This is a genomic window from Luteibacter aegosomaticola, assembly GCF_023078475.1.
GTDB classification, from domain to species: Bacteria; Pseudomonadota; Gammaproteobacteria; order Xanthomonadales; family Rhodanobacteraceae; genus Luteibacter; species Luteibacter aegosomaticola.
Genome location: NZ_CP095741.1, coordinates 3,769,502 through 4,220,603, shown reverse-complemented (window position 1 = coordinate 4,220,603; position 451,102 = coordinate 3,769,502). Strand labels below are relative to the sequence as shown.

Genomic DNA, 451,102 nt, shown 5'->3' with positions numbered 1-451,102 from the left:
CCGAGAGCTTCTCCGAGGCGGCCCGCCAGCTGAATATCGCGCCAGGCCTGGCCAGCAGCGCCGTCCAGCGGCTGGAAAAGGAGCTCGGGGTGCGGTTGTTCACCCGATCCACCCGGAGCATGCAGCTCTCCGAGGATGGTGAGCGCTACCTGCCGCATGCGCGGGCTTTGCTTGAGGCCCAGCAGGAGGGGCGGCGTGCGCTGGCTCGGGAAGACGGGGCGCTATCGGGGCCTCTGCGTCTTTCGGTGTCGTCGGATTTTGGCCGCAACCTGTTGCTCGGCTGGCTTGATGCCTTCCAGCATCAGCACCCGGCCCTGAGCCTGCACGTGCGCATGAGCGATCGCGCGGTGGATCTCGTCCGCCAGCCGCTGGATGCGGCCATTCGCTATGGCACGCTCTCCGATTCCTCGCTCGTCGCGATGTCGTTGCTTGATACCAATCGCCGTGCGGTTTGCGCCTCACCTGCGTATCTCGCGAAGCACGGCACGCCGACAAGCATTGATGACCTCCGCCGACATAACTGCCTGCGCTTCCTGTGGAGTGAACAGGTGCACGAGCGCTGGCGCTTCACCCTGCCCACGGGCGACCGCACCGTCGCGATCTCTGGCAACCGCATCAGCGACGACGCCGACGCCGTCCGCCGCTGGGCCGTCGCCGGCGAGGGCATCATCTACAAATCGCGCCTGGACGTGATCGACGACCTCAAAGCCGGCCGCCTCGTCGAACTCTTCCCTCACGCCCACTGCGAACCTGCGCCACTCAACCTCGTCTGCGCCGACCGCACCCGCCTGACACCGGTAATGACCCAGCTAAAAGCCTTCCTCCGCGAGAAGTGCGAAGCGCTGGCCGCCAGCCATACCCCCAAGCTGTTGTAGGAGCGCGCTGTATGGCCAGGACGAATAGGCCGGACCCGGTAATTACTCAGCCGCCACGAACTGATTACTCTGCACCCAATCCACCAACGCATGCACTTTCTCAGCGGCCCCCTCGCCGAGCGGCGTGAGGCTGTATTCCACATGCAACGGCACGACAGGGAATTCCTTCCGCGCGACGAAGCCATCGGCTTCGAGCACGCGCAACGTCTGGGCGAGCATGCGCTCGCTGACGATGCCGATGGATCGGCGCAGTTCGCCAAAGCGCACGGTCCTGCCGCGCAGGACGATGAGCACCAGGACGCCCCATTTACTCGTCAGGTGGTCCAGGATCACCCGCGACGGGCAGTCCGGATCGAGGACATCGCCCAGCCTGACCGGGCTGGGAAGGGGCGCCGGCGCACCGCCTGTAACTGACTGAACGGACATACTTACCTCGGTGTACGTACTTTTCGTAAGTACCCTACAGGATTAGTCTCGCGGCCTCTACTTTCCACTCAGTGAGCCCCCTTCCATGTCCCTTGCTATTACCGGCGCCACCGGCCAACTCGGCCGTCTTGTGATTGAACAGTTGAAGCGTATTGCGCCGGACGCGTCCGTCATCGCTCTGGCGCGCGATCCCGCGAAAGCCGCCGATCTGGGTGTGACGACCCGCCATTTCGATTACGCCGATAAGGATTCGTTGGCGCCGGCCCTGCAAGGCGTGAAAGGCCTGCTGCTGATTTCTTCCAATGCGCTTGGTGAGCGTGTGGAACAGCATGCCCGCGTTATTGAAGCGGCACAGCAGGCTGGCGTAGCGCATATCGCTTATACGAGCCTGCTTCGCGCTGACACCACTCCGCTTGAGATCGGCCCCGAGCATCTGGAGACGGAGAAGCTGATCAAGGCGTCGGGCATCGCCTACACAATTCTCCGTAACGGCTGGTATACCGAGAACTACGCGATGCGCATCCCGGGTGCCGTTGAACATGGCGCGTTCGTGGGTAGTGCTGGCGATGGACGTATTTCCTCGGCGGCGCGTGTGGATTACGCACTTGCCGCTGCCGTCGTGCTTACGGGCGATGGCCATCACCATCGCACCTACGAGCTGGCTGGTGATACCGCCTTTACGCTGGCGGATCTGGCTGCGGAACTCACCCGCCAGACAGGCAAGCCGATTCCCTACACAAACCTTCCTGAAGCCGACTACGCCGATGCATTGCTCAAGGCGGGCCTGCCGCCGCATTGGGCGCATGTAATTGCGAGCTTCGATACAGGCACGCTTGAGGGTGCGCTATTCGATGAAGGCCGTGAGTTGTCGGCCCTGTTGGGGCGCCCGACCACCCCGATGCCGGAGACGGTCGCGCAGGTTCTCCGCAACGCGTAACCGGCCCACGACGGCGGTGCGCTTCGCTAAGGCATCGCGCATCGCCGTCTCGGCTGAATCTCGGCTACGATGCGCGGCGATACCCTCCGGTCTTCAGGGAACGCCATGATCCGTGACATGAAGTTACGTCGTACGTTGTTAACCCTTGCGTGCTTCGGCATGGTTTCGGTGGCTTCGGCCCAGGACACGACGCCATTTACCGTGCAGGCCGACAAGATCCTCGATCGATTCGTGCCGTCGGATGGCCCCAGCGCGGCGGTGACCGTGACCCGCGATGGCAAGGTGATCTACGAAACCGCGCGCGGCAACGCGAGCCTCGAGTTGCATACGCCGGCGAAAAGTACCGACGTTTACCGCATCGGTTCGATTACCAAGACGGTCACGGCAGCTGCGGTGCTGTTACTCGACAGCCAGGGGCGCCTGAGAATTACGGACCCGCTATCGAAGTACCTGCCTGATTACCCCGGCGGCGCGGGCATCACGCTCGCCGAGCTGCTCAATCACACGGCTGGCATCAGCGATGCCTGGGATGTCGACCCGAACAAGACACTCGATACAAAGACGCTGGTCGACCTGATTTCGAAACAGCCTGTCGATTTCACGCCAGGTAGCGACTGGCGCTATAGCAACTCGGGATATATGTTGCTGGGTGCCGTGATCGAGCGAGTCACGGGTGAGTCGTGGCACCGCTTCGAACGCGAAGCGGTGCTTGAACGCTTCGGAATGTCCCACACGGGCTATTACGCCGATGACGCGGTGGTCCCGGATGCTGTGCAGGGCTACAGCGCCGATGCCGACGGCAAGGTGGCCAAGCCACCCTTCGTATCGATCACCGGCCCGATGACCGCAGGCGCACTGGCGTCCACCTCGGGCGATATCGCCCACCTGGCGGAAGGCCTGGGTAACCCCAAGCTATACCCCCGCGAGGTCTACACGGCGATGACCTCGCCGACCAAATTACCGGATGGCAGCGTCTCGCCGTACAGCTATGGCCTCTTTCATTACACCCTGCGCGGTGAACAGGCCTTCGGTCACAACGGCGGCATCGAAGGTTTCAACTCGCAGTTCATCTTCGTGCCCAAGAGCCACGTCGTCGTAGCCGTGCTGGCGAATTCCGATGCTGGCATGCCCAGCGCGCGGGCCATCGCACTGCAGCTTGCGGCCGCGGCGATCGGCAGGCCGTACAGGTCCTTCAAGGACAAGGCGCTAAGCGAATCGGAAAAGAAGAACCTGGTCGGCAACTACCAGATCCAGGGCGATCAGGTGCACGCACTGACCGAAGAAGGTGGCGAGATCTACGTGCAACGCGCCCCCGGCCCGAAACGCCACCTGATTCCTGCTGAAGGTGATCTTCTCTACTACGCAGGCGAAGCAACGGATTACTTCCACGTCGTGAAAGCGCCCGACGGCAAAGTGACCTCGCTAGAGTTCTACACGGACGGCATGGGCCCCGCCCGCAAAGAACCCCGCACAAAGTAGCCACCCGCTCCTACATGATTAGGGTTTTGCTACCAGCGCTTCGCTCAGGGCCTTGAACAAAAAACGCGACGTCGCCTTGAGCTTCGTCGGTTCCAGCCCTTGCATGAAAAGCGCCTGCATCCCCGAGGCTGCCGCCCACACAGCGTGGACCGCTACGGCGAGTTCCACGTTCAGCCCGTTGGTCGCTTCGAGCCGCACGACGTTCTCTTCCATATGCTCGTATGACGCCTGCGCAAGCGTCGGATCGTTCCGCGCCGCTTCGATCATCAGCCGGAAAAGGGTGGGGCGCTCCAGGCCGAAGGTAATCCAACCGTCCCAGCCACGGCGTAGGTCCGCGAGCGGATCGTTCGTGACCCGCAGCGCCCGCTTCATCGCCATGAACTCCGCGACGCCTTCGTTGACGATGGCGCGCACCAGCCCGTTCTTGTCGCCGAAGTGGTGGTAGAGCGTAGGCGCGGTGACGCCCGCCGCCTCGCAGACGGCGCGGGTCGTGAGGCCATCGACGCCCTGCTCCTCGAGCAGGCCGACGGCGGCGGTAAGGATTTTCTCTTTCGCGGACATCCAGGACCCTCTTGCGTTCCCAGAGTATAGCAGTGCTATATTCAGGTCCCAACTATAGCGGTGCTATACCATGAAGAAGGCGTTTGTAACGGGCGGTTCGGGCTTCCTGGGCGGCGCGCTGATCCGGCGGCTGGTCGCGGAAGGCGTGGCGGTGACGGCGCTGGCGCGAAGCGAGGGCTCAGCGGACATCGTGGCAAAGCTCGGCGCCACGCCCTGTCTGGGTGGCCTTGGCGACGAAGCCGAGATCTCAGCAGGCATGCTCGGTTGCGACACGGTGTTCCACGCCGCGGCGCATTTCACGGACTGGGACCCTTATGAGCTTTTCTATAAGGCGAACGTCGTAGGCACCGAGGTACTGCTGCGAGCTGCCGCCAGGGCAGGCGTCGTCGCCTTCGTGGCTGCGGGAGCCTCTGGCTCGGTCATGGGCGCACCGGCGCCGCTGCGGCATATCGACGAAACAGCCCCGTTGCAGGAACCGACGTGGGCCCCGTACACCGCGACCAAAGCGATTGCCGAGCGGATGATTCTCGCGGCGAATACAACGCGCTTGCGCACGGTGGTCATCAATCCTCCGCTGATCTGGGGGCCGGCCATGCCGATGCTCGACGAGATGCTGCCGTTGATCCAGTCAGGAAAGTTCGCGCTACCCGACGGCGGCACGCACATGGTCTCGACCAGCTATGTGGATAACGTCGTCGAAGCCATGCTGCTCGCCGCAGAAAAGGGCAGGGGTGGGCAGTCGTACTTCGTCACTGATGGAGATGACATCAGCTTCGCGCAGGTAGTGAACGATCTGCTCGCAACTCGAGGCCTTCCGCCTACAGACAAATCGGCGCCGTTCGCGGTGGCGTGGCCGATGGCCGCGGTGCTCGAAACGGTGTGGCGCGTGTTCCGATTGAAGGGCCAACCGCCCATCACACGGCAGATGCTGCGGATGATCGGAAAGGAATTTACCCTGGATATCTCGAAGGCGAAGGCCGAGCTTGGCTACGTGCCGGTCGTAAGCCGCGCCGAAGGACTTGCGCGGATGGAAGGTGCGCAGTAGGCACCGAGCGCGGCTCCAGGCCGCACCAGTGTATGTCGCCTCATTCGATCGAAGGCGGCATCGGCACACGTGGAACCGGCGGACGCGCTGGCCTGATTCAACGTTCATGGCAGGGCGTGGCACTTCGGCTGTAACCCAAATACCTCACTCCGCCCATCCTCCGGCCTCCAAACGGCCACAGCACGCATCGATTGACGTACGATCATGGGCCATGGAGCGACAGGGGATGGGGGCATGTGGGGTCATTATGTGGAACTGGCGCTGAGAAGCAGCCAGCGTAGCAAGGCACTAACGGTCTTGGTGGTGGTGCTGATCGCCGTTGGCATATCGGCCTGCATGGTCTCTTACGCCGCCTTCAGGGCGACAACGAGCGATCCCATGCCGGGAAAGTCCTCGCGACTGTTCGTGCCACTGGTGGATAACGTCGGGCCTTCGTATACCTACAAGGGCGAGCCGCCCGACATGCTCAGCTATGCCGACGCGATGGCTATATGGAAGGCGGGCAAGGCACAGCGGCAGACCATCCTCTTTCCGACGACGTGGGACGTCGAATCCGACAACGTAGCGGTACCCGTCATGTCCCTGACGGGCGAAGCCGTGACGGCTGATTTCTTTCCCATGTTCGACATTCCGTTCCGATATGGCAGCGCCTGGAGCCGGGATGACGACGCAAAGCACGCCACGGCGGTGGTGATCAGCAAACGCCTCAACGATAAGGTGTTCGCCGGACGGGACAGCACGGGCAAGGAACTCCGCCTGGATGGGAAGCTATTTCGAATCGCCGGCGTGCTTGATGCGTGGAACCCGAAGCCGCGCTTCTACGACGTGGTCCAGAATGGCCTCGAGAACGCCTATGACGATCCCGGCGACATTTTCATGCCTCTCACCCGCGCCACGGATATGAAAAAGGACAGCAAGTACTCGAACTGCCCTTCCGATACCGGGTGGGGAGACGTCTCGGACTGGGACGCCTACCTGCATAGCGAGTGCGGCCGCTTCGGCGCCTGGGTGGAGTTGGGGTCGCCCGCAGACGCGACGGCATATCGTGAGTTCCTGCAACATTACGCCGATGAGCAGCAGCGGATTGGCCGTTTCTCGTGGGCACCCGCGGTGCGCCTGCGCAACCTGCCGGATACCCTGACGTACCTGGGGATCGTTCCGCGCGCCTCGAGCCTTTCGATGCTTATCTCGGCCAGCTTTTTGTTGATCGTGCTGGTTAACGTGGTAGGTCTCATGCTGGCCCGCTTCCTCCGTCGCGCCCCCGAGATCGGCATACGCCGCGCACTGGGCGCATCACGCGCCGCCGTGTACCGGCAATTCCTCGTCGAAGGCGCCACCATGGGGTTGGTCGGCGGCTTGCTCGGCGTAGCCCTCACTGCACTGGGCGTTTGGGGAATCAGTGGCCTGTTCGAGCCGAAAATCGCGCGACTCGTACACGTGGATGCATCACTGATGTTGCTTACCCTGGTACTGGCCGTCGGCTCCACGGTGGTGGCGGCGCTCTATCCGACCTGGCGCGCGGCACAGACCCAGCCCGCCTGGCAAATCAAAATCAACGGTTGAGGCACGGCATGGCACTGGGAAGATTTTTCATGCAGCTGCGCCCGATCGTTGCTGCGTTAGGGCGGCATAAGGTGGCTACCGTGCTTATCGTGATGCAGGTGGCACTCACCCTGGCTGTAACGTCCAACGCGATGTTTATCGTGGCTACATCGATCGTGCATTTGTCACGGCCGAGCGGAACGGATGAGGCGCATCTCTTCGCCATCCGAAACGTCTGGCGTAAGGGCACCCCGGTCGCGGAACTGGATGCCACCATACGCACCGACCTGGACGCCCTGCGCCACGTAACAGGCGTACTCGATGCGTTTCGGAGCCAGTCGTATCCCATGGCGGGATACGGTTCACGGACGACACTCGTGAAGCTCAGCCCGGACCAGACAGGCCGCCCTCCCATGGCCTCGGTCTACCACGCCGACGACCATGCCCTAAATACGCTGGGTGTCTCGCTCATAGGGGGCCGGAACTTCCGTCCCGACGAGGTCTCCGCCATCGGGCCCAATGACAAAGCCGCACTACCGGGCGTCATCATTACGCGTAGCCTTGCCGAGCGACTCTTTCCTGACGGTAACGCGCTGGGCAAGACGGTCTTTCTTGGCTATGGGACGACGTCCATTATCGGCATCGTGGATCGGCTGCAGTCGGTGTACGCGCGTACGCGGACCCTGGATTTCGACACGATGTTGATTCCGGCTCGCCCGGTCGATCCCGAAGAAGGTGTCGTCTACATGGTGCGTACCCATGGCACGGACATGAAGTCGGTGATGGCAGCAGCGTATAAGACGCTGCAGGAGCGCGGCGGTACTCGCATCATCGATCCGGAGACGGGCATCGTGCCGATCACCCAATCGCGTGAAACCGCCTATGCCGGTGACCGCAGCGTTGCCGCGCTCATGAGCATCGTGTGCGGATTGCTGTTGCTGGCGACTGCTGGCGGTATTGTCGGTCTCAGCAGCTTCTGGGTCAGCCAAAGGCGCAAACAGATCGGGATTCGTCGTTCGCTGGGAGCCACGAGCGGTGACATTCTCGGCTACTTCCACGTCGAAAACTTCGTGCTGGTTAGCATGGGTATCGTGCTGGGCGCCGTGCTTGCCGTGGCGGCAAACATCACGCTCATGAACAACTTCCCGCTGCCACGCATGCCGTTGTACGTGCCGGTGCTGGGTGCGGCGGTGCTGTGGCTTGTGGGGCAGGTCGCCGTATGGGTACCGGCAAGGTCGGCAGCGCGCGTTCCACCCGTGGTAGCCATGCGGACCGCCTGAGCCAACGAGAAAACGCTCTTGTAGGGGCGTGCTTGCACGCGATCCGCGCCGCCGCGAGCCCCCATCGCACGCAAGCGCGCTCCTGCAAAATCTGGGCTTTGCTATGGGTTGCACAGTAACTGCAGCTCTGGCCTGATTTTTCAGAATTTTCGCGTAGTTTTTCGGCCATTACCGCCGCTAGACTTCCAGGGCTGCAGACACAATGCAGCTCAATGGAATGTCGATCGGGAGGATCGTCGATGCTTACCATCAAACCTATCCCTGAACTGGCCGGGCCGCTCTATGGCAAGGAACCTTGGCCCCTGCGATTCCATACGCATTCGTTCAGTGCTAAGTCTTTAAACACGCTTGCTAGCGCCATCGTCTACAACAACTTCATGTTCGGGAAACGCAAGGCTGGAATCTATGGCGAGCCGGTTGATTCGCCATCGGGACCCCCACCTGAGGGTATCGATTGGAAGAAATTCTGGAAGGCGGGGCATAGCATCATTACGGATGACGGACAGACATTTCCTGGGCCTGTCGAGATGGAATGGATATCGCTAGACGGGGTGGCACACAGGACCTCGCTGGCCCTGGAGGAGATTTTTCCTGACCGCCAAATTCACCACCGAGTCGCGCGCTCCGAAGTGAAGGACGCTTGGCTCGAGACACTATCCTTCCATCCTGTAAAGCCGGAGATTCTTCTGGAGCTCAACGATCGGACCGTGCGGGTCTACATGCGGGCCATGATTGTCTCAAACATCGAGACAAGGCCTGGGGATCCGCTAAGTTGCCTGAGGAACGAGCTGGTCGAGGTCTGGGCGCAGTCTTACTGAGCACGGGACGGCTACCCGGCATCGGGTTGCACAATAACTGCAACTTTGGCCTGATTTTTCAGAATTTTCTCGTAGTTTTGTGACCGTTGCCGCCGCTAGACTGCGAAGGCTCAAGACACAATGCAGCTCAATGGAATGTCGATCGGGAGGATCGCTGATGCTTACCTACAAACCCATCCCTGAACTGGCCGGGCCGCTCTATGGCAAGGAACCTTGGCCCCTCCGATTTCATGCGCACACATTCGACGCATGGTGCATGAACACGCTTGCGTGCAGTGTTGTATACGGCGGAATCCAGTTCGGAAATCGGAAGTTCGGTGTCTCAGGCGAACCCATTGATTCTCCAGCATTACCACCCTCGAATCCGAATTGGCGTGAGACTTGGCGAGGTTTTGCCAGCATCCTGGGGCGCGATGGACAGACGTTCCCTAGCTCCATTGTGGTCGACTGGCTCTCGCTCGACGGTGGCAGTCATGCGGCATCGATCGACCTCAACGAGATCTTTCCAGATCGGCTCGTCTTACATCGCGTCGACCGAACCGAGGTGAAAGAGGCATGGTTGGCGGGTGTATCCATGGAGCCTGTCTGCCCGAGTATTTTACTTGAGATCAACGACAGGACGATTCGCATATATATGCGAGCTCTGATCGTCGCCGAGGACGAGCAAGGCTCGGACAATCAGGGCGGCCATCTGCGGAACGATCTTGTCCTGGCGTGGGAACACGTTTACTAAGCACGGAGAGCTTTCCATGAGTGATATTCAGATAGGTGCCGACGGGGCGCCTCGCGATGGCGTGGGTCACGAGTTCGCGACACCTGACCAGCTGGCGCGATTTAAGGATGCTAGCGACACGCTGTCGTTGATGAAAGCGCCGCTCTTGTTCCGAAACGGGGATTCCCATGATCGAGTGTTCTTCGTTGCATTCGACGGCACTGGGAACAACCAATTCAAAGACCCCGATCACGCCACAAACGTCGCAAAGATTGCAAATGATCTGCGTGATGCAGCACGTGAATATGGTGGAAAAATTTCTGCCGTCTATATCGTTGGGCCGGGTACGCAGGATAGTTGGATTGAGCGCGCTTACGACAGCGGCACCGGGGCTAGCTACGAGGAGAACATTAATCAGGCTTATCGTGATTTCGTTCTTCAAGCAAATGAATGGCGACAGGAGGATCCCCTCGCCAGGATCAGAGTGCAAAGTATTGGGTTCAGTAGAGGCGCGAGCCAGGTTGCCGGGTTCGCTAACCTCGTCCATGAGAACGGCGTCCCTGACTTAAAGAGCCGGACAGTTGGGCCAGATGGCGAGGCCGTGTTTACCCGAAATCTTATCGAGCCAGGAAAAACAGCACAGGTAGTAGGGCTGTTCGATCCCGTTGCGACGGGCGCTCCCATGAAGTTCGATCGTCGACTGCCGACGTCGGTAGTGTCTGGATTTCAGATCACAGCAGGGAACGAGTTTCGAGCTTCATTTCCGTCGGATCAGATCATTCCTCCAGGGCTCTCGGAGGATGGCAGATTCTTGAATATCATGGTTCCTGGTGCTCACTCTGACGTGGGAGGCGGCTATCTTCGGAATGGCTTGTCGATACGCTGTGGCAATCTCATGCGGGATTACTGCAATGCCACCTTGGAAACACCACTTCTTGCGAACGAGTACGAGCCGGCCGACAAGCGCCTGAACGTGATCCACCATTCTGTACGCGGCCAATTAATTTTTCATATCGATCCCCGCGTGGCTGTTCGTGGGATGCCGAGCGGAACGAACACTGTTCTCGCGCCGCCGCATATGACAGAACGGCGGGCTCTTCCCGTTGGCACTAGCCTTGACGAAGACTTGTTGCTTCAGGGTCCTCAAGCCGGAAATAGAAATCTTCCGCCGAAGGGTCTGATCCACTTTTCCGCGACGCCCGAGGCTCTCGCATTCGAAATGCGCTCCCCCTCCTACGGACGCCCCGCAATGGCCTACGCCGCAGCAGTAGCCACCGCGGTCGATTTCGAAAGGACACGCGAGTCCGCCAACGCAACGGCAGCTACCGGCAACACGACCGGAGCGGTTTCCCAGGTCCTCCACTTCGGCGGTCGAAACGTCGGCGGCCTGGCGGGTGCGGGTATGTTCGCTTCCGCAGCGGCCGCCGCCGGCGTCGAGTCCGGCCCAGGTGCAATCGTGGCAGCCGGCATCGGCGCCATCGTCGGTGCCACGGCCGGCGAGCGCCTGATGGACGAGTTCGACCGCTACAGGATCTATAACCAGACGGACTCGAAGGGCCACTCGTGGGAGCTCGACGCCAAGCATGGCTGGTCGCAGCATTTGCCACCTTTGCCTGAGACACCTCAGGGGAGCGTCGTTACGGCCAGCCCGGAACTGGCGCGCCAACTCACCTTCCAGGCGAACCGAACGGCGACAGAGCTGGCGCTCGCGAAGGACGATAGGCCAAAGGACCCTTACACCCAACCTTCGGAGGCCCATGACGCCCCGACGGCCAGCGCTCCGCCCTGGACCAGGGATCCAACGACCCAGGAATGGTCTCGCCACGTGGTTGACCAGTATCTGGAACACGGCCTCGCCCGTTCGCACGATGAGGTAGCGACGCCGGCACGTGCGGCCGAGCTCGATGCCCGCGCCGAGGCCACGATCAAGGAAAACGTGGCGCAGTCGAAGCTGGGCATCGCCGAGCGCTTCGTGGAGGCTTACGAACAAGAGTCCTGGTACGAGTTGGGGAAAGTTCCACCTGCGGTACAACACGCGCTGCTGGCCCCGACGGACAAAGTCCTGGCCTCAGACGGCCATGCGTATGTCCATAACCCGGATGGGAACTGGTCCAGGCCAGGCTTGTTCGGCTCGACCGAGGCTAAAGGCAATGTCCGGAATGAGCTGGATAGAAGCGAACAGCTCGGTCGCGAAACCAGCCAGCGGGCCGATGCCGAATTGGCATCCGTCGATCGTGCCTTGCCGCCTCCACCTCCGACACGGCTCGACGATCCTGGCCATCCGGACCACGAGCTGTTCAAGCAAGCGCGCTCACACGTAGCCGAGGTCGATAAATCGCTGGGCCGCACACCCGACCAATACACCGACAACCTCGCCTCGGCGCTTGCCGTGCAGGCGCGCAAGGATGGCCTCTCGCGTATCGACCAGGTCGCCCTGTCAACGGACGGCAACGCCCTTTGGGCGGTACAGACCCCACCCGGAAGGCGTGACCACCTTTTCGATATCCAGACGAAGGTGGCGACCACCGAAGCATTGACGCCCATGGCGGAAAGCGGCGCGAAGTGGCCGGCTTCGATGGAGCAGTTCAAGTCACACCAGCAAGAGGCCGCGATGGCACACCAGCAGGCCCAGGAACGGCAGCAACAGGAAAGCGTGGGGCGGGGCCATTCCCTCTAACGTTCAGAGGCGTCGAAAGGATTTCGCTATGTTTAATAGCTGTTTGCACTTCGCATGCCGTCTACGCATGGCGTTTCTTCAGTGCTGAGACTTCCGGGCGGTTAGTCTATGTTCGGCAGATGAGGAGATGGGCCATGTCGTATAGCAAGGAAGTCGAGAAAATCGCGGAAATGGTTACTCAGAACGGGAAGCTGGATCCACCCATCGTATTCGGCATGGTGAAGTTGAAGGACTTGGGTATTGATGACGATTCGCTGGACGAGTTGCTGAACGAATTCTCTCAGGGAGGATGGTTCACTGAGGGCTTGTCACCGGATTCATCGTTACAAGCCTTTACGGATGCCTGGCACGCCAACGCAAACGAAGACTGACATCGGTCGATCGCGAGCGCGTGACTAGTCAACCAGCTCAATATCCAACCCATACAACAACCCAAACGCTTCACTCCGCGTGAACTTCGCGCCACGCACCTGATTGGCCTGCACGTCGATCAGATAGTGTGTGGCCTCGCTGAAATCGACCTCAACCAGCTTCGTCTTCCCGAACTGGCTATCCGTAAAGTCCGTGTAGGTGAAGTTCGATTTCGAGAAGTTCGCATCGCGAAAGTCGACGCCATGTGCCTTGCATTCCTCCAGCACGGTCTCCTGGAGGTCGAGGCCGAAGAAGGTGGCGTAGCTGACGTTCGACTTTCGGAAGGCCAGCTTCCCCGGCGCGGCGTAGCGCGGCCAGTCAGCGCGGGTCCAATCGATGCCGAGGAGCTTGCAATCCTCGAAGCTCACCGCCTGGAACTTGCTAACGGTGAGCTTGGCGTTGCTCAGGTCGCAATGGCGAAACGTGCATTCCAGAAACTTGCAACGCTCGAGGACCGCCTTGGCGAACTGGCAGCGCGTGAACGTGCATGATTCGAAGGTCTTTCCAAGCAGGCTCTCACCCGCCAGGTCGAGGCCCTCGAAATCCTTCAGGTAAAACTCGCTTTCGTCGGTGAGCATGGGGCGTCCGGGATGAGCTGACGCGGTAGTGTTCCCCTTTTTGTGGAGATTTACACCCTCCGAATGGCATTAAGCCCCGCAACGTCGTCAGCCGGATGGGGTGCCCAGCTTTGTGCACATGCGCTGCACGGTTAGGTCGGTGACACTGCGAGTGTCCCGCCGCCATGAGTTGAGCCGATGCGCCTTTCCGCTGTGCTTGCTACTGCTTGTCTGCTTGCGTGCCTTGATGCCACCGCGAGCGATCTTTCACCTGCCCAGGCGGCCGCGTTTGCCTTCGCGCCGACAGTGGAGCAGGCGAGCCGGCCGGCGGTGCACATCAAGGCATCGCGCTCATGGAAGACCACGACCGGCAGCGCGCCTTATGAGGCGTCAGTCGATGAGTACCCGGTGACGGCGGAAGGGCAAACGGTCGGACTGGTGTCGACGTTTGGCTACACCGAGACACCGGTGCAGGCCTCACGCCCGGTGGTGTTCCTGTTTAACGGCGGCCCGGGGGCATCGTCGTGGTCGTTGCATATGGAGGGCTTCGGCCCGGTTCGCTACGACGCGGCGAAGGATGCGTTCGAGGACAACCCGGATGCGCTCCTCGATGTCGCCGACCTCGTCTTCATCGACCCGCTGGGTACCGGCGAGAGCGCGCCGTTCACGGGAACGAAGCCCGAGGCTGCGTGGGGTGCCGAAGGGGATGCCCGCGCCACGCTTAGCGTGATGCACCAGTGGCTGGTGGATCACGGCCGGCAGAACGCAACGGTATTCGTGGTGGGCGAGAGCTACGGCACGGCGCGTGCGGCAGCGATGCTGCACTTTGCATCGGCGAAAGAGGCCGCCTCAGTCAGAGGCGTCGCGTTGCTTTCCCTCGCGTTGGGCGGTCTGCCTGATCCCGCGATGCAAGCCGCGGGCCGGTTGCCGAGCATGGCGGCGACGGCGTGGTTTCACCACAAGGGCAGTGCGGACCTGCCGTCCGGCATGGAGGCTTACCAGCGTGCGGTGTCGGCACAAGCGCCATCCTCTGCGGACGTGAAGCAGTGGATCGGCGTGGCTAGCGACGATGCCAAAGCAGCCGCGACGCGCGTGCCGGAGGCCCCTGCCTTCCGCAAGGCACTGCTCGCCGATAGCGGCAAGATCGTTGGCAGCCTGGACACCCGCATGACTGCCGACCATTCACTCGACGCGTTGCAGCCGCCCTACAGCGACCCCGGCATGACCTTGGGCAAGCGCCCGTCGACGCTGATGGCGCGTTACCTCGTTTCGCTGGGTTATCGCAGCCCGGTGGCCTATCGCATGCTCAACCTGGCGATCAACACCTCGTGGAATTACGGCGGCAGCCCGGATGAGTGGCCGTTCGCGGGCTACGTCGCGGAAGGGATGAAAGCGCACCCCGGCCTGAAGCTCTTCACGGCCGGCGGCATCTACGACCTGAGTACCCCGGCCTACGAGGGCATCCTCACGCTGCGTCAGGTCGGCGTGCCGGCGAATCGTTGGGAGGCGCACATCTACCCCTCGGGCCATACGATCGGCGAAGACGCCACGCAGCGGCCGGTGCTGGCCTCCGACCTGAGGCGCTTCATCACGGGTAACTAGCCCGCTGTTGTCGGCGGGGGTTAGACCAAGGGAGGCTTCCGGCCCTGCGAAATCCATGGGAGTATCCCGCCCGGTGGTCCACACCCCTGGGGAAAAAACGATGGACGAGGCAGTGAAGCGCGACGGCGAGCCGTCGGCGCGTGGTAAGGGTTCGATCCTGGCGCGGGAAAACACCCTGGCCGGGCCACGATTCAACCGCTGGCTGGTGCCTACGGCGGCCCTGGCGATCCACCTGTGTATCGGCATGGCCTACGGGTTCTCCGTGTTCTGGCTGCCGATGACCAAGCTGGTGGCGGAGGCCAATCCGGCCGTCTGCGCCCAGCTGAGCTTCTTCGACCAGCTGTTTGCCACGGGGTGTAACTGGACCGTTCCGGCGGTCAACCACATCTTCGAAACCTTCATCGCCATGCTGGGTATCTCGGCGGCGATCTGGGGCGCGTGGCTGGAACACGCCGGCCCGCGTAAAGCTGGCTTCATCGCGGCGCTTTGCTGGGGTGGCGGTCTCATCATCGGCGGCATCGGCGTCGCCATCCACCAGCTCTGGCTGGTCTACCTCGGCGCCGGCGTCCTGGGCGGCATCGGACAGGGGCTGGGCTACATCACGCCCGTCTCGACTCTCATTAAATGGTTCCCTGACCGTCGCGGCCTGGCCACGGGCTTCGCCATCATGGGCTACGGCGGTGGCGCCCTGATCGGTGCGCCGATCGCCGTGGCCCTCATGCAGAAGTTTGCGCACGATGGCGTGCCGGGCGTGTCGACCACGCTCATCGTCATGGGCGCCCTGTACCTCGTGGTGATGACCCTCGGCGCATTCGGCTTCCGCGTCCCGCCTTCGGGCTGGCGCCCGCGCGACTGGACGCCGCCGGCCGCCGCCACGAACAAGTTGATCACCCACCGCCATGTCCACCTCAACCGAGCGTGGAAGACCCCGCAGTTCTGGTTGATCTGGGTGGTGCTGTGCATGAACGTCACGGCCGGTATCGGCGTGCTCTCCATGGCCAGCCCGATGTTCCAGGATGTGTTCGGCGGCAAGCTGCTCGGCCTCGATGCTTCCGTGGATCTCAGTGCGGAACAGAAGGCAGCCATCGCGGCTTCTGCCGCAGGGCTTGTTGGCCTGATCAGCCTGTTCAACAGCCTCGGCCGTATCTTCTGGGCGTCGATGTCCGACTTCCTTGGGCGCAAGACCACCTACGTCGTTTTCTTCGCCCTGGGCATCGCCCTGTACTGCGCGCTGCCGTCGCTCGGCCATGCGGGTATGGCCGGCCTGTTCGTGCTCGCGGTCTGCGTGATCCTGTCGATGTACGGCGGTGGTTTCGCCACCGTGCCGGCCTATCTCTCCGACCTGTTCGGCACGCAGATGGTTGGCGCGATCCACGGCCGCCTGCTTACGGCGTGGTCGGTCGCCGGCGTGGCCGGCCCGTTCCTGATCGCCGCGGTGCGCCAGGCCCAGCTCGATGCGGGCGTGGCCAAGAACCTGGTGTACGACCGCACGCTGTACATCCTGGCGGTGCTTCTGCTGGTCGGCATGATCTGCAACCTGCTGGTGAAGCCGGTGAAGGAAAGCGACCTGATGACGGACGCGGAACTGGCCCACGAGAAGTCGCTGCAGCATGAAAACGCGGCGGTCGCCGCCAGCGCCGAAGACGCTGCGCGTGGTTCGTTCGGTATCGTTGGCGTCGTGGCCTGGGCGCTGGTGGGGATTCCGTTCCTCATCGGCATCTGGATTGCGATCGGCAAAGCCGCCGTTTTGTTCTAAGAACACCCCGCTCTTGTAGGAGCGAGCTTGCTCGCGATGGGCCCTGCCGCAAGCACCCATCGCGCGCAAGCGCGCTCCTACAAGGGCTTTTACGGGTTGTTGTAGGCGGCTTGTGCGGCGTAGGCGCGTTGGTACGCTGGCCTTGCATGGCCGCGTTCGACATAGGCTGCGAGCGTGGGATGGCCGGCGAGGATGCCGGAGGGCTTCAGCCGCTGTAGCACCGAGATCATCATGAGATCGCCGACGGTGAATTCGCCTTCGAGCCATTCGCTGTCGCCCATGTGCGCGGCGAGCTGGTCGAGGCGCTGGCGGATGCGCTCGAGCACCACGGGCATGCGTTGTTCGGCCCACGGCTGCTGGCCTTCGGCGAAGCGGGCGTTGGAGAGATCGAGGATGGGCGGCTCGACGGAGCTGAGCGCGGCGAACATCCACATGAGCGCACGCATGCGCGCATCCGGGTCGTCGGGAAGCAGGCTGCCGTAGCGCTCGGCCAAGTGGAAAATGATCGCACCCGATTCGAACAGGGTGAGGCCATCTTCCTCGAACACAGGGATCTGCCCGAAGGGATGCCGTGCAAGGTGCGCCGGTTCCTTCAGGCTCGGAAACGGCACGCCGCGAACCTCATACGGCTGCCCCACCTCTTCAAGCGCCCAGCGCACCCGAGTATCGCGGGCCAGGCCCTTGCCTCCATCCGGTGACTTCTCGAAACACGTGATCGTAATCGTCATGGTCAGACCCTCCCGGTGGGCCGACCATACCGCAATGCTGGTCGTTACGACGGCCGGGGATACCTCAGGGCGTCTACCAGGGCCGTTAGCGCGGGCGCGCCATGCCTGCGGTTGGGGTAGTAGAGGTGGTAGCCGGGGAAGGGGGTGCACCACTTTTCCAGCACGCGAATCACCGCGCCGCTGTCGATGTGCGGTTGGGCCATGTCTTCGGGCACCCAGCCAAGGCCGAGGCCACGCATGGCCGCGTCGAGCACCTGGGTGCCGCTACTGGCGATGGCCTGGCCCTCTACACGCACCTTGATCTCGCGCCCGTCCTTGTCGAAGTCCCACGGCATCAGCCCGCCGTGCGTGGGCAGGCGCAGGTTGATGCAGTTATGGCGGGTAAGGTCTTCAGGAGTCTTGGGCTTCTTCCGTTGCGCAAAGTACGTGGGGGAACCCACGACCGCCATGCGCATGTAGGGCCCGATCGGCACGGCGATCATGTCGCGTGCCAACTGCTCGCCGAGGCGGATGCCGATATCGAAGCGCTCGGCCACGATATCGACGAGCTCGTAATTGATGGCCACTTCCACGGTAATGTCCGGGTATTGCGGAAGGAAGCGTTCCAGCGCGGGCCAGATAATCGTATTGGCCGCGTGCTCGGCGGTGGTGATGCGCAGGTTGCCAGCCGGCTTTTCGCGTAACTCGCCCAGTGCCTCGACTTCGGCTTCGATTTCCTCAAGCCGGGGCGCCACGCTTTGCATCAAGCGTTCGCCGGCTTCGGTGGGAGCGACACTACGCGTGGTTCGGGTCAGTAGCCGGACCCCTAGCCGTGCTTCGAGCCCCCGAATCGCATGGCTTAGCGCCGACTGCGAGGTGCCAAGCCTGGCTGCGGCCCGCGTGAAGCTGCGCTCCCGAGCGACGGCAATGAAGGCCATGATGTCCTGGATATCCTTGCGCATGGGAGCGTGCCGAGGCGAGGGGAGGGGTGCCTATGATGCTAGCACCGGGCCCCTGCATTAATGCTGGAAATTCATAAGCGCTTGCCGAATTGCCTATCTAGTTCACGAGCCCATGGGGGCTTACCTTTTCCCTGCTAACCCACCCCCATCCCCTTTCGAGGACACCCCCATGCAAAAGCGCCAACTCGGCACCAGCGGCCTTGAAGTCTCCGCCATCGGCTTCGGCTGCATGGGCCTCAACTTCGGCTACGGCACCGTCACGCCGGAAGCCGAAGCCATCGACCTGATCCGCGCGGCCTACGACCGCGGCGTGACCTTCTTCGACACCGCCGAGGTCTACGGCCCGTTCACCAACGAGGTCGTCGTCGGCAAGGCGCTTGCGCCGATCCGCGACCAGGTCGTCATCGCCACGAAGTTCGGTTTCGATATCGATCCGGATACCGGCAAGCAGAATGGCCTCAACAGCCGTCCCGAGCACATCCGCAAGGTGGCTGAGGCGTCGCTCAAGCGCCTGGGCATCGACACCATCGATCTGCTGTACCAGCACCGCGTGGATCCGAACGTGCCGATCGAAGACGTCGCCGGCGCGGTGAAGGACCTGATCGCTGAAGGCAAGGTTCGCCATTTCGGCCTGTCCGAGCCGGGTGCGGAGACCGTGCGTCGCGCACACAAGGTGCAGAAGGTCACGGCGCTGCAGAACGAGTATTCGCTGTGGACCCGCGGGCCGGAGACGAACGGCATTCTCGAAGCTTGCGAAGAGCTTGGTATCGGCCTCGTCGCGTACAGCCCGCTGGGCAAGGGCTTCCTGACCGGCGCCATGAGCAAGGAAACCCAGCTCGGCGAGAACGACTTCCGCAAGCTGCTGCCGCGCTTCACCGCGGATGCGATGAAGGCCAACGAAGCGCTGGTCGAGCTTCTCAAGAACATCGCCGAGCACAAGCAGGCGACGCCGGCCCAGGTCGCACTCGCCTGGTTGCTCTCGCGCAAGCCGTGGATCGTGCCGATCCCGGGTACGACGAAGCTGCATCGTCTTGAGGAAAACATCGCCGCGGCCAACGTCGCACTGACGACGGACGAGCTGGCAACGATCGAAAAGGCCGCGGCGGCCATCGACATCACCGGTGATCGTTACCCGGAACACCTGATGAAGATGGTGGGTCGCTAAGCTAGGACTACAAACGCAGGACTACACGCCTGTCTGCGATCACGTACGAAGAGGCGTGGGCGCCGCCTACATAGCGGTGGCCTGCTCCGTTGCTATCGTTTTCTCCACCGAATCAACCGCTCGTAGGACGCCACGCAACGTTGCGTGGCGATGCGATGTCACTGAAGGAGAGAACGATGGAAAACGCAGAAAAAGTCCCCGTCAAAGGTGTCACCGTCCGCATGCTTCGCATGGACGGTGCACCGCCCCGGCCCACCGAAAAGCAGACCTCGTACGAGGAGTTTAACCTCGCGATGGAATGGTTGAACTACGCACGCAGCTCGGCGCAGCTACTCGCTGATCGCTTGCACGAGATGGAGGAGGATGGGGATGAGGAATTTCCCGATCTGGCGCTCGCGGCTAACGGCATTTGCGCCATGATCCGCGAAGGCACCGACCGTGCCGCGTCCTGCTACAGCACCCTTCGCTTCGAACACGCCGAACGCAACGGCATGCAAATCCCCGAAGAGCTCCGTTTCTAACCCCATGTAGGAGCGCGCTCGCGCGCTCCTACAACGGCGTTTAGGCGATCGCGGCTAGCTTGCTTTGCATAAAACGCACGAAGCTGACGGTGGCGTCGGAGGCGACGCGGCCGGTGACCGTCAGAGCGTGGAGCGGGAGGGGCTCGGGTTCGAACGCCTCCAGCAGGGTCGTGAGCTTGCCGCTCGCAAACTGGTCGGCCACAAGATAATGCGGCAGCTGGGCGACGCCGAGGCCACCTTCCACTGCCGCGAGTAGCGCGGCGACATCGGCGAAGGCCACGCGCACGTTGCGCCGCCGCGGCGCCACGCCGCGGAAGTGCCAGAAACCGGAAGCGTCCGCGCCGAGCGAGATGCAATCCTCGTCGTCCAGTTCACCGGGGTGGCGGGGCACACCCACACGGCGCAAGAGATCGGGGCTGGCGACGGTCACGCGGCGCAGCGCGCCGAGCGAACGGGCCACCACGTCGGTGCTGTCCGGCAAGGTGTCACGCAGGCTCAGGATCACATCGGTCTGCTGGCGCAGCAGCTGGTTCATATCGCCACCGCCCACGGACACGGCAAAACGTGTGCGCGGGTGCACGGCGGTGAAATCCGACATAAAGCTCGCGACCATCGGGGAGAGAAGGCCGTGCGCTTCAATGCGCACCAGGCGCTGGTCTTCGCCCGGCAGGCGTGCTGCCTGTTCAGCGGCTACCGCGGCTTCGCACATGGCGGCGGCGTGCTGGTACACGCGCTCACCGGTGGCCGTCACCCCAAACTGGCGAGCATTGCGGTGGAGCAGGCGTGCGCCGAGACGTTCTTCCAGGGCGAGGATGCGGCGGCTGATCAGTGAACGGGTCGTCCCCAGCTTGGTCGCGGCAGCGGAGAAACCGCCTGCCTCGATCGCCTGCACCAGCAGGTAGAGGTCGCCCAGATTGTCAATCGAATCCATGCCTTGCACGGTCTTCTCGTCGCTGCTGCGTCGTTTGGAATGTGCAGAAATGGTAGTGCCCCCTATGTGAGCAAGACTTCGCCAGAGCGTCAAAGCCGTTTGCTTGAGGGGAATCTTACCCGGCGTAAACGTATACTTCGCGCCGGGCGCGCCACCGGACGTGGCGATCGCCCCTACCGGGGGGAAGATGGTGTCGGCGCAGGAACCACACATTCTGGTGATCGATGATGCCCCCGAGGGCATCCGCGAGCTCATCCTGGCCCTTCGGGCCGAACCGTATCGGGTGAGCCTGGCCACCACGGCCGAGCAGGGTGTGCAGCGTGCGCAAGCGCTCGCGCCGGACCTGATCCTCCTCGATGTGCGCATGCCGGGCATGGATGGGTTTACCGTTTGCCGCCTGTTGCAGGAAATCCAGCCCGCGCGCGACGTGCCTATCCTGTTCCTGACTGCCGCGGCCAGCGAAGAAGAGCGCCTGGCGGGCCTGGGCCAGGGCGCCGTGGATTACATCCTTAAATCGTGCAGCCCGGCTGAGCTGCTGGCGCGCGTACGCATCCACCTGCGCCTGACCCGCCGCGGCGTGCCAGGTGATGTGCCGGCGGATATGCCGATGGGCCGTGACGAGGTGGTGTTGCGCGCCGCCATGCGTTTCGTCAGCCAGCGCCTGGCCGAGCCGCTGGGCCTTGATGAGATTGCCGCGGCAGTCGGTACGTACGATAAGCGTCTCTCGGCGATCTTCCGCCAGCGCCTGGGCACCACGGTGTTCGCGTGGATCCGCGAAGAGCGCCTGCGCAAGAGCCGCGAGTTGCTCGCGGGTACGAGCCTCGGCATGCAGGATATCGCCAGCACCATCGGCTTCCGCAGCGCGGCCAATTTCGCGACGGCGTTCCGTGAACGCTTTGGGGTGACGCCAGGCGATTACCGGCGTGCAGCCGCCACCGTTACCGCCGATGACACGCCCACCCGAGACGTGCCCACCCGCGACGTGGCCATCGAACGTGGCTAAGGCCATGCTTCGCGTGGCTGCCACGCTGGCGCTTGGGCTCATCGCGACGTTGGCCCACGCCTCCGCGGTCCAGCTGCCTCTGACGGTCTACGACCAGGGCAACGGTCTTACCAGCCTCTCCGTCGTGCGTCTCCAGGAGGGCCACGACGGCTTCCTCTGGGTGGGTACGGAGAAAGGCCTGTACCGCTTCGATGGCCTGGGCTTTGAAGGTATTGGCCCTGCGAAGGGCTTCCAGACGTCTGAAGTCGTCGCGATGGCGGAAGACGCCGGCGGACACCTGTGGGTGGCCTCGCGTGCAGGCCTGCAGCGTCGCAACGACGAGGGTACGTTCGCCTGGGTGTCGCCGGGTGAGAAACGTCTGCTCGTCGATCGCGGCCAGTCGCTCGCGGCCGATGGACAGGGCGGCATGCTTGCCGTGAGCGGCCACCGCCTGCTGCGCCTGGCGCAAGAGGGCGGTGGCGCGTGGGTCGAAACGCAACCGCTTGCGAACCTGCAGGCGCAGGCGCCAGGCGACGTCACCGCCGTGCTCCAGCACAGTGGCACCACCTGGTTCGGCTGCGGCCCGGCGTTGTGCCGCCTGCGTAACGGCGTGCTTACCCGCTTCGGTGAGGACAAGGGCGTGCCGGCGGACAAGTGGCTCGGCTTGCTCGCATCGCGCGATGGCAGCGTGTGGGCGCGTGGCATCGGCCACGTGTTGCGCTTGCCGCCCAATGCCACCGCGTTCGTCGCGCACGACATGCCCGAAGGCCATATGAAGGTGGCGGCGTCGAGCATCGATATCGTCGAAGACAGGGCAGGGCGCATCCTTACGCGTACCGATGTGGGCCTTGCTCGCTGGGACGGTGGGCAGTGGCAGTTGTTCGATGCGGCGAATGGTCTGCCGGGTGTCGGCATTTCCTCCATGGTCTCCGATCGCGATGGCATGGTCTGGATGGGCACCTACGGGCGCGGCGTCTACTACTGGAGCAGCGCGGATGCCGTCGAGGACTGGACCGCCGCGCAGGGCTTGAGTGGCAACCTCGTCTGGTCGATCGCCCGCGCCGATGCGCATACGTTGTGGGTGGCGAGCGAAGCCGGCGCGGAAGTGATCGAGCCCGAGCAGAACGCGGCCCATCGCGCCCCGCTGGCGCTGCCGCCACCCGCGCAGGCGCATGCGGTGATCGCGGACGGGAAGGGCGCGCTATGGTACTTCCTGTTCGATGGCCGCGTGGCGCGCTACGACACGCAGACCCACGAAACGCGCGTGGTCACGACGCTGCCCTATCTCATCCGCGGCGCGCTGCGCGATCACACGGGGCGCTTGTGGGCCTACACGCTGGGCGGCTTGTTCGAGATCGATCCGCTGAAGGGCACGGCCACGCGTGCCGCGCCGGATCTGATTCCATCGACGATGTGCTCGGATGCGAGCGAAGACACCGCGGGCCGGCTCTGGGTGGCGTGCAGTGCCGGCCTGTTCCGCCTGAGCGGTGGCCGCTGGACGCACGTGCAGCTGCAGCCCGGCGAATCCGCGGGCGGCTACGAGAATATCGCCGTGACGCCCGATGGCCGCTTGTGGCTGAGCGCGTTGCAGCCGGGCCTGTGGGTGGCCGATACCAGCGACAAGGACACGCTGGCCGCTGCGCCCGTGGATGATGCGCTGCTCGCCGATACCCGTTTCTATTTCCTCCGCGTGGATCAGCGCGGCCGCCTGTGGGCGGGCGGTGGCAGTGGCGTGGATGTGTTGGACCACGGGGCGTGGGCGCGGCTTTCCATGCGCGACGGCCTGCTATGGGATGAAACCAACCACGGTGCGTTCCTCGCTGATACCGACGGCACGGTGTGGATCGGTGCGCCGGTGGGGCTCACCCACGTGCTCGATCCCGACCAGTTGCTGGCGCCACGCAACATCCTGCCGGTACTGACCGGCGTGCATTACGGCGATGCGCCGGTCGATACGCGTGAGGCGCTTCCCTATAAAGAGGCCGCCGCGCTGGTGTTGCACTTCGGCGTGGCCAACAACAACGCGGGCCATCCGGTGCGCTTCCGTTATCGCCTGCCCGGCGTCGACGGCGGTTGGGTGGAAACCGCCCAGCGCGAAGTGCGTTACGCCTCGTTGCCATCGGGCCACTACACGTTTGAAGTGCAGGCGGTGGATGTGAATCGCCGCGTCGCTTCGCCGCCGCTCACGCTCAGCTTTACCGTCGCGCCGCCGTGGTGGCAGACACCGTGGGCTTATGCGGCCGCCGTACTGCTGGTGCTGGCTGTGATGTGGGTGGCCTGGCGCTGGCGCATGCGCGTGCTGATCGCCCATGCCCGTCGGCTGGAGGCCGTGGTGGAAGTACGCACGAGCGAACTGCGCGATGCCTTGCAGGCGCGCCGCATGCTGCTCGCCCACGTGGGCCACGACCTGCGTGCACCGCTCAACACCATTCTTTCCGCGGTGCGTAAGTGGCGCCGCGGCGACGTGGGCCGCGATTATCCGCGGATCATCGAGCGCCACGTGCACCAGCAGATGGCGTTGATCGACGAACTGCTGGAATTCTCGCGTGGCGAGCTCACCGGCCTGCGCCTGGAGCCGGCACCGGGTTATCTGCACGCCTTCCTGCATGAGTTGGCCGAGCGTGCCGAGCTGCTTGCGGAGCGCCATGGCAATCACCTCACCACGCATTTCGACGAACGCCTGCCTGCGCTGGTGGTCGCGGATTTCCGCCGCCTCGGCCAGGTGCTGATGAACCTGCTCGGCAACGCCGCCAAGTTCACCCACGGTGGCACGGTCGTGCTGCATGCCGAGGTGCTGCACGGCCCGGGCAACGGCGTGCGCCTGGGCTTCACGGTGGAAGACACCGGCATCGGCATGGATCCGAAGGCGCTGGAGGCGCTACGCCAGCCGTTCGCCCGCGGCGACAACGCGGCTCGCCACGATGGCAGCGGTCTGGGCCTTGCGATCGTGGAGCAGCTGCTCGAGCACATGGGGTCGCGTCTCGCGGTCGAGGCCGTGCCGACGGGCGGTAGCCGTTTCACCTTCGCCGTGGAGGTGCCGCTGGCCAGCGTCGATGACGTCGAAGCCGAGCTGGCGCCCGGCGAGGATGCCGGGGAGGTCGATGGCGCCGATGAGGTCGTCTTGGTGGTCGAGCCGCATGCCCCGACCCGGGCGGTGCTCTGCGACCTGCTGGATGGCTACGGCTTCCATAGCGTGGCGGCGGCCGACGGCCAGGCGGCGCTCCAGGCGATGCAAGCCCACCGCCCGGCCCTCGTGATTACCGAGCTACGTTTCCCGGGTGGGGATGGCTGGCGCCTGCTGCATGCCGCCCGCGATCTTCACAAAGACCTGCCCGTTCTCCTCTACGCTGCGACCCACCCGGCGCCGTCCTTCGTCACACATGTGAACTTCAACGGCGTGCTGTTGAAGCCGGCCACGGCGGGGGAGCTGATGCGCCAGGTGATGAAACTCGCCGTTACGCGCCCGGGCCTAACTCCAAGCCCTGTAGGGTGAAAAATTCCTAGTTGCCGAATCCTCGTATTCCCCTTCGGCAAATACGAGGGAAGCCTGTTGTGGCGCCCTTTGCGCGGGCGGCTTTGCTGGAGGGGAAGTTTGTCACGTCCGGCATGACATAAGTTCCTGCGCTACCCACTTTCCTGTATCAGGGTTGCTACATACGATCGCGCCAACTGCTGTGACGTAGTTCACAGCTTTTATACCGAACCTTCACTCCTGCGACTGAGCCAGCCGCGGGATGGCGTCGTTCGGCCCGTAAAAGCCAGCACAGAGCAAGGCGCACCATGCCAGGGACAAAGTCGAACAACCCCTTCCGCCCGCGTACCCACCGTTACGCGCTCGAGCCCCGCCAGATGTACGACGGCGCGGCGCTCGTGGAAGCCGCCCACCACGCCGATCCGGCGGAAGCGGCCCACGACGCAGGCAAGTTCCACAGCGCCGCCGCCGACCAGCCCGGCCATGCCGTGCAGGCCGAGGCGAAGACCCCGGCACCGGCTGCCGCGCCGGCCCCTGCCGCCACCGCCGCTCCCTCCGAGGCCCAGCCGAAGGAGGTCTACGTCGTCGACGAGAGCGTGGCCAACTGGCAATCGATCGTGGCCCAGCTGCCCAAGGGCAGCCAGGTCATCGTGATCGACGACAACTCCTCGGGCATGGACCAGCTCGCCAACGCCTTGCGCGGCGAGCACGACATCAGCGCCATCCACATCATCAGCCACGGCTCCAGCGATTCGATTTCGCTGGGCACCGATACGGTGACGGCGGCGAACATCGACAGCTTCGCCCACCAGCTCGGGGATGTGGGCTCCACGATGACGGCCGGCGGCGACATCCTGCTTTATGGCTGCGATGTGTCCAGCAAGGACACGGCCATGGTCACCGAGATGGCCAAGCTCACCCACGCCGACATCGCTTCGTCCACAGACGAAACCGGCGCGGCCGATCGCGGCGGCAACTGGGTGCTGGAAAGCAGCACCGGGCACATCGAGGCGCGTGCGCTGTCGTTGAACTACGACGGCCTGCTCGAAGCGCCGACCGTGGATACGACGGCCAAGAGCGTCACCGCGTCCGAACCGAGCCCGCTCAATGCGGCTGGCGCGGACCACGCGACGCTGACCGGCTGGACCATCACGGACTCCGGCCAGGTGACGGTGGATGTCGCCGTGGGCGACACCGGCGTGGGCCAGCTCGTCGACAAGAGCGGCCAGGGCCAAACGGTCAACGGCCATCTGGAGTTCACCGGGTCGGCGGCGGATGCCTCCGCGTGGCTGAACCAGCTGCAGTTCGCCGCGGCCGACAAGGAACTGGGCAATACCGCCGCCAAGACCACGATCACCGTGACGGTGAAGGACGTGGCCTCGTCGCTGACGGCCAGCAAATCGCTGGACGTGACGATCACGCCGTCCAACGACCCGGTGACCGTGGGCGATGCCACGCAAAACGTAAGCGAAATCGACGGCGGCACCGGCACGGTGATCACCAAGGACACCCTGGTGGCGGTCGATCCGGAAGTGGCTGCGGGTACGCAGACGCCCACGCAGATCGTGTACAGCGTCACCGCGATTCCCGAGTACGGTTACCTCACGCTCAACGGCAACCGACTGGGCGTCGGCTCCGTGTTCACCCAGCAGGATGTGATCGACGGCAACGTGCGCTACGTGCATACAGCCACGGGCGCGGACCAGGATCACGACGACAGCTTCAGCGCGCGCGTGAACGATGGCGCGACGCCGCTGGCCAGCTCGGATACGGTGAAGATCAGCCTCCATGTCGTGCCGGTCAACCAGGCGCCGACCATCGGCGGCACGGGCGACGTGTACGAAGGCCAGCCGCAGAATGCGGCGAAGACCGGCAACGTGGGCCAGTACATCGTCGCGGACAGCGGCGGTGACCCTCAGGATACGACGCTCACCATCACGATTACCTCGCTGCCGACGCACGGCAAGCTGTACTTCGATGGCGTGGAGGTCACGACCGCCGGCCTCACCTTCGATTACGCCGACCGCAACAAGCTGACCTACAGCAACGACGGCACGGACGGCATCACGCAGGACACGTTCGGTGTGAGCGTGACCGACCTGGGCGGTGGCACGGACACGAAGGCCACCACCACCGGTACCGTCAAGCTCAACATCGTGGCCGTCGACGACGATCCGGTGTTCGACACGGATCACAGCTCACGCGACGCCACGGTGACCGCTGCGGGCAACGGTTCCGATGGTGCCTATACCGTGGTGTTGACGACGGACATGCTCCACGTCACGGACGTCGATTCCCCCGATAGCAACCTCAGCTTCGTGGTGGACCAGGCCGGCCTGACCCACGGTTATCTGTTGCTGAACCACCTGCACCTGCAGCCGGGCCAGGTCTTCACCATGGATGACATCGCGAAGGGCCGCGTGGAGTACGTGCAGGTGAGTGGCGCGGAAGCGGGCCTCACGGACACCTTCAACTTCCAGGTCGTGGATAACACCACGGCACTGCGCTGGAACGCGGATGGCAGCACGTTCACCCGCATCGGCGGCGACTACACCAGCGGCCTGCAGAGCGCCACGCTGGTCACGCGCCAGTTCACCATCCACCTGGCCGAAACCACGGCGGGCAACGGCGGTGACTTCGATCCGCCGACCACCACGGTGACCCACAACGATTCCGACTACGCCGGTACGAACCCGAGCGGCAGCTCGATTGGTACCGTGGATGAGGGCGGCAGCATCGTGCTGCACGGCACGGGTAGCGACTTCAGCAAGGACCCGGGCCTGAGCTACACCGCGGAGGGCGTGCCGCCTTCCCAGGTCGTCTACACCTTCCTCGGCTTCGCGCTCGATGACGGCACCACCGGCGGCGGCACGCTGCAGAAGCAGGTGAATGGCCAGTGGGTGGATATCGCCCTGTATGGCACGTTCACCCAGGCCGACCTGAACAACGGTGACGTGCGCTTCCAGCACGACGGCGGGGAAAACTTCCACCTCGCGGCCAACTTCTCCGTATCGGCCGGTGTGTCGGTGGAGAAGCCCGATGGCACCATCGTCGCGGATACGTGGACACCCACGTTCAACATCTACGTGACCCCGGTGAACGACCTGCCGGTGGTCACGGGCTCGTCGAACACGGTGATCCCCGAAGGCGGCACCGCCATGATCACGACGGGCCAGCTCAGCATCACCGACCCGGACGACGCGACCAGCCAGGACTACCTGGAGGGCACGGCGACGCTCCCGGGCAGCACGAAGGACAACTACGCGGATAACAACGACGCGACGGGTGACCACGCGTTGAAGTTCATCGTGACCTCGCTGCCCACGGGCGGCCGGCTGGAGTACTCGACCGACCAGGGCAAGACCTGGAACGTCGTCACGCTGAACCAGGAACTGGACGCCTCCATCATCACGGGGGACCCGGCCACCACGGGCCTGCGCTTCGTGAGCGATGGCTCGGAAGTACGCGACACGACGTTCACGGTAGGCGCCGTCGACCGCTGGGGCGGCCATTCGCTCAGCGATGGCACGGTGCGCGTCCAGATGACCAACGTCAACGATGCGCCGCAGATCGCCAAGGATCCGACCCAGGCGGATCCCCAGGCGGCTGACGGTTCGCCGAACCTCATCGGTGGCAACGCTGCCAACGAACCGCTGACCGTGAAGGAAGGCGGCTGGGGCCAGATCACCAGCGACATGCTCCAGGCCTACGACCCGGATAGCACCAGCGTCCAGGTGCAGTACCTGATCACGTCCGCGCCGGCGCACGGCAACATTGCCTACTCCACCGATGGCGGCCAGACCTTCCATATCCTGGGTGCAGGCTCCTCGTTCACGCAGCAGGATGTGGCGAAGGGCTACATCTACTACCTCAACGACGGTACGGAATCGCTGGGCCACACGTACACCAGTACGGATAACACGCCGGACGACAAGTTCGGCTTCACCATCTCGGATGGTGACAAGGAGCAGGCCGGCAACTCGTTCTGGATCTATACGGCGCCGACGAATGATGCGCCCGTGGTGAAGGCTCCGACGGGCCCGATCGACCTGGACAGCGCGCAGCCGGCGAACAATCCGGTGGGCGGCTTCAGCGTGTCCGACCCCGACCTCACGAAGGTCACGGACGGCGAGCAGGATTACATGGAGGTCGTGGTCCGCCTGCTGCATTCGGACGGCACGGCATTCAGCGCGGCGGAATACAGCGAAGTGACGATCGGTTACGCCACGACCTCGGGCCTGGGCGTGGATACCGATAAGAACGGCGCTGGCGACTACCTCGTGCTGCGCGGCACGAGTGCCGAGGTCAACGCGGCACTGGCCGGCCTGACCGTGACGTTCTCGACCGACCGTGACGCGAAGTACCAGGTGCAGGTGATCGCCGACGACCGCCTGCGCGATGCGAATGGCAACCTCACCAGCGGCGCCAACGGCGGCGCTGAAAACCAGTCGACGACGCCGGGTACCGGTACGGGTACCTCGACCACCCCGGTGGATACCACCGAGTACGACTGGTACACCGCCGCGGTACCGGACAAGAACGGCAATATTTCGGCAGCCTCCGTGGTCGTCCGCGCCTCGAGCGTGAACGAGCCGGGCGTGCTGACCGGCCCCACCGCCGTGACCACGAAGGAAGACCAGGCCACGTTCATCGGTGGCAGCTTCGTCGTGAGCGATCCGGAATCGGCGGCGTTCGATACGGCGGTGACGATTACCCTGCACGTCGACTTCGGCACGTTGGGCATCGGCGGTGCCGGCACGCAGACGTCGATCAATGGCGTGACGATCAGCGGTGATAACAGCGGCGACCTGGTGCTCACCGGCAAGGCCAGCGATATCCAGAGCCTGCTCAACGATACCGCGCTCGGCCTGACCTATACGAGCGCGAAGGATGCGAACCAGGACCAGAACGGCTCGGCCGACGGCGATGTGACGCTGAAGGTGACGTTCGACGATAGCGGTTCGAAGATCGGTAGTGACACCGGTAACGGCAGCGTCTCGAACAACCCGGCACCGTTGTCGATCGCCATCACGATCGATCCGGTCAACGATGCACCGACCGTGGCCGCGGGCAGCGGCACCGTCTACCTCGACGGCAGCACAGCGGTGGGTGGCTTCGAGGTGAATGACCCCGACTACACCGATGGCGGTGGCATCACCGATGGCGAGACCGACTTCATGGAGGTCACGGTCCGCATCAACGATGCGACTGGCAAGCCGCTGGCCTCGACCGCGTACACGAATATCGTCATTACCTCGGATAACGCCTCCACTTCGGGTGTCCGGGTGGACGACACCTTCGGCGGCACCGATGCCGCTTTGGTGATCCGGGGTACGCGTGCCGAAATCACTGCGTATCTCGCGGGCCTGAGGGTGTCGATCGGCGGTAGCCTTGCCAACGCCGACCAGTCCTATCAGGTCGAGGTGATCGCCGATGACCGCGTGCGCGATGTCGATACCGGCGCACTGGCGAGTTCGCACGATGCCAACGGCGGCCCCAACGCCAACGCCGACAATACGGACACGGCCGATGTCCCGACCGTGGACGTGGATCCGTACGGCAAGATCGACAGCAGCCTCGGCCAGAACGTCGCGTCGAATATCCGCGTGGTGTTCCCGTCCTCGGTGAATAACCCCACGGTCATCGGTGTCACGGATTCGAACGTCGGCACGGAGAGCAGTGCGGGCACCTATGTGCTTCAGCACATCGCGTTGGACGACCCCGATGCGGGTGATAGCCCGATCAGCGCGACCATTACGTTGCCGAGCGGCTTCCTGGTTAACTCACTGGGTGGCGTCGCCATGTCGGCGGGTTCACATGGCACGTTGAACGGTACGGACTACGTGGTCGGCACCGATGCGCAGGGTCACAGCACCATCACGTTGACCGGTTCGATCACCGACGTGGAAGCCGCGCTGAACACGGTCGGCATCAAGATCCCGGCCAGCAGTGCCGACAAGGACAACAACGCGCTGTGGAACGGTACGTTCCAGGTGCAGCTGTCGGTCAACGACCAGGCTAACCATGGCAGCCGCCCGGACCAGGGCACGCTGGACGACGATGCGGCTTACAACGATGGGAACTACGACGGTTCGGTCGGCGACCACTACGGGTACGCCGACAACACCCAAGGTTCCACCGATGCCGCGCTGGTTACCACGCGCCTGATCAATGTCACGATCTCCAGCAGCCTGCAGGTCAGGGAAGAAGGCCTGACCCCGACGGGCCTGGCCGGTTCGCAGGCATCGGACGGCAGCTGGACCTTCGCACTGGGTAACGGCCTCGACAGCGTCACGTTCGCTGGCTCGGCCGGCACCACGCTGACGCTGACGGCCGCGCAGCTCGGGTCGCTCGACAGCATGTCCGAGGCGAGCCGCACGCTCGATACGCCGAACGGTACGCTGGTCATCACCGGCTACGAGACCAACCCTGACGGCACCACGACACTCACCTACCACTACACGCTCACCGGCGCCGTGCAGCAGCCGGGCGTGACGAGCAGCAACGACACGATCACCGTGACCACGACGGACTCGGAGCAGTCCGTCAACAGTGGCGTGATTGTCGTGAACATCGTGAACGACACGCCGACCGCGTACGACGATGCCGCCGAGGTCACCGAAGACAGCCATCAGGCTGCAACCGGCAACGTGGTGACCGATCCAGGTACGACCGGCAAGCCGGACCGCCTTGGCGCGGATGATCCGGGCGCCTCGCCGGTGACCGGCGTGGGCATCGGCGCGGGTGCCACCCCGGTGGCGGGTAACGTCGGTACGCTGATCTCGGGCCAGTACGGCCACCTCACGCTCAACGCCGACGGCAGCTATTCGTACCTGGCGAACGACGACAACGCCGCGGTGAATGCGCTGAAGGACGGCGAGACGCTCAAGGACAGCTTCACCTACCAGATCACCGACAAGGACGGCGATAAAGCGACGGCGACGCTCACCATCACCATCAAGGGCCACACCGACGGTGCCCCGACGATTACCGCCGTCGACAAGAACGGCACCGCTAACGGCAACGTGACGGTGTACGAGAAGGGCCTGGTCGATGGTGACGACAGCCAGATCCAGAAGAGCAGCATCGACTTCACCGCACCGGATGGCCTGACGAGCATCTGGATCGGCGGCACCGAGGTGACCCTGGCGCAGCTGCAGGCGCTGGGCAACGGTAATACGCTTAACCTCGTGTCTACGGACGGCACCCTTACCCTCACCGGGTTCACGGTGAAGGATTCGGTCGGCGGCGTGCCGACGTCCGGCAGCGTTGCCTACACGTTCACGCTGACCCATGCGCCGACGGTGAACACCAGCGCCTTGCAGGAGAACTACACCCTTTCGATCACCGATGCCGGCAAGGCGAAGGTGGACGGGGACGATCTCGGCGTCCTGATCATCGATGACGCGCCGACGGCGAAGGACGATGCGGGCACCGTGACCGAAGACGGTCCGGCGCTCTCGGGCGATGTCGTCCACGGCGACGCGAACGGCGGCGTCGCCGACCGCATTGGCGCCGATGCGACCGCTTCGCCGGTCACGGGCGTGGCGGTAGGCGATACGGGTACGACGGCGACGGATAACGTCGGCTCGGCATTGGTTGGCACGTACGGCACGATCGTCCTCAATGCGGACGGTACGTACACGTACACGCTCGACAACACCAACCCGACCGTCAACGCGCTGAAGGTCAATAGCCAGCCGCTGACCGAAACCTTCACCTATACGATCACCGACGCCGATGGCGACACCAGCACCGCGAAGCTGGTGATCACGATCAAGGGCAAGACCGACGGTACGCCTGCCGTTACCGTGAAGGACAACAACGGAGCCGCCACGGGCGATGCCACGGTGTACGAAGCCGGCCTGGTTGATATGCCGGGTGGCGATGTCACCAGCGGCAAGATTACGGTGGTGGCAGCCGACGGCCTGTCCGGCGTGACCTTCCAGTGGGGTACCGAGACGATCACCCTCAGTCTTGATGAACTCACGCAGATCCATCAGGGGACCCTCAGGGTCGGCTTCGGCACGTCCTACGGCGTCCTCGAGATCAACGGTTTCGATACGACGACCTCGGTGGGCGGCGTAGCGACCGAAGGCAAGATTTCGTATACGTACACGCTCAGTACGGCACCGAGTGTCTCTGGCGACAACGTGGCTGATACGTTCCACCTCACGGTCGTCGATGCCTCCGGTGCGAAGAGCACCGTGTCGGACTTCGTGGTCAACATCGTCAACGACAAGCCGATCGCCAACGCGGATGCGGCCGAGGTGACGGAAGATAGCGGTGTTAACGCCACGGGCAACGTCATCACGGGCACGGGTGCGCACGATGTAGCCGACCGCGTGGGCGCCGACGGTGCCACGGTCACGGGCGTGTCGGCCAACCTGGGCGGCGGATCGACCTCGACCGGTACCGTGGGCTCGGCCCTCGACGGCCAGTACGGCCGGCTTACGCTTAACAGCGATGGCTCGTACACGTATGAGCTGGACGACAGCAATCCGACCGTCAACGCGCTGAAGGACGGCAGCACGCCGCTGAAGGAAACGTTCACCTACACCATCACCGATGGTGACGGTGATACCTCGCAGACCACGCTGGTCATCTCGATCAAGGGCCATACCGACGGCACGCTTACCGTCGGCCCGGATGGCGGCAACGGCACCAACGGTGCGGGTGGCGCAGCCACGGTATGGGAGGCTGGCCTCACCACCGACGGCCCGGCGGCCGACAAGAGCAGCGTCGATGGCACGCTCGATATCGCTTCGCCGGACGGCCTGTCCAGCGTCGTGATCGGCGGCAAGACGATCAGCGCGAGCGACCTTACCGATCTGCACCATGGTGGCAGCCCCATCACGATCACCACGGCCGATGGCAGCACGCTGCTGATCACCGACTTCACCGTGATCGATTCGACCGGCGGCGCCGCGACGAAGAGCACGATTTCGTACACCTATACGCTCAACGGTCCGCGTAGCCAGACCGGCTCCGATCACGAGAACGACACGATCGCCCTTGAGGTGAACGATGCCGGTGGCGGCAACGCGACGGGCTCGCTGGTCGTGACGATCATGAACGACGTGCCGGTGGCGAAGGGCGATACATCGGATGCGTATGAAGACGGCGCGGGTGCCAGCGGCAACGTGATCGGCACGGGCGGCGCTACCGCCCCGGGTCTCGGCGATGTCACCGATCGCCCGGGCGCCGACGGCGGTATCCATGTGACGGGTGTGCACGCAGGCGACACCGGCGGCACCGTCACGGGCAGCGTGGGCGGCAGCGTCGTGGGCCAGTACGGCACGCTCACGCTGAACAGCGATGGCAGCTACTCGTACGCCGTGGATAACGACAACCCGGCCGTCAACGCGCTGAAGGACGGCAGCCAGCCGCTGACGGATACGTACACGTACACGATCACCGATGCCGATGGCGACACCAGCACGGCTACGCTGACCATCCGTATCCATGGCAATACCGACGGCGCGCCGACGGTCACCCCGGCCGATGGCAACGGCGCCGCGAGCGGTCACGCCACGGTCTACGAGCCGGGCCTGACGCCCGATGGTCCGGCGGGTGAGAGCGCTGCCGCCACCGGCACCATCGACCTGACCGCGCCGGATGGCCTCACCAGCGTCAAGGTCGGCGGCACCACGCTCACCGTGGCGGACCTGGACGCGATCCACAGCGGCACGCCGGTGACGATCCACACGCCGGATGGCACCCTCGTGCTGACTGACTTCGTCGCGACGACGAACGCGGCCGGCACGATCACCACCGGTGGCACGCTCAGCTACACCTATACGCTCGACCATGCCGTGGGCCAGTCGGGTGCGGCCGATACGACGGACGAGATTGGGCTGGTGGTTACCGACGCTGGCGGCGCTGATGTGCACGGCACGCTGGTGATCGACATCGTCAACGACACCCCGACCGCTAACCACGACACGGGCGACGTGAACGAAGACGGCGCACCGCTCACCGGCAACGTCGTCACCGGCTCGACGCACGGCGACGTGCCCGACCGCGTCGGCGCGGATGCCACGGCCAGCCCGGTAACGGGCGTGCAGGCCGGTACGGCGCCGGGCGCGGTGAACGGCCACGTGGGCGTCGGCGTGGCGGGCCAGTACGGCACGCTCACGCTCAACGCCGATGGCAGTTACAGCTACGCGGTGGATAACACCAACCCGGTGGTCAACGCGCTGAAGGACGGTGTCACGCTCACCGAAACCTACACGTACACGATCACCGACGCGGACGGCGATGCCGCCACCACCACGCTGACCATCACGATCCACGGCCATACCGATGGCGCGCCGGTGATCGGCGCGGTGGACGGCAACGGTTCGGCCACGGGCCATGCGACCGTGCACGAGGGCGGCCTGGCCGACCACGACGGCAGCCAGACCACCACCGGCACGCTCACCGTGACGGCGGGCGATGGCCTGGCCAGCGTTACCATCGGTGGCACCACGCTCACGGCGGACCAGCTCGGCCAGCTCTCGGGCGGGCACCCGGTCACGATCCACACGCCGGATGGCACGCTCGTGCTCACGGGCTTCCACGCCACCGCGACCAATGGTTCGGTACCGACCGCGGGCACGATCAGCTACACGTACACGCTGGATCATGCGCTGACCCAGAACGGCCCGGACAGCACCGACACGATCGCACTCACCGTGGTCGATCGCGGTGGTGGTACCTCGAACGGCACGCTGGTGGTGGATATCGCCAACGACGTGCCCGTGGCCCACGATGACAGCGCCACGATCGTGCAGGACAGCGGCCAGACCTCGACCAGCGGTAACGTCTACGTCGGCTCCGATCGCATCGGTGCGGACGGCGCGGCCGCCGGTGGCCCGGTCACCGCCGTGTCGTCGCAGAACACCGGCCATGCCGGCGTGATCGGCGGCGGCAGCGCGGGCGCATACGGCACCCTCGTGCTCAACCCGGACGGCAGCTACAGCTACAAGCTCGACGTGGCCAACCCGAAGGTGAGCTCGCTCGATGCGTCGCGCACACTCACCGAGGTGTTCGTCTACACGATCACCGACGCGGACGGCGACACCAGCACCGCCACCCTGACCATCACGATCCACGGCACGACGCCGCCGATCCAGGCCAAGGGCGACGAAATCTGGCCGATCGGCTACGACCACACGAAGCGCGATATCCGTCAGACCTGGGAGCCGGGCCTGTTCGTGCTGCCGGATGGCGTCGCGTTCTCGCAGAAGCTGCTCGAAGACATCGAAGCGGACCGTCGCGTCGGCGAGAACGATTTCGCCCGTGACCACAGCCCGCTGTGGGACGACTTCTCACCGTTCGCCCCGGCGAAGCTGGCAGAGAAAAACGCCACCGATAAGCACCACCACGCTCACGAAAAGGACCACGCGAAGCACACGGCGCAGCACCACGCGCCGCAGGCCTCGCACGAACCGCCGCAGGTGCCCGTGGCTATCCACGTGCCGCCACCGGCGAGCACCCCGGGCGGTGCGCCCTCGCTTTCGGCCCGTATCGCGGCCATGGCGAAGGCCAACCACCCGGAGATTGCCGCCGTGCCCACCACTCAGCCACGCCACTGATGCGCGCCACAAGGATTGCCCGACCCATGTCCCACCTTCACCCGATGACCACTGCCATGTCGCGTACTTCGCTGCGTTTTGCCCCGCTTGCCGCCTCGGTGGCGCTCGCTGTCTTCCTTACCGGTTGCGGTATCGCCACGCCCAAGCCGCTGACGCACGATGAGATCGCCAAGCGCGTGCAGAACGACACCGCCGCGATGTACAAGGGCCAGGAGCCGCTGAACGGTGCGCTGACGCTCTCCGACGTCATGGCCCGTTCGCTGAAGTACAACCTGGATTACCGCCTGAAACTGATGGAGACGGCGCTGTCGAAGGGCCTGCTCGATGTGAGCAAGCTCGACATGCTGCCCAAGCTCACCGCCGATGCCGGCTACCGCTGGCGCGACAACGATTCCGGCGGCACCAGCATCGGCATCCAGGACCGCATCGTCTCGCTGCGCCCGTCCACCTCGGAAGAGCGTGCGCACCTGCTGGGCGATGCCACGCTGTCGTGGGACGTGCTCGACTTTGGCCTGAGCTACTTCCGTGCGAAGCAGGCCGCGGAAGACGTGAACGTGACCGACGAGCGCCGCCGCAAGGTGCTGCAGAACATCGTGCAGGACACGCGTGACGCGTACTGGCGTGCCCTCGGCGCGCAGCGCCTGCTGGGCGAGGCGAACAGCGTGGCCGACAACATCCAGGCCGCGCTGCAGAAGACCCGCGAGGCCGAACGCGCCGGCATCCTGCCGCCGGTGGAAGGCCTGGAATACCAGCGCGCGCTGCTCGATGCGATGAGCCTGGTCACCCAGAAGCGCACGGAAATGCAGCTCGCCAAGCGCGAGCTGGCCGCGCTGATGAACCTTGCGCCGGGTACCGACTTCACTCTGGCTGATACCAGCGAAGCCGCGCTGGCGCCGCTGCCTTCAAACCAGGACCAGCTCAACCAGCTGGAACAGATGGCCCTGGAACAGCGTCCGGAACTGCGTGAGGAAGACTACAAGACCCGCATCGACGCTCTCGAAGCGAAGAAGCAGATCACCGCGCTGTTCCCGAACCTCAACCTGTTCGGCGGCATCGGCTACGACTCCAACAAGTACCTGTACAACGAGAACTGGACCCAGGGCGGCCTGAGCATGTCCATGAACCTCGTGCGCCTAGCCGGTATCCCGGCGATCAAGCGCACGAACAAGGCGCGCATGGAAGTCGACGATGCCCGCCGCATGGCACTGAGCATGGCGATCGTGACCCAGGTGCGTGTCTCGGTCGAGCGCTACAAGCTGGCTGTGTACGACCACGACCTCGCGCAGGAATCGGCAAGCGTCGACCAGCGCCTGGCCAGCATCTCGCGCGCGGGTTCCGATAATCAGCTCACCAGCGATCTGGAAACCCTGCGCACGCAGGCCCGCTCGCTCGTCTCGCGTTTCCAGGAAGCCTCATCGTACGCCGCCGCGCAGTCGGCCTACGGCCGCGTGCTGAACTCGGTGGGTATCGACCTGATGCCGGAAAAGGTGGAAGGCAGCGACGTGGCATCGCTCTCGCGCGCCATCCAGGCCAGCCTGGTGGACGGCGAAAAGCATGTCTTCACCTCGGTGGTCGATGTGCCGCAGGTCGATCGTCCGTTCGTGCTGAGCGTCACCGGCCTGCCGGCGAAGGTGGACGCGACGGCCGTGCGTAGCGCCGTGGGCAACGTGTTCACCGGCAACCGCCTCGTCCTTGGCAATGGCGACGACAGCCTGGCCGTGGAGCTGCGTTACAGCGCGGCACCGGGCAAGGCCGCCATGCGCGCGGTGTGGGATGTGACGGTGCAGGACAAGACGGGCAAGGCGCTGATGAAGCAGAGCTACCAGAGCTTCCTGCCGGATGACGTGAGCACCCGTTCGGTCAGCGCACTGGCCGAAGCCGCCGTGCTCTCCGTGCTGGACAAGCTCCGTGAGTTCTCCGCCGCACCGGCTACGGCCGCCGCCAACACCCCGTAATTCCTTTGCAGAATCCTGAAAGACCATGAAGACCTCGATGTGGCTGCACGCCGTTCTCGCGCTTGGCCTCGCATGTTCCGCTAGCGCGTTCGCTGAGGCCGCACCCGCGGCATCCACGCAGGCACCGGTGCGTTTCCTGGTAGTGGCTGACCAGGAAAGCCCGATGTCGGCGGCGGCGCCTGGCCGTGTGGCCCGTGTGTACGTGCAGCTGGGCGATACGGTGGCCAAGGGCAAGACGCTCGTGGCGTTCGATTGCAGCGACCTGAGCGCGAAGCACGAAGCAGCCGATGCCGAGTACAAGGCCGCGCAGTTGCGCTACGAAGCCAAGGCGAAGCTGCAGGGCCTGCAGTCCGCCGCGGCGCTCGAGGTGGAGCTCACGGCGGCTGACGTGAACCGCACGAAGGGCCAGCTGCGCATCATCGATGCCCAGCTTGCCCAGTGCCGTTTCGTCGCGCCGTTCGATGGCCGCGTGGCGCGCGTGCACGTGAAGGAAGGGCAGGGCGTGGGCGCGGGTGCACCGGTGGTCGACCTCGTCGGCACCGGTACGCCGAAGGCGCGTCTCAACGTGCCCTCCAACTGGATCAGCTGGCTGAAGCCCGGTGCGCATCTGGATGCCACCGTGGACGAAACCGGCGCGCGGTACCAGCTCACCGTCACCCGCCTGAGTGGCCGGGTGGACGCGGTGAGCCAGACCATCGAGATCGAAGCGGACTTCACCGGCGATACCAGCCGCGTGCTGCCGGGCATGAGCGGCCGCGCCGCGCCGGGCAAGGGCTAAACCGATGAGCGCCCAGCCTGCTACCGGCGCGCCCGCGTCGTCGCGCTTCTATGCGCTCGCGTCGCGCGTGGAAGCCGCGACCACCGCGGCCGAGCTCGGCTTCACCGCGTGCAACGAGACGCGCCTGCTGGTGGATTACCGCCAGGCCGCGCTGGTGGTGTTGCCCGCCGCCCGGCCGCCGCGGCTCGCTGCGCATTCCGGCCTGGCGGATGTGGATCCGAATACGCCGTACGCCCTGTGGCTCTCCGGCGTCGCGAAGGCGCTGGCGCCGCGTTGCACGGGGTTGCCCGCCAATGCGCGCGTGCTGCCGCTGTCGGCTGACATGCTGGATGACGACCTGGCCCGCGGATGGAGCGAGTGGTTCCCCACCCACGTTTGGGTGTTGCCGCTGCTCGGTCCGGATCAGTCGGTGGGCGCGTTGCTGTTCCTCGGCCGCGACACGCCGTGGCCCAGTACGTTGTCGCCGGATAGCGATGAGTTCGCGCTGCTGCACATGGCCGGGCTTTACGGCTATGCGTGGTGGTCGCTGGTGGCGCGGCCGACGCTCGTGCAGCGCTGGTGGCGTGCGGCGACGCGTGGCAAGCGTTGGCGCTATATCGTCGGGGCCCTGTTGCTGGCGTTGCTGATGCCCGTGCGCGAGTACACCCTGGTGCCGGCGGAAATCATTTCCCTGCACAGCCAGGTGATCGCTTCGCCGCGCGAGGGTGTCATCAAGCGCATGGTGGTCGCACCGAACGCGTCCGTGAAAGCGGGGCAGATACTGGCCGAACTGGACGACACGACGCTGCGCAACAAGCTCGCCGTCGCGCAGGCCGAGCTCGCCACCGCCAACGTCGAAATGCACCAGGCCGCGCAGCAGGCGATTGAAAGCCAGAATGCCAAGGCCGACCTCGGCATGGCCGAGGGCAAGCTGCACGAGCGCGAGGTGGATGTCGCCTCGCTGCAGCGTGAAGTGGAGAAGCTCGAGATTCGCGCGACCGCCGACGGCGTGTTCGTCTATTCCGATCCCGATGACTGGGCCGGGCGACCGGTGCAGACCGGTGAGCGCATTGGCCTGCTGGCCGATCCGCACACGCTGGGCGTGCGTGCGTGGGCACCGGTGGGCGAGCCGACCAACCTGGAAGGCGGCGCACCGATGACCGTGTTCCTGAAGGTGGCGCCGCTGAGCCCGATTGGCGCGCGTCTGGATTACGCCGGCTACCAGCCGGTGGAATCGCCGACGGGCGTGGCGAGCTACGTGCTGCGTGGCACGGTGGATGGCGACGCGTCGGCGGCGCGCATCGGCCTGCAGGGCACGGCGCGTGTATCCGGTCACTGGAGCGTGCTTGGTTACCTGCTGCTGCGCCGGCCGATCGCCAGCGTGCGGGCCTGGGGCGGGGTATGAACGCCGCCGCGGCAGCCATGGCTGCCCTGGGTGCACCGATGGGCCCGGCGCCGCCGCCGTGGCCCATGCTGCGCGAAGAACTCGATATCCACCCGGCAGGCCGCAACCGCGATGGCTCGCCGGCGTGGCATCTGTCGGATCCCGTTCGCAACCAGTTCTTCCGCATCGGCTGGCTGGAGTTCGAGATCCTTCAGCACTGGGATCTGGGCGAGGCCGGCCTGATCGCCGACACGATTGCTGCGACCACGACCTTGCAGCCCGAGCCGGAGGATGTGCTCGAGTTCGCGATGTTCCTGAAGCAGCAACAGCTGCTGCGCAGCGCGACACCCAAGCGGGTGACCTCTCTTGGCCACTGGCTTCTGCAGAACTACCTGTTCATCCGCGTGCCACTGGTGCGCCCGGAACGGTTCCTGCGCAACGCGCTGCCGTACATCCGCTGGATGTTCACGGCACGCTTTCTCGTGGCCACGCTGTTCGCCGCGGTGCTCGGCCTCATCTTCGCCGCGCGGCAGTGGGATGTGGTGCAGGCGAACCTGCGCGGGGCACTGACCTGGGATGGCGTGTTCGCTTTCGCCGGGGCACTGGTGTTTTCCAAGTGCTGGCACGAGTTCGGTCACGCGTTCATGGCGACGAAACACGGCGTGCGCGTGGGTCACATGGGTGTGGCACTGCTCGTGATGTGGCCCATGGCGTATACCGACACGGGCGAGAGCTGGAAGCTGGAGCGCTCGCAGAAGCGCCTGGCGATCGCGTCCGCGGGCGTGATGGCCGAGCTGGTGCTGGCGGCCTGGTGCACGCTGCTGTGGTCGTTCGCGCCGGATGGCAACTTCCGCAATGCGCTGTTCTTCCTCGGCACCACCGCTTGGGTGCTCACCATCGCCGTGAACGCGAGCCCGTTCATGCGTTTTGACGGGTATTTCATCCTGGCCGACGCGCTCGATTTCCCGGGCCTGCACGAGCGGGCAGGGCGTTGGGCGAAGCGCTGGGTGCGCCGCACTTTCCTCGGCATCGAAGACCCGCGGCCGGACGCCGTGTCCAAATCGTTTGCCGCCTTCCTTACCGGCTTTGCCTTTACGACGTGGCTTTACCGCATCACGTTGTTCGTGGGTATCGCTGTCGTGGTGTACCACGCCTTCTTCAAGGCGATGGGCCTGATTCTTTTCCTCGTGGAAATCGTGACGTTCGTGGTGAAACCCATGCAATACGAAGCGCGTGTGTGGTGGCACCGCCGTGCCGAGATCCGCTGGCCCGTCGCACGGCGCTGGCTGGTAGGGCTGGGGCTGGTAGCCCTGGTCGTGCTCGTGCCGTGGTCGGCATCGATCAAGAGCGATGGCCTGGTTGAATCCGGGTTCGAGCAGCCGGTGTTCACGCCGTATCCGGCGCAGATGGACAAGGTGCTGGTGCACGAAGGCCAGAGCGTAAAGCGGGGCGATACGTTGTTCGAGCTGTCGTCGCCTGCGCCGCAGGACGAGGGTGCGAAGGCCGATGCGCTACGCGATGCCTATGAATCCGCAGCGCGCGGTGCGTCCGCGCTGGATCGCGATGGCGTGGCGAAACAGGTGGTAGCGGATCGCATGGCCGAGCAGTACGACGCGCAGAAACTCGCGAGCGCAGCCGAACTGCGCCGCCTGCGTGTCGTCGCGGTAGCGGATGGCGTGGTGCGCGATCTCGACGAAACCTTGCGCGCTGGCAGCTGGGTATCGACCAGCACGCGCATGGCCACGGTGGTGGGCGGCACGCGTTGGCGTGTCGAAGCGCTCGTCTCCGAAGCCGACCGTGCGCGGCTAACGCTCGGCAGCGAGGCCACCGTCTTCGCGAAGGGCGCGGCGACGCCGCTACACGGCACGGTCGTCACTATCGACAACGGTGCACTCGAACACCTGCCAGGCATGGCACTGGCGAAAGAGCGCGGCGGCCCGATCCCGCTGAACCCCACCGCGCCACCGAAAGAACTGCGCCCCGCCTCAGTCTGGTACCGCGTCCGCGTGGAAGGCGAAGGCGCCACGGGTGTGACAAGCGAACAACTCGCCACGGTACACCTCACCGGCAAACGCGAAAGCCTGGCCCGCCGCTGGATCGACAGCACCCTGCTGATCCTGCTGCAGCAAACCGGCCTCGGCAAAGACGGCTAATCAGTGACTCTGTAGGAGCGCGCTTGCGCGCGATAGATGCTCGCGACATCCCCCATCGCGCGCAAGCGCGCTCCTACATACAGCGGACGTGGCAGGTATTTGTAAGGACGCGCTAAGACGGTTTCGTGAAAGGTAGGTCGGTGCACGCTGCAATTCCGGGCTCTGGTGACAGGGTCCGGGCACGCGAAAGCGTGATGTCATGCGGCCTGGCGGCACTTAACGATGATTTGTCACATTTTTCGCGCCGGTCCGTCATGGAATCAGGGTAGATATGCCCATGACCTACGCGAGGACCAAACCATGGCGCTGGCCGTTGCCCACTTCGAACCGATCGCACCGCTTGTCGCCGTCCTGGCGGGCTGTGCCGACGTGAACGACGCCACCCGGGTGCTCGACCTGCCCGAGGATGTGATCGATACCCTCGAGCGCTACGTAGGCTTCGACCTGCCGATGCACTCCAGCTTCTGCGAATGGCTGGTGATGCAGGCCATGGACCCGACCGAAAGCCCGCTGACCGTCGGCCAGCTGAAAGCCCACTACGCCTGATCCCCCAAAACACATGTAGGAGCGCGCTTGCGCGCGATAGGGCGTGTCGTAGCCCCCATCGCGCGCAAGCGCGCTCCTACAATGATTCGGCGGTTTAGTCGCGGCGCGCTAGCAGCATGCCTACCAGGATGCCGACGCCGAAGCCGCTGAGGATCGCGCCGAGCGGGCGGTGGGCGACCACATCGCGTACGGTTTCCACCGCATCGCCTGCCTTCTGCTGGACCCGGCCAGCTACCTCGCGGACCGCGCCTTCCCCTTCGAGATCATGGTCGCCGGTAAGGGCGCCGGCGGCGCGCTGCACGCGCCCGCCGATGGTGTTGGCGGCGCCGCGGATCTGGTCTTCGTTCATGGGTTGCCTCCCTCGGTGATGGATCAAGGGCTTGAAGGTGCCCGGAAGGAAGTGCAGAAATCGCCAAATCGGTGTCAAACCTTCACCGGCACTCCATGCGGCGACGCGTCATAATGGTCCACCTCTGGTAACGAAGAGGTGCTCCAGCCCATGGAAGCCACGAAAGACCTCCCGACCCAGGCCGGCGCCGCCGCCTGGCCCGAGGCCACGATCGAGCGCGGACCGGTCCGTTTCACCGTGCTCTCGCCAAGGCTGATAAGGCTGGAATGGAGCGCCGACGGCGCCTTTCGCGATATCCGTACCCAGATCGTCGTGAACCGGGCGCTGGATGTGCCGCCCTTCCATATCGATGAAGACGACACCACCGTCCAGATCGATACCGGCCTGCTCCGCCTGCGCTACACGAAGGATTCCGGGCGGTTTACCGCCGATAACCTTTCCGTCGTGGTCCGCGGTCCGGGCCACGAAGCCACCTGGCACCCGGGCGATACGCAGAAACACAACCTGGGCGGCACCTTCCGTACGCTGGACCGCTACGAAGGCGATACCTGGCAGGACGGGACCAAGCTCCCCCTGGAAGAGGGCCTGATCGCCCGCGACGGCTGGCACGTGGTCGACGATAGCGGAAGCTTCGGCATCGACGATGCCGGCTGGGTGGTCGTGCCACCCGAAGGCGAGCGCCAGGATTGGTACTTTTTCGGCTACGGCCATGATTTCCGCGCGGCGATCGCCGATTTTGCATCGGTCGCCGGTCCGCAGCCGATCCCGCCGCGCTTCGTGTTCGGTTACTGGTGGTCGCGTTATTGGAATTATTCCGATGAGGAGCTGCGTACGCTCGGCGCCCGCTTCGAAAAGGAACGCATCCCGCTCGATGTGTTGGTCCTCGATATGGACTGGCACACCACGCCTGGCCTCTCGCTGCGCCCCGGCCACGAGCATAAGGATGCGTTCGGCGAGCAATCCGGCTGGACCGGCTACACCTTCAACCGCAGCCTGTTCCCGGACCCGAAGGCCTTCATGCGTTGGGCGCATGGCGAGAACCTGCGGATTACCCTGAACCTGCACCCGGCGTCGGGCGTGTTGCCGCACGAGGAAAACTACGCCGCGATGGCGGAGGCGCTTTCGTGGGATACCTCGACGCAGGCACCCATTCCGTTTGAAGGGGCATCGCAGCCGTACATGCGCGCGCTGTTCGACACCATTCTTATCCCGCTCGAAAAGCAGGGCGTGGATTTCTGGTGGCTGGACTGGCAGCAGTGGAAGGATTCGAAGGCGTTCCCCGGGCTGTCGAACACCTGGTGGCTCAACCACGTGTTCTTCACCGAGATGCAGCGCGAGGGTGACCAGCGTGGCCTGATCTATCACCGCTGGGGCGGGCTCGGTAACCATCGTTACCCGATCGGTTTTTCCGGCGATAGCGTGATCAGCTGGATTTCGCTCGCGTACCAGCCGCACTTCACCGCCATGGCCTCCAACGTGCTCTACGGGTACTGGAGCCACGATATCGGCGGGCATACCTTCGACAAGAAGATTCCGCGGCCGGAGCGTCATCTCGATCCGGAGCTCTACGCGCGCTGGATGCAGCTGGGTGTGTTCTCGCCGGTGCTGCGCACGCACTCCGCGAAGGAGGCGAGCCTGCATAAGGAACCGTGGCATTTCGGGCCGCCGTACGGTGATGCGGTGTTCGCGGCGATCCGCCTGCGCTACCAACTCGCACCGTACATCTACGGTGCTGCTCGCGATGCCTACGATACGGGCCTGTCGATCGTACGGCCCATGTATTACCACTGGCCGGAGCACGAAGAGGCCTACGCGCACCCGTCGCAATACATGTTCGGCAACGACATCCTCGTGGCACCGGTGACCACGCAGGTGGGTGCCGATGGGACGGCGTCGTTCCCGGTGTGGCTGCCGCCGGGGCTCTGGTATAGCCGCGATGGCGCCGAGGCGTTCGAGGGTGGCGGCATGCTCGAGCGGGCGTATAGCCTGGAGGAGATCCCGATCTTCGTGCGTCCGGGCAGCGTGGTGCCGCTTTATCCGGAAGGCATGCGCAACCTGGCGAGCGTGCCTGATACGCTGATCCTCCAGGTCTTCCCAGGCGATGAGGGCTCGACGGCGCTTTATGACGATGACGGCACCAGCCAGGGCTATCAGCGCGGTGAGTTTGCGCGTACCTGCGTGCGTAGTCGGCGAGGCGACCGCGCGCACCGCGTGCATATCGATGCGATGGATGGCGACTACACGGGCCGGCCGACGACGCGGCGCTATGTCGTGGAACTGCTCGACGCCGGCATCCCGGAGAGCGTGGAGGTGAACGGCGAAGTGCTGCCCTACAGTGACGAGCCCATGCCCCGCTCGTGGCTGTTCGACCCGGCGTGGCTGTGCATTCGCATCGATCTCGGCCCGCGCCTGGTCAGCCGGCCACAGGACATCGTGGCGCGTTTCGCGCCCGAACACGCCATGCCTCGCGGTCTGCTACATCGCATGCGGCGTGCGCGCGATGCGGTGCTCTACCTCAAGCAGGTGTGGGGCGATATCTCGGCGCTGCCCGATGATGTCGACCTGGCCGGCCAGGCGGCGCGCGTGCTCTCGTATGCGATGGAAGGTGACGGCGAAGGCCGTGCGGAGCGTTTCAGCCAGGCCGTGGCCGAGTTCGAAGCGCGTTACCTCGGCCTGCCCGCCAGCGTCGACGCCACGCCGATCGACGACGCCTTCAAACGCACCTTCACCGACTTGCTCCTACGCTAATGCCCCCAACCCCCCGTAGGAGCCCACCCTGTGGGCGACATCTTTCGCCCCAAGACCACAGGGTCAACGCAACCCCATCCGGGCCGAGAAGCAAAACGCCGCAGATCGTGCGGCGCCTCGCGAACAGCGTCGCCCACAGGGTGGGCTCCTACGGGGTGGCGGTCGCGTTGGCGTTTTTTGCGGTGGGTGTTGCCGCGCAGGATGTCGTGCGCGTGGGCTCGAAGGCTGATAACGAAGGTGCTTTCCTCGGCCAGGTGGTGTTGCAGGTGCTGAAGCACGAGGGGATTCCCGTCGTGGACCACACCCAGCTGGGGCCTACCTCGATCGTGCGGCGTGCGTTGCTCGGCGGTGACCTCGATGTGTATCCGGAATACACCGGCAATGCGGCGTTCTTCTTCCACCGCGAAAGCGACCCGGCGTTTCGCGATGCTGCAAAGGCGTATGCCCTGGCGGCCTCGCTTGACCGGGTGAACCATGTGACGTGGCTGAAGCCTGCGCCTGCCGATAACCATTGGGCGATTGGCGTGCGCCGCGACGTGGCGGAGGCGAACGGGTTGCGGTCGCTGGTGGATTTTGCGCGGTGGGTAGGGGGTGAGGGGATTGCACGCAAGCGCGCCCCTGCAACGGAAGGGCCTGTGGCCGAGGGCGGTAGCGGTCCCGGGCGTCGCGGGTTCGGCGGAAGCGATGGCGTGGATAGCGGTCTACGTGCACCGCCTGACGGTGGCGCGGATAGCGGTCTGCGTGCACGGTCTGGCGGTGGCGCGAGTAGCGATCTACGTGCAGGGTCTGGCGGTGGCGCGAGTAGCGTATTGCTGGCTGGCTCGGCGGAGTTCGTCGAGAGCGATGCGGCGTTGCCGGCGTTTCAGAAGGCGTATGGCTTTACCTTGCGTGGTGACCAGTTGCTCGTGCTGGCCGGTGGCGATACGTCGGCCACGATCAAGGCCGCGGCCGAGGGGATCTCCGGTGTGAACGCGAGCATGGTTTACTCCACCGACGGCGCGATCGCCGTGACCGGGCTTGTCGTGCTGGAGGATCCGAAACATGTGGAGATGGTGTACCAGCCCGCGCCCGTGGTGCGCGATGCAGTGCTGAAGCGCTACCCCGCGATGCGCGGCGCGCTGGAAGCCGCATTCGCCCCGCTGACGGTGGAACGCCTGCGTGCGTTAAACGCGCGCACCCAGATCAACGGCGAAGACGCCTCAAAGGTCGCCGCCGACTACCTGCGCACCGAAGGCCTGGTCCGATGACGACACCTGTAGGAGCCCACCCTGTGGGCGACGCCGTTCGCGATAGCGCCGCAGGGGTTGGGGGTTTCGGCGAAAGGCGTCGCCCACAGGGTGGGCTCCTACAACGGGTGCTGCCTTTGGTGGTGTTGTGCGCTGTTGGCTTGCTCGCTGCGGTCGCCATGGACTTCCTTCATATCGCGCCTAACCGTTTGCTCAGCGGGCATCCGGCAAGCCCGCATGCGGCGCTGATGGCGTTGGCGTGGCTTGTCGCGGCAGCAGCGGGCTTCTGGCGCGGAGGCACGGCGGTAGCGCTGGTGCTGATCATCGGCCTGCCGTTCCTTGCCGGGTACGAGGCGACGCAGCTGTTGCAGCACGCACCGCCCACCACGCGCATCCAGTTGGGCGCAGGCTTCTGGACGCAGTGGCTCGCAGCGGCCTTGTTGCTGCTCGACCGGCTGCATCACCTGCGCGTGGCTTGGCGGACCACGGCATGGTGCCTCGTGGCGTCAGCGTTTGTCGCAGGCGCGATGGCGGGCGCGTTTAACGACATCGCCCTGGTCCGCGAATGGCAGGCGCAACGCGGTGCCTTTGCCGATGCGCTTGCAACGCATGGCGTGTTGTCGCTGGTGACCCTGGGTCTGGCGCTTGTGATCGGTTCGCCGCTGGGCTACATCGCGTGGCGGCAGCGACGGGCGGGTGGCGCACTGTTGGGTGTGCTGGCGTTCCTGCAAACCATTCCTTCGCTCGCGTTGTTCGCTTTGTTGATCGGGCCGTTCGCCTGGGTAGCGCGGCAATGGCCGACCCTCGGCGCACTGGGCTTTGGCGGCACAGGAGCGGCGCCCGCGGTATTCGCGCTGGTGCTTTACGCGTTGCTGCCCGTGGTGCGCTACACCGTGGCTGGACTGGATGCCGTCCCCGACGATGCGCGTGAAGCCGCGCGTGGCCTGGGCATGAGCCGCGGCCAGGTGTTGTGGCGTGTGCAGCTACCGCTGGGCTGGCCCGTGCTGCTCGCGGGCCTGCGGATCGTCGCGGTGCAGACCATCGGGCTCGCTGCCGTCGCGGCCTTGATCGGCGCGGGTGGGTTGGGCCGGTTCGTTTTCCTCGGTATCGGGCAGGGCGCGACGGATATGGTGTTGTTGGGTACGCTGGCGATCATCGTGCTGGCTCTCGCCGCCGATCTTCTTTTCCAGGGCCTCATGGCTCTTACCGGGCGCCGCGCATGATCGAGTTCGACCACGTCCACAAGGCCTTCGGCGATCACGTCGTGATCAAGGACCTGTCGCTACGCGTGGAAGACGGCGAGTTCTTTGTGCTGGTGGGCCCATCGGGCTCCGGCAAGTCCACGTTGTTGCGGACAGTGAACCGGCTGACGCAGATCGACGGTGGGCGTGTCCTCGTCGATGGCCAGGATGTCGCCGCGCAGCCGATCGAGGTGCTGCGGCGTGGTATCGGCTATGCGATCCAGTCCGTGGGATTGTTTCCGCACCGTACGGTGGCCGAGAACATCGCCACCGTGCCGCGCCTGCTGGGATGGCCGGAGCGCGATATCGCGGCGCGCGTGGCCGAGCTGATTGGCCTGTTGAAGCTCGACGAACCGGGCATGGGCGAACGCTATCCCGATACGCTTTCCGGTGGGCAGGCGCAGCGCGTAGGCGTGGCGCGTGCACTGGCGGCACGGCCGAAGATCGTGCTGATGGATGAACCCTTCGGTGCGTTGGATCCACTGACGCGCGAATCGTTGCAGGCCAGCGTGAAGGCGATCCAGCGCGATACTGGTACGACCATCCTGTTTGTGACGCACGACATGGATGAAGCGTTCCGCCTGGGCGATCGCGTGGCGCTCATGCTCGATGGACGCCTGGCCCAGGTCGGCACGCCGCTGGAACTGATTCGTTCGCCGGTCGATGAGCGCGTCAATGCGTTTGTCGGCGGCACGCGCGCCTACCTGCGTGAGCTCGCGGTCCGCTGCGTGCGCGACAGCATGCGCCGCGACGAGCAGGCGGAAGGCGATGCCATCCCCGTCGATGCGACCCTGCAGGAGGCGCTGGGCGTGATGCTCGCCCAGCGCCGCGACCGTTTGGCCGTGGAGGGTGGGGGCGCCATCTTGCTGGCCGACATCGTGGCGCGCCCCCGATGAGCGCCAGCTCTTGTAGGAGCGCGCTTGCGCGCGATATGGCGGTGCGAAAGAGCCGCAAGCCTTCCGAGCGTGAGGCGAAAGATGTCGCGCGCAAGCGCGCTCCTACAGGGGGCGTGGCATGAAGGCTTGGTTGCCTCTCATAGTGCTCGGGGCGTTGCTTCTGGCGCTGCCGCATTCAGCGCCGCTTTTCCATGCGTGGCTGCCTGAGCTCTCGCACCCGTTGTATTGGCGCACCTCGTTTGCCCAGCTCGCTTTGGCGCATGCGTTGCTGGTGGCCGTCGCGACGGCGGTTGCGGTGTTCGTGGGCCTTACGTTGGGCATCCTCGCTACGCGTCCGGCAGGCCGCTCGCTTTTGCCCACCGTGCGTGCGGTGGCGGTGATCGGGCAGACCTTCCCACCGGTCGCAGTGCTGGCCATCGCCGTGCCGCTGCTGGGCTTCGGTGCCGCGCCGACCTTGCTGGCCTTGTCGTTGTACGGCGTGTTGCCCGTGCTCGGCCAGACCGTGGCCGGCCTCGACCAGGTACCCGCCAGTGCGCTGCATGCCGCGGATGGCATGGGCTACGGGCCGTGGCGCCGGTTGTGGGAAGTGGAACTGCCGCTGGCCGCCGGTCCGATCATGGCGGGCGTCCGTTTGTCCGCCATCGTCAGCGTGGGCACGGCGACGATCGGTTCCGCGGTGGGCGCGGCGACGCTCGGTGCGCCGATCGTCGAAGGGCTGGTCGGTAACAACACGGCGTACGTGGTGCAGGGCGCGTTGTTGGTTGGGGCGCTGGCGCTGTCCGTGGATGGTCTTCTGGGTCTCGTCGAACGTCGCCTCCGGCCTCACGGCTGACCCCTACCCACCTCACGAATCCAGTCCTTGTAGGAGCGAGCTTGCTCGCGATCGGCGGTGCGACACCGTTGAACCGCCGGAGCTCTGCCGTGGTGGGGCGAAAGATGTCGCGCGCAAGCGCGCTCCTACAGGGGCTTGGGCCACTCGTGTAGGGGAATGCCTTCGCGGAGCTAAGTCGTGGCCTACACGACCTGTGGGCGGTCGCCGATAGGGTGATGTGACGTTCGCGGCGATCCTACGTGGGCCCACTGGTGGGCTTACATCAAGGACGATCATGTACGCACGAACGATGCTTGTGCTCGCCGGCCTGTTGGCCGTGTCGGCTTCCGCCCACGCGGAAGACGATGCCTTCGCGCCGTATCCCATTACGGTGAAGAAGAGCGGCCACGTGAAGGAGACCGCTTACATGGAGGCGCGCAAGGAAGCGCTGGCGGGTTGTGATCGCGATGGCGGTTACATCGACGCCATGGATTTCCAGTTCATGGAAGGCTGGGGAGCTGCGAAGGGCATGCATTACATCGTGGCGCGCGCCACGTGCCGCGTACATCGGTTAGCCGGAGAATAAGCTTCATGTAGGAGCGCGCTTGCGCGCGATAGCCTGATCGCGGGGATGTGCGATGAGGCAAGGTTTATCGCGTGCAAGCACGCTCCTACAAGAGCTAGTGGGTTACCAGATTTTTACGCGCTGCTTCGGATCGAGGTAGAGCTTCTGGCCCGGCTTGGGCTGGAACGCGTCGTACCACTGGTCGATGTTGCGCACGGTCTGGGCGCGGAAGTTGCCCGGGGCGTGCACGTCGCCGACGATCTGCGAGCGCAGCGCGGCATCGCGGGTCTTCTCACGCCAGCTCTGGGCGAACGCGAGGAAGAAACGCTGGTCGCCGGTGAGGCCGTCGACCACCGGGGCCGGCTTGCCGCCCAGGCTGTTCTTGTACGCGGCGTACGCGATGGTGAGGCCCGACACGTCGGCGATGTTTTCGCCGAGGGTCTGCTGGCCGTTCACATGCAGGCCGGGCAGGGCTTCGTACGCGCTGAACTGGTCGACGAGCTTCTGGCCGGCTTCCTTGAAGTGCTTCTGGTCGGCATCGGTCCACCAGTTGGCCAGGCGGCCCTGGGCGTCGAACTCGGCGCCGAGGTTATCGAAGCTGTGGCTGATTTCGTGGCCGATCACCGCGCCGATCGAACCGTAGTTGGAAGCCGGATCGGCCTTCGGATCGAAGAACGGTGCTTCGAGGATGGCGGCCGGGAAGTTCAGTGCGTTCTGCAGCGGCAGGTTTACCGCGTTGACCGTCTGCGGGGTCATCCACCACTCGTCGCGATCCACCGTCTTGCCCAGCTTGGACTTCTGGTGGGCGTATTCGGCGAGCTCGGCGCGCATGTGGTTGCCCACGGCGTCATCCGGCTTGACCTCGAGCTTGGAGTAGTCGCGCCAGGTGTCCGGGTAGCCCACGCCCACCTTGATGGTGGCGATCTTGGCCTTGGCCTTTTCGCGCGTGGCGGGGGTCATCCATTCCAGCTGGCCGACGCGGTCGTCGAAGGCCTTCAGGATGTTCTTCACCATGTCCTGCACTTCCGCGCGCGACGTGGCGGGGAAGTATTCCTTCACGTAGATCTGGCCGACGGCATCGCCGAGGTCGTTGTTAACGCGAGCGACGCCGCGCTTCCAGCGATCGCGCTGCTTGGGCGTGCCAGTGAGCGTCTTGCTGTAGAAGTCGAAGGCGAGGTCATCGAACTTCTTGCCGATGAGGCCGCTGGCGTTCTCGTTGATCGCGTGGAAGCGCAGCCAGGCCTTCCAGGTATCGAGCGGCTCGCTGCCGACGAGGGCGGCGAACTTCGTCACGGTGTTCGGCTGCCACACGATGAAGGTGGGCTGGTCGTTGAGGCCGGCGGCGGTGAAGTAGGCATCCCAGTCCAGGCCCGGGGCTTTGCTGGCGAAGGCGGTGCGCGGCCACGGGTTGTTGGCCTTGTGCACGTCTTCGCTGTCGACGATGGATTCCTGGGCTTCGGCGATCTTCATTTCCAGGGCCATGATGGCCTTGGCTTCCTCCGCCGCGTTCTTGTCGCCCGCGGCGGCCAGGATGGCCTGCACGTAGGTGGCGTACTTGGCACGCGTGTCCACCATGTCCTTGTCGGACTTCAGGTAGTAATCGCGGTTGGGCATGCCCAGGCCGCCCTGGAGCAGGTACGGCACGTTCTTCGAGGGGTCTTCGAGGCCCTGCGCCACGAACAGGCCGAGCAGGTGCTCGGTGTCCAGGTGGGTGGCGTTGATGGGATCCACGTCGGCGCGCAGCTGGCCGCCCAGGGCGCTGGCCAGGGCCTTGCGGTCCTTGATCGCCGCGATGGCATCGAGTTCGGGCTTGAGCGGCGCCAGGCCGGCCTTCTCGATACCGGCCTCGTCCATGTAGGCCTTGTAGTAATCGGCGATCAGGCGCTGGTTGCTGCCGGCGGCCGGGTTGCCGTTGCCGGCGGCCTTGATCAGGTCGGCGGTGCGCTTCTCGGCCTTCTGGAAGACCTGCAGGAAGATGCCGGTGCTGGAACGGTCGGCCGGGATCTGGGCGGTCTTGATCCAGGCGCCGTTGGCGTATTCGTTGAAGTCGTCGCCGGGCTGCACGGCGTGGTCGATGCCCTTCAGGTCGATGCCGGACGGCGCGCCGCTGGCGGCGAAGGCGCCGGTGCTGGCGATGCCGCAGGCGATGGCCGCGGCGAGGATCGTGGATTTCATGGTGGGCAGCCCTTTTAGCGAGGAACGGGCGCCCACGATAAGCCTCGCAAGCCCCGGCGGGAGCCATGACGTCTGGCATAGACGCTGGCCGGCCCGGCGCTGACAAAGGTGAACGGGCCCTATGCCCTAATGGATCTCCGGCGCCCGCCATGGGCGGCGGCGGGCGGGCCGCGGGACGCCCGGGCCTGCCTGACCTTCCTTGGCAGAGATCTTTGGAGATCGACATGAATGCACGTTTTGAACTGACCGGCCCGCAGATGGACATCACCAGCTATCCGCTCTGGGCACAGGACATGGTTTCGTCCTGTGAGGATGCGCGGCGGGCTATCGTCAGCCACGAGATGTGGTCGCAGATGATCGCGGCGCAGCTCGACCCGGAGGTCACCCGCAACTTCATGGTGGGGGTGTGGCCGGTGATCGAACGCTTCCCGGGCTATATGGCCCACAGCCTGCTGAAGACCCGCTTCGGCCGCAGCCCGGGCGATGACCTGGCCCGGCGCTGGCTGGTGCGCAATATCCGCGTGGAACAGAACCACGCCGAGTACTGGCTGAACTGGGCGGAATCGGCAGGCGTGTCGCGGGCGGAGGTGCTGGAGGGCCAGCCCCCGAAGGGCTCGCAGGCCCTGGCGGACTGGTGCGAAGAGGTGAGCCGCAACGATTCCCTGGCGGCCAGCATGGCGGCGACGAACTATGCGGTGGAAGGGGCGACCGGCGATTGGTCGCAAATTGTCTATGAAAGCAAGGACTACGCAGAAAGCTTGCCGATTTCCGGCCGTAAAGCTGGCTTGCGTTGGCTTCAGCTTCATGCAGCTTATGACGATACCCATCCTTGGGAGGCCCTGGAAATCGTTTGCTCGCTGCTCGGTACGAACCCGCCGGTGGACCAGGTGGAGCACATCAAGGAATGTGTGCGCCGCAGCTATATCAGCATGGCCATCACGCTGGATCGCTGCATGGACGTGGTGGGCGGCTCGTATCGTTCGGTGAACGAGGCGGCCGCTTAACTCGCCAGTTGGGTCGTAAGTAGGCACTATCGCCCTGGTATGGGAATCCGTTAGACGATGCACCGCGTTGAAGCCAACCACCTGCAACCGCTCACCAGGCGCCTCCGGCCCCTGGCGTACGCGCTTGCGGCGGCGGCGGTGTTTGTCCTGGCCCTTACCTGGGTGGCGATGCAGACCCAGGTGACTCTCGCTGGTTTTCTCAACGGCGAGAGTCTTTGGGCAAAGGCCCAGAAGCAGGCGGTGATCGACCTCGACGCTTACGCGGCCCATGGCCGCAAGGCCGATCTGGAGAGTTTCCGCCGGAACTTCGCCGTATTGATGGCCGACCGCTGGGCGCGCGATGCGATCGCCAGCGGCGATTACGAACAGAGTGAAGTGGAAGATGCCTTCGCCCGGGGTGGTGTTATCCCCGAGGCGATCCCGGGCATGGTGTTCATCTTCGCCCACTTCAGCGAGATGCCGTATGTGCGAGAGGCCGTGGCCGAATGGCGCTCCGTGGATACCAGCCTGGTTGAGCTGGAAGACACCGCCGACCGGCTGCAGCACGCGTACGAGGCCGGCAGCGTGGATGCCGGCACGATCGACGGCGAGCGGGCGCATATCGAGACACTGAACCGCTATATCGAGCCACGCGCCAAGGCGTTCTCACTGGATATTGCCAACGGCGCGTCATGGCTGGGCCGGGTGCTGTTCTTCACCGTGGCTGGCGTGGCGGTGCTGGCGGCGCTGTTGTGGCTGCGTTTCGCCCGGCGCGTGCTTGCGGGCATCCGCGGCACCGAGGAGCGCTACAGCCTGCTGTTCGATAGCGCGGCCGATGCCATTTTCATGGTGGATGAAGCGACCGGTGCCATCCTCGATGCCAACCACCGCGCCGCCGCATGGGTCGGCTGCCAGCGCGGTGAGCTGATCGGGCTGCCGCTGGCCACCTTGTTCCTCGAAGGCTCCGCGCATTCCGGCGTGGGCGTGCTGCGTTCCGCCACCGGCAGTACGCGCCCCGTGGAAACGCAGAGCAGCCTCGTGGTGTGGGGCCAGCAGCAGGTGTGCCAGGCCATCGTGCGCGATATCTCCGACCGCGTGGCGATGGAGCAGGAACGCAAGATCGCCGCGGAGGCCCTGGCGAGCATCGCCGAGGGCGTGATCATCGCTGATGCCGATCGCCGGGTGACCACGACCAACGCGGCCCACCAGAAGCTCACCGGCATGCCCTTGCACATGCTGCGCAACAAGCGGCTGGATGCCACACGCACGCTCCCCGACGGGCGGCCGCTGCCGCAGTCGCTGTGGGATGAGATTGCGGCAGGCGATAACTGGCTGGGCGAAGTGGAAAGCCGCCGCGCCGATGGCACGGTGTATCCCGAGCTGATGAGCATCAGCAGCATCCGCGACAAGGATGGCCGTCCGCAGCATTACGTCGCGGTCGTCTCCGATATCACCACGCGCAAGGCCGATCGCCAGCGCCTGCAGCACATGGCCACGCACGATCCGCTTACGGGCCTGGTGACGCGTTCGGAGTTCGAGCGGCGTTGCGCCGAGGCGATTACCCGCGCCGCGCATTCGCGTGGCGCAGCCGTCGTGCTGTTCGTGGACCTCGATGCCTTCAAGGTGGTGAACGACAGTTACAGCCACGCGACGGGCGATGCGCTGCTCATCCGCGTGGCCGAGCGGATACGCGGGCTGCTCTCACCGCATGACGTGGCCGGCCGCATCGGCGGTGATGAATTCACCGTGCTGCTTTCCGACCTGCGCTCGCGCGAAGAAGCCCTGGTGTTGGCCGAGGCCTTGCTGGCGGCGTTGTCGCGCCCGTTCGACCTGGGCGATTACGAATTGTTCGTCTCGGCCAGCATTGGCATCGCGGGTTACCCGCTGGATGGCAACGATGCCGTGACGCTCATCGCCAATGCCGATGCGGCGATGTACGTGGCCAAGATGGAGGAGCGCAACGCCTTGCGCTTCTACACGCCCAAGATGCATGCCGATGCGCGGCGCCGCCTGAAGCTGGCGGCGGAACTGCGCCAGGCCCTGCAGCGCAACGAGTTCCACCTCGTGTACCAGCCCAGCGTGGAAATGAAGACGGGCCGGATCGTGGCGGTGGAAGCGCTGCTGCGCTGGAACCACCCCGAGCGCGGCGTGGTGCCGCCCGATGAATTCATACCGATCGCCGAGAGCCTGGGCCTCATTCGCCAGATCGACCAGTGGGTGCTGCAGCGTGCGCTGGAGCAGCTGCGGGTGTGGGACGAGGCGCGCCTGCCGCAGCTGCGCATGGCGGTGAATGTTTCGGCCGGTTCCTTCAGCCATCCGGATTTTCTTGCGAGCGTGGGCCAGGCCCTGTTGGCGAGCGGCATGTCGCCGAAGCGCCTGCTGGTAGAGCTCACCGAAAGCGCGATCCTGCGCATGGGCGAGGACACCGAGCGCGCGATGCTGGCGCTGCATAACCTGGGCGTGGCGGTGGCGATCGATGATTTCGGCACGGGTTATTCCTCGCTGGCTTACCTGAAGCTGCCGGCGGTGGCGTACCTGAAGATCGACCGCAGCTTCGTGACCGGCCTGCCGGCCAGCGGCAACGACGTGGCGATTACCGAGGCCATGGTCGCCATTGCGCGCAGCCTGGGCCTGCATACGATCGCGGAAGGCATCGAGACGGAGTCGCAACACGATTTCCTGCTGCGCGCCGGTTGCCAGGAAGGCCAGGGCTACCTTTACTCCCGCCCGGTCAGCCCCGACGATATCGCCCGGCTGCTGGCGCCCCGGCCCGGCGCCTCGAGCGGCAAGCACCTGTCGCTGGTCCCGCCCCGCCGCGCCTGATCCGTCGGGAGCTCGGGCGTACAAGACGCATGCGGGCCTGTGAATCACGCTGGGTGTCCCCATATATCGGGCCAACGTTCCCGTGCAAGGATCCACCGTGTCCACCCACGACCCCATCGTTTTCCTGTTCGATGTCGACAACACCCTGATCGATAACGACCGTTTCAGCGCCGATCTCGCCGCGCAGCTGGTCCAGCGCTTTGGTGAAGATGGCCACGCGCGTTACAACGCGATCGACAAGGAGATCCGCGGGCAGGTGGGTTACGCGGATTACCTGGGCAGCCTGCAGCGCCTGCGCGGCCAGCAGAGCAGCCCGGATTTCATGCAGATGAGTTTCTTCCTGCTCGATTATCCGTTCGATGAGCGCCGCTTCCCCGGCGTGCTCGAGACCATCGCCCACCTGCGTACGCTGGGCCGCCCCGTGATCATGAGCGACGGCGATACGGTGTTCCAGCCGCGCAAGATCCGCCGCGCCGGCTTGTGGGATGCCTTCCAGGGCGATGTGCTGATCTACGTGCACAAGGATGAGATGCTCGACGACATGCAGAAGGCGTATCCCGCCGATCACTACGTGATGGTGGACGACAAGCCGCGCATCCTCGTCGCGATGAAGAAGCTGATGGGCGATCGCGTGACGACGGTGTGGGTGAAGCAGGGGCACTACGCCGCTGCCGCCGGCAAGGAGCTGGAAGAAACCCCGCCGGATATCACGGTGAACGGCGTGGGCGAGCTGGCCGCCATGGGCCGCGAGGCGTTCATCGTCACCGCCTGACTCGCAGGTCTTGTGCCCCTGTAGGAGCGAGCTTGCTCGCGATCGGAGCTTGCGACATGCCCCATCGCGAGCAAGCTCGCTCCTACAACGAGCAAGGGCTTCGCTCACGCTTCGAACGCGGCCTGGAGCCATTCCACGTCATCGCCTTCGAAGGCCACCACATCGAACCGGCAGGGCCGGTGGGCGTCGCGAGGATGCGCGCGTAGCCATACCTGCGCGGCGCTGATGATGCGCTGGCGTTTCTTTGCGGTGATGGAGCCCAGGGCGCCGCCGAAGGCACGGCTTCGGCGGTAACGCACTTCCACGAAGACCAGAAACTCGCCGTCGCGCATGACGAGATCGATCTCGCCGAAGCGACAGAGAAAGTTGGCACGGACGAAGTACAGCCCGCGGGCCAGTAGAAACGAACGCGCCGCGTCTTCGAAGTGGTCTCCGGTGACGCGGCGCGTGGTGGGCTCGGGTAGGTTTTCTTTCACGCGGAACTCCTTTCCGCGCCGGGGTGGGTGGGTTTAACCGCCGCCGCCGTTCTCTACGGCGGGCGCGGTGGCCGGCGCTTCGAGTTCAAGGCTACCGGCCACCGGGTGGGCGACGCCGTCAGCGAAACGCGCCCAGATGAGTACGCGTCGGACCCGACCGAACTCATCGGCGACGAGCTGGCCCGTGGCGCCGGGCAGGTACGCGCCCGCGTGGCCGCGCATCCAGTCGATGTACGGCACAAGACCCCACGCATCCATGCCGAAGGCAAACAGGCGCGCGGCGACGCCGCGGGTGGCCGGGATGGCGGTGGCCAGGTCGGCACGGCGGGGCAGGCCCGGCTGCGCATCGAACAGCCACGGCGCATCGCAGAACTCGACGCCTTCGAGGTCACGGTCCGACGTCGGGTCATCGCCACCGGAATAGACGTGCGAGGTGGCGAACACCGGCAGGTTGTCCTTGGCCAGGCGCAGCTGCGGCAGCAGCAGGCGCGCCTGCTGAGGCTTCATGCTGATGAACACACCGCTGGTGGTGGCGTCTTCCTCGGTCGGCACCGGCAACCCGGAGAGCTGCGACGAGAAGTCGATGCTGTTGGCGTCGAGCGTCACCTGGTTGGCGAGCGTGCCGCCGCGGGCCTGCCACTCCGCCTTGAAGGCGTTGCCGGCGCGGCGCGCGAAATCGTCCGTCGAGACGATGACCGTGGCCGTCTTCATGCCTTTGTCGGCCATGTGGTCGGCGACCTGCGCACCTTCGGTTTCCGGCAGCAGGCCAAATTCATTTGCGCCGGCGGGCGGAAGGTTCTTGCTATCGCTGGGGTAGTTCAGCGTGAGCATGGGCGCGGGCAGGGCGCCCTTGGCGAAGATGGCGCTGACGCCTTCGCGGTTCAGCGGGCCGACGACGAAGCGCGCGCCTTCGGAGACGGCCTTGTCGTATGCGGCTACGGCGTGGGCGGCATCGTTGCCGGCGTCGTACACCACCACTTCGGGGCGCGGCGCGTTCGCATGGGCGGAATCGACGTAGTGGGTGAAGAAGCCATCGCGGATCGCGGCGCCGGCGCCGGCGAGCGGGCCGCTCAGCGGCAGCAGCAGCGCGACCTTGCCCGGCACCTTGTAGCCCTCGCGGACACCCTGGTTGCCGGTGACGGTGCCGACGGCCTGGTCGAGCACGGCCGGTGCGTGGCTCACATTGCCGAGCTGCGACTGCGCCTCGGTGACCCAGGGGCGCATCACGTCGTTCGGGCCAAGGCCGTCACCACGCGAGGTGAGTTCCGTGGTGCCCATGCCGGTGAGCAGGGCGAGGATTTCGCGGCGGTTCTGTTCGCGGTCGAGGCCGCCGAGCTGTGCGTCGAGCTCGACGCGGGTCTGCGCGGCGCTCCACGGATCGCCTGCCGCTGTCTGCGCGCGGGCGCGCAATTCGGCGAGGCGCTGGCTGATCTGCGGCGATACGCGCGTGGTGGGCTTGCCGGTCAGCGATAGCGCGGTCTTGGCATCGTTGTTCTTCAGGGCGATCTCGGCGCGCAGGGCATCGAAGCGCAGCGCGTCTTCGCCCTCGAGGTGCGAACGGCGGAGATCAGCGATGGCCGGCCCGGCACGATCCAGCGCACCTTCCTGGCGGTAGGCTTCGCCCGCGAGCAGCTTGTAGTAGTCGCGGTGGTCCGGATCCTGCTGCGCGAGTGCGAGGTACGCCTGCGCGGCCTGGTCGAACTGGCCGCGGGTGTACATGGCCTGCGCGGCCTGGGTGGCCTCGCCCGACGGGCTGTGCGCTTCGGGGCGCGAAGCGCCCGGTGTGACGCAGCCGGCGAGGGCGGCACTGATGAGGACACTCAGGGCTAGAGCGCGGATCGGTGGCATCGCAAGTTCCTTGGGGCGCGGATGGCGCCTCTCCGGCGCCGAAACGAGGGGATCATAGCCGATCGCTTCGCGAGGCCGGTGTGAGGCCGTTTGCGCGGCGGCCCCGCCGCAACCCATATCGCGCGCAAACGCGCCCTGCGTCACGCGGCCCGTCGCTCCCTCGTAGGAGCCCACCCTGTGGGCGACATCTTTCGACGAACCTGTAGGAGCCCACCTTGTGGGCGACATCTTTCGCGGAAGAGCCACAGACCCTGTGGCGGCTGTACGAAAGGCGTCGCCCACACGGTGGGCTCCTACACGGGGTCAGGCGCCGTAGAGGGCTTTGCGGGGGGCGCCGGTGATGGCAGCGGCCAGCTTCGCCGCCTTGGCCGGCGGCAGCTCTTCCTTCAGGATGCCAAACACACGCAAGCCCTCGGCCAGGCGCTCGTCTTCGCCGGCCTCACGTCCGGCGACCATCACCACGAACTCGCCCTTCTGCTGATTGGCATCGGCCGCCACCGTGCCCACCAGCTCGCCCAGCGGCGCACCAAGCACGGTTTCGAACAGTTTGGTGAGCTCGCGAGCCATCACGGCCTCGCGTTCGGCGCCGAACACCTCGCGCATGTCCTCGAGGCATTCCAGGATGCGGTGCGACGATTCATAGAAGATGAGCGTGCGCGCTTCACCGGCCAGCTCGGCCAGCCGCGACTTTCGTGCGCCCGACTTCGCGGGAAGAAACCCTTCGAACACGAAGCGATCGCTCGGCAGGCCCGCCACGGAGAGCGCGGCAATCACGGCGCTGGCGCCGGGTACGGGGCTGACCTTCAGCCCCGCCTGCCGCGCGGCACGCACCAGCCGGAAGCCCGGGTCGCTGATCAGGGGCGTGCCGGCATCGGAGACCAGGGCCACGTCGTCACCACCGCGCATGCGCTCGACCAGGCCATCCACGGCGGTGCGTTCGTTGTGGTCGTGCAGGGCGACCAGGGGCGTATCGATGCCCAGGTGCTGAAGAAGCGGCCGGGTGTGCCGGGTGTCCTCGGCGGCGATCACGGCGACCTTGCCCAGCGTGGCCACGGCGCGCGCGCTGATGTCATCGCGGTTGCCGATGGGCGTGGCGACGACGTGCAGGGTGCCGGGGCGGGGAGTGGACATGCGGTAGGCCAATCGTGTGAGCGGAGGCGAATTGTAACGAACCCGTAGGAGGCCACCCTGTGGGCGACATCTTTCAACGAACCCGTAGGAGCCCACCTTGTGGGCGACATCTTTCGCGGAAGAGCCACAGACCCTGTGGCGGCTGTACGAAAGGCGTCGCCCACAGGGTGGGCTCCTACATGGGCGCCGACGCCGCACGGTTGCCGGTGCCGCAAGGTTGTCGACGCCGCACGGTTGTCGACGCCGCACGGTTGCCGACGCCGCACGGTTGCCGACGCCGTCGGGGGTGCCGGTGCCTTCGGGGTGCCGGTGCCTTCGGGGGTGCCGGTGCCTTCGGGGTGCTGGTGCCGTTGGAAGTGTCGGCGCCCTGGCGGGCGGGGCGGGGCGTTACCGCGTATACTTGGCGGTGGAGTCGGCCGGGCAGTCGCGTCGCGCCTTGTGCGTGTCGAGGAAAGTCCGGGCTCCACAGGGCAGGGTGCCAGGTAATGCCTGGGCAGCGTGAGCTGACGGCCAGTGCAACAGAGAGCAGACCGCCGATGGCCCCGCAAGGGGATCAGGTAAGGGTGAAAGGGTGCGGTAAGAGCGCACCGCGTACGGGGCTAACGTCGTACGGCACGGTAAACCCCACCCGGAGCAAGACCAAATAAGGGGACTATGATGCGGCCCGTATCGTCCCCGGGTAGGTTGCTAGAGCCTGGTGGTGACGCCAGGCCGAGAAGAATGACTGCTACGCCGCAAGGCGCACAGAACCCGGCTTACAGGCCGACTCCATCTTCTTATATCGCCCCAGGGTGCGGCTCCTGATCGTAGGAGCCCACCCTGTGGGCGACATCTTTCGCCTCACCGCGCAGGCCCTGTGGCGTTTTCGCGAACGGCGTCGCCCACAGGGTGGGCTCCTACGTGATGCCTGTGTGGCGCCCCCCCCCCGAGGCGCCTGGTGCTTTTTGGGTGGCGTTATGTGGGTGAACGTGAATTCAGTCACAGGGCCTGATTTTGCCCTCAGCCACCACCTGACGCTCAGCGTCACTCCGTAAAAAATCCCTGCGATTCAACCACCTTGCGTGGATTGCTCAGAAATGGCTGGAATTAGTGATGAACAGGAGCTTTCTCCTTGATTCACAAGTAAAAATTCCTTGACAGTCTCAGGACCCGAGACTATCGTGGGCCCCAGTGTGAAATCGTGGGATTTGGTGGGGCGGGCAACCAGACATGTTCCAAGGCGAAACAGCCATCACGGTCGACGACAAGGGTCGTCTGACGATTCCGACTTCGTATCGGGATCAGGTGGCGGCCGTCTGCGGGAATCGTCTGGTGATTACCTACAACCCCTTCGAAACCGGTTGCCTGTGGATCTTTCCTTACGAGGAATGGGAACGGGTACGCGATGACGTCAACAAGCTCCCATCCGTAAAAGCCGTACACCGCAACCTGCAGATGAAGCTCGTCGGCGCCGCCGCCATCGTTGAACCCGACGGTGCGGCACGCATCCTCCTGCCATCCAGCCAACGGGCGGCAGCGGGTATCGAGAAAAAAGCCGTGCTCCTCGGCATGGGCAGCAAGTTCGAGCTTTGGAGCGAACAGGCCCACCTCGCCAAGATCCGCCAGACGATCAGCGAGGACGAGATCAGCGACGACATGGCGGAGCTGCGGTTGTAACCAACACACACAAGAACAGGTAGTCAGTGACGGAGCGGGATGTAGCGATGGCGGGGCGCGATGTGCACATCCCGGTGATGCTCGACGAAGCGGTGGAGGGTCTCGCTGTGCGCGAGAACGGGCGGTATCTCGACGGGACATTCGGCCGCGGCGGTCACGCCACGGCGATCCTTGCCCGTCTTTCCGCCGAAGGCCGCCTGTTCCTGATGGATCGCGACCCCACCGCTATCGCCGTGGCCGAAACCGGCCTGGCCACCGATCCGCGCGTCAGCCTGCGCCACGACAACTTCGCCACCATGGGCGAATGGTCTGCGCTGCACGATGGCGGCCTCGACGGCATCCTGCTCGACCTCGGCGTCTCCTCGCCCCAGCTCGATGACGCCAGCCGTGGCTTCAGCTTCATGGCCGATGCGCCGCTCGATATGCGCATGGACACCACCCGCGGCATCAGCGCGGCCGACTTCCTCCGCGATGCGGAAGAAGCCGAGATCGCCGATGTGCTGTGGACCTTCGGCGAAGAGCGCTTCAGCCGCCGCATTGCCAAGACCATCGTCGAGCGCCGCGCCACCGCGCCGATTACCCGTACCGGCGAACTCGTCGCGCTGGTCACCAGCTGCGGCGTGCGCCGCGAGCCGGGCAAGAATCCCGCTACCCGCACCTTCCAGGCGCTGCGCATCCGCGTGAACGAGGAGCTCTCCTCGGTGGAGACCGCGCTCGCCGCGGCGCTGGAACTGCTCAACCCGGGTGGTCGCCTGTCGGTCATCAGCTTCCACTCGCTGGAAGACCGCATGGTGAAGCAGTTCATCCGCTCGCACGAAGGCCGCGTGCAGGGCAGCCGTCGCGCCCCGCCGAAGGAAGCGCCGCCGGCGCGCCTGAAGCCGGTGGGCAAGGCGATCTTCGCCTCCGATGCCGAAGTGGCCGCGAACCCGCGTTCGCGCTCCGCCGTGCTGCGCGTCGCGGAGAAGCTCGCATGAAGACCTTCGGCGCCATCTGCCTCACGCTCCTGCTGCTCGCCGTCATCGGCAGCGCGATCGGCGTGGTGTGGACGCGCCACGAGAGCCGCGTGTTGTTCGTGGAGCTCTCGCGCCTGCAGGGGCAGAAGGATGACCTGGGCGTCGAATACGGCCGTCTCGAGCTCGAGCAGGCCACGTACGCCGAGCCGAGCCGCATCGATGGCGACGCCCGCGAGAAGCTCGGCATGTTCACGCCGAAGCCGCAAGATATCCAGCTGGTGCGCCGATGAGGGCGCGCCAGGGCAAGCTCGTCGTACCCAGCCGCCGCCGCGGCCAGGGCCCGAGCCCGCGTAAGCGCATGACCGTGATGGTGGCGGTGCTGTGCGTGGCGGCTTCGGGCCTGCTCGTGCGCGCGTTCGATCTGCAGGTGGTGCGCAAGCAGTTCTACCAGGACCAGGGCGATGCCCGTTTCCTGCGTGAAATGCCGATCGCCGTCTCGCGCGGCACCATCTTCGATCGCAATGGCGAGCCGCTGGCCGTGTCCACGCCGGTGGCTTCGCTGTGGGCCAACCCGCCCGAACTGCTCGAGAACGCCGACCGCATCCCGGACCTGGCGAAGGCGCTGCACGTCGATGCCGACGACCTGAAGTCGAAGATCGAAGCGCGTGCGGACAAGGAGTTCATGTACATCACCCGCCAGATGCGTCCGGAAGACGCGCAGGCCGTGATGGACCTGAAGATCCCGGGCATCAACTCGCAGCGCGAGTACCGCCGCTATTACCCGTCGGGTGCGGTGAACAGCCATATCCTCGGCTTCACCAACATCGACGACCACGGCCAGGAAGGCCTGGAGCTGTCGTACGACCAGTGGCTGGCCGGCAAGCCGGGCGCCAAGCGGGTCATCCGCGACCGCATGGGCCACGTGGTGGAAGACGTGGAGCTGGTGCGCGAGCCGCAGCCGGGCCGCGATATCACGCTGTCGATCGACCGCCGCATCCAGTACCTCGCGTATAGCGCGCTGAAGGACACGCTGGAGAAGAACAAGGCCGATTCCGGTTCCATCGTGGTGATGGACGTGCACACCGGCGAAGTGCTGGGCATGGCCAACCTGCCGTCGTTCAACCCGAACGCTGTGCGTGGCAGCAGCCCGGGCGATCGCCGTAACCGCGCGGTGACCGACGTGGTCGAGCCTGGCTCGACGATGAAGGCCTTCACCATGGCTGCCGCTCTCACCAGCGGCAAGTACACGCCCACCTCGCCGCTGATCGAGACCTCGCCGGGCACGTGGATGATGGGCGGCCACCCGGTGCGCGATACGCATAACTGGGGCACGCTCACGCCCACGGGCGTGATCACCAAATCCTCCAACGTCGGCGCGGCCAAGATCGCGATGACGCTGGATACCGACCAGATGTACGACATGTTCAAGTCGTTCGGGATCGGTAACAGCACCGGTAGCGGTTTCCCGGGCGAAGCCTCGGGCTACCTGCCGGTGGGCCGCACCTGGAAGCCGATCGAGAAGTCGCGCATCGCTTACGGCTACAACCTCAACGTGACGCCGCTGCAGCTCGCCACGGGCTACGCCGCCATCGCCAACGGCGGTGCTTACCGCGCGCCCAGCTTCATCAAGGGCGCCGACAACCCGCCGAACCAGGTCATCACGCCCGACGTGGCGCACGAGCTCGTGCGCATGCTGGAAACCGTGCTCGCCCCGGGCGGCACCGGTTACGGCTTCGCGTCGGTCGCCAATTACAGCGTGGCCGGCAAGACCGGCACCTCGCACAAGAACTCTGCTGGCGGTTACTTCGCCAACAACTACATCTCCCTGTTCGTCGGCATGATCCCGGCCAGCAACCCGCGTCTCGTTACCGTGGTCGTCATCAACGACCCGAAGGGCGGCCATTACTATGGCGGCTCGGTGGCGGGCCCGGCGTTCGCCAATGTCATGACCGGCGCCGTCCGCCTCCTCGATATTCCGCCCGACAACGTGGGCCGCTGGTACGCCGGCGGGCCCAGCCAGGGCGGGATGATCGGCACGACCAATGCACCACCTGCCGCGGATGAAAGCGCGGCCGAAGAGGTGGTGCCATGACTAGCATGACTCTCAACGAACTTCTTAATGGTTTCGCCGACGCCCAGGGTGCCGGCGAAATTGTCGTTTCCGGGCTTTCGCTCGATTCGCGTGCGATCAGCGCGGGCAACGCCTTCGTGGCGCTGCGCGGTACCAAGGGCCACGGGATGGATTTCGCGGCGAAGGCCGTGGAAAACGGCGCGGCCGTGATCCTGGCCGAAGGCCCGTTCGACGCTGCCGACCCGGGCGTGCCCGTGGTGACGGTGAAGGACCTGCGCGAGCACACCGGTGCCATCGCGGCGCGCTTCCATGGCGAGCCGACCCAGGCCCTGGACGTGATCGGCGTGACCGGCACCAACGGCAAGACCTCGACGGTGCAGCTCATCGCCCAGGCGCTCGCTTTCCTGCACAAGAAGCCGGCCACGGTCGGCACGCTGGGCGCGGGCATGCATGGCGCGATCGTCGAAGGCGAGCGCACCACGCCCGACGCCATCAGCATGCAGGGCCTGTTCGCGGAATTCCGCGACGCTGGCGCCACCCATGTGGCGATGGAAGTGTCCTCGCATGCGCTGGAGCAGGGGCGCGTCAACGCGGTGGCTTTCGACGTGGCGGTGTTCACCAACCTGACCCGTGACCATCTCGATTACCACGGCACCATGGAAGCCTACGGCGCGGCCAAGGCGAAGCTGTTTGCGTTCGCCGGGCTGAAGGCTGCGGTGATCAACGTCGACGACGCCTTTGGCGTGAAGCTCGCGAAGGGCCTGGCGGAAGGCGTGGCGAAGCTGCGCACGTCGATGGCCCACGACGCCACCGAGAAGGACGCCGAGGTCCGCGCGGACATCATTGTCACCTCGGCCAAGGGCCTCTCGTTCAACCTCAGCACCCCGTGGGGCATGCGCACCGTGCGCAGCGCGCTGCTCGGCCGCTTCAACGTTGCCAACCTGCTGGCCGTGGCCGCGGTGCTGGGGGCGCTGGGCGAGCCGTTCGAGCGCATCCACGCGGCGCTGGAATCACTGCAGCCGGTGAACGGCCGCATGAGCCGCCTGGGTGGCGATGGCAAGAAGCCGCTGGTGGTGGTCGATTACTCGCACACGCCGGATGCGCTGAAGCAGGCGCTGCTGGCGCTGCGTTCGCATACCAAGGGTCGCCTGATCTGCGTCTTTGGCGCGGGTGGCGATCGTGACGCGGGCAAGCGCCCGATCATGGCGGGCATCGCCGAGCGTCTCGCCGATGTGGTGATCGTCACTGACGACAACCCGCGCAGCGAAGATGGCGATGCCATCGTGGCGCAGATCGTGTCCGGTTTCGCCCACGCGGACACCGTGGCGATCGAGCGCGACCGTGCGAAGGCGATTGCGCTGGCATTGAACGGCGCGAAGGCCGATGACGTCGTGCTGATCGCCGGTAAGGGCCACGAGACCTACCAGGAAGGCCCGGAAGGCAAGCTGCCGTTCGACGACCTCGAGGTGGCGCAGTCGCTGATGGTTCCGGCTGCGAAGGGAGCACGCGCATGATGCGTCTCTCCGCCGTCGCCCTCTGGACCCGCGGCCGCCTGCAGGGCGCCGACACCGATGTGACCGGTTTCGCCATCGATACGCGCAAGGTGCAGGCGGGCGATCTGTTCGTCGCCCTGCCGGGCGAGCGCGTCGATGGCCACGATTTCGTGGCTGCCGCTGCCGAGAAGGGCGCCGCCGCCGCACTGGTGACGCGTCCGGTCGCCGTCGATATCCCGCAGGTCATCGTCAACGACACACAGCTGGCGCTGGGCGACCTGGCCAGCTCGGTGCGCGCGCAGAACAACAAGGTGCGCGTCATCGGCATCACCGGCTCGAACGGCAAGACGACGGTGAAGACGCTTACCGCGTCGATCCTGTCGCGCCACGGCCGCACCCACGTGAACGCCGGCAACTACAACAACGAGCTGGGCATGCCGCTCACGCTGCTGGCCATGCCCGAAGACACCGACTACGCCGTGCTCGAAATGGGTGCCGGCAAGCCGGGCGATATCGATTACCTGGCTGCCATCGCACGGCCCGATATCGGCCTCGTGAACTCCATCGCCGCCGCGCATCTTGAGCGCATGGGCACGATCGAAGGCGTCGCTGAAACCAAGGGCGCGCTCTACCAGTCGCTGCCGGCCGATGGTGTCGCCATCATCAATGCGGATGACGAGCGTTTCTCCGGGTTCTTCACCGGCCTGGCCGGTTCGCGCCGCGTGCTGCGCTACGCGCTGTCGCACCGCGCGGATATCGGCGCCGATATCATCGACGAGCGCATCGACGGCACGCACTTCGTGCTGAGCACGCCGCACGGCGATGGCGACGTGCACCTGCCGCTGGCGGGGCGTCACAACGTGGCCAACGCACTCGCCGCCGCCGCGATCGCCAGCGCGCTCGACGTGCCGGTCGAAACCATCGTCGAAGGCCTGGAGCAGGTGCCGCACGTCGCGGGCCGCCTGAACCTCGAGCCGATGCCGGGCGACTGGACGCTGATCGACGATAGCTACAACGCCAACCCGGGCTCCGCTGCCGCCGCGATCGAAACGCTGGCGCTGGCCCAGGGCGAGCGCTGGCTCATCCTCGGCGACATGGCCGAGCTGGGGACGGACACCCTGAAGATGCATGCCACCACCGGCAAGCTGGCGCACGACCGCGGTATCGAGCGCCTGCTCGCCACCGGCGTGAAGAGCGCCGCCGCCGTCGAGGCCTTTGGCGCCGGCGCACAGCATTTCGCCACGCAGGAAGCCCTCATCGAGGCAGCGTGCGCGCAGATCCACGAGGGCGTCACCGTCCTGGTGAAGGGTTCGCGGTCCTCCGGCATGGAGCGGGTCGTCGCGGCGATGAAGACGTACGCTGAAGGAGCATCCCATGCTGCTTGAACTGGCGGAATGGATGGCTCGGCACTTCACGTCGCTGCATCTTTTCCAATACATCACCTTCCGCGCGATCATGGCGGCGCTCACCGCGCTGTGCGTATCGCTGCTGCTCGGCCCGGCGTTGATCCGCAAGCTGGCCGCGCTGAAGGCCGGGCAGGTGGTGCGTAGCGATGGCCCGCAGACGCATCTGTCGAAGGCCGGCACGCCCACCATGGGCGGCACGCTCATCCTGTTCTCGATCGGTATCGCCACGCTGCTGTGGGCCGACCTCAACAACCGTTACGTGTGGGTCGTGCTGCTGGTGACGCTGTGCTTCGGTGCCATCGGTTTCTACGACGACTACCGCAAGCTGGTGCTGAAGGACAGCCGTGGCCTCGCCAGCCGCTGGAAGTATTTCTGGCAGTCGGTGTTTGGCCTGGCCGCCGCCGTGTTCCTGTACCAGACGCACCAGCTGCCGGCCGAGACCGCGCTGTACGTGCCGCTGTTCAAGCAGGTGGCGCTGCCGCTCGGCCTGGGCTTCGTGGTGATCGGCTACTTCATCATCGTCGGCTTCTCTAACGCGGTGAACCTCACCGACGGTCTGGACGGCCTGGCGATCATGCCGAGCGTGCTGGTCTCCGGTGCGCTGGGCATCTTTGCTTACCTGGCCGGTAACAAGCTGTTCTCCGAATACCTCGGCATCCCGAGCATCCCGGGCGCGGGCGAGCTGGCGATCTTCTGCAGCGCGCTGGCCGGTGCCGGCCTTGGCTTCCTCTGGTTCAACACGTACCCGGCGCAGGTGTTCATGGGCGACGTGGGCGCGCTGGCGATCGGTGCGGCCCTCGGCTGCGTGGCGCTCATCGTGCGACAGGAAATCGTGCTGATCGTGATGGGCGGCGTGTTCGTGATGGAGACCGCCTCGGTGATGTTGCAGGTGGGCAGCTTCAAGCTGCGCGGCAAGCGGATCTTCCGCATGGCGCCGATCCACCACCACTTCGAACTGAAGGGCTGGCCCGAACCGCGGGTCATCGTCCGCTTCTGGATCATCAGCGTCGTGCTGGTGCTTATCGGTCTGGCTACGTTGAAGGTGCGCTAAGACACATGTTTGGCTTCGGTAACAAGCAGGCACAGCGCCGCCAGGGCCCGCGGGGGAGTTTCGACACCCCGCTGCTCGTGGCTGCGCTTGCGCTCGCAGCGATCGGCGTGGTGATGGTCACCTCCGCCTCGATCGCCGTGGCCGATGGCTCGCACGTGGGCGCCTTCTATTACCTCAAGAAGCACATCGGCTTCCTGGTCGGCGGCTGCATCCTGGCGGGTGTCGCGATGCGCACCGAGCTCAAGGTGATCGAGAAGCACAGCACGCTGTTGCTCCTGCTTGGCGTCGTCGGCCTGCTGCTGGTGTTCGTGCCGGGCTTCGGCATGCGTATCAACGGTGCGCGCCGCTGGATCAACCTGTTCGTCACCAGCTTCCAGCCCGTCGAGGCGATGAAGCTGATCCTGGTTGCTTACCTGTCCAGCTACCTCGTGCGCCACCGCGAAGGCGTGGAATACGAACTGTTCGGCGTGGTGAAGCCGATCGGCGTGGCTGGTTTCATCGTGTTGCTGTTGCTGGCCCAGCCCGACTTCGGTTCGGCCGCGCTGGTGGTGGCGACCACGGTGGGCATGGTCTGGCTGGCGGGCGCGCGCATGCGCAACCTGTTGCTGCTGGCCATGCCGCTGGTGCCGCTGCTGATCTACGCGGCGACCGCCGAGGATTACCGCATCAAGCGCCTCACCTCGTTCCTCGATCCGTGGAAGGATCCGTTCAACGACGGTTTCCAGCTCACCCAGGCGCTGATCGCCGTGGGCCGCGGCGAGTGGCTCGGCGTGGGCCTGGGCTCGAGCGTGCAGAAGCTGTTCTACCTGCCCGAAGCGCATACCGACTTTATCCTTGCCGTGCTCGCTGAAGAGCTCGGCCTGGCAGGCATCGCCACCGTGATCGGCCTGTATGTCGTGCTGGTGGGCCGCGGCCTGTACATCGGCCTGAAGGGCGTTGAGCTCGGCCATCGCTTCTCCGGCTATGTGGCGTACGGCATTTCGCTGATGCTCGGCTTCCAGGCCATGGTCTCGATCGGCGTGAACCTGGGCGTGCTGCCGACCAAGGGCCTGACCCTGCCGCTGATCAGCTCGGGCGGTTCGTCGGTGCTGATGACCTGCTGCATGGTCGGCGTGCTGCTGCGCGCCACCTTCGAAATCAACCGTGCGGAAGATGCCCGGCAGACCGCCGTGCGTAATCCGTCCGTTGCCGTGCCCACGTCGGCACCGATCGGAGGTGTCGCATGAGCGGCCCCGTCCTGATCATGGCCGGTGGTACCGGTGGCCATATCTTCCCCGGCCTGGCCGTAGCCGACGAACTGCGTGCGCAGGGCGTGCCGGTGGCGTGGCTCGGTGCCGAGGGCGGCATGGAAACCCGCGTGGTACCGAAGCACGACATCGCACTGCACACCATGCAGGTCGGTGGCTTGCGCGGTAAGGGCCTGAAGACCCGCGTACTCGCACCGCTGATGCTGGCCCGTGCGCTGTTCCAGGCGCTGGCGCTGCTGCGCAAGCTGCGCCCGCGTTGCGTGCTGTCGATGGGTGGCTACGTGGCCGGACCAGCCGGTGTCGCCGCGCGCCTGGCCGGTATTCCGCTCGTGGTGCATGAGCAGAACGCCGTGGCCGGCTTCACCAACCGCAAGCTCGCTTCGTTTGCGAAGCGCGTGCTGACCGGTTTCCCCAACGTGCTGCCTGGCGCGGAGTGGGTGGGTAACCCGGTGCGCGCTTCGATCGCTGCGCTCCCGGCGCCAGCCGTGCGCTTTCATCAGCGCAGCGGCGCGCCGCGCCTGCTGGTGCTCGGCGGCAGCCTCGGCGCCCGGACCTTGAACACCAGCCTGCCGAAGGCGCTGGCCTTGCTCGCCGCCCATGATGTGCGCCCGGACGTGGTGCACCAGACCGGCGAGCGTGGCCTCGACGAAGCCGTGGATGCCTATACGGCCGCCGGCGTCGCCGCGAACGTCGTACCGTTCATCGACGACATGGCCGGTGCGTATGAGTGGGCCGACGTGGTCGTGTGCCGTGCCGGCGCGCTGACCGTCGCCGAGCTTTGCGCCGCGGGCCTCGAGGCCGTGCTGGTGCCGTTCCCGCACGCGGTGGATGACCACCAGACCGCGAATGCCCGCGCCATGGTCGACGTGGGTGGCGCACGCATCGTGACCGATGCCTCGCTCAACGAAGCCGACGCCGCGCGTTCGCTCGCGCAGCTGCTTGTCGATCTGTTCGCCGACCGCGAGCAGATCCTTACCGCCGCGAACGCCTCGCGTTCGCTTGCTAAACCCGACGCTGCATCAACGATTGCCCGTCACTGCATGGAGGTTTCCGCATGACGCCCGGTCGTTTGCGCGCCCACGATGATTTCATGACCTCGTTCCGCCGTGTCCATTTCATTGGCGTGGGCGGCGTGGGCATGAGCGGTATCGCCGAAGTGCTGGCGAATCTTGGCTACAGCGTGTCCGGTTCCGATCGCGCGCCGTCGCCGACCACCGACCGCCTGGCCAAGCTGGGCGTGGAAGTGCACATCGGCCACCAGGCCAGCAATATCGATGGCGCTGACGTCGTCGTGATCTCCAGCGCCATCCGCCAGGACAACCCGGAGCTGGTCGCCGCGCGCGCTGCGCGCATTCCGACCGTGCCGCGCGCGGAGATGCTCGGCGAGCTGATGCGTTTCCGCCGTGGCATTGCTATCGCCGGTACGCACGGCAAGACCACCACCACCAGCCTGGTCGCCAGCGTGCTCGCCGAAGCCGAATACGACCCGACCTTCGTGATCGGTGGCCAGCTCAACGCCGCCGGTGCGAACGCGCGCCTGGGCACGGGCCAGTACCTCGTGGCCGAGGCCGATGAGTCGGATGGTTCGTTCCTGATGCTCTCGCCGGTGATGGCGGTCGTCACCAACATCGACGCCGATCACCTCGAGAACTACAACGGCGACTTCGCCCAGGTGAAGAAGGCCTTTGGCGATTTCCTGCATCGCCTGCCGTTCTACGGCGTGGCCGTGCTGTGCATCGACGACGAAGAAACGAAGAAGCTGGCGCAGGATACGTCGCGCCGCCTCATCACCTACGGCATCGACAATGCCTCCGCCGACGTCACCGCGACGAACGTGCGCCAGGTGGGCTTCCAGATGCAGTTCGACCTGCACCTGCCGGGCCTGGTCGATGCGGTCGCCGTCACGCTGAACCTGCCGGGCCGCCACAACGTGCAGAACGCGCTCGCCGCGGCCGCCGTGGGTTGGCAGCTGGGCGTCGAGCCGGAAGCCATTGCGCATGCGCTCGCCGGTTTCGAAGGCGTGGGCCGCCGTTTCCATCGCCGCGGCGAGATCGCCCTGGACCAGGGTTCCGCGCTGCTGGTGGACGATTATGGCCACCACCCGCGCGAGCTCGCTGCGGTGTTTGCCGCCGCTCGCGGCGGCTGGCCGGATCGCCGCCTGGTCGTCGCGTTCCAGCCGCATCGCTACAGCCGTACGCGCGACCTGCTCGATGATTTCGCCAACGTGCTCGCCGAGACCGACGTGCTGGTGCTGACCGAGGTGTACCCGGCCGGCGAATCGCCGATCGCGGGCGCCGACGGCAAGGCGCTCGCCCGCGCCATCCGCGCGCGTGGCAAGACCGATCCCGTGCTGGTCGACCACCCGCGCGACCTGCGCGCCACGCTTTCCGCGCTGGCTCGCGATAACGATCTGATCATGCTGCTGGGCGCCGGCGACATCGGCGCGGCGGCTGTTGAGCTGGGCAACGCCGGCAACCTGAGGACGTCGAAGTAATGAGCAGTACCCGTTTCCCGCGCCGTGTCACCGATGCCGCCGAGTTCGGCCGCGTCGCCGTGGTCATGGGCGGCAATTCGGCCGAGCGCGAGGTTTCGCTGAACTCCGGCAAGGGTGTGCTCGAGGCGCTGCGTAGCGCCGGTGTCGACGCACACGCCATCGATGGCATTCCCGCGCTGCTTGATGCCGTGCGCGCTGGCCACTTCGCCCGCGTGTTCAACATCCTGCACGGTGCGGGTGGCGAGAACGGCGAGCTCCAGGGCGCGCTGCAGTCGCTTGGCATTCCGTACACCGGTTCGGGCGTGCTCGGTTCGGCGCTTTCGCTCGACAAGGTCCGCGCCAAGCAGGTGTGGATCGCGCTGGGCCTGCCGACCCCGAAGTTCAAGGCGCTGCCGCGCGGTGCCGATGTGCACGCCGCTGCGCGTGAGATCGGTTTCCCGCTGATCGTGAAGCCCGCCTGGGAAGGCTCGAGCGTGGGCGTGAGCCGCGTCTTCAAGGAAGAAGATCTCGACGAGGCCGTGGCACTCGCTCAGCGCTATCCCGGCGATATGCTGATGGAAACGCTGATCGAAGGCGACGCGCAGGAAGGTGGCGAGTTCACCGTCGGCATCGTCGGCCGCGACGTGCTGCCGACCATCAAGATCGTGCCGGCTGGCGAGTACTACGACTACAACGCCAAGTACATCTCGGATGAAACGCAGTACCTCTGCCCGGGCCTCTCCGGCGCGGCGGAAGACGAGATGCGCGCGCTGGCGATCAAGGCGTTCGATGCGCTGGATTGCTTCGGCTGGGGCCGCGTCGATGTGATGCGTGACCGCCACGGCAAGAACTGGCTGCTCGAAGTGAACACCGCGCCGGGCATGACCTCGCACTCGCTTGTGCCGAAGGCTGCCGCCGTCGCTGGCCTGGATTACCCGGGCCTGTGCTGGCGCGTGCTGGAAACCTCCATGGAACGGGAGGCTCTGAAGTAATGAAGGGAGCCGCCGCCACGCGGATCGTCGCATGGGCTATCGCCATCACCTTGGTGGCGTTGCCTGTCGTGGGCGTGATGCAGGGCTGGTTTGCCTCCGGCCGTTGGCCGGTGACCCAGCTGAAGGTGGAGGCGGAGTTCACCCACGTGAGCGCGGAGCAGATCCGTAGCGCAGCGATCCCGCACCTCGGCAAGGGCTTCTTTGCCACGGACCTGGAGAGCGTGCGCGCGTCGATTGGCAGCCTGCCGTGGGTGGAATCGGTGGAGGTGCGGAAGCGCTGGCCCGATACGCTCCTGGTGCGCATCTACGAACGCCAGCCGTTTGCCCGCTGGAACGAAGATCGCCTCATCAGCCGCCAGGGCCAGGTGTTCGATGCACCGGGCGCTGACCAGATGGGTGACTTGCCGCGGCTTTCGGGCCCGGACTCGAGGCTGGCGGAAGTAGTGAGCTTCTACGCCCAGGTGCGCAAGGCGTTCGAGGGCAGGGCGGGAATGTCGGTTACCGGCGTTTCGCTCACCCAGCGCGGCAGCTGGAGCGTGATCATGGATAGCGGTGCGGAGATCGTCATCGGTGACCGTGAACAGGCCGACCGCCGCCTCGCGCGCTTCCTCGATGTGTACCCCCAACTCGTTGCCGGTCATCGTAGCGGTTTCGCTTACGCCGACCTGCGTTACACCAACGGATTCGCCATCCGGTGGCCGCCATCGGACAACACGGCCACACCCAAGGTCGGAACCTGAGCTAGAACATGAGAAACAAGAACGACAAACAGCTCGTCGTCGGCCTCGACATCGGCACCTCCAAGGTCGTCGCGATCGTTGGCGAATACGAGCCGGGCGAACCGATCGAAGTGATCGGCATCGGCACCCACGTCTCGCGCGGCATGAAGCGCGGCTCGGTCGTGGATATCGAATCGACCGTGCACTCCATCCAGCGCGCCGTGGAAGAGGCCGAGCTGATGGCGGGCTGCGATATCCGCTCCGTCTACGCCTCGATTTCCGGCAGCCACCTGGAAACCCGTAATTCGCACGGCACCGCTGCTATCCGCGACCGTGAGGTGATGGCGGGCGACCTGGAGCAGGTGCTGGAAGCCGCGAGCGCCGTGGCGATTCCGGCTGACCGCAAGGTGCTCTACAAGGAATCGCAGGAATACCGCATCGACGGCCAGGACGGCATCCGCCACCCGGTCGGCATGAGCGGCGTGCGCCTGGAAGCCAGCGTGCATCTGGTGACGGGTGCGGCTTCCGCGGTGCAGAACATCTCGAAGTGCATCCAGCGTTGCGGCCTGTCCGTGGATGAGTTGGTGCCGGCTGCCGTCGCGAGCGCGAAGTCCGTGCTGACCGAAGACGAGCTGGAACTCGGCGTGTGCCTCGTCGACATCGGCGCGGGCACGACGGACATCGCGATCTACACGCAGGGTTCGATCCGTTACACCAAGTCGCTGCCGGTCGGCGGCGACCAGGTGACGAACGATATCGCGTATGGCGTGCACACACCTACCGCTCACGCGGAAGAGATCAAAATCAAATATGCGTGTGCGCTGGCCCAGCTGGCCCACGCGGAAGAAACCATCCAGGTGCCGAGCGTGGGCGATCGCCCGCCGCGTCGCCTGGCCCGCCAGGCGCTCGCGCAATCCGTGCAGGCACGCTATGAGGAAATCTTCGAGATGGTGCAGGACGAACTGCGCCGCTCGGGTTACGAAAGCCTCGTGGCCGCCGGCATCGTGCTGACGGGTGGCGCGGCACGCATGGAAGGCGCGCTCGAACTGGCGGAAGAAATTTTCCACAAGATGGTCCGCGTCGGCGTGCCGCAACACGTCTCCGGCCTGGGCGATGTCGTCTCCAGTGAATTGCATTCCACGGGCGTAGGCCTGCTGCTGCACGGCGCCCGCGCCAGCGGTGGTGGTGCGCGCCACAGCCACTCGCCCGTCGGCAACGTCGGTAGCGTGGTGGAGAAGTTCCGTAGCTGGTTTACGAAGAACTTCTAAAAGGTTCCAAACCGGAAAGTCGGTGCCCGATGGAAGGGGGGCGCCGGGGCAATAGGAAGGCCCGCCACCCATGGTCGACAGGAGTCGCCCCTGGGACATAAACCAAAAAAACTAAAAGTTCTGCGGAGGACGGGAAATGTTCGAACTGATCGAAAAACTGGCACCGAATGCGGTCATCAAGGTCATCGGCGTGGGTGGTGGCGGCGGTAACGCCGTGGCCCACATGGTGAGCTCCAATATCGAAGGCGTCGAGTTCGTTGTCGCCAACACCGACGCGCAGGCCATGAAGACCTGCGGCGGTCGCACGCACCTGCAGCTCGGTGGCAATGTCACCAAGGGCCTGGGCGCGGGCGCCAATCCGGAAGTGGGCCGCCAGGCCGCTCTGGAAGATCGCGAGCGCATCGAGGAAATGCTCGAAGGCGCGGACATGGTCTTCATCACCTGCGGCATGGGTGGTGGTACCGGTACGGGTGCGGCTCCGGTCGTGGCCCAGCTGGCGAAGGAGAAGGGCATCCTCACGGTCGCCGTGGTGACCAAGCCGTTCCCGTTCGAAGGCCGCCGCCGTATGCAGGTCGCCCTGAAGGGTATCGAAGACCTGTCGCAGCACGTGGATTCGCTGATCACCGTGCCGAACGAAAAGCTGCTCTCGGTCCTCGGCCGTGAAGTCACGCTGCTGAACGCCTTCAAGGCGGCCAACGACGTGCTGCTCGGCGCGGTGCAGGGTATCGCCGACCTGATCACGGCCCCGGGCCTGATCAACGTCGACTTTGCCGACGTGCGCACCGTCATGAGCGAGATGGGCATGGCGATGATGGGTTCGGGTACCGCCCGCGGCGACGATCGCGCGCAGGCTGCCGCCGAGTCCGCCATCAACAACCCGCTGCTGGAAGACGTGAACCTGGCCGGTGCCTGCGGCATCCTGGTCAACGTCACGGCCGGCCCGAACCTGACCATGCGCGAGTTCGACGAGATCGGCCGCGTCATCCACGATTTCGCTTCGGAAGACGCGACCGTGGTGATCGGCACCTCGCTCGACCCGGACATGCAGGACGACGTCCGCGTGACCGTGGTCGCGACCGGCCTGAACCGTGGTACGGCCGCTGCCAAGCAGCCGGTCCGCCAGCCGGTCCAGCAGCAGGTGGAAATGCGCCAGCGTCCGCGCCCGGTCGTGCTGCGCACGGGTACGGGTAACGAAGTGGTCGATTACGCCCACCACGCCGAGCCGACGATCTCGTCGAGCCCGCGCGCGGAGGCAGCTCCGGCGGCTCCGGCCCCGAAGAACGCCGAACCGGCGATCGATTACCTCGATATCCCGGCCTTCCTGCGTCGCCAGGCCGACTAAGCGGCACACACGCCATACACCAGGCACGTTAAGGATGACGTGGGGTAGGGCCCGGCAAGACGCCGGCCCTCCCGGGTGCCCCGCCGCCGTTCCCGTCCGGGCGGCGGGGCACCTTCGTGCCCCTGCAGGAAACGCGGGCCGGACGAAAAAACGGCAACCCCGGTCAACCCACCGGGAACTAAACCGTTAGATCCCGTTCCAAATGCGAATGGCTTGCACCAATTTCCTGAAGGGTTGGTGAAAGATATCCAAGACTGTACTCGGCGGTTTATTTATTCCGAGGTTAAGACTGTGTTAGCATGTACGCCACGCCTGGCTGCTGCCACCAAGGTTTGACCCATCATGATCAAGCAGCGCACTCTTAAAAACGTCATTCGCGCCACCGGCGTCGGCCTTCATACGGGCGACAAGGTGTACATGACGCTTCGCCCCGCCGCCCCTAATACGGGCATCGTGTTCCGTCGCACCGACCTCAGCCCGCCGGTTGAGCTCAAGTCGCGTCCGGAAAACGTGGGCGATACCCGCCTTTCCACCACGCTTATCCATGGCGATGTCCGCGTGTCGACGGTTGAGCACCTGCTCTCGGCGATGGCTGGCCTCGGTATCGATAATGCGTACGTCGACCTGTCGGCCCCTGAAGTGCCGATCATGGACGGCAGCGCCGGTCCGTTCGTGTTCCTGATCCAGTCCGCTGGCATCGAGGAGCAGGACGCCCCGAAGCGCTTTATCCGCATTAAGAAGCCGGTCGTGGTCCGCGATGGCGACAAGTGGGCGAAGCTCGAGCCGTTCGACGGCTTCAAGGTGGGCTTCTCGGTCGAGTTCGACCACCCGCTCTTTAATAAGCGCAATTCCCAGGCCGAGATGGATTTCTCGACCACGTCGTTCGTCAAGGAAGTCAGCCGCGCCCGCACCTTCGGTTTCATGCGTGATATCGAGGCACTGCGCGAGCGCAACCTGACCCTGGGCGGTTCGATGGATAACGCCGTGGTGCTCGATGACTACCGCGTGCTGAACGAAGATGGCCTGCGTTACGACAACGAGTTCGTGAAGCACAAGATCCTCGATGCCATCGGCGACATCTACATGCTGGGCCACAGCCTGATCGGCGCTTACTCGGCGCACAAGTCGGGCCACGAACTGAACAACAAGCTGCTCCGCAGCCTGATGGCGGACGTGACGGCATGGGAAGAAGTGAGCTTCAAGGATCCGGCAAAGGCCCCGATCAGCTACGCCCACCCGGCGCAGGCGGTCTAAGCCTCCCAGGCATCCACGAAAAAACCCGCTCCGGCGGGTTTTTTTGTGCCCGCTCGATAGGGCTCGCCTTCGGCATCGCGTTGGGCTGGCTCGGCCTTTGGCCATCGCGGTAGCGCTCGGACGTGGTCGCAGGAGAGCCCTCGGCGCCCACCCTCGCTGCTCAGACAGGTCCTCGTCGTTCGAAAGGGATGCCCCTCCGGGGCCATGTATTTGATTGGCCTACGGCCGCGAACCGGTCGCCGGGCGGGGGTTTGAAACTCGCCATCCTGGCTCGGTTTCAAACGAGCGGCCCTCCATGGCCGCTCCCGCCTTCGGCGGCTGTTCCCGCCCGTCGCCCTCGCCTGCGAAACTCGCCTCGAGGGTGGGCGCCGAGGGCTCTCTGAGGCACTGAGGTTTCGTGAGAGGAGAGCCGGCAACGGGGCCGTGGCAGCAGGCCTCGTCGCTCGAGGTAGAACCCCACCGACAACCCAACGCCCACCCAACGCCCACCCAACGCCTCCCCGTAGGAGCCCACCCTGTGGGCGACGCCGTTCGCGGCAGAGTCCGGGTCTTGCGGCGTCTGGCTCTTGATCGATCGTGCCGTGCGAGAGGGCCTGGGCGTTGAGGCGAAAGATGTCGCCCACAGGGTGGGCTCCTACGGCCGGGTGTTTCGGTTGTTTGTCAGGTGCGGGACGTCGCGAGGTCGGCCGTGTTGCCGGCGGTGGCTTTCCCATCGATTTGCCTCGGTGTGTCCGAGAGGCCTTGGCGCCCACCCTCGAGGCGAGTTGTCGGCGACGAGGCGGGCGGACGGGAACAGCCGCCACCGGCGGGGCCGGCCATGGATGGCCGCTCGTTTGAAACCGAGCCAGGGAAGGCGAGTTTCAAACCCCCGTCCGTACGCCGGTTCGCGGCCGTAGGCCAATCAGGTACATGGCCCCGGAGGGGCCTCCCTTTCGAACGTTGGAGACTTGTCTGAGCAGCGAGGGTGGGCGCCAAGGGCTCTTTCCGGAGACGTCCGAGCGCAAAAGCGATGGCGTAAGCCGAGCCCCGCGAAGCCGAAGGCGAGCCGTCTCGAACAGCCCTACGTAGCCCTACGTAACGTCTTAACGGGCGATGCCCGGAACCCCGGTGAATCCCGTCACAATCGTGAACTTTACGTGCACTTTAGGTGTTCACAACGATCATGCGTGCTATAAAGTCCGCCCACCGGACGATCCGGTGGCACTTACGCACCGCACGGGCGGAACGTTAAGTATCGGAATCAGAAGGTTTATCGGCCACGGAGGCCAAATCAAGGAAGAGATCCCGCAACGTGGGATCGGAGAGTGACGCCGCGGCCGCCCTCAGATGACGGGCAGCCCCGGTGGAAAGCGGTTTAAGCGGGTCGGGCCCTGGTGGCTCAACCGGCAGGGGGGCCACTTTCACGGCAACCGAGAAGGCCTTCGCGCCAATGGCGCGGGCAGCTTCAAGGATCTGCGCCTGGTAAAGGCGCACCCGCGAAGCCCAGGCCGACGAGGGCGCAAGGAAGACGAGCCGGCCGTCGCGAAGGTCCGCGAAGCGGACGTGCTCGCGCAACGGTGCAGGAAGCGTCGCGCGCAGCTGGCGGTCCAGCGTGTCGAGCTCGCGAGCCCTATGGGCAAGCTTGGCGACAGGCCCGACATCCGCGATGGACTTGAGTCCACGCGTTCTCGGTCGGGATGGCTGGTACGGCGGTGGCATAGACCGACAGAACTTATTCGATGAAGAACGTATGCAGATCATACTCGTACCACGCGGCCATAAAGGGCCAAAAACGCTAAACCTCGCTTGCCGGCGCATGCGCTGCAAGCTCGCCATCATGGCGGTGGCCGGTGCCATCGGCATCGCCGGCGTCGGCGCCGCTCTCGCGCTGGCCATCGCTGGCCCGCGCCATCCGGTCGCCACCACGGCCTCGGACGCCGATGCCCGCATCGCCCGGATCAAAGCCGATTCGCAGCGCGATATCGATGCCCTGGCCGTGAAGCTCGGCCAGCTCCAGGCCCAGTCGATCCGCCTCAACGCCCTCGGCGAGCGCCTGACCCAGGTCGGCAAGCTCGATGATGGCGAGTTCAACTTCGACGAAGATCCCGGCCAGGGTGGCCCCGAGCTGACCACCGGCAAGGACGAAGGCGCCATGGCGCCGGTCCAGCTCAACCAGGGTATCGACGACCTCGCGGGCCAGTTCGATGTCCAGCAAGCCCAGCTCCAGGCCCTGAACGACCTATTGCTCGATCGCAAGATCGAATCCAACCTGCGCCCCACCGGCATGCCGGTGAACGGCTACATCTCGTCGTTCTTCGGTGGCCGCCCCGATCCGTTCAGCGGGCACAGCGCCCGCCACACCGGCATCGATATCGCCGCGCCCACGGGCACCCCAGTCACGGCGGTGGCCGAGGGCATGGTCACTTTCGCCGGCCAGCGCAATGGCTACGGCGACGTGATCGAGATCGACCACGGCAACGGCTACATGACCCGCTACGCCCACAACAGCAAGCTGGTCGCCACGGTGGGCCAACGCGTCCACGTGGGTGATGTGATCGCGAAGGCCGGCTCCACGGGCCGCTCGACCGGTTCCCACGTCCATTTCGAGGTCTGGTACCACGACCGCGTGGTGAACCCGCTGGCCTTCGTTCGCAGCCACCGCTGAGACAGCCTTGAACGGCGGCCCGGCGCCGCCATTAAAAGGCATGTTATGGGGCGCCCGTAGTATGATCGTCCCTTCGTGCCGGTAAGGTTCTGGTCTTACAGGCAATCCCTTTTGTTTCAGATCCGGATGATCGATGTTCAATCGTGCCCTGACGAGCATTTTCGGCAGCCGTAACGACCGCGTGCTGCGCGACCTTTCCAAAACGGTCAAGCGCATCAACGCCCTCGAGCCGGAGTTCGAAAAGCTTTCCGACGACGCCCTGCGTGGCAAGACCGAGGAATTCCGCCAGCGTATCGCCGCCGGCGAGTCCCTGGACAAGATCCTGCCCGAAGCCTTCGCAGTCACCCGCGAGGGCGCCAAGCGCGTGCTTGGCATGCGTCACTACGACGTGCAGATGATCGGCGGCATGGTCCTGCATGGCGGCCGCATCGCTGAAATGCGCACCGGTGAAGGCAAGACCCTCGTCGGTACACTGCCGGTGTACCTCAATGCGCTGGAAGGCAAGGGCACCCACGTCGTCACCGTGAACGACTACCTGGCTCGCCGTGACTCGGCGCAGATGGGCAAGCTGTACAACTTCCTCGGCCTCACGGTCGGCGTCGTGTACCCGGGCATGGACCACGCCGACAAGCGTGGCGCCTACGCCGCGGATATCACCTACGGCACCAACAACGAGTTCGGCTTCGACTACCTGCGCGACAACATGGCCCTGAGCCGCGACCAGCGCTACCAGCGCGGCCTGCACTACGCCATCGTCGACGAAGTCGATTCGATCCTGATCGACGAAGCCCGTACGCCGCTGATCATTTCTGGCCCGGCCGAAGATTCCCCGCAGCTGTACATCGCGGTGAACAAGGTCGTGCCGCACCTGGTCCGCCAGGAAACCGAAGAAGCCGCCGGCGATTACTTCGTCGACGAGAAGCAGAAGCAGGTGCACATGTCCGAAGAGGGCATGGAGCACGCCGAGCAGCTGCTGCGTCAGGCCGGCGTCATCGAGCAGGACAGCGGCCTGTACGATTCGAAGAACCTCGCGGTCGTTCACCACATGAATGCGGCGCTGCGCGCCAACGCCATCTACCAGCGCGATGTGGATTACATCGTACGCGATGGCGAAGTCATCATCGTGGATGAGTTCACCGGCCGTACCCTGGCCGGCCGCCGCTGGTCCGATGGCCTGCACCAGGCCGTGGAAGCGAAGGAAGGCGTGCCCATCCAGCGCGAGAACCAGACCCTGGCGACGGTGACGTTCCAGAACCTGTTCCGCATGTACAAGAAGCTGGCCGGCATGACCGGTACGGCCGATACCGAAGCCTACGAATTCCAGTCGGTTTACGGTCTTGAAGTGGTGGTCATCCCGACCCACAAGCCGATGGTCCGCAAGGACAACCCGGACATGGTCTTCCTTGGCCCGGATGCGAAGTTCAAGGCGGTCATCGCCGACATCAAGGAATGCTTCGAGAAGGGCCAGCCGGTCCTGGTCGGTACGGCATCCATCGATGTCTCCGAGCTGGTTTCCGGCCTGCTGAAGAAAGAGCGTATCCCGCACGAAGTGCTCAACGCGAAGCAGCACGAACGCGAAGCGCACATCGTGGCCCAGGCCGGTGCCCCGGGCGCCGTGACCATCGCCACCAACATGGCCGGTCGCGGTACCGATATCGTGCTGGGCGGTAGCCTTGAAGCCGCGATCGCCGCGTTGCCGGCGGAAGCCACCGATGCCGACCGCGAGAAGCTGCGCACCGAGTGGAAGAAGCGCCACGAGCAGGTGCTTGCTTCGGGTGGTCTCCACATCATCGGTACCGAGCGTCACGAATCCCGCCGCATCGATAACCAGCTGCGTGGCCGTTCGGGCCGCCAGGGTGATCCGGGCTCTTCGCGCTTCTACCTGTCCCTGCAGGACAGCCTCATGCGTATCTTCGGCGGCGAGCGCATCGGCCGCTGGATGCAGATGTTTGGCATGAAGGAAGACGAGGCGCTGGAAGATCGCCTGATCACGCGCCAGATCGAAAAGGTGCAGCGCAAGGTCGAGCAGCACAACTTCGACATCCGCAAGAACCTCCTCGACTTCGACGACGTCGCCAACGACCAGCGTAAGGTCATCTACGCGCAGCGCGATGAGCTGCTCGAAGCCGAAGATATCTCCGACATGGTCGGCGACATCCGTGCCGACGTGGTGGAGGGCCTCGTGCGCCGCTTCGTACCGGCCGACAGCATCGACGACCAGTGGGATGTGCCGGCACTCGATCGCGAGCTCGCTAGCGAACTGAACCTGCGTCTCGACGTGGCCCACTGGCTGGAAGGCCAGAAGGAAGCCGACTCGGAAGCGATCATGGAGCACGTCCGCCAGGCCGTGGACCAGCTGTTCGTCGAGAAGGAAACCCAGGTCGGTGCCGAGACCATGCGTTCGCTCGAGAAGCACGTGATGCTCTCGGTGGTCGATAACGCGTGGAAGGAGCATCTTGCGAGCATGGACTACCTGCGCCAGGGCATCTATCTGCGTGGTTATGCGCAGAAGCAGCCGAAGCAGGAGTTCAAGCGCGAGTCGTTCGAGCTGTTCTCGGAAATGCTCGATCGCATCAAGACCGAAGTGGTGCAGATGCTTGCTCGCATCCGTATCCGCAGCGAGGAAGAAGTCGCGGCGATGGAAGCGGAGCAGCAGCGTGCGGCGGAAGGCCAGCGCCTGCAGTTCCAGCATGCCGATGCGCAGGCGATGGGCGCGGGCAACAATGCGGTTGCCGACCAGGCTGTACCGACGACGGTGGCCGAAGGCCCGAAGGTCGGCCGCAACGACCCGTGCCCCTGCGGCTCCGGCAAGAAGTACAAGCACTGCCACGGTCAGCTGACCTGATAAAAAACCCGCCGAAAGGCGGGTTTTTTTGTTCTCAGTCGCCGCCGCCCTTCGGTTTCTGGCGGTAGGATTCGGCCTGCACGGTGATGTACTGCGGTTCTTCCTGGTCGATGCGCATGGCCGTGAGCTGGCCACCCCACACGCAACCCGTGTCGATCGCGTAGACGCCGAGGCCGGCGAAGCGGCCTAGCGCCGACCAATGCCCGCACACGATTTTCGTCTCGCGCTTTCGCATGCCTGGTACTTCGAACCACGGGTACATGCCCGGCTTCTGCGTGCCAGGACGATCCTTGCCTTCGAAATCGATCCGGCCATTCACATCGCAGTAGCGCATGCGGGTGAGCGTGTTGATCGTGGCGCGATGCCGCTCCACGCCCTGCAAGCGGTTATTCCACGCCGCCGGGCGGTTGCCAAAGAGATTCTTCAGGATGCGCTGGTGGCGGGGGCCACCCAGTTCGCGTTCCACTTCCAGCGCCGCACGTTGCGCCTGGCGCAACGTCCAGATCGGCGCGAGGCCGGCGTGGATCATGGTCCAGCCCAGCGCCTCGTCGTGGTGCAGCAGCTTCTGCATGCGCAGCCATTCGAGCAGCACGGGCGCATCGTCGGCGAACAGTACTTCGCGCAGTTCGGGATTCACGCGCTGCTGGGCATCTTCGCGGCGCTGGCCGATCGCCAGCAGCGAGAGATCGTGGTTACCCAGCGTGATGACGCTCTGGTCGCGCAGCGAGTGGATGAGCCGCAGCGTGGCGAGCGATTCGCCGCCACGGTTCACCAGGTCGCCACAGAACCACAACTGGTCGGCCGCCGGATCGAAACGGATCTTTTCGAGCAGGCGCTGGAGTTCGGGGTAGCAACCCTGGACGTCGCCGATCGCGTAGACGGCCATCAGGTTGCTCGCTTCATATCGCCGCTTCGGGCGTTTGCGCTATCCATGCGTCGATCCTAGTGCAGCGTGCGCGGGATGGAGAGAACGAACGCCGGGATCGGCGTATCGAAGTGGGTGCCGTCATCGGCCACCATGCGGTACGAACCGGCCATGGTGCCCACCGCGGTCTCCAGCACCGCGCCCGAGGTGTATTCGTACGTATCGCCCGGACGCATCCATGGCTGCTCACCCACCACGCCATCGCCGCGCACTTCCTCGACCTTGCCGTTCGCATCGGTGATGACCCAATGGCGGCCAAGCAGCTGCGCGCCCGTCGCGCCCGCGTTGCGCAGCGTGATCGTGTAGGCGAACACGTAGCGGTTATCACCGGGTTGCGACTGGTCGGGAACGAAGCGGGTTTCGACCTCCACGTCGATCGTGTAGGGGGTTTTCGAGTTCATGCAGGGATTGTGTGGGACGCGGAGGGGGTGGGCAAGTATGCCCTGATCTTGTTCAGGTCGCGTTCGCGAGCTTCACGAAATCGCTGGGCGCGAGCGTCTCCGCGCGGGCCCGGGGATCGATGCCGAGATCGCGGATGGTGGCTTCATCGACCAGGCCTTTCAGCGTATTCGACAAGGTCTTGCGGCGCATGGCGAACGCGGCCTTCACGACGGCGTGGATCTTTGCCGGGTCGCCCTTCGGCAACTGTTCGGGCGGCAGCGGCACCATGCGGACCACCGCGGAATCCACCTTCGGCGGTGGGCGGAAGGCGCCCGGGGGCACCACGAACAGCGGCGTCACCTTGCAGGCCAGCTGCAACATGACGCTGAGCCGGCCGTAGACCTTGCTGCCGGGTTCGGCGGCCATGCGGTCGACGACCTCCTTCTGGAGCATGAAGTGCATGTCCTGGATGGCGGCAGCGTGTTCCACGCAGTGGAACAGGATGGGGCTGGAGATGTAATACGGCAGGTTGCCGGCGATACGCAGGCGCTCGGCGCCCAGCTCCTTCGCCAGCGCGCTGAAATCCACCTTCAGCACGTCGGAATGCACGATGCGCAGGTCGCCGATGGGCGCCGCGCGTTCCTGCAGGCCGGGGATGAGATCGGTATCCAGCTCGATCGCGGTCATCTTCTTCGCCACGGCGAGCAGCGGGAGTGTCATCGCACCTTCGCCGGGGCCGATCTCGACGACCGTATCGCCATCCTTCGGCGCGATGGAGGAAACGATGCGCTCGATGTAGCGCTTCTCGTGGAGGAAGTGCTGGCCGAAGCTTTTCTTGGGGCGTGCGTTCATACGGCGGCCCGCGAGCGGGCTAGTTCCATGGCGAGGCGGGTGGCGGCGAACAGGCTGGCGGGATCGGCGCGGCCAGTGCCGGCCAGGTCGAGCGCGGTGCCGTGGTCGACGGACGTGCGGATAAAGGGCAGGCCCAGGGTCACGTTGACGGTGCGGTCGAACGCTTCGCTTTTGAGCACGGGCAGGGCCTGGTCGTGGTACATGGCCAGCACCGCGTCATAGCGCGGGCGCATGGCCGGCACGAAGGCCGTATCCGCGGGGAGCGGGCCGATCAGGTCCATGCCGCCGACGCGCAGGCGCTCAAGCAGGGGGATGATCGTATCGAGTTCCTCGCGGCCCATATGCCCGCCTTCTCCGGCGTGGGGATTGAGTCCCAGCACGGCGATGCGCGGCTCGGCCAGACCGAATCCCGTGCGCAGGGCCCCGTGGACGATGCGCAGCGTGCGCTCGAGCAGCTCAGGGGTGATCGCGGCGGGTACGGCGGCGAGCGGCAGGTGGGTCGTGGCCAGCGTGACCCGCAACTCGGGGCTGGCGAGCATCATGACCACCTCGGCCCCTGCGCGTTCGGCGAAAAACTCGGTGTGGCCGCTGAAGGCCACGCCGGCTTCGTTGATGCTGGCCTTCTGCACCGGGCCGGTGACGACGGCATCGAAGCGGCCATCGAGGCAGCCGTCGGCCGCCAGGCTGAGCATGCTGAGCACGTGGTGGGCGTTGGCCGGGTCGGGCTGGCCGAAACGTACCGGGGCGCCGAGCGGGACGTGGCGAAGACGCACGTGGCCGGCGGAGCGGTGGGTGATCGGCTGGCCATCATCATCAGCGATGTGCAGCGTGAGGCCGCAGGTGCGCGCCGCCTGCTCGAGCAGGCCGCGATCGGTGATGGCGATAAGATCGGCGGCCAGATCGCTGGCCGCCAGACGGGCGAGGAGTTCCGGACCGACCCCGGCAGGCTCACCGGCGGTGACGGCGAGCCTGGGCAGGGTGGTCGCGTTCATGCCCTTAGTTGGAGGCGGGCGTCGGGGCCGAAGCCTGCTTGTCGTCCGGATCCTTCAGCTCGGGCACGCGGATGTCCACGTACGCCTCGGAGCGCGACTGCCTCAGGAAATCCTCGTAGGCCTGATCCGCCTTGCGGTTACCGATGGCCTGGCGGGCCTGGTTACGCTGCGATTCGTCGGTGACGTCGCTCTGGCGGGTGCCGAGGAGCTGCATGACGATCCAGCCGGCATCGGTCTGGAACGGCTTGGAGACCTCGTTGTCCTTCAGGCCATCGAGCTGGGTCGAGATGGCCTGGCCCCAGGCATCCTTCTGGAACCAGCCCATGTCACCACCGGCGTTGGCCGTGGTGTTGTCCTTGGAGTCGTCCTTCGCCAGCTTGGTGAAGTCGCCCTTCTTTTCAGTGAGCTGGGTGTAGATGTCCTGAGCCTTCTTCTCAGCCTGCTCCGGGGTCACGATTTCGGAGGGCTTAATGAGGATCTGGCGGGCGTGGTACTCAGTGACCACCTGGCGGCCCGGCTGGCGGGTTTCGACCAGCTTCAGGATATGGAAACCGGTGGGGCCGCGCAGGGCGGGCGTGGATTCGCCCGGCTTGAGCGAAGACACCGCATCAGCGAAGGCCGGCGGCACTTCGTCGAGACGGCGCCAGCCCAGGTCGCCACCGTCGAGCGCGTCCGGCGCGTCCGAGTACTGGATGGCTGCGGCGTTGAAATCCTTGCCTGCCTTGATGTCGGCGATGGCCTTCTCGGCCTTGGCCTGGGCCTGGGCGATGTCGGCGGCGCCACCTTCGGCGGGGGTGCTGATCTGGATGTGCGCCAGGTGCACCTCGCCGGCCTTGTAGGTGGGGCTGGCGAGCAGGTTGTTCACTTCGGCGTCGGTGACCGTGACCTGGTCGCGGACGACGCTCTCGTGCAGTTTCTGGGTCAGCAACTGGTCGGAGATCTGCTGGCGGAAGCCCGCCCAGGTCATGCCGTCCTGGGTGACCGCGCCCTGCAGCTGGTCCGTCGACATCTTGTTCTGCTGGGCCACGTTAGCCACGGCCTGGTCGATATCCTGGTCGGTGACGTGGATATTCTGGTCGTTGGCCTTCTGGACCTGGAGCTTCATCAGGATGAGGCGATCCAGCACCTGGCGGGCCAGGATGTTGGGCGGCGGCAGCTGGCCCGGGTTCTGGGCGTACTGCTTGGTCACCGCCTGGATGGCGGCATCGAGCTCGCTCTTCAGGATCGTGTCTTCTTCCACCACGGCCACGATGCAATCGAGGGCTTGCGGGCACGCGATGCCGCTGGCGCCACCGCCAGCCGGCTGGGCCTGCGGCAGCATCTGGGCGTGGGCGGAGGGCACGGCCGCCAGCAGGGCGGCGGCGAGCACGGAGTAAACGAGGATCTGCTTCATCGAATAGGGAGCCCGGGGCGCTCGCCCCACTTATTGATAGCCAAGGATAGCACGGCGCAGGTACTCGCCCGACTGAGGGTTCAGCGAGCCCAGCCCCTTGAATTCCAACTCAAACATGATCGCGTTGTTCGTCCGGCGGGTGTAATCCTGGACGTAGTGGCGGCCAAGGATGCGGAAGGCCACGCAGCAGCTGTCGTATTCGACGCCAGCGGTGGCTTCCAGGGTCCGGTGCGAGAACGCGAACGAGGTAAACGTGACGCCATCGGTGGTCACGGGCACGATGTCGCGACGGGCGAAGACCCAGCGCGCCAGGGCACGCCAGCGCTCCGACACCGGGTAGACCACGGACGTATCGAATTGTTCCATCACGTTCCGGCGGTAGCGGTACGAGAAGTTGAACACGCCGTCACCCTTGATCCGGCGCTGGAACTGGACCGTGGCCAGGTCGGATTCGTGGCCCTGGAGGCCATACTGGCCGGTGTCCGGGTTCGGATAAACGCGGTCCTTGTTATTCGGATCCCACTGGTACGAGGCGTTGACCCGCCACTTGTCGTTGAGCTGTACGGCAAGCTGCGCGACGTAGTTGGAACCGTTGAAGTTGGTCGGATCCTGGGTCGAATAGAACTGGACCTTCTGGTTGGTCAGGTAGCGGATCTGGCCGATGCTTGCCGACACACGCTCCACGCCGTTGTCATCGAGAAGGCGTGAGGTCAGTGCGGCCGATACGTTGTTCGCATCCATCTGGCGATCAGCGCCGGCGAACCGGTTGGTCGTGAACAGCTGCCAGAAATCGAACGACATTTCGTTGCTGTCGAAATTGGGCAGGTCTTTCTGATTGCGGTACGGCACGTACAGGTAATAGACCCGCGGCTCCAGGGTCTGCGTGTAGTCCGAGCCAAACATGTGAGTACTACGGTCGAAAATCAGCCCCGAATCCAGGCTGGCGATGGGTAGCGAGCGCGACGGCGTGCGATCCGGGTAGGCCGCCTTGTCGTCGGCGTTCTGCAACTGGTAGCCGGTGTAGCGGTACTCCAGACGCGGACGGACAAACCAAGCCGAGCCGCCGAAATCACCGGCGACGTAAGGCGCGAGATCAAGGCGGTTGCCATCGATCTGCCCTGGCGCCGGGTTCGCCTTGCGGAACGCGACAGCCTCGGTATCCACGCCCACGTCGAGCCACGAATTCAGCGGGACTTCGGCGCTGAACGTGGCCCGCGGCCAGCGCTTATAGGGCTCGACGTAATTGGGCAGGCCAGGATCGACGTTCTGGTAAGCATCGACGCCGATCGCCGCGCTCCAGTACCTGGTGCCCTTCGTCACGTAGACGCCGGAGCTCAGGATCCCGACCGACGAGCTGTACAGGTCGTTGCCGAAATCGCGGAAGTACTCGTTATCGGACGCGCGATTGATGTTGGCCATGAGCATGAAGCCATCACCAAGATTGGTCGTATTCACGATCTTGGCGAGGTAGCGCTGCTTTGCATCGCCACGGTCACCATTGGTAGAGAAGTCGGTATCCGTGCCCTTGTCGTTCGCCAGGTAGTTCACGTCGAACGTACCGTTTGATCGGGGCGTGAGATAACGGAACTCAACGCCGAGCATGGCTCCCCGCGACGCGTAATACGTCGGGGTGACCGTCGCGTCGTAGTTGGGCGCGAGGTTCAGGTAATACGGCAGCGAGAGGTATTCGCCCGAATGGCTCGACGAGCCAAACGTCGGGTACAGGAAGCCGCTCTTGCGCCGGTCATCCAGCGGGAACGTGAAATACGGCAGGTACATGAACGGCACGCCCTTGAAGCGCATGGTGCCGTAATGGGCCGTACCCACGCCGGTGTCCTTGTTCAGGTCCACCGTCTTGGCGCGGAACTCCCACTGGTGCTTGCCCACGTCGCACGTGGAGTACGTGGCGAGGCGCATGCGGCCGTGCATGGGATCGGTCATCTTCGCGTGGTCGGCCACGCCATTGCCGCGCGATTGCAGCAGCTGGTAGGTGACGTGGTCGGCATCGCCCTGGTTCGGCGTGGTGGTGCCGGTCATGCGATCGGCGCGCAGGAGCATGCCGGCTTCCTGGTAGCGCACGTTGCCGGTGGCGTCGTAGGCCGTGGAATCGGCGTTATAGGTGACGTCCTCGGCCTGGAGCACCTGGTCGGCGCGCTGCAGGCGCACGCCGCCAGTCATGTGGTACTGGTTCGGCTCCGGGCTCTCGACCTTCACGCCCTCGGTGCCGTTGATGTTCGAGACCGTGTCGGTCACGGCCGTGGCGCGCAGCGTGGTGTCCTTCGTGATCGTCGGATCGTAGAAGTCCAGCATGGCGTTCGGGCTGCACATCGCGTAGCTCACCGGGCGCGGTGCGCAGATGAACGAACCGAGCGGGCAGGTGACGACTTCGCTGGCCTCGCGGCTGCTCTTGGTGGCCGGCGCGGGAGCGGTCGCCGTCGTGACCACGGTCTGCGCCGTGGCTTGCCAGGCGGTGCCGGATACGATGAGGGCGACGGCTGTCGCCAGCAGGCGGCGTTTAGGCAGGATGCTGATGCGGGGCGTCACAGGCGAGGTCTTGTCCCTTCTGAAGGCCGCCAACTTAGCAGAATCGCCGCCTGCATCGCACGATGGCACTCCACGCATGAGTTCAAACCCCTGAGGAGGGCGCGGCGGTGATCGCCGTACCAATGGCCTTGAGCTTACACCGGCGGCCCGATCAGCCGCGCGGACGGCGCTCGTGCTGCCACAGTACTTCGCCGTGGCCACTGCGCCGGGCGAGCACGCGCGCCAGGACGAACAACAAGTCCGAAAGCCTGTTCAGGTAACGCTGCGCCTCGGGGCGCACGGCTTCCTCGCGGCCGAGAGCCACGACTTCGCGCTCGGCCCGGCGGCACACCGTGCGCGCGAGGTGGCAGGTGGACGCGGCCATGCCGCCTCCCGGCAGGATGAAATCCTTCAGGGCAGGCAGGTCGGCGTTGAAACCATCCAGCACCTCTTCCAGGTGGTCGATATCCTTGCCCTGCACCATGGCCATGCCAGGGATGCAGAGTTCGCCGCCGAGGTCGAACAGCTCGTGCTGTACCTGGACAAGCACCTCGCGGATGTCGTCACCGACGCCTTCGCAGGCGATGACCATGCCGAGCGTGCTGTTCAGCTCATCGACGGTGCCATAGGCCGCGACCCGCAGGGAATCCTTGCCGGTGCGGCTGCCATCGCCCAGGCCGGTGCTGCCATCGTCACCGGTACGTGTGTAGATCTTGGAGAGTCGGTTACCCATCGGCCGATTCTAGCGTGCGGCGGCCCGCCGCACCCACGGCACCTGCACGCGGCGGCGGTATCATGCGCCGCATGAGCCCTGCATCCCCCATCCTTATCGTCGGCGGCGGCCTGGTTGGCGCCAGCCTGGCTATCGCGCTGGATACCGCTGGTATCCCGGCCCTGCTCGTGGAAGCCGCCGCGCCGCGCGTCGCCGACCAGCCGAGCTACGACGAACGCAACCTGGCCCTCGCCCGTGCCACGGTGAACGGCCTGGCCTCGATCGGCGTCTGGGACCTGGCCCGCGCGCGGGCCACCGCCATCACCCATATCCATACGAGCCGCGCTGGGGATTTCGGCAGCGTTCGCATGGATGCCGCCAGCGAGGGCGTGGATGCGCTGGGCTGGACCCTGCCGGCCCGGGAGCTGGGCGAGGCCCTGCTGCGCCGTCTGGACAGCTGCAAGCGCCTCCGCCGGATGGCGCCCGCCCGCGTGGAACGCATCGACGCCGTCGAGGGTGGCTGGCTCGCCACCATCACCGGCCCTGAGGGCACTACCCAGGTGACGACCCCGTTGCTCGTGGGCGCCGATGGCACCACCTCGGGTATTCGCATGCAACTGGGTCTCGGCACCCGCGAGCACGATTACGAACAGGCCCTGTTCGTCAGCACGATGACCCCGGAGCACGATCCCAGGGGGCGTGCCTTCGAGCGCTTCACGAATGACGGCCCCGTGGCCGTTCTGCCGCTGGCGGAACGCCGGATCGGCCTCGTGCTGACCGTCGCCGCGGACCAGGCCGATGCGGTGGCCGTCATGGATGACGTGGCTTTCGCCGCCTTGGCCCAGGCCCGCTTTGGCTATCGGCTGGGCCGGCTGAGCCGCCCGGGCAAACGCGTGCCTTACCCGATCCGCCGTGTGGCGGCCGAGGCGCTGACAGGGCCGCGTGCGGTTCTGGTCGGCAACGCGGCCCAGACCGTGCATCCCATCGGCGCGCAGGGCTTCAACCTGGGCCTGCGCGATGCGCTGACGCTCGCCGAACTCGTGGCGGCGGGCGGCGAACCGGGCGATCCGGCGCTGCTGGCGGAATACGTGCGCCGACGCGCGCCTGATCGCGAAGGCACCATGGCGATGAGCCACGGCCTCGTCCGGCTCGCCTGCCTCGACCAGCCGTTCCTTGGGCCGTTGCGTTCGCTGGCCATGCTGGCGCTGGACCGGATCCCGCCCCTGCGCCACGCGCTGAGCCGCCGTGGCATGGGCTTCCGCGCCAACGCGCCCTTTGCCGTGCGGGAGAAAACGCCGTGAGCGATAGCTGGAACACGGATGCACCGCGCCGCCGCGGCGCGCTGCTGGACGTCGCCGTGGTCGGCGGCGGCATGGTGGGTGCGGCGACGGCGCTGGCGCTGGCCCGCGCGGGCTTCAGCGTGGCGCTGGTCGATGCCCGCGAGCCGGCGGCCTGGGCTGCTGCCCATGAAGTCGACCTGCGCGTCGTTGGCCTTGCCGCCTCATCGATCCAGTTGCTCGATGAACTCGGCGTGTGGCACGCGATCCGGGACGGCCGCGCCTCGCCTTACGAACGCATGGTGGTGTGGGATGCCGAAAACGGCGCCACGCTGCATTTCGATGCGGCTGATGAAGGCCGCGACGTGCTCGGCTACATCGTCGAGAACAACCTCGTGCAGGCGGTGCTGTGGCACGCCCTGGACGATGCCGGCGTCCGCCGGATCGTGCCTGCCGAAGTGACGGGCTACAGCCTGCGCGAGGATCGCGCGCAGCTGGAGCTTGCCGATGGGCAGGTGTTGTCCGCCAGGCTCGTGGTCGCCGCGGATGGGGCGGATTCGCCCTTGCGCAGCATGGTGGGCATTGGCACCCACGGCCGCGACTACGCCCAGCGCGGCGTGGTCGCGCATATCGCTACGGCACGGCCGCATGAGCGCACGGCATGGCAGCGCTTCCTGCCGACGGGTCCGCTGGCTTTCCTGCCATTGGCGGATGGCCGCTGTTCCATCGTGTGGTCGTTGCCTGAACCCGAGGCACAGCGGATCCTGGCGCTGGATGACGCCGCGTTCCGCGATGCGCTGGGCGTGGCCAGCGATTTCCGCCTCGGCCCTATCGAGAGCGTGACTCGTCGCGCGGCCTTCCCGCTACGGTTGAAGCTGGCCGATCGCTATGAACTGGGCCGGCTTGTCCTGCTGGGCGACGCGGCGCACGCCGTGCATCCGCTCGCGGGGCAGGGCGTGAACCTGGGCCTGCGCGACGTGGTGGAACTGCGCGAGACACTGGTAGAGGCACGCAAGGCCGGTCGCGATTTCGCCGCCACCCACGTACTCCGTCGCTACGCCCGCCGCCGCCGGAGCGCCGACGAGCTGGATGCGCGTTCGTTTGATGCGCTGGCGCGGATCTACAGCTGGGCCGCCTCGCCGCTCGTCACCGCCCGCGGCTTTGGCGTACGTCTGGTCGATCGCCTTACGCCGCTGAAGCGGGCACTTTCCCGCCACGCCGCCGGCCTCTAGCCCGGCCCCACCGCTCTTGTAGGAGCGCGCTTGCGCGCGATGGGTGCTCGCCAGTGCCTGATCGCGCGCAAGCGCGCTCCTACAAGGGCGCAGCGTCCCGTATGCTTCGGCCACTTACCCCAGGGAGAAAGCCGATGCGCCGTACGTTGCTTGCCTTGTCACTCCTCATCATGGGCGCCGCGGGCGGTGCCCAGGCCGCCATGGTTGCCAAGCCGGTCCAGTGGACCGACCACGGCGTGACCTTCAAGAGCTTCCTTGTCTACGACGATGCCGTGAAGGCGAAGCGTCCGGGCCTGCTCATGGTCCCGAACTGGTACGGCATCAACGACATGGCGATTGCCAAGGCGAAAGATATCGCCGGCAAGGACTACGTGATTCTGCTTACCGACATGTACGGTGGCGATGCGCACCCGAAGAGCACCGACGAAGCCGGCGCGGCGGTGAAGCCGCTCTATGGCGACCGCAAGATCATGCGTGAGCGTGTCTCGCGCGCGTTCGATGAACTGAAGACGCAGGAAAAGAATGCGCCGATCGATCCGGCACGCCTCGCGGCCATCGGTTTCTGCTTCGGTGGCTCGGCCGTGCTCGACCTGGCCCGCACCGGCGCCGATGTCGCCGCGGTGGTCACCTTCCACGGCCTGCTTTCCGATGACTCGAAGCTTGGCTCGAAGCTGCAGAGCGCGCATGTGCTGGCGCTAAACGGTGCTGATGATGCCAACGTGCCGCCGGAACAGCGCGCCGCGTTCGAGGCCGAGATGCGTGCGGCGAAGGTCGACTGGGCCTCGGTGGATTATGGCAACGCCGTGCATTGCTTCACCGAGAAGGAAGCCACGGATGCCACCGGCAACTGCCGCTACGACGCGAAGGTAGCCACCCGCGCCTACGCGGCGATGAAAGCCTGGCTCACCGAAGCCTTCAAGAAATAAGCCACACCGTAGGAGCCCACCCTGTGGACGACATCTTTCGCGATACCGCCACAGGGTCTGTGGCTCTTTCGCGAAAGATGTCGCTCACAGGGTGAGCTCCTACGGGATGCCGTTCGTTCAGAACCGGCGTTCGACGCTGTAGTCGGCCAGGGTCAGCAACGCATCGCGGTGTGCCGAGGCCGGCAACGCCGCCAGCGCATCCTTCGCCGCCACGGCATGCGACACCGCCCTGGCGTGCACGCGATCGAGCGCGCCGGAATCGCGGATGGCCGCGATGATGCGGTCCAGCGAATCCAGGCCGCCGTGTTCGATGGCGTGGCGCAGCGATTTCAGCTGCTCGGCATCCGCCGTCTGCATGGCGAAGATCAGGGGCAGGGTGGGCTTGCCCTCGGCGAGGTCGTCGCCGATGTTCTTGCCGAGCGTATCGGCATCGGACACGTAATCGAGCAGGTCGTCGGCGATCTGGAATGCGTAGCCGAGCTCCATGCCGTAGCGGCGCAGCGCCGCGACCTGGTCATCGGGCAGGCCGCCCAGCACGCCGCCGAGCTCGGTGGCCGCGGCGAACAGCACGGCCGTCTTGCGTTCGATCACGGCGAGGTACGCCGCCTCGTCCACATCCGCGTTGCCGATGTTCAGCAACTGCAGCACCTCGCCCTCGGCGATGGTGTTGGTGGTGTTGGCGAGGATGCGCATGATCCGCATGTCGTCCAGTTCCACCATGAGCTGGAACGAGCGCGAGTAGAGGAAATCGCCCACCAGCACGCTGGCCGCGTTACCCCACAGGGCGTTCGCGGTCTTGCGGCCGCGGCGCATGTCGGATTCATCCACCACATCGTCATGGAGCAGGGTGGAGGTGTGGATGAACTCGATGATGGCGGCGAGCTTGGCGTGCTCGGTGCCCTGGTAGCCCGCGGTGCGGGCGGCCAGCACATGCAGCATCGGGCGCAGGCGCTTACCGCCACCCGCGATGATGTGCTCGGCGATCTGGTTGATCAGGACGACATCGGAGGACAGGCGATGCCGGATGAGTGCATCCACCTCCCGCATATCGTCGGCGGCCAAGGCGCGGACGCTGGCGAAATCAATGGGGGTCTGGCTTTCGGCAATGGAGGACATGGGCCCGGTCGTGGATGCGGCAAATCAGCCCACATTATAGGGGTGCGGTTCATGTTTGAACCGTCATGGCGCCGCAGGTCCCTATAATCGTCTCCGGCACCGGTCCTGGTGCCAGGAACGGATCGAACCTTCGGTGAGCCAGCTCAGCCCCCTGGAACGACGCAGCGCCCTGACCCTGGCCCTGGTGATCAGCCTGCGGCTGTTCGGCCTGTTCCTCATCCTTCCCGTCTTCTCCGTGTATGCCCGGGCCATGCCCGATGCCACCCCGCTGCTGATCGGCGTGGCCCTTGGCGTGTACGGCATCGGCCAGATGCTGCTCCAGGTGCCCCTGGGCATGCTCTCCGACCGGATCGGCCGCAAGCCCGCGATCAGCCTGGGCCTCTTGGTCTTCGCCGTGGGTGGGGCCGTGGCGGCCATGTCGCATACCCTCACCGGCATCATCATCGGCCGGGCCCTGCAGGGCATGGGGGCGGTGGCGGGCGCCGGTACGGCCCTGGCCGCCGACCTCACCGCTGACGCCAACCGCAGCAAGGTGATGGGCATTATCGGTGTCTCCATTGGCCTGTCGTTCCTGCTGGCGCTCATCCTGGGCCCGCCGCTGGAGGCCGTGGCCGGGCTGGGCGGCCTGTTTGGCCTGACGTCGTTGTTGGCACTCGGTGCCATGCTCCTCCTCTGGTGGCTGGTGCCGACCCCGGCACGGGCCGAACGGCCGGCCACGGGCACCGTCCGCGACATCCTGGCCATGCTGGGTGATCGCTCCATGCTGGTGCTCAACGGCTCGGTGTTCTTCCTGCATGCCCTGCTCACGGCTTGCTTCGTCGGCCTGCCGCTCCTGCTGACCGATACGTTCGAGGTGCCCGTGGCCCGGCACTGGACCCTTTACCTCCCGGTGATGGTGATCGCCGCGCTGGTGATGGGCGCCTTCATGCCGCGCATGCGCGATGCGGCCCGCAGCGCCCGGATGGTGGTGGGCTGCGTCGTGGCCCTCGGCCTCGCGCTGGCCGGCATGGCCCTGACCACTTCCCACGAATGGCTGCTGGGCTCGGCCGTGGCCGTGTTCTTCTCGGCCTTCAACCTGCTCGAGGCCGCGCTGCCCAGCCTGGTCTCCCGGCTCGCACCGGCCCATCTGCGCGGGGCCGCCATGGGTGCGTATTCCACCAGCCAGTTTTTCGGCGCCTTCGTGGGCGGGGCGCTGGGCGGGTGGGCCCTCGGCGCCCTCGGCCTGAAGGGCGTCTTCGGCGCCGCGGCGGCACTCACGCTGTTCTGGCTCCCCCTGGTCCTACGCAACGCCGCCCTTGTAGGGGCGCGCTCGCGCGCGACCGGCAACGCGGCAAGCCTCGACTAAGCAGTACCTCTGTCCCGCCCAGGCGCCCGCCCACCGTGTCGCCCCAGCGTGAGACAAACCCTACGCACCGTCGGGTGAAAAAGGCCTTGCCCGAGCATTGCCCAAGGCCCCACCATCGCCCACACTATCCGGTCCGCTCTTCCGGTAGCCCCCTGGCTGCCTGGTGCGAAGGGCGCATCACGTAAACGAGGAAAATCCATGGCACGCGGCATCAACAAGGTCATCATCGTCGGCAATCTCGGCGCCGATCCGGAAACCCGTTACACCGGCAGCGGCACGGCGATCACCAGCCTGCGCATCGCTACGTCGGAAAACTGGACCGACAAGCAGAGCGGCGAAAAGCAGGAACGCACCGAGTGGCACCGCGTGAAGCTGTTCGGCAAGCTCGCCGAGATCTCGGGCGAGTACCTCAAGAAGGGCCGTCAGGTCTACATCGAAGGCTCGCTGCGTACCGACAAGTACACCGATAAGGACGGCGTCGAACGCTACAGCACCGACATCATCGCCAACGAGATGCAGATGCTCGGTGGCCAGGGTGGCGGCGAAGGCGGTGGCGGTGGCTTCGGCGGCGGCAGCCGTCCGCAGCAGTCGCGCGGCGGCCAGGGCGGTGGCGGTAACTACGGCGGTGGCGGCGGCAATAACTACGGCGGTGGTGGCGGTGGCCAGCAGCGCGGTGGCCAGGGCGGCGGCTACGGCGGTGGCGGTGGCAACCGCGGCGGCGATGACTACGGCCAGCAGCGCAGCGGCGGCAACGCCCCGCAGCGTTCGGCCCCGCCGGTCAACGAAGGCTTTGATGACGACGATATTCCGTTCTGAGTCGGCGTATCGACCGCTTACGCACGCGTTGAAAAAGAGCCCCGTCGACCGGGGCTTTTTTTTGTCACGCCGCTCTTCAGGCTACCATTGCGATAGCAGCGCGTCGTACGGATTTCCTGACGACACCATCTCATCCACCACGTGGCAGGCTATGAAATCCAGTGAAGGTTTTCTCGAGCCCTATCTCAATCACCTTGCGCCCTGGCTGTACACGGATTCCGTGATCTGGACGATCGTCGGGCTGTCGGGTGGTTTTTTGTTCAGTTCTCGCTTTGTTTTACAGTGGCTTCATTCCGAGCGCTCAGGTCGACTCGTGGTCCCGGCGCTCTTCTGGCACATCAGCTTTTGGGGCAGTCTTCTCTCGCTCATCTATGCGCTTCATCTCGACAAATTGCCGATTATTCTGAGCTACTTTTTCCTGCCTGCTCTTTATGCAAGAAACCTTTGGTTGCTCAAGAGAGGTAAGGAAGTCGACAAAGAAGTATCCCGCGTTCAGTAGCGACGGTGGCCTTCCCTGCTGATCAACGAAGGCTTCGATGACGACGATATGCCGTTGTGATGCATCGTTGCGTTTCTCGCTGCGGGATCACTGCCGCGGTGTCACCGTTGGCTGCCCATTCACCAGCGCAAACTGAAACGCATAGTCCAGGCTAAATGGCGCAGCCTTCTTCGTATGGCTGATGTTGCCCTTGCCATCATCGAATTCCTCGATCAGGTACATCGGTGTGTACCGCCATTGCATCACGGCGTCGCGGCATGCGGCGAGGAATAGCAGGTGTTCGGGTGATGTCGTGGTATCGAGATCACGCACTTCCGTCACCGTGCCAGCCTCGTTGACGATGGCCTTCACTCGCACCGTGGTTTCGGGCAGTTGCTGTCGCACCAGGGACGATGGGTAAACCGGCGGCTCGTTCGTAATGGACTGGGCGCCGAACGCGTGCTCACTGCGTTTGAGCTGGTATTGGCCCGAAGCCGGGGTTGGCACGAGGGCGTAGCTCACTTCCCCTTTTGGCGGCGGTCCTTCTGGCTTGGCAGAGACGGGCGCCACGGTATGGCAAGCCTGTAGGGCGAAAGCGGCGGTCAGCAAAACCGCGGCGAAACGAACATTACTTGGGCCGTGCATCGAGTCCCTTCCTTTGCCTGGTCACCCGATCATGCCACGGGTGGGCGCCATGAAGGGCGGAGGGGCGCGATTTCGCAATTACGCGCGGGAATCGGCAATCACCCTTTCGAGTGACGGGCTTAGCGTCGTGCTTTCCCCTCTCGCCCGAAGGTGTGCCATGAAGATCCTGATGGTGATCACGTCCCACGACCAGCTCGGCAATACAGGCAAGAAAACCGGCTTCTGGCTGGAGGAATTCGCCGCGCCGTATTACGTGTTCAAAGAAGCGGGCGTGGAGATGGTGCTGTCATCACCGAAGGGTGGCCAGCCGCCGTTCGATCCCAAGAGCGACGAGAAAGAGTTCCAGACCGAACTGACCGCGCGCTACAAGCAGGATAAAGACGCGCAAAGAGAACTGGCGAACACCGTCACGCTATCCACTGTGAAACATGATGGCTTCGATGCGGTGTTCTACCCCGGTGGCCATGGTCCCATGTGGGACCTCGCGGAAGACCCGGATTCCATCGCGTTGCTAGAGTCGTTCTACAAGGCCGGTAAATACCTGGCACTCGTATGCCACGCACCCGGCGTGCTGCGTCACGTCAAAGCGCCCGATGGCAACTGGCTGGTGAAGGGCAAGAAGGTCACCGGCTTCACCAATACGGAAGAAGAGGCGGTGCAACTGACCAAAGTCGTGCCGTTCCTCGTCGAGGACGAGCTCAAGGCGAAGGGCGGCATCTTCTCCAAGACCGACGACTGGAAACCCTACGTGCTGATCGACGGGAAGCTGGTGACTGGCCAAAACCCCGCCTCGTCGGGGCCTGGCGCGACCGTGCTGCTGGCGCTCCTCCGGTCCCGATAGGCGACTCGCTTGAATGCGCTTGCGGCGCCTGCGGTTGCAAGACGCGCAGGGAGTGTCGTCCGCAAGCTCTGTGGCGATCGGTTCCTCGCTCATTCACCTTGTGGCGTCCGCTGGCAGGCCTGGCGCCGTAGGAGCATTCCATGTCGCATGGTGTCCTGCCTCTGATTCGTGTTCCGTTGCTTTTGGCGTGCGCGCTGGTTAGCACGGCATCGCTTGTGCCTACCATGGCCAAAGGGTCACCTCCTGCTTCACCCCCGGGCGCGACGGCCGCCGGCGGCGGCATGTTCCTCGACATGACCGACGATTCGTCGATCCGCCCCTTCTCAGGCCTGCATGTGTCAGACGACGACCTCGCCGACCTGCTCCGCCGTGTGAAGTCCACCAAATGGCCGGACAAGGAAATCGTCGCCGACGATACGCAGGGCGTGCAGCTGGATACGATGAAAAAGCTCGCCGACTACTGGGCGACGAGCTATGACTGGCGCAAGTTCGAGAAGCGCCTGGATGCGATCCCGATGTTCGTCACCACGATCGATGGCGTGGACATCCAGTTCATCCACGTCAAGTCGAAGAACAAACACGCGTTGCCGCTCATCATCACGCACGGCTGGCCCGGCTCGATCGTTGAGCAGCTGAAGATCATCGACCCGCTGGTGAATCCTACGAAACACGGCGGCAAGGCATCCGATTCGTTCGATGTGGTGATTCCTTCGTTGCCCGGATACGGACTCTCAGGGAAGCCCGCAGCGACGGGTTGGGATCCCCAGCACATCGCTCGCGCGTGGACGATCCTGATGAAACGCCTCGGCTACAAGCACTTCGTGGCACAGGGCGGCGATTGGGGTAATGCGATTTCCGAGCAGATGGCGGTGCAGGCGCCGCCGGAACTGCTCGGCATCAGCACGAACATGGCGGCGACCGTGCCGGACGATATCGCCAAGGCCCTGGCGGCAGGTGAGCCTGCGCCCGCCAGCCTCTCCGCCGATGAGAAGAAGGCATACGAGCAGCTCGACGATTTCTACAAACACGGCCTCGGCTACGCGCAGGAGATGGCCGGCCGCCCGCAAACGCTGTACGCGCTTGCCGATTCACCCATTGGCCTCGCGGCGTGGATGATCGATCACGATATTCGCAGCTACCGCCTGATCCGCCGCGTGTTCGATGGCGAAACGGAAGGCCTGTCGAAGGATGACATCATCGATAACATCTGTTTCTACTGGTTCACCAACACGGCGGTGTCGTCCGCGCGCTTGTACTGGGAAAGCAAGCTGCCGTTCTTCGCGCCGAAGCACATCCAGATCCCGGTAGCCGTCAGCGCTTTCCCCGATGAGATCTACCAGGCACCGGAGAGCTGGGCGAAGGCGGCGTACCCGAAGCTCATCCACTACAAACGCCTTCCGAAAGGTGGCCACTTTGCCGCCTGGGAACAGCCCGATGCGTTCGTCACCGAGCTGCGCGAATCGTTCAGGCCGCTGCGGAAGAATTAAGCGCCATGTAGGCAAGCAGGGCGTCGGTATGGGCTGCATCGGCGATGGCGCCGATGTAGCCGTCCGGCCGGATCAGTACCCATGCGCCTGCGGGCAGCCCGTACGCGGCCTGGAAGTGGCCGCCGTCGTCACGAAGCTCGTGCCCCTCACCGATCATATGCATGTGCACATTCGCACGCGATGGCAGTCGCGTGCGGTCCGCACCGACGCCAAGCAAGGTCCAGTGCGGCCCGCGAAGCAGATCGAACAGACGCACAGGCTGGCCGCCTGCACCACGAAGCGGCGCGTCAGGTGCGCGATCACCGGCGACGACCGTGGCATCGTCAAGCGCCGGCGCGTCCACGGCGAGCGAGCTACCCGCATAACCGAGATCGAGCTGCTGCGTTTCGCGCGTCCGGCGCATGCTGCCCTGCTTCAGCGCATCGAGCATGCGCGTGGCGAGGCCGAGCATGCCGGCGGCGATGGGGCGGCGTTCTTCTTCGTACGTATCCAATAGTGCTGCTGGCGCGCCACCGAGCACGGCGGCCAGCTTCCAGCCCAGGTTGTACGCATCCTGCGTGCTGGTATTGAGGCCCTGGCCGCCCGTCGGCGGGTGTACGTGCGCCGCATCACCCACGAGAAACACATCGCCCACGCGGTAGTGGTCGGCAAGGCGCGCGCTCATGCTGTACGCAGAGGCCCAGTGCACCTGCTCCACGCGGAGGTCATGGCGACCGGTACGCTCGAGCACGAACGCTTGCAACCCGGCGACGGAAAGGTCCACCTCACCTTCCAGCGGGATCGGCGCCTGGATCTGGAACAGGTCGGTACCCGCCAGCGGGCAGAGAGCGATCTGACGTTGCATGTCGCCATCACCAAAGCGATGCCACGCATCGCGCTCAAGACCGCTGAGGTTCACGTCGGCCACGATGGCGCGTACACCGAGTTCCTTGCCGGGGAAGCCGATCTCCAGCGTGCGACGGATGAAGCTGCGCCCGCCATCGGCGGCGATGAGGTAGCGCGCGCAGACGGTCTCTTCGCCATTCGGCCCCGCGATCGTCGCGGTGACGCCTTCTGCGGCCTGGGTGAAGCCTGCCAGCGTATGGCCGAACTCAACGCGACCACCCAGCTCCACGAGCCGATCGCGGAGGACGCCTTCGGTGAGGAACTGCGGCAGCATCAGCGGCGTGCCGTAGGGCTCGGCCGGCGTAGCGGCAGCTTCAGCGATGGCGAGCGCGTCGTGGCTGCTCCCGTCGGCGGCGTGGTGGCGCACGAGCGGGTAGGGGCCGCCGATGGCGGCCATGCGGTCCACGACGCCGATGTCATCGAAGATCTCGAGGGTGCGTGGCTGGATACCTTTGCCGCGCGATCCCTGGAACGGGACCGGCTGCTTTTCGATGAGTCGGAATCGCACGCCGCGGCGGGCGAGCTCGATGCCGAGGGTGAGGCCGGATGCGCCGGCGCCGCAGATCAGGACATCGACGGACGAGGACTGGGTCATGGCTGGCTCCGAAATAGGTGTAAGATGCACATATCGCGGGAGCATCCTATGTCAGATCAAAAATATGTGCAAGATGCACATAATCGTGAGCAATTGCGGTCCCTCCACGGCGCGCTGATCAGCCTGGTGGGCGTCATGAACCGGCCGCAGGGCGATGAAGCCCTGATCCGGGAGGCCGGCATCAAGCTGGATCGAGCGCTGTTTCCCCCGCTCGTGCTAATCGAGCGCCTGGGCCCGATCGGTGTGGTGGAACTGGCCGACCGGATCGGTCGCGACTACACGACGCTGAGCCGGCAGGTGGCGAAGCTGGAGAGCCTGGGCCTCGTCAGCCGTCGGCCGCAGCCCGGCGACCGTCGCGTGCGCGAATCGGTGATTACCGAGGAGGGCAGTGCGATGACGGCGATGATCGACGCCGCCCGCTTGCGTATGGCGGGGCAGGTGTTCGCCGATTGGGATGCGCGGGATTTCGACGACCTCGTCAGGCTGATGCGCAAGTTCGCCGACGCGCTGGAAGCGCGGGTGGATCCGCCCTCAGGCTGAGGCGCCGGTTTCGCGAATGAAATCGACGAAGGCGCGTAGCGGCGAGGGCAGGTGCTTGCGCCCCGGGTAATACAGGAAGGGGCCACTGAACTCCTGCACCCAGTCATCGAGCACCGTGACGAGAGCACCGCTTTTCAGCGGCGCGCGCAGCCAGTCGTCGAACAGATGGACGATACCGAGTCCGGCGACGGCACCATCCACGGCCAGGTCGAACGCGGAGCCCTGGCGCACGAGCAGCGGACCCTGCGGTTCAACGAGGACCACCTCACCTTCGCGCTCGAACTCCCACGCTGGGATCCGCCCGCCCGAGAATTGACCGCGCATGCAGCGATGCCGGAGCAGGTCGCGCGGATGGGTGGGGGTGCCGTGCTCGGCCAGGTACGCAGGCGCCGCCGCCGTGACCAGCCGCTGCGTGCGCGGGCCGATCGGCAGGGCGACCATATCCAGCTCGAGCCGCTCGTCGTAGCGGATGCCCGCATCGCAGCCCGCGGCGAGCAGGTCGACGAAGCTGTCTTCCACCACGATCTCCAGGCGGATATCGGGGTAGCGCTCGAGGAAGGGGAAGATGATCGGCTGCAACACCGTCTTCGCGATATTGGCGGGCACGTTGATGCGCAGCGTCCCCGCCGGGCGGTCACGGAAGTGGTTCACCACATCGAGCGCGGCTTCCACTTCGCTAAACGCGGGCGCCAGGCGCTCGGCCAGGCGGGCGCCGACTTCGGTGGGGGCCACCGAGCGGGTGGTGCGGTTGAGCAGGCGCACGCCCATCGAGGCCTCGATGCGGCGTACGGCCTCGCTCAGGCTGGAAGCCGACTGCCCGGCGGTGCGGGCTGCCTCACGAAAGCCGTTGGCGCGGACCACGGCGAGGAAGGCGGAAAGATCCTGGAAGTCGGTCATTGTTCGGAATGCCGTACGGCCCGTGCCGGTTTGAACGGATTATCGCGCAAAGCAGGAGCGCCTATAGTCCTCTCAACCCCAATGGAGTGACCACCGATGACCGACATTTCGAAGTCTGGCAGCTGGACCCTCGGCGACCGCAAGGTCCACCGCATCGGTTACGGCGCCATGCAGCTGGCTGGCCCGGGCGTGTTTGGCCCGCCGAAGGATCACGCCACCGCGCTTGCCGTGCTCCGCGAGGCGATCGACTCGGGCGTGAACCACATCGACACCAGCGACTTCTACGGCCCGCACGTCACCAACAAGCTGATTCGCGAGGCGCTGAGCCCGTACCCGGATGACCTGACCATCGTGACCAAGGTTGGGGCCACCCGTGGTGACGATGCCTCGTGGAACCCGGCGCAGAAGCCGGCCGAGCTGAAGGCCGCCGTGCACGACAACCTGCGCAACCTGGGTGTGGACGTGATCGACGTGGTGAATATGCGTCTCATGGGCGATATCCATGCGCCGAAGGAAGGCTCGATCGAGGAGCAGTTCACCGCGCTGGCCGAGCTGCAGCAGCAGGGCCTCATCCGCCATCTTGGCCTGAGCAACGCCACGCTGGCCCAGGTGAAGGAAGCGCAGCGCATTGCGCCGGTGGTGTGCGTGCAGAACCAGTACAACCTGGTGCAGCGCGCCGATGACGGCCTGGTGGATGCGCTGAACGAGATGGGCATCGCTTACGTGCCGTTCTTCCCGCTGGGCGGTTTCAGCCCGCTGCAATCCGACAAGCTCGCGGCCGTGGCGAAGCATCTTGACGAGACGCCGATGCAGGTGGCGCTGGCCTGGCTGCTGCACCGCTCACCGAACATCCTGCTGATCCCAGGCACCTCCTCGCTCACCCACCTGCGCCAGAACCTCGACGCCGCGAACCTCGTCCTGCCGCACGAAGTGCTCGAAGACCTCGAAGCCATCGGCAAGACCACCGCCTGACGAAACACGCTCTTGTAGGAGCGAGCTTGCTCGCTCCTACAAGAGCGTGTGGCTCTCGGCTAGAGTTCGGGCATGGAATCCCAGAAAGCCCCCTGGCTACCCGCGCTTGCCGTGCTCGGGTCGGTCACCTCGTTGTGCATCGGCACCTCATTCGCCAAGAAGCTCTTCCCCCTGGTGGGGGCTGAGGGCACGTCGGCCCTGCGCGTCGGCTTTTCGGCGATCGTGCTGTTGCTGTTCTGGCGGCCGTGGCGCTGGCCGCTTAGCCGGCGCGATGCCGGGTTCGTCATCCGCTACGGGCTCACCCTGGGCGTGATGAACCTGCTGTTCTACATGGCCTTGCGCACCATCCCGTTCGGCCTGGCCGTGGCCATCGAATTCAGTGGGCCGCTGGCGGTGGCCATGCTTTCTTCGCGCCGCCCCGTGGATTTCCTCTGGCTCGCCAGCGCCATGGTCGGCCTTGCGATGCTGCTGCCGCTGGGCCAGCAATCCACGCTGGACCCAACGGGTGTCATGTTCGCGCTGGGTGCCGCGGTCTGCTGGGCGTTGTACATCCTGTTCGGCAAACAGGCGGGCCACCTGCACGCCGGGCACTCGGTCTCCCTTGGCCTCGTCGCCGCCAGCCTGGTGGTGGTGCCATTCGGTATCGCGCATGCCGGAGCCCAGCTGCTCAACCCGATGATCCTGGCGGCGGGCGTGGGCATCGCGATCGTATCGAGCGCTATCCCGATGTCCCTGGAAATGATGGCGCTCAAGCGGCTGCCCAGCCAGACCTTCGGGATCATGGTGAGTCTCGAGCCGGCGGTCGCGTCGTTCCTGGCCATGCTGTTGCTTGGCGAGCACCTCACCAGCCACCAGTGGCTCGCGATCGGTTTCATCGTGTTGGCATCGATCGGCAGCACGATGACGGCAAGACGCGCACGGCCCGAGTCGGCCGAGCTCGCAGGCTAGCTTTTCCGCCCGCACACGCCAGCGACCGTGCCCGGGCCGTCTGGAGGGTCAAAATTGTCAACCTTCACGTGTCGTTTGCTGTGACCTCTTTCATAGGAATTCAGCCGCCGTTGCCGACCGTGGACGGGGAGATCGCGACTTTTCGTGCGCTTGCCCGGGGCGGCCGCTTTGCGCGAAATGACGCGCTTTTAGGCATATGCGTTCAGGTTGCCGGACGCTTCCGGCCCGGTCGCAGGGATACGCGGCGTATACATCGTGTCATAATGCCAACTTAACCATGACAAGTCGGGGGGCTAGCCGCGTGCGTGAAGACCCGTTTATTCTGAAAATGGCTGGGAACGCGTCTGAGCTGCGTCGTTTCACAGACTCGCTTCACCATTGTCGTTAAGCCCTAGACGCGGTTATCTTCGGATAGGTACGTCCAGCGTGTTACACCGATAAGCCCGCAAGTGCGGTGGTAGCCGTGGAGGGTTCCGCCTTACGTGGTGGGTATCAACCGTCGCATTTGCTTCATAAAAACATTTAGAGGAGCCACACACCATGAAGTTTGCCCCGATCGCCGCTCTCGCCCTCATCGCCGTCGCCGCCCTCTCGGGCTGCAACAAGAGCGAAGACAACGCTGCCCCGGCCGACACCGCCCCGGCTGCTGCTTCGACCGCCGCTCCGGCTGCTGCCCCGGCTGAGGCTCCGGCCGCTGCTTCGACCGCCGCTCCGGCTGCCGACGCTGCTCCGGCTGCTGCTTCGACCGCCGCTCCGGCTGCCGACGCTCCGGCCGCTGCTTCGACCGCTGCCAAGTAATTGCGCGCACTGGCCCGTCCGGGCCAGGTCGAAAGGAAACGCCGCCCTTCGGGGCGGCGTTTTTTTATGCCCGCCATCCATGACGGGTGGCCATGGTGTCCCGGCGATGGATGCGGCAGGCTAGGGCGGTTATGCCGTCCCACTGCCACAGGAACCGCCTGATGCCTCGTCGTTCGCTGCCGTACTCCCTGCTTGCCCTCTCCCTCGCTGTTGCCGCTGGCCTCGCCACGGCCCAGACCGCCCCGATGACCCCGGATATCCCGGCGAAGTACGAGGCGCCGACGACGGCCGATAACTTCATCAAGCGCGTGGTCGAGATCCCCATGCGCGATGGCGTCACGCTGCACACGGTGATCGTGATCCCCAAGGGCGCGAAGCACGCCCCGATCCTGCTCACCCGCACGCCCTATAACGCCGACGGCCGCGCCGCCCGCGCCGATGCGCATACCATGCGCGACCTGCTGCCCCAGGGCGACGAGGTGTTCGTCGATGCCGGCTACATCCGCGTGTTCCAGGATGTGCGCGGCAAGTACGGCTCCAAGGGCGATTACGTGATGACCCGCCCGCTGATCGGTCCGCTCAACGACACCAAGGTCGATCACTCCACCGATGCGTACGACACGATCGACTGGCTGGTGAAGAACCTGCCGGAGTCGAACGGCAAGGTCGGCATGCTGGGGTCCTCCTACGAGGGCTTCACCGTAGTCATGGCCCTGGTGAATCCGCACCCGGCGCTCAAGGTGGCCGCGCCCGAGAGCCCGATGGTCGATGGCTGGATGGGCGATGACTGGTTCCACTACGGCGCCTACCGCCAGACCAACTTCGATTACTTCACCGGCCAGACCACCAAGGCCGGCAAGGGCAGCGAGATCACCCGCGCGGGCTACGACGATTACGAGAACTTCCTGCGCGCCGGCTCGGCGGGCGATTACGCCCATGCCGCCGGCATCGATAACCTGCCGTACTGGCGCAAGGTGAGCGAGCATCCGGCCTACGACAGCTTCTGGTCCAACCAGGCGCTTGACAAGGTGATGGCGAAGCAGCCGCTCAAGGTGCCCACCATGTGGCTGCAGGGCCTGTGGGACCAGGAAGACATGTGGGGTGCGATCCACAGCTACGAAGCGGTGGAGCCGAAGGACAAGGGCAACGACAAGAACTTCCTCGTGATGGGCCCGTGGCGCCACAGTCAGGTGAACTACGGTGCCGCCTCGCTCGGTGCGCTGAACTGGGATGGCGATACGGCCCTTCAGTTCCGTCGCGACGTGCTGCTGCCGTTCTTCAACCAGTACCTGGTGGATGGCGCGCCCAAGGCCAACACGCCGCCGGTGCTCATCTACAACACGGGCGAAAACCACTGGGATCGCTTCAAGAGCTGGCCGCAGGCGAAGGGCACCAAACCGCTCTACCTCGAAGCCAACGGCGGCCTCTCGTTCACCGCGCCGGCGGCGGATGCGCCGAAGTACGACGAGTACGTCTCCGACCCGGCCAAGCCCGTGCCGTACGTGCCGCGCCCGGTGCACTTCGCGGATCGCCAGTCGTGGACGACCTGGCTGGTGCACGACCAGCGCTTCGTCGACGGCCGCCCCGACGTGCTTACCTACGTGACCGAGCCGCTCACCGCGCCGCTGCGTGTCGCGGGTGCGCCCCAGGTGAACCTCTACGCCTCGACCAGCGGCACGGATAGCGACTGGGTGGTGAAGCTCATCGACGTCTACCCGGATACGAATGCCAGCAATCCTGAAATGGGCGGCTACGAGCTGTCGGTTTCGATGGACATCTTCCGCGGCCGTTACCGCGAGAGCTTCAGCGAACCGAAGGCGCTTACCCCGAACACGCCGCTGCAGTACAAGTTCGGCCTGCCGACGGTGAACCACACCTTCCTCCCGGGCCACCGGGTGATGGTTCAGGTGCAGTCGTCGTGGTTCCCGCTGTACGACCGCAACCCGCAGACCTACGTGCCGAACATCTTCTTCGCCAAGCCGTCCGATTACGTGAAGGCCACGCAGCAGGTGTTCCACACCCCAGGCGAAGCCAGCGCGATCGAACTGCCCGTCGTCGAAGGCAAATAACCCACCGCCCCACCGTAGGAGCCCACCCTGTGGGCGACATCTTTCGCCTCACCGCTACAGGCCCTGTGGCGTTATCGCGAACGGCGTCGCCCACAGGGTGGGCTCCTACGTTTTCTCTACATGGCTGGCGCGATGCTGGCGATCCCTCTGCTCGAGGATCGCCCCCATGGCCCGCCCGATCTGGACCGGTACGCTCTCGTTCGGCTTGCTCAACGTACCGATCCGGCTGATGACCGGAGAGCGCCGCAGCGATATCCACTTCCGCATGCTCGACCAGCGCGATAACACGCCGGTGCGCTACGAGCGGGTGAACGCCGATACCGGCGAGGAAGTGCCCTGGAAGGACATCGTCAAGGCGTTCGAATACCAGAAGGGCAATTACGTCGTCCTCGAAGAGGAGGACATCAAGAGTGCGGCCAGCGATGCCCACGAGACCGTGGAGATCGATAGCTTCATCGATGCCGGTGACATCCCCCCGGCCTACTTCGAGAAGCCCTATATCCTCGCGCCGGCCAAGAAGGCCGAGAAGGGCTACGTGCTCCTGCGCGAGACGCTGAAGAAGACGGGAAAGATCGGTATCGCCCGGGTGGTGATCCGCACGCGCGAATACCTGGCCGCGGTGATGCCCGAGGGCGATGCGCTGCTGCTGAACATCCTGCGCTACGAGGCCGAACTGGTCGATCCGGAGGAATACGGGCTGCCGGCGAAAGAGGCAGCGGCCTACCGGATCACGCCGAAGGAAATCCAGATGGCGAGCGATCTGGTGAAATCCATGGCCGGCAAGTGGAAGCCCGGCGACTACCGCGATGATTTCCGCGACAAGCTGCGCAAGGCGATCGAAAAGCGCCTGAAGAGCAAGGGCATCACCACGACGGTGAACGAGGAAGACGAGCGCGTACCCGAGCACGCCACCACCAACGTGGTGGACTTCATGGCGCTACTGAAGAAGAGCATCGGCGCGAAGAAGCGCACGCCAGCGAAAAAAGCAGCCGTGAAGAACGCTGCCACGAAGAAGACCGCGGCGAAAAAAGCCACTGCGGAAAAGGCCCCCGCAAAGAAAACGGCGGCCCCAAAGGCCGCCGCTAAGAAATCCACGACACGCAAGGCACCCGCCAAAAAACGCCGCGCCTAACGTGCTGTTGTAGGAGCCCACCCTGTGGGCGACATCTTTCGCGAAAGAGCCACAGGCCCTGTAGCGTTCGTACGAAAGGCGTCGCCCACAGGGTGGGCTCCTACCGGGGCGATTTACGCGCCCTGCATGCGGCGCAGCGAAGCCATCACTTCGTAGCACGCGCCCATGGTGTGGTAGTCGGTCTTGCCCGCCGGGCTCTTCTCGTCGTCGTACTTCGAGTTGTCGCGGTGCAGGATGCGGTACCACGCACCGTACTTGTGGTCGACGAAGTACTCCCAGCTGTACGCCCAGATGCGCTGGTACCACTCGTCGTACTTCGTGTCGCCGGTGGTTTCGAACAGCAGCTGCGCAGCGGCCAGCGATTCGGCCTGCACCCAGAAATACTTGTCGTCGTCGCACACTTCGCCTTCCGGCGCGAAGCCGTAAGCGATGCCGCCGTATTCCTTGTCCCACGCCTTATCCAGCGCCACGTCGAACAGGTGCGCACCGGTCGGGACCAGCCACGCCTTATGGCGCGAGGTGCCCTTGGTGTAGCGCTCCAGCATCATGAGCAGCTTGGCCCACTCGGTCTGGTGGCCCGGCTGGAAACCCCACGGACGGAACAGGTGCTTCGGATTATCGAGGTTGTACTCCCAGTCGATCGTCCAGTTCTCGTGGTAGTGCTCCCAGATCAGCTTCTGCGGGGTCAGGCCCGCCTGGCGCTGGGTCATGTTCTCGGCAAGCAGCATGGCGCGGTCGAGGTAGCGATCTTCCTTCGTGGCTTCCCACGCGGCGATCATGGCCTCGGTCATGTGCATGTTGGCGTTCTGGCCGCGGTAACCGGTGAAGTTCCAGTCCTTGTCAGCCTCGTCGCGGTACAGGCCGTACGACGGCTCCCAGTAGCGCTTCTCGAGCAGGTCCCAGATCTCGCCCTGCCAGGCGCGGGCTTCGTCGAAGCCCACCTTCACGCCGCACGAATAGGCCAGCAGCATGAAGGCCAGGCCGTAGCAGTGGTTCATCTGGTCATCGCGCTGGCCATCCTTGATGGTCCAGGCGTAGCCGCCCGTCGCCGGGTTCAGATGCACCTCGCGCAGGTACTTCAGGCCGTGCATGGTGAGTTCCTTGTCTTCGGGCTTGCCGAATTCCAGGAAGGCCATGGCGTGGTTGAACACGAAGCGCGTGCTCGAGACCAGGTGGCGATCGACACGGTCGTACACCGAGCCATCGTCCTTGTAGTACTGGAAGAAGCCGCCGTTGGTGTCGACTTCGTTCGGTGCGTAGAACTTCATGGTCGTGGCGACGTGCTCGCGGAGCACGTTCACGTCATGGAAATTGGGGAGGGGGACGTTCGTCATGCGTGCTTCTCCATAAAGGCCTTGACTTCGGCCTGGTCGGGAATGGCGGTGAACGAGCCTTTGCGCGTCGCCGTGATGGCGCCACACGCGGCAGCGAAACGGATCAGGTCGGTCAGGCGGGCCTCGTCGGCCACCAGGGCGTCGAGGTCGGCGTGCGTGGTGCCAGCGGCTGCCAGGCGGGCCAGCATGCCGCCCACGAAGGCGTCACCGGCGGCGGTGGTATCCACCGCTTCAACCTTGTAGCCCGGGATCACGCCGTTCGCGTTCCGCGTGAACCAGCGCATCGGTGCCGGGCCATCGGTGATCAGCAGCAGGCGGGCCTTGCCGTCCCAGAGGCGCTTGAGCACGGCCTCGTCGGAACCGGCGCCTTCATGTACCACCGCGAACTCTTCCGCGCTGAGCTTGATCACATCGGCTTCGGAAAGCGTCTGCCACAGGCGGCCCAGCTGGGCATCCTGCTCGTGGCCCTTCGGCCAGAGGGCAGGGCGCAGGTTCATGTCGAAGCTGACGAGCGCACCCGCGGCGCGGGCACGGCGCATGCCTTCGACGGTGGTTTCCGCGATGGCACCTTCGGTCAGCGAGTTGGAGCAGACGTGGAAGATCGCCACGTCATCGAACGCTTCCTTGCGGAAGTGTTCGGGGCGGAACAGCAGGTCAGCCGCCGGCGGGCGGTAGAAGCTGAAGCTGCGGTCGCCGTTTTCGTCATGGGCCACGAAGGCGAGCGCGGTGCGCGCCTCATCGGTGCGGGCCACGTCTTCCACGCCGACGCCGAGGTCGGTGAGGCTCTTCAGCAGGAAATCGCCAAACATGTCGCGAGCGAGCATGCCGGCAAAGCGCGCACGCGCCCCGAGCAGGGCAGCGGCGACGGCGACGTTGGCGGGGGCGCCGCCAGCAAACGGAACGAAGGCGGGAGGCTGACCGGCGCCGCCCTGGGGCTGTGCGTGGAAATCGATCAGCGCCTCGCCGAAGCAGAGGATGGAAGACATGCTTACGGCCTGTCCTTGGTGCGGGTAAAAAATACGACGGCCGGTGGTGTGCCGGCCGTCGCCATGAGAGGTCTTAGCGAGCGGCGACAGGCGTGCCGCGGACCTTGGAGCCGGAAAGGCCAAAGAACACGATGTACAGGTAGCAGATCAGCGGGATGAAGAACGCGTGCTGCAGACCGATCTGGTCGGCCACCACGCCCTGGATCCACGGGATGAGCGCGCCACCGACGATGGCCATGATGAGCAGGGCCGAAGCCTTGCCGGTCAGCGGACCCATGCGCTCGATGCCCAGCGAGAAGATCGTCGGGAACATGATCGAGTTGAACAGGCCGATGGCCACGATGCTGTAGGTGGCGATGAAGCCCGTGGTCAGCATGGTGGTGATGACGAGCAGCACGTTGACCACGGCGAACGCGGCGAGCAGCTTGCGCGGCGAGAACTTGGCCAGCAGGGCCGAGCCGATGAAGCGGCCGACCATCGCGCCACCCCAGTAGAACGCCACGTGGTTAGCGGCGACCGGGCCGGTCATGTTGCCGATCTCCGGCAGCTGCAGGTAGTTGATCATGAAGCTGCCGATCGACACTTCGCCGCCGACGTAGAAGAAGATGCCGAGCACGCCGAAGAACACGTGCGGGGTCTTCAGGGCGTCCATCAGCGAGTGCTGGCCTTCATCGGCCTTCTCGGTGGTTTCTTCCAGCTTCGGCAGGTTGAACAGGTACACGCCGATGGCGAGCAGCACCAGCACCACGGCCAGGCCGATGTACGGGCCCTGCACCGAGGAAGCCTCGTGCGCGCGGTAGGTGACCTGCTCGGCGGCCGAGAGCTTGGCCACGTCGGCGCTGGACTTCACTTCGTTCGACAGGATCAGGATGCCGCCGAAGAACGGGGCCAGGAAGGTACCGAACGAGTTCAGGGCCTGGGCCAGCGTGAGGCGGCTCGAGGCGGTCTTCTCGGGGCCCAGCAGGGCGACGTACGGGTTGGCAGCCACCTGCAGCACGGTGATACCCGTGGCCAGGATGAACAGCGCGCCGAGGAAGAATTCATACACGCGCAGGCCGGCAGCCGGCCAGAACAGGGCGGCGCCAATACCGGTGATGATCAGGCCAGCCACGATGCCCTTCTTGTAGCCCAGGGCATTCACGAGCTTGCCGGCAGGCAGCGACATGATGAAGTACGCGCCGAAGAACGTGAACTGGATGAGCAGCGCCTGCGCGTAGTTCAGCTCGAACACGGCCTTCAGGTGCGGGATCAGGATGTCATTGAGGCAGGTAATGAAGCCCCACATGAAGAAGATGGTCGACATCACCCCCAGCGCGAGCGGGAAGTAGGTGTAGCGGGTGTCGCCCGTGGTCGACGCGGAGGACGACGAGTTGGGCAATGGCGTGGATCCGGTGGCCATAGGGCGCTCCATTGAGTGGGTCAGGGGGAAGACGGTGCGCAGCTGCTATCGCGTACGACAAGGCGTACCGGCGCGATCGTATAGGCTGTGTCCGTCTCGGGATTGCGAAGTCTTTCCAGGATGAGTTCGGCGCTGCGCCGGCCCAACCCGCGCGGATCAACCGCGATGGTGGTAAGCGGCGGCACGCAAACTTCCGCTTCGGCGACGTCATCGAAGCCGGTCAGGGCGAAATCCTCACCCGGGCGGCGGCCCCGCTTGGTCAGGCCAAGCATAAGGCCAAGGGCGACGGCGTCGTTGTAGCAAACTGCTGCCGTGGGTGCCGGGTCGCGCGCGAACAGCGCGCCAGTCTGGCGGGCGGCTTCCAGGCGGGTAGGGGCGCTTTCGATCAGCCACGCCGGGTCGACCTTGAGGCCGGCGGCCTTCATGGCATCGGCATAGCCGCGGCGGCGCTGGGCCACCGAGCTGGAATCGCTGTGGCCACCGAAGAAGGCGATGCGCTGGTGGCCCAGCTCGATCAGGTGCTGCGTAGCAAGCCGCGCACCGTGCTCGTTATCCATCTCCAGGGTGTCCCAACGGTGCGAACCATCGTCGTCGGGCAGCTCGCGGTTGAAGACGAGCAGGGGCGTATGCATGCCCACGGCGGTAAGGACCCGCTCACCGTCGCTGCCTTCGGCCGGGGAGAGGATGATGCCGGCGGGGCCATGCTCGATCATGGAATTGAGCACGGCCTGCTGGCGCTCGGGCGATTCGCCCGTATTGCCCAGCAGGGTGACGTAGCCGGCGCTGGCCAGGGTTTCGTCGGCCCCGGCGGCGAATTCGGCGAAGAAGGGGTTACCCAGGTCATTGATGACCAGGCCGATGCTCGAGGACGTGCGCCGGCGCAAATTGGCCGCCGCCCGGTTATAAACGTAGCCCTGGCGCTTGAGTTCGGCCTCCACCCGGGCCCGGGTAGCCGAGTTCACCAGGGGGCTGCCGCGCAGTACCAGCGAGACGGTCGCCCGCGAGACATCGCATCCCTGGGCGATATCGGCCAGCGTGACCTTGCGGCGCTGCGGGGTTGTCCTCGCCATCGTGACTCCTTCAAACGATCTAAACCGCGCGATCATCGCGCGGTAGGCCATGGGATGCATCACGCACTGCAACATGCGCGATCACGGTATCTTTGCTACGTTCGACGCGTTTGTCACGATCCAAATGGGCGTGGCCCCATTTCAGCACACGTAGTCCATCCCCGGGGAGAATCCGATGTCGAGTTCCACGCGCCTGCGCCGCGGCCTGCTGGCCGCTGCCCTGTCCCTCGCCTTGCCCGCCCTCGCCATGGCGGCATCCAGCGGCAAGGGCAACAGCCCCTTCTCGGCGGTGGATCCGATGATCGGCACGGGCGGCGATGGCCACACGTTCCCGGGCGCCACGGTGCCCTTCGGCATGGTCCAGCTGTCCCCGGATACGGCCATGCCGGACTTCAAGCATGCCTACAAGTGGGCGGCGGGCTACCAGTACGGCGATTCGAGCATCCTGGGCTTCTCGCATACGCACTTCTCCGGTAGCGGCCATTCCGACCTGGGCGACGTGCTCGTCATGCCCATCGCCGGTGACGTCAAGCTGGACCCCGGCTCTCCCGACCAGCCCGGCAGTGGCTATCGGTCGCGCTTCTCGCACGCAAGCGAGAAGGCCGAAGCAGGTTACTACGCGGTTACCCTGAGCGACTACGACGTTCGTGCCGAGTTGACGGCAAATGCGCGCGTGGGTTTCCACCGCTACACCTTCCCCAAGGGCAAGCCGGCCCACGTCCTGATGGACCTGCGCCCGAGCATCTATGACTACGAGGGCAAGGTCCTGTGGTCGACGCTGCGCGTGCGTGCCGATGGCACCGTCACCGGCGGCCGCACTACCCGTGGCTGGGCCCCGGGCCGCCAGCTCTACTTCGCCATGCGCTTCAACCAGCCCATGACCTCGCGTGAACTCAAGAACCGCGAGGAAAAGATCGTCTACCGTGGCTTTGGTGGCCCCGGTAACCGAAATGACGATACGGACGGCATCAGCGGCCGTGCGCTCGAGGGCGTGTTCGACTTCGGCAACCTTGATAAGCCGTTGATCGCCAAGGTGGCTATCTCCACCGTGAGCGAAGACAACGCCATCGCCAACCTGGACAAGGATGGCGCCGGCTTCGATTTCGATGCCCGCCGTGCCGATGCCCGCCAGATGTGGGAGAAGGCGCTCTCGGTGGTGGACCTGAAGGCCCCGGCCGATACCCGAAAGACGTTCTACACCTCGCTCTACCACGCCATGCTCTCGCCGACGCTCTCGACCGACGTGAATGGCCAGTACCGCGGCCCGGATAACCAGGTGCACACCACCCAGGGCTTCGATTTCTATTCCACGTGGTCGCTGTGGGACGTGTACCGCGCCCAGCAGCCGCTGATGACCCTGCTGGAGCCGGACAAGAGCAACGATTTCGTGAGCTCGCTGATCGCCTCGCGCGAGGCCAGCCCGTTCGGGATCCTGCCGGTGTGGGCCTACGGCGGCATGGAAACCTGGTGCATGATCGGCTACCACGCGGTGCCGGTCATCGCCGATGCCTACGTGAAGGGCATCCGCGGCTACGACCCGAAGAAGGCGCTCGACGCCATGGTCGCCAGCGCCACTTATGGCCCGTACGGCGGCCTCGATGACTACATGAAGATTGGCTATGTGCCGATCGATCACCAGCCGGAAGCGGCCTCGAAGACCGTGGAATACGCCTTCGACGACTGGGCGCTGGCGCAGGCCGCCAAGGCCATGGGCAAGGATGATGTCGCCGCGACCTTCATGAAGCGCGCCGGCAACTGGAAGAACAGCTTCGATGCGAAGACCGGCTTCCTTCGCGCCCGCAAGGCCGATGGCAACTTCCGCGAACCGTTCGATCCGTCCTCGGCCGCCTACGGCAGCGATTACACCGAAGGCAACGCCTGGCAGTACTCGTGGTACGTGCCGCAGGACGTCGCCGCGCTCATCCAGACCCTCGGTGGCAACGATGCCTTCGTGAAGAAGCTGGATTCGGTGTTCGATGCCAAGGTCGATCCCAAGTCGTTCGCGCATGTCGAGGACATCACGGGCCTGATCGGCTGGTACGCCCACGGCAACGAGCCGAGCCACCACGTGGCCTACCTGTACGACTACGCGGGCCAGCCCTGGAAGACCCAGGAGCGCCTGACCCAGATCATGCAGACCCAGTACACGCCGACCCCGACGGGCCTGGTGGGCAATGACGACCTGGGCCAGATGTCCGCCTGGTACATCTTCAGCGCGCTGGGCTTCTACCCGGTGGCTCCGGGCAGCAGCCAGTACGTGATCGGGCGCCCGTTCGTCGAGAAGGCCACGCTGAACCTGGAGAACGGCAAGCACTTCACCGTCTCCACCGACCACCTGGATGCGAAGCACCCGTACGTCGGCAGCGTGACGCTCAACGGCAAGCCGCTGGAGCGCACGTGGGTGACGCACGAAGAACTCACCGCCGGTGGCGAGCTGCACTTCACCATGGCGGCGCAGCCGTCGAAGTGGGGTACCGCTGCGGATGCTGCGCCCTATTCGATGAGCACTTCGCAGAAGTAAAGACGAACTAAGGAATCCGTCACGTGAACTTCACGTTCACGCGGCGTCCAATACCGCCCAAACCTGACGGGCGCGTGGCTCCATGGTGGTAGGTTTTCCCGGTGTTTCCGGGGGCTTACGGCACAGGGGGCTACGCGCCCGTCGTTCGTATCGACAGGGCGGGGCATGCGTTTTCAGCGAAGGGTGAACCACAACGTTTACAATGCCCGTTCACTTTGGGCAGGAGTCGTCGTGGGGATGACGAAGGCATGATCGCTCGCATCGGATGGCGCTGGCGCCTGGTAGGTTTGCTGGCCGCGGTCGTGGTCAGCGTCGCGTTGCCGTACTTCGTGACGCGTTCCAGCTCCGACCAGGCGCTGAATTCGCGTGACTGGGTCGCCCATACGGCCGATATCAAGGCCACCATCTACCGGCTGGATGCGATCCTGCGCAGCAGCGAGGCCGCCGCCTATACGCTGATCTCGGGCGGCACGCTCGATGCGGACCTTGACCGGCGGATCCACCTGCCCGAGACCCTGCTCCCAGGCGTCCTCGATGAACTGCGCGGTATGGTCCGCGACAACCCCGAGCAGATCGCCCGTATCGGCGGCATGGAAACGGTGATCAACGGTCGTATCCGGCTCACCAACGATGCCCTGGCGAAGATCAAGGCTGGTGACCGCTCGGGTGCGTTTGCCGACATGGAGGATGCCCGGCACATGTTCCCGTTCCGGGACCGCGTCGTGGAGATCCTGGGGGCGGAGACCAGGTTGCTGGACGCCCGTCGCGCCGATGCTCGCGGTACGGCTACGGATAATCGCGTGGTGCTCGGTGTGGCCGCGCTGGCGCAGATCGCGCTGCTGGTCATCGTCGTCGTGGTGTCGGAACGGCAGATCGCTATTCGCCTGGCCGCCGAATCGCGCATCGCCGATGCGGTGAAACGCTCGCAGCTCATCGTGCAAGCGGTACGCGAGCCGATCGCGATGCTCGATACGCAGTTACGCACGCTGTTGGTGAACGCGGCATTCGCCGAGCTTTATGGGTACGACACCGAGGACGAAGAAGCGCACATGCCGCTGAAGTCCATCGGCAACGGCGCGTGGGATGATCCGGCGCTGCTGCAGCGGTTGGCCGATGTCATTGCGCGCGATCGTGAGCTGTGGGATTACGAGCTCACCCAGCGCACGGTCGACGGCATCGATCGCTTTGTGGTGATCAACGCGCGGCGTATCGAGCAGCCGGATACCGAAGGCCCGGCACTGCTTGTCACCGTGAGCGACATCACGGCACGTGCCCTGGTCGAGCAGAAGGTCACCGAGCTCAACCGCCAGCTCGAGGGCAAGGTGGGGCAGGTCTCCGATGTGAATCGCGAGCTCGAAGCGTTCAGCTATTCGGTATCGCACGACCTGCGTGCGCCGCTGCGGCATATCTCCGGCTTCGCCGGCAAGCTGGAAAGCCATCTCGGCGACCAGGCCGACGAGCGCGTGCGCCATTACATCGACGTCATCAGCAATTCGTCGCGGCGCATGGCGCAGCTGATCGACGACCTGCTGGTGTTCTCTCGCCTCGGTCGTGGCGCGCTGCGCCTGCAGCCTGTGGATATGCAGTCGCTGGTGGAAGAGGCGCGTGCCCTGGTTGAGACCGACGCTCGGGACCGCCATATCGAATGGAAGATCGCCCCACTGCCTATCGTGATCGGCGATGAAAACATGCTGCGCACGGTGTGGCAGAACCTTCTCGGCAATGCGGTGAAATACACCGGCAACCGCGAGATCGGCCATATCGAAGTGAGCATGGAGCGATCGCCCGTGGGCGATTACGAGTTCACCGTGCGCGATAACGGCGCCGGCTTCGACATGCAGTACGCCAGCAAGCTGTTTGGCGTGTTCCAGCGCCTGCATCGCGCTTCCGAATTCCCCGGCAATGGCATAGGCCTTGCCAATGTACGCCGCATCATCGCGCGCCATGGTGGCCGCACCTGGGCCGAAGGTGAAACCGACCGCGGCGCCGTATTTAATTTTTCGCTGCCGGCATCCGATCTACCGGGTGCCCGCATGGGTGACGTATGAACGATAGCGACCTCCGTACCATTCTCCTCGTCGAGGATTCGCCGGCCGATGCCGAGATGGCGATCGACGCCCTGAGCGAGGCCAACCTGGCCAACGCTGTGATCCATGTCGAAGACGGCGTGGATTGCATGGATTGGCTGAACCGCAGGGGCCGCTTTGCGAACCGCAAGGAGCCGGATCCGGCGGTTATCTTGCTCGACATCAAAATGCCCAGGAAGGACGGCCTGGAAGTGCTGAAGGAATTGCGCAGCGACGAGCGCTGGAAGCGCCTTCCGGTGGTTATCCTTTCGTCGTCGCGCGAAGAGAGCGATCTGGCGCGTAGCTGGGACCTCGGTGTGAACGCCTATGTGCTGAAGCCCGTGGACGTACAACAGTTCTTCACGGCCGTGCAGACGCTCGGCCATTTCTGGGCGGTGCTCAACCAGCGCCCGGAGAGCGAATAAGGTACCGGTGAGGCAGGCATGAACGGGCAGACCGAAAAAGTCAGGATCCTGCAGGTCGAGGATAACGAACTCGACGCCGAGCTCGTGTTGTCCGAACTCGATGACGACGGCCTCGATTACGAGGTGCGTCTGGTCGATGACGAGAAGGCGTACGTGGCGGCCCTCGACGAGTTCCGCCCGGACATCGTGCTTTCCGACCTCAGCATGCCGCATTTCAGCGGCGAGCGTGCGCTGCAGATTCTGCGCGCGCGTACTTCCGATCTCCCGTTTATTTTTATTTCGGCCACCCTGGGTGAAGAGGCGGCGATCGAAGCGCTGCGCAGCGGTGCCACCGATTACATCCTCAAGCAGAACACCGCGCGCCTGGCCTCTGCCGTGCGCCGCGCGTTGCGCGAGGCCGATGAACTGAAGGCGCGTGTGCGTGCGGAGCAGGAACTGATTCGCGCCCAGCGTTTTGAAAGCCTGGCGTTGCTCGCCGGCGGTCTCTCGCACGACTTGCGCAACTTGCTCCAGCCGTTGCTCCTGGCGGGCGATACGCTCGAAGACTACGCAGACGATCCGCGCCTGGCCCGTCTCGGCGCGCTGGTGCGCGACTGCGGCCGCCGCGGCCTCGAGATGGTCTCGTCGATGCTCTCGTTTGCCCGCGGTGCGCGCCGCGCCGAGCAGGTGAAGCTGGGCGCGCTCACGGATGCGTTGAAACTGCTGATGCAGGGCAGCGTGCCGCGCGTGATCCAGATGCAGGTCGATGTGTACGATCCGGACGTGGCGTTCGAGGGTAACCACACCGAGTTGCAGCAGTGCCTGTTGAACCTCTGCCTCAACGCCATCCAGGCCATGCCCGAAGGCGGCAGCCTGCGCGTTGAAACCGCACAGGTCACGTTGGCGGACGACTTCTTCAGCGACGATGAAAACACCGTGGCAGGGCGTTACCTGCGCATCTCGGTGATCGACAGCGGCGCGGGCATGCCGCCCGAGGTGTTGGAGCGCCTGTTCGAGCCGTTCTTCACGACCAAGGAAACCGGCACGGGCCTCGGCCTGCTTTCTTGCAAGCGTATCGTCGCCAGCCACGGCGGCCTCATGCGCGTACGCAGCAAGCTGGGCGAGGGCACGCAGTTCCACCTCTACCTGCCGCTGGGTGTGGAAGAGAGCGATCTCGGCGAGCTGCCCGTTATTGAGCCCTACCTGCAGGGCGAAGCCGAACGCGTGCTCGTCGTAGTGGAAGAGGCCATGCAGCTCTCGCTGCTCTCCGATACGCTCGATACGTACGGCTACCAGGCCGGCGCGAGCCAGAGCGGCACCGCCGCGCTGCAGTGGATCGAAGCGCATGGCGTGCCCGACCTGGTGGTGATGGACGCCGACATGAACCTGTTCACCGGCGTGCGCACGCTAGCTGCGCTGCTTGAGCACGGCTACACCGGAGCGGTGCTGCTCCTTGCTCGTCCCAACTCGCCGCCGAACCTCGATGAGCTGCCTGACATCAAGCACCTCTACCTCATCGACAAGCCGATTCAGTCGAGGGCGTTGTTGAAGAAGGTGCGTGAAGCGCTTGAGGCGAGTCAGACGGGCGTCAGCGCTTCGTAGTCCCGAGATCGCTCGCAAGCGCGATGCTCTACGTCACACGGCTGAAAATCAGCGCGATTTTTCAGAATCCTTCCATATCTTTCCGCTTTGCCTGCTGACTACGCTTTCGTTCCCTGCATGCGCAGGTTCAACGAGAGGGTGGGAGCGGAATGGGGAGATGTCCGGAATCGATACACCGCGCGATGGTATGGAAGACTCGCGGGGCGGTCTTCGTGGGGGCTTGCATCGCGCATCTGATGGGGGCGGCGTTGATCCTGGCCGCACAGACATCGTGCACTGAGCTGCCGTGTTTCGATGCGATGCCGTTCGACGCGTTGCGGGCGGTTTGGATGTTTCCGCTGTTCTACACGCCGTGGTTTGATTTTCCGCCGCAGGATGTCGCGTACGTGCGCGATGTGCGGTTTGTCGGGTGGTTTCTGCTTAACGCCGTAGCGGCGTGCGCGTGCTGCGCCGTGGCCTGGTTTGCCGGGAGGCTGGTGAGGGCGTGGTGGGTGGCGCGGAGGGCGCTGAAGCGGATGGGGTAGGGTGTCGCGAAGGGCGTCGCGCACAGGGTGCGCTCCTACGGGGGAGCGGCACCCTGCGTGGGGTCAGTCGATTCCGAGCTTTTTCAGTTTGTAGCGCAGCGCGCGGAACGTGATGCCAAGCTTCTTGGCCGTGGCGGTCTTGTTGTAGCGTGACTCTTCCAGGGCTTTGATGATCGTGTCGCGCTCGATGTTGGTGATGTAATCCTCGAGCGAGCCATCGGCGGCCGGGTTCAGCGGCGCCGGCGTGCCGGCGACCGTACCGGTGGCCGAAGGCGGCAGCGGTACGCCAGCGGCAGCATTGGCTGCCTCGCCGGGCATCGCTACGCGCTGCGGCAACATAAGGTCATCGGCCTCGATGGTGTCGCCTTCGCACATGGCCATGGCGCGTTCGAGGATGTTTTCGAGTTCGCGCACGTTGCCGGGGAACTGGTATGCCTCGAGGGCGGCGAGCGCTTCGGGCTGCAGCTTGCCGGGCGGGCCGCCGGATTCGGTGGCGAGCTGGCGCAGGATGAAATCGGCCAGGCGGGGTACGTCGCCACGGCGCTCGCGCAGCGGCGGCACGCGCAGCTCGATCACGTTGATGCGATAGAACAGATCCTGGCGGAACTGGCCCTGCTCGACGAGCGCGGCGAGGTTCTTGTGCGTGGCTGAGAGGATGCGCACGTCCACGGGCACTTCATCGCGGCCGCCGATCGGGCGCACGGCCTTTTCCTGGATGGCGCGCAGCAGCTTCACCTGCATGTGCAGGGGCAGCTCGGCCACTTCATCGAGGAACAGGGTGCCGCCGTGGGCCGCCTGGAACAGGCCTTCCTTATCCGCGTGGGCGCCGGTGAAGCTACCCTTGCGGTGGCCGAAGAACTCGCTTTCCATCAGCTCGGACGGAATGGCGCCGCAGTTCACCGGCACAAAGGTGCCGGTGGCGCGCGGGCCCAGTTCGTGGATAAGCCGGGCGACCAGCTCTTTGCCCACGCCCGATTCGCCGCCGATGTACACCGGCGCCTGGTTGCGGGCGAGCTTGGCGATCTTGCCGCGCACTTCGGTCATGACCGGGGATTCGCCGATCAGGCGATCCGCGCCCGGCGCGGACTTGCCAGCGGCTTCGCCCTTGCGCTCTTCGGAAAGGCGCAGGGCCGTTTTCACCAGGCGGCGCAGCAGGTGGATATCCACCGGCTTTGAGACGAAATCGAACGCGCCCGCTTTAAGGGCGTTCACGGCCGCGTCCACGTTGCCGTAGGCGGTGATCATGGCCACGGGCATGTCGGGGTAGGTGGCCGAGATCAGCTCAATGATCTCCTGGCCACTGCCATCCGGCAGCCGCATGTCGGTGAAACACAGGTCGTATCGACGGGATGCCAGGGCGTTCCGCGCCTCGCTGACGCTCCCCACGGCGTCAACGTCGAGCTCCATTCGACCCAGCGTGATGGTCAACAACTCACGGATGTCCCGTTCGTCGTCGATGACCAGGACAGTCTGCTTGCTCATCGGGTCCGAAATTTTCGGTGAATGTTCCAAATGTAACCGGCCGGGGCCGCCACGCAAAGCGCGATCTTCACGCGCGAGCCGCTATGGGTGCGACGGCGGGCGTCCTGGCGGGCGGTGTCAGGCTGATCCGGAAACAGCTGCCGCCGCCGGCGACGCGGACGTATTCGAGCGCGGCCTGGTTGGCTTCGGTCATCTGCCGCGCCAGGTAAAGGCCTAGCCCGGTGCCGTATTCGTGGGTGGTGAAGAAGGGTTCGAAGATCTGCGCCGCGACCTTCGGCGGGATGCCCGGGCCGCGGTCGATGACCTCAAGGATCGGGATGCCGGCCTCGGAATGACGGGCCACGACCATGACGCGGGCGGGTTCGGCGGGCATGCGGCCGTAGCGCAGGGCGTTCTGGACCAGGTTCCACACCACCTGCTGGAGGTGCTGGGGGTCGGCCACGGCGGCCACCGGCTCCGAGCCCGACACGGCGCGCAGTACATCGGCGCCCAGATCGTTGCCCTGGCGGTATTCGCCCACGAAATCATGCACCCAGCGGCTCAGGTCCAGCGTTTCCGGGCGGGAACGCTCGCGGCGGGAGAGCTGGAGGATGTTCTCAATGATCTCGTTGAGGCGTGAGCAGTGGTTGTTGATGATCTCGACCATGCGCAGGTCGGTATCGGCCAGGTCCGTGGATTCGGCCAGGAGCTGGGCGGAATAGTGGATCGCGGCCAGCGGGTTGCGAATCTCATGGGCGATCGAGGCGGACAGGCGGCCCAGCGAACTCAGCGTGAGTTCCTCGGCGCGGCGTGAGACCAGCGAGGTGTCGTCCAGGAAGATCAGGACATGGGAATCGTCGTTCGGGGCCAGGCGTGAGAAGCGCGGCACCACTTCGGGGGTGCCATCGGCCAGCATGGTGGCGCTCTCGTCCAGCTTGCCCGAGGCACGCCAGTGGTAGAGCCGACGGGAGAGCTCCGGGGCCAGTGAGCCCAGATCGCGCTGGTCGGCCGAGGGGTTGCCCATGAGCATCCAGGCCGATTCGTTGAGCTGGTGGATCCGGTTGCCCTCGTCGACGAGCAGCACGCCGGTCTTCATGCGCCGGATGATCAGCTCGTTCACCTGGGACAGGTTGGCCAGATCGATGCCGCGTTGCTCGGCCAGGGCCTCCGAGGCCCGGATGTTCCGGCCCAGCACATAGCAAAGCGAGGCGCAGGCGAAGTAGGCCGCGCCGAACAGGCCGTATTCCACCACCTCGCGATCGGACGCTCCCGGCTGGTCCACGTCGAACAGGGAGTGGCCCAACATGCAAAGGGTCGCCAGCGCCGCGAAGAACATGGATAGCCGTAAGGGCAGGAGGAGCGCGCCAGTGGCGATATTCACCGCCAGCATCATGGCCACGCCCATCCGCACGTCGTGCATCAGGACCAGGGCCAGCACCGCCGCGGCAATATCCAGGGTCAATCCAATGGAGACCACCAGGACGGGCCGGTGCAGCAGGGAGCGGGTGCGGGCCACCATGACCAGGGCCGCGAACAGGTAGGCCAGGGCCATGACCCGGGCCAGTACGGGGTCGGGCAAGGCGGGCCACGCCATGTGCTCCGGGCGGAACGCCAGCGCGGTGTAGACCGCGGCCTGGCCCAGCCGGAAGTAATTGAAAAAGAAGAGTTCGTGGCGTGCCGTGGCCTGGTTCGCCCGGGCTGTCGCGGTCATCGTCGGCACGGGCGTGGACACGTTCTGGGATCTCCGCCGGACGGCCGTGGGGGCCGGGTATGACGGCCAGTATAGGGCGCGGCTGATACACGGCAACACGCTCGGGCGGCAGGGGTGGCCAGGGCCGCCCCTTTCCTTTGGGCGCCCCATCCGCGAAAATACTTGGCCGTATTGCGCCGGTTTTGCGTAGTTCGCGTGTTATCCCCCCATCCTCGCTTTTTTCCGTTCGCTCGAGGTATCGAATGAATTTCCACGAGTACCAGGCCAAAGAACTGTTCGCGAAGTACGGCATCGCCGTGCCCCCGGGCAAGGTTGCCAACTCTCCCGACGCCGCTGTCGACGCCGCCAAGCACCTTGGCGGCACGCAGTGGATGGTTAAGGCCCAGATCCATGCCGGTGGTCGCGGCAAGGCCGGTGGCGTTAAGTTCTGCCGCAGCCTCGACGCTGTCCGCGATGCCGCCAAGGGCATGCTCGGCACCAACATGGAAACCTACCAGTCGGCCGGCCGCGCGCTGCCGGTGAACCTGGTGCTGGTGACCGACGCGACCGACATCGCGAAGGAACTCTACCTCTCGATCCTCACCGATCGTGACACCAAGTCGATCTCGTTCATCGCCTCGAAGCACGGCGGCGTCGATATCGAGCAGGTCGCCCACGACACGCCGGAAGACATCCACACGCTCGTGGTGGATTACGTCGAAGGCCTGCAGCCGTACCAGGCACGCGAACTCGCGTTCAAGATGGACCTGGAAGGCAAGCAGGTCGGCCAGCTCGTCAAGATCATGCTTGGCCTGTACAAGCTGTTCAACGAGAAGGACCTGGCGCTGGTCGAGCTGAACCCGCTCGCCATCCTGGCCGACGGCAACCTCGCTGCGCTCGATGGCAAGGTGAACTCGGACGACAACGCTGAATTCCGTCACCCGGACCTGGCCGCCATGCGCGACCTGACCCAGGAAGACGCGGCTGAAGCGGCTGCCGTGCAGCACAACCTCAATTACGTCACGATGGACGGCACGATTGGCTGCATGGTCAACGGTGCGGGTCTCGCCATGGCGACCATGGACGTGATCAAGCTGGCAGGCGGCGAGCCGGCCAACTTCCTCGACGTGGGCGGCGGTGCGACCAAGGAGCGCGTCACCGAGGCGTTCAAGCTCATCCTCTCGTCCGACAAGGTCAAGGCCATCCTGGTCAACATCTTCGGCGGTATCGTGCGTTGCGACCTGATCGCCGAAGGCATCATCGCCGCGGTGAAGGAAGTGGGCCTGAAGATCCCCGTGATCGTCCGCCTGCAGGGCACCAACGTCGACCAGGGCCGCGAGCTGCTGGCTAACTCGGGCCTGGCGATCACGCCGGCCGACGATCTCAACGATGCGGCCCAGAAGGCCGTGGCCGCAGCGGCCTGAGGAGCGAAGTAACATGAGCGTCCTGATCAATAAGAACACCAAGGTCCTCGTCCAGGGCTTCACCGGCCAGCAGGGTACGTTCCACGCCCAGCAGGCTCTCGATTACGGTACCCAGGTCGTGGGTGGCGTGACCCCGGGCAAGGGTGGTTCCGAGCACATTGGCCTGCCGGTGTTCAACACCGTTCGCCAGGCTGTCGACCAGACCAAGGCTGATGCCTCGGTCATCTTCGTGCCGCCCCCGTTCGCTGCCGATTCGATCCTCGAAGCCATCGATAGCGGCATCAAGGTCATCGTTGCGATCACCGAAGGCATTCCGGTCCTCGACATGATGCGCGTGAAGAACGTGCTGAAGTCGCACCCGGACGTCGTGCTCGTCGGTCCGAACTGCCCGGGTGTCATCACCCCGGGTGAGTGCAAGATCGGCATCATGCCGGGCCACATCCACAAGCCGGGTAAGGTCGGTATCGTTTCGCGTTCGGGCACCCTGACGTACGAAGCGGTCTTCCAGACCACCAACGAAGGCCTCGGCCAGTCGACCTGCATCGGTATCGGTGGCGATCCGATCAACGGCCTGAACTTCATCGACTGCCTGAAGCTGTTCCAGGACGATCCGCAGACCGAAGGCATCATCATGGTCGGCGAAATCGGCGGCAGCGCTGAGGAAGACGCGGCTGAGTTCATCAGCCAGTACGTCAAGAAGCCGGTCGTGTCGTTCATCGCTGGCGCTTCGGCTCCTCCGGGCAAGCGCATGGGCCACGCCGGTGCGATCATCTCGGGCGGCAAGGGCACGGCGGAAGCCAAGTTCGCGGCTCTCGAGAAGGCGGGCGTCACCACGGTGAAGTCCCCGGCCGATCTCGGCAAGACCCTCGCGGGTCTGATGAAGTAATACCGCTTCGCTTCGGCGAAACGAAAAGGGCCCCGCTTCGGCGGGGCTTTTTTTTTGAAAAGGTTCATTCGCTGGCGCGAATGCGTGTATCAAGCGGCGTTCGCCGCCGTAGGCTGGATGTGTGAGGGAGTCGGCGGTGGGCAGGCCCTGGCGGCCGCCAGTCGCGGACCTTCGGACCGGGCCGTAGTGCCTCTCTCTCGAAAATCGATGCGCTTGGCGGCCCTCCGCTCATGTCGGCCGCCAGGGCCTGCCCACCGCCGAGCCGAAACGTCACGTCACTTGCTGGTAGGAGCGCGCTTGCGCGCGATGTCCTTGCGACACCGCTCGATATCCACAGCGAATGTGGATACGCCTTGCATAAGCATGTGCATAACTCTGATGCGGCCCTAAGCGACAACGACTTGCGTTGTACTGCTTACTTCTTCACCACCCACGCGCATTCATCCACAGCCTGTGTGGATACGCACTGCATAAGCATGTGCATAAGTCTGTCGCGGCCTTCGCCAACAACGACTTGCGTTGTGCTGGTTATTCCATGAGCAGTTCGGCGCGTGGATAAGTCGGCCGATATCCACAGGGAATGTGGGTATCGCCTGCATAACAGTGTGGATAAGTCGCGTCTCATAAGCTGCGACAAGCACTTGCGTCATCGTGGTCAGTGAGTGACCACATGGTGTGCGGCTATCGCGTGCAAGCACGCTCCTACAGAAGAGCCACTGCCAAGTGAGACGAACCCCTGTAGGAGCGCGCTTGCGCGCGATGCGCGCAGCGCAAACACATCGCGATATCCACAGCGAATGTGGATACGCCCTGCATAAGCATGTGCATAACTCGCAGGCGGCCTTCGCCACCAACGACTTGCGTTGCACTGCTTATTTCTTGCCCACCGCCTTGTAACGCTGTCAGCCGATATCCACAGCCCATGTGGGTATCAACTGCATAACAGTGTGGATAACTCGCGTCTCATAAGCTGCGACAACGACTTGCGTTTCGGTGGTCAATCGGTAGCCACCTGCGACGGGGGATCGCGCGCAAGCGCGCTCCTACAAGAGCAGCGCGACGAAGGCTTTATGTAGGAGCGTGCTCGCACGCGATCAGCGGCGTAGCCGCTGCACTTCATCCACAGCGAATGTGGATACCGCCTGCATAAGCATGTGGATAACCCGCGTTACGCCTTGCGTGGCGAGGGTTTGCGTTGTGCTGGTTACGGCGTGACCAGCATGGCGCGAGCAGCATGGGCTGCGGCCTCCGCCGCGACTTCATCGCATTGAGTCAAAGGGCGGGCAGGTTCCACTCGCTGCGCAGGCGTGCGTACTCTGCCTTCGGCAGCAGCACGAACACGGGCTTCTTGGACGGGTCCAGCCAGGCGAGCAGGCGTTCCATGGTGTTATCGGCCATGGCGGTGCAGCCGGCTGTGCCGGTGGTCGGTGTGCGCCACAGGTGGGCGAAGATGCAGCTACCGCCGCCTTGCTTGCCTTGCACGTTGTGTTCGATGACGAAGCCGATGCGGTAGGCATGGTCGCCCTGGAAATGCAGGTCGCGGCGCATGGGCTCGGTGGCGCCGGCGATGGCCTTCTCGCCGACTTTCTTTTCGTCAACGAGCTGGTTGTAAAGCGGCGATCCGTCGACGTCGACGCAGTAGTCGCTGGCGGTCAGGCCTTTATAGGGCAGGGCGGTGGGGTTGGTTTCGGCATAGCCGAACGCCGTACCGATCCGGAACACACCGGCGGGGCTGCGGCCGTCGCCTTCGTGCTTCTGCGGGCCATCGGCTTGCGGTGGCGAGATGCCCATGCCCCACGCGCTGCCCGTCTTGCCGATCACGACGGGGGACGCTTTGCCCACGGGCTTCCACGTATCGCCCTCGCGGGCGTAGGTGCGCATCTCGCCCTGCTTGGCATCCCAATCCGCTGTCGTCACCACGATCATCTGCCGCGCACTCGACCATGCATTGGGTGCATCGAAGGCGCTGGCGGATAGCGTGGCCGAGAAGGCGAGTAGACCAGCGAGGCGCGGAAGAAAGGCCATGGGTGGGGCTCCGGGGCGAGTGTTCCAGCGTCGCTGGGTGAGTTGCTAGATGGGTTCCAGACCGCGAATGCCGCGAATGCCGAGACCCGGGGCTTCCGCGATGGCGATTTTCGAATCGTTGAAGGTGACCCCGCCGTCCACCGGATCGTAGGCGCACAGCGAGGGTCCGTCGAGATCCACCTTGGTGATCACATCGGCTTTGGCGACGGCCACGTGCACCGCGGCGGCCACGCTGATGCTGGTTTCGAGCATGCAGCCAATCATGCATTCGATACCGTGGAGGCTGGCGATATCCGCAATCTTGATGGCGTTGGTGATGCCACCGGCTTTCATCAGCTTGATGTTGATGATGTCGGCGGCGCGCATGCGGATCAGCTCCGTCACCTCGGCCGGGCCGAAGACGCTTTCGTCGGCCATCACGGGTGTGTGTACGCGCTCGGTGACATAGCGCATGCCTTCGAGATCGTGAGCCTTTACCGGTTGTTCGACCAGCTCAAGGCGCACGCCGGCGTCTTCCAGCGCGTTAAGCGCGTACACGGCTTCCTTGGCGGTCCAGCCCTGATTGGCGTCGAGACGTAGCGTGGCCCGGCTCCCTACGGCGGCATGGATCGCACGGACACGCTCGATATCGACGCGGATATCCTTGCCGACCTTGATCTTCAGCGACTCGAAGCCACGCTCTACCGCGGCGACGGAGTCGGCCACCATCTTGTCGATGTCGTCGACGCTGATGGTGATGTCAGTGGTGATGGCCGGATGGCCACCGCCCAAGAGCTTGTAGAGCGGTGCACCGTGCAGCTGACCCCAGAGGTCGTGTATCGCGATCTCCACGGCCGCCTTGGCACTGGTGTTGCGTTCCATCGCGCCCTGGATGAGCCGGGTGATCCGGTTGAGGTCGGCGATGTCTTCGCCGATCAGGCGAGGCGCGATGTAGTGGCGGATCGCATCGATGATGGAACCGTGCGTGTCGCCGGTAATTACCGCGGTGGCGGGTGCTTCGCCGTAGCCGATGTGTCCATCGTCCGTGTGCACCATTACGACGATGTCCTCCACGCGTTCCACGGTGCGGAGCGCGGTCTTGAAGGCAGTCTTCAGTGGCACGCGCAGCATGCCGAGGCGGATGTCCGTGATCTTCATGGGCGGATCCGCACGATGCTGGTCATGCGATCAACGAACGTTTGCGTGTCGTTGAACATCAATGGCAGCAAGGGCGTGACGGAGACGGCGTTGAGCTTGACGCGACGCATGTTGCCGTCCGCCTCGCGGTAGCTGATGCCGCTCACGTCGTGGATCACGTAAGGCTGTCCGTCGATCGTGCCGATCACCATCATGACGTGGCCGGGGATATAGATGAGATCGCCCACCTCGGTCGCCATCGCGGCCCTCACCCGGGCATCGTGGCTGTCCTTGTCGGTGTAAAGCGTGTGGCTCAAGCCCGGGCTGTTCGCCTGGTCCCCGGTGTTGCGGGGCATCTGCACGCCCATGCTCCGGTAGACGTCCGAAGTGAACCCGCTGCAATCGCGGCCGTTGAACGCGTGCCCCCATCCATAACGCTCGCCCAGGAACTTGAAGGCCTGGCGGATGATGTTGGCGCGGGTGAGCGGGAGGTAGTCCGCTGACGAATCCTGGTTCCGCTGCAGCAGGGCCGGGCGGAAGGCGAGGGCACCCTTGGCATCGCGAACGGGCAGGCTGAGCGTCCACGACGTATACGCGGTCTGGCCATTCACGGGTTGGTCGGACGGCACCGAGGTATCGAGCGGCACGCGCGTGCCCATGTCGAGCTGCAACTCGGAAAGCGCTGGCTCCTCGGGCGTGTAGACCGTGAGCGGCTTTGCGCCGGTGATGACGCGGTACGGCGTGGCATCGACATGGGCGAAGATCGCTTGCGCATCACCGTAGGCAATGTCGTCGGCATGCATCCACGCGGCGTAGCGCGGGCTCACCACGAACGCCCATTTGGCGTCGGCGCTCATCTGCACCACGACCAGCGGGTCGCCCGGGAAAAGCGTGCTTTCCTGAAAGCGGTCGATATCGGTATCACCCGCGTGGCTGAAGACACGTAGATCGCTCGGGTAGCCACGGAGGGCGCTTCGGCGCAGGGCCATGCCGTACTTCGGCGCGACGCTGGCGGGGATCGTGTCGATCGCCGCATTCGCGATCACCGCATCGATGGTGCTGGCGGGTACTTCCTTGCCGTCGGTGTTGTATAGCGTCGTTGACGGTTCTTTTGTCAGCTTGCCGATCCAGTTCTTCACCTGCTCGCGCGACACGCTGGAGCCGAGGTGGCGGATGTCGTGCATTGACGGGTCGAGCCGCATGACCTTGCCGTTGAGCGTGGTGATGGCGGTCGTGTCCAGCACGACCTTGTCGGCGTCCGACAGCCGGGCGATCCAGAATTCGGGATCCAGTTGAGCATCGGTGGTGCCAATCACGCCTGATGGGGGCGGTGCCTGCGGTGCGTCCGCCGCGCGAGCCATGGTGGCCCCCACGGCCACGGCCAGCATGGCGGCAAGCAGGGTATGGCGGAGCGTGTTCATGCCAAGGTCCATGTCAGGAAGCCAGCTTGGAAAGGACGGAAGCGACAACCAGGCCATAGCCCGTGCCGAGGATATAGCCGAGCAACGCCAGCAGGATGCCTACCGGCACCAGCGAGCGTGAATAGGTGGCTGCCAGCACCGGGGTGGCTGCCACGCCGCCGATATGGGCGAGCGAGCTGATCCCGCAAAGGTACAGGTCGAAATGAAACAGTCGCGCGAAGCCGCAAAGGAAAATAGCGTGCAGGGCGATGATGGTGACACCGCATAGCAGATAGAGCGGCGCGGCGGCGATGCCGGCGAAGCTGCTTTGCGAGGCGAGCACGGCGACGACCGAGATCAACATGGCACTGGAGACGGCCTGCGCGCCTGGCAGACGGGCCAGGCGCGTGTGCGCGGCGATAAGGCCCGCAAAGGTGGCGATGAGGATGGTCCACGTGGTCGAGGAAACCATGTTACCCACGGGAAGCCGTTCACCGACCACGGCAGCCAGCGCAGCAACGCCCAGCGCCAGGCCGAGCCACAACAGCACGCTATCGCCGGTAGCGGGAGCGCGCACGGCCGTTTCGGCGACGGCCATGTCGGCGCTCGATGTGGCCTTCGTCCAGCGGTTGAACGCGGGAGCAAGGCGGGCGACGGCAAACAGCACCACCACCCACATGGAATAGCACAGCGCATCGGTGAGCAATGTGGTGGCCAGCGCGGTATCCGACATGCCAATCGCTTGCTTGACCGCGATCATGTTGGCGGTGCCGCCCACCCAACTTCCCGAAAGCGAAGCCAGCGGCATCCAGCCGTTGCCTGGCATCCAGTGGCGGTAAAGCAGGTAGGCGAGCACGAACGCGGCGAACAGGCTGATCGAGGTGCAGGCGAACACGCCGAGCACGCGTGGCCCCAGGGCCAGGATCGCGCGCAGGTCGCAGTTGATCATCAGCAGGAAGAGCAGGGCGGGCACCATCCGCTTCACCAGCATCTCTTGCGCGGCATGGATCTCCGGGGAGGCGGTCCATAGCCCGCCCACCGAAAGCGCGGTGACGGTGAGGTAGGTGAGTACGATGGGCGGCAGGATCTCGAACACCTTCCAGCCAAAGCGTCGCTCGATGGCGGGCCAGAAGCCGGCGGCTAGCAGCATGACGGCCAGGTAAGGCCACACCGATTCGATCACGCAACCCCTCCAGGGCCAGGCACGCCTGACGTGTTCCTCTGGAGCATAAAATAACGCCCAGCCAATGCAACCCGGGCTACCGTGGCAGGATATGTCTCGTTTTCCTCACGCGGGTTTTCATCGTGCCATTGAAAACGTTGGGCTTGCTCGTCTTCATTCTGTCGTTCGGCGCCGTCGCCACTGACGCACCGCCGCCGTTGTCGCCCGCGCGAACCATGAGCGACGCAGGCATGGTCGACATTCGTTCGCTTGCACCAGCGATTTCCGAAGACATGAAATACGCCGGCACGGATAACTTCACCGGCAAGGTGGTCGAAGGGTATGGCGCACCGAAGTGCTTCCTGCGCACGCAAGCGGCGCAGGCACTGGCTAAGGTCGAAGCTTCGCTGCAGAAGCAGGGCTATGCCCTGCAACTATGGGACTGCTACCGCCCAGCCCGCGCCGTCGCGGCGTTCGTCCGCTGGGCCAGTGATCTCTCCGAGGCCTCGACCAAAGCCGCGCACTATCCCAACCTCGGCAAAGACAAACTCCTCGGCGAGTACATCGCTCCGGTCTCCGGCCATAGCCGCGGGGCCACGGTAGACCTCACCCTGATGAAATGCACCGCAGGCCAGTGCAAGCCGCTCGACATGGGCACGCCCTTCGACTTCTTCGACCCACTCGCCCACACCGCCGACCCACGCATCACCCCCAAGCAAAAGGCCAACCGCGCACGCCTCCTGAAAGCCATGGCCGCCGAAGGCTTCACCAACTACCCCCAGGAATGGTGGCACTACACGCTTCCCGCAGCGGCGCCTCCCGCCGTCTACGACGTCCCGATATTGTAGGAGCGCGGTATCATGGGCGATCCCCGCGATCCCACGGATACCCCATGTCCACCTTCCGCTTCGCCCTGGCCCAGCACGACTTTCCGGTCGGCGCCACCGCCGACAATGCGCGCCGGGTAAGGGCCCTTGCTGCCGAGGCGCGTGACCGCCTGGGTGCCAAGCTCATCGCGTTCCCGGAGCTCACCCTCTCGGGCTACCCGCCGGAGGACCTGCTCCAGCGTCCCAGCTTCCTGCAGGCGTGTGGCCGCGAGCTGGAAGCCCTGGCGCCGGATCTGAAGGGGATCGCCGCGATCGTCGGTTACCCGGATACCCGGGGCGAGGTCTTCAACGCCGCCTCGCTCATCCGCGATGGCCAGGTGGAGTGGACGTACCACAAGCAGGCGCTGCCGAATTACACGGTGTTCGACGAGAAGCGCTACTTCCGCGCCGGCGAGCAGACCCACGTCTTCAACATCGAAGGCGTCCGCGTCGGCATGCTGATCTGCGAGGACATCTGGGAAGCGGAACCTGCCGCCCACGCGGCCCAGGCGGGTGCCGAGCTGATCCTCGTCATCAACGCCTCGCCTTACGACCAGCGCCAGGCCGCCACCCGCGAAGCCCTGCTGCGCCAGCGCGCCACCGAGAACAACGTGGCCATCGCCTACGTGAACCTCGTTGGCGGCCAGGACGACCTGCTGTTCGACGGCCATTCGCTGCTGGTCCAGCCCGATGGCAGCATCGCTGCCCGTGCCCCGTTCTTCGAAGACCTGCTGCTTGGCGTGGAATACGACAGCGCCACGAAGCAGCTGACGGCGCTCGATTGGCCGGCCCCGGATACCCGCACCGCCGAGGCCGTGATGTATGACGGCATCGTCCGTGGCATCCGCGATTACGTCGGCAAGAACCATTTCGAAGGCGTGTTGCTCGGCCTCTCCGGCGGTATCGACTCGGCCCTGACCCTGGTCATGGCGGTGGATGCGCTGGGCAAGGACAAGGTCACGGCGGTGATGATGCCGACCAAGTACACCTCCGACCTCTCATTGCGCGAAGCCAAGGCCCAGGCTGAACACCTCGGCGTCGAGTACCACGTGCTGCCGATCGAAGGCATCTACGAGGCCTTTACCGGCGCGCTTGATCCCGTGTTCGCGGGCCGCAAGCCGGATATCACCGAAGAAAACCTGCAGTCGCGCTCGCGTGGTGTGCTGCTGATGGCCATGTCGAACAAGTTCGGCCGCCTGTTGCTGTCCACCGGCAACAAGAGCGAAATGGCCGTCGGTTACGCCACGCTGTACGGCGATATGTGCGGTGCCTACGCCCCGCTGAAGGACGTCTACAAGACCGTCGTGTACAACCTCTCGCGCTACCGCGCGGCCATCGACGGCGGCATCCCGGAAGCCGTGATCGAGCGCCCACCCTCGGCCGAACTGCGCCATGACCAGACCGACCAGGATTCGCTCCCGCCGTACGACGTCCTCGATGCGATCCTCGAGCACTTCATCGAAGGTGAAGCGTCGGCCGAAGACATCATTGCCGCCGGCTTCGACGACGCCACCGTCCGCCGCGTCATCCGGCTGGTCTTCGTCAACGAATTCAAGCGCCGCCAGGCCGCCCCGGGGCCCCGCGTCACCACCAAAGCCTTCGGCCGCGAACGCCGCTACCCCATCACCTCCGGCTGGCGGTAAGACCTCCGCCGTCGGTCGCAACGCCGTTGTAGGAGCGCGCTTGTGCGCGATGGCACTTGCCGCGCACTCCATCGCGCGCAAGCGCGCTCCTACACGACGCATATTGGAAGGAGAGTAACGATGGCCATGGATACGCACGCCAACCTGCACGACGGAAACCTGCACTCCATCCACGTTGAAATGGGCGAGAGCACGAGCATCGTCATCATGCTTTCGTTCTACGAGAACCCGAACGAACGTAAGCGTTCGGAAGCGACCCTCACTTTCGCCAACGTGACCTCGTTCTCCAACGTCGTCGATTTCAAACGCCAGGCGGAGCACGCCAGGTTCGGAAATATCTCCGATTGGGCGCCGGCCAGGCGGCGGGGGACCACGTTCATCCACCTGGCTGCTGGCACGATGTCTATTTTCAGCGATCCGCCGGTCCTTTTAGTCACCAGCCCCGGGGGCTGACGCGATAAAAAAAGCCGGCTTTCGCCGGCTTTTTTCTTAGTGGTGTCCCGAGAACGGGATGGCCTTGCGCCAGATCGACGGGTGGTGCGGCCAGTTCGGGTCCGTGAGGTACGGGTGGTCCGGGTAGTTCAGGGCCAGCACCTTGCGGGTCTGGTCGGCCAGCGGCTGGCGATCCAGGGCAATGTAGCTGCGGGTGAGGATGGCCAGGGCGTCGGCCGTTTCCGGCGACTGCTGGTAATGCTCGACCACGTACTGCGAGCGGTCGGCCGAGGCGATATACGACTTGGTCCGCAGGTAGTACTCAGCCACGTTGATTTCGAAGCGGGCCAGCTGGTTACGCAGGTAAATCATGCGCTGGCGGGCGTCGGTGGCATAGGCGCTGTTGGGGTAACGACGGGTCAGCTGGCTGAAATCGTCGAACGCGGTCAGGTTGAAACCCTGGTCGCGGCGGGTGGCACCCGTGTTGTCGCCCTTCTGGAAATAACGCTCCAGGAACCCGCCCGTGCGATCAAAATTGATCAGACCACGCAGGTAATAGGCATAATCTGCATGCTTGTGGGTCGGAAACGTCTTCAGGAAGCGGTTGATGGTGGAGTACGCATCATCCGGCTTGTTGTCCTTGTACTGGGCGTAGGCCAGTTCGATCTGGCTCTGCTCGTTGATATCGCCGGACGGGAAGCGCGCGATAAGGCGCTGGTAGGCCTTCTCGGCCGCGGCGTAGTCAGCGTGCTCCAGCGAGTCGTGCGCATTCGCATAGAGGCGGTCGATCGGCATCGTGTCGATCGTTTCCTTCTTGCTGCGGAACATCGAGCAGGCGCTCATCGACAGGGCGAGGACGAGCAGAATGGTGATCTTGGTTGCACGCATTGAGAGAGTTCGGATGCTTGAGCGAATGGGCATGATAGCTGAAACTGGCCCCCGGCCGGGCGGAGCAGTATGACAACGTTAAAACATGAGGCCACGGTGCCGCTGACGGCCGCTGGACGGCGTTTCGACCAGTCTTTGGCCGAGATGTTCCCCGATTACTCCCGATCCCGGCTTACCGCGTGGATCAAGGAGGGTAAGGTGTTGCTGGACGGGGCCCCCGCGGCCCCGCGCACCCTGCTGCACGGCGGTGAAACCGTGGTGCTGGAGGCCGAACTGGCCGTGGAAGTGGGCGATGCCCAGCCCGAGGACATCGCCCTGAACGTCGTCTACGAGGACGACGACCTGATGGTGATCGACAAACCGGTGGGCCTGGTGGTCCATCCGGGCGCGGGCAACCCGGCGGGGACCATGCTGAATGCCTTGCTGCACCGGCTGCCGGCCCTGGCCCAGCTGCCGCGCGCCGGTATCGTCCACCGCCTGGACAAGGACACCTCGGGCCTGATGGTCGTGGCCAAGACCATCGCCGCCCAGACGGCGCTGGTGGCCATGCTGTCCCGCCACGACGTCCATCGCCAGTACGAGGCCGTGGTGCTGGGCACCATGGTGGCCGGCGGCACGGTGGACGAGGCCATTGGTCGCCACCAGCACGATCGCCTGAAGCAGGGCATCCGTGATGAGGAGCAGGGCGGCAAGTCGGCGGTGACCCATTACCGCGTCCGTGAGCGCTTCCGCGCCCATAGCGTGCTGCAGTGCCAGCTGGAGACGGGCCGTACCCATCAGATCCGCGTGCACATGGCGCATATCGGCCACCCGCTGGTCGGCGACCAGCTCTATGGCAACGGCCTGCGCCTGCCGCGCAGTGCCAGCCAGGAGCTGATCGATGCCCTGCGCGGGTTCCGCCGTCAGGCCCTGCACGCCGAGAAGCTGGCCTTCGAGCACCCGGTGACGGGTGAGTACCTCGAATTCAGCTCGCCGCGCCCGGCCGACCAGGAGGCGCTGATCGAGGCCCTGCGCGCCGATACGGCGATCAACCCGATCGAGGACTGAGCGGCATGGCCGAACCGTGGATCCGCCCGGACTGGGCCGCCCCCGAGGGCATCGGGTCGGCGGTATCGACCCGCCAGGGCCCCGGCGTCTCGGCCGGCCCCTATGGCCGGCTGAACCTGGGCCTGCGTTCGGGGGACGATCTGGGGGCCGTGGCTGCCAATCGCGCTTCGCTGGTCACGGCCCTGGCCCTGCCGGCGGAGCCGTTGTGGCTGCGCCAGGTCCATGGCACGGACGTGGCTCTGGGGCCTGACATGGCAACGGGTGCCGCGGCTCGTGGAGCCGGCGCCGTTGGCGTGGCGGGTGCTGCGGGTGATGACGAGCCCGTGGCCGACGCCGCCGTGGCCCGTGGTCCGGGCCAGGTGCTGGCCATCCTCACCGCCGATTGCCTGCCAGTACTGTTCGTTTCGGCCGATGGCCAGACGATCGGCGCGGCCCATGCCGGCTGGCGTGGGTTGGCGGCCGGTGTGCTCGAGAACACGGTGAAGGCGATGGACGCCGACGGTATCCAGGCCTGGCTCGGTCCGGCGATCGGTGGCGGTTCGTATGAAGTGGGCGATGAAGTCCGCGAGGCCTTCGTGGCCCATGATGCCGGCGGAGCCGATGCTTTCGTGGCGACCCGGCCCGGCCATTGGCTGTGCGACCTCTACGCCCTGGCCCGCCGCCGCCTTGCGGCCGTGGGGGTCACCCAGGTCAGTGGCGGCGGCTTCGATACCCTCACCGACGACCGTCTGTATTCCTACCGGCGCGATGGCGCCCGGAGCGGCCGTTTCGCCAGCCTCATCTGGACCCAAGCGTAGGAGCCCACCCTGTGGGCGACGCCTTTCGTACAGCAGCCACAGGACCTGTAGCTCTTCTGCGAAAGATGTCGCCCACAGGGTGGGCTCCTACGTGATCAGGGGCCGTCATCGGCGAAGGCACGTACGTGATCAGGGTGCCGTCATCGGCGAAGGCACGTACGTGATCAGGGTGCCGTCATCGGCGAGGGCACGTAGATCTCCGGTTTCACCTTCGGCGGCTCCATCAATGCGTGGATGAACAGGTTCCGCCAGTGGGTGATGTCGTTGCGTTCGAGCACGTCCATCATCGACTGCCAGCGCATCCGGCGTTCCTTCAGCGGCATTTCCAGCGCCCGCTTCAGCGCCTCGGACACCTCGTCCAGGTCCGACGGGTTCACCAGCAACGCGGCATCCAGCTCCTGGGCCGCGCCGGCAAAGCGCGAAAGCACCAGCACACCGGGGTCCTGCGGGTCCTGGCAGGCCACGTACTCCTTGGCCACCAGGTTCATGCCATCGCGTAGCGGCGTCACCAGGCCCACCTTCGCGACGCGGAAGTACCCAGCGAGCACCTTATGGCCGAAGGACTTGTTCACATAACGGATCGGCACCCAGTCCGGCTCGGCGTACTGGCCGTTGATGTGGCCAGCGCTACGTTCCAGCTCGCGGCGCAGCGAGCGGTACTCCGGCACATCGGAGCGCGAGGGCGGGGCGATCTGCAGCAGCGAGACCCGGCCGCGCATCTCCTTATGGTCGCGGAGCAGCCGGGCGAAGCCTTCGAAACGTTCCGGCAGGCCTTTTGAGTAGTCGAGACGGTCCACGCCGATGATCAGGGCGCGGTCGTCGATCGAGGCCTTCAGCTTGGAGACCGCGCCACTGTCTTCGGCGCGATGAGCCAGTTCCACGGCTTCCGCCGTATCGATGCTGATGGGGAACACGCCCGCGCGGAAGATGCGCCCATTGGCGGCGCGGATCCGCCCGCCCGTGCGCATGGCGGCGCCCAGTTCGTGGAGGAAGTAATCCTCGAGCGCACGCAGGTCGCGCTGGGTATGCAGGCCCACGAGGTCGTACGAGGCCAGTGGCTCGAGCAGCTCGCGGTGGCGGGGCAGGGTAATCAACAACCCGGCCGCCGGGAGCGGCGTATGCAGGAAGAAGCCGATGCGATTTTCCACGCCCAGCTCGCGCAGCATCGCTGCCAGCGGGATCAGGTGGTAATCGTGCACCCAGACGATATCGTCCTTCTTCAGCAACTTCGCCACGCGCTTCGCAAAGATGCGGTTGACCCGGAGGTAACCCTCCAGATGGTCACGGCGGTAATCCACCAGGTCGGCGCGGTAGTGGAACAGGGGCCACAGGGCGCGGTTGGCGAAGCCGCTGTAATACTCGTCGTGGTCCGCCTTCGACATGTCGATGGTGGCGTAGGCAATGTTGCCTTCCTCCACCTCGTGCAGTTCCTTCCCCGTTTCGGCCGCGATATTGCCGCTCCAGCCGAACCACAGCCCCCCCATTTCCTGCAGCGCCGCGTTCATCGCTGAAGCGAGGCCGCCGGTTTGCGTCTGCTTCGGCAGCGCCACGCGGTTCGAAATGACGACCAGTCGGCTCATCGTTTGCTTGCGGCTCCCTATGTCAACGTGGTTTTCACTTTATCCAGCCAAGCATGAACATCCCTCGGGCTAGACAATGTGAACGCGGCGTGTGACGGCGTTCTTGTACCAATACGCACTGACATGCCGCCGAGCGCGTTGACGACGACGAACGCGTGTTCGTCGGTCAGGTCATCGCCAAGGTACACAGGCTTCCGGCCCCGAAACGGCGGCTCATCAAGAAATTTCGCGATGGCGACACCCTTGTCCATGCCGCGCGGCTTGAACTCGCAGACGTGGTTGCCCGGCTGGAGCTCGAACCCCGGGTAGGCCTCGGCGATCTCCGGTGCCACGCGGGCCACCTCGGGCCCCAGTTCGGGGTGTTCGCGCCAGTGCAGCGCCACTGACCAGCTCTTGTCTTCCACGCGCAGGCCGGGCACGTCCCGGGCGGCCGCATGCACCGCCTCGCGCAGGCGGGCGAGCTCATCGTGGTCGACCGGGGAGGTGATGACGGTACCCGTGGCGGTACGCCGTTCCAGGCCGTGCTGGCCAGCGGCGGCCCAGGCCGGGCGGCCGAAAAGGCGGTCCAGTCCCTCGATGGGGCGGCCGCTCACCAGGGCGAGGGCGCCGCCTAGCGCGGCGCGCAGGGTATCCAGCGTGGCGATCAGGCCCTCGGGGACCACGACGCCCTCGGGGTCGTCGGCGAACGCCAGCAGGGTGCCATCGGCATCGAGGAACAGCGCCGAGGCGCTATCGACCTGCTCGGGCGGCGGCGAGGGCAGCAAGGTGAGGCGATCAGTCACAGGGGCTCCATCCGGCGGGAATCCCCCGAGCATGCCTGTACGGAAGTAAAAATACGGCGACGAACACGGCGGCTGAACCGTTGAAGGCGCATGATCTCACCCGCATCTGTGACACCAGAGGCGGCTGCGGGGAGGGCCCGGGGCACGCCAAAACCTTTGGGAGATACCATCGATGCGAATGGACAAACTCACGTCGCGTTTCCAGCAGGCGCTGGCTGACGCGCAGTCGCTGGCCGTGGGCCGCGACAACAATATCCTCGAGCCGGCGCACGTGATGCTGGCCCTGCTCGACCAGCAGGGCGGTTCCACCGGCCCGCTGCTCACGCAAGCCCAGGTCAACGTACCGGCCCTGCGCCAGCGCGTGGCCGAGCTGGTCGACCGCCTGCCGCGGGTCAGCGGGCAGGAAGGCAACATCAGCGTCGGCAACGATCTGAACCGGGTGCTCAACCTCACCGACAAGCTCGCGCAGCAGCGTGGCGACCAGTTCATCGCCAGCGAGCTGTTCGTGCTCGCGGCGCTGGAAGATCGCGGCGAGCTGGGCGGCGCGCTGAAGGGCGCGGGCGCCACGAAGGAGCGAATTGAAACCGCCATCGACAAACTGCGCGGCGGTGAGAAGGTGCAATCGGAGAACGCCGAAGAGCAGCGCCAGGCGCTGGAGAAATACACGATCGACCTGACCGAACGCGCCGAGATCGGCAAGCTCGATCCGGTGATCGGTCGCGACGAGGAAATCCGCCGCACCATCCAGGTGCTGCAGCGTCGTACCAAGAACAACCCCGTGCTCATCGGTGAGCCGGGTGTCGGCAAGACCGCGATTGTCGAAGGCCTCGCGCAGCGCATCGTCAACGGCGAGGTGCCGGAAGGCCTGCGTGACAAGCGCGTGCTGTCGCTCGACATGGGCGCGCTCATTGCTGGCGCGAAATTCCGCGGCGAGTTCGAAGAGCGGCTGAAAGCCGTGCTCAACGACCTTTCCAAGCAGGAAGGCCGGGTCATCCTGTTCATCGACGAGCTGCACACCATGGTGGGTGCCGGCAAGGCCGATGGCGCCATGGATGCCGGCAACATGCTGAAGCCGGCGCTGGCTCGCGGCGAGCTGCATTGCATCGGTGCCACCACGCTCGATGAATACCGCAAGTACGTCGAAAAGGATGCTGCGCTCGAGCGCCGCTTCCAGAAGGTGTTCGTGGGTGAGCCGAGCGTGGAAGACACCATCGCGATCCTGCGCGGCCTGAAGGAGCGCTACGCCGTGCACCACGGCGTGGAGATCACCGATCCTGCGATCGTCGCCGCCGCCACGTTGTCGTCGCGCTACATCCCTGATCGTCAGTTGCCCGACAAAGCCATCGATCTGATGGACGAGGCCGCTTCGCGTATCCGCATGGAGATCGACTCCAAGCCGGAGGAGCTCGATCGCCTGGAGCGCCGCCTCATCCAGCTCAAGATCCAGCGCGAGATGCTGAAGAAAGAGCAGGACGACGAATCGAAGCAGCGCCTGGCCACGCTCGAAGCGGATATTGAGAAGCTCGATCGCGAGTTCTCGGACCTTAACGAGGTGTGGAAGTCGGAGAAGGCCACCCTGCAGGGCGCCACGAAGATCAAGGAGCAGATCGAGGCGGCCCGCGTCGAACTGGAAGCCGCGCAGCGCCGCCAGGATTTCGCGAAGATGAGCGAAATCCAGTACGGCCGCCTGCCTGCGCTCGAAACGCAGCTCGCGGATGCGCAGAAGGTCGAGCGCCAGGACTTCACCCTGTTGCAGGATCGCGTCACCGCGGAGGAAATCGCCGAGGTGGTCGCGCGCTGGACGGGTATTCCCGTCTCGAAGATGCTGGAAGGCGAGCGCGAGAAGCTGCTGCACATGGAAGACGCGCTGCACTCGCGCGTGGTCGGCCAGGACGAGGCGGTGCGCGCGGTATCCGATGCGATCCGTCGCGCGCGCGCGGGCCTGTCCGATCCGAACCGCCCCTACGGTTCGTTCCTGTTTCTCGGCCCGACGGGCGTGGGCAAAACCGAGCTGTGCAAGGCGTTGGCTGATTTCCTGTTCGATACGCAGGATGCGATGGTGCGCATCGACATGAGCGAGTTCATGGAGAAGCATTCCGTGAGCCGTCTGGTCGGCGCGCCTCCGGGCTATGTCGGTTACGAAGAGGGCGGTTATCTCACCGAGGCCGTTCGCCGCCGTCCGTACAGCGTGATCCTGCTGGACGAGGTGGAAAAGGCGCATCCCGATGTGTTCAACATCCTGTTGCAGGTGCTGGACGATGGCCGCCTTACCGATGGCCAGGGCCGTACCGTGGATTTCCGCAATACCGTCATCGTCATGACCTCCAACCTGGGTTCGAACCTGATCCAGGAGCAGGCCGGCGATAGCGAGGCGGATTACCTGCAGATGAAGGCCTCGGTGCTGGGCGTAGTGCAGGCGCACTTCCGTCCAGAGTTCATCAACCGCCTCGACGATCTCGTGGTGTTCCGCCCGCTCGACAAGAAGCAGATCCGTTCCATCGCGCGTATCCAGCTGAACTACCTGTCGAAGCGCCTGGCCGAACGCCAGCTTGGCTTCGAGCTGAGCGATGCGGCGCTGGACCAGCTCGGCAGCGCCGGGTTCGATCCGGTGTACGGTGCACGGCCGCTCAAGCGCGCGATCCAGCAGCAGCTGGAGAACCCGCTGGCGCAGGCGATCCTGCGCGGTGAGTTCTCGCCGGGCCAGACGGTGCGCGTGGATTCCGACGGCAACCACCTGAAGTTCTCCGCGGCGTAACCGCAAGAACCATCGCGTGCAAGCACGCTCCTACAAAGCTGCCGTACCCCTGTAGGAGCGCGCTTGCGCGCGATCACGCTGCGATACCCCCCATCAGAACCGGAACCCCACCTTCGCGTAGTAGTACCGCCCGTTAAACCCAAACGGCGACAGCGCCGAATACTGCAACCCGCTGAAATAATCTTCGCCCGCATCCGTCGGACTCACTCGCGTCGGGTACTGATTGGTGACGTTGTCCACGCCAAGCGTGAAGTTCCACTGCTCCAGCGTGTATCCCACCGACGTGTTCAATAACCATCGCGCCGAGAACGACTGATCCGTCGAGGGATCCGGCGTGACACGCTCGACGGAGCCGTAACGGGTCAGATCCGCATGCGCATTGAACCCCGCAAGCGCCCAGTCACCACCCACTACGAACTTCGTCCGCGGCGTGGCCTTGGTCAGCAAGCCCTGGCTGGCGCGGCCAAACAGCTCGATCGGGCCCGATGTGTTGTCCTGCAGGATGGTCGGCGTCGCCGCCACATCCAGGATCTTCACCTTGTTGTAGTTGCCGCTGGCCATGAGGTTGAACTCGCCCGCGCTGGTCGTCGGGATGCGGTAGTTCAGCACCAGGTCCGCGCCGCGCGTGCGCGTCGTGGCCGCATTGGCGAAGTACTGCACGGCCGTCACCTGCTGGCCCGGCACCACGCTGTTGAAGTACGCCGCAAGCACCGGATCGGTCAGGCTGATCGTGTCGGAGTAGAGGATCTGGTGCCAGATGCGGATCTGGTACACATCGAGCGTGGCGCTGAGGTTGTCGATGGGCTCCCACACCGCGCCAAGGCTGTAATTGGCGGATTTCTCCGGCTTCAGCGCCTTGGCGCCCAGGGCGATCGCCGCCGGGTCGGAGGTGCGGTAGGTGCCGGTCTGGGCGAGCTGCCCGGTGCTCGGGTCGATGATCGTCACCACCGACTGGTAATTCTGCTGGGCGAGTGACGGCGCGCGGAAGCCGTTCGAAATCGTGCCACGCAAGGCGAACGTGGGCGTGAACTGGTAACGGGCAGAGAGCTTGCCCGAGCGTGTGGAGCCAGAATCGCTGTAGTGCTCGTAGCGTCCGGCCACGCCCGCCGAGAACTTGTCGGTGACGTCGGTTTCCAGATCGACGTACGCGGCCTCGCTATGGCGCGTGAAACTGCCAGCGGCGGAAGGCGAGAGGCCAGGGAACACCTGCGCTCCGCCGGCATAGGGCGCATCGGTGCCGGGGATCAGGGTGTCCTGGTTGAAGTAGTACGAATCCGGATCGCCTGCGTCGATCTGGTACTTCTCCTTCCGGTACTCGGCACCGAAGGCGAGCGTCAACGGGTTAGGCAGCCAGCCCACGCTGAAGTCCTTGCCGATATCGATGTTCGCTAGCGCCTGCGAGTTCTTGAACGTGCCCGCGTTGAAATAGGTCGGTGACGCGCCGGTGGTGTAGTACAGGTTGGTATTGATGCTGTTGCCGACGTCGAACACCAGCGAGTTGATGCCGTAGTTCCCCGACGCATCCCAACGCCAACCGCTATCCGTCACGCCCTTCACGCCGAGGATAGCGGTGGTGTCGTTGGTGTGATTGATGATCTGCGGCAGGAAGCCGTCGGGATACACCTCGGGGACGTTGCGCGCGTTCGTGGCGCCACGGTAGTAGCCATTGGAGGTGACGTCGCGGCGGCTGAGACTGAGCACGCCGTACACGTCGACATTGTGCGCGAGCGAGTACTGGAAGTTGGTGAGGGCCTGGTAGGTCTTCACCGCCGGATCGCCGTAGCGCTGGTGTGCCACGTTGCCGTCGGCGGCTTCCTCGGGCGTGAACAGGCTCACCGGCGAGGCGCGGTTGGTGTTCATCGAGTTCTGGTAGTTCCAGGCCACGCGCAGCCAGCCCTTCGCGTCATCGCCCTTGCCACCGAGGTCGATCCCCATGGAGCCGTCGATGCCGTTGGTGTCGCCATCGCCCTTGTCCATCGTGCCGCCGTTGACGGTGATGCTGTTGCCACCCTTCGTGGCACCGTGCTTGAGCACGATGTTGATCACGCCGGCGATCGCGTCGGAGCCGTATTGCGCGGCGGCGCCATCACGCAGCACTTCGATATGGTCGATCGCGGAAATCGGAATGGAGTTGAGATCGGCAGGCGCGGAGCCGCGGCCGACGGAGGCGTTGTAATTGACCAGCGCGGAGGTGTGGTAACGCTTGCCGTCGACGAGCACGAGCGTGGCGTCGGGCGACAACCCGCGCAGGCTGGCGGGGCGGATGGCGTCGTTGCCGTCGTTGATGGCGGGGCGGGGGAAGTCGAGCGAAGGCAGGAGCCTGCCCAGCGCGGTCGCCAGTTCGGTGCTGCCGGTGGCGGTCAGGTCCTTCGGCGAGAGCACGTCGATGGGTGAGAGCGAGCTGGCTTCGGTACGGTTCGTGGAGCGGGTGCCGGTCACCACCACCTGATCGAGCTGCCGGGCCTGTTTGGCATCCGGCGGTGCGGTGTCCTCGGCATAGGCGGGCAGGACAATCATGAGGCCGAGGGCGGGAAGCCAACGGCATGCGGGCTTGCGTCGTAGGGTCTTGCCTGTCGTCATCGATGGGTTCCCCGGGGCGAGCTAGTGGCTTGCGGGGCGCGGCACACCCCGCGGCGCGGCCGGCGGCCGTGCTGGCAATGACGCTAGGTGGGGATTTTGCAGCGCGTCAATGCGACTCTTTCTTTTGCGCCAAACCGGTGAAAGTAATGGCGTTTTATGCCATTAAATAAGGGCTTGGCATGAAACTGGCTAATTTTCGCCATCGTGGTGCAATGCCGTAAACGCGTGGACCTCGCGTGCGCGCGAGGGTGTCCCGCGACATCCGGGCCGGCATTGAAAAGGCGCCAATCCCCCCGATAATGGCGGGCTAGCGCATCACGAGTCCCACCCATGCCCATCTACGAATTCCAGTGCCAGGCCTGCGGCCATCGCTTCGACCGCCTGCAGAAGATGTCCGACCCGGATCCGGAGACCTGCCCGAACTGCGGCGAGCCGCGTGTGGGCCGCATGCTGAGCGCGCCGCAGTTCCGTCTTGCTGGTGGTGGCTGGTACGAGACGGATTTCAAGAAAGACGGCGATAAGAAGAGGAACCTGGCCGAGGGGTCTTCGGGGGCGGCCGCGCCGGCGGCAAGCCCGGCGCCTGCGCCTGCGCCGGTGGCTAAGTCGGGGGAGTGAAGTGTTGCGGGGGTGGCGCGAAAGGCGTCGCTCACAGGGTGAGCTCCTACAGGGGCGGTATGCGGTGGCAACGATTTCCTGCGATCTGTTCAATCAGCGTTGCGGATCCTTCCGATAGTTTTTGCGACACCTCGATCGAAAGGACGTACCGGCCGTGAAACGCCTGCTTGGAATGGTTGCAATGCTCGCGCTTGGCGCGGGCCTGTTCATGGCCCCGCCGGCCGCCCACGCCCAGCGTGGCGGCGATACCGTTAGCTGCGGCAGCGTCGATGGCCGCCGCACGATCTGCCGGGTGCCGTGGCGCGAGGCCCGGCTGGTCCGTCAGGACTCGAAAACCACCTGCGTCCGCGGCCGCAACTGGGATATCGATCGCGGCACGCTGTGGGTCGATGACGGCTGTCGTGGCATTTTCCAGGAAGCCGGTGGTTGGGGTGGCGGTGGCAGGCCGGGCTGGGGCGATGACCGCCCGGGTTATGGCGGCGGTGGCCGTCCGGGTTACGGCGGTGGTGGCGGCCAGATCGTGAGCTGCGACTCCAACGACAACAAGCGGGTGTTCTGCCGCTGGCCGATCGGCCGTGGCGCCCGCCTGTACGAACAGACCTCGAAGACCGAGTGCCGCGAGGGCTACACCTACGGCTTCACCCGGGATGGCATCTGGGCCGATCGCGGCTGCCGCGGGCGGTTCGATATCGGGCGTTGACGGCCGGCCGGGTGGGCCGCTGCGGCGTTCCGCTCCGTTGGCTTTTCGCGCGCAAGCGCGCTCCTACAGGGTAATGAGGGCCCCGGGTCGTGGTACGATCCGGGGTCTTTTCTTTTGCATTGCACCGCGGAGCCCCAAGCGCATGCGCACCCATTTTTGCGGCCTCATCGACGAGTCCCTGGTCGGCCAGGAAGTCACCCTGTGTGGCTGGGTCAACACCCTGCGCCTGCAGAGCCACGTGGCCTTCGTCGACCTGCGCGACCACGAGGGCATCGCCCAGGTCGTGATCGAGCGCGAAAACGCCGATGCCTTTGCCGTCGCTGGCGAGCTGGGCTACGAGTACGTGATCAAGGTCACCGGCCAGATCCGCAAGCGCCTGTCGGTGAACGACAAGCTCAAGACCGGTACGGTCGAGCTGCTGGCCAGCAAGGTCGAGATCCTCAACGCCGCGCGCGACCTGCCGTTCGCGCTGCATGAGAACCCGAACGAGGACATGCGGATGACCTACCGCTACCTCGACCTGCGCCGCCCGGAAATGCAGAAGATGATGCGCACGCGTACCGCGCTGGTCCGCGAGCTGCGCCGCTACCTGGATGCCGCTGGCTTCCAGGACATCGAAACCCCGATCCTGACCAAGGCCACGCCGGAAGGCGCGCGCGATTACCTGGTGCCCAGCCGCGTGCACCCGGGCCAGTTCTACGCGCTGCCGCAGTCGCCGCAGTTGTTCAAGCAGATCCTGATGATGGCCGGTTTCGACCGCTACTATCAGATCGCCCGCTGCTTCCGCGACGAAGATCTCCGCGCCGACCGCCAGCCGGAATTCACCCAGCTCGACCTTGAGTTCGCCTTCGTCGAAGAACGCGATGTGCAGGATTTCGTCGAGAACATGATCCGCCACGTCTTCCGCGAAGTGCGCGGCGTCGAGCTCGATGCCACGTTCCCGCGCATGACCTACGAAGAGGCCATGCGCCGCTTCGGCTCGGATAAGCCCGACCTACGTATCGCCCTGGAACTCACCGACATCGCCGAGGCGGTGAAGCACGTGGAGTTCAAGGTGTTTGCCGACCCGGCGAACGATCCGGCCGGCCGCGTGGCCGCCCTGCGCGTCCCGGGTGCCGCTGACCTTTCCCGCAAGGACATCGACGGCCTGACCGAGTACGCCGGTCGCTACGGCGCCAAGGGCCTGGCCTGGCTGAAGGTCGATGACCTGGCCAAGGGCCGTGAAGGCATCAACTCGCCGGTGGCCAAGTTCCTCGACGACGCCGCGCTCAACAAGGTCCTGGAGCTCACCGGTGCCGCCAACGGCGATATCGTCTTCTTCGGCGCCGGCGCCTGGAAGGTCGTGACCGATTTCATGGGCGCCCTGCGCCTGAAGCTGGGCCGCGACCGCGGTCTGGTGGAAAACAGCTGGAAGCCGCTGTGGGTCACCGATTTCCCGATGTTCGAGTACGACGAGGAAGAGAAGCGCTTCGTGGCGCTGCATCACCCGTTCACCGCCCCGAATATCGATGACATCGCCGATCTGCGCGCCAACGCCGCCGTGGCGCTGAGCCGCGGCTACGACATCGTCCTCAACGGTAGCGAGATCGGTGGTGGTTCCATCCGTATCCACCGCCCCGAGATGCAGAGTGCCGTGTTCGAGCTGCTCGGCATTGGCCCGGACGAAGCCGAGGCCAAGTTCGGCTTCCTGCTGAAGGCGCTGCGCATGGGCGCGCCGCCCCACGGTGGCCTGGCCTGCGGTATCGACCGCATCGCCGCCATCATGGCCGGCACCGAGTCGATCCGTGACGTCATTGCGTTCCCGAAGACCACCAGCGCGCAGGATCTGATGACCGACGCCCCGTCGCCGGTTTCGGCTCCGCAGCTGAAGGAACTGCACGTCCGCGTCGATGCCGCGGAGCCGCTGAAGGCCTGATAGCCGTACCCGACAAGCCGATGAATGCCATGTCGCCCGATGTCATCCTGCTCCACGGCCTGTGGATGCGCGGGTTCGCCATGGCCATGCTTCATCGTCGGCTGCGCGAGGAAGGTTTCCGGGTCCATCAGTTCGAATACATGAGCGTGGCCGCGCCGCCCGAACAGGCGATCGCGCGGCTACGAAAGCGGATTCGCGCGCTGTCACCTGGCCCGGTCCATGTGGTGGGCCACAGCCTGGGCGGCATTCTCGCCCTGCTGGCTTGCCGGGATATGGATGAGCCGGGCGGGCGCATCGTCTGCCTGGGCTCACCCTTGAATGGTAGCGGTGCCGCTCGCGGCCTTACCCACCACTGGGGCGGTGATGTCTTGCTGGGGCGGTCCCGCGAACTGTTGTCGCATGGCCTTGACCACTGGGATGGTCCCCGCGAGGTTGGCATGATCGCCGGCCGCCAGCAGGTGGGCCTGGGCTCGCTGGTCGGTGATGTAGGAACCGAGCACGATGGCTCGGTGGGTGTGGAAGAGACCCGGCTGCCCGGCCTCACGGCGCACTGCATCCTCGAAACCAGCCACACCGGCATGCTCGTCTCCGCCGATGTGGCCCGCCAGGCCGCGTTTTTCCTGAAGGAAGGCCGCTTCGACCAGGCGCCGGCCCCAGTGCCCTAGCGCCACCGCCAACGAACGCGAACCCCTGTAGGAGCGCGCTTGCGCGCGATTCGCCGTTCGCCGATTGCCCCCGTTCCGCCCCAGTTCCGTTAGAATCCCGCCCCTGTCCATCCGGTAGCACCAGGAAACGCACATGGGTAGAGGCCCGTCCATCGAAGGTCGCAAGAATGCCGAAGACGCCAAGCGCGCCAAGGTATTCACCAAGCTGATCCGCGAAATCACCATCGCCACCCGTGGCGGCGTGCCCGACCCCAACGGCAATCCGCGCCTGCGCGCGGCCGTGGATAAGGCCCTGGCCGCCAACATGACCAAGGACACCATCGAGCGCGCCATCAAGCGCGGCTCGGGTGCCGATGGCGGTGCCGATATGCACGAGATCCGCTACGAGGGCTACGGCCCGGCGGGTACCGCGCTCATCATCGATTGCGTCACCGACAACCAGACCCGCACCGTGGCCGATGTGCGCGCCGCGCTGACCAAGCTCGGCGGCAACATGGGCACCACCAATTCGGTGGCGTTCCAGTTCACCCGCGTGGGCCAGGTCGTCATCCACACCGGTGGCGACGCCGACGTGGAAGCGAAGCTGGAAGAAGCAGCGATCGAGAACAATGCCGAAGACATCGTGATCGCCGATGGCGTGGGCACGGTGTTGCTGGCTGCCGACCCGATCGCCGTGGAAGCTATGCGCAAGGCGCTGGTCGCCGCCGGCTTCGACGTGGATAGCTCCGACGTGGTCATGCACCCGAACGGCCCGCTGGTTACGCCCACCGGCGAAGCCCTCGAGCAGTTCCAGAAGCTGCTCGCGCGCCTGGATAGCCTCGACGACGTTGATGAGGTCTACCACAACGCCGTGCTGCCGCAGGAAGCGGACGACGAGTAAGGCCACCGGCCTTACCCGCACCGCACCCGATCCGCGTTACCGCCATGACACGCATCCTAGGCATCGACCCGGGCAGCCAGCGCACGGGCGTCGGGATCATCGACGTGGCCGACAATGGCGGCCTGACCCATGTATGGCATGGCGCGCTGGTCATCGGCGGGGAGGCTACCTTCCCGCTGCGGCTGAAACGCATCTTTGACGAACTCTGCGCCATCATTGGCGCGCACGGTCCGGCGGAAGCCGCGATCGAGCGCGTGTTCATGGCGCGCAACGCGGATTCGGCCCTCAAGCTGGGCCAGGCGCGTGGCGCGGCCGTGTGTGCCGTGGTCAGCCAGGGAATCGTCGTGCACGAATATGCAGCGACCGAGGTCAAGCAGGCGGTGGTCGGTACCGGCCGTGCCGACAAGACCCAGGTCCAGCACATGATCGGGATGATCCTCGGCCTGAAGGGTCCGCTGCAGGCGGACGCGGCCGACGCACTGGCGATCGCTATCGCCCATGCGCATACCCGTTCCAGTATTGAACGCGTGGGTATCCCGCGCACGGCATGGAGACGTCGCCGATGATCGGCCGCCTGCGTGGGACCCTGATCAGCAAGCAGCCGCCGTCGCTCCTCATCGAGGTCGGTGGCGTGGGTTATGACGTCGATGCACCGATGTCGACCATCTATGACCTCCCGGCCACGGGCCAGGAAGTGATCCTGCTCATCCATTACGCGGTGCGCGAAGATGGCGTGTCGCTCTACGGTTTCCTCCGGGAAACCGAGCGTGCCATGTTCCGCAACCTGCTCAAGGTGAGTGGCATTGGCGCGAAGATCGCGCTGGCCGTGCTCTCTGGCGTTTCCACCGAGGAGCTTTCGCGCCTGGTCCACGCCGGCGACGTGGTCGCGCTGACAAAGATCCCCGGTATCGGCAAGAAGACCGCCGAGCGCATGGTGGTGGAGCTGCGTGATCGCGTGGATGCCACCGGCGTGCGCCTGCCGGCCGCCAGCGGTGTTGCCGCCCCGGTCGATCCGGTGGGCGAGGCCACGGTGGCCCTGCAACAACTCGGCTACAAGCCGCCCGAGGCCACGCGCCTCGTCAGTAAGGTGGCCGCCGATGGCGATACCGCCGAAGCCATCATCCGCAAGGCGCTCCGCGCCGCGCTGGGAAGCTGATCATGGGCATGTCCCACGCAGAAGAATTACGCAACGCCCATGGCAAGAAGCTCGCGAAGCTGGCCCTGGGTGCCATCGGCGTCGTGTTCGGCGATATCGGCACGAGCCCGCTGTACACCATGAAGGAGACCCTGGGCACGCACGGCATGACGCCGCAGCCGCTCGCGGTGCTGGGCGTGCTCTCGCTCATCTTCTGGTCGCTGTTGATGGTGATCTCGCTCAAGTACGTCACCTTCGTGATGCGCGCGGATAACAAAGGCGAGGGCGGCATCATGGCGCTCATGGCCCTGGCGCAGCGCAGCGTCGCGGGCTCGCCGCGTACCCGTTGGGTGCTCGCGGCCATTGGTATCTTCGGCGCATCCCTGTTCTACGGTGATGGCGTGATTACGCCTGCCATGTCGGTGCTTTCCGCGGTGGAGGGCCTGGAAGTGGCTGCGCCGACGCTGGACACCTACGTGCTGCCCATCTGCCTGGTGATCCTGTTCGTGCTGTTCGCGATCCAGCGGCACGGCACCGATCTGGTCGGCAAGGCCTTCGCCCCGGTCATGGTGGCGTGGTTCGTCGTGCTGGCGGTGCTGGGCGTGCGCCAGATCGTCCAGCATCCGCAGGTGCTGTTCGCGCTGAACCCGTATTACGCCGTGAAGTTTTTCACCGAGCACGGCATGCAGGCCTTCATCGCCCTGGGTGGCGTGGTGCTGGCGCTCACCGGGGGTGAGGCGCTGTATGCGGACATGGGCCACTTCGGCAAGAAGCCGATCCGCATGGCCTGGTTCTTCTTCGTGCTGCCGGCGCTGCTCATCAACTATTTCGGCCAGGGCGCGCTGCTGCTGCACGACCAGACCGCGATCGAAAATCCGTTCTACAAGATGGTGCCGGAGAATCTCCTGTACCCGATGATCGCGCTCTCCACCGCGGCGGCCGTGATCGCGTCGCAGGCGGTGATCTCGGGTGCGTTCTCCATGACCCGCGAGGCCATGTCGCTGGGCTACTCGCCGCGCATGGCGGTGGTGCATACCTCACGCGAGATGTCGGGGCAGATCTTCGTGCCGTGGATCAACCGTCTGCTCCTGGTGCTGGTGTTCGTGGCGGTCATCTTCTTCCGCTCCTCGAACAACCTGGGCGCGGCCTACGGTATCGCTGTGACGGGCACCATGACCATGACCACGCTGCTGGCGCTGGTGGTGGCCAAACGCCGGTGGAACTGGCACTGGTCGGCGGTCATCACCGTCGGCATCATCTTCCTGGTCACCGATCTGTCGTTCTTTGGCGCCAACGCCCTGAAGATCGCCCATGGCGGCTGGTTCCCGCTGGTGCTGGGCGTGGTGATCTTCACCATGATGACCACCTGGCGGCGGGGCAGGGACCTGGTGGTCCGCGAGATCAAGCAGAGTGGCCTGGCGCTGGAGCCCTTCGTGGCCAATATCGCCGACCACCCGCCGCTGATCGTGCCGGGCACGGCCGTGTTCCTCACCGCCAACCAGAACAGCGTGCCGCACGCCATGCTGCACAATCTCAAGCACAACAAGGTGCTGCACGAGCGGAACGTGCTGCTTACCGTGGAAATGCTCGAGACGCCGGTGGCGGATTACGAAGAGCGGATGGAACTCATCGAGTACGGCAACGGCTTCTATGGCCTGCAGCTGCGCTACGGTTTTGCCGAGGATCCGAACATCCCGCTCACGCTCACGCGCGCCAGCTCGCTGGGTGTCGATTTCGACATGATGGACACCACGTTCTTCCTGTCGCGCGAAACCATCGTGGCCGATGTGCGCCGGCCGGGCATGGCCTTGTGGCGTGACAAGCTGTTCGCCTTCCTGGCCCGCAATGCGCTGCCGGCGACGGCGTTCTTCCAGATTCCGGGCAATCGCCTGATCGAACTGGGCGCGCAGGTCGAGATCTGAGGGGGTAGGGGTCGCGGGGCATGCCATAATGCGCCCCATGTCCGAGCACCGCATCATCTCTTCCGCCGCCGCCATGGATGACGAGGCGCTGGAAGCCAGCATCCGCCCGAAACGCCTCGCCGAGTACCTCGGCCAGCCGACGGTGCGCGAGCAGATGGCCATCTATATCGAGGCGGCCCGCCGCCGCGGCGGCGCGCTCGACCACGTCCTGATCTTTGGCCCACCCGGCCTCGGCAAGACCACGCTTTCCCACGTCATCGCCAACGAGCTTGGCGTGAACGTCCGCTCCACCTCGGGCCCCGTGTTGGAGCGCGCAGGCGACCTCGCCGCGTTGCTCACCAACCTCGAGGCCAACGACGTCCTCTTCGTGGATGAAATCCACCGCCTGTCGCCCGTGGTGGAGGAAGTGCTCTACCCGGCGATGGAAGATTTCCAGATCGACATCATGATCGGCGAGGGCCCCGCGGCTCGTTCGATCAAGCTCGATCTGCCGCCGTTTACCCTGATCGGTGCCACGACCCGCGCCGGCCTGCTCACCGGCCCGCTGCGCGACCGCTTCGGCATCATCCAGCGCCTTGAGTTCTACAGCGTCGACGAGCTCACGGCCATCGTGCGCCGCGCGGCGAAGATCTTTGGCATCGAGTGCGATATCGAAGGCGCCACCGAGATCGCCCGGCGCTCGCGTGGTACCCCGCGTATCGCCAACCGCCTGCTCCGCCGGGTCCGTGATTTCGCGGAAGTGCGTGGCGATGGCCGGATCACCCATGAGCTCGCCCGCGCGGCGACCGACATGCTGAAGGTGGATGCGCAGGGTTTCGATGACCTCGACCGCCGCCTGCTCGGCACCATCATCGAGAGCTTCGATGGCGGCCCGGTCGGCGTCGAATCCCTGGCCGCGGCCCTCAGCGAGGATCGAGGCACCCTGGAAGACGTGGTCGAGCCCTACCTGATCCAGCAGGGCTACCTGATCCGTACGGCCCGCGGCCGCATGGCCTCGGCCAAGGCCTGGCGGCACCTGGGCCTGAACCCGCCGCCGCGCGCCTCGGGTACGCCCGACCTGTTCCAGGACGCCCCATGAGCGTGTTTTCGTGGCCGGTCCGGATCTACTGGGAAGATACCGACGCGGGTGGGGTGGTCTACCACGCCAACTACGTCCGCTTCATGGAGCGCTGCCGCACCGAATGGCTGCGGGCCCAGGGCATTGACCAGTTCGCGCTGCGCCAGGCCACCGGCCTGGGCTTCGTCGTCCGGGAGATGGGCCTGGATTTCCTGCGCCCGGCCCGTCTGGATGATGAACTCCTGGTGACGCTGGCCGTCAAAGAACGGCGTTCAGCAAGTATGCTGTTCGGTCAGGAGATCGTGCGGGGGGATACCACGCTGTTGCGCGCCACGGTGCGCGTGGCCTGCGTAAACCTCGACGCGATGCGCCCGGCCCAGATCCCCGCGGATCTGTTCCGCCCCGAATTCCTTTAATACCAAGCCTATAGATACCTGGCGGAGAGCCTTCAAGCGATGAACGGTGGACTCAATATTTTCAAGCTGGTGACGGAAGCCAGCCTGCCCGTGCAGCTTGTCATGCTGCTCCTCCTGGCCTTCTCGTTCATGTCGTGGGTGATCATCATCCGCAAGTACGGCCAGCTGAAGGAAGCGCATAACAACGCCGAGACCTTCGAAGACCGCTTCTGGTCGGGTGCCGACCTGGCCGCCCTGTTCCGTGAAGTGGGCAACCGCGATGGCAAGCACGGCATCGAGAACATCTTCGAGGCCGGCTTCCGCGAGTTCGCCCGCCAGCGCCAGCGCCGCGTGTCCGATAGCGACCGCATCATGGAAGGCACCGAGCGCGCCATGCGCGTGGCCGGTACCCGTGAGATCGGCAAGCTCGAGCAGAACCTCGAATTCCTGGCCAACGTCGGTTCGATCAGCCCGTATATCGGCCTGTTCGGCACGGTGTGGGGCATCATGGGCGCCTTCCAGGGCCTGGGCGAGATGAAGGATGTGACCATTTCGGTGGTTGCCCCGCACATTTCCGAAGCCCTGATCGCCACGGCCATGGGCCTGTTTGCCGCTATCCCGGCCGTGTGGGCTTACAACCGTTTCGCCACCCGCGTGGAGCGCGTCGCGTCCCGTTACGAGGTGTTCCAGGAAGAATTCTCGTCGGTGCTGCAGCGCCAGATCCACGCCGACGACGTCGCCTGAGCCCGCCGCCATGGCCACGCGTAACGTCTACCGCCGTCACAAGCGGAAGCTGAAATCCGAGATCAACGTCGTGCCGTACATCGACGTGATGCTCGTGCTGCTGATCATCTTCATGGTCACCACGCCCATGATGAACCTCGGCGTGGATATCCAGCTGCCGCAGACCAATGCCAAGTCCCTGAAGGACAAGAAGGATCCGATCGTCGTCTCCGTGGACGAGCAGGGCCAGATCTACCTCACCGCCGAGGGCACCAAGCGCGAGCCGGTGAGCGTGGACGAGTTCACGAAGAAGATCACCGCGTTCCACGATGCCAACCCGGAAATCCAGGTGCTCCTGGCCGGCGACGAGCGCGTGGGCTACGGCAAGGTCTACCAGATCCTCCCGATCCTGCAGACCGCCGGCATTTCCAAGATCGGCCTGATGAGCCAGCCCCAGTCGGCCCAGAATGGAAAACCATAACGGCACGCCTCGCGCGGTCTTCCTGGCCGCGCTCCTGCATCTGGGCATCGTGGCCTTCCTGGCCATCGCGGTGATCCCCTGCTCGGACTACGAAAAGTGGGCTGATGCCATTGGCGTGCCCGCTGAATGGAACCCGATGAAGTGCCCGGCCCCGATCCTGCTGCCAGGCGAGATCATCGAGGCCTCGCTGGTCGGTCCCACGGGCGCGCCGCCGCCCAAGGCCACCAAGGCCAAGCCGGTGCCCGATACCGTCCCGCCGCCGCCGGTCACGCCGCCGCCGACGCCGCCTGAGCAGAAAGTGCCCGTGCCGACCCTGCCGCCGCCGCCCAAGCAGCCTGACCTGAAGGATCAGGAGAAGGTGGTGGACGATGCCGTGCAAAAGGCCGAGGACGCCAAGCAGATCCAGGAAGAGAAGCAGCGCCAGCGCCAGGCCGAGATCGATGCGCAGCAGGAAGAGAAGCGCAAAGAGAAGCAGAAGCAGATCGACGACATCTTCAAGCAGCTGGACGCCGCGTCCCAGAACACGAAGAAGGCCGATTCCGCGAAGAAGCAGGCCGAGCAGCAGCTGAAAGATCTGGCGAAGGCCAAGGACAACGGTCGCGAAGACCTGCCGTTCGCCGAGAACCCGCAGACGGGTCAGAACGGCAAGGACGACAGCAAGCGGGCGGCTTACATCGCCGCGATCCAGAACGCGGTGACGCAGAACTGGTTGCGCCCGGAGAATATTGGCAACGGCGCGTGCATCGTCCACGTCGTCCAGATTCCCGGCGGCCAGGTACTGAGCGCCAAGGTCGATTCGAGCTGCCCGTTTGACGGACCGGGCCGCGCCTCGCTGGAAAATGCGGTGCTGCGTGCCCAGCCGCTCCCGTACCAGGGCTTCGAGGACGTTTTCGAACGAAACCTCACCTTCACGTTCAGGCCGTAATGATGGATTCGCCCTCGGAAACCCTTCCGGGTCCGAGGGCGGTTCAGATGCGGGTCATTCAGGTTCCCCGGGGGCCGCTTACCATGCGGTCGCCACTACATCTCCACAGGTCGCAATGAATCAGCCCATGCGCAAGACGATATTCCGCTTCGCTGCCGCCCTCGTGGCGCTGGCAGCCCTCGTGGCCGGCCCCGCCGCCGCCCAGTCGCTCAACGTGGATATCGCCAAGGGCGTTGCCACGGCCACCCCGATCGCGGTGGTGCCTTTCGCCCAGGCAGGCGGTGCGCCGCTGCCCACGGACGTGGCCGATGTGATCCGCGCCGATTTCAACCGTTCGGGCAAGTTCCGCTCGCTCGATAAGGCCGACATCGTCGAGACCCCGTCGCAGGGTTCGGACATCAAGTTCGCCACCTGGCGCCTGCTCAAGCAGGATTACCTCACCATCGGCCGCATCAGCGATGCGGGCGGCGGCATGGTCAAGGTCGATTACGAGCTGTGGGACGTGAACCGCCAGCAGAGCCTGCTGGCCCAGTCGTTCACCGCCCCCTCTGGCGACCTGCGCGGCGTCGCCCACCAGATCGCCGACCAGATCTATGAAAAGATCACCGGCGTTCGCGGCGCGTTCTGGACCCGTATCGCCTACGTCACGGCGGTGGGTACCGGTAACAACACCACCTATTCGCTGATCGTGGCCGACTCGGATGGCTTCAATCCGCAGGTCGTGGCCCGCTCGCGCGAATCGCTGCTTTCGCCGGCCTGGTCGCCGGATGGCAGCAAGCTCGCCTACGTCTCGTTCGAAAGCGGCAATTCGGCCGTGTATGTGCAGAACATCTCCACTGGTTCGCGTAGCCTCGTGGCCTCGCATCCCAAGGGCATCAACTCCGCCCCGGCCTGGTCGCCGGACGGCAGCAAGCTCGCGGTGAGCCTGTCCTACGTGGGTAACCCGGAGATCTTCATCATCGACGTCGCCAGCCGTACCGAAACGCGGGTTACCAACAACTTCGCGATCGATACCGAGCCCACCTTCACCCCGGATGGCCAGAGCCTGATCTTTACCTCCGATCGCTCCGGCAAGCCCCAGCTCTACAAGACCTCCATTTCGGGCGGTAACGCCACCCGCATCACCTTCCAGGGCGGCTTCAACGCCAGCGCCTCGGTAAGCTTCGATGGCAAGCAGATTGCGATGGTGCAGGGCAACGGGAACGTGTATCGTATCGCTATCATGGACCAGAGTCTGGGCAACCAGGTGCGCTTCGTCTCCCCGGGTAACGTGGACGATTCGCCCAGCTTCGCGCCCAACGCCAGCATGCTGCTGTACGCCGCATCGCAGGGCACGCGCGGCGTCCTGTACGCGGTTTCGGCGGATGGCGCGGTGCGCCAGCGCCTGGTCCTGTCGGATGGCGACGTTCGTGAGCCGTCCTGGGGACCGTATCGACAGCGTTGATGGCGCGCCCTGAAAGGGGCCGCGACATCGGCAACGTCCCGGGAGGGCGCGGCATGTTCCGCGCCTTTCCTGCGGGCGAGAGAATAAAGGAACACCCGGCGATCGCCCTTCAAGGTGGCCGACGGAGCGCAGGCGAAGGGTGCGGGACAGCGCCCCGTCGACGTGGATGCAAGTAGAAAAACAGCCGGACAACCGGCGGTGTCTGTCCCGAAACCGTAAAAAACTGTCGGAACTCAACTGTTGAAGGAACGTCCCATGAATAAGACCGTTACCGTCGCCCTGGCTGCCCTGCTTTGCGTGGGTGCTGCCGCGTGCTCCAAGAAGAACACCAAGCCGGCTCCGCAGCCGGAAGCCCAGCCGATGGCTACCCAGACTGCGCCGACCAACGACGGCAAGTACAAGCCGGAAGACCTCGACACCGACGCTTGCCTGCGTCAGCGCGTCGTTTACTTCGACTTCGATAAGAACGAAGTGAAGCCGGAATTCCAGCAGATCATCGCTTGCCACGCCAAGTACCTGCAGGATCGTCCGCAGTCGGCCATGACCCTCGAGGGTAACACCGACGAGCGCGGCACCCGCGAGTACAACCTGGGCCTCGGCGAGCGCCGTGGCAATGCCGTCTCCAGCGCCCTCCAGGCTGCTGGTGGTTCGGCTGGCCAGGTCAACGTGACCTCGTACGGCAAGGAAAAGCCGGTGTGCAAGGAGCACAACGAGGATTGCTGGGCCAAGAACCGTCGCGTTGAGATCGTCTACACCGCGAAGTAATGAAGAAGTCTCTGGCTAAAAGTTTCACGGCCAGGCTTGGCGTGGCGGGCGCAATTGCGTCCGCCACGCTTTTTGCGTCTGTGGCCCCGGCTCAGGATCGCCTCAGCCTCGCCGACCGCGTCGCGCGGCTCGAGCAGCAGAACCAGGCCAATTCGGGCACGACGCAACTGGTGAACCAGGTCAACGACCTGCAGCAGCAGGTGGCCCAGCTCCAGGGCCAGATCGAAGAGCTGCAGCACCAGAACCAGCAACTCCAGGATTCCCAGAAGGCGCAGTACGCGGATGTCGATTCGCGGCTGGGTCGTCTTGAAAAAGGTGGTGCGCCCGCCGGCCAGCCGGCCGCGGCTGCCGGTCCGGCACCTCAGCAGCCTGCGCCCGCCGCGGCTGCATCGCAGCAGGCTGCCGCCCCGGCGCCGGCCGCCAGCACGGGTGGCAACAACCCGGGCGCCGCCTCACCGGCCGAACAGGCTGCCTACGATGCGGCGTTCAAATCGCTTCGCGGTGGCGACTACGTTACGGCCTCGCGTGGCTTCCGCGACTTCCTGGTGAAGTACCCGGAGAGCCCGCTCGCACCCAACGCCTATTACTGGCTGGGTGAGTCCTACTACGTCACCATGAACTATCAGGTGGCTATCGAAGCCTTCCAGCGCCTGGTGAAGAATTATCCCCAGAGCGACAAGGTCTCCGATGGCCTGCTCAAGGTCGGCTACTGCCAGATCGAACTGAAGCAGCAGGACGCGGCCGTGGCCACCCTGAAGCAGGTCTCGGCCAAGTATCCGGGTACCAAGGCCGCTGGCCTCGCACAGGAACGCCTGCGTCGCCTGCAGCGCCAGACGGCAAACTAAGCGTATGAACGGCAACACCGCAATTCCGGCGGATGTTCCGCCGGCTGCTCCCGTCCGGGAACGCCTGCGGATCACCGAGATCTTCCACTCCGTGCAGGGTGAGGCCGATGCCATCGGCTGGCCCACCGTGTTCGTGCGCCTTACCGGCTGCCCGCTACGCTGCGTCTGGTGCGATACCGAATACTCCTTCCACGGTGGGCAGTGGCACGATATCGATGCCATCGTCGCCGAGGTGGCCAGCCACGGGGCGAAACACGTCTGCGTCACCGGTGGCGAACCGCTCTCGCAGAAGCGCTGCCATATCCTGCTGCGCAAGCTGTGCGATGCCGGCCACGAGGTTTCGCTCGAGACCTCGGGCGCCCTCGATGTCTCCCAGGTGGATCCGCGTGTCCGCAAGGTCATGGACCTCAAGGCACCGGATTCGGGCGAGAGCGCCCGCAACCTGTGGTCCAACCTCGATCACCTGTTGCCGCACGACCAGGTCAAGTTTGTCATCGCCAGCCGCGGCGATTTCGAGTGGTCGCGCGATGTCGTCCGCGAGCATGGCCTCGATAGCAAGGCCATGGTGTTGTTCTCCCCGGTGTGGGGCAAGGTCGGTCCGCGTGAGCTGGCCGAATGGATCCTCGCCGAACGCCTGCCGGTGCGTTTCCAGCTGCAGCTGCACAAGCTGCTGTGGAACGACGCCCAGGGCCATTGATTCCAAGGTAACCGCATGAACGCTTCGAACACCCCCCGCAAGGCCGTCATCCTCGTGTCGGGCGGTATGGATTCCGCTGTCACGATCGCCATGGCGCGTGAGCAGGGCTTCGACGTGTATGCGCTCAGCGTCGCGTACGGCCAGCGCCATAGCTCCGAGCTGGAAGCCTCCGAGCGCGTATCGAAGCTGCTCGGTGCCGTTGCCCATAAGACCGTCGTCGTCGACCTGCGCAGCATCGGTGGTTCGGCACTCACCGCCGACATCGACGTGCCGGAAGAGGGTGGGGAAGGCATCCCGGTCACCTACGTGCCGGCGCGCAACACCATCATGCTCTCGATCGCACTGGGCTGGGCCGAAGTACTCGGTTCCAATGACATCTTCTGCGGTGTGAACGCCGTCGATTACTCCGGCTACCCCGACTGCCGCCCGGCCTTCATCGAAGCGTTCGAAACCCTCGCCAACGTGGCGACGAAGGCAGGCGTCGAAGGCGCCGGTATCCGCATCCACGCCCCGCTGATGAAGATGGGCAAGGGTGACATCGTCACCGAAGGCGTCCGCCTCGGCGTCGACTTCTCGGAAACCGTCAGCTGCTACCAGGCCGACGCCCAGGGCCGCGCCTGCGGCCACTGCGACGCCTGCCGCCTGCGCGCGGAAGGTTTCGCCAAGGCGGGCGTACCGGACAACACCCGCTACGTCTGACGCGCTCCAGAAGCCAATAAGCTTCGTTAAGAAAAAGGGCCCGGAAGGGCCCTTTTTTTGCGCAGTTGGAAAAATCACCAGGAAGAGCGCTATCCGCCAGATAGCTCGGTGTATCCGTCGCATTCGACAAGCGCGGTGTAGGTGTTGCTTCCGGGGACCTTAAACGGAACCATCCACATCGAACTCCCAAGTTGGGGAGCCCCAACGAGCTCGATGTCGTCTTCGGTAAGCGATGCTGCTGGCTTGGTGCCCAGTGGATCGTTAACTCGCATATGGGCTAGTACGTGCCCCTTGAGCTGATCAGATGTCCATGCCCTACATTCGGCGGTCACCGCTGGCGACGGCGTGCAAGACGGGATGAGCGCGATGAGTGCGGAGCCAACCGCTAGAGCACACCGTACTACCAACGAACACCTCCCCCTTCGACTGGCTCTGAGCCAACGATCTCGATCTGATAGTTTGTGTGGCCCAACGTGTTCCCGACGCCCTCCAGAAAGCTTGTCAGTGCCTCCTGGATAAACGGCCGGTTGCTTGCTCCGACGTCATAAGTGTCCTCAGCGAGCGAGAACGAGCCACGAAAGTGGTACGAATGGTCCGCTCGGATCTCTAGATCGCCGTTCACCCAGCCACGAACACGCCCAAGAAGGCCGGCAGCCCATACATCGGCCACGCCACGGTCAAAGATGTTGTGCTCGAATGGGCCAGAGATGACGTAGTTCCCGGGGCCGTTGAGAGCATTCTTCAAAATCTCATCGACCGGTTCGAAATCCCTCGGAACAAGGTGAAGGCCCAGCGAGCTGATGCGAACGCGACGCTTCTTGCCGCCACCGGCTACGTAGTAGTACATCCCAGACGCAAACATGAGCGGTGTACCCCAGAAGTCGTACGAAGGGTCTTCGACTCGAATAGGGTAGTTTCCGGCGTGTGTGACGTAGAGCCCCGCAAGTGCTGTGATCGACAATCGACCATCCGGGCCGATGAGGCCGCCATCGTTGCAGGATATGGGGCGGTTGTAGCCTTCACTCAGAACGACCTGAAAATCCTTCCAGATTGACAACTGTCCAAGCACGAAATTTCCGGTGCGGGCGCTCAGACCCTGAAAGAAAGCCTCTGCCGTAGCGATTGGATCGCCGGTCTGAGCGGCCGCAAAAACCTTTGGGCCATTCGTCATGGCGGCTTGCCCGAAGAACTCTGGATTCTGCGGCGGGAGGCCTGGAACGCCAGGCGGCGTAACCGGACCCGGATTGAACAGCTTGTTGTTGTAGCTCGCATTGTCGCCAAGTCCGTAGTACGGATCGTGCGTGAAACCGAAAACCGGTACGGGCGATAGATTTACAGCTGACATACGTCCTCCCTTGTTGTGTGACGTATCAGCCATGCTATGGAGGGAGCTGTGCCGTTCTAAGCAGCGTATGCCAGTGATTTGTGACGGTGCGATTCCATGGCGCGCGTAGTCCTTTTCTGACTCAAGATCGCAGTGAACTAGCCGGGCGCCGAAAGGCAGACGCCGGCGGGAGCACCGGGCAGCATCCGTTACATTCTGGCGTCTCAATCATCACCTGCGTACGCAACCGGAGTTCTTCCCGACCGCCTTGTCTCGTGCCTCAGCCGGTAAGGCTAAAGATGCTGTCGATCTCGACAGGTATCCCCATCGGTAGGGAATGCACGCCGAGCGCACTTCGCGCCGGCAACACGTCGGCGCCGAAGAGATCGCGGACCAGATCGCTAGCGCCGTCAGCCACCTTCGGATGGGCTTCAAAGGAAGGAACGGCACGGACGTAGACAGTCAGGCGAAGACAGCGTGCAATGCGATCAAGGCCGCACTCTTTCTCAAGACTCGCCAGGATCATCAGCATGGTGAGCCTGGCCGCATCCTGAGCCTCGGCCAAGGTCATGTCATCCCCGACGAGCCCGCGTACGAGCTTGCCATCCTTGACTGGCCCCAGGCCTGAGACAAAGACCTGGGGTCCCTCGGTGGTCACCACAGCGTACGAGCCGAGTGCCGGGAACGGCGGCGGCAAGGTGTAGCCCAACTCGCGGAGCTTTTCGATGCGTGTCATGGGGCGTCCTCGACCTAGCGTTGGTCCGTTCGGAACATACCTTATCTGTCGCGGTCACGCGTACGCAGGGTGAGCTACTGCATACCAGCGTGTAGCGCGTTGGCGATGACGGGCTTTAGCAGCCAGCAAAGAAGACCGATGATCGTGGCCAGGGCCGCGAGCACCAGATTGGAGACGTAGTCCTTGGAGGCGCGTTGAAGCAACTTCTCTTCGATCCGAGCGACGGCTCGTCCAATCATCGAAATCGAATCGTCGATTCGTATGAAGCGTTCGTCGATTCGTGTGAAGCGTTCGTCGATACGTATGAAGCGTTCGTCGATACGCTTGAACTGCTCATCGTTCCTCGCCGATAACGCGGCGACTTCACTCTTTACTTCTGTGATTCGGCCATCGAGGCGCTTCACGACTTCGTGGAACTCCGCGCGCGTCACCAGCTTGCTGATGGTCTTGCGAAGGTCGGAGTGCGTGACGAAGGATTCCCGGCGATTCATGGGCATAAGGACTCCGTAGTGATCAAGTGGCGCAATCGGACGTGGCGCGAAGAGTCATGCTGATGACGGCGCTGAACCACCCGGCGATCGCCAGGATGAGGACCATGCCGTAGATCAGTCCGACAAACATGCCGCTGAATGCGTTCCAGGCGTACCTGCCTTTGTCGCGAAACATCATGTGTGATCTCCATCGCTGCGTGGGATTTCACACTACTACCTGTTCCAGTGGGCGCTTCGTGCGCCAACGCCGCGACCGCATGTGGGTAGCTTCCGCACGCGTTGTAGGCGAACCGTTTAATGCCACAACGAGCGTCGATGTCATGGCCATAAAAAAAGGGCCCTAGGGCCCCTTATTTATCCGCCTCTCGTGCTGTTGATCATGCTGAGGTCTCCGTGTGGGGTGGTGATTGAATAGAGGCTACTTGGCGTGCGCGATGAACGTCACGTAGTCCGTCGGGGGGTAAGTTCACGAACTCGCCTAAGCCAATGATTTCACCAGCATCTGCATCGACCCTTGCGCCCACGGTTCTGGCACCAAGGATCTTCGTGCCAACGCTTGGCGTGAGAATCACCTTAGAGTCAGTGCAATCGATGCACACGAAGACCTCCCCGACGAGAGCTCGTTAGGAAAGGAGGTGGCGTAAGAGCGAGTGTCAGAGGGCGGGAGCGCAAGAAGGAGGCAACAGCCTCGGCGCGCCAGGCTCCGATGCAAAATGGTGGGTCGTGACGGATTCGAACCGTCGACCTACGGATTAAAAGTCCGGTGTAGTCTTCAACGATTCCGAGTACTTACAGTAATTAATTTTACGGATTTTCCCCGGAAGCGATTCAACTTTTTCAATCGCTTGGCGGCGACTTTTACGGGGCGATTTTGGCAGATCCAGCGGCTGGAACGATCGGTAGACTGAGGTCGTAGACGTCCATCATCGATTCTGTGCGATGCCCGCTACCTTCCTGTTTATCAGCGCGATTCCCCGCCGTGTCCGTCACGCCGCGGCGTTTCAGATCGTGGAGGCCAAACCAGTCTTCCTCGGTGATTACATTCTCGCGGATAGCGCGCTTCTTGATGCGCTGCCACGCCGAGTCGAGGCTGCTTTTCTTCAGCGCGCCGCCATGCTCTGCCACGACTAGCGGGCGGTTTTCGGCTCGGATCGGCACAGGCATTCCCGCAGCTTTCCAGATGGCGTCCCGGTAGCGAATGAGTGCGTCCCAGGCCATGCGTAGCCGCGGAGTCCAGGCAACGATGTTGTCTCGGCTGCCCTTACGCCGATTGGTCTGGATCCCTGCCTCGAGACCATGGCTCTCTGGAAGCGTGACCACCTCGATACCACGGAGGCGGCACAGGTAAGCAATGTCGGCGATCGCCCAGAGATAGGGCGGACAGCTTCCCTTAATGCGTGCCTGTAGTTGTCCGCCTTCGTAGGCCATCCTGACGAGCGCGGCCATAACTTCGGGGCGCGGGAGCCTGCGTTGCTTTCGCTCCGTCGCCTGGGCTGTTCCCTTAACTGGGTTCACCGCCACGAAACCGCGGCGGACTGCCCAGGAGTAGACCAGACGAAGGTAGCGCATCAGGTGGTTCGCCTTCGTTGGAGTACCCTCTCCAGCGATCTTGTCGACCAGGCGCTGGAAGAACGCGGTATTCAGGCGACCATAGTCCAAGGCACCCAGGGTGCTCCCATCCTTGAGGGCTAGCGTGCGAACTAGTTCTCGCTGGCGCCCGTAATCGGACTGTGTCCGTATCGACAGGGCGGTGAACACATGGCTGGTGTGGTACTGATCGAGGAGCCAGTTGAGCGCTTTTCGATCGACACCACGAATCGTCTCCATTGCCAAATGAAGGTCGGACATCAGCGCATCGGCGCCGGCGACCTTCTGACGCCTCGGCTTGGGCGCACGGTGGATCGTGTACCAGACGCGATCGCGGGCGTCCCAGTAACACCCTACCGGCAGCTTCGCCTGGTCGATGTGCTCGGGGATGGTGCGGTCTTTCTTGCGGGGGCGACCTCGCGTCACAGCAGATCCTCTGGCCGGTAGGCGTCATCGTTTCCGGCCGATCCTACGCCCATCGAGGCGTTGAGCGCCTCCAGAGTGGTCCAGGGACCCTCGGCACCATCCTTGACACGGATGCCTTGCGCACTTGCCCACCGCTTCACCGCTGCCGGCTGCTGAAGCCCGGACAGGCGCCGAAGTTCCGCCGCGTCGATGATGTGGTGATTTACGCTCACGACTTAGCCGCCTCCTGTCCTGCTCGCCACTCCGCCCAGCTCGGGTGGGTGGATTTGTGGTTCAGCCATTCCGGTGTGTCCGGCGTGGGCATGAAGGTGCCACCGTGGTTCCAGTAGCACTTAGCGCATAGCCGGGCGTCGCCGCGGCGATCGCCCGCGTACATCCGGTGCTCGTCGCAGAAGTACAAGCCGCAGCCGTGCTCGCCGCCGTAGGGTTCGCTTCCGCACACGAACGACAGCCCACGGTCGATGCTGGCGCCACAGCCTGGGTGGTCGCATATCGCCGGCACGCCGTAACCGATGTCGCGCTTCCACTCGTCGTCGTAGCCGATAGACCAGCCCATCACCGATCTCCCTTGCGAAAGAAAACACCGAGTGCGCCGGCGGCAGCCAGCACACCACTTCCGGGGATAGAAACTAAGTGCCCGAGCAAGGCGGCTTCGCCTTGCGCGATAGCGATCCTTCGTTGCTTCTCCTCTGGCGACAGCTTCGCCCAGCGCTCCGCAATCCGCTGCTGACGCAGCGTTTCAGCTTCCTCTGCGCGCCGAATCGCTTCCGCCCGCTCCTGAGCAATGGCCTCTATGGCAGAGGCCACGCGCTGCTCACGCGGTCCACGGCGCTTGGCTTCACCCACGACTCACCTCCTTCGTTTGTATCGCTACCGATCGCCCTTCGAGCGCCACGGCAAATCGAATGGGTCGGCCAACAGCAGCAAGCCATGTATAGCGCCGCAGGAAGCGCTCTCTGAGACGGTGCGTGTTCGCATGCCGCATATGCCCTTCGTAGCTGGCCCAGATCGACCGCGCTCCCCGGAATTCCTCAGGCGTCGCTGTGACGTTACCTTCGCGCACGCGTCGGGCAGCCCAGGCGCTCAGTGCTTCGTTGGCATGAGCCAGTACGCGTGCCCGGACCCGGGTATGGGTCGGGTAGATCACGTACCCGAGAAAGTCGATGCCGGTGGTCAGTGGGCGGAGGCGCACGTCGGCCTTGAGGGAAAGGCGCAGTTCCTTCCCGAGAAATTCCTCGATGTCCCTCTTCCAGCCTTCCAACACCGAGCGATCGCGGTGGACCAGAACGAAGTCGTCCACATAGCGCACGTACCGCGGCGCCTTGAGGGTGTGCTTCACGAACTGGTCCAGCCGGTCGAGGTAGACGTTGGCGAAAAACTGGGACGACAGGTTGCCGATCGGGAGCCCACAGCCTGGCGGCGCGTTCTCCAGCCGCTTGTGCGGCGGAACGAGTTCGCGGTCGGCCCGGCTGGCCTGATGCACGATGCCCTGCCGCGATACCGGCTGGCGGAGCAGGGCGTGCACCACGTGCATGGCCGAGGCGGATATGCCGGCACGCTGAAGCCGCGCCTTGAGCATTCGGTATAGCGTCGGCCGGTGGATCGAGTTGAAGAAGTTGTGCACGTCGAGCTGTAGATACCAGCCACCGCCCTGGCCGCTGTGAACGGCGCGGACCATGGACTTCACCCGTTCGATGGCCGCATGCGTGCCCTTGCCGCGCCGGTTGGCATAGCTGTCATGGATGAACGTAGGCTCGTAGATGCGCTCGATCTGAGGGACGAGCCAGTGGTGAACGATCCTGTCGCCGAAGTCGGGAGCGTGGATCTCACGCGCCTTCGGCCGCTTCGCGATGAAGCAGGCTGCTGGTGCGGGCGACCAGGTACAAGCGTTGATCTGGTGGGCGAGGTTCAATAGGCCATCGGCCCAATTGGCCTCGAAACGCATCTGGTTGGTGCTGGCGCGCTTGTTACGACGAGCGGCCTTATGGGCGTGGAACATATCGCTGAAGGTGGCGGCATCCTTGCCATGTCGGACACCCCGACACTCACCGGCCGGCGACGACGACCGCACCGCGCGCACGAACGCGTTGTTGTTGTCACGGTGGTTGTTGTTGACGTTGCCGTTGTTGAAATTGACGATCCAGGCGTAGGCCGGAGCCGACGCATCCCCATCCGCTTGCGAGCCGGTCGAGCATCCGTTCTGGTGGTAGCGCGACTTCCTCATCGATTGACCTCCCGTTTCGAGGTGGGACGGGTACTCAGTATCTGGGAACGCTTCGCCTGTCCTGTGGACGGCGAATTCTGCCCTTGAGGGTGAAATTGGCGGTTCCATCCGCCAACCTGCTTGCCTAGGTCGCGCGCCACGAGGAACAGAGCCTCGAACTGTCCGAGGCTCCGGAATGCGCGGATACGCTGACCGATCTGCAACTCGCCCTTGAGGTTGTCCACCTCCCGTACCAGATTGGCCAGTGCGCGGGCACGGGTCGCCTTGTATCGCCACGCATCGAGCGCGACGCGATAGACGGCCCTTGCCTGCGTGCGCAGCTCATTGCCGAACGAATACCGGTGCGCACGCGGGAACGTGGCCACGGCAAGCTCCGTGTCGGCGAGCATGCGCTCGGCTAGCTTGATAACGGGAGGGAGGACGAAGCTCATGGGAGGATCACCAAGGTTCGATTACTGACCGGCCGGCGACGACGACCGCACCGCGCGCACGAACGCGCCGCCGCTGCCACGGTGGAGGCCGTTGACGTCGCCGTAGGCGAAGAGGACGAACCAGGCGTAGGCCGGAGCCGACGCGACAGCCGTGCTGCTCCAGTACCAGGACGAGTCGCACGCGAATACAGGATCGATGGCCGGATCGCTACGGGTCAGGTCGAGGATCGATTCGAGCTCTTCGCGGGTCGGCATGCGCCAATCGGCGTGGCCACCAAGGCGGCATTCCGCCACGGCCTTCTCGGCCTTCTCGAAGTTGCCCTTGGCGCCGACGTTCGCCTGGGACCACATCAGTCCGGTCTTCGAATCGGTGACGATCGATCCATCCTCAGAGACGGAAAAACGGGTGGCGTCGTCGGCGTGAGGTGCGAAGCCAGTTGCGTACTGCAGGTCGGCCGGAAGGACGCTGAGAAGGGCGCGCGGCGAGCCGATATGGATGTTGAGCGTGTGGATGTTGACGGAAGACATGCAGGGTTCCTTTCGTGCGTGGCTGTGAGGGTCAGGCCTGATCGGCCGTTTGCTGCTTTGCCTGCTCGATAGCGGCGCCGAGCTTGGCGTATAGGGTTTCAGCTGCTTCGAGGGACATGGGCTGGTAAGCCGCGCCGACGAAGACGAGGATGCGATCGCCGCTGATGGCGACAGCGGGTCGGAATGTCTCGGGCGTCATCGCGTAATGCCCCTGGCCTTGCAGACGTGCTTCGCCCATTTCCACGCGCCGGCCAGGGTCAACGACTCGACAACAACGCCGCCGTCGTGTGACAGCTGATACCGGGTGAAGCCATGCTGGTCGCGGATCATGCGGATACGAGTCTTCCGCGTGCTGCTCGACCTGGGACGGATGGGCTGGTCCATGGTCAGGCAGCCTCGTTCGAGTAGTTGGAGGCGTCGAACTGCTGGATTGCCCAGACGATGGCGTGGCAGTTCCAGAGGAAGCGACGGGTGTATCGCTCACCTGCCAGCTCATAGGCGTCTTCAAGGCGAAATGTCGGGGAAATTCCGTCATCACTGAACTCGAAGGCGTAGGCGGCGGGCATGGCTTCATACTCGCTTTCGCTGCATTCCAGCACCTGCGTGCGAAGCTCCTGCCAGCACTTTCGCCTTGCCCCGAACTCATAGCTTTCACGCCACCAGTCCCTGAACCGCTGAACTACGTTCTGACGGAACGATCGCTCATCCCATTCCTTGATGCCTCCCGTCCGATCTTGCGCCTCGACCTTTTCTTGCCAGTACGACGGATTGATCCGCCCATCAGGGCTGCGGAAGAACTGGAACATGTCGGTTAGCCGAGAGAAGACGTACGTTCCGCAGTCTCCCTGGATGCACAGCGTGCCGGGCCAGGTGATCACGTCGAAGCCGTTGATGTACGACTCCCCGCCGCGACGGAAGCGCAGGTGGCGATGCACACCATCCACGCGTACCACCTCCATGGTGTGAGACGCAACGTCCCGCAGGAAATAGTCCTTGATGTCCATCGTCAGTCTCCTGTCTTCGACGATGCGAGGGACTTCTCGCGCGCGACGGCTCGGCGGTGCATCTCTTCGGCGAAGAGCCGCTTCGGCTCCTCCCAAGTCGTCGTGCCGACGGCATGCAGCAGTGCCATCGTCAGTTCGTCGGTGCCAAGCGTCGGCGCCGAGACAGCGAGCGGCACGGCCAGAACCACCTTTGAAGGGTCGTCGGCTTCGACGGCAACGAAGCCTGCCTCGTACATGTGGCGGCGGTCCTCGGGAGACAGCTGCCCGCGAGGGAAAACGATCACCTGTTTCATTCGGTCACCTGTACTTCGTGGGCCTTGGCTGCGCCGTCGTAGGCGGTCTTCAGGCGGTCGATAAGGGCTGGCGCTTCGGGGCTTTCGTCGGAAAGCAGGCGCGCATGGGCTTCGCGGTAGGCGGCGGTGCAGTCACGGAACGAGTCGTCCTGGTTGACGCCGAGGACTTCCCACCAGTTGTCGCGCTGGGTCGTCACGGTCTGACGCGCGGCTATGGTCGAAGGCACGGCATGCGCAGGCGGCGCGGCGACGGGCATAGCCGTCACACCCTGACGAGGCGCGCACACCGGATCCGGGCCCTTGAGCTCGGCAGCCAACCCGACCAGCCACCAGGCAGTGGAACCGCCGCGGCGATCGTCGCGGATGGCCTTGCCGGCGTCCTGCAGAACTCGCATGTGGCGCCTGGTCTGCGGGATGGACAGGTCGGCCTCGTCGGCAATGTCCTTCAGCACGGCGCCGTGCTGCACCGCGGTTCGGTCGCCGGCACGCAGTGGCTCGCTGGCTACGGCGCGCGCGATGGCACGCACGCACGCGCGGCGCACGGCCTTCTCGAAGTCTTCGGGGGAAATGGTGGTGGTCATGCTGCGATTCCTGAGGCCGCGTGCGGCGGCCATACCCAGATGTACTTGTCCCGACCTTGGCGGCCGGTGCGTTTGTCGTTCCCGCTGTGCGAGTAGCCAGCGCGGGCCCAGCCGTCGAAACGGTAGGTATTGCCCGTGTGGAGATCCGCGTCCTGGTAGCTGATGGCTGCCGCAACGCCGAGGCCGGGGAAGACCACCTCGCGCCATAGGCGCAGGGCTACGCGGCACGCCCACGGCTCACGAGCGCAGAGGCGGCTCAGTTCGACCGCATTGGCCCGGGTCAGGTGACCGAGTCCCCCGCCCACGCGCTCACGGATGAGGCTCGACGTGCAGGCGATCGCCACCGGCTCCCCGTGCACGAACAGGGCGTGACAGTGGAGCGCTGCGCTGTTGCCGCGCAGGAGCGCTCCCATCTTGTGGCCCCATGCCTCGAGCAGCTCGTTGGCCTTGGCCAGCGGCACGGTCTCGAACGAAGCGGCGGGGAACATGCTCGCCGTCATGCCGCAGATTCCTTGAACAGGTCGGCCTGGGCGGCGCCCTGGGCCACATCACTTTCGGCTGAGGCAATACGTGCAGCCGCAATCGCGGCATAGGCTCGGTCCATCTCGATGCCTATGAAGCGGCGGTTTTCGAGCACGGCGCCGCGTCCAGTGCTTCCGGATCCCATGAACGGATCTAGAACCGTGCCACCGGCCGGAGTCACCAGGCGGCACAAGTACCGCATCAGTTCGGTCGGCTTGACGGTCGGATGGAAGTTTCCGTTCCGCGCCTCCCAGTCGGCGTCCTCGCAATCGCGCATTGTCGCGTTCGTGCCGACGGCCAGCGTGGCGCTGGCGCCCAGCCCGGCATTTCGGTCGGCCCGAGTGGTCTTAGCGCAATAGAAGAAGCGAGCCGCGCTGCCGGCGTCGCTGCGCGCCTTGTGGTCGAGCGCCGGACGCATTCCTCCGAAGATGCCATTGGGGCTTTGGCGGCATGCTGCGTGATTTGAGAGGTCGCCTTGTTGACCTGGTGCATCGGGAAATGCACCCACGATCACATCGCTGCCATCGTGGATGACGTTTGCTGGCCAGCGTCCGGGCGGCTGCACGAACTCGCCCGCGGCCGTTGCCCCAGGCCGATTCATTCCAGTCGGGCTCATCGCGGGCGAGGTGGAGCGGGCGCCCTTGCTGTTGTACGCGCCACCAGAGAGGTCCTCGCTGGTCGGAACGCGGCACGCGGCGATGTTCAGACCGCCTGTCCCATGAGCCTCGAAGTTGGCCGCTTGGGTCCCGATTAGCGGCTTTCGGGCCATGATTATCGGCTCGTGCGCAGGCTTCAGCGCCGTGCCACCCCATTCGCCGTTCTTCGACTTAGGGAAGCCCGAGCCGTAGATCCACATGATCGTGTCGCGGATCTCCCAACCGGAATCCTCGAGCGCTGCGGTGAGTCGGTGATACGTACGGGATCCGCCGAAAGCGAGTAGATACGCGCCTGGCTTGGCGACCCTTAGCAATTCGGTTGCCCATACCTGGCACCACGCCTGGAACGCTCGCATTTGGACTGCAGCGTGGTTAGGGAAAGATGGATGCTCGCAGGAGCATTTTCGCGGTCCGTTGCGATACTTATCGCCTCCGCAGTTTTCGCACGTGGGATTTCCGTTTGCACCGAATGCGGGCGTTCCGCGCTTATGTCGAAAAGGCGTGCCATCCGGCTGGCCAAAACCTGAGACTTTTCCACCCGCTGAATCCTGCTCTTTCCACGGGGCATCCCAGTCCTTCCCCATAAACTCGAGGCCGTAGGGCGGATCGGTAACTACCGCGTCCACGCTGTTCTCCGCCAGAGTGCGCAGGACTTCGCGGCAATCACCGGTGAGGATCGTGGCTTTCATGCGGTTGCTGGCGCTCCTGCGTTAGTCGGAAGGTCGGGATTGGTGCCCCATGCGGGGCGAAGCTCGGGCCACGGGTTGCTTGTCTCGATGCAGCGCCGGTGGGCGAAGCGGCCGCGCACCCCGTTGTCCCAGTGCTCGCGCTGCTGGGTGGACTGGTTGTCGAACCAGCCGGAGAACATGTCGGGTGTGCGCGGCATGAGAGGGTCAGTACGAAGTTCGATTACTGACCGGCCGGCGACGACGACCGCACCGCGCGCACGAACGCGTTGCCGTAGCCACGGTGGCCGTAGCCGACGTCGCCGAGGTAGAAGCCGACGACCCAGGCGAAGGCCGGAGCCGACGCGACGGGCGTGCTGGACCACACCCAGTCGTACTCGCCCGACTCAAACGCGTTGGTGTCGATCGCAGGCTTGAAGCGCTCGTGGTCGACTAGGGCGAAGAGCTCCTTGACCGTCGGCAGGCGCCAATCGGAGAAGCCACCGAACTGCTGCTCGTTGAGCTTGGCAACGGCGGCTTCAGCGTCCTCGTAATTCACCTCACCCTCGGTAGCGTAGCCACGCGTCCAGATGAGGCCGCTGACGGCGTCGGTGGTGATGCCGGTCGTGCTGGTGTCGAAACGGTCCATGGAGATTCCTTGCCGGCCGTGCCGGCGTTGTTGAATGGGTGCCCGGATAGGCCGCCGGGCTCGGGTGAAGCCGCTCAGCGCACGGGGGCAGGGAGGGGATGCGCTGGAGCGACAGAGGCGAAGATCAGGACGAGGACGAGCGGCAGGACCAAGAGCGCCACGGCGGCTTTCTCGTCGATGGGCGCGGACTGCCACCAGGTGATGGCGCCTGCGATGCGCCGCTCGATTCGGCTCACTGGATCACCCCATTGGCGCGGCCGAAGAGCAGGGCAACCGCGAGGCAAAGTCCAACGATCAACACCCAACCGTTGTCGGCGAACCAGTCGCAGAAAGCGCGGATGCGGTCCATCGTGCGGGCAGCGCGGCGCGGCTTCGAAACGACGCCGCGAACCTTGACGTTAGGGCGTGCCGGACGGCGGTACTCAGCCTCGGCCACGCGCAAATCGTGCCGCTTCGAAGCCTGGACGATGTTGTAGGCCGTGAGGGCCTGGCGCTGGTGCAGGGACTGGTTCATGCCGCCACCGGCTGCGCATCACGCGCCATCTGCTGGTAGTGGACGAGGACCGAGGGGATGCCCTTGGCCGAAGCGATGGCGCGCGCGAGATCCCGGCCGAGCACGCCGGTACAGGCATCGAGCGGCGCGGTACGCACCAGGTGCTCGAACTTCTCAGCGAGGTGAACTGCGGTGGCTGCGCGCTCGCTACGGGACTTCGCAACGAGCAGTTTTGCGATCAGATCTTCGGCATCGAAGGTGCCGTTTTCCGTGCCAACCCGCAGGAGCTCGATAGCTTCGGTGAGAGGCGCGGTGATGTGATCGGCATTCCCGCGGCTCACGGCTGCACCGCCTGTGCCTTCTCGCACTCTTCGGCGCCCTGGAGCAGGGCGATAGCCAGAAGGCGTGCGTTACGCGGGGACAGGTGCATGTCCGACGCGATGGTGTGGTTGGCGGATTCGCCGAGGGTGACGCCATCGGCGCTGGCGCTGACGTCAACGTAGACGGTGTCGGTCAGCTGGATACGCGGCGACGTCCAGGTAGTGGTGGCCATCGAGGTCCTCCCTGCCCCGGGGTGGGGCGATGGGAAGAACATTACCGAAAAGGTTATGGGTATGCAATACCGTTTCGGTAATCTTTTTATAGGTGAGACCAGACCTTCACAAATGGGCGTAAAAAAGCCCGCTCGAGGCGGGCTTATGCGGGTCTTGCTGAAGTGGGACTACTACCCAGTGCTTTGTAGCTCCGCGGCATTGCGCCGTAGCTTTTCGATCATCTGCCGCCGGAGGAGAGGACGCATCGCTGGTGCCCGAATCTGGCATTCAACAAGCGGTGCCGGGAACTTGACACAGTTACCGCCCGTCGCTGCGTCGGGTTCAGCCCTTTTTTGCGTGGCGAGGCCGAGACGATCCCGGACCAGCCCCTTGATCATGTGTACCCTTACTTCGCTCATCCCTAGGCGCCCCCAGTGACGCCACCTTACGAATCCGTGTGCCAAGCCAGATGAGGTTGCTCCTGGTCTCTACCTGACCAAGGGCTACCGTGCGCTCATACATCTCTGCGAAGAGCTCCGGTTCCTCGACTATGTCGTAGACGCGCCCAAGCTCGTCTCTATAGACCTCCTGCAATGCGCGTGCCACGTCACGGACTATTTCAGGGTCCAGTCGCACGGGCTGCGAGTGGCTTTGTGACGCGGGTTGCGCCTCCCACTGGGGAGCGTCCATCCACCCATTCGGATGACCCAGCTTTTCTTCTATGTGGCGGGCCAGGCGGCCACCGACCGGCTTTGGCTTCGTCGCCGAGGTCCACTGGCTGACCTGCGCTTGGTCGCGCTCGATGCGGCGCCCAAACTCCGTCGGCCCACCGGATTGCTCGATAAGTAGGCTTATGTTGCGGCGTCGGATTTCAGCTACGTCCATGGCGGGGATGCTCCCATTCGTTACCTAAGTGGTAAATGACCGAAACGGTATTGACTAGGCATTATCGAAACGGTAATGTCGGTGACCATGAAGCTGACCACGTACTGCGAAAACTCCGGCGGGACAGGACTCCGAGGCTGCCCGGTGCTCGCCCGAATCGCGGATGAGGCCAAGTGCAGCGCCGAGACGCTCTACATGGTGGCCAAGGGACACAAGCAGCCCAGCTCGCTGCTTGCTCGCCGGATCAGCGATAGCACCCACGGCGCCGTCCCTCGCGAAGCGCTCCGCCCCGATGTCTTCGGCGCGCCGAATACTGCCCATGAGGCCGCTGCCAATGAGTGAAGCCGCATTCCCCCTCGCCATCCTGGCGCTCGTGTTGTCCATCTCATCGCTGGGTTGGATGCTCGCCGCCTCCTTCCAGATTTACCGACTGCGCGACTTGGTTGAAAAGCACGAGCGAATGGCACGCGCTACCGAGGTTCGCATCGCGTTCGGTGACAGCATCGAATCCCTTGGAGGCACGTATGCTCAAGCGGCCGCCGCCGGTTCAGAGCCTTACGCTTCCACACGTTCTGCGTTCCGCGCTGGTGTAGAACAGGACGGGGCCGACTTCATCGCTTCTTTCAGAAGCTCAACTCGGTCGTCCGCAGGAAGTGATCAATCGACCGATCGAACCGCTGTTGAGCGCCATCCGGTTGATTCCCCTGTAGGGCCGTTGCGGACAGTCCTAGCGAAGCTTCGTGGATGGCTTTACGCAGTAGTTCCTTATCGGGATGGGTCGCGATGAGTGCGAGTAGCACGGCCCGCTGGGCAAGCAATTCGCCCATGTTGAATCCATCGAATCCCGTTGTTTCCTCGCTCATGAATCGCTCCGAGTTGGTGAGTGGTGTGGTCGCTCACCCATCTTACCGCTCGGAGCGATTCACCCCTCCGGGGAGCCGCCCATGACTCGTGATCTCCTTGCTCTGTTGATCTTCACCGTTACCGCTTTCTGGCCCCTGCGCCGCCGCGCGCATCGCCGCTAACCACATCCCCTGCAGACCGGCTCACTGCTGCCGTGGTGAGAAATGTACGCCCGATCTGAAGCCAAATCTTCATGTGAGTGAGACGACCATGCATGTTCTCGACGCCGCCGCCCAGACCGTCCACGCCTACCCAGGCGGTGCCGAATCGCTTGCGCCGCGCATTGGCGTGTCGGCCGGCATCCTGCGCAACAAGGTCAACGCCAACAACGCGACGAACCACCTGACCCTGGTGGAGGCGGACGCGATCATGAGCGCCACGGGCGATATGCGCATCCTCCAGGCGCTGGCACAGGAACACGGGTTCGCCCTCACGAAGGTCGAGGAGCAGACCGACGGCAAGTCGATCGTCAGCCACGTGCTCGGCCTCGGTATGACCGAGGGCAAGCTCTCGATGACGATCCACGACGCCCTCGCCGACAACGTCATCACGGCAAACGAGATGAACGCGATCGCTGCAGCGGGCCATGCCCATCAGTCGGCACTCATCGGGCTGATTAACCGCCTGCGCGCCGCCAAGGCTGAGCAGACCGCCTGATGAACCGCCTGTCGTCTCCAGGCTACCTTCGCGCAAAGGCTTTACTGCCTGGCGTGCTGGCGCATGGGGCGACGCCTGAGCAGCTCGTCGCTGCCGAAATGCACCTCTCATCGCTGCGGCCCGCGCCGCAGATGCCCTTGTTCGACCCGCAGCACGCTTACCGGGGAGTAGCTCCCCCGGGACAGCCGGATCCGGCCGGTTGCGTGCCTGCGCTTTCCCGGAAGCCGGAGTGAATATGTACGAGAAAGATCTGGACGACCTCGCAATGGTTGCCGCATGCCACCACCGCCTTTTTCTTCGTGCTCGCGAAAAAGGCGATACCGCTGCGGCCGAGTCGATCGTGAATATCTCCGCTGCGTCGATGGTGGTCCTCTGTGCAGCTGCCGGCATCGCCGACGTTGCGGTGATGGCCAAGGCCACTGAACTTCTCGCCAAGACATCTAGCGACCCCGTGAAGCTGGTGCACTGATGAGTGAGACCGTCACAATGGATCCTCTCGTCCCTGCTGACGTAGATCTCCGAGGCTTGCCGTTCATGCCTCTGGACGTTAACCGTCTTCGTGACAGCCAACTGTCAATCAGTGCCAGCGGGGACGAGTTCCGTGCGGCTGTGCTGCTCTGGTGCGCGTCCTGGAACCAGGTTCCGGCAGCCAGCCTACCTGACGACGAGAAATCACTCGCGGCGTACGCCGGTTATGCGCGCGATGTGAAGGGCTGGCGCAAGGTGCGCGACGGCGCAATGCGGGGTTTTGTCATGTGTGCTGACGGGCGTTGGTATCACCCCGTCGTCGCTGAGAAAGCTATTGAGGCTTGGTCAGAGCGCCAGGAATACCGAGAGGGCAAGGAAAACGAGAAGGCCCGCAAGGATCGTGAGCGCGAGTGGCGAAAGCAGGCGTTCGAAGCCCTGAGGTCCATTAACGTGGTCCCGGAGTGGAACGTGAAAACGTCAGTGCTCCGCGCCATGATCTCCGAGCACGGTCTGACTAGTCACATTGATGCGCATGTGACCTGTCACGCACCTGTCACCGTGACAGGTCACGCACCTGTCACGGCTAAGACAGGGACAGGGACAGGGACAGGGAAAGAAGAAGATCAAGAGAAACCGGGTCCGAACAAGTCGGACCCGCCTTCGGGTGGGAAGAAGTCCAAGGGATCAGTCACGATCGACACGTGGCTGGCGACCCTGGACGGCGCTGACGCAATCCCGCCGACCGACACCGTGTTCGCCTACGCCGAGAGCGCTGGCATCCCGCCCGAGTTCCTCGAGCTCAGCTGGCGCGTCTTCCTGCGCAAGGCCCGGGCCAGCGGCAAGCGGCAGAAGGACTGGCGGCAGACCTACCGCAACTACGTCGAGGGCAATTACCTCAAGCTCTGGTGGTTCGACCCCGATGGCGAGTGCCGCCTGACGACCGTGGGTGAGCAGGAGAAGAGGGCTATGGCCGCATGAGCGCTCAGCCCAACGATTTCCCCGGCATGGACGATTTCGCCCGTTTCGACGAGCGCATGCCCATCGCGTCGATCGAGGCCGAGCAGGCCGTGCTGGGCAGCCTGATGCTGGTGCCCGAGAGCCTAGTGAAGGTGAGCGACTGGCTGACGGCTGAGGACTTCCTGCGCACCGATCACCAGCTGATCTACCGGGCCGTGTGTGGCCTGGCCGAACGCAACGCACCGTGCGACCCCATCACGATGGGCGACTGGTTCGAGGCCCACGGGATCGGCGAGGAGGCTGGCGGTCCCGGCTACCTGCTGCACCTGGCGAACACCACGCCCAGCGCCGCGAACGTCGTGGCCCATGCGGAAATCGTGGTGGAGCGTTCGCGCCTGCGCCGCGCCGCGTACATTGGCGCCCGGATCCAGCAGCAGGCCAACAGGCCGGGCGCCGCGTCTGACGCGATCGTGGGCGATGCCGTGCACCAACTGTCCGGCATGCACGCGAGCCGGATGCGCGGCGGTCTGGAGTCCGCGCGGCCAGCGATGACGCGCATGCAGAACACCCTGATGGCCCGCTATCTGGAAGCCGAGGCGGCACCGGCTGGCGCTCCCGTGCGCCTTCTCGGTCTGCCGTGGCCATGGGCCGACCTAAACCGTGACACGAAGGGCCTTCGACCTGGCGTGCTGTACGTCGTCGGCGCCCGTCCCAGCATGGGCAAGACCGTGTTTGCCCTGCAGATCGCCATCCACAACGCGCTGCACGGCAAGAACGTCGCGTTCTTCACCGTCGAGATGACCGCCGACGAGGTAATGGCGCGGGCCGTCGCGTGCGAGGGACATATCGCGCACGACTGGGTAGAGAGCCCGACGCCGCACGATCCGAACGCCGAAGACTATTGGCCGCGCCTCACCGCGGCGACCAGCAGACTCATCGATGCGCCGCTGCTGATCGACGAGACGCCTGGCATCAGCATCGACCAGCTCATGGCCCGCGCGCGCCGCGCCCACATCCAGCGACCGCTGGACATGATCGTCATCGATCACATGCACGACATGTGGGTCGACCCGAGGAAGGAGGCCCGCCACGAGTACGGCCGTATCGCCCAGGGCGCGAAGACGCTGGCGAAGGAACTGCGCATTCCGGTCGTCCTGCTGGCGCAGCTGAACCGCGAGGTGAGCAAGCGCAAGGATCCTCGACCGGTGATGTCCGACCTGCGCGAGTCGGGAGAGATCGAGCAGAAGGCTGACGTGATCCTGTTCCTGCACCGCGACGACTATTACGACCCGACCAGCGCGAGGCGAGGCCTCGTGGACGTGATCAAGGGCAAGGGCAGAAACATCAAGGTGGGCCAGAGCATCGAGCTGGTGAACCGATTCGACCAGATGCGCCTGGACGAATACAGCAGCTGGGAGCCGCCGTTCGATCCGGCACCGTCCAGCATCGAGAAATTCATGCCCCGAGGATTCAAGGGATGACCGCATCCACCCACCAGCGGCCCGCGATACGTCGTGTGAATTACGTCATCGTCAGCGCCCAGCACCAGATCTATCTCGGCAATGTGCATCGTCAGGGTGTGACGGCGGTGCATCGAGCCGCTCGTACTGCCGTGCTCGACCATGGCCGAATTGCGATCTTCATTGGCGCCAACGGAGAAGCAGCTGCCTACAGCTACCGCCATGTCGACTACGACCGCCATTGCCGCAAGCACGCCGTCAGCCTTGTGGGCGTCTACGAGCTGTCGGCCAGCGGAAAAGTTACCGATACGAACGACGTGGCGCTGCTGGCCGATATCCGGTGCCACGTGCTGGCGCTGCCGAACGAAGGAGCCAAAGCCGCATGAACAATCGATATGACGGCACGAACGGTAACGGCTATCAGCCCATGCCGACGAACTCGCCGAAGATTCCGCCTGGCCCAGATACCCCCGCGCCGTCCGCGCTTGACGGCATTGGGTTGATTCGGCTGGAGCGCGATCGCCAGAAGGCCTGCGAAGGTTGGACTGCCGAAGGCGATAGCACCTACCGTAACGACGAGCTTGTGCGGGCCGCAGCCTGCTACGCGCTGTACAACACCGATTTTCGCGATCTCGCATTGGTGGCCGACTCGCTCTGGCCTTGGCATCTCAGTTGGTGGAAGCCCAGAGACCGTCGGGAAAACCTTATTCGTGCTGGTGCTCTTATCGCCGCCGAACTGGACCGTATGGCCGCCGCCGAGGGGTCGAAATCGGCGTGAAACGCACCCCCCTAAATCGCAAGGCGCCGCTGCCGTCCCACCATGGTTTCGTTGCCATGACCGCTGCCCGTCAGGGTGTGACGGCGCGCGGTTTATCGAATGGCAAAAAGGGTCACCCAGAGTGTCTTAAAGCGGTAAAAATTAAACCGAAGCTTCGCCAGAACCGCAGCACTGGCAAGCCGACGAAGGCGCAGGTGGTCCGCTGGGACGCGATGCGCGTGAAGGGCTGTGTCGCCTGCCACCTCAATGGGGTGGACCACGGGCTGGCGCGCGCGAGCTTCGGCCGGGACCTCGAAATCCACCATCTCCTGTCGGGCGGACGGCGCCGCGGGCACGACTTCACCGTGTGTCTCTGTCACCTACATCACCAGGGCAAGTTCCTTCCGTACCCGGATCACGGCTACCAGGCGCACGCCGAGAAGTTCGGCCCGAGCCTTGAGCGCGAGCCGCGCCGATTCCGCGAGTTCTACGGAACCGATGACCAGCTGCTCGAGTACCAGAACCTGATGCTGGAGCGGTCGGACCTGCCGACCTTCGCCCAGTCGGGTGACGTATGAACACCGCCGACATGCCGCACATCACGCGCCATGCCGCTCAGCGCTTCGCCGAGCGGTGTGGCGGTCTGGACATCGGTGCGGAGTGGTACGGCTCGCGCCGCGCCGGTAAGAAGACGAAGCAGAAGATCCGCGACCGCTGCCCGGGGCACGCCCATCTGATGGTGGGCCGCCAGTACCTGGGCTACTGGTACGGTGTAAGCAAGGCACGCGTCGTGTTCGTCGTTGATGGGGCACGGAACGCGATCGTCACGGTCTTCCGACTGCCGGGAGAGGGCGAATGATGGGCGCACGCATTCCCACTGAGCACGAAGAGCAGGCAGCGCTGTTTCGCTGGGCCTCACTCGCTGCTGGCAAGCACCCGTCTCTCCGCTTGATGTATGCCATCCCCAACGGTGGCCACCGGCACAAGGCCGTGGCTGGGAAGCTTGCGGCCGAGGGCGTAAAGCCTGGCGTGCCGGACACGTGCCTGCCCGTCGCACGGGGTGAGTTCCATGGCCTCTACATTGAGATGAAGCGCCGTGATGGTGGCTCGCTCTCGCCGGCGCAGCGCCAGTGGATCGCTGACCTCAACGACAACGGCTACCAGGCGGAGTGCTGCCACGGGTGGGACGAGGCGCGCGAAGTCATCGAAGCCTATCTGGCTGGCGCGCCCTGGCCGGAGCGAGCGCCTGAACCGCCATGAAGAAGCGACTGGACGACCAGGTCGAGGCGAAGCTGAAGGCGGCGTCAGACCTTAACGACGAAGTGAAGTGGTTGCCGCTGATGGGACCAACGGAGCTCGAAAAACTGGCGGTTCGCGTAAGCACCGCCGCATCAGGCCTAGTGAGCGCCGCCGCGCTCCTTCGCCGGATGGGAAGGCACAAGAAGAAGGGCGTCCCGCCGGGCGCCGACCACATCAAGCAGTAAGGGGAACCCCATGTACGCCTCCGAACACACAGCCGAGCGATCCGCCGATCTTCTCGCGAGGCTGAACGCCTCGACCGTGCGCTATGACGTGGGCAGGGGAGGGATTCCCGAGCTCACGCCCCAGGACATCGCCGCCGCAGTCGCTATGGTTCCTGATGGACTTGGCAGGGAACTGCTCTGCCGCATCCACTGGCCAGATGGATCAAGGCGCTCCGAGGCGCGGTTGCACCGACTCCTGCTTGACGCCCAGCTGGCCGAATGGACCGCGCGCGAGACGGCCATGTATCGGGCGCTCGCCGGCGTGGCATCGCTGGAGTTCAACGACAACCGTAGCGCGGCCACGGCAGCCTATTCCAAGGCATGCTCCAGCCGTTGGCCCAAGTGGTGCGTGAAGACGGAGCCGGTAGTTATCGCCAAGGCGTATTACGCGATCCGAGAGGCAGTGCTTGAAGAGGTCAGGCACCCCAGGCAGTGCAGGGAGTGCAACGGCCACGGAAACCTTAACAAGCGTGAGGGCCATGAGGTTTGCCCGCGCTGCGCGGGTACCGGCACGGTGCGCTTCGGGCCGTCCTGGCGTGCTGCTAAGCTCGGCATGAAAGAGGCGTCGTTCAATGAACGATGGCTGGGGCCATATGATTGGCTCTACAACCTGGTCGCAGAACAACTCGCCGAGGCTGAGCGTGCGTTTATCCGAGTCGTCCGCAGGTAGGGGCGGAATCTACATCGTAGAGTTTGAGCACGCCGACGACGCTTGGTTCAAGGTGGGATCCGCTACTCACTTTCGCTCGCGCCTGTCGGCGCTTCAGACCGGTAGCCCGGTCAGATATCGAAGAATGCTCGTGATGGACATGACCGAGCCCTCGCGAGCGGTCGAGGCTGAAACTGCGATCCATATGGCCCTCGAAGATCTGCGACACGCAGGGGAATGGTTCGTCGGATCGCTAAGTCCGGAAGTGCTGGCGCGGATAAACGCGGCGGTGGGTGCCCTTGGCATTGCTGATGGTTGGAGGGACGTCTCGTTCGTCGGGACAACCACCTCCCAGGCCATCGAGCGATCGAGAAGCCTACACGCACGTGACGTGTCGGCCAGGGCTGCAGCGGCGCAAAGAGAAGCGGATCGGGAGGAAGCGGATAGGCTCCGCGCGGTCGAGGCGTCACAGGTGACAAGCGCCGCCGCTATCAACGCCATATACCGCGGAAGGCGAAGGCCAAAAAATTGAGGTATCGGACCTCAATTTTGATTTGTACAATGCTCCTGCCGCTTCGTGCGACCGAACGATTTAGCCCAGCCATTGCGCTGGGCTTTTTTATTTGCGGGTCTAGCTCAACGGGCAGAGTGCAACCCTTCCAAGGTTGGAGGTGCCGGTTCGAATCCGGCGACCCGCTCCAGTTTCACCAGATCAGGTCCGCTACATGCACCAGAGGACCACGGCGTGAGCCGTTACGGTGCTGCCGCTAAGCGTTCCTCCCCTTACGCCTGACCACTTCCCCTGGTGGTCCCGGCTCGCTGAACCTGATCACTTATCAACCAGCACTTCGGTGCTGGCGCATCGGAGTAGCCATGGACGCCATAACCTTTCAGTTGGCGACCGGTGTTTCGATGCCGCGTGCTACGCGTTGGGCCGGGATTTTGACCGCGGCGATGGAAGAGTTCGACATCGGAACCGCTAGGCGGCAAGCGGCATTCTTGGCGCAGTGCGGCCACGAATCCATGGGCTTCTCGCTGACACGTGAAATCTGGGGACCGACGGCCGCCCAGATTGGGTACGAAGGCAGGGCCGATCTCGGAAATCTGCAACATGGCGATGGCTCGACATTCCGTGGCCGAGGCCTGATCCAGATCACCGGACGAACGAACTACATGCGCGCCAGTCGCGCGTTGGGTATCGACCTGGTGGCGAACCCTCAGTTGCTTGAGGCCGACGAGCTTGCCGCGCGCTCTGCCGGCTGGTTCTGGGCATCCGAGGAACTGAACACATGGGCTGATGCCGGCGACCTCCTTGAGGTCTCGGTGCGCATCAATGGAAGGAACAAGAAGACCGGCCTACCCAATGGGTGGGAGGACCGCCAGGCGCGCTATGCGCGGGCAATCAAGGCGCTGGGTGTATAGCGAGTGGATGAGCCCATGGACATCACGCGCGGCAATGACGGCGTCACCCACCTGAAGCTCGGCCCGGTCGAGCGATGGGTTGCGGGATTCGTCGTCACGCTCCTCCTTGGGGCGTCCGCGTACATCTTCATGTCGATCACGGGAAACCTGGAGAAGCAGGCTCAGGGCCTGTCGAGCCAGACCGCCCAGATCGGCGAGATAAAGACGCAGCAGGCTGTCACAAACGCGCAGCTGCAAACCCTGAGCCAGCAGCTCTCCGACATCCCAAGCCTCACGCGGCAGATGGCGGAGCTGAAGGTGCAGACCGATCGAAACACGCAGGACATCCACGAGCTCCAGCAGGTGAGGCATCTGAAATGAAGCTTGTCGATGATGCCCGCAACTGGTGGAAGTGGCACAGCACCTACGTGTTCGCTGTCCTGGCTGTTCTGCCGGAGGTCTGGCTTAATTCGCCGGAATTGCAGTCGATGCTACCGGTTGGGCTTGTGGCGAAGATCGCGCCGGTGATCGCCGGTCTTGGATTCTTCCTTCGCATCCGCGCGCAAGGCCAGAAGGTGCCACCGCCCCGGCCGACGGTCCCGCGTGACGAGAGGTTGCCGCCGGCATGAACAAGATCTACGCCTATGCCATTGGCGGCCTGCTGGCCGTCATCGCTGTCGGTTGCGAATGGTGGTATGTGGATAGCCTGCAGACCGATCTTGCCGATGCAAGGCGTGACCTGAGCACCGTGCAAGGTAATACCGACCGCTGCGCGCTTGCCCTAACGCAGGCCAACGACGCCACCGCGGCTGCTGAGGCCAAGTGGAAACTGATGCAGGGCCAGGCGCAGGCGCTTATTGACGACTCCGCCGGCCAGAAGGCCAAGAACAACACCGTCGGAACTGCGTTCGCCGCAAAGGTCACCGAAAGCGCCAAGGCGCCGGACTGCCACGCCGTACTGGAGGCACAGCTATGCCCCGCGCTGTCTGGCTACTGATCATCTTGGCATTTCTCGCTGGATGCGACACTTCAGTGAAGCCCGTGCCGGTCCCGCAGGTGGTTCGCGTCCAGGTCCCGGTCTATGTTCCCGTACCTGCGGAGCTGACGCAGGATTGCCCGATCGCGGAGGCCGCGTCGCTTCAGGTAGAGGAAGTCGTACGCATTGCGAACGCTCGAAAGGTTGCCCTGCAGAACTGTAACGTACAGATGCAGGCAATCCGGAATTTGGTGAAGCCATGACTACGGCGACGGTTGCGGTGGTTATCACCGTTCGCTGGTGGTTCTGGCCTTATCTTTTCGGCTTGCGAGCCATGGTCGCACTCACGGGTATGGAGCCCGACCAGGAGAAGCTGGCATCGGTTTGCAGGAAAGCGGTCTACACCAAGGCCGTCTGATATGCCGATCGAGATCTCTGTTCGATCGAACCTGAAACAGGTGAGTAAGCAGCTCTCGGCGTTGGCGTACAAGCAGCTCGATTTCGCGGCATCTCAGGCGATCAACGACCTCGCCAAGCAAGTAGCTGCAGCGGAAAAGGAAAACATCAAGGCGACGTTCGAAAAGCCTAAGCCGTTCACCATCAATGCGGTAGGCGTGAAGGGTTCGAATAAGCGAAACCTGACGGCCGTTGTATTCGTTCGGCCAGTAGCGGCGAAATACTTGGCGCCGTACGAAGAGGGCGGGGCACATAAGCTGCCTGGCCGGGCACTGCTCAACCCGAAGAACATCCGGCTCGACCAGTACGGCCAGCTGACCCGAGCAACGCTCGCGCGCCTTAAGGCGCGAAGTGACGTATTCATCGGACCTGTGAACACGAAGAACGGTGCGGTCAATGGCGTGTGGCAGCGAGTGCGAGCGCGCCGCGGCCAACCCGCTGGGCTCAAGCTTCTGATCCGATTTGGCGATGCCCTTCCGGTGAAGAAGCGCCTGGGGTACGGCGATCGGGCCCGCGACGTCATCGATGCGGGGTGGAAGCCAGCCTTCGACCGCGCGATGGCCCGCGCGCTGGCGACCGCACGGTGACCCCGGTCACCAGCCTGAACCTGAACGATATGTTAAGCTAGTGTGAAATTTGAATGGGTCCCTCCTGGCCCGTCGGGCATCGTGGGCATTGCGCGCCGCGATGGTTCTCTAGCTTTGAACTTTTGAAATTTGGGTAACGCATGACCGTCGTCAGCCAGGCCGAGTTCGCCCGGATGCACGGCGTCAGCAAGAAGACCGTTACGACCTGGAAGGCCCGTGATTGGCTGGTTCTGGCCGATGGCGGGGTCGACGTCAAGGCGTCGAATGCGCTGCTGAAAAAGTACCGACGGGATGGGTTACCCAACGACGAGGGTAACGATTCGGGTAACTCGGGTAACGCGCCGGACCAGGTAACGGTCAAGCCAAGGGTCAAAGCCGAACGGAAGCCTGGCGAGACACCTGCGCAGGCCGCTGAGCGGATTGCGCTCAGTGCTGCACCGCATTCACGTGAAGAAGCGATCCGGATCAAGGAGAACTATCTCGCACTGCTCAACCAGCTCGAATACGACCAGAAGTCCGGGGCTGTCGTTGCCGTGGACGAAGTCGCCGCGGCGGTCGGGGCGAGCTACGCCCGGGTGCGCACACGCCTACTGGCTATTCCGGCCGAGCAGGCTCCGAAGCTCCATCGGCTCAAGACTGTCAACGAGGTACAGGACGCGCTCTTGGAAATGATCACCAAGGCGCTCGAGGAACTGACGCGTGGACCTGCTGGCGTCGGAGGGTAGGCGGTACGAGCGCGGCTACCAGGCGCTGAAACTTGGCCTCGACGTGGCTCTCTCGGCCAACCTGCAGCCACCGCCGAAGCTGACCCTCAGCCAGTGGGCCGAGTGCTACGCGGTATTGTCGCGAGAGACCAGCGCGCAGACAGGCAAGTTCGAGGCGTTCGCGTATCAGCGTGGGATCATGGACGCGTTCACCGATACGTCGGTGACGTGGGTTACCGTGATGAAGTCGGCCCGTGTCGGTTACACGAAGATCCTTGACCACGTCATCGGCTATTACCTGCACCAAGATCCTTCACCGATCATGGTGGTGCAGCCTCGCGTCGAGGACGCGGAGGATTACAGCAAGACCGAGATTGCCCCCATGCTCCGGGATACTCCGGTGCTTGCGGCGATCGCGGGCAGTCCGAAGGCCAAGGACAGCAACCAGACCATTCTCAAGAAGACGCTGACCAACGGCGCAAGCTTGCAGATGGTCGGCGCGAACTCTCCTGCCGGATTCCGTCGTATCACAGTACGGATCGCTCTGTTCGATGAGGTGGATGGCAACCCGGTCAACGGGGCAGGCAACGAAGGCGACCAGATCGCCCTGGGCGCCAAGCGAACGGAGACGTTCTGGAACCGGAAGATCGGCCTTGGCAGTACGCCGACGATCAAGGGCTACAGCAGGATCGAAAAAAGCTGGGAAGCCAGCGACCAGCGCCGCTATCACGTCCCTTGCCCGCACTGCGGCGAAAAGCAGGTGCTGGAGTGGGGTGGGCCCGACCTTCCCTACGGAATGAAGTGGGAGACCGATGCCAAGGGCAACGGTCTCCCTGACTCGGTCTATTACCTCTGCCGCGCTAACGGCTGTGTCATCCATGACACGGACAAGCCGGAGATGGTCGAGCGCGGCGAGTGGGTCGCCGGCAAACCGTTCAACGGTCACGCCGGCTTCCACATCTGGGCAGGCTACAGCCTGTTCCCGAATGCCAGTTGGGCCAACCTGGTTGCCGAATGGCTGAAGGTGAAGGACGACCCGCTCGCGCGGCAGACGTTCATCAACCTGGTCCTCGGTGAGCCCTATGAGGACCGCGGCGACAAAGCGCTCGCCGAGCACCGTCTGGCGTCGCGATGCGAAGTCTGGCCGGCGGATGTACCCGATGGCGTTGCCATCGTGACCGCTGGCTGCGATGTGCAGGACGACCGCGTCGAGATCGAGGTAGTGGGCTGGGGTCGGAATGAAGAGTCATGGTCGATTTCTCACGAGGTGATCGAGGGCGACCCTGGCGAGCAAAAGCTATGGGATGGCGTGGACGCCTTCCTAAAGCGTATCTGGCACCGTGCCGATGGGCGCGGTTTCGAGATTTCGGCCGCATGCATTGACTCGGGTGGCCACCACACGCAGCGCGTGTACGAGTTTGCGAAGGCAAGGCTTGGGCGGCGCATCTACGCCATCAAGGGCGAATCGGCACGCAACGGACAGCGCTCCCCGGTCTGGCCGACAAAACGCCCGAGCGCGCGGAACAAGGCCAGCTTCCGACCAGTGATCCTGGGTGTGAACGCCGCGAAGGACACGATTCGGCAAAGGCTTCATCTCGACGAGGCTGGCGCTGGTTACATGCATTTCCCGAGCGATCGGGACATCAACTACTTCGCGCAGCTGACGTCCGAACGTCTCGTGACGAAGCTGTCGCATGGGCAGAAATACCGGGTATGGGAATTGCCGCCTGGTCGCGCAAACGAGGCGCTCGACTGCCGGGTGTACGCATATGCGGCGCTTTGCAGCCTGCTCCACGTCGGCCTGAAGCTGAATCGACGGGCTGAAGAAGTCCAGCTGACCATCGGGCCGCCAATCGCTCAGCCGGTCGCCGGCGACGAGCCGGAGCTGCCCGTAGTGGCTGCGCCGCTCCCGCGAGCGGCAGGCCCCACCGTGACAAAGCAGGAGCCAGCGGCGCGCAAGAAGTTTGCGAGCCGCCTGGCCTGACCAACGCATCGGAGTTCTCGTGACCTCTTCGCTGAATTACAACCCGGCTACCGGCCTGCTGGCTGGCATGTCCCGGGACGTGCTGCAGGCGAATCTGGCGAAAGCCCAGCAGGCCTATATCGACCTGATGTCAGGCGCCAAGGGCGAGAGCTACAGCTACACGCAGGGCGACGGTTCCAAGTCGGTCACGTATACGCGCGGCAACATCGAGGCGCTTGCTGCGCTGATCCAGACGCTGCAGTCGCAGCTTGGCGTGGTCTCGCGTGCGCGTCGCCCGATGCGGTTCCGGTACCGCTGATGGATAGCCCGGTGACCATCCTGGACGCGAAAGGGCTGCCGATCGCGCCTTCGTCGCGCCCGACAATGCCCAATCGAGCGAACGCGTTGGCGGGTGGCGGAAACGCCCCGTATGACGCCGCCGACATCCACGGCGAGCATGTATCCGCGTGGCACCCGTACCTGTACTCGCCCGATGGCGAGCTCAACATGTACCGGGATCGGATCGTCGCGCGCGTCCGCGATCTCGTCCGAAACGATGGGTGGGCCTCGGGCGCCGTCACGCGCATTCTCGATAACGCCATCGGCGGCCACTATCGACCGCTCGTCCGGCCGGATTACCGGGCACTTCGGCAGATCACCGGAATCGACGGCTTCGACGCTGAATGGGCCGCCGCGTTCGGCAATGCCGCTGAGGCTCATTACCGTGCATGGGCGAACGATCCCGCCCACTATTGCGATGCCCAGCGTGGGCAGAGCGTCACGCAGATGATGCGCCTGGCGCTTCGCCACAAGCTGGTCGATGGCGATGCACTGGCCCAGGTCGCGTGGATTCCCGGGCGTGTCGGCCCAGGCCGCGCGCGGTATGCAACGGCCATTCAACTTATCGATCCTGACCGTCTGTCGAACCCGCAGCTACAGTTCGACACGCAGACCAACCGTGGCGGCGTGCAGGTCGACGAGTTCGGTGCGGCCTACGCTTACTGGATTCGTCAAGCGCATCAGGGCGACTGGTGGGCTGCGGCAAAGAGCGTCGAATGGAAGTCGGTACCACGCGAGACGTCGTGGGGCCGACCGATCATCGTTCACGATTTCGACCGGGACCGTGCCGCGCAGCACCGCGGTGGCGCTGGCATCTTCGCGCCGATCCTGCAGCGCATGAAGATGTTGGCCAAATACGACGCGGTCGAACTCGATGCGGCGATCATCAATTCGATTTTCGGCGCATATATCGAGAGTCCCTTCGATCCTCAGCTCGTAGAGCAGGCGATCGGTGAGGCGTCGGATCTCAACGCATACCAGGACGCCCGCGCCGATTTCCACGGTGAACGGAAGACCATGCTCGGAGAATCCCGGCTGCCGATCCTGTTCCCGGGCGAGAAGATTAACGCTGTGGCATCGGAGCGCCCGAATGGCAACTTCGTAGCCTTCGAGAAGTCGTTCCTCCGGAACTTCGCATCGGCTACGGGCCTTTCTGCCCAGCAGATGAGCCATGACTGGTCGGACACGAACTACAGCTCCGCCCGCGGTGCGCTACTGGAAGCATTCAAGACCATGTCCCGGCGACGGGACGACTTCACCCAAGGCTTTGCCCAGCCGATCTTCGCGTGCTTCCTCGAGGAGTCCATGGAGATCGACGAGTATCCGCTCCCGCCTGGCGCACCCCCGTTCCATGAGTTCCGTGCGCTGTATTCGCGTGCCACGTGGATGGGCCCGGCGCGCGGCTGGATCGACCCGGTGGCCGAGAAGAAGGGCGCCATCCTGGGCATGGATGCCGGCCTGTCCACGTTGCAGATGGAGTCCATCGAACAGGGGCAGGACTGGGAAGAGACGCTCGACCAGCGCGCACGGGAGATCGAGGGCTTCAAGTCTCGCGGTATTCCGGTTCCGAGCTGGGCGGGCATGGGCCTGGGCGACGGCGGCCAGCCGACGGCCACCGAAACCATCAAAGACCCCGAGGCCACCTGATGCAGCAGTTCGCGCACCTTGCCCAGCGGATGTTCAATCGCCCGCTGGCGATCCACCGCGACAAGGCGGAGATCGTCATCTCGGCCTTGGCCGAGCGCCTGAACATCACGCGCATGGTCAACCTCGACGGCATGGCCATCGAGCCGATGGCCTTCTCGTTTGATGGGGAAGGCTATGAATACCGCGACCGTGACTGTGGATACGACCGAGCCGGCCCGGTAGCGATCATTCCGGTGCAGGGCACGCTCGTCCAGAAGCTCGGATCGCTTCGTCCGTACAGTGGCATGACCGGCTACGACGGAATCCGCCAGGCTTTCCTGACGGCGCTTGAGGATCCGGACATCGAGGCCATCATGCTCGACGTCGATTCGCCTGGCGGCGAAGTGTCAGGCTGCTTCGACCTCGTTGACACGATCTACGGCGCGCGCGGTAAGAAGCCGATCCACGCCATTCTGAGCGACGGCGCCTACTCAGCGGCATACGCCATCGCATCGGCCGCCGACAAGATCGCCGTGCCGCGCACGGGCGGAGTCGGCTCGATCGGCGTGATCTGCATGCATGTCGACTTCAGCAAGGCGCTGACCAGCGCTGGCGTGCAGGTCACCTTCATCACCTACGGTGACCGAAAGGCCGACGGCCATCCCGAGATTCCGCTCTCGAAAGAGGCGCTGGCTCGGTTCCAGGAAGACATCGACACGATGGGCGAACTGTTCGTCGGAACGGTTGCCCGCAATAGGGGTATGTCTGCGGAGAAAGTCCGCGGCACCCAGGCCGTGACCTACATGGGCGAGAAAGGCGTCGCCATGGGGCTTGCGGACGTAGTAGCGGCGCCTGATGCCGCATTTCGGTCGCTGCTCGCCGAGCTGGCCTAATTTCCACTCCACGGAGACATCCATGACCACCATGCGTACCAAGCTGGCGGCGGCAATGCCGTTCGCGCACCTCCTGGGCCTTGGCGCCCGCGCCGAAGACGACGATGCGCGCCGCGCGCGCCGTGCCGAGGACGAGGAGCGCGACGACGACAAGAAGGGCAAGCGCGCCGAAGAAGGCGACGACAAGGACGACGACAAAAAGGAAGGGCGTCGAGCGGAAGACGACGACGATCTCGATGCGCGTGGCGAGGGCGATGACCCGGACGACGACGGCGACGAGAAAAAGGAAGGCAAGCGCGCGAAGTCGAAGTCCAAGGCTGATGATGAAGACCTCGACGACGAGGACGACAGCGACGAGGAAATGCGTGGCAACAGCGCGAGCGCCAAGGCTCGCCGCCGCGAGCGTGCCCGTTGCGCTGCGATCTTCGGTTGCACGGCCGCCGGCGTGCGACCCGACGTCGCGGCCAGCCTGGCCTTCGGCACCACGATGTCGCGCAAGGAAGCCATCGGGGTGCTCCAGACCACGGCGGCAGGCGGCGCGCCGCGCCGTCAGAACAGCCTGACCGACCGCATGGCTGCTGCGAACGTGGCCAACGTCGGCGGCGACGGCGGTGACTCCAATCCCTCCGGCCGCTCGAAGGTGGCCAACGCCATCATCGCCGCGGGTGAGAAGGCCCGCGGCAAGTAAGACGAACCCTTTCACTTCGGAGACATCACATGTCGCTCACCCCCACCTTCATCGGTGACAACCCGCAGCAGCCGGGCATCCAGGCTCAGGTCTACGTTCCCGACCAGCTCATCGTCGACGCCCGTAACCTGGTTACCCAGCCGATCCTGATTGGCGCAGGAAACCTGAAGCGCGGCACCGTGCTCGGCCAGCAGAACACCTCGCCGGTCGTGGCCACCGCCACGCCCGGTAACACTGGTAACGCCACCATTGGCTCGGTCAGCGCCGGCTCGGCACCGCTCACCGGTGTGTACAAGGCGACGGCCACGTCGGCCACGTCGTTCGCGGTCACGGATCCCGAGGGTGCAGCTGTCGGTACGGCGACGGCCGGTTCGGCGTTCACCAGCACCGGTGTGAACTTCACGATCACCGCTGGCGCCACGCCGATGGTCGCTGGCGACTCGTTCACCATCACGGTGGCCGACGCTGTTGGCACCTACATCGCCTGCGTGCGCACGGCGAGCGACGGTAGCCAGAACCCCGTGGCGATCCTTGCCGACGACGCCGATGCCACGGCCGGTCCGGTGACGTCGGGCGGCTACCTGTTCGGCGAGTTCAACGCCCAGCGCGTGATCTTCGACTCGTCCTGGAACCTCGCGCAGCTTGTCTCGGCCGCTCGCGCCTTCGGTCTCTTCCTGAAGAGCACGGTGTCCGCCAACTCGCCGGCGAACAACACCGCCCCGTAACCCCTGCGCATCCCGGTTGCCTGGAACCCCGCTTCGGCGGGGTTTTTTTTGGCCCGGATTCGGCTCGAAACCCCTCTCGGAGAGGCTTACATGTCCGCAACCAGTACGTTCCCGTTCAGCACCACCGACCTGATCCAGGTGGTGCCCACCCTGAAGCGTTCGCAGAAGTTCCTGCTCGACACCTTCTTCCCCAACATCAAGATGAGCGAGACGGAGTTCGTCGCCATCGACATCGACGTCGGCCTGCGCCGCATGTCGCCGTTCGTCAGCCCGCTCATCGGCGGCAAGCTGGTCGAGTCGCGCCGGTACCAGACGAACATCTACAAGCCGGCGTACATCAAGGACAAGCGCGCACCGGACCTTCGCAAGCCGGTCATGCGCCAGATCGGCGAACGCATCGGCGGCGGCGACATGACCGGTGCCGAGCGCGAGATGGCGAACGTCAATTTCGAGATGGCCGACCAGATCGATATGCTCGATCGTCGACTCGAATGGATGGCTGCCCAGGCCCTCACCACCGGCAAGGTGATCGTCACGGGCGAAGGGTTCCCCACCGAAATCATCGATTTCGGCCGTGACCCGAGCCTGACGATCGCGAAGACGGGCAACAACCAGTGGGGCGTCGCCGCGAACTTCGATGGCGATGGCCGCGATCCGGTGCCGACCCAGGACATCGAACTGTGGCAGCACCAGATCCTGAAGCTCTCGGGCGCGCAGGTGACGGACATCGTCTTCACCACGAGCTCGTGGACTGCATTCCTCAACGCCAAGGGCGTGCAGGGCGCGATCTACTATCCGAAACTCGCGACCGACGGCAACAACCTGGACCCCGGCGCGCAGATCGCCCCTGGAGCTGTGTTCAAGGGGAAGTGGGGCCAGTACAACCTGTGGGTCTACAACGAGTGGTACATCGATGACGATGGTGTCGAGCAGCCGATGTTGGTCGATGGCACCGTGATCATGTCCGGCCCGCAGCTGCTCGGTACCCGTGCCTTCGGCCAGATCCTCGATCCAGCCTTCAACTACGCGTCCCTGCCGTATGCGCCGAAGACCTGGGTGGAGAACGACCCTGCCCAGCGCATCCTGCTGATGCAGTCCTCGCCCCTGGTCATCCCGAGCCGCGTGAACGCCTGCCTCTGCGCGAGCGTCTGCGCACCGAAGGTGTCCTAATGACCGCGGCGCCTGGCGCCCCGGTCAAGGCGGTGAAGGTGATCGTTGCGACCGGCAGGTCAGTTACTGACCTGTCCGGCGTGCGCAAGGGACCTGGCGAAGAGGCCAGCGTGGATGCCCGTGACATCCGATGGCTCCGCAAGCTGGGATTCATCCTCGGCAAGGATGAGGAAGCGGTCGCGTACACGGGCCGCTTCACGATCACGGCTGCCGATGGCCCGGCCGTCCGGCTCGCCTGATGGCCATCGACTGGGATGCGGTCGTGCTCGGACCGACGATCGAGGTCTTCGGTGAGGACCAAGATAAGCGGCCCGTCTACACCGCATCGGATGCCCCGCCGGCGGAGATCGACGGGGTCTTCGATGAGGCCTATCGCGAGGTAGATCTCATCGACACCGGCGTCGGCGCGAACACCGTCATGCCGGTGCTAGGGGTCCGTCTGGTGCAGTTCTCTCGGCCGCCGCGGCAGGGGGAGCTGATCTACATCCCGAAAGTCGATAAGACCTATGTGATCAAGGATGTCCGACCGGACGGCCATGGCTGGGCGAAGTTGATGCTCGGAGTAAAGAAAACGCCATGACGACCTCAGCGGAGCTTCGCCTCCTTGCCGTCGCTGCGCTAAGGGGAACGACTGACGCGGGGCAGAACGTCTTCGCCGCGTTGGACTATCCGACGTGGGATGGCAGCTACCCGATCCTCTATCTCCATACGCCCAGCGAGGACAAGGAGTCCCTCGGCCGTCAGGGCGGCCCTCAGTTCACCGTAACGCTCACGCTCCAGGTGAGCGGGCGCGTGGAGGTAGAAAACCTCCAAGACCAGACGGGCGTGGCAGAGGCGACGGTAAAGCTCGAAGCGCTGCAGCGGCAGATCGAACTGGCGTTGATCAACAACCCGGACCTCATGAGCCAGTTGCAGCAGTTCCCGTTCATCCGCACCGAGATGAAGACGGACGGTACCGGCGACCATAACCTCGGCGAAATCGTGATGAGCATCGGCCTCGAGTTCTACCAGGGGCCTGAAGACTTTTTCCCGATCCCTGCCGAGCCGCTCGAGGGCATCACCGTGGTGGTCGATTCGACGAACGTTTACGACCCGACGGGCACGTATGTCGACCCGATGTTTCCCGACGCGGCAACGCCCGCGCCCCGCACCGAGGGCCCCGACGGGCGCGCCGAGGGCGGACTCGAAATCAACTTCCCAACGTAGGAGCGCCGCATGCGCGTTTTCCCGAAACCCGGGGTGCTCGTCCGCGACCCCGTCAAGCGCGATTTCCTCCCTGAAGAGGGGCGCGATGTCGGCGACGCCGATGCCTACTGGCTGCGTCGCATCAGCGATGGCGATGTGACCACCGACGATCCGAACGCCTCCAAGGCACGCACGCCGAAAGGCGCATCGAGCCAGGCCACCACCACCGAAACCCGGAGCCAGGACGCATGAGCGTGCCCTTCAGCCACATCCCCCAGAACCTCCGCGTCCCGCTGTTTTACGCCGAGGTCGACAATTCCCAGGCCAACTCCGGCCAGCAGACGCAGCGCGCGCTTGTCATCGGTCAGATCACGTCCGCAGGTTCGGCCGTCGCCGGCCAGCCGGTGATCAGCAGCGGCGCGAGCGACGCGATCGGCAAGGGCGGCGCGGGCTCGATGCTCGCGCTGATGACCGCGGCATACAGGAATTCCGACGCCTTTGGTGAGCTATGGCTCCTTCCGCTGGCGGACGCGGCCGGCGCCATCGCGGCATCGGGCTCCATCGCGTTCTCTGGGACGCCAACTGCCGCCGGCGTGCTCTCGCTGTATATCGCCGCCTCGGCGCTACAGCCTCCCCTCAGCGTGCCTGTGGCGCTGACCGATACGGCGGCGTCGATCGCGACATCGGTGGTCGCTGCGATCAACGCAGCGACGAATCTCCCCGTGACCGCTGTTGTTGATGGAACGACCGCGAGCAAGGTGAACCTCACCGCCAAGAACAAGGGTCTGGCTGGAAACGACATCGACGTGCGGCTGAACTACGGCGGCACCGCCGCTGGCGAGGCCCTTCCGGCTGGTGTTACTGCCACCATCGTAGCGATGGCGAGCGGCGCGACGAACCCGACGCTTGCCACTGCGCTTGCGAACCTGGGGGACGAGGGCTTCGACTTCATCGTATGCCCTTACAGCGACACGGCATCGCTGGATGCGCTCAAGGCCTTCCTTAACGACAGCACCGGTCGCTGGAGCTGGTCAGAACAGCTGTACGGCCACGTATTTGCTGCTAATCGCGGTACGTTGGCCGCCCAGACGACGCTTGGCACCGGTCGAAACAACCAGCACGAGAGCATTCTCGGGTTCAATGATTCCCCGACACCGTCCTGGCTGTGGGCCGCCGACTATGCCGGTGCCGCGGCGGTCGCGCTCCGCGCGGATCCGGGGCGCCCGCTCCAGACGATCGCACTCAACACGGCGCTGGCCCCGCCGGTCGCCTCCCGCTACACGAAGTCCGATCGCAATGTGCTCCTGTGGGACGGCATCTCGACCTTCACGGTGGCACAGGATGGGGCGGTCGCACTGGAAAACGTCATCACGACGTACCAGAAGAATGCCTTCGGGCAGGCGGACGAAAGCTACCTCGAGGTGGAGACGCTGTTCCTCCTCATGTTCGTCCTCCGGGATATGAACACGCTGGTGACGTCGAAGTACGCGCGCATGAAGCTCGCGAATGACGGCACCCGTTTTGCGCCTGGCTCGGCGATCGTCACCCCGTCGATCATCAAGGCAGACCTGATTGCCGAATTCCGTACCCTCGAGTACCAGGGATTCGTGCAGGGCGCAGATGCCTTTGCCCAGGGCCTCATCGTGCAGCGAAACGCCACGAACCCCAACCGCATCGACGTGCTCTGGCCGGGGGCTCTGATCAACCAGCTGCGCATCTTCGCGGTGCTGGCGCAGTTCCGCCTCTCGGCATAAGGCCGGTCCAACTCAACCATCAAGGCCGCCTGAGGGCGGCTTTCGCATATCTGGAGAAGAGAGATGCCGGGAAACAACGCAAATCGGCTGGCTGGCACCGTGTACCTGTCGGTGGATGGCCAGACGTACATGCTGGCTGGCGACTTCGAGTACAGCCCGGCGCTGGTCAGCCGCGAGACCCTTACGGGGCAGGACACCGTCCACGGGTATAGCGAGAAGCCGATCGCGCCGCACATCGCGGGAACGCTGCGTGATTCGGGCGGCCTGAGCGTCGCGTCGATCAACGCAATGAGCAACGTCACCGTCGTCGCCGAGCTGGCGAACGGCAAAACCATCATCGGCCGCAACATGTGGACGGTGGAATCTCAGTCGAGCAAGCAGGCCGACGCAACGATCGAAGTTCGTTGGGAAGGCCCGCAGGGCTCTGTCACGGAATCCTAAAACCATGCTTGAAGAAGTCACCCTTGAACTCACCAGCCTGGTATCCATCGGCAAAGGCGACGGCGCCATCGAGATCACGGAGCTGAAACTCCGCGAACCCACGGCTGGCGAGATGGAAAAGGCGGCGCGCTCGGATACGAACGTGGGCGCGCTGATCACCATGATCAGCCTGATTGCCAAGGTTCCGCGAGGTGCCGTGGAAAAGCTCACCCGCTCTGACCTGGCGGCAGCGGAGAAAGTGCTCGGCAGTTTTACCGACGGTGGTCAGCCGACGACGCCGGCTGGCGACGACTGATCGCCGAAACAACGAAGTTCTACGGATGGGGCCCGCATGACGCGTGGTCCCTGACGCTGGATTGCCTGGAGTGGTGGGCCCGCGAGGCCGAGAGGATGTCGAAACATGCCTAATTTCAACATCGTAATCTCGGCCACCGATAAGGCGACGGCCACCGTCCGGAAGATCAACGACTCGCTCGATCGCGTCGCACGCCCGTTCAAGGAAGTTGGAAAGTCGTTCAAGAGCCTCGGCACGGAGCTTGGGTTCGACAAGATCGGCAAGAACCTTGGGACCATCCGAGCGTCGGCCGCCGGCGCCGCTCGCGGAATTGCCTCGATCGCCGCTCCGCTATCGGCCGTTACGGGTGTTAGCTCGGTGGCTGGCGTCGTGGCTCTTGCGAATAGCTGGGCGAAGGCCGGACGGAGCATCACCTACGCTTCGCAGGCCTCAGGCGTCGGCACGCGCGGATTGCAAGAGATCGAGGGCGCGGCTCAGCTCGTCGGCGTAGCCGGCGGCGAAGCTACCGCGGTGCTCCAGTCCCTGGGCGACACGATGCAGGACGCTCTCTATGGGCGTAACCAGCAGGCGCTCATGCTGTTCAACCGCCTGGGTGTCGGTATCAAGAAGACGGGGGAAGGCGCTGTCGATGCGGAGGCCCAGCTCAAGTCGCTCGCCGGCGCGATCTACCGCCTGAAGACGCCGCAGCAGCAGAATCTCGTGGCGTCCCAGCTGGGCCTGACGCCGCTTCTGCCGCTACTGCGGCAGGGTCCAGCCGCGATCGATCAGCTTACGGCCAAGGCGCGTGAGCTCGGCCTGGTCATGGATGGCTCGGCGTTGCGGTCCGCAACCGAATTCGCCAACAACCTCGAGACTCTTGAGGCTTCGGGTCGCGGTCTTCGGAACGAGCTCGGTAACGCCCTCATTCCCGCCATCAAGCCGCTGGTGACGGAGCTTTCAAGCTGGATATCGAAGAATCGTGAGCTGATCTCGGCCAAGGTAGGCGAATGGGCCAAGGATTTTGGTCAGTGGCTCAGTTCGATCGACTGGAAGGCTATCGGAAAGGACATCACAGACCTCGGCAACGACATCAAGGGTGTCGTTGACTGGCTTGGCGGCTGGAAGAACGCAGCGATCGTCGTAGCCGCGGTGATGAATGCGCAGCTGATCGGAAGCGTGATCTCGCTGGGTGCCACCCTGGCCAAGAGCGGCATTGCTATCGCTGCCTACATCGGCCAGTTGGGCGCCATGGAGGCTGCGGCGACCGCCGCCGGCGCCGCGAACGGCGCAGCCGGACTGTCTACAGCAGGCGCCCTCGGTCGATTTGGTGCGTACGCGGCGGCTCTCGGCGGCGGCGTCTACATCGGTAACAAGATCAGTGACGCCATGGACGGCACGGTCGTCGGCGACAAGTTCTCCCACTACAACACCAAGGCGCTCGGTGGTCTCCTCAGCTTCTTCGGCCTGAAGAACAACCGCTTCTCCGAAGCCGCCAAGTACGACGGCTACGATCAGAAATACAACGGTGTGGCCGCGACCAGTGGGGCCGATGCGGGGACGCAGGCCCGCGTGGTCGACTTCTTCACGAAGAAGGGTTGGTCACGTGAGCAGGCCGCGGGTATCGCCGCGAATCTGTCTAGCGAGAGTTCACTCAATCCGCGCGCATCCGGCGACAGCGGTAACGCGTATGGACTGGCCCAGTGGCATGGCGACCGGCAGCAGGCCTTCCGCGCCTGGGCGGGGAAAGATATCCGGACATCGTCCATCCAGGACCAGCTCGAGTTCGTGAACTATGAGCTGACGAAAGGGAACGAGTCGGCGGCTGGTGACAGGCTGAGGAAGGCTACTACCGCGCGCGAGGCCGGCGCAGTTGTCTCCGCGCAGTACGAGCGTCCGGCCGATATCGCAGGCGAGGCAGCACGTCGCGGCGCTCTGGCCGACCAACTGGCATCCGCGCCGCAGGGCCCGTATAGCAGTGGCGCGGCGAAGGATGGCGCGGTGAAGGTCGAGGTTGAACTGAAGAACGCGCCTGCGGGCACCACGGCGACGGCGAAGTCGAGCGGAAACGCTTCCGCGCAGCCAGTGCGCATCGGCTATTCCGGCGTAGGAGCAACGATGTGAGCTGGTTTGATGAACTTCGCCCGGCGTCATTCCGCGGCGTGCCTTTTGCCGTGCTCGGCGGGGAAGGGCGATTTGGCCGCCGTGTGGCCGTTCACGAGTACCCGGGCAAGGACCGTCCCTACGTCGAGGACCTAGGGCGTTCGACGCGCCGTATTGGCCTGGTGGGCTTCCTTGTCGAAGACTCCCTGGTGTACGGCGGTGGGAGCGTCATGGGGCAGCGCGATCGGATGATCGCTGCCGTCGAACAGGCTGGTCCTGGCATCCTCGTTCACCCGACGCTTGGCGAACTCCGCGTTTCCGTTCCGGACGGGGGCCTCGGTGTATCCGAGCGCTGGGACCAGGGAAGGTATTTTGAACTCAGCTTCTCGTTCATCGAATCGGGCGAGAGGGTGTTTCCTTCCTCCACGGTCTCGAATACCAGCCTGGTTGGATCGTTGATCGACGCGCTTGGGCTCTCTGCCGCAGCTGATTTCGTCTCCAGCATGACCCGTATGGTGAATCTAGGATTGGGCATCGTTCGGGGTGTGGTGAGCCTGGGCAACGCAGTCGTCGCGCAGGTCGTCGCCGTTTCTGCCGGATTCCAGGTCGAGGCCGGTCAGGCGGCTCGGGATGCCACGAACCTCGCTAACCTCGCGAGCCTGCTGACCGGCAACTTTGGGCGCTACCAGAACGCCAACGTAGCCTCAGCCTATTCAAAATCGCGATCCAGCGTTTCGGCGACGCCTACCACCATCACCGCGCTGACGGCGCAGGGTGCCCAGGGCAGGGCGGCAGTAACCCAGGCGGGAGTAGACCTGATGTCCGCCGCGGCTGGCCTGGACGGATCTACAGTGGCCGCGCTGCCAGCCGCTGCCCAGGGCGTCACATCGAGCCTGGCCTCGGTGGCCTTGAATCCAGGCGATGGGGTCCGGCTCTTCACGGGTCTCGCAGTGTTCCAGCCAGACGCCGTATCGGTGCCCGGCCAGACGGGAGCAGCCATGGCGATCGCTCAGGACGCGACCGCATCTCTGTTCCGACGCTGTGCGATCGGCGAACTGGCCCGGGCGGCGATTGCCTATGCCCCCTCATCGCATGACGACGCAGACGCCGTTCGTGACCAGGTCACGGCCGTTCTCGACAGTGAGATCCTGCACGCTGGCGACATTGGCGACGACCAGACGTTCCTTGCATTGCGGGAGCTTCGCCAGGCGCTGGTCGCCGCACTGAGCACTATCGCCGGCGGTCTCTCGGCTATTCAGGACTTTCGCCTGCCCGGAAGCTCACCTGCGTTGGCCGTAGCCCAGCGTCTGTATCAGGACGCGACGCGCGCCGACGAGCTCGTGGCCGAAGCGGTACCCATCCATCCTGCATTCATGCCCACGCGGTTTCGAGCGTTGGCGAGGTAGTTCATGTTCGACGAGGAGTTGACCATCACCGTCGGTGACCAGACGGTCAGCGGCTGGACGGATGTGCGCGTCACGTTGGGCATCGAGCGTCTACCGTCCGACTTTTCCGTCGGGATGACTGAGCGGCACCCCGGCGAACTCGCCAGTGTGATAGCCGCCCCGGGTGCGCCATGCCTGGTAGAGATCGGGCAGGACCCGGTCATCACGGGATACGTCGACCGCTTTGTGCCGAGCATTTCGGCCAGCGCGCACTCCATCAGCATGGTTGGGCGGTCGAAGTGCGCCGACCTCGTGGATTGTGCCGCCGAATGGCCTGGCGGCCAGATCAGCGGCGCCGACGCCCTGGGTATCGCCACGAAGCTGGCCAAGGTCTACGGCATCACCGTGAACTGCGATGTACCCGGGCTACCGATCGTCCCCCAGTTCAACCTGATGCTCGGTGAATCGGCTTTCGAAGTGATCGAGCGGGTTTCGCGCTATTCGGCATTGCTGGCCTACGACCAGCCCGATGGGAGCCTGATGCTCTCTCAGGTTGGCCGACAGCGCGCCGCGAGCGGTTTCAAGGAAGGGGAGAACGTTCTGGACGCTTCGGTCGAGTATTCGGCCGATCAGCGCTACAGCCAGTACCAGGTTTTCCTTCAGGCAGTCGACGTTCTCACGGACCTGGGTGACGGCGGCAACTTGATCTACACGATCAACGATCCGAACGTGAAGCGGCACCGCGGCCTGATCCTTATCGCCGAGGCCGGCGGTGGCGGGAACGAGATCTCCCAGAAGCGCGCGCTGTGGGAAATGGCTCGGCGAGCCGGTCACTCTCGGGTCGTACGCATCCGCTGTGACAGCTGGCGCGACTCCGATGGCAATCTGTGGCGCCCCAACACCATCGCGCCGATTGATCTTCCGTCGCTGAAGCTGTCGGCAAACGATTTCGTCATCGGACAGGTCACGTTCCTTCGATCGGAGCAGACGGGATCGGTCGCCGAACTTGTCCTGATGTCGCCTGACGCGTTCCGGCCCGAACCCATCCTCCTGCAGCCGACCTTCGGCGATATCCCGGACATGAGCCAATGACGATGGAAGACGGAGCTATCCGCCGCATAGTCCGGCGGGTCCAGGCGACGATCGGCCGTGGAAGGGTCACCGCAAGCCGAGACAGCGGTCCCGCACAGATGATCCAGGCGCAACTTGGCCCGATCGAGGTACGTGATAACACGCCGCGCCTCGCGGAGTTCGGCTTTTCGTCGCGGCCGCCGGTCGGGTCGGATGTCGTGCTTGTGTTCGTCGGCGGCGACCGCACGAACGGCATCATCGTTGCCACTGGACACCAAGCCTCCCGGCCACGCGACCTAGCGGTGGGTGAGACCAAGGTCTACGACTTCTTCGGGAAATTCATCCATTTCACCGAGGAGGGCGGGATCATCATCGAGGCGAATGGGTCTCCGGTGACGGTAAACAATGCCACGACGGTGACCATTAACGCGTCCGAGAAAGTGCTCATGGATACCCCGTTTCTTGAGGTGACAGGGGATATAAAGGCGCACGGGGACATCACCGACAAGAAGCGCTCGATGGATGGCGATCGCGCTATCTACAACGGTCACACGCACGGAGGCGGCTCCCCGCCGACACCGCAGCAATGACGGACATCTCGACTGTTTGGGCGGTGGAGCGCGGCGAGGGCGACTGGGTTATGGACGGCCCTTCCTTGGCCAGCGGGAACGACCTGACCACTGCGGTGCTAATCAGCCTCTTCACGGATCGCCAGGCCGAGGCGTCGGATACCCTCCCCGATGCGTCAAACGATCGCCGTGGCTGGTGGGGCGATCTCGATCAGGATGTTCCCATCGGATCGAGGCTCTGGCTACTTGATCGGTCGAAGCTTACGCCGACCGTAGCCATCCGGGCACGTGATTACGCTAAAGAGGCGCTCAGCTGGTTGATCGACGATGGCGTAGCAGCGTCGGTTGATATCACCACGGCGATTGTCAGGCCGGCGTCCCTGCATTTGACGGCCTCGATCACTCGTACAGACGGCACCAGGCAATCCTCGACCTTCGACTGGGCTTGGTCCCAGATCTAACCGCCAGGCGTCGCGCTGGCGCCCTCAGGACCTACACATGCCTTTTTCGCGACCGACATTGTCGGACCTTCGCGCTCAGGTTCTGGCCGATATCAAGGCTGGCCTGAAAGGAGCCGACTCGCTCCTGCGCTTTTCGAACCTCAACGTTCTGGGCACTTCGACCGCTGGGCTGGCGCATCTCCATTACGGCTATCTCGACTATATTGCCCTTCAGGCAACGCCGTACACGGCGACCGATGAGTTCCTCGAGGCCTGGGCAGCGCTGAAGAATATCTACCGTGAGCCTGCCACGGCAGCCACCGGTACAGCCACATGGCCGGGCCAACCGGATACGGTGCTTCCATCGGGTACGCCCGTTGCCCGAGGTGATGGCTACGCGTATGCCACCACGACCGATGCAGTTGTGGGCGTTGATGGGACCGTCACTGTGTCGATCGAAGCACAGCTGGCGCCGATCGATCCGGTGAACAACCCGACCGGCAACGGCGCCGCAGGCAATGCGGATGCTGGAACGGTGCTGACGCTTCAAGCTCCGGTGGCCGGCATTCAGTCGACCGGCGACGCGGCGTCAGCCCTGACTGGCGGCGCCGACGTGGAAAAGGATGATTCCCTCCGCGCCCGCATGCTCTTCGCATACCAGAATCCGGCTTCGGGCGGATCGCTCAAGGATTACATCCGCTGGGCGACGGCGGTCCCCGGGGTTACGCGCGCCTGGTGCGCTCCCAATGGGTTTGGCACGGGCACCGTCGTGGTTTACACGATGTTCGACGTGTCCGAGGCCGCGCACAACGGCTTCCCGCAGGGAACCGATGGCGTTTCCCAGTTCGACAAGGGACCAGGGACGACAGGCCCACGCGGCACTGTCGCGACTGGCGACCAGCTACTGGTGGCCGACTCAATTATTGATGAGCAGCCCGTCACGGCACTCGTTTACTCCTGCGGACCCGCGCCGAACAGCGTCAACTTCGTTATCACTGGCCTGAATACCGCCTCAGTTGCAACAAAGGCTGCGATCGCTTCGGCGATAGATGCCGTCTTTCTGCAGCAGGGATCGCCGATTGCTGGTTCTGACGTCGACCTTTCGTCGATCAATACCGCGATCGGCGCGATCTCAGGAACCCAGGGCTTTGTCATCACGGCGCCGGCGGCAAATATCCCCAATGTCACGGGGCAGCTTCCCGTGCGCGGCACGGTAACGTACCCATGACGATACCGGTCTATTCGGCCGACGACTTCACCGCCGCGCTGTCAGGTCTCCTCCCACGCGGCCGTGTGTGGCCACGAGATCCGGACGCGGTGGTCATGAAGACCGTGGCGTGTCTCTCGCCCACATACGAGCGTAGCTCTTTGGCGGCTACCAACCTGTTGGTGACCGCATTTCCGGCGACGGCGACGGACCTGATACCCGAGTGGCAGGAGACGCTTGGCCTGCCGGATCCATGCGCTGGTACCGCGCCGACCATCGTCCAGCAGAGGCACCAGATCGTCGCCAGGCTCACGGATAGCGGCGGTCAATCAGCCGCGTACTTCATCCATCTCGCCGCGGCGCTCGGCTACCAGGTGACGGTCACGAATGACGCGCCATTTCGATGTGGGCAAAGCCGGGCAGGGCATCACGTCGGTAGCACGGAATGGTTCTTCGTCTGGGCCATCCACGCACCGCTTGTCACTACCATCCTTTTCCTCGCCGGCCAGTCCACCGCCGGGGAGCCACTGGTCACGTTTGGCAACGCGGTGCTCGAGTGCGAACTCGGTGAGCGAACGCCTGCGCACACCATCCTCAAATTTATCTATGAGTGAGGAACTATGTTTCGTATCGATAACGCAACGGCTGCGCCGGCGCTACCGGCACCGTCAGCCCCTGGAACGCCTGGATATTTCACTGACGGTAGCCCAGGCGGCGGCGTACCCGCGACTGTCGTGCCTGCCGAGTGGCTGAACGCTGTTCAAGAGGAGCTGGCCAATGCCATCACGGCGAACGGCGGTGTACTTGTTAAAGGGGTGAACAACCAGCTTGCAACAGCGATGCAGGGAAAGCTGGTCGGCGTCCAAACCTTCGCGACGCCGGGCACGTTCACTTACACGCCTTCGGCCGGAACGAAGAAGGTGAGGGTATGGGTGCAAGGGGCGGGCGGCGCGGGCGGCGGCTCGGTTGCAACCACCTCCGGGCAGTGCAGCGTGGCTGGCGGCGGGGGGGCTGGCGCGTTCTGCTTAGGCGTTATCTCTGCAGGGTTCTCCGGCGTCAGTGTAGTTGTCGGCGCGGGTGGCGTGGGCACTTCTGGTAGCGCAGGTGGTGCTGGTGGCGCATCTAGCTTCGGCGCTTTGATGACGGCCCCCGGTGGGTCGGGTACTGGCCCCGGCGCCCTTGCCACTACTGGATCGATCCAGGGTGGAACCGGCCAGTCGGCTGTTGCGACTGGGGGTAACATCATCAACGCGGCAGGTGGCAACGGCCAGCCTGGCACGGCCGTTAGTATCGGCAGCCTCTGTGCCGGAAATGGGGCTGCTTCATTCTTCGGAGGGTCGGCTCCCGGGTCGAACTCCACATCGGGCGGCGGCAACAACAACACGGCCGGCGGCGGCGGTGGCGGAGCGGCTAGTCTCCCGAGCGGAACGGCTCAGAAAGGCGGCAACGGCGCACCGGGCCTAGTCATTGTCGAGGAGTTCGCATGAACACATATGCCTACGTTTACAACGGTGTTGTTCAGGAAATCATTCCTCCGGTCGAAGCTGATGACGGCACGTATATTCCGCTCGACCAGCGGTTTACGCCCGAGTTCTGCGCGATGTGCGTGGATATCACCGACATCGAACCCCAGCCAGTTGCGGGAGACGTGGCAAGCAAGGGCGATGGCGGAGCGTGGTCGTTCGCCCCCTACGTGCCACCGGCGCCGACGCAGGAGCAAATCCTGTCCGCGAATACTGCGATGCGCAACCAGCTGCTGGCTGCCGCCGCGCTGGCGATCGCGCCGCTTCAGGATGCCGTTGATCTTGACGAGGCTACAGCTCAAGAGACCGCGTTGCTGACGCAGTGGAAGCAGTTTCGGGTGGCTGTGAACCGCATCGACATCACGAAGGCGAATCCGGATTGGCCCGCGCCTCCGCAAACGGGTTACGGCGCCGTCGTCATGGACGGCACTGTGGTCTGAGTGTAAAAACCGGGTCGTCAGTCGGCGACCCTGTACTCGTACGCGGCACGGAATCCGGCGACCTGATCATCGTCGAAGGCGCAGACGATCGTGGCGTACTTCATTTGCAGGATGTGGTAGTACATCACCTTGTAGCTGTCATTCGGCTCGTGGAGGTTCAGATACGTGCCTCCCTGAACCGCATAGAGCTTCGGGAAGATGCCGCGCAGATAGTCGAGGAATTCCGGCACCGACGTGCGCTGGAACGCGTTTAGGCACCAGTGGTTCAGTTCCAGCACCACGACCGGCTTATACCGGTGGATCGTCCTGATCCCACCGCGGAGTACGTGCGACTCGAACCCTTCCACGTCGATCTTCACGAAATCTAGGCCGGCCAGGTCGAGGGACGTGGCTACGTCGTCCAGGCGGCGGACCTCGATCTCTTCGTGGATGTGGCCCTCGCAAGCTTGCGTCTGGTTCGAGACGAAGCCGCCGGCGCGCGTGAACGGCGAGAAGGTGAGCTCGAACTTGCCAGGGGCATCTCCGAGTCCGAATTGGTGAAGGCAGAGCTTGTGCTGGCCAGCCGTGTTTCCCGTGAGAAAGCGGAACGTAGACGGGCTCGGCTCAAAGCAATGCACGACATCGGCCATCTGGGCGAACGCAAGGGCAGTGAAACCGATGTTCGCGCCGACGTCCAGGACCGTGCCCTTCGCGAAGTGGCGGAACAGCGCAATCATCTCGGGCTCGAAGTCGGCGCCCGCAGCGCGCAGGTATTCGTCATCCGACTCCATGCGATAGGTGTTGTCGGCGATTTTTACGGTAGCTTCCACGGCGCTCTCCCTAGTCAGCCATGAAGGGTAGACCGCGGCCGTCGGACAGGCAACGGGGGCGACTCTCGACAGGTGAGACCGTGCAGGCGTAACCTCCGCCGCCCTATGGGCACGATCACCTGGATACCCCGAGAACGAAGTGGCATGGGCGGCTTGATGCCCCAACGCTACGCCGTGAACGACTCGGGCCGTAGGGTGGCCTTCGTGCGCGAGCTGGCCACGCTGGATGGCTATCGCGTCAGTCTTTTCCCCGATGGGAATCCAAGTCATGCCGTTGAGGGGAGGATCCGATTCCTTGGCCCGCGGCCGAGCGCTGCCGACGTAGTCCAGGCGTGGGACGCTTACGCCATGAAGATGGCTACCCGCTGGCTCGAGCGGAACCTATAGGCCGCGCTTCGCTGCCTCGTAGCGATCGGCTGCGCATCTAGGGCACGGGCCCACCACATAGCGGCTGCCGAGCGTCTTCTGCATCGGGTTGTAGCCGCCATGGCCGGGCACAGGGCATTCCTTCCAGGCGTTCTCGGCCTCGAGCTTGCGGTCACGGTCCCGTCGCCATGCGCTACGGCCGTACCGGTTCAACGGCGGCGCCTCGGTTTCGGTGAGGGCCGGTAGCCGGGCAGGCACTCGGTACACATCTGGCCAAGGCGGTAACGCTGGCGGTGACGCTCGCAGAAAACATGGCCTGGACCGCCGTAGCTGCTGTTACCGGCGGTGCCATTGCGCTTGGCGCGCTCGAAGGATCGGAACGAGTTCATATGGTCATTTTCTGACCACCTGTTCTCATCGATAGCGACCCGACAGGGCCGATTGCCGAAGTTGGACCAAAAAAAACCCCGCCGAAGCGGGGTTTCTCTGAATTCTGTAGGCGGTAGAACTTAAGCCGCTCGCGGGACCGACAGCATCTCAATGCGCTGTTTCATGGCTTCATTGGCCCGATCAAAACAATCACAGGCAAGCTCGAGCAACGCAATCACGTCCTGAGCACTACGCGGCGTCTCGAGTGCGGGCATCTTCAGGGTGGCAACGTTGGTTTTCATGGCAGTTCTCCGTGGGCTCCTACTCTTGTGTGAGTGCTTAGTACTGACGTTGTGTGGAAAGTTTCTGAATGCAATCTCTGTAAGCTTCTTCGTTGCCCGTCTTTAAGGCAGTGTTTATGACTTTGATCTGCGTGACGGACATTTCACAATTGAGCAGCACGATCATGCGCTCGGGATCGTTCGTAAACTGCTCGCTTTGCTTCAACAGGGAAAGCACCAACTCAACCATCTGCATCTGACCAAGGATGACCTCGATGCTAGGGTCTGAGTATTGGAAATGTGTGAACCCGTAATACTTATGGGCTTCCAGTACCAGATTGATCTGCTCGATCGCCTTCTGCCAGAGCTTTTGTGCGGTCTGCGTCATCTTCTCTTCGAGCTGATGAGCATCCATCTGACCGCTTCCATCGCTTCCCATGCTAATGCTTCCCCCTGTTTGCAAAGTGAAGGGCTCAGCCTCCACCACAAAACTAGCCTTCACGAAGACTGTTCAATGTCAACCTAGCTCTACATTCTAAACAGTTAACCGAGCAATTACCACGACTTTCGATCCTGTCAAGCACTCGTTTAGTGATCGGCCGGATCTCGTGAAACTTTAACCCTCGGGTTGGCGAAAAAAACCATAAATTTCAGTGCATTGTGAGCAGCTGAATGGCAAGCCAACCTATGGCATAGGCTGATGCATCACGGCTTAGACGCAACGCGTGGAACATGGTGTGGAACACGCGGTGCCGTTTTTTTCACACCCATGCATTGCGCGCAGGGAAAATTATGGTGCCTCTCACGAGTAGAGCGCCCCAACAGCACGTGGATAACCGTAAGCGATTGAAAAATCAGGTGGTTCTTGACTGGCTTGAGCCAACACCCTTGATTAAGTCAAGGGGTCGAACGGTCATGATCAGCAATAGTGACGCACGCAGTGCAGGATGATCGCCGAAGTGTGCTCACCGAACAGGATGTGCACCACGGAGACAGGGATTTGCAAAGCGTCTGCAATTTCCTCGACCTTGATCTTGCCGTTGTTAAGCTCGCGAGCAAACTCCTGACGCTTCGCTTCCGGGCAAAGCAAACCAAGAGCCATATAGACGGCAAGGTGCTCAGACATGACGCCAGGAGCGATCTTGTCGAACGCAGGCGGTGTCGTCAGCTGCTCTAGCAAGACTTCGAAGTCGTCTGCCGTGCCTACATGGTCGTAGGCATCATCGAAGACGTGCATCAATTCTTTAACTTGCGCAAACCGCTTCGCCGGATCCGACTGACCTGAGGCGATCAAGATGCAAGGATGCCCGCCAAACTGGCCAGCGAGCCAGCTGTTGTCTCCAGGCTTTAAATATGCGCCACGAACCCTGCTTGAGCCTGATACCGTCGGCACAGCACGCACCTGCACCTCCGCGCCGGTAATCCGGGTGACGGTATCAAACAAGATCTTAAGACTTACAGGAATCGCCTGCTTCTGGGCGACTGCATGCAACTGCGCGTAGGACATCCCTGCTCCGTTGGTCAGGCTTGGAATCGCGATTAAACGATTTCCACAACCTCGTAGTTGCCGTCGCGCAGGTTCTCGAGCATGTGGGCCAGCTCACCGGCGATCTCTTCGGGCGTCGCGTCGCGATCGCTACCGGTATACAGCTTGATGTTCGACGCACCGAGGCCGCTCGTGCCAAAGAGCAGCTCTTGGGCCTTGCTCATATTGGTAGACATGGTCTCTCTCCGGTATTCCAGCTGAGGCATGAGTGCTCCGGCCGGCCTAACACTGTAGCCGTAAAAAACGGCAGGTTCAACTGCGACTGTCGCTTGCGACAGTACGGGTGTCAATATAACTGACGTCACAAAGTGACGTTTTTTCGCGAACTGTGACGAAACATGCGATCGAATATGCGGCTAAACAATGGAGCCTAGATCGTACTGTTCATTTCTTAGACGGCAGATCAGGCTGAAAGTTTAGAGGCACATTGCGTGCCAACGCCTCGACCAACCGAAAAAGGGCACAAATTTTACGGGGAATTTTACGGCCGAAGCTCGTCTACCAGACCAGATTTTACGTAACTTATTGATTGCAATGGTGGGTCGTGACGGATTCGAACCGTCGACCTACGGATTAAAAGTCCGCTGCTCTACCGACTGAGCTAACGACCCATACGCACGGAGCCGGCTAGTTTAGTGGCCGGGGCCGGGTGGCACAACCCAAAGAGGCTGAAACCGCCGTTCAGGTGGCCAGGATGATGGCTTCGACGTCGCGCCCGGCGTCGCGCCAGGCGCCGATGCCCCCGGTCAGGGGCCGCACGTTGGCGAAGCCCAGTTTGGTCAGCCGCTCGGCCACCTTGGCCGCCGAGACTTCGTTGGGGCACGAGCAATAGATCACCACGGCCGTGTCCCGGGGCAGGGTGGCGAGGTCGGCGCTGGCGGTGGTCAGGTCGAACAGGCGCGAACCCGGGATCACGAAGGGGTCGTCCCTGCGGTTGGAAAGGCTGCGCACGTCCACGATGAGTGCGCCCGGGTCGTTGGCCAGCAGCACGGCCAGTTCGTCGACGGAAATGCGGCTCTTGCGCAGCCGTGCGATCAACAGCGTACGACGGGCATAGCGGAATGCGATCCAGACGACCAGGGCAATCGCCGCGAGCGTCGCCAGGCCGAAGCCGAACTGCTTCAGCAACGCGAGGACGGCGTCGATCTGGCGGTAGAACAGCATGCCAACCGATAGCCCCACCGAGATCCACAGGGCTGCGCCGGCAAGGTCGTACACGGTGAACCGGCTGAACCGGGTATCGCCGGCCCCGGCGATGGGAATGGCCACGAGCGAGAGGCCGGGGATGAACCGGGATACCAACAGCAGCTTCACGCCGCGCTTCTCGAAGAACCCGCTCGCCCGGCGTACGCAGGTATCCGGGGAGAGGGAGATGCGGCAGAGGCTGTCCAGCACCCGGTAGCCGAAGCGGCGGCCGGTGAGGAACCACGCGGTATCGCCCGCGAAAGCACCCGCAAGCGCGCCGACGAACGTGGCCAGGATCAGCATGGGGTTCTGTGCCAGCACGAGCGTGCTGCCGACCACGATCAGCGTGGGCATGGCGGGAACCGGCAAGCCGATGGCACCAGCGAATACGCCCAGGAACGCCACTACCGGCGCGGTATCCGACCAGTTAACGCTCGCCACGACCCTACCCTCGGCAGCTCGGTTTCAGTGGCGCAAGGGTACGCCGGTCCATGCTCCGCGCACAGGGGCCTGCCGCGTGTTTTCACATGGCCGGGTGGTGGCTGAGTTCCGCCGCCCGCTGCGGCGCGGGGCCGGCGGCCGCACCCTCCAGTTGCACCCAGAACAGCGTGCCGCGGCCCGGGCTGGAGCGGACGCCAATCTGTCCCCCCAGGAGCTCGGCAATGCGCCTGGCGACGGCCAGCCCAAGCCCATAGCCGGGATGCCCGGGTAGGCGCGTGAAGTCATCGAACAGGCGTTCCTGTTGGCGCGGCTCCAGGCCCATCCCGTTGTCACGCACTTCAAGACGCACCGCATCACCACGCCGGCGCATGGCCACCAGCACGCGCCCATGTGGGGTGCTGATCACGGCGTTGGCAACAAGCCGGTGGATCAGCTCGCCGAGCAGTCCGGCGTCGCTGCGGATCGGTAGCCGGCCACCTCGCCAATGGATGTCCACGCTGAGCCGGCCGGCATCGTTGGCGATGGCACCGCGCTCCCGCACGAACAGATCGGCGGCGATCACATCGCTGCAGGTCGGTTCGATCGCGCCGGCATCGAAACGGGCGAGATCCAACAGTCCGTCAAGCAGTTCATTGAGCCGGGTGACATTCGTGCGCATCTGGCCCTGTACGGCGCGTTGGCGCAGATCGTCACCTGGCTGCATGCCGCCGACGAAAAGGGAGAGCGCCTGCAGAGGCTGGCGGAAATGGTCGCCCACCTGTTCAATGAAGCGCGTTTGCCGCGCCATTTCCTGCATGCGTTGGCGGAAGGCCTCGGCCAGCGCCGCATCGTGGCGGCTGCGCAGGTCGCGTAGTTCACCCACCAGGCGGTCGACGGCGTGCACCGGTGATTCATCGACATGCGGGCTGCTTCTGTCACGCGGAAGCAATGCTGCATCGACGCGTTTTTTCACCGCATCCTGGTTGTCGAACGCCTCGATCAGCTCACGCTCCAGTAGCCGCTTGCAGGCGAGATAGACGGCAACGATGCCCGCGCCGAGCAGCAGCATCATGAGCATGGCGGCGAGGCGCCTTTCACGTAGCGCCGAGGCATCCGAGATGGTTTCAATCTCACCCAGCGGCGTAGCCACCACCACGTGCATCTGCTTTCCCGCGTGGACGGGGCGTCCGCTGTCGATCAAGAGGTCGGTGCCTTCGTTGCGGCGCAGAATCACCTGCGCCGTTGGCGAGCTGCGCGATAACGTGCGCGAAAGCGCGTCACGTACCGCATCGTCTCCGGCATTCGGTTGCACCACGCCAGCCAGCCGCACCGCCTGGATGCGCGCGACGTTTCGCGCTTCCAGCGTGATCGCATGGAGGTGCATCGCGCCCAGCGTCCCGGTCAGCGCAAGCGCGACCGCCACCATCGGCAGCAGGCCCTTGCGGGCCCGCCGCGCGCTCGACGGTGACGACCGTCCGGGCGGTGGGAATGACGCGATCATGCAACGGCCTTGGGCTGGGTCTCATGACGAATCTATGAAACACCAGTGCGTGGCGCGATAGACAAGGTGAGCTAAGACTGGCGGCGTATGCCTTTTGGCCGATGACCTATTTGGCGCGCAGCCGCGCGACCAGGCCGTCGTGGTCGCTTTCGATCTTGCCAAGTCGTGCGTCGCGGGCGTTCTCACTCACCCACTGCGCCGTCGTCGCGCGGCGCTTTTCGAGGGCGTACTCGATGTCGGCAAAGGGCACGAGGCAGGCGTTGGTGGCTGGCGCAAAGCCGCTGATGTCGTGGATCAGCTTGAGGTTGGCCTCTTCGCGGGCCGCGTCCTTGCCCTTGCCGTAGCCGGTGACGAAGGCGGCGACCTTGTCGCGGAGGGCGGCCGGGAGATCGTTGCGGATGACGATCACCGCATGCGGGATCAGCGACGATTTCCACAGGATGCGAAGGCGTGCGTACTGGTCCGGGAAGTGTTGCTGGAAGCGTTCGAGGTCGGCGGTGTTGTTGGTGGCGACATCGGCCTCGCCATTCGCGACGGCCAGGGCATTGTTCTGGTGGTTATCGACGTGGACCTTGGCGAAGAACGTATCGGAATCCACGCCGCGCGCCGCGAACAGCTGCGTTTCGGGAACCAGGTAGCCCGAGACGGAAAGCGCCTCGCCCCGGGCGAAGCGCCATTGGCCGGGCTTGGCAAACAACTGGTTGATGCTGGTGATGCGCGAATCGGCGGCGACCAGCAGCACGGCGTAATAGCCTTTCGACCCGTCGCCCCGGGTGAGCTGGCCGATCACCTGCATGTTCTGGCCAACGACCGCATCGAGGGCCAGCCGTCCGGATAGAAAGGCGATATCGACCCGCTGTTCGCTGATCGCCTGCGCGATCCCTTCGTACGTGGTGACGGAGACCGCCCGGACCGGGCGGCCCAGGGCGGTGTGCAGGTCGTCGAGCATGGGGCGCCACGCTTCGAGCGACTCCGCAGGCCCGCCGATGGGCAGGATGCCGAAGGTGAGCGGCGCGTTCGGGTCGATGTCGGTTCCTGCGGCGCCAGCCGCCGAGGGGACGTTACAGAGGAGCGCCAGCAGCATCGTGGCCAGCCAGCCATGGTGACGCACCCTGATCGTGCCCGCACTGCCTGCCCGCATGCGCCTGCCCCGCGTCGTGTGACGTTCTGTCCCCCGGCGCTCCCTGCCTGCCACGGCCCAGCCTACGCCGGTGCCATGGCAAAAACGTGTCCTAAGTTTCAGTCCCCAAGGTGTTGGGCGGCCACCAGGGCCTCGAGGCGGTTGCGCACATGCAAGGCGCGGAAGATCGCCGCGAGATGGATCTTTACCGTGCCCTCGCTAATCCCCAGTTCGCGGGCGATCAGCTTGTTGGGCCGGCCCTTGGCGAGCAGCTTCAGGACATCGATCTGGCGATCGGTCAGCACCGTCGCCAGGCGCTCCTTGGTGGTCAGGCCATCGCCACCCGCTGTCGCGAAGGCGGGGACCATGGGCGTGTTCGAGGCCGCTTTCATGGCCTCGGGCGGCACGTAGATACCGCCGCCGACGACCAGGCGCACCGCATTCAGGATGACATCGGGGGGTGAGGATTTCGGGATGTAGCCCTGGACGCCGAGATCCAGCACGTGGCGGATGGCGCCTGGATCTTCCGTGCCCGAAAGCACGATCACCGGACGTGCGCGATCGATACCGTCTTCGTCCGGCTCCTTGAGTGCAGCCACGGCATCCTTGATGTGTTCGACGCCATCGGCGCCAGGCATGGCCATGTCGATCAGCGCGATATCGGGCAGGGGTGTCTTCCCCAGATGCGCTTTCAGCTGCGCCACCGTTTCAGCCTCGACGAACTCGACAGCATCACCCAGCTCGCGAAGCTTCAGCTTCACGCCCTCGATGATCAGCCGATGATCGTCCGCGATCAGAACTCGCATGCCACTCCTCCGCCCGCACTGCCACGAGCATCCCCGTTCGGAGGACCATAGCCCTCCCGGGTGTCGGCGGCAAGCAGGCCATTCGCCTCAGACGGCTGCATGATGGACAGACCATGCAGAAACCATTACATCGTGGAGCCGTTCGGGTGAGACAGGCTTGTACAGGACCTGCGTGGTCGTCGTATCCACGTTGGCCAGGAAGTCGCTGCGGGTCTCGCCGGTGATCAGCACCCGGGCAAACGGCGGGGGATCCCCCGGTCGGCGCCGGTAGTAGCGATCGAGCAGGGCCAGCACGTCCAGGCCGGTGCCTTCGCGCAGGCGCAGGTCCGAAATGACGAGGTCGGGCGGCTGCATCCACAGGTGCACGGCCTCCATGGCCTGCTGGGCATCTTCCGCGGTCATCACCTCGCACCCCCAGCTGCCCAGCAGGTAGCTGATGCCAGCCAGGATGCTGGGCTCGTCGTCGATCACCAGTACACGCATGCCGGCCACATCCCGCGGCACGCCAGGCTCGGGTGCCGCCGCCTGTGGGGCTTCGGGCAACGGGTTGGCGGCCACCTCGGGCAGGATGATGGAGAAGACGCTGCCCTTGCCGGGTTTCGAGGTCACCGTAGCCTCGGTGCCAAGCAGGCCGGCCAGGCGCTGCACGGTCGAAAGGCCGAGGCCCAGGCCACGCCGGGTGCCTTCCGGGCGGCCCGCTTCCGGGCCGCTCTCGATCCGGTAGAACTCATCGAAGATGTGCGCCACGTGCTCGCGCGGGATGCCCAGGCCGGTGTCCCAAACATCGATACGCACCTTGCCGTCATCCCTGCGGCGGGCGGCAACCAGCACGCCACCACAGCGCGTATAGCGAAGGGCATTGCTCACAAGATTGTTGAGGATGCGGGCAAGCATGGTGCGGTCGGTACGGACCCACGCGCCGGTGGTGCGTACGACGAGGCGCAGGTCGTGCTGCTCGGCCACCATGCGGAAGTTCACGCTCACTTCCTCGAACACATCGTCGAGCGCGACATCACGTGGTACGGCTTTCATCGCACCGGTATCCAGCCGCGACAGGTCGAGCAGCTCGCTGAACAGATGATCGAGCGATTCGACGCACTCCTGGATGTGGGCGATGCGGTTCAGGCGGACAGGGTCGAACTCATCGACGGCCAGGCCCGAGGAAAACAGGGTCAACGCATAGAGCGGCTGGCGCAGGTCGTGCGAGGCGGCGGCAAGGAATCGTGCCTTGGCTACGCTAGCCGCCTCAAGCGCGGCGTTTTTTCGCGCGAGCTCGTCGGTAGCCGTGGCGATCTCGCGCTCCATGCCGATCTGAGCATGCAGCAGTTTCGACGCCGCGCCATTGAAGCCGCGCTGCAGGTCACCGATCTCGGTGTCGTCGGTGACCGGCACCACGACGGTACGGTCGCCCAGGCCGAGCTGGCGCACGGCGATCGCCAGGTTACGCAACGGCGCGCTCATCCAGCGGGCCGCCGACCAACCGATCATGATGGCGATAAGCAGGCTGAGCGAAAGCCAGATCAGCGCGTTGTGGACGCTGGCGCGCTGGGCGGCCACGGCATCCTCCACGCTCACGTCTACGGTGACCGAACCCACCACGCGGCTGCTCACCGGATCGAGCACGTCGCGCGATACCGTCAGGTTGTCATCATCCTCGACGGCGCCGTTCACCCGATCGGCCAGGATCTCGCCGTCGCGGTCGGTAATGCGCACGCGTGAGACCTGCGGCAATTGCACGATGGACTGGGCGATGCGGCCGAGCTCGCGGCGCTGTTCGCTGCGCAGGGCTTCACCGGAGACGGTGGCGGCCTGCTGGGCGATAGCGTCCGCGGTCGAGCGGCCCATCTCGTGCAGCGTATCCATCTGGTGGCGGGTCAGCAGGGTGACCAGCAGCACCGCGCTGATCGCGGTGGGCGCGAGCGCGACACAGGTCAGGCGCTGCACCAGCGATGTGCGCCGCCACACCTTTTCCAGCCAAGAAGCCGATCCATCCCGCATGCCTGTCCCCTGGGCGCCGCCCAGGCCGGCGCGCGGCCTAAGCCTAGCGCAGTTTGCGGGGCAGGCGCCTTAGGTCGGGAAGGGGTAGCCCGAGTGGCCAGGTCGCCCCCGCCAGGACGGCGGGGGCGTGGGGCGCCTTAGTAGGCGGCGCCGATCTCACCGTAATGGCGGAGGACCTCGCGCGCTTCATCACGGAGGATGTCGGTGCGCACCGCGATGCCGCGGCGCACCAGCTCACCGACCCAATCGGCCGGCAGCGGGCCTTCGTCGAAGGTCGTGAGTTCTTCCACATCGCTGGCGCGTGCGCCGATCAGGAGCGTATCGACGCCGGCCCATACCGTGGCGCCGTAGCACTGGCAGCACGGCTGCGAGCTGGTCGCCAGGGTGAAGTGGCCGCCATCTTCATTGAGGCGGAAGCGCTGCATGCGCTGCTGCGCAAGCATGTACGCCATCATCTCGGCGTGCGCTACGGAGCAGCTGTGCGGCACCACGCGGTTCACGCCGACGGCAACGATGCGGTCGTTGCCATCGAACACGGCCGCACCGAACGGGCCACCGGAAACCGCCTCGACGTTGCGCCCGGAGAGCTCAATGGCGAGCCTTACCTTCGCGTCATCGCCTTCGTAGGTTTTCGTGGTGTCGACGAATTCGTGGACCCAGGCGGGCAGGGTGAGGTGGACCTGTGTGTACAGCATGCTTAGCCCTGCTTCGCCCACGAATCACGCAGCGTCACCACGCGGTTGAACACCGGGGCGTCCTGCGTGTGGTCGTGCATGTCGGCCACGAAGAAGCCCAGGCGCTCGAACTGCACGCGGTCTTCGCGGGCGAGGCCGGCGGCGGCTGGTTCCACGTAGCCGTGCACGATGCGGCGCGATGCCGGGTTCAGGTGGTCCTTGTAGGTCTTACCGTCGGTATCGTCGTCCGGATCGTTCACGTCGAACAGGCGGTCGTAGAGGCGCACCACGGCCGGCACGGCATCGCGCGCGCTCACCCAGTGGATGGTGCCCTTCACCTTGCGATCGGCGCCGGGCATGCCCGAGCGCGATTCGAGATCGAGCGTGCAACGCAGTTCGACGACATCGCCGGCGTCGTTCTTCACCACCTCGTCGCAACGCACGATGCCGATGCCGCGCAGGCGTACTTCGCCTTCCGGCTTCAGGCGATGGAAGCCCTTCGGCGGGACCTCCTCGAAGTCCTCGCGCTCGATCCACAACGACGGTGAGAACGGCACGCTGCGCGTACCGAAGCTTTCATCCTTCGGGTGGTTGGAGAACGTGAGCACCTCGGCGTGGTCGGCCGGCAGGTTGGTGATGGTGAGCTTGACCGGGTCGATGACGGCGAGGCGGCGGGGCGCCTTCGCGTCGAGGTCCTCGCGGATGCAGCCTTCGAGCACGCTCATGTCGATGGTGCTGTTCTGCTTGCTCACGCCGATGCGCTCCCAGAACAGGCGGATGCCTGCCGGGGTGAAGCCACGGCGGCGCACGCCAGCGATCGTGGGCATGCGCGGATCGTCCCAGCCCTCGACCAGGTTTTCCGTGACCAGCGTGATCAGCTTGCGCTTGCTCATCACCGTGTAATTCAGGTTGCCGCGCGAGAATTCGATCTGTCGCGGCTTGCTCGGCACGGTGGGCAGGCCGGCGGCTACCAGCGATTCCCACAGCGACGGGTCGTTGGCGAGGTCGACCTTGTCCACGCACCAGTCGTACAGCGGACGGTGGTCTTCGAATTCCAGCGTGCACAGCGAATGCGTGATGCCTTCGACCGCGTCCGAGAGCGAATGGGCGAAGTCGTACATCGGGTAGATCGGCCACGCATCGCCGGTGTTCTGGTGGTGCACCTTGCGCACGCGGTAGAGCGCCGGGTCGCGTAGGTTGATGTTGCCCGAGGCCATGTCGAGCTTGGCGCGCAGGGTCTTGCTGCCATCGGCGAACTCGCCGGCGCGCATGCGCTGGAACAGGTCGAGGTTTTCTTCCACCGAGCGGTCGCGGTACGGCGAATTGCGGCCCGGCTCCGTCAGCGTGCCGCGGTACTCGCGCACTTCGTCGGCCGAGAGGTCATCCACGTAGGCCAGGCCCAGGCGGATGAGCTTCAGCGCCGAGCGGTAGAAGACTTCGAAGTAGTCAGAAGCGTGGCGCAGTTCCGCCCACTCGAAGCCCAGCCACTTCACATCGCGCTGGATGGCCTCGACGTACTCCACATCCTCCTTGGAGGGGTTGGTGTCATCGAAGCGCAGGTTGCAGGTGCCCGCGAACTCGCCAGCCAGGCCGAAGTTCAGGCAGATGGACTTGGCGTGGCCCAGGTGCAGGTAGCCGTTCGGCTCCGGCGGGAAGCGGGTGTGGATCACCTGGTGCTTGCCGGTATCCAGGTCGTCGCGGACGATCTGGCGGATGAAATGCTGCTGCAGGACGGGCGTTTCGGTCGACATCGTGGGGTGGCTCTGCGGTGGGTGCGGCACAAACAACCGAGTTTACCTTTCCTGCGGCTCCGATGCTTGCCGTGGCGCCGTGGGGCGGGTAGCTTGCCCCCATGCGGATCGTCTACCACGCCCAGAGCCTCATCGATGCCCATCTCGTCCGGGATGCGCTGGCGCAGGTGGAGATCCCCGCGTTCATTTCCGGCGAATACCTCACCGGTGCCGTCGGCGAACTGCCCGCGATGGGCCTGGTCGCCGTCATGGTGCCGGACGCGGCTGTCGATGCCGCCGAGGGCATCGTCCGCGCGGTCGACGCCCGGCTGGCCGAGGCCCGTGCCGCTGCCGCCGAAGACGATTTCGACGCCGGAATCCAGCCGGCCTGAGGCCGGCACCCCCTACAGGAACACCCCATGCAGGCCATTTTCGACCTCGTCCGCGACGTGCCGGACTTTCCCCGTCCCGGGATCATGTTCAAGGACATCACGCCGCTGCTGGCGAATGCCGCCGCGTTTGCCGAGTGCATCGACGCGCTGTGTGCGCCGTGGCGCGGGCAGGGTATCGGTGCCGTCTGCGGCATCGAATCGCGCGGCTTCATCTTCGGCGCCGCCATGGCACAGTCGCTCAACGCGGGCTTCGTGCCCATCCGCAAGGCCGGCAAGCTGCCGCCGCCGGTCGTGGGCATGGATTACGGCCTGGAATATGGGCTCGACCGCCTGGAGATCGGTACCAACGCCATTGAGCCCGGCGAACGCGTCATCATCGTCGACGACGTGCTGGCCACGGGCGGCACGCTCGATGCGGGGCGGCGTCTGGTGGAGCGGCTGGGTGCCGAGGTGATGGGTGCGAGCGTCGCGATTGAACTGGGTGGCCTGAACGGCCGTTCGCGCTGGGCCGGCAGCTCCCCCCTGCACGCCCTGGTTACTTACTGACCACCGTGGGCTTGTCCTCGGTGATCGATTCCACGAGGACGATTTCGCAGCCACCCGCGCCGGTATCTTCGCGGGTGAGCGAAGTATCCCAGTGCCAGCCATCGTCGCGCTTCACGTCGACGAGGAAGCCATCGAAGTGGATCACCTCGCCGGGGCGCACATCACGTAGCTCGCGCGCCGCGGTGTCGTTGGCCGGGATCATGTGCATGTTCGCGCTGGAATCCTCGATCTCGTGGCGCGGGATCGGGAAGTGGTCGGTGTACCAGAAGTAGAACCGGTTCGACTGGGAGATCCGGATCTTGTCCAGCACGGCGGAATCCGACATGCGGCCCCAGCCGAGCGCGAGGTCGGTCGGCGCGATGGGCGCCAGGTCGTCGAGCTGGTAATCCTCGCGCGACAGCACTCGTCCGGTCATGGCGAACTTCGCCCGCGGCTCCAGCGTGAAACGGCCTCGGGAGAGCTCGGGGCCATGGCTGAGGTCTTCCTGGTCGGGCACATCGCCCGCGACGATGCCCGGCGCATTAAGCACCGGCCTGTGTCGCCACCAATTGAAGCCGCCCCAGCTGCACAGGGCGAGCAGCAGGAGGACAAGCCATACGCGCATGGATGAAAACCGTCAGGGGATCGGGTGGGCAACGTCCGAGGGCTTCGCCGGTTGACCCACGACGGCACCATCCGGCTCGAAAAGCTCGGCGGGCACGCCGCGCATGACCTCCGCCAGCGCTTCGAAGAACGGCGTCATGGCCGAACTCTTGCGCCAGAGCATGGCGATACGGCGGCTTGGCGCCGGGTCCTCGAACTCAATCAGCTTCACGTTGGGCGATTGCGCCACCGGCGGCTTCACCGCCAGCGCGGGCAGCAGGGTAATGCCGACATTGGCCGACACCATCTGCCGAAGCGTTTCCAGGCTGGTGGCGCGGAATCCCGATTTCTCGCCGGCGCCGGCCAGGTGGCACACCTCGAGCGCCTGGTCGCGCAGGCAGTGGCCGTCTTCCAGCAGGAGCAGGTTCTGCTCGGCCAGGTCGTCCATGCGCAGGCGGCGCTGCTGCGCCAGGGTGTGATCACTGGGTACCGCCAGCACGAACGGCTCCTCGAACAGGAACTCCGTGTGCAACGAGTCGTCGTGGATCGGCAGGGCCAGGATGCCCGCATCGAGGGTGCCCTCGCGCAGCATGTGCAGCACCTGCTCGGTCTTCTCTTCTCGCAGCAGTAACTCCAGCCGCGGGAAGCGCTCGCGCAGGCGGGGAATCACATGAGGCAGCAAGTAGGGGCCGAGGGTAGGGAAGATGCCCAGGCGGATCGTGCCGGATTCCGGATCGCGGGTGCGCTGGGCGATGGCCTTGATCTCCTCCACCTGCGAAAGCACGCCGCGGGCGCGCCGCGCGATTTCGCGGCCGGTCTCCGTAAGCAGGACTTTACGTGGGGTCCGTTCGACCAGGGCGACCCCCAGCTCATCCTCGAGCTTGCGGATCTGGGTGGAAAGCGTGGGCTGGCTCACGAAGCTGGCCTCCGCGGCACGGCCAAAATGGCGATGCTCGGCGAGGGCCACCAGATAAGACAGGTCTCGAAGGTTCATGGGACGATCTCGAGAGGCGTTGCGATAGCCGTAGACTATCACATTGATGTCTACAATCGATTTGAGATATGTGTTCCCCTTCGCTAACCTAGCTCCATCGCTCGCTTCCCCAGGCGGGCAAGCCTTGTACACCAACCCTCACTCTGGAGAGTCGATTCATGCTGACCATTGGCGATAAGTTCCCCGAATTCAACCTCTTGGCCGTTGACGGCGGCCCGCTGGCCAACAAGATCGAAGACGCCTTCACCACCATCAGCGACAAGTCGTACGAAGGTAAGTGGAAGCTCGTGTTCTTCTACCCGAAGGATTTCACCTTCGTGTGCCCGACCGAGATCAAGGGCTTCAGCGATCTGAACGAGCAGTTCGCCGACCGTGACTGCCAGATCCTGGCCGCCTCGACCGACAGCGAGTTCGTCCACCGCGCATGGCGCATGGACCACGCTGACCTGAAGGACCTCAAGTTCCCGATGCTCGCGGACATCAAGAAGGAGCTGACCTCTGCTCTCGGCATCCTGACCAACGACGGCGTCGCCCAGCGCGCCACCTTCCTGGTCGATCCGAACGGCGAGATCCAGTTCGCTTACGTCACCGCTGGTTCGGTCGGCCGTAACCCGGACGAAGTGCTGCGCGTCCTCGACGCCCTGCAGACCGACGAGCTGTGCGCCTGCAACTGGAAGGCCGGCGACGACACCCTGAAGGTCGCCTAAGCCTTCAACGCTCGAAAGTCCCGCGCCGCATAGCTCCCTCCCCCGCGCGGCGCGGGCAATCGGTAGGAGCGCACCCTGTGCGCGACATCTTTCGCGGCAACGCCCCAGAGCCTGTTGGCTCTTTCGCGAACGGCGTCGCCCACAGGGTGGGCTCCTACAACCTCCTGCACCACCCCGAATTCTTTTCTGGCACGCCTTTCCGGCGGGCCCCCGCGTGAACCGGCGCCTGCGCTCCGAGCCATTCCGCGAACCTTTCCCTTTGTCCTTAATAAACGATCAGGAGCACACCCATGAGCATCGCCGACCTGCGCAGCCAGCTGCCCGAATACGCCAAGGACCTCAAGCTCAACCTCGATTCCGTGCTCAGCGAAGCGGGCGCGCCGGGCCTCAACAAGGCGCAGATCGCCATGATCGCGCTGGGCTCCGCCTATGCAGCCCGCTTCAAGCCCCTGACGGAAGCCGTCGCCGCCTTTGCCGCCGAGCACGCCACGGCCGAGCAGCTGACCGCCGCCAAAGGTTCGGCCGCGATCATGGGCATGAACAACATCTATTACCGTTTCCAGCACCTGGTCTCGCACCCCGAGTACGAAACCATGCCGGCCAAGCTGCGCATGAACGTGATCGGCGCCTACAAGGGCGATGCGAAGAATGATTTCGAGCTGGTCTCGCTCGCCGTGTCGGCCGTGAACGGCTGCGGCATGTGCATCGATTCGCACGACAAGGTGCTGCGCGACGGTGGCGTCACCGTGCAGGGCATCCAGAGCGCCGTGCGCATTGCTTCGGTGATCCACGCCGTGGCGGTGGTGCTTGAGCAGACCGACGCTGCTGGCTGAGTAATTTCGTAGTCCCGGTCGCCCACCAATGGCTCCCCCGTAGGAGCCCACCCTGTGGGCGACATCTTTCGCGAAAGAGCCGCAGGTCGTGTGGCGTTTGTACGAACGGCGTCGCCCACAGGGTGGGCTCCTACGGGGGGCTGCGTCTTAACGCAGCCTTTCGCGTTTAGGGACATGCTCCGGCCACCTACAGCGGAGGGTGCGCCATGAGCTACGTCGATGGTTTCGTGCTGCCGGTTCCCGAAGATCGATTGGCCGACTACAAGAAGATGGCCAGGCTCGGCGCAAAGGTCTGGATGGACCATGGGGCGCTCGCCTACACCGAGGCGGTGGCTGACGACGTCAAACCCGGCAAAGTCACCTCCTTTCCCCAGTCCGTGAAGCTCAAGCCCGGCGAAACCGTGGTCTTCGCCTGGATCGTCTACAAAAGCCGCCGCGACCGCGACAGGATCATGAAGAAAGTCATGGAAGATCCGAGGCTTGCGAAGTACATGGACCCCAAGACCATGCCCTTCGACGGCAAGCGCATGTTCTGGGGCGGGTTCAAGCCCATCGTCGAGATGTGACGCGGCGCAGCGGACAGGGGGTGCCTTCCGGCACTGTGTCAAAGGTCACCCCTCTACGCACGATGGGCGGGATTTCAACAGGGAGTCCCACCCACCATGCGCCGTATCGTCCGTCCCCTTATCCTCACCGCGCTGGCCGCCTGCTGTGGCGCCGCGTTCGCCGCCGGCACGGACGCCGCCCCGCCGCTTGGCCATCTGCCCGAGTGGGCCCAGCCGGAAAGCTACAAGCTCGCCTTCAAGGTGGATCCGAAGCAGGAGGATTACTCCGGCTCGACCGTCATCAAGCTTAAGCTCACCCAGCCGTCCGACTTTGTCTGGATCCATGGCAAGGAGCTGAAGGTCTCCAAGGTCGTCGTCACCGACGCGGCCGGCAAGAAGCACACCGGTAAGTACACCGTCGCCGCCGAGAAGGAAGGCGTCGCCCGCCTCGACCTGGGTGGCAAGCTCGACGGCGAGATCACCGTCGCCATCGACTTCACCGCGCCGCTGAACAAGCAGCTGCAGGGCCTGTACAAGGTTTCGCACGAAGGCATCCCGTACGCCATGACGCAGATGGAGCCGGTCTCGGCCCGCTATGCGTTCCCGGGCTTCGACGAGCCGCGCTTCAAGACGCCGTATGACATCAGCCTGACCATCCCGGCTGACGACCAGGGCGTCGCCAACACCGCCCAGGTGAAGGAAGAGAAGGCCGGTGCCGGCTGGAAGACCCTCACGTTCTCCACCACCAAGCCGCTGCCGACCTACCTGGTCGCGTTCGCCGTGGGCCCGTGGGATGTCGTGAAGGGCCCGGATATCAGCCCGACCGAATTCCGCAGCACGGCCACCCCCCTGCGCGGCATCGCCGCCAAGGGCGAAGGCCACCGCATGCAGCACGTGCTGGGCGAGACCAACTCGATCATCCACACGCTCGAGGAGTACTACGGCTTCGGCTATCCGTTCGACAAGCTCGACCTGCTCGCCGCGCCGGACTTCAGCGCGGGCGCGATGGAGAACGCCGGCCTCGTCACGTTCCGCGACTGGCTGCTGCTGATCGATCCGGATTCCGCCGCCAACTATGTGCGCGGCTCGTTCAACGTGAACGCGCATGAGCTCGCCCACCAGTGGACGGGTGATACCGTCACCATGGCGTGGTGGAACGATCTGTGGCTCAACGAAGCCTTCGCCACCTGGATGCAGCAGAAGGTGACGCAGAAGGTGCACCCGGAATACCGCGCCGATCTCGATCGCGTCCGCGGCGCCCAGGGTGCGATGAACAACGACAGCCTGGTCAGCGCCCGCAAGATCCGCCAGGAAATCACCGGCAACGGCGATATCGAAACCGCGTTCGACGGCATCACCTACCAGAAGGGTGCGGCCGTGCTGGGCATGTTCGAAGGCTATGTCTCCGAGCCGGTGTTCCAGAAGGGCATGCGTGCCTATATCCAGAAGCACAAGTTCGCCAACGCCACGGCCGATGACCTCGTCGATTCGATCGCCGAAGCCGCGGGCCAGGGCGAGCAGTTCAAGAAGGCGTTCAACAGCTTCCTTGATCAGTCGGGCGTGCCCTACGTCACCACCGAGGTGAAGACCGAAGGCGGCAAGACCGTGCTGCACGTGAAGCAGAGCCGCTACCTGCCGCTGGGCAGCACCGGCGATGCCAACCGCGTGTGGGGCGTGCCGATGTGCGTGCGCTACGCCGTCGCCAGCGGCGACAAGGTCAAGTGCGAAATCTTCGACACGGCCGAAGGCAGCATCGTGCTCGATGGCGCCGCGAAGAACGCATGGGTGATGCCGAACGCCGAAGGCCGCGGTTACTACCGTTTCGCCGAGAGCAAGGCCGACCTTGCCAACCTGGCCAAGGTCGTCGGCAAGCTGAGTGATGCCGAGCAGCTGGCTTACGCCGATGCCGTCCGCGCTGGCTTCCAGCACGGCGACCTCAACGCCGGTGATGTCCTCGCTGCGCTGAAGCCGGTCACGGCCTCGAAGACCCGCGAAGTGTTCACCGCGCCGATCCCGACCTTCAGCTGGATCATGAACAACGAAGCCACCACCGACGCCCAGCGCGCCGTGCTGCGTAAGTGGGCCATCGATGCTTACAAGCCGAAGCTGGGTACGCTCGGCTTCCGCAAGAAGGCGGGTGAACAGGATAACGATACGCTGACCCGTAACGTGCTCGTCGGCTTCCTCTCCGACAAGGACATCGCGGATAAGGAAGTGCGCGCCGAAATGCTGAAGCAGGGCGATGCCGCGCTGAAGCAGAAGGATGGCCGCCTTGACCTCGACGCCGCCGATCCGGATCTGCTGGCCACTGCCCTCAGCGTGGCCGTCGAAGAGCGGGGTGCCCCGGCTGTCGACGCGCTGATTGCCGAAGTGCCGAAGACGTCCGATCCGGCCAAGCGCAACGCCATGCTCGTGGCGCTGGGCAATGCTACCGACCCGGCCGTGGCCAACAAGGCGCGTGATTTCGCCCTGGGCAAGGACGTGAAGGTGGGCGAGATGGCGATGGTGCTGATGGGCGGCCGCGACAACGCTAAGTCGCGCGACGAGATGTGGCAGTGGTTCACCACCAACTACGACAAGATCGTTGCCCGTACTGGTAGCTTCGCTGGCGGCAAGCTGCCGGCACTCGCTGCGAAGAGCGGTTGCTCCAAGGCCGAAGCAGATCGCCTGAGCGCGTTCTTCAAGCCCCGCCTCGGCCAGGTCAGCGGCGCCGAGCGTGGCCTCGCCCAGACCAGCGAAGAAATCCTCCTGTGCTCGGCACTGAAGGACAAGCAGGACCCGAAGACCATCAAGTAATCATGGTCAACGTGTGAAAAAAGGGCCGGGGAAACCCGGCCCTTTTTTTGCGTCCATCAAAACGCACTACAACGCAAGATACAGAACCCATGTAGGAGCGCGCTTGCGCGCGATGCGAGCAAAGCGAGCCCACAACGCGGGTCCCAACCTTACCTAACCTGCGTAGGCCTCCACGGACATCCAAAAACGTGTAGGCGTCTGGCTTCATTCGCTGTCAGATTTTGATGCAGCCTCTGTCCCGGTGGGTCTTCGACGCAACGAAATGTGCTCCGATTCGCACACCTCCCCCCGCAGGACAAGATGCAATGCAGGTATCCATCTATTCGGCGATTCCGGCTTCGCTATTCAGGCCGCCTTCGAACGCAGGCAGCGCGCGGGAAGCACCCGGTGTCGAGGCGAAACCGGTTTTGCAGAAAGGCATCGATTTCTCTCATGTCACCCCGCGGCAGCTTCTTGCATACGTCGACCAGCAGGAGGCATTGGGTGCACTTGATCCACTAGAGGGGGATTCGCTCCTTGATCAGGTGCCGTCAGACGACTGGGAGAGCGCACTCGACGTCCCCTTCAATCTGCGTGACCGTCTCAACGGCACCATGGAATTCCACATGGACCGAGGCGAGCCCATGGCCGCGTGGTACGCCAGCCTTATCAAGCGCCTCGACGAGATGGAGGCCCAGTCGCTCCGCGTGGATGCTTTCGCCTAGCAATGGGCCCCCGACCTTGGGTTACGCTAAGCCCATGCACAGCCGCACCACCACCGCTCGTGATGTCGCCGAACTCGCCGGGGTATCGATCTCGGCGGTGTCGCGCACGTTCACGCCCGGGGCCAGCGTTTCGGGGAAGACGAAGGAAAAGGTCCTGGCCGCTGCCGAAGCGCTCGGCTACCGGCCCAACCAGCTGGCCCGCAGCCTGATGACCGGGCGTACGGCCTTGATCGGCCTGGTGTCCAACCACTTCGCGAACCCCACCTTCATGGAGGTGTTCGATCTGTTCACCCGGGAATTGCAGGCACGTGGGCTGCGGCCCCTGCTGGCGAACCTCGGTGAGGACGAGGACGGTAGCCAGGCGCTCGATATGATGCGCCAGTACAGCGTGGATGCCGTGCTGATCGCCACGTCGGCACCGCCCGCGGGTTTCGCCGCATCGTGCCGGGCGGCGGGCATGCCGGTCATCCACGTCTTCGGGCGGGCAGGGCGGGGTTCTCCGGTACCTGTGGCGACGGTGGATAACGTCGCTGGTGGGCGGATTGTCGGCGCAGCCATGCGCGAGCGCGGCTTGAAGAAGCTCGTGTTCCTCGGCGGCTCGCCGCACGATGCCTCGTCGATCGATCGTGCCAACGGCTTTGCGGAGGCGGCCGGCAAGGCACTCAAGCGCACCGTGTTCGCCGGCAACTACACCCACGACCACGGCCGCGACGCCATGCTCGCGCTGCTCGATGACGATGCCTTGATCGACGGCGTGTTCTGTGGCGATGACGTGCTGGCGCTCGGCGCCATCGATGCGTGCCGGGAGCGCGACGTCGATGTGCCAGGACAGGTGAGTATCGTCGGTTTCGACGACATGCCCCTCGCTGCGTGGTCCTCGTACTCACTAACCACGGTGCGCCAGCCCATTCGCGCGATGGTGCTCCACGCGATTGAACGCATCGCGGCCTGGGTGGAAGATGCGAACGCCGTCCCGCGCAGCAAGCTCTTCCCCTGCGAGCTCATCGAACGCTCAAGCCTTCGATAAAAGCGTAGGAGCCCACCCTGTGGGCGACGCCGTTCGCGAAAGAACCACTGGCCCTGCGGCCGCGTCGCAAAAGGATGTCGCCCACAGGGTAGGGTGGGCTCCTACGCTATGTCACAGACTTACCCAGCGGCGTTCGTGTGCGGATACCAGTGCCGCTTCCACCAGCCGATCCACTTCATAGCCGTCGCGGAATGTCGGCCATACCGCTTCACCGGTTTCCACTGCGCGCAGGAAATCCCGTATCTCGATCACGATCTGGTCGTTGTACCCGGTGCCATGGCCAAAGCCCATGTTGAACGCGAGATAGTCGGGGTGGGGCGGCCCCATCAGCAGCTTCTGGAAGCCACGGCGGGCCGGCTCGCGCGAAGCATCGTAAAGCCACAGCGCATTCTGGTCTTCCTGGTCGAAGTACAGCGCGCCCTTCGTACCGGTGATGCGATAGGTGTAGCCCATCTTTCGCCCGGCCGCGACGCGGCTGAAACTCAGGCTGCCGCTCGCGCCATTGGCGAAGCGCAGCAGCATCTGGCCCTGGTCGTCGTTCTCGATGGCCTCTGGGCCGTGCGGGCCTGGCCGCGTGGCATGGATGATCTGCGTATCGGCGATCAGGCCGCTGATCGGGCCTACAAGGTGAAGGCAGGCATTGAGGATGTGCGGGGCCACATCGGCCAGCGCACCTGCGGCCGTGCCGGTACTGATGCGTGTGCGCCACGAAGCGGGCAGGGCGGGATCGTGTAAATAATCTTCGACGTGCTCGGCCGTCACCTGAATCACATCACCGATTTCGCCGGAGGCGATGATCTGCTTCGCCAGCTGGCTCGCTGGCGTACGGATGTAATTGAACCCCACCATGTTGGCGAGGCCGGCCTGCTCGATCGCTTCGACCATGCGCAACGATTCGGCGGCATCGCAGCCCAACGGCTTTTCGCATAGCTCCGGCTTCTTTGCCGCGATGCAGGCGAGCACCATTTCAAGATGCGTACGGGGTGGCGTAGCGATGATCACCGCATCCACAGACGGGTCGGCGACCAGCGTGCGCCAGTCGCCCGTCGAACGTTTCCACCCCCATCGCGCGGCATGCTCCGCAGCACCCGCGTCAGTCGAAGTCGCGATCATCTCGCACACCGGCCGCAGCCCGGTTTCAAACACGGCACCGACGGACTGCAAAGCGATGGTATGCGCCTTCCCCATATACCCCGCACCGATCAACCCAACCCGAATCTCTTTCATCGACAGACCCTTTGTAGGAGCGCGCTTGCGCGCGATCCCCGGCTGGCGACCACGCTGACACCCCGATACTGCCGATGCTGCACTGCAGTTTGCAAGCGCTTGCAAAACGGCCTAGCTTAGGTCTCGCCAACGCCCTCATCGCCGCTGCGCGCGGCCGGAGACCCAGCCCATGAACGCCGTCCGCCAGCCCGCCGTCGTCCCACCCGTCTTCACCGAAGCCACCCTTGATACCGACGCCATCGTCCGCGAGTTGCTCGAGGGTACGGGCGCCGTAACGCTCCGAGGGCTGTTTACGAAGGAAGAAATCGCAGAGGCGCGCGAGATCGTCATGCGCGAATCCAACGGCGACGATCGTGGCGCCAAGGTCACCCACTTCCAGGGCGATGCGGAGAAAGCAGGGCGGATCAACCTGCAGCGCCGCGTTTGGAACCTGTTGGCGAAAGGCGACATCTTCTCGCGGATGGCGGCGCATCCCGCCGTCATGAAAGTGATGCGTGCGTTCCTCGGTACCGAATTCATCATGGGGTCGATCGCCGCGAACCGGATCCTTCCCGGTGGTCCGGGGCAGGAGCCGCACATCGATTACCCGTATTGGGATTACCACTCGCCCGAAACGCATCCGACGCGCATTAATTCGTCGTTCCCGTTGAATGGCCAGGTCACGATTATGCTGGACCCCTTCACCGAGGAGACGGGCGCTACCGCCTACGTGCCCGGCACCCAGCGCGAACTGCGTTACCCCGATGAAGATGATCGCTTCTTCGACCGCTGCGAGCGCATGCTCGGTGAAGCGGGCGATACCGTGGTGTTCTTCGGCGCGGTCTGGCATTGCGCGATGCCCAATCGCAGCACCATCGACCGCTCGGCGATCATCACCCAGTACCTGCCGAAGTTCATCAAGCCGATGGAAGACCTTCCGGCTGCCTTGCCCGAGGCCTTCGTGAAGAGCGCAAGCCCCGACATCAAACAGCTACTCGGCCTGAATTATCCCTACCCGGAAGTGCTGGACGCTGCACGCGGCGGCAACGCCGAAGGTCGCAAACGCTACTAACACCACCTGTAGGAGCGCGCTTGCGCGCGATGGGGTGCTCGCGGCAAGACCCATCGCGCGCAAGCGCGCTCCTACAAGACGGTGTTTGGTAGCTGGTAAAAGAGAGGCTTGTCGAATGGCGACCATGCGGCGGTGCGTACGCCGCTTGCGCTCAGGGCGTTACGGGTCCACTGGTTGCAGGTGATGAACAGGCTGTAGTGGCCGGTGCCTTCGTAGAAAGCATCGTCATCGCTATAGGCATGGCCCGGAATCCATCGGGCATGGCCGTGATCATCCACGGCGGTGCTCGCGCGGATGTAGGCAACGAGGCGCTGGTACGCCTCGCGGGTTAGCACGAGGCGCCGCGCCTGTGGACCTTCCATCGGAGGCGCGCCGTAGGCCACATGCATGGCTGTCCCGTCCAGGCCGCTCAGCGCATATACGGCCGTTGAGGCTTTCAGGTCGGACCATGTCGGCACGTTGAGTAAGAATGTGCGGTCCCCCCAACCCAGGTAAACCACATCCGTGGGACGAAGCGGCCGCGGCGAGCGGGCGTGTTCGAGGGGAAAGAGGGCGGTCCAGTCCATGGCGGCATCTTGGACCGGGAGCGCAAAGCCGGCATGCACGCCGTTCGTGGTGAGCCAGACCGTGACACCCTCGCCTCCGCTAGCTGGTTGCCACTGCCGGTTTACCGGCACGAGGCCAAACACGAAGGCAGCGACCAGATAGAGCACCGGCAGAGCCACGACGACCGTGACCACCCACAGTAGTGCGCGAATCGGTCGACGTAGGCGTGTCATCTGGCACGGGCGCTCTTCACGAAGTGGGTGATGTCTTCGATGACGGGAGCCTTGTCTTTGGAAGGGCCCAGCGCGAAGAGAATGCTCATATGGGTGATGCCGGGATAGATCTTCAGGGTGACGGACTCGCCCATCGCTTTGTAGTGGTTGGCCAGGGATTCGGCGTTGCTCGGACGTACGGTGGTGTCGGCGTCGCCCTGTAGCAATAGAGCCGGCGGCTCATCGCCGTCAACGAAATTGACGGGCTGCGACAGCGCCTGGGCCTGCGGCGTGTCACCGAAGATATGGATGAACTTGGGACGCGTGAGGGGCAGGAAGTCGTAGGGGCCAGCCAGGCCGATAAACCCAGCGAGATCGCGAGGTTTCAGGTCGACCCGTGCAAGCCAGCGTTTATCGGTAGCGAGCAGGGACGAAATGTGCGCGCCGGCCGAGTGACCCATGACGTACAGCCGCGATGGATCGCCGCCGTACTGGCTGGCATGCGCCTTGGCCCATTGGACGGCATGGGCCGCATCGTCCATGAACCCATCGAGCTTCGCGCGCGGCCAGGTGCGGTAATCAGGTATCACTACCACGATGCCTTGTGCGGCGAGTGATTCGCCCACCCAGCGGTACCACTGCCGCTTGCCGCTGCTCCAGCTGCCGCCGTAGAAGAACACGACGACAGGCGCGTTCTTCGCATCCTTGGGCGCGTAGACGTCCAGTGCCAACGAGGCATCGAAGGGAATGCCCGGGTGCGCTATCGCATCACCCGGAGGTTGGCGTGCATTCACCACGCCGAATAGCGCAGCCTGGCAGCCGGAAAGAAGGAGCACAACGGATAGGGCGAGCAGCAAGCGAATCATGGATGCAGCTTACCGATGAGGTGTGAAGGTGAGCGTAGCGCTTCGTGAGCTTCAGTCAATGCTGATGGTGTCGGGCTGCCAGGCGGGTGGCACGCGCTGAGCCAGTGGTCGGAAGCGACGCAAATAGCTCAACCGATCCCGCGCACTGGCGAGGCCGCGCAGATCAAAGTGCATGGTGGTTCCGTCGGGCCGGATGATCTCCAGGGCATCCCGTGACGCGATATGCGCGAGCAAGGCTTTGCGTGCGGCCGCCGTCGACGGTACGGCAGCGTGTTCGTCGCCGAGACAGGCGTGCACCAATCGCATGGGTTTGCCGCCGATACGATAAAGCTCTGGCCCTTGCGACAGGCACGGCAAAGCGGGGGCATTGAGCACGCCTAGTGCATCGGTTCCGTGGATGTCGTAAAGCAGCAGAGTCCCGCGGCCATCCACCGACCTGATGTGAGCCGTATCGCCCGACCGCTCCCATCGGGCTTCAGCGGGAACTGGGAGCTCTTTGTAATCGATCTCTGCGAAGATCGCGTCGATCTCCTTCCGCTTCTGTTCGGCTCTTTCCGACCTGTATTGCTCTGTGGTGAGGGGAGGGCGTTTAGGTGGCCATCCGCTCGGCGGGGAAGAGATGAAGGCCATGGCCGACGTGCTCGCCAGGCCAAGGAGTCCGAAACACAGCAGCCGATTCCGGTCCATCGGGTGTCCCTTTAGTGGCCAGGATGGCGACGGATGAAATCTACCGTATCTGCCAGTGCCGGCGCGCGGTGCGACATCGGTCCGAAGGTGAGCAGCAAGCCCTCGTGACCCACGCCAGGGTAGAGGTGCAGTTCGGCCGGTTCCCCGGCGTCCTCATAATGGGCCGCCATCGACACGGCTTCCGACGGATAGACCTCGGTGTCCTTCTCGCCCTGGAGCAGCAGGGCCGGCGGTTCATCCCCATCGACGAAATTGACGGGCTGCGATGCCGCCTGCTCGGTCGGGCTCGTGCCGAACATGCCGACGTAGTCGGCGTCGTCATCGATCGGGAGGAAGTCGTAGGTGCCAGCGACGCCGATCCAGCCAGCGAGGTCACGAGGTTTCATACCCACCTTCCCTAGCCACTGGTCGTCGGTCGCGAGCATCGCCGCCACATGGCCGCCGGAGGAGTGACCCATCAGGAACATGTCGTCCGGGGCACCGCCGTATTCACCCACGTGGTCATGTACCCAGCGCACGACGTTGGCCGCATCGGTCAGGAAACCCGCCATGCCGACAGCCGGCCACAGCCGGTAATCCGGGATGACCGCCACGATGCCGTCTTTCGCCAACGCCTCGCCCATCCAGCGGTTCCATTGCCGCTCGCCTTCCTGCCAGTCGCCGCCGAAGAAGTAGACGACCACCGGGGCATGTTCGGCATGGGGCGGGGCATACACATCCAGCGCGAGATGGTGTTCCGCGTCGTAGACCAGCCCCGGGTGCGCGACGACACCCTTGCCCGACTCGGTCGCATTGATGCCGGCGAAGAACGTGGCATGGCAGGCCGTGAGGCACAGCAGGGCGGTCGCGATGAGGAAGGGGCGCAGCATCCGCGCATTGTAGGCGGGGCAGGCCGGTAGAATGCGCCCATGACCGATATCCGCACGATCCTGCGCTCCGCTAGCCATGCCTTGGGCGACCGCCTCGAGGCCGAGCTGTTGCTGGCGCATACCCTGGGGGTTAACCGCGCTTGGTTCTTCGCCCATGCGGATGACGGCATGCCGGCTGGGGAGGAAGCGCGGTTCAATGCCTTCGTGGATCGCCGTGTGAAGGGCGAGCCCGTCGCCTACATTACCGGCCGTCGCGACTTCTGGTCGCTGCCTCTTGAGGTCACGCCGGCTACGTTGATTCCAAGGCCGGAAACCGAGCTGCTCGTCGAGCTGGCACTCGCGCGCCTGCCCGAAGGCGGCCGCCTGCTCGATCTCGGCACGGGTAGTGGCGCGATAGCTCTAGCGATCGCCAAGGAGCGCCCCGACGCAACGGTGCATGCGGTAGATGCCAGCGAAGCCGCACTCGCCGTTGCCCAGCGCAATGCACGCAACCTGGGTCTTCGGGTGGGATTCCAGCACAGCGATTGGTTTAGCGCCGTCGACGGCGAACGCTACGACATCGTCGTCAGTAATCCGCCTTACATCGAGGAAGCCGACGATCATCTGGTGAAGGGTGATCTCCGCTTCGAACCACGTTCCGCGTTGTCATCGGGTGCCGATGGTCTCGATGACATCCGCCGCATCATCGCCGGTGCACCGGCGCATCTCACCCACGATGGCTGGTTGCTTTTCGAGCACGGATACAACCAGGGCGCGGTTGCCCGCGCCCTGTTCGATGCATCGCTGTGGAAAGATTGCTTCACCGCGCGCGATCTCGAAGATCGTGACCGCGTGACGGGCGCGCAGTCCGCCCGACGCTAGCGGCGGGCATGTGACTCAGCGTGGTGCGAGGCGGGCATTTCCCCAGCGCGGGGGGCTTAACTACGCTGATGCGCGATCACATCGAAGGTTGTCCTGAGCTCGGTTCCGTCAAATCGTCGCTGATCCATGGGCGAATAGGGGTCGATCCGGGGCCCGGCGACGCTGGCAGGCGGTTCCATCCTGAAACTACGTGCACCGAGCGCGTTTGCGATGCCGGGAATGGATAGGCCGCCCACCGTTGTCGTCCCTACGTGTCTTTCGCCAGCCAGAACGAGGAACTTTCCGCGCGGAATCCAGCTGGACCGGTCATCTTTGATCGTCTCTACGGCGAGGTTGTTGAACGCATACATGCGGTTTTCAACAGACGCGCTTGCGCCATTGCCGCCCGGGTCGCTGGCGATAGCCGAGTCAACGGCATGGACTCGAATACCTTGTTTGTGGGCTGCCCTGATCACGTCGAGATACGATGCACCACTTCCTGTCTTCGAACCGAGCGCCAGAAGTTCGGGGCTTTCCGTGCCATGGCGATCCAGCGCGTCCAGGGCGGGACCATATTCCTCCCTGCGCAGTTCGAGGTAGAGATCGGTGACCCCTGACTTCTTGAACGTTTCCATCTGATCGACGAGGAAGTCGCGATTGATTGACGACGAATGGCGCTCGCCCACGACCAGCCCTGGGACGCCGTCGAGTAGTCCTTGTGCAAGTTGCTGATCGGACATCTCGTCCCAGAGTTTCGCCTGAGGGGGCTTTTCCGCCTCACCTGCGCGCCGTTGCAATCTTCGATACGAGTCATCCAGATGCGCTTCGCCGTCGCGCCTTATCTCACGTTGCAATGCTGCATCCATGTCTGCGGAAACCGGTGTGTGTGGCAGGCCGAGTTCGGCGAGCTTCTTCTGGCGGAGGAGGGCGCTGTTCGTTTCACTGGGGCCGTAGTATTTCGCCTGCCTGTCCCTGGGTTTGACAGGGTCGTATCGCTCATCGAGATCGGTCACGAACGCATCGCCACCACGGCGCAGCTTGATGGCAGGGCCGGCAGGTTGTCCCGAACGCTTGCTGACAAGACGAAGGCGACCATCGTCACCGTGGCCCACTTGCCACGCTCCGGGCCGATCGGCGAGCACGACCCATTGCTTGCCGTCCTTTTCGTAAACCCCCTTATTTTCTTCGGTGCCGAGCTCCGACTTCGCGCGGTTCACAAACCCGCCGCCGAAGCGCGAGCCTGGCGAGGTCGAGGTGCTGGCGTCGCTATGGTTCGTCGGCTTGGGCGGGATATCGATGCCCGCCAGGCCCGGCAGACCGCTGCCACCCGTCAGGAGATCCTGCTGGCTTGGGCGGCCCGAGGCGCCCATAGCTGCGCCCATTGTGACGAAGAAAACGGTGTCAGAAAGATCGTCGAAGCCACCGTCGACGCCTGGCGATCGTTTTACCCGCCCCTGATGGCCGGCTTGCCAGTCGTCTTCCACACGGATGTCGTTCGGATGGCTCGCGCTGTCGCCATCCGCAGTGATGCCCGCCCGACCGGCGTCGGGCAAGCGTCCCACCTGCTGCATGATGCGTCCTTTGTATGCTCCTGTTGCCAACATCGTAGGAACACAGCGGACGCGCCAGGTGGTACATGTTGCGCTTGCCAGGCGCCTTTTTTGCCTCGCCCGGAGGAGCGTTAGCCGGCGCTAGCCACCGCCGTCGCCACGTACTGCGGGAATCGCCCACGAATCGCCGCGCGAATCTGCGGCAGGTCCAATCCCGCCATCGTCAGCACTTCCTCGCGGCTGCCGTGCTCGAGATAAACATCGGGCAGGCCGAGGTGGAAGATGGGTACGGTCACGCCCTTCGAGGCGAGGAACTCAGCCACGCCAGCGCCAGCACCACCGGCGACCGCGTTGTCTTCGATCGTCACCAGCGCTTCGTGCGTACGTGCCATCTCGAGGATGAGCTCTTCATCGAGCGGTTTCACGAAACGCATGTTCACGAGCGTCGCATCGACCTCAGCCGCGATCACCGCGGCGGGCGCGAGCATCGTGCCGAACGAAAGGATGGCCAGGCCATGATGGCCGCGACGGCGCACTTCGCCCTTGCCGATCGGCAGGGTTTCCAGGCCTTCGGTGATCTTGGCGCCCGGGCCGGTACCACGCGGGTAACGAATGGCGGCGGGGCCGTGATAGGCGTAGCCCGTGCTCAGCATCATCCGGCATTCGTTTTCATCGGCCGGTGCCATCACCACCATGTTCGGCAGGATGCGCAGGAACGACATGTCGAAGCTGCCGCAATGCGTGGCGCCATCGGGGCCGACGACACCCGCGCGGTCGATCGCGTAAGTGACATCCAGGTTCTGCAGGGCCACGTCGTGGATGGCCTGGTCGTAGGCGCGCTGCAGGAACGTCGAGTAGATCGCGACCACCGGCTTCGCCCCTTCCACGGCCATGCCCGCGGCAAGCGTCACCGCGTGCTGCTCGGCAATCGCCACGTCGAAGTAGCGCTGCGGGTATTCCTTCGAGAAACGTACCAGGCCGGAGCCCTCGCGCATGGCGGGGGTGATGCCGAGCAGGCGCTCGTCGGCGGCGGCCTGGTCGCAGAGCCAGTCGCTGAAGATGTCGGTATAGGTCGGCTTGGCCGGCGCACCCTTCTTCACGAGACCGGCGACGGGGTCGAACGGACCCACGGCGTGGTACTCGATCTGTGCCTTTTCGGCAGGTTCGTAGCCCTTCCCCTTCGTTGTCATGACGTGGAGGAGCTGCGGACCCGGCAAATCCTTCACCGTTTCGAGGGCCTGGACGAGCTGGCCGATGTTATGGCCGTCGATCGGGCCGGTGTAGTGGAAGCCCAGCTCTTCGAACAGGGTGGACGGCACCAGCATGCCCTTGGCGTGCTCTTCCCAGCGCTTGAAGAAGCGGCCGAAGAAGGATTCGCGCGGCATGGCCTTCTTGGCGCGCTCGCGCCAGGCGTTGAGCGTGCGGCTGGACATGGCGCGGGCGGCCATCTTGGTCATGGCGCCCACGTTTTCGCTGATCGACATGCCGTTGTCGTTGAGGATCACCAGCATGTTCGGCTCGACGTCACCGCCGTGGTTCATGGCTTCGAAGGCCATGCCGGCAGTGAAGGCGCCATCGCCAATCACCGCGACGACCTTGCGGTTATCGCCACGGCGCTGCAGGGCGATCGCCATGCCCAGCGCGGCCGAGATCGAGGTGGAGGAGTGGCCGACGCCGAAGGTGTCGTACTCGCTCTCGTCGCGGCGGGGGAAGGGGGCCAGGCCGTCCTTCTTCTTGATCGTGGTGATCCGGTCCCGGCGGCCGGTGAGAATCTTGTGCGGGTAGCACTGGTGGCCCACGTCCCAGACGAGGCGATCCTTTGGGGTCTCGAACACGTGGTGCAGGGCCACGGTGAGCTCCAGCACGCCCAGCCCCGAGCTGAAATGGCCGCCCGACGAGGCGACGGCCTCGATCAGGTAGCGGCGCAGCTCATCGGCGATCGCCGGCAGTTCCTCGGCCGGGAAACGGCGGAGATCCTCCGGCGATTCGATCTGCGCCAGATAGGGGTAATGGGAAAGGTCGTTCATACCCGTATTGTTCGCCCTAGGCGGGGCTGGGGCAAGGGACGGGGTGTGAATCCTTGCGGGCAAAAGGCGGGCAGGGTTCAGCCGGGCCTGCGATCCCGCGGCAGGTGGCTCACCAGGAACTCCATCTGGTCGGCCAGGATGTTGCGGTTGGAGAGGATCAGGTGCTCGACCCAGCTGGGCCGGTATGGCACGGCCAGAAGCGGCATGTTGGCCTGCTGCGGGGTACGGTTGCTCTTGCGCAGGTTACAGGCCAGGCAGGCGCTGACCACGTTCTCCCACTCATCGGCGCCCCGTTTGGAGAGCGGCATCACGTGGTCGCGGGTGAGCTCGTGGCGGGTGTACTGGTGGCCGCAATACAGGCAGATATGCCGGTCGCGGGCGAACAGGGCGGTGTTGGTGAGGGCCGGCGCCGGGTCGATGGCGTGGTCGCGGCAGTGGCCGGTGCTGGCCACGATGGGGTGCAGTTCCAGGCTGCTGCGCAGGCCGGAGGCCCGGCTTATGCCGCCGCGGACGGTGACGCAGGGGTCGCCCAGGGTCCAGGCCACCACGCCGCGGACATAAAGGCAGACGGCGTCCTGCCAGCTGATCCAGTCAAGGATCCGCCCCGAGGCGTCGAGCGAAAGGACCCGTGTGGCGTGCAGTGCCGCCACCTTGGGGAGGTCCTCTTGGAGCACTTCCATCGTCATCTAGTCTCGTCCTTCACCTACGCGAAAGAGCGTTCCAGCAAGCCGAACTTCGTGCGGGCCAGGGTGCCGGCCCCGCCCCACAAGGGGCGTTGACCCGAGCATACCCCACAATTACGACAGAAAAGCATCGGCCCGGTACGCTTCTTGCGGGGCTTTTCCTGTCACTCGCCGCTGATATAGTGGGCGTTCGATTCGAGCCCGCGGGGTTTGGAAGGGGGGCCGGGGTGGCTTCCCAGGCCAGGCGGGTCCTAGAGGGAATGAAAGTGGCAGAAGTGCTTTTCTACGAGCGTCCGGTTGCACTCAACCGCACCGCCCACCGCGACCTTCGCCTGAAGGCCGTGAACAACATCCATTTCGCCGCCAAGGCACACTCCGTGCCGCTTACCGGCGTGGAGTTCGCCCCGGCCGCGCGCGATTTCCCGATCCTCTTCGCTGGCAACACCATCGAAGACGCGGGCCCGATGGCGCTGCTCGGCCTGCGCCAGGGCGAAAACCTGCTGATCGGCGAGAACGGCTTCTGGGAGCAGGGCATCTATATCCCGGCTTTCGTCCGCCGCTACCCGTTCGTGCTGGCTGAGAAGCCGGCCGGCACCGAGGGTGACGATTTCACCGTGTTCCTCGACGAAGCCTACGAAGGCTTCAACGAGACCGAAGGCGAGCGCCTCTTCAACGAAGACGGCACCGATGCCCCGGCCCTCACCAATGCCGTGAACTTCCTGGGCGAGTTCCAGGACCACGTGGCCCGTACCCAGTGGTTCATGGGCAAGCTGCGCGAGCACGACCTGCTCGAGCCGCGCACCATCACCCTGCAAAAGGAAGGCCGTGGCATCAACCTCAACGGCCTCTTCGTGATCAACGAAGAAAAGCTGCGCAAGCTGGACGAGAAGGTCGCCGGTGAGTTCCTGCGCGAAGGCGCGTTCGGCTGGATCTACGCACACCTGGTGTCGCTGGCGAACATCGACCGCATGGCCGCTCGCCTCGACAAGCGCGAAACCGTGGAAGATGGTGCGAAGGCCAACGCCTGATCCCATCGCGTTCTACGCTGCGAACTAAAAAGGGCCGCCCACCGGGCGGCCCTTTTTTATGGCTCCTACAGGGGCGCTCAGCGGACGGGGCGCGCCATGCGTACCAGGTCGGTATCGAAGCCGTGCTTCACGTAGAGATCGCGTGCGCGCTCGTTGCCGGGAAACACCGCGAGGGTCACGAACTGGCAGTGGTGTTCCTTCGCCCAGGCATAAGCGTGGTCGAGCAGTACCTTGCCGACACCGGACCCTTCGTACTTCTCATGCACCGCGATGTCCGAGATGTGGCAGTTATCCCGGTGGGTGAAGAAATCCTTGGTCTTCTGCAGATGGATGAAACCCACCGTATCGCCGTCATCGTTCTCGGCGACAAAGATGTAGCTGTTGGAGGGTTGCTCATCCAGATGACGGACCAGATCGGCCTCGATGCCTTTCAGGCAATCGGTCTTGGTGCGGCCGTTGGGCAGCGGGAAGTGGATGAACCGGTGGACCAGGCCAAGAATGAAATCATCGTCGTCGCTCTCTGCGAGACGAATCAGGAACGCTGGGTCGCTCATCGTTTCGGGAACCGTGGTTGGCTTGGGAGGTCCGGGCCAGACCACTTCTACACCTGAACGCGGGCCGGGAAAAGTCCCCAGGCCGCTGTGGTAGGAGCGCGCTTGCGCGCGATGGGTGCTCGAGGCAGACCCGATCGCGCGCAAGCGCGCTCCTACAGCGCGACCCGCAGCCGTTACAGCACCTCGGGCAGCGTGGCCACGCCGGCGTCGATCGCGGCCTTGTGCAGGTGGATGCGCGGCAGGATGCGGGCGAAGTAGAAATTCGCCGTATCGCGCTTGGCCTGCTTGCCCTCGGCATTGAGCAGGGCGCTGCCCTCGGCGGCCAGCACGCTGCGGGCCAGGAAGTAAGCCAGGGTGATGTAGCCGGAGTAGTACAGGTAATCCACGGCGGCCGCGCCCAGCTCCTCGGGGTTGGCCTGGGCCTTGCCCGCGATATCCAGGGTCAGGTCGCCCCATGCCTTGGCGGCCGTGGCGAGCGGAGCGATGTACGCCTTGACGGCATCGTTCGCCGCGTTGGCGTGGCAGAACGCCGAGATCTCGCCGAGGAAATGCTTCAGGCCCGCGCCCTGTAGCTGCACGATCTTGCGTCCGAGCAAATCCAGCGCCTGGATCTGGGTGGTGCCTTCGTACAACGTGATGATGCGGGCGTCGCGGACAAACTGCTCCATGCCGTGCTCGGCGATGAAGCCGTGGCCGCCGAAGATCTGCAGGGCTTCCTTGGTGCACTCCTGCGCCGCTTCGGTGAGCAGGCCTTTCGTGATCGGGATCAGGAATGACAGCAACTCACCCGCCTGCTTGCGCGTGGCTTCATCGGGATCGCGCGCTTCGATATCGCTCTGCAGCGCCGCGTACGCGGCGAGCACACGGCCGCCTTCGACGAACGCGCGCTGGGTGAGCAGCATGCGCCGCACATCGGGATGCACGGTGAGCGGATCGGCCGGCTTTTCCGGGAGCTTCGGGCCGGAGAGCGCGCGCATCTGCAGGCGTTCGCGGGCGTAGTTCAGGCTGTTCTGCAGGGCGCGCTCGGAGACGGCCAGGCCCTGGATGCCGACGGCGAGGCGCGCCGCGTTCATCATGGTGAACATCGCCATGAGGCCCTTATGGGCGGGGCCGATCAGCCAACCCTGCGCACCATCGAAGTTCATCACGCACGTGGCGGAACCCTTGATACCCATCTTGTGCTCGATGGCACCGGCGGCCGCCTGGTTACGCTCGCCGAGCGAGCCGTCGGTGTTCACCTTGAACTTCGGCACCACCAGCATCGAGATGCCGCGGCTGCCGGCCGGCGCGTCGGGCAGGCGGGCGAGCACAAGGTGGATGATGTTCTCGGCGAAATCGTGCTCACCCGCGCTGATGAAGATCTTGGTGCCGGTGACGCTATAGCTGCCATCGGCGTTGGGTTCGGCGCGCGTCTTCAGCAGGCCCAGGTCGGAGCCGGCCTGCGGCTCGGTCAGGCACATGGTGCCGGTCCAGCGGCCTTCCACCAGCGGCTTCAGGAAGGTCTCCTGCTGCCACGCATCGCCGTGGTGTTCGAGCGCATCGGTAGCGCCGTGCGAGAGCAGCGGGTAGATGCCCCAGGCCAGGTTGGCCGAGTCGATCATTTCCTTGGTGAGTGCGCCAAGCACGGCTGGCAGCGCCTGGCCGCCCCATTTTTCATCCGCGGTAAGGCCGGCCCAGCCGCCCTCGGCGTACTGTTTGTAGGCTTCCTTGAAGCCCTTCGGCGTCGTGACCGTCGCGGTGGCCTTGTCGTAGTGGCAGCCTTCGGCATCGCCCGAGGCGTTCAGCGGGGCCAGCACCTGTTCGTTGAAACGGGCGGCCTCATCCAGCACGGCATCGAACAGCTCGCGGTTGTGCGCTTCGCCGCCCTGCAGGCGGGCGAGGACCGCTTCGGCGCCGAGCACGTCGTAGAGCGCGAAGCGCATGTCATTGAGCGGAGCTTTGTAGATCGTCATGGGGATCCTGGCGGAAGTGAGCTAGGGATAGGGTCAGGGCGAGCGGTAGGTATCGGGGATGCCGGGCACCGGCGATAGCCAGCTCTTGCCGTGCACAGCAAAGGTGCGAGGCTTGTCTTCTTTTTCAGGCGTGGCGGTGACGCTGCCCTCGATGGTGTAGGGCAGGGCGCCGGAGCTGCCTTTGGCGGCGAGCTCGGCCAGTGCCTTCGCCATCTCGGGCGTGGGCAGGATGTCGACGCGGGTGACGTCGGCAGCGAACGAGGGAATATCCTGGTCGAGCTTCGCATCAAGCAGCACGCCGCCGAGCTGGCCGACCTGCAGGGTGCCCTGGAAGCGATCGAACGACATGCCGCCGTAACTGTTGTTGCGCACGCGCAGGGTCAGGTGCCAGGGGCTACCCGGTTTCGCGGCGACCTCCTGCAGTGTGACCGCTGGCGGAAACACGCTCTTTTTCTCCGGGCCGCAACCGGCGAGGAGGGCAAGGCTGGCGAGTGCGGCCATGCGGAGGAACGGAAAGCGTCGCATCAAGGTCATTCCCTGGGTTTCGGGCGTCGAACACTTGTTCGATGGTAGCGCCCGGCGGCCTGCATGCGCGAGACGGCGTTTCAAACGCGGTTCACAAGGGAGGCCCGAGCAGGCATCATCCTGCTTTGCCTTCCATGACGATTATTTACCCATGACACGACGCATTGTCGCGCGCCGCTCCCCCATCCACGGCAACGGCGTTTTCGCCGTGGCCCCCATCAAGGCTGGCGAGGACGTCGTCGAGTACAAGGGCGATCGCATTACCCACGCCCAGGCCGACAAGAAGTACGGCGATGGCGGCGAAACCGGCCACACGTTCCTGTTCACGCTCAATGACACCTGGATCGTCGATGGCAACAGCCACGGCAACACTGCGCGCTGGATCAACTACGGCTGCGATCCGAACTGCCAGGCGGTCATCGTCGAAGACGAGCCGGGCAAGGATTCGAAGAAAGACAAGGTGATGATCGAGGCTATCCGCGATATCGCCCCAGGCGAAGAGCTCACGTACGACTACGGCATCACGCTCGACATGCCGCACACCGCGCGCCTGAAGAAGATCTGGGCCTGCCGCTGCGGCTCGCCCAAGTGCACCGGCACGATGCTGAAGCCCAAGCGCAAAGCCGCCTGATCGTTAATCCGTAGGAGCCCACCCTGTGGGCGACATCTTTCGCGAAAGAGCCACAGGCCCTGTGGCGGCTGGACGAAAGGCGTCGCCCACAGGGTGGGCTCCTACGATAGAGCGCTGTCAGTCTTCCTCAGCCTTGGGTTTCCACATCTCCACGAGCTTCCGCTGCACCCCCGGTGGCACCGTGTCGTAATGGCTGAAATCCATCGCGTAACGGCCCTGGCCACCGGTCATGGCCTTCAGCTGGGTCGGGAAATCCGCCAGTTCGGCCAGGGGAACACGGGCCTTGATCAGCGTCTCACCGCCACGCAATGAATCGGTGCCCATGATCTGCGCACGCCGCGAGGCCAGCCCGCCGGTCACATCGCCCACCGAGGGATCGGGAATCGACACCTCCAGATCCACCACGGGCTCCAGCACGACGGGCCGCGCCCTCGAAACCGCATCGAGGAACGCCTTCCGCCCGGCGCTGATGAAGGCCACTTCCTTCGAATCGACCGGATGGTGCTTGCCGTCGTACACCGACACGCGCACGTCCTGCATGGGGTAGCCCGCCACGGCGCCCGCATCCATGGCCTGGCGAATGCCTTTTTCGATGGCCGGCATGAACTGGTTCGGGATAACGCCGCCCTTGGTCTCATCCGCGAACACAAAGCCCGCGCCGCGCTCCAGCGGTTCCACGCGCAGGAACACCTCGCCAAACTGGCCCGCGCCGCCGGTCTGCTTCTTGTGGCGGTGGTGGCCCTCGGCGTGGCCACCGATGGTCTCGCGGTAGGCGATACGTGGTGGATGGGTAACGACATCCACGTCATAGCGCGACTTCATCCGCTCTAGCATCAGTTTCAGGTGCAGGTCGGAAAGGCCGCGGATCACGGTCTGGTTCACTTCGGCGTGGTGTTCGACGACGAAGCACGGATCCTCCTCGGCCAGCCGTGCCAATGCCTGGGCCAGCTTCTGCTCCTGCCCCTTATGCGCGGGCTCGACGGCCAGGCCAAACATCGGCGAGGGATAAGGGCACGCTTGCAGGTGGATACGGTTTTCGTCGGCGGCATCGTGCAGCACGGCATCGAAATGGATGTCATCCACTTTCGCGACCGCCACGATATCGCCCGGCAAGGCTTCATCCACTTCCACGTGGTCCTTGCCTTTCAAGCGGAAAAGGTGGGCTACCTTGAACGGTTTGCGGCCATCATCGACCAGTAGCTGCGAATCCTTCCGCACCGTGCCTTGCCACACGCGAAACACGCCCAGCTTGCCGACGAACGGATCATTGACGATCTTGAACACGTCAGCCACGACATGCTTGCCGGCATCGGCGTTCACATCGAAGCGGATGCCCTTGTCGTCGTGGAACGGCGGTGGGTTGGTTTCGCTGGGGCAGGGGAGTATCCGCTCAACCAGTTCGAGCAGCTCCGTGACACCCACGCCATCACGTGCGCTGGTGAAGACGATCGGCACCAGGTGCCCATCGCGCAAGCAGTGCTCAAGCGCATCATGCAGTTCCGTGGCGGATAGCGCGTGTTCGCCGCCGTCGAGGTAGTGCTCCATCACGTCATCATCGATCTCTACCACCTGATCGATCAGCTGCTGGTGCGCTTCGCCGCACGAGGAGAAATCCGTCTCGCCCTTGTCCTGGAAAAAGGCATCCCGTACAGCGTGACCGTGCGCGGCGGGCAGGTTCACAGGCAGGCACTCCGTGCCGAATTCCGTGCGGATTTCGTCGACCAGCAGCGGCAGGTCCACGCCTTCGGCGTCGATGCGGTTCACGATGATGAGGCGGGCAAGGCCGCGCTCCTTCGCGTGCGCCATCATGCTGCGCGTGCCGTGTTCGATGCCGTTTGCTGCGTTCACCACGATGGCGACGGTATCGGTGGCCGAAAGCGCAGCCAGTGCGGGTCCGCGGAAATCCGCGTAGCCCGGGGTATCGACGAGGTGTATGCGAAAGCCATTGCGCTCGATCGAGGCGATCGAGGCGTCGATCGAGTGACCCCTGGCGCGTTCCATGGGGTCGTTATCTGAGACGGTACTGCCTCGTTCCACGCTGCCCATGCTGTTGAGCACGCCGCCGGCGTGGAGCATGGCTTCGAACAAGGTGGTCTTGCCGGCCCCGGCGTGGCCGGCGAGTGACAGACTGCGGATGCGTTCCGTGGATGGCGACACGATGCGACCCTCCGTAAGGATGGCGGTCCCCTGTCCTTCCAAGCCTTCTCCGATCGGAGGGAGGAATCAAGAGGGGAGGGAATCTTCTTTCGGGGGTGGTGTCTGTAGGCGCAGGCTTAAGGCGCGGTCAGGCTACCGCGCTAAGCTGTATGGCTATCCTCCCGTCCCGTCCGGATCCCCCGCTAGCGTGCATTACCCAGGCAAGGCGCCCCCGCCGTACGTCGAATCGCACCGGTTACCGCCGGAGGCGACGGCGCGCCATGGGCTGCATCCGATCGATCCGGAGACGATTCGCGCCCTGCGTGCCATCCGCCACCGCAAGCCGCCGCACGACCCGGTACGGGCCGTCCTGGCCATCGTCGGCACGCTGCTTCTGCACATCCTCATCATCCTGCTGGTTCAGTACGAGATGCAGCCGCGGCCGTTCGCGGACTATGCGAAGCCGGTGGACAAGGCTGACGTGCTGGAAGTGCGTTTTATCGAGCCCACGGCGCCCCCGCCCCCGCAGGCGAATGTGCCCCCGCCGCCCCCGGTGAGCGAGCCGCCACCGAAGGTGCGCTCGCCCGAGGCCACGCGGCCGGAACCGCCCGCGCCCAAGCCGAAGGAGCCGGTGAAGACGCCCGCGCCTGCCGAAAACGAGGCACCACCCCCGGCGCCCGCACCTTCGCTGTTTGGCAAGGACGGCCAGGTGCACCTCGCGCCGGCACCCACCTCGGCACCGACCACGCAGGCCGATTTCGTCGCCCGGAAGCCGACCGACGATGCCGGCGTGATGGCCCACAAGGGCCCGGTGACCTACAAGGAAACCAAGTTCGAAAAGGATTGGGCGCCGGATAACGAAAACGTGCTCAACGGCGGCATCCGCAAGGCGATGGAAGCGACGACGCTGAAGAAGGAGGTCAACGTCGGTGGCACGCGGATCAACTGCGCCACGGTGTTCTTCGTGCTGCCGGTCGGTTGTCGCGGCGAGGATCCGCCGAAGCCGCCGCCGAAGTCCGCCGACGGCCGCCTCAACATGGCACCGACGCACTCGCTGGCCGATGGTCCTGACGTAGTGAAGCCGCCGAGCGAGGCAGAGTGCATCGCCGCCTTCCGCGCCGACAAGCCGCTGCCCCAGGGTTGCCCGAGCGACGTACCGCTAAAGGCGATCGACCAGGAAAAAGCCGAACAAGACAGAAAAACACGGTAGGAGCCCACCCTGTGGGCGACGCCTCTCGCGAGAGCGCTGCAGGCCACCATCGGACGATGATTGTGCCCCGCACGCCCAGCGTGGACACTAGCGCCCGATGCCTACCCAGTACACACCGGACAGCGATCGCGAGGCCGGCGACCCCGCGTTGCCCATGTCGCCGCGCGATGCGGCGATGCAGGCGCTCGTCTATCGCCGCCAGCTGCGCCAGAAGCCGAACCCGAGCCTGCGCCGGATCGCCGGCTGGGTGGGCACGCTCATCATCCACATCGTGTTCCTGTTCGGCATGATCCTGGGCCCGGCCTACGACCTGCCGCCGCCCCCGCCGGAGCCGGACAACCCGGATGCATTGCAGGTACGCCTGATCGACAAGCCGCCCCCGCCGGTGCCGCCCGTGCGCGGTACGCCGTCGAAGGCGCCTGTCGCCAAAGCGAAGAAGGCGAGCAGCAAGGCCGTGGCGAGCCGTGCGTCGCGCGGCTCACATGCGGCCGCCGTGGCGTCGGCAAACAAGGCACTCCCTGCTATCGCCGTGCCGGCGGCGCCGCCCCCGCAGGTCAAGCCCGATGTGAAGCTCACCGCGCCGCCGCCGAGCGTGCAGGCCGTGGCCGAGAAACCGTTGGTCCAACCGACCGCGCCGCCGAAGCAACCTGATCTGGAACAGGTCCCGGTGCCGACGCCTGCGCCGCCGGATCTGGCCGTCGATACGCCCAAGCCCCAAGTGACCCCACCGCGCTTCCAGCCCGAGCCCGTGCGGAAGGCGCAGGCGGAAGGCACCACGCCGATGCCGCCGCCCGCTTCGTTGTCGCTGCCGCCGATCCCCGCCTCGCAGCCGGCGGTCACGCCCGTGCCGCCGCAGATCACTGCGGAAAAGACGACGCCGGTTCCCACCACCACGATGACGCTGGCGAGCGTGCCGCGCCCCGAAGTGCAGGGGTCCTCGGCGCCGCCGACGCCCCAGGACACGCCGCTGCCTGCGATCTCGCAGGAGCCGACGGCCCCGCCTGTGCCGACGGTCACACCCGACCTGCCGCGCCCCGTGCCACCGAAGGTCGCCGTGGAAAACGTGCGCGCGCCTGCGGTACAGGCTGAGGCGGAACTCGAAGCCGTACCGCTCCCGGATGCCACGGCGCGCCCAACGCCCTCCGCGCCTGTGGCTGACGTCGCGCGGCCGGTCGTGCAGGCGCCGACGGTCACGCCGGGCGATATCCAGCGCCCGGTGGCCGGTGAAGACGTCACGCCCGCGCCCCCGGGCCAGGCGCCGGGCGATAACGCGGCCGGCGAAGCCGCGGCGCAGGCGCAGAACGAAGCGGGCAAAGCCACGAACGATACGAGCACCGCTGCGAAGGAAAGTACCCCTGGCGCGCCATCTGCGGCAGGTGACACGACGGCGGCCAACGCAGGTACCAACACGCCGGGCGCTGCGGCTGATACCGGCAAGCCGGGCGCCGCGAAGGGCGCGGATGAAGGCGAGCGCCTCACCGGCGCGAACGGCACGTCGCAGCGCAGCGACGGCGTGGTTGGCGGGCAGGGCGACAAGGCGGGCCAGGTCGGCGCTTACGTCGAACTGAAGCCCCGCGGCAACGTCGTGCCGCAGAACGGTGCGCACGTGCATATCGATTACAAAGCCACGCGCTTCGATGACGCGTGGACGCCGAAGGGCGAAAGCTCGGTCGATACCGCGCTACGCCACGGCGTCGAAGCGACGACGGTGAAGTTCACCATCCCGTTGCCGCGCGGCGTGCGGATCAACTGCCAGGCAGGTCCGGGCGCGTCGGGCGGCGCGATGAAGCAGGCCATCTCGCTGTTCACCCTTGGCTGCGGTGGTGATCCGCCGCCGAAGCCGTCCGAGCCCGACAAGCTGGTGAAGAACCAGACCCTGGCATCGAAGCCACTTGCCGACAATCTGCCGCCGGCGAACGCTTCAACGGTGGCTCCGACTAGCCAGCCCATCGACAACACGGCGTTCTGCACGACCGCACGTGTCGCGGGCGGCCCACCGCCGCCCGGCTGCGAACCTACGATCAAAATCAACGTGCAGGGCGCACCGCAGAGCAACGGCTCATGGGTGCCGGCGAGCGATCAGTTCAAGTAAGCGTGAATCTCGGTGCGGGCGGCCATATCGTGCAGCCCGCGGTGACGCGCATCGACGAGTGATGGCAGCAGGATCACGGCCCAGCCCACGACCGGTGCCCACAGGGCCACCTGCAGCGACGTGACCCTGTAGAGCATCAGCAGCAGCACGGGTAGCCCGGCAACCACGAGCCGGACCAGGCCCTGTTTCACGCCAACGGGTCCGCCCTCGCGCGACACCACACGGATCTTCCACGGTCGCATCCCCAGCGTCTGCCCGCCTCGTAACCACGAAAGCAGGAAGTACGCACCGACCACCGCGGCCTGCAACGGCTGGTACCACCACGCGACCACATGCCCTTTGCTGTCGGCCACGTGGCCGCCCGTCGCCACCTGTGCGATCAGCCCCACCACCATCACGATGGCCACCACGGCCAGCACGTCGTAGACGATCGCCGCGAAACGGCGCCAGGCAGGGGCGGGTAGGGTCATCGTGCTCATGCAGCCTCGCAATAGGGGTCGGTCGCATTATGGGTTTTCCCGGTGGCCTCGTGCGACCATCGATCCATGACGGAAAGTAAGACCGAACCGAAAACCGACGACGCACGCCTCATCGATCGCTTCATCGAGCGGGTGTGGTCGGAAGATGGCCTGGCCGATCGCACGCTCGAGGCGTACCGGCGTGATCTTGTGCAGCTTTCGCGCTGGCTCGAGACGCGCGGGCATGGCCTCGCCACGGCGACGCGCGAAGATCTTTCCGCGTATCACGGCAGCCAACCGGTGTCGGTGCGCAGCATGGCGCGGCGGCAGTCGGCGTTCCGCCGCTTTTACGCGCAGCTGGCGCGCGACGAGGGCAAGAAGGAAGACCCGACCCTGCTAATGCAGCGGCCGAAGATGCCGCGTGGTCTGCCCAAGGCGCTGGCCGAGCGTGAGATCGAGGCGCTCATCGTCGCACCCGATACCGATACGCCGCTCGGCCTGCGTGATCGCGCCATGCTGGAATTGATGTACTCCTCGGGCCTCCGCGTATCGGAATTGGTCGATCTGCCCCTGGCCGGCCTGAACACGCGCCAGGGCGTGCTCCGTGTCACCGGCAAGGGCGGAAAGGACCGCCTGGTGCCCGTGGGCGAAGAGGCGTTGAACCACGTGGAGCGCTACATGGCCGAGGCACGGCCGGTGTTGGCCAAGGGCCACAGCCAGCCGCTCGCCCTGTTTCTCACCAAGCGCGGCGACGCCATGACTCGCCAGCAGTTCTGGACCCTGGTGAAGCGCTACGCCATGCAAGTGGGCATCCCGGGTAAACGTGTCTCACCTCACGTCTTGCGACATTCGTTCGCTACGCATCTTCTCAACCATGGCGCTGACCTGCGCGCCCTACAGATGTTGCTGGGCCACAGTGCGCTCAGCACGACGCAGATCTATACGCTTGTTGCCAAAGAGGGTTTGAAGCGCCTTCACGCCCAGCATCACCCCCGCGGCTAACCCGCTCGTGCCACAATCGGGGGAACCGATCGCGGCCCACGCGTTCCAAGCTGGGCTCGCGGAATCCCCCGGTACCCCATGGAGCCGTACCCGATGTTCAAGAAAATCCTCCCGGCGATCCTGGCTGGCGCGTTCGCCATGAGCGCCGCCGCCGCTGATGACACCAAGGTCGTGCGCGATGCCGTCGAAGGCCTCGGCCCAGGCATCACGGTGGATTCCATCGCGCCCGCGCCCATGCCCGGCTTCTACCAGGTCGTGGCTGCTGGTCGCATGGTCTACGTGTCGGCCGATGGCCGCTACATGCTCAACGGCAACCTCATCGACCTGAAGAGCCAGACGGACCTCTCGGCGGCCAGCTGGGCCGCCACACGCAAGGCCGCGTTGGCCAAGGTGCCGGCTTCCCAGCGGCTGGTCTACGCCGCTGCGCAGCCCAAGCACACCGTCACGGTGTTCACCGACGTGGATTGCGGCTTCTGCCGCCAGTTGCACTCGCAGATCGATGAGTTCAACAAGAAGGGCATCACCGTCGAATACGTGTTCTGGCCGCGCGAAGGCGTCAAGACCACCGCCGGCAACGACACCCCCTCGTACACCAAGGCCGTCTCGGTCTGGTGCGCTTCCGACCGCAAGAACGCGTTCAACGAGGCGATGAAGGGCGGTTCGGTCAAGGCGGCCAGCTGCACCAACCCGGTGAAGGATGAGTTCGAACTGGGCGAGCGCCTTGGCGTGAACGGCACCCCCACCGTTGTCACCGAGAACGGCGACGTGGTCGGCGGCTACCTCAGCCCGGCCCAGCTGCTGAAGGCGGTCGAGGCCCCGGCCGGCACCGCTGGCAAGGGCGGCTAAGCCCGGTTGCCCGTAGGAGCCCACCCTGTGGGCGACATCCTTCGCCGCACCGTCCGGGCCCTGCGGCTCCTCTGCGAAACATGTCGCCCACAGGGTGGGCTCCTACGGGCGACGCCTCTTGCCGCGCCGCCTGGGTCCTGTGGCTTCTCTGCGAAAGATGTCGCCCACAGGGTGGGCTCCTACGGCATCGGGGCGGACCCCGATGCTGTCCCGCAACATCATGTAGAATAGGCGTTTTCCTCCAGCGCCTTATCCCCCCGCATGATCGCACTCGACGGGCAGAGCGCCCTCTCGCCTTTTCGCCTCGAACGCCTGAACGCCCACCTGGAGTCCCTGCACCACGGGACCCGCGTGCAGGCGGCCTGGTTCGTGTACTTCGTGGATGCCGCTACGCCGCCGGAAGGTGACGCCCGCGCCCGCCTACTGGCCGTGCTGGAAGCCAAGCCAGGTAACCCCGAGCCGGCCACCTTCTGGGTGGTGCCGCGCCTTGGCACGATTTCGCCCTGGTCGAGCAAGGCCACCGACATCCTGCACGGCGCTGGCTTCGACGTCAGCCGCGTGGAGCGTGGCGTGGCCTGGCAGGTCACCGGCATGCCGGCGGCAGGCGACCCGGCCTACGCGCAGGTCATGACCGCCTTCTGCGACCCCATGGTCCAGTCGCCGCTCGATGACCTTGCCGAAGCAAAGGGCCTGTTCCTGGTCGGTACGCCGGGTGACATTGGCCGCGTGGAACTGGGTAGCGATGCCCAGGGCGCGCTGCAAGCCGCCAATCAGCACCTGGGCCTGGCCCTGGCCGACGACGAGATCGATTACCTCGCCGACCGCTACAGCGAGATGGGCCGTGCGCCCACCGACGCCGAGCTCATGATGTTCGCCCAGGCGAACTCGGAGCACTGCCGCCACAAGGTGTTCAACGCCACCTGGACGCTGGACGGCAAGGAACAGGAAAACTCCCTGTTCGGTATGATCAAGAACACCCACAAACTGTCGCCGAAGTTCACGCTCAGCGCGTACAAGGACAACGCGGCGGTGGTCGAGGGCTACGAGGGCAACCGCCTCTTCGTGAATCCCGACGACGGCGTGTTCCGCACGGTGAAGGAAAGCGCGCCGTACGCCATCAAGGTCGAAACGCACAACCACCCGACGGCCATCGCGCCGTGGCCGGGTGCCGCCACCGGTTCCGGTGGCGAAATCCGCGATGAAGGCGCGACGGGCCGCGGCGGCAAGCCGAAGGCCGGTCTCACCGGTTTCTCGGTGTCGCACCTGCGCATCCCGGGTACGCCGCGTCCGTGGGAAACGCCGCGTCCGTTGCCGCCGCGCATGGCCAGCGCCTTTGAAATCATGCGCGATGGCCCGCTCGGCGCCGCCGCGTTCAACAACGAGTTCGGCCGTCCCGCGCTCGGTGGCTACTTCCGCACCTTCGAACAGGAGACGGGCGAGAAGGGCATCCGTCGCGGCTACGACAAGCCGATCATGATCGCCGGTGGCCTCGCCGCCATCCGCGAGCAGCACGTCCAGAAGCGCGACGTGCGCCCGGGCGATAAGGTCATCGTGCTCGGTGGTCCGGCCATGCTCATCGGCCTGGGCGGCGGTGCCGCCTCGTCGGTGTCGTCGGGTACCTCCAGTGCGGAACTCGATTTCGCCTCCGTGCAGCGCGATAACCCGGAAATGGAGCGCCGCGCACAGCAGGTCATCGACGCGTGCTGGGCTCGTGGCGACAAGAACCCCATCGTCAGCATCCACGATGTCGGTGCGGGTGGTCTTTCCAACGCCATCCCCGAGATCCTCAACGACGCGGGCGTCGGCGGCATCATCGACCTGTCGAAGGTGCCCTGCGACGATCCCACGCTCTCGCCCATGCAGGTGTGGAGCAACGAATCGCAGGAGCGTTACGTCCTGGCGATCGGCCCGGACGAGATCGCCGAGTTCGAGGCGTACTGCAAGCGCGAGCGTTGCCCGTTCGCCGTCGTCGGTGAAGCCACCGCCGAAGCACGCCTCATCGTGAAGGATCCGCGCCGCGATCTCACCGTGATCGACCTCGGCATGGACGTACTGTTCGGCAAGCCGCCGCGCATGCACCGCGATGCGCAGCGCGTGAAGCCGCGCGTCGATCTCGTGGCCGACCTGACCGGCATCGGCATGGATGAAGCGCTGATGCGCGTCCTCCGCCTGCCGGCGGTTGGCAGCAAGAACTTCCTGATCACCATCGGTGACCGTACCGTCGGCGGCCTCAACGCGCGCGACCAGATGGTTGGCCCGTGGCAGGTGCCGGTGGCCGATGTCGCCGTCACCATGACGGACTTCGACGGTTATACCGGCGAAGCCATGGCCATGGCCGAGCGCGCGCCGGTGGCCCTGCTGTCGAGCGCCGATGCCGCGCGCATGGCGGTGGGCGAAGCCATCACCAACATGGCCGCTGCACCGCTCAAGCTTGAAGAAATGCGCCTGTCCGCCAACTGGATGGCCGCGGTGAACCACCCGGGCGAAGACGCCGCGCTGTTCGATGCCGTGCGCACGGTCGGTATGGAGCTCTGCCCTGAGCTGGATATCGCGATCCCGGTGGGCAAGGACTCCCTGCACATGCAGACCGTGTGGCAGGACGAGAACGGCAAGAAGCAGAAGACCGTCTCGCCGGTGTCGCTCGTGATCACCGGCTTCGCGCGCGTCGATGACGTGCGCCGTGTGCTCACCCCGCAGATCAAGCTTGATCGCGGTGATACCGACCTCTGGCTGATCGACCTCGGTGCCGGCCGTGACCGCCTTGGTGGGTCCGCGCTGACCCAGGTGTTCAACCGCGGTGGCGGCGTGCCGCCGGATCTGGATGACGCCAAGCGCCTGCGCGCCATGTTCGAGCTGATCCAGGAAGCCAACCGTGGCGGCCTGCTGCTCGCTTACCACGATCGCTCCGACGGCGGCGCTATCGTCACCCTGCTGGAAATGGCCTTCGCCGGCCACTGCGGCCTCGAGATCAAGCTCGATGGCTGGGCCGATGCCACCCTGCGCGCGCTCTTCAACGAAGAGCTCGGCGCCGTGGTCCAGGTGGCCAGTGCCAATCGCGAAGCCTTTGAACAGCTGCTGGTGAAGCACAACCTGGCCGGCATGACCCACCATGTGGGCCGCCCGAAGGAAAAACTCGGCATCAAGCTGCACCTGAATGGCGAAACGCCGTTCAAGTGGAACTGGACCGAACTGTTCCGCGCCTGGAACGAAACCAGCTATGCCATGCAGCGCCTGCGCGACAACCCGCTCAGCGCCGACCAGGAAAGCGAGTGGCGCCTCGACGATGCCGATCCGGGTCTGTCGCCGAAGCTCAGCTTCGATCCCGCTGACGATATCGCCGCGCCGTACATCGCGACCGGTGTGCGCCCGCGCGTGGCGATCCTGCGCGAGCAGGGCGTCAACGGCCAGGTGGAAATGGCCGCCGCGTTCACCCGCGCCGGCTTCGACGCGGTCGACGTGCACATGACCGATCTCGCCAGCGGCCGTTACCACCTGAAGGATTTCCGCGGTCTCGCTGCCTGCGGTGGCTTCTCGTACGGTGACGTGCTCGGCGCCGGTCGTGGCTGGGCCACGTCGATCCTTTACAACGATGCGCTGCGCGAGCAATTCGCACGCTTCTTCGAAGATGGTTCGAAGTTCGCGCTGGGCGTGTGCAACGGCTGCCAGATGATGTCGCAGCTGAAGGACATCATCCCCGATGCCGACCACTGGCCGCAGTTCCTGCGCAACCAGTCGGAGCAGTACGAGGCACGCCTGGCCACCGTCGAGATCATGGATTCGAACAACCTGTTCTTCCGTGGCATGGCCGGCTCGCGCCTGCCAGTGGCGGTGGCGCATGGCGAAGGCCGCGTGCATTTCCCCAAGGTGTGCAGCCCGTCGAAGAGCCACGGCGCAGCGCGCTTCGTGGATAACCGCGGCAAGCCGACCGAGCATTACCCGCTGAACCCGAACGGCTCGCCGGGCGGCCTCACGGCGTTCACCGCCGCCGATGGCCGCGTGCTCATCATGATGCCGCACCCGGAGCGCGTGTTCCGCAGTGCCCAGCTCAGCTGGCACCCGGAGCAGTGGGGTGAGGATTCACCCTGGATGCGCATGTTCCGCAATGCGCGGGCCTGGGTGGGTTGAGCACGACGGTGGACGAACTCACCAGCATCATCATCGTCCTGGCCGATAGCGGCCCGCTGACTCGCGAGTGCGTGGAACACGCCCTCGCGAGCGACCGTCCGGTCGAGGTGATCCTGGTCGACAACGGTTCGGACGATGGCGTGCCGGAAGCGCTCGATCGCGCGTACGTGGGCGATGACCGCGTGCGCGTGGTCTATAACCGCGCCAACCTCGGCTTCGGCCCGGCGGTGAATCGCGGGGCGGTCCACGCCCGTGGCAAGTGGTTGCTTGTCCTTAACCCGGATTGCCTGATCGATCCGGATACGATCACCCGCATGGGTGCCCACATTGGCCCACACACGGGCATCGTCGGTGCCGTAGTGCAGGATGCTTCCGGTCAGGTCGATCCCGCGTCGCGCCGGCGCGATCCGTTGCTCGGGCGTGCGATCGCGACCAAGCTGGGCCGCGGCGGCGGCATCGACATCGCAGGCCCTTTGCCTGCCGGTGCCGAGCCCGTGGAAATCGTTTCGGGCGCCATCCTGCTGATGCCGCGGGCTGCGTTCGAGACCTTGGGTGGCTTCGACGAGACGTTCTTCCTGCATTGCGAAGACATGGACCTGTGCCGTCGCGCACGTGACATGGGTTACCAGGTACTGCTTGCTGGCGACGTGCAGGTGATGCACGGCAAAGGCGGCTCCAGCCGCCACCGTCCGGTGTTCGTCAGCCGGCACAAGCACCGCAGCATGTTCATCTGGTTCCGTCGCCACGATCCCGCGGCGACGAATCCGCTGGTGCGTGCCGTGGTGTGGCTCGGCATCTGGGCGCACTTCGTGCTGAAGATCCCCGGGCAGCTGCTCCGCAAGAAGCGCCGATGAGCGCGGCGATGAAGGGGAGCGGCCCGGCGACGCTGGGCTTGCTGGCGGTCACCGCCATCTGGGGTTCCACCTTCGTCATGATCAAGGACGTCGTCGGCCGCATGCTGCCGATCGATTTCCTGGCGGTGCGTTTCGTGATCGCGGCCGTGGCCATGCTGGTGCTGTTCGCGGTGCCGGTCCGCCGGCTGGGCAAAGCGCAGACCCTGCGTGGCCTGGCGCTCGGCGTGCTCTATGGCGTGGCGCAATGGCTGCAGACCGAAGGCATCGCGCTGACCTCGCCCAGTGTCAGCGGCTTCGTCACCGGCATGTATGTGGTGTTCACCCCGTTCCTCGCCCTGGCCTTGTTCCGCCAGCGCTTTCCTATGTCCACATGGGTAGCTGTCGTGCTCGCGATGGTGGGATTGGGCGTGCTGGCGCTGAACGGCTTTTCCGTTAGCCTGGGCGTGTGGCTCACCCTCGCGTCCGCGGCGTTGTACGCCCTGCATATCGTCGGCCTGGGTCACTGGTCGAAGCCGGGCGATGCCTTCGGCATGTCGGCGATCCAGATGCTGGGCATCGCCGTGGTGTGCGTGCTCGCCACCCTGCCGCACCACGGGCCGGCGCTGCCGCCGGACGGCAAGGCCTGGATCGCGATCGTCTACATGGCGTTGGTCGCTGGCGCGCTGGCGATGCTGGTGCAAACGTGGGCGCAGGCGCATATGCCTGCCACGCGGGCGGCGATCGTCATGACGACGGAACCGGTGTTCGCCGCAGGCTTTGCCGTGGCGTTGGGGGTGGATGCACTGACCACCCGGATGGTGCTTGGCGGTGCCCTGGTGCTGGCCGCCATGTACATGGTGGAACTCGCACCACGCTTCCGCCGTAAGAAACCCGCCGAAGCGCTGCACCACGAAGCCGGCTGAACCTGCGTCCGGCGTCGTTACTTCCCCGTTCTCCGACTTCCCCGCTGTTGTAGGAGCGTGCTTGCACGCGATGGGTGCTCGCGGCAACGCTGATCGCGCGCAAGCGCGCTCCTACAGGTGCATTACTTGGTGGTGCTGAACTTGTACGTCATCACGTTCTTGTAGGTCTGGCCCGGATCAAGACGTGCCGAGCCGAAATCCGGCTGGTTCGGTGTATCCGGGAAGATCTGCGGCTCGAGGGCGAACGCATCGCCTTCACGATAGATGCCACCGGCCTTGCCCGACGTGGTGCCGTCGAGGAAGTTGCCCGAATAGAACTGCAGGCCCGGCTGCGCCGACCACAGCGACAGCACGCGGCCGCTCTTCGGGTCCGACACGCGCGCCACTTCGCGAGCGGCCGGAGCCTCTTTCCGCGAGATCACCCAGTTGTGGTCGAAGCCACGACCGAACACGAGCTGCTGTTCGCTTGCATGGCGAACATCGCGGCCGATCGGCTTGGGCTTGCGGAAATCGAAGTAGGTGCCCGCCACGCTGCGCACTTCACCCGTCGGGATAGCGGTGGCATCGGTCGGCAGGTACGCATCGCCCGCGATCATCAGCTTCTGGTCTTCGACGCTACCCGAGCCCTCGCCAGCGAGGTTCCAGTAGGTGTGGTTGGTGATGTTGACGATCGTCGGCTTGTCGGTGGTCGCCGTGTACTCGATGGTCAGCTCGTTCTTGTCGTTGATCGAATACTTCGCGGTGGCAGTGAGCTTGCCCGGGTAACCCTGGTCGCCATCGGGGCTCACGTAGGTCAGGGTGACACTCGGGTTCGCACCCGATTCCACCTTGTCGACCGTCCAGACCACCTTGTCGAAGCCCAGCTTGCCGCCATGCAGCGAGTTCGGGCCATCGTTCACCGGCACGGTGTATTCCTTGCCATCGAGCTTGAACTTGCCCTTGGCAATGCGGTTGGCATAACGGCCCACGGTATCGCCGAAGTACTGCGGCTTGGCGAAGGTGCCCTTCAGGTCCGGGTAGCCAAGCACGATATCGCCCGGCTTGCCGTTGCGGTCGGGCACATCCAGTGCATAGAGCGCGGCGCCCAGCGAGATGATCTTCGCTGTCATGCCCTTGCCGTTGGTGAGCGTAACGACGGTTACGTCTTTACCATCCGGCGTGCTGCCGAACGATGCCTTCGTGGCATCGCCGGCGGAAGCCGCCGACGCGCCGCCAAGCAGGAATGCCGTGGTCGCTACGGCGAGAAGCTTGTGCATGGTCCACTCCCTTTGTGGTGACCCCGCGACAAGAGCATATTTGTACGACAAATGACAAGCTGCGCTGCGTCAAGGTCGCCACCGCAAACATCGTTAGGATGGCGGGGGCGGTCAACGCGGTTGGGGCGGGATGGCACCGAAGATGGCAAATTCACGTGGCCTGCACGCGCAGGTAATCGAAGAACTCGGCAGCTCGATCGTGAGTGGCGTGCTGCGCCCGGGCGACCCGTTGCCTGGTGAGGCGCATCTGGCCGCGCAGATGGAGGTGAGCCGCACGATCTTGCGCGAGGCGCTGAAGGTGCTGGCCGCCAAGGGGCTGATCGAGACGCGGCAGAAGACCGGCATGCGCGTGCGCGATGCCCGGTTCTGGAATCATCTCGATCCGGACGTGCTCTCCTGGCGTTGTGCGTCCATGCCCACCGAGGACTTCGTCGGCAAGCTGGTGGAGATGCGCGGCATCATCGAGCCCGCGGCGTGCATGGCCGCGGCGCGTCGTCGCGATGCCGTCCAGTTGGAAGCCATCGGTAACGCGCTGGATGCGATGGAAGAGGCGCCTGACCTGGATGCCTGGGCCGAGGCCGACCTGCGCTTCCACGAAGCCGTGCTGGCGGCGACCAATAACGAGCTGCTTAGCTCGCTGTTCTCGGTGATCGAAACCGCGCTTGCTACGTTCTTCGTGATGTCCGCGCGCACGGCGAAGAACTTCAAGTACTCGCTGCCGCACCACCGCGCGGTCTACGAAGCGATCCGCCGCCGCCGGCCGAACGAAGCGGCCGACGCCATGCGCGCGATGATCGACGACTCCCGCGCCAACATGCGCAAGGGCAAGAGCAAATAGAACTGGTTCATTCGCTGAAGCGAATGCATGTGTTGAGCGGCTAGCGCCGCCTTAGGCTGTGGGTTTGTCGGGGGTCGGGGGCGGTCAGGGCCTTGCGGCCGCCAGTCGCGGACCTTCGGACCGGGCCGTAGGCATCTCTTTCTCGAAACGCGTGACGTTGCGCGGCCCTCCGCTCATGTCGGCCGCAAGGCCCTGACCGCCCCCGAGTCCACACGTCTCGTTGCGTGGGGCAAGAGCTTGTACACCGAAGCCTTGCGTCCTGTCGGCGCGCCGCTGCAACGCTGCGAGCTCTCCTGCAATCAACCTCAACACTGGGGGCGCGGGTGGGTAGGCCTTGGGGGCCGACATGAGCGGAGGGCCGCCAAACGCTTCGGTTATCGCGATAACGGCGCTACGGCCCGGTCCGAAGGTCCGCGACTGGCGGCCCCCAAGGCCTGCCCACCCGCAGCTTCCTCACCCCACCACGGACGACGCGGCGATCGCCGCTCAACACACGCATTCGCGCCAGCGAATGAACCGAAAAAAAGGGCCGGCAATCGCCGGCCCATAGGATGTTGTAGAAACGTGCGTCGCTAGCAGCACCTGCCGCCGGTCCCGCGATACCTCGCTTCCTGCCGCTCCCGGAAAAACTCGCCGTAACTCGGCACGGGGCGTTCCGGGTGGTGTTCGCGCAGGTGTTTTACGTACACATCGTAATCGGGCACGCCGCAGCAGAGGCGGGCGGTTTGCACCGCCCACTTCCACAACGAACGCGGCGATGCCGGGTGGTAGCTTTCCATCGGCATGCTCCTTACGGGCTCACGCTCGACAGCGCGACATACGGTTCCTCATGCGCCGTGGCGTGGTTGGCACGCCATGCACGTGCGATGGCGCGCAGCGAGAAGAACAGCATGGTCAGCACCAGCAGCATGAACAAGCCGGTGAGGGCCATGTCGACGCGGTTGTTGGTGATGATCCGCTGCATTTCGTCGACCGATTTCGCCGGGGGCAGGAACTTGCCCGCCGCGGCGGCCTGGGCGTACTTGTCCGCCGCTGCCGTGAAGCTGATCTTGTCGTCGAACAGCTTCTGCCAGCCTGCGGTCAGGGTGCACACCACCAGCCACACGGCCGGGATGCCCGGCACGAGCACGTAGCGCTCGCGCTTGAGCTTCACCGTGACCAGCGTGGCCAGCATCAGCGCGATCGCGGCCAGCATCTGGTTGGCGATACCGAACAGCGGCCACAAGGTGTTGATGCCGCCCAGCGGATCCACCGCACCCTGGTAGAGGAAGTAGCCCCACAGACCGACGCAGATCACCGTGGCCAGTACGTTACTGACCCAGGAGTCGGTCCGCTTCAGCGGTGCATATGCCATGCCGGCCAGTTCCTGGATCATGAAGCGGCCCACGCGCGTGCCCGCATCCACGGTGGTCAGGATGAAGAGCGCTTCGAACAGGATGGCGTAGTGGTACCAGATATCCATCATCTCCGCGCTTGGCATCAGGCCGTGCAGCAGTTGGGCCATGCCGACGGCCAGGGTCGGTGCGCCACCGGCGCGGCCCAGCACCGTCGTTTCGCCGATCTGCCTTGCGGTGTCGCTCAGTTCAGCCGGGGTGACCACAAAGCCCCACTGGCTGATCGTGGCGGCCGCTTCCTGCACCGTGGTGCCCACGAGGGCGCCCGGTGAGTTCATGGCGAAGTACACACCCGGGTGCATCGACGCGGCGGCGATCAGCGCCATGATGGCGACAAAGGCCTCCATCAGCATGCCGCCGTAGCCCACCATGCGGGCTTCACCCTCGTTGGCCAGCAACTTCGGCGTGGTGCCCGAGGCAATGATCGAATGCCAGCCGGAGACGGCGCCGCAGGCGATGGTGATGAACAGGAACGGGAACAGGTTGCCCTGGAACACCGGGCCGGTGCCGTCGATGAACTGCGTGACCGCCGGCATCTGCAGGGTCGGCGCCGACAGGAAGATAGCCAGTGCGAGCAGGGCGATGGTGCCGATCTTCAGGAAGGTCGACAGGTAATCGCGCGGGGCCAGCAGCAGCCAAACCGGCAGCACCGAAGCGAAGAAGCCGTAGCCGATCAGTAGCCAGGCCAGGGCCTTGGCGTCGAAATCGAACAGGTGGGCGAGCGCTGGCGTGTCGTAAACCACCTTGCCGTAAAGGATCGCCCCGATCAGCAGGATCAGCCCGAGGATGGATACCTCGAGAATCTTGCCTGGGCGGATGTAGCGCAGGTACAGGCCCATCAGCAGGGCAATGGGGATCGTCGCGGCCACCGTGAACGTGCCCCACGGGCTGTGGGTCAGCGACTTCACGACGACCAGGGCCAGCACGGCCAGCACGATCATCATGAGTACCAGCACGCCCACCATGGCGATGACGCCGGGTACTTCGCCCAGCTCTTCGCGCAGCATGTGGCCGAGCGAGCGGCCATCGCGGCGGAGCGATAGCCCAAGGATCATGAAATCCTGCACGGCGCCGGCGAAGACCACGCCGACCAGGATCCAGAGCATGCCGGGGAGATAGCCCATCTGTGCGGCGAGCACGGGGCCGACCAGTGGGCCGGCGCCGGCGATGGCGGCGAAGTGGTGGCCGAACACCACCCACTTATCGGTCGGAACGTAATCGAGGCCGTCGTTACGTAGCACCGAGGGCGTGGCCCGGCTCGGATCGAGCTGGAGCACGCGGTTGGCGATGAAGCGGCTGTAGAAGCGGTAGCCGATAAGGAACACCGCGATCGAGGCAGTGACGATCCAGATGGCATTGATGGGTTCGCCGCGGCGCAGGGCCACGACGCCGAGGCACCAGGCGCCCACGATGGCGATGGCGGCCCACAGGATCTTGCCTGCCGGGCTGGGTTTAGGAATGGCGCTTTGCATGGTGTTCTTGGCTCCCCTTGCGGTTGTGACAAGGGTCGCCCCCGGGCCCGTGGGGGTCAATGATTCACAGGGCTTGCACGTATTAGCCATTGGTCGAATGGAAACGACTTGAGCCGGGGCGCTGCACAAGCCATGCTGGCGGCAACCCCACTCCCCGCGGCCAACCGATGATTCGCGAGATCCTGAAAATGGGCGATGAGCGCCTGTTGCGCATCGCTCCCCCCGTGTCCGATGACATGGTGGGTTCGCCCGAGTTGGATGCCCTGATCACCGACATGTTCGACACCATGCACCACGCTGGCGGCGTGGGCCTTGCGGCGCCGCAGATCGGCGTGGACCTGCAACTGGTGATCTTTGGCTTCGATAGCAGCGAGCGCTATCCCGATGCGCCACCGGTACCGCAGACGATCCTGCTCAACCCGGTGATCACACCGCTATCTCAGGATATGGAAGAGGGCTGGGAAGGGTGCCTGTCGGTGCCGGGGCTGCGGGGTGCGGTGAACCGCTATTCGCTGATTCGCTACCAGGGCATCGACCCGCAGGGTCAGCCGATCGACCGGACCGCCGAGGGGTTCCACGCAAGGGTGGTGCAACACGAATGCGACCACCTGATCGGCCGCCTTTATCCGTCGCGGATTACGGACTTTACGAAGTTCGGCTTTACCGAGGTGCTTTTCCCCGGGATGGATATTGGCGACGACTGAGGGCGTCGCTTAACCGCTTCGTCGGCTTATCGCGCGCTTGCGCGCGATGCTCTTATTCGGCTTCGGCGAGCGCTTCGACGATGACCAGGAGGGCCTTGCGGCGCTCCTTGGGCAGGCGGCTGACGAGGCCGACCAGGCGCAGCTGCTCACGGGAGTCGGCGCGGTAGAGCGCGGGGCTCTCCTTGACGCCGGTGGCACCGCTCGGCGAGCCGCGGCCGGTGGCTAGCCACTCGAAGTTGACGCCAAAGCGGACGGCCATATCGATCTGGCGCTCGAGTTCCGGGAGGCCAAGATCGCTAAGCCACTTGCGTGCCGTTTCCCGGCTGACATCGAAAAGATCGGCCAGCTGAGTAATGCGGCCGCGGCCTTTCTTGACGCCAGCCATGTCCAGCGCGACATGCAGACGTTGAGAAAAACCTCGGTTGGTAAGTGGCATAACAACTCCGGTGGAACGCTTTTACGGCGCAAAAGACCCGGTATTGTTGATAGCCCGGGCCGGGAGCGTAAGCCCTTGACAGTTGCCAAGTCGTGCAATTTACGACTGCTTTTCGTTTTTAACGTTCAAAACGAAACGAGTTGACCGATTTTCTCATTTCATCCGCCTTCTGGTGGGCGACCTCGGCGAAATCCGATCCACTGCTGGCGTAGATGATGGCGCGGGACGATGAAATCATCAGGCCGGTGCCATCGGTGGTCTGGCCGTGCTGCATGACGGCGGCGATGTCGCCACCCTGTGCGCCGATGCCGGGAACCAGTAATGGCATGTTACCTACAATTGCACGCACGCGACCTAGTTCTTCTGGCCAGGTGGCACCCGTCACCAGCGCGCAGTTGCCGTTGCCGTTCCAGTCCCTGGCCACTGCCTCGGCGACGCGCAGGTACAGCGGCAGACCGCCGCAATCCAGCGCCTGGAAATCCGCACCGCCGGGGTTGGATGTGCGGCAGAGCAAAATAACGCCCTTGTCGGCATGCGCCAGGAAAGGCTCGGCCGTGTCCTTTCCCATGTAGGGGTTGAGGGTGACGGCATCGGCATCGAAGCGATCGAAGGCTTCGACGCTGTACTGCTTTGCCGTCGAACCGATATCGCCACGCTTGGCGTCCAGGATCACGGGGATGCCCGGATGCTTATCGTGGATGTGCCGGATTACCCGCTCGAGCACGCCTTCGGCGCGCTGGGCAGCGAAGTAGGCAATCTGTGGCTTGTAGGCGCAGACCACATGGGCGGTGGCGTCCACGATCTCCCGGCAGAAGGTAAAGAGGCCTTCCTCGCCCGACAGGCCTTCCGGCAGGCGGCCCGGCTCGGGATCGAGCCCCACGCAGACGAGGGAATCGTTGCGACGCCAGGCGTCCTTCAGCGAGTTCATGAAGTTCACGGGCAGCGCTCCGGTGGAATGAGATGAGTGTAGGAGCGCGCTTGCGCGCGATGCTCTGGCCAAGGACCGGGGCCAGACCCATCGCGCGCAAGCGCGCTCCTACAAGGGGTGCGGGCACCCCTGATAGGTAACGTTCTTAGACCAGCTTCTTGTACTTGACGCGCTTCGGGCCGGCATCGTCGCCAAGGCGGCGCTTCTTGTCGGCTTCGTACTCGTTGTAGTTGCCGGGGAAGAACTCGACGTGCGAGTCGCCTTCGAACGCGATGATGTGCGTGGCGATGCGGTCGAGGAACCAGCGGTCATGCGAGATGACCACGGCGCAGCCCGGGAACTCAAGCAGGGCGTCTTCGAGCGCGCGCAGCGTTTCGACGTCAAGATCGTTCGACGGTTCGTCGAGCAGCAGCACGTTGCCACCCTGGAGCAGGGTCTTGGCCATGTGCAGGCGGCCGCGCTCACCACCGGAGAGCTGGCCAACGATCTTCTGCTGGTCGGTGCCCTTGAAGTTGAAGCGGCCGATGTACTGGCGCGACTGGATCTCGAAATTGCCGATGGTCAGGATATCCGAGCCGCCCGACACTTCCTGCCACACGTTCTTGCTCGGATCGAGCGCATCGCGCGACTGGTCGACATAGGCGAGCTTGACCGTGTGGCCCAACTTCACCTCGCCGGAATCCGGCGTTTCCTTGCCCATGATCATTTTCATGAGCGTGGACTTACCGGCGCCGTTCGGGCCGATGACGCCGACGATGGCGCCGCCCGGGATCTTGAACGACAGGTCTTCGATGAGCACGCGGTCGCCGAACGACTTGGTGACGTTCTTGAACTCGATCACTTCCTGGCCCAGGCGCTCGCCCGGCGGAATGAAGATCTCGTTGGTTTCGTTGCGGCGCTGGTACTCGACCGAGTTCAGCTCCTCGAAGCGGTTAAGGCGCGCCTTACCCTTCGACTGGCGGCCCTTGGCGGCCGAACGAACCCACTCGAGTTCCTTCTGGATGGCCTTCTGGCGCGACTTCTCCTGGTTGGCTTCCTGCTTCAGGCGCTCGTCCTTCTGCTCCAGCCACTCGGTGTAGTTGCCCTTCCAGGGAATGCCGCGGCCGCGGTCGAGCTCGAGGATCCACTCGGCGGCGTTGTCGAGGAAGTAGCGATCATGCGTGACCGCCACGACGGTGCCGGGGTAGTCGTGCAGGAAGGTTTCCAGCCAGTCGACCGATTCGGCGTCGAGGTGGTTGGTGGGCTCGTCGAGCAGGAGCATGTCCGGCTTGGAGAGCAGCAGGCGGCACAGCGCCACGCGGCGCTTTTCACCACCGGAGAGGGGGCCGATCAGCGCATCCCAGGGCGGCAGGCGCAGGGCATCGGCTGCCACTTCGAGCTGACGCTCGAGGGCGTGGGCATCGTTCGCGGCGAGGATGCCCTCCAGGCGCTCCTGGCGCTTGGCCAGGGCGTCGAAATCAGCGCCTTCCTCGGCGTAGGCCGCATAGACTTCTTCCAGCTCCTTCTGGGCATCGAGCACCTCGGAGACGCCTTCCTCGACGGCTTCACGCACGGTCTTGGTCGGGTCGAGATCGGGCTCCTGCGCCAGGTAGCCGATCTTGGTGCCCGGGTTGGCGCGCGCCTCGCCCTGGTAGTCGGTATCGACGCCCGCCATGATCCGCAGGACCGTCGACTTGCCCGCGCCGTTGATGCCGAGCAGGCCGATCTTGGCCCCCGGGAAGAACGACAGGGAGATGTCCTTGATGATCTGGCGCTTCGGGGGGACGATCTTGCTCACCCCGTTCATGGTGTAGATGTATTGCATGGACGCTCCGTCAGGAAAGCCTGGCCCCGGGCGCGGAAAGCCCCCGCTGGGCAAACCCCTATTATAGCCGGTTGCGTGGGCAAGGCCGTGACCATGACGGCATTCAGGGCCCCCGGTAGCCGGGACCGGGGGCCGGTGCCGCGCCCGCTCAGGGCTCGCGGTAGTCCAGGAAGGCGCGGATGCGCTGCTGGTTCTTTTCCGAGTAGACGTGGCAGGGCCAGTAGCCAGGCGTGAACGCGGACATATTCGTCTGGCAGGGCCAGCGGTTCTCAGCGTCCTCGTGGACTGCGCCGAACGTGTGCCCCAGCTCGTGCGCGACGGTGCTGGAGGTGCGCACGCTTGCCATGGCGTAAGGCGTGCCGGCGTAGGCTATGCCAAGGCCGTCGCTGACCGGCGAGCCCTGCACCACGAGAACCATGCGGATGGCGCGGTGATCCGTACCACCCAGCCCTTCCAGGACAGGCGTTGCAAGGCGGCGCCAGTCTGCCAGGGCCCTGTCGTGGCCATAGGGCATGGATTCAAGCCCCTCAAGCTTGCGATGGATATGGATCCGGATGTCCTGCCCTGGGGTGACATCGGCCCTCATGTGGCCGAGCCAGTTGCTGACGTGCTCGTTATGGAAGTCCTGGTCGCTCATTTCGACGTCCTCGTGGATCACGAAATGAACGTCGAGCACCGGGGGTGGGGCTGCCTGAACGGGCAGGGCGGCGGCCAGGGTCATGCCCAGGGCCAGGAGTCTGGTTTTCATGGAATTTCCTTTTCGTTGGGGATTCGGACGTTCCTCGTCCGGGGGCCAGCTTAGGCACGTTCAGCCCATAGGCGCGTCAGGGTCTTGCCCGTCTCGGTGTAGGCGATCCCTGATCATCCCTCCGGTTCGTGCCGCCCGGGCTTGCCTCGCTGGCCGCAAACCCCCACCTCAGCTACACTTTTCGCCTTCCCCACCGCTTTCCGCACGAGGTTGAGATGTTCCCGAAGGATGCAACGATCGCCGGCTATGACGACGAACTCGCCCAGGCCATCGCCAACGAGTCGCGCCGCCAGGAAGATCACGTCGAGCTGATCGCCTCGGAGAACTACGCCAGCCCGCGCGTCATGGAAGCCCAGGGCTCCACCCTGACCAACAAGTACGCCGAGGGTTACCCGGGCAAGCGCTACTACGGTGGTTGCGAATACGTGGATGTGGCCGAAAAGCTGGCCATCGAGCGGCTGAAGAAGCTGTTCGGTGCCGATTACGCCAACGTGCAGCCGCATTCGGGCTCGCAGGCCAACCAGGCGGTCTACTTCGCCCTGCTGCAGCCGGGCGACACCATCCTGGGCATGAGCCTGGCCCACGGCGGCCACCTCACCCACGGCGCCAAGGTCAACCTCTCGGGCAAGATCTTCAATGCCGTGCAGTACGGCATCGATCCGGATACGGGCCTGGTCAACTACGACGAGATCGAAAAGCTCGCCGTCGAACACAAGCCGAAGATGATTGTCGCCGGCTTCTCGGCCTATTCGCAGGTGCTCGACTGGGCGAAGTTCCGCGAGATCGCCGACAAGGTCGGTGCGTACCTGTTCGTGGACATGGCCCACGTCGCCGGCCTCGTCGCCGCGGGCGTTTATCCGAACCCGGTGCCGCACGCACACGTCGTTACCTCCACCACGCACAAGACCCTGCGCGGTCCGCGCGGCGGCATCATCGTGGCCAAGGGCCTCGGTGAGGAGCTGGAAAAGAAGCTCCAGTCGGTCGTGTTCCCGGGCATCCAGGGCGGCCCGCTCATGCACGTCATCGCCGCCAAGGCCGTGGCGTTCAAGGAAGCGCTGGAGCCGTCGTTCACCGATTACCAGAAGCAGGTCGTCGCCAATGCGAAGGCCATGGCCAAGACGCTGATCGCGCGCGGTTACAAGGTGGTTTCTGGCGGTACCGAGAACCACCTCATGCTGGTCGACCTGATCGGCCGTGAGACCACCGGCAAGGACGCGGAGGCGGCGCTCGGCAAGGCGCACATCACGGTGAACAAGAACGCCGTTCCCAACGACCCGCGCTCGCCGTTCGTCACCTCGGGCCTGCGCGTCGGTACGCCGGCGATCACCACCCGCGGCTACAAGGAAGCGGACACGATCGAACTGGCCCACTGGATCTGCGACGTGCTCGACGCGCCGAACGATGACGCCGTCATCAAGGCCGTGCGCGAGAAGGTGACGGCGCAGTGCAAGAAGTATCCGGTCTACGGCTGATCGATGCATTGTCCGTTCTGCCAGCATGAAGACACCCGCGTCATCGATTCCCGGCTTACCGAAGACGGTGGCACGGTGCGCAGGCGGCGCGAGTGTCCGCAGTGTGGCGAGCGTTTCAATACGTTCGAAACCGCGGAACTGAAGCTCCCGGCGATCGTGAAATCAGGCGATCGCCGCGAGCCCTTCGACGAACACAAACTACGTGTCAGCTTCGAGCGTGCGTTGCAAAAGCGCCCCGTTGCCAGCGATTCGGTCGACGCGGCCACGCGCGCGGTCATGAACGACCTGCGCCGCAGTGGCGAGCGCGAGGTGCCCTCCCGTCAGGTCGGCGAGCTGGTCATGCGCGAGCTCAAGGCGCTCGACCAGGTGGCCTACGTGCGTTTTGCCTCGGTGTACCGGCGTTTCGAGGATGTCCACGCGTTCCGCGAGGAGATCGAGAAACTCGAACGCGATCTGCCCTCGCTGGAAGGCCTGCAACTGCCCCTGCTCGAGGCGGCGCGTCGCGGACGCAAATCCTGATGACCCGCCCGTTTTTCCCGGCCATGGACCATGTCCACATGGCCCATGCGCTACGCCTCGCCGAGCGCGGCCTGTTCACCACCCAGCCCAACCCGCGCGTCGGCTGCGTTATCGCGCGCGGCGAGACGGTGCTGGGCACGGGCTGGCATCCGAAGGCGGGCGAACCGCATGCGGAAGTATTCGCATTGCGCGAGGCCGGTGAAGCCGCGCGGGGTGCTACCGCTTACGTCACGCTCGAACCGTGCGCCCACCATGGCCGCACGCCGCCTTGCGCCGATGCACTGATCGCCGCCGGTGTCGGCCGTGTCGTCATCGCCCACGAGGATCCGTTCACCCAGGTGGATGGCAAGGGCATCGAAAAGATCCGCGCCGCCGGCATTGGCGTGCAGATCGGCCTGATGCGCGATGCGGCGCACGAACTGAACATCGGCTTCTTCAGCCGGATCCAGCGCGGCCGCCCGTGGGTGCGCGTCAAGCTGGCGATGAGCCTGGATGGGCGTACCGCGCTCGCCAACGGCGCTTCGCAGTGGATCACGGGCGAGGCAGCGCGTGCCGATGGCCAGCGCTGGCGTGCACGCGCCTCCGCGATCCTTTCGGCGAGCGGTACCGTGCTCGCGGATAACCCGCGCCTTACCGTGCGCCTGCCTGAGGGCGAAGCGTTCGTGCCGCCGTTGCGTGCGGTACTCGATACGCACCTGCGCACGCCGGCGGGTTTCAACGTGCTGGATGGCAGCGCGCCAACGGTGCTGTTGCATGCGGCCGATGCCGTGGTGCCGCCGCACCTGCGGGACGTGCAGCGCGCCGTGATCCGTGCGGAAGAGGGCAAAGGTCTCGACTTGCGCGCCGCGCTGCACTGGCTGGCGCAGCACGATGTCAACGAAGTGCACGTCGAGGCGGGTCCCGTACTTTGCGGTGCTTTGCTGGCCGAAGGCCTCGCGGACGAGCTGCTGATTTACATCGCCCCCGTGCTGCTGGGCCACACCGCGCGGCCCATGCTGCACCTGCCGCCGTTGGATGACATGGCCTCGCGCTGGAAGCTCGAAACGATCGATCGCCGCCAGGTCGGCGACGATACCCGCCTGCTGATGCGGCCCACCGTATGAAGACCGTGCGCTGGGGCATCATCGGCTGCGGCGCGGTTACCGAATTGAAAAGCGGCCCCGCCTTTTCGAAGGTGCCGGGCTCATCGCTCGTCGCCGTGATGCGCCGCGACGTCGCGAAAGCGCGTGACTACGCGGAGCGGCACGGCGTGCCGCGCTGGTACGACGATGCCGCGCAGCTCATCGCGGATACGGAGGTCGACGCGGTCTACATCGCCACGCCGCCATCGAGCCATCGCGCGTATGCACTCCAGGCCATCGCTGCCGGAAAGCCCGTCTACATCGAAAAGCCGATGGCGCTGAATCATTGCGAGTGCCTGGATATCGTCGAAGCGGGCAGGGCGGCGAACGTACCGGTGTTCGTGGCGTACTACCGCCGCGCGCTGCCACGCTTCACCACCATCGCTGGCCTGCTGCGCGATGGCGTGATCGGCACGCCGCGCTTCGTGAACGTGGTGCTGCACCATCCGTTCGAAGCGCAGTACCAGGACCCCGCGAATCTGCCGTGGCGCGTGCGCCCCGAGCTTTCCGGTGGTGGCATTTTCGTCGATATCGGTAGCCACACCCTCGACATCCTGGATTTCCTGCTCGGCCCGATCACCGAGGTCCATGGCATGGCCCGCAACCAGCTGGGCGCTTACCCCGCTGAGGATGCGGTAGCCATGGCGTTCGCCTTCGGCAACGGCATGCTCGGCACGGGCCTGTGGAACTTCGGTGCCGACCGCCGCGAGGATCGCGTGGAAATCGTAGGCGACCGTGGCCGCCTGGTCTTCGCCACCTTCGGCGATGGCCCGATCCAGGTGGAAACCGATGGCAAGGTCGACAACCTTTTGATCGAAAACCCGGCACACATCCAGCAACCGTTGATCACCACGATGGTGCAGGCGTTGCGGGGGGAGGGCGCATGCCCCTCCACCGGCGAAACCGCCGCCCGCACCAACTGGGTGATGGACCAGGTGCTCAACCCAACGTGACCGCCACCAGGTAGGAGCCCACCCTGTGGGCGACGCCGTTCGCGATAACGCTACAGGCCGTGCGGCGGTGAGGCGAAGGATGTCGCCCACAGGGTGGGCTCCTACGGTAAGGCCGGGGTTGCAGTGGATAGGGATAGCCCCATGTTATGCTTCGCAACACATTCAAGCGTCTTCAGGGCGGGGTGTAATTCCCCACCGGCGGTAGGTTTCCCTGGGTTTTCCTGAGGAAATGAGCCCGCGAGCGCTCCCGGCACCCGCCGGGAGGTCAGCAGATCCGGTCGAATTCCGGAGCCGACGGTCATAGTCCGGATGAAAGAAGACGGCACCATGCGTCCCTTGCGGGGCGCGTGGCGCCATGCGCCTTGGGACGTTTTTCGCCTCACTTAGCGAGAAACGCCATATGTTCACCGGCATCATCCAGGCTGTTGGCCGCATCAAGCGGCTGGAACCCCGCGGCGGCGACGTGCGCCTCGTGGTCGACACCACTTCCCTCGACATGGCCGATGTCGCCCTGGGCGACAGCATCGCCGTGTCCGGCGTCTGCCTCACGGTGATCGAGTTCGACAGCACGAGCTTCGCCGCCGACGTCTCCAACGAGACCCTGGCCATGACCTCGCTCGGCAAGCACAAAGCGGGCGATGCGGTGAACCTCGAAAAAGCCCTGCGCCTGGCCGATCGCCTCGGCGGCCACCTGGTGTCGGGCCACGTCGATGGCACCGGCAAGGTGGTATCCGTGGTGCCCGATGGGCGCTCGCTGCGCTGGACGTTTGAAGTGCCGCGCGATCTCGCGCGCTACATCGCCCATAAGGGCTCGGTCTGCATCGACGGCACCAGCCTCACCGTCAACGAGGTCGATGGCACCCGTTTTGGCGTGAACCTTATTCCCCATACGGTGGAACACACGACGTTCGCGGCGCGCCGCCCGGGCGACACGGTGAACATCGAAGTCGACGTGGTGGCCCGCTACGTGGAGCGCCTGCTCTCCAGTGGTGGCGCGCCGCGTCTGGACGAAGGTTTCCTCAAAGAACACGGTTTCGCCTAAGGGGCGCACGCACATGGCATTCAACACCATCCCCGAGATCGTCGAGGACCTGCGCCAGGGCCGCATGGTCATCATCGTCGATGACGAAGACCGCGAGAACGAAGGCGATATCGTGATGGCCGCCGAGAAGGTGCGGCCGGAAGACGTGAACTTCATGGTGCGCGAAGCACGCGGCCTGTTGTGCCTCACGCTTACCGAGCAGCGCACGCGCCAGCTCGGCCTGAAGCCGATGGTCTCGGACAATAACTCGCCGTACCACACCAACTTCACCGTCTCGATCGAGGCGGCCGAAGGCGTGACGACGGGTATCTCCGCGCACGATCGCGCCCACACCGTGCAGGTGGCCGTGGCGAAGGATGCGAAGCCGTCGGATATCACCATGCCGGGCCATGTGTTCCCGCTGACGGCGCAGCCGGGCGGCGTGCTGACCCGCGCAGGGCATACGGAAGCGGGCTGCGACCTGGCCGCCATGGCCGGTCTTGAGCCAGCCGCCGCGATCATCGAGGTGCTGCACGACGATGGTTCGATGGCCCGTCGCCCCGAGCTGGAGGCTTTCGCCGCGAAGCACGGGCTGAAGATCGGCACCATCGCCGACCTGATCCGCTACCGGCTGGAAACCGAAAAGACGGTCGAGCGCGTCTTCGAAGAGGACGTGCAGACCGAATTCGGCCCGTTCCGCCTGGTGGCTTACCGCGACGCGATCCGTCGTGGCCTGCACTTCGCGCTGGCGCGGGGTGCCATCGCCGACGGCGAACCCGTGCTTACGCGCGTGCATGTGCGCAATACGCTTTCCGACGTGCTGCACCTGAAGCGCGACGACCTCGGCCAGACCGTCACCGAGGCGCTGCGCCGCATTGCCGACGAAGACCGCGGCGTGCTGCTGGTGCTTTCCGGTGAAGACACGCCCGAGGCGCTGCTGGGCCGCCTGCGTGGCGACAAGCAGCCGATGCCGGCACCCAAGGATGACCAGGAATGGCGCCAGCTTGGGCTGGGCGCGCAGATGCTCGCTGATCTTGGTGTCAGGCGCCTGCGGGTGATCGGCACGCCACGGAAGTTCGTGGGCATTTCGGGCTTTGGCCTTGAAGTGGTCGCGCAGGACAGCTAAACCTGACCCTATGCCTGTCTCCTACGATATCCAGCTGATCGCCCCCGCCGGTTACCCGCACAACCCCGATGCCATGAAGCTCGGGGTCGAACGCCTCGAACTGGCGGGCCATCGGGTCCATGGCAAGGAGGTGCTGAAGCGGCGCGACTTGCGCTTCGCCGGCACCGACGCCGAACGTGCGGCTGACCTCAACGCCCTTGCCGACCCGACGACACCCCTGGCTGACATCGTGCTCGCCATCCGTGGCGGCTACGGTGCGCATCCCGTGCTGCCCCTGTTGGATTACGACGGCTTGCGCGCCCGCCTTGGCGGGGCGCCGGTCGCCCTGGTCGGCCATAGCGATTTCACCGGCCTGCAGTGCGCCTTGCTGGCGCGCAGCGGCTTGCCCACCCTCGGCGGGCCCATGCTTGGGCCCGACTTCGGCGCCCCTGAGCTCGATCAGCTGACCTGGAAGCATTTCTGGCACGCGCTGGCGAGCGAGGAGGCCCAGGCTGGCTGGGACGTCCCGAGGCCCGCGTCCGATCTGAGCGTGGAAGGCACGATCTGGGGCGGTAATCTCGCGATGCTAGCCGGCCTGGTCGGATCGCCGTATTTCCCCGAGATCGACGGCGGCATCCTCTACGTCGAGGACATCGCCGAGCCGCCTTTCCGGGTGGAACGCATGCTGTACCACCTGCTGCACGCCGGTGTGCTGGGACGCCAGAAGGCTCTCGTCATCGGCGATTTCACCAGCTGCCGGGTGGCGGAATACGACAACGGCTACGACCTCGACGTGGCCTTCGAGCGGATTGGCGCCGCGGCGGGCATCCCTCTGGTCCGGGGCCTGCCGTTTGGCCATGGCCCGGCCAAGTTCACCCTCCCGTTTGGCGTGCCCGGCCGGCTCGATGTGGCCGATGGCCGGGCCACCCTCGCTTTCAGCGGCCACCCGCGCCCCAAAACCCCGTAAAATACCCGGCCGCCAGGCGGCCACCCGCCCACAGGACACCCCAACCCATGAAGATCATCGAAGGCGATTTCGCCACCCCCAAGGGCCGTTTCGCCATCGTCGCCGGCCGGTTCAACGCATTCGTCGTCGAGCCGCTGGTGGAAGGCGCGCGTGATGCGCTGGTGCGCCACGGTGTGAAGGACGACGCGATCGACCTGATCCGCGTGCCGGGCGCGTGGGAAATCGCCCAGGCGGCCTACAAGGTCGCTGCCTCTGGCAAATATGCCGCCGTGATCGGCCTCGGTGCCGTCATCCGCGGTTCCACCCCGCATTTCGACTACGTCGCTGGCGAAGCCGCCAAGGGCCTCGGCCAGGCCGCGTACGCCTCGGGCGTGCCGGTGTCGTTCGGCGTGCTCACCACCGATAGCATCGAGCAGGCCATCGAGCGTGCCGGTACCAAGGCGGGCAACAAGGGCGCCGACGCGGCCATGGTCGCGATCGAAATGGTCAATCTCTACACGAAGCTGGGCAAATGAATAACACTCCTCCGCACGGTATCGACCTGGCCGCGCGCTCGCGTGCGCGGCGCCGTGCCCTGCAGGCGATCTACGCCTGGCAGGTGGGCGGCGCACGCATGGGCAACGTCATCGAGCAGTTCCGCCACGAGCAGGATATGCAGGTGGCCGACCAGGAATATTTCGAAGACCTGCTCCGCGGCGTCGAACAGCACATCAAGGAACTCGATGAAGGCATCAAGCCGTTCGTCGACCGCGATGTGAGCCAGATCGATCCGATCGAGCGTGCCGCGCTGCGCATCGGTGCGTACGAGCTGAAGTACCGCCCGGATGTGCCTTACCGCGTGGTGATCAACGAAGCCGTGGAAGCCACCAAGCGTTTCGGCGCCGACCATGGCCACAGCTATGTGAACGGCGTTCTCGACAAACTCGCGACGCACTGGCGTACGGCCGAGAAGCGATCCTGATCACCCGCGCGTTTCGTGCGCGCTGATGGAGCACGCATGGAATTCGACCTGATCGAACGCATCCGCCGGCACACCGACGTCCACCGTGACGACGTGGTGACCGGCATCGGCGATGACGCTGCCGTCGTCGCCGTGCCCGCCGGGCGGGAACTGGCCATTGCCGTGGATACCCTCGTCGAGGGCATCCATTTCCCCGTGGGTACGTCTCCGGCCGACATCGGCTGGAAAGCCCTCGCGGTGAATCTCTCCGACCTGGCTTCGATGGCCGCGACGCCCGCCTGGGCGCTGCTGGCGCTCACGCTGCCCTCGCCAGATGAAGCCTTCATCGACGGCCTGGCCCGTGGTTTCGCCGAGCTCGCCACGCCGTTCCGGCTGGCCCTGATCGGTGGGGACACCACGCGCGGTCCGCTGACCGTTACCGTCACCGTGCATGGCTTCACCACCCCGGGGCAGGCGTTGCTGCGCTCCGGCGCGCGGGTGGGCGATGCGGTGATGGTGACCGGGACGCTCGGCGATGCAGCGGCGGGCCTGCGTTGCCTGGCCGAAGCCGATGCCGCCCCGTATGCCGGTTTGATCGATCGCCTTAACCGGCCGACGCCGCGTGTCGCGGCGGGGCAGGCGCTGCGTGGCATCGCCACCGCTTGCATCGACGTGTCCGATGGCCTGATCGCGGATCTCGGGCATATCTGCAAGCAAAGCAAGGTGGGTGCGGAGATCGATCCGGCCCTGCTGCCGTTTTCCTCCGCGATGCTCACGCATTTCCACGACGCCGACGCCATCGAGTTCGCGCTGGCCGGTGGTGACGATTACGAACTCTGCTTCACCGTGCCGTTCGAGAAGGCCAACGACGTGGCGGCGGATCTCGCCCGCGTGGGCTGCGGCGCCACGCGGATCGGCCGCATCGTCGAAGGTGGCGCGGTGCGCGTGATCGACGCGAGCGGCGCCACTCGCACGCCGGCGCGTGCTGGCTGGAATCACTTCGCATGAGCGACAAATACGTCCTCGATGCCGCGGATCGCCGCCGACTGATGGCGACGCCCGCGGGCTGGATCGCCACCGGGTTTGGCTCGGGTCTCGCGCCCAAGGCGCAGGGTACATTCGGCTCGCTCGCGGCCATCGTGCCGTGGCTGCTGCTGTACACCGTGCTGCCCGTGTGGGGCTGGCTGCTGTTGATCGCGGTGTCGTTTGGCGTGGGTGTCTGGGTGTGTGACGTCGCCGGGCGCCTTATCGGTGTCGACGACCACCGCAGCCTGGTCTGGGACGAATTCGTCGGCCAGTGGATCGCGCTGCTTCCCGTGCTCATCGTGCCCGGCTGGGCGTGGATCGTGACGGGCTTCGTCCTGTTCCGCGTGTTCGACGTGTGGAAGCCGTGGCCCATCGCCTGGTTCGATCGGCGCGTGAAGGGCGGCCTCGGTGTCATGCTCGATGACGTGATCGCGGGTATCTTCGCCGCCATCGTCCTGCACCTTATCCAGTTCATCGTTCTTTAGGAGAACACCATGGAATACCGTCGCCTCGGCGCCACCGGCCTCAAGCTGTCGGCGCTGTCGTATGGCGCGTGGGTGACGTTCGGCCGCCAGGTCGGGCGCTCCGCCGCGCGCGAACTCATCGCGCTGGCCTACGACAACGGCATCAACTTCTTCGATAATGCCGAGACGTACAACGCCGGCGATGCGGAACGGCTGATGGGCGATGTCATCGCCGACCTGCGCCTGCCGCGCGATGCGTACTGCGTCTCGAGCAAGGTGTACTTCGGTGCGGTGACCGATCCCAAGCCGACCCAGCGCGGCCTCTCGCGCAAGCATGTGTTCGATGCCTGCCACCAGGCGCTGGAGCGCCTGCGTGTCGATTACCTCGATCTGTACTTCTGCCATCGCCCCGATCCGGATACGCCGGTGGTCGAAACCGTGTGGGCCATGGATACACTCGTGCGCCAGGGCAAGGTGCTCTACTGGGGCACCAGCGAATGGCCTGCGGAGCTGATCGCGGAAGCCCATCGCGTGGCGCGCGAAAACCACCTCGTTGCGCCGTCGATGGAACAGCCGCAGTACAACCTGCTGCATCGCGACCGTTTCGAGTGCGAATACGCGCCGCTGTACCGCGACTACGGCATGGGCACCACGATCTGGTCGCCGCTGGCGTCGGGTCTGCTTACAGGCAAGTACAACGACGGCATCCCCGATGACTCGCGCCTGGGTCACCCCGATTACGCGTGGCTGCGCGATGCGTTGCTGGAGAACGATGGCGCCCAGCTGAAGACCGTACGTGCGCTGGCGCCGATCGCTGATGATCTCGGCATGCCCCTCGCTCGTCTTTCGCTCGCGTGGTGCCTGAAGAACCCGAACGTCTCGACGGTAATCCTCGGCGCGAGCAAGCCCCACCAGCTCGAAGAAAACCTCAAGGCCCTCGACGCCGTCCCGCTACTCACCGACGAGGTGATGGCAAGGATCGCAGCGGCGCTGTAACACCGATCGCGCGCTTGCGCGCGATCATCCCCATGCAACCGAAGGATTGGATACATGTACAAGCGCCAACGGAAACAGCTCGCTTTTGCTTGCCTCATGGCCCTCAACGGATTCGCATTGGCTCACGCCGCGTCGGCCCCACAGCCGGCCGCCGCGGCGAACCCGGATCTCGCGAAACTCGAAGCCGAAGACCAGGCCGATCGCGCGTCCGGTTCCGGCAACATCGACTGGGCCGTCGTCAGCCAGCACGATGCCGCGCGCCGCGATAAAACACTGGCGCTCCTGCGCGCCGGCGTGGTTCGCAGTGCCGATGATTACTTCAACGCCGCGCTGATCTTCCAGCACGGGGAAGCAGTCGAAGACACGCAGCTGGCCTTCTCCCTGGCAACGACGGCAGCGCGCCTGGACCCGAAGAACAGTGACGCCCGCATGCTTACGGCGCAGGCATGGGATCGGATCCTGGTGAAAAGCGGTAAGCCGCAGTGGTACGGGACGCAGTTCAGTCGCGACAAGGCGACGGGCAAGTGGGTTATCAACCCGACGGATCCGACGGCTGTGACCGAAGCCCAGCGCGAAGCCATGGGTATTCCCACGCTGGCGCAGACCCAGGCTCACCTCGATGCGATGAACGCCCGCACAAAACCGTAGGAGCCCACCCTGTGGGCGACGCCGTTCGCGATCACGTCACAGGGCCTGTGGCGGTGGGGCGAAAGATGTCGCCCACAGGGTGGGCTCCTACGGCGCGATCGGCGATACGTCAGACGTCGCCGTAAAGGGCCTGCAGCATGGCTATAGCGGCGAGGCCGGCCGTTTCGGTGCGCAGGATGCGCGGGCCCAGCTTCAATCCGGTGAATGAGGCATGGGCTAGCGCCGCACGGTCGCGTTCGCCAAAGCCACCCTCCGGCCCGATGGCGATGATCGCGGAGCCGGTAAGGCCGAGCTCGGACGGCCGCTTATCGCCCTCGGGCAACAAAGCCAGGCGCATCGGGCCACCGTCGCCTAGCGAACCCAGCCATGCGTTGAGCGCCACGGCTGGTTCGATCACCGGCACCACGGCGCGCCCCGACTGCTCACAGGCGCTGGCGGCCACGGCGCGCCAGTGCAGCAGGCGTTTCTCGGCGCGGGCCGCATCCAGCTTTACTTCAGAGCGCTCGGTGATCAGCGGCACGATCCGGGTGATGCCCAGCTCCGTGGCCTTCTGCACGATCAGGTCCATCTTTTCACCGCGGGCGACGCCCTGGGCCAGGGTCAACGACAGCGGGGACTCGTTCGTGAGAGCGCGGCTTTCACCCACCAGCGCGACGACTTCGCGCTTGCCGACGCTGCTCAGCGTCGCATCGAATTCTTCGGCGGTATCGCCGGCGAACAACACCACGGGATCGCCGGCCTGCATGCGCAGCACGCGAGCGACGTGCTCGCCCGCCTGCGTGGGCAAGACCAGTTCCTGGCCGCTCGCCAGGGGTTGCTCGACGTGGATTCGGATGGTGCGCATGGGTAGCCCTGTGTCACGGAACATCCATTGTACCGGGCTGCGCGGGAGGCTATGGTCACCCCTTCGCGAAGGAGCTTTAGCATGCCGATCGCCTGGTATTTCGATTTCGTCTCACCGTTCTGTTGGCTGCAGTGGCCAGCCATCCGTGAGCTGGCGCGTACCCGTGAGGTGGCGCTGCGGCCTATCCTGTTCGGCGCGCTGCTGAAGCAGATGAACCACCTGGGTCCTGCGGAAATCCCCTGCAAACGGGAGTTTACGTACCGTTACGCGCTGTGGCGCGCGCGCCAGACGGGCATGCCCATGCGCTTCCCGCCCAGCCATCCGTTCAATCCGCTGCCGGCCCTGCGCCTGTGTGTCGCTGCCGGGAATACGGTGGAAGTGGTCGGGGCCATCTACGAATGGATATGGGCCCACGGCCGGGCGGCGGATACGCCTGAAGCGCTCGCACCGCTGGCAGCATCGTTCGGCATCACCGACCTGCGCGAAGCGCTCTCTGCCACCGAAGTAAAAGCCGAACTGCAAGCCAACTTCGAGCAGGGTATGCGCGACCGGCTCTACGGCGTACCCACGCTCGCCATAGGCGGCGAGCTGTTTTGGGGTGCCGATGCCCATGATTTCGCCATGGCCTACCTGGAAGACCCGGCCCTGTTCGCCGAAGGCGAAATGGCCCGACTCGGCGAACTGCCGGTCGGGCTTTCGAGGATTTAGGCGACTGCCTTCCCGATGCCCGCGATGGCGGTATCGACCATGAAATCGATCTCGTCCTCGCGGATGACGTACGGCGGCATGAAGTACACGATGTTGCCCAGCGGACGCAGCAGGGCACCGTTTTCCAGGCCATGCCGGTAAACGCGGAGCCCACGCCGCTCGTGGGCGGGGAAGGGCGTCCGCGTGGCCTTGTCGGCCACCAGTTCGATCGCGGCGATCATGCCGGTCTGGCGTACGTGGGCCACGTTCGGGTGATCGTTTAGCGGCGCGATGCGCGCCGCCATGTGCGCGGCCAGCACGCGGTTGCGCTCCAGCACGGGATCCTCCCGGAAGATCTGCAGCGTGGCCGTGGCCGCGCGGCAGGCCAGCGGGTTGCCGGTGTAGCTGTGCGAGTGCAGGAAGGCCTTGCCTGCCGCGTATTCCGCGTAGAACGCCTGGTAGACATCCTGCGTGGTGACCACGGCCGAGAGTGGCAGGAAGCCGCCGGTGAGGCCCTTGGAAAGGCACATGAAGTCGGGGGAGATGCCCGCCTGCTCGCAGGCGAACAGCGTGCCCGTGCGGCCGAAGCCCACGGCGATCTCGTCGGCGATGAAGTGCACGTTGAACTCATCGCACAGCGCGCGCAGGCCCGTCAGGTACGAGGCGTCGTACATGCGCATGCCACCGGCGCACTGCACGAGCGGCTCCACGATCACCGCGCAGGTCTCGTGCGCGTGGCGTTCGAGGATCGTGCGCATCTCGCCGAGACGGCGTGCGGCGATCTCCGCGGGCGTCTCGCCAGGTTCCCCTTCGTAAGTGTCGGGCGAGGGCGCGAGTTCCGGCGTGAGTAGCAGCGGCGCGTAGGTCTTGCGGTACAGCGCGACGTCGCTCACCGACAACGCGCCCAGCGTCTCGCCGTGGTAACTGCCGGTGAGTGCGATGAAGCGGGTTTTCTCGCCGTGGCCGCGGTTGAGCCAGTAGTGGAAGCTCATCTTCAGCGCGACTTCGATCGCGGCCGAGCCGTTGTCGGCCAGGAACACGCGCTCGAGGCCGGGCGGGGTGATCCGGACCAGTTCCTCGGCCAGTTCCAGGGCGGGCTGGTGGGTGAAGCCGGCGAAGATCACGTGCTCCAGCCGGTCGAGCTGGTCCTTCAGGGCCGCGCCGATGCGTGGCTCCGCATGCCCGAACAGGTTGGTCCACCAGGAACTCACCGCATCGAGGTAGCGGCGTCCATCCGTGCCAACCAGCCACGCCCCTTCGCCGCGCGCGACGGGTACCATGGGCAGGGTTTCGTGATCGTGCATCTGGGTGCACGGGTGCCAGAGGACGGAAAGATCGCGCTGTACCAGCGCATCGGCCGCCTGGGCGGCGAAAAGGGCATCAGTCATCCGCCCATGATCGCCCCGGCGCCCCGTGTCCTCAAGCTTTGCCATGAGGTGATGATTGAAGTGGTTACGCCGGATCGGCCTGGTCGTCCTCGTGCTGGCGCTTGCAGCCAGCGCTTTCTACTGGTTCCTCCCCGCCAGCGTGGCGGTGCCGTTCGTGGCCAGGCGAGCCCGCGGGCTGGTGCTGGATGACCTCTCCGGTACGCTGTGGCAGGGGCGCGCAGGCCGCGTCGCCACGCGCGAAGGCCTCGATCTCGGCACGGTCACCTGGACCCTTGGCCGCGATGTGATCCTTGGCCGTACCCACCTCGATATCCACCTCGATGGCCGTTCGGGCCGGTTCGATGGCCACATGGAGCAGACCCAGTCCGATATCGTCCAGTGGTCGGGGGTCGACTTCCGCCTGGATGCCGCCGCGCTCTCCGGTCCCGGCCTTCCGCGCGAGCTGATCCCCGTGGGCGTCGTCGAAGGCAAGATCCCCCAGGCCGAGCTACAGGGGAACTGGCCCTTGCTGCTGGACGCCGACGTGAACTGGCGGGCGGCGGCGGTCAAAACCCCGGAAGGCCACGTCCCGCTAGGCGGCATCGTGTTCAAAGCGCATTCGGCGGCGGGCGTGCTGCACGCCACGCTGGCCGACAACGGCGATGGCTCGCTGGCGGTCGATGCCCGCCTGGCCGCCTCGCCCCTGGGTTGGCGCCTCGATGGCGCCCTGGTGCCGCGCCTGCGCGATACCGCGCTCACCCACCTGATCGCCCGTTTCGGCCCCGTGCGGCCGGACGGCTCCGTTTCCCTGGCCCGCAAGGCGGGCCTCGCACCGGCCGTTTCACCATGACCGATACGCTCGACAAAGCCCTCGCCGCCGCCCGTGACGCCGCAGGTGCCGCCGCGGAGATCATCCAGCACTACTGGCGCGCCGGCGTCGACGTGATCACCAAGGGTGACGACACGCCGGTGACCGTGGCTGACCGCGAAAGCGAAATGGCCATCCGCGAGATCCTGGCCCGCGCCATGCCCGAAGCCGGTATCTACGGCGAGGAATACGGTGCCGACGATCTCTCCCGCGAATGGCTGTGGCTGGTGGACCCGCTCGATGGCACCAAGAGCTTCGTGCGCCGCACGCCGTTCTTCTCCACCCAGATCGCCCTGATGCACCGGGGTGAACTGGTCCTGGGCGTCTCCTCCGCACCGATCTACGGCGAGCGGATGTGGGCGGTGAAGGGCCGCGGCGCGTACCTCGATGGCGAGCGCGTGCAGGTGGCTGACACGGCGGCGTTCTCGCAGGCGGTGATTTCCACGGGCAACGTGAAGACCCTCACCGGGGACGCGCGCTGGAACGTACTGGGCCAGATGATCCGTGACAGCAACCGCATCCGTGGCTATGGCGATTTCTGCCATTACCACCTGCTGGCGCGCGGTGGTGTTGATCTGGTGATCGAATCCGATGTCAGCATCCTCGATATCGCCCCGCTCGCCGTCATCGTGCGTGAAGCCGGTGGCGTGTTCACCCAGCTCGATGGCGGCCCGCTGGGCCTGGAGAGCCGCAGCATCCTTGCGGGCACGCCCGCGATCCATGCCGAGGCGCTCGAACGGTTCCGCGGCGCTACAATCGACGGATGAACAAGCGCCCCACGATCCTGGCTACCCGCGACGCCCCCGACAGCGCCTTCCGCAAGGCGGAGCTGGTGGATCTCGAATTCTCCAACGGCGAACGCCGCACCTACGAGCGGTTGAAGGGCAGCGGCTTCGGCGCGGTGCTTATCGTCGCCATGCGCGACCCTGAGACCGTGTTGCTGGTGCGCGAGTACGGCGTAGGTGTCGATCGTTACGAGCTGGGTGTGCCGAAGGGCCGCCTCGATCGTGATGAGACCACCGAGCAGGGTGCGAACCGCGAGCTGAAGGAAGAAGTCGGCTATGGCGCCCGCAAGCTGAAGATCCTCGGCACGCTGTCGCTCTCGCCGTCGTACATGACCCATCTTGCCCACGTGGTGCTGGCGGAGGATCTGTACCCCGAGCGCCTGCAGGGCGATGAGCCCGAAGAGCTCGAGGTCGTGCCATGGCGCATGGACAAGCTGCACGAGCTGATCGCCCGCGATGACGTTACCGAAGGGCGTTCCATCGCCGCCCTGTTCATGGCCCGCGAGTATCTCGCCGGCCGTTACCAGCCAGCATGAGTGGCCCGCGCCCCCAGGCTTGCCTGGACGAAGTCTGCGCGATCGCCCGCGAAGCCGCGGACGCGATCCTCGCCATCTACGCGCACGATTTCGAAGTCATCCAGAAGGCCGATGCCTCACCGGTGACCACTGCCGACCTGGCCGCCCAGGCCGTGATCGCGCATCGCCTCGCCGAGATTGCGCCGGGTATCCCGGTGATCTCGGAAGAAGCGCTCGCCGCACCCTGGGCCGAGCGCCGCACGTGGCGCCGCTACTGGCTGGTCGATCCGCTCGATGGCACGCGCGAATTCGTGAAGCGCAACGGCGAGTTCACCGTGAACATCGCGCTGATCGAGGATCACCGCAGCGTGCTCGGCGTGGTGCTGGCCCCTGTCACAGGTGATCTGTACGCCGCCGAGCAAGGGCAGGGTGCCTGGCGCCAGCAGGGTGTAGGTGCGCCGAAGGAAACGATCTCCACGCGTCGTGCCGATGGCTTGCTTCGCGTCACCGGCAGCCGCTCGCACGCAGGTGTCCGCGCCGCCACCTTGCTGGATCGGCTCGGCGAACACGAGACGTTCGCGCTCGGTTCGTCGCTGAAATTCTGTGTCATCGCGCGCGGCGATGCCGATGTTTATCTGCGGCTGGGTGCCACTTCCGAGTGGGATACCGCCGCTGCGCAATGCGTGCTCGAAGAGGCTGGCGGCGCCGTGCTCGATCTGGCCGGCCGCCCGTTCCGCTACAACACGCGCGATTCGCTCATCAATCCTGAATTCATCGCCTGCGGCGATACCAGCATCGACTGGGCCGCGCGGCTTATCGACCCGGAACCCTGACGCATGGCACGACCCGTCGACGACCTCCTCGCGATCATGGCGCGCCTGCGCGATCCGGATAACGGTTGCCCCTGGGACGTGAAGCAAACCTTCGCCACGATCGCGCCCTATACGATCGAAGAAGCGTATGAAGTGGCCGATGCGATCGACCGGCGCGACATGCACGATCTCCGCGATGAGCTCGGCGACCTCTTGCTGCAAGTGGTCTTCCACTCACGCATGGCGGAGGAAGCCGGCGAGTTCACTTTCTCCGATGTGGTAGCTGCCATCTGCGACAAGATGGAGCGCCGCCACCCGCATGTGTTCGGCGATGTCACGCATGAAAGCGACAGCGCACGCTCACGCGATTGGGATCGCTTGAAAGCGGAAGAGCGCAAGGCAAAAGGTGGTGATGATCCGAGTGCGCTGGCCGGCATCTCGCGTGGCCTGCCGGAATGGCAGCGTGCAGTGAAACTGCAGAAGCGCGCGGCAAACACGGGTTTTGACTGGCCGGACTATAGGCCGGTACTGGACAAGCTGACCGAAGAACTCGACGAAGTGCGCCACGAGTTCGAAACCGGTGCGGATGACGAACGCCTGGCTGATGAGATCGGCGATCTGCTGTTCGTCGCGGCGAATCTCGCACGCCATGCCAAGGTGGATGTCTCGCGCGCTTTGCGCGGCGCCAACCAGAAATTCGAACGGCGCTTCCGCGGAATGGAAGCCATCGCGGAAAGCGAAGGAAAAACGCTTTCCTCCTACACCCTGGAAGAGCAGGAATCACTCTGGCGCAGGGTGAAGCAAACCGAACTGTAGGAGCGCGCTTGCGCGCGATTCACGGTTGCCGTCATGCACGGCGTCACCGCTTCGTTGGCTTATCGCGTGCAAGCACGCTCCCACAGGGAGGTGGCGGGGCACGGGCCCCGCCACTTCATCACTTGGAGTCGGTGCTCTTGGCTTCCATGCGCTGCTGCATGCGTGCCTTGAACTGTTCCATCTCCTGGTGACGCTTCTGGTCGTTGGCCAGGTTTTCGTCCAGGCTCTTCTTCATCGTGGCGATGGCGGCGTCGACATTCGTCGGGGCCATCTGCGCGCGGGCCAGGTGACGGTAGGCGTAATCACGCACCATCGGGTTCTGCGACTTCGCGAGCACGTCGTTGTAGAGCGCCGGCAGTTCCTTCTGGCGGCCGGTCATCACGTACAGGCGCTCAAGGCTGCGCAGGTCACCGATGACCGGGTTCATTTCGTGGCCGCGGCCGTGGCCCCAGCCGCCGTGGCCGTGGTCACCACCGCGCGGGCCGCCGTGGCCCCACTTCGGGCCGCCATCACGCTGCGGGCCCTGCTGGGCGGTCTTGGCAGCCGGGGTGGCGGCAGCCTTGGGGGCGGCATCCTGCGCGATCGCAAGGGCGGCCGAACCGGCAAGGAAGAGGGAAGCGGCGCTAACGAGCAGGGTCTTGCGTTGCATAGGATGTCTCTCCGGGTTTGGACTTGCAGGGGGAAAAACGTGGCTCGCCGCTCCCGGTTGACGCCCCCGTTGCCGTCCGGTCAGTTTCGTGTGAAAACGCGGGATGCAACCTTCTGCGCCCGGGCTGCATCTGTAGCCGGGTACCGCACTATCAACGGAGGGCACCATCCATGCGTCATCTCATCCTTGCCGCGCTCTTGCTCGCGCCGGCGGCCGCCATGGCCGACGAACCGCAGTGTAAGTTCCACGCCGATCGCAACCTCGATCTCGATCTCGCTGGCGTCCGCCAGATCCGCTTTGTCGTGAATTCCCACGACCTCAAGGTCGACGGTGCTGCCGGTGGCAAGCCGTCCGTGCAGGGACGTGCTTGCGCGTCCACTCAGGAGGCAGCGGACAACCTCGTCGTCGTGCAATCGAAGGAAGGCAGCACCCTGGTCGTCGAACTGAAGGACAAGCGCGATGGTGGCTGGCATATGGGCTGGGGCAGCAACTACGCCTACCTCAAGGTGCAGGCAAGCGTTCCGGGTAACCTGCCGATCGAGGTGAATGTGGGCTCGGGCGATGCGAAGGTGCGCAACGTGGCCTCGCTGGAAAGCACCGCAGGCTCGGGTGATCTCGAGGTGGATAGCGTACGCGGCACCGTCAAGGCCAACGTCGGCTCGGGCGATGTGAAGCTCTCCAACACCGGCGCAGTGGAAGTAGGCAGTGTCGGTTCCGGCGACCTCACGGCACGCAACGTCACAGGCGGCGTTCGCATTGCCACGGTCGGTTCGGGCGACGCGAAACTCACCGACATCACGGGTGACGTTGACGTTGGCACGATCGGCTCGGGCGACCTGGACGTGAACGGCGTGAAGGGCAACCTCACGGTGCGCACCAAGGGTAGCGGCGACGTCGACCAGACTGGCGTCACCGGCAAGGTCGACATCCCCCACAAGCGCGACTAAAAGCCCGCTCTTGTAGGAGCGCGCTTGCCCCCGAAGAGGGGATAAACGCGCGATAGGTGCTAGCGGCAAGCCCCATCGCGCGCAAGCGCGCTCCTACAGTTTCAGCACATTCGAACCCGATATGATCCGCTCGTACCCTGAGCGGATCTCCTGGATGACCTGGCTGCCCGAATCGCTGCGGAACCTCCGCCGCGATGTCTTTTTCCTCGTGTTACTCGGCGTGGCCATCCTGTTCGCGGTGGCCATGCCTTCGCGCGTGTCCTCGTGGCCCGCGCTCGTGGATTGGCCGACCATCGCGGCACTCACCGGCCTGCTGATCCTCACCAAGGCGGTCGAGGAAAGCGGCGCGCTCGCCCATGCCGGGCGCTGGCTTATCGATCGCACCTCGACCCGCCGCCTTGCCGCGCTCGGCTTGGTGGCGGCGACCGCGCTGCTGTCGATGCTGCTCACCAACGACGTCTCGCTGTTCGTGATGGTGCCGCTCACTCTCAGCATGTGCCGTATCGCCCGCATGCCGGCCATGCGCCTGGTGATCTTCGAGGCGCTGGCGGTGAATGCCGGCTCGATGCTCACGCCAATCGGCAACCCGCAGAACCTGTTCCTGTGGCAGCAGTGGGGCATCGGCTTTGGTGGCTTTGTCTGGGCGATGCTGCCGGTGGTGGCGATCGCGTTAGTGTTGCTGCTGGCGCTCACGGCGGTGGCGTTCCCGGCGACGCGCCTGGAAGTGCACGAACACGTAAAAAACGGCCTGGACCGCACGATGCTCGTGGTCGCAGCCGTGCTCTACCTACCGTTCCTGGTGCTGGCGGACCTGCACTACGTCGCGTGGGGTCTGGTTGGCGTGTTCGTTGTTTTCGCCGTGTTCCGTCCGCGCATCCTCGCGGCCATCGACTGGGGCCTGCTGCTCACGTTCGTCCTGATGTTCATCGACCTGCGCATGCTCGCGGGGCTGGATGTCGTGAAGAGCGCGCTGGGTGCGCTGGATCTTCAGCAGCCCCTGCACCTGTTCGGCGCAGGGGCCGTGGCCTCGCAGGTGGTGAGCAATGTCCCGGCGGCGATCCTGCTGGCCGAGTATTCGCACGACTGGCGCACGCTGGCGTGGGCCGTGAACGTCGGCGGCTTCGGTTTCATCCTGGGTTCGCTGGCCAACCTGATCGCCCTGCGCCTGCTGGGCGAAAAAAAGGCGTGGGCCACCTTCCATCTCTGGTCGGTGCCCTTCTTCCTCGTGATGGCCACGATAAGCGCGCTACTCCTGTAGGAGCCCACCCTGTGGGCGACGCCTCTCGCGTAGGAGCCCACCCTGTGGGCGACGCATCTCGTGTAGGAGCCCACCCTGTGGGCGACGCCTTTCGTACAGCAGCCACAGGACCTGTAGCTCTTCTGCGAAAGATGTCGCCCACAGGGTGGGCTCCTACGGCCGGGGCTCAGGCTTTGCGCGTGCCCTTGGCGCCGGTGTTGCTGTTGCCCTTGTCGTACTTCTTGATGAAGTCGCGGACATCCGGGTAGACCACATCGCGCCAGCGGCGGCCGCTAAAGATGCCGTAATGGCCGGCGCCTTCGACGGTGATGTGCTTCTTCTGCTTCTTGGCGATGCCCTTGCACAGCCCGTGTGCGGCTTCGGTCTGGCCAAGGCCGGAAATATCGTCGAGCTCGCCTTCGATGGTGAGCAGGGCGGTGTTCTTGATCTTCGCCGGCTGCACCAGCTCGCCGTGGACTTCCCACGTGCCCTTCGGCAGGCGGTGTTCCTGGAACACGGTTTCGATGGTATCGAGGTAATACTCGGCCGGCATGTCGAGCACGGCGTTGTATTCGTCGTAGAACTTGCGGTGGGCTTCGGCGTCGTCGAGATCGCCCTTGCGCAGGTTCTCGTAGAAATCCCAGTGCGACATGACGTGGCGGCTGGGGTTCATGGCGAGGAAGCCTGCATGCTGCAGGAAGCCCGGATACACCTCGCGCCCCGCGCCCGGATACTGGTACGGCACCTTGTGGATGAGCTGGTTGCGGAACCACGAAAGCGGCCGCGTGGTAGCCAGGTTATCGACGCTGGTGGGGCTCTTGCGGGTATCGATCGGGCCACCCATGAGGGTCAGCGAGGCCGGTGTGTCTTCGCCGCGCGCTGCCATGAGCGAGACGGCGGCAAGCACCGGTACGGTCGGCTGGCACACTGAAACCACGTGCGCGCGATGCACGCCCACGTGGCGGATGAAGTCTTCGATATACGACACGTAATCGGCGAGCGAGAACGAGCCTTCCTCGGTCGGCACCATGCGCGCATCGACCCAGTCGGTGATGTACACCTTGTGGTCGCGCAGCAGCGTGCGCACGGTATCGCGCAGCAGCGTGCTGTGGTGGCCGGAGAGCGGCGCGACGATGAGCACCGCCGGGTCGTGCTTCATCTTGTCGACCGTGGCCTGGTCATCGCTGAAGCGCTTGAAGCGCTTGAGCGTGCAGAACGGCTTGCTCATGGCCACCTGTTCGACGATGGCCACGTCGTGCCCGTGGGCGTGCACGCTGTGGATATCGAATTCGGGCTTCTCGTACGCCTTGCCCAGGCGGTACATGAGCTCGTACCCCGCCGCGGCGCGGTCGGCGCCCGGCATGCGGGCAAATGGGCTGGCCAGGTCGCCAAACATCTTGGCGCCTGCTTCAGCCCAGTACGACAACGGGCTGAGCATCGAGCGCTGCCATTCGTGCATCAAATAGAGCATGCCGCTTCAATCCGGGGACGGGGAGGGTGGCGCATCATAACCAGTTGCGCCGCGCCATGTGTAAAGCCCCTGTTTTTGCTCGATTTAAACGTCGGCCTTGCGGCAGACCAGCAGGACCTCGTCCACGCCGGGTGCCGGATCGAAGCCTGGCTTGAAGTCCAGCGGCTTCTGGAAGCGCAGGCCCAGCGGCATGAACACCCGGTTGTACCACCACATGGCGCGGGCCCGATGGTGGGTGAGGAAGTACTGGCCGAGGTCAAGCAGCTTCGAGGATTTCGGCTGCATGCCGTAGACCGCGCTGCGCTCGATGGTGAAGCCGTGGCGGGCGAGCAGGGCGCGGATGGCCTCGGGCTCGTAACGGCGGTAATGCCCCACGAAATCATCGAACGGGGTCCAGGCTTCGGGGTGCAACGGCGTGGAAATCAGAAGGCTGGCGCCCGGCGCGGCCACGCGGGCGAGTTCACCCAGGGCGCCATCGTCGTCCACCACGTGTTCCAGAATGTCGAAGGCGCACACGAAATCGAAGCTGGCGTCCTTGAACGGAAGGGCGCCGATCATGGCGTTAGCCACCTTCGCGCCAGCGCGACGCAGCTGGGACAGGGCCGGGCGGGAGAGATCCACGAACTGCGTATCGGCCAGCGGCAGGCGCGGGCGCAGGCCGGGGGCCACCTCGAGCCGGCGGGTGGCACGGGCGGCCAGCTCCGACACCAGCGGCCACGTATTGAAGCGGTCCGGCGAGCAGAGCTGGGCTTCGGCCCAAAGCGCGTCATAGAACCGCTTGTTGCCAGCGATGAGGTCGGCGTCGGTGCGCGGCGCCGCGCCTTCCGAGGTGAATGATGCAGTGGACATACGGGACCTCGGAATCCGTGAGGGTAATTAACGCAGGCGAGCGAGTTCGCGCAGCAGGGGGAGCCTGCGTACACGCACCGCCGTGGCCCGGAACACGGCATTGGCCAGGGCCGGTGCCGCCGAGGGTACGCCGATGACGCTGGCGCCCGCCGGGGCGGCGGTGGAAGGCACGATGACCGTCTCCACCTGGTAGGGCATGGGCTGGGTCGGGGCGACAGGGTAATCCTTAAAGCCCGTTTGCTGCACCTTGCCGTCCTTCACCGTGATGGCCAGGTTGAGGGCGGTGGAAAGGGCGTCGATGGTGGCGCCCTCGAGCTGTGCGGCAAGGCCTAGCGGATTGACCGCCAGGCCGACGTCCGCCACGCAGACGACGCGCTGGATATCAATGCCGTCGGCGGTCGGTGCCACCTCGATCGCATGGGCCACGTAGGCGCCAAACACGTATGCACAGGCGATGCCGAGGCCGTTCTCGCTGCGTAGCCAGCGGCTCCAGTCGAGCTTGTCCGCCGCGAGTTTCAGCACATTGGCCATGCGGGCGGTATCGATCGGGCCGCCGCGGCCGTTATAAGGCAGCTGGCGTGCATCGCCGAGCAACTTCAGGCGGAAATCGAGCGGATTGGCCTTCACCGCGTGGGCGAGCTCATCGATGAAGCTTTCGCTGGCGAACGTGGGTGTCACATGCGGCGCGCCACGCCATTCGCCGCGCGGTAGAAGCGAATCGAGCGCGTAGTAATCGCTGCGGAAGTTCGGTACCAGGCCGGCGGGTAAGGCATCGGCCATGAGCTCGGATTGCCACAGACGGTCGCCCGGCGTCGCACGGCCCGCCAATGCCGACGGGCTGGCCATGCGCTGGTGCCAGCCGACGATGGCCTGCTTGCGGTCGAGCGATGCGTTCAGGCGATGCACCGCGAACGGGCGGTAGTAATCGTGGGCAAGGTCGTCGTCGCGGGTCCAGAGCACGCGGATCGCGCGGTTCTGGATGTCCACGGGTTTCTTCGCCAGCGCGATCGCCACGGCCTCGGCGATGTAATCCTGTTCGAGCCGGCGCCCGAAGCCGCCGCCACCGCGCGGCACGCGGATGTCGATCTGGTCCGGTTTGAAGCCGGTCATGCGCTGCACCACGGTGTACGCCTGGCGCGGCGACTGTGAGGCTGCGATAAGCGTGATGCGGGTGTTCGGATCGAGACGGACCAGGCAATTGGGCGTTTCGGCGGTGGCATGAGCCACCCAGGGCTGGACGTAGGTGGATTCCAGGGCCCGAGCCGCCTTCTTCCGTGCCGCCGCGATGTCGCCGTCGTTGCGTACCGTCGAGGTCGGCGCGGCGTCATCGTTGTCGAACAGCTCGAGCGCCTTTTTCTCGAGGTCGCCGCTACCAGGCTCGATATCCTTGCCGGGCTTCCAGGTGGCCTTGAGTGCTTCGCGGCCCTGCAAGGCGGACCAGGTGTCCACCGCGATAACCGCCAGCGCCTGTGCCTGCGCGGCCATGCCGATGACCTGGCCTTGCTCGGGAGTGACATCCACCACCGCGAACACGCCCTTCACTTTGCTAGCCGCGTCGCGGTCGGCCGAGTCCAGCGTGCCACCGGGGTAGGGGCAACGGGCGAGCACGGCAACGATGGGATCGCCGATGGATTCGTCGGCGGCGTAGCGCAGCGCGCCGGTGACCACGGCCCGCGCATCGATATCGCCGGCTGGCTGGCCGATCAGCTTGTAGCGCTCCGCTGCCTTCAGGGGCGGCGGGTTGGTGGGGGCATCGACGCTCGCGGCCGCGCTGGCCAGGTCACCGTAGGCAATACGGCGGCCATCGGCGGCGATCGCGAAGCCGCTTTCGCCACGCAGCTGCTCGGCCGGGACGCCCAGGCGGCGCGCGGCCGCCTGCAGCAGCAGCCAGCGGGCGAGCGCGCCGGCCTGGCGCAAATCGGCCCACGCGGCCGGGATGCTGGAGGCATCACCGCTACGCTGGCGCCCGTAAATGAACTTCGGCTCACCATTGCCTTCCTCGACGCCGAGGCCAAGGTATTCGACGGTGACCTTGCTCCAGTCCGCATCGAGCTCTTCGGCGATGATCCGCGCAAGCGAGGTGCCGGTGCCTTCGCCGTTATCCGGATCGCGCACGCCGATGAAAATGCGGCCATCCTGGGCGACGCGCACGTAAGGGCCAACCTGGGACCAGGCATCGCCGAGCAGGCTGAGCGGGGCCGGGCGCTCGGCGGCCTGGACGGTACCGATGCCAACGACCAGCGCGCCAGCGGTGCCGGCGGCGTACTTCAGGAAACGGCGGCGGGAAAGGCGGATCTCGCCACTCATGCCTTCGGCTCCTTCATGCTGCCCGCGGCGCGCTTGATCGCCTTGCGAATGCGGCCGTAGCTACCACAGCGGCAGAGGTTGCCAATCTTGTCGATGTCGGCGTCGGAAGGATTCTTCTGCCGGTTGAGCAGATCCACCGCGGCCATGATCTGGCCAGGCTGGCAGAATCCGCACATGATGGCGTCCTCGTCGATCCAGGCCTGCTGCACCGGGTGCAGGGAGCCGTCCTTGCCGGACAGGCCCTCCACCGTGGTCACACGCTTGCCCGACATGCCCTCCATCTTCGTCTGGCAGCTGGCCACGGCCTTGCCATCGACGATGACGGTGCAGAAACCGCAATTGCCCTGGTCGCAGCCGTACTTCGCGCCGGTGAGGCGCAGCACATCGCGCAGGTACCACAGCAACGGCATGGCCTTGTCGCCGGTGTGGCGGTACCGCTCATCGTTGACGATCAGGTCGATGCCTTCGCGTACGGGCTTGGGCGGCACCTCGGCGGCGCCCTGCGTGGGAACGGGTACGGGAGACGTCGGGCCTTGCTGTGCCATCTGCTTTCCTCAACTGAACCGGGCCATTGTGGCATCCGGGCCTCCGTTCAGCGAGCGCCTTTACTGAACAGGCGCTGCCAGATCGCATAAACCGGCAGGCCCGCTACGACGACGGCACAGACGACGGCGGCGCTAAGCGGCTTGGAGAGCGAATACGCGACGACCACGCCAATCACGGTGGCCAGGAACAGTAACGGCAGCAAGGGGTAGGCCGGCGTGACGAAGCTGGGGCGCTCCTTCACATGGCGGCGATACCAGAACAGCGTGGCAATGGTGACGGCGTACGCAGCCCAGTCACCGAACGCCGCGAAATCCAGCAGCTGGCCGTAGTTCGCCACGAGCACGAGGACCATGGCCCAGCCCGACAGGGCGCCCAGCGCGATGTTGGGCGTGCGGTGTTTGGGGTGCAGGCGGGCCACGCTGGCGAAGAACAGGCCATCCTCGCCCATCACCTGGAGCACGCGTGCGCCGGCCACCAGGGTGATATTGCAAAAGCCCAGCGTGGAAATGGCGATGCCGATGGCGATGATTTTCGCGCCGGCCGGGCCAAATACCCTGCTCATCACGTCGGCCGCAGGCGCCTGGCTGGCCGCAAGGCCATCGTGGCCCAGCACGGCCAGGTAGGCGTAGTTGGTGAGGACGTAGGCGGCGATGACGATGAGCATGCCCAGCACGAGGGCGCGGGGCAGGGTACGCTGCGGGTCGCGCACTTCACCGGCGAGGTTGTTGAGGTAACTGAAGCCCGAGAACGCGAACAGCACCGGCAGCAGTGCGCCGGCGAGCCCACCCGTCACCGCGGTAGGACTGGCCGCCATGGCCTGCGACGTGCCCGCACCGGCGAAAGCGAGGCCCGTGACGACGAGGACCGCGATCGCGGCGAGCTTGAGGATGGCGAAGACGTTCTGGATCTGCGCACCGAGGCGGATACCGAACAGGTTGATGCCGGTGACGAAGACCAGCGCCCCCACGGCCAGGGGTTTGACCAGGCTGGGCGAGAGGCCGAAGACGGAGGTGGCATAGCTGCCGAAGATGGTGGCCACCGCCGCGCTGCTGCCGCTGTAGATAACCAGCAGCATGGTCCAGCCGAAGAGGAAGCCGGCCAGCTTGCCGAAGGCCTCGCGCAGATACACGTAGCTGCCACCTGCTTCGGGCCGGCGCGCGCCGAGTTCGGCGTAGCAGAGGCAGCCCACGAGGGTCAGTAGGCCGCCGGCCACCCAGAGCCCCAGGAGCACCCAGCCGGAGCTGGTGCGCTGGGCGGCGATACCCGGGTTCAGGAAGATGCCGCCGCCGATGATGCCGCCGACGACGATGAGCGCGGCGTCCATAAGGTTGATGCGGCGGGCGTATCCGGGGTTTTCCATGGGGGCGTGAGATCGGGACGAAGGGCGCAGCATGGCGTGCTTAACGGGCTTTGAAAAGCCACGGGAGGGGCCTCGTTGCCTTTTTTCCGTTGCGGCGCAACACTCCGGGGATTCTTTTTCCCCACCAACGCAAAAGAGAACCGTGAGCGAAAACGCAAACGCGCCGTTGCCCGCCAACGCGCCCTGGATCGTCATGAAGTTCGGCGGCACCTCCGTGGCCACCGCCGCACGCTGGCGCAATATCCTCGAGCTGGCTGCCAGCCGCCGCGTCGAAGGCGCGCGCGTGCTGATCGTAGTCTCAGCCCTGTCCGGCATTACGGATGGCCTGAAACAGCTTTGCACGCACACGGAACCCAAACGCCGCTCGGACGCGGCCTCCGCACTGGCCGATCGCCACCACGCCCTGCTCGGCGAGATGTCGCTGGCGCTGCCTGAAACCCTCGGCGCGCGCCTGGCCGATCTGGCGGGGCTGGCCGATACCGGCCCGGCGGATCTCGGCGAACTGGCCTGGCAGGCGGCCGTGCAGGCGCACGGCGAGCTCATGTCCAGCGCGCTCGGCGCGGCTTTCCTCAGCGCGAACGGCCTGCCCACGGCGTGGCTGGACGCGCGCGAGTGCCTGCATGCGGTGGCGTTGCCCAACCAGAACGAGCGCACCCGCCTGCTCTCGGCCATGGTCGAACCGCACCCGGATCCGGCGCTGTCGGCTGCCCTGGCGGCACGTGGCGAGGTCTTCATCACCCAGGGCTTCATCGCCCGGGATGACGATGGCCGCACGGTCCTTTTGGGGCGTGGTGGTTCGGATACCTCGGCAGCGTACTTCGGTGCGCTGCTCGCCGCCGCCCGCGTCGAGATCTGGACCGACGTGGCGGGCATGTTCAGTGCGAACCCGCGCCAGGTTGCCGGTGCGCGCCTGCTCCAGCGCCTGGATTACGAAGAGGCCCAGGAAATCGCCTCGACCGGCGCGAAGGTGCTGCACCCGCGGTGCCTCTCGCCGCTGCGCGAGCCGCGCGTGCCGTTGCTGGTGAAGGACACCAACCGTCCGGAACTGGAAGGTACGGTGATCGGTCCCGAGGTGCGTGAGCACGCGCCGAGCATCAAGGCGATCAGTGCACGCAAGGGCATCACCCTCGTCTCGATGGAATCCGTCGGCATGTGGCAGCAGGTCGGCTTCCTCGCCGACGTGTTCGATGCGTTCAAGCGCCACGGCCTCTCCGTGGACCTGATCGGTTCGGCCGAGACCAACGTCACGGTGTCGCTGGACCCCACGGAAAACCTGCTCGATTCCGATGCCATCGCCGCGCTGGCCGCCGACCTGGCCCGCGTGTGCCGGGTGAAGGTGATCGCACCGTGCGCTGCCATCACGCTCGTCGGCCGCGGCATGCGTTCCATGCTGCACAAGCTTTCCGGCGTGCTGGCGGAGTTCGGCCAGCTGCGCGTGCACCTCATCTCGCAGTCGTCCAACAACCTCAACCTCACCTTCGTGGTCGATGAGGACGTGGTCGACGAGATGCTGCCGCGCCTGCACGAACTGCTGATCGGCGCCGGTGCACTGCGCACCGACGATAGCGTGGTGTTCGGTCCGGCCTGGCAATCGCTCTACGGTAGTGGTGAAGCGCCGCTGCCCGCCGCCGCATGGTGGCAGGGTGAGCGCACCCGCCTGCTGCAACTGGCCGAAGAGCGCACGCCGCGCTATGCCTACCACCTGCCCACGGTGCGGGCGCAGGCGCGCAAGGTGAAGTCGCTACGCGCCGTCGATCGCGCGCATTACGCGGTGAAGGCCAACACCCACCCCGGTATCCTCAAGGTGCTGGCGGAGGAAGGCTTCGCATTCGAGTGCGTGTCGCCGGGTGAACTCGACGCCGTGTCGGCCGTGGTGCCGGAGAGTGCGCCGCTGCTGTTCACGCCCAACTTCGCCGCACGCCGCGATTTCGAAGCCGCCCTGAAAACCCGCGCCACAATCACCATCGATGCGCTGCATCCGATCGAGCACTGGGGCGATCTGTTCCAGGGCCGCGATATCGTGCTGCGCGTGGATCTCGGCCGTGGCCTTGGCCACCACCAGAAGGTGAAGACCGGCGGCACGGGCAGCAAGTTCGGCGTGCCCATCGAACACGTCGACCGCTTCCTGCGGCTGGCCGACGACGCGGGCGCCCGCGTGATCGGCCTGCATGCCCACCTGGGCTCCGGCATCCTCGATGCCGCGCACTGGGGTGAGGTTTACTCACAGCTCGCGGCCCTCGCCGAGCGAATCGGTACGATCAGCGTGCTGAACATCGGCGGCGGCCTGGGCGTGCCCTCGCACCCTGGCGAAACCGCGCTGGACATGATCGCGCTCGATCGCGTGCTGATGGCCGTGCGCCAGGCCTACCCACAGTTCCAGGTGTGGATGGAGCCGGGCCGTTTCCTCGTGGCCGATGCCGGCGTGCTGCTGGCGAAGGTCACCCAGGAAAAGGAGAAGGGCAGCAACATCCGTTACCTGGGCCTGGATACCGGCATGAACAGCCTGATCCGTCCGGCCCTGTACGATGCGTGGCACGAAATCAGCAATCTCTCCCGTTTCGGCGAGCCGGCCACCACGATGTACCAGGTGGTGGGCCCGATCTGCGAGTCAGGCGATATCCTTGGTTCCGACCGCCGCTTGCCCGAATCGTTTGAGGATGACGTGATACTTATGGCACAGGGAGGCGCTTACGGCGCCGTGATGGCGTCGCGCTACAACCTGCGCGATGCAGCTGATGAGGTGCTTTTGCCGTGACCACCGTGTTTGCCGACCCGCGCGAAAGCCAGCGCTTCCGCTTTGTCCGCCACGGCTACGCCGATGGCGTGGCCGAGCTGGCGTATGCGTTCGATGATGGCCCCGAACTGGTGGAGCGGATCACCTTCCCAGGTGCCCCCGCGGTGCCGGCTGAGCGTGAGGCTGCCTTCGCGGCAGCCCTGCGCCTGCTTCACCTCGTGGCCGGCGTCAGCTACTACAAGGCGGGCATTTCGCCCGCCCTCGTGGTGGAAGGTGAGCCGCTGGATGAAGAGGGCGCGTCGATGTTCGACGCGCTCTACCTGCATGGCCTGGCCGAGTTCGCTTACCGCAACCGGCTCGACCTGCGCAGCCGCATCCGCTTCCCGCACAACGGCGCGAAAACCGCCTCTGCGCCCGCCATTGGCTTGCCGAAACGTTCGCTGCTACCGATCGGTGGCGGCAAGGATTCGGTCGTCGCCGTCGAGGCGGTGAAATCCATCGGCGCCGACGCAACGGCGGTATGGGTAGGCAATTCGCCGCTCATCGCGGAGTGCGCGGCGCGCACGGGCCTGTCCACGCTCAATATTTCACGTGAGCTGGCGCCGGGCCTGTTTGAACTCAACCGCATGGGTGCGTGGAACGGCCATATCCCGGTGACGGCCATCAATTCCGCAATCCTCGTGGTGGCGTCCATCCTGTACGGCTACGACTCCATCGTGTTCGCCAACGAGCGCTCCGCGTCCGTGGCCACGCTGGAATACGAAGGCCAGGAAGTGAACCACCAGTGGAGCAAGGGCTTCGGTTTCGAGAAGACCTTCCACGACTACGTGCATTCGCATGTGGCGGCCGATCTCGATTACTGCTCGCTGCTGCGGCCGTGGTCGGAGCTGGCTGTTACCAGTGCATTCGCGCGTCTCGGTGGCGAGTACTTCGACGTGTTCTCCAGCTGCAACCGCAACTTTCGCATCCTTGGCCCCAAGCCGGCGGATCGCTGGTGCGGCCAGTGCCCGAAGTGCCATTTTGTGTTCCTCGCGCTCGCGCCGTTCATGCCCAAGCCGCGGCTTACCTCCATCTTCGGTCGCAACCTGCTCGACGATCCGGACCTGGCGGAAGCGTTCGATTCGCTGCTCGAGTACCGCGACCACAAGCCGTTCGAATGCGTCGGTGAAGGTGCCGAAGCGCGGGCGGCCATGCATGCCCTGGCTACCCGGCCGGAGTGGCAGGAAGACGCGCTGGTCGCGCGCTTCCGTCGCGAGATTCTCCCGCAACTGGATGTCTCGGAACTCGCCCTGGAGCCCTGGCTGCAGCCGGGCGCATCGCACCTGGTGCCGTCGCGTCTGCACGGAGCGCTGGATGCGTTGGGCTGATCTCGCGGGGCAGCGTGTCGCGGTATGGGGTTTTGGCCGCGAAGGCCGCGCAGCGCTCGACGCGCTGGCGCGGCGCCTGCCTGGGCAGGCGGTCGATGTGTACGTTGGCGCGGATGAAGTGGATGCTGCCCGCGCGGCGTATCCGCACGCTGGCGTCGTAGGCACGCCGCCAGATGCCGCGACCTTGTCGACGTACCAGGTGGTGATCAAGTCGCCCGGTATCTCGGCCTACAAGCCGGAGTTGCTGGATGCTCAGGCCGCGGGTACGCAGTTTACCTCGGGTACCGCGCTCTGGTTCGGTGGGCATATCGGTGCGCGCGCCGTGGCCGTCACCGGAACGAAGGGGAAGAGCACGACCTCGGCGCTTATCGCGCACCTGGCGCGTTCGCTGGGCGTCCGCACGGCGCTCGCCGGCAACATCGGCCTGCCCTTGCTGGAACTGGAAGATGGCGAGGCCGATCTCTGGGTCATCGAACTCTCGAGTTTCCAGACGGGTGAAGCGCTGGGTGTCGACCTGGGCGTGGTCACCAGCCTTTATGAAGAACACCTCGACTGGCACGGCTCGCGCGAGCGCTACGTCGACGACAAGCTGAAGCTGCTCGCGGCTTCGTCGCGCGTGCTCGTCAATGCGATGCAGCCCGTGCTCATGCAGCGCGCCGCCGATCACCCCGCGCGTCATACGTTCGGTGATGAAAGCGGCTGGCACGTGGCCAACGGCTGGATCCGGCGTGGCTCGGAAGACATCATCCGCGCTGATCGCGTCGCCGCCCCTGGCCTGCACAATGCGATCAACGCGAGCGCCGCGCTGGCCGCGCTCGAACTGATGGGCCTGGATGCGCGCGCTGCGGCGCCCGCGCTGGCCACGTTCGCGCCGCTGCCGCATCGCCTGCAGCCGCTAGGCGAGCGTGATGGCCTGTGCTGGATCAACGATTCGATCAGCACCACGCCGCTGGCCAGCCTGGCGGCACTGGAAAGCACGCATGACGATCACGTGGCGCTGATTGTCGGTGGCCACGATCGCGGCCTCGACTGGACGGTCTTCGTCGATGCGATGCGCACCGGCGCGCCGGACGCGATCATCTGCCAGGGCAAGAACGGCCCGCGCATTGCTGATGCGCTGGAGGCGGCCGGTGTGGCGAACGTTTATCGCGCCACGGACCTGGCCGCTGCCGTGGGTGCTGCGCGCACCGCGTTGAGCGGCCGTGGCACGGTCGTACTCTCACCCGGCGCGCCGAGCTTCGACCAGTTCAAGGACTACGCCGACCGCGGCAAGCGCTTCGCTGAGATGGCGGGGTTTGAAGCCAAAGCCGCCAGCATCCAGGGCCTGGGCATCGCGTGATCGCCCGGTAGGAGCCCACCCTGTGGGCGACATCTTTCGCCCCACCGCAGCAGGCCCTGTGGCGTTTCCGCGAACGGCGTCGCCCACAGGGTGGGCTCCTACGGGGGGCGAACGTCGCCTTGTGATCACCGTGTAGGAGCCCACCTTGTGGGCGACATCTTTCGCCCCACCGCCGCAGGCCCTGCAGCGTTACCGCGAACGGCGTCGCCCACAGGGTGGGCTCCTACGGGTGCGGGGTGGTGATCAGTCGTGTGTCGCGTTCAGCAACGTGCCGACAACAGCCGCCAGCGCCGCATACAACTCCTTCGGCACATCCTCGCGCAAACGCACCGCTGCCAGCAGCGTGGCGATCTGCGGATCAAGATGCGGCGCGAGACCCAGCGCCTGTGCGCGCTCCAGCAACGCCTTCACGCCATCGGCATCGATGCGTTGGGTGTTGCCGTTGCTGGTAGGCGTGGCCATCCGCAGCGTGACGCTGCGGCGCGGTGAAGGGAGCTGCTGGGTCATGCGCGTGCTTCGAGCAGGACGGCGCTGTAGGCGCTCGTCGGCACGGGCAGGCCGTGCATGCAGGCAAAGTGGTCGAGCTGCAGGCCGCTCTTTTCGAGCACACGGCGCAGCGTGGTGAATTCATCTTCGAGACGGGCGACCGTCTCCGGGTACTGCGCCCACAGGCGCACCGATACGCGCGTGCCGCGTAACTGTACTTCGCCCTGCACGGCGCCCAGTGTCGGCGGATCGATCGCGAAACCGACGGTCCACATGCCTTCCGGTTCGATCGCGGAGGGCTTGCCTTCCTCGATGCGCAACTGGAGCACGTCGTAGCCGCGGACACCGGTCAGCGGGATCTCGATCATCCACAGGCCCGCGTGGGGCTGTGATTCGAGCTGCCCGATTTCCACGCGCGACACCGCCGCGCGGACGTCGGTACGCAGGTGCGAAACGAGCCCGTCCGCGGTCTCTTCGTCGGCGAGCATTTCCTGCGTGCGCAGTTCCTCGGCACGCGGCTGCGCGACGAGCGCGCGCTGCGCCAGCGGGGGCGGGGTATCCGTGAACGGGCGCGACGGGGCCTGGATCATGGCCTGGCGCGTCTGCGGGATATCGGTGAGCGCGCGGCGAAGGTTAAGCAGCGCAGCCTTGAAATCGTCCGCGGCCGGGGCTTCGTTCTGAGGTTCGGCCAGGTGGGCTTCGAGGAAAGCGCCGCTCTTCGCGATCGCCTGCTTCATGCCCTCGGGCGTGCCCAGGTCTTCCGGCTTGCTGATCGAGGCTTCCAGCGTGGCCAGCGCCGTGCGCAGGGGTTCCGGCAGCACGCGCGCGACGGGGCGCCGGGAGAGCGCCGAAAGCACGCTCAACAGCTGCGAGTAGCCGTTCTGCTGGGGCAGGCGCTCGCGCAGGCCCTGCATGGCGACGCGTTCGTCGGTATTACCGAGCACCACTTCCATCTGCGGCTGCGGCCCCTGGGTCATGACGCGGACCTGGAACTGCTGGGGCAGGGAAGTGCCCGGGGCATCGGCTTCGACCGCCACGCCACCAATATCAAGGAGGACCTTGGCCACATCGATCTGGGCCAGCAACCGGGCAGACAGCAGCGTGCCGACCGCCCAGGTCTGGGTGGTGGCTGCTGTGGTACCTGCGGCCGCACCGGCCCAAAGCTGGGCGGCGAGGCTGGTCGGCTGGATGATCAAGGGCAGGTCCTCCGGGGGCCTGGGCGCGTCCGTGGTGGGCGCACTCCTGTGTGCTCGTAAGAATCGGCTGATTCTCTGGAACCTTTAGGTGCCGGGTGGTTAGGCCAGACGGGGTAGAATGGGCGGATGAGCAACCTCCCTTTCGAACTCCTCGCCACCGATGGCGCGGCGCGGCGCGGCCGACTGCGCTTCGGCCGTGGCACCGTGGAAACCCCCGCCTTCATGCCGGTGGGCACGTATGGCTCCGTGAAGGCCATGACCCCGCGCGACGTCCGCGATACGGGCGCCGAGATCATCCTGGGCAACACGTTCCATCTTTTCCTACGCCCGGGCCTGGATATCGTTGGCGCGTTCGGCGGGCTGCATAAGTTCATCGGCTGGGATCGCCCGATCCTTACGGATTCGGGCGGCTTTCAGGTCTTTTCGCTGGCACATAAGCGCAAGATCACCGAGGAAGGTGTCACGTTCGCCTCGCCGGTCGATGGTTCGAAGGTGTTCCTGTCGCCCGAAGTGTCCATGCAGATCCAGGCCGTGCTGGATTCCGACGTGGCCATGATCTTCGACGAGTGCACGCCGTACCCGGCCACCGAGAAGGTCGCGTCGGATTCGATGGAGCTCAGCCTGCGCTGGGCCGAGCGCTCACGCCAGGCTTTCAACGACCTGAAGAACCCGAACAACCTGTTTGGCATCGTCCAGGGCAGCACGTACGAGAACCTGCGCCGCCGCTCGGTCGAGAAGCTGGTGGAGATTGGCTTCGACGGTTATGCGGTGGGCGGCCTGGCGGTCGGTGAGCCCGAGGCGGAGCGCAACCACACGCTCGATTTCACCCTGCCGCTGCTGCCGAAGGATCGCCCGCGTTACCTGATGGGCGTTGGCCGGCCGGAAGACATCGTCGAGGCCGTGCGCCGCGGCATCGACATGTTCGACTGCGTGATGCCCACCCGTAACGCCCGGAACGGCTTCCTGTTCACCGATGAGGGCACGTTGCGCATCCGTAACGCGAAGTTCGCTACCGATACCCGCGTGATCGAGGAAGGTTGCGACTGCTACGCCTGCGCCAACGGCTTCAGCCGGGCCTATCTGCGCCATCTGGATCGCTGCAACGAGATCCTGGGCAGCCAGCTGGCCACCATGCACAACCTCCGCCACTACCAGCGCCTGATGGCCGGCCTGCGCGGGGCGATCGAGGCGGGGACGCTCGACGATTTCGTGACGGCGTTCTACGCCGCGCGCCGCAAGGCCGAGGTCGACGGGCAGTAAGGCCTTGCGGGGCGCCGCCTGCGCCCCCAAAGCCTTGTGCTGGCGCGGTACACGGCCGCCGGGGGGCGTGGCATAATCCACGATCTTTTTACGTGAGCGGCTGCTTTTGCTTGGCCGTTCCATGACTTGCGAGAACTATGATGAGCCCAGTCTCCTTCGCCGCCATTGCCCAGGCCGCTCCGGCCGCTGCCCCGCAGGGTGCGCTTGGCCTTTCGCCGCTCATCATGATGGCGGTGCTGTTCGGCATCTTCTATTTCATGATGATCCGCCCGCAGATGAAGCGTCAGAAGGAGCATCGCGCCCTCCTGTCCGCCCTCGCCAAGGGCGATGAGGTGGTCATGAACGGTGGTCTGGCCGGCCGCATCGAGGAAGTGGGCGATGCCTTCGTCAAGGTCGAGATCGCCCCGGGCGTGGTCGTCCAGATGCAGAAGGGCGCTGTCACCCAGGTGCTGCCGAAGGGCAGCCTCAAGAAGAACTGAGTTTTCTCTCAGACGCGACAGCCGCGGCCGCCTTGCGGTCGCTCTCACGGAATGTAAGGCATGAGTGATTTTCCACGCTGGAAGTACGCGCTGGTTGTGATCGTGTTGCTCGTTGGCATCGTTTACGCGCTGCCCAACGTCTTCCGTCCGCAGCCGGCGGTGCAGATCTCGGGTAACCGCGGCGCGGCCGTCGACGCCACCCTGAAGACCAAGGTCGATGCGTTGCTGGCCACCGCCAAGGTGCCGGCGAGCGCCGTCGATGTGAACGAAAAGGATGGCCGCCTGCTGGCGCGCTTCGGCAGCGTCGATGACCAGGCCAAGGCCTCCGAGGCTCTGCGCGTGGGCCTGGGCGACAACTACACGGTGGCGCTGAACCTTGCCTCCACCGTGCCGTCCTGGCTGCGCTCCATCAACGCCAACTCGATGCCGCTGGGTCTCGACCTGCAGGGCGGCGTGCACTTCCTGATGGAAGTGGACCAGACCGCGGTCATCGATTCCCAGGAAAACCGCTACACCGATGACATTCGCGCGCTGCTGCACGACAAGGGCGTGCAGTACGACTCGGTCACGCGCAACGCGCGCGGCCAGGGCGTGAACATGGTGCTGCGCTCCGATGCCGATCGGCAGAAGGCCGCCTCGCTCATCGGCGCCGACTATCCCGACCTGCTGGTGACCGACGGCGCCTCGAGCGGCAACAGCTTCGTGCTGACCGCCAGCGTGAAGCCGGCCAAGCTGCGCGAACTGTCGCAGGGCATGATCACCCAGAACGTCACCACGCTGCGCCAGCGCGTCAACCAGCTCGGCGTGTCCGAGCCGCTGATCCAGCAGCAGGGTGCCAACCAGATCGTCGTGGATCTCGCGGGCGTGCAGGACACGGCCGAGGCCAAGAAGATCATTGGCGCCGTGGCCACGCTGCAGTACCGCGCGGGCCTCTACACCCCGCAGCAGGCGATGGAAGCGGCCCGCTCGGGTAGCGTCCCGCCGGATGCCAAGCTGTACTTCGGCCGCGACCACCAGCCGTACCTGCTCAGCAAGAAGATCATCGCCAGCGGCGATGAGCTGGTTACCGCGACCTCCGGCCGCGATCAGCAGAACGGCAGCCCGAACGTCAGCGTCACGCTGAACTCGGCCGGCGCCCGCAAGATGCAGGAGTTCACCAACGACAACGTCGGCAAGCCGATGGCGGTGCTCTACATCACGCGTACGCTCGATACCAAGATGGTCGACGGCAAGGAAGTGAAGACGCCGAAGGTCACCGAGGAAGTTATCAACTACGCCAACATCAGCGGCCCGTTCGGCAAGCAGTTCCAGACCAACGGACTGCCGTCCGATAACGAAGCCGCCGAACTCGCGCTGCTCCTGCGCGGTGGTTCGCTGGCTGCCCCGGTCGATATCGTCAGCGAAAGCGTCATTGGCCCGAGCCTCGGCGCCGACAACATCGACAAGGGCTTCAAGTCGGTGATGCTGGGCCTCGGCCTGGTACTGCTCGCCGCGGCCATCTACTACAAGCTGTTCGGCCTGGTGGCCGATATTGCCCTGTTCTTCAACCTGGTGCTGCTGGTGGCCGTGATGTCGGCGATCGGCGTCACGCTGACCATGCCCGGCATCGCCGGTATCGTGCTGACGCTCGGTATGGCGATCGACGCCAACGTGCTTATCTGCGAGCGCATCCGTGAAGAACTGCGCAATGGCTCGTCGCCGCTGGCGGCCATCCGCACCGGTTACGACAAGGCGTGGGCCACCATTCTCGATGCCAACGTCACCCATCTTCTGGCCGCGCTTGGCCTGATGACGATGGGCTCGGGCCCGATCAAGGGCTTCGGCGTCACGCTGTTCATCGGTATCCTCACCTCGATGTTCACTTCGGTGACCGTCACCCATGCCATCACGGCGCTGATCCACGGCGGCCGCAAGCTCAAGACCCTGTCGGTCTGAGGGGACATACGCCATGGAAATTTTCAACCACAACGCTAATTTCAACTTCCTGGGCCTGCGCCGCTTCTCGGTGGGCCTCGCGGTGTTGCTCATGGTCGCCTCGGTGGCGCTCATCGTCACCAAGGGGTTCAACTACGGCCAGGATTTCGTGGGCGGCGTCGCCGTCGATGTGGCCTACGCGAACCCGGTGGACACCAACGACGTCCGCCAGGCGCTGACCAAGGCTGGCATGGAAAACCCGCTGGTCCAGGCTGTCGGCGGTTCCCGTGAAGTCACGGTGCGCCTGCAGCCCAAGGATGACCACGGCGCCGCCGGTGCCACCGCCCTGTCGGGTGATGAGGCCGCAGCCAAGGTGTCGGCGGACATCATGGTCGCGCTCAAGGCGGTTCGTCCGGACGCCACCATGAAGAGCAAGTCCTACGTCGGCCCCCAGGTCGGTGAGGAGCTGCGCTCCGATGGTATCTACGCGGTGCTGTTCGTCATCGTCGGCATCATGGGCTACCTGTGGATCCGCTTCGAAAAGCGTTTCGCCATCGCGGCGCTTGCCACCGAAATCCACGACGTGCTGGTGACCCTGGGCATCTTCGCGCTGACCCAGCGTGAGTTCGACCTGACGGTGCTGGCTTCGGTGCTGGCGGTGGTCGGTTACTCCATCAACGATAAGGTGGTGGTGTTCGATCGCGTCCGCGAACTGTTCCGTTCGAGCCGCAATGCCACGCCGGAAGAAGTGCTGAACCGTTCGATCAACAGCACCCTGTCGCGAACCATCATCACCTCGCTGTTCACCGGCATCACCATGGCGGCGCTGTTCTTCTTTGGCGGCACCGTGGTGCACGGCTTCGCCATCACCATGCTGATCGGCATCCTGGTGGGCACGCTGTCCTCGATCTTCGTGGCCAGCCCGCTGCTGCTGTGGCTGGGCGTGTCGAAGCAGGACCTGATGCCCCGCGCCAAGGAAGACCCGGAGCTGGAGCGCCGCCCGTAAGCTTTACGGCGCCCCAGAACGGAAAAACCCGCCGGAAGGCGGGTTTTTCTTTTCGCATGTACGTCCCAGCCCTGGGATCAGAAATCTTCACTGTCCTCGTTGGCGCCCTCGGCATCGTTCGCAAGCGTGACGACGACGTAGGCCGAACCCACTAGCGAGCAGCAGAGCCACGCATAGACCATCTGGATCGCTGTCCTCGGGACGGCAGCCGCGACACGCGGTGCCAAGGCCAGGCCGACGATGCCGGCAATGGCGAGAACAGTGGCGACGGTCCACGCAAGGCCGCGCGACGGCGCCGTGGTGGTGATGACGTTCATGATGCTAGGTACCTTTTCCCCTGTTTCACGACCTTCGTGAATGCTTTGTGAGGTCGCTTGGCGTACGAAATACCCTACAAGATTGTACGAATCAAGTGCCGGAATGCTGAACGGATTCCTTGACACCATAAGGACTTGCATGCAAGAACCCCTCCAACCCCCGGCGTACCCTAGAGTTTCGCCCCCAGACGACGATCACGACATGGCCGAACGCGAGTTTCCTAATTTCACTTTGCGCTCCAGCGCGACCCGTGAAGGGTCCCGTTACACCGCGCTCATCTCATCGCACCCGGCGAACGGGGGCTTCCCCAATTACTTTGCGGTCTACGAGAACCGCAGCTTCCGCGATGAGGCCAGCGCTGCCGTTGCGGCCGAAAAGGCGCTCGGTCTCGTCATGGGCGTCGATGAGGAGGATGGCGCCCCGATATTCGCCGAGGGCGAAACCGGCTTTGACGACGACAAGGAGCCGGCCGCCGACGCGGAGTGAGCTCAGGCCGCCAGGGCGGTCTGCACTGCCCGCAGGAGCGAACGCCGGTCGTATGGCTTGGCCAGGAAGGGCGCGAGATCGCCAAGGCGATCTGCGGCGTGGAGCGCATCGCCTGATACGACGACGCAGCGCACCGGGTTGCCCGAGGCGCGCAGCGCGCGGACGAGATCGATGCCATCCATCGTCCCGGGCATGTTCACGTCCGTCAGGATCAGCCCGATTTCCGGGTGACCGTCGAGCATATACAGCGCCTCTTCCGCGTTCATCGCGGTGAGGACCGGATAGCCGGCGCTCTCCAGGACGAAGCTCGTGATGTCGAGGACATGGCGGTCATCCTCGACGACGAGGACGGACGCGGTGGCGGGGGTCACGGTGGGGTCCGTCATGGGCGCCACTCTCGCCCCACGCTCGTGGTAAGAGCGTGACAGATTCGCCTTGACAGAAGGCCATCGTGCGGCGCGTCATAAGGGTGTTCAGCGCCATCCGACGGGCCAGGGGTAGCGGCGATGAGTGAAGGGGAGGGGCGGTACCGGCAATTCGCCGAGGCATCCGCCGATTGCATGAAGGAACTGGACCGTGACGGCGTGATCCGCTTCGTCGCGGGCCTGGGCTGCATGGCGCTGGTGCCCGAGGGCCCCGAGCGCCTGGTGGGCGTGCGCTGGCTCGATCTGTGGCCACCAGAGGCGCGTGACATGGTGGCACGCGTCCTCGACCGCGCCGCCGCTGGCGAGCGCGTCGATTTCGTCAGCCCGCGACAGACCTCGCAGGGCACGTCACGCTGGTGGGAGGTGATGGTCGCCCCGGTCGTCGCTGGCGACGCCCTCGATCATTTCATCGTGATCAGCCGGGATGTGACCGAGCGGGTGGAACTGCAGGCGGCGCTCGAGTCGATCAACGAGTTGCTGCAGGAGCGCCTGAACGAAACCGTGGCCCGCTCGGCCTCCGCTACCACCCAGTACGGCACGCTGCTGGAGCGGCTGGAGAGCGAGCATGGCGCCCGCCGCGATGCCGAGAACCGGCTGGCCAGCATCACCGAACAGCTCGAGATGGCCAGCCGCGCGCGCGAACTGGCCGAAGCCTCTGCGCACCAGGCCCAGAAGCAGCAGGCCGTGGGCCAGCTGGTCAGCGGTATCGCGCACGACTTCAACAACATGCTCCAGACGGTGATCGTGAGCCTCTCGGGCCTCCAGGACGAGGCCGATGACCTTACGGTCCACCAGCGCCGCATGCTGACCTATGCGGTGGAGGGCGCTCGCCACGCCACCGCGCTGACACGGCGCCTGCTCGCCTTCGCCCGCAACCAGCCCTCCCGGCCGGAGCCGATCGACCTGGGCGACCTCGTGGAGAGCTTCGCCGACTTCGCCCGCCACGGCATGGGCGGGCGGGTAGGCATCGAGGTGCTCCGCCAGCCCGGGATGCTGCCTATCTGGGTAGATCGGCACAGCATCGAGCAGGCGTTGATGAATGTCTGCCTCAACGCCCGCGACGCCATGGGCAACATGGGCAGCATCGTGATCCAGGTGGGCGACCGCCTGACCGATGACGCCCTTGCTGACAGCCTGCGCGAACGCGTGCCTGCACGGCAGGTGTTCGTCTGCATCGCCGACACCGGCGGTGGCATGTCCGATGAAGTCCGGGAGCGTCTGTTCGAGCCCTACTTCACCACCAAGCAGGGCGGCTCCGGCCTGGGCCTGGCCCAGGTCTACGGCACGGTGGCGCAGGCCGGTGGTGGCGTGGAAATCGAAAGCGACGCCGGAATCGGTACGCGGATTCGGCTTGTCTTTCCGCGCTATGCGGGAGCGCTTACCAGCGCCGTTTGAATCGTGTAGAAAACGTGACGGATTACCTCAACTTCGCGCCCCAGCGGCCGATAAACCATCCGACTGGGAGGAAGTGGAAGTCATGCTCGTCATTATCGGTTCAATCATCGTCCTGGTCTCGGTGCTCGGGGGCTATGTGCTCTCGCACGGCACGATCGGCGCCCTTTGGCAGCCTTATGAGCTGCTGATCATCTTTGGCGCGGCCTCGGGTGCGTTCATCAGCGCGAACTCGATGGAGATCGTGAAGGGTTCGGTTCGCGACATGCTCGGCCTGTTCAAGGGCCCGAAATACAAGAAACAGGATTACGTGGACCTGCTGTCCCTGCTGTACGACATCTTCACCAAGATGCGTAAGGACGGCCAGCTGGCCATGGAAGAACACATCGAGAATCCGGAGAACAGCTCGCTGTTCACGGCGTATCCGCGCCTGATCGCGGAGCATCACCTTATCGATTTCATCACCGACTGCCTGCGCCTCATCGTGGGCGGCAGCATGGATCCGCACGAGCTCGAAGCGCTGCTCGACGTGGAGCTGGAAACGCACCATCACGAAGCTCTTGCGCCTGCGCAGGCCGTGCAGAAGATGGCCGACGCCCTCCCGGGTTTCGGTATCGTGGCGGCGGTGCTGGGCATCGTCATCACGATGAAGTCCATCGATGGCGACGCCGCGGTCATTGGCGAACACATCGCCGGCGCACTCGTGGGTACCTTCCTCGGCATCCTGCTTTCGTACGGCTTCATTGGTCCGCTCTCGGCGGCCATGGAAGCGCGCGTCAATGCGGATGGCCGCGCGTTCGAATGCGTGAAGGTGGGCCTGCTGGCCAACCTGCGTGGTTACAACCCGATGGTGTCGGTTGAATTTGCGCGCAAGTCGCTTACCTCGTCCAGCCGTCCCACCTTCCAGGACCTGGAAGGCCACCTGAAGGCGGCCCGGTAAGTCGTCATGACCGAGCTCAAGCAAGTCATCATCGTCCGCCGCAAGAAGAAGGGTGGCCACGGCCACCACGGCGGCGCATGGAAGGTGGCCTACGCCGACTTCGTCACGGCGATGATGGCGTTCTTCCTCGTCATGTGGCTGGTGGGCGCGGGCACGAAGCAGCAACGCGCCGCCATTTCCGAGTACTTCAAGAACCCGAGCATGACCCAGGGCCAGTCGACCATGGCACCTTCGGGCAAGATGGGCCCCGGTGGTGCGAGTACGAGCATGATCAAGCTCGGTGGCGCGATGGACCTGCCGAAGGGTCCGGGCGACCAGGAGAAGTTCGCCAAGCCGTCGACGGCGGCCGACGCGGAAAAGATTGCCAAGGAGCAGGAAAAGAAGCGCCTCGAGCAGTTGATGAAGGATCTGCAGGAAGCGATCGCGCAGAGCCAGGCCATGGCGCCGTACAAGGATCAGTTGTTGATCGACATCACGTCCGAGGGCCTGCGTATCCAGATCGTGGATAAGCAGAACCGCCCGATGTTCGATACCGGCAGCGGCGCGCTCAAGCCGTATACCGTGCAGATCCTCCACGAGCTGGCCGGCTTCATCAACCAGGTCCCGAACCAGATCAGCATCTCGGGCCACACGGATAGCGCGCCCTACGTGCGCGCCGATAGCCAGTACGGCAACTGGGAGCTTTCCGCCGACCGTGCCAATGCGGCGCGTCGCACGCTGACCGATGGTGGCATGCAGCCGGACAAGGTGGCCCGTGTGGTCGGCCTGGCGGCGTCCGTGCCATTCGACAAGAACGACCCGGCGGCGCCGATCAACCGCCGCATCAGCATCGTCGTGATGACCCACGACGCCGCCAAGGCGGCGCTCAACGAGGCCACGGCGATGGCCGGGCAGCCCAACTAGCGTGGCGGTTTGTCACCTGGAAATGGAAATCACTTGAAACCGTCACCTTCCCCAGTCAGTATCGGAGACTCCCAGGGGGGAGGAACACGGTGGAAAATCACAGCAAGTTCAGGGTCGTTGCCCGCGCGGTAAAGCACCATGATGCAGCGGGTGAACAGTTCTATCGGTCGAGCTATCGCATCCTCGATCACGTTGGCGAAGAAATCGATGCCGGTATCGGCACCATCGATTTCAGCGATGTCACCAGCGCGTACAACGAAGCCTTCACGCTAGGCCGCGAGCGCCTACGCGAAATCGCCTCCGAAACCATTCAGTAGCAAGCGCATCGCGCGCAAGCGCGCTCCTACAAGAAGACCTGCGCAGGTCATGAAAGCCCCGCGCACCGCTTCTGTAGGAGCGTGCTTGCACGCGATCAGCCAACGAAGCGGCGTAGCCGGGCGCTACCCTACTTCAGCGCGCAACTGTTCAAGCTGCGCGGGGTTTCCGACATTCCGCCAGAACCCATCGAAGCGTTCGCCCGACAGGCGTCCCTGCGCAATCGCTCGCCGGTACATGGGTGCGAGCTTGAACGTGCCCGCTGCCTCACCCGCCACGATCTCCGGCCGGTAAACACCGACATTGCCAAACGTCAGCCGCTCTGCGTCCGCAGGCGCTTCGCTGTCGTAAAGCCGGCCGTCCTTCAGTGCGAAATCGCCTGTGGGGTGGAAATCCGGATTCGGCACCATCACGAGGTGAGCGACACCTTCGGGCTGTAGTGGGAGTGCCGCGTAGTCGATATCGCTCCAGATATCCGCGCTCACTACGATGAACGGTTCACTGCCCAGCAGCGGCAGCGCGTTCAACATGCCGCCGCCCGTCTCCAGTGGCGCAGGCCCTTCGTACGAATAACGAAGACGCACGCCCCAGCGCGAGCCATCGCCAAGCGCATCGGGAAACTGATCGGCGAGGTGCGAGGTGTTGATGACCATGTAGTTCACACCGGCTGCCGCGAGCTTTTCGATGTGATGCACGATCAGCGGCTTGCCATGCACCTCAAGCAGCGGCTTCGGCGTGGTATCCGTGAGCGGACGCATGCGTTCGCCGCGCCCGGCGGCGAGAATCAGCGCATGCCTCATGCCGCCACCGGCACGCGGATATCACGATCGCCGATCTTCTCGACGATGAAATCAGCCAGGGGCGCCACATCCGCATGGCGGCGTGCGATATCCAGTACGTACTGCAGCACGCGGGGCAGGTCGTTGAGATAGCCCGCCTTTCCATCGCGGTAATACAGGCGGCAGAACAGGCCAAGGATCTTGATATGCCGCTGCAGGCTGGCCATGTCGAACCAGCGCCGGAAGCGATCCGCATCCACGGTCTCGTCAAGCAGGCGCGCGTCGAGAAGCCGCAGGCGATACGCCTCCACCCAGCCCTCGACGCGCTCGTTATCCCACACGATGTAAGCGTCGCGTAGCAACGACGCGAGGTCGTAGGTAATGGGGCCCGACATCGCGCCCTGGAAATCAATGACGCCCGGCGAGCGCTCGTGGGTGATGAGCAGGTTACGGCTGTGATAATCGCGATGCATGAACGCGCGCGGCTGTTCGGCAAGCGCGTGCAGGATCGTGCTGAACGCACCTTCCACGATATCCCACTGCTCGCACTCGACGAAGACGCCGAGATGCTTCTGCAGGAACCACGTGGGCATGATCTCCATCTCCATCACCTGCCACTCGCGGTTGAACGCGGGCAGGCCGGTCGTGTCGACATGCATCTGCATGCGGAGCAAGGCGTCCAGCGCATCGCCATAGAGCGCATCGGCGGTGCTGTCGTTGAGTTCGGGGAGGTACGTGCGCGTGCCGAGGTCTTCGATCAGCAGGAAGCCCTGCTCGAGATCTGCGACCATGACGGTAGGCGTGTGCAGGCCGGCGTCGTGCAGGCGCTTACCGATCTCCACCCAGGGAGCGGGGTTTTCTTTCTCCGGCGGCGAATCCATGACGATGACGGGCTGCCCGTCGACGTAACCGCGCCAGTAGCTGCGAAAGCTGGCGTCGGCCGATGCGGACTCCAGGGCGAGGTGGGCGTCACCTGTGGCGTTACGCGCCCAGGCGAGGCGGGCGATGGAGCGGTCGTCGGTAGCGGTCATGCAGATCGTCGGTAAAGAGCGGATCGCACCAGCTTAGAGGGTTTGCGCAACTGTGTCATAGCACCAATCCGGTGCATGAAACTGGCAGTTGTTGTGCAGTGCAACGTATGGTTAATCTGTGGCATCGGGGTAGCCAAGGGGTAGAGGTATGGGTAGCGAGAGCCCGTCCGCGTCGATGAGTCGGCGCGACCTGTTGCGAATGATCGGCGTGGCTGGGGGCAGTGCGTTGATGTACCAGGCGATGACCAATCTCGGTTTCGCCGCGGAATCCACCTACAGACGGCCACCGCCGCTGCAAGGTACTGGCAAGGGGACCGTACTGATCCTGGGCGCGGGCCTGGCCGGACTCGTCGCCGCCTACGAGCTGGGCAAGGCCGGTTACAAGGTGCAGGTGCTCGAATACAACGCCCGGGCCGGCGGCCGTAACTGGACCCTGCGTGGCGGCGACACCTACACCGAGCTGGGCGGACACACCCAGACCTGCCAGTTCGACAAGGGCCTCTACTTCAACCCGGGCCCGTGGCGCATTCCGTACCACCACACCGGCGTGCTCGATTACTGTCATCGCTTCGGCGTGCAGCTCGAACCGTTCGTGCAGGTGAACCACAACGCGTACATGCACAACCCGGAGGCGTTTGGCGGCAAGCCGCAGCGCCTGCGCGAAGTCCAGGCCGACTGGCACGGCGGTATTGCCGAGTTGCTGGCCAAGGCATCCGGCAAGGGCGCGCTCGACGATGTCGTGACCAAGGAAGACCGGGAAATCCTTCTCGAATCGCTCCGCCAGTTCGGCGGCCTCAACAGCGAGTTCCGTTACGTGGCGGGTGCCGCGAGCAGCGAACACCGCGGCTACGCCAAAGAGCCGGGTGGCGGAGCGGACGGCAAGCCAGGTTTCTCCCAGCCGGTCGATATTTCCACGATCCTGAGGTCAGGCCTCTGGAAGCAGCTCGGCATGAGCGCCCTTTACGAATACCAGACCTCCCTGATGCAGCCTGTCGGCGGCATGGATGCGATCGGCAAGGCCTTCGTGCGCGAGCTGCCTCCGCAGGTCATCCGTTACAACAGCAAGGTCACGTCCATTGCGCAGGACGATCGTGGCGTCACCGTGACCTACGAGGACACCGCCAAACCCGGTCAGCCGCAACAGGCCAAGGCCGACTGGTGTGTCTGCACCATTCCGCTTTCGATCCTGAGCCAGATACCCATCCAGGTCTCGGCGGAGAAAAGCGCCGCGATTTCCGCGGTGCCGTACATGTCGTCCGCCAAGGTGGGCCTGCAGTTCAAGCGCCGTTTCTGGGAGGAGGATGACCGGATCTATGGCGGTGTCACCACCTCGGATACGCCGATCGGCATGATCGGCTACCCGAGCCACGGTATCGGCTCGAAGAAGGGTGTACTGCTTGGCGCCTATGCGTTCTTCACCGAGGCCTATGAATTCACCTCGCTCGATCCAGCCACGCGTGTCGCAAAGGCGGTCGAGTACGGCAGCCAGATCCATCCGCAATACAAGAGCGAGTTCGAGAACGGCATAAGCGTCGCATGGCATCGGGTGCCATCCACGCTGGGTTGCTTTGGCTGGTGGACCGACCAGGCGCGCAAGCAGCACTACGCGAATCTCTGCTCGCTGGATGGCCGCATCGTCCTGGCCGGCGAGCACGCGTCGTACCTGCCGGCGTGGCAGGAAGGGGCCATTCTCTCGTCGCTGGCGGCGATCGACCAGCTGCATCGAAAGGCCGTTGCCGGAGGTGGGGCATGAGCGGCTATCGTTTGCAGGGGCGCTCCCGCAAGCCCGCTCGTCACCGTGCAGGTCTTGCGCTGGCACTGATGGGGGTCGTCACCGCCATGTCGGCGCCGGTCGTCGCACAGAACAACGATACGGCCTTTCTAAAGGCGAAGGACGCTGCACACGTCACGGGCGAGCAGCTCTTCACCCACATATGCCAGGGCTGCCATATGCCTGACGCGAAAGGAGCTGTCGGCGCGGGCCACTACCCGGCGCTTGCGGCTAACGCGAAACTGGCCTCCGCTGCGTACCCCGCCGTCATGGTGATGAACGGTCGCGGCGGGATGCCTTCGTTCGCGATGCTGCTCAATGACCAGCAGGTCGCCGACGTGGTCAACTATGTCCGCACGCACTTCGGCAACCACTACACCGATGCGCTGACGGCCGACCAGGTCAAAGCGTTCCGTCCCCCTGCACCCACGCCCGAGGATTCCAGATGAAAACGTTCCGTCAAGCGTTCGCCCTGGCCGCCGCCGCAGGCTGTTTGTTGACCGCACCGGCCTTCGCGGCCGATGTCGTGCGCCACAAGATCCCGAACAGCACGTTCCCGATCGCCGCCGCGGTGGAAGTGCCTGCAGGCAAGACGCTGGTATTCCTGAGTGGTGTGGTCCCTCCGGTAGCCGACACCAGTGCGTCGAAGGATACGCCGCAGGCCTACGGTGACACGAAAACCCAGACGGTTGGCGTGCTGACCTCGATCGAAAAGCAGCTCAAGGGCATGGGACTGTCGATGGGCGATGTGATCAAGATGCAGGTGTTCCTCGTCGGCGATCCGGCCAAGGGCGGCAAGATGGATTTCGCGGGCTTCATGGGCGGGTACACGCAGTTCTTCGGCACCGCCCAGCAGCCGAACCTGCCGTCGCGTAGCGCCATGCAGGTGGCCTCGCTCGCCAGCCCCAACTTCCTGGTCGAAATCGAAGTGACGGCTGTTCGCCCCTGATTCGTACGCATAAAAAAACCCGGCTTGCACACCGGGTCGAGAAAGCGCCTCGAAGAAGGGGAGATGTGCCGCGCGGTGGGAGGGCCGCGCGGCACGTTTGCGATTACAGGTCGTAGCGGACCGAGAAGCGGAAGTACCGCGGCGCGGTGTACGAATTGGCACGCTTATACGTCGCCACCATCACGCCAGCATCGTTCTCACGCGTTTCGATGATGCTGGTCTGGCGCTGCTGGCTGAACACGTTGAAGACATCGACGTTGAAGCCGAGCTTGTGGTCGGCGAACGCCGGCCGCCATTCCGTCCCGACGTTCAGCTGCTGGGTCCACGGCAGGCGGCCCGCGGTGCCACGCGGCGAGAGCTTGCCGTCGCAGTAGTGGTACGAGGGGCCGTACTGCACGGGGTCCACTGGGCCGATGCCCACGCAATTCACCGGGCGGCCCGACGCGACGACGAGGTTGGCGCTGAACAGCCATTCCGGCGACATCTGGTAGAAGCCATACGCCTTGAACTGATGCTTGCGGTCGTTCGGCAGGACGCCGTTCGAGCCGACCATCAGTTCGGGCACGTCCCAGTCCTGGGTGACCGACGGATCGAGCTGGCCGTTATCCGATTTCAGCATGCCTTCGGAGTTGCCATAGCTGCGCGAGAACACGTAATCGAACTTGGCGTACCACTTTTCGTCGAACTGGCGCTCGGCGTAGAGGTTTAGTGCGTAGTACTTGCGCTTGAGGTCCGGGAAGCCGACGCCGTTGTTCGTGAAGTCGGCCTTGGTCAGCGTGACATCGCGGAAATTGCCCTGGCCATCCATGTCCACCCGGAACGTGTTGTTCTTTCCCGGGTTGAACAGGTAGCAGCCGGAGATCCGGGCGTTGCTCATGTCCACGCCGTTGCGCGTGCCCCAGTTCTCGAACGCGCGCGAATCGCAGAAGTCGTCGATCGAGCTCTTCAGCTTGCGCACCGTGGCCTTGGCGCCCACGGCCCATTCGCTGCCCAGCTGCTTGTCGAAGCCGAGGATGTACTCATCCTGGTAGTACGCACCCATGTTTTTGGCGGCGACGGTGCGCGGATCAGGCGTGCTGCCATCGTGGCCGTTCGAGACGTACTCGTGACCGTTCGGAGTGAAGCCAATCGGGACGCCCGTCACCGGATCGATGCTGTCGAACGTACCGAACTGGCGCAGGTAGTACGAGCCCGAGGCGGCGCGGATGGCGACGTTCGACGGGATGGCGAGGTGGTAACGGCCCGCGTTGCCATACACGCGCAGCGAGGAATCGCCGAAGACATCCCAGCTCACGCCGAGGCGCGGTGCCAGCTGATGGCGCTGCTTGACGTAGACCTGGCCCGAGCCGTTGAGGTTCTTGAACTGTTCGTTACGCAGGCCGAGGTAGGCAAGCCAGCGATCGTTGACCTGCCAGTGGTCTTCGATGAACTGCGCTTCCTGCACGGTCTTCACGTTCGAAGCCGCGTAGTAGTACACGCGCTGCACGTACCGTTCCGTACCCGGCGGTAGCTGCACATCGGGGTAGCCGGTGAACTTGCCACCGGCGGGCGCGTCGCCGTAGCTCCAGTAGTAGGAGCCACCCTTGCCGCGGCCGGCATCCGGACCTTCGTAGTAATTACCGCCGAACGACTCGAGCGTCTGGTTGTCCAGACCCGCACGGAGGTCGTGGTCGCCCACGTGGTATTCGACGTCGAGGCGCCAGCCATGCGTCTTGTCCTGCGCACCTGCCGCGAGCATCTGGCCCTGCAGGTAGCAGTTGGGCGGGAAGACGGTGCGGCCATCCACGGTGTAGTTGCCTGCGATGCGCGGGCACTCTCCCGCCACCGAGTTGGCGGACTGAACGTGTTGCGTACGGCTGCTGCCGTAGAGCGCGTTCACCGTCAGATCGTCGGTCAGGTAGCCCGTGTACTTGCCGATGTAGACATCGCCACCCGGAGTGGAGCCGGCCGTACCGTAGTTCTTCGAGTACAGCGTGCCACGGTAGTCGCCACGCGTACCGGTGGCGTAGTCGTACCCGTAGATCTTGTTCTGCTCGGTGGTCTTGTCGCTGAAGCCGGTGAGCTCGAGCAGGTGGTTGTCGCTGATGTTCCAGTCGATCTTCGCGAGGTAGCGGTTGGTTTTCGTCGTGTCGTTTCGGTCTGTCGACGCCGCCGTCGAGCCGCGGGTGAAGCCCTCGGTTCGGATGAAATCGCCCGTCGCGTAGAGGAACAGCTTGTCCTTGATCAGCGGGCCGCTGATGTAGGCCGAGTACTCGGTGGTCCAGCTCTTGTTCTTGCTGCGATCCTGGTAGAGCTGGCCGTTGCGCAGGTAGATATCGCGCGGTGAGTCGCGCAGCGCTTCCGGCGTGTAGATCAGCTGGCCACCTGCTTTCCAGGTGTTACTGCCGCGCTTGGTGATCATATTGACCACGCCGCCGGTGGAGCGGCCGTATTCCGCGCCGTAACCGCCGGTGAAGATCTGCTGCTGGTCGATCGCATCGTAAGGCAGGCTGATGAGACCGAGGCCCGTCAGGGCGTTAGTGACCGAGTAGCCGTTGATGTAGTACTGGTTTTCCGAGGCGGATGCGCCGCCGAACGACGGCACGTTGCCGTAGCGCGTATCGCCGCCGACGGCGCCAGGCGCGAGCAGGGCGGCGGACGTGACATCGCGCGCGATGGGCAGCTTCTGCAGCTGCTGGGCGGTAAGCACCGTACGCGATTCCACCGACGACACATCGATGGAGGGCAGGGCGGTACCCGTGACCTGGATACCTTCGAGCGTTGATGCGCTCGCCGCCGAAGCCGCCTCGGTGATGAACGACACGTCGGTGCCGCTACCGATCTGCACGGCGACGTTTTCACGCGTGCTCACGACGGCGCCATCGCGCATCACGGAGACGTTGTAGCGACCAATCGGCAGCGACGGCGCGCGGTAGCGCCCCTCGGCATCCACGGCGATATCGCGGGTAAGGCCCGTGTCGATGTTCTGCAGCTGGATGGTGCGGCCCTGGTCGGCTGACACGCGGCCGAAGAGTACGCCGGAGGCGTTCGATTGCGCGTGGACGCTACCGGTGGCGGCTAGCCCGAGCGCCAATGCGAGCGCCGTGGGGCGCAGGAACGGACGGGCGGAGTATTTTTTCGGCATGCAAAGCCCCTACAGGGCCCCTGTGGAAGGGCCACGTGGTTGAAGACGGATTGAGCGGATTCATGGGGGGAAATCCGCGCGAGTCGCCCGGCGCGCTGCCTTTCGCTCTGCCCCTGCGATCGGCTGCCCGTCATTGGACGAGCCCCGGTTCTAGGGCAGGAATTTACGAGTGTCAAACGTTTGTGAAGCGCCGATGACACCGTTTTACCTGCATCAAAGGCCGCTCTATCAATGGGTTAGGCGAAGACTGCGCCGTACGCGGGACCAAGCAATACGTGGCCGCCGCGATGCACTGACCTGACGGGTCCTTTGAAGAAATTCGTAACTAGCGCGCGGCTAGCGCAACTATATATCCGGGTAATATTGACGACACAAATATGTCCGGGTAAAACTATGCCAGTCTTAGCAAGCCAAGGTGCCACCCGTGTCCGAAACGTCATATCTCGACCCCACGCCAGCCGCCGGGCGGGCCTTCGTCATGAGGGGCCTGCAAGGCGAGGTCGTCATGCTTAACCTCCTTCGTTTTCGTGCGCTGGCTGATTACTCGGCGCATCCGGCGCTGGCACCCTCGGAGCCCATCAGTGGCAGGACCGCCTTCGACCGCTACATCGACCACACCTTGCCCTTCCTGCGCGAGAGTGGCGGTGAGCTGCTGTTCCTTGGAGAGGGCGGCCGGTTCCTGATCGGGCCGGAACATGAGCAATGGGACCTCGCGATGCTGGTCAGGCAAAGCAGCGTCGCCGCGTTCCTCGCATTCACAGAAAACGCGGCCTACCTCGAAGGCATTGGCCATCGAACGGCAGCTATCGCTGATGCCCGGCTCCTGCCGCTCAAAGCGGCCCGGTTCGTCGCATGACGACGGCCCACGCTAACGGCATCACGGTCGGCTATGACAGCTTTGGCGACGAGATGCTGCCGGCTGTCCTGTTGATTTCCGGGCTCGGCTCGCAACGCATTCGTTGGGATGGCCGATTTTGCCGGCAGGTCTCGGCCAGCGGCTTTCGGGTGATCCGATTCGATAACCGCGATGCGGGTCTATCGACGCATTTCACCGAAGCGGATGCCTACACGCTCGATGACATGGTGGCTGATACGGTTGGCCTGATGGATGCCCTGGGTATCAGCGACGCCCATGTGGTCGGGCGTTCGATGGGCGGCATGATCGCGCAACTGCTCGCCTGCGACCATCCGGATCGCGTGCTTTCGTTGACCTCGATCATGTCCAGCACGGGCAATGCTGGCCTGCCGAAGGCGGCGCCTGATGTCATGGCGATGCTCATGACGCCCAGGCCGCACCCCGCGATCGACCATGACGGCTATGTCGCTGCAGGCATCCATTTCGCGCGCCGTATCGCAGGCTCAGGCTTTCCGTTTGATGAGAATGCGCACCGAGCACTCATTGCCGAAGAACTTCGCCGCGCCTATGACCCTGGCGGATTTGCGCGACAGATCGCCGCGATCGGTGCGACCGGTGACATTCGTCACCGGATCGCACGTATCCAGGCTCCATCGCTCATCGTGCACGGGATGGATGATCCGCTGATTCCCGTGGCATGTGGCGAGGATACGGCGACCTGTATTCCGGGTGCGGAATGGCTGCTGATCGAAGGCATGGGCCACGATGTGCCGGCAGGCCTCTGGTCGCCGTTGGCTCGACACTTCGCACGATCTCAAGAAAGGTTGTAGCCCTTCTCCTCATGCAGGGCGATATCCAGGCCGATCTGCTCCTGTTCTTCGTCGACGCGGAGGCCCATCGTCACGGCGATGCCCTTGAAGATCACCCAGCTCAGCACCGCACTGTAGATGACGGTAAAGCCGACGCCCTTGCACTGGATCCACAGCTGCAGGCCGAGGTCGGTCACCGTGCCGAAGCCGCCGAGCACGGGTGCCGCGAGCGGGCCGGTGAGCAGCGCACCGAGGATGCCGGCGATAGCGTGCACACCGAACACGTCGAGCGAATCGTCGTAGCCGAGTTTCCGCTTCAGTCGCGTTGCACAAAAGAAGCAGACCACGCCGGCGGCAAGGCCAAGCACCAACGCACCACCGGGCCCGCAGGTGCCCGCGGCGGGCGTGATGGCGACAAGTCCAGCGACCGCGCCGGAGGCAATACCGAGCACGCTCGGGCGGCGATGGGTCAGCCACTCCACGGCGGTCCAGCCGATGGCCGCCGCGGCGGTGGCAATCTGGGTGACGAGCATGGCCATACCGGCGCTGCCGTTCGCAGCGACCGCGGAGCCCGCATTGAAACCGAACCAGCCGAGCCACAGCATGCTCGCACCCACGAGGGTGTATCCCAGGTTATGCGGCGGCATGGGCGTGTTCGGGTAGCCGCGACGCTTGCCGATAACCAGGCAGCCGACGAGGCCGGCGATACCGGCATTGATGTGCACCACGGTGCCGCCCGCGAAATCGAGCACGCCGAGGTCACCCAGGAATGAACCCGGGCCACCCCACACCATGTGTGCGATGGGCAGGTAAACCACGGTGAACCAGATCGCCGTGAACACCAGTAGGGCCGAGAACTTCATGCGTTCGGCGATGGCACCGATGATCAGTGCCGGGGTGATGATCGCGAAGGTCATCTGGAACATCACGAAGACCGCTTCGGGCACCGTGTTGTACAGGCTGCCCGGCGCGAGTCCTGCAAGCATGGCGTGGCCGAAACCGCCGACGAACGAATGCAGGCCGGTCGTGCCAGCGGCCATACCAGTGGTGTCGAAAGCCACGGAGTAGCCATAGACGACCCATAGCACCGTGACGAGCGCGGTAATGGCAAAGCACTGCATCAGGACGGAGAGCAGGTTCTTCGCGCGGACCATGCCACCGTAGAACAGGGCGAGGCCGGGAATCGTCATCAGCAGCACCAGCATGGTGGCCGTGAGCATCCAGGCGGTGTCGCCGCTATCGAGCTTGGCGGGCGCGGCAGCTTGAGCGAAGGCCGCCATGGGCGAGGCGGCGGCCAGGGCAGCCAGCGAGCGGAAGGGCTTAGAGCGCATCGCCATCCACCTCCTGCGTGCGGATACGGATGGCTTGCTCGAGATCGATCACGAAGATCTTGCCGTCGCCGATCTTGCCGGTGCGCGCCGCGGTGCTGATCGCTTCGATGGCGCGCTCGAGCTGCTCATCGGTGACGGCGATTTCAATCTTCAGCTTGGGCAGGAAATCCACGACGTACTCCGCTCCCCGGTAAAGCTCGGTGTGGCCATGTTGGCGGCCGAAGCCCTTCACCTCGGTCACCGTCATGCCCTGGACGCCGACTTCGGCGAGGGCTTCGCGGACATCGTCCAGCGTAAACGGCTTGATGATCGCGTTGATCCATTTCATGTGCCGCGCTTCCCCGTGTGATTGGCTGGGGTAGTAAAGGCACGATGCGTGCCAGCGCGCAGGCGGCAGCTGCAGGCTTTGGGCGGCAACGCCTGGCGCCCTCCATGGCGGGCGGCTTGCTGCACACGACGCACCATTGTGGGGCGCTCACTTGTCCAGGCTGGTGCCTTCGTGGGCCTATCCGGCTGTGATGATGGGCAACTTCACTCGGACCCTAAGGCCGCCGGCTGGCCGCGATTCCAGCGTGATATCGCCCCCGTGCCCACGCACGGCAGAGCGTACGGCGGCAAGGCCGAGCCCCACGCCACCGGTCTGGCGGTTGCGTGATCCTTCGATCCGATAAAACGGCCGGAACACGGTCTCGCGCAAGTCTTCGGGGATGCCGGGGCCTTCATCGTCGACCACGATCTCGACCCATGCCTCGCCCGAGCGCAGCCTGACCGTGGCACGGCAACCGTACTTGATGGCGTTATCGACGAGGTTGGCAATGGCGCGCCGCAGGGTTAGTGGGCGCCCTTCGTAGGTGATGTTGCCCGGAGCATCGAAGGTTACGTCGTGGCCGGCGTCGCGGAAATCGTCCACGACGGTGTTGATCAGTTCCGAAAGCAGGAAGCGCGTGCTGGGCTCCTGCTCATGGTCATCGCGGAAGAATTCCAGGGAAGCATCCACCATGGCCTGCATCTCGTCGACGTCGCGAAACAGCTTGCGTTGCTGCTCGTCATCCTCGATGAATTCGCCGCGCAGGCGCATCCGGGTCAGCGGTGCGCGCAAGTCGTGTGAGATGGCAGCCAGCATGGTTGTGCGGTCGGCGACATAACGCTGTACGCGCGCCTGCATCACGTTGAAGGCCTGGCCGGCAAGGCGGATTTCGACGGGACCGCTCGCCTCCATCGGCGGTGCGTTCACATCCGCGCCGAAGCGCTGCGCCTGCCGGGCGAAACGTTCCATGGGGCGAGCCAGGCGGCGGCTCGCCAGTGTGGCCACCAGAAGACTGCAGATCACGGCGAACGCGGCGGTCAACAGCGTCCGCGTTGAAGCGTTGAGGCCCCAGCTTCGCTGCGAGGTGACGAAGCGCACCCAGGAGCCATCCGATAGCGAGATCGCGAGACCGTAGGTCGTTACGGGGTGCCCATGCAGGTCGAGGTCGCCAGGCTCATACGCGACAACGCGCGCCGTGGGCCGCTCCAACAGCGTGCGCACCTTCTTGCCCGCCGAGCGGAACACAATGCTATCGAGTGGAAGTCCGATTGAAGTTTCATCAGGGATCCAGGTCACGTCATAGGTGGCGTTACTCGCGGCAGTGGCGAGCTTCGCGCGCCACGCGCGGGGCGCACCATCGAGCATGCGCGCGATGGCGACGGTCTGGTCGATCAGGCCGACATCGCCAATGCCTGGCTTGGCCCACACACCCGCAAACGCGGCGAACGCCGCGTTCATTCCTGCCGCGATGATGACCGCCACCACGATGTTGATCGCAAACCAGCGGCCGATCGTGTCGGAGGCCCATCGCTGGAACAGCATCACAAGCGCTCAACGGTCGTGTTGAACATATAGCCGACGTTGCGCACCGTGCGGATGATTTCGGGATCGCCAGGGTCTTCCTCGATCTTCCGCCGTAGCCGGCTCACCTGGACATCGATGCTGCGGTCGAACGCCTCGTGGCGTGGCCCGCGGGCGAGATCGATGAGTTGCTCGCGGGTGAGCACGCGGCGTGGGTGCTGGGCGAACACGACCAAGAGTTCGAATTCGGCCCCGGAAAGCGGGGTGAGCGTGTGGTCGGTCGAGCGCAGCTCGCGACGGACGATATCGAGGCGCCAACCGCTGAAGCGCAGCATCGGCGATGCGCCGTGGTTGGTATTCGCCGCGGAGGCGTCGCTGCGCCGTAGCACGGCGCGCACGCGGGCCAGCAATTCGCGGGCATCGAACGGCTTGGTGACGTAATCATCCGCACCCAGCTCAAGGCCTACGATGCGGTCGGTCGATTCGACAACACCCGTCACCATGATGATGGCCATGCCGCCCGCGGCGTGCAGCCTCTTGCACAGGCTGAAGCCGTCCTCGTCAGGGAGCATCACGTCCAGGATCACGAGGTCGTATCGCCCACGCGCAAGCCTGCTATCCATTTCCGCGCCGGAGGCGGCCGTGTCGGCATCGAAGCCGCTCCGCTGGAAGAACCGCTGGAGCAGGGAGCGGATCTCTTCGTCGTCATCCACGATGAGGAGGCGTTGCATGAAGGGCCCGGGCGATGCAGTACAGGGCTCTTTATAGCGGTTCCGCGCGCAACGGTGGGGATTGTTTCCGGCCTGAAACATTGTGAGCGGCTGGACGTAAAGTGGAAAAACGCGGGACGCATGGGCTCGCGAAGCTCTGCGGCACCCCTCCCGCAGAGACGATCCCATGGTGGTTTCCCCGCGTAACTCCCGGCGTGACGCCGCGCCCGCCCGGCTGCCCGCCACCGCATGGCGGAGCGGCGTGGCGGCCGCCACGTTGTTCGCGCTGTCCGCGTGCTCCCACGGTGTGAAGAAGGACGCGCCACAGGACGAACCGATCAACCGGAAGATCTTCGCCTTCAACAAGGTGGTGGATGCCGGTGTCCTGCGCCCCGTGGCGCGCGGCTACGCCCACCTGCCCAAGCCCGTACGCAGTGGCGTGCGCAACTTCTCCCAGAACCTGCGCGAGCCGCTGGTCTTCGCCAATGACCTGCTGCAGGCGAACGGGTTACGCTCGTTGAACACCGCGGGTCGCTTCGTCATCAACAGCACCATTGGCGTCGCCGGCATCTTCGATGTGGCAAGCCATTGGGGCATGCCAAGGCATGACGCGGACCTGGGGCAGACCTTCGGCGTCTGGGGCATGGGGCCGGGCCATACCGTGGAACTGCCGGTCTTCGGGTCGTCCAATGTTCGCGACTCGGTGGGGCGGATCCTCACCCTGTCGTTCAACCGGCTGGGCGATAACTCCGACACGGTCTCGACGTTGAACACGGCGGCGACGGTCGGTGGCATCGTCGATGGCCGGGCCCGCGCATTGCCAATCACCGATGCGCTCGAGCAATCGCCGGACTATTACGCGGCACTCCGCGATAACGCGGCTGCCCGGCGCAGGGCGCTCGTGGACGATGGCCGCCGCGGCGCCGTGCACAGTGCTGAATCCGGCGCCGAAGGGCGTGCGGCGACCGGCCTCCCGGTCAACCCCTGAGGTGGTCTCATGTCCGTGAGGCTGCTGTGCGACACCGCCCGCGTACTCGCCGAGGCGCGGCACGTCGAGCCCGACCGTGCCCGCCGCCGGGCATGGTTTACCGAAGACCCGATCGCCGCGCTCGGCTTCCGCACGGCCGAGGATCTCGTGGAGGCTGGCGAAACCACCCGCCTCATTGCGTTGATCAAAACCATCCGCGCCCACGAACGCGGTCGGTGATCACCCTGTAGGAGCGCGCTCCTACATGAGCATTAGTGGTCTGGCGTGGTCAGGTGGGTGTCCTGGCTGTCCACCACGAACACCGCCAGCAGCTTCGCCGGCTCGGTCTTGCTGCCGTTGCGGCTCACCTGGTGTGCGGAACCCGGTGTCTCGTAAAAGCTCTCCCCGGCCTTATAGGTATGCTCGCCGCCGCCGTTCACCTCGCTGACGATGCTGCCCGAGACCACGTAGGCATAGATAAACGCTGATCCCGCATGGTGGTGCGGTGCCGAGGCGCCGCCGGGCGGGTAGGTGACCTCCACCGCGGTTAGCTTCTTCCCCGGCACATTGGGCAGATCGTGCGAGAAGTTAACGGCCACGTGCTCCTCGGGCGCGGCAGGCGGCGCCGCCATGGCTGCAAAGGGCAGGGCGAGGGATAGCAGGGAAAAGAGGGTGCGTTTCATGGGCTGGCTCCTGTCGGGGAAACCAGCATGCGCCTCGGGGTGGTGCAGCCGAAAGCACCAGGATCACGGCACTTCGCTATACCAAGATGGGCGCCAGCCGGCCCCGCGTTGCGTTGCAAAATCGGGTTGGAAACAGTACCATTTTGGTCCGGTTTCCCAATTCCCCCTTCCGCCGATGCTTCGCGTCAGCCGACTTACCGACTACGCCACCGTGGTGATGACCGTCATCGCCACGCACCCCGCCGACGTTCTGAGCACCGCTCAGATCGCCGATGAGGCGCGCCTGGAGCTCCCCACGGTGTCCAAGTTGCTGAAGCTGCTCGGCCATGCGGGGCTGGTGGATTCCTTCCGCGGCGTCAACGGCGGCTACCGCCTGGCACGCCCGGCGGAGGCGATCAGCCTGGCCGATATCGTCGAGGCGCTGGAAGGGCCCATCGGGCTTACCGAATGCAGCATTGCCCAGGGTCACTGCGAGCGTCAGTCGCAGTGCGGCGTCAGTGGTAGCTGGCGCTCCGTTTCCGGGGCCATCGATGGCGTGCTGCGCGGTATGACCCTGGCACAGATGCTGGCCGGGCGCCCCACGGCGCCGGCGAAGGGCGTGGCTGATGCCGCGCAGGCAAACGCATGAACGAGAGCGAGAACATGACACGCGAAGTGGCAGCGCCGGTGCGCGACAACGCCGAAGTCGAAGCGGCCCTCAACCGCCGCTACGAGGCAGGCTTCGTCACCGATATCGAATCCACCAGCCTCCCGCCCGGTCTGAACGAAGACATCGTTCGCCAGCTTTCGGCGATCAAGGGCGAGCCTGCGTGGATGACCGAATGGCGCCTGGCCGCCTACCGCCACTGGCTGACCATGCCGGAGCCGGACTGGGCCAAGCTCGATATCGGCCCCATCGATTACCAGTCGGTGAGCTACTACTCCGCCCCCAAGGCCGGCCCGAAGTCGCTGGATGAAGTGGACCCGAAGCTGCTCGAAACCTACGAGAAGCTCGGCGTGCCGCTGCATGAGCGCGCGAAGCTGGCCGGCGTCGCCGTGGATGCCGTGTTCGACTCGGTGTCCGTCGGCACCACGTTCCGCAAGGAACTGGCCGAAGCAGGCGTCATCTTCTGCTCCATGTCCGAAGCCATCCGTGAGCACGGCGACCTGGTGCGCCAGTACCTCGGCAGTGTGGTGCCGGTGGGCGATAACTACTTCGCCGCGCTGAATTCCGCGGTGTTCTCCGATGGCAGCTTCGTGTTCATCCCCAAGGGCGTGCGTTGCCCGATGGAGCTGTCGACGTACTTCCGTATCAATGCGGTGAACACCGGGCAGTTCGAGCGCACGCTGATCGTGGCCGAGGACGATAGCTACGTCTCGTACCTCGAGGGCTGCACGGCGCCCATGCGCGACGAGAACCAGCTGCACGCCGCCGTCGTCGAGCTGGTGACGCTGGATCGCGCGCAGATCAAGTATTCCACGGTGCAGAACTGGTACCCCGGCGACGAGAACGGCGTGGGCGGTATCTACAACTTCGTGACCAAGCGCGGCGATTGCCGCGGCGTGTCGTCGAAGATCAGCTGGACCCAGGTGGAAACCGGCTCCGCCATCACCTGGAAATACCCCAGCTGCGTGCTGCGCGGTGATAACTCGGTGGGCGAGTTCTACTCGGTGGCACTGACCCATCACCGCCAGCAGGCCGATACCGGCACCAAGATGATCCACATCGGCAAAGGCACGAAGTCGAAGATCGTGGCCAAGGGCATCAGCGCGGGCCGCAGCTCCAACAGCTATCGTGGCCTGGTCAAGATCGAGAAGGGCGCCGATGGCGCGCGCAACTACACGCAGTGCGACTCGCTGTTGATCGGCAAGCAGTGCGGCGCGCACACCTTCCCGTACATGGAAGTGAAGAACCCCGGCGCGATCGTCGAGCACGAGGCCACCACCTCGAAGATCTCCGACGACCAGCTGTTCTACTGCCTGTCGCGCGGTATCGGCGAGGAAGATGCCGTGTCGATGATCGTGGACGGCTTCTGCAAGCAGGTGTTCCGCGAGCTGCCGATGGAGTTTGCCGTCGAAGCCAAGAAGCTGCTCGAGGTCTCCCTCGAAGGCGCGGTGGGCTGAGCATGGGTATCGTTGGCTCCGCCCCGGCCCCGACCGACCTGCGCGCGCTGCTCGCCGCGCTGGATCCGGCCGTGGACCCGGTGCCGAAGCGCTTCATCCATGTCTCCCACGACCGTGCGCGCGAGCGCATGGTCGATGCGCTGATGATGTTCCGCGAAGACGAGGGCACCACGCTCATCGTCGACGTGACCGAGGATGATCTCAGCGGTGATCGCATGCTCTGGGCATGCATCACCCTGCGCGTGCAGTCCAGCCTCACCGCGGTCGGCATGATGGCCGCCGTTTCCGCCGCGCTCGCCAAGTGCGGTATTCCCTGCAACCCCGTTTCCGCGTTCCTGCACGACCACATCTTCGTGCCGTGGGACCGCCGCGACGAAGCGCTCGATGCGCTCTCGCACCTGACGCCCTGATGGACAGCACCGCCATGCACATGCTCAAGATCGAAAACCTCCACGCCCGCGTCGAAGGCAAGGAGATCCTGAAAGGCCTTTCGCTCACGGTGAACCCGGGTGAGGTGCACGCCATCATGGGGCCGAACGGCGCCGGCAAGTCCACGCTCGGCAACGTGCTCTCCGGCCGCGATGGCTATGAAGTGACGGAAGGTTCGGTCACCTTCGATGGCCGCGACCTGTTCGCGCTGGAGCCGGAAGAGCGCGCCGCGGTCGGCGTCTTCCTCGCCTTCCAGTACCCGGTCGAAATCCCCGGTGTGAACAACACTTACTTCCTGCGTGCCGCCCTCAACGCGCAGCGGAAGTTCCGTGGCGAGGACGAGCTGGATTCCATGCGCTTCCTCAAGCTGGTGCGCGAGAAGCTGAAGATCATGCAGATCTCCGACGAGCTGCTGCACCGCGCCGTCAACGAAGGTTTCTCGGGTGGCGAAAAGAAGCGCAACGAGATTTTCCAGATGGCCGTGCTCGAGCCGAAGCTCGCGATCCTCGACGAGACTGATTCGGGCCTCGACATCGATGCGCTGAAGCAGGTGGCCGAAGGCGTGAATGCCCTGCGTTCGCCGGAGCGTTCGTTCCTGGTCGTGACCCATTACCAGCGTCTGCTCGATTACATCGAACCCGATTTCGTTCACGTGCTGGCGGGTGGCCGCATCGTCGAGAGCGGCGACAAGAGCCTGGCCCTCAAGCTCGAAGCCGAAGGCTACGCCTGGCTGGCCGATAAGCACCCGCACCTGCGCAAGGCCGACCTGGCCGGAGAGCCGGGATGACCAGCGCGCCGTCCCCGTTCGTGCGGGCGGCACTGGACGCCGCTGCCGGCGTGCCCGCCACGGGTATCGCCTGGCTGGATGCCGCTCGTCGCGAAAACCTCGATGCGTTTGCGGAAACCGGCTTGCCGGAAGGCCGTAATGAAGCCTGGAAGTACACGCCGCTGCGTGCGCTTTCGCAGCGGGCTTTCGCCCTGGCGGATGCAGGCGTTGCTGGCGGTGCCTCAGTGCCGTCGTGGCTGTTCACGCTCCCGGGCGTCGACGGTGCTCGTGTCGTCTTCGTCGATGGCGTGTTCCGCGCCGATCTTTCGTCTCTCGATGCCGGCCACGGCGTCGAACTGGCCCCGCTGAGCGCCGCACTGGCTGCCCAGCCGGAGCCGCTGCGCTTCGCGCTCGCCAACCGCTACCGTCGCGGTGCTGCCGATGCCTTCGCCCACCTTAACGCCGCGCTCTCCAGCGAAGGCGTGGTGTTGCGCGTGGCCGATGGCGCTGCCGCGACCAAGCCGGTGCACATCGTTCACGCCACCAGTGGTGCGCAGCCGGATACCGCGTGGCACGCCCGCGTGCTGGTGGAAGTAGGGAAGGGCGCTGCGCTGGACGTCGTCGAGCACTTCGTTACCACCGGCGATGGCACGCAGCTGGGTACCGTCGTCGCGGATTACGTGGCACGCGAAGGTGCAACGCTCGGCCTGGTCATCCTGCAGGACGCCTCAACGGCGACGACCCTGGTTCGTCGCGGCCATGTGCGCCTCGATGCCGATGCGAACGTTACCGTCCATGCGCTTGAGCTAGGTGGTGCACTGGTGCGCCACGAACTCACGGCCGAGGTGCTTGGCAACGGCGCGCGTTTCGATACGCGCGGTGTATTTGCCCTTGCGGGCCGTCAGCACATCGATACGCAGCTGGAAGTGCATCACAAGGCGCGCGATACGGCCTCTGAGGCCCTGTGGCGTGGCATCGCTGACGGTCGTTCGCGCGGCGTGTTCCGCGGCGCCATCGTGGTGGCCGAAGGTGCCGACGGCACCGATGCTTCGCTGAGCAACAAGAATCTCCTGCTGTCGGGTTCGGCTGAAATCGATACCAAGCCCGAGCTCGAGATCTATGCCGACGAAGTGAAGGCCGCCCACGGCGCGACCATCGGCCAGCTCGACGAGCGCTCGCTGTTCTACCTGCGTTCGCGCGGTATCCCGCTGGTTGAAGCGCGCAGCCTGCTGACCCTCGCGTTCTGCCGCGCTGCTTTCGAATCGCTGGCGAACGAGCCGTTGCGTGAACACCTCGGTGACCTGTTGGTGGGGCACCTGCCCACCACCGCCACTGCCGACTAAGTCCGGAGCCAAGCCATGAATGCCAGGGCCGAGACCGCCCCCCTCCCGCTCGACATCGAACGCATCCGCGCGGATTTCCCGCTGCTGTCGCGTACGGTGCACGGCAAACCGCTGATCTACTTCGATAGCGCGAATACGTCGCAGAAGCCGGTTTCGGTCATCGAGGCGGTGGATCGCCATTACCGCGAGCACAACGCCAATGTGGCGCGCGCGGTGCATACGCTCGGCGAAGAAGCGACGGCCGCCTATGAGGGCGCGCGCGACGCGCTGGCCCGTTTCATCAATGCTCCCTCGCGCGATGAAGTGATCCTCACCTCGGGCACCACCCAGGCGATCAACCTGGTGGCGTACAGCTTCGCGTTGCCGCGGCTGAAGGCCGGTGATGCGATCGTCACCACGGTGATGGAGCATCACGCCAACATCGTGCCGTGGCAGCTCGTCGCCGAGCGCACCGGCGCTACGGTGAAGGCGGCGCCCATCGATGAGAAGGGCGAGCTGATCCTCGAGGAATACTTCAAGCTGCTCACCCCGGAAGTGAAGCTGGCTTGCGTCGGCCACGTATCCAACGTGACCGGCACGGTGAACCCGGTGCGCGAGATCGCCCGCGAGTGCCGCAAGCGCGGTATCCCGCTGCTGGTCGACGGCTCGCAGGCCGTGCCGCACCGTAAAGTCGACGTGCAGGCGTTGGGCTGCGACTTCTACGCGATCACCGGCCACAAGATGCTGGCGCCCACGGGCACTGGCGCGCTGTGGGCCAAGCGTGAGCACCTGATGGCCATGCCGCCGTTCTTCGGCGGTGGCGAGATGATCCGGGAGGTGCGCTTCAGCGGCACCGTGTTCGCGGATCCGCCGCATCGGTTCGAGGCCGGTACGCCAAACATTGCCGGGTTTGCCGGCGTCTCGGCCGCCATCGACTACCTGGAAGGCATCGGCTACGACCGCCTTAAGGCGTACGAGCAGGAACTGCTCGCTTATGCCACCGATGCTATCGCGGCCCTTCCGGGCGTGCGGATCTTCGGTCAGGCGAAGGAAAAAGAGCCGGTCATCTCCTTCCTGCTCGAAGGCGCGCACGCCAACGACATGGCCACGCTGCTGGACCTGCAGGGTGTCGCTGTCCGCTCTGGCCACCATTGCGCCCATCCGTTGATGCAGTGTTTTGGCGTCCCCGCCACGCTGCGCGCCTCGCTGGCGTTCTACAACACGAAGGCCGAGGTGGATCAGTTCATCGAGGCCGTGGGGCGGGTGCGTAAGCTGCTGCTCTGACGGCACCCCCGATCGCGCGCAAGCGCGCTCCTACAGGGGGGCGCTTGTGTCCGGCGACACGGAGCCCTTGTAGCAGCGCGCTTGCGCGCGATGCTCCCCCGGCGTCTAAAATGCCGCCATGACCCCGAAACACACCTTCCGCACCGCCACCCAGGCCGACGCCGCCGTCATCGCCACGCTGGTCGAGTCCGCCTACCGTGGCGACGCCAGCCGCGCCGGCTGGACCACCGAGGCCGATTTCCTCCACGGCCGCCGCACCGACGTCACCGAGATCGAAGAGCTGCTCACCGGCCCGAACGGTCGCTTCGTGCTGTTCGAACGGGATGGCCTGATCGCGGCCTCCTGCTACATCGAACGCCAGGGCGAGATCTGCTACTTCGGCATGTTCTCGGTGCACCCGCCGTTCCAGGGTACGGGCATCGGCAAGCTGGTGATCGAGGAAGTCGAGCGCATCGCGGTCGAGGAATGGCAGTGCACGCGGGTTGAGATGACCGTGATCGACATCCGCGCCGAACTCATCGCCTGGTACGAACGCCGCGGCTACGCCCGTACGGGGCGGACCAAGCCGTTCCCCTACGGCGACGAGCGCTTTGGCCTGCCGCAGCGCGACGACCTGCGCTTCGAATACCTCGTGAAGGACCTCCGGGCGTGAACGGCTGGGTCAAGGTCGGTACGCGCAGCGAACTGCTCCCCGGCGAATTCCGCGTGGCCTGGGATGGCGATACCGCCATCGCGGTATACAACATTGATGGCGATCTCTACGCCATCGAGGACGTCTGCACCCACGACGGCGGCGAGCTTGCCGGTGGTCCAGTGCATGGCTTCGAGGTGGAGTGCGTGCGCCATGGGGCACGTTTCGATCTCCGCAGCGGCGAGGTCACCTGCCCGCCGGCATATGAACCTGTGACGGTCTTCCCCGTGCAGGAAGCCGATGGCTTCATCTGGACGCGCGACGACCGCTAAGCGCGGTCGCTTTTGAGTCATCTCTGAATGAAGATTTGCCTGACGCGGTTTGTCAGGCAAATCTGTCACGCCCGTAAGCCTAAGAACTACATAGGGTTGCGAAGTGACTGATTGAATGACACCTCATTCGTGGCGAAGAATATTTCTTCGAACCAGATGGATGGAGTGTCATGCGTACAGGGAAAGTCGTGATCGCCCTGGCGATCGTTCTTGCCGCCGTGGCCTGGGTTCCGTGGCTGGCCGCTTATCTCACAGGGTTGCTACTCGGCGTGGACTCCGGTCCGCGCTGGTGGATGGCGTGGTGGGGCTATTACGAGCACCTCCACGAGCCTGCGTACCAGCCATACGCATGGCGCATCTGGCTCGCCGGCGGCCTCGGCGCCGCCGTGCCACTGCTGGTGTTGGTCATGGTGCTCGCGCTCTTGTTCAGGCCTTCTTCGAAGGCACTCCATGGCGACGCGCGCTTCGCCTCGCGCCGGGAGCTGTCTCGCAAGGGCATGTTCAAGCGCACGCCCACGGCCCTCGTGGTCGGGCGCCACGGCCGGCGCCTTATCCACATGTCTGGCCAGCAGTTCGCGATCCTCGCCGCGCCGACGCGCAGCGGCAAGGGCGTCGGCATCGTCATTCCCAACCTGCTGAGCTACGAAGGCTCGGTCGTGGTCCTCGATATCAAGCAGGAGAACTTCGACCTCACCAGCGGCTGGCGCGAGAAGCAGGGGCAGGACGTCCACCTCTTCAACCCGTTCGCGGAAGACTTGCGCACGGCTCGCTGGAACCCGCTGCACTACGTATCCGACGGTTCGTTCCGCGTATCCGACCTCATGTCGCTCGCGGAGACGCTGTACCCGGATGGGGCGGGCGACCAGGGCTTCTGGATCAGCCAGGCGCGCAACGCCTTCGTTGCCTTCACTATGTACCTGTTCGAAAAGCGTGACGCCCAGGGCGGCGGCAGTCGCCTCGTGTCAGTCGATGAGCCCACGCTGGGCGCGGTCTTCCGCTTATCGACAGGCGAGGGCGCCGACCTCAAGGGCTACCTTCAGGAACTCGCGGGCCACCCGTTCCTCAGCGACATCACGCAGAACGCCTTCAGCAACCTGATCTCTCAGGCCGACGACACCTTCGCCTCCATCATGGGCATGTTCCGCGAGCCGCTGAACATGTTCCTCAACCCGGTGCTCGACGCCGCTACCAGCGGCAACGACTTCCTGCTCACCGACCTGCGCCGGAAGAAAATGACCATCTACATCGGCATCCAGCCCAACAAGCTGGCCGAGAGCCGGATCATCATCAACATGTTCTTCAGCCAACTGGTGAAGCTCAATACGCGTGAGCTCCCGGCGCAGGATAAGACGCTGAAGCATCAGTGCCTGCTGTTGATGGACGAGTTCACCGCACTGGGTCGCGTGGACATTCTGGCCAGCGCCGTCTCCTTCATTGCCGGCTACAACCTCCGCCTTCTGCCGATCATCCAGAGCCTATCCCAGCTCGATGCCGTGTATGGCCGCGACGTCGCGCGCAGCTTCGTCACCAACCACGCCTTGCAGATCGTCTACACCCCGCGCGAACAGCGCGACGCCAACGACTACTCCGAAATGCTCGGCTTCAGCACAGTCCGCAAGAAGAACATCACTCACAGCCGTGACGTCAGCATCAGCCACCACGAAGAACGCCGCGCCCTGATGCTTCCTCAGGAACTCAAGGCCATGAGCGCCGACAAGCAGGTGTTCTTCTACGAGGGCATCCCGCATCCGGTCATGGCCGACAAGATCCGCTACTACCAGGAGAAGTACTTCACCAAGCGGCTATTGCCGAAGGTGGAGGTCGCAACGTTGAAGGTGAAGGGCATGAAGCCCTCGAAGGATGTTCGATGAAAAAGATGCACCGGTTCATGCTTACGACTTCTGCGATTGCGGCATGGCCGTTTCTGATGGGATGCGCAGATCCAACGATGGAGGATCCCATGACGCCGAAAGAGTACATCGCTGCGTCGGCAAAAAGCCTCAAGTCGCTACCTAACCCCGAAGGCTATACGACCGAACAGATGGAGGCGAGGGGGGTTATCTATGAGCGTCGCGAGCCAGGCGGGGTCTGCGGCGAAGACCCACTCATTCATGGGCCGCAGGATCATTGCCACCCAAAACACAAGCTGTACGAGCAGATTCGCAGCGGTATCGCCGATGTCATGGCTCGCGATGATCGCAAGTTGAGTGGTGACGATGCCGAACGTGTCGCCCTCGCTGCGTTTTGGTGCGCGACGTATACGCACATCGATCGCGTCGACAGCGTCGAATCATGGCCAGCCGACGTTCCGTGGATTGATCGCCTTATCACCATGACAGGCCGTGCTAGCGCGGTTACCGGCGATAGGGAGCAGAAACGTGCCATTGCCGTCGTGACGGGTCTCGGCATGAAGCATAACACTTGGATTTATATGATTCGTTGGGTTGATCGCGGCCTGACTTTCGATCGGGTTCATGAGGAGTAGCTCGCACGAGCTACCTGCCAACCCTGAAAAATTCACGGGTCGAGGAGAAGTGGAATGGATCTAAGACTTCTGCGCCTTGCGGCTGTGACGCTGTTAGCCACCGGATGCTGTTCGCAAGTAGCGCAAAAAAAGGCGCCAAAACCGACGCATTTTCGTCATCACGTTTTTTCCGCGGAGTGCGGATACACACGTAGCTGCAAGGTCATTTACGCGAATCGAGTCCAGGTAGATGAGCCCGAGGGCGGGAAAGTATGGCCGCTAAAGGAAGGGGTGATTAAAGCGGCCAAGAGCGGGCAGATCGCAATAAGAAACTTTCCAGAACCAGCGTTGGTGACGTGGCAGTCAATGGATGGAGAGCGGCACGAGGATCGAGTCGATATGTCATCGATCTTCAAGCGTCGGGTCGTCGTGCATGCAGAGCCGGTTGATGAAGTTGATGACGACGGTGCGGTAGGTGACCCGACCCTGCTCTTGGTTGTCGAAGATAGGTCGGTCAGGGTCTACATGCAGTCCATGGTGTTCCTCAGAAGGCGAGAAGGCCAAGGGGAAGACGGCATTTTGCGCCACGATTCTGTTTTGGTGTATTCGAAGAGTTACTAAAGGAATGTGATGAAGGTTAAGGAAAAGCACAAGATTGGACCTGATGGTCGCCGCATGGACGGCGTCTCTCAGGATGCGGCGACGATCCACGATCTGCGTTCGTATGAAGGTGCAAGGCACATGCTCGGGTCGATGCGAGTACCGGTATTCCTTCATGAGGATGATCCGCATGAGTACGTGTTTATCGCGAACTTCGACGGTACCGGAAACGACGCGGAAGGCGATCCGAATCATCTGACAAACGTGGGCCGGTTTGCACAGCAGCTAAGCGAGAATCGGGATCCTCGGGTGTTTAGTCACTATGTTGCTGGACCGGGTACGCAGTGGGACTTTGCGCGTCGACTTTTCGACGGAGCGATCGGCTACTCTCACGACGAACGCGTACGAAAAATGTACGACAAGTTCGCAGCAACGGTCGACAGATGGCTTGCGGAGGACCCGGAGGCAAAAATCCGTGTGATTACGACGGGGTTTAGTCGTGGGGCTGAAGAATCCATGTCCTTCTCACGGAAGGTTCATGACGAGGGTGTGGTTGTTTCGAGGAACCATCAGAGATCGCGTGTTCTCGCGCCGGGTAGTATTCCCCAGGCCGTTGGCCTTTTTGACCCGGTCGCTACCGGCCATCCGACTCGACACGATCGACGAGTGCCGTCGTCGGTCGTTGCGGGGCTGCAGCTCGTTGCGAGAGACGAACGCCGGAGCCAGTTTCCCTCGTCAATGATCATTCCGCAGGGGCTCTCGGCTGACCGAAGGCTGCTAGCGCTCACCGTTCCGGGGGCACATTCCGATGTGGGCGGTAGCTACCACGTGGACGGGCTTGCTCGTGCGAACGGTAACCTTATGATCGATTTCATCGGTGGGTTGACCGAGCCGAAATTACTCGAGAGATATCAGCTCCCTGAACGCGTTGAGGATTACACGGCACACCGTTCCGAAGAGCACTCGATCATTTATCACACGCGGGTTTTCGACCACCTTGGAACCCGTGGCGTGCGTGGTGCACAGAAGAGTGCCCCGGATTGTCGTCCGGTCGTTAAATGCGCTTTGCCAGAGGAAACGAGCGAGGAAGTGCTCGCTCAGGTGCCTGATAGGGCGCGCGTGGACGTGGGGCCGGTTCCCTCTGACGTTATCGATCTAGATCGGGTATTCGAACGTGAACTCGTTCAGGAGGCTCGGCAGCTCGGGGGCCAGGACTATCGCGAGCAAGAAGCTAGCGAGCAAACGGTTGATGTCGAGGGTCATGTCGTTCGCCCAGAGCCGTTTGCAGGCCAGCATGCTCAAGCCGTCCCCAATGCTGAAGGCCGAATCGATCCCGCCCAGGACAACCACATCCAGTTCAGTCGTTTTCCGCGCCTGGATCAGGACAGCCCGCCGACGCCAGATCCATCCCCAACCAGCCCAGCCCACCCAACCCACCGCGACCACCACCTTTACAACTCCATCCACGACAAGCTCACCGACGTCCACAACGAAGAAGGCATCACCCTAAGCACCCAACAGATGGACCGCCTCACCCACTGCTCGGTAGCCACGGCCAAGCAATGCGGCATGTCCGACGTAAGCCACCTTTCCCTGGGTGAGGACCGGCAAGGCAACCTGCTCCCCGAGGTCCACCTCTACCAGGCGTTCCGTGGCGATCTGGACGACCCCCGCACCAAGTGGGGCAAGTTGGACGCTCTTGAGGCCTTCAATACCCCGGTCGAGGCCGCGTCCCGGGATCTGCAGGTAGCGAACCAGCAGATGGATCAGGTCCAGCAGGATCAGCAGATGCGGATGGCGCAGCAGCAGGAGCAGGCCATGTCCATGTCGCTCTGATTTTGCCGTCTAACCTATGGCGCCCAAGGGGTGTGAGGCCCTAAGCTGTGCGCCGCGCCAATCTTTCCGGGGAATCCATGCCTGCCGTCGACCGCAAGCGCGTCGTCATCGCGTTCGTTGTCTTGCTCGCCTTCTACCATGTGGCAGAGGGCCTCGGCGGGCATGTGTTCCACAGCCTTACCGTCAGCGGTACGGTCCTCGTTGCCATGCTCGCCGTGGCGTGGCCGTTGGGTCGCTGGCTCGGCTTCAAAGGCTACGACGCTTACGCCCTGGAATGGCGCCGCAGCGCGCCGCTGCTGGTGTCCGGCGGCCTGGTCCTGTCCCTGCTACTGAAGTACGTGGCGGTGTGTGTAGGCATGGGCCTGGGTGTTTACCTGGCCCGTCCGCCCGAGACGGCCGCGGCGGCGGTCATGTCCTTCGTGTCGACGTTGCCGTTGGCTCTCGTGGTCACCTTCATCCCGTCCGTCGCCGAAGACCTGCTGACCCGGGGCTTCCTGTACCGCGCGACCCGCGTGGCCTGGACGCCGTGGGTGTTCGTGGCGGTATCGGCCGTGGTGTACCTGTTCAACCACGCGTATCGCCTGGGTGCTGGCCCGGCCCAGTGGGTGATGTTGTTCTGCTTCGGGCTGGCCTATGCCACCGCCGTGGTGCGCACGGGCCATCTCTGGCTAGCCGTGGGCCTGCACTGGGGCTGGAACCTCGCCAATCAGCTGATCGACACCGTGCTGCCGTACGACATCGCGTTGCCGGCATGGTCGCCGCTGCTTTCGGCCGCGGCGCACGTGGTGATGCTGGGCATGTTGTTCGCGATTCCCACCAACGTGGAAGGCGACGACTTCCACCCCGATCCGGCCTGACGCCGGATCAGAAATGCACGACGAAGGCCAGGGTGGTCGTGAGCTGCCGGCGGCTGCCGAAATCACGCACCAGCGGGCTGTCGGCGGCGTTGCCGTAGAGGCGCGCGTACGACACGGCTACGGCAAAACCGGTGTGCTGTGAGGTGGGCACGAAAGCGTCATATTCCAGGTTGGCCGAATGCCAGCCCGCGCCGGGCTGGTAGGGCGCGGTGCCGATGGCCTGCGCCTCGGTCGGCGTGACGCCGAAGAAGCGCGTCATGCCCGCGCCATTCATGCCTTCGACCTGCAGCTCGAGCGAGTGCTGGATGTACCAGACATCGGGGAGCTGCCAGTCGGCATAGAGCGCAGCGTATGCACCCGCGCCGCTCGTATCGTGGGCGACATGGCCGCCTACGCTAATGCGCTTGGTGAAGGCGTACTCGAGGTAGCCACCGCCCTGCCAGCGCGGTGAAAGCGACGCCACCTTGCCGCCGAGCTGGGGGCCCAGCTCGTTATGCGTACGGCCCCAAAGCCAGTTGCCGTAGAGGCCGCCGTGCCAGTGCTCGCCGTGGATCAGGTCGATCGTGAGGCCATCGGTGGTCGAAATCTCGCCCACGCCCGGCAGCTCGATATCGATATAGGGCACCGGCTGGTTACGGGTGTCTTTCGACCCTTGCCACCCCGGCATGCGTTGCACGCCAGCGCCAAAGGCGTAGGTGGGGGTGTCATCTTCGGCATGCGCGGCAGGGATGAGCGCGAGCGCGGTGAGCAGAGCGAGGCACGTGCGGCGCATGCAGGAAATAGAGGGCGGCGGAGACACGATAGTGCCACAAAGTGCTTACAAACTGCTTTCGCAAAAGGGAAAGGGACTCGAAAGGATGTGCCCCTAGCCTTCGCAGCAACCTGCAAAAAGGCTGCTTAGCTCGTGCTTACTTCGCCCGATTGGAACATCCTGTGCGACTTCGACGGCACCATTGCCGTGGAAGACGTGATCGACTCGCTGCTCGACCGCTACGGCCGCCCCGGCTGGGAAGTGCTGGAGCGCGACTGGCGCGCGGGCCGCATTGGTTCTGCCGTGTGCATGGCGGGCCAGGTGGCGCTGCTTGATATGAGCCACGACGAGCTCACCACGCACCTGAACGGTCTTCACATCGATCACGGCTTTGCCGCTTTTGTCAAAGCGACCATTGACCTTGGCATCCCGATGGAAATCGTGAGCGATGGCCTGGATCACGCGATCCACGCGATCCTCTCCAACCACGGCATCGACAGCCTGCCGACCGTCGCGAACCACCTTCGTCAGTCCGCGCCGCGCGAGTGGAACCTGACCTCTCCGTTCAGCGCGGATGGCTGCCGTAGCGGTACCTGCAAATGCGCACGCGTCGAAGCAGCGCGCACCCGCGGTGGCAAGACGCTCCTGATCGGCGATGGCGCATCGGATTTCTGCGCTGCCGATCGCGTCGATTTCGTTTTCGCCAAGAACCGCCTGATCGAACACTGCCGCGCTGCGGGTATCCCGTACGCGCCGATCGCCAGCTTCGATGAAGCCCTGGCTCTTCTCCCCGATCTGCTCGACGGCCGCCTGCCGCCGAAGACCGTCCTGCCCACTTCCGTGCCGAACACCGTGGAACTGCCTGCATGAACATCCTCTCCCGCAACCCCTCTGTCGTGATCGACGACGAAGCGCTCCTCGCCGACGAGGCGAAGTACTGCTCGTTCGGCGATACCGTGCATTACGTCGATCCGCCGAAGATCTTCCGCCACGCGGAAGGCAGCTACATCTATGACAGCGAGAACATCCCGTTCCTCGACCTGCAGATGTGGTACTCGGCCGTGAACTTCGGTTACGGCAACAAGCGCCTCAACGATCGCCTGAAGTCGCAGATCGACCTGCTGCCGCAGGTGGCCAGCCAGTACCTGCACCAGGGCAAGATCGAGCTCGCCAAGACCATCGCGGTCGATGCGAAGCAGAAGTTCGGCCTCGATGGCCGCGTGCACTTCAACGTCGGCGGTGCGCAGGCGGTGGAAGATTCGCTGAAGCTGGTGCGTAACGCCCGCGGCGGCAAGAGCCTGATGTTCGCCTTCGAAGGCGGCTACCACGGCCGCACCCTCGGTGCCTCGTCGATCACCTCGAGCTACCGCTACCGCCGCCGCTTCGGTCACTTCGGTGAGCGCGCGCAGTTCATCCCGTTCCCGTACCCGTTCCGTCGCCCGAAGGGCATGACGCCGGAAGAGTATTCCGACGCGTGCGTGCGCCAGTTCGAGCGCCTGTTCGAGACCGAATACAACGGCGTGTGGGATCCGAAGGTCGGTGAAGCCGAATACGCCGCGTTCTACGTCGAGCCGATCCAGGGCACCGGCGGCTACGTCATCCCGCCGAAGAACTTCTTCATCGACCTGAAGAAGGTGCTCGACAAGTACGGCATCCTCATGGTGGTCGACGAAATCCAGATGGGTTTCTGGCGCACCGGCAAGCTGTGGTCCATCGAGCACTTTGGCGTCACGCCGGACGTCCTCGTGTTCGGCAAGGCGCTCACCAACGGCCTGAACCCGCTCTCGGGTATCTGGGCGCGCGAAGAGCTGATCAACCCGACCATCTTCCCGCCGGGCTCCACCCACTCCACGTTCAATTCCAACCCGCTGGGCACCGCCCTGGGTCTGGAAGTGATCCAGATGGGTTACGAGCTGGATTACGAGACCAAGGTGGCGGAGAAGGGCAAGCACTTCCTCGACGGCCTGCGCGACCTGCAGAAGCGCCACAAGGAGATCGGCGATGTCGACGGCCTGGGCCTCGCCCTGCGCGCCGAGATCTGCACCGATGACGGCTTCACGCCGAACAAGGCGCTGCTCGATCGCATGGTCGACATCGGCCTGGCCGGTGGCCTTACCCACAATGGCAAGAAGATCGGCCTCGTGCTCGACGTGGGCGGCTGGTACAAGAACGTGATCACGTTCGCGCCGTCGCTCGACATCAGCCACGACGAAATCGACCTCGCCATTTCGTTGCTCGACCAGCTGCTGACGCTGGCCAAGCGCGGCTGATTTAGCAGGTGGGCAGGCCATGGCACTCGTCAACCAGCTTGAGCCAGATGCACTGCTCGAACACTTCGAGCGTTATCCGCCGCACGGATTCTCCCCCCTCCGTGCGGCGGATGGCGCGCCGTTGTTTACCGCTGATTTCGATCTGCTGACCACGGCGGACGACGCGCTTCGCGCTCGTGTTGCGAAGCTGCCGTTCCAGCGCTTGCTCAAACGACTATTGACCGTGCGTACCTGTTTCGCAGGTACCACGGTATCCGAGTACTCCCTCTTCAACCCGAAGAGTGATCCCTGGACCGTCGCCGCTGATTGGGCGGCCAGGCTCGGACGCCGGCATCCCTTGCTTATCGTGAAGGATCTCGCCGTCGATTCACCGCTGACATCGGCGGCTGAGCGCGCGTGGAGCCGGCGTTTCCTGGATGCGGCGCGGGAGCAGGGCTATGTGGTCGTCGAAGGGCAGGCGCTTGCCTACGTGCCCATCGACTTCGAATCGATCGATGAATACCTGGGCCGCCTCTCGCATTCGCGCCGGAAGAACCTGCGTCGCAAGCTTCGTTCACGCGAAGAGCTGCACGTGGAAGCGGTGCCGTCCGGCGAGGCGTTTGCCGACGATGCGACCGTCGATGCCTTCTATGCGTTGTTCGAGAACGTGTACGCGCAGAGCGAAATCCACTTCGATAAGCTTTCCCGCGACTTTTTCGCGGCCACCCTGCGTGAATCTGGCGGGGTGGTTTTTACCTACCGGCGTGATGGACAGCTGATTGGCTGGAACCTCTGCTACGAGCACGGCGGCAAGTTGCTCGATAAGTATGTTGGCTTTGCATACCCCGCTGCCCGCGAGGCGAACCTCTACTTCGTGAGCTGGTTCGTGAACCTCGAGTACGCGCTGTCGAAAGGCCTGACCCACTACGTGGCAGGCTGGACCGATGCCCCGGTGAAGGCGGAGCTCGGCGCGAAGTTCCACCTGACGCAGCACGCGGTCTATATCCGGAATCCCATGCTCCGGGCGATCGCGGGGCGCCTCACGCACCACTTTGAATCCGATAGCCATTGGGTCCCTCATGACGTCGCGCTCCATCGTTCTTGATCTCGACGGCTCGATCGGCGAGTTGCCGGATCGCCTCGTGCTGCCTCTGCGCGAGTACGAGGAAGGCGTGCGCTTCGGTTGTTCCACCGGCCGCCTGCGACGGCTAGGCGCGACGCTCGACGCCTCGATGCCGCGTGAGCACGGCACCGTGTTCCTCGGCAGTGGCGACTTTCACCATCTGACCTGGCCGCTGGTCGAGCGCGTGCCGGGGAATCAGGCGTTCCAGGTGGTCGTGCTGGACAATCACCCGGATAACATGCGCTTCCCGTTCGGGGTGCACTGCGGCTCCTGGGTGCGGCGTGTGGCCCAGATGCCGCGGGTAAGCCACGTGCACGTCATCGGGATCACCTCGCAGGACATCGGCAAGGGCCATGCCTGGGAGAACTACCTGGGGCCACTGAAGGCCGGCAAGCTCACGTATTGGTCGACGGGCGTGGATGTGAGTTGGGCCAGCAAGGTCGGGTTGTCGGATGCCTTCCGCACCTTCGCCACCAGCGACGCGATGGTCGACGCGTTCGTGGGCGCCCAGACGCGAGCCGGCCAGCCGGTGTACCTGTCGATCGATAAGGATGCTTACGCCCCCGAAGTCGCCATGACCAACTGGGACCAGGGTACGCTGAGCGAGGCGGGCGGGGCCGCGATCATCCAGAGCCTGCGTGGCCGCATCATCGGCAGCGATGTCACGGGCGACATCTCCCGCTACACCTACAAGACCTGGTGGAAGCGTCGCTTGAGCGCGATGGACGAGCAGCCGGAGATCGATCCGCTGCGTCTTCGCGGTTGGCAAGAGCAGCAGCACGCGTTGAACCTGCGCCTGCTGGAACTCATCCACGCATAGCGGCGAGCGCGAGTACAGCGTTAAGGCCGCCAAACGCGAACGAGTTGGAGAGCGCAGCGCGGATCGCCATGGGGCGCGCGGTGCCCGTTACGACATCGAGATCGCAGGCTTCGTCGTGGTCCAGGAAGTTCGCCGTCGGCGGCACGCTGCCGTCGCGGATGGCACCCAGTGTAGCGACGAGCTCCAGCGCGCCGGCGGCGCCGAGCGCGTGGCCGTGCATGGATTTGGTCGAGGTCACGGCGATGCGGTCCGCGTGAGCCGCAAAGACATCGCGAATCGCCCGCGTTTCAGTGACGTCGTTGACTGCCGTGCCGGTACCATGCGCGTTGATGTGATCGACGGTATCGGGCGCCAGGCCGGCGTCCGCTAGCGCAGCACGCATGGCTGCCGCGGCGCCATCGGCGGACGGCGCGACGAGATCGCCAGCATCGGAACTCATGCCGCTACCGGCGAGTTCCGCCAGCGGCAAAGCACCACGCGCCTCGGCGTGGGCAAGAGACTCAAGCACGAACATGCCAGCGCCTTCGCCAAGCACCAGCCCGCGTCGCTGCTGGCAGAACGGCCGGCAGGTGTCGTCTGCCAGCACGCGCATGGCCTCCCACGCTTTGAGGACGCTGTAGCTGAGGCAGGCCTCCGCACCGCCAGCGATCGCTACGTCGACGATGCCTGCGCGAATCAGGAGCGCCGCTTGCGCGAGGGCATGGTTCGACGAAGCGCAGGCGCTACTCACCGCGAACACCGGCCCGGTTGCATGATTCGCCACAGCGACATGGCTGGTGGGTGCGCTAAGCATGGCGCGTACGATGCTGAAGGGGTGGATGCGTGCCGCGCGGTCGGCGTAGAGCTTGCGGCTCTCTTCATCGCGGCTGGTTTCACCGCCGGTTCCTGTGCCGATGATCACGGCGATGCGTGGGGATGGGGTGGAGGAGGGTTCCCAGCCTGATGTCGCGACGGCCTCGCGGGCGGCAAGGATCGCAAATTGCGATACGCGGTCGAGTACGGCCAGGAGCCGCTCGTCGAAATGAGTGGCCGGGTCGAAGTTGCGGACCTGCGCAGCGACGCGCACGCGAAGGTCGGCTGCACGCGGATGCTCAAGTGGCGCGATGCCGGAGCGGCCTTCGCGCAGTGCGTTCCAGTGCGAGGGCGCATCGTGGCCAAGGGCGCTGATCGCGCCCATGCCCGTGATGACGACACGCTGTGAAGCAGGCCGCATCGCCGTTGCCCTCGTAGTGTGCGAGCGTGCCGTCAGGCGGCGTGCGCGGAGGGCGTCGATTGCCCGGCCTGTGCTACCGCCGCTTCAACGGCATCGATCAGACTCTGCAAGGTCTCGCTGCCATCACGGCTCTGGTCGTCGGCCAGCTGGATCTTGAAGGCCTCTTCGATTTCGAACACGGTCTCGATGGCCTCGAGCGAATCAACGTCAAGATCCTTGAGCGTCGCGCTCGGGGTGACGATGGAGCGATCCTTGCCACTCTGTTTCGCGACGATATCCAGCACCCGCGAAGCAATCTCAGCGTTCATGGTGACCTCCCGCTCGCAATGGCCCCGGCCGCCCAAAGGCAGCCTTCCGACCCCGTGGAAATCAACGTACGCCGGCTCCCTTTGGCGGGGCTTTCGCTGTGCGGTGGGTTTTTACCACCGACCAATGATGTGCTGGACGAGCAGGCTGACGAGTGCCACCGCAGCCCAGGTACCTAGCCCAAGAAGAATCGGACGCGGGCCGGTTTTTGCCATGCGGCGCAGGTCGGCGGAGAGACCAATAGCGGTGAGTGCGACGATGATCAGGCACTCGGCGATGAAGTGAATGACCGGCACGAGGGCTTCGGGAACGAGGCCAGCGGTGCGCACACCGGAGGCGACGAGGAACCACAGGATGAACCAGGGGAAGATCTTCGCAAGGCTGAAGTCGCCGGCACCGCCGCGCTTCTGCTTCCACGCGACGATGAAGGCAATGGCGAGGCTGATAGGGATGATGAGCGTGGCGCGGGTGAGCTTCACGATGGTCGCGTAGTCGCCTGCGGCGTGGCTGTAGCTGTAACCCGCGGCAACGACCGACGACGTGTCGTTGATCGCCGTGCCGGCCCACAGGCCGAAGCCCAGGTCGGAAAGGCCCATCATGTGTCCGAGCAGCGGGAACAGCAGCACCGCGACCAGGTTGAAGAGGAAGATGGTGCTGATCGCGAACGCGGTGTCGTGGTCGTCAGGCTTGATGATGGGAACGATGGCGGCGATCGCCGAGCCGCCGCAGATGGCGGTGCCCACGCCGATCAGCACCTGCAGCTTGTCGTGCACGCGCAGGACGCGGCCGAGGATCCAGGCCGTGAGGCCGGCTGCGGCGACCGTGGCGATCGTGACCGAAAGCGATTCCACGCCGGTCTTCGCCACCTGGGTAAGACTCAGGCCGAAGCCGAGGGCGATGATTGACCACTGGAGGATCTGCTTGCTGGCGAACTTGATGCCCGGCTGGAAACGCGCGGAAGGCGCGGCGAAGTGCCGGACCAGGATGCCAAGGACGATGCCGCACACGGCGCCACCGATGAGCGGCATAAGGCGGCCCAGGCCGAAGGCTACGGCGGCAACGGCGAAGGCGAGCAGGATGCCGGGAAGGCGGTTTTCGGGGGCGGGCGAGGCGGTGACGGCGGACACGGAGGTGGCCTTTCTCTGAGTTGACCTGGCTATTGTCTGCCCAGTCACCCCATAAGAATATTGAAAATGATTGATCGCAAGCATAAGGTCGGCTTATGCATAATTTCAGCCCTCGCCAGCTCGAAGTCTTCGTCGATATCGCTACGACCGGCAGCGTCCGGGCGGCCAGCGTGCGTCTGCATCTGAGCCAGCCTGCGGCATCCATGGCGTTGGGTGAACTGGAGCGGCAGATTGGCGAGCCGCTGTTCGACCGTGAGCGGGGGCGCCTGCGCCTGAATGACCGCGGCCGCAACCTGCTGCCGTTGGCTCGCGAGCTCGTCGAAAGGCACGCCGAGTTCGCACGCCGGGCCTCTGGCTCGGTCACAGCGCTCTCCGGCGAACTGCGTGTCGGCGCGAGCAACACGGTGGGGAATTACCTCGTCGGCGATCTCGTTGGGCCCTTCGTAGACACGTATGCATCCGTGGCCTTGCGCCTGACCGTCGCCAATACCGATCGCATCGCCCAGGGCGTGCTCGATCACGATGTCGATATCGGTTGCGTCGAGGGCCCGGTGACGCATCCAGCGCTGGAGGCGCGGCCATGGCGTGAAGACCGCCTCGTCGTCTGCGCGCGGCCGGGGCATGGCCTGGCGGGGAAGAAGCGCCTTAAGCGCGACGACTTCGCCGGTGAGCGTTGGGTGCTGCGCGAGCGTGGTTCCGCGACACGTGCGCTGAGCGAGCGTGCGCTGGCGGAACTGCCGGAAGGACGCACGGTATTGGAACTGGATCAGTCCGAGGCGATCAAGCAGGCGGTGATCGCCGGACTTGGTATCGCATGCCTGCCGGAGGTCGCGGTGGTAGATGCGCTCGCCACCGGAAGGATGGTGGTCCTGCCGACGCCGTTTCTCGACCTGCGCCGGACCCTGTCGGTGCTACTGCACCGTCAGCGCTATCGCGGCGCGGTGCTGGAAGCCTTCCTGACGAGCCTTGCCGCCTGATGTCCCTTGCTCTCGTGTAGGAGCGTGCTTGCACGCGATAGGTCTTGCCGCACCGCCGATCGCGCGCAAGCGCGCTCCTACAGGTTATTTCAGGATGCAGCGGTTCTTGCCGCCGCGCTTGGCTTCGTACATCGCCTCGTCGGCGGTGGAGACCAGGCGGTCGTACGCATCGGCGGGCTGGGACATGGTCACACCGATACTGGCACCGATCTTCGCCGGGATGCGCAGGTCGGCGACGGTGAGGGTATACGGCTCGGCGATCGCATCGCACAGTGCCTGGCAGCGAGCGAGGGCGGCCTCGCCATTGTTCGCATCGTGCAGGAGCACGGCGAACTCATCGCCACCGAGGCGTGCCACGGTGTCCGTGCCGCGCGTGCGGGCATCGATGCGTGCGGCGATCGCCTTCAGCAGTTCGTCGCCGGCGGCATGGCCGTGGCCATCGTTGACGCCCTTGAAGCCATCGATGTCGATGTAGGCCAGGCCAAAAGGCGCGCCACCTGCATTGGCGGACGCCAGTGCCGCCTCCAGCCGCTCGCGGAAGAGCACGCGGTTGGGCAGGCCGGTGAGCGCGTCGTGCGTCGCCTGGTGGCGCACCAGCTGCTCCATGCGCGTACGCTCGGCCACTTCGGTGGTGAGCTGCTGGTTGCGCTCGGAGAGCTCATCCAATGCGTGCTGGAGTAGCGCACGTGCGCGGTACAGTTCAAGGAAAATCTTCACCTTCGACTGCAGGATCGCATCGTTGATCGGCTTGGCGATGTAATCCACCGCGCCGGCCGTGTAGCCCTTCATGCGGTTCAGGTCATCGGCATAGGCGGCCGTAACAAAGATGATCGGCGTTTCGCGCAGGTGCTCGGTCTCGCCGATAAGCTCGGCCACTTCGAAGCCATCCATGCCGGGCATGTTCACATCGAGGAGTACCAGGGCGAACTGGTGATCGAGGCACAGCGCGAGCGCGTCGTTGCCGTTGTCGGCTTCGAAAATGTCGGCTTCGGCCCGGGCCAGCAGGCGGCGCATGGCGACGAGGTTGGCGGGGGTGTCGTCGACGACGAGGATCTTGGGGCGGATCGGGGTCATGGAATGCACAGTTCGTTAAGTCGTTGCGCGATCTGGTCGAGGGGCAGGCGGGCGTCGGCGCCGGCGATTTCCAGGCCGGCCCGTGGCATCACATCGGATTCCGCGGAGTCCGGGTCCTGGACGATGGCGTAGCCGCCCGCTTGCCTTACGGCCTTCAGGCCGTGGGCGCCATCCGAATTGGCGCCGGTCATCAGCACGGCCACGAGGCCGTCTTGCCATGCATCGGCGGCTGTTTCGAACAGCACGTCGATGGATGGCCTTGCATACGTTACCCGCGCATCCACGCTCAGCGAGAAATGCGCGTTGGGTTCCACCAGCAAATGGTAGCCGCTGGGCGCCACGTGGATCACGCCCGGGTCGGCGGGTGCCCGCTCAGCCGCTTCCACGACGGGCAGGGATGAGACGCGCGCCAGCAGCTCAACAAGCAGCGAAACATCCGCCGAACCGGTGTGGCAGCAAAGCACGATAGGCACGGACAGGCGATGGTCCAGCGCGGGCAGCAGGCGCTGGAGGGCGGCGAGCCCCCCTGCGCTGCAACCGAGGGCGATGGCCGTGCGCGCGCTCATCGTGTGAGTGGCCTTGGGTTGGTGGCGCTGGCCTGGTAGATGCGCAGGCCAGCGTCGATATCGGCGAAGCTGGCGGCGGCAGGCGAAAAATCGATGTTCTCGCGTGTGCCCAGGCAAAGGAATCCACCGCGTACCAGGCTCTTCCGGAAGAGGGCGAGCGTGTGGTCCTGCAGTGTGTTGTTGAAATAGATGAGGACGTTGCGGCACAGGATGAGGTGTGCCTCGCAGAACACGTCGTCGGTCACCAGGTTGTGGTTGAAGAAGGTGACGTTGCGGCGCAGCCGCTGGTCCAGCTTGATGAAATCGTAGCGGGCGCTGTAGTAATCGCTGAACGACTTCTGCCCGCCCCCCTCGATGTAATTGCGTGACCAGTCGCGTGCATCGCGCGTGGCGTAGATCCCTTCAGCGGCAACATGCAGCGCTGCGTCGTTGAAGTCAGTGGCGTAGATGCGCGCGCGGTCGTAGAGGCCCGCCTCTTCCAGCAGGATCGCGAGCGAATACACCTCCTGGCCATGCGCGCATCCCGCCTGCCAGATATTGATCTCGGGGTACGAAGCCAGCACGGGCAGCACCTTGTCGCGCAGGGTGCGGAACACCGGCGGGTCGCGGAACATTTCCGACACCGGTACGGACAGGCCCTCGATCACGCGGGTCACGAAGCCGTCTTCGTGAAGCAGGCGCCGGTTCAGTTCGCTGATGGTCCCGGCATCGTGCGTGCGCACGAGCTGCTGCACGCGGCGCTTGAGCGACGCCGGTGCATAGTCGTTGAAGTCGTAGCCGTGCCGCCGCTGCATGGCGCGGATGAACAGCTCGATTTCGATATCTTCGACGTCCACGTCAGACCCGTGCCGGTAGCCACACGCGGATCATCGACAGGAGGCGGTCGACGTCAATCGGCTTGGAAAGGTAATCGTTGGCGCCGGCCTCCAGGCACTTCTCACGATCGCCACGCATGGCCTTGGCGGTCAGCGCGATGATCGGGACATTGGCCAGTGCGGGCTTGGCCCGGATGGCGCGCATGGTGTCGTAGCCATCCATCACCGGCATCATGATGTCCATGAGGACCAGTTCGAGCTCGGGATCCTTGTCGAGCACATCGAGCGCTTTCTGGCCGTCCTGCGCCATCACGACGTCGATGCCCTTGCCGCGCAGCACCTTGGAGAGCGCGAACAGGTTGCGCATGTCATCGTCGACGAGGAGCAGGCGGCGGCCGCGCAGGCTGGCCTCGTCCATGCCGCTTGCAGGCGTCGGGCGTTCTACCGCCGCGCTGGCACTGCCGTGGCGGATCGAGTGCAGGAACAGGCTCACCTCATCGAGCAGGCGGTCGGGCGAGCGGGCGCCCTTCACCACGATGCTGTCGGTGTACTGGCGGATCTTCATGCTCTCCTCGCGGGAGAGGTCGCGGCCGGAGTACACCACCACGGGCGGCGTATTGCCTGATTGCGAAAGCTGCTCGAGGAACTCGATGCCGGAGATGCCGGGCAGGCCGAGGTCGAGCACGATGCAGTCGTAGGCCACATCCTGGGTCTTCGCCAGCGCTTCCTCGCCCGAAGCGGCTTCGTCGATCACGACGTTGTCGTCCTTCAGCAGGGTGCGCACGGCGGCACGTGCACTGCTGTCGTCGTCGATGACCAGCAGATGGCGTGTGCGGCCTTCGGCAAAGTGCAGCAGGCGATCAAACGCGGTGGCGATGGACTCGCGGCTCACCGGCTTGGTGAGGAAGCCGACGGCACCCAGTTCCATGCCGCGGCTGGCGTCGTCCGTCGCGGAAATGAAGTGCACGGGGATATGCCGCGTGGCGGCGTCGTGCTTCAGGCGGTCGATCACCGTCCAACCGTCCATGCCCGGCAGCATCACATCGAGCAGGATGCCCGTCGGGCGGTACTGGCGGGCAAGGGTAAGGCCCGTTTCGCCATCGGCGGCTGCAAGCACGCGGTGGCCCTTGCGGTGGATCATGTCGGCGAGGATGCGCGCGAACGCGGGGTCGTCTTCCACCACGAGGATGGTGGTGTCGCCCGGTGCGATCGATGCGCGGTCGTCATCGATGGATTCGGCGATGAGCGAAGGCGAAAGCGGTAGCGTCGCCTCGGCGGCAGCCTGCTCGCGGGAGACGGGCTCCGCGCGCTCACCGGCGGATTCGGGTGCCTGCTCGGGCAGGAAGATGGTGAACGTGCTGCCCTTGCCGACTTCGCTATCCAGGGTGATATCGCCGCCCATCAGCATGGCGATACGCCGCGAGATGGCCAGGCCGAGGCCCGTGCCGCCGTACTGGCGGCTGGTGCTCGCGTCGACCTGCTCGAACGCGTGGAACACGCGCTGATATTTTTCGGGCGGGATGCCAATGCCCGAGTCGGTCACGGCGATGCACACCGCGCGCGTGGCGTCGAGGCCAGCGGGCAGGCTCGCTCCGGCGGCCGGGCGGCCAATACGAACGCGCACGCTGCCGTTGGCAGTGAACTTGAACGCGTTGCTCAGCAGGTTGTTCACCACCTGCTCGAGCTTGCCCCCGTCGGTCTGGATGCTGGCAGGGATGTTGTCTTCAAGCTTCACTTCGAAAGCGAGCTTCTTCTCCTGCGCCACGTGGTTGAACGTACGCCCCAGCTGGCGGGCGAGATCGGCCAGCGGCAGCGTATCGATCATCAGCTCCATCTTGCCGGCCTCCACCTTGGAGAGGTCGAGGATGTCGTTGATGAGCCGCAGCAGGTTCGAGCCGGCGTCGTGGATGATCCGTGCGGATTCCACCTGTTCGCCCGTGAGGTTTTCTTCGTCGTTGTCGGCCAGGCTGCGCGAAAGAATAAGCAGGCTGTTGAGCGGCGTACGCAGCTCATGCGACATGTTGGCGAGGAACTCGGACTTGTACTGGCTGGCGCGGGCCAGTTCCTCGGCCTTCTCGTGGGTCTCCTTCTGCAGTGCCTCGAGCGAGTCCTTCTGCTGGTTCAGCGTCAGGCTCTTCTCGCGCAGCTCTTCGTTCGACGCGTGCAGCTCTTCCGTCTGCACGCGGAGCTCTTCCTCCGAGGCGATGAGGCGTTGCGACTGCTCCTGCAGTTCGGCGGTCTTCGTATGCAGCTCGCTGTTGGTCGCCTGCAGGGCGTCCTGCTGATGACGCAGAGCCTCTTCGGAGGCGCGTAGTTCGTCGGCCTGGCTCTGGGTCTGCTCGAGCAGGTCGCGGGTGCGCAGTGCGCGGGCCAGGTTTTCCAGTGACAGCGCCACGATGGGCAGTAGCTCGTCGAGCAGGCGCTCCTGCAAGCCGGTGAGATGTTCGAAGCTTGCGAGCTCGATGACACCGAGCAGCGTATCGCGCGACATCACCGGGACCACGACGACACTGCGCGGCGCGGCTTCGCCGGTGCCGGAGTGGATGCGGGTGTAATCCTCCGGTACGTCCTGGAGGAAGATGGCCTTGCCGTCGGCGGCGGCCTGGCCCACAAGGCCCTCACCGATGGCGTATTCGCTGGTGACATGGCGGCGCTGGCGGAAGCCGTAGCTGCCGACCATCTCAAGGCGGCGGTTCTCTTCGCGGTAGATGTAGAACACGCCCACGCCCGCTTTCAGCGAGGAGACCAGCTCGGCCACCAGCGTGTCGGCGAACTCGCGGTAGGTGGTGGTTTCCTGAAGCCGGTTCGAGACGGACGTGACAGCTGACTTCAACCAGGTCTGGCCGGCCGTCTCGATCGCCATGGTCTTGAACACCTGCAGCGAGCGGGCGATCTCGCCGATCTCGTCGCGGCGGGTCAGCTGGCCCACTTCGATGGTGTGGTCGTGGGCGGCCAGGCGCGTCATCAGCTCGGTCATGCGCACGAGCGGGCGCGTGATCAGGCGGAAGGTCATGGCGATGACCGCTGCGCCGGTGAGGAGGCAGAGCAGCAGCGAGACGATATCGATGGTCTGCGTCGCGGCCAGCGTGGCGTCCAGCGCCTTGTTGCGTTCGTCGAGCAGGGTGCGCTCGGTGGTGGCCATCGCATCGATGAGGGTGTGGATGTCCGTCATCAGCACCGTGCGGCGCGCGAAGTAGTCCCGGCGGATGCCATCGCGGGCGAGGGCCCCCTCCGGTGTCACGGCGCTGCCGATGGCACGGATGGGCTCCATGCCGTTCTTCATCGCCTCGGCCTTCCAGCGATCGAGCATGTCCTGCAGGCGGTCGATGCGACCTTGCTGCAGCGGGTTGTCGGCAGTCAGTCGGCGCAGCTCAGCGACGCTGGCGGTAAGGTCTCGGTCCGAGCTCTCGAAATCCGCATACTCGCTATCGGCCTGGGTCAGCATGTAGCCGCGGGTCGCTACCTGACGTTGTTGCGCATCGGCGGCCACGTCGCCTAGCCGGAGCAAGACCACGTAGGTGTGCGTGGACCAGGCCCGGGTCTCGTTCTCACGTCCGAGGGACACGAGGTTGGCGATGCACGCCGCCACGAACAGGGCGAGCAAGGCGCCGATGGCGATGATGATCTTGCGCTGGAGGGGCTGGTCGGCCAGCCAGTTGCGCTTCGTCTCGGAGGAAGTCATGCGATGACCGGTAGTGGGACAGGGAAGGGCGGGTCGCCCGAAACTATTACTACGAATGGTGGTACGCCTTCCTTGGCGGGCAACACATTATCGGCAGATCAGGCGCCAGGCTTAGCCTTGGGGCGGGCCCAGAAGGGCGCCACGAGGCTGCCGCGGCGGATGGCGATGGCTAGTAATACGGCCGTGAGCGTCGAACAGATGCCAAGGGCGACCACGGAGGCCTCGGCGCCGAATTCGCCACCCGTGAGCCAGTTGGGGCCCTGCATCGTGGAGGCGAGCCAGCCCTTCTGCTCGAAGCCTGAGACGGGGATGCCATAGAACGGGCCCTGGGCGACGTTCCAGGCGGCGTGGACGCCCATGCACAGCCACAGCGAGCGGGTCACGTGGTAGAGGAGGCCGAACAGCAAGCCTGCCTCGAGGGCGATGGCCAGGGCGCTCCAGGTGGTCGCGTTCGGGTTCCAGATATGCATGAAGCCGAAGAAGCCGGCCGACAGGAGCAGGGATATCCATGTGCCGAGGCCCTCTTCCACGATGCGGAAAAGCACCCCACGGCTAATGATCTCCTCGCCGACACCCGCGCCCACGCCGAGTACGAGGATCAGACCGAGCCACGGGATATCCGGGTTGGTCCCATGGACCACATAGGCCCCCAGGGCCCAGAGCGCACCCACTACGAGCGAGAACAGGATGAAGCCGCCGATCAGGCCCGCCAGGGCATACGGCACGAGTCTGCGTAGCGCCAGTTCCTCAACACGGCGGTTTTCGATCGTGCGGACCAGCAGCCAGTACGCCAGCACGATGGGCAGCAGGCGGAACAGCTCGATCAGGGGCGTGACCTCGCCAAACGGGATCTCGCCGTGCGGAAGCCCCAGGCCGTCGTAAATGCGGTGGCAGACGATGCCGATCAGCCATGCAGTGATCGCGAAGGCCGCGATGCGGCCGACGGGCGAGCGCAGCAGGCGCAGTGGCAGGGAGGGCGGTGTGGCGGTCGGCTTGGGGGTATCGATGGCGCTCATGGGCTCGCAGGCAGGTAACGGGTGCGTGGTGAAGTCTACGCAGGCATGATGGTGCTCCGATACAAGATCGTTCCCAGCCCGCCCGGTATCGTGGCGGCGGGAGGCGCCCAGGCCCCGAATACACCGGAATGACCGATGTCGACGCTGCAAGATAACGATCCTTCAAGCCCGATGAACCGGAAGGAGCAGACCTTCCCGCGCCTTGATGACGACATGGCGGCACGCCTGTCGCGTTACGGCGTTGAAGAACTGGTACCCAAGGGCACCATCCTGTTCCAGCGCGGCCAGCGCCGCATCGATTACTTCTTCGTCCTCGATGGCAGCATCGAGGTCTACGACATGGGCGAGGATGGGCAGCCGCGGATCGTGGTTGTCCATGGCGTGCACCAGTTCACCGGCGAGGTGGATCTCTTCAGCGGCCGCCAGACCATGGTGAATGCCCGTGCGGGCGCCAATTCACGGATCATCCGCGTGGATCCTTCCAGCTTCCGTCGGCTGGTGGCCGGCGAGCCGGATATCGGCGAAATCATCATGCGCGCCTTCATCCTGCGCCGCGTGGGGCTCATCCAGAGCGGCCAGGGTGGCGTGCTGCTGGCGGGCTCATCCCATGCCGCGGATACCGTGCGCCTGCGTAGTTTCCTGATCCGCAATGGGTATCCGCACCGTCTGCTGGATACCGACGTGGACGAGGGTGCGCGCCACCTGATCGAAAGCTTTGGCCTGCAGCCTGATGAATGCCCCGTGGTGATCCTGCCGGACCGGCGGATCCTGCGATGCCCAAGCAGCCCTGCGCTGGCCGATGAACTCGGCATCACCATCGAGCTGGATAGCGACCACGTCTATGACGTGGCCGTGATCGGCGCAGGCCCGGCCGGTCTCGCCGCGGCGGTGTATGCCGCGTCGGAGGGCCTGGATACGGTCGTGCTCGAGGGCCTGGCCCCGGGCGGCCAGGCGGGTACCAGTTCCAAGATCGAGAACTACCTGGGCTTCCCCACGGGCATCTCCGGCCAGGCCCTGGCTGGCCGCGCCCAGGTCCAGGCCATGAAGTTCGGCGCGCACATGGCCGTGGCCCGCGAGGTGCGCAGCATGGATTGCGGCAGCCACCCCTACAAACTGCACCTGTGCAACGACACGGTCGTGACGGCGCGCTCGGTGGTCATCGCCACGGGTGCGCGTTACCGCAAGCTGGCCCAGGTGGATTACGAGCGCTTCGAAGGGCAGGGCATCCAATACGCCGCGACGGCGATGGAAGCCACGTTGTGTTCGGGCGAAGAGGTCGTGGTAGTCGGTGGTGGCAACAGCGCTGGCCAGGCCGCGGTGTTCCTGGCCCGCACGGCGAAGCACGTGCACATCCTCGTCCGCGGCGAAGGCCTTGCCGCCACGATGTCGGATTACCTTGTGCAACGGATCATGCAGTCACCAAGCATCACGCTTCATCCGTATTGCGAGATCGATCACCTGGACGGTGACGCCTACCTGCGCGAAGTGGGTTGGTACTGCGTGAAGACCAACAACCAGACACGTGTTTCGGTGGCGGCGTTGTTCGTGATGATCGGCGCCGAGCCGAACACCGCCTGGCTGCAAGGGTGCCTGGATCTCGACAAGAAAGGCTTCGTGCTCACCGGCCGCGATGCCGATGGCTACGCGACGCCTTCGCCGTATGCCACCACGTTGCGTGGTGTGTTCGCGGTGGGCGATGTGCGCTCAGGCTCCGTGAAGCGCGTTGCCGCGGGCGTAGGCGAAGGCTCGGTGGTGGTCCACGCTATCCACCGCTTCCTGCATCCGTCGCCGGTGTGAATCGGCTTATGCAGGAGCGTGCTTGCACGCTCCTGCAACAACTGGATCAGACGTCGAGCGACGCCGCGTGTTCGCGCGTGGCCGAGAAACGCACCTGCGGCCAGCGCTCCACCGCGAGCTGCAGGTTGACGCGCGTCGGGGCGAGGTAAACGAGTTCACCGGCCGCATCGATCGCGAGGTTGGCGGCGTTCTTTTCCTTGAACTCCTCCAGCTTCTTTTCATCGCTGCAATGCACCCAGCGCGCGGTAGCCACGCCGACCTGCTCGAAGCTCGAATCGACGTTGTATTCGTCTTTCAGGCGGTACGCGACCACGTCGAACTGCAGCACGCCCACCGCACCGAGGATCAGGTCGTTAGACATGAGCGGGCGGAAGAACTGCGTGGCACCTTCTTCGGAAAGCTGGGCCAGGCCCTTGTGCAGCGCCTTCATCTTCATCGGATCGCGCAGGCGCGCACGGCGGAAGAGTTCCGGCGCGAAGTTCGGGATGCCGGTGAATGACAAGCCTTCGCCTTCGGTGAAGGTATCGCCGATGGTGATGGTGCCGTGGTTGTGCAGGCCGATCACGTCGCCCGGGTAGGCGCGCTCGACGATTTCACGATCGCTCGCCATGAAGGTGAGCGCGTTCGCGATACGCACTTCCTTGCCGGTGCGCGTCTGCTGCATCTTCATGCCGGCGGTATAGGTGCCGGAGCAGATGCGCATGAATGCCACGCGGTCGCGGTGCGCCGGATCCATGTTGGCCTGGATCTTGAACACGAAGCCGGTGAGCTTCTCTTCCTGCGGCAACACTTCGCGGGTAAGCGTGTCGCGCGAGCGCGGCGAGGGCGCGTGTTCGACGAAGAACTCAAGCAGCAGCTCCACGCCGAAGTTGTTCACGGCCGAACCGAAGAACACCGGGGTCTGCTTGCCGGCAAGGTAAGCCTCGACATCGAATGGGTTGGACGCGCCGAGCACCAGTTCGAGCTCGTCGCGGGCTTCCTGCAGGGCGGCTTCGCCGATGCGGGCAATGAGCTCCGGGTTATCCAGGCCGCCCTTGAAGATGGTCGAATCCTGGCGGGTGAAGTTCTTGCCCGGTTCGAAGATGTGCACCTCGTCGAGCAGCAGGTGGTACACGCCCTTCAGGCGCGAGCCCATGCCGATCGGCCACGTGACCGGTGCGCAGGCGATGCCCAGCACCGATTCCACTTCATCGAGCAGTTCGATCGGCGAGCGGCCCTCGCGATCGAGCTTGTTGATGAAGGTCATGATCGGCGTGTCGCGCAGGCGGCACACTTCCATGAGCTTGATGGTGCGTTCTTCCACGCCCTTCGCGCAGTCGATCACCATCAGCGCCGAGTCGACGGCGGTGAGCACGCGGTAGGTATCTTCCGAGAAGTCCGCGTGGCCCGGGGTGTCGAGCAGGTTCACGATGGCCCCGTTGTACGGGAACTGCATGACCGAGGACGTGACCGAGATGCCGCGCTCCTTCTCGAGCGCCATCCAGTCGGAGGTGGCGTGGCGAGCGGCCTTGCGGCTCTTCACCGAACCGGCCATCTGGATCGCGCCGCCGAACAGCAGCAGCTTTTCGGTCAGGGTGGTCTTGCCCGCGTCAGGGTGGCTGACGATGGCGAAGCTGCGCCGCCGCTGGGTCTCGGTGAGGTGTGAAGACATGGAATCTGGGGTCGCATCGAAGGGCTAACCCCATATTCTAGCGCGGATTTACCCCGGGAAGGCCGCGGCCAGCCAGTCGGGCACGGCGATGCCCTTCTCGCGCAGGAAGGCCGGGTTGAATAGCTTGGCCTGGTAGCGCATGCCGCTGTCGCACAGGGCCGTGACCACGGTATGGCCGGGGCCGAGATGACGGGCCAGGCGGATGGCGCCGGCGATGTTCACGCCGCTGGAGAGGCCCACACAGTAGCCCTCCTGGCGGAGCAGGGCGTGGACCTCGGGGATGGATTCGGTATCCGGGATCGACCAGGCCAGGTCGATCGGGGCATCCAGGAAGTTGGCGGTAAGCCGGCCGTTGCCGATGCCCTCGGTGATCGAGCTGCCCTCGGCCTTGGTCTCACCGGTGTTGACGTAGCTGGCCAGGGCGGAACCGGCGGGGTCGGCGAGGGCCACCAGGATGTCGCTGCGGCGGGCCTTCAGCGCCCTTCCCACTCCAGCGATGGTGCCGCCGGTGCCCGAGGCGCTGGCGAAGCCGTCGACCTTGCCCCCGGTCTGTTCCCAGATCTCCGCCCCGGTGTGGTCTTCGTGCCATTGGCGATTGGCCAGGTTGTCGAACTGATTGGCGAACCAGGCGCTGCCGGGCTCGGCCTCGTTCAGCTCGGCGGCGATCCGGCAGGCCGTGGCGGCGTAGTGGTTGGGATCGGTCCAGGGGGCGGCCGGGACCAGGCGCACATCGGCACCGGCGGCGCGCAGGGCGTCGATCTTCTCCCGGCTCTGGGTATCCGGCATGACGATGATGGTGCGGTAGCCGCGGCTGTTGCCCAGGAGGGACAGGCCGATGCCCGTATTGCCCGCCGTGCCCTCGACCAGGGTGGCGCCGGGACGGACCAGGCCTCGCTGTTCAGCGTCGTCCAGCAGGCCCAGGGCCGTCCGGTCCTTGATCGACCCACCCGGGTTCAGGAACTCGGCCTTGGCCAGGATCTCGCAGCCAGTGGCCTCCGAGGCCTGGCGCAGGCGAAGGAGGGGCGTGTGGCCGATGCCGGCGCTGAGGGTGGGGTAGGTAGCCATGGGCCCGATGTTAACCCGCCCGCCCCATGAACCCCATCTGGCCGTCCAAACCGCCCATGCCACCTAAACCGCCCAATCCGTCCAAACCGCCGTAGGAGCCCACCCTGTGGGCGACATCTTTCGCGATTCCGCTTCAGGCCCTGTTGCTTCTTCGCGAACGGCGTCGCCCACAGGGTGGGCTCCTACAGGGGGTTATCGCAAGATATTTGGGTGTTTAGACGTCTATACGGCTGTTGACACGACGGGAATCGGCGCGTAACCTCGGTTCCACTCATCGAGACCGGCTGAGGGACAGGCCCTTTGAAGCCGGGGCAACCTGCGGATTTCCGCAACGGTGCCAACTCCTGCGGTGCGTGGTTCGCCACGTAACCCGATAGATGGGAATGTCCGAGCCGGGCGCGTTCTTGCGCACCGTGCCTTGGCAGTCCGGCTATAGGTTTCCGCAGGGGCTCGACCCGACAGGAACTCCGGACATGCCAGCAGAGCCTCTCACCGTGATCCCCCTCTCCGATGTGGCAGAAGCCACCGCGCCGCGTGGCGCCGCCGATCTCACCGAGCAGCGCGGCACCCGCCGTGTCACCTTCACGCCGAAGTACGGCAGCGAAGCCGTGCAGGTGGATGTGCGCTACCTGTGGTGCGGCGCGCCGAATGCGCCCACGGTGATCGTCCAGGGCGGTATCTCGGCCACGCGTGATGTCTGCGCCGGCCGTGAGCGCCAGGGATGGTGGCAGGAACTGGTGTCCGAAGGCGGCGCCATCGATCTCGGCCAGTGCCGCGTGCTCTCCATCGATTGGCTGGTGCCGGACGACATCGGCGGTGTCGACTCGGTCTCCAGCGAAGACCAGGCCGCGGCGCTCGCAGTGCTCGTCGACGAACTCGGTATCGGCCGTGCCCACGCTTTCATCGGTTCCTCCTACGGCGCGATGACCGGCCTGGCCTTCGCCGCCAATCACGCCGACAAGGTGAAGTCGCTCGTGCTGCTTGCGGGCGCGCATCGCCCGCATCCGCTCTCGACGGCGCAGCGTTCGGTGCAGCGTGGCATCGTCCGCCTCGGCATCGAATCGGGCCGCACGGATGAAGCACTGGCACTCGCCCGCCAGCTCGCCATGACCACGTACCGTGGCAGCGAGGAATTTTCGCGCCGTTTCGCCGCAGGTCCCGAACTGCGCGATGGCCGCTTCTACTTCCCGGTGGAGGATTATCTCGAACACGCCGGCCGCCGCTTCGTCGAGCGTTTCGATCCGCAGCGTTTCCTCGCGCTTTCCGAATCGATCGACCTGCATGACATCGCGCCGGAGCGCGTGCATGCGCCGACGACGCTGGTGGGTTTCCCCTCCGATCGCCTCGTGCCGCTTTCCGATCTCTGCGAATTGCAGCGTCGCATCGGCGGTACCGCCACCCTCGAAGTCGTGGATTCGCCGTATGGCCACGACGCCTTCCTCAAAGAAACCGTGCAGCTCGCCCCCGTGCTGCGTCACGCACTCAACGACTGTTGCGGAGCCCGCTAACCATGACTCGTGAATCCCGCCTGTGCACCCGCGCTGTCCGCGCCGGTATTGAATCCGATACGCAGCATGGCGCCGTCGTGCCGCCGCTGCACCTCTCCACGAACTATGCGTTCGAAGGCTTCGGCCGCAAGCGTGCCTACGACTACTCGCGCAGCGGCAACCCCACGCGCGACTTGCTCGCCGAAGCGCTGACCGAGCTGGAAGAGGGCGCGGGCGCGGTCGTCACGAACACCGGCATGTCGGCCGTGGCGCTGGCGCTGGAACTGGTGCCGGCAGGCGGGCTCGTCATCGCTTCGCACGATTGCTACGGAGGCACCTGGCGCCTGCTCGACGCCTGGGCGAAGAAGGGCCGCTTCAGCGTGCGCTTCGTCAACTTCAACGACCCGAGTGCGCTGGCTGAAGGCCTGGCTGCGAAGCCGGCACTGGTGTGGATCGAAACCCCGTCGAACCCGCTGCTGCGCATTACCGATGTGCGCCACGTCTCGCAGGCTGCGCATGCGGTTGGCGCGCTGGTGCTGGTCGACAACACCTTCCTCTCGCCGGCATTGCAGCAGCCGCTGAAGCTCGGCGCCGACGTGGTGCTGCATTCGACCACGAAGTACATCAACGGCCACAGCGATGTGGTGGGTGGTGCGGTGATCGCGGCCGATCAGGCTGTCGCGGAGCAGCTGAAGTGGTGGGGTAACTGCAACGGCCAGACCGGTTCGCCGTTCGATAGCTTCCTGACGCTGCGTGGCGTGCGTACGCTAGCCGTTCGCCTGCGCGCCCATGAAGAGAATGCGCGCCGCATTGCGGATCGCCTGGAAGGACACGATGCCGTCGAGCGCATCTATTACCCGGGCCTGGCTTCGCACCCGGGCCATGCACTGGCGGCCCGTCAGCAGAAGGGCTTTGGCGCCATGCTGAGCTTTGAACTGCGTGGTGGCGACGACGCGATCGAAGCGTTCGTCGATGGCATCCAGTACTTCTCGCTGGCCGAATCGCTTGGCGGCGTCGAGAGCCTTGTCGCGCATCCGGCCACGATGACCCATGCCGCGATGGCCCCGGAAGCGCGCCGCACGGCTGGCATCGCCGACAACCTGCTGCGCCTGTCGATCGGTATTGAAGACGGCGACGACCTGATCGACGACCTCGAATCCGCGCTCGCCCGCGCCGCGGCGGTCGCCAACATCACCTCGAAACGCAAGGTCGGCGCATGAGCGCGGTGGTCGCTCCCCTGGCGCCGGAGGCGCCGCATACGGCTGTCGTGCTGCTAGGCACCGGCGTGGTCGGTCGCGCGCTGCTCACGCTCCTCGCTACCCCGGCCGCCGGCTCCCTGCGCCTCGTCGGCGCAGCCAACTCGCGCCGCCAGCATGTCCTTGCCGATGGCCTGCGCCCTGCTGAGGTGCCCGATGCCCTCGCCAAAGCCCGCGACGGCCGTGACAACGGCCCGCTGCTCGCCGCGCTCGATGCGACGGGCGCAGCGCGCAAGGTGGTTATCGACGCCACGGCGTGTACGAAGGAGGCCACCCGGCATGCCGAGTGGCTGGAACGCGGATATCACGTGGTCACCGCCAACAAAGCACTCGCCGGCGGCCATCTCCAGGGCTGGCGCGCGCTCCAGGCCGCGTCGGCCAGCGGTGCGGTGTACGGCGATGCTGCCACCGTGGGCGCAGGCCTGCCGGTGCTCTCGACCCTGCGCCGCCTTCGCCGCTGCGGCGATAGCCTGTTGACCCTCGAAGGCGTCTTCTCGGGCTCGCTCTCCTGGCTGTTCAACCAGTACGACGGCTCGCGCCCGTTCTCGGCGCTGCTCAGCGACGCGCGCCGCCTGGGCTTCACCGAGCCGGATCCGCGCTCGGATCTCTCCGGCGAAGACGTTGCCCGCAAGCTGCTGATCATCGCCCGCCACGCGGGGTTCTCCCTGGGTAGCGACGAGGTCGAGGTGGAAAGCCTCGTCCCCGAAGCACTGCGTGGCGTCGACACCAAGGTGTTCCTCGAGCGCCTGCAGGAGCTCGACGAACCGCTGGCGCGCCGCCACGCCGAGGCCAAGGCCAACGGCAAGGTGCTGCGCTACCTCGCACGCCTTAACCAGCGCGGCCGTGCCCGCGTGGGCCTGGTCGAAGTGGGTCTGGACCATCCGGCCTCGCGCCTCTCCGGCACCGACAACCAGTTCGCCCTCACGACGACCCGCTATCACTCCACGCCACTGGTCATCCAGGGTCCGGGTGCGGGCCCGGAAATCACCGCACAGGCACTGTTGGGTGACGTCCTCGCGCTCGTCTGATGCTCGGACGAACGTGTGCTTGAGCGCACGCAGTGCTCGGTTCATTCGCTGGCGCGAATGCGTGTGTTGAGCGGCGTTCGCCGCCTCGTACTTGTTGCGATGAGGAAGCTGCGGGTGGGCAAGCCCTGGGGGCCGCCAGTCGCGGACCTGCGGACCGGGCCGTAGGCGCAGCTTTCGCGATAATCGATGCGCTCGGCGGCCCTCCGCTCATGTCGACCCCCAGGGCTTGCCCACCCGCGCAATCAGCGACGAGGTTGATTGCAGGAGAGCTTGCGGCGTGCAGTGGCGCTGCCGACAGGATGCTGGGTTTCGGTGTACAGGCTTGTGCTCCACGTAACGAGACGTGTGGACTCGGGGGCGGTCAGGGCCTTGCGGCCGACATGAGCGGAGGGCCGCCTTGCACATCGCGTTTCGCGAATAGGGTGCCTACGGCCCGGTCCGAAGGTCCGCGACTGGCGGCCGCAAGGCCCTGAACGCCCCCGAGTCCCGCCCGACATCCAGCCTAAGGCGGCCCAAGCCGCTCAACACACGCATTCGCGTCAGCGAATGAACCGATGCACTGCGCGCGATGCAGCCGACACTCCCGCTGCTGCATGGCCAGTAAAAAAAAGCGCCCGATTGGGCGCTTTTTTTTTTAGCGATGGCCGGTAGTGGCCTCAGCTTCATCCGCACTCGGCGGAAGCACCGGTTCGCCGTGCTCATCATCGTGATGGAAGCGCGCGGCCTCCACCATCGGGGTACGCCAGCCCGACTTCACGCCCCAGAAATAGAACACCGCGCCGAACACGGCGACGATCGCCAGATCCCAGCCGTACGGGATGTAATCGTGGCCACCGAAGGTCTTGCTGCCGGCCCACGAGATCACCGCCATGATGGGCAGGTAGACGATGAGCCACCAGGCACCCTTGAGGTGGCGCTGGAAATCTTCCCAGCCGCTCTTGGCGGTGTAGTAGAAGTACAGCGGCAGGGCCACGACCATCAGCAGGATAATCTCGCCGGTGAGCGGCCACTTGGCCCAGTAGAGCAGCTCGGTGGCGAAGATGAAGGCGAGCGCGGCGAGGACCGGCAGGCCGGCGATACGCAGCGGGCGCTTCAGTTCCGGAGCCGTGCGGCGCAGCGTCATGACGCTGACCGGGCCGGTGAGGTACGAAATGATCGTCGACACCGAGATCACCGCCGCCAGCGTGCCCCAGCCACGGAAGAAGAACAGGAAGATGAAGCTGACCACAAGGTTGAGCCACATCGCCGGGCGGGGGATGCCGAAGCGCGGATGGATATGACCCAGGATCTTCGGCAGGTGGCCGTTGCGCTCCATGGCGTAGATCATGCGCGCCGTGGTGGCGGTGTACGTCGCGCCGGTGCCGCTGGGGCTGATGAACGCATCGGCATACAGCAGGATCGCCAGCCAGTTGATCAGCAAGGCGGTGGCCAGCTGGGCGAACGGCGAGGCGTATTCCAGCGCGGCCCAGCCCTTGGCGAGCTGATCCGGCGGTACGGCGCCGATGAAGGCGACCTGCAGCAGCACATAGACCACGGTAGCCAGCAGGATCGAGCCGATGACCGCGAACGGCACGCTGCGGCCTGGGTTGCGGGCCTCGCCCGCCAGGTTCACCGGGCTCTGGAAGCCGTTGAAGCTGAAGACGATGCCCGAGATGGCGACGGCCGTGAGGATCGACGAGATATCGATCGCATGGGTGCCGCCGTGGGCGCCGATGTGGAAGTTGCCCGGGTTGAAGCTGGTGTAGATCAGGGCGATACCGGTAGCGGCCGGCACCACGAGCTTGAACACCGTGATGGCCGTGTTGCTCTTGGCGAAGAGCTTCACGCTCCAGAAATTCAGGAAGAAGTACACGAACACCAGGACCACGGCGATGGCGAGGCCCGGCGGGGTGAGCTCACCATGGCCGGCGGTGACGACGTACAGATCCTTGGTCCACTTGGCCCATTCCCAGGGCCAGGAGGCCATGTACTGCACCGAGGCCTCGGCTTCGACCGGGATGACCGAGACGATGGCGATCCAGTTGGCCCAGCCGGCGATGAAGCCCACGAGCGAGCCGTGCGAATAGTGGCCGTAGCGCACCATGCCGCCGGATTCGGGGAACATGGCGCCCAGTTCGGCGTAGGTCAGGGCGATGAACAGGATGATGACCGCGCCGATGATCCAGGCGTAGATGGCGCCAGGGCCAGCGAGCTGGGCGGCGTGCCAGGCGCCGAACAGCCAGCCAGAGCCGATAATCGACCCCAGGCCGGTCAGCATCAGGGCGAAGGCGCCGACATCGCGGCGGATATGGTGGTGGGACATGGGAACTCCGGTCGGACGGGCCGGGTGAACCCGGCCCAGGGCGGCACAAGGGCCGGATGATGACACCCCCCGCCCGTCATGTCAGCCAGCGATCCCCTACGCAAACGAAGCTCACATCGATATACACTGACCGATGCGGTAAGGAAGAAGGGGTTCGAATGCGATCGAAGGTAGTCGTCAACGGCATATGGCTTGTCGCCATATCGGTATGCGGCATTGCCGCAGCCGAGACGCCGTGGAGCGACAACGGCCGGCTGATCGATTCGGAGTCATACGACCGTACCGCCAAGGGTTTTTACTTCACCCTGTACCCTGGCGAGGACCCGGTCGAATCCGTGCGGCGCTGCGCCATCACCATGCGCGAACTGGGCCATCTGGCCTCGGTTTCGTGCTTCGCGTACACGAGCAAGGCGCGGTTCGATACCCGCAAGGGCAAGCTGCGGATCTGCTACACGGCCGTCGCCAACTGGTGGGGGCAGGACGAACCGGTCCGCGTTGAGACGGTCGACCGCCTGCCGCGAGCCTGCCCGACCAAGTAGGAGCCCACCCTGTGGGCGACGCCGTTCGCCGAAGAGCCGCAGGGCCTGGAAGGGAGCGGCGAAAGATGTCGCCCACAGGGTGGGCTCCTACGGTCGTTCGGGCGTCAGCACTCGATGACGTTGACCGCCAGGCCGCCGCGGGACGTTTCCTTGTACTTGTCCTTCATGTCGCGGCCGGTGTCGCGCATGGTGGCGATGACCTTATCCAGCGAGACGTGGTGCTTGCCGTCGCTCTTGAGAGCCATGCGGCTGGCGTTGATCGCCTTCACCGCGCCCATGGCGTTGCGCTCGATGCACGGGATCTGGACCAGGCCGCCGATGGGGTCGCAGGTGAGGCCCAGGTTGTGTTCCATGCCGATCTCGGCCGCGTTTTCCACCTGGGTGACGCTGCCGCCAAGTGCCGCGGCCAGGCCGCCGGCCGCCATGGAACAGGCCACGCCCACTTCGCCCTGGCAGCCGACCTCGGCACCGGAGATGGACGCGTTTTCCTTATAGAGGATGCCGATGGCCGCCGCGGTCAGCAGGAAGGTGATGACGCCATCTTCCGACGCGCCGGGGCAGAAATGGCGGTAGTAATGCAGCACGGCTGGCACGATACCCGCGGCGCCGTTGGTCGGCGCGGTGACGACGCGGCCACCGGCGGCGTTCTCCTCGTTCACCGCGAGGGCATAGAGGTTCACCCAGTCGAGAATGGTCAGCGGATCGCGCAGCGCCGCCTCGGGCTGGGCACGCAGCTCGGCCGCCATGGCGGGAGCGCGACGGTTGACCTTCAGGCCGCCCGGCAGGGTGCCCGGGGAGCGCAGGCCACGGGCCACGCAATCCTGCATGGCCTTCCAGATGGTGAGCAGGCCGGCACGCGTCTCGGCCTCGGGCCGCCAGATGCTCTCGTTGCGCATCATGAGCTGGGCAATCGTGAGATTGTTCTCATTGCACAGGGCCAGCATCTGGTCACCGGTGGAGAACGGGTAGGGCTGCTCGCTGGTATCGGCCACGATACGGTCTTCAGCCGCCTCGTCGGGATTCACCACGAAGCCGCCACCCACCGAGTAGTAATCGCGGGTGGCCAGCTCATTGCCTTCGGCGTCGTACGCCGAGAAGCGCATGCCGTTGGTGTGGAACGGGAGCTTCTGGCGCTTGTTGAAGACCAGGTCGGACTTCTCGTCGAAGGTGATCTCGTGGCGGCCGAGGATGCGGATGCGACGCGTGCCGCGGATGCGCTCAAGCGTGGCCGCGATGCCGTCCGGATCGACCCGGTCGGGCCACTCGCCCTCGAAGCCCAGAAGCACGGCCTTGTCGGTGCCGTGGCCGCGGCCGGTCATGGCCAGCGAACCAAACAATTCGCAGCGCACGCGCGCCACGCGTTCCAGCACGCCCTTTTCCTCGAGCCAGTGCTCCGCGAAACGCGCACCGGCCCGCATGGGACCGACGGTGTGCGAGGAGGACGGACCAATACCGATCTTGAAAAGGTCGAAAACGCTGACTGCCATGGCTGGACGTGGGGTTGGCTATGGGGGATAGCCGGCTATTCTACGCTTGACCACCCAAGGGCCCATACACCCCCGCATGTACGCGTTCACACTGTTCCAGCGCGACGACTGCCACCTCTGCGACCAGGCCCTCGACGTGCTGGCGCGAGCGGGCTTCCCGGAGTTTTCCTCAGTATGGATCGACGAGGACGACACGTTGGAAGCGCGTTATGGCGTGCGCGTTCCCGTGCTGCGACGCAGCGACGGCGTGGAGCTCGATTGGCCGTTTGATGAGGCCGCCGTCACGTTGCTGGCAACCCCCCCGTAGGAGCCCACCCTGTGGGCGACATGTTTCGCCTCACCGCCGCAGGCCCCGTGGATCATCGCGAACGGCGTCGCCCACAGGGTGGGCTCCTACGGGGCGATCGGCCGCGCTCAGCGCTTCAGGCGTTTCAGGATCTCTTCGCGAGCCTCGCGCAGGATCGAATCGCGATCCAGGCTGGCGACGACATCGGCGACGGCGCGCTTCGCGCCGTGCTCGCCCCACGACTTGCCCGCGACGAGATAGCGTTCGGCCGCCCGGCCGATCAGCACCGTGGCGTACCAGCCGAGCGCGCCCTGCGCGGCGGCGGTAACCACAACGGATAGCCCACCGCTGAGGCCCTTCAGTGCGGAAGCGACCAGTTGCACGCCCCACACGGCGCCCATGAGCGCGGCAAGCTGGGTGCTGATGACGGCGACGAGCCGCCCCGATTCCGCACGGGTCAGCGGAAGCCCGTAGACGCGGCTGAGCTGGACCACCATCGCAGCGTCCAGGCCGCCCGCTAGCAGCAGGTCGGCGACGGGAATGGGGTTGAGCGCCACCGCGACGGCCTTGGCGATGCAGTACTGCCGAATGACACCCGAGGCCACCTCGCGGCGTGCCACGGCGATATGCGCCGTCACCTGGTCGGTGAGCTTGCCAGCGAACAAGCCTGCGTGGATGGCGGCCAGTGCCTTGCCTTCGCGCTCGGCGATCGCGACAAGCCGCTGCTTCAGCGCGCCGACGTCAGGCGGTAACGCTTCATTCCGTGCGCTTTCGCGGCCATGGGCATCCACGTCCACGACCACGCGCGGCGATGGCCGGGCCGCCACGGCAAGCACATCTTCACGGCGCACGAGGCCGGCCGCATGCTCGCGCAGTCGTTCCAGCAGCCCGTCGCGCTCGTCGTCGTTATAACGATCGGCCTTGTTCAGTACGAGCAGCAACGGTCGCGCCGTCGCCGCCAGCGTACGCAAGGCGTCGCGTTCTTCGCGGGTGAGGTCGCCATCGGCGACAAACACGATCAGGTCGCTTACCTCGGCGACTTCGTACGCGAGTCGCTCACGTGCCTCGCCACCCAGTTCGTTGATGCCAGGCGTATCGATCAGCACGAGGCCCGCGTGAGCCGCTTCGTCGAGACGCATCGCATCGGCTTCTGTCGTCGTGCCATGCAGGACACCCATCGCGAACGCATCGCGCCCGAGCAAGGCGTTTCCCAAGGCAGATTTCCCCGCGGATACACGGCCGAACACAGCGACATGTAGCTCTTCGCGTTCGATGCGCTCGAGCATTTCCTCCACGCGGCGGAAATCCGAGGCCATGGCGGTGCGCACATCCGCCGGGATCGATGGATCATCGAGCAGGCCGCGCAGGCTGGCGCCCACCGCACCGCCACGTGCATCCGCCGCGGGCGCCTCAGGCGCACCACGGCGGAGCCGGCCGGTCAGGCCGCGAAGGCGGTCGAGCCAGCCATCGACCATGGCTTACTTCGGCAGCAGGTTCAGCGTGCCGTTGACCAGCACTTCATCGGCGATGGTGCTGGTGTCCTTGTAGTCACCGCTGCCGACGCCGAAATCCAGGCGCTTCAGGCTGCCGGTGACGGAGAGGCGCGCACCGCCGGCGGCGGGGTTGAACACCACCTTCAGCTGCACGGGTTTGGACACGCCATGCAGGGTGAGGGTGCCGTTTGCCACCACGTTGCCTTTGGCGTCCTTCGTGAAACCGGTGGTGACGTAGTGCGCCTTGGGAAACTTGGAGGCATCGAAGAAATCAGCCGTCGGCAGGGCCTTGTCACGGTCGCCGTCACCGGTCCTCGCCGTGGCCACATCGACGTTCACATCGAACTTCGCAGTCGCCAGGTTCGCCGGGTCGTAACTGATCGCGGCATCGAACTTACCGAAGGAGCCATCGAACTGCTGGCCCTGGAACTTGCCGCTGAAGCCGAGCGTGCTGCCCGGGCCCACCTTGTAATCGGCCGCCGAGGCGGCAAAGGGTAGGGCGAGGGCAAGTGCCAGCGCGGAAAGGCGGCGGGTGGTCAGGGTCATGGCGTATCTCCGGGAGAAGAGGGGGAGTTCCGCTTCGCACGTCCGAAGGGGAGCATGCGGCGGAGGGTGTCATCACGGTCGATGAAGTGGTGTTTGAGCGCGCCACCGACGTGGGCGACCAGCACCAGCAACAACAGCCAGAACAGATACACGTGCACCGTACCGAGCGTATTGGAAAGATCTTCGTTCTTTTCCACCAGTGCCGGCAGGTTGAACTGCTTGAAATACTGCAGCGGGAAGCCGTGGGCCGAGTTGAACGCCCAGCCACTCAGCGGGATCGCCACGATCAGCAGGTAGAGGAAACCGTGCACCGTATGCGCGGCGATCTGCTGCCACCGCGGTGCCGGTTCATCCGGCGGCCGGCGGTCGAACATTTTCCACGCCAGGCGCAACACGAACAGCGCGAGCACCGTAAGGCCCACGGATTTGTGCAGTGCGAACATGTTGATCTTGTTCAGCGACGGCTTCAGGCCATCCATCCAGAACGCGAATGCGCCATTGCCGAGGATCAGCAAGGCCATCAGCCAGTGGAAGGTCTTGGCGACGGTGCTCCAGCGGGTGGGTTCACTGCGCGTGGGCATCGGGGGTTTCCTTATCGTGGCTGGCGGGGCTTTCGCCTCCGCGGATGGCTTCGATTTCCAGCCAGACCGACACCTGGGTGCCGATCGAGCCGGTGTTGGAGGTCATGCCGAACTTCGTGCGATCGAGCACGAGGTTGGCGGAAAAGCCGGCGACGGTGTGCAAGCCGTAGATCGTCTTGCCGACGCGGTTCACGCGAAACGGGATATCCAGCGGCAGCGTGACGCCACGCAAGGTGAGCTTGCCGTGCAGGACTCCTTCCTCGTCGCTACGCTTTTCCACGCTATCGCTGGTGAAGCGAGCCGTCCGTTCGCGGTCGGCATCGAGCAGGCTGCTGCCGCGCACGGCTTTATCCCAATCCGCGTCGCCCATATCGACCGACGCCAGGTCGATCGTCGCCGTCACGGAGGAGGCTGGCCAGTTGTCAGGATCGAAAACGAGCGTGCCATCGGTAATGCGCAGGCGGCCGAAAGCGCGCGAGAAGCCATTGTGGTCCACGTTGAACACGACGGAACTGTGCACGTGGTCCAGCTGGTAGGTCTGCGGCGTCGCGTGGGCGACGCCCACCGTGCCCAGCGCCAGGCCCATAAGGCCAGTGATAAGGGGATGTCGCATCAGGGGGCCTGCTCCATCTCGGGGCCGCGCGGGGCGGCCGATGGGAAAGAGTGTGGCCGACGGCGCCGGCCTTGTCAGCCCGTGCGGCGCGAACGGATTGTTCACTTAGCGATCCCGCAGGGCATCGCTGGTGAGTTCCGCCAGCTGGCGCAACCGGTTGCCTTTGGTATCCGCCAGCAGTTCACGCATGCGTTCGCCGGCCTCAGCCTGGTCAAGGCGTTCGTGCTCGGCCAGCGTCGCCGCCAGCGCCTTGCCGAAGCTGTCGAAGATCAGCGCATAGGCGAAGGCATGCAGTACGCCGCCGCCGAGCGTGCCCAGGCCGGGGAACGCCTTGAGCGCATTGCCGGCCACGGCAAGAACGACGGACGTACCCGTCCGCAAGGTCATGCGGACCTGACGCAGCAGATCTTCGATCTCCACGTCGGTGACGCGTACGCCGTAGAGGTCCGCCAGGGCACGAACCAGGCCTGCTGCCAGCGCTCCCTGGATCACCAGGTCGGTGCCCGGGGCCACCGCGGCCATGGCGCCTACGATCGCGCGGCGGGCGTAGCGCGTGACGATGCGTTCCGCTTCGGTCGCCCGCTGGGCTTTCTCGAGCGCTGACGTGCGTTCGTGCAATCCCGCGAGTACGGCATTTTCGCGCGCGGGCTCAAGCGCGTCGGCCCCAGCCGCGGTCAGCCGGCGCAATGCGGTCACCAGCTCGCCAATGTCCGCCTTGCGCTGGCGCCGCACGTCCTCGCGGCTGCCATCGGCCAGTTGCCGGGTAAAGCGCTCTTCGCCACCCGCGCTGGTGAGCACGACCGCATCCGGTACGCCGCCGCTCGCCGCACGCAGGTGCTGGGTGATACGGGTGCGTTCGTCGCTGCTCCACTGATCCGCCTTGTTGAGCGCGAGGATCAGCGGTTTGCCGAAATCCCCCAGCCACTGCAGCTCCGACGCCTGGGCGCGGGTCAGGTCGCCCGCACACACATACACGACCGCGTGGGCGCGCAAGGCTTCTTCGCGTGCCATGCTTTCACGTGCCTCGCCGCCGGCTTCGGCGGTGCCGGGCACATCCGCCACGGTCCATGCGGCGCCGTCGGGCGCACTACCTTCGTAGTGAGTGACGGTACGCGTCGTGCCGCCACGCGCATCGCTCTCGAGCGATGCGCCGGGAACCAGCGCGCCGATCAACGTGGATTTGCCCGTGGATATTTCGCCGAACACGGCGATGTTCAGCCGGCCACTCTCGCGACGACGGTCCAGTTCGCCAAGTTCGCTGCGAAGTTCCTCAACGTTCGCACCGGATTCGCGCAGTGTTGCCAGGCGTGATTCGAGCGAAGGGCGGTCGGGAGCCTGAACAGGCGTCCGCGGTTTACGTGGCCGCAGCCACCACACGCCGATGGCGAGGCCCCCTGCGAGCATCGCCACAACGAGTACGCCCACGAGCCAGCGCAGGCCTTCGGGCAACGTCATGAAGCGTTGGGCCAGCGCCAGGGCGCGCTCCAGCGTGGCGATAAGGAGCCACGCGAGAGCGGCGATACCGATGGCCGCGATCAGGAAGCGAAGTCGTCGGGACATGCGCCGCATTCTAAGGGTAAGCGTGTCAGGGTTGTCTTACATGAACGCGCGGCGTTCGCCGGGTTTGCATGCCGCCGCTGCGTGGCATGATCCGCGCCGAACTAGGAACCTGGCGTATGCCGTACACGCTCATGGCGAGATGGACTCTCGTTGCGATGGCCCTGGCCATCGCCTTCATCCCCTCGCTGGCGCACGCCAGCATGCCACCCGTACCCACGCCGCAGTTCCGCAGCTATGGTCTGCACGAGGGTTTGCCAAGCAGCAAGGTCAACGCGGTGGTGCAGGATGGCCCTGGCTTCATCTGGGTGGGCACGGCATCCGGCCTGGCGCGCTTCGATGGCGTCACCTTCTCAGCACCGGGGCTCGGCCCCGATGCCAGCCATCCGCTGCCGGCCATGGCGGTGACGGCCTTGCTCGTCGACAGGGACGGCCGGGTCTGGATGGGCGGCGCTGAACTCGGGCTAGGCCGTTATGACCCCGGAACGGGAGCGTTTGTCCACTGGCGCGATGGCCTTGTCGATGCCGATGTGCGCGTGCTCGAGCAAACCCGCGATGGGACGATCTGGGTCGGGACGGCAGATGGACTCGACCGTATCGACGCCGACGGCAGTGGGCTGGAACACATAGGTACCGGCCCAGGCGCCCTCGCCACGGCGTCCATCCATGCGCTGAAGGCCGACGGGGAAGGACGCCTTTGGATTGGCAGCGAAAGCGGCATAGATATGCTTGGCCCGGACGGCCATGGCGTGGCGCATGCGCCCTTCGAGGATGCTGGCGAACGACGCGTGCTGGGTATCGACGTACATGGCGGCGAGGTCACCGCGGCGACCTCGCAGGGGCTGTACCGGCGGGCCGCCGACGGCACATTCCGCCGCGATCGCCGTGTGCCGGCCATCCCGGTCTACGGCACGCTCGCCGATAGCCATGGAACGACCTGGATTGCGAGCCTCGACGGCCTGCTGATGCTGGACCGGCACGGCCGCGTGCACACGGTGGCAGGCGCGTGGACGGCGCAAGGTGGCCTGCCGGGGCGTTCGGTGCGCGGCATCATCGAAGATCGAGAGCATGGCCTGTGGTTCGCGCTCAACGACGGTGGCCTTGGCTACCTGGGCCCAAGCTGGGAAGACTTCACCCGCTTCGCCCACATCGCGACGGATCCGCATAGCCTGCCTGGCCGGACGGTTACCGCCGTGGCGGAACACGGCGATGGCCGGCTGTGGGTTGGCGGCCTGCGTGGCTGGGTGAGGGCGTTCGACCCCGCGACCGGGCGCACCGGCCGTGCCTTCGACATCGGCACCGCACGTGTCCAGTCCCTTCTGGAAACCCGCCAGGGCGATCTTCTTGCAGGCACGGTGGATGGTCTTACCCGGATCCACGCGGGCGAGGTGTCGGCGTGGCTGCGCGGGCAAATCAACCGGCCGGTGACGACCATGACGGAGGCACCGGATGGCACGGTCTATGTCGCCTCCGTGGGCGAAGGCGTGTTTGCGCTGGATCCTGCGTTACGCCGCGCCACGCGGCTATCGTTCGATGACCCCCGGCGCGGGGCGAATGACACCCGGCAGATCGAAATCGTGGGTGGCGACCTATGGCAGGCAAGCCTCGCGGGCCTTGCAAGGCGTGACCGCCACGACGGGCGCATGCGTTTCATTGCCGGCGTTGCGCCGGGCCGCGTCAACGCGTTCGAGCCTGATGAAGACGGCTTCTGGGCCGTGCGCCCTGGGGTGCTGGAGCACTACACCTGGGAAGGCGGGCACGCCGTACTCGATCGATCCTTCGGCGGTGGCCAGGGTTTTCCCTCCGCCGACATCCTCAACATTCGTCGGGACGTTACCGGGCGGCTGTGGATGTACGGCCAGACAGGGGTATGGCGTTTCGACCCGCGCGCAGGGACGTTCCGCCCGTTCGGCCTGGCCGATGGCCTCGCCAACGGGGAGTTTACCCACGCGACCACCGTGCGCCTCGCCGACGGCACGACCTATGGCGCCACGCTCGGCGGGCTGGTGGGGTTTCGCCCGGATCGCCAGCGGGATCATTCGCGCAAGCCGGGCGTGGCTTTGTTGGGCGCGAGCGTTCTGCGCGACGGCGCACGCAAGGCCCTTCCCGTGGATGCCGGTACGTTGCGGCTCGCATGGGATGATCGCGAACTTACCGTGCGCGCAAGGGCGCTCTCGTATGTGAATCCGGATCGCAATGCCGTGGAATTCATCCTCGGGCGCGGTGCGACGCGTACGGTGCTGCGTGCAGGCAAGGAGGGCGAGGGCCACTTCGCGACGCTGGCGCCGGGCCTGTACCGGCTTGCCGTCGTCGGGCGTGGCCGCGACGGCATCGATGGCACGCTGCCCGCGCCGTTGCTGATCGACGTGCAGGCTCCGCCGTGGCTGCGCTGGTGGGCATGGCTGGCGTACGTCGGCGCCGCACTGGGAACGATCGTCGCCATTGTGTGCGCGGCGCGTTCCCGCGTCGGCCAGACCATGCGTGTGCAACTGGCGGAGCAGCAACGTCGCCTGGCCGAAGAAGCGAACGCCGCGAAAACCGAGTTCATGGCCACGCTCGGCCACGAGATCCGCACGCCCATGACGGGTGTGCTTGGCATGGCGGAGCTGATGGCGCGTACGCCACTGGACGAGACCCAGCGGGGTTATGTCGAGGCGGTACGCCGTTCGGGCACGATGCTGTTGCGGCTCGTCAACGACGCACTGGACCTGACGCGGATCGAAGCACGCCGCCTTGTGCTCGAGCCCGAATGCGTCGCACCCCGCGCCATCGCCGAAGCCGCGATCGATCTTGCCTCGGCCGCCGCGCGGGAGAAGGGCCTTGCGTTGTCGCTTGGTGTCGATCCGGCGGTGCCGGGTGCCGTACGTGCTGACCCGGTTCGCCTGCGCCAGGTCCTGCAAAACCTGGTGAACAACGCCGTGAAATTCACGGAACGCGGTGGTGTCTCTGTTGCCCTTGGCTGGACGGGTGAAGCGATCGAAATGATCGTGCGTGACACCGGACCCGGCATGGATCGCGCGTTGGTCGGGCGCTTGTTCGAGCGGTTCGAGCAGGGCGGAACCCGGCAGCGAGGCGAAGGATCCGGCCTTGGTCTCGCGATCTGCCACGAACTGTGTTCGCTCATGGGCGGGGATATCCGGGTGGATAGCGTGCCTGGTGTGGGGAGTGCGTTCACCGTGACGCTGCCGCTATCGGCATGCACGTGCCAGGGCGGCGCATGTGCCGCAGGCGTGGCATTGCCGCCCACCGGAGCCGGTCGCCGGGTGCTGCTAGTGGAGGATGACGCGGTGGTGGCGGATGTCATCGCCGGCTTGCTTCGGCAGCGCGGGCACGAGGTCGAAGTCGTTGGCGATGGCCTGCTTGCGCTCGCCGAACTGGCACGGGCTTCATTTGACGTCATGTTGCTCGACCTGGACCTGCCCGTGATGGACGGTTTCCAGGTGGCACGCATGGTGCGCCGGATGGCATCGGCGGCGGCGATGCCCATCGTGGCGGTGACCGCTCGTTCGGCGGGCGATGAGGGCGAAGCGGTGCGCGAGGCCGGCATGGATGGCCTGCTGCGCAAGCCATTGACCGGCGATGGACTGGCGGCCGCGCTGGATAGCGTGGCCGCCTGAGCGGGTGGGCTAGCCGAACTTCCGGAAGTAGGCGAGGCCACCGGCCACGAGCAAGCCCGTGGGTAGCAGGTTCGCCAGCAGCGGCGGCATGCCGTAAACCGTGCCGAAGTTCACCATGGCGCCCTGCAGGAAGTACCAGCCGATGGCAAGGATGATGCCGATGAACAGGCGCTTGCCGAAGCCGCCCGAGCGCAGCGAGCCGAACGCAAAGGGCATGGCGCACAGCACCAGGATCAGCACGTTGAAGGGGAAGATGACGCGGCCCCAGAACGCCACGGCGTAGGCACCGGGGTTTTGCCCGTTCGACTGAAGGTAGCGCATGTTCCGGCGCAGGTCGGACATCGAGAGGTATTCAGGATGGATGATCGACTGTTCCAGCACGTGCGGGTTCAGGCGTGATTTCCAGGTCTGGGTCGGGGCAGTGAGCGAGTGGATGCCCTTATCGTCGCGCGTGCTGGTTCGCACGTTGGTCATGACCCACTGGTTGCCATCGTGGATGGCGCTATCGCCATGCGAGAACTCGGCCACCTGGCCATCCGGCGTGAAGGTGAACACGCGCACGTCGACCAGCTTCACGGTGGTGAGCTCACCTTCCTGCGTCGCGATAGCCGACTTGGCATTGATGATCTTGCCGTTGTCACGCGCCCACAGGCCGCTGCTGGTGGAACCCAGGTTGCTGGAGCGCATGCGCACCTGGATCGCCTGGGCGTGTTGGTCGCCGTAGGGCGCCACCGTTTCACCCATGATCACTACGAGCACGGTGAGCAGGGCGACCACGCCCACCGCCGACTGGGCGATGCGCAGCTTGGACATGCCTGCGGCGCGCAACGCGGTGAGCTCACCCGTGGCGGCCAGGCCACCCAGGCCCAGCAGGCCGCCGATGAGCGCGGCATTGCTGAACATCTGGTACAGGCGCCGCGGCACCGTCAGCATGATGTACGCGATGGCGTCGTACAGCGAGAAACCGTTCTTGCCGATGTTGCCGAGCTGGCGCACGAATTGCTGGAGCGAATCGAAGCCGGCCAGCACCAGCCACACCAGCAGCAGGGTGCCGAGCACGCTGGTGCCGATCAGGCGATCGGCGCGTTTGATCGTGAGCGACGCCATTACGCGGCCACCTTCGGGGTGCGCGCCGCGTTCTGCTTCCAGAAGATCCACGCGGCGACGGCGAACACAATGATGTGCAGCATCCAGATCGGCGCCGAGGTATGCAGGTGGCCCTTGATGATCTGCGTGCGGGCGATGAGCTGCCACACCACGTAGAGGAAGTAGGCCAGCACGGCGACCAGCAGGCGTCCGTAGCGGGCATCGCGCGGGGCCTGCCGCGACATCGGCAGCACCATCATCATGAGTACAAGGGTCGATACCGGGGCCGCGAAGCGTGTCACCAGTTCACCCATGGCATCGGCGGTGCCCTGCTTGAACAACTGGGTGGTGGTGGATTCATGCGCCGGATCGGTATCGTCGTCGTCATCACTGATGTTGGACAGCGAAACGTCGTTGCGCTCGTATTTCATGCGCCGCCAGTTGTCTCCGCCCAGCGGGATCTCGAACTGCCAGCCGTCGTAGAGCGCCAGGAAGCGGTCCTGGCCGTTGCTTTCCTGGTACATCTGGCCGTGCTTCGCATTGACCACGCGAACCTGCGGGTTGCCGTTGGAATCGACGCGGTCGGTGGCCAGGAAGGTCTTGCCCAGTACCGTGCCGTCGCGGCTCAGGGTATCCACGAAGATGATGCCGCCCTTGCCGGGCAGCTCGGTAAAGCGGCCGGCATCGAGGCCGGCGGCGATGACGGATTTGTTGGCCGCGGCGATGGCCTGATCGGCCGTGCGCGCGGACCAGGGGCCCAGCCACAGCGAGAGCACGCCGACCAGGATGGTGATAAGGGCCGCCAGCAGGGTGACCGGGCGCAGCATGCCGCGCGGGCCCATGCCCGAGGAGGCCAGGACATGCATCTCGCTTTCGCGGTACATGCGCCCCAGGGAGGTCAGCGTGCCCAGGAAGGCAGCCATCGGGAGCAGGGTGGAGAGCAGGTCCAGCATCTGCAGGCCCAGCACTTCGAACATGATGCTGGGCTGGATGCTGCCGTTGGCGACCTTCTGCAATACGCCCGCGAATGCACCGCCGGCGAAGATCACCAGCAGCACGATGGCGGTGGCCAGGATGCCCGAGGCCAGTTCACGCAGGAAGTAACGGTCGAGGATGCTGAGCATTTGATAGAATTCGCGGTTGGAGCCGCGTCAGTCCCGGCCGGCAAACCTTAAGTCTAGCCTGTCCGCGCCCCGGACGGGCTTCTGCAGGACAGTAAGTCATGACGGTTCAGTTCAGCCTCAGTTCCAACGCTCCTGAGTCGACCACCACCCCGGTGGCCGTGGTCGGCGTCTACGAGAACGGTATCCTGACCAGCGCCGCGGCCAGGATCGATACGGCCGCCAACGGCGCCATCAAGCGCCTGGTGGAAGGCGGCGATGTTACCGGCAAGGTCGGCAACGTGGTCACCCTCCTGCACCTGGCCGGTGTCGCCGCCGCCCGCGTGCTCGTGGTCGGCCTGGGTGCCCAGAAGACCTTCGACGCCGCCCGCTACCAGCGCGTCACCCTGGAGGCCGCCCGCGCCATTGGCCGCCTGCCGGTCACCGAAGCCACCAGCTGGCTGCCGGAAGTGGACGTCCCGGGCCGCGATACCGCCTGGAAGCTCCGCGTGGCCGCGCTGGCCACCGACCATGCCGCCTACCGCTACACCGCCACGGTGAAGCCGCGCGACAAGGCACAGCCGGAACTGGCCTCCATCGCCTTCGCTGGCCCGGCCGATGCCGACAGCGGCCTGGCCCAGGCCCGCGCCATCGCCGAGGGCGTCCGCTTCGCCCGCGAGCTGGGCAACCTGCCGCCGAATATCTGCAACCCCATCTATATCGCCGACCAGGCCCGTGCCTTCGCCGAAGCCCATGAAGGCGTAACCTTCGAGGCCCTCGACCGCGCCGACATGGAGCGTGAAGGCTTTGGCTCGCTGCTGGCCGTGGCCCGTGGCTCGGTCAATGAGCCGCGGCTGGTCATCCTGCAGTGGAACGGTGGCAAGGAGGGCGACCGCCCCTACGCCTTCGTCGGCAAGGGCATCACCTTCGATACGGGCGGCATCAGCCTCAAGCCGGGCCCCGGCATGGAAGAGATGAAGTTCGACATGGGCGGCGCCGCTGGCGTGCTTGGTGCCTTCGTGGCCGCCGTCGAGATGAAGCTCCCGGTGAACCTGGTCTGCGTGGTCCCGGCTGTGGAAAACATGCCGGACGGCAACAGCTACCGCCCGGGCGACGTGCTTACCAGCCTCGCCGGCATCACCATCGAGGTGCTGAACACCGATGCGGAAGGCCGCCTGATCCTGTGCGATGCGCTGACCTACACCGGCAAGCGCTTCGATCCGCACACCATGATCGACGCCGCCACGCTGACCGGCGCCTGCGTCGTCGCCCTCGGCAAGCATGCCTCGGGCCTCATGACCAAGGATGAATCGCTCTCGGCCGAGCTGCTGGCCGCGGGTGAAGACACCCTCGACCGTGCATGGCGCCTGCCGCTGTGGGACGACTACCAGTCGCAGCTCGAGTCCGGCTTCGCCGACGTGGCCAACATCGGTGGCAAGTACGCCGGTGCCATCACGGCCGGTTGCTTCCTGGCCCGCTTCACGGAAGGCCGGCGCTGGGCGCACCTGGATATCGCTGGTACCGCCTGGGACGAGGGCCGCAAGGGCCTCGCCACCGGTCGCCCGGTGCCGCTCCTGGCCCAGTGGCTGCTCGATCGCGTCAACGGTTGATCGCACCCGATGCCGCGCGCCGACTTCTACCTGATCGACAAGCCGCGTTTTCGCGAAGACCCGCTGCTGCTCGTCTGCGAGCTGGCCAAGCGGGCTTTCGGGGCAGGCCAGCCCACGCTGATCCTCACCCGTGATTTCGAGCAGGCGGAAGCGATCGACGAGTACCTGTGGGCGTTCGACGAAGACGCCTTCATCCCCCACCAGCTGGCGGGGGATGAAGACGACGAGAACACCGCGGTGCTCATCGTGCCGCCGGGTGTCGAAACCGCCGACCGGCCGATGGTCATCAACCTGCGTGATGTCTGCGCACCGGGCCAGTTCGATCGCGTGCTAGAAGTGGTGGCCGCCGATCCGGCCGAGCGTGATGGTTCACGAACGCGCTGGGCGGAGTACAAGAAGGGCGGGTTCGAAGTGAACAAGCACGATATGTAAAAAGAAACCCGCCTCACGGCGGGTTTTTTGCTTTCGTAGGAGCCCACCCTGTGGGCGACATCTTTCGCGATGTCGCTGCAGGGTCTGTGGCGCTTTCGCGAACGGCGTCGCCCACAGGGTGGGCTCCTACCACGCCGCGCGATGCGGGGGGCTCAGCCCCCCAGCTTCCGCGCCTGCTCGCGCATCGCCTCAGCCTGGCGCGTCCAGTCGGTGATGCGCTGGCGCTCCTGCGCTACCACTTCTTCCGGTGCGTTGGCGACGAAGTTGGCGTTGCCCAGCTTGCCTTCGCACTTCTTGATCTCGCCTTCGACGCGGGCGATTTCCTTGGCGAGGCGGGCCTTCTCGGCGCCGACATCGATCAGGCCTTCCAGCGGGATCAGCGCGCGCATGCCGCCGACGATGGCGACTGCGGCGGCGGGTTCGTCACCCTCGACCCACGCCGGGGATTCCACGCGGCCGAGGAACGCGATCTGCGCGGCGAACTTGGCGCTACGGGCGCGATCCGCCGCATCGCCGTCGGCGAACAGCAGCGGGATGACCTTGCCCGGCGCGATGTTCATCTCCGCGCGGATGCGGCGCACACCCGTGAGCACGCCCTTCACCCATTCGATCTCCGCCGTGGCGGTGGCATCGGCATTGACCTCGTCGGCCTCCGGGTAGGGGCGCAGCATGATGGTCTCGCCCTCGATGCCGAGCACCGGGCGCACGTTCTGCCAGATCTCTTCCGTGACGAACGGGATCAGCGGATGCAGCGCGCGCAGCAGGGTCTCGAGTACATGGACGAGCGTGTAGCGCGTCGAGGCGATCGCGGTTTCATCGGTGCCGTTGAGTGCGGGCTTGGACAGCTCGAGGAACCAGTCGCAGAACTCGTTCCAGGTGAACTCGTACAGCGCCTGCGAGGCGAGATCGAAACGGTACACAGCCAGCTGTTCCTTCACCGTCGCCAGCGTGTCGCGCAGGCGGGTGAGGATCCAGCGCTCGGCTTCGGTCGACGGCGCCACCTTTTGCACCGGGCCTTCGCCCAGGTTCATCAGCACGAAGCGCGAGGCATTCCACAGCTTGTTGACGAAGGCCTTGTAGCCGGCGGCGCGCTCCAGATCGAACTTGATGTCGCGGCCGTGCGTGGCGAGCGAGGCGAAGGTGAAGCGCAGCGCATCGGCGCCGAACGAGGGGATGCCCTCGGGGAATTCCTTGCGCGTGGCCTTGTCGATCTTCTCGGCCATCTTCGGCTGCATCAGGCCCTGCGTACGCTTCGCGAGCAGGTCGTCGAGCGTGATGCCGTCGATGATGTCGAGCGGATCGAGCACGTTGCCCTTCGACTTCGACATCTTCTGGCCATCCTTGTCGCGGATGAGGCCAGTGAAATAGACATCCTTGAACGGGACTTCGCCGGTGAAGTGGTCGGTCATCATGATCATCCGGGCGACCCAGAAGAAGATGATGTCGAAGCCGGTGACCAGCACGTTGGTCGGCAGGTAACGATCGAAACCACGCTCGGCCTGCGCCTGCGCGTCGGGCCAACCGAGCGTGCTGTGGCTCCACAGCGCGGAGGAGAACCAGGTTTCAAGCACGTCGGCATCGCGGCGCAGCGCGCCGGTGTAACCCTGCGCGGCGGCCAGCTTCGCGGCTTCCGCATCGTCGTGGGCCACGATGATCGAACCATCGTCGGTGTACCACGCCGGGATCTGGTGGCCCCAGGTGAGCTGGCGGCTGATGCACCAGTCCTGGATGTTGGTCATCCAGTGGCGGTAGGTGTTGATCCAGTTTTCCGGGACCAGGCGCACTTTGCCTTCTTCGACGATCTCGAGGCCACGCGCGGCGAGCGTGTCCATCTTCACGAACCACTGCCAGGTGAGGTACGGCTCGATGACCTGGCCGGTACGGTCGCCACGAGGCACCTGCAGCTTGTGCTTCTTGGTCTCGACGAGCAGTTCCTGCGCTTCGAGATCGGCGAGCACCGCCTTGCGCGCGACGTAACGGTCGAGGCCGCGGTACTTCTCCGGCGCAGCGTCGTTGATCGCGGCTTCGTCGGTGAGGATGTTGATCATCGGCAGGTTGTGGCGCTGGCCGATGGCGTAGTCGTTGAAATCGTGCGCCGGGGTGATTTTCACGCAGCCAGTGCCGAAATCCGTCTCGACGTACTCATCCGCGATGATCGGGATCTGGCGGTCGGACAGGGGCAGGGCGAGCATGCGGCCGATGAGGTGCGCGTAGCGCTCGTCTTCCGGATGCACGGCCACGGCAACGTCGCCCAGCATGGTCTCCGGGCGCGTGGTCGCGACGATCAGCTCACCCGAGCCGTCGGCCAGCGGGTAGCGAATCGACCACATCGAGCCGTCTTCTTCCTCGCTCACCACCTCGAGATCGGAGACGGCGGTCTTCAGCACCGGGTCCCAGTTGACCAGCTTCTGGCCACGGTAGATCAGGCCTTCCTCGTGCAGGCGGAAGAAGGTTTCGACGACGGCCTTCGACGGGCCCGGATCCATGGTGAAGACTTCGCGGCTCCAGTCGCCCGACACGCCCATGCGGCGCATCTGGCGGCCGATGGTGCCGCCGGACTGCTTCTTCCACTCCCACACGCGCTCGATGAAGGCATCGCGGCTGAAATCGGCGCGCTGCTTGCCTTCGGCGTTGAGCTGGCGGGTCACCACCATCTCGGTGGCGATGCCGGCGTGGTCGGTGCCGAGCTGCCACAGGGTGTCGTAGCCGCGCATGCGGTGGTAGCGCACCAGCGTATCCATGATGGTGTGCTGGAACGCATGGCCCATGTGCAGCGTGCCCGTGACGTTGGGCGGCGGCAGCATGATCGTATAGGGCGTGCCCTTGCCGGACGGCTTGAAGTAGCCGTTGGCTTCCCACTCGGCGTACCACTTCGATTCGATCAGGCTGGGCTCGAAACTCTTGTCCATGCGTTGGTTCCCGGCGCGCACCCTGTAGGCGCGCTGTTTGGCAGGCGAAAAGAGGGTCATTGTAGGCGATACTGGCCCGATGACTGAACACGAAGTGGCCGCGATCCTTGGCGCGGAGGGCCCGTTCGCCCGTGAAGTACCGGGATTCGCGCCCCGCGAGGCCCAGCAGCACATGGCCGCCGCCGTGGCGCGGGCCATCGATGATCGTGACGTGCTTATCGCCGAAGCCGGTACCGGCACCGGCAAGACCTTCGCGTACCTCGTGCCTGCCCTTGAATCGGGCCGTAAAGTCATTGTTTCAACGGGCACCAAGGCCCTGCAGGACCAGCTGTTCTTCCGCGACCTGCCGCGAGTGCACCACGTGCTGGGCAGCCGGGCGAAGGTCAGCCTGCTCAAGGGCCGGGCGAACTACCTGTGCCTGTACCGGCTGGACCAGGCCGTGCGCGAGGGTAACCCCGATCGCCAGCTGGCCACCCAGCTTTCGGCCATCCGCGCCTGGTCGGCCCGCACCCGCCGCGGCGACCGCATGGAAATGGCTGATATCCCTGAAGATTCAGCGGTGTGGCCGCGGGTTACCTCCACGCCTGAGAACTGCCTGGGCAGCGAATGCCGGTTTTTCGAGGACTGCCACGTGGTGAAGGCCCGGCGCGAGGCCATGGAGGCCGATCTCGTCGTGGTGAACCACCACCTGCTCATGGCCGACCTGGCGCTCAAACAGGAGGGCTTCGGCGAGATACTGCCGGGCGCGGATGCGTTCATCCTGGACGAGGCCCACCAGCTCCCCGAACTGGCCGGCCAGTTTTTCTCGCAGAGCGTCGGTTCGCGCCAGTTGACCGACCTCGGCCAGGACGCGCTGGCCGAAGCCCAGGGCGTCACGGGCGCCACCAGCCAGCTGTTGGAGCCGGTGGAAGCCGTGCAGGACCTGGTCAAGCGCCTGCGCCTCGCGATGGAGCCGCTACCGCCCAAGGGGCCGTTCGGCGCCCTGGAGCGCGATAACGGTACCCACGAGCTGATTGGCGAGTTGCGCGACGTGGTCGCGGCCATGGCCGATCTGCTGGCCGGCCTCGGCGAACGTTCGCGCGGCCTGGCCAACGTGCACGAGCGCGCCCAGATGCTGAGCCTGCGCCTCGATCGCATCGCCGAGGAACACTCTGCGGCTGACGTGCGCTGGTACGAGACCTGGCCGCGCGGCTTCGCACTGCACGCCACGCCGCTGGACCTGGCCTCGCCCTTGCGCGCCATGCGCATGGCGACGGACGCGGCATGGATCCATACCTCGGCCACGCTGTCGATCGCGGGCGATTTCCAGCATTTCGCCCGCCAGCTTGGCCTGGAAGATCCGCAGACGCTGCACGTGGAGAGTCCGTTCGATTACAGCCGCCAGGCGCTGGCTTATTTGCCGAAGGATCTCCCTGATCCGTCGGCACGTGACCACACCGACAAGGTGATCGCCGCCATCCTGCCCGTGCTCGAGGCCTCAGATGGACGCGCCTTCCTGTTGTTCACCTCGCACCGTGCGCTACGCCGCGCCGCTGAACTGCTCGAGGGGCGCGTGCCGTGGCCCTTGTTCGTGCAGGGCACGGCGCCGAGGCATCGCCTGCTCGAGGAATTCCGCCTGAGCGGACGCGGCGTGCTGCTGGGCGCCGCCAGTTTCTGGGAAGGCGTGGACGTGGCGGGCGACGCACTGAGCGTGGTGGTGATCGACAAACTGCCGTTCGCCATGCCGGATGATCCCGTGCTGCAGGCGCGCCTGGAAGCGCTGGAAGAGGCGGGCATCAACCCGTTCATGGGCTGGCAGGTACCCACGGCGGTCATCGCGCTGAAGCAGGGCGCGGGCCGCCTCATCCGCGATGTGCACGATCGGGGCGTGCTGGTGCTATGCGATCCGCGCCTCACCACCAAGGGCTACGGCCGCCTGTTCCTGGCCAGCCTGCCGCCCATGCCCCGCACCCGCGAACTGCCCGACGTCACCGCATTCCTCAAGTCCATGCCGTAGGAGCCCACCCTGTGGGCGACATCTTTCGCGAAAGCCCCGCAAGACCCTGTGGCGGCTGTACGAACGGCGTCGCCCACAGGGTGGGCTCCTACACGAGCGATGTCGCCCACAGGGTGGGCTCCTACACGAGTGATGTCGCCCACAGGGTGGGCTCCTACGGGCACGGTTTCGCCCGAGTTGGGCAGCGAATTGCCTCACGCGGCACCCGTCATGCGCCGCGACCGGCGCGAGCATCCTCCCCACATTCGCCAAGGGAGGTTCCACCATGTTCCGCTGGACGCAATCAATCACCGCCAAGGTGCTGGGCATCGGCGTACTCGCGCTGTTGATGCTGATACCGCTTAGCCAGGCCGACGGCATCGTCCGCGAGCGCGAGGCCATGCGCACGTCCGCCGTGGCGCGTGTCGCCGGCGGCTGGGGCGGGGTGCAAACGATCGGCGGCTTCCTGCTCGCCGTGCCTGCCCGTGCGGAAGTGCACGACAGCAACGGCCGCATCGTGAGCGTGCAGGACACCACGCACATCGTGCTGGCCGACGAGATGTCGACCACCGCCGATCTCGCCGTGGAACGCCGCAGCAGCGGCATGTACGAGGTGCCGGTCTACACCAGTGACGTGACCATCCGCGGCCGTTTCCTGCCGGAAGACCTCGTGCATGCCGGTGAGGAGAGCGGCACGATGTTGAGCGGTGGGAAAGCGGAGCTTCGCTTGCTCATCGCGGATACGCGTGGTTTGCAGGGCATCACCGCTGCGACCGTCGATGGCCGCCCGGTGCGCCTGCAGTCGTCAGCAGCGACCATGGGCGGCTACAGCGTGCTCACCGCACCGTTCCCGGTAGATCCGACGCGCGCCACCCCGATCGACTTCGCACTGACCCTGCGCATCGCGGGTACCGAGTCGTTCTCGGCGTTGCCGCTGGCGCGCTCCAGCACGCTGCACCTGCGCTCGGCGTGGGCCGACCCAAGCTTTGCCGGCGCGATGTTGCCGGGGCGCCGTTCGGTAACGGCGAAGGGCTTTGACGCCACCTGGCAGGTCATGGACCTGAATCGCGCGTACGGCCAGCACTGGGACGCCGCGAGCACGGATGTGAACAACCGCCTTGCCGATTCCGCCATGGGCGTAAAGCTGGTGAAGCCAGGTAGCGTCTACCAGCAGAACGACCGCGCCGGGAAATACGGTCTCCTGTTCATCGCGCTCACCTTCGTCGCCTTTTTCCTGTTCGAAGTGCTGAAGGGCCTGCGCCTGCATCCGGTGCAGTACCTGCTGGTGGGCGCGGCCATGGCGAGCTTCTACGTGTTGCTGCTGGCGCTCTCCGAGCAGATCGGCTTTGGCCCGGCCTACGTAGTCGCAGCCGCCACCGTGGTGCTCATCGTGGGCGGCTACGCGGCCGCGGCCTTGCGAGCCCGAACGGCCGGCGTGGTGCTGGGCGGTGTGCTGGCCCTGGTTTACGCCATACTGTATGGCCTGATCGGCGCGGAACAGTACGCGCTGCTGATCGGCTCGGTGGTACTGGTCGTGGTCATCGCGCTGCTCATGTACCTCACGCGCCGCATCGATTGGTACGCCTACGGGGTGCCGTTCACCAGCCAGACGGAAACGCCATGAACTTCCTCGCCATCGAAACCTCCACCGAAGCCTGCTCCGTCGCGCTCGTCCATGGCGATGAAGTGATCGAGCGCAGCGAGATCGCGCCGCGGCGGCATGCCGAGCTGGTACTGCCCATGGCCGACGCGTTGCTTGCCGAGGCAGGGCTTGCCCGTACGGCACTCAACGGGATTGCGGTTGGGCGTGGGCCGGGCGCCTTCACCGGCGTGCGCCTGGGTGTGTCGCTGGCCCAGGGTATGGCCATGGCACTCGATATCCCTGTTGTTACCGTCTCGTCGCTTGAGGCGCTGGCGCTGGAGGCGCCGGAAGACGATGCCGCGATCCTCTCGGTGATCGACGCCCGCATGGGTGAGATCTACGTGGCTGCATGGCGCCGCGAGGGCGATGGCAGCGTGAGCCTGATGGACCACGAACGCGTGGACACCGCCGCTGCACTGCTGTTGCCCGAGGCACCGGCATGGCACGTGGTGGGCACGGGCTGGGCCACCTACGAAGCCGTGCTGCGCGAACGCATCCCGGCGCCGATCCGTTCCGCGGACGGTGCGCGTTTCCCGCAGGCCCGGCACGTGGCGGAAGTGGCCGCGAAGCGCTTCCGTCACGGTGAAGCGGTAGCACCGGAACTGGCACTCCCGGTCTACCTGCGCGACAAGGTTGCGCTCACCCTGGTGGAACAAGGCAAGGCCTGAACCCCGCTCCTACAGGGCTTGGCGGGAGACTACCGAGGCTTCGATCACCGCGCAGACGTGTTCGAAGCACGCGTCGTCGAGCCACGGGCTGTTGGTGACGGTGAGCGTGCGCGCGGCGAAGTCGCGCGCGTTGGGAATGTCGTCACCGCCGGCCATTGTGCCGAGGTACGGGTAATCCGGCAGGGCATGTACGAACATCCGCGCCACGCCGTGGCGCGACGCCCATAGCCGCTGCAACACCGCATCGCGGGTGGCCTCATCGGGCAATAGCAGCATCAGGTACGGCCAGGTACCACCCTCGTCAGTGAATACATGTACGCCCGGGATCGAGGCCAGTGCAGGGATGCGAGCACGAGCCTGCGTCGTGGTGGTCTCGATGAAATGCGGCAGGCGGTGGAACGCCCGGGCGCCGACGGCCCGCCGCCAGCGGCCCACCCGATGCAACGGGAAATCCGCATCGAAATGCTCGCCCGCGGCGCCTAGCAGATCACCGCGGCGCAGGGCACGGCGCAATGGCTTGCCATAGGCCATGCCGAGGCCACGTGGACGGTAGAACGCGGCGTAACCTGCCAGTTCCAGCGTGCGGCGCAGCTCCCAGCCCGGGTGCCAGCCGGCGATGCGCCGCGCAGCGCGACGGAAGCTATCGCGCAACGCTTCATCGCGCGCCACCAGCAGGCCACCTTCGAAAATGGACAGGCCTTTGCCGGCGGCCAGGCTGTAAAAGCCCACGTCGCCGTGCGTGCCAGCCGCACGGCCATCGATGCGTGCGCCGAGCGCTTGTGCCGCATCCTCAACTACCCACGCGCCCACGGCATGGGCGATATGGCTGGCGCTGGCGACATCCGCCGTGCGTCCCCCCAGGTGGGTGGGAATGACGGCCAGGGTGCGTTCGCTGCAGGCTTCTTCAAGCCGCGCTGTATCCATGTCGAAGTGCCCGGGGCGCAGATCGACCAGGTGCGGCTCCAGCCCGGCACGGCGGATGGCGAGCGGCACCAGGGGACAGGTGAAGGCAGGGATGACCACTTCGCGGCGCGTATGCGCATGGTCCGAGAGGCCTGTGAGCGCCACGGTGAGCGCCGCGGTGCCGGAGCATTCCAACTGCGCTTCGTCGACACCCAGCCACTGCGCCGCGAGCGCGGTCAGTGGCGCCGGTACGTCGCCACCCAGGTCGGCGAAACCCAGGGGCAGGCCCGCGGTAGGCGGGGCTTCGCGCTCAGGCCGGAACCACATCGTGGGCACCTTCGTCACCCTCGGCGAATGCCAGGCAGATGATGCCGGCCACGATCGCAATGGCGCCGACGATCTGCGTAGGCGTGACCGGTTCGCTGAACACCCAGTACGAAAGCACCATGACGCTCACTACTTCCAGATGCGACGCAGCGAACGCCGGGCCGACGGGCGCGTGCTTCAGCAGGCTCATCCAGGTAACGAACGCGCCGATGTAACCAATGACGGCGCCGTAGATCCACGGGTGCGAGAACACACGGGCAAACCACGCCACGCTCATTTCCACGGGCAGGGCCTGGTTGCCGGCCAGCTTGAAGCACACGAGGTTCAGCGAATCAAACGCCAGCAGCAGGGCGAAGCCGATGATGTAGAACCGCTTCATCCGCCGGCACCTACGATAGCCACGCCCACGGCGACGAGAAGGATCCCGGTGACACGCATCGGGCTGAGCCGTTCGTGGAACAGGAAACGTCCCGCGATCATGATGGCGATGATGTTGATCGAGCCGAGCAGCACGCCCTTCGATAGCGGCACGAGCGAAAGGAACGCCACCCACACGACGAACTCGAACACGTAGCAGGCGATGCCGACCCAGATCCATGGGCGCGCGAGCATGTACTTCCAGCGCGCGAGGCCGTCACCGGCGAGCTTGTCCGTCGCTGCCGCCTTGAACGACAGCTGGCCACCCGTATCGAGCAGCAGGTTGGCCAGCCACAGCGCGAATGCGAGACCCTGCATCTCAGGCCGCCATGCGCGCAGGCCGCGCATCACGCGCGATGCGGGTGAAGAAATCGGCAGTGCGTTCGATGAGCGTACGGCGCTCACGATCGATCGTGATCATGTGGTAGCTATCGGCGAGCAGCAGCATTTCAACCGGGCCACGCACGCGGCGCGCCACGAGATCGGCATTGGCCGTGCTGGCCACGTCGTCGTCCGCGGCGTGCGCGATAAAGCAGGGCGCGACCACGTCGGGCAGGCGGCGGCGCACGTCGCGCGCCAGCCACCACATCTCGGCCAGCGCATGCCAGGGGTTGCCCGGCAGGCCCGCGGCCTCGCTATCGCCCGAGAGCATCGCGGCGCTGATCTGGGCGCGCAGGCGCTCATCGCGGATACCGTACGGCGGCTGTTCCATGAAGCTGCGCTTGCGGCCGATGCCGAGGCGCTTGCACACCGGCAGCACGAACGACATGTGCCGGCCGATCCAGGGAATGGACCAGCCATCGTGACGGAACGTTGCGCCGAACACGCCCACGCCATCGACCCAGCCGGGCCGCATGGCGGCCAGGCGCAGGGCCAGCACAGCACCCATGGATAGTCCGGCGACGAACAGGCGATCGACTTTGCCGCGCAGTTCCTCGGCAGCGGCTTCCACGCTGGCGTACCAGTCCTGCCAGGTCGTGGCGAGCAGGTCTTCCTCGCTACCGCAGTGGCCAGCCAGGCGCACGCCGACGACGGTGAAGCCGGCCCGGTTCAGGCCCTTGCCGACCATGCGCATTTCCGTGGGGGTGCCCGTGAGGCCATGGATCAGCAGGACGCCATCGCGCCCGCCTTCAAAGTGGAATTCCGTTGCTTCGCTCACGCCCTGGCCTCAGCTTGTCGCCATTTTAGGCAAGCATGCTCGCAAGCCGTGGTTTCAGTGAGCTTTCCGCCCGGCCAAGGGCGCCTCAGACGGCCTCGGGCAGGTGGCACAGGCGAAGCTCCACACGTAGCCCGCCCAAGGCCGACCGGCCGAAAACGACGCGCGCCGCGTGGCGCTCGGCGATGCTCTCCACGATGGCCAGGCCCAGCCCTGTCCCGTCTTCATCCACTCCTGGGACGCGGAAGAAGCGCTCGCCCAACTGGTCGAGGAAGGCGTCTTCGACCCCAGGACCGTCGTCGTCCACGGCGAGCACTGCGTCGCCGCCGTCCACGGCGACCGATACCGTCACGGTGTGGCCCCGCCCGGCGTAGTGGAAGGCGTTGTCGACCAGGTTATCGATGACTTCCTGGACCTGCAGGTTGTCCCCGCGGACCATGCAGGCGCTCTCGGGCCCGTCGTATCCCAGGTCCACGCCAAGGTTGATGGCCTGGTGCACACGCATGCCGACGGCTTCGGGCACCACCTGCGCGAGGTCGATCACGGCCATGCCGTCATGGTCGGGGAGGTCGGGCGCCTGGGTTCGTGTGAGGGCCAGTAGCTGGGCCGAGGTACGCGCAGCGCGGGCTGCCAGCCGGTGCACGTGGGCCAGGGCCTCTTCGGTCTGGGCCGGGTCGCCCATCGCGCGCTCTACGTGCAACTGGATGCCCGCCAGCGGCGTGCGGAGCTGATGGGCCGCGTCGGCGATGAACCGCTCCTGCAGCCCGAGCATGTTGCGCATGCGTGCGAACAGGTCATCGATGGTGCGGGTGAGCGGCAGGATCTCCACCGGCACATCCTCCTCGCCAATCGGCCCCAGGTCGTGCCCGCGGCGGCTGAGGCGGGCGGTGAGCGGCTCCAGCACGCCCAGGCCATGGCTCACCCCGAACCACACCAGGGAGAGCACCGCGATGATCAGCAAGGCCTGCATCGGCAGGGTGAGCAGCAGGATCTCGCGCGCTCGCTGGTGGCGATCGCGCAGGTTCTCCGCCACCTTGATCGTGATCGTATCGCCCGCTTCGTGATGGTTGGAGACGCGCATGACGGCGGCGCGCAGGGGTTTGTGGCCGAGGTCGGTGTCGTAGAGCAGGGGAGGCGCATCGACATCGACCGGGTTGCGGCTGGGCACGGCCAGTTCCGCGTTGCCGATGATCCGGCCGTGGTGATCGCTGATGACCTCGTAGTAGTTACGCCCGTCCGGGTCGTACTCGAGCAGGAAGCGCGCCTGTGCTGTCAGCTCACCGTGCAGCGCATCGCTGCCGATCATTTCCGCCAGGGTCAGCGCCGAATCGGAGAGATCCGAATCGTGGACCTTGTTGGAGTAGGCCAGGGCGATGAAATACCCCACCACGGCGTCGACGACGAGCACGCCGAGCACCGGCACGAGCAGGAAGGTGAGAAGGCGCCGACGCAGGCTGGGGCGCGCCGGGCGGCGCGCCGCGTGGCGGCGTTCAGGCATCGACCGATTCTTCGAGCAGGTAACCCAGGCCGCGGATGGTGCGCACGTTGGTGCCGGAACCCTGCAGCTTCTTCCTCAACCGGTGCAGGGCGATATCCAGGCCGTTGTCGGTCAGGTCTTCGTCCCAGTTGCACAGGGCCTCGACCAGCTGGGCGCGGCTGGTGACCTTGTCCGCGCGCGTGGCCAGCGCTTCGATGAGGCCGAACTCACGGGCGGTGAGGTCGAGCGGCGAGTCGCCGATCCAGGCGCGATGGCCGGGGATATCGAGGCGCAGGCGGCCGATGCGGAACTCCGGCGTGCCATGGCTGGTGCGGCGGCGGAGCAGGGCGCGCACGCGCGCCTCGAATTCCGCCAGCGCAAAAGGCTTTACCAGGTAATCATCGGCGCCGAGGTCGAGCACGCGCACGCGCTCCTTCAGGCCTTCGCGGGCAGTGACTACCAGGACGGGCAGGCTCGCGCCGCGCTTGCGCGCACGGCTCAGCACGTCGCTGCCATCGAGCTGGGGCAGGCCCAGGTCGAGCACCAGCAGGTCGTAATCGTGATCGCGCAGGGCGTTATCGGCGCTGGCACCGTCAGCCACGTGGTCAACGGCGTGACCACCTTGCTGGAGGGCCGAGCGTACGGCGGCGGCGATGGAGGCGTCGTCTTCGGCTAGGAGTATGCGCATGGTGGGCAAGCATACGCTCCGTGGTGGGGTCGATGCATGCTGTCGCGGCAGGCTTTCCCGCCCCTTTCCTTCAATTGCGAACGATTCGCATTGCGGTTAAGATTCGTGCGTTATCCGTACCGCGACAGGGACCTGACACGCATGCGCGAGACCGTCGACCGGACGCGCCGTGCGTTCTGGCTGAAACACCTGCACCGCTGGCACTGGATCAGCGCCGCCGTCTCGCTGGTGGTGCTGCTGATGTTCTCGGTCACCGGGTTCACCCTGAACCACGCCGCCCAGATTGAAGCGGCGCCGCGCGTGACCCGGCATGCTGCCACGCTGGCGCCGGCCCTGCTGAAACAGCTGACCGATCCGGGCCGCAAGTCGGCGCCGGTCGATGGCGCGATCGCGGAGGCCGTCCACGCGGCGACGGGTGCGGACATCGCAGGCCGCGACGGCGACTGGAGCGATGACGAGGTGTACATCTCGCTGCCGCGCCCCGGTGGCGACGCGTGGGTAAGCATCGACCGCGAGACAGGCGAGGTGCAGTACGAGGCCACCGATCGGGGCTGGCTCGCCTGGTTCAACGATCTGCACAAAGGCCGCAACACCGGCGCGGCGTGGCGCTGGTTCATCGATGTGTTCGCGCTGGCCTGCGTGGTGTTCACGCTCACCGGCTTGCTGTTGCTCAAGCTGCACGCGCGCCAGCGCGGCATGACCTGGCCTTTGGTGGCACTGGGCTTCGTGCTTCCGCTGGTGCTTGCCCTGCTTTTCATCCACTGACCCCAAGGATTGCCATGCGAAGGCTGCTTCCGCTTGCGCTCTGCTTCCTCGCTGCCCCCGTGGCCGCGGCGGACATGAACCTCACCGTCGAGATTCCCACGCTGAAGGTGGCCGAATACCACCGGCCTTACGTTGCCGTGTGGATCGAGCGCGAAGACCACAGCGTCGCGGCCAACCTGGCCGTCTGGTACGACGTGAAAAAGGCCAGCGGCGAAGGCACGAAGTGGCTGAAGGACATGCGCCAGTGGTGGCGCCGTACCGGCCGCGACCAGAGCATGCCCATCGATGGCGTGTCGGGCGCCACGCGCCCTGCAGGGCAGCATCAGCTGCACTTCACCGATGGCAAGGCGCCGCTGGGCACGCTCGCCCCGGGCCATTACGAACTGATCGTCGAGGCCGCCCGCGAAACCGGTGGCCACGAGACGCAGCGGATCGCGTTCGACTGGCCGGTGAAGGTGCCCGCGCACCTCGCCGCCAAGGGTACGGACGAACTCGGCCAGATCACCCTCGACCTTAATCCCTGACTGGAGCTCCCCATGAAGCAGCTGTTTGTTCGCGCCGCGCTTGCCGCCGCGCTGGTCCTGCCGTTGGCCGCGCAGGCGCACAAGATGTGGATCGTGCCGTCCAGCACCGTCGTCTCCAGCGATGACGCGCTGGTGACCTTCGACGCCGCCGTCTCGAACGATCTGTACTACCCCGACCACTTTCCCGCGCAGCTGGATAACCTCGTGATCACCGCGCCCGACGGCAGCCAGGTGAAGCCGGAGAATCCGTGGACCGGCAAGGTGCGTAGCGCATTCGACCTGCCGGTACCGCAGAAGGGCACGTACCGCATCGCGCTGGTAAACCAGGGCCTGTTCGCCAACTACGAACTCGATGGCCAGAAGAAGCGCTGGCGCGGCAAGGCCGATGAACTGAAGTCCGGCATCCCCGCCAACGCGAAGAACGTGCAGGTGAGCGAAATGGCCTCGCGCGTCGAGACCTTCGTCACCCAGGGCAAGCCGGGTGGCGATGCGCTGAAGCCGACGGGCAAGGGCCTTGAGCTCGTGCCGGTCACCCAGCCGAACGACTTGGTCACCGGGGAAAAGGCCACGTTCCAGCTGCTGCTGGACGGCAAGCCCGCCGCCGGCCTGAAGGTCACGGCCATCCCGGGTGCCACGCGCTACCGCAACGCGCAGGATGAGCAGGATACGCAGACCGACAAGGATGGCCGCTTCAGCTTCACGTTCAAGGATCCCGGTATGTACTGGGTGAACGCCAACAGCGAAGACAACAAGACGACGGTGAAGGAAGCGAAGCAGCGCCGCGTGGCCTACACCGCCACCCTCGAGGTCCTGCCGCAGTGACGCACCGCCCCTGTAGGAGCGTGCTTGCACGCGATGGATCTTGCCGCACACCCTATCGCGCGCAAGCGCGCTCCTACAGGGGGTTTGCTCTGCTTTTGTGGTTCGTGGCCATGCTGGCCTCTGCGACGGATGTCCGGCGGTTCGAAGGCGAAACCATGGGCACGACGTGGTCGGTGAATGCCGTGTTGCCGCCGAAAGCCGATGATGCAGCAATTGAACGCGGCATCCAGGCCGAGGTGGACCGTGTCGTCGCGCAGATGAGCACCTACGAACCGGATTCGGACCTGAGTCGTTTCAATCGCGCGCCGGCGGGTACCTGGCAAACGCTGCCACCCGAGTTCTATCAGGTGCTCAGCTACGCGCTGACGCTGGCGAAGGATTCCGGCGGCGCTTACGACCCCACCGTCGGCCCGCTGGTGAACCTGTGGGGCTTCGGCCCGGATAAGCGGCCGCATGAGGCGCCGGATGCGGCCACGATCGCGGCAGCGCGCGCTCGCGTCGGCTGGCAGCGCATCAAGCTCGATGAAGCGGCGCACCGTGCGTTCCAGCCAGGTGGCGTGTATGTCGATCTGTCCTCGGTTGCCAAGGGCTTCGGCGTCGACCAGGTCGCGCGTTATCTCGATACACAGGGCGTCAAAGCCTATCTGGTGGAAGTCGGCGGTGAGCTGCGCGCGCACGGTCGCAAACCGGATGGTTCGCCGTGGCATGTCGGTATCGAGCGCCCGGGCGCCGCGGCAGGTGCGGTGGATAACGTCGATGAAGTCGGGCGCATCGTGTCGCTGGACGACAAGGCGATCGCCACCTCCGGCGATTACCGCCACTTCTTCGAAACCGGTGGCCGCTTCTATTCGCATCATATCGATCCGCGCACGGGGTATCCCGTGGCGCATAAGGTCGCGACGGTGAGCATCCTGGCGGCCGACTGCATGCACGCCGATTCCCTGGGTACCACGATGACGGTGCTGGGGCCGGAGGAAGGCATGGCCTATGCGAAGGCGCATGAGCTTGCCGTGCGCTTCGTGATCTACCGGGATGATGGCCACTTCGAGGAACGCATGTCGCCTGCCTTTGCGAGGGCGGTGCGGTGAAAAGCGTGCTCGGCCAGTGCGGTATCGGCGCGCTGCTCCTGCTCGCCGTGCTGCTCGCCGGCCGGCTGCAGGATTTTTCTTCCCTGCACGTGGGATCGGGTGCGCAAATGGCTTCTGCGGCAGCCGTCGTCGCAGCGTGGGTCGGCTGGACCGCTCGCGCGGCATGGCCGCGTCGGCGCGATGATCTGCCGCATGACGTTGGCGGGATCCTTGTGGTGCACGCGTCACAGACCGGGTTTGCGACGGAGCTTGCCGAACGGACGGCCGCTGCGCTGCGCGAAGGCGGCGTGCGTGTCGATGTCCGCGACCTGGCCGGGCTGGGTGCGAGTGATCTGGCAACGGCCACGCGCGCGCTTTTTATCGCCAGCACGACGGGTGAAGGCGACGCGCCGGACGGCGCGATGGCGTTCCAGCGCGAGGTCATGCGAGCCGCTCCCGACCTGCATCACCTGACGTACGCCGTGCTGGCGCTCGGCGATCGCGACTATGAGGATTTCTGTGCCTTCGGCAGGGACCTCGACCGCTGGCTTCATGCGCGTGGCGCGTTACCGTGGTTTGATCGTATAGAGGTCGATAATGGCGACGAAGGCGCGCTACGCCATTGGCAGCGCCAGGTCACCCAGCTTGCCGGTGCGGCGGAACAGCCCGACTGGCAACGTCCGGCCTATCAGGCCTGGCGCCTGCGCGAGCGGCTCTTGCTGAACCCTGGCAGCGTGGGCGCGCCATGTTTCCATCTTGCACTTACCCCCGACGATCCGGCGCATCTCGCGTGGGAAGCCGGTGACGTGGTGGAGATAGGGCCACGGCGCGCCCGCGGCGACGCGGACGTGCTGCCGCACCGTGAATACTCGATCGCCTCGCTACCGGCGGACGGCTCGTTGCACCTTGTCGTACGCCAACAGCGGGGAGCCGATGGCTTGCTCGGCAGCGGCTCCGGCTGGCTCACCGCGCTGGCCGCGGAAGGCGATGCGATCGACCTCCGCGTGCGCCGTAACGCAGGGTTTCACGTCCCTGCGGACGCACGGCCTGTCTTGCTGGTGGGCAATGGCACTGGTATCGCCGGCTTGCGGGCGCTGCTGAAAGCGCGGATCGCACGTGGCCACTTGCGGAACTGGTTGCTGTTCGGCGAACGTCATGAACAGGCTGATCGCCTGCATGTCGATGAACTCGAGAGGTGGCGCGACGCGGAGCAGCTTGAGCGGCTGGACCTCGTGTGGTCGCGCGACGTGCGTGGCCCGCGCTACGTGCAGGATCGCCTGCGTGCGGCGGCGGAGCCCGTTCGCCAGTTCGTTGCGGACGGCGCAACGATCTACGTATGCGGCAGCCTGGCCGGCATGGCACCCGGCGTGGACGCGGCGCTGCGCGAGATCCTCGGCGATCGTGCGGTTGAGGATATCGCCGCGGCGGGACGCTACCGCCGCGACGTGTACTGACGCTGGTTAGCGCGGCGACCGCGGGGCGCGTGGGCGGCGCAGGCGGCGTAGCACCAGCCAGATGGCCGTGAGCGGCCCCGAAAGCGCATACACCACGAGGTAGGCGTAGACGGACCAGGGTGAGGCCCAGATCGAGCCGATCACGAAGATCGCGCCGATGACCACCGTCGTGGCATTCAGGCGCAGCTTCAGTGACTTGCTGCTCAGGTAACGGAACGGGCTGATCATCGACGCCGCGAGTACGAAAAGCATCGCGTTGATCACGTACTGCATCGTTTCCGCGGGCCAGGTCGCGCCGCTGTAGCGGCCGATGACGATGAGCAGCACCACGAGCGACGCTGCCGATGGCGTGTTCAGCCCCAGGAAGATCGATTTGTCCTTCTGCACATTGAACATGGCCAGGCGCATGACGGCGCAGGCGCAGAAAGCGATCTGCGCAGGCAGGAACACCTCACCGCCGATCGAGCGCAGGTACGTATCGACGACCACGACCGGGGCCACGCCGAACGCGATGGCGTCGGAGAGGCTATCGAGCTGCGTGCCGAGATCGCTGGACGAGCCGGTCTTGCGCGCGACGAAGCCGTCGGCGCCGTCGCATACCAGGCAGGCGATGAACAGCGTACCCAGGTAGGCGAGTTCACCGGAGAGGGCGCGGCTGATGATGAGGATCGCGCAGGTGAGCGAGCACAGCGTGATGAAGTTCGCTGCGGTCACCAGGTTTTCGTAGGGGGCGCGTAGCTTCAGGTGCATGGCGCGACTACCGTGAGGCGGACCTTGCCGTCGTGGATGCCGTCATAGCGTAGCGCGGTGAGGTCCGCGATGCGCCCCACGTTACCCGGTACCTCGAACGAATGGGCATCCGCAATGGCGATGACGCGCGCGCCTGCCGCCAGCCCGGCTTCAATACCTGCCCTGGCGTCCTCGAAAACCAGGCAATCGGCGGGTGCGGCACCCTGGCGCTCGGCACCCAGGCGGTAACCTTCCGGATCGGGCTTGCCGTTCGTGACGATTTCGCCGGTGACCATGCGCGGCGGGGGCACGATGCCTGCGGCCTTCAGGCGCGCCCTGGCGAGCACGGTGTCGGCGGAGGTGACGATGGTCCAGCGGTCTGCCGGAAGCGCGGCCAGGAGCTCCAGCGCGCCGGGAATTGGCACGATGCCTTCCACATCGTTGACCTCTTCGTCGTAGAGGCGCTTATAGACCTCGTCGACATCCTGGCCCGCCAATGGCGCGAATTCCTTGATGGAATCGTACATGCGCACGCCATGCAGGCGTGGCAACACGTAGTGCCAGTCGAGGCCGACCTCATCGCACCAGCGTTTCCAGATTTTTTCGACGACGACGCGCGAATCGATCAGCGTGCCGTCCATGTCGAAGAGCAGGGCCTCGGTGTCGATGACCAGGCAGGTTCGAGCTGCATGTTGCCTCCGGGGCATCGAAAGGGGCGCCGCAACAGGTGCGGTAAGCCCCTCACGATACCGGAGCGCAGCGCGCGCGTCAGTCGACCTTGGTCAGCGCGTGGTTACGGCGGGCGTCGGCGAGCACCGCTTCCACCTGCTCATTGGCCTTGCGTGCCTGCTCGGCGATCTCCCTGTTCCATTCAGCCTGGGTGCGGCCGTGCATGGCACGCTCGCTGGCCACTTCGCCCATCTGGCGGCCAATTTCGCCCTGTTCGCGGCCGATCTCCGCATGCGCCCTACCGTATGCGGGGTCACCCGCATGGCCGGAGCGTCCTTCCGTCTGCGCCAGTTCGGTCTGGCGTTCGGAAAGCTTGGCCATCTGCTCTTCGAGCAGTGCCTGACGGCGATCCAGTTCGGCTTCGCGTTTCGGATCGATCGGTTCCTGCAAGGGTGCGGGGCCGTGCTTGAAACTGTTCTGGTAGATGGCGCGAATGCGTGCCAGGTAGACCGGATCGTGCAATTCCCACCGACCCTGCTCATTGGCTACCGTGACGTACCCATTGCGCTCGTTGATCGACTGCGAATGGTGGCCACCGTGATCTTCGATCGTGCTGTACGACGCGTGTATGCCGTCGTCCTCAGGCGCCGGTGGTGCGGGAGCGGCAGGCGGTGCGGCAGGCGCGGCCGGTGCCTTGGGCGCGGCCGGTGACGGCGGCGGCGCGGGCGGGGTCATCCTCGCCATGGGTGCCATCGGGGCCATCGGCGCAGGCGGAGCCGGCGGCACGGGCTCCAACACCTTCTTGTCCACGATGACAGCGACTGCGGGCGGAGCGGGATTCGCCATGGCCGTCGCGCGGGCCACTGGCGCCACGGGCTGTAACGCCTTCTTGTCGACGATCGTGGCGACCGCAGGCGCAGCGGGGCTCGCCGCAGCCGCCGCGTTGGCTGAGGGCGCGGGAGCTGCCGCTGCGGCAGGTGAGGCTGCCACGGCGGGCGAAGCCGCTGCTGCGGGCGAAGCCGCCGGCACGGTCGTCGGTGTATCAACCTGGGAGGCGGCGGCAACGACGCGCCAGGGCAGGGCGGCGGCAAGGGCGAGCGAAGCGACGAGGAGCGTGGTGACGACGCGTGGACGCGCGTCCTGGGATTGGCCAAGCATGTCGAGCCTCCGTTTCAGGATGCGGAAGGTGGGGGATGCGCCAGGCAGCGCGTGGTGCGGATGCGGCGTAACACCGAGACGGAGCAGCAACCGGCCATAAGAGCCGGCAGCCAGGCGGCCACGATCAACCGCCAGCGCATCGCACGCCGCTTCGCGGCACAGGGCGTATTCGCGGACGGCCATATGTGCCGCTGGGTGGAAGAAGAACAGCGTGCGGGCGAGAGCGGGGATACCGCCAAGGAACAGGTCGCCGCGGCGCACGTGGGCTAGTTCATGCATCAGCGCCATCTCGCGCTCGTCATCGCCCAGCGTGTCGTCGAGCGGGAGCAGGATGGTCGGCCGCCACAAACCCACGACCTGCGGCGAATCAACCTCAGCCGATACCGCCAGGCGGGGTGAGCGGCGCAGGCCGAGCGCACGGGCGCGCTGGGCGCAGAGGGTTTCCAGGCGTACGTCGTCATGCGGAAGGGCACGCGCGGCGAGCCCCGCGATGCGGCGCCAGCGAACGATGCCGATGATGATCTGCGCGGCGACGAGCACGGCCCATGCCGCGAGCAACCCCGTAGCCCACGACCACGACCACGTGGCGAGGGGCTCGGATGCGGGCATGTCGGTGATGCTCATGAGCACCGGCATCGAGGGATCACCGGATACGATGACCGTGGGAGCAGGTGCGGGGAGCAGCGGCAGTTCGATGCTGCCGGGCAGGCACAGGCCGACGACCATTTGTGCACCGACAAGCCACCACATCCACGAGCGCGTCGCGGCACTCAGTGTGGGAAGGAAGCGGCAAAGCGCCCAGATGAAGGCCGCGAAGAGCAGGGTCTGCAGCGACGCGGCGGCGAGCCGGGTGAAGAGCGTATCGAGGAAGGCATCCATGGTTAGCGTCCCTTGCGCTTGGATTGCAGTTGCCCGACAAGGGCTTCGAGTTCGGCGAGCTCGCTGTCGCTGACCTGGCCGCGTTCGGCCATCCAGGCGACGAAGGGGGATACGGAGCCCTGGAGGGTGCGTTCGACAAAGCGGGCAACGGCGCCGGTCATGACCTCGCCGGATTCGCCGGTGACGCTGTAGCGGTAACTGCCTTCGGCTTTGCGCCGGGCGAGATAACCCTTGGCACGGAGCCGTTCCATCATGGTGAGCACGGTGGACCGCGCGAGCCCCCGCGCTTCGCCATACCCGGCGCACACCTCGGCAACCGAGCTCTTCGGCGCTTCTTCGATGTACTGCAGCAAGGCGAGTTCCTGGTCGCCAATCGTCTTCTTCGCCATGCCACGCTCCTGACTACAGATGTAAGCAGAATGCGCCTGACTACATCTGTCGTCAAGTGACTTGTGGCACGGTGTGACGGCTCGCCTTCGGCATCGCGTTGGGCTGGCTCGGCCTTTGGCCATCGCGTTAGCGCTCGGACGTGGTCGCAGGAGAGCCCTCGGCGCCCACCCTCGCTGCTCAGACAGGTCCTCGTCGTTCGAAAGGGAGTGCCCCTCCGGGGCAAATGTACTTATTGCCCTACGGGCGCGAACCGGCAGCCGGGCGGGGCTTTTCGACGAGACGTCCCTGTCTCGTCGAAAAGGAACGGCCATCCATGGCCGTCCCCCCTGCGGGGCGGTTCCCGCCCGGCTGCCTCGCCTGCGAAACTCGCCTCGAGGGTGGGCGCCGAGGGCTCTCCGAGACACTGAGGGCGTGTGATGGGAGAGCCAGCACCACGGTCGTGGCGGCAGACCTTGTCGCCCGAGGTACAAACCCACCAACACGCCCGCGGCGTTTCTGTAGGAGCCCACCCTGTGGGCGACGCCGTTCGCGGTACCTTCCGGATCTTGCGGCGTCCGGCTCTTGATCGATCGTGCCGGACGACAGGGCCTGAGCGTTGCGGCGAAAGATGTCGCCCACAGGGTGGGCTCCTACGATTGCGGTTGCGGTGTCAGGCGGTGGCTTTCCGACCGATCAACCTCAGTGTGTCCGAGAGGCCTTGGTGCCCACCCTCGAGGCGAGTTGTCGGAGACGAGGTGGGCGGACGGGAACAGCCGCCGCCGGCGGGGCCGGCCATGGATGGCCGGTCGTTTGAAACCGAGCCATGGAAGGCGAGTTTCAAACCCCCGTCCGCACGCCGGTTCGCGCCCGTAGGGCAATAAGTACATGGCCCCGGAGGGGCATCCCTTTCGAACGTTGGAGACTTGTCTGAGCAGCGAGGGTGGGCGCCAAGGGCTCTTTCCGGAGACGTCCGAGCGCAAACGCGATGGCAAAGCCGAGCAACGCGAAGCCGAAGGCGAGCCGTCTCGAAACGCAGACAAAAAAAACCCCCGCCGCGTGGGCGAGGGTTTTCGGGTACCTCGTCGATCCGCGATGGCGCTAAGCCACCGCGAAAGATCAGGCGGCCGCGTCCTTAAGCTTCTTGAGCGGACGAACCTTGACCTTGACCGAGGCGGGCTTGGCTGCGAACCAGCGCTCTTCACCCGTGAACGGATCCTTACCCTTGCGCTTCGGCTTGGCAGCCACGGCGACCGAGGTGATCTTCAGCAGGCCCGGCAGCGTGAACGTGCCAGCGCCCTTCTTGTGGACCGAAGCGCTGATCGCGGCTTCGAGCGAGGCCAGGACGGCCTTCACGCTCTTCGACTCCACACCGCTCTGCTCGACGATGTGCGAGACGAGCGAAGACTTCGAAAGCGGATCCTTGATCGGCTTCAGCGCGGCAGGTGCCTTGGCAACCTTGGCAGCCTTGGCAGGAGCCTTGGCAGCGGCCTTCTTTGCCGCCGGTTTTTTGGTCGTGGCCATGATATTCCTTGTCACTTAGATCGAAAGAGGCGGCCCTTGAAGGCCGGTGCCCAGCGGGCGACTCACTCTAACGTTGCTTTCGTCCGCTGAAAATAGGGTCGGCGAAGATTTTTCGCATTCGATGCACCTTTTTTTCAGGGTTCGCGTGACGCGGTGCGGAAAATTCGCCCCCGGAAGCCTTCCGTACATGAAGTCTGACCCGATGTGGCATACCTTAGGCACCATGTCCCCACTCACCGACAGCCACGGCCGTACCAAGCGCAAGCTGCGGATCTCGCTGACCGACCGCTGCAACTTTCGCTGTACCTATTGCATGCCGGAGCATCCGGATTGGCTGCCCCGCGCGAGCCTGCTCGATCGCGGCGAGATCCTGCGGCTGGCCGGCCTGTTCGTCGACCAGGGCATTGACCAGATCCGCCTGACGGGCGGTGAACCCTTGCTGCGGCGCGATCTGGTGGAGTGCGTCAGTGCCATGCAGGGCTTGCGCGAGCGCGGGTTGCGCCGTCTTTCCATGACGACCAATGCCTCGCGCATCGCCCCGCTCGCGCGCACCCTGGTCGCCGCGGGTATCGACGATTTCAACGTGAGCCTCGATGCCGTCGATCCGGTGGTGTTCCGCCAGTTGACGAAGCGCGAGGTGGCGCCCGTGCTGGATGGGATTCGCGCGCTGGCCGATGCGGGCGCTTCGGTAAAGCTCAATGCGGTGGTGGTGCGTGGCGATAATGACGGCGAGATCGTGCCTCTGCTCGAATGGGCCATGGCCCAGGGCCTGCCGCTGCGTTTCATTGAATACATGCCCCTCGATGCTCCGGGGCACTGGCGCCGGGATGCCGTGATGAGCGAGGCGGAGATGCTCGCCGCGATCGGCGTGCACCATCGCGTGGAGACCCTGGCGCGGAGTAGCGACCCTGCGTCGCCTTACCAGGTCGATGGACGCTATCCGCTCGGCATCATCTCCACCGTATCGCACCCGTTCTGCGCCAGCTGCGACCGCCTGCGCCTGACGGCCACGGGTGAGCTTTTCACCTGCCTGTTTTCGCCCGTGGGCACGCCCCTGGGCACGCGCCTGCGCGAAGGCGCCGACGATGCCACCCTGGAGGCGATCGTGCGTCGCGCCGTGTGGTTGAAGGATGCGGGCTATGCTTCACGCCCAGGCCCCGTTGAACGCCCGATCACCATGCATGCGATGGGCGGCTGAACCCACCCGAGAGACCCCATGACCCCGATCGTGTTTGAACTCTATGCCAACCTGGAGCGGCTGGCCGGCGCACGGGAGTATCGCCTTGGCGCGGCCGACGGCCTGCTGACGGTCGGCGATGCCGTGGCACAGCTGGGGCGCGAACGGCCCGAACTGGCCGCGTCACTTGACCGGTGCGCTTGCGTGACGGGCGATACCATCGTGCGCCGCGCGGACGCCTTACCCACGGATGGACGTATCGCTCTTTTACCGCCGGTCGCAGGGGGCTAAGCCATGACGCATCCTGTCCTGTCGCACGCACCGGTCACGGTGGAGCCCCTGCTTGAACTGGACGCGCACGCCGAATGCGGTGGCCTGGCGCTGTTCGTCGGTACGGTGCGCAACCACCACGAAGGCCGCGCCGTGCAGCATCTTGCCTATACGGCGCACGAGGGGCTCGCCGAAAAAGTGATTCGCGGCGTCGAGGAAGAAACACGCCAGCGCTTTGGGGTGCCCTATGTGCGCATCGTGCACCGCCTGGGTGACCTGGCCATTGGCGATATCGCGATTGTCTGCGTGGTACGTGCGCCGCACCGTGCGGAAGCGTTCGAAGCATGCCGCCATGCCGTCGATGCCGTGAAGCACACCGCGCCGATCTGGAAGGAAGAGTTCTACAGCGATGGCAGCAGCGCCTTCGTCGAGGGCTGTTGCATCCGCGACGACCTGGACGATGGCGCGCCGCGCCCGCACCGCCACACTTCGCATGCGAGCCACGGATGAAAGACGTTAGCCAGAAACCCGACTCAAAGCGCGTCGCCCGCGCGACAGCCACGCTCCACGCGCCGGCGCATTGCATCGCGCTCCTGCGCAGCGGCGAGACCGAGAAGGGCGATCCCCTGAAGACGGCGCGGGTCGCCGGGATCCTCGCCGCCAAGCGCACCGACGAACTGATTCCGCTTTGCCACCCACTGCCCATCCATCGCGCCGAGGTCGAATACGAACTGGCCGATACCTCGGTGCGGATCATCGCGGAAGTGCAGACGATTGGCCCGACGGGCGTTGAAATGGAAGCGCTCACGGCCGCCAGCCTGGCCGCGCTGACGCTCTACGACATGCTCAAGCCCTACGCCGAGCCCGACGAGCTGCATATCGAGGACTGCCGCCTCGAGCGCAAGCTTGGCGGCAAGTCGCATTACCGCCGCACCCTGGCCGCACCACGCAGCGCAGCCGTGGTAGTGCTTTCCGATACCGTGGCGAGCGGCGCCAAGCCGGATACCGCTGGCACCTTCGTGCGGGATGCGCTCGAGGCGGCGGGGTTCGCTCCCATTGAGTACACAGTGCTGCCCGACGACGCGCACGTGCTGGGCGGTGCGCTGCGTACGTTGCGCGAGCGCAAGGTCGAACTGGTGATCACCGTCGGCGGCACGGGTCTGGGCCCACGCGATATCACCGTGGATACCGTGAAGCCGATGCTCGATGTCGAGATCCCGGGAATCATGGAAACCGCCCGCGCGTTCGGCCAGCAGCGTATGCCGTTCGCGATGCTCTCGCGCGGCGTGGCAGGCTACGCGGGTGACACCCTCATCCTGACCTTCCCCGGGAGCCGCGGCGGCGCCAGCGAGTCGCTCGCGGCGACGCTGCCCGGCGTGGTCCATCTGCTGGAGACCGGCCGTACCGGTGGCAAACATCCCGGCGGCTACGGGGAGGCAAGCTGATGGCGTTGTTGCCAGTGGGCGAGGCCTTTGCCCGCTACCGTGAACACGTCAAGCCGCTGGGGACGCAGCGCGTGCCCGTGGAACTGGCCCTCGGGGCCGTCCTGGCCGAGTCACCGCGCGCGCGCATCGCGTTGCCGCGTTTCACCCAGAGCGCCCTCGATGGATACGCCATCCGCAGCCAGGACGGCGGGCGGCCGCGCATGCTGGTGGGCTTGTCGGCGGCGGGCGAGCCCGCGAACGTCGCGGTGCGCCAGGGCCAGGCGGTTCGGATCTATACGGGCGGCATGCTGCCCGAGGGCGCCGACGCGATCGCGCGGCAGGAAATCGTCGATCGCGACGGCGACGAGATATCCCTGCGTGACACCGTCAGGGCTGGCGAGGGCGTGCGCTACGAGGGCGAGGAGCTGCTCGAGGGAGCGGAGATCGCCCAGGCCGGCCAACGCGTCACGGCAGGCCTTCTCGCGGCGCTGGCCATGGCGGGCATCGCGGAAGTCGATGTGCGCCGCCGCCCGCGCGTGGCCGTACTTGTCACGGGCGATGAAGTGGTGAAAGTCGGTGAAACCCTTGCCGATGCCAAGGTCTACGACGCGAACGGCCCGCTGTTACGGGCGTGGTTCGTGGAACACGGCTACGGTGAACCCGTGATCGCCTACGTACCGGATGACGAGGCCGCGCTGGAGGAATCGATGAGCGCCGCGCTTGATAGCGCGGATTTCGTCGTCACCAGCGGGGGTGTCTCGGTGGGGGATCGTGACTACGTGCCAGCGGTCGCCGACCGCCTGGGCGTTCGCCAGGTGTTCTGGAAAGTGGCGCAGAAACCGGGCAAACCGCTGTGGTTTGGGGTGCGCGAGGGGAAGGTACTGCTGGGTATGCCGGGCAACCCTGCGGCGGTACTGGTCTGCCTGGCGGTGCATGCGCGGGCCGTGCTCGGCCATCTGGAAGGCGAGACGGCCATCCAGCCCGCCTGGCGGCAGGGTGTGCTGGAAGGCAGCGTGGAGGCCGATAGCGAGCGTGACCGGCTCGTGCGGATGCGCCTGGACATGGCCGACGCCGTGGCCCGGCTTTCGCTGCTACCGCTGCAGGACTCGCACATGCTCAGCAACCTCGCATCTGCGCATGCGCTGGTGTGGCTGCCGTCGCGCGAAACCGCGTTCCAGGCGGGCGACAAAGTGGCCTGGATCACGCTTTGACGGCTGCGAATCTGTAGGGGCGCGCTTGCGCGCAAGCCCGCCCCTACATGTCCTGGTGAATTACCAGGCCTTCACGTCCGAAACGACGACCGTGTAGTCCGACATTTCCGGCGAGTAGCGGAACAGGCGGCCGAGGTCGAAATCGACGCTCTTGCCCGGATCGATGTTGGAGGTACCGGCCGGCCAGCCCTGCTTGCTGGCGATGACCTTGCCCGAGGCGTCCTTCGCATCGATGCGGACCTGTGCGGCAGCGGCTTCGCTGCACTTGTTCACGAGGTTGCCCTTCATGCTGAAGCGCGGCTGGCCCGAGCCCTGCTGCAGCTTCACGGCGAAACCGTCGATGGTGAAATCCTTGGCGGCGCACGCAGCCTGCGCGGACAGCGGGGCGGCGAGCATCAGCACGGCGGCGATGGCGATCTTCTTCATGGTAGTCCCTGTTTCGATGGCTAAAGCGGACGCCCGGGCATGTGGGGGGCGTTAGCTGGGCTATCGGCCGGCTCGTGGGGGACTTTAGGTTTTTATGCCAAAGCGGCAGAGCTCGTTCAGGTTACTGCCGCAAAAAGGTCGGCGACGGGCTCACCGGGGCCTTCCGGCTCGAACCAGCGCTTGACCGGCGAGAAGCTGCGCCGGTGGGCATCGCAGGGGCCCAGGCGGTCCAGGGCCTGGAGGTGTTCGGGCACGCCATAACCCTTGTGCTTCGCGAAGCCGTAGCCCGGATGCAGCAGGTCCAGCGCCTTCATGTGGCGGTCGCGACTGACCTTGGCCAGGATGGACGCCGCGCTGATGGCGGGTTCCGTCGCATCGCCGCCGATCACGGCGCGGCCGGTACAGGGCAGGGTGCGCGGGAGCCGGTTACCGTCCACCAGCGCCATGGTGGGTGCTAGCGAAAGCCCCATGAGCGCACGGGTCATCCCCGCCATCGTGGCCTGGAAGATATTGATGGTGTCGATCTCTTCGCGCTCGACGAACACGACGCTGAAGGCCAGCGCGCGCTCGACGATCCGGTCGAACAGCTTTTCCCGGGTGGCTTCGTCGAGCTGCTTGGAATCGTTGAGGCCGCGGATGACCCGGGCCGGATCGAGGATGACCGCCGCCACGACCACCGGCCCCGCAAGCGGGCCACGCCCGGCTTCGTCGACACCGGCAATGACGTACTCGCTGCCGAGCTGGCGCGTGACGTTGGGTTTGCGCGGCATGCGATCAGCTCTGTGCGGGGGCCGCCGCGACGGCCGCCGCGGGTGTGGTCACGAAGTCTGCGATAGCGTCCGCCGCATGGTCGGCGGCATGTCCTTCGAGGCCGCCACGCAGTTCCTGGTGCAGGAATTCAAAGGCGGCCACGATGGCACCGCGGCGCTCGCTATCGCCAAGCATCTCAAGCGTGGCCGATGCCAGGTTCGCGGGCGTGCAATCGTCCTGCATGTATTCCGGCACGAGCAGATTGCGGCCAAGGCCGCAGGCCCGGGCCAGGATGTTGGGCAGGCTGTAGACGTCGGTCTTCAGCATCTTCAGCACCCTGGCGATCCGGTAGCTCGTGGGCGATACGCGGTAACCGACCACCATGGGGCGCTTTGCAAGCATGGCTTCCAACGTTGCGGTGCCGGACGCAAGCAACACGGTATCCGCCGCGAGCATGGCCTCATGCGAATGCCCATCGGTGAGCAGCGGCGGGGTACCGGGGAAGCCTTTCAGCAGCTCGCCAAGTCGCGCGTGCACGCGTTCGTTGGCGGCGGGCACCACGATGCGAAGTTCGGGCATGGCGGCCGCCACCTGTCTGGCCGCCTCGATGAAGATGGCGCCAATGCGCTCAATCTCGCTGGGTCGGCTGCCCGGCAGGACAGCCAGGACCGGCGCGTTATGCGGCAGCCCCAGCGCATCGCGTGCGCCAGCGCGGTCGGACACCATCGGGAACGTATCCGCCAGCGGATGGCCAACGAAGCGGGCGTCGACGCCGTGCTTCGCGTAAATCGGCGGTTCCATCGGGAACAGGCAGAGCACGCGATCCGCCGACTGGCCGATTTTTTCCGCGCGCTTCTCGCGCCAGGCCCACACGGACGGGCTAACGTAATGCACGGTGCGCAACCCGGCCGCCTTCAGCTTGCGCTCCACGCCCAGGTTGAAATCGGGTGCATCGATGCCGATGGTGACATCGGGCCGTGTGGCCAGCAGGCGCTGGACAAGTGCCTTGCGCAGCTTGAGCAGGCGCGGCAGATGCTTCACGACCTCAGCGAAGCCCATGACGGACAACTCGCGGATGTCGAACCACGACTCGAAACCGCGCGCCATCATGCGGCGGCCACCGATACCGACGAAACGGGCGTGCGGGTAGCGGGCGCGCAGGGCATCGAGGAGATCGGCGCCGAGCTGATCGCCGGAGTCTTCTCCGGCGATCAGGGCGATGACGGGTGCGTCAGCCACGGCCGTCAACGAGCGAGCGAGCGCTCGCTGCGATCGAGGAACTCGAGCATCTGGCGCACGTCTTCGCTGGTTTCAGCCAGCGTCACCAGTTGCTCGCGCGCCTCGGCCAGCGGGAGGCCCGCCATGTAGAGGGTGCGGTAGGCGCGCTTGATCGAGGCGATGCGGGCGGTATCGAAACCGCGGCGCTTCAGGCCTTCGCTATTGATGCCACGCGGGCGGCCACGGGTTTCGTTGGCCATCATGACGAACGGCGGCACGTCGGAACCCACCAGGCAGCCCATGCCGATGAACGCATGCGCACCCACCTTGCAGAACTGGTGCACGCCCGAATAGCCCGACATGATCGTCCAGTCGCCGATTTCGGCGTGGCCAGCCAGTGCCGAGTAGTTCGAAAACACGATGTGGTTGCCCACCTGGCAATCGTGCGCAATGTGCACGTAGGCCAGCAGCCAGTTGTCGTTGCCGACACGCGTAATGCCGCCACCGTCGCCGGTGCCGCGGTTGATCGTGACGAATTCGCGGATGAGGTTGCGGTCGCCGATGATGACCTCGGTACGCTCGCCCTGCCATTTCTTGTCCTGCGGCGGCCCACCGATGGAGGCGAACTGCAGGATGCGGTTATCGCGGCCGATGACCGTAGGGCCCTCGATCACGACGTGCGGGCCGATGCTGGTGCCTTCGCCGATGACCACGTCGGCACCGATGATGCTGTACGCACCGATGCTGACGTTATCCGCGATCCGCGCGGACGGATCGATCTGCGCGGTCGGGTGGATCATTTGTCGTTCCTCGCGGCGCACATCAGTTCGCAGCAGGCGACGACGTTGCCATCGACGAGGGCCTTGGCTTCGAACAGGCCCATGCCGCGAATGAGGCGCTTCAGCGAGACCGTCATCACCAGCTGGTCGCCCGGCGAGACCACGGCGGAGAAGCGCGCGTTATCGACCTTCACGAGGTAGAACAGCGGGCTGCCGGCGGCACCATCCATCTGGCTGGTGATCTGGGTGAGCAGGCCTGCGGTCTGCGCCATGGCTTCGACGATGAGCACGCCCGGCATCACCGGATGGCCGGGGAAATGACCCTGGAAGAACGGCTCGTTGATCGTGACGTTCTTGATCGCCGTGATGGTCTTGCCCGGGTCGATCTCCGTCACCCGGTCCACCAGCAGGAACGGGTAGCGGTGCGGCAGCAGCCGCTGGATCTCTTCGACACCCACCGGGAGCTTCACGGCAGCATTCGTATCGGTCATTGCCCTTTATCCTTTTCCAGCGCCGAAAGGCGGCGCGCAAACTCGTCTAGGTGTTTCATTCGCGCCGCATTACGCCGCCATTGACGGTTTTCCTGCAGCGGGGAGCCTGACGAATATTCGCCTGGCTCCCGGATGGATGCCGTGACCAGGCTCTTGGCCGTGATGGTAACCCGGTCGGCCACTTCGAGGTGGCCGAGGATCCCGGCATTACCGCCGATCAGGCAGTAGCGGCCGATTTTCGCACTACCAGCCACCGCAGAGCACCCTGCCATGGCCGTATGGGCGCCGATGTGCACGTTATGGGCGATCTGGATCTGGTTATCGAGGCGGACATCCTCCTCGAGCACGGTGTCTTCCAGGGCACCACGGTCGATCGTGGTATTGGCCCCGATTTCACAATCGTCACCGATGCGCACGCCGCCCAGCTGGGGCAGTTTCACCCAGTGGTCGCGGTCGAAGGCGAGACCGAAGCCATCGGAGCCGATGACGGCGCCTGGGTGGACCAGTACGCGCTTGCCCAGCGTGACCCGGATCACCAGGGTGACGCGTGCCACGAGGCGCGAGTGGGCGCCCACGACGCAGCCTGGGCCGATCGTGCAATGCGGGCCGAGGATGGCGCCTTCTTCCACCACCGCGCCGTCCTCGACGACGCAGCAGGGGCCGATGCTGGCTGTCGCGTGGATGCGCGCCGAGGGCGCGACCACGGCACTGGCGTGGATCCCGCGCGGGGCATCGCCCATCACGTCGAACAGGGCGGCGATCTTCGCGTAGGCCACGTACGGGTCCTTCGCGACGAGGGCCGCACCCTGGCGCAGGGGCAGGGCATCCGCGTTGAGCACGACGATGCCGGCCTGGGTCTCCGCCAGCTGCGAGGTGTACTTCGGGTTGGACAGGAAGGTGAACTGGGACGGCGTGGCCGCGGCCAGGGTACCGACGCCGTCCACGGTCGTGGCCGGGTCGCCATGCGCATCCAGGCCGAAGCGTTCAGCCAGTTCGGCGAGGGTGTAGTGGGGGTTGCCGCTCACGGGGGGGACTCCCAGAAAGAAAAGGGGTGGCAAGGTTTTTAGACCTGCCACCCCGGGATTGTACAAACAGTGCGATTTTTAGAACTGGTTGCCGAAGGTGAACTGGATGCGTTCGACGAAGCGGTTGTCGCCGGCCTGCTTACGGAACGGCACCGCGAAGTTGATGATCAGCGGGCCGATCGGCGCCTGCCACTGCAGCGAGAGACCGGTGGAGGCACGCAGCTCGCTGGCCTTGAACGTGGAGTAGCTCTCGTAGACGTTACCGACGTCGACGAACCACGACACGCGGGCGGTGTTCACATCCTTCAGGAACGGCAGCGGCAGGAAGACCTGCGCGGTACCGAGGGTCTTGAACGCGCCACCGACCGGCTGGCCGTAGCTGTAATAGCCGCCCGAGCACTGGTTCTTCTTGTCCGGCGTGGAGCTGAGGCTGCCGCCGTCGCACAGGCGGGGACCCAGGGTGTTGTCCTGGAAGCCGCGGACGTCGCGCACACCACCGGCGTAGTAGTTCTCCCAGAACGGGAACGCGACCTTGTCGCCCTTCTTGTAGATGACGTCGTTGAAGTTCGGCGAGCCATCGGCGTTGGTGCCGTAGCCGTCGTGGTCGTAGGTCTGGCCGTACGTCTTGCCGTAACCGACCTGGCCATCGAGGTAGAGCACGAAGCCCTTGCCGATCGGCCAGTAATGGTTGGCTTCGCCGAAGATCTTGTAGTACTGCACGGTGGAACCGGGCAGGGCACCCGAGATCGACAGCGAGAGCTGGCCACCGCGGGTCGGTGCCCAGTAGCTGTTACGCGTATCGTGGGTGTAACCCAGGCTCGACGTCCACGAATGGATCGTCTTGTTGCCCAGGGCATCCTGGTAGGCCACCAGCTGGCGCGGCGTGTAGTACGAGCTGTTGATCAGGTTCGAGCTGATACCCAAGCTGGTCGACAGCGAATCGAAGTCGGTGATCGGGAACGACAGCGTCGTTTCGAACGACTTGGTGCTGTACGTGTAGTTCGCCAGATCGGTATCGCCGTAATCGAGCTTGCTGTAGCCGAGGTTGTAACCCAGCGAGATGCCCGAATCGGTGAGGTACGGGTTCACGTAGCTCGCGTTGACGCGCTTGTAGTACGTGCTGGTTTCCGCGCCGATCGAGAAGCGGTCACCGGTACCCATGAAGTTGTTCTGCGACACCGACGCCGACAGGATGATGCCGGAGTACTGCGAGTAACCCACGCCGAACATGAGCGAGCCCGCGGACTGCTCTTCCACCTTGGCGGTGAGGTCCACCTGGTCGACGGTGCCCGGGACCAGCTGCTTGTCGATGTCGACCGTCTTGAAGAAGCCGAGGCGCTGCAGACGGGTCTTCGAACGATCGATGGCGCCCTGCGAGTACCACGCGCCTTCGAGCTGGCGCATTTCGCGACGCATCACCTCGTCTTCCGTGCGGGTATTGCCTTGGAAGACGACGCGGCGCACGTACACGCGCTTGCCCGGTTCGATGAACAGGGTGAGGTCGGCGGTGCGCTTATCCTTGTCCAGCTTCGGCACCGGGGTGACCTTGGCGAACGCGTAGCCGATGTTGGCGAGGATCGCCTTGATCGCATCGCTCGACGCTTCGATGGCGGCGCGGTTGAAGGTGTCGCCCTTGTGGATATAGACCAGCTTGCGCAGGGTCTCTTCCGGCAGGATCAGCTCACCGAGCAGCTTCACGTCGGAGACGGTATAGACCTCGCCTTCCTTCACGCTGGCATCGACGTACATGGCGCGCTTGTCCGGGCTGATCGCCACCTGCGTGGAATCGATGCCGAAATCGGCGTAGCCGCGGTTCATGTAGTAATTGCTGAGCTTTTCCAGATCGCCCGAGAGCTTCTCGCGCGAATACTGGTCGTCCTTGGAGTACCAGGACAGCCAGTTGGAGGTATTCGATTCAAAGCCGTCGCGGATTTCCTTGTCCGTGAACGCCTTGTTGCCGACGACGTTGATTTCCTTGATCTTGGCGGCCTTGCCTTCGCGGATTTCGATATCCACGGCAACTCGGTTGCGATCGAGCTGGGTCACGTGCGGATCGACGGAAACGTTGTACTTGCCGCGGTTGTAGTACTGGCGGATCAGTTCCTGCTGCACGCGGTCGAGCGAGAGACGGTCGAAGGTTTCGCCCTCGGCCAGGCCGATCTCCTTCAGGCCCTTGCGCAGGTCGTCTTCCTTGATGTCCTTGTTGCCGCGCAGTGTGAGCTTGGCGATAGCCGGGCGCTCGACCACCTTGATGACCAGGATGTCGCCTTCGCGCTCGACTTCGACATCGCTGAAGAACTTGGTCTGGTAGAGGGCGCGGATGGCGGCCTGGGCCTTGTCATCGCTGAGGGTGTCGCCCTTCTCGATCGGCAGGTAGCTCAGCACCGTGCCTTGCGCAATGCGGGTCAGGCCATCGATACGGATATCGGAAACGACAAACGGCTCGAAGGCAAGCGCATTGGCGGACAGGGAGGCAAGCAGGATCAGGGCGGCGATACGCTTCATCGTCGATTCCAATGGGTTAATTCCAGCCACCGGCGGACGAGGCCGGTGACCGAAGAGGAGCACGTGCCGGACTCATGCCCGGCATCGTCTGGCCGCGGGCGCGTGAGCCCCCGAGGCCGGGAAAAGAGAGGTGCGCCCCCGTCACGAGACGAGCATGCGCTGGATGTCGTTGAAAAACGCCAACCCCATCAACGTAAACAGCAGAGCGAGCCCAACATACTGGCCGGCGATCATGGTGCGTTCGCTGACCGGGCTGCCTTTGACCAACTCAATAAGGTAATACAGCAGGTGTCCCCCGTCCAAGACGGGGATCGGCAGCAGGTTCAAGATCGCAAGACTCAGCGATACCAGCGCCAGGAAGTTGAGGAACCAGCCCAGGCCCTGGTTGGCCGCGCTGTTGGCCACCTGCGCGATGCCAATGACGCCCGAGATGTTCTTGGCCGAGGCCTGTCCCGAGAGCATCTTGCCGATCATGCCGAGGGTGGACGTGGCACCCGACCACGTCGAGTGCAGGGACTCGGTGAACGCACGCACCGGGCCATAGCGCAGGGTGGCGACTTCCAGGGGCTTGCCGGCGATGCCGACGAGCCAACGGGTCGGCTGGCCCTGCTCGGAGGCCATGCGGGCGGTCACGTCCAGCGTGGAGGCTTTGCCATCGCGCTCGATACCCAGGGCCAGCTTGGGCGATGTGGCCGCCTGCGCCTGGACGAGCTTGGTGAAGCCGGAGAAATCGTCGACGGCCTGGCCGTTGACCGTGGTGATGCGGTCGCCCGGGTGCAGGCCAGCGAGTGCGGCGGGATCGCCGGGCACGACCTGATCAATGATGGCGGGCGGGGATTCGAGGTCGAGGCCCAGTTCGCGGAACCGCTTGCCGGCGTCGCCAAACGCCAGGTTCTGCACGGGGAGCACGACGTTACGTTCGCTGCCATCGGTGCCGCGCACGTGCACCGGCACCGGCTCGTTACCGAGCAGGCCGTTGAACAGCACGTCGGTGGCATCGCTCCAGGTCGATACCGCCGTGCCGTCGACGGCCAGCAGGCGATCGCCCGGGTGGATGCCCGCCACGGCGGCCGGGGAACCCGGGGTGGCCGCGATGATCGGGGCCACGTCCGGGCGGCCGACCATATACATGGCCCAGAAGGCCACGATGGTGAACACGAGGTTGAAGACCGGGCCGGCGGCGACGATGGCGATGCGCTTCCACACGGATTTGCCGGTGAATTCTTCGGCGCGCTCGCTCTCGGGTACGTCGCCTTCGCGGGCGTCCAGCATCTTCACATAGCCGCCGAGCGGGATGGCGGCGATCTGGTATTCGGTGCCGTCTTTCGCGACGCGACGCCACAGCGGCCGGCCAAAGCCCACCGAAAAGCGCAGGACGCGCACGCCACAGCGGCGCGCGACCCAGTAGTGGCCGAATTCGTGGAAGGTCACCAGGACGCCAAGCGTCACCAGCAGCCAGAACACGGAACCGAGGAATGGGCTCATCTGAGGGGGCGGGTCTCGAAAAAACGTTTGGGTGGAACGAGTTTAGCAGTAAGCGCGGTGGAGCACGCCCCGGGCGGCCCGTCGGGCTTCGGCATCACGCTCGACAAGGGTCTGGACATCGACCACAGGATTGGCCGGCAGTTCCTCAAGAACGCGTTCAACGACCTCGGCGATGCCCAGGAAGGGTAGGGTGCCGGCGAGGAAAGCCTCCACGGCCACCTCGTTCGCCGCGTTCAGGATGGCCGTGGCGTCGCCCCCGGCGCGCAGGGCCTGGAAGGCCAGGGCGAGGCAGCGGAAGGTCTCCAGATCGGGTTGCTCGAAGTCCAGCCGGGCATGGGCAGCCAGGTCCAGCGGGGCCACGCCGGCGTCGATGCGCTCGGGGTAGGCCAGCGCGCAGGCGATGGCGGTGCGCATGTCCGGGTTGCCCAGCTGGGCCAGTACCGAGCCATCGACGTAGTCCACCATCGAATGGACAAGGCTCTGCGGATGGACGACCACATCGATGGCGTCGGCCGGTGCCGCGAAAAGGTGGTGGGCCTCGATAACTTCGAGGCCTTTATTCATCAACGTCGCCGAATCCACCGAGATCTTCCGGCCCATGGACCATTTCGGATGGGCACAGGCCTGGTCCGGCGTGATCGTGCCGAGCTCGGCGCGGGTCTTCCCGCGGAACGGGCCGCCCGACGCCGTAAGAATGAGCCGACGCACACCTGCGCCGTTCAGGTTCGGGCGCCCGCCAGGCAGGCACTGGAAAATGGCGTTGTGTTCGGAATCGACCGGAATGAGATCCCCGCCACCGTCGCGCAGGGCCTGGAGCAGCAGTTCGCCGCCCATCACGATGGATTCCTTGTTCGCCAGCAGGAGGCGCTTGCCGGCCCGCGCCGCTGCCAGCGTGGAATCGAGACCCGCCGCGCCCACGATGGCTGCGACGACCGTATCGCAGAGCGGCCCCGCGGCGGCGGCGGTAACCGCGTCGGCGCCCGAAGCGATCTCGCAGCGCACGCCAGCGGCCGCCAGGCGGCGCGCGAGATCGGCTTCCATCGACGGATCGGCCACGATGGCCAGATCCGGACGGAAACGCTCACAGAGCTTGGCCAGCGCTTCGGTGCCGCGATTCGCGACGAGCACGCTGGCACGGAAACGGTCCGGGTGGCGCGCGATGACATCCAGCGTGCTGGTGCCGATCGAACCCGTGGCGCCGAGGACCCCTACCTGGCGGATGGCCATGGCTACAGGCCTAGCAGGAGCTTGCCCGCCGCGAAGATCGGCAGGGCCGCGAAGACGCTATCCAGGCGATCGAGCAGGCCACCGTGGCCGGGGATGAGGTTGCCGGAATCCTTGACCGAAGCGTGGCGCTTCATCAGGCTTTCGAAGAGATCGCCGACGACCGCTACGGCTACGGTGATGACGCCCAGGATGGTCAGGCCAACAAGCTTCGCCCCATCTTCAACGCCCAGCAGCCAGCCGCCGACGAAGGCTACGAGGCCTCCGCCAACAACGGCACCGTAAACACCGGCCCAGGTCTTCCCAGGGGAAATCCTCGGTGCCAGCTTGCGGCGGCCGAAGTAGCGGCCGCTGAAGTAGGCACCGGTGTCTGCGGCCCACACGATGGCCAGCGCGAGCAGGGTCCACCAGTGGCCGCGATCGCTGGCGTGGAGATCGGTGGCGGCGGCCAGCGCCGGCAGGATGACAAGGACGCCCGCACCGAGCTTCAGCATGCGGTTTTCGTTGTTGGGTGCGGCGGCGAACGTAAAATGGCGCAGCCAGAAACAGCAGCCGATCCACCACGCCACGCCGGCGAAGGTAAGCGCGGCCAGCAGGCCATGCGTGCTCACGACCAACATCACGACGAAGACGACGGCAGCGGCGGCGGCAACGATGCCGCGGCTCACCGGGGTGCGGAAGCCCGCAAGCTGCGCCCATTCCCACGCCGCGCCGACGAAGACGATGGCGACCACCGCCGCGAAAAAGGTAGTCGGCGGCAGCAGGATGAGGGCGAGCACCGCCGGAAGGAGGATCAGCGCGGTGATGATGCGTTGCTTCAGCATGGGGGTCCGGCGTTAGCCTGCGGCGACCTGCTCGCCCGTGCGGCCATAGCGGCGCTCACGGCGGGCATAGTCGTCCAGAGCCTCGGCGAGGCAGGCCTGGTCGACATCGGGCCACAGGGTGTCGGTGAAATAGAGCTCGGCGTAGGCAAGCTGCCAGAGCAGGAAGTTGCTCACCCGGCGTTCGCCGCCGGTGCGGATGAAAAGATCGAGCGGCGGCTGGTCGGCGAGGCAGGTGAAGCTGTTGAGGCGCTGCTCGTCGAGTTCGGCCAGTGAAAACTCGCCGCGCGCCGCGGCTTCGGCGGCCAGGCGCGCCGCGTTGGCGATATCCCAGCGGCCACCGTAATTCACGGCGACGTTCATGTTCAGCGCGATGTTGCCGGAGGTGCGCTCCATGGCGCCGAGCATGCGTGCGCGAAGCTCGGGTGCGAAGGCTTCCAGATCGCCCACGAAGCGAATGCGCACGCCGTTGCCGTGCAGCTCATCCACTTCCCGGTCGATGGCCTTCAGGAACAGCTCCATGAGCGCCGAGACCTCGGTGGCCGGCCGCGACCAGTTCTCACTGGAGAAGGCGAACAGCGTCAGCGAGGCGACGCCGCGCTGGAGGCAGAATTCGACGGCCGTACGCACGGCCTTCTGGCCGGCGTGGTGGCCAAACGTCCGCGGGCGAAGACGCTGCTTCGCCCAGCGGCCGTTGCCATCCATGACGATGGCGATGTGGCGGGGAACCCGGGCATCGGGTTTCGCGGCCATGGGCGCAGGACCGATGGCGCGTCAGAGCGCCATCAGCTCCTTTTCCTTTTCCTTGACGACGTCGTCCACTTCCTTGATGAACTTGTCGGTCAGCTTCTGGATGTCGTCATCGGCACGCTTCTTGTCGTCTTCCGTAACGGCCTTGTCCTTCAGGAGCTTGTCGACGTGCTGGATGGCATCGCGACGGACGTTGCGGATGGCGATCTTGGCCTGCTCGCCTTCCTTAGCCACGGTCTTGGCGAGCTCCTTGCGGCGCTCCTCGGTCGGCGGCGGGAAGTTCAGGCGGATGTCCATGCCCATGGTGGTCGGCGTGATGCCGAGATCGGATGCCATGATGGCCTTTTCGATCGGGCCGATCATGGCCTTGTCGAATGGCTTGACGGACAGCGAACGTGCGTCGGGCGTGGTGACGTTGGCGACCTGCGAGAGCGGGGTATCGCTGCCGTAATAGGGCACGCGGATGTTCTCGAGGATCGCGGGGTTGGCGCGACCGGTGCGGATCGACTTGAGGTCGTGCTTGAGCGAATCGATGCTCTTGCCCATGCGGGTCTCAGCATCTTTCTTGATGTCATTGATCATGGGCGGTTTTCCGGTGGATCTGGTCAGCAGGCGAGTATAGCAGGGCGGCCGGAGGCCGGTTTAGCCGGCGTCCACCAGGGTGCCCACGGGTTCGCCCTTCATGATCTTCATGAGGTTGCCGGGCTGGGTCATGTCGTAGATGCGCAGCGGGAGCTTGTTTTCGCGGCAGAGCGCGATGGCGGCGGTATCCATGACTTCGAGGCGGCGCTCGATGACCTGGTTGTAGCTGAGGTGGTCGTAGCGGGTGGCCGTGGGGTCGCGCTTGGGGTCGGCGCTGTAGACGCCGTCGACCTTGGTGGCCTTGAGCAGGAGATCGGCACCGATTTCGACGGCGCGAAGGGCGGCGGCGGAGTCGGTGGTGAAGAAGGGGTTGCCGATGCCGGCGGCGAAGAGGGCGACGCGGCCCTTTTCGAGGTGGCGGATGGCGCGGCGGCGGATGAAGTCTTCGCAGACTTCGTTGATCTTGATGGCGCTCATGGTGCGGGCTTCGCCGCCGAGCTTCTCGATGGCGTCCTGCATGGCGAGGGCGTTCATGACGGTGGCGAGCATGCCCATGTGGTCGCCGGTGACGCGGTCCATGCCGGAGGCGGCGAGGCCGGCGCCGCGGAAGATGTTGCCGCCGCCGATGACGACGCCGACCTGGACGCCAGCGTCGATGACTTCGAGGATTTCCTTGGCGAGACGGCCGATGACCTTGGGGTCGATACCGTAGTCTTCGCTGCCCATCAGGGCTTCACCGGAGAGCTTGAGCAGGATGCGGCGGTGGTTCAGCGGGGTGCTCATGGGGGGTCTCCAGTTTGTGTGAGGCAAAACGGCGGTAGTGTAGCGCGGCGGCTTTGTTACAGGCACGTGAAAAAGTGTCGCTGTTCACGTCGGGACGCCTTTACTGGCCGTGCTTTTTGAATCGGTTCATTCGCTGGCGCGAATGCATGTTTGGTCGAGCGGGCTCGCCTTCGTCATCGCGTTGGGCTGGCTCGGCTTACGCCATCGCGTTAGCGCTCGGACGTCTCTGGAAAGAGCCCTCGGCGCCCACCCTCGCTGCTCAGACAGGTCCTCGTCGTTCGAAAAGGAGTGCCCCTGCGGGGCAAATGTACTTATTGCCCTACGGGCGCGAACCGGCAGCCGGGCGGGGCTTTTCGACGAGACGTCCCTGTCTCGTCGAAAAGGAACGGCCATCCATGGCCGTCCCCCCTGCGGGGCTGTTCCCGCCCGGCTGCCTCGCCTGCGAAACTCGCCTCGAGGGTGGGCGCCGAGGACTCTCCGAAGCACTGAGAGCGTGTGATGGGAGAGCCAGCACCATGGTCGTGGCGGCAGGCCTTGTCGCCCGAGGTGCGACCTACCCACAAGCCAACGCCCACCCCCGTAGGAGCCCACCCTGTGGGCGACGCCGTTCGCGGCAGACTCCGGATCTTGCGGCGTGTGGCTCTTGATCGATCGTGCCGTGCGACAGGGCCTGAGCGGTGAGGCGAAAGATGTCGCCCACAGGGTGGGCTCCTACGGCCGGGTGTTTCGGCCGTTTGTCAGGTGTGGGGTGCCGCGAGGTCGGCCGTGTTGCCGGCGGTGGCTTTCCCACCGATCCGCCTCAGTGTGTCCGAGAGCCCTTGGCGCCCACCCTCGAGGCGAGTTTCGGAGACGAGGCGGGCGGACGGGAACAGCCGCCACAGGCGGGGCCGGCCACGGATGGCCGGTCGTTTGAAACCGAGCCAGGGAAGGCGAGTTTCAAACCCCCGTCCGCACGCCGGTTCGCGCCCGTAGGGCAATAAGTACATGGCCCCGGAGGGGCGTCCCTTTCGAACGTTGGAGACTTGTCTGAGCAGCGAGGGTGGGTGCCAAGGGCTCTTTCCAGAGACGTCCGAGCGCCAACGCGATGGCCAAAGGCCGAGCCCCGCGAAGCCGAAGGCGAGCCGTCTCGAAACGCAGGCATAAAAAAAGCCCGGCAAATGCCGGGCTTTTTCGTTAGCGAGGCGGGGTGGCTTACGCCAGACCAGCCTGCTTCATCACTTCGGCAGCGAAGTCGTCGACCACCTTCTCGATGCCTTCGCCAACGGCGAGACGCTCGACGGAGATGATTTCCGCGCCACCCTTCTTCAGGGCATCAGCCACGGTAATCTCGGTGTCGATAACGTAGGCCTGGCCCACGAGGGTCACGTCGGCAAGGATCTTGTTGATCTTGCCCGACACGATCTTCTCGAGGATCTCGGCCGGCTTCTGCTTTTCCTTGTCCGACATCTTCGAGAGCTCGATTTCCTTTTCCTTCTCAAGGAAATCTGCCGGGACGTTTTCGACCTTGATGAACTTCGGGTTCATCGCAGCCACGTGCATGGCGATGCCCTTGGCCAGCTCTTCCGAGCCACCCTTGAGTGCCACGAGCACGCCGATGCGGCCGCCATGCGAGTACGCGCCCAGCACGCTGTCGGTCTCGACAGTGGCGATGCGGCGGACGTCGAACTTCTCGCCGATGGTCAGCGTGAGGGCCTTGGCGGCGTCTTCAACCGTGGTGTCGCCGAGCTTGGCGGCCTTCAGGGTCTCGATGTCCTTGGCGCCCGATTCGAGGGCGACGTTGGCCACATCCTTGGTGAACTGGATGAAGGCTTCGTTGCGCGACGAAAAGTCGGTTTCGCTGTTCACTTCGACCATGACGCCCTTGCCACCATGGGTGGCGACGGCGACGAGGCCTTCGGCGGCGACGCGGTCGGCCTTCTTGTCAGCCTTGGCCATGCCGTTCTTGCGCAGCCATTCCATCGCCGCTTCGATATCGCCATTGTTTTCGACGAGTGCCTTCTTGCACTCCATCATGCCGACGCCCGAACGCTCACGCAGATCCTTGACGAGGCTTGCAGAGATCTCAGCCATGGTAATTCCTCAAAGTTTTGAAGTGCGCCGCGGCGGGTGCCGCGGCGCGGGTAAAACGGAAGAGCGGGTTACGGGGTGGGGCGCTTACGCGCGGCCACGACCACCGTCACGGCCGCCTTCGCGACGCGGTGCACCCTTCTTGGCCGGGCCGCGGTCGTTGCGACGCTCGCCACGCGGGGCTTCGTCCTTAGCAACCGGGTTGCCGGCTTCGTCCATTTCCACGAACTCGTTGGCATCGCCACGGGCGGCGTGCTGCGGAGCGGCGGCCTTGCCTTCCAGGATGGAGTCGGCAGCGGCGCGGGCGTAGAGCTGGATGGCGCGGATGGCGTCGTCGTTACCCGGGATGGCGTAGTCGACGAGGGCCGGGTCGTAGTTGGTATCGACGACGGCGACGACCGGGATGCCGAGCTTGCGGGCTTCCTGGACGGCGATGTCTTCGTGGCCGATGTCCACGATGAAGAGGGCGTCCGGCAGGCGGTTCATGTCCTTGATGCCGCCCAGCGAGTTCTGGAGCTTCTCGCGCTCACGGCGACGGGCCAGCACTTCGTGCTTGACCAGGCGGTCGAACGAACCGTCGGTTTCGGCGGCTTCGAGTTCCTTCAGGCGGGCAACCGACTGCTTCACGGTGCGGAAGTTGGTCAGCATGCCGCCGAGCCAGCGGGCGGTGACGAACGGCTGGTTGGCGCGGCCGGCTTCTTCAGCCAGCGCTTCGCGGGCCGAACGCTTGGTGCCGACGAACAGGATGGTGCCGCCCTTCTGGGCCAGGCCCGAGAGGAAGTTCATCGCGTCGTTGAAGAGCGGAAGGGTCTTCTCGAGGTTGATGATGTGGATCTTGCCGCGGGCGCCGAAGATGTACGGAGCCATCTTGGGGTTCCAGTAGCGGGTCTGGTGGCCGAAATGGACGCCGGCTTCCAGCATCTCGCGCATGGTGACTTGTGCCATGGAATTACTCCTGGTGAACCGCTCTGGGGCGGTTCTATGGGGGTTGGGACCTCCACGCATCCCCGGCTTCGACCCTGCCCGTGCCGCGGAGCCTTTCGCTCGTCGACGGCGGGGCAAGGCACCCCGAAGGCGGTGCCGATGCGTGTGTGGCGTTAAAAGCGATTGCCTTGCGCCGGGCCAATGGTGGCGTCGTGCGGTTACAATCGCGCTTCGGTTTCGCTCCCGTGGCCAGGTAAAACTGGCATCGCCGGGCAGCAAAACTCGCTAATTGTAGCGCCCCCAGCCCATCCGCCGCAAGGCATGGGGTGGAAAACCAGCCGGGGCGCCGCCACGTGGGTGGAGAGCCCATCCCCCTGAGGGCAAAGGAAAAAGAGAGAGATACCATGGCAGTCGTACCGAAGACCCCCGAAGAGATCCAGGCCATGCGCGAAGCCGGCCGCCTCGCCGCCGAAGTGCTGGCCATGCTGGTGCCCCACGTAAAGCCCGGTGTCACCACCGAGGAACTGGACCGCCTGGCCCACGATCACATCGTGAACGTGCAGAAGGCCATCCCGGCCAATGTCGGCTACCGGGGCTTCCCGAAGACCGTCTGCACCTCGGTCAACCATGTGATCTGCCACGGCATTCCCACCGATACCAAGGTCCTGAAGGACGGCGACATCATCAATATCGATGTCACGGTCATCAAGGATGGCTGGCACGGCGATACCAGCCGCATGTACTTCGTCGGCACGCCCAGCGTGCTGGCCAAGCGCCTGGTCGAGACCACGTTCGAAGCCATGATGAAAGGCATCGAGGCGGTGAAGCCGGGCGCCACCCTGGGTGACGTCGGCGCCGCGATCCAGAAGCACGCCGAAGCGGCGGGTTTCTCGGTGGTCCGCGAGTATTGTGGCCACGGTATCGGCAAGGTCTACCACGACGAGCCGCAGGTGCTGCATTACGGCCGCCAGGGCACGGGCCTGGAGCTCAAGCCGGGCATGACCTTCACGGTCGAGCCGATGATCAACGCTGGTAAGCCGCACACCAAGTCGCTGCCCGATGGCTGGACAGTGGTCACCAAGGACCACTCGCTTTCAGCCCAGTGGGAGCACACCGTGGCCGTGACGGAAGACGGTTTCGAGATCCTGACACCCTGGCCGGACGCCGCTTAACGTTCCTCGCGCCCCCGGCCTGCGCGGCGTGGGGGCGCCAAACTACCGTCTAGGGGCCCTGACGTGACGCTTCCTCCGCTTCCACGCCTGCCCGCGGTCGTTCCCCGCTCCGGTGTTTCGCCGGAAGCGCGCCGCTCCCTGCGCCAGTTGCTGGGCGACTCCGATCGCGCCCTCAATACCGCCTTTGGCGAGGGGGAAGACGCCTCGGCCCTGGCCCGTCGCCGCGCGCAGATCGTCGAAAAAGTGGTTGTGCACGCCTGGGGCGCCTGCCTGGGCGACATGGCCGCCGCCACGCTGTTCGCCGTGGGCGGCTTCGGCCGCGGCATGCTGTTTCCCAGCTCCGACGTGGACCTGCTGGCCATGGTGGGCGAGAGCTCGCCGGCCCTGTATCGCGCGCTCGAGAACTTCTTCGCCTGTCTGTGGGATATTGGCCTGAAGCCCGGCCACGCGGTACGCACCGTGGCCCAGTGCCGCGAGCTTGCCGCCCAGGACGCCAGCGTGTTCACCAGCCTCCTTGATGGCCGCCGCCTGGCGGGCTGGCCGATTCTCGCGGATGAACTTCGCGGCATCCTGGATGACCCGGCCTTGTGGCCACCCCGGCAGTACCTCGCGGCGCGCCTCGCTGAGCGCGACGCGCGCCACGCCCGCTATGACGATACCGCCCAAAACCTCGAGCCGAACCTGAAGGACGGCCCCGGTGGCCTGCGCACGCTCGATGCGCTGCGCTGGCTGGGCCGTCGCCTGGCAAACGCCCCGGATTTCGACGCGATGATCGCCGAGGGCCTCCTGGAGCCGGTGGAGGCTGCGCGCCTCAGTCGTGCGGAGGAAACCCTGCGTCGTTACCGGTACGCATTGCACCTGGAAGCGGGGCGGGCCGAGGAGCGCCTGCTGTTCGACTACCAGCGTGCGCTGGCTACGCGGCTCGGTTTCGAGGATGAGCACGCCAAGAACCTGGGCGTCGAGCAGTTCATGCAGGGCTACTACCGCGCGGCCACGCAGATCGAGCGATCGGGCACGCAACTGGTCGAACGCTTCGAGGAGATGCTGGACCCGACGACCGAGCCTGAACCCATTGGCAGCGACTACCTGCGCTACGGCTCGCGCATTGCCGTCAGTAACCCGCACTTGTTTGTCCGCCGGCCCGCCGCGTTGGTGGAGATTTTCATTGCGCGCCTCGATGCGCCAGGCATCACCGGCTTTACGGCCGAAACGATGCGCCGGATCCAGCACGCGGTCTCACTGCACGGCGAAGGCCTGGCCGATGACCAGGCGGTACTCGATGCCTTCCTCGCCCTGCTGCGGCGTGGCGCACCGGCGGTGGATGCGTTGTGGCGGATGAATCGCCATGGCCTGCTTGCCGCGATCCTGCCGGCGTTCGGCAAGGTCGTCGGTCGCATGCAGTACGACCTTTTCCACGTGTACACGGTGGATGAGCACACGCTGCGCGTGCTACGTAACGTGGCGCGCTTTGCCGATGCGGGCGCACGCCGCGAATTCCCCCTGGGCTGCGAGATCTGGCCGCATATCGAACGCCCGGAGCTGATGCTGCTGGCGGCGTTGTTCCATGACATCGCCAAGGGGCGCGGTGGTGATCACTCGGTGCTCGGTGAAGAAGACGCGCGTGCCTTCTGCACCCGCCTGCGCCTGCCTGAGGAGCAGGTGGACCTCGTCGCATGGCTGGTTCGCCAGCACCTGCTGATGAGCACCACGGCACAGCGCCAGGACATCACCGATCCGGACGTGGTGCATCGGTTCGCTTCGGTCGTGGGCGATTGGGAACATCTCGATCACCTGTACCTGCTCACGATCGCGGACATCATCGGCACCAGCCCCAAACTATGGAACGCCTGGAAAGACCGCTTGCTGTCCGATCTTTACACCGCGACGCGTTTTGCCTTGCGCAGCGATATCAGCCATGCGGCCATTGCCGGCTCGCGCGTGCGCGAATGCCGTGAGCGTGCGTTGGGCATGCTCGTCGCCGAGCATTTCGCCGCGGACGATATCGCGAAAGTCTGGGCCGAGTTCCCCGACCTGAGCTTCCTGCGCCACCGGCCCGAGCAGATCGCGTGGCAGACCGCGGCCATCCTTCGCGCCGGCGGGGATACGCCGATGGTCGAAGTGCACCCGTTCTCCGTGCGTGGCAGCACCGAGCTGTTCGTCTATGCGGCGGACCGCGATGGCCTGTTTGCCACGGTCACGGCGGTGCTCGACCGCCTGCGCTTTTCCGTCGTCGAGGCGCGCATCCTGGTCTCGAATACCGGCATGGCCCTGGATACGTTCCTGCTGCTGGAATCGGATACCCAGGCGCCGGCCTCGCTGCAGCGTGCGGAAGAGTTACGCCTGCGTCTGATGCGCGCACTGGATCACCCCGAAGGGCACAGCGCACCCAAGCGCGGGATTTCGCGACACCTTCGGCATTTCCAGATGGCACCGCGCGTTACGTTCAACCCCGTGGGCGAGCGTACCCAGCTCGCCCTCGTATGTACCGACCGCCCCGGCCTGCTGGCCGCTGTGTCGCAGGCGCTGGCCGAAGCGGAGGTGCGCGTGCATGATGCGCGTATCGCCACGTTCGGCGAGCGCGTCGAAGATTTCTTCCAGCTCACCGACCGGAGCAACGCAGCCCTTTCGCCCGAGCGCCAGGAGATCCTGCGCGAGTGCCTGCTGCGCCATATTGGTTTCGAAACCCCCAGGACCCCTGTTGATGCAAATGCAAACGCTTGAATCCGTGATCGAGAGCGCCTTTGAGCGCCGTGCCGACCTGACCCAGAATGAGATCGAAGGCGATAACGGCCTGCGTGTGGTCGTCGATCAGGTGCTGAACCTGCTGGAATCGGGTGAGCGCCGCGTCGCCGAGCCGGATGGCAAGGGCGGTTGGGTTGTAAACGCCTGGTTGAAGAAAGCCGTGCTGCTGTATTTCCGCATGAACGGCAACCGCGTGATGGACGGCGGCCCGTCCAGCGCCTTCGACAAGGTGCCGCTGCGCTTCACCGACGGCGACACCACCGAATACGCAAACCTCGGCGCGCGCGTCGTTCCGGGCGCGCTCGTGCGCCGTGGCGCGCACATCGCGAAGGATGCGGTGCTGATGCCGAGCTACACCAACATCGGTGCCTATGTCGGCGCCGGCACCATGGTTGATACCTGGGCCACGGTGGGCTCGTGCGCGCAGATCGGTTCCGGCGTGCATCTCTCCGGTGGCGTGGGCATCGGTGGCGTGCTCGAGCCGCTGCAGGCGAACCCGACGATCATTGAAGACAACTGCTTCATCGGCGCGCGTTCGGAAGTCGTCGAAGGCGTGATCGTGGAGAAGGGCTCGGTGATCGGCATGGGCGTGTTCCTCGGCCAGTCCACGCGTATCTATAACCGCGCCACCGGCGAGGTCTCGTATGGCCGCGTGCCGGCGGGTAGCGTCGTCGTCGCGGGCAGCCTGCCGGCGAAGGATGGCAGCCACAGCCTGTATGCCGCGATCATCGTGAAGCAGGTGGACGAGAAGACCCGCTCGAAGACCGGCATCAACGAACTGCTGCGCAGCGGTGAGTGAGTCGATGGCCACCACGCTCTACGGTTTGCCGAACTGCGACACCTGCAAGAAGGCGCGCAACTGGCTCGACCGCTTCGGTGTTGAATACGCCTTCGTCGACTACCGCGCGAACCCCGTGCCGCCGGCCACGCTGAAGGCGTGGTCGGAGCAACTGGGCGGTTGGGAAAAACTGATCAACAAGGCGTCGACGACGTGGCGCACGTTGCTTCCGCAGCGCAAGGATCCGCGCACGGACCCGGAGTGGACCTTGTTGCTCAAGGAATACCCCGCGCTGATCAAACGGCCAGTGGTGGTTTCCGGCGATGACGTGAGCGTGGGTTTCACCGATAACGCCTTCAAGAAGCGCTTCGGCAAGTAACGGTACCTGATCGCCATGTCCGACGTTCTCGCTCTTACCAAAGACCTCATCGCCCGCCGCTCCGTCACGCCCGACGATGCGGGGTGCCTGCCGCTCATCGCCGCGCGCCTGGCGGCGCTTGGTTTCCACATCGAACACCTGCGCTTTGGCGATGTCGACAATCTGTGGGCCACCCACGGTGGTGCCGGCCCGGTGCTGGCCTTCCTTGGGCACACCGATGTCGTACCCAGCGGCCCTGAAGAGAGCTGGGCCACGCCGCCGTTTGAACCCACCGAACGGGACGGGCTGCTGTATGGCCGCGGCGCCGCCGATATGAAGGGCTCGGTGGCGGCCATGGTCGTGGCGCTGGAGCGTTTCGTTCGTGAGCAGCCGGCCCATGCCGGTACGGTCGGCCTGCTGCTCACCAGCGATGAAGAGGGGGTTGCATTGCATGGCGTGCGTGAGGTTGTCGAGCATTTCGCCGCGGCCGGCCAGCGCATCGATTACTGCGTGGTCGGTGAGCCTTCGGCGAAAGCGCGGCTTGGCGACCTGATTCGCGTGGGGCGCCGTGGTTCGCTGTCGCTCACCTTGACCGTGCGTGGGGTCCAGGGCCATGTCGCCTACCCCGAGAAGGCGAAAAACCCCATCCACATCTTCGCGCCCGCGCTGGCTGCGCTGGCCGCCGAGCGCTGGGATGAGGGCAACGCCGATTTTCCGCCGACCTCGTTCCAGGTATCGAACATCAACGCAGGTACCGGCGCGAACAATGTCATCCCCGGCGAACTCGTCGCGCTGGTGAACTGGCGTTTTTCCACGGCGAGCACAGCCGAGGGTCTGCGCGAGCGTGCGGAAGCCATCCTCCAGGCGCATGGCGTGGATTACGCGGCGCACTGGCACCTGTCCGGCCACCCCTTCCTGGCGGCACCGGGCGGCCGCTTGCGCGAGGTGGTGGCGAGCGTATGCCATGACCTGTGCGGTATCGATCCGGAGCAGAGTACCGGTGGCGGCACAAGCGATGGTCGCTTCATCGCGCCCATGGGGGCTGAGGTGATCGAGCTTGGCCCTGTGAACGCCACCATTCACAAGGTCGACGAGTGCGTGTCCATCGCCGATCTGCAGCGCCTGCCTGATCTGTACGCGGAAATCTGTAAGCGCATGCTTACCTGAGCACGGCTGGAAGCCTGACGCTGGCTAGGGGTTTTTCCGGATGGTGGACCTGGCGTAAGGCCGGCCACCATGTCGGCTTTCCCGCTGCAACAGGTACACCATGCGAAACCGATGCGCACCATGGATGGTGCTTTGCGCCCTGCCGGCCTGGCAGGCGCACGCGATCTCCGTCGAACAGATCGACGCGCCGCACGTCGTCCTGCTCACCGTCGATGAAACGGACGATACCGCGAGCGTCCGCCGGCGTATTCGTGCACTTGTCGATGAAGGCCACCGAACGGCGCTCACCGGAACGCCCGCGGCATTAGCCCGGGTACAGCCGGCATTCGCAAGGGTATGGCCCACCACCAACACCATCGTGCTTGATCCCGGCGTGTCGCTTGGCATCTCCGGGTTTGATGCAGAGGATGAAAGCGCGCGTCGCCACACGTTGCAGCAGTGGCCGTGGAGCCACGATTTCCTGGACGATCCCTTGCCGCTGGAAGTGCGTGCCCTGCCGACGCCCGAAGGTGGCCGTCACGTCGAATTCAGCGTCATGGCAGAGTCTCCCTCGGAGGTTTGCCGCGGCTTCAGCCGGCAAATGGCTGCGACGCTATTCGACGACTCGGTGCCCACGCCTGAGCAGCGCAGGGCATTTCGCCGCGAGGTGCGCCGTTGGTGCCAATACGGGAACCTCTCCGCGCACACGGCCGAGCCGGCGCAGTTCACGATCGAGCCGTTTGCCTCGACCCCGGATCTGCTTCTGACACTCGTTTCCGAGTGGGCGTTGGTGCGTTCCGAAGATCCGATCGACGGGCGCAAGGCAAGCTACCTGTTCTGGTTCAAGACGATGGGCGAAGGGGCCGGCACGGGTTTCGGCCGCAGGCACGGCACCGATGCCTGGTACGACCCGGTAACGGGTGCCATCTATGGATTAATGGACGTCGCCCTGCATTCGGGCTGGGGGCCTATCGAGGGTCGTGATGTTGTCACCGCATGGCCGTTGAATTCGTCGTTCCCGCATACCGGTAACGTCCACGTATTCCGCTGTGATGCTCCCGAGGCCTTCCGGCCGCTGGATTGCCCGGCGGCGTTGCTGCTTCGAAAGCTGTTTCCCGGCGATTCGGTGGACGACCGGGTCAATACCTCCGTGGGTGAGTCCTTCACGATCGGCGGCGACGCGAAGATCTCCCGTTCCGCGGGCAACGATGGAAAGGCGGCCACCTCGTTCGCGTTTGGCCTGAACATGGCACGAGCTACGACACGCGGCAACCAGGTGGATCTATCGCTGGTGCATGCCCGAAGCAATGCCGATACCCGGTTCTACCGCAGTACCTGGTTCCTCCCCGACATTCCCGCCATCCAGCGCTGGACCGAGGCCCAGAACCACACCGGTAGCCTGGCAAAGGCCACCGGCCTGGCTGCCACGCTTAACCCGCGGTATGAGGTGATCTGGGAGATGCCGCTCGCCGGCAACGCGGGCCGTACGATCCCCTACCACACGGTGTACGAGGCCGGCTGGAACGTCTGCATCAACGGCACGCACTGTCTCGACTACAGACGCCCACCCATCGCTGGCTTGCCCCGCAAGGCACGCGTTGGCTGGTCCGATTCGATGGTCATTAACCTGCCTTCGCGCTAAGTGCTGGCGAGGCAAGGAATGCCAATGAATTTCAAGTACGTTTTATTTCTTGCAAGCAGCCTCGTGCCGGCAGCGGGCGCTCAGGCCATGTCCGAAAGGGTGCTCGAGCCGGTATCTGTCGTGGTCATCACGGTGGATCACACCGATGCAGTCGAGGCCGTGGTCGATTACATCGAAGCGTTGGTCGATAGCGGATCACGCGTCGCCCTTACCGGGGACCCTCGGGTCATCGCCCGGATGCGCCCGCCCTTTGCGCGGGCATGGCCGGCAACGAACACGGTCGTACTTGATGCCTCGGCCACGCTCGGCATATCGGGTATCGATGCGCGAGACGAGACGGAGCGCGATGCCCTATTGCAGCGTTGGCCCTGGGACCATGACGTCCTGCCTCATGCGGGCGGGACCGTCCGTCGGGCGCCCGACGAAGCCGTGCGGCGACGGCAGCACGTTGAGTTCAGCGTACTCGCGACGTCGCCATCCGCTGTCTGCGGTGCGTTTAGCCGGAACATGGCGGCGGCGCTGTTTGGGACGGCGACGCCCGGTGGCGCGACACGCCGCGCTTTCCGCCGGGAGGTACGGCGCTGGTGCCAATACGGAACGCTTTCATCGCACGCCGCTGAGCCTGCGCAGTTCACCATCGAGCCCTTCCGTCATGCGGACGAGGTGGTGCTCAACCTGGATACCGAATGGGCGTTGATGCGAAACGAGCCGACGGAGAGCGCGGAAAACACGACCTACATCTTCTGGACACGGACCATGGGGGAGGGCGCCGGTACCGGTTTCAGCCGGAGGCACGGCTCGGACGGATGGTACGACCCGGATACCAGGGTGGTTCGCGATCTCCTTGACGCGGCCATCCACTCGGGTTGGGGGCCTATCGAAGGGCGGGACGTCGTTACCGCGTGGCCGCTCAACTCGTCGTTCCCGGCCGTGGGCAATGTGCACGTCTTCCGTTGTGATGCGCCGAATGCCTTCCGCCCGTATGAATGCCCGCTAGCGCCCAGGCTGCGGAAGCTGTACCCCGACGACACGCACGACGGCATGGTGACGGTCTCCGCCGGCGAGGCGCTGAGTGTCAGTGGCGATGCCGGCGTGACCCGCACCGTCAGCACGGATGGCGCGTCGACGCATGTCACGCTGGCCATGAGCGTGGGGCGCGCCACGTCGTCCACGACGCAGGTGGCGCAGGCATTGGTCGACATTCGTAGCAACGCAGACACCGTCTCGTACCGGAGTACGTGGTGGCGGCCTGATGTCCCCGCGATACAGCAGTGGATCGATGCGCGGAAACATAGCGGTAGCCTGGTGAAGGCCACGGCGCTGGCGTCCACACTGAATCCGCGGCACGAGATGGTCTGGGAGCTTCCGCTGCGCGGGAACAGCGCACGGGACCTGCCCTATCACGTGGTTTACGAAGCGGGTTGGAACACCTGTATCAACGCGACGCACTGCAAGGACCACAGTCGTTATCCCATGCCGGACCTGCCGGTGAAGGCACGCGTGGGCTGGTCGGATGGCATGGTCCTGACGCTGCCGCGCGACTGAGCATCGCCGAGCTGTTCGCCCGAGGTATTAGTGACGGGGTGTGATCGTCAGCGTATGGGCGGTATCCCCGGGCAGGAGCGGTGTCAGATGCCCGGCCACCCACTCATCATGGCCGGCGCCATGGAATGGCGATAACGGGTGGCCGCTCTGGCCGCCCGGCATTTCCAGATAGCTTTGGTCTTCGTGGCCTGGCGATATCGCAAAACGTTCCGATGCGCCGAATGCGGGGGCCTGAACGCGCGGCATATCGGCGTCGCCGGGCAGCGGATCGGCCGGCATGTCGAGGTAGCGCGATATCCAGCCGGGCAGCGCAGCAGAGAGTGGATGGGCGATATGCGCCCTGTTCTGATCGCCCCACGTGCGCGCTTCCAGGCCGCCCGTGGAGGTGCTGAGATCATCCACCGTCTTGCGCGCCGCCGCAGCAAGCAGTTCGTCCCAATTTGTCCATCGCGGGTCGAGCAGATGCATGGGACGTTCGCCCAACATCATCCAGATGGCGCCTTCGGCTGTCGTTCCGCGTGGCCACGTGAAATCGGGGAAACGGGCCCTGGCGCGCGCCGTGAATGGTGCCAGCACAAGATCTCGCACGTTCTGCCGGAACGTCCGCACGACACGGTAATCGACACTGTCGATCGCCGCGTGGCCGCTCCACGTGGCGGTCGCGCGACGCATGGCATCGAGGCGCGCGTCGGGCGTGCTCGAGAGAGTTGTGCGCAACAATCCGTACCATCGCGTGAGAACGACCGCGCGATCGTCAAGCTGGATCGACAGCATGTCGCCGGGCACGAAGCGATCGCGTGCCCGCAGGTCATCGCGAATCTGCTGGGCACGTGCGCCCGCATCGTGCCCCCCGTTGCCGAGCAGCGCGAGAGCGTCACCGCCCACGGTTCGGTTGTTCGCCGTCCACAAGCGGCCATCCGCGGGATCGACGATCCGCGGGTAGCGCGATGCGTCCGCGAAGCCGGCCCAGCCGGGTGTTCCAGCCAGCCGCAACGGAATGGCATTTCCAATCACCGTCCAGGCGATGCGGCCCGCGTGGTCACCCACCAGCAGGTTTTGTGGCGGCATGCCGGCCCGCGCCGCTACGTCGAGCGCCTCGCTGGCGTCCCTGGCGCGCTCGAGCCCCATGATGCCCAGGTTGAATGCGTCGGGACGGTGCGCGATCCAGGCAAGCGCCAGGGGCGAACCGTCGACGTCCGTTGCGGCGAGCGGGCCCCATGCGGTGTCTTCGACCTTCAGGTGCCTTGGTTGGCCACCGGCTACCTCAATGAGTTCGTCATGCACATCGAACGCGGCGCTGCCGCCGGCCGTCGCGTAGCGGGCCGGGTTGGTGGCATCGCGCGTCACCCGCACGAAGTCCATCCAATCACCGTAGCTGTTGGTGAACGCCCAGGCGACCTGACCATTCGATCCGGCGACCAGCGCCGGCGTGCCGGGCAATGTGACGCCGTTGAGGTCGCGCATGCCACCCGGTGCCGTGGCGTCGGGAAAGCGAATGCGTGCGCGATACCAGATGTCCGGTACGCGCAAGCCAAGGTGCATGTCATCCGCGACGAGTGCCGCGCCCGTCTCGGTCAGGTTGCCGGCGACCGCGAAGCTGTTGCTGCCGGGCATGGCATCGGCCGGGATGTGCACGGGTTGTGCGGCGACGCGTGCCTGCTGCCGCAGGTCGATCACATCAGGGCCGGGAAGCACGATGTCGGGCGACCGTGATCCGTCCAGGGGAGCTTCCCAGGTCGGGTCAGGCGCGGCCAGGGTATCGACGAGGCGAGCGGGTAGGACCGCGCGAAGCCTGGCGAGGCCGAGTTCGCGCCCATTCGTGCCGTCTTCGTTGAGGTCGAGGTACATCGCGCCCAGGGTGAGCAAGCTGTCTTCGCTTCGCCATGGCTTGGGTGCCTGGCGAAGCAGCAGGTATTCCCACGGGCGGACGCGAAGTTGCCCGAGGCCCGCGTTCACGCCGTCGCGGTAAGCGTCGATGAGTGCGCGTTGCTCGGGAGGAAGGAAGGCGTAGGCCGCTTCGGCGACGGCGCGCAAGCGATGTACGCGATGGCGAAGGTCGACATCGACGGCTTTTTCGCCTACGAGGGCCGCCAGTTCACCCGCCGCCACACGGCGCTGCAGGTCCATCTGGAAAAAGCGGTCCTGCCCATGGGCAAAGCCGAGTGCCCATGCCGCGTCACGGCGACTTGTGGCCTGCACGGTCAGCGTCCCGCGTGCGTCTCGCGCCAGCGAGACCGGAGCCGTGGGCCCTTGCAGGGCCAGCGTCCCGTCCAGTCGCGCGAGGCTACCCGATAAGGCGGCGTAGGCCCCCGCTGCCGCGAGCAGTACCAGGAAAAGGCAACCGATCAGCAGGCGACGGAGGATGCGCATGGTGGGTCAGCGCCGCTTGGGGAAAACGGCGACCATGCCGGCGTAGGGCTTGGTCATGAAGGCGGGGGCGCCCGCGTAGCCGTCACGCGGGGTCCACGCCTGGGAAATGGTGCCATCGAGGAACAAGGCGTCACGGCAACCCAGTTCATCGCGGAACAGGCGAGCGAATGCGTGGAAATTGACCGGTGCGCGGCTCACCACGAAGACCACATCGTGCGGGGTCCGGGCGCAAACGCCGCTGCGCCACTTCATGCTGTCGGAACCGTTATCGAATTGCGTATTCACTTCGCCATCGATCACGAGCATGGGGCCGGATTGCGTCGCCCAGCGCGGTTTGCGTGCCGCTGCGCGGAAGGCCTCGGTGGTACGAACCTCGGCCGTGCCGTCGTCGTAGACGGCGAAGACGCCGTTGGGCAGGAGCGAGAAATTGCCCGAGCGCGGGTTGCCGTGGGCGAGATTCAGCGGAACGATGGCCTTGCCGTCCTCCACATACAAGCCCAGGGGCCGGAAATCGCGGTCGTAGATGCCGGCGTTGGTTGCAAACGCGAGAGGGCGGCCTTTATCGGCGGTCCAGGCTTTCAGCGCTTCCAGGCTGGCGAACGGCTGGCCGTTGTCCGGATTGCGCCAGAACAGCTCGATATCTTCCTGCCGCGTGTCGACGGCGACGACGTAGTACGACTGGCTGTCGAAAACCAGTTCACGGCTATCCACGGCGTCCGCCGGTGCGGCGCAGCCAATGGTCAGGGCGGCGAAGCTTGCAAGAGCGAGGCAGCGGAGGAGGAGAGTGGCCATGCGGCGGATACGGCGGTGGGGCATCCACCGATGTTCGCCGGGCAGGTGGGGGTGGTGCAAGGGCTGGCGCGGGGCAAATCCATGGTGCATGCCGGGAAGGCGTAAACTCCGGGGTTTATCCCCCGCCACCCTCGCCATGCCCTATACGCCAATTGTCGCCACCCTGGGCTACGTGCTCTCGCCTGATGGCCAGCGCGTGCTGATGATCCATCGCAATGCCCGCAAGGATGACCAGCACCTGGGCAAGTACAACGGCCTCGGCGGAAAGATGGAGCCAGGTGAAGACATCGCCGCCTGCATGCGACGTGAGATACGCGAAGAAGCGGGCATCGAGTGCCTGGAAATGAGCCTGCGCGGCACGCTCAACTGGCCGGGGTTTGGCAAGAACGGCGAAGACTGGCTCGGGTTTATCTTCGTCATCACCCGCTTCGAAGGTGAGCCGCTTTCGGAAAATCCGGAGGGCTCACTGGAATGGGTGCGTGCGGATCAGATTGAAGCGCTACCCATGTGGGAGGGTGACCGGAACTTCCTTCCCCTCGTCTTCGATGGCGATCCGCGTCCGTTCCATGGCGTCATGCCCTACAAGGATGGCCGCATGGTGTCCTGGAACTACACCCGGTTGTAATGGCCTTCTGTAGGAGCGCGCTTGCGCGCTCCTACAGAACTCAGGCTCAGCCCGTGGTTTCGATGCGCTCCACGCGGCGCAGGCCGCGCGGCAGGACGCCGCCACGGGTCGCGCGGCTGCCACCGTATTCCACCAGGTCGGCCCACTTCAGCGTGAGCTTGCGGGCGCCGGCGTACATGGTGACCTCGCCCTTCCCCTCGGTGACGACGGCGACGCCCACGACGCGCTCTTCAGCCGATGCCAGCTTGGCCTTCGGGATCTCGATGAGCTTGTTGCCCTTGCCCTTGTCGAGTTCCGGTAGCTCGGCCACGGAGAACATGAGCAGGTGGCCCTCGCTGGTAACGACGACGATGCGATCCCGAGAGGGGTCCGGGGTAATGGCCGGGTTCAGCACGCGGGCGCCGTCGCTCAGCGAGATGATCTGCTTGCCGGCCTTCTGGCGGCCCGTGAGCGCTTCGAAGCGGGTCACGAAGCCATAACCGAAGTCGGTGGCAAGGATGATCCGCGTGTCGTTATCCGCAGCCACCACCGCGTCGAAACGGGCGCCGGATGGCGGGCTGAAGCGGCCCGTCAGCGGTTCGCCGTTGCCGCGGGCGGAGGGCAGGGTGTGTGCGGGGGTGGCGTACGCACGGCCGGTCGAATCGATAAAGGCGACCTGTTGCGTGGTGCGGGCGCGGGCGATGGCCGCGAGTGCATCGCCTTCACGGTATGACAGCGCCTCGCCGTCGATATCGTGGCCCTTGCCGGCGCGAACCCAGCCCTTCTGGGAAAGCACGACCGTCACCGGCTCGGACGCAACCAGAGCGCTTTCGTCCAGCGCCTGGGCGACAGTGCGTTCGATCAGCGGCGAGCGGCGCTCGTCACCAAACTTCTCGGCATCGGCGCGCAGTTCTTCCTTGATCAGGCCTTTCAGCTTGGCCGGCGACTTCAGCAGGACATTGATGCGCGCACGCTCTTCCTCGAGCTTGTCGCGCTCCTCGGTGATCTTCATCTCTTCCAGGCGCGCGAGCTGGCGCAGCTTGGTTTCGAGGATGTAATCGGCCTGCTCGTCATCAAGGCGGAAGCGGCTCATGAGCACCGGCTTCGGCTCGTCCTCGGTGCGGACGATGCGGATCACCTCATCGAGATTGAGGTAGGCGATGCGCAGCGCTTCGAGCATGTGCAGGCGGCGCTCCACGCGGCCCAGGCGGTGGTTCAGGCGGCGGGTCACCGTATCGGTGCGGAAGCGCAGCCACTCGGTGAGAATCGTCTTCAGATCCTTCACCTGCGGGCGGCCATCCAGGCCGATCATGTTCATGTTGATGCGGAAGCTCTTCTCCAGATCGGTCGTGGCGAAGAGGTGCTGCATCATCTCGTCCACGTCCACGCGGTTCGAGCGAGGCACGATGACAAGGCGGATCGGGTTTTCGTGATCGGATTCGTCGCGCAGGTCTTCGATCATCGGGAGCTTCTTCGCGCGCATCTGCGCGGCGATCTGCTCGAGGATCTTGGACGGCGAAACCTGGTGGGGCAGGGCAGTGATGACGATGTTGCTGTCATCGCGCTCATAGATGGCGCGTGCACGCACCGAGCCGACGCCGGTCTGGTACATCGCGGCCAGCTCCCGGCGAGGCGTGATGATCTCGGCCTTGGTCGGGTAGTCCGGGCCCTGCACGTGCTCGCACAGGTCGGCGATGGTGGCCTCGGGGTCATCCAGCAGGCGGATGCAGGCGCTGGCTACCTCACGCAGGTTATGCGGCGGGATATCCGTGGCCATGCCCACGGCGATGCCCATGGAACCGTTCAGCAGGACGTGAGGCACGCGGGCCGGGAGCCAGGTGGGCTCTTCCAGCGTGCCGTCGAAGTTCGGCGACCAGTCGGTGGTGCCGTGACCCAGTTCCGAAAGGAGCACCTCGGCGATCGGCGTAAGGCGAGACTCGGTGTAGCGCATGGCCGCGAAGCTCTTCGGATCGTCCGAGGAGCCGAAGTTGCCGTGGCCGTCCACCAGCGGGTAGCGGTACGAGAACGGCTGGGCCATGAGCACCATGGCCTCGTAGCAGGCCGAATCGCCGTGGGGGTGGAACTTGCCGATCACGTCGCCGATGGTACGGGCGGACTTCTTCGGCTTGGCCTGGGCGCCCAGGCTGAGCTCGCTCATCGCATAGATGATGCGGCGCTGGACCGGCTTCAGCCCGTCGCCGATGAACGGCAGGGCACGGTCCAGCACCACGTACATGGAATAGTCGAGATACGCGCGCTCGGCGTAGTCCTTGAGCGGGATCTGTTCGTAATTGGCTTGCAAATTCATGGTTTTAGCGATCCGGCAGCGCGCCGCGGCGCGTCGTTAACCGGAGGATGGTGCCAGAAACAGGTCTCAGGAGCGAAGACTGGTGCTAGCCCATCGGCCTCTCATCGCGCCCAGGCGCGCTCCCAGTGGGTGTCCCGGGGGCTACGCCACCCGGGGTAGGAGCGCGCTTGCGCGCGATGTCGCCCCTCAGTGCGTCCCGGCGTCCGTATCCTTGAGGAACTTCACCAACCCGGTGAAATACGTCTGCTGGTCGTCGTACATGGCCAGGTGGGCACCCTTGGGGCACAGGAGGAAGTGCCCGTTCGGCAGCCTCTTCGACATGGCCTCCATGTACTTCGGATCCATCGTGTCGTACGTGGCGCCGATGACCAGGGTAGGTACCTTGATCTTCGCCAGGTCCTTGCTGCGGTCCCAGTGCAGGAGCTTGCCGCTGGCACCTAGTTCGCTCGGGCCCTGCATGGAGACATAGATCTGCTCGTTGATATGGCCGAACGAGCGGGTGACGGGTTCGGGCCATTGGTCCGCGGGCATGCGTAGCACGTGCTGCTCGTAGTGCATGGGCATCAGGATTGCCATGTAGGCGGGGTCGTCGGTCTTGTGCTCGCGTTCCATCCGCTGCACTTCGGCCAGCTTCTTCGGATCCATGGCCGGCATGAGCACGGTCTTCGCGTAGACGTTGTAGGCCGGGATGCTGTCGACCATGTTGGAGATGATCAGGCCCTTCAGGTGTTGCTGGTACTTAAGCGCGTACTCGATGGCCAGCACGCCGCCCCAGGAATGGCCGAGCAGGTAGAAGTTGTCCTTGTCCAGGTGCAGTGCCTGGCGCACCTGCTCCACTTCCTCGACGAAGCGCGGGGTATCCCACAGCGATTCGTCGGTGGGCTTGTCACTGAACGCCGAGCCGAGCTGGTCGTAGTAGTAATACTCGATGCCCGCACCGGGAAAATAGCTGTCGAACGCCTCGAAGTACTCGTGGGTCGCACCCGGGCCGCCATGCAGCAGCAGGACCTTGATCGTCGGGTTATTGCCCACCCGCTTGGTCCACACCCTGAATTTTCCCTTGGGTGTATTGATCGTGATCATTTTTACGCCACCCGACAGGGTGTCGTCGTGGCCAGTGTTATCAAAGTACGACGGCGGCGGCGCGGCTTGGGCCGCGAGCACGGTGAAAACGAGCAACAGCAACGTAAACAGACGGCGCATGGGCCCTACCTCCCCGGAAGATATTGCGACTATCACCTCACGCCCTCCGGCCCGCAAGCCATCACGCAGGTTTGATCTTCCCGAAGGTTCCCCAACGAGCTAGCCCCCTGTTCACCCAAGGGCCAAGCCGGGGCTGTTTGTATGGTCGTTTTCGCAGCCGGAAGATCGATGCGCAAAGACCTTTCCGCCGATGGCCTGCGCGGCCTGGCCGCGGTCAATGTGTTGCTCTGCCACCTGTGCCTGGCATTCCTGCCCGGCGGCTTTGCCTACATCTATCCGGACACGACGACGCCTGGCGCCATGCACGGGGTGGTTGAACATGTTCTCGCGTTCCAGCCGCTATCCGTGCTGTGGAACGGCCAGTTCGCCGTCTGCATTTTCTTCGTGCTCAGCGGGTATGTGCTGACCAAAGCCTTCCTCGTCTCCGGCGATCTTTCGGTGGTGCGTTTGCGGGCCTCGCGGCGCTATCTGCGGCTGGGCGTGCCGATCTTCGGCTCGGTGATGTTCGCGTGGGTCGTCATGGCGTTGGGCTGGAGCCATGCGCGGGAGGCGGGTGCGCTGTCCGGTTCGACATGGCTGGCGGACTTCTGGAAAAAGCCGCCCGACCTGCTGGAAGCGCTACGTGACGGTGTATACGGCACCATTCTCGGCGGATGGTCGCGGTTCAATCCCACCTTGTGGACGATGAAGATTGAGCTGCTCGGCTCGCTTTTCGTATTCGCATACCGGGCGCTTGCAGTACGGCCGCGTGACAGCGCGCTTGAGGTAACGGGAGCATCGCGCGCGAGCGCCCTCCTACAGCAAGTGCTGTGTCTTGCTATGGCGATGGGCATGTTGGGATGGTTCTTTCCGAACGATTGGCCTTACTACGCTGCCTTTCTTATCGGTAGCCACGTTGGGGAAGTGCCGCTTGCCCGGTCCAGGCCATTGCTTGCCGGCCTGGTCGCCGCGGCCGTTGTTTGCGGCGGCTTCGACGTATCGCCGTGGTACGACTGGACCCGTGTGCTCCCCCTCGACGACAACGTGCGCAAAGCGGCGTTCAACGTCGCGGGTGGCGTGATGCTGCTTTACGTCGTTCGTTGCGGCCTGTTCGATCGCGTGCTGCAGGGGAGGGCGGCACAGTTCATGGGGCGCATTTCTTACGCCTTTTACCTCGTGCACCTGCCCATCCTGCTGAGCTTCTCCGCGTGGTTCTATACCGTGCTCGCGGGGCGGCTGGCGCTCGATCCGGTGGCGGCGGCTCTCGTCACCTTACCTGTCACCTTTGTGGTCGTCATCGCCGCCGCGCTGCTGTTCGATCGTTCGTTCGACCGCTGGGGCATCCAGCTATCGCAGAAGGTTTTCCCCGGCACGCCACGCAACCGCATGCCCACGCGCTTTCGCTACATCGGCAGGAGCGGCCCTGGGCCGCTCCTGCACGGGCACGCTGGCTTCAGAGCGCGAAGTCGGCTTGAACGGGGAAGTGATCGGACGGATACCGCCCATCCTTTGAGATCGTGATCGTCTCGACGCGCTTCGGCTCGAGCCCGCGATACAGGATCCAGTCGATACGCTTGGTTGCCTGCCCGGTGAAGTTATGGAAGGTTTCCTCCGGCCCCTTCTTCTCGGGGGCCGTCATCCATGCATCCTTGAACGTAGCCGTCAGCATGCGGTGGGCTTCGCTATCGGGGCCCGTATTGAAATCGCCCGTGATGACCACCGGCGTGCCTGCCGGGAGCTTCTTTACCCATTCCGCCATCTCGTGCGCCGACTTGGTCCGCGCATCTTCATCGTTGTCGCGGTATGGGTAGTGCGTATCCAGCAGATAGAAGCGTTTGTGGTCGGAGAGGCGTTCGAACAAAGCCCAGTTCACCATGCGCGGAAAAATATTGCCCCAGGTGATGCTGGCGACTTTGTCCGGTGTATCCGAAAGCCAGAAATCGCCGGATTTAATGAGCTTAAGGCGATCCTTCCGGTAGAAGATGCCCATGTGTTCGTCTTTGTGGCCGCCAAAGCGATCCCGGCCGAACCAGGCGAATTGGGGCAGGCGCGCGACCGTGTCGTCACCTTGCTGCTGGGCCAGTTCCTGGGTGCCGATTACATCGGGATCCATCTGGCGGATGGTGTCGGCGAAGAGATCCTTGCGCATCTCCCAGCGGTTCGGGCCATCGGGACCGGTAATCGTGCGGACATTGAAGGACATGACCTTCAGGTCGTCGGCGGCCACGGGGCCAGCGAAAACGGCGGCCAATGCGGCGAGGAGGGCGAGGTTGCGCAAACGAAGCATGCGGTCGGCTTCCTGTGGAGAAGCTCCCGACTATAGCGACGTAACGTGGCACTCGCGCGTTACCGAGGTCACGGTCCGCGCGCTGGGGCATTTCGTCGCGAACGGCGGTCGGAGGCGGCGGAGGCAGGGGGCGTGAGGCACAATGGCGGCCTGAATCCTCGCAGGAGCCCGCCATGGCGGAGCAGAAATCCAACGGCCGCCGTACCGTCGTCATCGTCGTCGGCATCGCGTTCCTCGCATCGGTCACCACGTTGATCCTTGCGCTGACGGCCTCCCATGGTGCCCGGCAGCGCGACGCGGCGGCGATTACCGCCGATGGGGCTGACCTGCATGGCGTGGTCGGGGATTGGCGCGCACAGGTCGCGCGGGCCGCCGCGGCGGCGCCCGATCAGCGCGAGGCCGCCATTGGGGTGCTCAAGCAGCAAGCGGACGCGGTCAGCGCGTGGAAGCCGCGCACCCCTTGCGGCCAGGAAGCGCGTGATCGCCTGCGTGCCGCCATGGACACTCGAGTCACCAGCCTGCTTCGGTCGACGCCAGGCACCGTGCAGGATGAAATGGCCATCGTCGATGACGCCCTGCGAACCTGCGCTGCGCAGGCGGGCAGGGACGTCGAGGGCTGAGGCTCCCCGGGCGCGCTATTCGAACCAGCGCGCCACTTTTTTTGCGCCGCCCTGCACGAGCCATGTTCCTGCGGCGCCTATGGCAGCGGTGGTTGCGCTGGCGGCTAAACCAAGCGTCTTCCACGAGGGCATCGCCTGAATCCGGCAAGCGAGCACGCTAATCTGCGTGGATAGGTCCGCGGTACGGGCGCTCATGTCCGACCGCCATTCGGCAAGGCCTTTGGTCGCTTCTTCGACGCGAGCCATGCGTTCGCCCAATAGGCTGACGCTCTGCTCGACCTTTTCGAAGCGCGTATCCATCTTGCCAAGGCGTGCATCGATCCCGTCGAAACGCTTGTCGATGCCGTCGAAGCGCTTGTCGATGCCGTCGAAACGCTTGTCGATGCCGTCGAAACGCTTATCGATGCCGTCGAAACGCTTATCGATGTCGCCAAGGCGTTTGTTGATGGAGTGCAGCTGGTTGTCGATGCTGCGAAGTACGATTTCCAGCATAGGGTTATCTGCCTCAAGGCTAGGTGTTTCGTAGGGCTCGTAGGGGCCGTGGGCCACATCGCCAGGCTCGGCCGATAGCTTCGTAGCGATAGGCTGGTAAGCGTATGCAAGCTCGGCGTCCATGTGTTTCCCCGGCGTGTGGTGGCTCGTCTTTTCGATGAGGCAGCACGATGCCACGTTGACGGGTTTAGGTATGTAGGCATTCACCGAGTTGCGTGTAAGCCACCCGCAGTCAGCGGTGTGGTGGTTTACCGCATTTGGGGTGGGCGACCGCGGCGGCCAAGGTTAGGGGGGCCGTAGAAAAGAAAAAGCCCGCTCAAGGAGCGGGCTTTCAAAAGAAATGGTGGCTCGGGACGGAATCGAACCGCCGACACGGGGATTTTCAATCCCCTGCTCTACCAACTGAGCTACCGAGCCACTAGTGCCTGCAGTATCCGTTGCGGCGTGTGGAGCCGCGTATTAAATCGGGTAGTGGGCCCGGCGTCAAGCCTTTTCATCCGGCGGCACGTAGCCGGCGGGTTGGGTGACATCGCCGCCAAAGAAATACTTCTCCATTTCGCCCGAGAGAAAAGTGCGGGTCTTCGGGTCCAGCGGCGAAAGGCGCATCTCATTGATCAGCATGGTCTGATGCGCGAGCCACTGGGCCCAGGCTTCCTTCGACACGTTGTCGTAGATGCGCTTGCCAAGCTCGCCCGGCCACGGGGCGAAATCGAGGCCTTCGGCATCACGGCCGAGCTTTACGCAGTGAACCATGTGGCTCATGGGGATATCTCCGGGAGATTGTCGAGCAGGGTGCGCACGGGGGCCGGCAAGCCCAGGTCGGCCAGATCGGCAGGCGCGCACCAGCGCCTTTGGGTGCCTTCGGCCACGCGTGCGCGAGGGGCGGCATGGTCGAACAGGATGGGGGAAACGTCCAGCCGGTAATGGCTGAACACATGGGTAAAGGCGGGCAGGGGATCGGGCGCACCCACGCGCGCGATGGCTGCCGCGGCCTTCGGCGCGCTATCGGCATCCACGGCTTCTGGAAGACTCCACAGTCCAGACCAGACGCCGGTAGCCCCGCGGCGTTCGAGCAGGACGCGCCCACTCGCATCGCGTAGCAACAGCATGGCCACCGATCGCGTTGGGATCTTCTTGCCGGGCTTTGCCGTTGGCAACACAGCTACGAGACCATCGCGGTGGGCCACGCAGGTCGCTGCCTGCGGGCAAAGCAGGCAAGCGGGCTTGCTGCGTACACAGACCGTCGCACCCAGATCCATGATGGCCTGCGTGTAGTCCGCGGTACGTGTCGCCGGGGTGTGTTCATCAGCGTGGACCCAAAGGCGCTTCTCAATCGCGCTCTCGCCCGGGAATCCGGCAATGCCGTGATAGCGCGTGAGGACGCGCTTGACGTTGCCATCGAGGATCGGGAAGCGAAGCCCATAGGCCTGGGCGAGGATCGCGCCGGCTGTAGATCGGCCGATGCCCGGTAACGCCATCAAGGCATTCAGCTCACGGGGCAGTTCACCACCATGCTGCTCGACGCAAAGCTGCGCGGCGCGATGGAGGAACCGTGCGCGGCGGTAATACCCCAGGCCAGACCATAGCGCGAGGACGGTGTCCTCATCCGCGGTGGCAAGGTCCCGCAACGTGGGCAAGCGCTCGACAAAGCGCTGGAAATAGCCAATGACGGTAACGACCTGGGTCTGCTGGAGCATGATCTCCGAGAGCCACACCCGATACGCATCGCGCGGGTGCTGCCAGGGCAAGTCCTTGCGTCCGTGGTGATCAAACCAGCGGAGCAGTTCTTCGGCGAAACGATTCACAGCGTGCCACCGGCCGCGCCAGTGGACGAGGCAGGGACAGGTACGTTCGGCGTAGCGCGAACGCGCAGGCCCTGGATCTGAAGGCTACCGGCGTCGATGGTCTGCACGTCCGCGCTCCCCAGCACGGGAGGAAGTGCCGGTGCCCCGCCAGCCTGCATGGCAGACCACCAGTCGGCCAGGGCAATGGGCGGCACGCGCAGGTCGGCGTGGCCGGCATCGCCGTCGAGCTTAAGGGCTACGTACAGCGGGTCTTCCTGGTTTGCGGGTGTCACGTCGAGCTTCATGGCGTAAGGCGGGGCGTTCGGCCGGGTAAGCGTCCCGGTGAGGGAGGCGCCTACATCCGCGCCGCCACGCCACGTTGCCGCGCCGTTGAGGCGCGTATCGAAATGTGTGCGCGATGACGCGTCGAGCGTGACGTCACCGAGTGTGAGCACGCCGTCGTGCAGCGTCGGCAAGGTAGCCAGCACGAGCTGGTACGGCTGGCCATCGGCGGTGCTCGCCGCGAGCGATACGTTGAAGCGCCGCCCACTGGCGAGACGGCCGGCATCGGCTTCCACGTCGGAGAGCACGAGGCGATTACCGCGCAACAAGGTGCCGCGGGTGATCCGGAAGCCAGCGTCGATCGTCGGCAGGGTGGCGCCGGCCGTGCTTGCGCGCTTAGGCAGCGTGTCGAGGTATGTCGATACCGCATCGATATCGATGCGTGCGCCTTCCACTTCGAGCCGGGAGATGCTCGTGTCGCGGCCCATCAGCGTGCGCCAGGGCAGGACGAGTTTGCCGCGTGACGCCACGATCAGCGGCGTGCCGCCCGTCGGACCACGCACGGTGACGCCATCCAGTTCCAGGGCGGGCTTCGGCCATAGGGTCGGGGTGGCGGGGCTCGCGAGCGTGAGCGACAGCCCCACGGCATTTGCCCGGGCTTGCAGAAGCGAGGTGAACCGGTCCGGCTGGAGCACCACGTACGTGGCGATGATGGCCGCGATGACCAATGCGGCCAGGAAACCGCCCGCCGCCAGCAGGAATGTCCGCAGTCGATTCATCGTGCCGGCGGCCGCGTGCCGTCAGCCGCCGAGCGAGGCGGGCAGCAGGCCGTCGACAAAAGCCTCGGCTTCGAATACGCGCAGGTCGGTGGCGGTTTCGCCAAGGCCCACGTAGCGGATGGGCAGCCCAAACTCGCGAGCGAGAGCGAACATCACGCCGCCCTTGGCCGTTCCGTCCAGCTTGGTCACGACAAGGCCGGTGACGCCGGCCGTGTCCCGGAACTGGCGGACCTGGCTGATCGCGTTCTGGCCGGTGGTGCCATCGATGACCATGAGCACCTCGTGCGGCGCGCCGGTATCCAGCTTCTTCATGACCCGGACAATCTTGCCCAGCTCGTCCATCAGGCCGCCCTGGGTATGCAGGCGGCCGGCGGTATCGGCGATAAGCACCTTGGTGCCACGCGAACGGGCGGCCTGCAGCGCATCGAAAATGACGCTGGCGGCATCCGCATCCTGGCCCTGTGACACCACGGGCACCTTGTTGCGCTCACCCCAGGTCATCAGCTGCTGGACGGCTGCTGCGCGGAAGGTATCGCCCGCGGCAAGCATGACGGCGCGGCCTTCGTCGCTATAACGACGCGCCAGCTTACCGATGGTGGTGGTCTTGCCCACGCCATTGATGCCGACGGTGAGGATTACGAACGGTGCGTGGGCACCCACGTCGAGCGGCTTCTCCACCGGCTTGAGCAGGGCGACCAATTCCTCGCGAAGGGCCTTCAGCAGCCCCGATGCATCCGCGAATTCACGTTTGTGCATGCGCTTGCGCAGGGCTTCGACAAGCTTCGTGCTGGCCTCGACGCCGACGTCAGCGGTGATGAGCGTCGTTTCGAGCTCGTCCAGAAGGTCGTCGTCGAGGCGTGCGTTGCGTGCGAAAAGCGAGGTCAGGCTCTTGGCGAAACCGCTGCCCGAAAGACGCTCACGCCAGCTACGGCGGGCGGGGGGCTGGGCCGTTTCCGCCAGGACCTGCTGCGCCTCAGCGGCAATGGCCGCGTCTTCCACCTCTGCCTCGACCTCAGGCGCGGAAGGCTCCGGTGCCACGGTTTCGGCAAGGGCCTCGGCCATGGCGGGCGTGCTATCGAAGGCCACGGGATTCGCGGCCGGCTCAGCGCGCTCGTCGGCGGGCGTTGCGGCGGGGTCGGCGGGCTTCTTCTTCCAGAACTTGAGCATTGCGCGGGGGATTCGATGACAATAGACAAATGCTAACACTCCCGCCCCCTCTGGCCGCTGAGCGATGAACGCCCTCGGCCGTATCCGCATCATCGGCGGCTCCCTGCGTAACTCGCGGGTCGAGGTCCCCGAAGCCCCGGGGCTGCGCCCCACGCCTGATCGCGTGCGCGAAACGCTCTTCAACTGGCTCCAGCCGGTCATCGAGGGCTCGCGCTGCCTCGATCTTTACGCAGGTACCGGGGCGCTGGGGCTTGAGGCGCTCTCCCGCGGGGCGGCCCTGGTCACCTTCGTGGAGCGCGATGCGAAGCTGTCCGCCGCCCTGAAGGCTAACCTCGCCCGCCTGAAGGTCCAGGCCGCCGTGGTCGGCGACGACGCGGCACGCTGGCTGAAGGCCGGCGGGAAGCCGTTCGACGTCGTGTTCATGGATCCCCCGTTTGCCGACAACCTGTGGGAAAGCGCCGCCTCCGCCCTCGAGGCGCACGGCTGGCTGGCGCCGTCCGCGTGGATCTACGTGGAAGCGCCGAAGGGAAGCCACCTGGCTGTCCCTGACGCCTGGCAGGTCCACCGTTCCGGGCTGGCGGGGGAGGTTGCTTACACCCTCTATCGCCGCACCCCGGATGATCCGCTAAGCTAGCCCGCGTTTTCCCCGACCCGTCCTTCCATGACTCCTCCGCTGGTCAACCCGCGCCTTGCCGTTTACCCGGGTACCTTCGACCCGATTACGAACGGCCATGCCGACCTCGTTTCGCGCGCCGCGCCCCTGTTCGACCGCATCGTGGTCGCCGTGGCCGAGAGCCGTAACAAGGGGCCTGGCTTCAGCCTGGGCGAGCGCATCGCGCTGGCCCGGCTGGCATTGGCCGACCTGCCGAACGTGGAAGTCCGCGGCTTCGATTGCCTCCTCGCCGATTTCGTGACTGAGATCGGCGCGGGCGTCATCCTGCGCGGCCTGCGTGCCGTGTCGGATTTTGAGTACGAATTCCAGCTGGCCAGCATGAACCGCCATCTCATCCCCGGGGTTGAGACGCTGTTCCTGACGCCCGCGGAACAGTACAGCTTCATCTCTTCGTCGCTCGTGCGTGAAATCGGTCGCCTGGGTGGCGATATTTCCGGCTTCGTGCATCCGGCGGTGCAGCAGGCCATGCGCCAGCGCTGGCGCAACTCTTGAAAACAAAGGTGATCATCATGCGTAAGTTCGTCCTCGCCGCGTCCGTGGCCCTGACCGCCGCCCTTGCCCTGTCGGCCTGCAACAAGTCCGAAGATACCGATCAGGCTGCAACGCAGCAGGAAGCGGCTGTTGCCAAGCCGACCAATGCGACCGATACCAAGGCCTGGAGCCAGTATTTCGGCCAGATCGTGCGCAAGAACATGCAGGGCATGACCGCCGACCGTCCGTTCCCGTACTTCGTGCCGGCGGGCGATGACCAGGCCGGCCAGGACGGCCGCCAGCGCCAGCTCGAGAACGTGCAGGGCACGGTCGCCCGCGGCGTCACCCCGGGCAACATGCTCGTGTTCGGTGGCCCCGAGTCGGCCAAGACCGCCGACCTGATGGTCGAGGCGTTCAAGGGTGCCAACGCCGGTTCGTTTAAGAACGTGATTATCCTGTTCATCGGCGACCAGGCCGATCAGCAACGCGTGGGCGATGCCCTGGCCCCGACCGGCGCGACCTACCGCTTCGTGGCCATGTAATACCGCGGGAAACCGCTGGTACAGGAAAGGGCGCTCTCCGGAGCGCCCTTTTTTTCAGCTAAAATACCGGCCATGTCCCTCCTGATCCTCGATACCTGCGTCAATTGCGACGTCTGCGAGCCGGTGTGCCCGAACAAGGCCATTTCGCTGGGCGAGCAGTACTACGTGATCGATCCCGACCTGTGCACCGAGTGCGTGGGCCATTTCGACAACCCGCAGTGTGTCGAGGTGTGTCCCGTGGAATGCATCCCGCACGATCCCGACCACGTCGAGACCCAGGATCAGCTCATGCGCAAGTACGAGCACCTCATGGCTAAGGCTGCTTCGTAAGACCTCGGTGCCCCGATGGGGTAATCTCGTCCATCGAGATATTCCCCGTTAAGTGAGGCCCCCATGGTCCATGCCCTTTCGTGGCGCGTGCTCGCCGCGAGCCTGTTCCTCGCCGCCGGTTCCGGCGCCGCCATTGCAGACCAGCGTCCGCAAACCGCATCTCCGGCCCCTGCCACCCGTGGTCCTGGCCATGCCGCCATCGCCAGTGCGAACTACCTGGCGACGAATGCCGGCCTGGAAGTGTTGGCGAAGGGCGGTAACGCGTTCGATGCCGCCATCGCCGTATCGTCCACGCTGGCGGTGGTCGAGCAGCAAAGCTCGGGGCTCGGTGGCGGCTTCATGGCGATGCTTCACGTGGCGAAGAACAACCGCGATATCTTCATCGATGCGCGCGAAACCGCGCCGA

At 65.1% G+C, this 451,102-nt stretch carries 423 protein-coding genes, 3 tRNA genes, 1 other RNA gene, 2 pseudogenes and 2 riboswitches (2 of these 431 cut by a window edge); of the genes and pseudogenes, 254 read left to right on the top strand and 175 right to left on the bottom strand.

Annotated features, from left to right (window positions below):
• Positions 1-875, top strand: the 3' portion of a protein-coding gene (locus tag L2Y96_RS18915) for a LysR family transcriptional regulator (protein ID WP_247329304.1). 46 nt of this gene lie to the left of the window's left edge; the window shows 875 of its 921 coding nt (coding positions 47-921); the start codon falls outside the window, past its left edge; it ends in the stop codon at positions 873-875.
• Between the two features lie 42 nt (positions 876-917).
• On the opposite strand, the gene L2Y96_RS18910 is transcribed toward L2Y96_RS18915, so the two are convergent.
• Complete coding sequence (locus L2Y96_RS18910; RefSeq protein ID WP_247329302.1) at positions 918-1,301, bottom strand: winged helix-turn-helix transcriptional regulator; 384 nt, start codon at positions 1,299-1,301, stop codon at positions 918-920.
• Positions 1,302-1,386: 85 nt separating this feature from the next.
• Between L2Y96_RS18910 and L2Y96_RS18905 the strand changes: the two genes are divergently transcribed.
• The gene (locus tag L2Y96_RS18905) at positions 1,387-2,238 is read left to right on the top strand and encodes an SDR family oxidoreductase (protein WP_247329299.1); all 852 of its coding nucleotides are present in this window, start codon (positions 1,387-1,389) and stop codon (positions 2,236-2,238) included.
• Positions 2,239-2,355: 117 nt separating this feature from the next.
• On the top strand, positions 2,356-3,717 hold the full coding sequence (locus tag L2Y96_RS18900; RefSeq protein WP_247329296.1) for a serine hydrolase domain-containing protein: 1,362 nt from the start codon (positions 2,356-2,358) through the stop codon (positions 3,715-3,717).
• An 18-nt stretch (positions 3,718-3,735) separates the two neighbouring features.
• On the opposite strand, the gene L2Y96_RS18895 is transcribed toward L2Y96_RS18900, so the two are convergent.
• The gene (locus L2Y96_RS18895) at positions 3,736-4,278 is read right to left on the bottom strand and encodes a TetR/AcrR family transcriptional regulator (protein WP_247329293.1); all 543 of its coding nucleotides are present in this window, start codon (positions 4,276-4,278) and stop codon (positions 3,736-3,738) included.
• 70 nt (positions 4,279-4,348) lie between these two features.
• Here L2Y96_RS18895 and L2Y96_RS18890 point away from each other — a divergent pair, with 70 nt between their 5' ends.
• From L2Y96_RS18890 to L2Y96_RS18860, 7 genes are all read left to right on the top strand, one after another.
• Positions 4,349-5,323 carry an NAD-dependent epimerase/dehydratase family protein gene (locus L2Y96_RS18890; RefSeq protein ID WP_247329290.1) on the top strand — a complete coding sequence of 325 codons (975 nt, stop codon included), beginning with the start codon at positions 4,349-4,351 and terminating at the stop codon, positions 5,321-5,323.
• 234 nt (positions 5,324-5,557) lie between these two features.
• Positions 5,558-6,886 (top strand): ABC transporter permease, encoded by a 1,329-nt coding sequence (locus L2Y96_RS18885; protein ID WP_247329288.1) that lies wholly within the window; start codon positions 5,558-5,560, stop codon positions 6,884-6,886.
• Positions 6,887-6,915: 29 nt separating this feature from the next.
• Complete coding sequence (locus L2Y96_RS18880; RefSeq protein ID WP_247329286.1) at positions 6,916-8,145, top strand: ABC transporter permease; 1,230 nt, start codon at positions 6,916-6,918, stop codon at positions 8,143-8,145.
• 239 nt (positions 8,146-8,384) lie between these two features.
• Entirely contained in the window at positions 8,385-8,963 is a 579-nt protein-coding gene (locus tag L2Y96_RS18875) for a hypothetical protein (protein WP_247329285.1), read from the top strand.
• A 157-nt stretch (positions 8,964-9,120) separates the two neighbouring features.
• Entirely contained in the window at positions 9,121-9,696 is a 576-nt protein-coding gene (locus L2Y96_RS18870; RefSeq protein ID WP_247329283.1) for a hypothetical protein, read from the top strand.
• A gap of 16 nt (positions 9,697-9,712) precedes the next feature.
• The gene (locus L2Y96_RS18865; RefSeq protein ID WP_247329282.1) at positions 9,713-12,352 is read left to right on the top strand and encodes a T6SS phospholipase effector Tle1-like catalytic domain-containing protein; all 2,640 of its coding nucleotides are present in this window, start codon (positions 9,713-9,715) and stop codon (positions 12,350-12,352) included.
• A 134-nt stretch (positions 12,353-12,486) separates the two neighbouring features.
• A complete protein-coding gene (locus tag L2Y96_RS18860; protein ID WP_247329280.1) occupies positions 12,487-12,723 on the top strand; it encodes a hypothetical protein in 237 nt (78 codons plus the stop codon).
• A gap of 24 nt (positions 12,724-12,747) precedes the next feature.
• Here L2Y96_RS18860 and L2Y96_RS18855 read toward each other — a convergent pair whose 3' ends face one another.
• A complete protein-coding gene (locus L2Y96_RS18855) occupies positions 12,748-13,341 on the bottom strand; it encodes a pentapeptide repeat-containing protein (protein ID WP_247329278.1) in 594 nt (197 codons plus the stop codon).
• Between the two features lie 177 nt (positions 13,342-13,518).
• On the opposite strand from L2Y96_RS18855, the gene L2Y96_RS18850 reads away from it, so the two are divergent.
• Both L2Y96_RS18850 and L2Y96_RS18845 read left to right on the top strand, forming a co-directional pair.
• Positions 13,519-14,922, top strand: coding sequence for a S10 family serine carboxypeptidase-like protein (locus L2Y96_RS18850; RefSeq protein WP_247329276.1), 1,404 nt, complete (start codon positions 13,519-13,521; stop codon positions 14,920-14,922).
• A 100-nt stretch (positions 14,923-15,022) separates the two neighbouring features.
• Positions 15,023-16,678: an OFA family MFS transporter gene (locus tag L2Y96_RS18845; protein ID WP_247329275.1), complete on the top strand. Its 1,656-nt coding sequence runs from the start codon at positions 15,023-15,025 to the stop codon at positions 16,676-16,678.
• Between the two features lie 89 nt (positions 16,679-16,767).
• On the opposite strand, the gene L2Y96_RS18840 is transcribed toward L2Y96_RS18845, so the two are convergent.
• Both L2Y96_RS18840 and L2Y96_RS18835 read right to left on the bottom strand, forming a co-directional pair.
• Positions 16,768-17,406: a glutathione S-transferase family protein gene (locus tag L2Y96_RS18840; RefSeq protein ID WP_247329272.1), complete on the bottom strand. Its 639-nt coding sequence runs from the start codon at positions 17,404-17,406 to the stop codon at positions 16,768-16,770.
• A gap of 44 nt (positions 17,407-17,450) precedes the next feature.
• Positions 17,451-18,347, bottom strand: coding sequence for a LysR family transcriptional regulator (locus L2Y96_RS18835; RefSeq protein ID WP_247329270.1), 897 nt, complete (start codon positions 18,345-18,347; stop codon positions 17,451-17,453).
• Positions 18,348-18,516: 169 nt separating this feature from the next.
• On the opposite strand from L2Y96_RS18835, the gene L2Y96_RS18830 reads away from it, so the two are divergent.
• Positions 18,517-19,512 (top strand): aldo/keto reductase, encoded by a 996-nt coding sequence (locus L2Y96_RS18830; protein WP_247329267.1) that lies wholly within the window; start codon positions 18,517-18,519, stop codon positions 19,510-19,512.
• A 176-nt stretch (positions 19,513-19,688) separates the two neighbouring features.
• The gene (locus L2Y96_RS18825; protein WP_247329265.1) at positions 19,689-20,033 is read left to right on the top strand and encodes a hypothetical protein; all 345 of its coding nucleotides are present in this window, start codon (positions 19,689-19,691) and stop codon (positions 20,031-20,033) included.
• Between the two features lie 40 nt (positions 20,034-20,073).
• On the opposite strand, the gene L2Y96_RS18820 is transcribed toward L2Y96_RS18825, so the two are convergent.
• Positions 20,074-20,964 (bottom strand): LysR substrate-binding domain-containing protein, encoded by an 891-nt coding sequence (locus tag L2Y96_RS18820; RefSeq protein ID WP_247329262.1) that lies wholly within the window; start codon positions 20,962-20,964, stop codon positions 20,074-20,076.
• A 217-nt stretch (positions 20,965-21,181) separates the two neighbouring features.
• Here L2Y96_RS18820 and L2Y96_RS18815 point away from each other — a divergent pair, with 217 nt between their 5' ends.
• The 8 genes from L2Y96_RS18815 to L2Y96_RS18780 all read left to right on the top strand — a co-directional run bounded on the left by L2Y96_RS18815 (position 21,182) and on the right by L2Y96_RS18780 (position 43,792).
• Positions 21,182-21,967, top strand: coding sequence for a response regulator transcription factor (locus tag L2Y96_RS18815; RefSeq protein ID WP_247329260.1), 786 nt, complete (start codon positions 21,182-21,184; stop codon positions 21,965-21,967).
• 4 nt (positions 21,968-21,971) lie between these two features.
• A complete protein-coding gene (locus L2Y96_RS18810) occupies positions 21,972-25,439 on the top strand; it encodes a hybrid sensor histidine kinase/response regulator (RefSeq protein WP_247329257.1) in 3,468 nt (1,155 codons plus the stop codon).
• 287 nt (positions 25,440-25,726) lie between these two features.
• Complete coding sequence (locus L2Y96_RS18805; RefSeq protein WP_247329254.1) at positions 25,727-36,997, top strand: VCBS domain-containing protein; 11,271 nt, start codon at positions 25,727-25,729, stop codon at positions 36,995-36,997.
• A gap of 26 nt (positions 36,998-37,023) precedes the next feature.
• Positions 37,024-38,952, top strand: a complete 1,929-nt coding sequence (locus L2Y96_RS18800) for a TolC family protein (RefSeq protein WP_247329252.1) — start codon at positions 37,024-37,026, stop codon at positions 38,950-38,952.
• 25 nt (positions 38,953-38,977) lie between these two features.
• Positions 38,978-39,730 carry an efflux RND transporter periplasmic adaptor subunit gene (locus L2Y96_RS18795; RefSeq protein WP_247329249.1) on the top strand — a complete coding sequence of 251 codons (753 nt, stop codon included), beginning with the start codon at positions 38,978-38,980 and terminating at the stop codon, positions 39,728-39,730.
• A gap of 4 nt (positions 39,731-39,734) precedes the next feature.
• Positions 39,735-41,114, top strand: coding sequence for an efflux RND transporter periplasmic adaptor subunit (locus L2Y96_RS18790; protein ID WP_247329247.1), 1,380 nt, complete (start codon positions 39,735-39,737; stop codon positions 41,112-41,114).
• Positions 41,111-43,246, top strand: coding sequence for a site-2 protease family protein (locus tag L2Y96_RS18785; protein WP_247329244.1), 2,136 nt, complete (start codon positions 41,111-41,113; stop codon positions 43,244-43,246). The genes L2Y96_RS18790 and L2Y96_RS18785 overlap by 4 nt, the downstream gene beginning before the upstream one ends.
• 300 nt (positions 43,247-43,546) lie before the next feature.
• A complete protein-coding gene (locus L2Y96_RS18780) occupies positions 43,547-43,792 on the top strand; it encodes a hypothetical protein (RefSeq protein WP_247329241.1) in 246 nt (81 codons plus the stop codon).
• Positions 43,793-43,886: 94 nt separating this feature from the next.
• Here L2Y96_RS18780 and L2Y96_RS18775 read toward each other — a convergent pair whose 3' ends face one another.
• Positions 43,887-44,141 carry a CsbD family protein gene (locus tag L2Y96_RS18775; RefSeq protein WP_247329238.1) on the bottom strand — a complete coding sequence of 85 codons (255 nt, stop codon included), beginning with the start codon at positions 44,139-44,141 and terminating at the stop codon, positions 43,887-43,889.
• 150 nt (positions 44,142-44,291) lie between these two features.
• Here L2Y96_RS18775 and L2Y96_RS18770 point away from each other — a divergent pair, with 150 nt between their 5' ends.
• The 6 genes from L2Y96_RS18770 (at position 44,292) to L2Y96_RS18740 (ending at position 51,649) form a co-directional block, all read left to right on the top strand.
• Positions 44,292-46,889: a glycoside hydrolase family 31 protein gene (locus L2Y96_RS18770; protein WP_247329235.1), complete on the top strand. Its 2,598-nt coding sequence runs from the start codon at positions 44,292-44,294 to the stop codon at positions 46,887-46,889.
• A gap of 155 nt (positions 46,890-47,044) precedes the next feature.
• The gene (locus L2Y96_RS22985) at positions 47,045-48,136 is read left to right on the top strand and encodes a glycine betaine ABC transporter substrate-binding protein (protein ID WP_283248851.1); all 1,092 of its coding nucleotides are present in this window, start codon (positions 47,045-47,047) and stop codon (positions 48,134-48,136) included.
• 158 nt (positions 48,137-48,294) lie between these two features.
• Positions 48,295-49,338, top strand: a complete 1,044-nt coding sequence (locus tag L2Y96_RS18755) for an ABC transporter permease (protein WP_247329232.1) — start codon at positions 48,295-48,297, stop codon at positions 49,336-49,338.
• Complete coding sequence (locus L2Y96_RS18750; RefSeq protein WP_247329230.1) at positions 49,335-50,252, top strand: ABC transporter ATP-binding protein; 918 nt, start codon at positions 49,335-49,337, stop codon at positions 50,250-50,252. The genes L2Y96_RS18755 and L2Y96_RS18750 overlap by 4 nt, the downstream gene beginning before the upstream one ends.
• A gap of 118 nt (positions 50,253-50,370) precedes the next feature.
• Complete coding sequence (locus L2Y96_RS18745) at positions 50,371-51,084, top strand: ABC transporter permease (RefSeq protein WP_247329228.1); 714 nt, start codon at positions 50,371-50,373, stop codon at positions 51,082-51,084.
• A 274-nt stretch (positions 51,085-51,358) separates the two neighbouring features.
• A complete protein-coding gene (locus L2Y96_RS18740; protein WP_247329226.1) occupies positions 51,359-51,649 on the top strand; it encodes a hypothetical protein in 291 nt (96 codons plus the stop codon).
• Between the two features lie 102 nt (positions 51,650-51,751).
• On the opposite strand, the gene L2Y96_RS18735 is transcribed toward L2Y96_RS18740, so the two are convergent.
• On the bottom strand, positions 51,752-53,803 hold the full coding sequence (locus L2Y96_RS18735; protein ID WP_247329224.1) for a M13 family metallopeptidase: 2,052 nt from the start codon (positions 53,801-53,803) through the stop codon (positions 51,752-51,754).
• Between the two features lie 224 nt (positions 53,804-54,027).
• On the opposite strand from L2Y96_RS18735, the gene L2Y96_RS18730 reads away from it, so the two are divergent.
• From L2Y96_RS18730 to L2Y96_RS18720, 3 genes are all read left to right on the top strand, one after another.
• The gene (locus L2Y96_RS18730; RefSeq protein WP_247329222.1) at positions 54,028-54,807 is read left to right on the top strand and encodes an iron-containing redox enzyme family protein; all 780 of its coding nucleotides are present in this window, start codon (positions 54,028-54,030) and stop codon (positions 54,805-54,807) included.
• A 57-nt stretch (positions 54,808-54,864) separates the two neighbouring features.
• Positions 54,865-57,609: a putative bifunctional diguanylate cyclase/phosphodiesterase gene (locus L2Y96_RS18725; protein ID WP_247329221.1), complete on the top strand. Its 2,745-nt coding sequence runs from the start codon at positions 54,865-54,867 to the stop codon at positions 57,607-57,609.
• Positions 57,610-57,706: 97 nt separating this feature from the next.
• On the top strand, positions 57,707-58,381 hold the full coding sequence (locus L2Y96_RS18720) for an HAD family hydrolase (RefSeq protein ID WP_247329220.1): 675 nt from the start codon (positions 57,707-57,709) through the stop codon (positions 58,379-58,381).
• 104 nt (positions 58,382-58,485) lie between these two features.
• Here the strand turns inward: L2Y96_RS18720 and L2Y96_RS18715 are convergent, their stop codons facing one another.
• The 3 genes from L2Y96_RS18715 to rsmI form a co-directional block, all read right to left on the bottom strand.
• Entirely contained in the window at positions 58,486-58,857 is a 372-nt protein-coding gene (locus L2Y96_RS18715) for a YraN family protein (protein ID WP_247329219.1), read from the bottom strand.
• 33 nt (positions 58,858-58,890) lie between these two features.
• Positions 58,891-60,705 carry a penicillin-binding protein activator gene (locus L2Y96_RS18710; protein ID WP_247329218.1) on the bottom strand — a complete coding sequence of 605 codons (1,815 nt, stop codon included), beginning with the start codon at positions 60,703-60,705 and terminating at the stop codon, positions 58,891-58,893.
• Between the two features lie 303 nt (positions 60,706-61,008).
• The gene (gene rsmI / locus L2Y96_RS18705) at positions 61,009-61,836 is read right to left on the bottom strand and encodes a 16S rRNA (cytidine(1402)-2'-O)-methyltransferase (RefSeq protein ID WP_247329217.1); all 828 of its coding nucleotides are present in this window, start codon (positions 61,834-61,836) and stop codon (positions 61,009-61,011) included.
• Positions 61,837-62,244: 408 nt separating this feature from the next.
• On the opposite strand from rsmI, the gene rnpB reads away from it, so the two are divergent.
• The 16 genes from rnpB (at position 62,245) to lpxC (ending at position 79,761) form a co-directional block, all read left to right on the top strand.
• Positions 62,245-62,610: RNase P RNA component class A (rnpB, locus tag L2Y96_RS18700), an RNA gene on the top strand.
• Positions 62,611-63,045: 435 nt separating this feature from the next.
• On the top strand, positions 63,046-63,492 hold the full coding sequence (mraZ, locus tag L2Y96_RS18695; RefSeq protein ID WP_247329215.1) for a division/cell wall cluster transcriptional repressor MraZ: 447 nt from the start codon (positions 63,046-63,048) through the stop codon (positions 63,490-63,492).
• Between the two features lie 47 nt (positions 63,493-63,539).
• Positions 63,540-64,466, top strand: a complete 927-nt coding sequence (rsmH, locus tag L2Y96_RS18690) for a 16S rRNA (cytosine(1402)-N(4))-methyltransferase RsmH (protein ID WP_247329212.1) — start codon at positions 63,540-63,542, stop codon at positions 64,464-64,466.
• Positions 64,463-64,735, top strand: coding sequence for a cell division protein FtsL (ftsL, locus tag L2Y96_RS18685; RefSeq protein WP_247329210.1), 273 nt, complete (start codon positions 64,463-64,465; stop codon positions 64,733-64,735). Before rsmH ends, ftsL begins: the two co-directional genes overlap by 4 nt.
• A complete protein-coding gene (locus tag L2Y96_RS18680; protein ID WP_247329207.1) occupies positions 64,732-66,537 on the top strand; it encodes a peptidoglycan D,D-transpeptidase FtsI family protein in 1,806 nt (601 codons plus the stop codon). Before ftsL ends, L2Y96_RS18680 begins: the two co-directional genes overlap by 4 nt.
• On the top strand, positions 66,534-68,030 hold the full coding sequence (locus L2Y96_RS18675; RefSeq protein WP_247329205.1) for a UDP-N-acetylmuramoyl-L-alanyl-D-glutamate--2,6-diaminopimelate ligase: 1,497 nt from the start codon (positions 66,534-66,536) through the stop codon (positions 68,028-68,030). The genes L2Y96_RS18680 and L2Y96_RS18675 overlap by 4 nt, the downstream gene beginning before the upstream one ends.
• Entirely contained in the window at positions 68,027-69,394 is a 1,368-nt protein-coding gene (locus L2Y96_RS18670) for a UDP-N-acetylmuramoyl-tripeptide--D-alanyl-D-alanine ligase (protein WP_247329202.1), read from the top strand. The genes L2Y96_RS18675 and L2Y96_RS18670 overlap by 4 nt, the downstream gene beginning before the upstream one ends.
• Complete coding sequence (gene mraY / locus L2Y96_RS18665; RefSeq protein ID WP_247329200.1) at positions 69,384-70,466, top strand: phospho-N-acetylmuramoyl-pentapeptide-transferase; 1,083 nt, start codon at positions 69,384-69,386, stop codon at positions 70,464-70,466. Before L2Y96_RS18670 ends, mraY begins: the two co-directional genes overlap by 11 nt.
• Before the next feature lie 5 nt (positions 70,467-70,471).
• On the top strand, positions 70,472-71,692 hold the full coding sequence (ftsW, locus tag L2Y96_RS18660) for a putative lipid II flippase FtsW (RefSeq protein WP_247329198.1): 1,221 nt from the start codon (positions 70,472-70,474) through the stop codon (positions 71,690-71,692).
• Positions 71,689-72,771 (top strand): undecaprenyldiphospho-muramoylpentapeptide beta-N-acetylglucosaminyltransferase, encoded by a 1,083-nt coding sequence (gene murG / locus L2Y96_RS18655; protein ID WP_247329196.1) that lies wholly within the window; start codon positions 71,689-71,691, stop codon positions 72,769-72,771. Before ftsW ends, murG begins: the two co-directional genes overlap by 4 nt.
• The gene (gene murC / locus L2Y96_RS18650; protein WP_247329194.1) at positions 72,768-74,207 is read left to right on the top strand and encodes a UDP-N-acetylmuramate--L-alanine ligase; all 1,440 of its coding nucleotides are present in this window, start codon (positions 72,768-72,770) and stop codon (positions 74,205-74,207) included. The genes murG and murC overlap by 4 nt, the downstream gene beginning before the upstream one ends.
• Positions 74,207-75,178, top strand: coding sequence for a D-alanine--D-alanine ligase (locus L2Y96_RS18645; protein ID WP_247329192.1), 972 nt, complete (start codon positions 74,207-74,209; stop codon positions 75,176-75,178). The genes murC and L2Y96_RS18645 overlap by 1 nt, the downstream gene beginning before the upstream one ends.
• Positions 75,178-75,918 carry a cell division protein FtsQ/DivIB gene (locus L2Y96_RS18640; RefSeq protein ID WP_247329190.1) on the top strand — a complete coding sequence of 247 codons (741 nt, stop codon included), beginning with the start codon at positions 75,178-75,180 and terminating at the stop codon, positions 75,916-75,918. The genes L2Y96_RS18645 and L2Y96_RS18640 overlap by 1 nt, the downstream gene beginning before the upstream one ends.
• A gap of 8 nt (positions 75,919-75,926) precedes the next feature.
• Complete coding sequence (ftsA, locus tag L2Y96_RS18635; RefSeq protein WP_247329188.1) at positions 75,927-77,165, top strand: cell division protein FtsA; 1,239 nt, start codon at positions 75,927-75,929, stop codon at positions 77,163-77,165.
• A 136-nt stretch (positions 77,166-77,301) separates the two neighbouring features.
• On the top strand, positions 77,302-78,507 hold the full coding sequence (gene ftsZ, locus L2Y96_RS18630) for a cell division protein FtsZ (protein ID WP_247329186.1): 1,206 nt from the start codon (positions 77,302-77,304) through the stop codon (positions 78,505-78,507).
• A 342-nt stretch (positions 78,508-78,849) separates the two neighbouring features.
• Positions 78,850-79,761 carry a UDP-3-O-acyl-N-acetylglucosamine deacetylase gene (gene lpxC / locus L2Y96_RS18625; protein ID WP_247329185.1) on the top strand — a complete coding sequence of 304 codons (912 nt, stop codon included), beginning with the start codon at positions 78,850-78,852 and terminating at the stop codon, positions 79,759-79,761.
• A gap of 1,227 nt (positions 79,762-80,988) precedes the next feature.
• Here the strand turns inward: lpxC and L2Y96_RS18620 are convergent.
• Positions 80,989-81,459, bottom strand: a complete 471-nt coding sequence (locus L2Y96_RS18620) for a DciA family protein (protein WP_247337134.1) — start codon at positions 81,457-81,459, stop codon at positions 80,989-80,991.
• A 31-nt stretch (positions 81,460-81,490) separates the two neighbouring features.
• On the opposite strand from L2Y96_RS18620, the gene L2Y96_RS18615 reads away from it, so the two are divergent.
• The gene (locus L2Y96_RS18615) at positions 81,491-82,405 is read left to right on the top strand and encodes a M23 family metallopeptidase (protein ID WP_247329183.1); all 915 of its coding nucleotides are present in this window, start codon (positions 81,491-81,493) and stop codon (positions 82,403-82,405) included.
• Positions 82,406-82,538: 133 nt separating this feature from the next.
• On the top strand, positions 82,539-85,250 hold the full coding sequence (gene secA / locus L2Y96_RS18610) for a preprotein translocase subunit SecA (RefSeq protein WP_247329181.1): 2,712 nt from the start codon (positions 82,539-82,541) through the stop codon (positions 85,248-85,250).
• Positions 85,251-85,284: 34 nt separating this feature from the next.
• Here the strand turns inward: secA and L2Y96_RS18605 are convergent, their stop codons facing one another.
• The 7 genes from L2Y96_RS18605 to L2Y96_RS18575 form a co-directional block, all read right to left on the bottom strand.
• Positions 85,285-86,136: a symmetrical bis(5'-nucleosyl)-tetraphosphatase gene (locus L2Y96_RS18605; protein WP_247329179.1), complete on the bottom strand. Its 852-nt coding sequence runs from the start codon at positions 86,134-86,136 to the stop codon at positions 85,285-85,287.
• A gap of 56 nt (positions 86,137-86,192) precedes the next feature.
• Entirely contained in the window at positions 86,193-86,576 is a 384-nt protein-coding gene (apaG, locus tag L2Y96_RS18600; RefSeq protein ID WP_247329177.1) for a Co2+/Mg2+ efflux protein ApaG, read from the bottom strand.
• Between the two features lie 52 nt (positions 86,577-86,628).
• The gene (gene rsmA, locus L2Y96_RS18595; RefSeq protein ID WP_247329175.1) at positions 86,629-87,408 is read right to left on the bottom strand and encodes a 16S rRNA (adenine(1518)-N(6)/adenine(1519)-N(6))-dimethyltransferase RsmA; all 780 of its coding nucleotides are present in this window, start codon (positions 87,406-87,408) and stop codon (positions 86,629-86,631) included.
• On the bottom strand, positions 87,405-88,400 hold the full coding sequence (gene pdxA / locus L2Y96_RS18590) for a 4-hydroxythreonine-4-phosphate dehydrogenase PdxA (RefSeq protein ID WP_247329174.1): 996 nt from the start codon (positions 88,398-88,400) through the stop codon (positions 87,405-87,407). The genes rsmA and pdxA overlap by 4 nt, the downstream gene beginning before the upstream one ends.
• A 4-nt stretch (positions 88,401-88,404) precedes the next feature.
• On the bottom strand, positions 88,405-89,793 hold the full coding sequence (locus L2Y96_RS18585) for a peptidylprolyl isomerase (protein WP_247329172.1): 1,389 nt from the start codon (positions 89,791-89,793) through the stop codon (positions 88,405-88,407).
• 30 nt (positions 89,794-89,823) lie between these two features.
• On the bottom strand, positions 89,824-92,337 hold the full coding sequence (locus tag L2Y96_RS18580) for an LPS-assembly protein LptD (RefSeq protein WP_247329170.1): 2,514 nt from the start codon (positions 92,335-92,337) through the stop codon (positions 89,824-89,826).
• A gap of 151 nt (positions 92,338-92,488) precedes the next feature.
• Complete coding sequence (locus L2Y96_RS18575; protein WP_247329168.1) at positions 92,489-93,049, bottom strand: cob(I)yrinic acid a,c-diamide adenosyltransferase; 561 nt, start codon at positions 93,047-93,049, stop codon at positions 92,489-92,491.
• Between the two features lie 62 nt (positions 93,050-93,111).
• Between L2Y96_RS18575 and ubiH the strand changes: the two genes are divergently transcribed.
• From ubiH to L2Y96_RS18560, 3 genes are all read left to right on the top strand, one after another.
• A complete protein-coding gene (gene ubiH, locus L2Y96_RS18570) occupies positions 93,112-94,329 on the top strand; it encodes a 2-octaprenyl-6-methoxyphenyl hydroxylase (RefSeq protein WP_425492443.1) in 1,218 nt (405 codons plus the stop codon).
• A 71-nt stretch (positions 94,330-94,400) separates the two neighbouring features.
• Complete coding sequence (locus tag L2Y96_RS18565; RefSeq protein ID WP_247337131.1) at positions 94,401-95,537, top strand: UbiH/UbiF/VisC/COQ6 family ubiquinone biosynthesis hydroxylase; 1,137 nt, start codon at positions 94,401-94,403, stop codon at positions 95,535-95,537.
• A gap of 134 nt (positions 95,538-95,671) precedes the next feature.
• Positions 95,672-96,463: a dienelactone hydrolase family protein gene (locus tag L2Y96_RS18560; RefSeq protein WP_247329163.1), complete on the top strand. Its 792-nt coding sequence runs from the start codon at positions 95,672-95,674 to the stop codon at positions 96,461-96,463.
• A 117-nt stretch (positions 96,464-96,580) separates the two neighbouring features.
• Here L2Y96_RS18560 and L2Y96_RS18555 read toward each other — a convergent pair whose 3' ends face one another.
• A complete protein-coding gene (locus L2Y96_RS18555; protein ID WP_247329160.1) occupies positions 96,581-97,579 on the bottom strand; it encodes a polyprenyl synthetase family protein in 999 nt (332 codons plus the stop codon).
• A 133-nt stretch (positions 97,580-97,712) separates the two neighbouring features.
• Between L2Y96_RS18555 and L2Y96_RS18550 the strand changes: the two genes are divergently transcribed.
• From L2Y96_RS18550 to L2Y96_RS18540, 3 genes are all read left to right on the top strand, one after another.
• A complete protein-coding gene (locus tag L2Y96_RS18550) occupies positions 97,713-98,924 on the top strand; it encodes an MFS transporter (protein ID WP_247329158.1) in 1,212 nt (403 codons plus the stop codon).
• Between the two features lie 198 nt (positions 98,925-99,122).
• The gene (ssb, locus tag L2Y96_RS18545; protein WP_247329156.1) at positions 99,123-99,740 is read left to right on the top strand and encodes a single-stranded DNA-binding protein; all 618 of its coding nucleotides are present in this window, start codon (positions 99,123-99,125) and stop codon (positions 99,738-99,740) included.
• Positions 99,718-100,239, top strand: a complete 522-nt coding sequence (locus tag L2Y96_RS18540) for a lipid-A-disaccharide synthase N-terminal domain-containing protein (protein ID WP_247329154.1) — start codon at positions 99,718-99,720, stop codon at positions 100,237-100,239. Before ssb ends, L2Y96_RS18540 begins: the two co-directional genes overlap by 23 nt.
• 87 nt (positions 100,240-100,326) lie before the next feature.
• On the opposite strand, the gene L2Y96_RS18535 is transcribed toward L2Y96_RS18540, so the two are convergent.
• On the bottom strand, positions 100,327-100,740 hold the full coding sequence (locus L2Y96_RS18535; RefSeq protein WP_247329152.1) for an energy transducer TonB: 414 nt from the start codon (positions 100,738-100,740) through the stop codon (positions 100,327-100,329).
• Positions 100,741-101,020: 280 nt separating this feature from the next.
• On the opposite strand from L2Y96_RS18535, the gene L2Y96_RS18530 reads away from it, so the two are divergent.
• Complete coding sequence (locus tag L2Y96_RS18530) at positions 101,021-101,704, top strand: type 1 glutamine amidotransferase domain-containing protein (protein ID WP_247329150.1); 684 nt, start codon at positions 101,021-101,023, stop codon at positions 101,702-101,704.
• Between the two features lie 224 nt (positions 101,705-101,928).
• A complete protein-coding gene (locus L2Y96_RS18525) occupies positions 101,929-103,191 on the top strand; it encodes an epoxide hydrolase family protein (RefSeq protein WP_247329148.1) in 1,263 nt (420 codons plus the stop codon).
• On the opposite strand, the gene L2Y96_RS18520 is transcribed toward L2Y96_RS18525, so the two are convergent.
• Positions 103,169-104,671, bottom strand: coding sequence for an FAD-dependent oxidoreductase (locus L2Y96_RS18520; RefSeq protein ID WP_247329147.1), 1,503 nt, complete (start codon positions 104,669-104,671; stop codon positions 103,169-103,171). The two genes, L2Y96_RS18525 and L2Y96_RS18520, sit on opposite strands and share 23 nt — an antisense overlap.
• A gap of 48 nt (positions 104,672-104,719) precedes the next feature.
• On the opposite strand from L2Y96_RS18520, the gene L2Y96_RS18515 reads away from it, so the two are divergent.
• Positions 104,720-105,211 (top strand): MarR family winged helix-turn-helix transcriptional regulator, encoded by a 492-nt coding sequence (locus L2Y96_RS18515; RefSeq protein WP_247329145.1) that lies wholly within the window; start codon positions 104,720-104,722, stop codon positions 105,209-105,211.
• On the opposite strand, the gene L2Y96_RS18510 is transcribed toward L2Y96_RS18515, so the two are convergent.
• Complete coding sequence (locus L2Y96_RS18510; RefSeq protein WP_247329144.1) at positions 105,203-106,108, bottom strand: LysR family transcriptional regulator; 906 nt, start codon at positions 106,106-106,108, stop codon at positions 105,203-105,205. The genes L2Y96_RS18515 and L2Y96_RS18510 overlap by 9 nt on opposite strands.
• Positions 106,109-106,204: 96 nt before the next feature.
• On the opposite strand from L2Y96_RS18510, the gene L2Y96_RS18505 reads away from it, so the two are divergent.
• The 5 genes from L2Y96_RS18505 (at position 106,205) to ku (ending at position 112,027) form a co-directional block, all read left to right on the top strand.
• The gene (locus L2Y96_RS18505; protein ID WP_247329141.1) at positions 106,205-107,080 is read left to right on the top strand and encodes an aldo/keto reductase family oxidoreductase; all 876 of its coding nucleotides are present in this window, start codon (positions 106,205-106,207) and stop codon (positions 107,078-107,080) included.
• Positions 107,081-107,152: 72 nt separating this feature from the next.
• On the top strand, positions 107,153-108,028 hold the full coding sequence (locus L2Y96_RS18500; protein ID WP_247329138.1) for an EamA family transporter: 876 nt from the start codon (positions 107,153-107,155) through the stop codon (positions 108,026-108,028).
• A 540-nt stretch (positions 108,029-108,568) separates the two neighbouring features.
• Positions 108,569-108,826 carry a hypothetical protein gene (locus L2Y96_RS18495; RefSeq protein WP_247329137.1) on the top strand — a complete coding sequence of 86 codons (258 nt, stop codon included), beginning with the start codon at positions 108,569-108,571 and terminating at the stop codon, positions 108,824-108,826.
• A gap of 161 nt (positions 108,827-108,987) precedes the next feature.
• Positions 108,988-110,895 (top strand): CocE/NonD family hydrolase, encoded by a 1,908-nt coding sequence (locus L2Y96_RS18490; RefSeq protein WP_247329135.1) that lies wholly within the window; start codon positions 108,988-108,990, stop codon positions 110,893-110,895.
• Positions 110,896-111,061: 166 nt separating this feature from the next.
• Complete coding sequence (gene ku, locus L2Y96_RS18485; protein WP_247329133.1) at positions 111,062-112,027, top strand: non-homologous end joining protein Ku; 966 nt, start codon at positions 111,062-111,064, stop codon at positions 112,025-112,027.
• A gap of 113 nt (positions 112,028-112,140) precedes the next feature.
• Here the strand turns inward: ku and L2Y96_RS18480 are convergent, their stop codons facing one another.
• The 4 genes from L2Y96_RS18480 to L2Y96_RS18465 form a co-directional block, all read right to left on the bottom strand.
• Positions 112,141-113,361, bottom strand: a complete 1,221-nt coding sequence (locus tag L2Y96_RS18480; protein ID WP_247329131.1) for an AGE family epimerase/isomerase — start codon at positions 113,359-113,361, stop codon at positions 112,141-112,143.
• Positions 113,358-114,347 carry a carbohydrate kinase family protein gene (locus L2Y96_RS18475; RefSeq protein WP_247329130.1) on the bottom strand — a complete coding sequence of 330 codons (990 nt, stop codon included), beginning with the start codon at positions 114,345-114,347 and terminating at the stop codon, positions 113,358-113,360. Before L2Y96_RS18475 ends, L2Y96_RS18480 begins: the two co-directional genes overlap by 4 nt.
• A gap of 73 nt (positions 114,348-114,420) precedes the next feature.
• A complete protein-coding gene (fucP, locus tag L2Y96_RS18470; RefSeq protein WP_425492441.1) occupies positions 114,421-115,746 on the bottom strand; it encodes an L-fucose:H+ symporter permease in 1,326 nt (441 codons plus the stop codon).
• 20 nt (positions 115,747-115,766) lie between these two features.
• Complete coding sequence (locus L2Y96_RS18465) at positions 115,767-116,816, bottom strand: LacI family DNA-binding transcriptional regulator (protein ID WP_247329128.1); 1,050 nt, start codon at positions 116,814-116,816, stop codon at positions 115,767-115,769.
• Between the two features lie 175 nt (positions 116,817-116,991).
• Here L2Y96_RS18465 and L2Y96_RS18460 point away from each other — a divergent pair, with 175 nt between their 5' ends.
• From L2Y96_RS18460 to L2Y96_RS18445, 4 genes are all read left to right on the top strand, one after another.
• Complete coding sequence (locus L2Y96_RS18460; RefSeq protein ID WP_425492440.1) at positions 116,992-119,337, top strand: GH92 family glycosyl hydrolase; 2,346 nt, start codon at positions 116,992-116,994, stop codon at positions 119,335-119,337.
• Positions 119,338-119,585: 248 nt separating this feature from the next.
• Positions 119,586-121,385 (top strand): sensor histidine kinase, encoded by a 1,800-nt coding sequence (locus L2Y96_RS18455; protein WP_247329126.1) that lies wholly within the window; start codon positions 119,586-119,588, stop codon positions 121,383-121,385.
• The gene (locus L2Y96_RS18450; RefSeq protein WP_247329124.1) at positions 121,382-121,828 is read left to right on the top strand and encodes a response regulator; all 447 of its coding nucleotides are present in this window, start codon (positions 121,382-121,384) and stop codon (positions 121,826-121,828) included. The genes L2Y96_RS18455 and L2Y96_RS18450 overlap by 4 nt, the downstream gene beginning before the upstream one ends.
• Positions 121,829-121,846: 18 nt before the next feature.
• Positions 121,847-123,409, top strand: a complete 1,563-nt coding sequence (locus L2Y96_RS18445; protein WP_247329122.1) for a hybrid sensor histidine kinase/response regulator — start codon at positions 121,847-121,849, stop codon at positions 123,407-123,409.
• Positions 123,410-123,996: 587 nt separating this feature from the next.
• On the opposite strand, the gene L2Y96_RS18440 is transcribed toward L2Y96_RS18445, so the two are convergent.
• Both L2Y96_RS18440 and L2Y96_RS18435 read right to left on the bottom strand, forming a co-directional pair.
• Complete coding sequence (locus L2Y96_RS18440) at positions 123,997-125,415, bottom strand: sigma-54-dependent transcriptional regulator (RefSeq protein ID WP_247329120.1); 1,419 nt, start codon at positions 125,413-125,415, stop codon at positions 123,997-123,999.
• Positions 125,416-125,482: 67 nt separating this feature from the next.
• The gene (locus L2Y96_RS18435; RefSeq protein WP_247337123.1) at positions 125,483-127,105 is read right to left on the bottom strand and encodes a sensor histidine kinase; all 1,623 of its coding nucleotides are present in this window, start codon (positions 127,103-127,105) and stop codon (positions 125,483-125,485) included.
• Positions 127,106-127,347: 242 nt separating this feature from the next.
• Between L2Y96_RS18435 and sucC the strand changes: the two genes are divergently transcribed.
• Together sucC and sucD are read left to right on the top strand one after the other, a co-directional pair.
• Positions 127,348-128,508 carry an ADP-forming succinate--CoA ligase subunit beta gene (sucC, locus tag L2Y96_RS18430; protein WP_247329118.1) on the top strand — a complete coding sequence of 387 codons (1,161 nt, stop codon included), beginning with the start codon at positions 127,348-127,350 and terminating at the stop codon, positions 128,506-128,508.
• A gap of 13 nt (positions 128,509-128,521) precedes the next feature.
• Positions 128,522-129,394, top strand: coding sequence for a succinate--CoA ligase subunit alpha (gene sucD / locus L2Y96_RS18425; protein ID WP_247329115.1), 873 nt, complete (start codon positions 128,522-128,524; stop codon positions 129,392-129,394).
• A gap of 1,272 nt (positions 129,395-130,666) precedes the next feature.
• Here sucD and L2Y96_RS18420 read toward each other — a convergent pair.
• From L2Y96_RS18420 to L2Y96_RS18405, 4 genes are read right to left on the bottom strand one after another with little or no spacing between them, the layout of a single operon-like run.
• Positions 130,667-131,419: a L,D-transpeptidase family protein gene (locus L2Y96_RS18420; protein ID WP_247329112.1), complete on the bottom strand. Its 753-nt coding sequence runs from the start codon at positions 131,417-131,419 to the stop codon at positions 130,667-130,669.
• 45 nt (positions 131,420-131,464) lie between these two features.
• Positions 131,465-132,556 carry a dipeptide epimerase gene (locus L2Y96_RS18415; RefSeq protein ID WP_247329109.1) on the bottom strand — a complete coding sequence of 364 codons (1,092 nt, stop codon included), beginning with the start codon at positions 132,554-132,556 and terminating at the stop codon, positions 131,465-131,467.
• On the bottom strand, positions 132,553-133,956 hold the full coding sequence (locus L2Y96_RS18410; RefSeq protein WP_247329106.1) for an SH3 domain-containing protein: 1,404 nt from the start codon (positions 133,954-133,956) through the stop codon (positions 132,553-132,555). Before L2Y96_RS18410 ends, L2Y96_RS18415 begins: the two co-directional genes overlap by 4 nt.
• A 13-nt stretch (positions 133,957-133,969) precedes the next feature.
• On the bottom strand, positions 133,970-135,118 hold the full coding sequence (locus L2Y96_RS18405) for a DUF819 family protein (protein WP_247329103.1): 1,149 nt from the start codon (positions 135,116-135,118) through the stop codon (positions 133,970-133,972).
• Positions 135,119-135,240: 122 nt separating this feature from the next.
• Between L2Y96_RS18405 and L2Y96_RS18400 the strand changes: the two genes are divergently transcribed.
• The 3 genes from L2Y96_RS18400 (at position 135,241) to L2Y96_RS18390 (ending at position 138,059) form a co-directional block, all read left to right on the top strand.
• Positions 135,241-135,945 (top strand): M15 family metallopeptidase, encoded by a 705-nt coding sequence (locus L2Y96_RS18400; RefSeq protein WP_425492439.1) that lies wholly within the window; start codon positions 135,241-135,243, stop codon positions 135,943-135,945.
• 44 nt (positions 135,946-135,989) lie between these two features.
• Complete coding sequence (locus L2Y96_RS18395) at positions 135,990-137,606, top strand: NAD+ synthase (protein WP_247329102.1); 1,617 nt, start codon at positions 135,990-135,992, stop codon at positions 137,604-137,606.
• Between the two features lie 120 nt (positions 137,607-137,726).
• Positions 137,727-138,059: a hypothetical protein gene (locus L2Y96_RS18390; RefSeq protein ID WP_247329100.1), complete on the top strand. Its 333-nt coding sequence runs from the start codon at positions 137,727-137,729 to the stop codon at positions 138,057-138,059.
• Positions 138,060-138,095: 36 nt separating this feature from the next.
• Here L2Y96_RS18390 and L2Y96_RS18385 read toward each other — a convergent pair whose 3' ends face one another.
• On the bottom strand, positions 138,096-138,926 hold the full coding sequence (locus L2Y96_RS18385) for an outer membrane protein assembly factor BamD (RefSeq protein WP_247329098.1): 831 nt from the start codon (positions 138,924-138,926) through the stop codon (positions 138,096-138,098).
• Positions 138,927-138,995: 69 nt separating this feature from the next.
• Here L2Y96_RS18385 and rluD point away from each other — a divergent pair, with 69 nt between their 5' ends.
• On the top strand, positions 138,996-139,973 hold the full coding sequence (rluD, locus tag L2Y96_RS18380; protein WP_247329096.1) for a 23S rRNA pseudouridine(1911/1915/1917) synthase RluD: 978 nt from the start codon (positions 138,996-138,998) through the stop codon (positions 139,971-139,973).
• 5 nt (positions 139,974-139,978) lie between these two features.
• On the top strand, positions 139,979-140,770 hold the full coding sequence (pgeF, locus tag L2Y96_RS18375; protein WP_247329094.1) for a peptidoglycan editing factor PgeF: 792 nt from the start codon (positions 139,979-139,981) through the stop codon (positions 140,768-140,770).
• Positions 140,771-140,934: 164 nt separating this feature from the next.
• Here the strand turns inward: pgeF and otsA are convergent, their stop codons facing one another.
• The gene (gene otsA, locus L2Y96_RS18370) at positions 140,935-142,350 is read right to left on the bottom strand and encodes an alpha,alpha-trehalose-phosphate synthase (UDP-forming) (RefSeq protein WP_247329093.1); all 1,416 of its coding nucleotides are present in this window, start codon (positions 142,348-142,350) and stop codon (positions 140,935-140,937) included.
• A 17-nt stretch (positions 142,351-142,367) separates the two neighbouring features.
• Positions 142,368-143,132, bottom strand: coding sequence for a trehalose-phosphatase (otsB, locus tag L2Y96_RS18365; protein WP_247329091.1), 765 nt, complete (start codon positions 143,130-143,132; stop codon positions 142,368-142,370).
• A gap of 172 nt (positions 143,133-143,304) precedes the next feature.
• Here otsB and clpB point away from each other — a divergent pair, with 172 nt between their 5' ends.
• Positions 143,305-145,887 carry an ATP-dependent chaperone ClpB gene (clpB, locus tag L2Y96_RS18360; protein WP_247329089.1) on the top strand — a complete coding sequence of 861 codons (2,583 nt, stop codon included), beginning with the start codon at positions 143,305-143,307 and terminating at the stop codon, positions 145,885-145,887.
• A gap of 93 nt (positions 145,888-145,980) precedes the next feature.
• On the opposite strand, the gene L2Y96_RS18355 is transcribed toward clpB, so the two are convergent.
• Entirely contained in the window at positions 145,981-148,467 is a 2,487-nt protein-coding gene (locus L2Y96_RS18355; RefSeq protein WP_425492438.1) for a TonB-dependent receptor plug domain-containing protein, read from the bottom strand.
• A gap of 330 nt (positions 148,468-148,797) precedes the next feature.
• Between L2Y96_RS18355 and L2Y96_RS18350 the strand changes: the two genes are divergently transcribed.
• From L2Y96_RS18350 to queC, 18 genes are all read left to right on the top strand, one after another.
• Positions 148,798-149,082 carry an FmdB family zinc ribbon protein gene (locus L2Y96_RS18350; protein WP_247329087.1) on the top strand — a complete coding sequence of 95 codons (285 nt, stop codon included), beginning with the start codon at positions 148,798-148,800 and terminating at the stop codon, positions 149,080-149,082.
• Between the two features lie 154 nt (positions 149,083-149,236).
• Positions 149,237-149,782: a DUF3011 domain-containing protein gene (locus L2Y96_RS18345; RefSeq protein WP_247329085.1), complete on the top strand. Its 546-nt coding sequence runs from the start codon at positions 149,237-149,239 to the stop codon at positions 149,780-149,782.
• A gap of 142 nt (positions 149,783-149,924) precedes the next feature.
• Entirely contained in the window at positions 149,925-151,697 is a 1,773-nt protein-coding gene (aspS, locus tag L2Y96_RS18340) for an aspartate--tRNA ligase (RefSeq protein WP_247329082.1), read from the top strand.
• Between the two features lie 29 nt (positions 151,698-151,726).
• Positions 151,727-152,362, top strand: coding sequence for an esterase/lipase family protein (locus tag L2Y96_RS18335; RefSeq protein WP_247337118.1), 636 nt, complete (start codon positions 151,727-151,729; stop codon positions 152,360-152,362).
• Positions 152,363-152,495: 133 nt separating this feature from the next.
• A complete protein-coding gene (locus L2Y96_RS18330) occupies positions 152,496-153,242 on the top strand; it encodes a YebC/PmpR family DNA-binding transcriptional regulator (protein WP_247329080.1) in 747 nt (248 codons plus the stop codon).
• 44 nt (positions 153,243-153,286) lie between these two features.
• Positions 153,287-153,808: a crossover junction endodeoxyribonuclease RuvC gene (gene ruvC / locus L2Y96_RS18325; RefSeq protein WP_247329077.1), complete on the top strand. Its 522-nt coding sequence runs from the start codon at positions 153,287-153,289 to the stop codon at positions 153,806-153,808.
• Positions 153,805-154,398 (top strand): Holliday junction branch migration protein RuvA, encoded by a 594-nt coding sequence (gene ruvA / locus L2Y96_RS18320; RefSeq protein ID WP_247329074.1) that lies wholly within the window; start codon positions 153,805-153,807, stop codon positions 154,396-154,398. Before ruvC ends, ruvA begins: the two co-directional genes overlap by 4 nt.
• 8 nt (positions 154,399-154,406) lie before the next feature.
• Complete coding sequence (locus L2Y96_RS18315; protein WP_247329071.1) at positions 154,407-156,299, top strand: potassium transporter Kup; 1,893 nt, start codon at positions 154,407-154,409, stop codon at positions 156,297-156,299.
• 37 nt (positions 156,300-156,336) lie between these two features.
• On the top strand, positions 156,337-157,377 hold the full coding sequence (ruvB, locus tag L2Y96_RS18310; protein ID WP_247329068.1) for a Holliday junction branch migration DNA helicase RuvB: 1,041 nt from the start codon (positions 156,337-156,339) through the stop codon (positions 157,375-157,377).
• Positions 157,374-157,772, top strand: a complete 399-nt coding sequence (ybgC, locus tag L2Y96_RS18305; RefSeq protein WP_247329067.1) for a tol-pal system-associated acyl-CoA thioesterase — start codon at positions 157,374-157,376, stop codon at positions 157,770-157,772. Before ruvB ends, ybgC begins: the two co-directional genes overlap by 4 nt.
• A gap of 39 nt (positions 157,773-157,811) precedes the next feature.
• Positions 157,812-158,495 carry a protein TolQ gene (tolQ, locus tag L2Y96_RS18300; protein ID WP_247329065.1) on the top strand — a complete coding sequence of 228 codons (684 nt, stop codon included), beginning with the start codon at positions 157,812-157,814 and terminating at the stop codon, positions 158,493-158,495.
• Between the two features lie 10 nt (positions 158,496-158,505).
• Positions 158,506-158,955 (top strand): protein TolR, encoded by a 450-nt coding sequence (gene tolR / locus L2Y96_RS18295; protein ID WP_247329064.1) that lies wholly within the window; start codon positions 158,506-158,508, stop codon positions 158,953-158,955.
• Complete coding sequence (locus tag L2Y96_RS18290) at positions 158,942-159,880, top strand: cell envelope integrity TolA family protein (RefSeq protein WP_247329062.1); 939 nt, start codon at positions 158,942-158,944, stop codon at positions 159,878-159,880. Before tolR ends, L2Y96_RS18290 begins: the two co-directional genes overlap by 14 nt.
• 127 nt (positions 159,881-160,007) lie before the next feature.
• On the top strand, positions 160,008-161,324 hold the full coding sequence (tolB, locus tag L2Y96_RS18285) for a Tol-Pal system beta propeller repeat protein TolB (RefSeq protein ID WP_247329060.1): 1,317 nt from the start codon (positions 160,008-160,010) through the stop codon (positions 161,322-161,324).
• A gap of 255 nt (positions 161,325-161,579) precedes the next feature.
• Positions 161,580-162,089, top strand: coding sequence for a peptidoglycan-associated lipoprotein Pal (gene pal / locus L2Y96_RS18280; RefSeq protein ID WP_247329058.1), 510 nt, complete (start codon positions 161,580-161,582; stop codon positions 162,087-162,089).
• Positions 162,089-162,934, top strand: coding sequence for a tol-pal system protein YbgF (gene ybgF, locus L2Y96_RS18275; protein WP_247329056.1), 846 nt, complete (start codon positions 162,089-162,091; stop codon positions 162,932-162,934). Before pal ends, ybgF begins: the two co-directional genes overlap by 1 nt.
• Positions 162,935-162,938: 4 nt before the next feature.
• Positions 162,939-163,631, top strand: a complete 693-nt coding sequence (gene queE / locus L2Y96_RS18270; protein WP_247329054.1) for a 7-carboxy-7-deazaguanine synthase QueE — start codon at positions 162,939-162,941, stop codon at positions 163,629-163,631.
• 15 nt (positions 163,632-163,646) lie between these two features.
• The gene (queC, locus tag L2Y96_RS18265; RefSeq protein WP_247329052.1) at positions 163,647-164,330 is read left to right on the top strand and encodes a 7-cyano-7-deazaguanine synthase QueC; all 684 of its coding nucleotides are present in this window, start codon (positions 163,647-163,649) and stop codon (positions 164,328-164,330) included.
• A gap of 400 nt (positions 164,331-164,730) precedes the next feature.
• On the opposite strand, the gene L2Y96_RS18260 is transcribed toward queC, so the two are convergent.
• The 23 genes from L2Y96_RS18260 to L2Y96_RS18150 all read right to left on the bottom strand — a co-directional run bounded on the left by L2Y96_RS18260 (position 164,731) and on the right by L2Y96_RS18150 (position 177,493).
• Positions 164,731-165,675, bottom strand: a complete 945-nt coding sequence (locus L2Y96_RS18260; protein WP_247329049.1) for a lipid II-degrading bacteriocin — start codon at positions 165,673-165,675, stop codon at positions 164,731-164,733.
• Between the two features lie 259 nt (positions 165,676-165,934).
• Complete coding sequence (locus tag L2Y96_RS18255) at positions 165,935-166,390, bottom strand: RidA family protein (protein WP_247329046.1); 456 nt, start codon at positions 166,388-166,390, stop codon at positions 165,935-165,937.
• A 74-nt stretch (positions 166,391-166,464) separates the two neighbouring features.
• Positions 166,465-166,881 (bottom strand): hypothetical protein, encoded by a 417-nt coding sequence (locus tag L2Y96_RS18250; RefSeq protein WP_247329044.1) that lies wholly within the window; start codon positions 166,879-166,881, stop codon positions 166,465-166,467.
• Positions 166,882-166,903: 22 nt separating this feature from the next.
• On the bottom strand, positions 166,904-167,059 hold the full coding sequence (locus L2Y96_RS18245) for a hypothetical protein (RefSeq protein WP_247329042.1): 156 nt from the start codon (positions 167,057-167,059) through the stop codon (positions 166,904-166,906).
• Positions 167,060-167,739: 680 nt separating this feature from the next.
• Positions 167,740-168,894 carry a site-specific integrase gene (locus L2Y96_RS18240; protein ID WP_247329040.1) on the bottom strand — a complete coding sequence of 385 codons (1,155 nt, stop codon included), beginning with the start codon at positions 168,892-168,894 and terminating at the stop codon, positions 167,740-167,742.
• Entirely contained in the window at positions 168,891-169,106 is a 216-nt protein-coding gene (locus tag L2Y96_RS18235) for a hypothetical protein (RefSeq protein WP_247329038.1), read from the bottom strand. The genes L2Y96_RS18240 and L2Y96_RS18235 overlap by 4 nt, the downstream gene beginning before the upstream one ends.
• Positions 169,103-169,450, bottom strand: a complete 348-nt coding sequence (locus L2Y96_RS18230) for a hypothetical protein (RefSeq protein WP_247329036.1) — start codon at positions 169,448-169,450, stop codon at positions 169,103-169,105. Before L2Y96_RS18230 ends, L2Y96_RS18235 begins: the two co-directional genes overlap by 4 nt.
• Positions 169,450-169,740, bottom strand: a complete 291-nt coding sequence (locus tag L2Y96_RS18225) for a DUF1682 domain-containing protein (protein WP_247329035.1) — start codon at positions 169,738-169,740, stop codon at positions 169,450-169,452. Before L2Y96_RS18225 ends, L2Y96_RS18230 begins: the two co-directional genes overlap by 1 nt.
• Positions 169,733-171,226: an RNA-directed DNA polymerase gene (locus L2Y96_RS18220; protein ID WP_247329033.1), complete on the bottom strand. Its 1,494-nt coding sequence runs from the start codon at positions 171,224-171,226 to the stop codon at positions 169,733-169,735. The genes L2Y96_RS18225 and L2Y96_RS18220 overlap by 8 nt, the downstream gene beginning before the upstream one ends.
• The gene (locus tag L2Y96_RS18215; RefSeq protein WP_247329032.1) at positions 171,115-171,549 is read right to left on the bottom strand and encodes a four helix bundle protein; all 435 of its coding nucleotides are present in this window, start codon (positions 171,547-171,549) and stop codon (positions 171,115-171,117) included. Before L2Y96_RS18215 ends, L2Y96_RS18220 begins: the two co-directional genes overlap by 112 nt.
• Positions 171,550-171,570: 21 nt before the next feature.
• Positions 171,571-172,077, bottom strand: a complete 507-nt coding sequence (locus L2Y96_RS18210; RefSeq protein WP_247329030.1) for an Lcl C-terminal domain-containing protein — start codon at positions 172,075-172,077, stop codon at positions 171,571-171,573.
• 31 nt (positions 172,078-172,108) lie between these two features.
• The gene (locus L2Y96_RS18205; RefSeq protein ID WP_247329029.1) at positions 172,109-172,315 is read right to left on the bottom strand and encodes a hypothetical protein; all 207 of its coding nucleotides are present in this window, start codon (positions 172,313-172,315) and stop codon (positions 172,109-172,111) included.
• Positions 172,316-172,463: 148 nt separating this feature from the next.
• On the bottom strand, positions 172,464-173,081 hold the full coding sequence (locus L2Y96_RS18200) for a hypothetical protein (RefSeq protein WP_247329027.1): 618 nt from the start codon (positions 173,079-173,081) through the stop codon (positions 172,464-172,466).
• A 2-nt stretch (positions 173,082-173,083) separates the two neighbouring features.
• Positions 173,084-173,374, bottom strand: a complete 291-nt coding sequence (locus tag L2Y96_RS18195; RefSeq protein ID WP_247329025.1) for a hypothetical protein — start codon at positions 173,372-173,374, stop codon at positions 173,084-173,086.
• Complete coding sequence (locus L2Y96_RS18190; RefSeq protein WP_247329023.1) at positions 173,371-173,955, bottom strand: hypothetical protein; 585 nt, start codon at positions 173,953-173,955, stop codon at positions 173,371-173,373. Before L2Y96_RS18190 ends, L2Y96_RS18195 begins: the two co-directional genes overlap by 4 nt.
• Entirely contained in the window at positions 173,952-174,455 is a 504-nt protein-coding gene (locus tag L2Y96_RS18185) for a hypothetical protein (RefSeq protein WP_247329022.1), read from the bottom strand. The genes L2Y96_RS18190 and L2Y96_RS18185 overlap by 4 nt, the downstream gene beginning before the upstream one ends.
• On the bottom strand, positions 174,452-175,822 hold the full coding sequence (locus tag L2Y96_RS18180; protein ID WP_247329020.1) for a DNA-methyltransferase: 1,371 nt from the start codon (positions 175,820-175,822) through the stop codon (positions 174,452-174,454). Before L2Y96_RS18180 ends, L2Y96_RS18185 begins: the two co-directional genes overlap by 4 nt.
• The gene (locus L2Y96_RS18175) at positions 175,819-176,019 is read right to left on the bottom strand and encodes a hypothetical protein (RefSeq protein ID WP_247329018.1); all 201 of its coding nucleotides are present in this window, start codon (positions 176,017-176,019) and stop codon (positions 175,819-175,821) included. Before L2Y96_RS18175 ends, L2Y96_RS18180 begins: the two co-directional genes overlap by 4 nt.
• Positions 176,020-176,042: 23 nt before the next feature.
• Positions 176,043-176,447, bottom strand: coding sequence for an Lcl C-terminal domain-containing protein (locus L2Y96_RS18170; protein WP_247329016.1), 405 nt, complete (start codon positions 176,445-176,447; stop codon positions 176,043-176,045).
• Positions 176,448-176,521: 74 nt separating this feature from the next.
• A complete protein-coding gene (locus L2Y96_RS18165; RefSeq protein ID WP_247329014.1) occupies positions 176,522-176,683 on the bottom strand; it encodes a hypothetical protein in 162 nt (53 codons plus the stop codon).
• Entirely contained in the window at positions 176,680-176,961 is a 282-nt protein-coding gene (locus L2Y96_RS18160) for a hypothetical protein (protein WP_247329012.1), read from the bottom strand. The genes L2Y96_RS18165 and L2Y96_RS18160 overlap by 4 nt, the downstream gene beginning before the upstream one ends.
• Complete coding sequence (locus tag L2Y96_RS18155) at positions 176,958-177,281, bottom strand: hypothetical protein (RefSeq protein WP_247329011.1); 324 nt, start codon at positions 177,279-177,281, stop codon at positions 176,958-176,960. The genes L2Y96_RS18160 and L2Y96_RS18155 overlap by 4 nt, the downstream gene beginning before the upstream one ends.
• Positions 177,278-177,493, bottom strand: coding sequence for a hypothetical protein (locus tag L2Y96_RS18150; protein ID WP_247329008.1), 216 nt, complete (start codon positions 177,491-177,493; stop codon positions 177,278-177,280). The genes L2Y96_RS18155 and L2Y96_RS18150 overlap by 4 nt, the downstream gene beginning before the upstream one ends.
• 940 nt (positions 177,494-178,433) lie before the next feature.
• On the opposite strand from L2Y96_RS18150, the gene L2Y96_RS18145 reads away from it, so the two are divergent.
• A complete protein-coding gene (locus L2Y96_RS18145; RefSeq protein ID WP_247329006.1) occupies positions 178,434-178,700 on the top strand; it encodes a helix-turn-helix domain-containing protein in 267 nt (88 codons plus the stop codon).
• A gap of 281 nt (positions 178,701-178,981) precedes the next feature.
• On the opposite strand, the gene L2Y96_RS18140 is transcribed toward L2Y96_RS18145, so the two are convergent.
• A complete protein-coding gene (locus L2Y96_RS18140) occupies positions 178,982-179,221 on the bottom strand; it encodes a hypothetical protein (RefSeq protein WP_247329005.1) in 240 nt (79 codons plus the stop codon).
• Between the two features lie 250 nt (positions 179,222-179,471).
• On the opposite strand from L2Y96_RS18140, the gene L2Y96_RS18135 reads away from it, so the two are divergent.
• The 44 genes from L2Y96_RS18135 (at position 179,472) to L2Y96_RS17935 (ending at position 209,649) form a co-directional block, all read left to right on the top strand.
• A complete protein-coding gene (locus tag L2Y96_RS18135) occupies positions 179,472-179,918 on the top strand; it encodes a phage regulatory CII family protein (RefSeq protein ID WP_247329003.1) in 447 nt (148 codons plus the stop codon).
• 235 nt (positions 179,919-180,153) lie between these two features.
• Positions 180,154-180,387, top strand: a complete 234-nt coding sequence (locus tag L2Y96_RS18130; protein ID WP_247329001.1) for a hypothetical protein — start codon at positions 180,154-180,156, stop codon at positions 180,385-180,387.
• Between the two features lie 65 nt (positions 180,388-180,452).
• Positions 180,453-181,364 (top strand): DUF1376 domain-containing protein, encoded by a 912-nt coding sequence (locus L2Y96_RS18125; RefSeq protein ID WP_247328999.1) that lies wholly within the window; start codon positions 180,453-180,455, stop codon positions 181,362-181,364.
• A gap of 26 nt (positions 181,365-181,390) precedes the next feature.
• On the top strand, positions 181,391-182,824 hold the full coding sequence (locus tag L2Y96_RS18120) for a replicative DNA helicase (RefSeq protein WP_247328997.1): 1,434 nt from the start codon (positions 181,391-181,393) through the stop codon (positions 182,822-182,824).
• A complete protein-coding gene (locus L2Y96_RS18115) occupies positions 182,821-183,189 on the top strand; it encodes a hypothetical protein (RefSeq protein ID WP_247328995.1) in 369 nt (122 codons plus the stop codon). The genes L2Y96_RS18120 and L2Y96_RS18115 overlap by 4 nt, the downstream gene beginning before the upstream one ends.
• Positions 183,186-183,581 carry a hypothetical protein gene (locus L2Y96_RS18110; protein WP_247328993.1) on the top strand — a complete coding sequence of 132 codons (396 nt, stop codon included), beginning with the start codon at positions 183,186-183,188 and terminating at the stop codon, positions 183,579-183,581. The genes L2Y96_RS18115 and L2Y96_RS18110 overlap by 4 nt, the downstream gene beginning before the upstream one ends.
• A gap of 56 nt (positions 183,582-183,637) precedes the next feature.
• The gene (locus tag L2Y96_RS18105; RefSeq protein ID WP_247328992.1) at positions 183,638-184,138 is read left to right on the top strand and encodes a Ref family recombination enhancement nuclease; all 501 of its coding nucleotides are present in this window, start codon (positions 183,638-183,640) and stop codon (positions 184,136-184,138) included.
• The gene (locus tag L2Y96_RS18100; RefSeq protein WP_247328990.1) at positions 184,135-184,419 is read left to right on the top strand and encodes a hypothetical protein; all 285 of its coding nucleotides are present in this window, start codon (positions 184,135-184,137) and stop codon (positions 184,417-184,419) included. The genes L2Y96_RS18105 and L2Y96_RS18100 overlap by 4 nt, the downstream gene beginning before the upstream one ends.
• Positions 184,416-184,820 carry a VRR-NUC domain-containing protein gene (locus tag L2Y96_RS18095; protein ID WP_247328988.1) on the top strand — a complete coding sequence of 135 codons (405 nt, stop codon included), beginning with the start codon at positions 184,416-184,418 and terminating at the stop codon, positions 184,818-184,820. The genes L2Y96_RS18100 and L2Y96_RS18095 overlap by 4 nt, the downstream gene beginning before the upstream one ends.
• Positions 184,817-185,044, top strand: a complete 228-nt coding sequence (locus tag L2Y96_RS18090) for a hypothetical protein (RefSeq protein WP_247328985.1) — start codon at positions 184,817-184,819, stop codon at positions 185,042-185,044. The genes L2Y96_RS18095 and L2Y96_RS18090 overlap by 4 nt, the downstream gene beginning before the upstream one ends.
• Positions 185,045-185,054: 10 nt before the next feature.
• Positions 185,055-185,753 carry a hypothetical protein gene (locus L2Y96_RS18085; protein ID WP_247328983.1) on the top strand — a complete coding sequence of 233 codons (699 nt, stop codon included), beginning with the start codon at positions 185,055-185,057 and terminating at the stop codon, positions 185,751-185,753.
• A complete protein-coding gene (locus L2Y96_RS23095) occupies positions 185,656-186,264 on the top strand; it encodes a GIY-YIG nuclease family protein (RefSeq protein WP_425492437.1) in 609 nt (202 codons plus the stop codon). The genes L2Y96_RS18085 and L2Y96_RS23095 overlap by 98 nt, the downstream gene beginning before the upstream one ends.
• 93 nt (positions 186,265-186,357) lie before the next feature.
• Positions 186,358-186,433 (top strand) — tRNA-Gly (locus L2Y96_RS18080).
• 172 nt (positions 186,434-186,605) lie between these two features.
• Positions 186,606-187,154 (top strand): glycoside hydrolase family 19 protein, encoded by a 549-nt coding sequence (locus L2Y96_RS18075; protein WP_247328981.1) that lies wholly within the window; start codon positions 186,606-186,608, stop codon positions 187,152-187,154.
• A gap of 15 nt (positions 187,155-187,169) precedes the next feature.
• On the top strand, positions 187,170-187,514 hold the full coding sequence (locus tag L2Y96_RS18070) for a hypothetical protein (protein ID WP_247328979.1): 345 nt from the start codon (positions 187,170-187,172) through the stop codon (positions 187,512-187,514).
• Complete coding sequence (locus tag L2Y96_RS18065) at positions 187,511-187,762, top strand: DUF7940 domain-containing protein (protein WP_247328977.1); 252 nt, start codon at positions 187,511-187,513, stop codon at positions 187,760-187,762. Before L2Y96_RS18070 ends, L2Y96_RS18065 begins: the two co-directional genes overlap by 4 nt.
• Positions 187,759-188,130 carry a hypothetical protein gene (locus L2Y96_RS18060; protein ID WP_247328976.1) on the top strand — a complete coding sequence of 124 codons (372 nt, stop codon included), beginning with the start codon at positions 187,759-187,761 and terminating at the stop codon, positions 188,128-188,130. Before L2Y96_RS18065 ends, L2Y96_RS18060 begins: the two co-directional genes overlap by 4 nt.
• Positions 188,106-188,372: an Rz1-like lysis system protein LysC gene (gene lysC / locus L2Y96_RS23090; protein WP_425492436.1), complete on the top strand. Its 267-nt coding sequence runs from the start codon at positions 188,106-188,108 to the stop codon at positions 188,370-188,372. Before L2Y96_RS18060 ends, lysC begins: the two co-directional genes overlap by 25 nt.
• A complete protein-coding gene (locus tag L2Y96_RS18055; protein ID WP_247328974.1) occupies positions 188,369-188,527 on the top strand; it encodes a hypothetical protein in 159 nt (52 codons plus the stop codon). The genes lysC and L2Y96_RS18055 overlap by 4 nt, the downstream gene beginning before the upstream one ends.
• A 1-nt stretch (position 188,528) precedes the next feature.
• A complete protein-coding gene (locus L2Y96_RS18050) occupies positions 188,529-189,152 on the top strand; it encodes a hypothetical protein (RefSeq protein ID WP_247328973.1) in 624 nt (207 codons plus the stop codon).
• A 140-nt stretch (positions 189,153-189,292) separates the two neighbouring features.
• Entirely contained in the window at positions 189,293-189,877 is a 585-nt protein-coding gene (locus L2Y96_RS18045; RefSeq protein ID WP_247328971.1) for a hypothetical protein, read from the top strand.
• A complete protein-coding gene (locus L2Y96_RS18040) occupies positions 189,852-191,840 on the top strand; it encodes a phage terminase large subunit family protein (RefSeq protein ID WP_247328969.1) in 1,989 nt (662 codons plus the stop codon). Before L2Y96_RS18045 ends, L2Y96_RS18040 begins: the two co-directional genes overlap by 26 nt.
• 19 nt (positions 191,841-191,859) lie before the next feature.
• Entirely contained in the window at positions 191,860-192,138 is a 279-nt protein-coding gene (gene gpW, locus L2Y96_RS18035) for a gpW family protein (protein ID WP_247328967.1), read from the top strand.
• An 11-nt stretch (positions 192,139-192,149) separates the two neighbouring features.
• A complete protein-coding gene (locus L2Y96_RS18030) occupies positions 192,150-193,805 on the top strand; it encodes a phage portal protein (protein WP_247328965.1) in 1,656 nt (551 codons plus the stop codon).
• A complete protein-coding gene (locus L2Y96_RS18025; protein WP_247328963.1) occupies positions 193,805-194,677 on the top strand; it encodes a S49 family peptidase in 873 nt (290 codons plus the stop codon). Before L2Y96_RS18030 ends, L2Y96_RS18025 begins: the two co-directional genes overlap by 1 nt.
• 22 nt (positions 194,678-194,699) lie before the next feature.
• Positions 194,700-195,365, top strand: coding sequence for a hypothetical protein (locus L2Y96_RS18020; protein WP_247328960.1), 666 nt, complete (start codon positions 194,700-194,702; stop codon positions 195,363-195,365).
• A gap of 29 nt (positions 195,366-195,394) precedes the next feature.
• Positions 195,395-196,090, top strand: a complete 696-nt coding sequence (locus tag L2Y96_RS18015; protein ID WP_247328957.1) for a head decoration protein — start codon at positions 195,395-195,397, stop codon at positions 196,088-196,090.
• A gap of 90 nt (positions 196,091-196,180) precedes the next feature.
• Positions 196,181-197,260, top strand: a complete 1,080-nt coding sequence (locus L2Y96_RS18010) for a major capsid protein (RefSeq protein WP_247328954.1) — start codon at positions 196,181-196,183, stop codon at positions 197,258-197,260.
• Complete coding sequence (locus L2Y96_RS18005) at positions 197,260-197,499, top strand: hypothetical protein (protein WP_247328952.1); 240 nt, start codon at positions 197,260-197,262, stop codon at positions 197,497-197,499. The genes L2Y96_RS18010 and L2Y96_RS18005 overlap by 1 nt, the downstream gene beginning before the upstream one ends.
• Positions 197,499-197,840 (top strand): head-tail joining protein, encoded by a 342-nt coding sequence (locus L2Y96_RS18000; RefSeq protein ID WP_247328949.1) that lies wholly within the window; start codon positions 197,499-197,501, stop codon positions 197,838-197,840. Before L2Y96_RS18005 ends, L2Y96_RS18000 begins: the two co-directional genes overlap by 1 nt.
• Complete coding sequence (locus L2Y96_RS17995) at positions 197,837-198,466, top strand: hypothetical protein (protein ID WP_247328947.1); 630 nt, start codon at positions 197,837-197,839, stop codon at positions 198,464-198,466. The genes L2Y96_RS18000 and L2Y96_RS17995 overlap by 4 nt, the downstream gene beginning before the upstream one ends.
• A gap of 9 nt (positions 198,467-198,475) precedes the next feature.
• Positions 198,476-198,697, top strand: coding sequence for a DUF2635 domain-containing protein (locus L2Y96_RS17990; protein ID WP_247328946.1), 222 nt, complete (start codon positions 198,476-198,478; stop codon positions 198,695-198,697).
• Entirely contained in the window at positions 198,694-200,199 is a 1,506-nt protein-coding gene (locus L2Y96_RS17985; RefSeq protein WP_247328944.1) for a phage tail sheath subtilisin-like domain-containing protein, read from the top strand. Before L2Y96_RS17990 ends, L2Y96_RS17985 begins: the two co-directional genes overlap by 4 nt.
• Positions 200,200-200,262: 63 nt before the next feature.
• Positions 200,263-200,640 carry a phage tail tube protein gene (locus L2Y96_RS17980; RefSeq protein WP_247328942.1) on the top strand — a complete coding sequence of 126 codons (378 nt, stop codon included), beginning with the start codon at positions 200,263-200,265 and terminating at the stop codon, positions 200,638-200,640.
• 4 nt (positions 200,641-200,644) lie between these two features.
• Complete coding sequence (locus tag L2Y96_RS17975; RefSeq protein ID WP_247328940.1) at positions 200,645-200,935, top strand: phage tail assembly protein; 291 nt, start codon at positions 200,645-200,647, stop codon at positions 200,933-200,935.
• A 105-nt stretch (positions 200,936-201,040) separates the two neighbouring features.
• Complete coding sequence (locus L2Y96_RS17970; protein ID WP_247328939.1) at positions 201,041-203,035, top strand: phage tail tip lysozyme; 1,995 nt, start codon at positions 201,041-201,043, stop codon at positions 203,033-203,035.
• Positions 203,032-204,420: a DNA circularization protein gene (locus L2Y96_RS17965; protein WP_247328937.1), complete on the top strand. Its 1,389-nt coding sequence runs from the start codon at positions 203,032-203,034 to the stop codon at positions 204,418-204,420. Before L2Y96_RS17970 ends, L2Y96_RS17965 begins: the two co-directional genes overlap by 4 nt.
• A 3-nt stretch (positions 204,421-204,423) precedes the next feature.
• Positions 204,424-205,491 (top strand): phage baseplate assembly protein, encoded by a 1,068-nt coding sequence (locus L2Y96_RS17960; protein ID WP_247328936.1) that lies wholly within the window; start codon positions 204,424-204,426, stop codon positions 205,489-205,491.
• Positions 205,488-206,060 carry a phage baseplate assembly protein V gene (locus L2Y96_RS17955; RefSeq protein WP_247328934.1) on the top strand — a complete coding sequence of 191 codons (573 nt, stop codon included), beginning with the start codon at positions 205,488-205,490 and terminating at the stop codon, positions 206,058-206,060. Before L2Y96_RS17960 ends, L2Y96_RS17955 begins: the two co-directional genes overlap by 4 nt.
• Positions 206,057-206,500, top strand: a complete 444-nt coding sequence (locus L2Y96_RS17950; protein WP_247328932.1) for a phage GP46 family protein — start codon at positions 206,057-206,059, stop codon at positions 206,498-206,500. Before L2Y96_RS17955 ends, L2Y96_RS17950 begins: the two co-directional genes overlap by 4 nt.
• Positions 206,501-206,537: 37 nt before the next feature.
• Positions 206,538-207,707 carry a baseplate J/gp47 family protein gene (locus tag L2Y96_RS17945; RefSeq protein ID WP_247328929.1) on the top strand — a complete coding sequence of 390 codons (1,170 nt, stop codon included), beginning with the start codon at positions 206,538-206,540 and terminating at the stop codon, positions 207,705-207,707.
• Positions 207,704-208,300 (top strand): YmfQ family protein, encoded by a 597-nt coding sequence (locus L2Y96_RS17940; protein ID WP_247328927.1) that lies wholly within the window; start codon positions 207,704-207,706, stop codon positions 208,298-208,300. Before L2Y96_RS17945 ends, L2Y96_RS17940 begins: the two co-directional genes overlap by 4 nt.
• A gap of 6 nt (positions 208,301-208,306) precedes the next feature.
• The gene (locus L2Y96_RS23125; RefSeq protein ID WP_484497396.1) at positions 208,307-209,173 is read left to right on the top strand and encodes a glycine-rich domain-containing protein; all 867 of its coding nucleotides are present in this window, start codon (positions 208,307-208,309) and stop codon (positions 209,171-209,173) included.
• The gene (locus tag L2Y96_RS17935) at positions 209,170-209,649 is read left to right on the top strand and encodes a tail fiber assembly protein (RefSeq protein WP_247328925.1); all 480 of its coding nucleotides are present in this window, start codon (positions 209,170-209,172) and stop codon (positions 209,647-209,649) included. The genes L2Y96_RS23125 and L2Y96_RS17935 overlap by 4 nt, the downstream gene beginning before the upstream one ends.
• 17 nt (positions 209,650-209,666) lie before the next feature.
• Here the strand turns inward: L2Y96_RS17935 and L2Y96_RS17930 are convergent, their stop codons facing one another.
• The 14 genes from L2Y96_RS17930 to L2Y96_RS17865 all read right to left on the bottom strand — a co-directional run bounded on the left by L2Y96_RS17930 (position 209,667) and on the right by L2Y96_RS17865 (position 222,475).
• Complete coding sequence (locus L2Y96_RS17930) at positions 209,667-210,458, bottom strand: FkbM family methyltransferase (RefSeq protein WP_247328922.1); 792 nt, start codon at positions 210,456-210,458, stop codon at positions 209,667-209,669.
• A 575-nt stretch (positions 210,459-211,033) separates the two neighbouring features.
• Positions 211,034-211,213: a hypothetical protein gene (locus tag L2Y96_RS17925; RefSeq protein ID WP_247328920.1), complete on the bottom strand. Its 180-nt coding sequence runs from the start codon at positions 211,211-211,213 to the stop codon at positions 211,034-211,036.
• 120 nt (positions 211,214-211,333) lie between these two features.
• Entirely contained in the window at positions 211,334-211,495 is a 162-nt protein-coding gene (locus L2Y96_RS17920; protein ID WP_247328919.1) for a hypothetical protein, read from the bottom strand.
• A 37-nt stretch (positions 211,496-211,532) separates the two neighbouring features.
• The gene (locus L2Y96_RS17915; RefSeq protein WP_247328917.1) at positions 211,533-211,976 is read right to left on the bottom strand and encodes a hypothetical protein; all 444 of its coding nucleotides are present in this window, start codon (positions 211,974-211,976) and stop codon (positions 211,533-211,535) included.
• A gap of 417 nt (positions 211,977-212,393) precedes the next feature.
• Positions 212,394-212,981, bottom strand: coding sequence for a hypothetical protein (locus tag L2Y96_RS17910; RefSeq protein WP_247328915.1), 588 nt, complete (start codon positions 212,979-212,981; stop codon positions 212,394-212,396).
• 32 nt (positions 212,982-213,013) lie between these two features.
• Entirely contained in the window at positions 213,014-213,196 is a 183-nt protein-coding gene (locus tag L2Y96_RS17905) for a hypothetical protein (RefSeq protein ID WP_247328914.1), read from the bottom strand.
• Between the two features lie 359 nt (positions 213,197-213,555).
• Positions 213,556-213,631, bottom strand: a tRNA-Lys gene (locus L2Y96_RS17900).
• A 70-nt stretch (positions 213,632-213,701) separates the two neighbouring features.
• Positions 213,702-214,646 (bottom strand): VTT domain-containing protein, encoded by a 945-nt coding sequence (locus tag L2Y96_RS17895; RefSeq protein WP_247328912.1) that lies wholly within the window; start codon positions 214,644-214,646, stop codon positions 213,702-213,704.
• Positions 214,647-214,728: 82 nt separating this feature from the next.
• Positions 214,729-216,126 (bottom strand): sensor histidine kinase, encoded by a 1,398-nt coding sequence (locus tag L2Y96_RS17890; protein WP_247328910.1) that lies wholly within the window; start codon positions 216,124-216,126, stop codon positions 214,729-214,731.
• Positions 216,127-216,232: 106 nt separating this feature from the next.
• A complete protein-coding gene (phnD, locus tag L2Y96_RS17885; RefSeq protein ID WP_247328909.1) occupies positions 216,233-217,267 on the bottom strand; it encodes a phosphate/phosphite/phosphonate ABC transporter substrate-binding protein in 1,035 nt (344 codons plus the stop codon).
• A gap of 98 nt (positions 217,268-217,365) precedes the next feature.
• Positions 217,366-218,052, bottom strand: coding sequence for a LuxR C-terminal-related transcriptional regulator (locus L2Y96_RS17880; RefSeq protein WP_247328907.1), 687 nt, complete (start codon positions 218,050-218,052; stop codon positions 217,366-217,368).
• A gap of 87 nt (positions 218,053-218,139) precedes the next feature.
• The gene (locus L2Y96_RS17875; protein WP_247328905.1) at positions 218,140-220,050 is read right to left on the bottom strand and encodes an ATP-binding response regulator; all 1,911 of its coding nucleotides are present in this window, start codon (positions 220,048-220,050) and stop codon (positions 218,140-218,142) included.
• Positions 220,051-220,187: 137 nt separating this feature from the next.
• On the bottom strand, positions 220,188-220,745 hold the full coding sequence (locus L2Y96_RS17870; RefSeq protein WP_247328903.1) for a nucleoside deaminase: 558 nt from the start codon (positions 220,743-220,745) through the stop codon (positions 220,188-220,190).
• 2 nt (positions 220,746-220,747) lie between these two features.
• Positions 220,748-222,475: a glutamine--tRNA ligase/YqeY domain fusion protein gene (locus L2Y96_RS17865; RefSeq protein WP_247328901.1), complete on the bottom strand. Its 1,728-nt coding sequence runs from the start codon at positions 222,473-222,475 to the stop codon at positions 220,748-220,750.
• A gap of 101 nt (positions 222,476-222,576) precedes the next feature.
• Here L2Y96_RS17865 and L2Y96_RS17860 point away from each other — a divergent pair, with 101 nt between their 5' ends.
• Positions 222,577-222,846: a putative signal transducing protein gene (locus L2Y96_RS17860; RefSeq protein ID WP_247328899.1), complete on the top strand. Its 270-nt coding sequence runs from the start codon at positions 222,577-222,579 to the stop codon at positions 222,844-222,846.
• A gap of 27 nt (positions 222,847-222,873) precedes the next feature.
• Complete coding sequence (locus L2Y96_RS17855) at positions 222,874-223,392, top strand: adenine phosphoribosyltransferase (protein WP_247328897.1); 519 nt, start codon at positions 222,874-222,876, stop codon at positions 223,390-223,392.
• On the opposite strand, the gene L2Y96_RS17850 is transcribed toward L2Y96_RS17855, so the two are convergent.
• The gene (locus L2Y96_RS17850; protein WP_247328895.1) at positions 223,382-223,996 is read right to left on the bottom strand and encodes a hypothetical protein; all 615 of its coding nucleotides are present in this window, start codon (positions 223,994-223,996) and stop codon (positions 223,382-223,384) included. The two genes, L2Y96_RS17855 and L2Y96_RS17850, sit on opposite strands and share 11 nt — an antisense overlap.
• A gap of 12 nt (positions 223,997-224,008) precedes the next feature.
• Entirely contained in the window at positions 224,009-224,968 is a 960-nt protein-coding gene (oxyR, locus tag L2Y96_RS17845; RefSeq protein WP_247328893.1) for a DNA-binding transcriptional regulator OxyR, read from the bottom strand.
• A gap of 158 nt (positions 224,969-225,126) precedes the next feature.
• Between oxyR and L2Y96_RS17840 the strand changes: the two genes are divergently transcribed.
• From L2Y96_RS17840 to L2Y96_RS17815, 6 genes are all read left to right on the top strand, one after another.
• Positions 225,127-225,675 (top strand): peroxiredoxin, encoded by a 549-nt coding sequence (locus L2Y96_RS17840; protein WP_247328891.1) that lies wholly within the window; start codon positions 225,127-225,129, stop codon positions 225,673-225,675.
• Between the two features lie 290 nt (positions 225,676-225,965).
• Positions 225,966-226,508, top strand: a complete 543-nt coding sequence (locus L2Y96_RS17835; RefSeq protein ID WP_247328889.1) for a carboxymuconolactone decarboxylase family protein — start codon at positions 225,966-225,968, stop codon at positions 226,506-226,508.
• 206 nt (positions 226,509-226,714) lie between these two features.
• Positions 226,715-227,074 (top strand): DUF1428 domain-containing protein, encoded by a 360-nt coding sequence (locus L2Y96_RS17830; RefSeq protein ID WP_247328887.1) that lies wholly within the window; start codon positions 226,715-226,717, stop codon positions 227,072-227,074.
• 96 nt (positions 227,075-227,170) lie between these two features.
• Positions 227,171-229,849 carry a M1 family metallopeptidase gene (locus L2Y96_RS17825; RefSeq protein ID WP_247328885.1) on the top strand — a complete coding sequence of 893 codons (2,679 nt, stop codon included), beginning with the start codon at positions 227,171-227,173 and terminating at the stop codon, positions 229,847-229,849.
• 305 nt (positions 229,850-230,154) lie between these two features.
• Positions 230,155-230,553, top strand: a complete 399-nt coding sequence (locus L2Y96_RS17820) for a hypothetical protein (RefSeq protein ID WP_247328883.1) — start codon at positions 230,155-230,157, stop codon at positions 230,551-230,553.
• Between the two features lie 34 nt (positions 230,554-230,587).
• Positions 230,588-231,580: a LacI family DNA-binding transcriptional regulator gene (locus L2Y96_RS17815; protein ID WP_247328881.1), complete on the top strand. Its 993-nt coding sequence runs from the start codon at positions 230,588-230,590 to the stop codon at positions 231,578-231,580.
• A gap of 111 nt (positions 231,581-231,691) precedes the next feature.
• On the opposite strand, the gene L2Y96_RS17810 is transcribed toward L2Y96_RS17815, so the two are convergent.
• Complete coding sequence (locus L2Y96_RS17810; protein WP_247328878.1) at positions 231,692-232,807, bottom strand: Gfo/Idh/MocA family protein; 1,116 nt, start codon at positions 232,805-232,807, stop codon at positions 231,692-231,694.
• 169 nt (positions 232,808-232,976) lie between these two features.
• Here L2Y96_RS17810 and L2Y96_RS17805 point away from each other — a divergent pair, with 169 nt between their 5' ends.
• Positions 232,977-233,858, top strand: coding sequence for a phytanoyl-CoA dioxygenase family protein (locus tag L2Y96_RS17805; protein ID WP_247328875.1), 882 nt, complete (start codon positions 232,977-232,979; stop codon positions 233,856-233,858).
• 71 nt (positions 233,859-233,929) lie between these two features.
• On the opposite strand, the gene L2Y96_RS17800 is transcribed toward L2Y96_RS17805, so the two are convergent.
• The 4 genes from L2Y96_RS17800 to L2Y96_RS17785 are packed head-to-tail and all read right to left on the bottom strand — an operon-like array spanning position 233,930 to position 237,038.
• A complete protein-coding gene (locus L2Y96_RS17800; protein WP_247328872.1) occupies positions 233,930-234,637 on the bottom strand; it encodes a TIGR02117 family protein in 708 nt (235 codons plus the stop codon).
• Positions 234,634-235,482, bottom strand: coding sequence for an alpha/beta hydrolase (locus L2Y96_RS17795; protein WP_247328870.1), 849 nt, complete (start codon positions 235,480-235,482; stop codon positions 234,634-234,636). Before L2Y96_RS17795 ends, L2Y96_RS17800 begins: the two co-directional genes overlap by 4 nt.
• A gap of 51 nt (positions 235,483-235,533) precedes the next feature.
• Positions 235,534-236,169 (bottom strand): hypothetical protein, encoded by a 636-nt coding sequence (locus L2Y96_RS17790; RefSeq protein ID WP_247328867.1) that lies wholly within the window; start codon positions 236,167-236,169, stop codon positions 235,534-235,536.
• An 11-nt stretch (positions 236,170-236,180) separates the two neighbouring features.
• A complete protein-coding gene (locus tag L2Y96_RS17785; RefSeq protein WP_247328864.1) occupies positions 236,181-237,038 on the bottom strand; it encodes an alpha/beta hydrolase in 858 nt (285 codons plus the stop codon).
• Between the two features lie 39 nt (positions 237,039-237,077).
• Between L2Y96_RS17785 and prmC the strand changes: the two genes are divergently transcribed.
• Positions 237,078-237,899 carry a peptide chain release factor N(5)-glutamine methyltransferase gene (prmC, locus tag L2Y96_RS17780; protein WP_247328861.1) on the top strand — a complete coding sequence of 274 codons (822 nt, stop codon included), beginning with the start codon at positions 237,078-237,080 and terminating at the stop codon, positions 237,897-237,899.
• Positions 237,900-237,955: 56 nt separating this feature from the next.
• Here the strand turns inward: prmC and L2Y96_RS17775 are convergent, their stop codons facing one another.
• The 3 genes from L2Y96_RS17775 to L2Y96_RS17765 form a co-directional block, all read right to left on the bottom strand.
• A complete protein-coding gene (locus L2Y96_RS17775) occupies positions 237,956-239,449 on the bottom strand; it encodes a membrane-targeted effector domain-containing toxin (protein WP_247328859.1) in 1,494 nt (497 codons plus the stop codon).
• Positions 239,450-239,559: 110 nt separating this feature from the next.
• A complete protein-coding gene (gene dxs, locus L2Y96_RS17770) occupies positions 239,560-241,455 on the bottom strand; it encodes a 1-deoxy-D-xylulose-5-phosphate synthase (protein WP_247328857.1) in 1,896 nt (631 codons plus the stop codon).
• A 77-nt stretch (positions 241,456-241,532) separates the two neighbouring features.
• Positions 241,533-242,135 (bottom strand): HNH endonuclease, encoded by a 603-nt coding sequence (locus L2Y96_RS17765; RefSeq protein WP_247328855.1) that lies wholly within the window; start codon positions 242,133-242,135, stop codon positions 241,533-241,535.
• Between the two features lie 269 nt (positions 242,136-242,404).
• Between L2Y96_RS17765 and L2Y96_RS17760 the strand changes: the two genes are divergently transcribed.
• On the top strand, positions 242,405-243,166 hold the full coding sequence (locus tag L2Y96_RS17760) for a SapC family protein (protein WP_247328853.1): 762 nt from the start codon (positions 242,405-242,407) through the stop codon (positions 243,164-243,166).
• Between the two features lie 77 nt (positions 243,167-243,243).
• Here the strand turns inward: L2Y96_RS17760 and L2Y96_RS17755 are convergent, their stop codons facing one another.
• From L2Y96_RS17755 to L2Y96_RS17745, 3 genes are all read right to left on the bottom strand, one after another.
• Complete coding sequence (locus L2Y96_RS17755) at positions 243,244-243,720, bottom strand: GNAT family N-acetyltransferase (protein ID WP_247328851.1); 477 nt, start codon at positions 243,718-243,720, stop codon at positions 243,244-243,246.
• 173 nt (positions 243,721-243,893) lie between these two features.
• Entirely contained in the window at positions 243,894-245,672 is a 1,779-nt protein-coding gene (locus L2Y96_RS17750; RefSeq protein WP_247328850.1) for an acyl-CoA dehydrogenase C-terminal domain-containing protein, read from the bottom strand.
• A 33-nt stretch (positions 245,673-245,705) separates the two neighbouring features.
• Entirely contained in the window at positions 245,706-246,197 is a 492-nt protein-coding gene (locus L2Y96_RS17745) for a hypothetical protein (RefSeq protein ID WP_247328848.1), read from the bottom strand.
• Between the two features lie 151 nt (positions 246,198-246,348).
• Here L2Y96_RS17745 and L2Y96_RS17740 point away from each other — a divergent pair, with 151 nt between their 5' ends.
• Entirely contained in the window at positions 246,349-246,828 is a 480-nt protein-coding gene (locus L2Y96_RS17740; RefSeq protein ID WP_247328846.1) for an SET domain-containing protein, read from the top strand.
• A gap of 117 nt (positions 246,829-246,945) precedes the next feature.
• Here the strand turns inward: L2Y96_RS17740 and fusA are convergent, their stop codons facing one another.
• Positions 246,946-248,985 carry an elongation factor G gene (gene fusA / locus L2Y96_RS17735; RefSeq protein ID WP_247328844.1) on the bottom strand — a complete coding sequence of 680 codons (2,040 nt, stop codon included), beginning with the start codon at positions 248,983-248,985 and terminating at the stop codon, positions 246,946-246,948.
• A 187-nt stretch (positions 248,986-249,172) separates the two neighbouring features.
• Between fusA and L2Y96_RS17730 the strand changes: the two genes are divergently transcribed.
• Both L2Y96_RS17730 and L2Y96_RS17725 read left to right on the top strand, forming a co-directional pair.
• Positions 249,173-250,174: a hypothetical protein gene (locus L2Y96_RS17730; RefSeq protein ID WP_247328842.1), complete on the top strand. Its 1,002-nt coding sequence runs from the start codon at positions 249,173-249,175 to the stop codon at positions 250,172-250,174.
• 97 nt (positions 250,175-250,271) lie between these two features.
• Positions 250,272-252,266, top strand: coding sequence for a hypothetical protein (locus L2Y96_RS17725; protein ID WP_247328840.1), 1,995 nt, complete (start codon positions 250,272-250,274; stop codon positions 252,264-252,266).
• On the opposite strand, the gene L2Y96_RS17720 is transcribed toward L2Y96_RS17725, so the two are convergent.
• Positions 252,254-252,745, bottom strand: a complete 492-nt coding sequence (locus tag L2Y96_RS17720) for an RDD family protein (protein ID WP_247328837.1) — start codon at positions 252,743-252,745, stop codon at positions 252,254-252,256. The two genes, L2Y96_RS17725 and L2Y96_RS17720, sit on opposite strands and share 13 nt — an antisense overlap.
• Positions 252,746-252,811: 66 nt before the next feature.
• Between L2Y96_RS17720 and xerD the strand changes: the two genes are divergently transcribed.
• The 5 genes from xerD (at position 252,812) to L2Y96_RS17695 (ending at position 260,453) form a co-directional block, all read left to right on the top strand.
• Entirely contained in the window at positions 252,812-253,726 is a 915-nt protein-coding gene (xerD, locus tag L2Y96_RS17715; RefSeq protein WP_247328834.1) for a site-specific tyrosine recombinase XerD, read from the top strand.
• A gap of 93 nt (positions 253,727-253,819) precedes the next feature.
• A complete protein-coding gene (locus tag L2Y96_RS17710; protein WP_247328831.1) occupies positions 253,820-254,572 on the top strand; it encodes a DsbC family protein in 753 nt (250 codons plus the stop codon).
• A 261-nt stretch (positions 254,573-254,833) separates the two neighbouring features.
• Positions 254,834-258,697: a phosphoribosylformylglycinamidine synthase gene (purL, locus tag L2Y96_RS17705; RefSeq protein ID WP_247328827.1), complete on the top strand. Its 3,864-nt coding sequence runs from the start codon at positions 254,834-254,836 to the stop codon at positions 258,695-258,697.
• 8 nt (positions 258,698-258,705) lie between these two features.
• Entirely contained in the window at positions 258,706-259,551 is an 846-nt protein-coding gene (locus tag L2Y96_RS17700) for a glycosyltransferase family 2 protein (RefSeq protein ID WP_247328825.1), read from the top strand.
• Complete coding sequence (locus L2Y96_RS17695) at positions 259,548-260,453, top strand: DMT family transporter (RefSeq protein ID WP_247328823.1); 906 nt, start codon at positions 259,548-259,550, stop codon at positions 260,451-260,453. The genes L2Y96_RS17700 and L2Y96_RS17695 overlap by 4 nt, the downstream gene beginning before the upstream one ends.
• Positions 260,454-260,575: 122 nt before the next feature.
• Here the strand turns inward: L2Y96_RS17695 and L2Y96_RS17690 are convergent, their stop codons facing one another.
• A complete protein-coding gene (locus tag L2Y96_RS17690) occupies positions 260,576-261,709 on the bottom strand; it encodes an aldose epimerase family protein (protein WP_247328820.1) in 1,134 nt (377 codons plus the stop codon).
• Positions 261,710-261,851: 142 nt separating this feature from the next.
• On the opposite strand from L2Y96_RS17690, the gene L2Y96_RS17685 reads away from it, so the two are divergent.
• Positions 261,852-262,547, top strand: a complete 696-nt coding sequence (locus L2Y96_RS17685; protein ID WP_247328817.1) for a FadR/GntR family transcriptional regulator — start codon at positions 261,852-261,854, stop codon at positions 262,545-262,547.
• A 572-nt stretch (positions 262,548-263,119) separates the two neighbouring features.
• Here the strand turns inward: L2Y96_RS17685 and L2Y96_RS17680 are convergent.
• On the bottom strand, positions 263,120-263,332 hold the full coding sequence (locus L2Y96_RS17680) for a YbdD/YjiX family protein (protein WP_247328815.1): 213 nt from the start codon (positions 263,330-263,332) through the stop codon (positions 263,120-263,122).
• A 5-nt stretch (positions 263,333-263,337) separates the two neighbouring features.
• Positions 263,338-265,413: a carbon starvation CstA family protein gene (locus L2Y96_RS17675; RefSeq protein ID WP_247328813.1), complete on the bottom strand. Its 2,076-nt coding sequence runs from the start codon at positions 265,411-265,413 to the stop codon at positions 263,338-263,340.
• A 167-nt stretch (positions 265,414-265,580) separates the two neighbouring features.
• On the opposite strand from L2Y96_RS17675, the gene def reads away from it, so the two are divergent.
• A complete protein-coding gene (gene def / locus L2Y96_RS17670) occupies positions 265,581-266,117 on the top strand; it encodes a peptide deformylase (RefSeq protein WP_247328811.1) in 537 nt (178 codons plus the stop codon).
• A gap of 52 nt (positions 266,118-266,169) precedes the next feature.
• On the opposite strand, the gene L2Y96_RS17665 is transcribed toward def, so the two are convergent.
• From L2Y96_RS17665 to L2Y96_RS17650, 4 genes are all read right to left on the bottom strand, one after another.
• The gene (locus L2Y96_RS17665) at positions 266,170-266,553 is read right to left on the bottom strand and encodes a helix-turn-helix domain-containing protein (RefSeq protein WP_139984663.1); all 384 of its coding nucleotides are present in this window, start codon (positions 266,551-266,553) and stop codon (positions 266,170-266,172) included.
• Positions 266,554-266,671: 118 nt separating this feature from the next.
• Positions 266,672-267,490, bottom strand: a complete 819-nt coding sequence (gene pyrF, locus L2Y96_RS17660) for an orotidine-5'-phosphate decarboxylase (protein WP_247328809.1) — start codon at positions 267,488-267,490, stop codon at positions 266,672-266,674.
• Positions 267,491-267,626: 136 nt separating this feature from the next.
• Positions 267,627-269,285, bottom strand: a complete 1,659-nt coding sequence (gene ettA, locus L2Y96_RS17655) for an energy-dependent translational throttle protein EttA (RefSeq protein WP_247328806.1) — start codon at positions 269,283-269,285, stop codon at positions 267,627-267,629.
• Between the two features lie 148 nt (positions 269,286-269,433).
• Positions 269,434-270,033 carry a reprolysin-like metallopeptidase gene (locus L2Y96_RS17650; protein WP_247328804.1) on the bottom strand — a complete coding sequence of 200 codons (600 nt, stop codon included), beginning with the start codon at positions 270,031-270,033 and terminating at the stop codon, positions 269,434-269,436.
• A gap of 215 nt (positions 270,034-270,248) precedes the next feature.
• Between L2Y96_RS17650 and glyA the strand changes: the two genes are divergently transcribed.
• The 13 genes from glyA (at position 270,249) to L2Y96_RS17585 (ending at position 281,265) form a co-directional block, all read left to right on the top strand.
• Positions 270,249-271,505 (top strand): serine hydroxymethyltransferase, encoded by a 1,257-nt coding sequence (glyA, locus tag L2Y96_RS17645; protein ID WP_247328801.1) that lies wholly within the window; start codon positions 270,249-270,251, stop codon positions 271,503-271,505.
• Between the two features lie 3 nt (positions 271,506-271,508).
• Entirely contained in the window at positions 271,509-272,024 is a 516-nt protein-coding gene (gene nrdR / locus L2Y96_RS17640) for a transcriptional regulator NrdR (RefSeq protein WP_247328798.1), read from the top strand.
• Positions 272,025-272,062: 38 nt separating this feature from the next.
• Positions 272,063-273,127 carry a bifunctional diaminohydroxyphosphoribosylaminopyrimidine deaminase/5-amino-6-(5-phosphoribosylamino)uracil reductase RibD gene (gene ribD, locus L2Y96_RS17635; RefSeq protein ID WP_425492629.1) on the top strand — a complete coding sequence of 355 codons (1,065 nt, stop codon included), beginning with the start codon at positions 272,063-272,065 and terminating at the stop codon, positions 273,125-273,127.
• Complete coding sequence (locus L2Y96_RS17630; RefSeq protein ID WP_247328793.1) at positions 273,124-274,098, top strand: Gfo/Idh/MocA family protein; 975 nt, start codon at positions 273,124-273,126, stop codon at positions 274,096-274,098. Before ribD ends, L2Y96_RS17630 begins: the two co-directional genes overlap by 4 nt.
• A 164-nt stretch (positions 274,099-274,262) precedes the next feature.
• Positions 274,263-274,423, top strand: a riboswitch (FMN riboswitch).
• Positions 274,424-274,498: 75 nt separating this feature from the next.
• Positions 274,499-275,140 carry a riboflavin synthase gene (locus tag L2Y96_RS17625; protein WP_247328790.1) on the top strand — a complete coding sequence of 214 codons (642 nt, stop codon included), beginning with the start codon at positions 274,499-274,501 and terminating at the stop codon, positions 275,138-275,140.
• Between the two features lie 13 nt (positions 275,141-275,153).
• Entirely contained in the window at positions 275,154-276,245 is a 1,092-nt protein-coding gene (gene ribBA, locus L2Y96_RS17620) for a bifunctional 3,4-dihydroxy-2-butanone-4-phosphate synthase/GTP cyclohydrolase II (RefSeq protein ID WP_247328787.1), read from the top strand.
• A 10-nt stretch (positions 276,246-276,255) separates the two neighbouring features.
• Positions 276,256-277,191: a muramoyltetrapeptide carboxypeptidase gene (ldcA, locus tag L2Y96_RS17615; RefSeq protein ID WP_247328785.1), complete on the top strand. Its 936-nt coding sequence runs from the start codon at positions 276,256-276,258 to the stop codon at positions 277,189-277,191.
• 47 nt (positions 277,192-277,238) lie between these two features.
• A complete protein-coding gene (ribH, locus tag L2Y96_RS17610; RefSeq protein ID WP_247328783.1) occupies positions 277,239-277,706 on the top strand; it encodes a 6,7-dimethyl-8-ribityllumazine synthase in 468 nt (155 codons plus the stop codon).
• Complete coding sequence (gene nusB / locus L2Y96_RS17605; protein ID WP_247328781.1) at positions 277,703-278,152, top strand: transcription antitermination factor NusB; 450 nt, start codon at positions 277,703-277,705, stop codon at positions 278,150-278,152. The genes ribH and nusB overlap by 4 nt, the downstream gene beginning before the upstream one ends.
• 36 nt (positions 278,153-278,188) lie before the next feature.
• Complete coding sequence (gene thiL / locus L2Y96_RS17600; RefSeq protein ID WP_247328779.1) at positions 278,189-279,139, top strand: thiamine-phosphate kinase; 951 nt, start codon at positions 278,189-278,191, stop codon at positions 279,137-279,139.
• Positions 279,136-279,642, top strand: coding sequence for a phosphatidylglycerophosphatase A family protein (locus tag L2Y96_RS17595; RefSeq protein WP_247328777.1), 507 nt, complete (start codon positions 279,136-279,138; stop codon positions 279,640-279,642). Before thiL ends, L2Y96_RS17595 begins: the two co-directional genes overlap by 4 nt.
• 9 nt (positions 279,643-279,651) lie before the next feature.
• On the top strand, positions 279,652-280,617 hold the full coding sequence (locus L2Y96_RS17590) for a potassium channel beta subunit family protein (RefSeq protein ID WP_247328775.1): 966 nt from the start codon (positions 279,652-279,654) through the stop codon (positions 280,615-280,617).
• 54 nt (positions 280,618-280,671) lie between these two features.
• Positions 280,672-281,265, top strand: a complete 594-nt coding sequence (locus L2Y96_RS17585; RefSeq protein ID WP_247328773.1) for a hypothetical protein — start codon at positions 280,672-280,674, stop codon at positions 281,263-281,265.
• Positions 281,266-281,374: 109 nt separating this feature from the next.
• Here the strand turns inward: L2Y96_RS17585 and L2Y96_RS17580 are convergent, their stop codons facing one another.
• On the bottom strand, positions 281,375-282,109 hold the full coding sequence (locus L2Y96_RS17580; RefSeq protein ID WP_247328771.1) for a 16S rRNA (uracil(1498)-N(3))-methyltransferase: 735 nt from the start codon (positions 282,107-282,109) through the stop codon (positions 281,375-281,377).
• 81 nt (positions 282,110-282,190) lie between these two features.
• On the opposite strand from L2Y96_RS17580, the gene L2Y96_RS17575 reads away from it, so the two are divergent.
• Positions 282,191-282,817 (top strand): 2-hydroxychromene-2-carboxylate isomerase, encoded by a 627-nt coding sequence (locus L2Y96_RS17575; RefSeq protein WP_247328769.1) that lies wholly within the window; start codon positions 282,191-282,193, stop codon positions 282,815-282,817.
• Here the strand turns inward: L2Y96_RS17575 and L2Y96_RS17570 are convergent.
• On the bottom strand, positions 282,814-284,184 hold the full coding sequence (locus tag L2Y96_RS17570) for an adenosylmethionine--8-amino-7-oxononanoate transaminase (protein ID WP_247328766.1): 1,371 nt from the start codon (positions 284,182-284,184) through the stop codon (positions 282,814-282,816). The genes L2Y96_RS17575 and L2Y96_RS17570 overlap by 4 nt on opposite strands.
• 55 nt (positions 284,185-284,239) lie before the next feature.
• Here L2Y96_RS17570 and gspN point away from each other — a divergent pair, with 55 nt between their 5' ends.
• Genes gspN through mazG form a run of 5 tightly spaced genes read left to right on the top strand, consistent with a single transcriptional unit; the run spans position 284,240 to position 287,959 of the window.
• Positions 284,240-285,013 carry a type II secretion system protein N gene (gene gspN, locus L2Y96_RS17565; RefSeq protein WP_247328764.1) on the top strand — a complete coding sequence of 258 codons (774 nt, stop codon included), beginning with the start codon at positions 284,240-284,242 and terminating at the stop codon, positions 285,011-285,013.
• A complete protein-coding gene (locus L2Y96_RS17560) occupies positions 285,010-285,798 on the top strand; it encodes an inositol monophosphatase family protein (RefSeq protein ID WP_247328761.1) in 789 nt (262 codons plus the stop codon). Before gspN ends, L2Y96_RS17560 begins: the two co-directional genes overlap by 4 nt.
• A complete protein-coding gene (gene nudE, locus L2Y96_RS17555) occupies positions 285,795-286,352 on the top strand; it encodes an ADP compounds hydrolase NudE (RefSeq protein ID WP_247328758.1) in 558 nt (185 codons plus the stop codon). Before L2Y96_RS17560 ends, nudE begins: the two co-directional genes overlap by 4 nt.
• The gene (gene cysQ / locus L2Y96_RS17550; RefSeq protein WP_247328756.1) at positions 286,349-287,164 is read left to right on the top strand and encodes a 3'(2'),5'-bisphosphate nucleotidase CysQ; all 816 of its coding nucleotides are present in this window, start codon (positions 286,349-286,351) and stop codon (positions 287,162-287,164) included. Before nudE ends, cysQ begins: the two co-directional genes overlap by 4 nt.
• Before the next feature lie 3 nt (positions 287,165-287,167).
• Positions 287,168-287,959: a nucleoside triphosphate pyrophosphohydrolase gene (gene mazG, locus L2Y96_RS17545; protein ID WP_247328754.1), complete on the top strand. Its 792-nt coding sequence runs from the start codon at positions 287,168-287,170 to the stop codon at positions 287,957-287,959.
• Positions 287,960-288,077: 118 nt separating this feature from the next.
• Here the strand turns inward: mazG and L2Y96_RS17540 are convergent, their stop codons facing one another.
• On the bottom strand, positions 288,078-288,608 hold the full coding sequence (locus tag L2Y96_RS17540) for a hypothetical protein (protein ID WP_247328752.1): 531 nt from the start codon (positions 288,606-288,608) through the stop codon (positions 288,078-288,080).
• Positions 288,609-288,778: 170 nt separating this feature from the next.
• Here L2Y96_RS17540 and L2Y96_RS17535 point away from each other — a divergent pair, with 170 nt between their 5' ends.
• Positions 288,779-289,555, top strand: a complete 777-nt coding sequence (locus L2Y96_RS17535) for a DUF4097 family beta strand repeat-containing protein (protein ID WP_247328750.1) — start codon at positions 288,779-288,781, stop codon at positions 289,553-289,555.
• Positions 289,556-289,676: 121 nt separating this feature from the next.
• Entirely contained in the window at positions 289,677-290,813 is a 1,137-nt protein-coding gene (locus L2Y96_RS17530) for an SLC13 family permease (protein WP_247328748.1), read from the top strand.
• A 166-nt stretch (positions 290,814-290,979) separates the two neighbouring features.
• On the opposite strand, the gene L2Y96_RS17525 is transcribed toward L2Y96_RS17530, so the two are convergent.
• The 5 genes from L2Y96_RS17525 to L2Y96_RS17505 form a co-directional block, all read right to left on the bottom strand.
• Entirely contained in the window at positions 290,980-292,263 is a 1,284-nt protein-coding gene (locus tag L2Y96_RS17525; protein WP_247328746.1) for a polyhydroxyalkanoate depolymerase, read from the bottom strand.
• A gap of 84 nt (positions 292,264-292,347) precedes the next feature.
• Positions 292,348-293,112 (bottom strand): class I SAM-dependent methyltransferase, encoded by a 765-nt coding sequence (locus L2Y96_RS17520; RefSeq protein ID WP_247328744.1) that lies wholly within the window; start codon positions 293,110-293,112, stop codon positions 292,348-292,350.
• A gap of 27 nt (positions 293,113-293,139) precedes the next feature.
• Positions 293,140-295,419, bottom strand: coding sequence for a xanthine dehydrogenase family protein molybdopterin-binding subunit (locus tag L2Y96_RS17515; RefSeq protein ID WP_247328742.1), 2,280 nt, complete (start codon positions 295,417-295,419; stop codon positions 293,140-293,142).
• A complete protein-coding gene (locus L2Y96_RS17510) occupies positions 295,416-295,964 on the bottom strand; it encodes a (2Fe-2S)-binding protein (protein ID WP_283248850.1) in 549 nt (182 codons plus the stop codon). The genes L2Y96_RS17515 and L2Y96_RS17510 overlap by 4 nt, the downstream gene beginning before the upstream one ends.
• Positions 295,965-296,011: 47 nt before the next feature.
• Complete coding sequence (locus L2Y96_RS17505) at positions 296,012-297,325, bottom strand: APC family permease (RefSeq protein ID WP_247328740.1); 1,314 nt, start codon at positions 297,323-297,325, stop codon at positions 296,012-296,014.
• 193 nt (positions 297,326-297,518) lie between these two features.
• Between L2Y96_RS17505 and L2Y96_RS17500 the strand changes: the two genes are divergently transcribed.
• Genes L2Y96_RS17500 through murD form a run of 3 tightly spaced genes read left to right on the top strand, consistent with a single transcriptional unit; the run spans position 297,519 to position 302,765 of the window.
• Complete coding sequence (locus tag L2Y96_RS17500; RefSeq protein WP_247337115.1) at positions 297,519-300,080, top strand: bifunctional aspartate kinase/diaminopimelate decarboxylase; 2,562 nt, start codon at positions 297,519-297,521, stop codon at positions 300,078-300,080.
• 5 nt (positions 300,081-300,085) lie between these two features.
• Positions 300,086-301,426, top strand: coding sequence for a UDP-N-acetyl-alpha-D-muramoyl-L-alanyl-L-glutamate epimerase (gene murL, locus L2Y96_RS17495; RefSeq protein WP_484497415.1), 1,341 nt, complete (start codon positions 300,086-300,088; stop codon positions 301,424-301,426).
• Positions 301,413-302,765 carry a UDP-N-acetylmuramoyl-L-alanine--D-glutamate ligase gene (gene murD, locus L2Y96_RS17490; protein WP_247328737.1) on the top strand — a complete coding sequence of 451 codons (1,353 nt, stop codon included), beginning with the start codon at positions 301,413-301,415 and terminating at the stop codon, positions 302,763-302,765. The genes murL and murD overlap by 14 nt, the downstream gene beginning before the upstream one ends.
• Positions 302,766-303,008: 243 nt before the next feature.
• On the opposite strand, the gene L2Y96_RS17485 is transcribed toward murD, so the two are convergent.
• Together L2Y96_RS17485 and fliK are read right to left on the bottom strand one after the other, a co-directional pair.
• Positions 303,009-303,272 carry a flagellar biosynthesis protein gene (locus tag L2Y96_RS17485; RefSeq protein WP_247328734.1) on the bottom strand — a complete coding sequence of 88 codons (264 nt, stop codon included), beginning with the start codon at positions 303,270-303,272 and terminating at the stop codon, positions 303,009-303,011.
• Entirely contained in the window at positions 303,269-304,447 is a 1,179-nt protein-coding gene (gene fliK, locus L2Y96_RS17480) for a flagellar hook-length control protein FliK (RefSeq protein ID WP_247328732.1), read from the bottom strand. Before fliK ends, L2Y96_RS17485 begins: the two co-directional genes overlap by 4 nt.
• A 126-nt stretch (positions 304,448-304,573) precedes the next feature.
• Here fliK and tgt point away from each other — a divergent pair, with 126 nt between their 5' ends.
• From tgt to secF, 4 genes are all read left to right on the top strand, one after another.
• Positions 304,574-305,707, top strand: coding sequence for a tRNA guanosine(34) transglycosylase Tgt (tgt, locus tag L2Y96_RS17475; RefSeq protein WP_247328730.1), 1,134 nt, complete (start codon positions 304,574-304,576; stop codon positions 305,705-305,707).
• Between the two features lie 137 nt (positions 305,708-305,844).
• The gene (gene yajC / locus L2Y96_RS17470; protein WP_425492435.1) at positions 305,845-306,186 is read left to right on the top strand and encodes a preprotein translocase subunit YajC; all 342 of its coding nucleotides are present in this window, start codon (positions 305,845-305,847) and stop codon (positions 306,184-306,186) included.
• Positions 306,187-306,246: 60 nt separating this feature from the next.
• Positions 306,247-308,121: a protein translocase subunit SecD gene (gene secD / locus L2Y96_RS17465; RefSeq protein ID WP_247328726.1), complete on the top strand. Its 1,875-nt coding sequence runs from the start codon at positions 306,247-306,249 to the stop codon at positions 308,119-308,121.
• Between the two features lie 13 nt (positions 308,122-308,134).
• Positions 308,135-309,106 carry a protein translocase subunit SecF gene (gene secF, locus L2Y96_RS17460; protein ID WP_247328725.1) on the top strand — a complete coding sequence of 324 codons (972 nt, stop codon included), beginning with the start codon at positions 308,135-308,137 and terminating at the stop codon, positions 309,104-309,106.
• Between the two features lie 77 nt (positions 309,107-309,183).
• Here secF and L2Y96_RS17455 read toward each other — a convergent pair whose 3' ends face one another.
• Positions 309,184-309,423: a hypothetical protein gene (locus tag L2Y96_RS17455; protein WP_247328723.1), complete on the bottom strand. Its 240-nt coding sequence runs from the start codon at positions 309,421-309,423 to the stop codon at positions 309,184-309,186.
• Positions 309,424-309,625: 202 nt separating this feature from the next.
• Between L2Y96_RS17455 and L2Y96_RS17450 the strand changes: the two genes are divergently transcribed.
• Entirely contained in the window at positions 309,626-309,910 is a 285-nt protein-coding gene (locus L2Y96_RS17450; protein WP_247328721.1) for a hypothetical protein, read from the top strand.
• A gap of 2 nt (positions 309,911-309,912) precedes the next feature.
• Here the strand turns inward: L2Y96_RS17450 and L2Y96_RS17445 are convergent, their stop codons facing one another.
• Positions 309,913-310,296: a response regulator gene (locus tag L2Y96_RS17445; RefSeq protein WP_247328719.1), complete on the bottom strand. Its 384-nt coding sequence runs from the start codon at positions 310,294-310,296 to the stop codon at positions 309,913-309,915.
• Positions 310,297-310,416: 120 nt separating this feature from the next.
• On the opposite strand from L2Y96_RS17445, the gene L2Y96_RS17440 reads away from it, so the two are divergent.
• The 4 genes and pseudogenes from L2Y96_RS17440 (at position 310,417) to L2Y96_RS17425 (ending at position 313,887) form a co-directional block, all read left to right on the top strand.
• Positions 310,417-311,730, top strand: coding sequence for an ATP-binding protein (locus tag L2Y96_RS17440; protein ID WP_247328717.1), 1,314 nt, complete (start codon positions 310,417-310,419; stop codon positions 311,728-311,730).
• Positions 311,731-311,812: 82 nt separating this feature from the next.
• A complete protein-coding gene (gene motA / locus L2Y96_RS17435) occupies positions 311,813-312,667 on the top strand; it encodes a flagellar motor stator protein MotA (protein WP_247328714.1) in 855 nt (284 codons plus the stop codon).
• A gap of 6 nt (positions 312,668-312,673) precedes the next feature.
• Positions 312,674-313,534, top strand: a pseudogene (gene motB / locus L2Y96_RS17430) (flagellar motor protein MotB); the annotation flags it as partial.
• Between the two features lie 125 nt (positions 313,535-313,659).
• Complete coding sequence (locus L2Y96_RS17425) at positions 313,660-313,887, top strand: hypothetical protein (RefSeq protein WP_247328712.1); 228 nt, start codon at positions 313,660-313,662, stop codon at positions 313,885-313,887.
• 123 nt (positions 313,888-314,010) lie between these two features.
• Here the strand turns inward: L2Y96_RS17425 and murU are convergent, their stop codons facing one another.
• On the bottom strand, positions 314,011-314,685 hold the full coding sequence (gene murU, locus L2Y96_RS17420) for an N-acetylmuramate alpha-1-phosphate uridylyltransferase MurU (protein ID WP_247328710.1): 675 nt from the start codon (positions 314,683-314,685) through the stop codon (positions 314,011-314,013).
• Positions 314,682-315,695: an aminoglycoside phosphotransferase family protein gene (locus tag L2Y96_RS17415; protein ID WP_247328708.1), complete on the bottom strand. Its 1,014-nt coding sequence runs from the start codon at positions 315,693-315,695 to the stop codon at positions 314,682-314,684. The genes murU and L2Y96_RS17415 overlap by 4 nt, the downstream gene beginning before the upstream one ends.
• A 175-nt stretch (positions 315,696-315,870) precedes the next feature.
• Here L2Y96_RS17415 and L2Y96_RS17410 point away from each other — a divergent pair, with 175 nt between their 5' ends.
• Genes L2Y96_RS17410 through L2Y96_RS17400 form a run of 3 tightly spaced genes read left to right on the top strand, consistent with a single transcriptional unit; the run spans position 315,871 to position 318,415 of the window.
• A complete protein-coding gene (locus L2Y96_RS17410; protein ID WP_247337113.1) occupies positions 315,871-317,448 on the top strand; it encodes a flavin monoamine oxidase family protein in 1,578 nt (525 codons plus the stop codon).
• The gene (locus tag L2Y96_RS17405) at positions 317,445-317,915 is read left to right on the top strand and encodes a c-type cytochrome (RefSeq protein ID WP_247328707.1); all 471 of its coding nucleotides are present in this window, start codon (positions 317,445-317,447) and stop codon (positions 317,913-317,915) included. Before L2Y96_RS17410 ends, L2Y96_RS17405 begins: the two co-directional genes overlap by 4 nt.
• The gene (locus L2Y96_RS17400; protein ID WP_247328705.1) at positions 317,912-318,415 is read left to right on the top strand and encodes a RidA family protein; all 504 of its coding nucleotides are present in this window, start codon (positions 317,912-317,914) and stop codon (positions 318,413-318,415) included. The genes L2Y96_RS17405 and L2Y96_RS17400 overlap by 4 nt, the downstream gene beginning before the upstream one ends.
• A 103-nt stretch (positions 318,416-318,518) precedes the next feature.
• On the opposite strand, the gene L2Y96_RS17395 is transcribed toward L2Y96_RS17400, so the two are convergent.
• On the bottom strand, positions 318,519-321,539 hold the full coding sequence (locus L2Y96_RS17395) for a TonB-dependent receptor (protein ID WP_247328703.1): 3,021 nt from the start codon (positions 321,537-321,539) through the stop codon (positions 318,519-318,521).
• 424 nt (positions 321,540-321,963) lie between these two features.
• On the opposite strand from L2Y96_RS17395, the gene L2Y96_RS17390 reads away from it, so the two are divergent.
• Both L2Y96_RS17390 and L2Y96_RS17385 read left to right on the top strand, forming a co-directional pair.
• Entirely contained in the window at positions 321,964-322,395 is a 432-nt protein-coding gene (locus L2Y96_RS17390; RefSeq protein WP_247328701.1) for a DUF1330 domain-containing protein, read from the top strand.
• Entirely contained in the window at positions 322,392-323,225 is an 834-nt protein-coding gene (locus L2Y96_RS17385; RefSeq protein ID WP_247328699.1) for an alpha/beta fold hydrolase, read from the top strand. The genes L2Y96_RS17390 and L2Y96_RS17385 overlap by 4 nt, the downstream gene beginning before the upstream one ends.
• On the opposite strand, the gene L2Y96_RS17380 is transcribed toward L2Y96_RS17385, so the two are convergent.
• From L2Y96_RS17380 to L2Y96_RS17365, 4 genes are all read right to left on the bottom strand, one after another.
• On the bottom strand, positions 323,210-324,535 hold the full coding sequence (locus L2Y96_RS17380) for an ammonium transporter (protein ID WP_247328697.1): 1,326 nt from the start codon (positions 324,533-324,535) through the stop codon (positions 323,210-323,212). The genes L2Y96_RS17385 and L2Y96_RS17380 overlap by 16 nt on opposite strands.
• The gene (locus L2Y96_RS17375) at positions 324,525-324,863 is read right to left on the bottom strand and encodes a P-II family nitrogen regulator (protein WP_139984600.1); all 339 of its coding nucleotides are present in this window, start codon (positions 324,861-324,863) and stop codon (positions 324,525-324,527) included. Before L2Y96_RS17375 ends, L2Y96_RS17380 begins: the two co-directional genes overlap by 11 nt.
• Positions 324,864-325,040: 177 nt before the next feature.
• A complete protein-coding gene (locus L2Y96_RS17370; RefSeq protein ID WP_247328695.1) occupies positions 325,041-326,384 on the bottom strand; it encodes a sensor histidine kinase in 1,344 nt (447 codons plus the stop codon).
• Positions 326,384-327,094 (bottom strand): response regulator, encoded by a 711-nt coding sequence (locus L2Y96_RS17365; RefSeq protein WP_247328692.1) that lies wholly within the window; start codon positions 327,092-327,094, stop codon positions 326,384-326,386. Before L2Y96_RS17365 ends, L2Y96_RS17370 begins: the two co-directional genes overlap by 1 nt.
• Positions 327,095-327,260: 166 nt before the next feature.
• Here L2Y96_RS17365 and L2Y96_RS17360 point away from each other — a divergent pair, with 166 nt between their 5' ends.
• Together L2Y96_RS17360 and L2Y96_RS17355 are read left to right on the top strand one after the other, a co-directional pair.
• Positions 327,261-328,061, top strand: coding sequence for an MlaA family lipoprotein (locus L2Y96_RS17360; protein ID WP_247328690.1), 801 nt, complete (start codon positions 327,261-327,263; stop codon positions 328,059-328,061).
• Between the two features lie 9 nt (positions 328,062-328,070).
• On the top strand, positions 328,071-328,280 hold the full coding sequence (locus L2Y96_RS17355; RefSeq protein WP_247328687.1) for a hypothetical protein: 210 nt from the start codon (positions 328,071-328,073) through the stop codon (positions 328,278-328,280).
• Between the two features lie 32 nt (positions 328,281-328,312).
• Here the strand turns inward: L2Y96_RS17355 and L2Y96_RS17350 are convergent, their stop codons facing one another.
• The gene (locus L2Y96_RS17350; protein ID WP_247328684.1) at positions 328,313-328,723 is read right to left on the bottom strand and encodes a cupin domain-containing protein; all 411 of its coding nucleotides are present in this window, start codon (positions 328,721-328,723) and stop codon (positions 328,313-328,315) included.
• A 175-nt stretch (positions 328,724-328,898) separates the two neighbouring features.
• Between L2Y96_RS17350 and L2Y96_RS17345 the strand changes: the two genes are divergently transcribed.
• From L2Y96_RS17345 to L2Y96_RS17285, 13 genes are all read left to right on the top strand, one after another.
• Positions 328,899-329,351, top strand: coding sequence for an SUF system Fe-S cluster assembly regulator (locus L2Y96_RS17345; RefSeq protein ID WP_247328681.1), 453 nt, complete (start codon positions 328,899-328,901; stop codon positions 329,349-329,351).
• 14 nt (positions 329,352-329,365) lie between these two features.
• Positions 329,366-330,826, top strand: a complete 1,461-nt coding sequence (sufB, locus tag L2Y96_RS17340; protein WP_247337110.1) for a Fe-S cluster assembly protein SufB — start codon at positions 329,366-329,368, stop codon at positions 330,824-330,826.
• A 2-nt stretch (positions 330,827-330,828) separates the two neighbouring features.
• A complete protein-coding gene (locus L2Y96_RS17335; RefSeq protein WP_247328678.1) occupies positions 330,829-331,236 on the top strand; it encodes an ACT domain-containing protein in 408 nt (135 codons plus the stop codon).
• Between the two features lie 20 nt (positions 331,237-331,256).
• On the top strand, positions 331,257-332,042 hold the full coding sequence (sufC, locus tag L2Y96_RS17330; protein WP_247337107.1) for a Fe-S cluster assembly ATPase SufC: 786 nt from the start codon (positions 331,257-331,259) through the stop codon (positions 332,040-332,042).
• Positions 332,039-333,364 carry a Fe-S cluster assembly protein SufD gene (sufD, locus tag L2Y96_RS17325; RefSeq protein WP_247328675.1) on the top strand — a complete coding sequence of 442 codons (1,326 nt, stop codon included), beginning with the start codon at positions 332,039-332,041 and terminating at the stop codon, positions 333,362-333,364. Before sufC ends, sufD begins: the two co-directional genes overlap by 4 nt.
• A 15-nt stretch (positions 333,365-333,379) precedes the next feature.
• Positions 333,380-334,627 (top strand): aminotransferase class V-fold PLP-dependent enzyme, encoded by a 1,248-nt coding sequence (locus tag L2Y96_RS17320; RefSeq protein ID WP_247328673.1) that lies wholly within the window; start codon positions 333,380-333,382, stop codon positions 334,625-334,627.
• Positions 334,628-334,745: 118 nt separating this feature from the next.
• Positions 334,746-335,279, top strand: a complete 534-nt coding sequence (locus tag L2Y96_RS17315) for a GNAT family N-acetyltransferase (RefSeq protein ID WP_247328670.1) — start codon at positions 334,746-334,748, stop codon at positions 335,277-335,279.
• Entirely contained in the window at positions 335,276-335,590 is a 315-nt protein-coding gene (locus L2Y96_RS17310) for a non-heme iron oxygenase ferredoxin subunit (protein WP_247328668.1), read from the top strand. Before L2Y96_RS17315 ends, L2Y96_RS17310 begins: the two co-directional genes overlap by 4 nt.
• 170 nt (positions 335,591-335,760) lie before the next feature.
• A complete protein-coding gene (locus L2Y96_RS17305) occupies positions 335,761-337,461 on the top strand; it encodes a type IV secretory system conjugative DNA transfer family protein (protein ID WP_247328665.1) in 1,701 nt (566 codons plus the stop codon).
• A complete protein-coding gene (locus tag L2Y96_RS17300; RefSeq protein WP_247328662.1) occupies positions 337,458-338,075 on the top strand; it encodes an XVIPCD domain-containing protein in 618 nt (205 codons plus the stop codon). The genes L2Y96_RS17305 and L2Y96_RS17300 overlap by 4 nt, the downstream gene beginning before the upstream one ends.
• Positions 338,076-338,129: 54 nt before the next feature.
• Positions 338,130-338,675, top strand: a complete 546-nt coding sequence (locus tag L2Y96_RS17295) for a hypothetical protein (protein ID WP_247328659.1) — start codon at positions 338,130-338,132, stop codon at positions 338,673-338,675.
• A 9-nt stretch (positions 338,676-338,684) separates the two neighbouring features.
• Entirely contained in the window at positions 338,685-340,490 is a 1,806-nt protein-coding gene (locus L2Y96_RS17290; RefSeq protein WP_247328656.1) for a T6SS phospholipase effector Tle1-like catalytic domain-containing protein, read from the top strand.
• 77 nt (positions 340,491-340,567) lie between these two features.
• Complete coding sequence (locus L2Y96_RS17285; RefSeq protein WP_247328653.1) at positions 340,568-341,347, top strand: CPBP family intramembrane glutamic endopeptidase; 780 nt, start codon at positions 340,568-340,570, stop codon at positions 341,345-341,347.
• A gap of 7 nt (positions 341,348-341,354) precedes the next feature.
• Here L2Y96_RS17285 and L2Y96_RS17280 read toward each other — a convergent pair whose 3' ends face one another.
• Entirely contained in the window at positions 341,355-342,119 is a 765-nt protein-coding gene (locus tag L2Y96_RS17280; RefSeq protein WP_247328650.1) for a MipA/OmpV family protein, read from the bottom strand.
• A 132-nt stretch (positions 342,120-342,251) separates the two neighbouring features.
• On the opposite strand from L2Y96_RS17280, the gene L2Y96_RS17275 reads away from it, so the two are divergent.
• From L2Y96_RS17275 to L2Y96_RS17260, 4 genes are read left to right on the top strand one after another with little or no spacing between them, the layout of a single operon-like run.
• Complete coding sequence (locus L2Y96_RS17275; protein WP_247328648.1) at positions 342,252-342,968, top strand: MtnX-like HAD-IB family phosphatase; 717 nt, start codon at positions 342,252-342,254, stop codon at positions 342,966-342,968.
• A complete protein-coding gene (locus tag L2Y96_RS17270; protein ID WP_247328645.1) occupies positions 342,965-344,368 on the top strand; it encodes an aspartate aminotransferase family protein in 1,404 nt (467 codons plus the stop codon). Before L2Y96_RS17275 ends, L2Y96_RS17270 begins: the two co-directional genes overlap by 4 nt.
• Positions 344,369-344,387: 19 nt before the next feature.
• Positions 344,388-345,452, top strand: a complete 1,065-nt coding sequence (locus L2Y96_RS17265; protein WP_247328642.1) for a GNAT family N-acetyltransferase — start codon at positions 344,388-344,390, stop codon at positions 345,450-345,452.
• Positions 345,427-346,290, top strand: coding sequence for an arginase family protein (locus L2Y96_RS17260; protein ID WP_247328639.1), 864 nt, complete (start codon positions 345,427-345,429; stop codon positions 346,288-346,290). The genes L2Y96_RS17265 and L2Y96_RS17260 overlap by 26 nt, the downstream gene beginning before the upstream one ends.
• Here the strand turns inward: L2Y96_RS17260 and L2Y96_RS17255 are convergent.
• The 3 genes from L2Y96_RS17255 to L2Y96_RS17245 all read right to left on the bottom strand — a co-directional run bounded on the left by L2Y96_RS17255 (position 346,277) and on the right by L2Y96_RS17245 (position 348,936).
• Entirely contained in the window at positions 346,277-347,503 is a 1,227-nt protein-coding gene (locus L2Y96_RS17255) for a beta-ketoacyl-[acyl-carrier-protein] synthase family protein (RefSeq protein WP_247328636.1), read from the bottom strand. The genes L2Y96_RS17260 and L2Y96_RS17255 overlap by 14 nt on opposite strands.
• 32 nt (positions 347,504-347,535) lie before the next feature.
• Entirely contained in the window at positions 347,536-347,811 is a 276-nt protein-coding gene (locus L2Y96_RS17250) for a phosphopantetheine-binding protein (RefSeq protein WP_247328633.1), read from the bottom strand.
• Between the two features lie 111 nt (positions 347,812-347,922).
• Positions 347,923-348,936 carry a YeiH family protein gene (locus tag L2Y96_RS17245; protein ID WP_247328631.1) on the bottom strand — a complete coding sequence of 338 codons (1,014 nt, stop codon included), beginning with the start codon at positions 348,934-348,936 and terminating at the stop codon, positions 347,923-347,925.
• Positions 348,937-349,031: 95 nt separating this feature from the next.
• On the opposite strand from L2Y96_RS17245, the gene L2Y96_RS17240 reads away from it, so the two are divergent.
• Positions 349,032-349,913: a LysR substrate-binding domain-containing protein gene (locus tag L2Y96_RS17240; RefSeq protein ID WP_247328628.1), complete on the top strand. Its 882-nt coding sequence runs from the start codon at positions 349,032-349,034 to the stop codon at positions 349,911-349,913.
• An 84-nt stretch (positions 349,914-349,997) separates the two neighbouring features.
• Here L2Y96_RS17240 and L2Y96_RS17235 read toward each other — a convergent pair whose 3' ends face one another.
• From L2Y96_RS17235 to L2Y96_RS17215, 5 genes are all read right to left on the bottom strand, one after another.
• Positions 349,998-350,987 carry a diguanylate cyclase domain-containing protein gene (locus L2Y96_RS17235; protein WP_247328626.1) on the bottom strand — a complete coding sequence of 330 codons (990 nt, stop codon included), beginning with the start codon at positions 350,985-350,987 and terminating at the stop codon, positions 349,998-350,000.
• Entirely contained in the window at positions 350,984-351,553 is a 570-nt protein-coding gene (locus L2Y96_RS17230) for a chemotaxis protein CheB (RefSeq protein ID WP_247328623.1), read from the bottom strand. The genes L2Y96_RS17235 and L2Y96_RS17230 overlap by 4 nt, the downstream gene beginning before the upstream one ends.
• On the bottom strand, positions 351,550-352,389 hold the full coding sequence (locus tag L2Y96_RS17225; protein ID WP_247328620.1) for a CheR family methyltransferase: 840 nt from the start codon (positions 352,387-352,389) through the stop codon (positions 351,550-351,552). Before L2Y96_RS17225 ends, L2Y96_RS17230 begins: the two co-directional genes overlap by 4 nt.
• A gap of 1 nt (position 352,390) precedes the next feature.
• On the bottom strand, positions 352,391-356,050 hold the full coding sequence (locus L2Y96_RS17220) for a response regulator (protein WP_247328619.1): 3,660 nt from the start codon (positions 356,048-356,050) through the stop codon (positions 352,391-352,393).
• Between the two features lie 98 nt (positions 356,051-356,148).
• A complete protein-coding gene (locus L2Y96_RS17215; protein ID WP_247328616.1) occupies positions 356,149-357,066 on the bottom strand; it encodes a CPBP family intramembrane glutamic endopeptidase in 918 nt (305 codons plus the stop codon).
• Positions 357,067-357,201: 135 nt separating this feature from the next.
• Between L2Y96_RS17215 and L2Y96_RS17210 the strand changes: the two genes are divergently transcribed.
• Positions 357,202-358,863, top strand: coding sequence for an FAD-dependent oxidoreductase (locus L2Y96_RS17210; protein ID WP_247328614.1), 1,662 nt, complete (start codon positions 357,202-357,204; stop codon positions 358,861-358,863).
• Positions 358,864-358,909: 46 nt separating this feature from the next.
• Here the strand turns inward: L2Y96_RS17210 and L2Y96_RS17205 are convergent, their stop codons facing one another.
• Complete coding sequence (locus L2Y96_RS17205; protein WP_247328612.1) at positions 358,910-360,514, bottom strand: peptide chain release factor 3; 1,605 nt, start codon at positions 360,512-360,514, stop codon at positions 358,910-358,912.
• A 48-nt stretch (positions 360,515-360,562) separates the two neighbouring features.
• Positions 360,563-361,579: a cysteine synthase A gene (locus tag L2Y96_RS17200; RefSeq protein ID WP_247328611.1), complete on the bottom strand. Its 1,017-nt coding sequence runs from the start codon at positions 361,577-361,579 to the stop codon at positions 360,563-360,565.
• A 268-nt stretch (positions 361,580-361,847) separates the two neighbouring features.
• Positions 361,848-361,963: riboswitch (SAM riboswitch) on the top strand.
• An 89-nt stretch (positions 361,964-362,052) separates the two neighbouring features.
• Between L2Y96_RS17200 and metX the strand changes: the two genes are divergently transcribed.
• From metX to L2Y96_RS17185, 3 genes are read left to right on the top strand one after another with little or no spacing between them, the layout of a single operon-like run.
• A complete protein-coding gene (metX, locus tag L2Y96_RS17195; protein WP_247328609.1) occupies positions 362,053-363,087 on the top strand; it encodes a homoserine O-succinyltransferase MetX in 1,035 nt (344 codons plus the stop codon).
• Positions 363,088-363,089: 2 nt separating this feature from the next.
• Positions 363,090-364,286: a cystathionine gamma-synthase gene (gene metB / locus L2Y96_RS17190; protein ID WP_247328607.1), complete on the top strand. Its 1,197-nt coding sequence runs from the start codon at positions 363,090-363,092 to the stop codon at positions 364,284-364,286.
• On the top strand, positions 364,283-365,350 hold the full coding sequence (locus tag L2Y96_RS17185) for a homoserine dehydrogenase family protein (RefSeq protein ID WP_247328605.1): 1,068 nt from the start codon (positions 364,283-364,285) through the stop codon (positions 365,348-365,350). The genes metB and L2Y96_RS17185 overlap by 4 nt, the downstream gene beginning before the upstream one ends.
• A 634-nt stretch (positions 365,351-365,984) precedes the next feature.
• Here L2Y96_RS17185 and L2Y96_RS17180 read toward each other — a convergent pair.
• Positions 365,985-367,652 (bottom strand): APC family permease, encoded by a 1,668-nt coding sequence (locus tag L2Y96_RS17180; RefSeq protein ID WP_247328603.1) that lies wholly within the window; start codon positions 367,650-367,652, stop codon positions 365,985-365,987.
• Positions 367,653-367,810: 158 nt separating this feature from the next.
• On the opposite strand from L2Y96_RS17180, the gene L2Y96_RS17175 reads away from it, so the two are divergent.
• On the top strand, positions 367,811-368,191 hold the full coding sequence (locus L2Y96_RS17175) for a hypothetical protein (RefSeq protein WP_247328601.1): 381 nt from the start codon (positions 367,811-367,813) through the stop codon (positions 368,189-368,191).
• A 104-nt stretch (positions 368,192-368,295) separates the two neighbouring features.
• On the opposite strand, the gene L2Y96_RS17170 is transcribed toward L2Y96_RS17175, so the two are convergent.
• Positions 368,296-369,678, bottom strand: a complete 1,383-nt coding sequence (locus L2Y96_RS17170; protein WP_247328600.1) for an L-serine ammonia-lyase — start codon at positions 369,676-369,678, stop codon at positions 368,296-368,298.
• 76 nt (positions 369,679-369,754) lie between these two features.
• On the opposite strand from L2Y96_RS17170, the gene L2Y96_RS17165 reads away from it, so the two are divergent.
• Positions 369,755-369,985 (top strand): glutaredoxin family protein, encoded by a 231-nt coding sequence (locus tag L2Y96_RS17165; protein WP_247328598.1) that lies wholly within the window; start codon positions 369,755-369,757, stop codon positions 369,983-369,985.
• 107 nt (positions 369,986-370,092) lie between these two features.
• Here the strand turns inward: L2Y96_RS17165 and L2Y96_RS17160 are convergent, their stop codons facing one another.
• The 5 genes from L2Y96_RS17160 to L2Y96_RS17140 form a co-directional block, all read right to left on the bottom strand.
• Positions 370,093-371,439 carry a GTP-binding protein gene (locus L2Y96_RS17160; protein WP_247328596.1) on the bottom strand — a complete coding sequence of 449 codons (1,347 nt, stop codon included), beginning with the start codon at positions 371,437-371,439 and terminating at the stop codon, positions 370,093-370,095.
• 3 nt (positions 371,440-371,442) lie between these two features.
• Positions 371,443-372,003, bottom strand: coding sequence for a YceI family protein (locus tag L2Y96_RS17155; RefSeq protein ID WP_247328593.1), 561 nt, complete (start codon positions 372,001-372,003; stop codon positions 371,443-371,445).
• Entirely contained in the window at positions 372,000-372,584 is a 585-nt protein-coding gene (locus L2Y96_RS17150) for a cytochrome b (RefSeq protein ID WP_247328591.1), read from the bottom strand. Before L2Y96_RS17150 ends, L2Y96_RS17155 begins: the two co-directional genes overlap by 4 nt.
• The gene (locus L2Y96_RS17145) at positions 372,568-373,197 is read right to left on the bottom strand and encodes a YceI family protein (protein ID WP_247328588.1); all 630 of its coding nucleotides are present in this window, start codon (positions 373,195-373,197) and stop codon (positions 372,568-372,570) included. The genes L2Y96_RS17150 and L2Y96_RS17145 overlap by 17 nt, the downstream gene beginning before the upstream one ends.
• A 105-nt stretch (positions 373,198-373,302) precedes the next feature.
• Entirely contained in the window at positions 373,303-374,757 is a 1,455-nt protein-coding gene (locus tag L2Y96_RS17140) for a GTPase (protein WP_247328585.1), read from the bottom strand.
• A 68-nt stretch (positions 374,758-374,825) separates the two neighbouring features.
• On the opposite strand from L2Y96_RS17140, the gene L2Y96_RS17135 reads away from it, so the two are divergent.
• On the top strand, positions 374,826-378,371 hold the full coding sequence (locus L2Y96_RS17135) for a hybrid sensor histidine kinase/response regulator (RefSeq protein WP_247328582.1): 3,546 nt from the start codon (positions 374,826-374,828) through the stop codon (positions 378,369-378,371).
• 9 nt (positions 378,372-378,380) lie between these two features.
• Here the strand turns inward: L2Y96_RS17135 and lptG are convergent, their stop codons facing one another.
• Both lptG and lptF read right to left on the bottom strand, forming a co-directional pair.
• The gene (lptG, locus tag L2Y96_RS17130) at positions 378,381-379,478 is read right to left on the bottom strand and encodes an LPS export ABC transporter permease LptG (protein ID WP_247328580.1); all 1,098 of its coding nucleotides are present in this window, start codon (positions 379,476-379,478) and stop codon (positions 378,381-378,383) included.
• Positions 379,478-380,581 carry an LPS export ABC transporter permease LptF gene (gene lptF / locus L2Y96_RS17125; protein ID WP_247328578.1) on the bottom strand — a complete coding sequence of 368 codons (1,104 nt, stop codon included), beginning with the start codon at positions 380,579-380,581 and terminating at the stop codon, positions 379,478-379,480. Before lptF ends, lptG begins: the two co-directional genes overlap by 1 nt.
• Positions 380,582-380,679: 98 nt before the next feature.
• On the opposite strand from lptF, the gene L2Y96_RS17120 reads away from it, so the two are divergent.
• Positions 380,680-382,167: a leucyl aminopeptidase gene (locus tag L2Y96_RS17120; RefSeq protein WP_247328576.1), complete on the top strand. Its 1,488-nt coding sequence runs from the start codon at positions 380,680-380,682 to the stop codon at positions 382,165-382,167.
• Positions 382,168-382,176: 9 nt separating this feature from the next.
• Entirely contained in the window at positions 382,177-382,599 is a 423-nt protein-coding gene (locus tag L2Y96_RS17115; RefSeq protein ID WP_247328574.1) for a DNA polymerase III subunit chi, read from the top strand.
• A gap of 152 nt (positions 382,600-382,751) precedes the next feature.
• On the opposite strand, the gene L2Y96_RS17110 is transcribed toward L2Y96_RS17115, so the two are convergent.
• Positions 382,752-385,508 (bottom strand): valine--tRNA ligase, encoded by a 2,757-nt coding sequence (locus L2Y96_RS17110; RefSeq protein ID WP_247328572.1) that lies wholly within the window; start codon positions 385,506-385,508, stop codon positions 382,752-382,754.
• Between the two features lie 79 nt (positions 385,509-385,587).
• Between L2Y96_RS17110 and yoaA the strand changes: the two genes are divergently transcribed.
• From yoaA to tsaB, 3 genes are all read left to right on the top strand, one after another.
• Positions 385,588-387,504: a DNA repair helicase YoaA gene (gene yoaA / locus L2Y96_RS17105; protein WP_247328570.1), complete on the top strand. Its 1,917-nt coding sequence runs from the start codon at positions 385,588-385,590 to the stop codon at positions 387,502-387,504.
• Between the two features lie 265 nt (positions 387,505-387,769).
• Positions 387,770-389,107, top strand: a complete 1,338-nt coding sequence (gene creD, locus L2Y96_RS17100) for a cell envelope integrity protein CreD (RefSeq protein WP_247328568.1) — start codon at positions 387,770-387,772, stop codon at positions 389,105-389,107.
• A complete protein-coding gene (gene tsaB, locus L2Y96_RS17095; protein ID WP_247328566.1) occupies positions 389,104-389,793 on the top strand; it encodes a tRNA (adenosine(37)-N6)-threonylcarbamoyltransferase complex dimerization subunit type 1 TsaB in 690 nt (229 codons plus the stop codon). The genes creD and tsaB overlap by 4 nt, the downstream gene beginning before the upstream one ends.
• A gap of 9 nt (positions 389,794-389,802) precedes the next feature.
• Here the strand turns inward: tsaB and L2Y96_RS17090 are convergent, their stop codons facing one another.
• The 6 genes from L2Y96_RS17090 to L2Y96_RS17065 all read right to left on the bottom strand — a co-directional run bounded on the left by L2Y96_RS17090 (position 389,803) and on the right by L2Y96_RS17065 (position 394,761).
• Positions 389,803-391,023 (bottom strand): DegT/DnrJ/EryC1/StrS family aminotransferase, encoded by a 1,221-nt coding sequence (locus tag L2Y96_RS17090; RefSeq protein ID WP_247328565.1) that lies wholly within the window; start codon positions 391,021-391,023, stop codon positions 389,803-389,805.
• Positions 391,007-391,402, bottom strand: coding sequence for a DMT family transporter (locus L2Y96_RS17085; protein ID WP_247328563.1), 396 nt, complete (start codon positions 391,400-391,402; stop codon positions 391,007-391,009). Before L2Y96_RS17085 ends, L2Y96_RS17090 begins: the two co-directional genes overlap by 17 nt.
• Positions 391,399-391,758, bottom strand: a complete 360-nt coding sequence (locus L2Y96_RS17080) for an EamA family transporter (RefSeq protein WP_247328560.1) — start codon at positions 391,756-391,758, stop codon at positions 391,399-391,401. The genes L2Y96_RS17085 and L2Y96_RS17080 overlap by 4 nt, the downstream gene beginning before the upstream one ends.
• 1 nt (position 391,759) lies before the next feature.
• A complete protein-coding gene (locus L2Y96_RS17075; protein WP_247328557.1) occupies positions 391,760-392,599 on the bottom strand; it encodes an alpha/beta hydrolase in 840 nt (279 codons plus the stop codon).
• An 85-nt stretch (positions 392,600-392,684) separates the two neighbouring features.
• Positions 392,685-394,094: a sensor histidine kinase gene (locus L2Y96_RS17070; RefSeq protein ID WP_247328555.1), complete on the bottom strand. Its 1,410-nt coding sequence runs from the start codon at positions 394,092-394,094 to the stop codon at positions 392,685-392,687.
• Positions 394,087-394,761 (bottom strand): response regulator, encoded by a 675-nt coding sequence (locus tag L2Y96_RS17065; RefSeq protein WP_247328552.1) that lies wholly within the window; start codon positions 394,759-394,761, stop codon positions 394,087-394,089. The genes L2Y96_RS17070 and L2Y96_RS17065 overlap by 8 nt, the downstream gene beginning before the upstream one ends.
• 141 nt (positions 394,762-394,902) lie before the next feature.
• On the opposite strand from L2Y96_RS17065, the gene L2Y96_RS17060 reads away from it, so the two are divergent.
• The 5 genes from L2Y96_RS17060 (at position 394,903) to L2Y96_RS17040 (ending at position 399,393) form a co-directional block, all read left to right on the top strand.
• A complete protein-coding gene (locus L2Y96_RS17060) occupies positions 394,903-395,526 on the top strand; it encodes a PepSY-associated TM helix domain-containing protein (protein WP_247328549.1) in 624 nt (207 codons plus the stop codon).
• Between the two features lie 14 nt (positions 395,527-395,540).
• The gene (locus tag L2Y96_RS17055; RefSeq protein ID WP_247328547.1) at positions 395,541-396,050 is read left to right on the top strand and encodes a DUF2271 domain-containing protein; all 510 of its coding nucleotides are present in this window, start codon (positions 395,541-395,543) and stop codon (positions 396,048-396,050) included.
• Between the two features lie 12 nt (positions 396,051-396,062).
• Complete coding sequence (locus L2Y96_RS17050; RefSeq protein ID WP_247328545.1) at positions 396,063-396,872, top strand: DUF4198 domain-containing protein; 810 nt, start codon at positions 396,063-396,065, stop codon at positions 396,870-396,872.
• 104 nt (positions 396,873-396,976) lie between these two features.
• The gene (locus L2Y96_RS17045) at positions 396,977-397,960 is read left to right on the top strand and encodes an FAD:protein FMN transferase (RefSeq protein WP_425492434.1); all 984 of its coding nucleotides are present in this window, start codon (positions 396,977-396,979) and stop codon (positions 397,958-397,960) included.
• The gene (locus L2Y96_RS17040) at positions 397,957-399,393 is read left to right on the top strand and encodes a sulfite reductase subunit alpha (protein WP_247328541.1); all 1,437 of its coding nucleotides are present in this window, start codon (positions 397,957-397,959) and stop codon (positions 399,391-399,393) included. Before L2Y96_RS17045 ends, L2Y96_RS17040 begins: the two co-directional genes overlap by 4 nt.
• A gap of 6 nt (positions 399,394-399,399) precedes the next feature.
• Here the strand turns inward: L2Y96_RS17040 and L2Y96_RS17035 are convergent, their stop codons facing one another.
• The 5 genes from L2Y96_RS17035 to L2Y96_RS17015 all read right to left on the bottom strand — a co-directional run bounded on the left by L2Y96_RS17035 (position 399,400) and on the right by L2Y96_RS17015 (position 404,718).
• Positions 399,400-400,143, bottom strand: a complete 744-nt coding sequence (locus tag L2Y96_RS17035) for a CDP-alcohol phosphatidyltransferase family protein (RefSeq protein ID WP_247328539.1) — start codon at positions 400,141-400,143, stop codon at positions 399,400-399,402.
• Positions 400,134-400,829: an HAD-IA family hydrolase gene (locus L2Y96_RS17030; protein ID WP_247328537.1), complete on the bottom strand. Its 696-nt coding sequence runs from the start codon at positions 400,827-400,829 to the stop codon at positions 400,134-400,136. The genes L2Y96_RS17035 and L2Y96_RS17030 overlap by 10 nt, the downstream gene beginning before the upstream one ends.
• 61 nt (positions 400,830-400,890) lie before the next feature.
• Complete coding sequence (locus tag L2Y96_RS22980; RefSeq protein ID WP_283248849.1) at positions 400,891-402,828, bottom strand: M56 family metallopeptidase; 1,938 nt, start codon at positions 402,826-402,828, stop codon at positions 400,891-400,893.
• Between the two features lie 2 nt (positions 402,829-402,830).
• Positions 402,831-403,217 (bottom strand): BlaI/MecI/CopY family transcriptional regulator, encoded by a 387-nt coding sequence (locus L2Y96_RS17020; protein ID WP_247328535.1) that lies wholly within the window; start codon positions 403,215-403,217, stop codon positions 402,831-402,833.
• A 1,096-nt stretch (positions 403,218-404,313) separates the two neighbouring features.
• Entirely contained in the window at positions 404,314-404,718 is a 405-nt protein-coding gene (locus L2Y96_RS17015; protein ID WP_247328533.1) for an HU family DNA-binding protein, read from the bottom strand.
• Between the two features lie 187 nt (positions 404,719-404,905).
• On the opposite strand from L2Y96_RS17015, the gene moaA reads away from it, so the two are divergent.
• The 5 genes from moaA to L2Y96_RS16990 are packed head-to-tail and all read left to right on the top strand — an operon-like array spanning position 404,906 to position 408,800.
• Positions 404,906-405,916, top strand: a complete 1,011-nt coding sequence (moaA, locus tag L2Y96_RS17010) for a GTP 3',8-cyclase MoaA (RefSeq protein WP_247328531.1) — start codon at positions 404,906-404,908, stop codon at positions 405,914-405,916.
• Positions 405,917-405,934: 18 nt separating this feature from the next.
• Entirely contained in the window at positions 405,935-406,186 is a 252-nt protein-coding gene (locus L2Y96_RS17005; RefSeq protein WP_247328529.1) for a MoaD/ThiS family protein, read from the top strand.
• Between the two features lie 3 nt (positions 406,187-406,189).
• A complete protein-coding gene (locus tag L2Y96_RS17000) occupies positions 406,190-406,675 on the top strand; it encodes a molybdenum cofactor biosynthesis protein MoaE (protein ID WP_247328526.1) in 486 nt (161 codons plus the stop codon).
• Complete coding sequence (moaCB, locus tag L2Y96_RS16995; protein ID WP_247328524.1) at positions 406,672-407,610, top strand: bifunctional molybdenum cofactor biosynthesis protein MoaC/MoaB; 939 nt, start codon at positions 406,672-406,674, stop codon at positions 407,608-407,610. The genes L2Y96_RS17000 and moaCB overlap by 4 nt, the downstream gene beginning before the upstream one ends.
• Positions 407,610-408,800, top strand: a complete 1,191-nt coding sequence (locus L2Y96_RS16990; RefSeq protein WP_247328522.1) for a molybdopterin molybdotransferase MoeA — start codon at positions 407,610-407,612, stop codon at positions 408,798-408,800. The genes moaCB and L2Y96_RS16990 overlap by 1 nt, the downstream gene beginning before the upstream one ends.
• 60 nt (positions 408,801-408,860) lie before the next feature.
• Here L2Y96_RS16990 and L2Y96_RS16985 read toward each other — a convergent pair whose 3' ends face one another.
• The 15 genes from L2Y96_RS16985 to rpsB all read right to left on the bottom strand — a co-directional run bounded on the left by L2Y96_RS16985 (position 408,861) and on the right by rpsB (position 424,651).
• Entirely contained in the window at positions 408,861-409,226 is a 366-nt protein-coding gene (locus tag L2Y96_RS16985) for a hypothetical protein (RefSeq protein WP_247328520.1), read from the bottom strand.
• A gap of 116 nt (positions 409,227-409,342) precedes the next feature.
• A complete protein-coding gene (gene rnhB / locus L2Y96_RS16980; RefSeq protein WP_247328518.1) occupies positions 409,343-409,996 on the bottom strand; it encodes a ribonuclease HII in 654 nt (217 codons plus the stop codon).
• A gap of 4 nt (positions 409,997-410,000) precedes the next feature.
• Complete coding sequence (gene lpxB, locus L2Y96_RS16975; RefSeq protein WP_247328516.1) at positions 410,001-411,215, bottom strand: lipid-A-disaccharide synthase; 1,215 nt, start codon at positions 411,213-411,215, stop codon at positions 410,001-410,003.
• 5 nt (positions 411,216-411,220) lie between these two features.
• The gene (gene lpxA / locus L2Y96_RS16970) at positions 411,221-411,994 is read right to left on the bottom strand and encodes an acyl-ACP--UDP-N-acetylglucosamine O-acyltransferase (protein ID WP_247328514.1); all 774 of its coding nucleotides are present in this window, start codon (positions 411,992-411,994) and stop codon (positions 411,221-411,223) included.
• The gene (gene fabZ / locus L2Y96_RS16965) at positions 411,991-412,464 is read right to left on the bottom strand and encodes a 3-hydroxyacyl-ACP dehydratase FabZ (RefSeq protein WP_247328513.1); all 474 of its coding nucleotides are present in this window, start codon (positions 412,462-412,464) and stop codon (positions 411,991-411,993) included. Before fabZ ends, lpxA begins: the two co-directional genes overlap by 4 nt.
• Positions 412,461-413,489: a UDP-3-O-(3-hydroxymyristoyl)glucosamine N-acyltransferase gene (gene lpxD / locus L2Y96_RS16960; protein ID WP_247328511.1), complete on the bottom strand. Its 1,029-nt coding sequence runs from the start codon at positions 413,487-413,489 to the stop codon at positions 412,461-412,463. Before lpxD ends, fabZ begins: the two co-directional genes overlap by 4 nt.
• A gap of 78 nt (positions 413,490-413,567) precedes the next feature.
• A complete protein-coding gene (gene bamA / locus L2Y96_RS16955) occupies positions 413,568-415,994 on the bottom strand; it encodes an outer membrane protein assembly factor BamA (RefSeq protein WP_247328510.1) in 2,427 nt (808 codons plus the stop codon).
• 141 nt (positions 415,995-416,135) lie between these two features.
• Entirely contained in the window at positions 416,136-417,479 is a 1,344-nt protein-coding gene (rseP, locus tag L2Y96_RS16950; RefSeq protein ID WP_247328508.1) for an RIP metalloprotease RseP, read from the bottom strand.
• Between the two features lie 42 nt (positions 417,480-417,521).
• On the bottom strand, positions 417,522-418,700 hold the full coding sequence (locus L2Y96_RS16945; protein WP_247337105.1) for a 1-deoxy-D-xylulose-5-phosphate reductoisomerase: 1,179 nt from the start codon (positions 418,698-418,700) through the stop codon (positions 417,522-417,524).
• 8 nt (positions 418,701-418,708) lie between these two features.
• A complete protein-coding gene (locus tag L2Y96_RS16940; protein ID WP_247328506.1) occupies positions 418,709-419,527 on the bottom strand; it encodes a phosphatidate cytidylyltransferase in 819 nt (272 codons plus the stop codon).
• A 12-nt stretch (positions 419,528-419,539) separates the two neighbouring features.
• Positions 419,540-420,277 (bottom strand): polyprenyl diphosphate synthase, encoded by a 738-nt coding sequence (uppS, locus tag L2Y96_RS16935; protein ID WP_247328504.1) that lies wholly within the window; start codon positions 420,275-420,277, stop codon positions 419,540-419,542.
• A 21-nt stretch (positions 420,278-420,298) separates the two neighbouring features.
• The gene (gene frr / locus L2Y96_RS16930; RefSeq protein WP_247328501.1) at positions 420,299-420,856 is read right to left on the bottom strand and encodes a ribosome recycling factor; all 558 of its coding nucleotides are present in this window, start codon (positions 420,854-420,856) and stop codon (positions 420,299-420,301) included.
• A 60-nt stretch (positions 420,857-420,916) separates the two neighbouring features.
• Positions 420,917-421,639, bottom strand: coding sequence for a UMP kinase (pyrH, locus tag L2Y96_RS16925; protein WP_247328499.1), 723 nt, complete (start codon positions 421,637-421,639; stop codon positions 420,917-420,919).
• 1,191 nt (positions 421,640-422,830) lie between these two features.
• The gene (gene tsf / locus L2Y96_RS16920) at positions 422,831-423,709 is read right to left on the bottom strand and encodes a translation elongation factor Ts (RefSeq protein WP_247328497.1); all 879 of its coding nucleotides are present in this window, start codon (positions 423,707-423,709) and stop codon (positions 422,831-422,833) included.
• 84 nt (positions 423,710-423,793) lie between these two features.
• Positions 423,794-424,651: a 30S ribosomal protein S2 gene (gene rpsB, locus L2Y96_RS16915; RefSeq protein ID WP_045828687.1), complete on the bottom strand. Its 858-nt coding sequence runs from the start codon at positions 424,649-424,651 to the stop codon at positions 423,794-423,796.
• Between the two features lie 383 nt (positions 424,652-425,034).
• Between rpsB and map the strand changes: the two genes are divergently transcribed.
• The 7 genes and pseudogenes from map (at position 425,035) to L2Y96_RS16880 (ending at position 434,013) form a co-directional block, all read left to right on the top strand.
• Positions 425,035-425,802, top strand: a complete 768-nt coding sequence (map, locus tag L2Y96_RS16910; RefSeq protein ID WP_247328495.1) for a type I methionyl aminopeptidase — start codon at positions 425,035-425,037, stop codon at positions 425,800-425,802.
• A 63-nt stretch (positions 425,803-425,865) separates the two neighbouring features.
• A pseudogene (gene glnD / locus L2Y96_RS16905) lies at positions 425,866-428,412 on the top strand ([protein-PII] uridylyltransferase); the annotation flags it as partial.
• Positions 428,351-429,343 (top strand): 2,3,4,5-tetrahydropyridine-2,6-dicarboxylate N-succinyltransferase, encoded by a 993-nt coding sequence (dapD, locus tag L2Y96_RS16900; RefSeq protein WP_425492433.1) that lies wholly within the window; start codon positions 428,351-428,353, stop codon positions 429,341-429,343. The pseudogene glnD and the gene dapD, both read left to right, overlap by 62 nt.
• Positions 429,344-429,347: 4 nt before the next feature.
• On the top strand, positions 429,348-429,701 hold the full coding sequence (locus tag L2Y96_RS16895; protein ID WP_247328491.1) for a Spx/MgsR family RNA polymerase-binding regulatory protein: 354 nt from the start codon (positions 429,348-429,350) through the stop codon (positions 429,699-429,701).
• A gap of 15 nt (positions 429,702-429,716) precedes the next feature.
• Positions 429,717-430,847: a succinyl-diaminopimelate desuccinylase gene (gene dapE, locus L2Y96_RS16890; protein ID WP_247328489.1), complete on the top strand. Its 1,131-nt coding sequence runs from the start codon at positions 429,717-429,719 to the stop codon at positions 430,845-430,847.
• Between the two features lie 100 nt (positions 430,848-430,947).
• Positions 430,948-432,468, top strand: coding sequence for a hypothetical protein (locus L2Y96_RS16885; RefSeq protein ID WP_247328487.1), 1,521 nt, complete (start codon positions 430,948-430,950; stop codon positions 432,466-432,468).
• An 87-nt stretch (positions 432,469-432,555) separates the two neighbouring features.
• Positions 432,556-434,013 carry a hypothetical protein gene (locus tag L2Y96_RS16880; protein ID WP_247328485.1) on the top strand — a complete coding sequence of 486 codons (1,458 nt, stop codon included), beginning with the start codon at positions 432,556-432,558 and terminating at the stop codon, positions 434,011-434,013.
• Positions 434,014-434,040: 27 nt separating this feature from the next.
• Here L2Y96_RS16880 and L2Y96_RS16875 read toward each other — a convergent pair whose 3' ends face one another.
• Together L2Y96_RS16875 and L2Y96_RS16870 are read right to left on the bottom strand one after the other, a co-directional pair.
• The gene (locus tag L2Y96_RS16875) at positions 434,041-436,383 is read right to left on the bottom strand and encodes a penicillin acylase family protein (RefSeq protein ID WP_247328484.1); all 2,343 of its coding nucleotides are present in this window, start codon (positions 436,381-436,383) and stop codon (positions 434,041-434,043) included.
• A gap of 6 nt (positions 436,384-436,389) precedes the next feature.
• Complete coding sequence (locus tag L2Y96_RS16870; protein ID WP_247328482.1) at positions 436,390-437,175, bottom strand: phosphodiester glycosidase family protein; 786 nt, start codon at positions 437,173-437,175, stop codon at positions 436,390-436,392.
• A 136-nt stretch (positions 437,176-437,311) separates the two neighbouring features.
• On the opposite strand from L2Y96_RS16870, the gene L2Y96_RS16865 reads away from it, so the two are divergent.
• Positions 437,312-437,800 (top strand): NUDIX hydrolase, encoded by a 489-nt coding sequence (locus tag L2Y96_RS16865; protein WP_247328479.1) that lies wholly within the window; start codon positions 437,312-437,314, stop codon positions 437,798-437,800.
• 46 nt (positions 437,801-437,846) lie between these two features.
• Here L2Y96_RS16865 and parC read toward each other — a convergent pair whose 3' ends face one another.
• Together parC and L2Y96_RS16855 are read right to left on the bottom strand one after the other, a co-directional pair.
• A complete protein-coding gene (gene parC / locus L2Y96_RS16860) occupies positions 437,847-440,087 on the bottom strand; it encodes a DNA topoisomerase IV subunit A (protein WP_247328476.1) in 2,241 nt (746 codons plus the stop codon).
• 186 nt (positions 440,088-440,273) lie between these two features.
• The gene (locus L2Y96_RS16855) at positions 440,274-441,290 is read right to left on the bottom strand and encodes a proline iminopeptidase-family hydrolase (protein ID WP_247328473.1); all 1,017 of its coding nucleotides are present in this window, start codon (positions 441,288-441,290) and stop codon (positions 440,274-440,276) included.
• 168 nt (positions 441,291-441,458) lie between these two features.
• Between L2Y96_RS16855 and L2Y96_RS16850 the strand changes: the two genes are divergently transcribed.
• Positions 441,459-442,790 (top strand): acyltransferase family protein, encoded by a 1,332-nt coding sequence (locus L2Y96_RS16850; protein ID WP_247328471.1) that lies wholly within the window; start codon positions 441,459-441,461, stop codon positions 442,788-442,790.
• Here the strand turns inward: L2Y96_RS16850 and L2Y96_RS16845 are convergent.
• Positions 442,723-443,556, bottom strand: a complete 834-nt coding sequence (locus tag L2Y96_RS16845) for an endonuclease/exonuclease/phosphatase family protein (protein ID WP_247328469.1) — start codon at positions 443,554-443,556, stop codon at positions 442,723-442,725. The genes L2Y96_RS16850 and L2Y96_RS16845 overlap by 68 nt on opposite strands.
• 173 nt (positions 443,557-443,729) lie before the next feature.
• On the opposite strand from L2Y96_RS16845, the gene L2Y96_RS16840 reads away from it, so the two are divergent.
• Positions 443,730-444,176, top strand: a complete 447-nt coding sequence (locus tag L2Y96_RS16840) for a hypothetical protein (protein WP_247328468.1) — start codon at positions 443,730-443,732, stop codon at positions 444,174-444,176.
• Between the two features lie 15 nt (positions 444,177-444,191).
• Here L2Y96_RS16840 and L2Y96_RS16835 read toward each other — a convergent pair whose 3' ends face one another.
• From L2Y96_RS16835 to ftsY, 6 genes are all read right to left on the bottom strand, one after another.
• Positions 444,192-444,725 (bottom strand): hypothetical protein, encoded by a 534-nt coding sequence (locus L2Y96_RS16835; protein WP_247328464.1) that lies wholly within the window; start codon positions 444,723-444,725, stop codon positions 444,192-444,194.
• A gap of 284 nt (positions 444,726-445,009) precedes the next feature.
• Positions 445,010-445,085 (bottom strand) — tRNA-Phe (locus L2Y96_RS16830).
• 66 nt (positions 445,086-445,151) lie between these two features.
• Positions 445,152-445,430, bottom strand: coding sequence for an oxidative damage protection protein (locus L2Y96_RS16825; protein WP_247328461.1), 279 nt, complete (start codon positions 445,428-445,430; stop codon positions 445,152-445,154).
• Entirely contained in the window at positions 445,427-446,473 is a 1,047-nt protein-coding gene (gene mutY / locus L2Y96_RS16820; RefSeq protein ID WP_247328458.1) for an A/G-specific adenine glycosylase, read from the bottom strand. Before mutY ends, L2Y96_RS16825 begins: the two co-directional genes overlap by 4 nt.
• Complete coding sequence (locus tag L2Y96_RS16815; RefSeq protein WP_247328456.1) at positions 446,470-447,513, bottom strand: AsmA family protein; 1,044 nt, start codon at positions 447,511-447,513, stop codon at positions 446,470-446,472. The genes mutY and L2Y96_RS16815 overlap by 4 nt, the downstream gene beginning before the upstream one ends.
• Positions 447,514-447,534: 21 nt before the next feature.
• Positions 447,535-448,680 carry a signal recognition particle-docking protein FtsY gene (ftsY, locus tag L2Y96_RS16810; RefSeq protein ID WP_247328454.1) on the bottom strand — a complete coding sequence of 382 codons (1,146 nt, stop codon included), beginning with the start codon at positions 448,678-448,680 and terminating at the stop codon, positions 447,535-447,537.
• Between the two features lie 64 nt (positions 448,681-448,744).
• Here ftsY and rsmD point away from each other — a divergent pair, with 64 nt between their 5' ends.
• The 5 genes from rsmD to ggt all read left to right on the top strand — a co-directional run.
• Complete coding sequence (gene rsmD, locus L2Y96_RS16805) at positions 448,745-449,314, top strand: 16S rRNA (guanine(966)-N(2))-methyltransferase RsmD (protein WP_247328452.1); 570 nt, start codon at positions 448,745-448,747, stop codon at positions 449,312-449,314.
• 27 nt (positions 449,315-449,341) lie between these two features.
• Positions 449,342-449,845, top strand: coding sequence for a pantetheine-phosphate adenylyltransferase (coaD, locus tag L2Y96_RS16800; RefSeq protein WP_247328450.1), 504 nt, complete (start codon positions 449,342-449,344; stop codon positions 449,843-449,845).
• Positions 449,846-449,862: 17 nt separating this feature from the next.
• A complete protein-coding gene (locus L2Y96_RS16795) occupies positions 449,863-450,366 on the top strand; it encodes a hypothetical protein (protein ID WP_247328449.1) in 504 nt (167 codons plus the stop codon).
• 72 nt (positions 450,367-450,438) lie between these two features.
• A complete protein-coding gene (locus tag L2Y96_RS16790; protein ID WP_247328447.1) occupies positions 450,439-450,696 on the top strand; it encodes a YfhL family 4Fe-4S dicluster ferredoxin in 258 nt (85 codons plus the stop codon).
• Positions 450,697-450,759: 63 nt separating this feature from the next.
• On the top strand, positions 450,760-451,102 hold the 5' portion of the coding sequence (gene ggt, locus L2Y96_RS16785) for a gamma-glutamyltransferase (RefSeq protein WP_247328445.1). It continues 1,376 nt past the right edge of the window; 343 of the gene's 1,719 nt are visible here — the first part of the coding sequence; its start codon is at positions 450,760-450,762; its stop codon lies beyond the right edge, outside the window.

Excerpts from the sequence above, each read along its gene's own strand:
- L2Y96_RS18910 (WP_247329302.1), bottom strand. The coding sequence starts at position 1,301 with ATGTCCGTTCAGTCAGTTACAGGCGGTGCGCCGGCGCCCCTTCCCAGC.
- L2Y96_RS18905 (WP_247329299.1), top strand. The coding sequence starts at position 1,387 with ATGTCCCTTGCTATTACCGGCGCCACCGGCCAACTCGGCCGTCTTGTG.
- L2Y96_RS18900 (WP_247329296.1), top strand. The coding sequence starts at position 2,356 with ATGAAGTTACGTCGTACGTTGTTAACCCTTGCGTGCTTCGGCATGGTT.
- L2Y96_RS18895 (WP_247329293.1), bottom strand. The coding sequence starts at position 4,278 with ATGTCCGCGAAAGAGAAAATCCTTACCGCCGCCGTCGGCCTGCTCGAG.
- L2Y96_RS18890 (WP_247329290.1), top strand. The coding sequence starts at position 4,349 with ATGAAGAAGGCGTTTGTAACGGGCGGTTCGGGCTTCCTGGGCGGCGCG.
- L2Y96_RS18885 (WP_247329288.1), top strand. The coding sequence starts at position 5,558 with ATGTGGGGTCATTATGTGGAACTGGCGCTGAGAAGCAGCCAGCGTAGC.
- L2Y96_RS18880 (WP_247329286.1), top strand. The coding sequence starts at position 6,916 with ATGCAGCTGCGCCCGATCGTTGCTGCGTTAGGGCGGCATAAGGTGGCT.
- L2Y96_RS18875 (WP_247329285.1), top strand. The coding sequence starts at position 8,385 with ATGCTTACCATCAAACCTATCCCTGAACTGGCCGGGCCGCTCTATGGC.
- L2Y96_RS18870 (WP_247329283.1), top strand. The coding sequence starts at position 9,121 with ATGCTTACCTACAAACCCATCCCTGAACTGGCCGGGCCGCTCTATGGC.
- L2Y96_RS18865 (WP_247329282.1), top strand. The coding sequence starts at position 9,713 with ATGAGTGATATTCAGATAGGTGCCGACGGGGCGCCTCGCGATGGCGTG.
- L2Y96_RS18860 (WP_247329280.1), top strand. The coding sequence starts at position 12,487 with ATGTCGTATAGCAAGGAAGTCGAGAAAATCGCGGAAATGGTTACTCAG.
- L2Y96_RS18855 (WP_247329278.1), bottom strand. The coding sequence starts at position 13,341 with ATGCTCACCGACGAAAGCGAGTTTTACCTGAAGGATTTCGAGGGCCTC.
- L2Y96_RS18850 (WP_247329276.1), top strand. The coding sequence starts at position 13,519 with ATGCGCCTTTCCGCTGTGCTTGCTACTGCTTGTCTGCTTGCGTGCCTT.
- L2Y96_RS18845 (WP_247329275.1), top strand. The coding sequence starts at position 15,023 with ATGGACGAGGCAGTGAAGCGCGACGGCGAGCCGTCGGCGCGTGGTAAG.
- L2Y96_RS18840 (WP_247329272.1), bottom strand. The coding sequence starts at position 17,406 with ATGACGATTACGATCACGTGTTTCGAGAAGTCACCGGATGGAGGCAAG.
- L2Y96_RS18835 (WP_247329270.1), bottom strand. The coding sequence starts at position 18,347 with ATGCGCAAGGATATCCAGGACATCATGGCCTTCATTGCCGTCGCTCGG.
- L2Y96_RS18830 (WP_247329267.1), top strand. The coding sequence starts at position 18,517 with ATGCAAAAGCGCCAACTCGGCACCAGCGGCCTTGAAGTCTCCGCCATC.
- L2Y96_RS18825 (WP_247329265.1), top strand. The coding sequence starts at position 19,689 with ATGGAAAACGCAGAAAAAGTCCCCGTCAAAGGTGTCACCGTCCGCATG.
- L2Y96_RS18820 (WP_247329262.1), bottom strand. The coding sequence starts at position 20,964 with ATGGATTCGATTGACAATCTGGGCGACCTCTACCTGCTGGTGCAGGCG.
- L2Y96_RS18810 (WP_247329257.1), top strand. The coding sequence starts at position 21,972 with ATGCTTCGCGTGGCTGCCACGCTGGCGCTTGGGCTCATCGCGACGTTG.
- L2Y96_RS18805 (WP_247329254.1), top strand. The coding sequence starts at position 25,727 with ATGCCAGGGACAAAGTCGAACAACCCCTTCCGCCCGCGTACCCACCGT.
- L2Y96_RS18800 (WP_247329252.1), top strand. The coding sequence starts at position 37,024 with ATGTCCCACCTTCACCCGATGACCACTGCCATGTCGCGTACTTCGCTG.
- L2Y96_RS18795 (WP_247329249.1), top strand. The coding sequence starts at position 38,978 with ATGAAGACCTCGATGTGGCTGCACGCCGTTCTCGCGCTTGGCCTCGCA.
- L2Y96_RS18790 (WP_247329247.1), top strand. The coding sequence starts at position 39,735 with ATGAGCGCCCAGCCTGCTACCGGCGCGCCCGCGTCGTCGCGCTTCTAT.
- L2Y96_RS18785 (WP_247329244.1), top strand. The coding sequence starts at position 41,111 with ATGAACGCCGCCGCGGCAGCCATGGCTGCCCTGGGTGCACCGATGGGC.
- L2Y96_RS18780 (WP_247329241.1), top strand. The coding sequence starts at position 43,547 with ATGGCGCTGGCCGTTGCCCACTTCGAACCGATCGCACCGCTTGTCGCC.
- L2Y96_RS18775 (WP_247329238.1), bottom strand. The coding sequence starts at position 44,141 with ATGAACGAAGACCAGATCCGCGGCGCCGCCAACACCATCGGCGGGCGC.
- L2Y96_RS18770 (WP_247329235.1), top strand. The coding sequence starts at position 44,292 with ATGGAAGCCACGAAAGACCTCCCGACCCAGGCCGGCGCCGCCGCCTGG.
- L2Y96_RS18755 (WP_247329232.1), top strand. The coding sequence starts at position 48,295 with ATGGACTTCCTTCATATCGCGCCTAACCGTTTGCTCAGCGGGCATCCG.
- L2Y96_RS18750 (WP_247329230.1), top strand. The coding sequence starts at position 49,335 with ATGATCGAGTTCGACCACGTCCACAAGGCCTTCGGCGATCACGTCGTG.
- L2Y96_RS18745 (WP_247329228.1), top strand. The coding sequence starts at position 50,371 with ATGAAGGCTTGGTTGCCTCTCATAGTGCTCGGGGCGTTGCTTCTGGCG.
- L2Y96_RS18740 (WP_247329226.1), top strand. The coding sequence starts at position 51,359 with ATGTACGCACGAACGATGCTTGTGCTCGCCGGCCTGTTGGCCGTGTCG.
- L2Y96_RS18735 (WP_247329224.1), bottom strand. The coding sequence starts at position 53,803 with ATGAAATCCACGATCCTCGCCGCGGCCATCGCCTGCGGCATCGCCAGC.
- L2Y96_RS18730 (WP_247329222.1), top strand. The coding sequence starts at position 54,028 with ATGAATGCACGTTTTGAACTGACCGGCCCGCAGATGGACATCACCAGC.
- L2Y96_RS18725 (WP_247329221.1), top strand. The coding sequence starts at position 54,865 with ATGCACCGCGTTGAAGCCAACCACCTGCAACCGCTCACCAGGCGCCTC.
- L2Y96_RS18710 (WP_247329218.1), bottom strand. The coding sequence starts at position 60,705 with ATGCCACCGATCCGCGCTCTAGCCCTGAGTGTCCTCATCAGTGCCGCC.
- rsmI (WP_247329217.1), bottom strand. The coding sequence starts at position 61,836 with ATGTCCACTCCCCGCCCCGGCACCCTGCACGTCGTCGCCACGCCCATC.
- mraZ (WP_247329215.1), top strand. The coding sequence starts at position 63,046 with ATGTTCCAAGGCGAAACAGCCATCACGGTCGACGACAAGGGTCGTCTG.
- rsmH (WP_247329212.1), top strand. The coding sequence starts at position 63,540 with ATGGCGGGGCGCGATGTGCACATCCCGGTGATGCTCGACGAAGCGGTG.
- ftsL (WP_247329210.1), top strand. The coding sequence starts at position 64,463 with ATGAAGACCTTCGGCGCCATCTGCCTCACGCTCCTGCTGCTCGCCGTC.
- L2Y96_RS18680 (WP_247329207.1), top strand. The coding sequence starts at position 64,732 with ATGAGGGCGCGCCAGGGCAAGCTCGTCGTACCCAGCCGCCGCCGCGGC.
- L2Y96_RS18675 (WP_247329205.1), top strand. The coding sequence starts at position 66,534 with ATGACTAGCATGACTCTCAACGAACTTCTTAATGGTTTCGCCGACGCC.
- L2Y96_RS18670 (WP_247329202.1), top strand. The coding sequence starts at position 68,027 with ATGATGCGTCTCTCCGCCGTCGCCCTCTGGACCCGCGGCCGCCTGCAG.
- mraY (WP_247329200.1), top strand. The coding sequence starts at position 69,384 with ATGCTGCTTGAACTGGCGGAATGGATGGCTCGGCACTTCACGTCGCTG.
- ftsW (WP_247329198.1), top strand. The coding sequence starts at position 70,472 with ATGTTTGGCTTCGGTAACAAGCAGGCACAGCGCCGCCAGGGCCCGCGG.
- murG (WP_247329196.1), top strand. The coding sequence starts at position 71,689 with ATGAGCGGCCCCGTCCTGATCATGGCCGGTGGTACCGGTGGCCATATC.
- murC (WP_247329194.1), top strand. The coding sequence starts at position 72,768 with ATGACGCCCGGTCGTTTGCGCGCCCACGATGATTTCATGACCTCGTTC.
- L2Y96_RS18645 (WP_247329192.1), top strand. The coding sequence starts at position 74,207 with ATGAGCAGTACCCGTTTCCCGCGCCGTGTCACCGATGCCGCCGAGTTC.
- L2Y96_RS18640 (WP_247329190.1), top strand. The coding sequence starts at position 75,178 with ATGAAGGGAGCCGCCGCCACGCGGATCGTCGCATGGGCTATCGCCATC.
- ftsA (WP_247329188.1), top strand. The coding sequence starts at position 75,927 with ATGAGAAACAAGAACGACAAACAGCTCGTCGTCGGCCTCGACATCGGC.
- ftsZ (WP_247329186.1), top strand. The coding sequence starts at position 77,302 with ATGTTCGAACTGATCGAAAAACTGGCACCGAATGCGGTCATCAAGGTC.
- lpxC (WP_247329185.1), top strand. The coding sequence starts at position 78,850 with ATGATCAAGCAGCGCACTCTTAAAAACGTCATTCGCGCCACCGGCGTC.
- L2Y96_RS18620 (WP_247337134.1), bottom strand. The coding sequence starts at position 81,459 with ATGCCACCGCCGTACCAGCCATCCCGACCGAGAACGCGTGGACTCAAG.
- L2Y96_RS18615 (WP_247329183.1), top strand. The coding sequence starts at position 81,491 with ATGCAGATCATACTCGTACCACGCGGCCATAAAGGGCCAAAAACGCTA.
- secA (WP_247329181.1), top strand. The coding sequence starts at position 82,539 with ATGTTCAATCGTGCCCTGACGAGCATTTTCGGCAGCCGTAACGACCGC.
- L2Y96_RS18605 (WP_247329179.1), bottom strand. The coding sequence starts at position 86,136 with ATGGCCGTCTACGCGATCGGCGACGTCCAGGGTTGCTACCCCGAACTC.
- apaG (WP_247329177.1), bottom strand. The coding sequence starts at position 86,576 with ATGAACTCGAAAACCCCCTACACGATCGACGTGGAGGTCGAAACCCGC.
- rsmA (WP_247329175.1), bottom strand. The coding sequence starts at position 87,408 with ATGAACGCACGCCCCAAGAAAAGCTTCGGCCAGCACTTCCTCCACGAG.
- pdxA (WP_247329174.1), bottom strand. The coding sequence starts at position 88,400 with ATGAACGCGACCACCCTGCCCAGGCTCGCCGTCACCGCCGGTGAGCCT.
- L2Y96_RS18585 (WP_247329172.1), bottom strand. The coding sequence starts at position 89,793 with ATGAAGCAGATCCTCGTTTACTCCGTGCTCGCCGCCGCCCTGCTGGCG.
- L2Y96_RS18575 (WP_247329168.1), bottom strand. The coding sequence starts at position 93,049 with ATGGGTAACCGACTCTCCAAGATCTACACACGTACCGGTGACGATGGC.
- ubiH (WP_425492443.1), top strand. The coding sequence starts at position 93,112 with ATGCGCCGCATGAGCCCTGCATCCCCCATCCTTATCGTCGGCGGCGGC.
- L2Y96_RS18565 (WP_247337131.1), top strand. The coding sequence starts at position 94,401 with ATGGTGGGTGCGGCGACGGCGCTGGCGCTGGCCCGCGCGGGCTTCAGC.
- L2Y96_RS18560 (WP_247329163.1), top strand. The coding sequence starts at position 95,672 with ATGCGCCGTACGTTGCTTGCCTTGTCACTCCTCATCATGGGCGCCGCG.
- L2Y96_RS18555 (WP_247329160.1), bottom strand. The coding sequence starts at position 97,579 with ATGTCCTCCATTGCCGAAAGCCAGACCCCCATTGATTTCGCCAGCGTC.
- ssb (WP_247329156.1), top strand. The coding sequence starts at position 99,123 with ATGGCACGCGGCATCAACAAGGTCATCATCGTCGGCAATCTCGGCGCC.
- L2Y96_RS18540 (WP_247329154.1), top strand. The coding sequence starts at position 99,718 with ATGACGACGATATTCCGTTCTGAGTCGGCGTATCGACCGCTTACGCAC.
- L2Y96_RS18530 (WP_247329150.1), top strand. The coding sequence starts at position 101,021 with ATGAAGATCCTGATGGTGATCACGTCCCACGACCAGCTCGGCAATACA.
- L2Y96_RS18525 (WP_247329148.1), top strand. The coding sequence starts at position 101,929 with ATGGCCAAAGGGTCACCTCCTGCTTCACCCCCGGGCGCGACGGCCGCC.
- L2Y96_RS18520 (WP_247329147.1), bottom strand. The coding sequence starts at position 104,671 with ATGACCCAGTCCTCGTCCGTCGATGTCCTGATCTGCGGCGCCGGCGCA.
- L2Y96_RS18515 (WP_247329145.1), top strand. The coding sequence starts at position 104,720 with ATGTCAGATCAAAAATATGTGCAAGATGCACATAATCGTGAGCAATTG.
- L2Y96_RS18510 (WP_247329144.1), bottom strand. The coding sequence starts at position 106,108 with ATGACCGACTTCCAGGATCTTTCCGCCTTCCTCGCCGTGGTCCGCGCC.
- L2Y96_RS18505 (WP_247329141.1), top strand. The coding sequence starts at position 106,205 with ATGACCGACATTTCGAAGTCTGGCAGCTGGACCCTCGGCGACCGCAAG.
- L2Y96_RS18500 (WP_247329138.1), top strand. The coding sequence starts at position 107,153 with ATGGAATCCCAGAAAGCCCCCTGGCTACCCGCGCTTGCCGTGCTCGGG.
- L2Y96_RS18495 (WP_247329137.1), top strand. The coding sequence starts at position 108,569 with ATGAAGTTTGCCCCGATCGCCGCTCTCGCCCTCATCGCCGTCGCCGCC.
- L2Y96_RS18490 (WP_247329135.1), top strand. The coding sequence starts at position 108,988 with ATGCCTCGTCGTTCGCTGCCGTACTCCCTGCTTGCCCTCTCCCTCGCT.
- ku (WP_247329133.1), top strand. The coding sequence starts at position 111,062 with ATGGCCCGCCCGATCTGGACCGGTACGCTCTCGTTCGGCTTGCTCAAC.
- L2Y96_RS18480 (WP_247329131.1), bottom strand. The coding sequence starts at position 113,361 with ATGACGAACGTCCCCCTCCCCAATTTCCATGACGTGAACGTGCTCCGC.
- L2Y96_RS18475 (WP_247329130.1), bottom strand. The coding sequence starts at position 114,347 with ATGTCTTCCATCCTCTGCTTCGGCGAGGCGCTGATCGATTTCCACGCA.
- fucP (WP_425492441.1), bottom strand. The coding sequence starts at position 115,746 with ATGGCCACCGGATCCACGCCATTGCCCAACTCGTCGTCCTCCGCGTCG.
- L2Y96_RS18465 (WP_247329128.1), bottom strand. The coding sequence starts at position 116,816 with ATGGCGAGGACAACCCCGCAGCGCCGCAAGGTCACGCTGGCCGATATC.
- L2Y96_RS18460 (WP_425492440.1), top strand. The coding sequence starts at position 116,992 with ATGTCGAGTTCCACGCGCCTGCGCCGCGGCCTGCTGGCCGCTGCCCTG.
- L2Y96_RS18455 (WP_247329126.1), top strand. The coding sequence starts at position 119,586 with ATGATCGCTCGCATCGGATGGCGCTGGCGCCTGGTAGGTTTGCTGGCC.
- L2Y96_RS18450 (WP_247329124.1), top strand. The coding sequence starts at position 121,382 with ATGAACGATAGCGACCTCCGTACCATTCTCCTCGTCGAGGATTCGCCG.
- L2Y96_RS18445 (WP_247329122.1), top strand. The coding sequence starts at position 121,847 with ATGAACGGGCAGACCGAAAAAGTCAGGATCCTGCAGGTCGAGGATAAC.
- L2Y96_RS18440 (WP_247329120.1), bottom strand. The coding sequence starts at position 125,415 with ATGAGCAAGCAGACTGTCCTGGTCATCGACGACGAACGGGACATCCGT.
- L2Y96_RS18435 (WP_247337123.1), bottom strand. The coding sequence starts at position 127,105 with ATGACCGCGACAGCCCGGGCGAACCAGGCCACGGCACGCCACGAACTC.
- sucC (WP_247329118.1), top strand. The coding sequence starts at position 127,348 with ATGAATTTCCACGAGTACCAGGCCAAAGAACTGTTCGCGAAGTACGGC.
- sucD (WP_247329115.1), top strand. The coding sequence starts at position 128,522 with ATGAGCGTCCTGATCAATAAGAACACCAAGGTCCTCGTCCAGGGCTTC.
- L2Y96_RS18420 (WP_247329112.1), bottom strand. The coding sequence starts at position 131,419 with ATGGCCTTTCTTCCGCGCCTCGCTGGTCTACTCGCCTTCTCGGCCACG.
- L2Y96_RS18415 (WP_247329109.1), bottom strand. The coding sequence starts at position 132,556 with ATGAAGATCACGGACATCCGCCTCGGCATGCTGCGCGTGCCACTGAAG.
- L2Y96_RS18410 (WP_247329106.1), bottom strand. The coding sequence starts at position 133,956 with ATGAACACGCTCCGCCATACCCTGCTTGCCGCCATGCTGGCCGTGGCC.
- L2Y96_RS18395 (WP_247329102.1), top strand. The coding sequence starts at position 135,990 with ATGTCCACCTTCCGCTTCGCCCTGGCCCAGCACGACTTTCCGGTCGGC.
- L2Y96_RS18390 (WP_247329100.1), top strand. The coding sequence starts at position 137,727 with ATGGCCATGGATACGCACGCCAACCTGCACGACGGAAACCTGCACTCC.
- L2Y96_RS18385 (WP_247329098.1), bottom strand. The coding sequence starts at position 138,926 with ATGCGTGCAACCAAGATCACCATTCTGCTCGTCCTCGCCCTGTCGATG.
- rluD (WP_247329096.1), top strand. The coding sequence starts at position 138,996 with ATGACAACGTTAAAACATGAGGCCACGGTGCCGCTGACGGCCGCTGGA.
- pgeF (WP_247329094.1), top strand. The coding sequence starts at position 139,979 with ATGGCCGAACCGTGGATCCGCCCGGACTGGGCCGCCCCCGAGGGCATC.
- otsA (WP_247329093.1), bottom strand. The coding sequence starts at position 142,350 with ATGAGCCGACTGGTCGTCATTTCGAACCGCGTGGCGCTGCCGAAGCAG.
- clpB (WP_247329089.1), top strand. The coding sequence starts at position 143,305 with ATGCGAATGGACAAACTCACGTCGCGTTTCCAGCAGGCGCTGGCTGAC.
- L2Y96_RS18355 (WP_425492438.1), bottom strand. The coding sequence starts at position 148,467 with ATGACGACAGGCAAGACCCTACGACGCAAGCCCGCATGCCGTTGGCTT.
- L2Y96_RS18350 (WP_247329087.1), top strand. The coding sequence starts at position 148,798 with ATGCCCATCTACGAATTCCAGTGCCAGGCCTGCGGCCATCGCTTCGAC.
- aspS (WP_247329082.1), top strand. The coding sequence starts at position 149,925 with ATGCGCACCCATTTTTGCGGCCTCATCGACGAGTCCCTGGTCGGCCAG.
- L2Y96_RS18335 (WP_247337118.1), top strand. The coding sequence starts at position 151,727 with ATGTCGCCCGATGTCATCCTGCTCCACGGCCTGTGGATGCGCGGGTTC.
- L2Y96_RS18330 (WP_247329080.1), top strand. The coding sequence starts at position 152,496 with ATGGGTAGAGGCCCGTCCATCGAAGGTCGCAAGAATGCCGAAGACGCC.
- ruvC (WP_247329077.1), top strand. The coding sequence starts at position 153,287 with ATGACACGCATCCTAGGCATCGACCCGGGCAGCCAGCGCACGGGCGTC.
- ruvA (WP_247329074.1), top strand. The coding sequence starts at position 153,805 with ATGATCGGCCGCCTGCGTGGGACCCTGATCAGCAAGCAGCCGCCGTCG.
- L2Y96_RS18315 (WP_247329071.1), top strand. The coding sequence starts at position 154,407 with ATGTCCCACGCAGAAGAATTACGCAACGCCCATGGCAAGAAGCTCGCG.
- ruvB (WP_247329068.1), top strand. The coding sequence starts at position 156,337 with ATGTCCGAGCACCGCATCATCTCTTCCGCCGCCGCCATGGATGACGAG.
- ybgC (WP_247329067.1), top strand. The coding sequence starts at position 157,374 with ATGAGCGTGTTTTCGTGGCCGGTCCGGATCTACTGGGAAGATACCGAC.
- tolQ (WP_247329065.1), top strand. The coding sequence starts at position 157,812 with ATGAACGGTGGACTCAATATTTTCAAGCTGGTGACGGAAGCCAGCCTG.
- tolR (WP_247329064.1), top strand. The coding sequence starts at position 158,506 with ATGGCCACGCGTAACGTCTACCGCCGTCACAAGCGGAAGCTGAAATCC.
- L2Y96_RS18290 (WP_247329062.1), top strand. The coding sequence starts at position 158,942 with ATGGAAAACCATAACGGCACGCCTCGCGCGGTCTTCCTGGCCGCGCTC.
- tolB (WP_247329060.1), top strand. The coding sequence starts at position 160,008 with ATGCGCAAGACGATATTCCGCTTCGCTGCCGCCCTCGTGGCGCTGGCA.
- pal (WP_247329058.1), top strand. The coding sequence starts at position 161,580 with ATGAATAAGACCGTTACCGTCGCCCTGGCTGCCCTGCTTTGCGTGGGT.
- ybgF (WP_247329056.1), top strand. The coding sequence starts at position 162,089 with ATGAAGAAGTCTCTGGCTAAAAGTTTCACGGCCAGGCTTGGCGTGGCG.
- queE (WP_247329054.1), top strand. The coding sequence starts at position 162,939 with ATGAACGGCAACACCGCAATTCCGGCGGATGTTCCGCCGGCTGCTCCC.
- queC (WP_247329052.1), top strand. The coding sequence starts at position 163,647 with ATGAACGCTTCGAACACCCCCCGCAAGGCCGTCATCCTCGTGTCGGGC.
- L2Y96_RS18260 (WP_247329049.1), bottom strand. The coding sequence starts at position 165,675 with ATGTCAGCTGTAAATCTATCGCCCGTACCGGTTTTCGGTTTCACGCAC.
- L2Y96_RS18255 (WP_247329046.1), bottom strand. The coding sequence starts at position 166,390 with ATGACACGCATCGAAAAGCTCCGCGAGTTGGGCTACACCTTGCCGCCG.
- L2Y96_RS18250 (WP_247329044.1), bottom strand. The coding sequence starts at position 166,881 with ATGAATCGCCGGGAATCCTTCGTCACGCACTCCGACCTTCGCAAGACC.
- L2Y96_RS18245 (WP_247329042.1), bottom strand. The coding sequence starts at position 167,059 with ATGATGTTTCGCGACAAAGGCAGGTACGCCTGGAACGCATTCAGCGGC.
- L2Y96_RS18230 (WP_247329036.1), bottom strand. The coding sequence starts at position 169,450 with ATGGGCTGGTCTATCGGCTACGACGACGAGTGGAAGCGCGACATCGGT.
- L2Y96_RS18220 (WP_247329033.1), bottom strand. The coding sequence starts at position 171,226 with ATGGAACCGCCAATTTCACCCTCAAGGGCAGAATTCGCCGTCCACAGG.
- L2Y96_RS18215 (WP_247329032.1), bottom strand. The coding sequence starts at position 171,549 with ATGAGCTTCGTCCTCCCTCCCGTTATCAAGCTAGCCGAGCGCATGCTC.
- L2Y96_RS18210 (WP_247329030.1), bottom strand. The coding sequence starts at position 172,077 with ATGTCTTCCGTCAACATCCACACGCTCAACATCCATATCGGCTCGCCG.
- L2Y96_RS18205 (WP_247329029.1), bottom strand. The coding sequence starts at position 172,315 with ATGGGCGAAGCACGTCTGCAAGGCCAGGGGCATTACGCGATGACGCCC.
- L2Y96_RS18200 (WP_247329027.1), bottom strand. The coding sequence starts at position 173,081 with ATGGACATCAAGGACTATTTCCTGCGGGACGTTGCGTCTCACACCATG.
- L2Y96_RS18195 (WP_247329025.1), bottom strand. The coding sequence starts at position 173,374 with ATGAAACAGGTGATCGTTTTCCCTCGCGGGCAGCTGTCTCCCGAGGAC.
- L2Y96_RS18190 (WP_247329023.1), bottom strand. The coding sequence starts at position 173,955 with ATGACCACCACCATTTCCCCCGAAGACTTCGAGAAGGCCGTGCGCCGC.
- L2Y96_RS18185 (WP_247329022.1), bottom strand. The coding sequence starts at position 174,455 with ATGACGGCGAGCATGTTCCCCGCCGCTTCGTTCGAGACCGTGCCGCTG.
- L2Y96_RS18180 (WP_247329020.1), bottom strand. The coding sequence starts at position 175,822 with ATGAAAGCCACGATCCTCACCGGTGATTGCCGCGAAGTCCTGCGCACT.
- L2Y96_RS18175 (WP_247329018.1), bottom strand. The coding sequence starts at position 176,019 with ATGCCGCGCACACCCGACATGTTCTCCGGCTGGTTCGACAACCAGTCC.
- L2Y96_RS18170 (WP_247329016.1), bottom strand. The coding sequence starts at position 176,447 with ATGGACCGTTTCGACACCAGCACGACCGGCATCACCACCGACGCCGTC.
- L2Y96_RS18160 (WP_247329012.1), bottom strand. The coding sequence starts at position 176,961 with ATGAACCAGTCCCTGCACCAGCGCCAGGCCCTCACGGCCTACAACATC.
- L2Y96_RS18150 (WP_247329008.1), bottom strand. The coding sequence starts at position 177,493 with ATGGCCACCACTACCTGGACGTCGCCGCGTATCCAGCTGACCGACACC.
- L2Y96_RS18145 (WP_247329006.1), top strand. The coding sequence starts at position 178,434 with ATGTCGGTGACCATGAAGCTGACCACGTACTGCGAAAACTCCGGCGGG.
- L2Y96_RS18140 (WP_247329005.1), bottom strand. The coding sequence starts at position 179,221 with ATGAGCGAGGAAACAACGGGATTCGATGGATTCAACATGGGCGAATTG.
- L2Y96_RS18135 (WP_247329003.1), top strand. The coding sequence starts at position 179,472 with ATGCATGTTCTCGACGCCGCCGCCCAGACCGTCCACGCCTACCCAGGC.
- L2Y96_RS18130 (WP_247329001.1), top strand. The coding sequence starts at position 180,154 with ATGTACGAGAAAGATCTGGACGACCTCGCAATGGTTGCCGCATGCCAC.
- L2Y96_RS18125 (WP_247328999.1), top strand. The coding sequence starts at position 180,453 with ATGCCTCTGGACGTTAACCGTCTTCGTGACAGCCAACTGTCAATCAGT.
- L2Y96_RS18120 (WP_247328997.1), top strand. The coding sequence starts at position 181,391 with ATGGACGATTTCGCCCGTTTCGACGAGCGCATGCCCATCGCGTCGATC.
- L2Y96_RS18115 (WP_247328995.1), top strand. The coding sequence starts at position 182,821 with ATGACCGCATCCACCCACCAGCGGCCCGCGATACGTCGTGTGAATTAC.
- L2Y96_RS18110 (WP_247328993.1), top strand. The coding sequence starts at position 183,186 with ATGAACAATCGATATGACGGCACGAACGGTAACGGCTATCAGCCCATG.
- L2Y96_RS18105 (WP_247328992.1), top strand. The coding sequence starts at position 183,638 with ATGACCGCTGCCCGTCAGGGTGTGACGGCGCGCGGTTTATCGAATGGC.
- L2Y96_RS18100 (WP_247328990.1), top strand. The coding sequence starts at position 184,135 with ATGAACACCGCCGACATGCCGCACATCACGCGCCATGCCGCTCAGCGC.
- L2Y96_RS18095 (WP_247328988.1), top strand. The coding sequence starts at position 184,416 with ATGATGGGCGCACGCATTCCCACTGAGCACGAAGAGCAGGCAGCGCTG.
- L2Y96_RS18090 (WP_247328985.1), top strand. The coding sequence starts at position 184,817 with ATGAAGAAGCGACTGGACGACCAGGTCGAGGCGAAGCTGAAGGCGGCG.
- L2Y96_RS18085 (WP_247328983.1), top strand. The coding sequence starts at position 185,055 with ATGTACGCCTCCGAACACACAGCCGAGCGATCCGCCGATCTTCTCGCG.
- L2Y96_RS23095 (WP_425492437.1), top strand. The coding sequence starts at position 185,656 with ATGAACGATGGCTGGGGCCATATGATTGGCTCTACAACCTGGTCGCAG.
- L2Y96_RS18075 (WP_247328981.1), top strand. The coding sequence starts at position 186,606 with ATGGACGCCATAACCTTTCAGTTGGCGACCGGTGTTTCGATGCCGCGT.
- L2Y96_RS18070 (WP_247328979.1), top strand. The coding sequence starts at position 187,170 with ATGGACATCACGCGCGGCAATGACGGCGTCACCCACCTGAAGCTCGGC.
- L2Y96_RS18065 (WP_247328977.1), top strand. The coding sequence starts at position 187,511 with ATGAAGCTTGTCGATGATGCCCGCAACTGGTGGAAGTGGCACAGCACC.
- L2Y96_RS18060 (WP_247328976.1), top strand. The coding sequence starts at position 187,759 with ATGAACAAGATCTACGCCTATGCCATTGGCGGCCTGCTGGCCGTCATC.
- lysC (WP_425492436.1), top strand. The coding sequence starts at position 188,106 with ATGCCCCGCGCTGTCTGGCTACTGATCATCTTGGCATTTCTCGCTGGA.
- L2Y96_RS18055 (WP_247328974.1), top strand. The coding sequence starts at position 188,369 with ATGACTACGGCGACGGTTGCGGTGGTTATCACCGTTCGCTGGTGGTTC.
- L2Y96_RS18050 (WP_247328973.1), top strand. The coding sequence starts at position 188,529 with ATGCCGATCGAGATCTCTGTTCGATCGAACCTGAAACAGGTGAGTAAG.
- L2Y96_RS18045 (WP_247328971.1), top strand. The coding sequence starts at position 189,293 with ATGACCGTCGTCAGCCAGGCCGAGTTCGCCCGGATGCACGGCGTCAGC.
- L2Y96_RS18025 (WP_247328963.1), top strand. The coding sequence starts at position 193,805 with ATGCAGCAGTTCGCGCACCTTGCCCAGCGGATGTTCAATCGCCCGCTG.
- L2Y96_RS18020 (WP_247328960.1), top strand. The coding sequence starts at position 194,700 with ATGACCACCATGCGTACCAAGCTGGCGGCGGCAATGCCGTTCGCGCAC.
- L2Y96_RS18015 (WP_247328957.1), top strand. The coding sequence starts at position 195,395 with ATGTCGCTCACCCCCACCTTCATCGGTGACAACCCGCAGCAGCCGGGC.
- L2Y96_RS18010 (WP_247328954.1), top strand. The coding sequence starts at position 196,181 with ATGTCCGCAACCAGTACGTTCCCGTTCAGCACCACCGACCTGATCCAG.
- L2Y96_RS18005 (WP_247328952.1), top strand. The coding sequence starts at position 197,260 with ATGACCGCGGCGCCTGGCGCCCCGGTCAAGGCGGTGAAGGTGATCGTT.
- L2Y96_RS18000 (WP_247328949.1), top strand. The coding sequence starts at position 197,499 with ATGGCCATCGACTGGGATGCGGTCGTGCTCGGACCGACGATCGAGGTC.
- L2Y96_RS17995 (WP_247328947.1), top strand. The coding sequence starts at position 197,837 with ATGACGACCTCAGCGGAGCTTCGCCTCCTTGCCGTCGCTGCGCTAAGG.
- L2Y96_RS17990 (WP_247328946.1), top strand. The coding sequence starts at position 198,476 with ATGCGCGTTTTCCCGAAACCCGGGGTGCTCGTCCGCGACCCCGTCAAG.
- L2Y96_RS17985 (WP_247328944.1), top strand. The coding sequence starts at position 198,694 with ATGAGCGTGCCCTTCAGCCACATCCCCCAGAACCTCCGCGTCCCGCTG.
- L2Y96_RS17980 (WP_247328942.1), top strand. The coding sequence starts at position 200,263 with ATGCCGGGAAACAACGCAAATCGGCTGGCTGGCACCGTGTACCTGTCG.
- L2Y96_RS17975 (WP_247328940.1), top strand. The coding sequence starts at position 200,645 with ATGCTTGAAGAAGTCACCCTTGAACTCACCAGCCTGGTATCCATCGGC.
- L2Y96_RS17970 (WP_247328939.1), top strand. The coding sequence starts at position 201,041 with ATGCCTAATTTCAACATCGTAATCTCGGCCACCGATAAGGCGACGGCC.
- L2Y96_RS17960 (WP_247328936.1), top strand. The coding sequence starts at position 204,424 with ATGTTCGACGAGGAGTTGACCATCACCGTCGGTGACCAGACGGTCAGC.
- L2Y96_RS17955 (WP_247328934.1), top strand. The coding sequence starts at position 205,488 with ATGACGATGGAAGACGGAGCTATCCGCCGCATAGTCCGGCGGGTCCAG.
- L2Y96_RS17950 (WP_247328932.1), top strand. The coding sequence starts at position 206,057 with ATGACGGACATCTCGACTGTTTGGGCGGTGGAGCGCGGCGAGGGCGAC.
- L2Y96_RS17945 (WP_247328929.1), top strand. The coding sequence starts at position 206,538 with ATGCCTTTTTCGCGACCGACATTGTCGGACCTTCGCGCTCAGGTTCTG.
- L2Y96_RS17940 (WP_247328927.1), top strand. The coding sequence starts at position 207,704 with ATGACGATACCGGTCTATTCGGCCGACGACTTCACCGCCGCGCTGTCA.
- L2Y96_RS23125 (WP_484497396.1), top strand. The coding sequence starts at position 208,307 with ATGTTTCGTATCGATAACGCAACGGCTGCGCCGGCGCTACCGGCACCG.
- L2Y96_RS17935 (WP_247328925.1), top strand. The coding sequence starts at position 209,170 with ATGAACACATATGCCTACGTTTACAACGGTGTTGTTCAGGAAATCATT.
- L2Y96_RS17925 (WP_247328920.1), bottom strand. The coding sequence starts at position 211,213 with ATGAACTCGTTCCGATCCTTCGAGCGCGCCAAGCGCAATGGCACCGCC.
- L2Y96_RS17920 (WP_247328919.1), bottom strand. The coding sequence starts at position 211,495 with ATGAAAACCAACGTTGCCACCCTGAAGATGCCCGCACTCGAGACGCCG.
- L2Y96_RS17910 (WP_247328915.1), bottom strand. The coding sequence starts at position 212,981 with ATGTCCTACGCGCAGTTGCATGCAGTCGCCCAGAAGCAGGCGATTCCT.
- L2Y96_RS17905 (WP_247328914.1), bottom strand. The coding sequence starts at position 213,196 with ATGTCTACCAATATGAGCAAGGCCCAAGAGCTGCTCTTTGGCACGAGC.
- L2Y96_RS17890 (WP_247328910.1), bottom strand. The coding sequence starts at position 216,126 with ATGATCGCGTCATTCCCACCGCCCGGACGGTCGTCACCGTCGAGCGCG.
- phnD (WP_247328909.1), bottom strand. The coding sequence starts at position 217,267 with ATGCGGGCAGGCAGTGCGGGCACGATCAGGGTGCGTCACCATGGCTGG.
- L2Y96_RS17880 (WP_247328907.1), bottom strand. The coding sequence starts at position 218,052 with ATGCGAGTTCTGATCGCGGACGATCATCGGCTGATCATCGAGGGCGTG.
- L2Y96_RS17875 (WP_247328905.1), bottom strand. The coding sequence starts at position 220,050 with ATGCGGGATGGATCGGCTTCTTGGCTGGAAAAGGTGTGGCGGCGCACA.
- L2Y96_RS17870 (WP_247328903.1), bottom strand. The coding sequence starts at position 220,745 with ATGCTGTACACACAGGTCCACCTCACCCTGCCCGCCTGGGTCCACGAA.
- L2Y96_RS17865 (WP_247328901.1), bottom strand. The coding sequence starts at position 222,475 with ATGTCGACCGAAACGCCCGTCCTGCAGCAGCATTTCATCCGCCAGATC.
- L2Y96_RS17860 (WP_247328899.1), top strand. The coding sequence starts at position 222,577 with ATGCGGATCGTCTACCACGCCCAGAGCCTCATCGATGCCCATCTCGTC.
- L2Y96_RS17855 (WP_247328897.1), top strand. The coding sequence starts at position 222,874 with ATGCAGGCCATTTTCGACCTCGTCCGCGACGTGCCGGACTTTCCCCGT.
- L2Y96_RS17850 (WP_247328895.1), bottom strand. The coding sequence starts at position 223,996 with ATGCGCGTATGGCTTGTCCTCCTGCTGCTCGCCCTGTGCAGCTGGGGC.
- oxyR (WP_247328893.1), bottom strand. The coding sequence starts at position 224,968 with ATGAACCTTCGAGACCTGTCTTATCTGGTGGCCCTCGCCGAGCATCGC.
- L2Y96_RS17840 (WP_247328891.1), top strand. The coding sequence starts at position 225,127 with ATGCTGACCATTGGCGATAAGTTCCCCGAATTCAACCTCTTGGCCGTT.
- L2Y96_RS17835 (WP_247328889.1), top strand. The coding sequence starts at position 225,966 with ATGAGCATCGCCGACCTGCGCAGCCAGCTGCCCGAATACGCCAAGGAC.
- L2Y96_RS17830 (WP_247328887.1), top strand. The coding sequence starts at position 226,715 with ATGAGCTACGTCGATGGTTTCGTGCTGCCGGTTCCCGAAGATCGATTG.
- L2Y96_RS17825 (WP_247328885.1), top strand. The coding sequence starts at position 227,171 with ATGCGCCGTATCGTCCGTCCCCTTATCCTCACCGCGCTGGCCGCCTGC.
- L2Y96_RS17820 (WP_247328883.1), top strand. The coding sequence starts at position 230,155 with ATGCAGGTATCCATCTATTCGGCGATTCCGGCTTCGCTATTCAGGCCG.
- L2Y96_RS17815 (WP_247328881.1), top strand. The coding sequence starts at position 230,588 with ATGCACAGCCGCACCACCACCGCTCGTGATGTCGCCGAACTCGCCGGG.
- L2Y96_RS17810 (WP_247328878.1), bottom strand. The coding sequence starts at position 232,807 with ATGAAAGAGATTCGGGTTGGGTTGATCGGTGCGGGGTATATGGGGAAG.
- L2Y96_RS17805 (WP_247328875.1), top strand. The coding sequence starts at position 232,977 with ATGAACGCCGTCCGCCAGCCCGCCGTCGTCCCACCCGTCTTCACCGAA.
- L2Y96_RS17800 (WP_247328872.1), bottom strand. The coding sequence starts at position 234,637 with ATGACACGCCTACGTCGACCGATTCGCGCACTACTGTGGGTGGTCACG.
- L2Y96_RS17795 (WP_247328870.1), bottom strand. The coding sequence starts at position 235,482 with ATGATTCGCTTGCTGCTCGCCCTATCCGTTGTGCTCCTTCTTTCCGGC.
- L2Y96_RS17790 (WP_247328867.1), bottom strand. The coding sequence starts at position 236,169 with ATGGACCGGAATCGGCTGCTGTGTTTCGGACTCCTTGGCCTGGCGAGC.
- L2Y96_RS17785 (WP_247328864.1), bottom strand. The coding sequence starts at position 237,038 with ATGCTGCGCCCCTTCCTCATCGCGACCGCCCTGCTGTGCCTCACGGCC.
- prmC (WP_247328861.1), top strand. The coding sequence starts at position 237,078 with ATGACCGATATCCGCACGATCCTGCGCTCCGCTAGCCATGCCTTGGGC.
- L2Y96_RS17775 (WP_247328859.1), bottom strand. The coding sequence starts at position 239,449 with ATGCAGCAGGTGGGACGCTTGCCCGACGCCGGTCGGGCGGGCATCACT.
- dxs (WP_247328857.1), bottom strand. The coding sequence starts at position 241,455 with ATGAACGACCTTTCCCATTACCCCTATCTGGCGCAGATCGAATCGCCG.
- L2Y96_RS17765 (WP_247328855.1), bottom strand. The coding sequence starts at position 242,135 with ATGGAAGTGCTCCAAGAGGACCTCCCCAAGGTGGCGGCACTGCACGCC.
- L2Y96_RS17755 (WP_247328851.1), bottom strand. The coding sequence starts at position 243,720 with ATGAGCGACCCAGCGTTCCTGATTCGTCTCGCAGAGAGCGACGACGAT.
- L2Y96_RS17750 (WP_247328850.1), bottom strand. The coding sequence starts at position 245,672 with ATGACGATCTACAAAGCTCCGCTCAATGACATGCGCTTCGCGCTCTAC.
- L2Y96_RS17745 (WP_247328848.1), bottom strand. The coding sequence starts at position 246,197 with ATGCGACGCTTTCCGTTCCTCCGCATGGCCGCACTCGCCAGCCTTGCC.
- L2Y96_RS17740 (WP_247328846.1), top strand. The coding sequence starts at position 246,349 with ATGACACGACGCATTGTCGCGCGCCGCTCCCCCATCCACGGCAACGGC.
- L2Y96_RS17725 (WP_247328840.1), top strand. The coding sequence starts at position 250,272 with ATGCCTACCCAGTACACACCGGACAGCGATCGCGAGGCCGGCGACCCC.
- L2Y96_RS17720 (WP_247328837.1), bottom strand. The coding sequence starts at position 252,745 with ATGAGCACGATGACCCTACCCGCCCCTGCCTGGCGCCGTTTCGCGGCG.
- xerD (WP_247328834.1), top strand. The coding sequence starts at position 252,812 with ATGACGGAAAGTAAGACCGAACCGAAAACCGACGACGCACGCCTCATC.
- L2Y96_RS17710 (WP_247328831.1), top strand. The coding sequence starts at position 253,820 with ATGTTCAAGAAAATCCTCCCGGCGATCCTGGCTGGCGCGTTCGCCATG.
- purL (WP_247328827.1), top strand. The coding sequence starts at position 254,834 with ATGATCGCACTCGACGGGCAGAGCGCCCTCTCGCCTTTTCGCCTCGAA.
- L2Y96_RS17695 (WP_247328823.1), top strand. The coding sequence starts at position 259,548 with ATGAGCGCGGCGATGAAGGGGAGCGGCCCGGCGACGCTGGGCTTGCTG.
- L2Y96_RS17690 (WP_247328820.1), bottom strand. The coding sequence starts at position 261,709 with ATGCACAAGCTTCTCGCCGTAGCGACCACGGCATTCCTGCTTGGCGGC.
- L2Y96_RS17685 (WP_247328817.1), top strand. The coding sequence starts at position 261,852 with ATGGCAAATTCACGTGGCCTGCACGCGCAGGTAATCGAAGAACTCGGC.
- L2Y96_RS17680 (WP_247328815.1), bottom strand. The coding sequence starts at position 263,332 with ATGCCGATGGAAAGCTACCACCCGGCATCGCCGCGTTCGTTGTGGAAG.
- L2Y96_RS17675 (WP_247328813.1), bottom strand. The coding sequence starts at position 265,413 with ATGCAAAGCGCCATTCCTAAACCCAGCCCGGCAGGCAAGATCCTGTGG.
- def (WP_247328811.1), top strand. The coding sequence starts at position 265,581 with ATGATTCGCGAGATCCTGAAAATGGGCGATGAGCGCCTGTTGCGCATC.
- L2Y96_RS17665 (WP_139984663.1), bottom strand. The coding sequence starts at position 266,553 with ATGCCACTTACCAACCGAGGTTTTTCTCAACGTCTGCATGTCGCGCTG.
- ettA (WP_247328806.1), bottom strand. The coding sequence starts at position 269,285 with ATGCAATACATCTACACCATGAACGGGGTGAGCAAGATCGTCCCCCCG.
- L2Y96_RS17650 (WP_247328804.1), bottom strand. The coding sequence starts at position 270,033 with ATGAAAACCAGACTCCTGGCCCTGGGCATGACCCTGGCCGCCGCCCTG.
- glyA (WP_247328801.1), top strand. The coding sequence starts at position 270,249 with ATGTTCCCGAAGGATGCAACGATCGCCGGCTATGACGACGAACTCGCC.
- nrdR (WP_247328798.1), top strand. The coding sequence starts at position 271,509 with ATGCATTGTCCGTTCTGCCAGCATGAAGACACCCGCGTCATCGATTCC.
- ribD (WP_425492629.1), top strand. The coding sequence starts at position 272,063 with ATGGCCCATGCGCTACGCCTCGCCGAGCGCGGCCTGTTCACCACCCAG.
- L2Y96_RS17630 (WP_247328793.1), top strand. The coding sequence starts at position 273,124 with ATGAAGACCGTGCGCTGGGGCATCATCGGCTGCGGCGCGGTTACCGAA.
- L2Y96_RS17625 (WP_247328790.1), top strand. The coding sequence starts at position 274,499 with ATGTTCACCGGCATCATCCAGGCTGTTGGCCGCATCAAGCGGCTGGAA.
- ribBA (WP_247328787.1), top strand. The coding sequence starts at position 275,154 with ATGGCATTCAACACCATCCCCGAGATCGTCGAGGACCTGCGCCAGGGC.
- ldcA (WP_247328785.1), top strand. The coding sequence starts at position 276,256 with ATGCCTGTCTCCTACGATATCCAGCTGATCGCCCCCGCCGGTTACCCG.
- ribH (WP_247328783.1), top strand. The coding sequence starts at position 277,239 with ATGAAGATCATCGAAGGCGATTTCGCCACCCCCAAGGGCCGTTTCGCC.
- nusB (WP_247328781.1), top strand. The coding sequence starts at position 277,703 with ATGAATAACACTCCTCCGCACGGTATCGACCTGGCCGCGCGCTCGCGT.
- thiL (WP_247328779.1), top strand. The coding sequence starts at position 278,189 with ATGGAATTCGACCTGATCGAACGCATCCGCCGGCACACCGACGTCCAC.
- L2Y96_RS17595 (WP_247328777.1), top strand. The coding sequence starts at position 279,136 with ATGAGCGACAAATACGTCCTCGATGCCGCGGATCGCCGCCGACTGATG.
- L2Y96_RS17590 (WP_247328775.1), top strand. The coding sequence starts at position 279,652 with ATGGAATACCGTCGCCTCGGCGCCACCGGCCTCAAGCTGTCGGCGCTG.
- L2Y96_RS17585 (WP_247328773.1), top strand. The coding sequence starts at position 280,672 with ATGTACAAGCGCCAACGGAAACAGCTCGCTTTTGCTTGCCTCATGGCC.
- L2Y96_RS17580 (WP_247328771.1), bottom strand. The coding sequence starts at position 282,109 with ATGCGCACCATCCGAATCCACGTCGAGCAACCCCTGGCGAGCGGCCAG.
- L2Y96_RS17575 (WP_247328769.1), top strand. The coding sequence starts at position 282,191 with ATGCCGATCGCCTGGTATTTCGATTTCGTCTCACCGTTCTGTTGGCTG.
- L2Y96_RS17570 (WP_247328766.1), bottom strand. The coding sequence starts at position 284,184 with ATGACTGATGCCCTTTTCGCCGCCCAGGCGGCCGATGCGCTGGTACAG.
- L2Y96_RS17560 (WP_247328761.1), top strand. The coding sequence starts at position 285,010 with ATGACCGATACGCTCGACAAAGCCCTCGCCGCCGCCCGTGACGCCGCA.
- nudE (WP_247328758.1), top strand. The coding sequence starts at position 285,795 with ATGAACAAGCGCCCCACGATCCTGGCTACCCGCGACGCCCCCGACAGC.
- cysQ (WP_247328756.1), top strand. The coding sequence starts at position 286,349 with ATGAGTGGCCCGCGCCCCCAGGCTTGCCTGGACGAAGTCTGCGCGATC.
- mazG (WP_247328754.1), top strand. The coding sequence starts at position 287,168 with ATGGCACGACCCGTCGACGACCTCCTCGCGATCATGGCGCGCCTGCGC.
- L2Y96_RS17540 (WP_247328752.1), bottom strand. The coding sequence starts at position 288,608 with ATGCAACGCAAGACCCTGCTCGTTAGCGCCGCTTCCCTCTTCCTTGCC.
- L2Y96_RS17535 (WP_247328750.1), top strand. The coding sequence starts at position 288,779 with ATGCGTCATCTCATCCTTGCCGCGCTCTTGCTCGCGCCGGCGGCCGCC.
- L2Y96_RS17530 (WP_247328748.1), top strand. The coding sequence starts at position 289,677 with ATGATCCGCTCGTACCCTGAGCGGATCTCCTGGATGACCTGGCTGCCC.
- L2Y96_RS17525 (WP_247328746.1), bottom strand. The coding sequence starts at position 292,263 with ATGCTCTATTTGATGCACGAATGGCAGCGCTCGATGCTCAGCCCGTTG.
- L2Y96_RS17520 (WP_247328744.1), bottom strand. The coding sequence starts at position 293,112 with ATGTCCACTGCATCATTCACCTCGGAAGGCGCGGCGCCGCGCACCGAC.
- L2Y96_RS17515 (WP_247328742.1), bottom strand. The coding sequence starts at position 295,419 with ATGAGTGGCGAGATCCGCCTTTCCCGCCGCCGTTTCCTGAAGTACGCC.
- L2Y96_RS17510 (WP_283248850.1), bottom strand. The coding sequence starts at position 295,964 with ATGGCACAGCAAGGCCCGACGTCTCCCGTACCCGTTCCCACGCAGGGC.
- L2Y96_RS17505 (WP_247328740.1), bottom strand. The coding sequence starts at position 297,325 with ATGGAAAACCCCGGATACGCCCGCCGCATCAACCTTATGGACGCCGCG.
- L2Y96_RS17500 (WP_247337115.1), top strand. The coding sequence starts at position 297,519 with ATGAAGTTCGGCGGCACCTCCGTGGCCACCGCCGCACGCTGGCGCAAT.
- murD (WP_247328737.1), top strand. The coding sequence starts at position 301,413 with ATGCGTTGGGCTGATCTCGCGGGGCAGCGTGTCGCGGTATGGGGTTTT.
- L2Y96_RS17485 (WP_247328734.1), bottom strand. The coding sequence starts at position 303,272 with ATGACCCAGCAGCTCCCTTCACCGCGCCGCAGCGTCACGCTGCGGATG.
- tgt (WP_247328730.1), top strand. The coding sequence starts at position 304,574 with ATGAGCAACCTCCCTTTCGAACTCCTCGCCACCGATGGCGCGGCGCGG.
- yajC (WP_425492435.1), top strand. The coding sequence starts at position 305,845 with ATGATGAGCCCAGTCTCCTTCGCCGCCATTGCCCAGGCCGCTCCGGCC.
- secD (WP_247328726.1), top strand. The coding sequence starts at position 306,247 with ATGAGTGATTTTCCACGCTGGAAGTACGCGCTGGTTGTGATCGTGTTG.
- secF (WP_247328725.1), top strand. The coding sequence starts at position 308,135 with ATGGAAATTTTCAACCACAACGCTAATTTCAACTTCCTGGGCCTGCGC.
- L2Y96_RS17455 (WP_247328723.1), bottom strand. The coding sequence starts at position 309,423 with ATGAACGTCATCACCACCACGGCGCCGTCGCGCGGCCTTGCGTGGACC.
- L2Y96_RS17450 (WP_247328721.1), top strand. The coding sequence starts at position 309,626 with ATGGCCGAACGCGAGTTTCCTAATTTCACTTTGCGCTCCAGCGCGACC.
- L2Y96_RS17445 (WP_247328719.1), bottom strand. The coding sequence starts at position 310,296 with ATGACGGACCCCACCGTGACCCCCGCCACCGCGTCCGTCCTCGTCGTC.
- L2Y96_RS17440 (WP_247328717.1), top strand. The coding sequence starts at position 310,417 with ATGAGTGAAGGGGAGGGGCGGTACCGGCAATTCGCCGAGGCATCCGCC.
- motA (WP_247328714.1), top strand. The coding sequence starts at position 311,813 with ATGCTCGTCATTATCGGTTCAATCATCGTCCTGGTCTCGGTGCTCGGG.
- murU (WP_247328710.1), bottom strand. The coding sequence starts at position 314,685 with ATGAGGCATGCGCTGATTCTCGCCGCCGGGCGCGGCGAACGCATGCGT.
- L2Y96_RS17415 (WP_247328708.1), bottom strand. The coding sequence starts at position 315,695 with ATGACCGCTACCGACGACCGCTCCATCGCCCGCCTCGCCTGGGCGCGT.
- L2Y96_RS17410 (WP_247337113.1), top strand. The coding sequence starts at position 315,871 with ATGAGTCGGCGCGACCTGTTGCGAATGATCGGCGTGGCTGGGGGCAGT.
- L2Y96_RS17405 (WP_247328707.1), top strand. The coding sequence starts at position 317,445 with ATGAGCGGCTATCGTTTGCAGGGGCGCTCCCGCAAGCCCGCTCGTCAC.
- L2Y96_RS17400 (WP_247328705.1), top strand. The coding sequence starts at position 317,912 with ATGAAAACGTTCCGTCAAGCGTTCGCCCTGGCCGCCGCCGCAGGCTGT.
- L2Y96_RS17395 (WP_247328703.1), bottom strand. The coding sequence starts at position 321,539 with ATGCCGAAAAAATACTCCGCCCGTCCGTTCCTGCGCCCCACGGCGCTC.
- L2Y96_RS17385 (WP_247328699.1), top strand. The coding sequence starts at position 322,392 with ATGACGACGGCCCACGCTAACGGCATCACGGTCGGCTATGACAGCTTT.
- L2Y96_RS17380 (WP_247328697.1), bottom strand. The coding sequence starts at position 324,535 with ATGCGCTCTAAGCCCTTCCGCTCGCTGGCTGCCCTGGCCGCCGCCTCG.
- L2Y96_RS17375 (WP_139984600.1), bottom strand. The coding sequence starts at position 324,863 with ATGAAATGGATCAACGCGATCATCAAGCCGTTTACGCTGGACGATGTC.
- L2Y96_RS17370 (WP_247328695.1), bottom strand. The coding sequence starts at position 326,384 with ATGCTGTTCCAGCGATGGGCCTCCGACACGATCGGCCGCTGGTTTGCG.
- L2Y96_RS17365 (WP_247328692.1), bottom strand. The coding sequence starts at position 327,094 with ATGCAACGCCTCCTCATCGTGGATGACGACGAAGAGATCCGCTCCCTG.
- L2Y96_RS17360 (WP_247328690.1), top strand. The coding sequence starts at position 327,261 with ATGGTGGTTTCCCCGCGTAACTCCCGGCGTGACGCCGCGCCCGCCCGG.
- L2Y96_RS17355 (WP_247328687.1), top strand. The coding sequence starts at position 328,071 with ATGTCCGTGAGGCTGCTGTGCGACACCGCCCGCGTACTCGCCGAGGCG.
- L2Y96_RS17350 (WP_247328684.1), bottom strand. The coding sequence starts at position 328,723 with ATGAAACGCACCCTCTTTTCCCTGCTATCCCTCGCCCTGCCCTTTGCA.
- L2Y96_RS17345 (WP_247328681.1), top strand. The coding sequence starts at position 328,899 with ATGCTTCGCGTCAGCCGACTTACCGACTACGCCACCGTGGTGATGACC.
- sufB (WP_247337110.1), top strand. The coding sequence starts at position 329,366 with ATGACACGCGAAGTGGCAGCGCCGGTGCGCGACAACGCCGAAGTCGAA.
- L2Y96_RS17335 (WP_247328678.1), top strand. The coding sequence starts at position 330,829 with ATGGGTATCGTTGGCTCCGCCCCGGCCCCGACCGACCTGCGCGCGCTG.
- sufC (WP_247337107.1), top strand. The coding sequence starts at position 331,257 with ATGCTCAAGATCGAAAACCTCCACGCCCGCGTCGAAGGCAAGGAGATC.
- sufD (WP_247328675.1), top strand. The coding sequence starts at position 332,039 with ATGACCAGCGCGCCGTCCCCGTTCGTGCGGGCGGCACTGGACGCCGCT.
- L2Y96_RS17320 (WP_247328673.1), top strand. The coding sequence starts at position 333,380 with ATGAATGCCAGGGCCGAGACCGCCCCCCTCCCGCTCGACATCGAACGC.
- L2Y96_RS17315 (WP_247328670.1), top strand. The coding sequence starts at position 334,746 with ATGACCCCGAAACACACCTTCCGCACCGCCACCCAGGCCGACGCCGCC.
- L2Y96_RS17305 (WP_247328665.1), top strand. The coding sequence starts at position 335,761 with ATGCGTACAGGGAAAGTCGTGATCGCCCTGGCGATCGTTCTTGCCGCC.
- L2Y96_RS17300 (WP_247328662.1), top strand. The coding sequence starts at position 337,458 with ATGAAAAAGATGCACCGGTTCATGCTTACGACTTCTGCGATTGCGGCA.
- L2Y96_RS17295 (WP_247328659.1), top strand. The coding sequence starts at position 338,130 with ATGGATCTAAGACTTCTGCGCCTTGCGGCTGTGACGCTGTTAGCCACC.
- L2Y96_RS17290 (WP_247328656.1), top strand. The coding sequence starts at position 338,685 with ATGAAGGTTAAGGAAAAGCACAAGATTGGACCTGATGGTCGCCGCATG.
- L2Y96_RS17285 (WP_247328653.1), top strand. The coding sequence starts at position 340,568 with ATGCCTGCCGTCGACCGCAAGCGCGTCGTCATCGCGTTCGTTGTCTTG.
- L2Y96_RS17280 (WP_247328650.1), bottom strand. The coding sequence starts at position 342,119 with ATGCGCCGCACGTGCCTCGCTCTGCTCACCGCGCTCGCGCTCATCCCT.
- L2Y96_RS17270 (WP_247328645.1), top strand. The coding sequence starts at position 342,965 with ATGAACATCCTCTCCCGCAACCCCTCTGTCGTGATCGACGACGAAGCG.
- L2Y96_RS17265 (WP_247328642.1), top strand. The coding sequence starts at position 344,388 with ATGGCACTCGTCAACCAGCTTGAGCCAGATGCACTGCTCGAACACTTC.
- L2Y96_RS17260 (WP_247328639.1), top strand. The coding sequence starts at position 345,427 with ATGACGTCGCGCTCCATCGTTCTTGATCTCGACGGCTCGATCGGCGAG.
- L2Y96_RS17255 (WP_247328636.1), bottom strand. The coding sequence starts at position 347,503 with ATGCGGCCTGCTTCACAGCGTGTCGTCATCACGGGCATGGGCGCGATC.
- L2Y96_RS17250 (WP_247328633.1), bottom strand. The coding sequence starts at position 347,811 with ATGAACGCTGAGATTGCTTCGCGGGTGCTGGATATCGTCGCGAAACAG.
- L2Y96_RS17240 (WP_247328628.1), top strand. The coding sequence starts at position 349,032 with ATGCATAATTTCAGCCCTCGCCAGCTCGAAGTCTTCGTCGATATCGCT.
- L2Y96_RS17235 (WP_247328626.1), bottom strand. The coding sequence starts at position 350,987 with ATGACCCCGATCCGCCCCAAGATCCTCGTCGTCGACGACACCCCCGCC.
- L2Y96_RS17230 (WP_247328623.1), bottom strand. The coding sequence starts at position 351,553 with ATGAGCGCGCGCACGGCCATCGCCCTCGGTTGCAGCGCAGGGGGGCTC.
- L2Y96_RS17220 (WP_247328619.1), bottom strand. The coding sequence starts at position 356,050 with ATGACTTCCTCCGAGACGAAGCGCAACTGGCTGGCCGACCAGCCCCTC.
- L2Y96_RS17215 (WP_247328616.1), bottom strand. The coding sequence starts at position 357,066 with ATGAGCGCCATCGATACCCCCAAGCCGACCGCCACACCGCCCTCCCTG.
- L2Y96_RS17210 (WP_247328614.1), top strand. The coding sequence starts at position 357,202 with ATGTCGACGCTGCAAGATAACGATCCTTCAAGCCCGATGAACCGGAAG.
- L2Y96_RS17205 (WP_247328612.1), bottom strand. The coding sequence starts at position 360,514 with ATGTCTTCACACCTCACCGAGACCCAGCGGCGGCGCAGCTTCGCCATC.
- L2Y96_RS17200 (WP_247328611.1), bottom strand. The coding sequence starts at position 361,579 with ATGGCTACCTACCCCACCCTCAGCGCCGGCATCGGCCACACGCCCCTC.
- metX (WP_247328609.1), top strand. The coding sequence starts at position 362,053 with ATGCCAGCAGAGCCTCTCACCGTGATCCCCCTCTCCGATGTGGCAGAA.
- metB (WP_247328607.1), top strand. The coding sequence starts at position 363,090 with ATGACTCGTGAATCCCGCCTGTGCACCCGCGCTGTCCGCGCCGGTATT.
- L2Y96_RS17185 (WP_247328605.1), top strand. The coding sequence starts at position 364,283 with ATGAGCGCGGTGGTCGCTCCCCTGGCGCCGGAGGCGCCGCATACGGCT.
- L2Y96_RS17180 (WP_247328603.1), bottom strand. The coding sequence starts at position 367,652 with ATGTCCCACCACCATATCCGCCGCGATGTCGGCGCCTTCGCCCTGATG.
- L2Y96_RS17175 (WP_247328601.1), top strand. The coding sequence starts at position 367,811 with ATGCGATCGAAGGTAGTCGTCAACGGCATATGGCTTGTCGCCATATCG.
- L2Y96_RS17170 (WP_247328600.1), bottom strand. The coding sequence starts at position 369,678 with ATGGCAGTCAGCGTTTTCGACCTTTTCAAGATCGGTATTGGTCCGTCC.
- L2Y96_RS17165 (WP_247328598.1), top strand. The coding sequence starts at position 369,755 with ATGTACGCGTTCACACTGTTCCAGCGCGACGACTGCCACCTCTGCGAC.
- L2Y96_RS17160 (WP_247328596.1), bottom strand. The coding sequence starts at position 371,439 with ATGGTCGATGGCTGGCTCGACCGCCTTCGCGGCCTGACCGGCCGGCTC.
- L2Y96_RS17155 (WP_247328593.1), bottom strand. The coding sequence starts at position 372,003 with ATGACCCTGACCACCCGCCGCCTTTCCGCGCTGGCACTTGCCCTCGCC.
- L2Y96_RS17150 (WP_247328591.1), bottom strand. The coding sequence starts at position 372,584 with ATGCCCACGCGCAGTGAACCCACCCGCTGGAGCACCGTCGCCAAGACC.
- L2Y96_RS17145 (WP_247328588.1), bottom strand. The coding sequence starts at position 373,197 with ATGCGACATCCCCTTATCACTGGCCTTATGGGCCTGGCGCTGGGCACG.
- L2Y96_RS17140 (WP_247328585.1), bottom strand. The coding sequence starts at position 374,757 with ATGTCCCGACGACTTCGCTTCCTGATCGCGGCCATCGGTATCGCCGCT.
- L2Y96_RS17135 (WP_247328582.1), top strand. The coding sequence starts at position 374,826 with ATGCCGCCGCTGCGTGGCATGATCCGCGCCGAACTAGGAACCTGGCGT.
- lptG (WP_247328580.1), bottom strand. The coding sequence starts at position 379,478 with ATGGCGTCGCTCACGATCAAACGCGCCGATCGCCTGATCGGCACCAGC.
- lptF (WP_247328578.1), bottom strand. The coding sequence starts at position 380,581 with ATGCTCAGCATCCTCGACCGTTACTTCCTGCGTGAACTGGCCTCGGGC.
- L2Y96_RS17120 (WP_247328576.1), top strand. The coding sequence starts at position 380,680 with ATGACGGTTCAGTTCAGCCTCAGTTCCAACGCTCCTGAGTCGACCACC.
- L2Y96_RS17115 (WP_247328574.1), top strand. The coding sequence starts at position 382,177 with ATGCCGCGCGCCGACTTCTACCTGATCGACAAGCCGCGTTTTCGCGAA.
- L2Y96_RS17110 (WP_247328572.1), bottom strand. The coding sequence starts at position 385,508 with ATGGACAAGAGTTTCGAGCCCAGCCTGATCGAATCGAAGTGGTACGCC.
- yoaA (WP_247328570.1), top strand. The coding sequence starts at position 385,588 with ATGACTGAACACGAAGTGGCCGCGATCCTTGGCGCGGAGGGCCCGTTC.
- creD (WP_247328568.1), top strand. The coding sequence starts at position 387,770 with ATGTTCCGCTGGACGCAATCAATCACCGCCAAGGTGCTGGGCATCGGC.
- tsaB (WP_247328566.1), top strand. The coding sequence starts at position 389,104 with ATGAACTTCCTCGCCATCGAAACCTCCACCGAAGCCTGCTCCGTCGCG.
- L2Y96_RS17090 (WP_247328565.1), bottom strand. The coding sequence starts at position 391,023 with ATGTGGTTCCGGCCTGAGCGCGAAGCCCCGCCTACCGCGGGCCTGCCC.
- L2Y96_RS17085 (WP_247328563.1), bottom strand. The coding sequence starts at position 391,402 with ATGAAGCGGTTCTACATCATCGGCTTCGCCCTGCTGCTGGCGTTTGAT.
- L2Y96_RS17080 (WP_247328560.1), bottom strand. The coding sequence starts at position 391,758 with ATGCAGGGTCTCGCATTCGCGCTGTGGCTGGCCAACCTGCTGCTCGAT.
- L2Y96_RS17070 (WP_247328555.1), bottom strand. The coding sequence starts at position 394,094 with ATGCCTGAACGCCGCCACGCGGCGCGCCGCCCGGCGCGCCCCAGCCTG.
- L2Y96_RS17065 (WP_247328552.1), bottom strand. The coding sequence starts at position 394,761 with ATGCGCATACTCCTAGCCGAAGACGACGCCTCCATCGCCGCCGCCGTA.
- L2Y96_RS17060 (WP_247328549.1), top strand. The coding sequence starts at position 394,903 with ATGCGCGAGACCGTCGACCGGACGCGCCGTGCGTTCTGGCTGAAACAC.
- L2Y96_RS17055 (WP_247328547.1), top strand. The coding sequence starts at position 395,541 with ATGCGAAGGCTGCTTCCGCTTGCGCTCTGCTTCCTCGCTGCCCCCGTG.
- L2Y96_RS17050 (WP_247328545.1), top strand. The coding sequence starts at position 396,063 with ATGAAGCAGCTGTTTGTTCGCGCCGCGCTTGCCGCCGCGCTGGTCCTG.
- L2Y96_RS17035 (WP_247328539.1), bottom strand. The coding sequence starts at position 400,143 with ATGCACCTGAAGCTACGCGCCCCCTACGAAAACCTGGTGACCGCAGCG.
- L2Y96_RS17030 (WP_247328537.1), bottom strand. The coding sequence starts at position 400,829 with ATGCCCCGGAGGCAACATGCAGCTCGAACCTGCCTGGTCATCGACACC.
- L2Y96_RS22980 (WP_283248849.1), bottom strand. The coding sequence starts at position 402,828 with ATGGATGCCTTCCTCGATACGCTCTTCACCCGGCTCGCCGCCGCGTCG.
- L2Y96_RS17020 (WP_247328535.1), bottom strand. The coding sequence starts at position 403,217 with ATGGCGAAGAAGACGATTGGCGACCAGGAACTCGCCTTGCTGCAGTAC.
- L2Y96_RS17015 (WP_247328533.1), bottom strand. The coding sequence starts at position 404,718 with ATGGCCACGACCAAAAAACCGGCGGCAAAGAAGGCCGCTGCCAAGGCT.
- moaA (WP_247328531.1), top strand. The coding sequence starts at position 404,906 with ATGAAGTCTGACCCGATGTGGCATACCTTAGGCACCATGTCCCCACTC.
- L2Y96_RS17005 (WP_247328529.1), top strand. The coding sequence starts at position 405,935 with ATGACCCCGATCGTGTTTGAACTCTATGCCAACCTGGAGCGGCTGGCC.
- L2Y96_RS17000 (WP_247328526.1), top strand. The coding sequence starts at position 406,190 with ATGACGCATCCTGTCCTGTCGCACGCACCGGTCACGGTGGAGCCCCTG.
- moaCB (WP_247328524.1), top strand. The coding sequence starts at position 406,672 with ATGAAAGACGTTAGCCAGAAACCCGACTCAAAGCGCGTCGCCCGCGCG.
- L2Y96_RS16990 (WP_247328522.1), top strand. The coding sequence starts at position 407,610 with ATGGCGTTGTTGCCAGTGGGCGAGGCCTTTGCCCGCTACCGTGAACAC.
- L2Y96_RS16985 (WP_247328520.1), bottom strand. The coding sequence starts at position 409,226 with ATGAAGAAGATCGCCATCGCCGCCGTGCTGATGCTCGCCGCCCCGCTG.
- rnhB (WP_247328518.1), bottom strand. The coding sequence starts at position 409,996 with ATGCCGCGCAAACCCAACGTCACGCGCCAGCTCGGCAGCGAGTACGTC.
- lpxA (WP_247328514.1), bottom strand. The coding sequence starts at position 411,994 with ATGATCCACCCGACCGCGCAGATCGATCCGTCCGCGCGGATCGCGGAT.
- fabZ (WP_247328513.1), bottom strand. The coding sequence starts at position 412,464 with ATGACCGATACGAATGCTGCCGTGAAGCTCCCGGTGGGTGTCGAAGAG.
- bamA (WP_247328510.1), bottom strand. The coding sequence starts at position 415,994 with ATGAAGCGTATCGCCGCCCTGATCCTGCTTGCCTCCCTGTCCGCCAAT.
- rseP (WP_247328508.1), bottom strand. The coding sequence starts at position 417,479 with ATGAGCCCATTCCTCGGTTCCGTGTTCTGGCTGCTGGTGACGCTTGGC.
- L2Y96_RS16940 (WP_247328506.1), bottom strand. The coding sequence starts at position 419,527 with ATGCTGAAGCAACGCATCATCACCGCGCTGATCCTCCTTCCGGCGGTG.
- uppS (WP_247328504.1), bottom strand. The coding sequence starts at position 420,277 with ATGGCCGCGAAACCCGATGCCCGGGTTCCCCGCCACATCGCCATCGTC.
- frr (WP_247328501.1), bottom strand. The coding sequence starts at position 420,856 with ATGATCAATGACATCAAGAAAGATGCTGAGACCCGCATGGGCAAGAGC.
- pyrH (WP_247328499.1), bottom strand. The coding sequence starts at position 421,639 with ATGAGCACCCCGCTGAACCACCGCCGCATCCTGCTCAAGCTCTCCGGT.
- tsf (WP_247328497.1), bottom strand. The coding sequence starts at position 423,709 with ATGGCTGAGATCTCTGCAAGCCTCGTCAAGGATCTGCGTGAGCGTTCG.
- rpsB (WP_045828687.1), bottom strand. The coding sequence starts at position 424,651 with ATGGCACAAGTCACCATGCGCGAGATGCTGGAAGCCGGCGTCCATTTC.
- map (WP_247328495.1), top strand. The coding sequence starts at position 425,035 with ATGGCAGTCGTACCGAAGACCCCCGAAGAGATCCAGGCCATGCGCGAA.
- dapD (WP_425492433.1), top strand. The coding sequence starts at position 428,351 with ATGATGCGCGTATCGCCACGTTCGGCGAGCGCGTCGAAGATTTCTTCC.
- L2Y96_RS16895 (WP_247328491.1), top strand. The coding sequence starts at position 429,348 with ATGGCCACCACGCTCTACGGTTTGCCGAACTGCGACACCTGCAAGAAG.
- dapE (WP_247328489.1), top strand. The coding sequence starts at position 429,717 with ATGTCCGACGTTCTCGCTCTTACCAAAGACCTCATCGCCCGCCGCTCC.
- L2Y96_RS16885 (WP_247328487.1), top strand. The coding sequence starts at position 430,948 with ATGCGAAACCGATGCGCACCATGGATGGTGCTTTGCGCCCTGCCGGCC.
- L2Y96_RS16880 (WP_247328485.1), top strand. The coding sequence starts at position 432,556 with ATGTCCGAAAGGGTGCTCGAGCCGGTATCTGTCGTGGTCATCACGGTG.
- L2Y96_RS16875 (WP_247328484.1), bottom strand. The coding sequence starts at position 436,383 with ATGCGCATCCTCCGTCGCCTGCTGATCGGTTGCCTTTTCCTGGTACTG.
- L2Y96_RS16870 (WP_247328482.1), bottom strand. The coding sequence starts at position 437,175 with ATGGCCACTCTCCTCCTCCGCTGCCTCGCTCTTGCAAGCTTCGCCGCC.
- L2Y96_RS16865 (WP_247328479.1), top strand. The coding sequence starts at position 437,312 with ATGCCCTATACGCCAATTGTCGCCACCCTGGGCTACGTGCTCTCGCCT.
- parC (WP_247328476.1), bottom strand. The coding sequence starts at position 440,087 with ATGAATTTGCAAGCCAATTACGAACAGATCCCGCTCAAGGACTACGCC.
- L2Y96_RS16855 (WP_247328473.1), bottom strand. The coding sequence starts at position 441,290 with ATGCGCCGTCTGTTTACGTTGCTGTTGCTCGTTTTCACCGTGCTCGCG.
- L2Y96_RS16850 (WP_247328471.1), top strand. The coding sequence starts at position 441,459 with ATGCGCAAAGACCTTTCCGCCGATGGCCTGCGCGGCCTGGCCGCGGTC.
- L2Y96_RS16845 (WP_247328469.1), bottom strand. The coding sequence starts at position 443,556 with ATGCTTCGTTTGCGCAACCTCGCCCTCCTCGCCGCATTGGCCGCCGTT.
- L2Y96_RS16840 (WP_247328468.1), top strand. The coding sequence starts at position 443,730 with ATGGCGGAGCAGAAATCCAACGGCCGCCGTACCGTCGTCATCGTCGTC.
- L2Y96_RS16825 (WP_247328461.1), bottom strand. The coding sequence starts at position 445,430 with ATGAGCCACATGGTTCACTGCGTAAAGCTCGGCCGTGATGCCGAAGGC.
- L2Y96_RS16815 (WP_247328456.1), bottom strand. The coding sequence starts at position 447,513 with ATGAATCGACTGCGGACATTCCTGCTGGCGGCGGGCGGTTTCCTGGCC.
- ftsY (WP_247328454.1), bottom strand. The coding sequence starts at position 448,680 with ATGCTCAAGTTCTGGAAGAAGAAGCCCGCCGACCCCGCCGCAACGCCC.
- rsmD (WP_247328452.1), top strand. The coding sequence starts at position 448,745 with ATGAACGCCCTCGGCCGTATCCGCATCATCGGCGGCTCCCTGCGTAAC.
- coaD (WP_247328450.1), top strand. The coding sequence starts at position 449,342 with ATGACTCCTCCGCTGGTCAACCCGCGCCTTGCCGTTTACCCGGGTACC.
- L2Y96_RS16795 (WP_247328449.1), top strand. The coding sequence starts at position 449,863 with ATGCGTAAGTTCGTCCTCGCCGCGTCCGTGGCCCTGACCGCCGCCCTT.
- L2Y96_RS16790 (WP_247328447.1), top strand. The coding sequence starts at position 450,439 with ATGTCCCTCCTGATCCTCGATACCTGCGTCAATTGCGACGTCTGCGAG.